Source organism: uncultured Methanospirillum sp., from assembly GCF_963668415.2.
Classification (GTDB): domain Archaea; phylum Halobacteriota; class Methanomicrobia; order Methanomicrobiales; family Methanospirillaceae; genus Methanospirillum.
In genome coordinates this window covers 1,440,255-1,901,627 of record NZ_CAXXDL010000001.1, presented here as the reverse complement: position 1 = coordinate 1,901,627, position 461,373 = coordinate 1,440,255, and the positions used below count along the sequence as shown (strand labels likewise).

The 461,373-nt window shown below is 50.1% G+C and carries 433 protein-coding genes, 7 tRNA genes, 5 rRNA genes and 3 pseudogenes (2 of these 448 running past the window's edge); 215 read left to right on the top strand and 233 right to left on the bottom strand.

Features of this window, described 5'->3' with window-relative positions; all coding sequences use genetic code 11:
* The 6 genes from ACHZA2_RS08830 to ACHZA2_RS08805 all read right to left on the bottom strand — a co-directional run.
* Positions 1-681, bottom strand: the 5' portion of a protein-coding gene (locus tag ACHZA2_RS08830) for a cysteine desulfurase (RefSeq protein WP_319579400.1). Its footprint begins 549 nt before the window's first position; the window shows 681 of its 1,230 coding nt (coding positions 1-681); it begins with the start codon at positions 679-681; its stop codon lies beyond the left edge, outside the window.
* 66 nt (positions 682-747) lie between these two features.
* Positions 748-4,608 carry a DNA-directed DNA polymerase II large subunit gene (locus ACHZA2_RS08825; RefSeq protein WP_319579399.1) on the bottom strand — a complete coding sequence of 1,287 codons (3,861 nt, stop codon included), beginning with the start codon at positions 4,606-4,608 and terminating at the stop codon, positions 748-750.
* A 70-nt stretch (positions 4,609-4,678) separates the two neighbouring features.
* Complete coding sequence (locus tag ACHZA2_RS08820; protein ID WP_319579398.1) at positions 4,679-5,539, bottom strand: DnaJ domain-containing protein; 861 nt, start codon at positions 5,537-5,539, stop codon at positions 4,679-4,681.
* 108 nt (positions 5,540-5,647) lie between these two features.
* Positions 5,648-6,811: an aconitase X catalytic domain-containing protein gene (locus ACHZA2_RS08815; protein WP_319579397.1), complete on the bottom strand. Its 1,164-nt coding sequence runs from the start codon at positions 6,809-6,811 to the stop codon at positions 5,648-5,650.
* Positions 6,811-8,052 carry a UbiD family decarboxylase gene (locus ACHZA2_RS08810; RefSeq protein ID WP_319579396.1) on the bottom strand — a complete coding sequence of 414 codons (1,242 nt, stop codon included), beginning with the start codon at positions 8,050-8,052 and terminating at the stop codon, positions 6,811-6,813. Before ACHZA2_RS08810 ends, ACHZA2_RS08815 begins: the two co-directional genes overlap by 1 nt.
* Complete coding sequence (locus tag ACHZA2_RS08805) at positions 8,049-8,600, bottom strand: UbiX family flavin prenyltransferase (protein ID WP_319539160.1); 552 nt, start codon at positions 8,598-8,600, stop codon at positions 8,049-8,051. Before ACHZA2_RS08805 ends, ACHZA2_RS08810 begins: the two co-directional genes overlap by 4 nt.
* A 480-nt stretch (positions 8,601-9,080) precedes the next feature.
* Here ACHZA2_RS08805 and ACHZA2_RS08800 point away from each other — a divergent pair, with 480 nt between their 5' ends.
* The 3 genes from ACHZA2_RS08800 (at position 9,081) to ACHZA2_RS08790 (ending at position 20,321) form a co-directional block, all read left to right on the top strand.
* Complete coding sequence (locus ACHZA2_RS08800) at positions 9,081-12,662, top strand: PKD domain-containing protein (RefSeq protein ID WP_394698532.1); 3,582 nt, start codon at positions 9,081-9,083, stop codon at positions 12,660-12,662.
* Between the two features lie 37 nt (positions 12,663-12,699).
* Complete coding sequence (locus tag ACHZA2_RS08795; protein WP_319579394.1) at positions 12,700-16,347, top strand: PKD domain-containing protein; 3,648 nt, start codon at positions 12,700-12,702, stop codon at positions 16,345-16,347.
* A 233-nt stretch (positions 16,348-16,580) separates the two neighbouring features.
* Positions 16,581-20,321, top strand: a complete 3,741-nt coding sequence (locus tag ACHZA2_RS08790; protein WP_319579393.1) for a PKD domain-containing protein — start codon at positions 16,581-16,583, stop codon at positions 20,319-20,321.
* Positions 20,322-20,353: 32 nt separating this feature from the next.
* Here the strand turns inward: ACHZA2_RS08790 and ACHZA2_RS08785 are convergent, their stop codons facing one another.
* Positions 20,354-21,535 (bottom strand): HD domain-containing protein, encoded by a 1,182-nt coding sequence (locus ACHZA2_RS08785; protein WP_394698531.1) that lies wholly within the window; start codon positions 21,533-21,535, stop codon positions 20,354-20,356.
* Positions 21,536-21,592: 57 nt separating this feature from the next.
* Here ACHZA2_RS08785 and cofD point away from each other — a divergent pair, with 57 nt between their 5' ends.
* Entirely contained in the window at positions 21,593-22,543 is a 951-nt protein-coding gene (cofD, locus tag ACHZA2_RS08780) for a 2-phospho-L-lactate transferase (protein WP_319580956.1), read from the top strand.
* Positions 22,544-22,581: 38 nt separating this feature from the next.
* Here the strand turns inward: cofD and ACHZA2_RS08775 are convergent, their stop codons facing one another.
* Positions 22,582-23,910 (bottom strand): amidohydrolase, encoded by a 1,329-nt coding sequence (locus ACHZA2_RS08775; RefSeq protein ID WP_319579391.1) that lies wholly within the window; start codon positions 23,908-23,910, stop codon positions 22,582-22,584.
* A gap of 133 nt (positions 23,911-24,043) precedes the next feature.
* Between ACHZA2_RS08775 and aspS the strand changes: the two genes are divergently transcribed.
* The 4 genes from aspS (at position 24,044) to ACHZA2_RS08755 (ending at position 27,215) form a co-directional block, all read left to right on the top strand.
* Complete coding sequence (aspS, locus tag ACHZA2_RS08770) at positions 24,044-25,336, top strand: aspartate--tRNA(Asn) ligase (protein ID WP_319579390.1); 1,293 nt, start codon at positions 24,044-24,046, stop codon at positions 25,334-25,336.
* A gap of 21 nt (positions 25,337-25,357) precedes the next feature.
* Positions 25,358-26,278 carry a methionine synthase gene (locus ACHZA2_RS08765; RefSeq protein WP_319579389.1) on the top strand — a complete coding sequence of 307 codons (921 nt, stop codon included), beginning with the start codon at positions 25,358-25,360 and terminating at the stop codon, positions 26,276-26,278.
* 92 nt (positions 26,279-26,370) lie between these two features.
* Entirely contained in the window at positions 26,371-26,916 is a 546-nt protein-coding gene (locus ACHZA2_RS08760; protein ID WP_319539169.1) for a MarR family transcriptional regulator, read from the top strand.
* Positions 26,917-26,918: 2 nt separating this feature from the next.
* Positions 26,919-27,215, top strand: a complete 297-nt coding sequence (locus ACHZA2_RS08755) for a hypothetical protein (protein ID WP_319539170.1) — start codon at positions 26,919-26,921, stop codon at positions 27,213-27,215.
* Here the strand turns inward: ACHZA2_RS08755 and ACHZA2_RS08750 are convergent, their stop codons facing one another.
* Positions 27,216-28,745 carry a class I adenylate-forming enzyme family protein gene (locus ACHZA2_RS08750; protein WP_319579388.1) on the bottom strand — a complete coding sequence of 510 codons (1,530 nt, stop codon included), beginning with the start codon at positions 28,743-28,745 and terminating at the stop codon, positions 27,216-27,218.
* Positions 28,746-28,881: 136 nt separating this feature from the next.
* Here ACHZA2_RS08750 and ACHZA2_RS08745 point away from each other — a divergent pair, with 136 nt between their 5' ends.
* Together ACHZA2_RS08745 and ACHZA2_RS08740 are read left to right on the top strand one after the other, a co-directional pair.
* Positions 28,882-30,312: a DUF2079 domain-containing protein gene (locus tag ACHZA2_RS08745; protein ID WP_319579387.1), complete on the top strand. Its 1,431-nt coding sequence runs from the start codon at positions 28,882-28,884 to the stop codon at positions 30,310-30,312.
* 57 nt (positions 30,313-30,369) lie between these two features.
* Positions 30,370-32,508 (top strand): DUF2298 domain-containing protein, encoded by a 2,139-nt coding sequence (locus ACHZA2_RS08740; RefSeq protein ID WP_319579386.1) that lies wholly within the window; start codon positions 30,370-30,372, stop codon positions 32,506-32,508.
* Between the two features lie 19 nt (positions 32,509-32,527).
* Here the strand turns inward: ACHZA2_RS08740 and ACHZA2_RS08735 are convergent, their stop codons facing one another.
* The gene (locus ACHZA2_RS08735; RefSeq protein ID WP_319579385.1) at positions 32,528-34,945 is read right to left on the bottom strand and encodes a CDC48 family AAA ATPase; all 2,418 of its coding nucleotides are present in this window, start codon (positions 34,943-34,945) and stop codon (positions 32,528-32,530) included.
* 47 nt (positions 34,946-34,992) lie between these two features.
* Between ACHZA2_RS08735 and larC the strand changes: the two genes are divergently transcribed.
* The 3 genes from larC to ACHZA2_RS08720 all read left to right on the top strand — a co-directional run bounded on the left by larC (position 34,993) and on the right by ACHZA2_RS08720 (position 38,371).
* On the top strand, positions 34,993-36,186 hold the full coding sequence (larC, locus tag ACHZA2_RS08730; RefSeq protein ID WP_319579384.1) for a nickel pincer cofactor biosynthesis protein LarC: 1,194 nt from the start codon (positions 34,993-34,995) through the stop codon (positions 36,184-36,186).
* Positions 36,147-36,887 carry a DNA repair and recombination protein RadB gene (radB, locus tag ACHZA2_RS08725; protein WP_319539176.1) on the top strand — a complete coding sequence of 247 codons (741 nt, stop codon included), beginning with the start codon at positions 36,147-36,149 and terminating at the stop codon, positions 36,885-36,887. The genes larC and radB overlap by 40 nt, the downstream gene beginning before the upstream one ends.
* A gap of 161 nt (positions 36,888-37,048) precedes the next feature.
* A complete protein-coding gene (locus ACHZA2_RS08720) occupies positions 37,049-38,371 on the top strand; it encodes a right-handed parallel beta-helix repeat-containing protein (protein ID WP_319579383.1) in 1,323 nt (440 codons plus the stop codon).
* 52 nt (positions 38,372-38,423) lie between these two features.
* Here ACHZA2_RS08720 and ACHZA2_RS08715 read toward each other — a convergent pair whose 3' ends face one another.
* Positions 38,424-39,164, bottom strand: coding sequence for a tetratricopeptide repeat protein (locus tag ACHZA2_RS08715; RefSeq protein WP_319539178.1), 741 nt, complete (start codon positions 39,162-39,164; stop codon positions 38,424-38,426).
* 116 nt (positions 39,165-39,280) lie between these two features.
* Between ACHZA2_RS08715 and ACHZA2_RS08710 the strand changes: the two genes are divergently transcribed.
* Positions 39,281-39,973 carry a hypothetical protein gene (locus tag ACHZA2_RS08710; protein ID WP_319579382.1) on the top strand — a complete coding sequence of 231 codons (693 nt, stop codon included), beginning with the start codon at positions 39,281-39,283 and terminating at the stop codon, positions 39,971-39,973.
* Here ACHZA2_RS08710 and dapF read toward each other — a convergent pair whose 3' ends face one another.
* Both dapF and ACHZA2_RS08700 read right to left on the bottom strand, forming a co-directional pair.
* A complete protein-coding gene (gene dapF, locus ACHZA2_RS08705) occupies positions 39,974-40,795 on the bottom strand; it encodes a diaminopimelate epimerase (RefSeq protein ID WP_319579381.1) in 822 nt (273 codons plus the stop codon).
* A gap of 108 nt (positions 40,796-40,903) precedes the next feature.
* Positions 40,904-42,853, bottom strand: coding sequence for a hypothetical protein (locus tag ACHZA2_RS08700; RefSeq protein WP_319579380.1), 1,950 nt, complete (start codon positions 42,851-42,853; stop codon positions 40,904-40,906).
* Between the two features lie 167 nt (positions 42,854-43,020).
* Here ACHZA2_RS08700 and ACHZA2_RS08695 point away from each other — a divergent pair, with 167 nt between their 5' ends.
* Genes ACHZA2_RS08695 through ACHZA2_RS08685 form a run of 3 tightly spaced genes read left to right on the top strand, consistent with a single transcriptional unit; the run spans position 43,021 to position 46,216 of the window.
* Entirely contained in the window at positions 43,021-44,472 is a 1,452-nt protein-coding gene (locus tag ACHZA2_RS08695) for a DUF2079 domain-containing protein (RefSeq protein ID WP_319579379.1), read from the top strand.
* A gap of 39 nt (positions 44,473-44,511) precedes the next feature.
* Entirely contained in the window at positions 44,512-45,219 is a 708-nt protein-coding gene (locus tag ACHZA2_RS08690; RefSeq protein WP_319579378.1) for a polyprenol monophosphomannose synthase, read from the top strand.
* Positions 45,212-46,216: a lysylphosphatidylglycerol synthase transmembrane domain-containing protein gene (locus ACHZA2_RS08685; protein ID WP_319579377.1), complete on the top strand. Its 1,005-nt coding sequence runs from the start codon at positions 45,212-45,214 to the stop codon at positions 46,214-46,216. Before ACHZA2_RS08690 ends, ACHZA2_RS08685 begins: the two co-directional genes overlap by 8 nt.
* Before the next feature lie 8 nt (positions 46,217-46,224).
* Here the strand turns inward: ACHZA2_RS08685 and ACHZA2_RS08680 are convergent, their stop codons facing one another.
* Positions 46,225-47,430, bottom strand: a complete 1,206-nt coding sequence (locus ACHZA2_RS08680; protein ID WP_319579376.1) for a RuBisCO large subunit C-terminal-like domain-containing protein — start codon at positions 47,428-47,430, stop codon at positions 46,225-46,227.
* A 2-nt stretch (positions 47,431-47,432) separates the two neighbouring features.
* A complete protein-coding gene (locus tag ACHZA2_RS08675; protein ID WP_319579375.1) occupies positions 47,433-48,389 on the bottom strand; it encodes a ribose 1,5-bisphosphate isomerase in 957 nt (318 codons plus the stop codon).
* A gap of 117 nt (positions 48,390-48,506) precedes the next feature.
* Between ACHZA2_RS08675 and ACHZA2_RS08670 the strand changes: the two genes are divergently transcribed.
* The 10 genes from ACHZA2_RS08670 to ACHZA2_RS08625 all read left to right on the top strand — a co-directional run bounded on the left by ACHZA2_RS08670 (position 48,507) and on the right by ACHZA2_RS08625 (position 57,354).
* Positions 48,507-49,313 carry an HAD family hydrolase gene (locus tag ACHZA2_RS08670; protein ID WP_319579374.1) on the top strand — a complete coding sequence of 269 codons (807 nt, stop codon included), beginning with the start codon at positions 48,507-48,509 and terminating at the stop codon, positions 49,311-49,313.
* Between the two features lie 110 nt (positions 49,314-49,423).
* Complete coding sequence (atwA, locus tag ACHZA2_RS08665) at positions 49,424-51,028, top strand: methyl coenzyme M reductase system, component A2 (RefSeq protein WP_319579373.1); 1,605 nt, start codon at positions 49,424-49,426, stop codon at positions 51,026-51,028.
* A gap of 13 nt (positions 51,029-51,041) precedes the next feature.
* Positions 51,042-52,568: a methanogenesis marker 3 protein gene (locus ACHZA2_RS08660; RefSeq protein ID WP_319579372.1), complete on the top strand. Its 1,527-nt coding sequence runs from the start codon at positions 51,042-51,044 to the stop codon at positions 52,566-52,568.
* Positions 52,565-53,035, top strand: coding sequence for a methanogenesis marker 6 protein (locus tag ACHZA2_RS08655; protein WP_319579371.1), 471 nt, complete (start codon positions 52,565-52,567; stop codon positions 53,033-53,035). Before ACHZA2_RS08660 ends, ACHZA2_RS08655 begins: the two co-directional genes overlap by 4 nt.
* A gap of 1 nt (position 53,036) precedes the next feature.
* A complete protein-coding gene (locus ACHZA2_RS08650; RefSeq protein ID WP_319539189.1) occupies positions 53,037-53,486 on the top strand; it encodes a methanogenesis marker 5 protein in 450 nt (149 codons plus the stop codon).
* Positions 53,479-54,720, top strand: a complete 1,242-nt coding sequence (locus ACHZA2_RS08645) for a methanogenesis marker 15 protein (RefSeq protein ID WP_319539190.1) — start codon at positions 53,479-53,481, stop codon at positions 54,718-54,720. Before ACHZA2_RS08650 ends, ACHZA2_RS08645 begins: the two co-directional genes overlap by 8 nt.
* A 5-nt stretch (positions 54,721-54,725) precedes the next feature.
* Positions 54,726-55,307: a methanogenesis marker 17 protein gene (locus tag ACHZA2_RS08640; RefSeq protein WP_319579370.1), complete on the top strand. Its 582-nt coding sequence runs from the start codon at positions 54,726-54,728 to the stop codon at positions 55,305-55,307.
* On the top strand, positions 55,304-56,242 hold the full coding sequence (locus ACHZA2_RS08635) for a methanogenesis marker 7 protein (protein ID WP_319579369.1): 939 nt from the start codon (positions 55,304-55,306) through the stop codon (positions 56,240-56,242). Before ACHZA2_RS08640 ends, ACHZA2_RS08635 begins: the two co-directional genes overlap by 4 nt.
* 55 nt (positions 56,243-56,297) lie before the next feature.
* Positions 56,298-56,690 (top strand): response regulator, encoded by a 393-nt coding sequence (locus ACHZA2_RS08630; protein WP_319579368.1) that lies wholly within the window; start codon positions 56,298-56,300, stop codon positions 56,688-56,690.
* A 490-nt stretch (positions 56,691-57,180) separates the two neighbouring features.
* The gene (locus ACHZA2_RS08625) at positions 57,181-57,354 is read left to right on the top strand and encodes a hypothetical protein (protein WP_319579367.1); all 174 of its coding nucleotides are present in this window, start codon (positions 57,181-57,183) and stop codon (positions 57,352-57,354) included.
* Positions 57,355-57,405: 51 nt separating this feature from the next.
* Here the strand turns inward: ACHZA2_RS08625 and ACHZA2_RS08620 are convergent, their stop codons facing one another.
* Together ACHZA2_RS08620 and ACHZA2_RS08615 are read right to left on the bottom strand one after the other, a co-directional pair.
* Positions 57,406-58,485 carry an EamA family transporter gene (locus tag ACHZA2_RS08620; RefSeq protein WP_319579366.1) on the bottom strand — a complete coding sequence of 360 codons (1,080 nt, stop codon included), beginning with the start codon at positions 58,483-58,485 and terminating at the stop codon, positions 57,406-57,408.
* A 61-nt stretch (positions 58,486-58,546) separates the two neighbouring features.
* Complete coding sequence (locus ACHZA2_RS08615) at positions 58,547-59,092, bottom strand: protease inhibitor I42 family protein (protein ID WP_319579365.1); 546 nt, start codon at positions 59,090-59,092, stop codon at positions 58,547-58,549.
* Positions 59,093-59,150: 58 nt separating this feature from the next.
* On the opposite strand from ACHZA2_RS08615, the gene ACHZA2_RS08610 reads away from it, so the two are divergent.
* From ACHZA2_RS08610 to ACHZA2_RS08600, 3 genes are read left to right on the top strand one after another with little or no spacing between them, the layout of a single operon-like run.
* The gene (locus ACHZA2_RS08610; protein ID WP_319579364.1) at positions 59,151-61,151 is read left to right on the top strand and encodes a CHAD domain-containing protein; all 2,001 of its coding nucleotides are present in this window, start codon (positions 59,151-59,153) and stop codon (positions 61,149-61,151) included.
* Entirely contained in the window at positions 61,148-61,777 is a 630-nt protein-coding gene (locus ACHZA2_RS08605; protein WP_319579363.1) for an HD domain-containing protein, read from the top strand. Before ACHZA2_RS08610 ends, ACHZA2_RS08605 begins: the two co-directional genes overlap by 4 nt.
* On the top strand, positions 61,753-63,327 hold the full coding sequence (locus ACHZA2_RS08600) for a Ppx/GppA phosphatase family protein (protein ID WP_319539198.1): 1,575 nt from the start codon (positions 61,753-61,755) through the stop codon (positions 63,325-63,327). Before ACHZA2_RS08605 ends, ACHZA2_RS08600 begins: the two co-directional genes overlap by 25 nt.
* A 20-nt stretch (positions 63,328-63,347) precedes the next feature.
* Here the strand turns inward: ACHZA2_RS08600 and ACHZA2_RS08595 are convergent, their stop codons facing one another.
* On the bottom strand, positions 63,348-63,914 hold the full coding sequence (locus ACHZA2_RS08595; RefSeq protein ID WP_319539199.1) for a flavodoxin family protein: 567 nt from the start codon (positions 63,912-63,914) through the stop codon (positions 63,348-63,350).
* Between the two features lie 57 nt (positions 63,915-63,971).
* Here ACHZA2_RS08595 and ACHZA2_RS08590 point away from each other — a divergent pair, with 57 nt between their 5' ends.
* Genes ACHZA2_RS08590 through ACHZA2_RS08580 form a run of 3 tightly spaced genes read left to right on the top strand, consistent with a single transcriptional unit; the run spans position 63,972 to position 66,975 of the window.
* Complete coding sequence (locus ACHZA2_RS08590) at positions 63,972-64,421, top strand: arsenate reductase ArsC (RefSeq protein ID WP_319579362.1); 450 nt, start codon at positions 63,972-63,974, stop codon at positions 64,419-64,421.
* Positions 64,397-66,133: a 2-oxoacid:acceptor oxidoreductase subunit alpha gene (locus tag ACHZA2_RS08585; RefSeq protein WP_319579361.1), complete on the top strand. Its 1,737-nt coding sequence runs from the start codon at positions 64,397-64,399 to the stop codon at positions 66,131-66,133. Before ACHZA2_RS08590 ends, ACHZA2_RS08585 begins: the two co-directional genes overlap by 25 nt.
* On the top strand, positions 66,130-66,975 hold the full coding sequence (locus ACHZA2_RS08580) for a thiamine pyrophosphate-dependent enzyme (protein ID WP_319579360.1): 846 nt from the start codon (positions 66,130-66,132) through the stop codon (positions 66,973-66,975). Before ACHZA2_RS08585 ends, ACHZA2_RS08580 begins: the two co-directional genes overlap by 4 nt.
* Here ACHZA2_RS08580 and ACHZA2_RS08575 read toward each other — a convergent pair.
* Complete coding sequence (locus tag ACHZA2_RS08575; RefSeq protein WP_319579359.1) at positions 66,968-67,915, bottom strand: tetratricopeptide repeat protein; 948 nt, start codon at positions 67,913-67,915, stop codon at positions 66,968-66,970. The genes ACHZA2_RS08580 and ACHZA2_RS08575 overlap by 8 nt on opposite strands.
* 199 nt (positions 67,916-68,114) lie before the next feature.
* Between ACHZA2_RS08575 and ACHZA2_RS08570 the strand changes: the two genes are divergently transcribed.
* On the top strand, positions 68,115-68,591 hold the full coding sequence (locus ACHZA2_RS08570; RefSeq protein WP_319540914.1) for a pyridoxamine 5'-phosphate oxidase family protein: 477 nt from the start codon (positions 68,115-68,117) through the stop codon (positions 68,589-68,591).
* Here ACHZA2_RS08570 and ACHZA2_RS08565 read toward each other — a convergent pair.
* Positions 68,578-70,665 carry a thioredoxin domain-containing protein gene (locus ACHZA2_RS08565; RefSeq protein ID WP_319579358.1) on the bottom strand — a complete coding sequence of 696 codons (2,088 nt, stop codon included), beginning with the start codon at positions 70,663-70,665 and terminating at the stop codon, positions 68,578-68,580. The two genes, ACHZA2_RS08570 and ACHZA2_RS08565, sit on opposite strands and share 14 nt — an antisense overlap.
* A 106-nt stretch (positions 70,666-70,771) precedes the next feature.
* Between ACHZA2_RS08565 and ACHZA2_RS08560 the strand changes: the two genes are divergently transcribed.
* Positions 70,772-72,043, top strand: a complete 1,272-nt coding sequence (locus ACHZA2_RS08560; protein ID WP_319539205.1) for a PAS domain S-box protein — start codon at positions 70,772-70,774, stop codon at positions 72,041-72,043.
* Between the two features lie 22 nt (positions 72,044-72,065).
* On the opposite strand, the gene ACHZA2_RS08555 is transcribed toward ACHZA2_RS08560, so the two are convergent.
* Complete coding sequence (locus ACHZA2_RS08555) at positions 72,066-72,398, bottom strand: helix-turn-helix domain-containing protein (RefSeq protein ID WP_319579357.1); 333 nt, start codon at positions 72,396-72,398, stop codon at positions 72,066-72,068.
* Between the two features lie 116 nt (positions 72,399-72,514).
* Here ACHZA2_RS08555 and ACHZA2_RS08550 point away from each other — a divergent pair, with 116 nt between their 5' ends.
* Both ACHZA2_RS08550 and ACHZA2_RS08545 read left to right on the top strand, forming a co-directional pair.
* A complete protein-coding gene (locus tag ACHZA2_RS08550) occupies positions 72,515-74,221 on the top strand; it encodes a PEGA domain-containing protein (protein WP_319579356.1) in 1,707 nt (568 codons plus the stop codon).
* Positions 74,222-74,260: 39 nt separating this feature from the next.
* Positions 74,261-74,644: a hypothetical protein gene (locus ACHZA2_RS08545; protein WP_319539208.1), complete on the top strand. Its 384-nt coding sequence runs from the start codon at positions 74,261-74,263 to the stop codon at positions 74,642-74,644.
* A 47-nt stretch (positions 74,645-74,691) separates the two neighbouring features.
* On the opposite strand, the gene ACHZA2_RS08540 is transcribed toward ACHZA2_RS08545, so the two are convergent.
* The gene (locus ACHZA2_RS08540) at positions 74,692-75,603 is read right to left on the bottom strand and encodes a class I SAM-dependent methyltransferase family protein (RefSeq protein WP_319579355.1); all 912 of its coding nucleotides are present in this window, start codon (positions 75,601-75,603) and stop codon (positions 74,692-74,694) included.
* 40 nt (positions 75,604-75,643) lie between these two features.
* On the opposite strand from ACHZA2_RS08540, the gene hmgA reads away from it, so the two are divergent.
* From hmgA to ACHZA2_RS08525, 3 genes are all read left to right on the top strand, one after another.
* Entirely contained in the window at positions 75,644-76,849 is a 1,206-nt protein-coding gene (gene hmgA / locus ACHZA2_RS08535; RefSeq protein WP_319579354.1) for a hydroxymethylglutaryl-CoA reductase (NADPH), read from the top strand.
* A 41-nt stretch (positions 76,850-76,890) separates the two neighbouring features.
* Positions 76,891-77,835 (top strand): hypothetical protein, encoded by a 945-nt coding sequence (locus ACHZA2_RS08530; protein ID WP_319579353.1) that lies wholly within the window; start codon positions 76,891-76,893, stop codon positions 77,833-77,835.
* A 139-nt stretch (positions 77,836-77,974) separates the two neighbouring features.
* The gene (locus ACHZA2_RS08525; RefSeq protein WP_319579352.1) at positions 77,975-80,038 is read left to right on the top strand and encodes a M13 family metallopeptidase; all 2,064 of its coding nucleotides are present in this window, start codon (positions 77,975-77,977) and stop codon (positions 80,036-80,038) included.
* 90 nt (positions 80,039-80,128) lie between these two features.
* On the opposite strand, the gene ACHZA2_RS08520 is transcribed toward ACHZA2_RS08525, so the two are convergent.
* The 3 genes from ACHZA2_RS08520 to ACHZA2_RS08510 all read right to left on the bottom strand — a co-directional run bounded on the left by ACHZA2_RS08520 (position 80,129) and on the right by ACHZA2_RS08510 (position 82,007).
* Positions 80,129-80,338 (bottom strand): helix-turn-helix transcriptional regulator, encoded by a 210-nt coding sequence (locus tag ACHZA2_RS08520; protein WP_319539213.1) that lies wholly within the window; start codon positions 80,336-80,338, stop codon positions 80,129-80,131.
* Positions 80,339-80,347: 9 nt separating this feature from the next.
* Positions 80,348-80,953, bottom strand: coding sequence for a hypothetical protein (locus ACHZA2_RS08515; protein ID WP_319579351.1), 606 nt, complete (start codon positions 80,951-80,953; stop codon positions 80,348-80,350).
* 121 nt (positions 80,954-81,074) lie between these two features.
* Positions 81,075-82,007 (bottom strand): magnesium transporter CorA family protein, encoded by a 933-nt coding sequence (locus ACHZA2_RS08510; RefSeq protein ID WP_319539215.1) that lies wholly within the window; start codon positions 82,005-82,007, stop codon positions 81,075-81,077.
* Positions 82,008-82,203: 196 nt separating this feature from the next.
* Between ACHZA2_RS08510 and ACHZA2_RS08505 the strand changes: the two genes are divergently transcribed.
* The 7 genes from ACHZA2_RS08505 to ACHZA2_RS08475 all read left to right on the top strand — a co-directional run bounded on the left by ACHZA2_RS08505 (position 82,204) and on the right by ACHZA2_RS08475 (position 91,162).
* Positions 82,204-83,934 carry a hypothetical protein gene (locus tag ACHZA2_RS08505; RefSeq protein WP_394698530.1) on the top strand — a complete coding sequence of 577 codons (1,731 nt, stop codon included), beginning with the start codon at positions 82,204-82,206 and terminating at the stop codon, positions 83,932-83,934.
* Positions 83,934-84,584, top strand: a complete 651-nt coding sequence (locus ACHZA2_RS08500; protein ID WP_319579349.1) for a type IV pilin — start codon at positions 83,934-83,936, stop codon at positions 84,582-84,584. Before ACHZA2_RS08505 ends, ACHZA2_RS08500 begins: the two co-directional genes overlap by 1 nt.
* Positions 84,585-84,903: 319 nt before the next feature.
* Positions 84,904-85,731 (top strand): type IV pilin N-terminal domain-containing protein, encoded by an 828-nt coding sequence (locus ACHZA2_RS08495; RefSeq protein WP_319539218.1) that lies wholly within the window; start codon positions 84,904-84,906, stop codon positions 85,729-85,731.
* The gene (locus ACHZA2_RS08490; RefSeq protein ID WP_319539219.1) at positions 85,731-86,165 is read left to right on the top strand and encodes a type IV pilin N-terminal domain-containing protein; all 435 of its coding nucleotides are present in this window, start codon (positions 85,731-85,733) and stop codon (positions 86,163-86,165) included. The genes ACHZA2_RS08495 and ACHZA2_RS08490 overlap by 1 nt, the downstream gene beginning before the upstream one ends.
* A gap of 17 nt (positions 86,166-86,182) precedes the next feature.
* Entirely contained in the window at positions 86,183-87,337 is a 1,155-nt protein-coding gene (locus ACHZA2_RS08485) for a DUF4114 domain-containing protein (RefSeq protein WP_319579348.1), read from the top strand.
* Positions 87,338-87,513: 176 nt separating this feature from the next.
* Positions 87,514-88,965, top strand: coding sequence for a response regulator (locus ACHZA2_RS08480; protein ID WP_319579347.1), 1,452 nt, complete (start codon positions 87,514-87,516; stop codon positions 88,963-88,965).
* Between the two features lie 115 nt (positions 88,966-89,080).
* Positions 89,081-91,162 carry a CHASE4 domain-containing protein gene (locus ACHZA2_RS08475; RefSeq protein WP_319579346.1) on the top strand — a complete coding sequence of 694 codons (2,082 nt, stop codon included), beginning with the start codon at positions 89,081-89,083 and terminating at the stop codon, positions 91,160-91,162.
* On the opposite strand, the gene ACHZA2_RS08470 is transcribed toward ACHZA2_RS08475, so the two are convergent.
* The 3 genes from ACHZA2_RS08470 to ACHZA2_RS08460 are packed head-to-tail and all read right to left on the bottom strand — an operon-like array spanning position 91,112 to position 94,933.
* Positions 91,112-92,116, bottom strand: a complete 1,005-nt coding sequence (locus ACHZA2_RS08470; protein ID WP_319539223.1) for a type II secretion system F family protein — start codon at positions 92,114-92,116, stop codon at positions 91,112-91,114. The genes ACHZA2_RS08475 and ACHZA2_RS08470 overlap by 51 nt on opposite strands.
* A gap of 2 nt (positions 92,117-92,118) precedes the next feature.
* A complete protein-coding gene (locus tag ACHZA2_RS08465) occupies positions 92,119-93,054 on the bottom strand; it encodes a type II secretion system F family protein (protein WP_319540915.1) in 936 nt (311 codons plus the stop codon).
* Positions 93,041-94,933 (bottom strand): type II/IV secretion system ATPase subunit, encoded by a 1,893-nt coding sequence (locus ACHZA2_RS08460; RefSeq protein WP_319579345.1) that lies wholly within the window; start codon positions 94,931-94,933, stop codon positions 93,041-93,043. The genes ACHZA2_RS08465 and ACHZA2_RS08460 overlap by 14 nt, the downstream gene beginning before the upstream one ends.
* A gap of 162 nt (positions 94,934-95,095) precedes the next feature.
* On the opposite strand from ACHZA2_RS08460, the gene ACHZA2_RS08455 reads away from it, so the two are divergent.
* Entirely contained in the window at positions 95,096-95,713 is a 618-nt protein-coding gene (locus ACHZA2_RS08455) for a hypothetical protein (RefSeq protein ID WP_319539225.1), read from the top strand.
* Positions 95,714-95,762: 49 nt separating this feature from the next.
* On the opposite strand, the gene ACHZA2_RS08450 is transcribed toward ACHZA2_RS08455, so the two are convergent.
* Genes ACHZA2_RS08450 through ACHZA2_RS08425 form a run of 6 tightly spaced genes read right to left on the bottom strand, consistent with a single transcriptional unit; the run spans position 95,763 to position 100,008 of the window.
* Positions 95,763-96,119, bottom strand: coding sequence for a hypothetical protein (locus tag ACHZA2_RS08450; RefSeq protein ID WP_319539226.1), 357 nt, complete (start codon positions 96,117-96,119; stop codon positions 95,763-95,765).
* Positions 96,120-96,125: 6 nt separating this feature from the next.
* Positions 96,126-96,677: an aldolase gene (locus tag ACHZA2_RS08445; protein ID WP_319579344.1), complete on the bottom strand. Its 552-nt coding sequence runs from the start codon at positions 96,675-96,677 to the stop codon at positions 96,126-96,128.
* Between the two features lie 14 nt (positions 96,678-96,691).
* The gene (npdG, locus tag ACHZA2_RS08440) at positions 96,692-97,342 is read right to left on the bottom strand and encodes an NADPH-dependent F420 reductase (RefSeq protein ID WP_319579343.1); all 651 of its coding nucleotides are present in this window, start codon (positions 97,340-97,342) and stop codon (positions 96,692-96,694) included.
* A 1-nt stretch (position 97,343) separates the two neighbouring features.
* Entirely contained in the window at positions 97,344-97,616 is a 273-nt protein-coding gene (locus ACHZA2_RS08435) for a thioredoxin domain-containing protein (RefSeq protein ID WP_319579342.1), read from the bottom strand.
* Positions 97,617-97,671: 55 nt separating this feature from the next.
* Positions 97,672-99,126 (bottom strand): preprotein translocase subunit SecD, encoded by a 1,455-nt coding sequence (locus ACHZA2_RS08430; protein ID WP_319579341.1) that lies wholly within the window; start codon positions 99,124-99,126, stop codon positions 97,672-97,674.
* Positions 99,127-100,008, bottom strand: a complete 882-nt coding sequence (locus ACHZA2_RS08425) for a protein translocase subunit SecF (RefSeq protein ID WP_319539231.1) — start codon at positions 100,006-100,008, stop codon at positions 99,127-99,129.
* Between the two features lie 123 nt (positions 100,009-100,131).
* On the opposite strand from ACHZA2_RS08425, the gene ACHZA2_RS08420 reads away from it, so the two are divergent.
* The 14 genes from ACHZA2_RS08420 to ACHZA2_RS08355 all read left to right on the top strand — a co-directional run bounded on the left by ACHZA2_RS08420 (position 100,132) and on the right by ACHZA2_RS08355 (position 111,097).
* Positions 100,132-100,530, top strand: a complete 399-nt coding sequence (locus tag ACHZA2_RS08420; RefSeq protein ID WP_319539232.1) for a DUF2551 domain-containing protein — start codon at positions 100,132-100,134, stop codon at positions 100,528-100,530.
* On the top strand, positions 100,523-100,816 hold the full coding sequence (locus ACHZA2_RS08415) for a hypothetical protein (protein ID WP_319539233.1): 294 nt from the start codon (positions 100,523-100,525) through the stop codon (positions 100,814-100,816). Before ACHZA2_RS08420 ends, ACHZA2_RS08415 begins: the two co-directional genes overlap by 8 nt.
* A 2-nt stretch (positions 100,817-100,818) precedes the next feature.
* On the top strand, positions 100,819-101,226 hold the full coding sequence (locus ACHZA2_RS08410; RefSeq protein WP_319579340.1) for an archease: 408 nt from the start codon (positions 100,819-100,821) through the stop codon (positions 101,224-101,226).
* A gap of 8 nt (positions 101,227-101,234) precedes the next feature.
* Positions 101,235-102,668, top strand: a complete 1,434-nt coding sequence (locus ACHZA2_RS08405) for an RtcB family protein (protein WP_319580955.1) — start codon at positions 101,235-101,237, stop codon at positions 102,666-102,668.
* A gap of 1 nt (position 102,669) precedes the next feature.
* Entirely contained in the window at positions 102,670-103,290 is a 621-nt protein-coding gene (locus ACHZA2_RS08400) for a hypothetical protein (RefSeq protein WP_319579339.1), read from the top strand.
* A gap of 30 nt (positions 103,291-103,320) precedes the next feature.
* Positions 103,321-103,743: a DUF2111 domain-containing protein gene (locus ACHZA2_RS08395; protein ID WP_319579338.1), complete on the top strand. Its 423-nt coding sequence runs from the start codon at positions 103,321-103,323 to the stop codon at positions 103,741-103,743.
* A gap of 4 nt (positions 103,744-103,747) precedes the next feature.
* The gene (locus ACHZA2_RS08390; protein WP_319579337.1) at positions 103,748-104,728 is read left to right on the top strand and encodes a biotin--[acetyl-CoA-carboxylase] ligase; all 981 of its coding nucleotides are present in this window, start codon (positions 103,748-103,750) and stop codon (positions 104,726-104,728) included.
* 2 nt (positions 104,729-104,730) lie between these two features.
* Complete coding sequence (locus ACHZA2_RS08385) at positions 104,731-105,279, top strand: biotin transporter BioY (RefSeq protein WP_319579336.1); 549 nt, start codon at positions 104,731-104,733, stop codon at positions 105,277-105,279.
* Positions 105,261-105,986, top strand: a complete 726-nt coding sequence (locus ACHZA2_RS08380) for an energy-coupling factor ABC transporter ATP-binding protein (RefSeq protein WP_319579335.1) — start codon at positions 105,261-105,263, stop codon at positions 105,984-105,986. Before ACHZA2_RS08385 ends, ACHZA2_RS08380 begins: the two co-directional genes overlap by 19 nt.
* Positions 105,970-106,668 (top strand): ATP-binding cassette domain-containing protein, encoded by a 699-nt coding sequence (locus ACHZA2_RS08375; protein ID WP_319579334.1) that lies wholly within the window; start codon positions 105,970-105,972, stop codon positions 106,666-106,668. The genes ACHZA2_RS08380 and ACHZA2_RS08375 overlap by 17 nt, the downstream gene beginning before the upstream one ends.
* Entirely contained in the window at positions 106,650-107,276 is a 627-nt protein-coding gene (locus ACHZA2_RS08370) for a hypothetical protein (protein WP_319579333.1), read from the top strand. The genes ACHZA2_RS08375 and ACHZA2_RS08370 overlap by 19 nt, the downstream gene beginning before the upstream one ends.
* Positions 107,277-107,345: 69 nt before the next feature.
* On the top strand, positions 107,346-109,082 hold the full coding sequence (locus tag ACHZA2_RS08365; RefSeq protein ID WP_319579332.1) for a pyruvate/oxaloacetate carboxyltransferase: 1,737 nt from the start codon (positions 107,346-107,348) through the stop codon (positions 109,080-109,082).
* A complete protein-coding gene (locus tag ACHZA2_RS08360; RefSeq protein ID WP_319579331.1) occupies positions 109,079-110,554 on the top strand; it encodes an acetyl-CoA carboxylase biotin carboxylase subunit in 1,476 nt (491 codons plus the stop codon). Before ACHZA2_RS08365 ends, ACHZA2_RS08360 begins: the two co-directional genes overlap by 4 nt.
* 69 nt (positions 110,555-110,623) lie before the next feature.
* Complete coding sequence (locus tag ACHZA2_RS08355; protein ID WP_319579330.1) at positions 110,624-111,097, top strand: pyridoxamine 5'-phosphate oxidase family protein; 474 nt, start codon at positions 110,624-110,626, stop codon at positions 111,095-111,097.
* 22 nt (positions 111,098-111,119) lie between these two features.
* On the opposite strand, the gene ACHZA2_RS08350 is transcribed toward ACHZA2_RS08355, so the two are convergent.
* Positions 111,120-111,998 (bottom strand): CBS domain-containing protein, encoded by an 879-nt coding sequence (locus ACHZA2_RS08350; protein ID WP_319539245.1) that lies wholly within the window; start codon positions 111,996-111,998, stop codon positions 111,120-111,122.
* Between the two features lie 131 nt (positions 111,999-112,129).
* On the opposite strand from ACHZA2_RS08350, the gene ACHZA2_RS08345 reads away from it, so the two are divergent.
* Positions 112,130-113,203, top strand: a complete 1,074-nt coding sequence (locus ACHZA2_RS08345) for a GTPase (protein ID WP_319580954.1) — start codon at positions 112,130-112,132, stop codon at positions 113,201-113,203.
* Here the strand turns inward: ACHZA2_RS08345 and ACHZA2_RS08340 are convergent.
* A complete protein-coding gene (locus ACHZA2_RS08340) occupies positions 113,096-114,082 on the bottom strand; it encodes a presenilin family intramembrane aspartyl protease PSH (protein ID WP_319579329.1) in 987 nt (328 codons plus the stop codon). The genes ACHZA2_RS08345 and ACHZA2_RS08340 overlap by 108 nt on opposite strands.
* Before the next feature lie 239 nt (positions 114,083-114,321).
* Here ACHZA2_RS08340 and fen point away from each other — a divergent pair, with 239 nt between their 5' ends.
* On the top strand, positions 114,322-115,323 hold the full coding sequence (gene fen / locus ACHZA2_RS08335; protein WP_319579328.1) for a flap endonuclease-1: 1,002 nt from the start codon (positions 114,322-114,324) through the stop codon (positions 115,321-115,323).
* A 72-nt stretch (positions 115,324-115,395) separates the two neighbouring features.
* Positions 115,396-117,990 carry a PKD domain-containing protein gene (locus ACHZA2_RS08330; protein WP_319579327.1) on the top strand — a complete coding sequence of 865 codons (2,595 nt, stop codon included), beginning with the start codon at positions 115,396-115,398 and terminating at the stop codon, positions 117,988-117,990.
* Positions 117,991-118,003: 13 nt separating this feature from the next.
* Here the strand turns inward: ACHZA2_RS08330 and ACHZA2_RS08325 are convergent, their stop codons facing one another.
* The 6 genes from ACHZA2_RS08325 to ACHZA2_RS08300 are packed head-to-tail and all read right to left on the bottom strand — an operon-like array spanning position 118,004 to position 123,809.
* The gene (locus ACHZA2_RS08325; protein ID WP_319579326.1) at positions 118,004-118,600 is read right to left on the bottom strand and encodes a CDP-alcohol phosphatidyltransferase family protein; all 597 of its coding nucleotides are present in this window, start codon (positions 118,598-118,600) and stop codon (positions 118,004-118,006) included.
* On the bottom strand, positions 118,597-119,109 hold the full coding sequence (locus ACHZA2_RS08320; protein WP_319539251.1) for an adenylate kinase family protein: 513 nt from the start codon (positions 119,107-119,109) through the stop codon (positions 118,597-118,599). The genes ACHZA2_RS08325 and ACHZA2_RS08320 overlap by 4 nt, the downstream gene beginning before the upstream one ends.
* On the bottom strand, positions 119,103-120,176 hold the full coding sequence (gene hisC, locus ACHZA2_RS08315; RefSeq protein ID WP_319579325.1) for a histidinol-phosphate transaminase: 1,074 nt from the start codon (positions 120,174-120,176) through the stop codon (positions 119,103-119,105). Before hisC (ACHZA2_RS08315) ends, ACHZA2_RS08320 begins: the two co-directional genes overlap by 7 nt.
* Positions 120,145-121,299: an acetylornithine transaminase gene (locus ACHZA2_RS08310; RefSeq protein WP_319579324.1), complete on the bottom strand. Its 1,155-nt coding sequence runs from the start codon at positions 121,297-121,299 to the stop codon at positions 120,145-120,147. Before ACHZA2_RS08310 ends, hisC (ACHZA2_RS08315) begins: the two co-directional genes overlap by 32 nt.
* A 9-nt stretch (positions 121,300-121,308) precedes the next feature.
* Entirely contained in the window at positions 121,309-122,226 is a 918-nt protein-coding gene (guaA, locus tag ACHZA2_RS08305; RefSeq protein ID WP_319579323.1) for a glutamine-hydrolyzing GMP synthase, read from the bottom strand.
* Complete coding sequence (locus ACHZA2_RS08300) at positions 122,226-123,809, bottom strand: CTP synthase (protein WP_319579322.1); 1,584 nt, start codon at positions 123,807-123,809, stop codon at positions 122,226-122,228. Before ACHZA2_RS08300 ends, guaA begins: the two co-directional genes overlap by 1 nt.
* Positions 123,810-123,994: 185 nt before the next feature.
* Between ACHZA2_RS08300 and ACHZA2_RS08295 the strand changes: the two genes are divergently transcribed.
* From ACHZA2_RS08295 to brxD, 4 genes are all read left to right on the top strand, one after another.
* Entirely contained in the window at positions 123,995-124,402 is a 408-nt protein-coding gene (locus tag ACHZA2_RS08295; protein WP_319579321.1) for a PaaI family thioesterase, read from the top strand.
* Positions 124,403-124,464: 62 nt separating this feature from the next.
* Positions 124,465-125,157, top strand: a complete 693-nt coding sequence (locus tag ACHZA2_RS08290; protein ID WP_319579320.1) for a glycosyltransferase family 2 protein — start codon at positions 124,465-124,467, stop codon at positions 125,155-125,157.
* Positions 125,150-126,937 carry a hypothetical protein gene (locus tag ACHZA2_RS08285; protein WP_319579319.1) on the top strand — a complete coding sequence of 596 codons (1,788 nt, stop codon included), beginning with the start codon at positions 125,150-125,152 and terminating at the stop codon, positions 126,935-126,937. The genes ACHZA2_RS08290 and ACHZA2_RS08285 overlap by 8 nt, the downstream gene beginning before the upstream one ends.
* On the top strand, positions 126,924-128,222 hold the full coding sequence (gene brxD / locus ACHZA2_RS08280) for a BREX system ATP-binding protein BrxD (RefSeq protein WP_319579318.1): 1,299 nt from the start codon (positions 126,924-126,926) through the stop codon (positions 128,220-128,222). Before ACHZA2_RS08285 ends, brxD begins: the two co-directional genes overlap by 14 nt.
* Before the next feature lie 11 nt (positions 128,223-128,233).
* On the opposite strand, the gene hisD is transcribed toward brxD, so the two are convergent.
* The gene (gene hisD / locus ACHZA2_RS08275; protein WP_319580953.1) at positions 128,234-129,484 is read right to left on the bottom strand and encodes a histidinol dehydrogenase; all 1,251 of its coding nucleotides are present in this window, start codon (positions 129,482-129,484) and stop codon (positions 128,234-128,236) included.
* 54 nt (positions 129,485-129,538) lie between these two features.
* On the bottom strand, positions 129,539-130,081 hold the full coding sequence (locus ACHZA2_RS08270) for a chemotaxis protein CheW (RefSeq protein ID WP_319579317.1): 543 nt from the start codon (positions 130,079-130,081) through the stop codon (positions 129,539-129,541).
* Between the two features lie 223 nt (positions 130,082-130,304).
* Here ACHZA2_RS08270 and ACHZA2_RS08265 point away from each other — a divergent pair, with 223 nt between their 5' ends.
* Positions 130,305-130,901, top strand: coding sequence for a chemotaxis protein CheW (locus ACHZA2_RS08265; RefSeq protein WP_319579316.1), 597 nt, complete (start codon positions 130,305-130,307; stop codon positions 130,899-130,901).
* Positions 130,902-130,904: 3 nt separating this feature from the next.
* Here the strand turns inward: ACHZA2_RS08265 and ACHZA2_RS08260 are convergent, their stop codons facing one another.
* The 3 genes from ACHZA2_RS08260 to ACHZA2_RS08250 all read right to left on the bottom strand — a co-directional run bounded on the left by ACHZA2_RS08260 (position 130,905) and on the right by ACHZA2_RS08250 (position 133,210).
* Entirely contained in the window at positions 130,905-131,825 is a 921-nt protein-coding gene (locus ACHZA2_RS08260) for a hypothetical protein (protein ID WP_319579315.1), read from the bottom strand.
* Between the two features lie 72 nt (positions 131,826-131,897).
* Entirely contained in the window at positions 131,898-132,473 is a 576-nt protein-coding gene (locus ACHZA2_RS08255; RefSeq protein WP_319579314.1) for a flavodoxin family protein, read from the bottom strand.
* A gap of 86 nt (positions 132,474-132,559) precedes the next feature.
* Positions 132,560-133,210 (bottom strand): peptidase M50, encoded by a 651-nt coding sequence (locus ACHZA2_RS08250; RefSeq protein ID WP_319579313.1) that lies wholly within the window; start codon positions 133,208-133,210, stop codon positions 132,560-132,562.
* Positions 133,211-133,312: 102 nt separating this feature from the next.
* Here ACHZA2_RS08250 and ACHZA2_RS08245 point away from each other — a divergent pair, with 102 nt between their 5' ends.
* The gene (locus ACHZA2_RS08245) at positions 133,313-133,588 is read left to right on the top strand and encodes a chorismate mutase (RefSeq protein WP_319579312.1); all 276 of its coding nucleotides are present in this window, start codon (positions 133,313-133,315) and stop codon (positions 133,586-133,588) included.
* A gap of 12 nt (positions 133,589-133,600) precedes the next feature.
* Here the strand turns inward: ACHZA2_RS08245 and ACHZA2_RS08240 are convergent, their stop codons facing one another.
* From ACHZA2_RS08240 to argC, 5 genes are read right to left on the bottom strand one after another with little or no spacing between them, the layout of a single operon-like run.
* Positions 133,601-134,794 (bottom strand): hypothetical protein, encoded by a 1,194-nt coding sequence (locus tag ACHZA2_RS08240; RefSeq protein ID WP_319579311.1) that lies wholly within the window; start codon positions 134,792-134,794, stop codon positions 133,601-133,603.
* Complete coding sequence (gene argB / locus ACHZA2_RS08235; protein WP_319539268.1) at positions 134,794-135,678, bottom strand: acetylglutamate kinase; 885 nt, start codon at positions 135,676-135,678, stop codon at positions 134,794-134,796. The genes ACHZA2_RS08240 and argB overlap by 1 nt, the downstream gene beginning before the upstream one ends.
* The gene (gene argJ / locus ACHZA2_RS08230) at positions 135,675-136,826 is read right to left on the bottom strand and encodes a bifunctional glutamate N-acetyltransferase/amino-acid acetyltransferase ArgJ (protein WP_319579310.1); all 1,152 of its coding nucleotides are present in this window, start codon (positions 136,824-136,826) and stop codon (positions 135,675-135,677) included. The genes argB and argJ overlap by 4 nt, the downstream gene beginning before the upstream one ends.
* 1 nt (position 136,827) lies before the next feature.
* Positions 136,828-137,316, bottom strand: coding sequence for a CBS domain-containing protein (locus ACHZA2_RS08225; protein ID WP_319579309.1), 489 nt, complete (start codon positions 137,314-137,316; stop codon positions 136,828-136,830).
* 7 nt (positions 137,317-137,323) lie between these two features.
* Entirely contained in the window at positions 137,324-138,310 is a 987-nt protein-coding gene (gene argC / locus ACHZA2_RS08220; RefSeq protein ID WP_319539271.1) for an N-acetyl-gamma-glutamyl-phosphate reductase, read from the bottom strand.
* Between the two features lie 225 nt (positions 138,311-138,535).
* Here argC and mutS point away from each other — a divergent pair, with 225 nt between their 5' ends.
* Genes mutS through ACHZA2_RS08205 form a run of 3 tightly spaced genes read left to right on the top strand, consistent with a single transcriptional unit; the run spans position 138,536 to position 143,908 of the window.
* Positions 138,536-141,208, top strand: coding sequence for a DNA mismatch repair protein MutS (mutS, locus tag ACHZA2_RS08215; protein WP_319579308.1), 2,673 nt, complete (start codon positions 138,536-138,538; stop codon positions 141,206-141,208).
* Entirely contained in the window at positions 141,205-142,992 is a 1,788-nt protein-coding gene (gene mutL / locus ACHZA2_RS08210) for a DNA mismatch repair endonuclease MutL (RefSeq protein WP_319579307.1), read from the top strand. Before mutS ends, mutL begins: the two co-directional genes overlap by 4 nt.
* A 52-nt stretch (positions 142,993-143,044) precedes the next feature.
* A complete protein-coding gene (locus tag ACHZA2_RS08205; protein WP_319579306.1) occupies positions 143,045-143,908 on the top strand; it encodes an A/G-specific adenine glycosylase in 864 nt (287 codons plus the stop codon).
* A gap of 185 nt (positions 143,909-144,093) precedes the next feature.
* Here ACHZA2_RS08205 and ACHZA2_RS08200 read toward each other — a convergent pair whose 3' ends face one another.
* The 10 genes from ACHZA2_RS08200 to ACHZA2_RS08155 form a co-directional block, all read right to left on the bottom strand.
* Positions 144,094-145,635, bottom strand: a complete 1,542-nt coding sequence (locus ACHZA2_RS08200; protein ID WP_319579305.1) for a hypothetical protein — start codon at positions 145,633-145,635, stop codon at positions 144,094-144,096.
* A 405-nt stretch (positions 145,636-146,040) separates the two neighbouring features.
* Positions 146,041-146,652 carry a cobalt-precorrin-7 (C(5))-methyltransferase gene (locus ACHZA2_RS08195; protein WP_319579304.1) on the bottom strand — a complete coding sequence of 204 codons (612 nt, stop codon included), beginning with the start codon at positions 146,650-146,652 and terminating at the stop codon, positions 146,041-146,043.
* Positions 146,649-147,656: a cobalt-precorrin-5B (C(1))-methyltransferase gene (locus tag ACHZA2_RS08190; protein ID WP_319579303.1), complete on the bottom strand. Its 1,008-nt coding sequence runs from the start codon at positions 147,654-147,656 to the stop codon at positions 146,649-146,651. The genes ACHZA2_RS08195 and ACHZA2_RS08190 overlap by 4 nt, the downstream gene beginning before the upstream one ends.
* A gap of 11 nt (positions 147,657-147,667) precedes the next feature.
* On the bottom strand, positions 147,668-148,327 hold the full coding sequence (locus tag ACHZA2_RS08185; RefSeq protein ID WP_319579302.1) for a precorrin-8X methylmutase: 660 nt from the start codon (positions 148,325-148,327) through the stop codon (positions 147,668-147,670).
* Positions 148,275-149,075 (bottom strand): precorrin-3B C(17)-methyltransferase, encoded by an 801-nt coding sequence (cobJ, locus tag ACHZA2_RS08180; protein ID WP_319579301.1) that lies wholly within the window; start codon positions 149,073-149,075, stop codon positions 148,275-148,277. The genes ACHZA2_RS08185 and cobJ overlap by 53 nt, the downstream gene beginning before the upstream one ends.
* Positions 149,044-149,919, bottom strand: a complete 876-nt coding sequence (cbiG, locus tag ACHZA2_RS08175) for a cobalt-precorrin 5A hydrolase (protein WP_319539280.1) — start codon at positions 149,917-149,919, stop codon at positions 149,044-149,046. The genes cobJ and cbiG overlap by 32 nt, the downstream gene beginning before the upstream one ends.
* Positions 149,916-150,632 (bottom strand): cobalt-precorrin-4/precorrin-4 C(11)-methyltransferase, encoded by a 717-nt coding sequence (locus tag ACHZA2_RS08170; RefSeq protein ID WP_319539281.1) that lies wholly within the window; start codon positions 150,630-150,632, stop codon positions 149,916-149,918. The genes cbiG and ACHZA2_RS08170 overlap by 4 nt, the downstream gene beginning before the upstream one ends.
* Positions 150,629-151,237 carry a cobalt-factor II C(20)-methyltransferase gene (locus ACHZA2_RS08165; RefSeq protein WP_319539282.1) on the bottom strand — a complete coding sequence of 203 codons (609 nt, stop codon included), beginning with the start codon at positions 151,235-151,237 and terminating at the stop codon, positions 150,629-150,631. Before ACHZA2_RS08165 ends, ACHZA2_RS08170 begins: the two co-directional genes overlap by 4 nt.
* The gene (gene cbiT, locus ACHZA2_RS08160; RefSeq protein WP_319539283.1) at positions 151,231-151,779 is read right to left on the bottom strand and encodes a precorrin-6Y C5,15-methyltransferase (decarboxylating) subunit CbiT; all 549 of its coding nucleotides are present in this window, start codon (positions 151,777-151,779) and stop codon (positions 151,231-151,233) included. Before cbiT ends, ACHZA2_RS08165 begins: the two co-directional genes overlap by 7 nt.
* 45 nt (positions 151,780-151,824) lie before the next feature.
* Positions 151,825-153,048 carry an ATP-binding cassette domain-containing protein gene (locus ACHZA2_RS08155; RefSeq protein ID WP_319579300.1) on the bottom strand — a complete coding sequence of 408 codons (1,224 nt, stop codon included), beginning with the start codon at positions 153,046-153,048 and terminating at the stop codon, positions 151,825-151,827.
* Between the two features lie 648 nt (positions 153,049-153,696).
* Between ACHZA2_RS08155 and ACHZA2_RS08150 the strand changes: the two genes are divergently transcribed.
* From ACHZA2_RS08150 to ACHZA2_RS08120, 7 genes are all read left to right on the top strand, one after another.
* Positions 153,697-155,163: ribosomal RNA gene (locus ACHZA2_RS08150) — 16S ribosomal RNA — on the top strand.
* A gap of 75 nt (positions 155,164-155,238) precedes the next feature.
* Positions 155,239-155,311, top strand: a tRNA-Ala gene (locus ACHZA2_RS08145).
* 118 nt (positions 155,312-155,429) lie between these two features.
* Positions 155,430-158,360: ribosomal RNA gene (locus ACHZA2_RS08140) — 23S ribosomal RNA — on the top strand.
* A 66-nt stretch (positions 158,361-158,426) separates the two neighbouring features.
* Positions 158,427-158,498, top strand: a tRNA-Cys gene (locus ACHZA2_RS08135).
* Between the two features lie 3 nt (positions 158,499-158,501).
* A 5S ribosomal RNA gene (gene rrf, locus ACHZA2_RS08130) occupies positions 158,502-158,623 on the top strand.
* A gap of 79 nt (positions 158,624-158,702) precedes the next feature.
* Positions 158,703-158,824 (top strand): 5S ribosomal RNA (rrf, locus tag ACHZA2_RS08125).
* The 16S, 23S and 5S rRNA genes sit together here with 2 tRNA genes alongside, the layout of an rRNA operon.
* Before the next feature lie 326 nt (positions 158,825-159,150).
* Complete coding sequence (locus ACHZA2_RS08120; RefSeq protein ID WP_319579299.1) at positions 159,151-160,290, top strand: amidohydrolase; 1,140 nt, start codon at positions 159,151-159,153, stop codon at positions 160,288-160,290.
* Positions 160,291-160,322: 32 nt separating this feature from the next.
* Here ACHZA2_RS08120 and ACHZA2_RS08115 read toward each other — a convergent pair whose 3' ends face one another.
* Both ACHZA2_RS08115 and ACHZA2_RS08110 read right to left on the bottom strand, forming a co-directional pair.
* Positions 160,323-162,221 carry a PP2C family protein-serine/threonine phosphatase gene (locus tag ACHZA2_RS08115; protein ID WP_319579298.1) on the bottom strand — a complete coding sequence of 633 codons (1,899 nt, stop codon included), beginning with the start codon at positions 162,219-162,221 and terminating at the stop codon, positions 160,323-160,325.
* A gap of 19 nt (positions 162,222-162,240) precedes the next feature.
* Positions 162,241-163,551: an STAS domain-containing protein gene (locus tag ACHZA2_RS08110; protein ID WP_319579297.1), complete on the bottom strand. Its 1,311-nt coding sequence runs from the start codon at positions 163,549-163,551 to the stop codon at positions 162,241-162,243.
* A gap of 155 nt (positions 163,552-163,706) precedes the next feature.
* On the opposite strand from ACHZA2_RS08110, the gene ACHZA2_RS08105 reads away from it, so the two are divergent.
* The 3 genes from ACHZA2_RS08105 (at position 163,707) to rrf (ACHZA2_RS08095) (ending at position 166,408) form a co-directional block, all read left to right on the top strand.
* Entirely contained in the window at positions 163,707-165,017 is a 1,311-nt protein-coding gene (locus ACHZA2_RS08105) for a hypothetical protein (protein ID WP_319579296.1), read from the top strand.
* Positions 165,017-166,135 (top strand): histidinol-phosphate transaminase, encoded by a 1,119-nt coding sequence (hisC, locus tag ACHZA2_RS08100; protein ID WP_319579295.1) that lies wholly within the window; start codon positions 165,017-165,019, stop codon positions 166,133-166,135. The genes ACHZA2_RS08105 and hisC (ACHZA2_RS08100) overlap by 1 nt, the downstream gene beginning before the upstream one ends.
* A gap of 149 nt (positions 166,136-166,284) precedes the next feature.
* Positions 166,285-166,408: ribosomal RNA gene (gene rrf / locus ACHZA2_RS08095) — 5S ribosomal RNA — on the top strand.
* Here rrf (ACHZA2_RS08095) and ACHZA2_RS08090 read toward each other — a convergent pair.
* Complete coding sequence (locus tag ACHZA2_RS08090) at positions 166,396-167,451, bottom strand: glycoside hydrolase family 26 protein (RefSeq protein WP_394698526.1); 1,056 nt, start codon at positions 167,449-167,451, stop codon at positions 166,396-166,398. The two genes, rrf (ACHZA2_RS08095) and ACHZA2_RS08090, sit on opposite strands and share 13 nt — an antisense overlap.
* A gap of 142 nt (positions 167,452-167,593) precedes the next feature.
* On the opposite strand from ACHZA2_RS08090, the gene ACHZA2_RS08085 reads away from it, so the two are divergent.
* The 3 genes from ACHZA2_RS08085 to ACHZA2_RS08075 are packed head-to-tail and all read left to right on the top strand — an operon-like array spanning position 167,594 to position 171,813.
* Entirely contained in the window at positions 167,594-168,817 is a 1,224-nt protein-coding gene (locus ACHZA2_RS08085) for an ATP-binding protein (RefSeq protein ID WP_319579293.1), read from the top strand.
* 5 nt (positions 168,818-168,822) lie between these two features.
* On the top strand, positions 168,823-169,257 hold the full coding sequence (locus ACHZA2_RS08080) for a response regulator (protein ID WP_319579292.1): 435 nt from the start codon (positions 168,823-168,825) through the stop codon (positions 169,255-169,257).
* 18 nt (positions 169,258-169,275) lie between these two features.
* The gene (locus tag ACHZA2_RS08075) at positions 169,276-171,813 is read left to right on the top strand and encodes a glycosyltransferase family 2 protein (protein WP_319579291.1); all 2,538 of its coding nucleotides are present in this window, start codon (positions 169,276-169,278) and stop codon (positions 171,811-171,813) included.
* A 30-nt stretch (positions 171,814-171,843) separates the two neighbouring features.
* On the opposite strand, the gene ACHZA2_RS08070 is transcribed toward ACHZA2_RS08075, so the two are convergent.
* From ACHZA2_RS08070 to ACHZA2_RS08060, 3 genes are all read right to left on the bottom strand, one after another.
* Entirely contained in the window at positions 171,844-173,361 is a 1,518-nt protein-coding gene (locus ACHZA2_RS08070; protein WP_319579290.1) for a tetratricopeptide repeat protein, read from the bottom strand.
* A 133-nt stretch (positions 173,362-173,494) separates the two neighbouring features.
* Positions 173,495-174,133 carry a hypothetical protein gene (locus ACHZA2_RS08065; RefSeq protein WP_394698525.1) on the bottom strand — a complete coding sequence of 213 codons (639 nt, stop codon included), beginning with the start codon at positions 174,131-174,133 and terminating at the stop codon, positions 173,495-173,497.
* Positions 174,134-174,233: 100 nt separating this feature from the next.
* Complete coding sequence (locus ACHZA2_RS08060; protein WP_319579288.1) at positions 174,234-176,096, bottom strand: ATP-binding protein; 1,863 nt, start codon at positions 176,094-176,096, stop codon at positions 174,234-174,236.
* Between the two features lie 218 nt (positions 176,097-176,314).
* Between ACHZA2_RS08060 and ACHZA2_RS08055 the strand changes: the two genes are divergently transcribed.
* The 4 genes from ACHZA2_RS08055 to ACHZA2_RS08040 all read left to right on the top strand — a co-directional run bounded on the left by ACHZA2_RS08055 (position 176,315) and on the right by ACHZA2_RS08040 (position 180,424).
* The gene (locus ACHZA2_RS08055) at positions 176,315-176,719 is read left to right on the top strand and encodes an HIT family protein (RefSeq protein ID WP_319579287.1); all 405 of its coding nucleotides are present in this window, start codon (positions 176,315-176,317) and stop codon (positions 176,717-176,719) included.
* Between the two features lie 109 nt (positions 176,720-176,828).
* Positions 176,829-179,045 (top strand): adenosylcobalamin-dependent ribonucleoside-diphosphate reductase, encoded by a 2,217-nt coding sequence (locus ACHZA2_RS08050; protein WP_319579286.1) that lies wholly within the window; start codon positions 176,829-176,831, stop codon positions 179,043-179,045.
* A 36-nt stretch (positions 179,046-179,081) separates the two neighbouring features.
* Positions 179,082-179,960 carry an epoxyqueuosine reductase gene (locus ACHZA2_RS08045; protein ID WP_319579285.1) on the top strand — a complete coding sequence of 293 codons (879 nt, stop codon included), beginning with the start codon at positions 179,082-179,084 and terminating at the stop codon, positions 179,958-179,960.
* Positions 179,957-180,424 carry a DUF2115 family protein gene (locus tag ACHZA2_RS08040; protein ID WP_319579284.1) on the top strand — a complete coding sequence of 156 codons (468 nt, stop codon included), beginning with the start codon at positions 179,957-179,959 and terminating at the stop codon, positions 180,422-180,424. The genes ACHZA2_RS08045 and ACHZA2_RS08040 overlap by 4 nt, the downstream gene beginning before the upstream one ends.
* On the opposite strand, the gene ACHZA2_RS08035 is transcribed toward ACHZA2_RS08040, so the two are convergent.
* Complete coding sequence (locus tag ACHZA2_RS08035) at positions 180,409-181,203, bottom strand: hypothetical protein (protein WP_319579283.1); 795 nt, start codon at positions 181,201-181,203, stop codon at positions 180,409-180,411. The two genes, ACHZA2_RS08040 and ACHZA2_RS08035, sit on opposite strands and share 16 nt — an antisense overlap.
* 62 nt (positions 181,204-181,265) lie before the next feature.
* Here ACHZA2_RS08035 and ACHZA2_RS08030 point away from each other — a divergent pair, with 62 nt between their 5' ends.
* The gene (locus tag ACHZA2_RS08030) at positions 181,266-181,712 is read left to right on the top strand and encodes a DUF3795 domain-containing protein (protein ID WP_319579282.1); all 447 of its coding nucleotides are present in this window, start codon (positions 181,266-181,268) and stop codon (positions 181,710-181,712) included.
* 96 nt (positions 181,713-181,808) lie between these two features.
* Here ACHZA2_RS08030 and ACHZA2_RS08025 read toward each other — a convergent pair whose 3' ends face one another.
* Positions 181,809-183,077 carry a threonine/serine exporter family protein gene (locus ACHZA2_RS08025; RefSeq protein WP_319579281.1) on the bottom strand — a complete coding sequence of 423 codons (1,269 nt, stop codon included), beginning with the start codon at positions 183,075-183,077 and terminating at the stop codon, positions 181,809-181,811.
* A 146-nt stretch (positions 183,078-183,223) separates the two neighbouring features.
* On the opposite strand from ACHZA2_RS08025, the gene ACHZA2_RS08020 reads away from it, so the two are divergent.
* Positions 183,224-184,489 (top strand): MFS transporter, encoded by a 1,266-nt coding sequence (locus tag ACHZA2_RS08020; RefSeq protein WP_319579280.1) that lies wholly within the window; start codon positions 183,224-183,226, stop codon positions 184,487-184,489.
* A gap of 4 nt (positions 184,490-184,493) precedes the next feature.
* Positions 184,494-185,351, top strand: coding sequence for a class I SAM-dependent methyltransferase (locus ACHZA2_RS08015; protein ID WP_319579279.1), 858 nt, complete (start codon positions 184,494-184,496; stop codon positions 185,349-185,351).
* 394 nt (positions 185,352-185,745) lie between these two features.
* On the opposite strand, the gene ACHZA2_RS08010 is transcribed toward ACHZA2_RS08015, so the two are convergent.
* Positions 185,746-185,985, bottom strand: coding sequence for an MTH865 family protein (locus ACHZA2_RS08010; protein ID WP_319539299.1), 240 nt, complete (start codon positions 185,983-185,985; stop codon positions 185,746-185,748).
* A gap of 141 nt (positions 185,986-186,126) precedes the next feature.
* Between ACHZA2_RS08010 and ACHZA2_RS08005 the strand changes: the two genes are divergently transcribed.
* Genes ACHZA2_RS08005 through ACHZA2_RS07995 form a run of 3 tightly spaced genes read left to right on the top strand, consistent with a single transcriptional unit; the run spans position 186,127 to position 188,857 of the window.
* Positions 186,127-187,548 (top strand): MFS transporter, encoded by a 1,422-nt coding sequence (locus ACHZA2_RS08005; RefSeq protein WP_319579278.1) that lies wholly within the window; start codon positions 186,127-186,129, stop codon positions 187,546-187,548.
* A gap of 4 nt (positions 187,549-187,552) precedes the next feature.
* The gene (locus ACHZA2_RS08000; protein ID WP_319579277.1) at positions 187,553-187,912 is read left to right on the top strand and encodes a hypothetical protein; all 360 of its coding nucleotides are present in this window, start codon (positions 187,553-187,555) and stop codon (positions 187,910-187,912) included.
* Positions 187,913-187,942: 30 nt separating this feature from the next.
* Positions 187,943-188,857 (top strand): polyphosphate kinase 2 family protein, encoded by a 915-nt coding sequence (locus tag ACHZA2_RS07995; RefSeq protein WP_319579276.1) that lies wholly within the window; start codon positions 187,943-187,945, stop codon positions 188,855-188,857.
* Positions 188,858-188,887: 30 nt separating this feature from the next.
* Here the strand turns inward: ACHZA2_RS07995 and ACHZA2_RS07990 are convergent, their stop codons facing one another.
* The 8 genes from ACHZA2_RS07990 to ACHZA2_RS07955 all read right to left on the bottom strand — a co-directional run bounded on the left by ACHZA2_RS07990 (position 188,888) and on the right by ACHZA2_RS07955 (position 196,013).
* Positions 188,888-189,799 carry an ion transporter gene (locus ACHZA2_RS07990; protein WP_319579275.1) on the bottom strand — a complete coding sequence of 304 codons (912 nt, stop codon included), beginning with the start codon at positions 189,797-189,799 and terminating at the stop codon, positions 188,888-188,890.
* 43 nt (positions 189,800-189,842) lie between these two features.
* Positions 189,843-190,328, bottom strand: coding sequence for a DUF6438 domain-containing protein (locus ACHZA2_RS07985; RefSeq protein ID WP_319579274.1), 486 nt, complete (start codon positions 190,326-190,328; stop codon positions 189,843-189,845).
* 59 nt (positions 190,329-190,387) lie between these two features.
* On the bottom strand, positions 190,388-191,089 hold the full coding sequence (locus tag ACHZA2_RS07980) for a tetratricopeptide repeat protein (protein ID WP_319579273.1): 702 nt from the start codon (positions 191,087-191,089) through the stop codon (positions 190,388-190,390).
* Between the two features lie 121 nt (positions 191,090-191,210).
* Positions 191,211-193,076: an AMP-binding protein gene (locus ACHZA2_RS07975; RefSeq protein ID WP_319579272.1), complete on the bottom strand. Its 1,866-nt coding sequence runs from the start codon at positions 193,074-193,076 to the stop codon at positions 191,211-191,213.
* Positions 193,077-193,232: 156 nt separating this feature from the next.
* Positions 193,233-193,478, bottom strand: a complete 246-nt coding sequence (locus tag ACHZA2_RS07970) for a 4Fe-4S binding protein (RefSeq protein WP_319539307.1) — start codon at positions 193,476-193,478, stop codon at positions 193,233-193,235.
* Positions 193,475-194,005, bottom strand: a complete 531-nt coding sequence (locus tag ACHZA2_RS07965) for a 2-oxoacid:acceptor oxidoreductase family protein (RefSeq protein ID WP_319539308.1) — start codon at positions 194,003-194,005, stop codon at positions 193,475-193,477. The genes ACHZA2_RS07970 and ACHZA2_RS07965 overlap by 4 nt, the downstream gene beginning before the upstream one ends.
* The gene (gene porA, locus ACHZA2_RS07960; protein ID WP_319579271.1) at positions 194,005-195,111 is read right to left on the bottom strand and encodes a pyruvate ferredoxin oxidoreductase; all 1,107 of its coding nucleotides are present in this window, start codon (positions 195,109-195,111) and stop codon (positions 194,005-194,007) included. Before porA ends, ACHZA2_RS07965 begins: the two co-directional genes overlap by 1 nt.
* The gene (locus ACHZA2_RS07955) at positions 195,105-196,013 is read right to left on the bottom strand and encodes a thiamine pyrophosphate-dependent enzyme (protein WP_319579270.1); all 909 of its coding nucleotides are present in this window, start codon (positions 196,011-196,013) and stop codon (positions 195,105-195,107) included. The genes porA and ACHZA2_RS07955 overlap by 7 nt, the downstream gene beginning before the upstream one ends.
* Before the next feature lie 87 nt (positions 196,014-196,100).
* Between ACHZA2_RS07955 and ACHZA2_RS07950 the strand changes: the two genes are divergently transcribed.
* Positions 196,101-196,643: a hypothetical protein gene (locus tag ACHZA2_RS07950; protein WP_319579269.1), complete on the top strand. Its 543-nt coding sequence runs from the start codon at positions 196,101-196,103 to the stop codon at positions 196,641-196,643.
* A gap of 25 nt (positions 196,644-196,668) precedes the next feature.
* On the opposite strand, the gene ACHZA2_RS07945 is transcribed toward ACHZA2_RS07950, so the two are convergent.
* Complete coding sequence (locus ACHZA2_RS07945; RefSeq protein ID WP_319579268.1) at positions 196,669-196,992, bottom strand: YkgJ family cysteine cluster protein; 324 nt, start codon at positions 196,990-196,992, stop codon at positions 196,669-196,671.
* Positions 196,989-198,827 carry a DNA helicase RecQ gene (recQ, locus tag ACHZA2_RS07940; protein ID WP_319579267.1) on the bottom strand — a complete coding sequence of 613 codons (1,839 nt, stop codon included), beginning with the start codon at positions 198,825-198,827 and terminating at the stop codon, positions 196,989-196,991. Before recQ ends, ACHZA2_RS07945 begins: the two co-directional genes overlap by 4 nt.
* A gap of 236 nt (positions 198,828-199,063) precedes the next feature.
* Between recQ and ACHZA2_RS07935 the strand changes: the two genes are divergently transcribed.
* On the top strand, positions 199,064-199,630 hold the full coding sequence (locus tag ACHZA2_RS07935) for a chemotaxis protein CheW (RefSeq protein ID WP_319579266.1): 567 nt from the start codon (positions 199,064-199,066) through the stop codon (positions 199,628-199,630).
* A 9-nt stretch (positions 199,631-199,639) separates the two neighbouring features.
* Here the strand turns inward: ACHZA2_RS07935 and truA are convergent, their stop codons facing one another.
* Complete coding sequence (truA, locus tag ACHZA2_RS07930) at positions 199,640-200,494, bottom strand: tRNA pseudouridine(38-40) synthase TruA (protein WP_319579265.1); 855 nt, start codon at positions 200,492-200,494, stop codon at positions 199,640-199,642.
* Entirely contained in the window at positions 200,461-201,126 is a 666-nt protein-coding gene (locus ACHZA2_RS07925) for a PHP domain-containing protein (RefSeq protein ID WP_319580952.1), read from the bottom strand. Before ACHZA2_RS07925 ends, truA begins: the two co-directional genes overlap by 34 nt.
* Before the next feature lie 44 nt (positions 201,127-201,170).
* On the opposite strand from ACHZA2_RS07925, the gene ACHZA2_RS07920 reads away from it, so the two are divergent.
* The 4 genes from ACHZA2_RS07920 to ACHZA2_RS07905 all read left to right on the top strand — a co-directional run bounded on the left by ACHZA2_RS07920 (position 201,171) and on the right by ACHZA2_RS07905 (position 204,002).
* On the top strand, positions 201,171-202,583 hold the full coding sequence (locus ACHZA2_RS07920) for a dihydropteroate synthase-like protein (protein WP_319580951.1): 1,413 nt from the start codon (positions 201,171-201,173) through the stop codon (positions 202,581-202,583).
* Between the two features lie 81 nt (positions 202,584-202,664).
* Positions 202,665-203,042 carry a Mov34/MPN/PAD-1 family protein gene (locus ACHZA2_RS07915; protein ID WP_319579264.1) on the top strand — a complete coding sequence of 126 codons (378 nt, stop codon included), beginning with the start codon at positions 202,665-202,667 and terminating at the stop codon, positions 203,040-203,042.
* Positions 203,035-203,481 (top strand): adenylyltransferase/cytidyltransferase family protein, encoded by a 447-nt coding sequence (locus tag ACHZA2_RS07910; protein ID WP_319579263.1) that lies wholly within the window; start codon positions 203,035-203,037, stop codon positions 203,479-203,481. Before ACHZA2_RS07915 ends, ACHZA2_RS07910 begins: the two co-directional genes overlap by 8 nt.
* Positions 203,475-204,002, top strand: a complete 528-nt coding sequence (locus ACHZA2_RS07905; RefSeq protein ID WP_319579262.1) for a metal-dependent hydrolase — start codon at positions 203,475-203,477, stop codon at positions 204,000-204,002. The genes ACHZA2_RS07910 and ACHZA2_RS07905 overlap by 7 nt, the downstream gene beginning before the upstream one ends.
* Here ACHZA2_RS07905 and ACHZA2_RS07900 read toward each other — a convergent pair.
* Positions 203,961-204,836, bottom strand: a complete 876-nt coding sequence (locus ACHZA2_RS07900) for a nucleoside 2-deoxyribosyltransferase (protein WP_319579261.1) — start codon at positions 204,834-204,836, stop codon at positions 203,961-203,963. The genes ACHZA2_RS07905 and ACHZA2_RS07900 overlap by 42 nt on opposite strands.
* A gap of 30 nt (positions 204,837-204,866) precedes the next feature.
* Here ACHZA2_RS07900 and ACHZA2_RS07895 point away from each other — a divergent pair, with 30 nt between their 5' ends.
* Together ACHZA2_RS07895 and ACHZA2_RS07890 are read left to right on the top strand one after the other, a co-directional pair.
* Entirely contained in the window at positions 204,867-205,361 is a 495-nt protein-coding gene (locus ACHZA2_RS07895; RefSeq protein ID WP_319579260.1) for a DUF367 family protein, read from the top strand.
* An 80-nt stretch (positions 205,362-205,441) separates the two neighbouring features.
* Complete coding sequence (locus ACHZA2_RS07890) at positions 205,442-206,755, top strand: tetratricopeptide repeat protein (RefSeq protein WP_319579259.1); 1,314 nt, start codon at positions 205,442-205,444, stop codon at positions 206,753-206,755.
* 16 nt (positions 206,756-206,771) lie between these two features.
* Here ACHZA2_RS07890 and ACHZA2_RS07885 read toward each other — a convergent pair whose 3' ends face one another.
* Together ACHZA2_RS07885 and ACHZA2_RS07880 are read right to left on the bottom strand one after the other, a co-directional pair.
* Entirely contained in the window at positions 206,772-207,353 is a 582-nt protein-coding gene (locus tag ACHZA2_RS07885; protein ID WP_319539322.1) for a DJ-1/PfpI family protein, read from the bottom strand.
* Between the two features lie 91 nt (positions 207,354-207,444).
* The gene (locus tag ACHZA2_RS07880) at positions 207,445-208,533 is read right to left on the bottom strand and encodes a hypothetical protein (protein ID WP_319579258.1); all 1,089 of its coding nucleotides are present in this window, start codon (positions 208,531-208,533) and stop codon (positions 207,445-207,447) included.
* A gap of 127 nt (positions 208,534-208,660) precedes the next feature.
* Between ACHZA2_RS07880 and ACHZA2_RS07875 the strand changes: the two genes are divergently transcribed.
* The gene (locus tag ACHZA2_RS07875) at positions 208,661-209,059 is read left to right on the top strand and encodes a pentapeptide repeat-containing protein (protein ID WP_319579257.1); all 399 of its coding nucleotides are present in this window, start codon (positions 208,661-208,663) and stop codon (positions 209,057-209,059) included.
* 2 nt (positions 209,060-209,061) lie between these two features.
* Here ACHZA2_RS07875 and cofH read toward each other — a convergent pair whose 3' ends face one another.
* Entirely contained in the window at positions 209,062-210,153 is a 1,092-nt protein-coding gene (gene cofH / locus ACHZA2_RS07870; RefSeq protein WP_319579256.1) for a 5-amino-6-(D-ribitylamino)uracil--L-tyrosine 4-hydroxyphenyl transferase CofH, read from the bottom strand.
* Positions 210,154-210,155: 2 nt separating this feature from the next.
* Positions 210,156-210,887, bottom strand: coding sequence for a S26 family signal peptidase (locus ACHZA2_RS07865; RefSeq protein WP_319579255.1), 732 nt, complete (start codon positions 210,885-210,887; stop codon positions 210,156-210,158).
* A 209-nt stretch (positions 210,888-211,096) separates the two neighbouring features.
* Here ACHZA2_RS07865 and ACHZA2_RS07860 point away from each other — a divergent pair, with 209 nt between their 5' ends.
* The gene (locus ACHZA2_RS07860) at positions 211,097-212,527 is read left to right on the top strand and encodes a DNA-directed DNA polymerase II small subunit (protein ID WP_319579254.1); all 1,431 of its coding nucleotides are present in this window, start codon (positions 211,097-211,099) and stop codon (positions 212,525-212,527) included.
* A 22-nt stretch (positions 212,528-212,549) separates the two neighbouring features.
* Here ACHZA2_RS07860 and ACHZA2_RS07855 read toward each other — a convergent pair whose 3' ends face one another.
* From ACHZA2_RS07855 to ACHZA2_RS07775, 17 genes are all read right to left on the bottom strand, one after another.
* Positions 212,550-213,827: a tetratricopeptide repeat protein gene (locus tag ACHZA2_RS07855; protein ID WP_319579253.1), complete on the bottom strand. Its 1,278-nt coding sequence runs from the start codon at positions 213,825-213,827 to the stop codon at positions 212,550-212,552.
* 126 nt (positions 213,828-213,953) lie between these two features.
* Positions 213,954-214,979 (bottom strand): hypothetical protein, encoded by a 1,026-nt coding sequence (locus ACHZA2_RS07850; RefSeq protein WP_319579252.1) that lies wholly within the window; start codon positions 214,977-214,979, stop codon positions 213,954-213,956.
* Positions 214,979-216,886: an ASKHA domain-containing protein gene (locus ACHZA2_RS07845; RefSeq protein ID WP_319579251.1), complete on the bottom strand. Its 1,908-nt coding sequence runs from the start codon at positions 216,884-216,886 to the stop codon at positions 214,979-214,981. Before ACHZA2_RS07845 ends, ACHZA2_RS07850 begins: the two co-directional genes overlap by 1 nt.
* 3 nt (positions 216,887-216,889) lie before the next feature.
* Positions 216,890-218,215, bottom strand: coding sequence for an acetyl-CoA decarbonylase/synthase complex subunit gamma (gene acsC / locus ACHZA2_RS07840; RefSeq protein ID WP_319579250.1), 1,326 nt, complete (start codon positions 218,213-218,215; stop codon positions 216,890-216,892).
* The gene (locus ACHZA2_RS07835; protein WP_319579249.1) at positions 218,215-219,144 is read right to left on the bottom strand and encodes an acetyl-CoA decarbonylase/synthase complex subunit delta; all 930 of its coding nucleotides are present in this window, start codon (positions 219,142-219,144) and stop codon (positions 218,215-218,217) included. The genes acsC and ACHZA2_RS07835 overlap by 1 nt, the downstream gene beginning before the upstream one ends.
* Positions 219,145-219,152: 8 nt before the next feature.
* On the bottom strand, positions 219,153-221,174 hold the full coding sequence (gene acsB, locus ACHZA2_RS07830; protein WP_319579248.1) for an acetyl-CoA decarbonylase/synthase complex subunit alpha/beta: 2,022 nt from the start codon (positions 221,172-221,174) through the stop codon (positions 219,153-219,155).
* 100 nt (positions 221,175-221,274) lie between these two features.
* Positions 221,275-221,826 carry a hydrogenase 3 maturation endopeptidase HyCI gene (locus ACHZA2_RS07825; RefSeq protein ID WP_319579247.1) on the bottom strand — a complete coding sequence of 184 codons (552 nt, stop codon included), beginning with the start codon at positions 221,824-221,826 and terminating at the stop codon, positions 221,275-221,277.
* A gap of 26 nt (positions 221,827-221,852) precedes the next feature.
* Complete coding sequence (locus tag ACHZA2_RS07820) at positions 221,853-223,322, bottom strand: proton-conducting transporter membrane subunit (protein ID WP_319579246.1); 1,470 nt, start codon at positions 223,320-223,322, stop codon at positions 221,853-221,855.
* A gap of 15 nt (positions 223,323-223,337) precedes the next feature.
* A complete protein-coding gene (locus tag ACHZA2_RS07815; protein WP_319539336.1) occupies positions 223,338-223,757 on the bottom strand; it encodes an NADH-quinone oxidoreductase subunit B family protein in 420 nt (139 codons plus the stop codon).
* On the bottom strand, positions 223,754-224,443 hold the full coding sequence (locus ACHZA2_RS07810) for a 4Fe-4S dicluster domain-containing protein (RefSeq protein WP_319579245.1): 690 nt from the start codon (positions 224,441-224,443) through the stop codon (positions 223,754-223,756). The genes ACHZA2_RS07815 and ACHZA2_RS07810 overlap by 4 nt, the downstream gene beginning before the upstream one ends.
* Positions 224,440-225,369: a complex I subunit 1 family protein gene (locus tag ACHZA2_RS07805; protein ID WP_319579244.1), complete on the bottom strand. Its 930-nt coding sequence runs from the start codon at positions 225,367-225,369 to the stop codon at positions 224,440-224,442. Before ACHZA2_RS07805 ends, ACHZA2_RS07810 begins: the two co-directional genes overlap by 4 nt.
* Entirely contained in the window at positions 225,366-226,943 is a 1,578-nt protein-coding gene (locus ACHZA2_RS07800; RefSeq protein ID WP_319579243.1) for an NADH-quinone oxidoreductase subunit C, read from the bottom strand. Before ACHZA2_RS07800 ends, ACHZA2_RS07805 begins: the two co-directional genes overlap by 4 nt.
* Complete coding sequence (locus ACHZA2_RS07795; protein WP_319539340.1) at positions 226,933-227,214, bottom strand: hypothetical protein; 282 nt, start codon at positions 227,212-227,214, stop codon at positions 226,933-226,935. The genes ACHZA2_RS07800 and ACHZA2_RS07795 overlap by 11 nt, the downstream gene beginning before the upstream one ends.
* The gene (locus ACHZA2_RS07790; RefSeq protein WP_319579242.1) at positions 227,211-228,128 is read right to left on the bottom strand and encodes a heterodisulfide reductase-related iron-sulfur binding cluster; all 918 of its coding nucleotides are present in this window, start codon (positions 228,126-228,128) and stop codon (positions 227,211-227,213) included. Before ACHZA2_RS07790 ends, ACHZA2_RS07795 begins: the two co-directional genes overlap by 4 nt.
* Positions 228,129-228,398 (bottom strand): hypothetical protein, encoded by a 270-nt coding sequence (locus tag ACHZA2_RS07785; protein ID WP_319539342.1) that lies wholly within the window; start codon positions 228,396-228,398, stop codon positions 228,129-228,131.
* Between the two features lie 18 nt (positions 228,399-228,416).
* Positions 228,417-228,839 carry a 4Fe-4S dicluster domain-containing protein gene (locus tag ACHZA2_RS07780; RefSeq protein WP_394698638.1) on the bottom strand — a complete coding sequence of 141 codons (423 nt, stop codon included), beginning with the start codon at positions 228,837-228,839 and terminating at the stop codon, positions 228,417-228,419.
* Positions 228,840-229,073: 234 nt separating this feature from the next.
* Positions 229,074-231,122, bottom strand: coding sequence for a sodium-translocating pyrophosphatase (locus ACHZA2_RS07775; RefSeq protein WP_319539344.1), 2,049 nt, complete (start codon positions 231,120-231,122; stop codon positions 229,074-229,076).
* 315 nt (positions 231,123-231,437) lie between these two features.
* Between ACHZA2_RS07775 and ACHZA2_RS07770 the strand changes: the two genes are divergently transcribed.
* From ACHZA2_RS07770 to ACHZA2_RS07760, 3 genes are read left to right on the top strand one after another with little or no spacing between them, the layout of a single operon-like run.
* A complete protein-coding gene (locus ACHZA2_RS07770; RefSeq protein WP_319579240.1) occupies positions 231,438-231,836 on the top strand; it encodes a spore germination protein GerW family protein in 399 nt (132 codons plus the stop codon).
* A gap of 6 nt (positions 231,837-231,842) precedes the next feature.
* Positions 231,843-232,523, top strand: coding sequence for a hypothetical protein (locus tag ACHZA2_RS07765; RefSeq protein ID WP_319579239.1), 681 nt, complete (start codon positions 231,843-231,845; stop codon positions 232,521-232,523).
* The gene (locus tag ACHZA2_RS07760) at positions 232,516-232,731 is read left to right on the top strand and encodes a hypothetical protein (protein WP_319579238.1); all 216 of its coding nucleotides are present in this window, start codon (positions 232,516-232,518) and stop codon (positions 232,729-232,731) included. The genes ACHZA2_RS07765 and ACHZA2_RS07760 overlap by 8 nt, the downstream gene beginning before the upstream one ends.
* 36 nt (positions 232,732-232,767) lie before the next feature.
* Here the strand turns inward: ACHZA2_RS07760 and ACHZA2_RS07755 are convergent, their stop codons facing one another.
* On the bottom strand, positions 232,768-233,667 hold the full coding sequence (locus tag ACHZA2_RS07755; protein ID WP_319579237.1) for a CARDB domain-containing protein: 900 nt from the start codon (positions 233,665-233,667) through the stop codon (positions 232,768-232,770).
* Between the two features lie 78 nt (positions 233,668-233,745).
* Here ACHZA2_RS07755 and gpmA point away from each other — a divergent pair, with 78 nt between their 5' ends.
* Positions 233,746-234,492, top strand: a complete 747-nt coding sequence (gene gpmA / locus ACHZA2_RS07750; RefSeq protein ID WP_319539349.1) for a 2,3-diphosphoglycerate-dependent phosphoglycerate mutase — start codon at positions 233,746-233,748, stop codon at positions 234,490-234,492.
* Positions 234,493-234,575: 83 nt separating this feature from the next.
* Here the strand turns inward: gpmA and pdxT are convergent, their stop codons facing one another.
* From pdxT to ACHZA2_RS07710, 8 genes are all read right to left on the bottom strand, one after another.
* Complete coding sequence (gene pdxT, locus ACHZA2_RS07745; protein WP_319579236.1) at positions 234,576-235,175, bottom strand: pyridoxal 5'-phosphate synthase glutaminase subunit PdxT; 600 nt, start codon at positions 235,173-235,175, stop codon at positions 234,576-234,578.
* On the bottom strand, positions 235,165-236,061 hold the full coding sequence (pdxS, locus tag ACHZA2_RS07740; protein WP_319539351.1) for a pyridoxal 5'-phosphate synthase lyase subunit PdxS: 897 nt from the start codon (positions 236,059-236,061) through the stop codon (positions 235,165-235,167). Before pdxS ends, pdxT begins: the two co-directional genes overlap by 11 nt.
* 3 nt (positions 236,062-236,064) lie before the next feature.
* Positions 236,065-236,976, bottom strand: a complete 912-nt coding sequence (cbiB, locus tag ACHZA2_RS07735) for an adenosylcobinamide-phosphate synthase CbiB (protein WP_319579235.1) — start codon at positions 236,974-236,976, stop codon at positions 236,065-236,067.
* A gap of 6 nt (positions 236,977-236,982) precedes the next feature.
* On the bottom strand, positions 236,983-237,159 hold the full coding sequence (locus ACHZA2_RS07730; protein WP_319539353.1) for a methytransferase partner Trm112: 177 nt from the start codon (positions 237,157-237,159) through the stop codon (positions 236,983-236,985).
* Positions 237,156-238,169, bottom strand: coding sequence for an adenylosuccinate synthetase (locus ACHZA2_RS07725; protein ID WP_319579234.1), 1,014 nt, complete (start codon positions 238,167-238,169; stop codon positions 237,156-237,158). Before ACHZA2_RS07725 ends, ACHZA2_RS07730 begins: the two co-directional genes overlap by 4 nt.
* A gap of 98 nt (positions 238,170-238,267) precedes the next feature.
* Positions 238,268-239,425 (bottom strand): aminotransferase class I/II-fold pyridoxal phosphate-dependent enzyme, encoded by a 1,158-nt coding sequence (locus ACHZA2_RS07720; RefSeq protein ID WP_319539355.1) that lies wholly within the window; start codon positions 239,423-239,425, stop codon positions 238,268-238,270.
* Between the two features lie 9 nt (positions 239,426-239,434).
* Positions 239,435-239,926, bottom strand: coding sequence for an Lrp/AsnC family transcriptional regulator (locus ACHZA2_RS07715; RefSeq protein ID WP_319579233.1), 492 nt, complete (start codon positions 239,924-239,926; stop codon positions 239,435-239,437).
* Between the two features lie 5 nt (positions 239,927-239,931).
* Entirely contained in the window at positions 239,932-241,206 is a 1,275-nt protein-coding gene (locus ACHZA2_RS07710) for an ORC1-type DNA replication protein (RefSeq protein WP_319539357.1), read from the bottom strand.
* A gap of 454 nt (positions 241,207-241,660) precedes the next feature.
* Here ACHZA2_RS07710 and ACHZA2_RS07705 point away from each other — a divergent pair, with 454 nt between their 5' ends.
* Positions 241,661-242,149: a MogA/MoaB family molybdenum cofactor biosynthesis protein gene (locus tag ACHZA2_RS07705; RefSeq protein WP_319579232.1), complete on the top strand. Its 489-nt coding sequence runs from the start codon at positions 241,661-241,663 to the stop codon at positions 242,147-242,149.
* Positions 242,150-242,204: 55 nt separating this feature from the next.
* Here ACHZA2_RS07705 and cgi121 read toward each other — a convergent pair whose 3' ends face one another.
* The 8 genes from cgi121 to ACHZA2_RS07665 form a co-directional block, all read right to left on the bottom strand.
* Entirely contained in the window at positions 242,205-242,741 is a 537-nt protein-coding gene (gene cgi121, locus ACHZA2_RS07700) for a KEOPS complex subunit Cgi121 (protein WP_319579231.1), read from the bottom strand.
* A gap of 11 nt (positions 242,742-242,752) precedes the next feature.
* Positions 242,753-245,194, bottom strand: a complete 2,442-nt coding sequence (locus ACHZA2_RS07695; RefSeq protein WP_319579230.1) for an ATP-dependent DNA helicase — start codon at positions 245,192-245,194, stop codon at positions 242,753-242,755.
* A 172-nt stretch (positions 245,195-245,366) separates the two neighbouring features.
* Entirely contained in the window at positions 245,367-245,906 is a 540-nt protein-coding gene (locus ACHZA2_RS07690; protein WP_319579229.1) for a KH domain-containing protein, read from the bottom strand.
* 1 nt (position 245,907) lies between these two features.
* Positions 245,908-246,660, bottom strand: a complete 753-nt coding sequence (locus tag ACHZA2_RS07685) for a serine protein kinase RIO (RefSeq protein WP_319579228.1) — start codon at positions 246,658-246,660, stop codon at positions 245,908-245,910.
* Between the two features lie 77 nt (positions 246,661-246,737).
* Positions 246,738-247,682: a tyrosine--tRNA ligase gene (locus ACHZA2_RS07680; RefSeq protein ID WP_319579227.1), complete on the bottom strand. Its 945-nt coding sequence runs from the start codon at positions 247,680-247,682 to the stop codon at positions 246,738-246,740.
* Between the two features lie 45 nt (positions 247,683-247,727).
* Positions 247,728-248,747, bottom strand: a complete 1,020-nt coding sequence (locus tag ACHZA2_RS07675; protein WP_319579226.1) for a type II glyceraldehyde-3-phosphate dehydrogenase — start codon at positions 248,745-248,747, stop codon at positions 247,728-247,730.
* A gap of 67 nt (positions 248,748-248,814) precedes the next feature.
* Positions 248,815-249,282 carry a GIY-YIG nuclease family protein gene (locus tag ACHZA2_RS07670; protein ID WP_319579225.1) on the bottom strand — a complete coding sequence of 156 codons (468 nt, stop codon included), beginning with the start codon at positions 249,280-249,282 and terminating at the stop codon, positions 248,815-248,817.
* Between the two features lie 3 nt (positions 249,283-249,285).
* Complete coding sequence (locus ACHZA2_RS07665; RefSeq protein ID WP_319579224.1) at positions 249,286-249,891, bottom strand: MBL fold metallo-hydrolase; 606 nt, start codon at positions 249,889-249,891, stop codon at positions 249,286-249,288.
* A 37-nt stretch (positions 249,892-249,928) separates the two neighbouring features.
* On the opposite strand from ACHZA2_RS07665, the gene thiC reads away from it, so the two are divergent.
* From thiC to ACHZA2_RS07650, 3 genes are all read left to right on the top strand, one after another.
* On the top strand, positions 249,929-251,179 hold the full coding sequence (thiC, locus tag ACHZA2_RS07660) for a phosphomethylpyrimidine synthase ThiC (protein ID WP_319579223.1): 1,251 nt from the start codon (positions 249,929-249,931) through the stop codon (positions 251,177-251,179).
* 238 nt (positions 251,180-251,417) lie between these two features.
* The gene (locus tag ACHZA2_RS07655) at positions 251,418-251,708 is read left to right on the top strand and encodes an RNA-binding protein (RefSeq protein ID WP_319539368.1); all 291 of its coding nucleotides are present in this window, start codon (positions 251,418-251,420) and stop codon (positions 251,706-251,708) included.
* A gap of 245 nt (positions 251,709-251,953) precedes the next feature.
* The gene (locus ACHZA2_RS07650) at positions 251,954-252,247 is read left to right on the top strand and encodes an RNA-binding protein (RefSeq protein ID WP_319539369.1); all 294 of its coding nucleotides are present in this window, start codon (positions 251,954-251,956) and stop codon (positions 252,245-252,247) included.
* A 21-nt stretch (positions 252,248-252,268) separates the two neighbouring features.
* Here ACHZA2_RS07650 and ACHZA2_RS07645 read toward each other — a convergent pair whose 3' ends face one another.
* The 4 genes from ACHZA2_RS07645 to purE form a co-directional block, all read right to left on the bottom strand.
* Positions 252,269-253,372: a response regulator gene (locus ACHZA2_RS07645; RefSeq protein ID WP_319579222.1), complete on the bottom strand. Its 1,104-nt coding sequence runs from the start codon at positions 253,370-253,372 to the stop codon at positions 252,269-252,271.
* Positions 253,369-255,129 carry an ATP-binding protein gene (locus tag ACHZA2_RS07640; protein WP_319579221.1) on the bottom strand — a complete coding sequence of 587 codons (1,761 nt, stop codon included), beginning with the start codon at positions 255,127-255,129 and terminating at the stop codon, positions 253,369-253,371. Before ACHZA2_RS07640 ends, ACHZA2_RS07645 begins: the two co-directional genes overlap by 4 nt.
* Positions 255,126-256,265 (bottom strand): FIST N-terminal domain-containing protein, encoded by a 1,140-nt coding sequence (locus tag ACHZA2_RS07635; RefSeq protein ID WP_319539372.1) that lies wholly within the window; start codon positions 256,263-256,265, stop codon positions 255,126-255,128. Before ACHZA2_RS07635 ends, ACHZA2_RS07640 begins: the two co-directional genes overlap by 4 nt.
* Positions 256,266-256,359: 94 nt before the next feature.
* Positions 256,360-256,752, bottom strand: a complete 393-nt coding sequence (gene purE / locus ACHZA2_RS07630; protein WP_319539373.1) for a 5-(carboxyamino)imidazole ribonucleotide mutase — start codon at positions 256,750-256,752, stop codon at positions 256,360-256,362.
* 51 nt (positions 256,753-256,803) lie between these two features.
* Between purE and ACHZA2_RS07625 the strand changes: the two genes are divergently transcribed.
* From ACHZA2_RS07625 to ACHZA2_RS07605, 5 genes are all read left to right on the top strand, one after another.
* Complete coding sequence (locus ACHZA2_RS07625) at positions 256,804-257,934, top strand: alanine--glyoxylate aminotransferase family protein (RefSeq protein ID WP_319579220.1); 1,131 nt, start codon at positions 256,804-256,806, stop codon at positions 257,932-257,934.
* The gene (gene ribC / locus ACHZA2_RS07620; RefSeq protein WP_319539375.1) at positions 257,931-258,389 is read left to right on the top strand and encodes a riboflavin synthase; all 459 of its coding nucleotides are present in this window, start codon (positions 257,931-257,933) and stop codon (positions 258,387-258,389) included. The genes ACHZA2_RS07625 and ribC overlap by 4 nt, the downstream gene beginning before the upstream one ends.
* A 15-nt stretch (positions 258,390-258,404) precedes the next feature.
* Positions 258,405-258,812 (top strand): 6,7-dimethyl-8-ribityllumazine synthase, encoded by a 408-nt coding sequence (ribH, locus tag ACHZA2_RS07615; RefSeq protein ID WP_109968730.1) that lies wholly within the window; start codon positions 258,405-258,407, stop codon positions 258,810-258,812.
* A complete protein-coding gene (locus ACHZA2_RS07610) occupies positions 258,809-259,942 on the top strand; it encodes a pyridoxal phosphate-dependent aminotransferase (RefSeq protein WP_319579219.1) in 1,134 nt (377 codons plus the stop codon). Before ribH ends, ACHZA2_RS07610 begins: the two co-directional genes overlap by 4 nt.
* Before the next feature lie 213 nt (positions 259,943-260,155).
* The gene (locus ACHZA2_RS07605) at positions 260,156-261,313 is read left to right on the top strand and encodes a PEGA domain-containing protein (RefSeq protein ID WP_319579218.1); all 1,158 of its coding nucleotides are present in this window, start codon (positions 260,156-260,158) and stop codon (positions 261,311-261,313) included.
* Positions 261,314-261,357: 44 nt separating this feature from the next.
* On the opposite strand, the gene ACHZA2_RS07600 is transcribed toward ACHZA2_RS07605, so the two are convergent.
* From ACHZA2_RS07600 to ACHZA2_RS07580, 5 genes are all read right to left on the bottom strand, one after another.
* A tRNA-Ala gene (locus ACHZA2_RS07600) sits at positions 261,358-261,429 on the bottom strand.
* A 17-nt stretch (positions 261,430-261,446) separates the two neighbouring features.
* Positions 261,447-262,460, bottom strand: a complete 1,014-nt coding sequence (locus ACHZA2_RS07595) for a transcription initiation factor IIB (protein WP_109968726.1) — start codon at positions 262,458-262,460, stop codon at positions 261,447-261,449.
* Positions 262,461-262,475: 15 nt separating this feature from the next.
* Positions 262,476-262,661, bottom strand: coding sequence for a Gar1/Naf1 family protein (locus ACHZA2_RS07590; protein WP_319539378.1), 186 nt, complete (start codon positions 262,659-262,661; stop codon positions 262,476-262,478).
* 153 nt (positions 262,662-262,814) lie between these two features.
* Positions 262,815-263,459: a histidinol phosphate phosphatase domain-containing protein gene (locus tag ACHZA2_RS07585; protein WP_319539379.1), complete on the bottom strand. Its 645-nt coding sequence runs from the start codon at positions 263,457-263,459 to the stop codon at positions 262,815-262,817.
* A complete protein-coding gene (locus tag ACHZA2_RS07580) occupies positions 263,460-263,753 on the bottom strand; it encodes a signal recognition particle subunit SRP19/SEC65 family protein (RefSeq protein WP_319539380.1) in 294 nt (97 codons plus the stop codon).
* Between the two features lie 56 nt (positions 263,754-263,809).
* Between ACHZA2_RS07580 and hypB the strand changes: the two genes are divergently transcribed.
* From hypB to ACHZA2_RS07565, 3 genes are all read left to right on the top strand, one after another.
* Positions 263,810-264,457 (top strand): hydrogenase nickel incorporation protein HypB, encoded by a 648-nt coding sequence (gene hypB / locus ACHZA2_RS07575; RefSeq protein WP_319579217.1) that lies wholly within the window; start codon positions 263,810-263,812, stop codon positions 264,455-264,457.
* 101 nt (positions 264,458-264,558) lie between these two features.
* Positions 264,559-264,936, top strand: coding sequence for a 30S ribosomal protein S8e (locus ACHZA2_RS07570; RefSeq protein WP_319539382.1), 378 nt, complete (start codon positions 264,559-264,561; stop codon positions 264,934-264,936).
* 115 nt (positions 264,937-265,051) lie between these two features.
* Positions 265,052-265,516, top strand: coding sequence for a DUF2240 family protein (locus ACHZA2_RS07565; protein WP_319579216.1), 465 nt, complete (start codon positions 265,052-265,054; stop codon positions 265,514-265,516).
* A gap of 4 nt (positions 265,517-265,520) precedes the next feature.
* On the opposite strand, the gene ACHZA2_RS07560 is transcribed toward ACHZA2_RS07565, so the two are convergent.
* Positions 265,521-265,928, bottom strand: a complete 408-nt coding sequence (locus tag ACHZA2_RS07560; protein WP_319539384.1) for a 30S ribosomal protein S6e — start codon at positions 265,926-265,928, stop codon at positions 265,521-265,523.
* Positions 265,929-266,064: 136 nt separating this feature from the next.
* Positions 266,065-267,879 (bottom strand): translation initiation factor IF-2, encoded by a 1,815-nt coding sequence (gene infB / locus ACHZA2_RS07555; protein ID WP_319579215.1) that lies wholly within the window; start codon positions 267,877-267,879, stop codon positions 266,065-266,067.
* A 238-nt stretch (positions 267,880-268,117) separates the two neighbouring features.
* Between infB and ACHZA2_RS07550 the strand changes: the two genes are divergently transcribed.
* Positions 268,118-268,189: transfer RNA gene (locus ACHZA2_RS07550), tRNA-His, on the top strand.
* A gap of 63 nt (positions 268,190-268,252) precedes the next feature.
* Here ACHZA2_RS07550 and ACHZA2_RS07545 read toward each other — a convergent pair.
* The 4 genes from ACHZA2_RS07545 to ACHZA2_RS07530 form a co-directional block, all read right to left on the bottom strand.
* A complete protein-coding gene (locus tag ACHZA2_RS07545; RefSeq protein ID WP_319579214.1) occupies positions 268,253-268,873 on the bottom strand; it encodes a TMEM175 family protein in 621 nt (206 codons plus the stop codon).
* Positions 268,874-268,956: 83 nt separating this feature from the next.
* On the bottom strand, positions 268,957-270,336 hold the full coding sequence (locus tag ACHZA2_RS07540) for an MBL fold metallo-hydrolase (RefSeq protein ID WP_319579213.1): 1,380 nt from the start codon (positions 270,334-270,336) through the stop codon (positions 268,957-268,959).
* Between the two features lie 27 nt (positions 270,337-270,363).
* Positions 270,364-272,691, bottom strand: a complete 2,328-nt coding sequence (locus tag ACHZA2_RS07535; RefSeq protein ID WP_319579212.1) for a hypothetical protein — start codon at positions 272,689-272,691, stop codon at positions 270,364-270,366.
* Between the two features lie 145 nt (positions 272,692-272,836).
* Positions 272,837-272,911 (bottom strand) — tRNA-Met (locus ACHZA2_RS07530).
* A gap of 92 nt (positions 272,912-273,003) precedes the next feature.
* On the opposite strand from ACHZA2_RS07530, the gene trxA reads away from it, so the two are divergent.
* A complete protein-coding gene (gene trxA, locus ACHZA2_RS07525; RefSeq protein ID WP_319579211.1) occupies positions 273,004-273,423 on the top strand; it encodes a thioredoxin in 420 nt (139 codons plus the stop codon).
* 13 nt (positions 273,424-273,436) lie between these two features.
* The gene (locus ACHZA2_RS07520) at positions 273,437-275,554 is read left to right on the top strand and encodes a DEAD/DEAH box helicase (RefSeq protein WP_319579210.1); all 2,118 of its coding nucleotides are present in this window, start codon (positions 273,437-273,439) and stop codon (positions 275,552-275,554) included.
* Here ACHZA2_RS07520 and ACHZA2_RS07515 read toward each other — a convergent pair.
* From ACHZA2_RS07515 to ACHZA2_RS07505, 3 genes are all read right to left on the bottom strand, one after another.
* A complete protein-coding gene (locus ACHZA2_RS07515; protein ID WP_394698521.1) occupies positions 275,544-276,974 on the bottom strand; it encodes a S8 family peptidase in 1,431 nt (476 codons plus the stop codon). The two genes, ACHZA2_RS07520 and ACHZA2_RS07515, sit on opposite strands and share 11 nt — an antisense overlap.
* Before the next feature lie 120 nt (positions 276,975-277,094).
* Positions 277,095-278,657: a sodium:solute symporter family protein gene (locus ACHZA2_RS07510; protein ID WP_319579208.1), complete on the bottom strand. Its 1,563-nt coding sequence runs from the start codon at positions 278,655-278,657 to the stop codon at positions 277,095-277,097.
* Entirely contained in the window at positions 278,658-278,777 is a 120-nt protein-coding gene (locus ACHZA2_RS07505) for a symporter small accessory protein (RefSeq protein ID WP_324291961.1), read from the bottom strand.
* Positions 278,778-279,093: 316 nt separating this feature from the next.
* Here ACHZA2_RS07505 and ACHZA2_RS07500 point away from each other — a divergent pair, with 316 nt between their 5' ends.
* The 5 genes from ACHZA2_RS07500 to ACHZA2_RS07480 all read left to right on the top strand — a co-directional run bounded on the left by ACHZA2_RS07500 (position 279,094) and on the right by ACHZA2_RS07480 (position 289,819).
* Complete coding sequence (locus ACHZA2_RS07500) at positions 279,094-280,407, top strand: PEGA domain-containing protein (RefSeq protein ID WP_319579207.1); 1,314 nt, start codon at positions 279,094-279,096, stop codon at positions 280,405-280,407.
* Between the two features lie 230 nt (positions 280,408-280,637).
* Positions 280,638-282,164, top strand: a complete 1,527-nt coding sequence (lysS, locus tag ACHZA2_RS07495) for a lysine--tRNA ligase (RefSeq protein WP_319579206.1) — start codon at positions 280,638-280,640, stop codon at positions 282,162-282,164.
* A gap of 315 nt (positions 282,165-282,479) precedes the next feature.
* A complete protein-coding gene (locus tag ACHZA2_RS07490; protein WP_319579205.1) occupies positions 282,480-287,117 on the top strand; it encodes a PKD domain-containing protein in 4,638 nt (1,545 codons plus the stop codon).
* Positions 287,118-287,133: 16 nt separating this feature from the next.
* A complete protein-coding gene (locus tag ACHZA2_RS07485) occupies positions 287,134-288,606 on the top strand; it encodes a PEGA domain-containing protein (protein WP_319579204.1) in 1,473 nt (490 codons plus the stop codon).
* A 58-nt stretch (positions 288,607-288,664) separates the two neighbouring features.
* Positions 288,665-289,819 (top strand): PKD domain-containing protein, encoded by a 1,155-nt coding sequence (locus tag ACHZA2_RS07480; protein WP_319579203.1) that lies wholly within the window; start codon positions 288,665-288,667, stop codon positions 289,817-289,819.
* A gap of 37 nt (positions 289,820-289,856) precedes the next feature.
* Here the strand turns inward: ACHZA2_RS07480 and hypF are convergent, their stop codons facing one another.
* A complete protein-coding gene (gene hypF / locus ACHZA2_RS07475) occupies positions 289,857-292,079 on the bottom strand; it encodes a carbamoyltransferase HypF (RefSeq protein WP_319579202.1) in 2,223 nt (740 codons plus the stop codon).
* Positions 292,080-292,136: 57 nt separating this feature from the next.
* Here hypF and ACHZA2_RS07470 point away from each other — a divergent pair, with 57 nt between their 5' ends.
* The 5 genes from ACHZA2_RS07470 (at position 292,137) to ACHZA2_RS07450 (ending at position 297,498) form a co-directional block, all read left to right on the top strand.
* Positions 292,137-292,643, top strand: a complete 507-nt coding sequence (locus ACHZA2_RS07470) for an ArsR family transcriptional regulator (protein WP_319539401.1) — start codon at positions 292,137-292,139, stop codon at positions 292,641-292,643.
* Positions 292,633-293,439, top strand: a complete 807-nt coding sequence (locus ACHZA2_RS07465; RefSeq protein ID WP_319539402.1) for a helix-turn-helix domain-containing protein — start codon at positions 292,633-292,635, stop codon at positions 293,437-293,439. Before ACHZA2_RS07470 ends, ACHZA2_RS07465 begins: the two co-directional genes overlap by 11 nt.
* Positions 293,436-295,541 (top strand): DEAD/DEAH box helicase, encoded by a 2,106-nt coding sequence (locus ACHZA2_RS07460; protein WP_319579201.1) that lies wholly within the window; start codon positions 293,436-293,438, stop codon positions 295,539-295,541. The genes ACHZA2_RS07465 and ACHZA2_RS07460 overlap by 4 nt, the downstream gene beginning before the upstream one ends.
* 380 nt (positions 295,542-295,921) lie before the next feature.
* The gene (locus ACHZA2_RS07455) at positions 295,922-297,136 is read left to right on the top strand and encodes an ammonium transporter (protein WP_319539404.1); all 1,215 of its coding nucleotides are present in this window, start codon (positions 295,922-295,924) and stop codon (positions 297,134-297,136) included.
* Between the two features lie 29 nt (positions 297,137-297,165).
* A complete protein-coding gene (locus ACHZA2_RS07450; protein ID WP_319579200.1) occupies positions 297,166-297,498 on the top strand; it encodes a P-II family nitrogen regulator in 333 nt (110 codons plus the stop codon).
* A 261-nt stretch (positions 297,499-297,759) separates the two neighbouring features.
* Here ACHZA2_RS07450 and serS read toward each other — a convergent pair whose 3' ends face one another.
* The 7 genes from serS to mmp10 form a co-directional block, all read right to left on the bottom strand.
* A complete protein-coding gene (serS, locus tag ACHZA2_RS07445) occupies positions 297,760-299,037 on the bottom strand; it encodes a serine--tRNA ligase (protein ID WP_319579199.1) in 1,278 nt (425 codons plus the stop codon).
* A 126-nt stretch (positions 299,038-299,163) separates the two neighbouring features.
* Positions 299,164-300,000 carry a hypothetical protein gene (locus ACHZA2_RS07440; RefSeq protein ID WP_319579198.1) on the bottom strand — a complete coding sequence of 279 codons (837 nt, stop codon included), beginning with the start codon at positions 299,998-300,000 and terminating at the stop codon, positions 299,164-299,166.
* A gap of 83 nt (positions 300,001-300,083) precedes the next feature.
* Positions 300,084-300,680, bottom strand: a complete 597-nt coding sequence (locus tag ACHZA2_RS07435; RefSeq protein ID WP_319539408.1) for a 30S ribosomal protein S3ae — start codon at positions 300,678-300,680, stop codon at positions 300,084-300,086.
* A 43-nt stretch (positions 300,681-300,723) separates the two neighbouring features.
* Positions 300,724-300,972 (bottom strand): KEOPS complex subunit Pcc1, encoded by a 249-nt coding sequence (locus ACHZA2_RS07430; protein ID WP_319579197.1) that lies wholly within the window; start codon positions 300,970-300,972, stop codon positions 300,724-300,726.
* Complete coding sequence (locus ACHZA2_RS07425) at positions 300,969-302,186, bottom strand: DHH family phosphoesterase (protein WP_319579196.1); 1,218 nt, start codon at positions 302,184-302,186, stop codon at positions 300,969-300,971. The genes ACHZA2_RS07430 and ACHZA2_RS07425 overlap by 4 nt, the downstream gene beginning before the upstream one ends.
* A 12-nt stretch (positions 302,187-302,198) precedes the next feature.
* Positions 302,199-302,657, bottom strand: a complete 459-nt coding sequence (locus tag ACHZA2_RS07420; protein ID WP_319539411.1) for a 30S ribosomal protein S15 — start codon at positions 302,655-302,657, stop codon at positions 302,199-302,201.
* Positions 302,658-302,839: 182 nt separating this feature from the next.
* Positions 302,840-304,069 carry a methyl coenzyme M reductase-arginine methyltransferase Mmp10 gene (mmp10, locus tag ACHZA2_RS07415; RefSeq protein WP_319579195.1) on the bottom strand — a complete coding sequence of 410 codons (1,230 nt, stop codon included), beginning with the start codon at positions 304,067-304,069 and terminating at the stop codon, positions 302,840-302,842.
* Between the two features lie 82 nt (positions 304,070-304,151).
* Between mmp10 and ACHZA2_RS07410 the strand changes: the two genes are divergently transcribed.
* A tRNA-Thr gene (locus ACHZA2_RS07410) sits at positions 304,152-304,224 on the top strand.
* A 126-nt stretch (positions 304,225-304,350) separates the two neighbouring features.
* On the opposite strand, the gene ACHZA2_RS07405 is transcribed toward ACHZA2_RS07410, so the two are convergent.
* The 5 genes from ACHZA2_RS07405 to ACHZA2_RS07385 all read right to left on the bottom strand — a co-directional run bounded on the left by ACHZA2_RS07405 (position 304,351) and on the right by ACHZA2_RS07385 (position 309,174).
* On the bottom strand, positions 304,351-304,560 hold the full coding sequence (locus ACHZA2_RS07405) for a hypothetical protein (protein WP_319539433.1): 210 nt from the start codon (positions 304,558-304,560) through the stop codon (positions 304,351-304,353).
* 13 nt (positions 304,561-304,573) lie between these two features.
* A complete protein-coding gene (locus ACHZA2_RS07400) occupies positions 304,574-307,201 on the bottom strand; it encodes a PAS domain S-box protein (RefSeq protein WP_319579194.1) in 2,628 nt (875 codons plus the stop codon).
* Positions 307,202-307,269: 68 nt separating this feature from the next.
* Complete coding sequence (locus tag ACHZA2_RS07395; RefSeq protein ID WP_319579193.1) at positions 307,270-307,923, bottom strand: DUF5591 domain-containing protein; 654 nt, start codon at positions 307,921-307,923, stop codon at positions 307,270-307,272.
* 91 nt (positions 307,924-308,014) lie between these two features.
* Positions 308,015-308,515, bottom strand: coding sequence for a protease inhibitor I42 family protein (locus ACHZA2_RS07390; protein WP_319539436.1), 501 nt, complete (start codon positions 308,513-308,515; stop codon positions 308,015-308,017).
* Between the two features lie 215 nt (positions 308,516-308,730).
* Positions 308,731-309,174 carry a hypothetical protein gene (locus tag ACHZA2_RS07385; protein ID WP_319539437.1) on the bottom strand — a complete coding sequence of 148 codons (444 nt, stop codon included), beginning with the start codon at positions 309,172-309,174 and terminating at the stop codon, positions 308,731-308,733.
* A 176-nt stretch (positions 309,175-309,350) separates the two neighbouring features.
* Between ACHZA2_RS07385 and ACHZA2_RS07380 the strand changes: the two genes are divergently transcribed.
* Both ACHZA2_RS07380 and ACHZA2_RS07375 read left to right on the top strand, forming a co-directional pair.
* On the top strand, positions 309,351-310,331 hold the full coding sequence (locus ACHZA2_RS07380) for a DNA adenine methylase (RefSeq protein ID WP_319579192.1): 981 nt from the start codon (positions 309,351-309,353) through the stop codon (positions 310,329-310,331).
* Positions 310,332-310,555: 224 nt separating this feature from the next.
* Positions 310,556-310,969 (top strand): HEPN domain-containing protein, encoded by a 414-nt coding sequence (locus tag ACHZA2_RS07375; RefSeq protein ID WP_319579191.1) that lies wholly within the window; start codon positions 310,556-310,558, stop codon positions 310,967-310,969.
* Positions 310,970-311,004: 35 nt separating this feature from the next.
* On the opposite strand, the gene thiE is transcribed toward ACHZA2_RS07375, so the two are convergent.
* The 4 genes from thiE to ACHZA2_RS07355 form a co-directional block, all read right to left on the bottom strand.
* Positions 311,005-311,631, bottom strand: a complete 627-nt coding sequence (thiE, locus tag ACHZA2_RS07370; protein WP_319579190.1) for a thiamine phosphate synthase — start codon at positions 311,629-311,631, stop codon at positions 311,005-311,007.
* Entirely contained in the window at positions 311,628-312,428 is an 801-nt protein-coding gene (thiM, locus tag ACHZA2_RS07365) for a hydroxyethylthiazole kinase (protein ID WP_319579189.1), read from the bottom strand. Before thiM ends, thiE begins: the two co-directional genes overlap by 4 nt.
* Positions 312,429-312,490: 62 nt before the next feature.
* Positions 312,491-313,309 (bottom strand): class I SAM-dependent methyltransferase family protein, encoded by an 819-nt coding sequence (locus ACHZA2_RS07360; RefSeq protein WP_319579188.1) that lies wholly within the window; start codon positions 313,307-313,309, stop codon positions 312,491-312,493.
* 8 nt (positions 313,310-313,317) lie between these two features.
* Entirely contained in the window at positions 313,318-314,007 is a 690-nt protein-coding gene (locus ACHZA2_RS07355) for a tetratricopeptide repeat protein (protein WP_319579187.1), read from the bottom strand.
* Between the two features lie 145 nt (positions 314,008-314,152).
* On the opposite strand from ACHZA2_RS07355, the gene ACHZA2_RS07350 reads away from it, so the two are divergent.
* Positions 314,153-314,281 (top strand): hypothetical protein, encoded by a 129-nt coding sequence (locus ACHZA2_RS07350; protein WP_319579186.1) that lies wholly within the window; start codon positions 314,153-314,155, stop codon positions 314,279-314,281.
* A gap of 302 nt (positions 314,282-314,583) precedes the next feature.
* Positions 314,584-314,931, top strand: coding sequence for a hypothetical protein (locus tag ACHZA2_RS07345; RefSeq protein ID WP_394698519.1), 348 nt, complete (start codon positions 314,584-314,586; stop codon positions 314,929-314,931).
* A 62-nt stretch (positions 314,932-314,993) separates the two neighbouring features.
* Here ACHZA2_RS07345 and ACHZA2_RS07340 read toward each other — a convergent pair whose 3' ends face one another.
* Together ACHZA2_RS07340 and ACHZA2_RS07335 are read right to left on the bottom strand one after the other, a co-directional pair.
* Positions 314,994-315,434, bottom strand: coding sequence for a tetratricopeptide repeat protein (locus tag ACHZA2_RS07340; protein ID WP_319539446.1), 441 nt, complete (start codon positions 315,432-315,434; stop codon positions 314,994-314,996).
* Positions 315,435-315,643: 209 nt separating this feature from the next.
* A complete protein-coding gene (locus tag ACHZA2_RS07335; RefSeq protein WP_394698518.1) occupies positions 315,644-316,756 on the bottom strand; it encodes a PEGA domain-containing protein in 1,113 nt (370 codons plus the stop codon).
* Positions 316,757-317,107: 351 nt separating this feature from the next.
* Here ACHZA2_RS07335 and ACHZA2_RS07330 point away from each other — a divergent pair, with 351 nt between their 5' ends.
* Complete coding sequence (locus ACHZA2_RS07330) at positions 317,108-319,279, top strand: glycosyltransferase family 39 protein (protein ID WP_319579184.1); 2,172 nt, start codon at positions 317,108-317,110, stop codon at positions 319,277-319,279.
* A 49-nt stretch (positions 319,280-319,328) separates the two neighbouring features.
* Here ACHZA2_RS07330 and ACHZA2_RS07325 read toward each other — a convergent pair whose 3' ends face one another.
* Positions 319,329-320,099 carry a helix-turn-helix domain-containing protein gene (locus tag ACHZA2_RS07325; protein WP_319579183.1) on the bottom strand — a complete coding sequence of 257 codons (771 nt, stop codon included), beginning with the start codon at positions 320,097-320,099 and terminating at the stop codon, positions 319,329-319,331.
* 63 nt (positions 320,100-320,162) lie between these two features.
* Between ACHZA2_RS07325 and ACHZA2_RS07320 the strand changes: the two genes are divergently transcribed.
* Positions 320,163-321,392, top strand: a complete 1,230-nt coding sequence (locus ACHZA2_RS07320) for an MFS transporter (protein WP_319579182.1) — start codon at positions 320,163-320,165, stop codon at positions 321,390-321,392.
* Positions 321,393-321,489: 97 nt separating this feature from the next.
* Here the strand turns inward: ACHZA2_RS07320 and ACHZA2_RS07315 are convergent, their stop codons facing one another.
* The 8 genes from ACHZA2_RS07315 to ACHZA2_RS07280 form a co-directional block, all read right to left on the bottom strand.
* The gene (locus ACHZA2_RS07315; protein ID WP_319579181.1) at positions 321,490-322,950 is read right to left on the bottom strand and encodes an MFS transporter; all 1,461 of its coding nucleotides are present in this window, start codon (positions 322,948-322,950) and stop codon (positions 321,490-321,492) included.
* Between the two features lie 84 nt (positions 322,951-323,034).
* Entirely contained in the window at positions 323,035-324,963 is a 1,929-nt protein-coding gene (locus ACHZA2_RS07310) for an alkyl sulfatase dimerization domain-containing protein (protein WP_319579180.1), read from the bottom strand.
* Between the two features lie 420 nt (positions 324,964-325,383).
* Positions 325,384-325,827 (bottom strand): MarR family transcriptional regulator, encoded by a 444-nt coding sequence (locus ACHZA2_RS07305; RefSeq protein ID WP_319579179.1) that lies wholly within the window; start codon positions 325,825-325,827, stop codon positions 325,384-325,386.
* A gap of 178 nt (positions 325,828-326,005) precedes the next feature.
* The gene (locus tag ACHZA2_RS07300) at positions 326,006-326,326 is read right to left on the bottom strand and encodes a hypothetical protein (RefSeq protein WP_319579178.1); all 321 of its coding nucleotides are present in this window, start codon (positions 326,324-326,326) and stop codon (positions 326,006-326,008) included.
* On the bottom strand, positions 326,323-326,586 hold the full coding sequence (locus ACHZA2_RS07295; RefSeq protein WP_319539455.1) for a DUF4405 domain-containing protein: 264 nt from the start codon (positions 326,584-326,586) through the stop codon (positions 326,323-326,325). Before ACHZA2_RS07295 ends, ACHZA2_RS07300 begins: the two co-directional genes overlap by 4 nt.
* Before the next feature lie 878 nt (positions 326,587-327,464).
* A complete protein-coding gene (locus ACHZA2_RS07290) occupies positions 327,465-327,716 on the bottom strand; it encodes a hypothetical protein (protein ID WP_319539456.1) in 252 nt (83 codons plus the stop codon).
* Between the two features lie 22 nt (positions 327,717-327,738).
* A complete protein-coding gene (locus ACHZA2_RS07285; protein WP_319579177.1) occupies positions 327,739-327,882 on the bottom strand; it encodes a hypothetical protein in 144 nt (47 codons plus the stop codon).
* Positions 327,883-328,550: 668 nt separating this feature from the next.
* Positions 328,551-328,943 (bottom strand): nuclear transport factor 2 family protein, encoded by a 393-nt coding sequence (locus tag ACHZA2_RS07280; protein ID WP_319579176.1) that lies wholly within the window; start codon positions 328,941-328,943, stop codon positions 328,551-328,553.
* 89 nt (positions 328,944-329,032) lie between these two features.
* On the opposite strand from ACHZA2_RS07280, the gene cdd reads away from it, so the two are divergent.
* Both cdd and ACHZA2_RS07270 read left to right on the top strand, forming a co-directional pair.
* A complete protein-coding gene (gene cdd, locus ACHZA2_RS07275) occupies positions 329,033-329,533 on the top strand; it encodes a cytidine deaminase (RefSeq protein WP_319539458.1) in 501 nt (166 codons plus the stop codon).
* 100 nt (positions 329,534-329,633) lie between these two features.
* Entirely contained in the window at positions 329,634-330,173 is a 540-nt protein-coding gene (locus ACHZA2_RS07270) for a cache domain-containing protein (RefSeq protein WP_319579175.1), read from the top strand.
* Between the two features lie 113 nt (positions 330,174-330,286).
* Here ACHZA2_RS07270 and ACHZA2_RS07265 read toward each other — a convergent pair whose 3' ends face one another.
* From ACHZA2_RS07265 to ACHZA2_RS07255, 3 genes are all read right to left on the bottom strand, one after another.
* Entirely contained in the window at positions 330,287-332,536 is a 2,250-nt protein-coding gene (locus ACHZA2_RS07265; RefSeq protein ID WP_319579174.1) for a hydrophobe/amphiphile efflux-3 (HAE3) family transporter, read from the bottom strand.
* 24 nt (positions 332,537-332,560) lie between these two features.
* The gene (locus ACHZA2_RS07260) at positions 332,561-333,877 is read right to left on the bottom strand and encodes an S-layer protein (RefSeq protein ID WP_319579173.1); all 1,317 of its coding nucleotides are present in this window, start codon (positions 333,875-333,877) and stop codon (positions 332,561-332,563) included.
* A gap of 98 nt (positions 333,878-333,975) precedes the next feature.
* Positions 333,976-334,479 (bottom strand): MarR family transcriptional regulator, encoded by a 504-nt coding sequence (locus ACHZA2_RS07255; RefSeq protein WP_319579172.1) that lies wholly within the window; start codon positions 334,477-334,479, stop codon positions 333,976-333,978.
* Between the two features lie 260 nt (positions 334,480-334,739).
* Between ACHZA2_RS07255 and ACHZA2_RS07250 the strand changes: the two genes are divergently transcribed.
* Both ACHZA2_RS07250 and ACHZA2_RS07245 read left to right on the top strand, forming a co-directional pair.
* Positions 334,740-335,468 carry an RNA-binding domain-containing protein gene (locus ACHZA2_RS07250; protein WP_319579171.1) on the top strand — a complete coding sequence of 243 codons (729 nt, stop codon included), beginning with the start codon at positions 334,740-334,742 and terminating at the stop codon, positions 335,466-335,468.
* Between the two features lie 84 nt (positions 335,469-335,552).
* A complete protein-coding gene (locus tag ACHZA2_RS07245) occupies positions 335,553-336,695 on the top strand; it encodes an ATP-binding protein (RefSeq protein ID WP_319579170.1) in 1,143 nt (380 codons plus the stop codon).
* Positions 336,696-336,807: 112 nt separating this feature from the next.
* Here ACHZA2_RS07245 and ACHZA2_RS07240 read toward each other — a convergent pair whose 3' ends face one another.
* Positions 336,808-337,311, bottom strand: coding sequence for a hypothetical protein (locus ACHZA2_RS07240; RefSeq protein ID WP_319579169.1), 504 nt, complete (start codon positions 337,309-337,311; stop codon positions 336,808-336,810).
* Positions 337,312-337,549: 238 nt separating this feature from the next.
* On the opposite strand from ACHZA2_RS07240, the gene ACHZA2_RS07235 reads away from it, so the two are divergent.
* The 3 genes from ACHZA2_RS07235 to ACHZA2_RS07225 are packed head-to-tail and all read left to right on the top strand — an operon-like array spanning position 337,550 to position 339,837.
* Positions 337,550-338,074: a hypothetical protein gene (locus tag ACHZA2_RS07235; protein WP_319579168.1), complete on the top strand. Its 525-nt coding sequence runs from the start codon at positions 337,550-337,552 to the stop codon at positions 338,072-338,074.
* 12 nt (positions 338,075-338,086) lie between these two features.
* Positions 338,087-338,785: a hypothetical protein gene (locus ACHZA2_RS07230; RefSeq protein ID WP_319579167.1), complete on the top strand. Its 699-nt coding sequence runs from the start codon at positions 338,087-338,089 to the stop codon at positions 338,783-338,785.
* A gap of 26 nt (positions 338,786-338,811) precedes the next feature.
* Positions 338,812-339,837, top strand: coding sequence for a hypothetical protein (locus ACHZA2_RS07225; RefSeq protein WP_319579166.1), 1,026 nt, complete (start codon positions 338,812-338,814; stop codon positions 339,835-339,837).
* Positions 339,838-340,027: 190 nt separating this feature from the next.
* Here ACHZA2_RS07225 and ACHZA2_RS07220 read toward each other — a convergent pair whose 3' ends face one another.
* The 7 genes from ACHZA2_RS07220 to ACHZA2_RS07190 form a co-directional block, all read right to left on the bottom strand.
* Positions 340,028-341,620, bottom strand: a complete 1,593-nt coding sequence (locus ACHZA2_RS07220; RefSeq protein WP_319580941.1) for an IS1634 family transposase — start codon at positions 341,618-341,620, stop codon at positions 340,028-340,030.
* A 334-nt stretch (positions 341,621-341,954) separates the two neighbouring features.
* On the bottom strand, positions 341,955-345,029 hold the full coding sequence (locus tag ACHZA2_RS07215) for a hypothetical protein (protein WP_319579165.1): 3,075 nt from the start codon (positions 345,027-345,029) through the stop codon (positions 341,955-341,957).
* Complete coding sequence (locus ACHZA2_RS07210) at positions 345,019-345,210, bottom strand: hypothetical protein (RefSeq protein WP_319579164.1); 192 nt, start codon at positions 345,208-345,210, stop codon at positions 345,019-345,021. The genes ACHZA2_RS07215 and ACHZA2_RS07210 overlap by 11 nt, the downstream gene beginning before the upstream one ends.
* The gene (locus tag ACHZA2_RS07205; RefSeq protein WP_319579163.1) at positions 345,207-345,470 is read right to left on the bottom strand and encodes a hypothetical protein; all 264 of its coding nucleotides are present in this window, start codon (positions 345,468-345,470) and stop codon (positions 345,207-345,209) included. Before ACHZA2_RS07205 ends, ACHZA2_RS07210 begins: the two co-directional genes overlap by 4 nt.
* Positions 345,467-345,799 (bottom strand): hypothetical protein, encoded by a 333-nt coding sequence (locus ACHZA2_RS07200; RefSeq protein ID WP_319579162.1) that lies wholly within the window; start codon positions 345,797-345,799, stop codon positions 345,467-345,469. The genes ACHZA2_RS07205 and ACHZA2_RS07200 overlap by 4 nt, the downstream gene beginning before the upstream one ends.
* Before the next feature lie 98 nt (positions 345,800-345,897).
* Positions 345,898-346,044 carry a hypothetical protein gene (locus ACHZA2_RS07195; protein WP_319579161.1) on the bottom strand — a complete coding sequence of 49 codons (147 nt, stop codon included), beginning with the start codon at positions 346,042-346,044 and terminating at the stop codon, positions 345,898-345,900.
* Between the two features lie 600 nt (positions 346,045-346,644).
* A complete protein-coding gene (locus ACHZA2_RS07190) occupies positions 346,645-347,289 on the bottom strand; it encodes a hypothetical protein (RefSeq protein ID WP_394698516.1) in 645 nt (214 codons plus the stop codon).
* Positions 347,290-347,765: 476 nt separating this feature from the next.
* On the opposite strand from ACHZA2_RS07190, the gene ACHZA2_RS07185 reads away from it, so the two are divergent.
* Positions 347,766-348,269, top strand: coding sequence for a hypothetical protein (locus tag ACHZA2_RS07185; protein ID WP_319579159.1), 504 nt, complete (start codon positions 347,766-347,768; stop codon positions 348,267-348,269).
* Positions 348,270-348,300: 31 nt separating this feature from the next.
* Positions 348,301-348,876 (top strand): hypothetical protein, encoded by a 576-nt coding sequence (locus ACHZA2_RS07180; RefSeq protein ID WP_319579158.1) that lies wholly within the window; start codon positions 348,301-348,303, stop codon positions 348,874-348,876.
* Here ACHZA2_RS07180 and ACHZA2_RS07175 read toward each other — a convergent pair.
* Positions 348,869-350,065, bottom strand: a complete 1,197-nt coding sequence (locus ACHZA2_RS07175) for an ISH3 family transposase (protein ID WP_319579157.1) — start codon at positions 350,063-350,065, stop codon at positions 348,869-348,871. The two genes, ACHZA2_RS07180 and ACHZA2_RS07175, sit on opposite strands and share 8 nt — an antisense overlap.
* Positions 350,066-350,152: 87 nt before the next feature.
* Here ACHZA2_RS07175 and ACHZA2_RS07170 point away from each other — a divergent pair, with 87 nt between their 5' ends.
* Positions 350,153-350,341, top strand: coding sequence for a hypothetical protein (locus tag ACHZA2_RS07170; protein WP_319579156.1), 189 nt, complete (start codon positions 350,153-350,155; stop codon positions 350,339-350,341).
* A gap of 423 nt (positions 350,342-350,764) precedes the next feature.
* Positions 350,765-351,103, top strand: a complete 339-nt coding sequence (eif1A, locus tag ACHZA2_RS07165; RefSeq protein WP_319540920.1) for a translation initiation factor eIF-1A — start codon at positions 350,765-350,767, stop codon at positions 351,101-351,103.
* A gap of 117 nt (positions 351,104-351,220) precedes the next feature.
* Here eif1A and ACHZA2_RS07160 read toward each other — a convergent pair whose 3' ends face one another.
* Together ACHZA2_RS07160 and ACHZA2_RS07155 are read right to left on the bottom strand one after the other, a co-directional pair.
* Positions 351,221-351,523: an RNA-binding protein gene (locus ACHZA2_RS07160; protein ID WP_319539477.1), complete on the bottom strand. Its 303-nt coding sequence runs from the start codon at positions 351,521-351,523 to the stop codon at positions 351,221-351,223.
* Positions 351,524-351,988: 465 nt separating this feature from the next.
* Positions 351,989-352,077, bottom strand: a tRNA-Met gene (locus ACHZA2_RS07155).
* Positions 352,078-352,178: 101 nt separating this feature from the next.
* On the opposite strand from ACHZA2_RS07155, the gene cutA reads away from it, so the two are divergent.
* Both cutA and ACHZA2_RS07145 read left to right on the top strand, forming a co-directional pair.
* Complete coding sequence (gene cutA / locus ACHZA2_RS07150) at positions 352,179-352,505, top strand: divalent-cation tolerance protein CutA (RefSeq protein WP_319539478.1); 327 nt, start codon at positions 352,179-352,181, stop codon at positions 352,503-352,505.
* A gap of 142 nt (positions 352,506-352,647) precedes the next feature.
* Positions 352,648-352,899: a PRC-barrel domain-containing protein gene (locus tag ACHZA2_RS07145; protein WP_319539479.1), complete on the top strand. Its 252-nt coding sequence runs from the start codon at positions 352,648-352,650 to the stop codon at positions 352,897-352,899.
* Here the strand turns inward: ACHZA2_RS07145 and ACHZA2_RS07140 are convergent.
* The 8 genes and pseudogenes from ACHZA2_RS07140 to ACHZA2_RS07105 all read right to left on the bottom strand — a co-directional run bounded on the left by ACHZA2_RS07140 (position 352,881) and on the right by ACHZA2_RS07105 (position 362,608).
* Positions 352,881-353,579, bottom strand: coding sequence for a phosphoglycolate phosphatase (locus tag ACHZA2_RS07140; protein WP_319539480.1), 699 nt, complete (start codon positions 353,577-353,579; stop codon positions 352,881-352,883). The genes ACHZA2_RS07145 and ACHZA2_RS07140 overlap by 19 nt on opposite strands.
* A 3-nt stretch (positions 353,580-353,582) precedes the next feature.
* Complete coding sequence (gene radA / locus ACHZA2_RS07135) at positions 353,583-354,557, bottom strand: DNA repair and recombination protein RadA (RefSeq protein WP_319540921.1); 975 nt, start codon at positions 354,555-354,557, stop codon at positions 353,583-353,585.
* An 87-nt stretch (positions 354,558-354,644) separates the two neighbouring features.
* Positions 354,645-354,809, bottom strand: a pseudogene (locus tag ACHZA2_RS07130) (helix-hairpin-helix domain-containing protein); the annotation flags it as partial.
* A gap of 403 nt (positions 354,810-355,212) precedes the next feature.
* Positions 355,213-356,505, bottom strand: coding sequence for an OB-fold nucleic acid binding domain-containing protein (locus ACHZA2_RS07125; RefSeq protein ID WP_319579155.1), 1,293 nt, complete (start codon positions 356,503-356,505; stop codon positions 355,213-355,215).
* Positions 356,506-356,569: 64 nt separating this feature from the next.
* The gene (gene lysA, locus ACHZA2_RS07120; RefSeq protein WP_319580950.1) at positions 356,570-357,859 is read right to left on the bottom strand and encodes a diaminopimelate decarboxylase; all 1,290 of its coding nucleotides are present in this window, start codon (positions 357,857-357,859) and stop codon (positions 356,570-356,572) included.
* Positions 357,859-359,007: an LL-diaminopimelate aminotransferase gene (locus tag ACHZA2_RS07115; protein ID WP_319579154.1), complete on the bottom strand. Its 1,149-nt coding sequence runs from the start codon at positions 359,005-359,007 to the stop codon at positions 357,859-357,861. The genes lysA and ACHZA2_RS07115 overlap by 1 nt, the downstream gene beginning before the upstream one ends.
* Positions 359,008-359,060: 53 nt before the next feature.
* Positions 359,061-360,164, bottom strand: a complete 1,104-nt coding sequence (locus ACHZA2_RS07110; protein WP_319579153.1) for a DMT family transporter — start codon at positions 360,162-360,164, stop codon at positions 359,061-359,063.
* A gap of 74 nt (positions 360,165-360,238) precedes the next feature.
* Positions 360,239-362,608: a Cache 3/Cache 2 fusion domain-containing protein gene (locus ACHZA2_RS07105; RefSeq protein WP_319580949.1), complete on the bottom strand. Its 2,370-nt coding sequence runs from the start codon at positions 362,606-362,608 to the stop codon at positions 360,239-360,241.
* Between ACHZA2_RS07105 and ACHZA2_RS07100 the strand changes: the two genes are divergently transcribed.
* Positions 362,589-362,786: a hypothetical protein gene (locus tag ACHZA2_RS07100; RefSeq protein ID WP_319579152.1), complete on the top strand. Its 198-nt coding sequence runs from the start codon at positions 362,589-362,591 to the stop codon at positions 362,784-362,786. The genes ACHZA2_RS07105 and ACHZA2_RS07100 overlap by 20 nt on opposite strands.
* Positions 362,787-362,842: 56 nt before the next feature.
* On the opposite strand, the gene ACHZA2_RS07095 is transcribed toward ACHZA2_RS07100, so the two are convergent.
* From ACHZA2_RS07095 to ACHZA2_RS07085, 3 genes are all read right to left on the bottom strand, one after another.
* Positions 362,843-363,379, bottom strand: a complete 537-nt coding sequence (locus ACHZA2_RS07095; protein ID WP_319579151.1) for a hypothetical protein — start codon at positions 363,377-363,379, stop codon at positions 362,843-362,845.
* A gap of 60 nt (positions 363,380-363,439) precedes the next feature.
* Positions 363,440-365,209 (bottom strand): PAS domain S-box protein, encoded by a 1,770-nt coding sequence (locus ACHZA2_RS07090; protein ID WP_319580948.1) that lies wholly within the window; start codon positions 365,207-365,209, stop codon positions 363,440-363,442.
* Between the two features lie 272 nt (positions 365,210-365,481).
* The gene (locus ACHZA2_RS07085; protein ID WP_319579150.1) at positions 365,482-365,655 is read right to left on the bottom strand and encodes a hypothetical protein; all 174 of its coding nucleotides are present in this window, start codon (positions 365,653-365,655) and stop codon (positions 365,482-365,484) included.
* A gap of 312 nt (positions 365,656-365,967) precedes the next feature.
* On the opposite strand from ACHZA2_RS07085, the gene ACHZA2_RS07080 reads away from it, so the two are divergent.
* Entirely contained in the window at positions 365,968-366,810 is an 843-nt protein-coding gene (locus ACHZA2_RS07080) for a phosphate ABC transporter substrate-binding protein (RefSeq protein ID WP_319579149.1), read from the top strand.
* A 137-nt stretch (positions 366,811-366,947) separates the two neighbouring features.
* Here ACHZA2_RS07080 and ACHZA2_RS07075 read toward each other — a convergent pair whose 3' ends face one another.
* A complete protein-coding gene (locus ACHZA2_RS07075; protein ID WP_319579148.1) occupies positions 366,948-367,082 on the bottom strand; it encodes a hypothetical protein in 135 nt (44 codons plus the stop codon).
* Between the two features lie 137 nt (positions 367,083-367,219).
* Here ACHZA2_RS07075 and ACHZA2_RS07070 point away from each other — a divergent pair, with 137 nt between their 5' ends.
* The 7 genes from ACHZA2_RS07070 (at position 367,220) to ACHZA2_RS07040 (ending at position 376,032) form a co-directional block, all read left to right on the top strand.
* Complete coding sequence (locus ACHZA2_RS07070; protein WP_319579146.1) at positions 367,220-368,032, top strand: HAMP domain-containing protein; 813 nt, start codon at positions 367,220-367,222, stop codon at positions 368,030-368,032.
* A gap of 18 nt (positions 368,033-368,050) precedes the next feature.
* On the top strand, positions 368,051-368,284 hold the full coding sequence (locus tag ACHZA2_RS07065) for a hypothetical protein (RefSeq protein WP_319579145.1): 234 nt from the start codon (positions 368,051-368,053) through the stop codon (positions 368,282-368,284).
* Positions 368,281-369,915, top strand: a complete 1,635-nt coding sequence (locus tag ACHZA2_RS07060) for a response regulator (protein ID WP_319579144.1) — start codon at positions 368,281-368,283, stop codon at positions 369,913-369,915. The genes ACHZA2_RS07065 and ACHZA2_RS07060 overlap by 4 nt, the downstream gene beginning before the upstream one ends.
* Positions 369,912-372,785, top strand: coding sequence for a methyl-accepting chemotaxis protein (locus ACHZA2_RS07055; RefSeq protein ID WP_319579143.1), 2,874 nt, complete (start codon positions 369,912-369,914; stop codon positions 372,783-372,785). Before ACHZA2_RS07060 ends, ACHZA2_RS07055 begins: the two co-directional genes overlap by 4 nt.
* Positions 372,786-372,910: 125 nt before the next feature.
* Positions 372,911-373,834 carry a phosphate ABC transporter substrate-binding protein gene (locus ACHZA2_RS07050; RefSeq protein ID WP_394698515.1) on the top strand — a complete coding sequence of 308 codons (924 nt, stop codon included), beginning with the start codon at positions 372,911-372,913 and terminating at the stop codon, positions 373,832-373,834.
* Between the two features lie 273 nt (positions 373,835-374,107).
* The gene (locus ACHZA2_RS07045) at positions 374,108-374,956 is read left to right on the top strand and encodes a hypothetical protein (RefSeq protein ID WP_319579140.1); all 849 of its coding nucleotides are present in this window, start codon (positions 374,108-374,110) and stop codon (positions 374,954-374,956) included.
* A gap of 227 nt (positions 374,957-375,183) precedes the next feature.
* The gene (locus tag ACHZA2_RS07040; RefSeq protein ID WP_319579139.1) at positions 375,184-376,032 is read left to right on the top strand and encodes a hypothetical protein; all 849 of its coding nucleotides are present in this window, start codon (positions 375,184-375,186) and stop codon (positions 376,030-376,032) included.
* 115 nt (positions 376,033-376,147) lie between these two features.
* Here ACHZA2_RS07040 and ACHZA2_RS07035 read toward each other — a convergent pair whose 3' ends face one another.
* Complete coding sequence (locus ACHZA2_RS07035; protein WP_319579138.1) at positions 376,148-377,077, bottom strand: hypothetical protein; 930 nt, start codon at positions 377,075-377,077, stop codon at positions 376,148-376,150.
* 216 nt (positions 377,078-377,293) lie between these two features.
* Between ACHZA2_RS07035 and ACHZA2_RS07030 the strand changes: the two genes are divergently transcribed.
* Positions 377,294-377,752, top strand: coding sequence for an HNH endonuclease (locus ACHZA2_RS07030; protein WP_319539496.1), 459 nt, complete (start codon positions 377,294-377,296; stop codon positions 377,750-377,752).
* 4 nt (positions 377,753-377,756) lie between these two features.
* Here ACHZA2_RS07030 and ACHZA2_RS07025 read toward each other — a convergent pair whose 3' ends face one another.
* Positions 377,757-378,584 (bottom strand): helix-turn-helix domain-containing protein, encoded by an 828-nt coding sequence (locus tag ACHZA2_RS07025; protein WP_319579137.1) that lies wholly within the window; start codon positions 378,582-378,584, stop codon positions 377,757-377,759.
* 425 nt (positions 378,585-379,009) lie between these two features.
* Between ACHZA2_RS07025 and ACHZA2_RS07020 the strand changes: the two genes are divergently transcribed.
* The 5 genes from ACHZA2_RS07020 (at position 379,010) to eno (ending at position 384,485) form a co-directional block, all read left to right on the top strand.
* A complete protein-coding gene (locus ACHZA2_RS07020; protein ID WP_319579136.1) occupies positions 379,010-380,671 on the top strand; it encodes a CotH kinase family protein in 1,662 nt (553 codons plus the stop codon).
* Complete coding sequence (locus ACHZA2_RS07015) at positions 380,671-381,471, top strand: polyphosphate polymerase domain-containing protein (protein ID WP_319579135.1); 801 nt, start codon at positions 380,671-380,673, stop codon at positions 381,469-381,471. Before ACHZA2_RS07020 ends, ACHZA2_RS07015 begins: the two co-directional genes overlap by 1 nt.
* Positions 381,465-382,133, top strand: a complete 669-nt coding sequence (locus ACHZA2_RS07010) for a DUF4956 domain-containing protein (RefSeq protein WP_319579134.1) — start codon at positions 381,465-381,467, stop codon at positions 382,131-382,133. Before ACHZA2_RS07015 ends, ACHZA2_RS07010 begins: the two co-directional genes overlap by 7 nt.
* 17 nt (positions 382,134-382,150) lie before the next feature.
* Entirely contained in the window at positions 382,151-383,095 is a 945-nt protein-coding gene (locus tag ACHZA2_RS07005; RefSeq protein WP_319579133.1) for a hypothetical protein, read from the top strand.
* A gap of 106 nt (positions 383,096-383,201) precedes the next feature.
* Positions 383,202-384,485 carry a phosphopyruvate hydratase gene (eno, locus tag ACHZA2_RS07000; protein WP_319579132.1) on the top strand — a complete coding sequence of 428 codons (1,284 nt, stop codon included), beginning with the start codon at positions 383,202-383,204 and terminating at the stop codon, positions 384,483-384,485.
* Positions 384,486-384,505: 20 nt separating this feature from the next.
* On the opposite strand, the gene phoU is transcribed toward eno, so the two are convergent.
* Genes phoU through pstA form a run of 3 tightly spaced genes read right to left on the bottom strand, consistent with a single transcriptional unit; the run spans position 384,506 to position 387,877 of the window.
* Positions 384,506-385,156 (bottom strand): phosphate signaling complex protein PhoU, encoded by a 651-nt coding sequence (gene phoU / locus ACHZA2_RS06995; protein ID WP_319579131.1) that lies wholly within the window; start codon positions 385,154-385,156, stop codon positions 384,506-384,508.
* A gap of 7 nt (positions 385,157-385,163) precedes the next feature.
* A complete protein-coding gene (pstB, locus tag ACHZA2_RS06990; protein ID WP_319579130.1) occupies positions 385,164-385,925 on the bottom strand; it encodes a phosphate ABC transporter ATP-binding protein PstB in 762 nt (253 codons plus the stop codon).
* 2 nt (positions 385,926-385,927) lie between these two features.
* Complete coding sequence (gene pstA, locus ACHZA2_RS06985) at positions 385,928-387,877, bottom strand: phosphate ABC transporter permease PstA (RefSeq protein WP_319579129.1); 1,950 nt, start codon at positions 387,875-387,877, stop codon at positions 385,928-385,930.
* A 206-nt stretch (positions 387,878-388,083) separates the two neighbouring features.
* Here pstA and ACHZA2_RS06980 point away from each other — a divergent pair, with 206 nt between their 5' ends.
* Positions 388,084-389,112 (top strand): phosphate uptake regulator PhoU, encoded by a 1,029-nt coding sequence (locus ACHZA2_RS06980; protein WP_319579128.1) that lies wholly within the window; start codon positions 388,084-388,086, stop codon positions 389,110-389,112.
* Positions 389,113-389,183: 71 nt separating this feature from the next.
* The gene (gene tsaA, locus ACHZA2_RS06975) at positions 389,184-389,651 is read left to right on the top strand and encodes a tRNA (N6-threonylcarbamoyladenosine(37)-N6)-methyltransferase TrmO (protein ID WP_319579127.1); all 468 of its coding nucleotides are present in this window, start codon (positions 389,184-389,186) and stop codon (positions 389,649-389,651) included.
* A gap of 52 nt (positions 389,652-389,703) precedes the next feature.
* Here the strand turns inward: tsaA and ACHZA2_RS06970 are convergent, their stop codons facing one another.
* The 6 genes from ACHZA2_RS06970 to ACHZA2_RS06945 all read right to left on the bottom strand — a co-directional run bounded on the left by ACHZA2_RS06970 (position 389,704) and on the right by ACHZA2_RS06945 (position 393,683).
* On the bottom strand, positions 389,704-390,309 hold the full coding sequence (locus tag ACHZA2_RS06970; protein ID WP_319579126.1) for an FmdE family protein: 606 nt from the start codon (positions 390,307-390,309) through the stop codon (positions 389,704-389,706).
* 49 nt (positions 390,310-390,358) lie between these two features.
* Positions 390,359-391,084, bottom strand: coding sequence for an ABC transporter permease (locus tag ACHZA2_RS06965; protein ID WP_319579125.1), 726 nt, complete (start codon positions 391,082-391,084; stop codon positions 390,359-390,361).
* Positions 391,084-392,046: an ABC transporter ATP-binding protein gene (locus ACHZA2_RS06960; RefSeq protein ID WP_394698514.1), complete on the bottom strand. Its 963-nt coding sequence runs from the start codon at positions 392,044-392,046 to the stop codon at positions 391,084-391,086. Before ACHZA2_RS06960 ends, ACHZA2_RS06965 begins: the two co-directional genes overlap by 1 nt.
* Positions 392,047-392,157: 111 nt before the next feature.
* Positions 392,158-392,934 carry a cobalt ECF transporter T component CbiQ gene (gene cbiQ, locus ACHZA2_RS06955; protein WP_319579123.1) on the bottom strand — a complete coding sequence of 259 codons (777 nt, stop codon included), beginning with the start codon at positions 392,932-392,934 and terminating at the stop codon, positions 392,158-392,160.
* 2 nt (positions 392,935-392,936) lie between these two features.
* Positions 392,937-393,293 (bottom strand): energy-coupling factor ABC transporter substrate-binding protein, encoded by a 357-nt coding sequence (locus ACHZA2_RS06950; protein WP_319579122.1) that lies wholly within the window; start codon positions 393,291-393,293, stop codon positions 392,937-392,939.
* A gap of 87 nt (positions 393,294-393,380) precedes the next feature.
* Complete coding sequence (locus tag ACHZA2_RS06945) at positions 393,381-393,683, bottom strand: helix-turn-helix domain-containing protein (protein ID WP_319579121.1); 303 nt, start codon at positions 393,681-393,683, stop codon at positions 393,381-393,383.
* A gap of 179 nt (positions 393,684-393,862) precedes the next feature.
* Here ACHZA2_RS06945 and ACHZA2_RS06940 point away from each other — a divergent pair, with 179 nt between their 5' ends.
* Both ACHZA2_RS06940 and ACHZA2_RS06935 read left to right on the top strand, forming a co-directional pair.
* Positions 393,863-394,603: a hypothetical protein gene (locus ACHZA2_RS06940; protein ID WP_319579120.1), complete on the top strand. Its 741-nt coding sequence runs from the start codon at positions 393,863-393,865 to the stop codon at positions 394,601-394,603.
* A 109-nt stretch (positions 394,604-394,712) separates the two neighbouring features.
* On the top strand, positions 394,713-395,567 hold the full coding sequence (locus ACHZA2_RS06935; protein WP_319579119.1) for an MBL fold metallo-hydrolase: 855 nt from the start codon (positions 394,713-394,715) through the stop codon (positions 395,565-395,567).
* Positions 395,568-395,617: 50 nt separating this feature from the next.
* On the opposite strand, the gene preA is transcribed toward ACHZA2_RS06935, so the two are convergent.
* Positions 395,618-396,916 (bottom strand): NAD-dependent dihydropyrimidine dehydrogenase subunit PreA, encoded by a 1,299-nt coding sequence (preA, locus tag ACHZA2_RS06930; RefSeq protein ID WP_319579118.1) that lies wholly within the window; start codon positions 396,914-396,916, stop codon positions 395,618-395,620.
* Positions 396,917-396,951: 35 nt separating this feature from the next.
* Between preA and ACHZA2_RS06925 the strand changes: the two genes are divergently transcribed.
* Positions 396,952-397,794, top strand: a complete 843-nt coding sequence (locus tag ACHZA2_RS06925; protein ID WP_319579117.1) for a GNAT family N-acetyltransferase — start codon at positions 396,952-396,954, stop codon at positions 397,792-397,794.
* 132 nt (positions 397,795-397,926) lie between these two features.
* Positions 397,927-399,651, top strand: coding sequence for an ATP-binding protein (locus ACHZA2_RS06920; RefSeq protein ID WP_319579116.1), 1,725 nt, complete (start codon positions 397,927-397,929; stop codon positions 399,649-399,651).
* Here ACHZA2_RS06920 and rbr read toward each other — a convergent pair.
* Positions 399,645-400,217: a rubrerythrin gene (gene rbr, locus ACHZA2_RS06915; protein ID WP_319579115.1), complete on the bottom strand. Its 573-nt coding sequence runs from the start codon at positions 400,215-400,217 to the stop codon at positions 399,645-399,647. The genes ACHZA2_RS06920 and rbr overlap by 7 nt on opposite strands.
* 142 nt (positions 400,218-400,359) lie before the next feature.
* On the opposite strand from rbr, the gene ACHZA2_RS06910 reads away from it, so the two are divergent.
* A complete protein-coding gene (locus tag ACHZA2_RS06910; RefSeq protein WP_319579114.1) occupies positions 400,360-403,167 on the top strand; it encodes a right-handed parallel beta-helix repeat-containing protein in 2,808 nt (935 codons plus the stop codon).
* Positions 403,168-403,208: 41 nt separating this feature from the next.
* On the opposite strand, the gene ACHZA2_RS06905 is transcribed toward ACHZA2_RS06910, so the two are convergent.
* Positions 403,209-403,619 (bottom strand): bacteriohemerythrin, encoded by a 411-nt coding sequence (locus ACHZA2_RS06905; protein WP_319579113.1) that lies wholly within the window; start codon positions 403,617-403,619, stop codon positions 403,209-403,211.
* Between the two features lie 547 nt (positions 403,620-404,166).
* Here ACHZA2_RS06905 and ACHZA2_RS06900 point away from each other — a divergent pair.
* Entirely contained in the window at positions 404,167-405,420 is a 1,254-nt protein-coding gene (locus ACHZA2_RS06900) for a tetratricopeptide repeat protein (protein ID WP_319579112.1), read from the top strand.
* 59 nt (positions 405,421-405,479) lie between these two features.
* Here the strand turns inward: ACHZA2_RS06900 and ACHZA2_RS06895 are convergent.
* Positions 405,480-406,447: pseudogene (locus ACHZA2_RS06895) on the bottom strand (ABC transporter permease).
* 255 nt (positions 406,448-406,702) lie between these two features.
* Positions 406,703-407,617: an ATP-binding cassette domain-containing protein gene (locus ACHZA2_RS06890; RefSeq protein WP_319579109.1), complete on the bottom strand. Its 915-nt coding sequence runs from the start codon at positions 407,615-407,617 to the stop codon at positions 406,703-406,705.
* 124 nt (positions 407,618-407,741) lie between these two features.
* Here ACHZA2_RS06890 and ACHZA2_RS06885 point away from each other — a divergent pair, with 124 nt between their 5' ends.
* A complete protein-coding gene (locus ACHZA2_RS06885; protein ID WP_319579108.1) occupies positions 407,742-408,761 on the top strand; it encodes a C1 family peptidase in 1,020 nt (339 codons plus the stop codon).
* Between the two features lie 20 nt (positions 408,762-408,781).
* Here ACHZA2_RS06885 and ACHZA2_RS06880 read toward each other — a convergent pair whose 3' ends face one another.
* On the bottom strand, positions 408,782-408,988 hold the full coding sequence (locus ACHZA2_RS06880; RefSeq protein ID WP_109968614.1) for a histone family protein: 207 nt from the start codon (positions 408,986-408,988) through the stop codon (positions 408,782-408,784).
* Positions 408,989-409,476: 488 nt separating this feature from the next.
* On the opposite strand from ACHZA2_RS06880, the gene ACHZA2_RS06875 reads away from it, so the two are divergent.
* The 7 genes from ACHZA2_RS06875 (at position 409,477) to ACHZA2_RS06845 (ending at position 415,767) form a co-directional block, all read left to right on the top strand.
* Complete coding sequence (locus ACHZA2_RS06875) at positions 409,477-409,908, top strand: hypothetical protein (RefSeq protein ID WP_319579107.1); 432 nt, start codon at positions 409,477-409,479, stop codon at positions 409,906-409,908.
* A 146-nt stretch (positions 409,909-410,054) separates the two neighbouring features.
* The gene (locus tag ACHZA2_RS06870) at positions 410,055-411,029 is read left to right on the top strand and encodes a BMP family ABC transporter substrate-binding protein (protein ID WP_319579106.1); all 975 of its coding nucleotides are present in this window, start codon (positions 410,055-410,057) and stop codon (positions 411,027-411,029) included.
* Positions 411,030-411,281: 252 nt separating this feature from the next.
* Positions 411,282-411,797 (top strand): MarR family winged helix-turn-helix transcriptional regulator, encoded by a 516-nt coding sequence (locus tag ACHZA2_RS06865; protein ID WP_319579105.1) that lies wholly within the window; start codon positions 411,282-411,284, stop codon positions 411,795-411,797.
* Positions 411,794-412,942, top strand: coding sequence for an MFS transporter (locus tag ACHZA2_RS06860; protein ID WP_319579104.1), 1,149 nt, complete (start codon positions 411,794-411,796; stop codon positions 412,940-412,942). Before ACHZA2_RS06865 ends, ACHZA2_RS06860 begins: the two co-directional genes overlap by 4 nt.
* A 285-nt stretch (positions 412,943-413,227) precedes the next feature.
* Entirely contained in the window at positions 413,228-413,788 is a 561-nt protein-coding gene (locus tag ACHZA2_RS06855; RefSeq protein ID WP_319579103.1) for a hypothetical protein, read from the top strand.
* A 70-nt stretch (positions 413,789-413,858) separates the two neighbouring features.
* The gene (locus tag ACHZA2_RS06850) at positions 413,859-414,536 is read left to right on the top strand and encodes a C39 family peptidase (protein ID WP_319579102.1); all 678 of its coding nucleotides are present in this window, start codon (positions 413,859-413,861) and stop codon (positions 414,534-414,536) included.
* Positions 414,537-415,161: 625 nt separating this feature from the next.
* Positions 415,162-415,767, top strand: coding sequence for a hypothetical protein (locus ACHZA2_RS06845; RefSeq protein ID WP_319579101.1), 606 nt, complete (start codon positions 415,162-415,164; stop codon positions 415,765-415,767).
* Between the two features lie 90 nt (positions 415,768-415,857).
* On the opposite strand, the gene ACHZA2_RS06840 is transcribed toward ACHZA2_RS06845, so the two are convergent.
* The gene (locus tag ACHZA2_RS06840) at positions 415,858-416,472 is read right to left on the bottom strand and encodes a hypothetical protein (RefSeq protein ID WP_319579100.1); all 615 of its coding nucleotides are present in this window, start codon (positions 416,470-416,472) and stop codon (positions 415,858-415,860) included.
* 155 nt (positions 416,473-416,627) lie between these two features.
* Here ACHZA2_RS06840 and ACHZA2_RS06835 point away from each other — a divergent pair, with 155 nt between their 5' ends.
* The 5 genes from ACHZA2_RS06835 (at position 416,628) to ACHZA2_RS06815 (ending at position 421,286) form a co-directional block, all read left to right on the top strand.
* Entirely contained in the window at positions 416,628-416,873 is a 246-nt protein-coding gene (locus ACHZA2_RS06835; RefSeq protein WP_319579099.1) for a hypothetical protein, read from the top strand.
* 57 nt (positions 416,874-416,930) lie between these two features.
* Positions 416,931-417,266, top strand: a complete 336-nt coding sequence (locus ACHZA2_RS06830) for a hypothetical protein (RefSeq protein WP_319579098.1) — start codon at positions 416,931-416,933, stop codon at positions 417,264-417,266.
* Positions 417,190-419,679 (top strand): DEAD/DEAH box helicase, encoded by a 2,490-nt coding sequence (locus tag ACHZA2_RS06825; protein ID WP_319579097.1) that lies wholly within the window; start codon positions 417,190-417,192, stop codon positions 419,677-419,679. The genes ACHZA2_RS06830 and ACHZA2_RS06825 overlap by 77 nt, the downstream gene beginning before the upstream one ends.
* Positions 419,676-420,560, top strand: a complete 885-nt coding sequence (locus ACHZA2_RS06820) for an SWIM zinc finger family protein (protein WP_319579096.1) — start codon at positions 419,676-419,678, stop codon at positions 420,558-420,560. Before ACHZA2_RS06825 ends, ACHZA2_RS06820 begins: the two co-directional genes overlap by 4 nt.
* Before the next feature lie 84 nt (positions 420,561-420,644).
* On the top strand, positions 420,645-421,286 hold the full coding sequence (locus ACHZA2_RS06815) for a methyltransferase domain-containing protein (protein ID WP_319579095.1): 642 nt from the start codon (positions 420,645-420,647) through the stop codon (positions 421,284-421,286).
* Here the strand turns inward: ACHZA2_RS06815 and ACHZA2_RS06810 are convergent.
* Positions 421,248-421,898 carry a hypothetical protein gene (locus tag ACHZA2_RS06810; protein WP_319579094.1) on the bottom strand — a complete coding sequence of 217 codons (651 nt, stop codon included), beginning with the start codon at positions 421,896-421,898 and terminating at the stop codon, positions 421,248-421,250. The genes ACHZA2_RS06815 and ACHZA2_RS06810 overlap by 39 nt on opposite strands.
* 122 nt (positions 421,899-422,020) lie before the next feature.
* Here ACHZA2_RS06810 and ACHZA2_RS06805 point away from each other — a divergent pair, with 122 nt between their 5' ends.
* The 3 genes from ACHZA2_RS06805 to ACHZA2_RS06795 are packed head-to-tail and all read left to right on the top strand — an operon-like array spanning position 422,021 to position 423,865.
* On the top strand, positions 422,021-422,467 hold the full coding sequence (locus ACHZA2_RS06805) for a hypothetical protein (RefSeq protein ID WP_319579093.1): 447 nt from the start codon (positions 422,021-422,023) through the stop codon (positions 422,465-422,467).
* Positions 422,467-423,258: an SdpI family protein gene (locus ACHZA2_RS06800; RefSeq protein WP_319579092.1), complete on the top strand. Its 792-nt coding sequence runs from the start codon at positions 422,467-422,469 to the stop codon at positions 423,256-423,258. Before ACHZA2_RS06805 ends, ACHZA2_RS06800 begins: the two co-directional genes overlap by 1 nt.
* The gene (locus ACHZA2_RS06795) at positions 423,251-423,865 is read left to right on the top strand and encodes a hypothetical protein (RefSeq protein WP_319579091.1); all 615 of its coding nucleotides are present in this window, start codon (positions 423,251-423,253) and stop codon (positions 423,863-423,865) included. The genes ACHZA2_RS06800 and ACHZA2_RS06795 overlap by 8 nt, the downstream gene beginning before the upstream one ends.
* A 21-nt stretch (positions 423,866-423,886) precedes the next feature.
* On the opposite strand, the gene ACHZA2_RS06790 is transcribed toward ACHZA2_RS06795, so the two are convergent.
* On the bottom strand, positions 423,887-424,261 hold the full coding sequence (locus tag ACHZA2_RS06790; RefSeq protein WP_319579090.1) for a carboxymuconolactone decarboxylase family protein: 375 nt from the start codon (positions 424,259-424,261) through the stop codon (positions 423,887-423,889).
* Positions 424,262-424,311: 50 nt separating this feature from the next.
* Entirely contained in the window at positions 424,312-424,761 is a 450-nt protein-coding gene (locus ACHZA2_RS06785) for a MarR family transcriptional regulator (RefSeq protein ID WP_319579089.1), read from the bottom strand.
* 133 nt (positions 424,762-424,894) lie between these two features.
* Between ACHZA2_RS06785 and ACHZA2_RS06780 the strand changes: the two genes are divergently transcribed.
* The 5 genes from ACHZA2_RS06780 to ACHZA2_RS06760 all read left to right on the top strand — a co-directional run bounded on the left by ACHZA2_RS06780 (position 424,895) and on the right by ACHZA2_RS06760 (position 427,967).
* Positions 424,895-425,368: a pyridoxamine 5'-phosphate oxidase family protein gene (locus ACHZA2_RS06780; protein ID WP_319579088.1), complete on the top strand. Its 474-nt coding sequence runs from the start codon at positions 424,895-424,897 to the stop codon at positions 425,366-425,368.
* A complete protein-coding gene (locus ACHZA2_RS06775) occupies positions 425,365-425,826 on the top strand; it encodes a MarR family transcriptional regulator (protein WP_319579087.1) in 462 nt (153 codons plus the stop codon). The genes ACHZA2_RS06780 and ACHZA2_RS06775 overlap by 4 nt, the downstream gene beginning before the upstream one ends.
* Before the next feature lie 125 nt (positions 425,827-425,951).
* Positions 425,952-426,677: a 4Fe-4S binding protein gene (locus ACHZA2_RS06770; RefSeq protein ID WP_319579086.1), complete on the top strand. Its 726-nt coding sequence runs from the start codon at positions 425,952-425,954 to the stop codon at positions 426,675-426,677.
* Between the two features lie 9 nt (positions 426,678-426,686).
* Positions 426,687-427,346: a TetR/AcrR family transcriptional regulator gene (locus ACHZA2_RS06765; protein WP_319579085.1), complete on the top strand. Its 660-nt coding sequence runs from the start codon at positions 426,687-426,689 to the stop codon at positions 427,344-427,346.
* Positions 427,347-427,355: 9 nt separating this feature from the next.
* Entirely contained in the window at positions 427,356-427,967 is a 612-nt protein-coding gene (locus ACHZA2_RS06760) for a hypothetical protein (protein WP_319579084.1), read from the top strand.
* 24 nt (positions 427,968-427,991) lie between these two features.
* On the opposite strand, the gene ACHZA2_RS06755 is transcribed toward ACHZA2_RS06760, so the two are convergent.
* Complete coding sequence (locus ACHZA2_RS06755) at positions 427,992-428,327, bottom strand: hypothetical protein (protein WP_319579083.1); 336 nt, start codon at positions 428,325-428,327, stop codon at positions 427,992-427,994.
* A gap of 135 nt (positions 428,328-428,462) precedes the next feature.
* On the opposite strand from ACHZA2_RS06755, the gene ACHZA2_RS06750 reads away from it, so the two are divergent.
* Both ACHZA2_RS06750 and ACHZA2_RS06745 read left to right on the top strand, forming a co-directional pair.
* Entirely contained in the window at positions 428,463-429,038 is a 576-nt protein-coding gene (locus ACHZA2_RS06750; protein ID WP_319579082.1) for a GNAT family protein, read from the top strand.
* Positions 429,039-429,139: 101 nt separating this feature from the next.
* Positions 429,140-429,481 carry a DUF3147 family protein gene (locus ACHZA2_RS06745; protein WP_319579081.1) on the top strand — a complete coding sequence of 114 codons (342 nt, stop codon included), beginning with the start codon at positions 429,140-429,142 and terminating at the stop codon, positions 429,479-429,481.
* Positions 429,482-429,496: 15 nt separating this feature from the next.
* Here ACHZA2_RS06745 and ACHZA2_RS06740 read toward each other — a convergent pair whose 3' ends face one another.
* Genes ACHZA2_RS06740 through ACHZA2_RS06725 form a run of 4 tightly spaced genes read right to left on the bottom strand, consistent with a single transcriptional unit; the run spans position 429,497 to position 432,513 of the window.
* A complete protein-coding gene (locus tag ACHZA2_RS06740) occupies positions 429,497-429,724 on the bottom strand; it encodes a hypothetical protein (RefSeq protein ID WP_319579080.1) in 228 nt (75 codons plus the stop codon).
* Positions 429,721-430,056, bottom strand: coding sequence for a hypothetical protein (locus ACHZA2_RS06735; protein ID WP_319579079.1), 336 nt, complete (start codon positions 430,054-430,056; stop codon positions 429,721-429,723). The genes ACHZA2_RS06740 and ACHZA2_RS06735 overlap by 4 nt, the downstream gene beginning before the upstream one ends.
* Complete coding sequence (locus ACHZA2_RS06730; RefSeq protein WP_319579078.1) at positions 430,046-430,396, bottom strand: hypothetical protein; 351 nt, start codon at positions 430,394-430,396, stop codon at positions 430,046-430,048. The genes ACHZA2_RS06735 and ACHZA2_RS06730 overlap by 11 nt, the downstream gene beginning before the upstream one ends.
* Positions 430,393-432,513, bottom strand: coding sequence for a response regulator (locus ACHZA2_RS06725; RefSeq protein WP_319579077.1), 2,121 nt, complete (start codon positions 432,511-432,513; stop codon positions 430,393-430,395). Before ACHZA2_RS06725 ends, ACHZA2_RS06730 begins: the two co-directional genes overlap by 4 nt.
* 209 nt (positions 432,514-432,722) lie before the next feature.
* On the opposite strand from ACHZA2_RS06725, the gene ACHZA2_RS06720 reads away from it, so the two are divergent.
* Positions 432,723-433,898, top strand: a complete 1,176-nt coding sequence (locus tag ACHZA2_RS06720; protein ID WP_319579076.1) for an MFS transporter — start codon at positions 432,723-432,725, stop codon at positions 433,896-433,898.
* 78 nt (positions 433,899-433,976) lie between these two features.
* On the opposite strand, the pseudogene ACHZA2_RS06715 reads toward ACHZA2_RS06720, so the two are convergent.
* Positions 433,977-434,315: pseudogene (locus ACHZA2_RS06715) on the bottom strand (YkgJ family cysteine cluster protein); the annotation flags it as partial.
* A gap of 142 nt (positions 434,316-434,457) precedes the next feature.
* On the opposite strand from ACHZA2_RS06715, the gene ACHZA2_RS06710 reads away from it, so the two are divergent.
* From ACHZA2_RS06710 to ACHZA2_RS06690, 5 genes are all read left to right on the top strand, one after another.
* Positions 434,458-435,366 carry a metalloregulator ArsR/SmtB family transcription factor gene (locus ACHZA2_RS06710; RefSeq protein ID WP_319579075.1) on the top strand — a complete coding sequence of 303 codons (909 nt, stop codon included), beginning with the start codon at positions 434,458-434,460 and terminating at the stop codon, positions 435,364-435,366.
* Positions 435,367-435,371: 5 nt separating this feature from the next.
* Positions 435,372-435,860: a hypothetical protein gene (locus ACHZA2_RS06705; protein WP_319579074.1), complete on the top strand. Its 489-nt coding sequence runs from the start codon at positions 435,372-435,374 to the stop codon at positions 435,858-435,860.
* On the top strand, positions 435,860-436,666 hold the full coding sequence (locus ACHZA2_RS06700; protein WP_319579073.1) for an EFR1 family ferrodoxin: 807 nt from the start codon (positions 435,860-435,862) through the stop codon (positions 436,664-436,666). Before ACHZA2_RS06705 ends, ACHZA2_RS06700 begins: the two co-directional genes overlap by 1 nt.
* Positions 436,659-437,807 (top strand): radical SAM protein, encoded by a 1,149-nt coding sequence (locus ACHZA2_RS06695; protein ID WP_319579072.1) that lies wholly within the window; start codon positions 436,659-436,661, stop codon positions 437,805-437,807. Before ACHZA2_RS06700 ends, ACHZA2_RS06695 begins: the two co-directional genes overlap by 8 nt.
* Positions 437,808-437,903: 96 nt before the next feature.
* Positions 437,904-438,617, top strand: a complete 714-nt coding sequence (locus ACHZA2_RS06690) for a DUF169 domain-containing protein (RefSeq protein WP_319539562.1) — start codon at positions 437,904-437,906, stop codon at positions 438,615-438,617.
* A gap of 90 nt (positions 438,618-438,707) precedes the next feature.
* On the opposite strand, the gene ACHZA2_RS06685 is transcribed toward ACHZA2_RS06690, so the two are convergent.
* Entirely contained in the window at positions 438,708-439,346 is a 639-nt protein-coding gene (locus ACHZA2_RS06685) for a tetratricopeptide repeat protein (protein WP_319579071.1), read from the bottom strand.
* Between the two features lie 80 nt (positions 439,347-439,426).
* Positions 439,427-440,281 (bottom strand): hypothetical protein, encoded by an 855-nt coding sequence (locus tag ACHZA2_RS06680; RefSeq protein WP_319579070.1) that lies wholly within the window; start codon positions 440,279-440,281, stop codon positions 439,427-439,429.
* A gap of 52 nt (positions 440,282-440,333) precedes the next feature.
* On the opposite strand from ACHZA2_RS06680, the gene ACHZA2_RS06675 reads away from it, so the two are divergent.
* The 3 genes from ACHZA2_RS06675 (at position 440,334) to ACHZA2_RS06665 (ending at position 442,258) form a co-directional block, all read left to right on the top strand.
* Entirely contained in the window at positions 440,334-440,762 is a 429-nt protein-coding gene (locus tag ACHZA2_RS06675) for a hypothetical protein (protein ID WP_319579069.1), read from the top strand.
* 80 nt (positions 440,763-440,842) lie between these two features.
* Positions 440,843-441,157 (top strand): DUF6506 family protein, encoded by a 315-nt coding sequence (locus tag ACHZA2_RS06670; RefSeq protein WP_319579068.1) that lies wholly within the window; start codon positions 440,843-440,845, stop codon positions 441,155-441,157.
* A gap of 57 nt (positions 441,158-441,214) precedes the next feature.
* Positions 441,215-442,258, top strand: coding sequence for a hypothetical protein (locus ACHZA2_RS06665; protein ID WP_319579067.1), 1,044 nt, complete (start codon positions 441,215-441,217; stop codon positions 442,256-442,258).
* 30 nt (positions 442,259-442,288) lie between these two features.
* Here ACHZA2_RS06665 and ACHZA2_RS06660 read toward each other — a convergent pair whose 3' ends face one another.
* Complete coding sequence (locus tag ACHZA2_RS06660) at positions 442,289-443,173, bottom strand: hypothetical protein (protein ID WP_319579066.1); 885 nt, start codon at positions 443,171-443,173, stop codon at positions 442,289-442,291.
* A gap of 70 nt (positions 443,174-443,243) precedes the next feature.
* On the opposite strand from ACHZA2_RS06660, the gene ACHZA2_RS06655 reads away from it, so the two are divergent.
* Both ACHZA2_RS06655 and ACHZA2_RS06650 read left to right on the top strand, forming a co-directional pair.
* On the top strand, positions 443,244-444,365 hold the full coding sequence (locus tag ACHZA2_RS06655; RefSeq protein WP_319579065.1) for a hypothetical protein: 1,122 nt from the start codon (positions 443,244-443,246) through the stop codon (positions 444,363-444,365).
* 91 nt (positions 444,366-444,456) lie between these two features.
* Positions 444,457-445,884 (top strand): PocR ligand-binding domain-containing protein, encoded by a 1,428-nt coding sequence (locus tag ACHZA2_RS06650; protein ID WP_319579064.1) that lies wholly within the window; start codon positions 444,457-444,459, stop codon positions 445,882-445,884.
* An 11-nt stretch (positions 445,885-445,895) separates the two neighbouring features.
* Here the strand turns inward: ACHZA2_RS06650 and ACHZA2_RS06645 are convergent, their stop codons facing one another.
* Positions 445,896-447,590: a transporter substrate-binding domain-containing protein gene (locus ACHZA2_RS06645; protein ID WP_319579063.1), complete on the bottom strand. Its 1,695-nt coding sequence runs from the start codon at positions 447,588-447,590 to the stop codon at positions 445,896-445,898.
* A gap of 216 nt (positions 447,591-447,806) precedes the next feature.
* Here ACHZA2_RS06645 and ACHZA2_RS06640 point away from each other — a divergent pair, with 216 nt between their 5' ends.
* Positions 447,807-448,166 carry a hypothetical protein gene (locus tag ACHZA2_RS06640; protein ID WP_319579062.1) on the top strand — a complete coding sequence of 120 codons (360 nt, stop codon included), beginning with the start codon at positions 447,807-447,809 and terminating at the stop codon, positions 448,164-448,166.
* Positions 448,167-448,256: 90 nt separating this feature from the next.
* Here the strand turns inward: ACHZA2_RS06640 and ACHZA2_RS06635 are convergent, their stop codons facing one another.
* From ACHZA2_RS06635 to ACHZA2_RS06600, 8 genes are all read right to left on the bottom strand, one after another.
* Positions 448,257-451,553: a PAS domain S-box protein gene (locus ACHZA2_RS06635; protein WP_394698512.1), complete on the bottom strand. Its 3,297-nt coding sequence runs from the start codon at positions 451,551-451,553 to the stop codon at positions 448,257-448,259.
* 168 nt (positions 451,554-451,721) lie between these two features.
* Positions 451,722-452,312, bottom strand: coding sequence for a flavodoxin family protein (locus ACHZA2_RS06630; RefSeq protein WP_319579060.1), 591 nt, complete (start codon positions 452,310-452,312; stop codon positions 451,722-451,724).
* Positions 452,313-452,365: 53 nt separating this feature from the next.
* The gene (locus ACHZA2_RS06625) at positions 452,366-454,495 is read right to left on the bottom strand and encodes a histidine kinase N-terminal 7TM domain-containing protein (RefSeq protein WP_319579059.1); all 2,130 of its coding nucleotides are present in this window, start codon (positions 454,493-454,495) and stop codon (positions 452,366-452,368) included.
* 142 nt (positions 454,496-454,637) lie between these two features.
* A complete protein-coding gene (locus ACHZA2_RS06620; RefSeq protein ID WP_319579058.1) occupies positions 454,638-455,867 on the bottom strand; it encodes a PAS domain-containing sensor histidine kinase in 1,230 nt (409 codons plus the stop codon).
* Between the two features lie 79 nt (positions 455,868-455,946).
* The gene (locus ACHZA2_RS06615) at positions 455,947-457,512 is read right to left on the bottom strand and encodes a PAS domain S-box protein (protein WP_319579057.1); all 1,566 of its coding nucleotides are present in this window, start codon (positions 457,510-457,512) and stop codon (positions 455,947-455,949) included.
* A 188-nt stretch (positions 457,513-457,700) separates the two neighbouring features.
* A complete protein-coding gene (locus ACHZA2_RS06610) occupies positions 457,701-459,638 on the bottom strand; it encodes a response regulator (RefSeq protein WP_319579056.1) in 1,938 nt (645 codons plus the stop codon).
* A gap of 61 nt (positions 459,639-459,699) precedes the next feature.
* On the bottom strand, positions 459,700-461,064 hold the full coding sequence (locus ACHZA2_RS06605; protein WP_319579055.1) for an MFS transporter: 1,365 nt from the start codon (positions 461,062-461,064) through the stop codon (positions 459,700-459,702).
* The gene (locus ACHZA2_RS06600; RefSeq protein WP_319579054.1) at positions 461,061-461,207 is read right to left on the bottom strand and encodes a hypothetical protein; all 147 of its coding nucleotides are present in this window, start codon (positions 461,205-461,207) and stop codon (positions 461,061-461,063) included. Before ACHZA2_RS06600 ends, ACHZA2_RS06605 begins: the two co-directional genes overlap by 4 nt.
* 74 nt (positions 461,208-461,281) lie before the next feature.
* Here ACHZA2_RS06600 and rd point away from each other — a divergent pair, with 74 nt between their 5' ends.
* Positions 461,282-461,373, top strand: partial view of a rubredoxin gene (gene rd / locus ACHZA2_RS06595; RefSeq protein ID WP_319579053.1) — the 5' portion only. The gene runs 70 nt beyond the window's last position; the window shows 92 of its 162 coding nt (coding positions 1-92); it begins with the start codon at positions 461,282-461,284; its stop codon lies off the right edge, out of view.

The following is a 461,373-nucleotide window of genomic DNA, read 5'->3' as shown; positions in this document are numbered from 1 at the left end:
CGGTTCCTCTGCATAAAGGGCACCAACACCCTGGGGACCGAGGAGCCCTTTATGTCCGGCAATCGCGAGATAGTCCATCTTGCTGATGTCAACCGGGATGTGACCGACCGACTGGGCCCCATCCACAACGATGAGAGCACCCTTATCATGGGCGATATCTGCAATCTCATCTACCGGCTGGATAGTCCCGGTTACGTTCGTCATCTGGGTGACTGCAACAACACGGGTCTTTCCGGTGATCATGTCGCTCACCGCATCGGGATCAACGTATCCATCCTGTTGGGGAACGATTGACACCTTCACACCCTGCCTCTTCAGTGCCATCCAGGGCAGAAAATTGGAGTGGTGTTCAAGGGCAGTACAGAGCACCTCATCACCCTTCTTCCAGGGAAGACCCTGTGATATGAGATTTATTGCACCGGTCGTGTTGCCGGTCCAGATGATCTGCTCGGGATAAGCACCGAGAAACCCTGCAAGATCCTCCCTGCTCTCCTCACACCTGGCAGTCGTCTCCCTGGCAAGCCGATGGGTTCCTCTTCCGTAATTCCCGGCATACTCATAAAAAAAGTCGCATATCGCCTCGACAGACCTGACCGGTGTCTGGGTGGTAGCAGCATTGTCAAGGTAGATGACCTCTTCGAGGACCGGGAACTCCTCTCTGAGAGCCGTGAGATCGTACATCTGATGTACGAGAATCAACCTGGTACTATAAAGGAGTCTTGGGTATTCAATGAAAAGAACCCAAGCCTACATGAAATCAGCAAGACCGAGCTGCTCGATCTTCTCTTCGCCGAAGGTTGACTCGATGTTCATGTTGATAACTTCGACACGCTGCCGGGTATACTCGGAGATATGAAACTCTTGGCAGATCTCCTGCGACATCTTGAGATACTTCTTCACCGAGCCTTCATGCACAGTAGGGATCACCGTTCCACCGCACCGGCACTTTCCTGACAAGGGCATCCTGCGGTAACTGGTGTTGCACTTGGTGCACCTGAACTTCTGCTTTGCAAACGCACCGAGGTTGCCCTGGAGGTCGCGAATGAAGTGGGTCTGCAGCACCCGTTCGGCCACGTCGTGCTCGTCAACCGCCTTAATCTTCTTTGCGAGCTCAAGTTCGCAGTTGAGCTTGTCAACCATCGACTGGAGCTGGGTGTACATGGTATCAAGGGGTCCGGCCGAGATGTCAGATGTGTCATGGGTGAAGAAGAATCCCTCGATCTGGTTCTCTTTTCCAAGCCGTTTCTCTACCCGGTCGATGAGACCTTCAACATCTTTGGGGTGTGCATACTCGAGTGCCTTGAGATAGAGCTCAAGGGGATACCCTGCACAGACATCCAGGTTGTGACTCTCCTTGTCGATCTCGGTCGGGTCAATCCTGCTGCTGAGCACCAGCGGGGCATCCATCGAACCCCCCCTTGTCTCGGGAAGAAATGCCCTGGAGAAGTTGATGAGCCCGTCAAGCAGAAGCATGACACAGTCCTCGTCCCCGTCGCACTGCCCGGTGAAGATTCCGTTTGCAACAACGGAATGATCCCGGTCCACGGTCAGGCAGTAGACCCGCTCATCAGGAGACTGAACATAATCGATTGTGGCAATGCGATCAGAGATAACCACACTACCTTCCCAGACCGGAACTCCATCACCGACCTTCACCTCGAGGGCACGGATCTTGCGTAGGTAATCGACATCCCAGACAAGCATCGCATGATCCGGGGTCACCATGAGTTTCTTTCCCCTGGCAGTCACAAACTGGATCAGGTTCTGCGGGGACCGGTGAACTGATATCGAGGTCACCTTGCGTATATGCGGAATTCCTCCGGTATCCACCGTTCTGGCATAGGCAGGTCGGGTCGGATCTGCGTAAAAAGTCCCGATGTTGTCCACTCCGGCCTGCGAGAGATCAAGCCGCTCAAGCACGAACTGGCGGATTGGGAGGGCATGAATCCCGGTCTCATCGCCGATCTCGATCTGGGTATCGCCAAAGAAGCAGTTTCTCCGCTTGGCTGCATGGAAGAAGGGATGCCCGTACCCGACATTAGCCTTTGAGAACCCTATCAGACGGACGAGCACACCTGCACTTGTGTGGGGAGCAAGCCCGATGATGAGATGCCCGATGAGATCAAGCCGTTTCTCGCAGTTGTAAAACGGTTCAAGCCCGTACACTTTCACGAGCAGCTGGTCGATGAACTTTGTACAGGCGAGCAGGTAGTCTCCACATACTTCAGGGACCAGAATATCCTGGGGAGGAAGCTCGAGGATCTGCTCCCGATCTGTCAGTTCCTTGCCGTAGATATCATGAGTGTACCCGAGATCAACAAGCCGTTCGACAGGAACACCGATCTCCCTGGGCCGGAAGTGTGTGAGCGGCATGTCGATGATGTCAAATCTGACCGTACCATCCTTGAAGACAAAGAGATTGTTCAGGGATCTGAGCACTCCTTTCTCAAGCAGTTCAACAGGTTTTAACCTCGAAACCAGCCCCTTGACACCCTTTACCAGGTCGCCGGTCTGTTCCCTGACCCCGAGATTCTCAAGTGCCTTCAGATACTGCTGCTTCACATTGATCGTGTATTCACGATTGCAGGCACCCGGCACCCCACACTGGGGACAGGTACCATCCCCTACTTCAATGCCGCATCTGGGACATGCAATCACCGGAACTGTGTGTGTCCCGCAACTACACCGGTTCAGATATGTCTCGGTCTTACATGCAGGACACCGACGGACTCCCATCTCGAGCTGGAGAATTCCCCCGTCAGTATTCGCCTTGTAGGTGTGCCGTCCTGCCTCCTGGAGAGATCGCCGTGATCCTCCGCCTTCACCAACCGGGAAGAGCACATGGGGAGCAGGCTTCATCTCACGCGGCTTGGCCTTACCTGGCCTCCCCATCCTTCCCCCGATCCGTGTGCCTGCCTTTGATCTGAGTTTGAGACCTGACAGGTGCATGATAAGATCAAGGCTGTCGGTCTTCTCCCCATCCCAGGCAGATATCATGGCGAGGTTCTCATCAAGCCCGAGGCATCTGCAGAAGAGGTGTGCAGGTGATATCAGAATCACCTCGTCACGAACCAGATGAGGGCAGAGAATGTTCTCCAGGATCTCCTTGATGACAGGATCCTGGGGAATCTTCAGGGTGTTTTCAGACAGGGAACCGTGCTGGCTGATGTATTCTGCCAGTTCGCGGATCTCGTCAGGCCTGACATCATCCCAGAGAAGGGTGAAGTCAGGATGCAGGAATGCCCCGGCTTCGCAGCAGGCGAGAGCCTCCTCCTCGCTCGTCGGGTGACCGACACCACCTTCAAGGTGCCACCATGCCTCACAGTAGGCACACGGAGCAAGCACATGGTTGTTCTCCATGAACTCGCCGTAACTGATCAGAATCTCGCCGACATCGATGATAGATGCAACCTGCGGCGAGAGTTCACGTGCCTGTTTAGCGTCATCTATCCTGAGCACGTCCCCGTTGATCAGCCTGACTGTAGGCCCCTGGATCGAGTCAACCGGGGAGATCCCTGCTGCCTTACCCGGCCGTTCGGTCTTCATCTGGGTCCCTACCGCAAGGAAATCACCGAGAATATGAAGCGTTGCCGGATGAAGACCACCTGCTGCAAGCCCGGTGTTCCGTGACCTCCCGTACACCAGCCTGAACCCGCCTTTGCGCATCGGATACGCAAAGACCGGTCTGCCACCGATGAGATCACGGAGATACTTATCCTTGGGGTGAATCCCTACCTCTTTCTCCTCGTGATCTGTACTGGAAGAAGTGGTTGAGTGCATCAGCTCCTCAAGCCAGTCCCACCCGTCCATCTTCATCTTCCTGACATTGCGCATCACCTTGGGAGCCTTGAGGATCAGCCCTTCTGCAATGACCAGTGCCATTCCACCACGGACGGTGTTCGTCTCAACCCGTTCCAGGTTTCGGTACCCGGAGACCTCCTCCCGTTCGGTCGGCTCCCCGTCGATGCAGACCGGGCAGTTCTGGATGATCAGCCTGATCTCTTCAGGAGACGGGAGATACTGCAGGCTCATAATCGAGTTGTATTGCCGGATCTCCTCGACATACCGCTCGATCTCTTCAGGTCGTGGAATATACCGGTTAAGCCCGAGCAGTCTTCTGACATAATCGCCCACAAGAACCGAGAGTGCCTGGGCTGTTCCTCCCGCACTCCGAATGGGCCCGGCATAATAGATAGAGAGATATTCGGTCCCGTCATCGTTCTTCCTGACCGCCACCTTGGCGATACCCTCGATCGGTGCTGATACCACACCCTCGGTAACCAGTGCCATCGAGGTCCTGATCGTATGATCCAGGATCTGATCGTTGTCGGTCTCCCCAAACTTACGTGAGACAAACACATCACCGATCTTGAGCGATGCCTCTTCACGTGACATCCGCGACTCAAGGTCACGGATACAGGCTGCAACCCCCTTTATCCCTACCTGGGCCTCAACCCGGTCTGCAAGATCGTTTGCTATCGGGATCTCTATCACAGTCTCGGGATCAAGCCCTGCCTTCCTGGCCTCACCCGCAACCTCCATCGCCCTGGCTAGACCTGTATTCAGACGATTGTAGTACTTCTGCATGTGGGGAGAGATGTCAGCCATTTCAGATCGCTCTGTATAGATCAGACCGGATTCTATATGGCCTGTTCACCCCAAAAAAACCTGACCTCTTTCAGGATACGGAGTTAGCCTGCCGCATCAGATCACTCATCTCTTCATCCCAGTGGCCTGACTTTTGAGCTGCATTCAGAACAGTGAGGGCTGAACTCTTGTCATTCATCTTCAGGTATGCATCAGCCGTCGCCTTTGTGACCGTGAGATCCTCAGGATTCTGAGCAGCGATCTTTGAGAACGATCTGATCGCATCCCGATAGTACCCTTCAGCGCCCGGCTGCCCAAGCCGGGAGAGGGAATCACCTTTCTTCAGTTCGGCTATTCCTTTTGCACGCCATGCTTCAGAGAACGCAGGAAGTTTTGCAGTTGCATCACGGTAACTGTCTATCGCTTTCTGATACTCTTCCTGCTGCATCCACTTGTTCCCTTCAGAGAGGGAGTTTCGTGCATCTGTACTATTTGTGCCGTTAATCCAGGGGATCAGAAAGAGCTGTGCAACGATGATGATCGCCATGAACAGGGTGAGATAGAAGAGAAGAACCTGTAGGATCCTGGGGATAGTGCTCTTCGGTTTCTGCACCGGTTCCTCATGGAACGGTCGCTTATGGGAGGTCTGGTGATGATGCGTATAGTACCAGGTCCTGGGATCGCGGTACCGCTGGCTTCCCCGGTGATAACTCCCGTACCGGGAGTCTTCTGCAATGACAAGGGTTGCATCATATTCCTCCCGTTTTTTGGGATCTTTGAGGACCTGGTATGCCTCGTTTACAACCTTGAAGAGTTCATCTGCATCAGGACTTTCACAGACATCTGGATGAAGGATCTTTGCAAGTTTTCTGTACGCCGTGGTTATCTCATGCAGAGAAGCATCTGGACGGAGATTCAGGATATCGTAATAGGTCTCCCCTGCCTGGTTCATCGCAATTTCCAGAGCTTAACATATCCATATCTGACGCGGGAATAATAAACTGCTCTGACCCGGACTCCGGCGTCAGAGCCTAATCCCCGTGTGCACATGATGCCGGGTCTACCGGCAGGCTGCAGCAAGACAGTCATCAAGGGTTCCGATGATCGAGGAGGCGCCACACATGTTCGGAACATATGCGAGTGCTTTTCCACTGGAGACCATGATGGTCTTGTACCGCTCAAGTGCAGGTGAGACCACCATACAGGTGTCAGCATACACCCATGCCCCGCTCTTCTCGATGATGCCGACCGCTTCTGCAGATCTGGTGATGACATCACGTGCTGCAAAGATGTAGAGCGGTCTTTTCACTCTGCAACCCTGCAGTTTCCCTGCGATTCTGGTGAGTTCCTCATCAGAGCAGTGCGGACAGCCGATCGCGATTGCATCAGGCTCTGCTGATCCATACACATCTGCAACCTCTGATGCGGTGATGGTGATCGTCTCAAGGGAGGCTGTATCGTACTTGAAGACCCGTGCCTCGGGAGTTATATCCCTGACATGGTAGAGGGCAGTGGCACCGGTGGCAGCCATTGCAGCCCCGAGATTCTTGAGTTGATCCCGTGACGGTCGTATTCCGGTGAAGATAGGCACACGATTTCCTGCAATCTTCCCGGCAAGATATCCGAGAGCACCATACCAGGATTCATCGACATTTCCGGGAGCACCTTCAACATTGATAGAGAGGACCGGGGCCCTGTTCTCAACAAGATGCAGGCCGTATGCAGGTGTTCTCCCAAGGATTGCTGCGGCAAGGGCAGAGGGCCCTCCCTCACGGTTCGTCCGTGCCCCAATGACCGAGTTTGCATACGCAACCGCTGAAGACTCTGACCAGGCAAGGTGATCACCGTACTCGGTGATGGTCAGGTAGTACGGTGTGCAGGTACACTCTAGCCGTATCCCAAGCCGATCATATGCAGCGATCACATCAAGCTGGTTTTTGGCAAACTCAGGATCGATCTCCATCTGCCTCCACCTGATCCGGTCCATACCGACAGGGTTGAGAATTGCAGGCACACTGGCCTTTGCATCAAGGCTTGTGAGCCATTCAAGACCCCACCTGCCGATCGTTTTATACGATGCACCAGAGACCTGAGCGCTTCGTATGGGAACCATCTTCTCTGCCTCGAAGACCTTCCCCATCGCAACCAGGATCTCCATCAGCTGTTGCCTGGTCGGGCCTTCCTCACCACCAAGTATCGCCTCTTCTTCAGCGGAAAGATACATTACTGCTCCCAGGTTGCCCTGATGAACTCATCTTCCCTGCCCATCTCCATGGTTGCATCGATCCCCATCTTGACATTCAGCCCGTCGCCAATCCGGGTGGGGTCAAGGGAAGACCCCCTGATCCCGGGTATTATAATAGTGTCAGTATCAGCCCTCACTCTTGTTGCCAGGGCATACTCGACATCCAGGGGATCTGATGGATTGATATCCTCATCAACGATGACCACATGCTTTAAGGATGTGTGAGCCGCAAAGGCAGCCAGTATCGCGTTCTTTCCATCTCCCTGTGTCCTCTTTCTGATCTGGACAACTGCATGAAGGTACCCGCAGCCACCTTTCGTGAGCACCACATCGGTCACTCCGGTCACACCGGCAACAGCCTTGTAGATCAGTGGCTCATATGGTGCACCCATCAGGATCTTGTGCTCATCTCCCCCTGGCAGAATTCCATGGTAGATCGGATCAGACTTCACGTGCATCCCGGTGATCCTGATCACCGGCTGGGTCCGCACCGGGTCGTAGGTTCCGGTGATATCCACAAACGGTCCCTCACTCGCGGTCTCCGCTCCGATGAACCCTTCAAGGATGATCTCTGCATCAGGAACACGAACTCCGTTTGAAAGTGTCTTTACTGTGATCTCTCCACCGAGCAGTTCTGCTGCAAAAGGCAGTTCCATCCCGACCGGAACTCTGCTGCAGCTTGCGAACATGACCAGAGGGTGCAGTCCTATCGCGATCGCAACAGGGAGTTCCTTTCCGTCTGCAAGGGCCTGTTTCAGCATGGTGTGAGTATGCCTGCCCTCGACGAGCCGGGCAACCAGCCTGTCCTTTCCTGACTGGAGCATCCGGTGCACTGAGGCATTCTCAACCCCGTTGTACCGCGAGAAGACCACTCCGGCACAGACATACCGGCCTGCATCAAGCGGGTAATGCTTCATGATCGGGATCGCGTCGAGATCTGGTGCAGAACATGAGATGGTTCCGTCTTCTATCACTCTGCCATCATACCGACAGGCTGCAAGGTGAGGAACCATCTTTTCAGGGCTGACTCCAAGGGCGAGGGAAAGGGCCTCCCTGCTTGCGGTGACATTCATCACAGCCTTCTTTCCGTCGAGATTATGGAAGAAGAGAAGTTTGTCGGTCCCAAACGATCGCTTCGGTGCTTCATACTCTGAGGAGACCGGTTCATGAATGTCAATGACCAGACCTTTGCTCCTCATCAGATCAATACAGGTTCTCATTCGTATCCACTCCATCTGCTGGTGATCTCGAGGTCCATCCCAAGATGGTCAACGATCCGGGAGATCACAGAATCAACAAGGTCCTCAATGGTTGCCGGTCTGTTGTAGAACGGCGGACTTGCCACCATGATAGTCGCTCCTGCATCATGGGCAGTGAGCATATTGGTGATATGAATCCGGGAGAGAGGGTTCTCCCTGAGCACGAGAATACAGGATCTGCGTTCCTTCAGGGTGACGTCTGCTGCACGGGTTACCAGGTTCGGGGTGATTCCGTTCGCAACCGAAGCAAGGGTCTTCATGCTGCACGGGACGATGACCATCCCGTCATGCCTGAACGACCCGCTTGCGATAGGTGCAGCAAGATCATCAAACCGGTGGATAGTGACCGGAAACCCGGAGAGAGAGACACCTTCATGGACAGCGATCTCTCCGGCAACCGGGCTGACCACAAGATGAACCTCGGCTACGGGAGAGAGGTGATGCAGGAGCCGGGCTGCATAAATCATGCCACTCGCTCCCGATACCCCGATTACAAATCTTCTGGTCATACATCAACCAAGCAGCAGCCACTATCAAAGCCTGCCTCTCGAATCACAGGCAGGTGGCTGCTCGTACTTATCGTTTAGTACCGATGCATGAAATACACACCTGATGAGAAGATGACCTGAGGAATAATATGGCTCGGCTTCGGGATGGCTTTAGAAAATTCGTGCTGATCATGCACCATCAGTCCTGTTACTGATGTCAGGCATTAGTCGCGCATATCCTGCGCACCAAGGGGGGTTGGAGAAATAAACGCCATATCCGATTTATCGCCGCAATAATATTCATAGAAGGAATAATAATCCAATTTAGTTCTTAAATCGCTATTGGGGCGCATTAATTGCAGCGATTAGGAGTGATAGTATTTTATAGAGCTTAGCGTAAAGATTAGCACATATATCTAGTGATCAGTCCATCTGGTCCAAACCAGGTGGACCATGCGGATGGGAGGAGTAATGATGAAGGTTTGGAGATATCTGCCTTATATGATGGTGATTCTTCTCTGTCTCTGCGGCATGGCAGTGACAGCAGAACTGACACTCACCACCGGAATACCGGCTGTACAATCAGAAACGGTAAGTCCGGCAGCACAGAGTGGTGCAAGCGGCATCTCAATTATGGCTGCGGCATCAGATCCTGATGCATACACCCTGAAGAATACCCTGACCCTGGGATCTGTCCAGTACACCCTCACGAGAGATCAGTGCGGTGGAGACAGAAAACAGGTCACAACCGGTAAGCTGAAACGAGTGCACCCGAGGGTCTATGACAACGGGGTCGTGTACGAGGAGTGGAACGCCGGAGCGGCTCTTGTCGGCAAGTACGACTTCAGCACCGGGACGTCAGGAACCATAAACCCTTCAGGCCAGGAACAGACGAACCCGGACGGTTCTGGTAGAATGCTGGTGTATGAACAGGATGCATCCCCTGGCACGTCGATAAAGAACATCTTCGTGTTTGACACCCAGAGTCAGACCTCAATTCAGGTCTCACCCAGCACAGCCAACCAGAACCAGCCTGCAGTATCAGGCAGGTACGTCGTATGGCAGGACTGGACGTCAGGGAACGCTGATATTGCCCTTGCTGATCTGAACAGCCGTAAGGTTGATCTGAGCAGTGGCAAGTATGACGTAAACGGCAACAAGGTTGTTGTCTGCAAGGATCTCGGAGATCAGAAGAATCCGGATATCTCAGGCAACTACATTGTATGGGAGGACTGGAGGAACGGGAATGCAGATATCTACATGTATGATATCAGTGCCGGGAAAGAGTACCAGCTGACGTCAGACAGTTCAGATCAGAAGAATCCGAAGATCAGCGGTAACATCGTTGTATGGGAAGACAGCCGCAACGGTGGTTCTGATGTTTACGGAATAGATCTGAGAAACCTGCATGAGATCCAACTTTCCGCGACAGGAGACGCATTTAATCCTGATGTTTCCGGTGTCCTCGTTGTCTGGGAGGATCACTCAGGAAGCAACTCTGACATCATGCTTCTCGACCTGATCAGCGGAAGGATATACAACCTCGGCAACGATCAGTTCGATCAGAAAGCCCCATCCATATACGGTGATTATGTCTCCTGGGAGGATTACAGCTCAGGAAACCCGAACATTTATGTGATGAAACTGAGTGGTTCAGGAATCAACACGGGGACCACCAGGACTCCCTCCGGGAATTACTACTTCTACGGTGCTGTTAACCGTGCAGGAAATCCGGTACCTGTTGGATCAACTATCACGGCCATGGTTGATGGCGAGACTGCAGCCAGATGCAGTTTCACTGTTGACAAGGACGGTGCATACGGATCACAGGACGGAAAATACTTTAATATCCCGATCTACTCCGACGATGCCGGAAAGAAACTCACATTCTACGTTGACGGTTCACCGGTAGACCAGTCCATGGTGATTGCAACTACCGGAGGAACCCAGATGCTGGACCTGAACGTTTCAGGCACCACCATCGGATCAGGGCTGATCCAGGGTACCCAGACCGGAAAGTACCAGTTCTACGGGGCAATCACCAATGCAGGCAGTGCTATGCCGGTTGGATCAACAATCACGGCCATGGTTGAGGGGTCAACCGATGTCCGTGGCAGTTTCACTGTTGACAAGGATGGAGCATACGGGGCACAGGGAAGCAAATACTTCGAGGTTCCTGTGTACTCCGGTGATGTTGGAAAGAAACTCACATTCTACGTTGACAGTGTTCCGATCGACCAGACCATTGTAATTGGAAAAGACGGGGGTATCCAGTCACTTGATCTGAGTTCGTCGTACGGTTCGAGAGTGAACAGTTACCAGTTCTCAGGAACTGCCCAGCTCAACTCACAGAACGCTCAAAGTGGAGCAGTTCTGTATGCATTAATTGATGGCAGAGTCAGGGGACAGGCCTCGGTATATTCAACAGGCCAGTACTCCGGGCTCAGTGTCCCGGTTTACTCACCCGATGTAGGGAAGTACATCACATTCGCAGCAACATACAACGGAATTACGTACTCTTCAGGCCAGCAGGTTCAGGTCAACTCGCGTAGTTCCGGAGGAGTGGGCCTGATGTCTGCCGGCTCTTCGGATGTCTCTGCAGAGTCGGTGGTTTCCCAGACCCTCAATCTTGCATTCACATCATCATCATCACCATCCCAGAACCAGTATATTTTAAGTGGTTCTGCCATGGTCGGTAGTCAGTATGCATCGAGCGGTACAATCATCACGGCTCTTGTGGGCAATGTAGGAAGGGCACAGACAACAGTCACCACAACCGGCCAGTACTCGGGCCTGACTGTTCCGATCTACTCATCAGATGCCGGTCAGTACATGACCTTCACCGCATCATACAACGGGGCCACGTACACAACCTCCCAGCAGTATCTGGTTGGCAGCAGTACCGGAACCGGTAGTGGTGGAGGAGTTGCCCTGATGTCAGTCGGATCAACCGGTGGCGTATCTGCTGAAGGAACAATAACTCAGCGCCTTGATCTCACCTTCAGTTCTTCCTCTTCACCTTCCCAGTCCAAGTACTACTTCTATGGCATGGCGACCGTAGGAGGAACACCGCTTGAGAATGGACGAATAATCTATGCAGTTGTAGACGGCCAGGCACGCGGACAGATCAGAGTGTCCTCAGCAGGACAGTATGGCTCTGCAAGCGGTCCGTACCTTGAGGTTCCAATCTACCAGGGTGATGTCGGCAAGACAATCCGTTTCCAGACCGATGCGGGTTCAGAAGCAGATCAGACACAGCTGATTGTGAGCGGTCTTACGCTGCAAAAGAACCTGATCTTCTCAACAAACCCGGCAGGTTATGCAGAGTTCACGGCAACCCCGGTTCAGGGAAGTGCGCCGCTCTCTGTGAAGTTCACTGACAGATCAACAGGGAGCCCGAAGACCCACTACTGGGACTTTGGAGACGGTACGACGTCAACTGATACCAACCCGGTTCATGTCTACCAGCGTGATGGAGTGTATTCTGTGGGTCTGGTTACCGGGTACTGGAACGGACAGTCAAAGACCACAGTCAAGCAGAACTTCATTGCAGTCGGAGCAGTAACTCCTCCAAGTGCACAGATTGGACTGAATCCGGGATGGAACTTCATATCCTCCCCGAAGATGCTTACTGATGGAATGAACACTGCAAGAGCCGTCTTCGGACGGATCGATGTTGGTGGACACAGCATCTTCAGTTACAATCCACGTGCAAAGACCTGGACAACGGTCACGGCTGATGTAACCATCAAGCCGCTTGATGCATTCTGGGTCTATTCAACCAAAAAGGATGCACTGAACCTGTACTTCGCTGCCGATGCACTGCAGATTCCGCAGACCAAGAAACTGGTTAAGGGCTGGAACACCTTTGGTGTGACAAACCTGAACACGATCTCTGCGTATAACACCCTCCTCTCGATAAGGGACAAGTGGGTGTACGTGATCGGATACGACTCTGCATCCCAGAGGTTCCAGAATACAATTATGAATGTCCCGGACAGTTCCCAGGGATCGCTCTATCCAGGATACGGGTACTGGATCTACATGAGCGATGAGGGTGAGCTGGCGGCAGCAGGTATCTGAGTACCTGCTTCACTTTTACCTTTAAGGGATGATAACCATGAAAGTTTTCACAGGTCTTATTGCATTTTTTGCTCTGCTGATGCTCTGTGGACCGGCTCTTGCAGCAGAGTTTGAGCCGGTTGCAGTCTTCAGCATTGAGGCGGCGGCCGCCCAGGTACCGGGAGCTGAAGAACAACTCACGTTTGACTCGATATTTGACTGGCAGCCAAGGCTGGACGAGCGGTATCTCACATGGGTCTGTTACACTGCTGGTGAGGGGAAGGTCTGGTATTATGATACCCAGGGAGGCAAGCGTGAGACGGTATCAAACATTGCCTGCGACCAGAACAACCCGGATATCTCGGACGGAAAGATCGTCTGGGACGATACCCGTAATGGCAACTCTGACATCTTCTCCTACGACATTTCTTCAGGAAAAGAAGATGCAGTATTTGTTTCAACAAGCAACAAATTCCGCCCCGCCATCTCGAACGGGCTTGTTGCATTTGAAGACTACAACGGCCATGACAACAGGGATATCGGATTCATAAAAGCCGGATCAACCGGAAAACCGGTGTACATCGATCAGAACCAGATGGACAAGGCAAACCCTGATGTAGACGGGGACTGGATCGTCTACCAGCAGCTCGATGATGGAAAGGAAGACTGGAATATCTACGCCTATAACATCAAGACAGAACAGCTTGTCCAGGTAACAAGGGATCCTGCAACCCAGCAGAAACCCCGGATTTCCGGGGATCTCGTTGTCTGGGAAGACAACAGGAACGGGAAGTGGGATATCTTCATGTACAACCTGAAGAAGGATTTCACAACCGCTATCACCTACGACGATGTAGATGACCGTGAGCCTTCAGTATCAGGCAGCAACGTGGTCTGGTCACGGACTGATCAGGACGGAACCAGCCATATCTACATGGTCAATCTTCAGATACCGGCCACCTACATTGTAAGCCCGGGTCCGGGGAACCAGATCAAGCCAGATATCTACATCGACAAAGTTGCCTGGCAGGATGACAGACTTGGAAACTGGGATGTTTTCCTGTACACCCTGAAACCCAACACCCCGTTCAGAGCATACGAGTTTTACGGGCCGGTAACTATCAACTACCTCCCGGCTCCTGTTGGAACAGAGATCCTGGCAAAAGTGAATGGGAAGACAAAGAGTTCCATCACGGTAGCAAATGAAGGATACTACGGCGGTCAGGGGAGTTACAGCGGTAAACTCTCGGTAAATATTGAGCAGATTGACATCGGCAAGGAGATCTCGTTCTGGGCAGACGGAGTTCAGGGAACACCGACCATTCCGATCACCGGAGGCGGCACAACACAGGAACTGCCTCTCAACTTCGCAAACGCAAAGCCTGAATCAGATCTCTGTTTCTATGGCTCTGTATCTGTAGACGGACAACCGGCAGAGAAAGGTACAACGATCGTCGCCAAGATAGACGATGTCATCAGGGGAGAGGTTACTACAACCCAGTACGGCCAGTATGGCGGATCTGGCGGTCAGGATCCTACACTGAAGATCCCGATCACCCAGAATGATCTCGGAAAACATGTGACCTTCTGGCAGGGTGACTACAAGGCTTCAGAGACATTCCAGATCACAAGCGGTGGCAGTTTCAAACAGGACCTGAGTTTCACCAAGGCAAACCCACTCTCACCATACGAGTTTTACGGGTATGTCCAGTTAGACGGGAAGTCAGCCCCTGCAGGAACGCCCCTTGAGGCAAGAATCGATGCAGTGCCGGTGACTTCCTATGTTACCCGTTACTCCGGTTCATACGGAGGACCAGGCGAGACACCAGAGGATGCCAGGCTCATCGTTCCGATTAAAGAGGCAGATGTCGGAAAGACGATCTCATTCTGGAGCGGAACCCAGCGGGCATCTGAAACACAGGTGATCGCACGATCAGGAGACCGGATTGTAAGGAAAGATCTCGACTTCTCCTCCTCACCGTCAGGAATTGTTGCAGACTTCTCTGCAAATCCGACCTCAGGCGGAGTACCACTGACGGTAAAGTTCACTGACCTCTCTGCCGGAAACCCGACAATGTGGGTCTGGGACTTCGGGGACGGACCAATCCCGATGAGTGCTGGAGATGAGAATGTATCGTGTGCAAGCGGGAACTGCAACACTATTGCAAGTCCGACCCACACATATCGCCAGCCAGGGACATACACAGTCACTCTCACTGCAAGCAACAGACAGAGTTCTGATACCAAGGTAAAGACCGGGTATATCACAGTCAGCAGTACTCCAGTCCCAACCTTCAAGGCAGACTTTGTGGCCAACCCGACCTCCGGAACTTCTCCACTGACTGTGCAGTTCACGGACCTGACAACCGGAAACCCGACCATGTGGAACTGGGACTTCGGAGACGGACCAATCCCGATGAGTGCAGGAGATGAAAATGTATCATGTGCCAGCGGAAACTGCAACAGCATCGCAAACCCGAAGCACACGTACACTCATGACGGAGTGTACACTGTTACTCTCAGGGCATCAAACCAGTACGGAAACTCTGACACACAGGTCAAACAGGGATACATCACTGTCAGTAGTACACCGGTCCCAACCTTCAAGGCAGACTTCACAGCAGCTCCAACCTCCGGAGCAGCACCGCTGACAGTCCAGTTCAAAGACCTGACAACCGGAAACCCAACCATGTGGAACTGGGACTTCGGGGACGGACCAATCCCGATGAGTGCAGGAGATGAAAATGTATCGTGTGCCAATGGGAACTGCAACAGCATCGCAAACCCGAAGCACACGTACACTCATGACGGAGTGTACACTGTTACTCTCAGGGCATCGAACCAGTACGGAAACTCTGACACACAGGTCAAACAGGGATACATCACCGTCAGTAGTACACCGGTCCCGGCGTTCAATGCTGACTTTACCGCTGCCCCGACTTCTGGAGCAGCACCGCTGACAGTCCAGTTCACCGACAAATCAGCCGGGAACCCAACCATGTGGGTATGGAACTTCGGGGATGGGCCGATCCCGATGGATGCAAATGTTTCATGTGCAAGCGGGAACTGCAACAGCATTGCAAACCCGAAGCATACCTACGTCAAGAACGGAGTCTACACGGTAACGCTGACCGCAAGCAACCAGCAGAACTCGGACACTGAGGCGAAGATAAACTACATCAACGTCCAGAATATTCCGACCTCTGACTCGATCCCAATCGCCGCAGGCTGGAACTTCATATCAGTGCCAAAGAAACTTGTTGCTGGAAAGGATACTGCAGCAATATTCGGGCATATCGAAGTTGACGGACACAGCATATTCCAGTATGATTCTGTTCGTGGACAGTGGCTGACCCTGAACCAGTCGAACCAGATCAAACCCCTCGAAGCAGTATGGCTCTACTCAAAGAAAGCGGACTCAGTACCGCTCTCATTTGATTCAGATCCGCTCCAGATTCCACAGACGCGTGAACTGAAGAGAGGATGGAATGCTATCGGGTTCACCGGATTTGAACCGCTGGAGGCAAAGTTCACCCTTCTTTCAGTCCAGGACAAGTGGGTAAACTGCCTCGGCTTTGACCGGGTTCTCCAGAAGTACAACGAGATGATCATCAAGGGACGCAATGACGACACCAGACTCAACCCATACAACGGGTACTGGCTGTTCATGTCAGAAGATGGCGTCCTTGCTGCCATCTCGGCATAATTTTTGATAATTGCCGAGCCTGTAGTTCTGACAACATTGGTATGACAAACTCTCATATGAGGCTGCAGAAAAAGACCTGCCCCGGTACATTTCCTGCAGTTATATTGTCTGAACTGTCTGAAAAGGGGTCAGGGATTATTATCGAATGGATACTATTAAGTCCCTGAGAGGTGAGGTAGGAGTTACGTGGGTGTCAGAGTGACATCCTTAAGATTGTCTGGTGGTGGGATAGAATGAGATTACTCCAAAATATTACACTCCTTCTGGTTGCGGTCACGCTTCTGCTGGCCTCACCGTGCATAGGGGGGGTGCTGGCTGAAAGCGGGAGTGCAGCGACTCCTGACTCGTGCGGACCGATGAATGGCGGTCCCTGTATTATTGCTGATTTTATTGGCAGTCCAACAACCGGGGACGCGCCACTGAGAGTTCAGTTCCTTGATGCTTCCAGTGGAAGGCCCTCAATGTGGGCATGGGACTTCGGAGACGGGGGGACCGCCTCTGCAGTTGCAGATCCGGTTCATACCTACACAAAGCCTGGAAAGTACACAGTTAAACTGGCAGCATCCAGTCTGACCAATGGAACCAGTACCAAGGTTCGTGAGGCGTACATTATAGTCCGTGATCCGACTCCGATCTCTGCTGACTTCATCGGACACCCGACCAACGGATTTGCACCTCTTGATGTTCAGTTCTCAGACTGTACGATCGGAAATCCTGACATCTGGAAATGGGACTTTGGGGATGGATTAACAAGCACGATCCAGAATCCAAACCACACCTATCAGAGGCCTGGAAAATACACAGTAACGCTCAATGCAAGCACTGCCCTTGGAGGAACCAGTACCAAGGTCAAAGAAGATTACATCATTGTTGATGGGAAATGCTCTATCACTGCAGACTTTTCCTTTGATCCACAGTCAGGGATTGCTCCATTGACCGTGCAGTTCACGGATGTATCAACCGGTGATCCAACGATGTGGGCATGGGACTTTGGGGACGGATCAACCGATATGGTTGCAAGCCCAAGCCACACCTACGAGAAGCCCGGAACATACACGGTACGGCTTGCAGCATCAAGCCAGAGTTGTGGTGAAGGATCAAAAGAGAAGACCATCACCGTCAACCCGTGTAACATCAAGGCAGACTTTGTTGGATCTCCAAACAGTGGTACTGCTCCGCTGACTGTCCAGTTCACTGACAAGTCAACCGGAAACCCAACCATGTGGCACTGGGACTTCGGAGACGGGCCGATCCCGATGAACGCCGATGTGTCATGTTCGGGTGGAGGATGCGGAAACATCGCAAACCCGACGCACACATACCTCGAACCCGGAACATACACGGTCACCCTGACTGCAAGCAGCCAGTACGGGTGCTCTGACACGATCACCAAACAGATGTATGTGGTTGTCGAGCCAGCTTGTGATATCAAGGCAGATTTCACAGCAAACCCGACCAACGGATCAGCACCGCTCACGGTCCAGTTCACAGACAAGTCCACCGGAAACCCGACTATGTGGAAGTGGGACTTCGGGGATGGACCAATCCCGATGGATGATGTCTCATGCTCAGGCGGGGGATGTGGGAACATTGCAAACCCGACTCACACATACCGCGAGCCGGGAACATACACCGTTACCTTAACCGCAAGCAACCAGCAGGGATGCACAGACACTATCACGAAACAGTCATTCGTCGTTGTTGTCCCGGCATGCAGCATCAAGGCGGACTTCATAGCAAACCCGACCAACGGATCAGCACCGCTAACGGTTCAGTTCACTGACAAGTCAACCGGAAACCCCACCATGTGGCACTGGGACTTCGGGGACGGACCAATCCCGATGGATGATGTATCATGTTCGGGTGGGGGATGTGGAAACATCGCGAACCCGACTCACACATACCGCGAGCCAGGAACATACACAGTTACCCTCACTGCAAGCAATCAGCAGGGATGCACAGACACTATCTCAAAGAGTCAGTTCATCGTTGTTGTCCCGGCATGCAGTATTAAGGCGGACTTCATAGCAGACCCTACAAACGGATCAGCACCGCTCACGGTCCAGTTTACTGACAAGTCAACCGGGAACCCAACTATGTGGCACTGGGACTTCGGGGACGGACCAATCCCAATGGATGATGTATCATGCTCAGGTGGGGGATGTGGAAACATCGCGAACCCGACTCACACATACCGCCAACCTGGCACATATACAGTGACCCTAACCGCAAGCAACCAGCAGGGATGCACAGACACTATCTCAAAGAGTCAGTTCGTTGTAGTTGTCCCGGCATGTAGTATCAAGGCAGACTTCATAGCAGACCCCACAAACGGATCAGCACCGCTAACGGTCCAGTTTACTGACAAGTCCACCGGGAACCCGACTATGTGGCACTGGGACTTCGGGGACGGACCAATCCCGATGGATGATGTATCATGCTCAGGGGGAGGATGCGGGAACATTGCAAATCCGACTCACACATACCGCGAACCTGGCACATACACAGTGACCCTGACCGCAAGCAACCAGCAGGGATGCACGGATACTATCTCTAAAAGCCAGTTCGTCGTCGTGGTCCCGGCATGCAGCATTAAAGCAGATTTCATTGCAAACCCGACCAACGGGGCGGCACCGCTCACGGTCCAGTTCACTGACAAGTCCACAGGGAACCCGACTATGTGGCACTGGGACTTCGGGGACGGACCAATCCCAATGGATGATGTATCATGCTCGGGTGGGGGATGTGGAAACATCGCGAACCCGACTCACACATACCGCGAACCTGGCACATACACAGTTACTCTCACTGCAAGCAATCAGCAGGGATGCACAGACACTATCTCAAAGAGTCAGTTCGTTGTAGTTGTCCCGGCATGCAGCATCAAGGCAGACTTTGCAGCAGACCCGACCAGCGGGGCGGCACCGCTCACGGTCCAGTTTACTGACAAGTCCACCGGGAGCCCGACCATGTGGCACTGGGACTTCGGGGACGGACCAATCCCAATGGATGATGTATCATGTTCAGGCGGAGGATGTGGAAACATCGCTAACCCGACTCACACATACCGTGAGCCAGGAACATACACCGTTACCCTAACCGCAAGCAACCAGCAGGGATGCACGGACACAATCTCAAAGAGCCAGTTTGTTGTCGTAGTTCCGGCATGCAAAATAGATGCCAACTTCAGTGCTGCCCCAACATCTGGTGAAGCACCACTAAAGGTTCAGTTTACTGATCTCTCGGCTGGAAACCCAACCATGTGGAAATGGAATTTCGGGGATAAACCCGGCCCAATCCCAATGGATGCCGATGTGTCATGTTCAGGCGGGGGATGCGATAACATCGCAAACCCGATCCACACGTACCTTGATCCTGGAACATACACAGTTACTCTCACTGCAAGCAACCAGCAGGGTTGCTCTGACACCGAGACCAAGACAGCATTCATCACGGTTGGAAAAAAACCAACCGATGTAGTACCTCTCTATCCTGGCTGGAACTTCGTCTCTGTCCCGAAGAAACTTGCACCAGGATCTGATACAGCAAGCATCTTCAGCCATGTGGATGTCAAGGGACACAGTGTGTTCCAGTACGACTCAATGAGTCATGCCTGGAACATAGTCAACCCGGGAACCATCATCAGGCCGCTCGATGCATTCTGGATCTACTCTGGCGGTATCGACAAGATCCCACTGGAATACGATCCCAACCCGGTTCAGACCCCGCCGACTAAACAGCTGAAGAAAGGCTGGAACGGAGTAGGGTTTACCGGAGTGACCCCGATTGAGGCCAAGTACACCTTCCTCTCGGTTCAGAACAGCTGGGTCAACTGCGTAGGATTTGACGGATCTTCCCAGCGGTATAACGCGATGATCATCAAGGGAAGCAATGACAATACCATGCTCGGACCTTACAACGGATACTGGTTGTACATGTCTGCAGATGGAATTCTTGCAGCAAACGCTGCATAAAACTCTTTTTTAAAAATTTAGTGATTGAATAATCAGAGAAGCCGATCCTGTCTTGTCGGCGGCCTGACATGCAGCAACTCCCGTGCAGCCTTTCTGACCTCACTAACCGCATGCTCAGGAGCATACACCCCTACCCGCCACTGTGTTTGGCGGGTCTCGTTCAGGGTTGTTACCAGAGGCGAGACATCTTCGAGGGGAAGAAGACTGTCCCGATCCTGTACCTGAACCTTCATGAACATATCACGGGGAAATGCAGGAATATCAACCAGAACTTCACGGGGCATCACTCCTGCTCGTTCAGCGATTCTGACTGCGAGGTCCCTCTCCCGTGCATGTGAGTCTTCAGATGGTCGCAGGGAAGAAGAGACCTCATCTTTACCGAGGTACAGGGACCGTTTGAAGAGACGCCTGTAGTAGAGATCTTCTGCCAGATGTCTGACATCAGAACGGTCAGAATTCAGCAGAGTCTGTATACAGGCTGCATCATCCATCCGGATCATCTGCTCGATGATCCCGGCGGGATCGGCCCTGCTCTGTTCGTACACGGCTGTTGAAAAGATCTTCTCTGCAATTCTGCTCACGTGATGGTAATACACCGCTGGCCTCATCAGGGTCCTGGCGATAAGGAGCGATTCTGCTGCCTGCACCCCACTCTCATGAAGGACTATCTCTCCTTCAAAGAGGCGGGTCGCCCTGATCAGGCGTCCTGCATCCACGGTCCCATAGGGAACTCCGGTGTAATGCGCATCACGGAGCAGGTAATCCATCCGGTCAACATCCAGATCACCATGGATGATGCTGGCCAACTGATGGGTCCCCTCTATCATCATGCAGACCTCCAGGGGATCGAGATCGATCCGTTCGAGTTCATCTGCAAGCCGGCTCTTTGTGATCAGATCCCTGACGTCAGTATGTGATCTACCAAGCGCTTCTGATGCGATACCTTCGATTGCATGGGAGAACGGACCATGCCCGATATCATGAAGAAGAGCGGCGGCTGTGACCAGCAGATGGTCCTCTCTCCGAAGACCTATCTGCCCTGACATCAGGGATGCAAGATGCATCGCCCCGAGTGAGTGCTCAAATCTGGTATGATGAGCACCCGGATAGACCAGAAACGAGAACCCGAGCTGGCGGATGTACCTGAGTCGCTGAACCTCCGGGGAGTCCACGAGGGGCAGCAGCTCAGGCTCAACCTGGATATACCCATGCACCGGGTCTTTGATGGCTTTAATATTGCACCGGCCTTTGGTCTCTCTGATGGTATTCGTATGGCAGTTTTATGTTACTTCCGGAACAGTCTATCATGGGAGGATATCATAACAGTAACATTTCTCTCGGGCGGTACCGGGACACCCAAACTCCTGCAGGGTGCAAGATTAACCCTGAATGACAACGATATTGCTGTCATCGTCAACACAGCAGAAGATCTCTGGTACCAGGGCGGGCACATCTCTCCTGATATCGACACGGTGATGTACCTCTTTGCCGGAATTCTCAACACCAAAACCTGGTGGGGAATTGACGGTGACACGTTCGTAACCCATGAACAGTTCAGATCCCTAGGAGTCGACACATACCTTGCTGTCGGAGACCGGGACAGGGCAGTTGAACTGTTCAGGGGAGAACTGCTCAAAGGAGGGATGACGCTCTCGCAGGCTACAATGGAGCTCTGCTCAAGACTGTCAGTTCAGGCATGGGTGCTCCCGATGACAGACCAGGAGTACACCACGATGATCGAGACCGAGGGCGGGATCATCCATTTCCAGGAGTACTGGGTCAGGCACAGGGGGAGTGTGGCTATCAGAAAGGTGCTCAGAATCCCTGACACCAGGCCCGATGCCTCCACCGGAGCACTAGAGGCGATGGAGAAGAGTGATCTGATCATCATCGGCCCGAGCAACCCGATAACAAGCATCTCGCCAATCCTCGAATGCAACGGGGTGGTGAATCTGCTAAAAAAGAAACCGGTGGTTGCAGTAAGCCCATTCATCGGCGACAAGCCGGTGAGCGGGCCTGCCCGTGATCTCATGGTTGCACTGGGTTTTGAGCCGACCTCTGCCGGAGTGTACGCTGCTTACGCAGATTTCATCGATCTCTTCATTCAGGACATCCGTGACCCGGTTGAGGTTCCTGGTGCCATCAGATGCGATACCCTGATGACCACTCCGGAGATCGCAAAAGGGATCATGGATATAATCCTGACTCATATGCCGGTTTGAAGACCGAAAAAAAAGATTGCAGATCTGCAATTATTGTATTATTTTTCTGCTGCCCGGCTCAAGAGACCTGATGCAGCCTGTGCTGCTCCTGCAAGGACATCTCTTTCTCCAGGGATCTCTTTCTCATGCATCAGCACACGCCCATTGCAGAGCACAGTGCTGACTATTCCGCCTGATGCTGCATACACCAGGTTAGAGACCGGGTTGTGGAGCGGGACCATTGAGGGGTGATCAAGCGAGACAAGAACTATGTCTGCCGCCTGTCCGGCTGCCAGCGAACCACCGGGGATGCCAAGAGCCCTGGCACCACATGTAGTCGCCATGGCCAGAGCCTCCTCTGCCGGAAGGAGGGTATCCTGCTTCCAGAAGAACTTCTGCCCGATAGCAGCGACCTTCATCTCCTCAAGCATATCCAGGTTGTTGTTCGATGAACATCCATCGGTTGCTAGGGCGACATTCACCCCGGCATCCCGGAGTGCAGGATACGGCATGGCACGTCCGGTTGCGAGTTTCATGTTGCTCACCGGGTTGTGTGCAACATGGGAACCACGTTCTGCCAAGAGCCGGCAGTCTGCATCCTCAAGCCAGCAGCCGTGTGCAGCGAGTGTCCGTTCTGACAGGCATCCACACCGGTCGAGAAGTGTAGCAGGAGTGACACCGTGTGCCTTTTTGCAGTCAAGTACCTCCTGCTCGGTCTCGCTCAGGTGGATATGGAGCATGATATCCTCATCCCTGCTGTACGATCCACACCATTCCAGATGCTCGGGCGGAACAGTGTACGGGGCATGAGGCCCGACAGCCGGAGTGATGCGCGGGTTGTTCATCCCTCTGATGTGGGCAACCAGTTTCTCGGTCGCCTTCACTTCGGCCTCAAACTTTTCAGGCAGCCCGAAGGTGATGAACCCATGGCAGAGGACAGCACGAATTCCACTCTCGTCAACCGCTTTTGCAGCCTCTTCCATGAAGAAGTACATATCGTTGAACGCAACCGTTCCGCTCCTGATCATCTCAAGACAGGCGAGTTTTGTTCCCCAGTACACGTCCTCGCCGGTGAGATGGGCTTCTAGTGGCCAGATCTTCTCTGAAAGCCATTGCTGCAGGTGCATATCATCAGCATATCCCCGCAGAAGGGTCATCGCAGCATGCGTGTGGGCGTTGACAAGCCCGGGAATGGCAAGTGTCTTTTCTGCCGAGATCTGGTGCTCTGCCTCTCCCTTACACTTTTTTCCGATTCCCTCACCGATATCGCGGATCGTGCCGGTCTCATCAATGAAGATGTCAGCGATCCGATCTCCGATCCTGGTTCCGGTGATGAGGATCGATCCCTCCCTTTTGAAGAGATCAGGGTCATGTACACACGCACTCATTATTCTCATTACTATCTCGCAGGCATGAACGCATAAGTGCTTTGCATCATGTCTCCCGTACCACGCTCACCTCAAGGGGGCAGGATCCGCACCAAAGGTTTTGCCCCTGTATGCACAAGTACTAGGGTTGCATATGCGAGTCCCTATCAATACTATCACCCCAGAGTCATCCACAGCAGATATTACAGGATGGGCACACGAGATCCGTGATCTCGGTGGCCTTGCGTTTCTCCTCCTCAGAGACAGGACCGGAATCATCCAGGTTACTGTGCCCAAGAAGAAAGCAGCACCCGAAGTTGTCGAGGCACTCAAGGATATATCCCGTGAATCGGTAGTCAGGGTAACCGGGACCGTCAAGCCGGAAGGGAAGGCTCCAGGAGGCCGAGAGGTCATCCCTGACCGGATAGAGGTTGTCAGTAAAGCAGCAACCCCGCTCCCGCTCGATGTTGCAGAGAAGGTCCCTGCCGAACTGGACACCAGGCTCGACAACCGGTTCCTTGACGCCAGGCGCCCCCGGGTGAGTGCAGTCTTCAAGATCCGCAGTGCAGTTCAACACGCAACCCGTAACTTCCTCTTTGACAACGATTTCATCGAGATCACAACCTCCAAGATCGTTGCTGCAGCAACAGAGGGAGGCACTGAGCTCTTCCCTATTGCATACTTTGAGAAGGAGGCATTTCTCAACCAGAGCCCGCAGCTCTACAAACAGATGATGATGGCTGCAGGGTTTGAGAAGGTCTACGAGATCGGACCGATCTTCAGGGCAGAGGAGCACAATACAACAAAGCACCTCAACGAGGCCACCTCTATAGATGTCGAGGTCTCATTCGCCACCCATGAGGACGTCATGCAGGTGCTTGAAGATCTTGTCAGGTCAGTCTACTCGTTCGTTGATACAAACTGCAGCACTGCGATCGCAGACCTTGAGATCGACTCGTTCGCTGTCCCTGAGAAGAACTTCCCCCGGCTTTCATACACTGATGCGATCGAAATCGCTAGCAAGGGTATGGAAGAGCCGATCAAATTCGGTGATGATATCGGCACCGCTGCCGAGAGGGCTATCGGCGAAGAGATGGGCAGGCATTACTTCATTGTGGACTGGCCCAGCTCTATCAGACCATACTACGCAATGCCGTACGAGAACGAACCCGAGATCTGCAAGGCGTTTGATATGATGCACCCGAGAATGGAACTCTCGAGCGGTGCACAGCGTGTTCACCAGCATGACCTGCTGGTCTCACAGATCGCAAAGAAAGGTCTGAACCCTGACAACTTTGAGTTCTACTTAAGTCCGTTCAAGTACGGTATGCCTCCGCATGCTGGATGGGGTCTTGGTGCTGACCGGCTGGTTGCAACGATGCTCGGACTCCAGAATGTCAGGGAAGCAGTTCTGTTCCCTCGCGACCGGCACCGTGTTGTCCCCTGAGTAGAATACAGGAATCATATCATGAAACCCTTCATCCCCGGCCAGATCCTCCCGACTACGGTAGTCGGGAGTTTTCCTGCCGAACCACGACGGACGCTCAGGAGTCTGCTGGATCCGTTCCATGAGGCGGTATGCCAGGCTGTAGATGCACAGATCTCGGCAGGGATCACCATTATCTCAGACGGGCAGGTGAGGGGGGATATGATAGGGACGTTTGCCTCACGACTCCCGGGAATCAGTGGAAAGGATGTCATCGGCAAGGTGATGCCATCCGGACAGACGATAACCACTAAAGATACCAGGTATGCCAGGACCCGGCATCAGTATGTCAAAGGGCTCGTGACCGGCCCTTCCACCCTCTCTCACGGACTCCATCTTAGCACAGCGAACTACCGGTCCCGTGATGAGTTGATACCAGATATCGCAGAGGCCCTTGCCACTGAAGCGCGCGCTCTTGGAGAGGTAGGGATCACAATGCTCCAGATCGACGAACCGATCTTCTCAACAGGGGTTGCAGATCTCGATCTGGGAAGGAAGGCAATTGAGCAGATCGTTCAGCAGGTTTCAGTGCCGGTCTGTCTACATGTGTGTGGGCCACTCTCCAGGATCATCGATGAGTATGTCAGAATGCCGGTTCAGGTACTCGACTTTGAAGGAAGTGTAGACCCTGAAAACCTCTCTTCCCTCTCATCCCAGGATCTGAAGGACAAGTACATAGGGTACGGGTGCGTGGATTCATCAACGGCAAAACTCGAGGATCTGGAGACCGTTATTTCGCGGATTCGGGCGGGAGTGGAAGAACTCGGGGCAGAGCGTCTCATTCTCGATCCTGACTGCGGCTTCAGGATGCTGCCACAGGATGTGGCATATGCCAAGTTGTCGCGGCTCTGCAAAGCGGCCGCAGTAGTCAGGGCTGAAACCGGTACCAATGATCATCAGTAAGAAGAAGAATTATCTCTGGTCAGTACCCTTGTTTGAAAAGACTGATGTTATCCCATGAGTAACGTCTGAGTACAGGAGATATCGGTGGAGTTATGCGTATCCCAGGTCTGAACGGTCAGCAGGTTCTTGCAGCTGCAGTATTAATATCAGCGGTCTTCTTTCTCGGTGTAAAACTCCTGAATCCTACTCCTCTCGTCATCTGGAGCACAGGGACGGACTTCGTCATCCAGACCGAACATATCGGGGATGTATATACCATCACTGATGTTGCCATCATCATCTGTGCATCCCTTGTGGTCTGCGCGAGTGCACTGATCCTGCTCTTTTACGATCAGATCCATATCGTCGCTTCTCCACTACCGGTCCAGACAAAATCATCAGAGCCCGAGGTCCCGTTGCCGTCCCCTCTTGAAGAGCGACGACGCAAGTGGGAGGCAGTGCTTCCAACACTCAAGGAGGATCAGCAGCTCATCTACCAGAGTATTCTGGATGCTGACGGGCTCATCCCCCAGAGTGATATCGTGGAGAAGACCGGGCTTTCCAAGTCAAACGTCAGCAGAACGCTTGACATTCTTGAGAGTATGGGGCTTATCGAGAGAAGGCGCAGAGGAATGGGGAATATCATTCTCCTGAAATAACCATGAGAGTCGAACCTGAACGAGTTGCGATCGTAATCGGCCTGGTCATCTGCGGGCTCCTGATGGCAGGCGTCGGGAACTATATCATGGATTCCCACCAGCCTGTCAGGCAGGAGAGTCAGCTTCTGGAGAATTTTCTGATCATGCAGTCAATGGCAGGAAAGAACACGACCCCTTCCAACCTCACCTATGTGATGGGCAGTACCGGGCTTGTGGTCAGTTTCAACGATCTCCTGACCGACAACGGAGCCCGGGTTCACCGGACCCCAAAGGCAACAACAAAAGTCAACACCAGTTGATCAGATCTGGCAGTATTGATCCCGGAGTTGTCTGCGAAGCAGTTTCCATCCTCCAACCCGGGGAAGGTTCTCCACAATAATTGTTTTTCGTGGGATCTTGTATCCTGCAAGATGTTTTCTGGCAAAGGCCACAAGGCTCTCGTGGGTGACGGTGCACCCAGCCTTTGGTACTACGGCTGCTGCAGGAATCTCACCCTTCTCTTCATCAGGGCAGCCGAAGATTGCGATATCAGCGATGTCTGGATGGAGAATCAGGGAGTTTTCAACCTCGGTAGGGTAGATCTTCCAGCCAGACATGATGATCATATCCTTTTTACGGTCAGTGATGACCAGCATCCCGTTCTTATCGATGTACCCGACATCCCCGGTGAGGAACCAACCATCCGGGAGGAACACTGCCGCAGTCTCTTCAGGCTTCTGCCAGTACCCGAGTGCAACAGCCGGGCCACGGATTGCAATCTCACCTGCTTGTGTATCAGGAAGTGTTATTGACGGGTCGTCTTCATGTACTACCCGAATTTCGGTATATCCTACCGGGGTCCCCACACTGTTGTACTCATCTGCCTCGGGATAATGTTCTGGTCTGATAACCGTACCTGATCCGATAACAATGGTTTCAGACAGGCCGTAGGCATTGATGATAGGAATGCCAAAGCGTTGATGGAAAGCCCGCCAGGTGGGAGAATGCATCGGACCTCCCCCACTGATGATTCGCCTGACTGATGCAAGGTTTGTATCAGTCTCCGGAGATGTCTCCATGATGCTGTGTATTACCGGGGGCATGGATGAAAGGACCGTGACCTTGAATTCCTTAACCAGGTCCAGATATTTTTCAAGTTGGAAGCGTTCCAGAATGACCCAGGTTCCCCCTTGTTTCAGAACAGAGATACCCCAGCTGATACCCACATGTCCCATGGGGTAAATTCCCAGGTAAACATCGTCGCTTCTCAGTTCTAGTGCATCACGCTCTGCCTCCAATGCCGCCATCCAGCCCCCCTGGGTGAGCATGGCCCCTTTCGGTCTTCCGGTAGTTCCGGATGTGTACTGGATCTGTGAGAGGTCGTCCGGGTGGCAGGGGTGGGGATAGCGGAGCGGAGAAGACAGGCGAAGGTGATCCAGTGAGTTCTCACCAGACCCTCCAGATATCAGGACCAGCGAGATGCCAAGGCTTTTGGCAACCCGATCTGTGATCGCTTTCCCATTGGTATCAGTTATGATAGCACAGGCCCCGGAGTCTTCAGTGACATATCTGAGTTCATCCTCCTGGTATACGATATTTGCAGGAACAACCACCGCCCCGATTCTCCAGAGTGCAAAGTATGAGATCAGGTAATCTGCTGAACTGTCCAGAAAAAGGATAACACGATCACCGGTCCTGATACCGATCTCTTTGAATCCACCAGCAGTACACAGGATGGCATTGTGCAGTTCTCTCCAGGTGTATGAGATATTTCTGGACGGATGAACGAGTGCTATTTTATCAGGATGTTCACGGACATGGATATCGAGAAAAGAGGCGATATTGAACATATAAAACCATACATATTTGTGCTTTGATGGTTAAAGACGTCATTGCTTTTTGGAGTTCCTGATACAGCAATATATTGAGGATATATATTCTGGAAAATATCACTAATATTCTAAAATATTTCAGGATTGTATTATTATGGAGTCCGCGCTGACCTCTTTCATCTCTGGCAAAAATGAGATCAGAAGATCATTTTTGATCATGGGAATCCTCATCACATTATATTGTTTTGCGATGGGGGTACTGGCGACCCTCATACATTCATGTTATATTTCAACTCATGACCTGGCAATTTTTGATCAGTCATTCTGGATGACAGTACACCAGGGGGAGTTCTTTACCAATACGGTAGATACGATTTATCATTGCTCATTCGGGGCTCATAACTCACCAATTTTGATTATCCTGCTTCCATTTTTCCTCGTGTTCCAGCATCCATTATTTTTTACTTATGCAGGTATCATTCTGGTTGGAACTGCGGCGATTCCGTTGTTCTGTATATCCAGAACATTCTTTGATGAAAACAGATCCTATCTTATCGTTATCGTGTACCTTCTTTCTCCTGCAATACACGGGATAAATTTATACAACTTTTCTACGATCTGCTTTGTCCCTCTTCTTTTTTTTCTGTGCTGGCATGGACTTGTCAGCAACAGGTGGAAACTGTACCTTCTTGCAGGTCTTTTACTCGTACTTGTCAGAGAAGATGTGGCCCTTCTTGCCGGAATGACAGGAGTTTATGGCCTTTTCTTTTCAAAAAACAGAACCGGCAATTTAAAAATCTGTCATCTGATTCTGATCGTTTTTGCGTTACTATTTGCAGTATTCTCAATGCTGGTGGTCATCCCTCACTTCTCCCCTGCATCATCACTCTCCTCGCAGTATACAAACAATCTTGTTGAGAACTTTCCACTCTATGGAAAACAGCGAGCGATTTTGTTTACTGAAACATTTGTCCCGCTGCTTTTCATTCCATTTGCAGCACCAGAGATCCTGCTGGTAGGGGCATTCCAGTTTCTGGAAGTGTTCCTCTCTCCGACGTACTCTTTCCTTGATTTACAGTACCATTATCCGGGAATGTTCCAACCAGTAGTCATTCTGGCAACTCTGTATGGATTATATCATATCAATCAGAGAATCCAGATTGCAGGCAGGGAAGGTTGGTCACCGTATATTGAATATGCTCTGCTAGTGGGATCAATAATCGGTTTTGTGGTTGTCAGCCCGTTTATTGCATACGCAACAGTCATTCCGGATTATCTTGATCAGAAACATTCAGAAAAATTTAATCTGCTTGACTCAATTATCGCCCATATTCCCGACGATGCCGCCATAATCACACAGGATAATGTGATACCCCATCTGGCACAGAGGAAGGAGGCATACCAGTATGGGTATCATCCTGATGCCGATTTTGTTATTATTGAGACCAGTACCGGATATGCAAACTATTTCGCTTCTGATATTCATAAATATCAGAACTGGACCCGTCTAATAAAGAAAAATGATATTATTGTTCTTTCCAATCCGGCTAAACCAGTTCTCCAGACCTATCTCCAGGGATTATAATGGATTACATATGTCAAGCGATTTTGTAGATATATACAGTGAGGAGTCATACTTATTATGAACCTAACATTGTCAGTTCAACTGTTTATGCTTGTGAAATGGCTCATCCTGATTCTGCTGCTGCAGATTTCAGTCTGGCCAGCCATCAGAAAAATATTTCATAAATATGCCATTCCTCTTTCCTTTCCGGTATCCCTGCTTCTTGCTACACTGATATCATGGTACCTTGCACTAATTCATCTCCCTGTCTCTCTTATGCTGGTCCCATTCATTCTGTTAATCGGGTACTCAGTCTGGAAAAACTTCGTGAGCCTGCAGGAGATCAGGGAAGGATGGATATGGTATGCCATATTTTTTGGAACGTTCATCCTTACACTTCTCGCAAAACTCTGGTACGATCCCTCGATTGACATTTCATATGAGAAGTTCATGGACTCGATGATCCTCTCATCGATGATGAATACCCCACAGATTCCTCCGGCAGATGGATGGTACGCAGGCGGGACACTTTCTTGGTATTATTACCTGGGTGCATGGATGTTCGCAATACCAGGGGTTATACTAGGAATTCCTGCATCGGTTGTGTATAATCTGGTAATACCAACAATATTTGCAATATCAGCAGTCATGATCTACTCCTGCTCAACTCTGCTGTTGAACCGGTACCGGTTTCTTCCCCTCTCCCTTCTCGTCATCTCATATCCTGCATTCCTGGTACTCATACCACTGGCTTTGATGGACAAGGCACCACTACGCCTTGTTCTGGATGGAACTGTCAGAATTCTGCCTGGAGCAATAACGGAAAATCCCCTTGCAGCTCTGTTCATCGGAAGCCCACGCCCCTATGCAATTGCCATGATGATCCAGTGTATGATCATCTTCCTGCTGATCTATGGTTACCAGAAATGGAAGACAATGGAAACAATGTCAAGGGCTGGTACCGGCCTGCTTCTTTCACTCTGTATTGGAACCCTTATTCCACTGCATAGTTGGGATGTTCTTATTTACCTCCCTCTTACAGTCCTCACTGGCATTTTTATCTCATACCGGGAATTACCACAAAAATCAGATTCCATCAGAACACGGTTAGGTTCATGGATTACACATCTTCGTTCCACATTAAGAGCCGCTTCACCCTGCTCTGATAACTCCCTCTCTCCAATTGTCTTCGTCAGCCTGCTAACGCCTCTCATCTCATTGTTAGTATATCTGCCATTCCTGTTCGAACTAAACAACCAACGAATGCAAGGGGTTTCCTTTCTCCCAATCCCGTCTGAACCTCTTGCATTCCTTCTGACTCATGGATGGTTCCTCCTTCTGCTGGTTATATATCTCAGGCATGATATTGTCAGACAACCAGTTCTCCTCGCAGTGCCCCTCCTCTTTGCAATAACCGGATTTATCGCAGCAGCATTGGTACTGATTCCGATGATTTACCTGACAAACAGGAGGTTTGGAAAAGTTGAAGAGATACTGGCATTTGCAGGTCTTTCTTGTATTATCGTCTGTGAATTTTTTGCAATTGTGCAGAACGGGTCACCGGATAGGGCAAATACAACATACAAATTTTACTTCGCCGCATGGATTCTGCTTGGAATATCCGTCTTCTCCATGTTTGGAAAGATGCTCGAATCTGTTCCTACCTTGATGGGTGAAAAAGGGTATAAAACAACTTCTGTATTTCTTATTGCAGGAATGCTCCTGTTTCCGGTAGTTCTTCTATCCAGTGGAACGATATGGCCTCCAACACTAGATGGGACAGCATTTGTAAGTAAATATATAGGACAGGAAGAAACGGACGCTCTTGACTATCTCATAGCACTTCCTTCAGGGGAAGTTCTGGTAGAAGGAGTTGTACCGATGGACCTTGATCAGGATGACTCGATAAAGTACTTCTCCCGGGTGTCAGCATATACAGGAATTCCAGCCGTAATGGGGAGTTATTTCAGGGAAAGAACATACCGGGGGACTGAGGTCACTCATGAACGGGGTGAAGATTCGGTTCTCATGTATATTCAACCTGAAAAAGCAGCAGAACTCATGGCAAAACACAATGCCACACTCCTCTATGTGGGCATTCCGGAGATCATAGTATACAAAATTCAGAATCCAGGAGTCTATGCTCAGTACGGGTTCGTTCCTGTATTCCATGAGAACTCAACTGTAATATGGCGTCCGCCATATTATTCAGGATAAAAAAAGGCTGGTAGAACTATTACTGGTATTCAGGGGGCTGAACCTCTTTGGGGAGGCCTCCCTTGAAGTGTTTCTCAATCTTCATGTACGCCTCCCGCAGATTATCATTCATCGTCGGGTGCAATTTTGCCAGAGCTTTTTCAAAGTGCTCTTTCCTGACCTGTCCTGACTGATCCCTCATCGCAAAGATGCCTGCCTCCCGGCAGAGCCCTTCGATGTCTGCACCGACAAACCCGGCAGTTCGCGCAGCCATATCCCTGAACAGTTCATTCGCAGGCTCATCAGTCACACGGATCCCGAGTTTAACCCAGAGTTCCTGGAGCAGCCTCCTGCGGACTGTTCTACTCAGGGTTCCCTCACCTGACCCATGCTGCTTGAGGAACTCTGCCATTTCCATTGATGAGTAGGTCGTATCCCTCTTGAGATCAGATGCAAGTTGCTCGATATCCTCTTCACTATATGTTCCGATCAGGTTGACCAGATCCTCTATTGCAGCCCCTTCAATAGGCATCATCCGGGTATGAATCTGCATCACCTCCAGCCGATCGTTGAGATCGGGCTCTCCAATATAGATCAACCGGTCAAACCTGCCGGTCCTGAGCAGGGCAGGATCAATAATGTCAGGTCTGTTTGTTGCTCCCATCACCACGACATCGCGGAGATCCACAAGGCCATCCATCTCGGTGAGGAACTGGTTGAGAACACTCTCCATGGTGTGACTGTCACCTGCCGTTCCCCTTGCGGGGGTTAAGGCATCAAGTTCATCAAAGAAGATGATAGAAGGAGCAACCTGGCGTGCTTTCTTGAATATCTCCCTCACTGCACGCTCTGATTCACCAACCCATTTTGAAAGGAGCTGGGGTCCGCGTACAGCGATAAAGTTTGCACCAGACTCATTTGCAACAGCCTTGGCCAGAAGGGTCTTACCAGTTCCAGGAGGTCCGTACAGAAGTACACCCCGTGGAGCATGGATTCCAAGATCCTCAAACTGTTCCCTCCGGGTGAGGGGATACTCAACCGCCTCCCTGATCTCCTCGATGGCCCCTGAAAGACCTCCGACATCCCTCCACCGAAGATGGGAGACCTCAAGCATGACCTCACGCATACCTGACGGGGTGATCTCACGAAGGGCCTGCTTGAAGTCCTTACCGTTGACCTCCATCTTCTCAAGGATCTCCTGGGGAATCTCCTCTTCATCGAGATCAATGTCAGGCAGATACCGTCTGAGGGCACGGATTGCTGCCTCACGTGCAAGAGCTGCAAGGTCAGCTCCGGTGTACCCATGTGTCCGTGCTGATAGTTCTGAAAGATTCACATCACCAGCCAGGGGCATACCCCTCGTGTGGATCATGAGGATATCATTACGGTCAATCTCAGTCGGAACGCCGATCTCTATCTCCCTGTCAAAACGGCCCGGTCGCCTCAGAGCAGGATCGATCGCATCAAGCCGGTTCGTAGCTCCGATCACGATCACCTCACCCCGCTCCTCAAGCCCGTCCATCATGGTCAGGAGCTGGGCAACGACCCGACGCTCAACCTCTCCGGTAACCTCCTCACGTTTCGGTGTGATGGAGTCTAGTTCATCGATAAAGATGATAGCAGGTGCATTCTCTTCTGCCTCATCAAAGACTTCCCTGAGTCGCTGTTCGCTCTCCCCGTAATATTTGGAGATCACTTCAGGACCTGCAATCGGGATGAAGTGTGCACCAGACTCGTTCGCAACAGCCTTTGCGATCAGAGTCTTGCCGGTACCTGGTGGGCCGAAGAGCAGGACACCCTTCGGAGGCTCGATTCCAAGTCTGCGGAAGAGTTCAGGATGCCGCATCGGGAGTTCTATCGTCTCCCTGAGCCGCTGAAGTTCCTCCCGAAGTCCCCCGATATCCTCGTACGTGACCTGACTTATCCCTTCAAACCCGCTTACCGGTTTGTCAGAGAGGATCACCTCTGTCTTCTGCGAGATGATGACCGCCTCTTTCGGCTCGATCTCGATGACCTTGTATGAGACCATCTGCGGCTGGATGAATGGCAGGCCGATTGGGACAGGGATCGAGTCACCAAGTGCAATCGGGAAGTCGATCAGGTTGTGATGGATCGTGATAGGGTCAGCAGGTGGAATATTTCTCGGAAGATCTTCGGGAGGGGCCAGGACCACGACTGTTGCAGGGATCACCTCTTCCACTTTGGAGACTTTCACCGTGTCGCCGATGGAGACGTTTGCATTGGTCCGGGTAAAATTATCGATTCGTATTTTATTCTGGTTCCAGTCGTTGAGCTGGGCCCTCCAGACCTTGGCAACGGTGGGGGACTTCCCGAAGATCTGGATGATATCACCGGGAGAGAGTCTGAGCTGGAGCATCGTCTCAGGATCCAGGCGGGCTTTCCCTCCACCCTGATCACCGGGATATGCACTGTCAACTTTAAGGTATGATTCCACCATTATTACCTAACAATCATATATCCGGGGATTTATAAGTATAGCAATTCATGAGAATTCTCGCGATCGACCCGTTTCACGGGGCTGCAGGTGATATGTTCCTCGGCGCTCTTCTGGACCTTGGAACTGACCGTGACGCGGTGATCCGGGTAATGGCTTCAGTGGTTGCTAGTCCCACTATTGAGATAGTTACACGGGCAGGCATCCAGGCTGTAAAAATACATACTCATGCAGGTCCTGCATCACGAACTCTGGAAGAGGTCATAGAAAGGGTCAGAACATCATCTGCTCCTGCGGTTGTTATTGCCAGGGCTGAAGCAGTGTTTCAGCGGATCGCTACTGCAGAACGATCAATACACGGAAAGATGGAGCACTTTCATGAGGTCGGGGCTGATGATGCGATCGCAGATGTTCTTGGATCATGCATGGCGATGCATGCGATATCACCTGAGGCTGTGACCGTGCTTCCGGTAGCAACGGGTTCAGGGACCGTGAAGATGGCACATGGCATATACCCGGTTCCTGCCCCGGCGACTGCTGCCATACTTTCTGCAGGAGGGTTGCAGGTTATCCTCGGTGGGGGTACCGGTGAACTCTGTACCCCGACTGGTGCTGCCCTTCTTGCCGAATTTTGTACCGGACAGGCAGATTCTCTCCCAGCAGGACGGCTGGATGCAACCGGATATGGTGCCGGTGATCGGGACGATCCACATACCCCAAATGTTCTGAGGATGCTGCTCCTCACCACATCTGAAACTGTTGCAGAGGATGAGGTTGACATTCTTGAGACCAATGTCGATGACGTCCCAGGTGAGGTGATCGGGTATCTCCTTGAGAGACTCATGGAAGAGGGAGCCAGGGATGCAAGCGCCACACCTCTGACGATGAAGAAAGGAAGGCCAGGTCACCTTATCAGGGTGATCTGCAGACCCGATGATGCAAAAAGGCTCTCAATTTTCATGGCACGTGAGACCGGTACGTTGGGAGTCAGGTGTATCCCTGCAGTCCACCGGTTCATCGCTGATCGGAGGATTGAAGATATTGACTGCACGATAAACGGAAATACTGGAAGATTTCCGGTAAAGTTTGGTACAATGGAGGGATCATGTTACACCCTGAAGGCAGAGTATGAGTATGTATGCAGATTTGCCAGGGAACACAACCTTCCGGTTGTACAGGTGAGACGCGAGGTTGAGGAGGCTGCATGGGAGAAGGAGTGCAAAAGGCAGGGCTTCCGGCAGTAAGCCGGTACTATGAATCAAGCGGGTGCATCCCGCTTGATGAACTGATCGGGGGTGGGTACCCGAAGAAGATGATCACCCAGATCTACGGAGAGCCTGGTGGAGGGAAGTCAACATTCTGCCTTATCGCAGCGGTTTCAGTCCTAAAGGCAGGCAAGTGCGTGGTTTACGTCGACACCGAGAGCTTTTCTGTCGACCGGTTCACCCAGATCGCAGGCAGCCAGGCTGAAGAACTCTCAGAACGGTTTTACCTGTACGAGGCAGCAGATTTCGATCAACAGGCCTCAATGATCCAGGATGCAGGACATATCCTCTCAACCCGTGACACGGGACTTATCGTCATCGACTCTGCAACCGGCCTGTACCGGACTGAACTCGAACACGGGCAGGACTCACTACAGCGCCTCTCTAGACAAATTGTAGTCCTCCTTGGGTACGCCAAACGGTATGACATTCCAATCCTGCTTACCAACCAGGTATACATGGATCCGGCCAGGAACGATTTCGCCCCACTTGGGGGAACCAGTCTCTTTCACCTCTCAAAAGTGATCCTTCGAATTGATCGCATGGAGGGGATTCGAAGGGTTAAGATAGTCAAACACCACGCCCTGCCTGAGGGGAGCAGTCTCAACTTCTCCATGGTCCATGAGGGGATTCAGGTTTCAGGGATTCCTGATCAGACAGATCCAACCCAGGATCCATAACTCATAAATGATCCGGAACCTACCTGATCAGCTGAACACATATCTGCAGGATCAGGAGGAGTTTTTTCACGAATTATATCCGTTTTTTGTTGATTGCATGGGTGGCCACTTTTACAGTGCTGGCGGTGGTATGCACGCCCCTCACAGGTGCGGACTCTCCGGTGGAGTTCCCCCCCGCTGTCGGGCCGTACTCTGGAGACTATGTATACATCACCGAACCTGGACGATACACCCTTGAGCAGAACGTTTCACACCAGTATCCGGTCGGGGTTATCATCGCTGCCCCGTCTGTTGTCCTTGATGGGCAGGGGTATTCTATACAACCCGCAGCAGCAGATCCTGCATCTGTAGGTATCTGGATTCGCCTGACCGATCTATCAGGAAACCCGGTGACGGGAGTCACCATCAAAAATGTGAGCATTGAGGATGAGGGATTCGGTATCTACTCCGAAGGGATTGATTCATCGATCTTTCCATGGGGGCAGGATCGCACAGCCGATCCAGATGGGATAAAAGCAGCGGAGACAACCCGAAACCTGATCCTCTCCGGGGTCTCGGTAAACTCCTGCCACGAGGGGGTAACCCTCTCAAACCAGTCAGATACCAGAATAACAACCACTACGATATCAGACTGCACGGGTTCAGGGGTTACCGTTACTGGCGGCAGGGTTGATATTCAAGATTCACGCCTCATGAACAATGTCGAATCAGGCATCGTACTCAGCAAGAGTTCAGGTTCTGATATTTCCTCATCGGTGATCGAAGGGAACGGACGAGCAGGAATCTCCCTGGATGAAGTGAATGGCATCCGGATTCTAAACAACCGGTTCCATAACACACAGAACATAGACCAGGATAATCAGAGTACAGATGTTGTCATCTCCCCACCCCTGGAAACAGGAGAGCAGCATACCGCCATACAGACCCAGGAACCGGATGGTTGGAACAGAAGTGATATTCTATCTCCTGTTCAGGAGAGCGGAACAAGCACAGGAAAGAACCAGGCCAACCCGATAACCGGAGTTCTTGATCTCACCCCGACATCTTCACCAACACCAGTACTGACTGCAACCCCTGTAGTAACCGTTTCTCCTGATAACACACCAACGCAGGATACAACTCCAAAGACCATCATGACCGGCATTCATGCGGTTGTCTCAGGAGATTCCATCCCGAAAGAGATGAAGGGAGGCAGTACATATCCTGTTGGACTTATCCTGTTCAATGATGGATCAGATGACTGGATCTCACAGTATCAGGTCGGAGTCATGGCGCTGGATGATACAGCAGGATACGGACCAGCATGGATCGGTGTTCCGGAAGGAGTTATGGTGAAATCAGGCCAGTCCCAGACCCTCTCCTTTGATCTCAGGGCTCCTTCAAAGCCAGGGACCTACACCCTCAAATACCAGGCAGCACGTCAGGGCACCGGGGTCCAGGTCCTCTTCGGACGGGCATATACTAAAACAGTAACTGTGACCTGAACCCATCTAGGTTCAGGATCTCTTTTACTTCTAAAACAGGTACTTGGCTGATTTACCAGCCGTCATCCATCTCACGGGTTGCAATCAGTTTGTCTGCCTCTTCGTCAAGTCCAAGCTTACGCAGGCATTCTACCTTTGCATCATACACTTCAGCATGATTGGGCTCGATCCTGATGACCCGGTCATAACACTTGATCGCTTCCTTACAGGTATCGACCTTTGCCAGAGAGTTCCCAAGTTCAAACCAGCTGTCAGCATCCTCGGAGTCCTGTTTGAGGATCTGCTTGAAACAGGATATTGCCTCTTTATGCTCACCCATCTTCTGGAGACTGATCCCTTTGTTGTAGAGGGCATTGATATCACCAGGGGCCAGTTCGATTATTTTGTTAAAACACTCGACTGCATCAGCATGCTTATCGAGTTCTGCAAGTGCTGAACCTTTGTTGCTTAACGCATGAACATTGAAGGGATCAAGCTCGATAACCATGTTGAAACAGGGAATTGCCTTGCTGTATCTCCCCATGAAGAAGTAGTTGACACCCATATAGAGCCAGTACCTGGGATCCTTGTCATTGATCCGGAGGGACTGTTCAAAGGAGTCGATCGCCTCCTGGTACCGGATCAGATTCATCATAGCAAGGCCCTTCTGGAAGTATGTATCCTCATCAACCGGATCAAGCGATATCGCCTTTTCATAACACCGGATGGCATCGTCAAACTTCTGCATGGCACCTAATTTGTTGCCTTCTTCCTTCCAGCGTCTTGCTTCCTTTGTGCTGATATCATCACCCATAGGCGGCCCCCGATTCCCTGAACCAGATACTGAGGATTATGTGCATTCTGCATTAAAGATATCTATCTGTTTTCTAAATATGAAACACTCAATACTAGTCCGGAGAAATAATCCGTATGTACGGGTTAGCGGGGAACCTACCTGATGTGTCAGGAGTTGATCAGAATGAGCGTGATCGCCAGAATTTTCTGCTGCTTCTGCTGATGATGCTGCCCCTTCAGGTCATCTACCCGGTTCTTGCAGGAGGTCAGGCAGGGCAGATCTCACTAACCTTCTTCTTCTCATTCATTCTTGTTGCCGGACTCTGGCTTATGAGGGGGTCCCGCAGGAGATTTCTGATGGCAGCGATCCTTGTACTGGTCTCCCTTGAACTTATCTGGGTCTCCCTCTGGCAGGCAGCAGCATCCCTTCTCCCACTTGGCGAGTTCTGCCTTCTGCTCTTTCTTATTATCCTCAGTGGTCAGTATCTGATCATCTTTATCAGAACTAGACTACCGGTACTTGATCTGCTGCTTGCTGGGGCTGCTCTCTTCCTGCTGATTGGGACGCTGCTGGGTATGGGCCTCTACCTGCTTGCAGGACTGTATCATGGATCAGTCACGGGGGCACAGGCTGATTCTGATCTCCCTGGAGCTCTTTCAGACGGTATTGCCATTCTGACGACCAATGGTTCAGGAAATATTACAGGAGGGTCCATGCCTCTTCTGAGGATCGTTTCATCCCTTGGGATGATAGGAGGGATACTGTTGATTGCGCTCCTGATCGCCAAGACGGGCATCAGTCTCAACAAAAAAGAAAGTGATACCTGATCAGAGGATGAGCATACCGGTGAAGATTACATCTGCCGGACCTTTCATGGTGGCCCCATCTGCCAGGGTGATCGTGAGCGGACCTCCCTGGGTCTCGACCTCCACTATAGCCCCGGTCTTTCCCAGCCGGTGAGCAATGGCAGCAGATGCTGTTGCTCCGGTTCCACAGGAGAGGGTTTCCCATTCCACACCCCGCTCAAAGGTGCGGATCCGGATAGAATTCTGATCTGTTACCTCAACAAAATTCACATTTGCCCCTTTCGGGAAGAACTGGCTGTTTCTGATCGCAGGAGCATGCCCGCATACATCAAGTGAATCAAGATCCTTTACAAAGACCACCGCATGCGGAACACCAGTGTTTACCGCATAGACCTCATATCCGTTGATGATCTCATGGAACTCCCCACTTCCTTTTGCCGGGATGGACTGGGCGTCATACTGTGGCTTTGTCATGGTGACTTCAGCAAGAAAATCCCCGTCCCCGTCATACCCACAGGTAACATCAATCAGCCCGGCAAGTGTCTGGACAGTGGCCTTTTCTTTTATATAACCCATATCAAAGGCATACCGTGCCAGGCACCGGATACCGTTTCCGCACATCTCGGCCTCGCTCTCATCAGGCTGGAAGAGCCGCATTGCTGCCTTTCCTTCCGGTGTCTTTCCGAGGAAGAGGACACCGTCACCGCCAATCCCCATCCTGCGATCACAATAGACCGCTGCAAACTCACCTTTCATCTCGTCGGGAACCTTGATACCGTCCCACTCGTCGATCAGAACAAAGTCATTGCCGTTCCCATGTAGTTTGACAAAAGGCAGATCCATATTCAGAGCTCCATATCTCCTATGTTCTCTCTCATTATTCAGATTCCGGTAGAGTCAGTTATCCAGTCAAAAATTGAAGAGTAAATATGAATGACGGGGTTTGAAGATTTACGATGGATTAATAGACTTTTGAAGTAATTTTTCTTCACGGACATGAGTAGCATAACCTGGATCTAGTAAACCAGGGGTCTGAACTAATGTATTGAGATACTGCTCTCTACTTATTTCAATTTGATTTGCACTAATATCTGCACTTTTTTCCATCATATATCCCCTCAAATCAAAAAATGAATATCTTCCATCATTACTCATCAATGGCTTAACGCGAGTTACCGTCTCGAATGCATTAACAGTTTTTAGCCCGCCATCTGCATATCCATACCCATCTATCAACAGTCCAGTAAAGTTCGTTAGATATAAAGCATTTAACATTTCACTTGCGGGAGAACTTGCGACCATGGCCTGCCAATTATCCCAAAACCTGCCTTTCATTGTTGGATAACTCCATTTGAGCGTTGTTGTGTGTAGGTACGGTTTGACACTTTCAAGATGAGAGATTGTACCGGGAGGATTTGATTCAGGAAAACCTCCAATATCAGGGAGAATGAATACCTGTGAGCTTTGAGGCATTGTAGATTCAATACTTTTAAAATAAAGGTCATCAGTTAAGAACTGATATTCTCTCTCTGAATCTGATGCCAAGGTGTACGAAGCTGGAACCTGATCTAATATTCCCAGAATAAGAATAACAACAAGGATGATTGGAAAAATTTTCTTAAAATACGTATTATTCATGCGAGAATGGGATATTTGCTGTAAAATGAGCAATACAGCAAGTATCGAGAAAAAAGCGATATAAATGCTAATTCGATTATATGAGCGGATATCTGGGAATATCTGTGCAATTATTGCTGAAAACCCCCCGATCATTCCAATCATTACTGCGGAATAAGTAAGGACCGAGAGAGAATCCATGAGATTTTTCTTTTCTTCTGTTTGTCTCCCAAAGAGCGGAAGCCCACGCAGAAATATCCAACCTAATAAAATAATAAGTCCTATACTCCCTATTATCCCTAAACTTGCCCCTATATTCTCGTTAACCAACGGGCGATATTGAAGATATTTTGACGATATATCAGCAAATAATTGCAACCTATGATCCGGAGCAGGAAGGAACATCTGAATTAACTTCAAACCCCAGATCTCTGAATCCTGCGGGAATCGGTGACTTAAGGGGAGAGATGGGCCATTTATTAAACCATATAGTATTGTAGGCAATTTATTGATCAGAATAAAACATAACAGAAGGAGGAATGAACAAATACCATTTAGAAAACGAGCCACTTTTTCAGGACCTGTGAATGCCCACACTGATGCCACGGCAAGAAACAACATGCCAAAAAAACCATAATACGAGTTCGTTGCAGTAAGAAAGAGGAAGAATATTGACAATACACCACTTTTAGTTATAACAAGAGTGATTTTATTATTCACGTCTTTTGTAACAAAAAGTGAGTCCCCTTTACAGATCCACAAAACCACAAGGACCATAAGGGGAACCATGTAATAGGAGGTCATATTATAATGACCCAGAAACAGCCTATCAAAATGGAAGAAAAGAAATGTGAATATCAGACTTCCGAAAACAGCAATTAAATAATCGATCCCAAGTTTACGGAAAACATACAGGCAGGCAAGAGCTGTCAGATAAAACCCTAATATGTAGTAAAGATTCATCACGGTTACATAATTTCCAAAAACCAGACTGATGATCTTCATCAGAAAAAAGTCGAGGTTACTTCCTATTGGATAGTCATATAATTCCAGAATTCCAGGGGTACCAACCATCGGGTTTTCAAACCACCACCCCGTCTCCATCATTGTTTTTGTTAGCAGATTATACTCTAGCCCATCCTCCTCATAGGTAAACGGTATGTCTAATCTCACACCATCATCAATTCCAAAAGTTAAAACCAGAAAGGCAGAACATAAAATGCATAATATAAGAGGCCAGCAGAATGCCGTTTTATTGAATATGGATATGAGTTTTTTAAACATGATGAAATACCAGTTACAAGGATTTACTTAATAATCGTATTTAATGAATCTAACTTTGAAGATACCATAACCACTAATAATGAATAGTCACATTCACCAATAGAATCCTTTATGATCTTTTACTGATGACGATTCTTAAACAGGTGGACTTTAATCATTATATGAATATGAAGATACTTACAAGACAGTTTGACAAGTACGATCTCTTCATCACAATCGGCGTTGCAATTTATATTATATTTTTTTCATACCTCTCTCTTTTTAATTTATCAATCCTTCAGATGGGTCAGGACCTAGCTATATTTAACCAGTCATTCTGGACGACTCTTCACGGGGGAGGTTTTTTGGAAAATACTTTTGAAGGAGTTTCACATTTTGGTTATCATTTCTCACCGATTCTATTCTTCTTATTCCCGTTTTACATGCTTATACCAGGTCCAGAAATTCTCCTGATCTTTCAAAGTATCTTTCTTGGGCTTGGGGCAATACCATTCTACTTATGTGGAAGAGAATTGCTGAATAAGAAAGCAGGATTCGTTGTGGGAATTATTTATCTTCTTTACCCCGCAGTTCATGGAATAAATCTCTTTGCATTTCATGAACTGGCATTTCTCCCATTTTTCCTGGGCATTGCTTTGTGGGGATTTATAACTGGAAGAAAAAATCTTTGTTTTATATTCTGTATTTTAAGTCTCCTGATAAAAGAAGATGTAACGCTGATAATTGGGATGATAGGAGTAATAGGAGTCTGGAAAGGACGAACACTTCGAATGCGAGAAAACTGGCAGCATATAATTCTTCTAATCCTTTCGATTGTGATATTCGTGGTATACCTGTTTATTATAAAACCCTCATTCGGACTTGCAGATTCCTCGGATAGTTCTCTGGAAATAATTCAATATACAAATCCATTAGAGAACTTAGCTTCAAACAACGATTTGCGATTCTCATTTCTGATTCAGTTATTTACACCGCTTCTCCTGACACCACTTGCCTCACCTGAAATCCTTCTCATCTGCATACCATCATTTATCGAGATATTCTTCGCAACACCAGGAAAGTTTATTTATTACAATATTTTCAGTCATTACCCTGCTCTTGTTATTCCTATCGTTTTTGTGAGTATGATTGTAACACTCAGAAAGATTAAGGAAAACTCCAGAGAAAAAATAAGAAAGGCTTTTTTTCCCTTTCTTATCCTGATTCTGCTATCATCAGTGATTACAACTGCGCTCTGGTCCCCTGTTATCAGTCAGATCATTGTATTAAATTATAACTATTCACCTCAATTTTGCGATGATGTAGATAAACTGGAGGTTATTGCAGATTGTATTCCTCCATCGGCGTCTGTATCAACCCAGTGGCAGCTTCTGACCCTGATGTCACAAAGGTATTCTATCTGGGAGGGTTACCATCCTAATGCAGATGTTATTCTCCTATATCCATATTATAACGGGGCAAATATCTTTTCAAATTATAAAAAAGAGATCGTAAGTAACTATGATCAAGTCGATATTGGAAAGAGTTTTTATTTATTTATCAGAAAGGGCCACTACGAGTTAAAGGATGATATTAAAGATAAACTGAATAATGCAGGAATTGCCATTAATTCATCATAATGGAAACATCAAGGAAATTTTTTTGATCTGACATAAACCATGAATAGTCTTTCGATAATTATCCCAACATATAATGAAGAAGAGAATATCGGAAGGATAATTCTTACATTACAAAAAATCCTTCAAAATAACTCAATACCTTATGAAATCCTGGTAATGGATGATAACTCAACAGATAACACTCAAATTATTGTTAAAGATATATCAAGTAGTTCTCCTAATATTCGTTTAATAGTCAGGTTTAAGGATCATGGACTGTCTCAGTCAGTTGTTGACGGATTTTCACGTGCTCAATATGATCTTCTCATTGTAATGGATGCAGATTTTTCACATCCACCACCTGCAGTTATTGAATTGTATAATGCTCTTGATGGAAATGACCTGGCGATTGGGAGTAGGTATATTAAGGGGGGTGCAATTGAAAACTGGCCGGTTGAGAGAAAAATCCTCTCCTTTGGAGCAACATTCCTCGCAAGACTTTTATTCCCAGATATTTGCGATCCAGTTAGTGGTTTTTTCGGATTTCATAGAAGAATATTAAACGTGGCCAGGCTGAAACCCAGGGGATATAAGATATTATTAGAGATACTTGGCAAAAACAACTGGAATAGTATAATTGAGTTACCAATAAAATTCATTGAGCGTGAAGGTGGTTCAAGCAAATTGAATTTCAAAGTAATATTTCAGTATATCATCCAGTTTACAGATATTGTAGTATTCAGGGCTTGCCATCGCATCCATGAGTAACTTGGTTAGTCCCTTTTCATGGGAAAAGGTCAAAGAACACCTGAATCACTTCTGGCAGTATTATCTGGGAATATTTCTTTTTATCTCTATTCTCCGTCTTGTAATGAGTGACCAGACCCGGGTGATGCCGGATTCAATAAATTTCTGGTTCATTATTCTTGCCGGGTTCAGTTATCTTCTTAATAATTTCCTTATGAGTTTCCGATTGCGGCGGATATTATTACATCTTGATGTTAAAACTTCTTTTACTCAGGTATTCTCTTCCCACATGGGCGGTATGCTCCTGTCAGATTTTACACCCGGAAGAAGCGGCTATCTGTCAGTTGCTGTATTTTTTAATAGGAGAGGTATCAGTTATGAAAAAGGACTGGCATCAATTACCGGGACATTTATCTATGAATTTCTTTTTAAATTAGGTCTGGCTCTTCTATCAGTTCTTTTCATGTATACGACTATCTTTGGGAATTCGATGCTTGTATGTTGTAGCGCAACTGCCGGGATTATTCTCTCACTTGTTGTCCTGTACCTTCTTGTTGTATATCCCCCTGGCTTTGTATCAGATCTTGGATCTAGATTCTCCATCATTAATCGTCTACTTGAGACAGGCAGAGAATGCCAGAACCTTCATGTAAAAGTGCCATTTGTAATTTTCATATCTGGTATCTGCTGGATTCTTCGGGGATTTGAGTGGTACTGTCTTGCCATGGCTATTGGAATCAGTTCTATCCAGTTTTCAGACGCCTTGTTCCTAAATCCGTTATTAACTCTCCTCTCTTTTGTCCCAATAAGCCCGTCAGGAATAGGGTTTCAAGAGAGCGGTATTGTTGGTGTTTTCTCAATTCTCGGGATAGGATTATCATTATCCCTCTGGTTTGCATTATTGGTCAGGTTTATTGAGACCGGAATTGATCTCATCGGATTATTTGAGGTCTTTCCGCAGATACCTAAAGTGATAAAAAAGAGTATCTCCTGCCATAAGGGAAAGGGAAGAGTGTAATTAAGGTATTAATTCTTAACTTTTCCCCACTTTTCCAGGGCACGTTTCAACTCATAGTGATCTTCAGCATATGTTGCAAGCGGAATTTCTTCCATCGCTGCATCTACTGCCTGTCGCATGGCAGTTGCTCCGGCACGGGTCCCGTCAGGGTGTCCGTGTATGCCCCCACCAGCCTGAAGAATAAGGTCGCTACCGAGAACCCTTATCTCGTCAACCACCCCGCCAGGATGAAGCCCACCACTGGCAACTGGAAAGACACTCTTGATACCATGCCAGGGATGGGTAAGGGTCCGGTTATCGCCGATGAGCTCCTGCATGTCATGCTCCATCTTTCCTGACACAGTTCCGGTGTGAAGTTGATCTCCGCCAAGCATCCGCACCAGCCTGCAGAACGGACGCATTGCAATCCCATGCTCCCGGTTCCTCGTTATTGCGGCATGCATGGTCCGGTGGATATGAAGTGGCAGATTAATAGATGGCTCCTCAGCGACCACCCTGATGGCATCAAACCCGCAGACGATCACATCGATCATCAGCATGTTTGCCCCCATCTCCTTTGCCTGCCTTGCTCGCTCAAGGATCTTATCCCCGGCAGTTGAGATATTCACAGCGTACAGTACATTCCTGCCGGTCTCTGATTTTACCTGATCAAGTTTCTCCATCACCCTCTGAAGGCGCTCTGCGATCGGGCAGAACTTCTGATCGGTAAGGGTCTCATCATCCTTGATGAGATCTACCCCGCCGATTGCTGCTTCATACGCAACATCAGCAGTGTCCTTCGGGTTCAGGCCAACCTTCGGTTTGATGATGGTCCCGACATGGGGACGATCTGTTGTCCCGACCAGTTTCCTGACACCCTCAATCCCGAATTTTGGTCCGTTGAACGGGATGATCTCCCTCGGAAACTCCACATCGAGCAGCCTGACAGCGGCGATCCGGGATAGTCCGAAGAGGTTTCCTGCAAAGACAGAGAGATACTGGGGAATATTCCCGATCTCGAATATTTCGTTAGGATACGTAATCGAGACCTGGTACCCGTCACCCGACGGCGTGATCTTTCCGACCTGCCCATCCAGGTAATGTACGTACTCTTCCCTGGTTGAGATATCGGTCCAGGTTCCGGTGGTCTGCTCCTCAGCAATAGCCCGGGCCGCCCACTCGGGGGTGATGCCCTCTTTCGGACGGAAATAATAGGTCGCAACTGCATCTGCCATAGTTATTCCTCCTCGCAATACGGGTAATCAGTACAGAGATTGTCCATATCCCATTGAAGATGTTCTTTTATGATTGTGTATGCCATACCCGGGGGAATTGCTCCCTGCTCGGTGATGATCAGGTCAACATACTCTGACGGGGTTACATCAAAGGTAGGGTTACGAACGGTCACCTGAGGGAGGGTCTTTCGAACTGCGTCAGGAAGAACCTCGTCAGCAGGCCGCTCCTCGATAAGTATCCGCTCACCAAGGATTGTCCGGGGGGCAAACTTGTAGGTCTCTGCAGCAACCAGGAAGTTCACCCGTGCTTCCTTGGCTGCCAGGGCGATCTGGGAGGTGCCAATCTTGTTGATGACTGCTCCATTCACCGTGATGGCATCAGCACCGGTGATACAGAGATCGACCTCCTTCATAAAGTAGCGGGCTGCTGAATCGACGATGAAGTTTGTTTTCACCCCGGCATCAGAGAGGGTCTTGATCGTGATATGCCCCTGGTTTCGCGGTCTCACTTCGGTTGCATACACCTCAATATCCATCCCCTGCTGATGAGCGGTGAGGATACACTGAAGTGCAGCTTCAGAGTTGCAGTGGGTCATAACCACATCCCCGTCCCTGATGTGCCGGGCACCGATCTCACCGATCTTTGCGACAGCCTGTTCTGAATGGATGATGAACGCCCTGGCACGTTCTTCAATCCCTGACTTTGCCTCATCAAGGGTCTCTGCCCGGGAAAGGGGCTTTGAGATCAGGTTGACCGCGTTGGGCAGAGAGACCGCGGTAGGCCGGACACCTGCCAGCATCTCTGATGCCGCCATCATACGCTCCCGGTATGATTTCAGATCCTGGTATGTGCCTGACTGGGAATAGTCAAGCAGTGCTTTGGCAGCGGCACGTGCTATCCTCCCGGCACCCCGGATCTCCATGCTCTTGATCCGGGCAGCAGTCTCCTCAAGGGTCATACTAGGATCTTATGTCCTATACCATAGAATCCCTGTGCTCGCTCATGCCAGAATATCAATGAATGAGTATGATCAGGATCGGTATTATTCTTCCAGACGGTGATCTCTCTACCACGTATGTCAATCGCGGTCGTCTTTGACAGTGCAGGGACGCTCCTTCATACCTATCGGATGGCCAAGGATGTGGATTCCGGAGAACTGTATCCGGATATCGAGACGACCATGCTCACCTTTGCTGATCCGAGCAGGGTTCTCTGTGTCATTCACGCCCACTCCCACGGGATCATGGCAGCACCAGCAGATCAACTCTTCTCCTTGTTTATGAAAGAACATAACCTGGGATTTGGGATCTCCTGTACCCGTCGGGTGGTTGAGGCTGAAGAGATCGGCAAAATCCTGATGAGTGATACTACTGCCAGAGTCGGGGATATGCAGGAATGCATGCGGATCATCTGGTCAAAGATCAGGGAAGAGGCCATTGTTGCCCTGAACAGCGGAGTGATCGTTCACACAGGAAAAGGCCGGATAGAGTTCACTGTTACGGCCGGGGGAACCCCGTTCCCGGGGGCAAAAGAGACGATCCGTGAACTTCACAGGCTCGGGGTGGCCACCTATATCGCTTCAGGAGACAGGGAGGCGAAGCTTGAGAGGATGGCAGATTACCTGGGAATACCACGCGACCAGGTCTTCGGAGTGGCAACACCGACAGTAAAAGAGCGGATTGTCAGGGACCTGAAAGAGGATTATGAGACGGTAATCATGGTTGGGGATTCGATAAACGATCTGTTGGCGATGCGGGCTGCAGATATCGCGGTTCTCACCGAGCAGCAGTGTTCGCAAAAACCTGATGAACTGATAGCGGCTGTCAACCACCGGATTCATGATGTCAGGGAAGTAATCGGGATCATCAATCCCCTGATCTGATCTTCTCTTCTATGTGTTGATGAGAAATATTCACGCACGTGAAGGGAAACCGCAGGAAATAAACGTATTACCCACCAGAACACACCAGTACACCAAATAGTGAGTGCACCATGAGACCCCTGATCACAGTTGAGAACCTCTCGATGGCATTTGACGGAAAGACGGTTATCGAGGATTTGTCGTTCACCCTTGCAGAAGGAGAGATTCTCGGGATCATCGGCCGGAGCGGGGCAGGGAAGACTGTCCTGATGCATCTGCTCCGTGGGGTGGATCAGCCGCCCACCAGCGGAAGGGTCCTGTACCATATTGCAGCCTGCAGCGGATGCGATTATGTAACCGAGGGAAGCCACACCGAAACAGCCTGCCCCAAGTGTGGTGCCAGTCTCAAAGCCCTCGATGTGGACTTCTGGAACCCGGAGAATGAAGCGATGAAACGGCGCATCATGCGCCGGAATGCTATCATGTTCCAGCGGACTTTTGCTCTGTACGGTAATGACCGGGTTATAGACAATGTCCTGAAGGCCCTCGATGATGTGAACTACCCGTCCAACAAGGCAGTCTCACGGGCAGCAGACCTGGTGGATCAGGTGAGGCTTTCCCACCGGATGATGCACATCGCCCGTGATCTCTCCGGAGGAGAAAAGCAGAGGGTTGTGCTTGCCAGACAACTGGCAAAAGAGCCGTTCTGTCTCTTTGCAGATGAGCCGACCGGGACGCTTGATCCAAAGACTGCATCAATTGTGCATCAGGTACTCAAGGAATCCGCAGAAGAGACCGGAATGGCAATGGTGGTCACCTCCCACTTCTCCCAGATCCTCGAGGACATCGTTCATCGTGCCATCCTCCTGGAAGACGGGGCCATCAAGGCAATAGGGACACCCGCTGAGGTCACCGAGGTATTCATGCAGGGATACCACGACGATGAGAAGTTCAGCGAGATCGAAGTGGGAGAAGAGATCATGCGGGCAAGGGATCTGACCAAGCGGTACGTCTCCCTCGACCGCGGGCTCATCAAGGCAGTGGATCTCGTGGACCTTTCGATTAACAGGAAAGAGATCTTTGGGATTATCGGTACGTCAGGCGCAGGAAAGACCACGTTGTCAAAGATGATCGCGGGGATCCTTGAGCCTACCAGCGGTGATCTACTTGCCAAGGTCGGCGATGAATGGGTCGACATGACAAAACCCGGTTTCGAGTTCAGAGGGCGGGCTAAGCAGTATATTGGCCTTCTCCATCAGGAGTACGACCTCTTCCCTCACCGGACTGTTCTTGATAACCTTACTGACGCAATCGGGCTCGAATTTCCCAAAGAACTCGCAATGCGCAAGGCCATCATCACCCTGAAGATGGCCGGGTTTACTACAGAGAAGAGCAGGGAGATCCTTGAGCGGCTTCCGGGAACCCTGTCTGAGGGTGAGCGACACAGGGTTGCCCTGGCACAGGTCCTGATCAGGGAACCACACGTTGTGGTTCTTGATGAACCGACCGGAACGATGGATCCGATCACCAAGGTTGATGTGAAGCACTCTATCATGCATTCGCGTGAGGAGAGTGAGGAAACCTTCATCATCGTCTCCCATGATATGGAGTTTATACGGGATACCTGCGACCGGTGTGCCCTGATGCGGTTCGGGAAGATTGTGACAGTCGGTCCGACCGAGAAGGTCCTTGCAGAAGTGACCGAGCAGGAACGGCAGACCATGGCAGCGGAGTAACTCAGGAGAATTCATGGCAACAGTCATGCTTGATGGAAACCGGACGGAGATCTCACCCGGCACAACTCTCGGCGACCTGTTGCCAGGGCATGATACCTCCCTGAGCGTGGCGATCATCAAACCAGGCATCTCCAGCCATTCCGAGACGAGACAATACCTGCTAAAGACGACAGCAGGGGAGATCGTGGTTGAGATAGCGGGAGAAGAGACATTATCCCTGCCATCTCTCCCTTCAGGTCTTGAAGTCAGGTGGCAGGATCGTCAGACAGTCAGTTTCGGTCCGTTCTCTGCCGGGTTCTCTCCGGCACGCAGACCGGCACGGTATGAGAGGGGAGATCTCATCCTCGGATGCGGAGGGTTTGATCCTTCCCGCTCGGTACTGGTCTTCTCACGCAAGACTCATTCGGCAGATCACGGTGCCGCAGCGGACGGCGGTCGGCTCGGCCAGGTAGTATCAGGTCGCGGTGTTGTGGACCGGCTTGGCCAGGGTGATAAGATCCTCTCCATCGAGCCGGTGATCTCCTTCTCTGAGTCGGTGAATGCCCTCTCGACGACTGATCTGGGCCTTGAGGTTACAGACGGGATGCAGATTATCACCCATATCAGAGTCGAGGCTCAGGGGTATGACAGCACAACCGGCAAGTACTCAAACCAGGCAGCCGGTAGTGTGGAACTTCTGCTCCTGGCACTCAGGAGCGGAAGGTTCACCAGCAGTCAGCGGATGAGCACTCACATCAGGTGCGACACCCTAGCGGGGACAACTGTCCCCTATGAAGCAGGGTCATCACGTCGTGAGGGAGCGGTGATGCTCAGAACTTCTGGAAAGAAACAGGGCTCGGTGTATATTTACACAGAAGACCTGCCCCGGAGCCTTGCCCATACCCGGACCGGCCAGGTGGTTCACGGCATTGAGATCGCCAAAATAGCAAAGGAAGGAGAATCATTCGAGATTCGGGTTACTCCTGATAAGTTTGATCTGGTTGGCATCAGGCTTGATCAGGCGATCTCGTTTGCAGCCGGAAGGGGAGTTACACTCACACCAGACCGGGAAGGCCCGGACAGGATCATCATCACCCAGGAGCCTGCAACAACCCTTGATGTCCTTGCAGGAGGAAAGGTCGCGGTGAAGACTGTTCCGGGCTCCCAGGTGATAGATATCGTTCTCGATGACCTCCATGCACCCGAGACCTGCCGGATATTCAGGGAGATCACCGGCCTGAAATTCCACGATGTCGGGAGATTACCTCTCTTCTTTGCGTTTGATGACGTCTATCTCTTTGAGACCAAGATTCCGAAGACCATCAACATCAAACCTGAAAACACCCCTGAAGATGAGGTGACTGCCGGAGCGTTTGCAATGACCAACGAGTCAAGAAAAGGAGCAGGGATGGTCGGTGTCAGAACGAGTGAGAACAGCGAGTTCGGCCCCACTTCTGAACCGTTTTCAGGGACAAACGTGATGGGAAGAGTCGTGGATCTTCAGAAACTTGGCAGCCTCAAGGAGGGTGACATGGTCTACTTCAGGGAGGTACACGAGTGAAACAGAAGATTCCCCCGCTCTACCAGGGTACGGTCACCAAGTATGTCTTTGTCGAGTCGTACAAGACCACACCTGACGACCTGGCATCACGTGCATATGAAGTCAGTGAGAAGGTGATGATCAAGGAGACCTGTTTCGGGCTTCAGATCACAGGGGAAGAGTCTGAAGTGGAGCGGGCAATCGCTCATATCCGGGAGGTTGACCCATCCCATATTTTTGTGAAAGACCGCGGTTTCCCTCCCGGGGACCCACGGAGATGCCGTGCAAATCTTGGCGGTGCCAGACCCGGTTACTTCGGGCATGAGTTCGAGATGGGGGTTGTAAAGTGGATCTCCAAAGGGATCGAAGTAGTCAGTTCAGCAAAACCTGATTCATCAATTCCAGCCCCATCACCATCAATTCCTGAAGAGACACCGTTTTTGGATCTGCAAAAACTCAAGCAAATTATCGATGCCGAGGTGCCATAACGTGGCAAAAGTGTTTATTTATCCTGCAACCAGCCTGATCCTCTCTGACCTCGTTGCCCGCTTCGGGCACAAACCACTCGGAACAGCCCTCTCAATACGGGAGCGAATCCAGACCGCCGGACTTGACTCACCGCCACTTCAGATGACACCCGACGATGCAAAAAAGGGTCTCAGGTGGGCAGCGGTCGAGGTTCCATCCGGGGTAAGAGGGCGAATGTCACTCTTCGGCCCATTGATCGACGAGGCTGAAGCAGCAGTGATCGTCAAACATGCGGACTTTGCATTCGGCTGTATGGGATGTGCCAGGACAGATGAACTGGTGGAGTTTCTGATCAAACAGAAGCAGGTCCCAATCCTCGAGGTTGATTACCCATCAGACGAGGAGACCGGTATCGCTTTTGTCAGAAATATCAAGGAGTTTTTGCAGAACCTGGAGGTGTCCCATGAGTGAAGATCTGGTAAGGATAGCCCAGCTCTCGTGCGGGCCTGAATACAGCGGGGTGCAGAAGGAGATCTATACCGCAGCAGAGGCTGTTGGTGCAGAGGTCTTCTTCCCTGATCTCTCACTGAAAGATATCAGGCGGAACTTCAGGGATTTCGGGCTTGATGTCCGCTCAGGCGATCTGAAACTTGCCATCGCCCGTGCAGTTGCGCTGGTTGAAGGATCGGTCGAGGCCGATGCGGTCTTTATTGCATCCTGCTTCAGGTGTGCAGAGGCGGCGATCGTCAGGAACGAACTCAGACGCTACATCCATGAGCACTCCTCACTCCCGGTGGTCAGTTACTCGTTCACCGAAAGGACGACCTCGGGAACTCTGCTCACCAGAATGGAAGCCCTGACAACGATTGCCAGGCGTCGTGCCCTTCTCGCACGGGAACGCCAGGTCGGCCTCACGATGGGGGTCGACTCAGGTTCCTCGACAACCAAGGCGGTGATCATGCAAGACAACGAGATCATCGGCACCGGTTGGCGCCCAACAACCGAGGTGCTGGGAAGTGCAGATGAGGTCATGACACTTGCATTCGAGGAGGCCGGTGTCAAGCGTGAAGATCTCGACGCCATCGGCACAACCGGGTATGGCAGGTTCCTTATCGGCGAGCGGATCGGTGCCGACCTCATCCAGGAGGAACTGACCGTGAACTCAAAGGGTGCGGTGTTCCTTGCAGACTGCCAGCATGGCCCCTCAACCGTGATCGATATCGGCGGCATGGACAACAAGGCGATATCGGTGAACAATGGCATACCCGGGACCTTCACGATGGGAGGAATCTGCGCCGGTGCAAGTGGGAGATTCCTGGAGATGACTGCCAAACGGCTCGGCGTTGATATCACCGAACTCGGCCCTCTTGCAATGGCAGGGATGGGAGGTGACGTGCCGATGAACAGTTACTGTATCGTCTTCGGGACACAGAGCCTGGTCAATGCCCTCGCAGAAGGCCACAGCAAGGAGAATGTAGCAGCCGCTGCATGCCATAGCGTTGCCGAGCAGGTCTTTGAGCAGCAGCTCCAGGAGATAGACATCAAAGAGCCGGTGATCATGGTCGGGGGTACTTCGCTGATCCAGGGACTGGTCAGGGCAATGGGTGAGCTTCTGCAGACCGAGATCGTTGTCCCGCACCACTCTCAGTACATCGGGTCGGTAGGGGCTGCACTCCTCTCGTCCGGATTTGTGGAGAAGAACTGATTGGGATGCAGACGCTGGAGTACTTTCAGGTTGAGTCGACCGAGCCGGCAGGTGGAGAACTATACCGCCGGATCGCCTCGACTGTGATCACAGACCATGACATCCTCCGGGTTCTGGACCGCCTGCGGATCTTCATCGATCCCGAGGTGCCGATCTTCATCGCGGTCGGAATCACCCGGACAGTCCCCCGCAATATCATTGTCAGTGATTTTTCCGGGATTACATACGACGGCGACAAGGTCATCCTCTCGATAGCTGATGAGACCTACCTTGCCCCGCTCCTTGAGTTACTCTGGAAACGGTTTGGAAAAGACCGTATCGTGCAACCTGATCGGTTCACCATCGAGATGCACCTTAGCACCGAGGAGCGGGAGGGGATCGAAGAGATGGTGGTTGCAGATCCTACCGAGGGACTCTTCAGGGATCTCATCTACACCATGCAGGTGATCTGCCCTGAAGGCTTCAAGGTGAAGAGACAGAGTTTCCAGAACGGAAAATTCTGGTTCGTTGCAAGTGAAAACACCCTTCAGGAGGATGTAACTCCCCTCGTTGAAGAGCAGTTTGCCATTATGGGAGGGGCAGCATGATTCTGGTTCCGATCACATACAAAGGCGGAGTCTACCGGCATGATGAGATCCTTAATCTTATCGAGGATATGGGCGGGTACATCATCCAGAAGCATATGATCGCCCAGGAGGTTGTACTCCAGGCCCTGGTTCCCCGAGACGATATCGAGACTCTCAGGGTGATATCACGCCCGCTCACCGGGGAGGTGATCTTCGCACCGCTGGTTGGAACCGAGATCGCGATCGTCTCGATGTCACTGGAGATCCACCATCTCCCCCATGCCTCGTGCGACGTTGCCGAATACCTCCGGACTGCCGGGGCAAAGACCAACATGATAGGCCTGGCCCGTGGCTTTGGGAAACGTATCGGCCTCCTCTCTGACGAAGAACGCGACATCATCAACGAGCATGATCTCGTAATCTACCTCTTTGGAAACTTTGAGACCTGTATCAAACAGAAGATGCCTACCTTCAGGCGGGGTATTCATATTCCAATCGTCGTTACCGGAGGCCCTTCAACAGAGGCATTAAAGAAGGTGATCGATCCCCCGGTCGCGGGATATGTCGGCGGGTTTGGCAGGTTCATGCACCGGACAAAAGAGGCCCCGGAGATCTCCAAACTTGATGATATCGTGTCAGAAGTCTCCCGGGTCCTTGACGGGAGACGCTCGGAGATTGCCAAGGATCCCCTCAGCATATCTCCGGCACGGCTAATGGATGTCATTCTGGAGCAGCTGCCTGATATCCATGATGTCACCTCGCCTGTTCCGGTTGTTGTCCAGATGGACGGAGTGAGGGTAAAACTTCCTTATGATCCCTTTGCAGTCCGGCTCAAAGAGGTGAAAGTGGAGAAAGGGGTACCAATAGGAATGATCACCGACATCAGGCCCTCACGAATGCGGGACTACATTCTGGTTAAAGTAAAGCCCTTCTCAGACACTGGGCTCATGGTCTGATCCTGATGTACACGATGAATACTACAGAAGACATCTCGCATAAGCGGGTGATGTCGTGAGAGTGATACGTGTTCTGTACGTGGATGACGACCAGTCCTTTCTCGAGATCGTAAAAGTGATCCTTGAGAAAGACGGAGAGTTCTCAGTCACTCTCTCTCAGGAGGGGGATGAAGCACTCGATCTTCTCAGCGCAGGTGATTATGATCTCGTCCTCTCTGACTGCCGGATGATCAGAATGGACGGGGTCTTATTCAGAGAAAGAGTGAGAGAGTTATACCCAGGAATGCCGTTTATCTTCTTCACCGGGAGACAGAAGGAAGAAGGGATCTCAAAGATACTTGATGACCTGACCTGGTATCTGCAAAAAGGTGGAGACCCTGCGGTGCAGTTTGCCAGGCTCACCGATCAGATCCGTTCCTGTGTCAGGGCAGAAGAGCCCACCTGCTAGATACCATTTAACAGTACTGACACCAGTTTTTTAGCTCCGTGATCCCTGTATTCCTTCAATTTGGCACGCCAGGGTTTTTCCTCATTGGGCAGGTTTTTTAGTTGTTGCAACCGGTTGCAACCATTTGAACAAGGTTATTTTTCAATCAATCTCACCATTCAGCAGTTCTGCATACAGATGTCTGCAACAGGTCTGAAACAGGAGAAACCAGTTGGATCACATTGGATCAGATACACTCGCGAGAATTATCCCCTAAAATGAACCTTGCGAGAGATATACCGTGAAAACCGATTTCAAATCACAAAATATGGGTATCCTATCCCGTTCTTATATGCTGTTTCACCCAACACAATGATGTCACAGGACCACCTGTGAACGGAGTCACCTGAATCAGTCACCATGTCCTCCTACATTGATGCTGCCTGATGACTCCAATACTGCACTGTTCCACAGTGCCATTCCAAATAATCCGGTTTTGGTGAGAAAAAATATGAGTTGTATAGCATTTTCCTGTGATTACGATTGCTCCCTGCTGACCGGAACCCCGCATCCCAGACAGAAGACAGTACCCGGCCACAGAGATCTTTCAGATCTGGTCGGGTCAAATGAGATGTTTCTCAGTCATCTCGAAGCAATTCACTATCTCGGCTTCCCGGGATGGTAACACCCATCCGACACTCCTACATTCTGACTTTTCTTCCAGCGGTTGTTACATTCATTCACTCTTCTTGTCATCAGATCTTGTCACATGATCATGGTAATGATGGAGATCAGGGGTATGCTGGTGATCGTGGATAACCTGCTCATGCTGGTGAAGATGTGCGTGTTCACTAGGAACTGAGTCCCGATGAGAGTGAGTATGATGGCCATCATCGTGCCAGTGCCGGTGATCATGGCTGACCTGAAAATGAGAGTGGGGATGGTGATGATGCTCTGTCGCGATCAGGTACACCCCGGCGGCCATAAACGGAAGGCAGAGAAAAACCTGAAAGCCCGGGACTTCTCCAGGAAATATCCATGAGATCCCTGCACCGATGAACGGCGCCAGAGCAAAGAGGGACCCAGTTCTGACGGCACCGAGTGTTCTGAGCGACCTGATAAACAGAACCAGCGAGAGACCGTATCCAAAAAAACCGGTTATTATAATTAACAAAAGGTACTCAGGGGCTGGCAGAGGTTCACCAAGGTATGTTCCCAGGATGAGGCCGAAAATACCGGCACACATCCCTTTGATGATCACGATAGAACTTGGATCTTTTCCTGAAAGACTTCTGGTAACATTATTGTCAACTCCCCAACAGAAGCATGCCCCGAGGATCAGCACTGCTCCGGCTGAAATCACAAAGTTGCCAAAAGGATCAACAGAGAGAATGAGTCCGCCGATCACAACAGCAGCCATTGCCCCGGTTGCCCGTCTGCCGAGGGGTTCAGAGAAGAAGACGGCTGCGATGATGCCAGTCATTACCAGTTCGGCATTCAAAAGCAGAGAGGCGGTCCCTGCCGGAACCATCGTGAGCCCGGTCATCAGGAGAATCGGGCCGATAATACTTCCTGCGATGATTATGACTGCAAGAAGCGGGAGTTCCTTTCTGGTCACCGGTGCTTCATAATGTGCCGGTGACGGCCTTATCATCCTCATCAGAAGAAGTCCGACACCCGCACCAAGATAGAGCAGGGCAGCTAAGGTTACCGGCCCGGTTTCTGCGAGCAGTATCTTTGAGATCGGGACGACGAACCCAAAAAGGACTGCAGCAGTGATCCCTTCAATGATGGCTGGCTGATCAGACCTCTGCATGGTCTGATATTGATCGTCCCCGGGGATAAATTCGCAGAAAAGTGGAGAGGCCAGTGCCTCGTCAGACTACCAGAATATTCATTGTATATCGTGACTCGTTGCCAGTGACCGGTTCCCACGACCGCATGTAGATTGCATCAAATGTCTGGTTTCCTTTTACAATGCCCCGGACAAGCCAGTAGTGCATCCCTCCAGATCCGGCAACACCTGGTTTGACAGGGTCGGGAACATAGGTGTCGTTCTCGATGCGGAGTCCGGGTGTGACCGTGGCATTCCACTGAAAGCCGGTAGTGGGATTCTCTTTCAGGTATATGTTGATAGTGTCATTGAGGGGCATCGTCTCCTGCGAACTTGTCTGCAGGATATCTTCACCACCGGTTTTCTCTCCATTTGCAGAATCAGGTGGCACAGTTTTCCCTGAGTCTTTCTCACTGATATCAGCTGCTCCGGACTTTTTCTCAGGTGACACCTTGCTGTTCTGGCCTGTGCAGCCTGCCAGAAGTACAGCCGCCAGCACCAGCATAACAAGAACCAGTCTCCGGTAATCCATGATTGCAACATAGGGCTCCCGGCGATATAAGTACTTCCAGAACGGCTCGATGTTCACGAAACGCACCCTCCTCCTCACAACATATAACCAGAAAAACCCCCACATGATGTACCATATGACCGGCCAACGGCCGATTGGATCTCCTCTCCAAAATCCTGATTACTGCCTATACGCAACCAGCACATTTCTGCCTCTTCTCAGTCAGCTGGAGGCAGAACTACAGGGGGTGGTGAAGGATGATGATATCGAGTACGTCCATCGCAGTCGTGTGGCGACACGGAGGATACGTGCCGCGTTTCCCTTGTTTCATGAGTGCCTCCCTGGTGATTCCAGGTTGAAATGGGAGAAGCAGATCCGCAGACTGACGCAATCTCTGGGTGAAGCACGTGATCTTGATGTACAGATCGAGTTCGTCCGCGGATTTCTTGGTGAACGCAATCCCGAAAAAAGATCCACAGTTCCTCTCTTCTCACCTGCCGAGCCTCTCCAGATATCCCCGGTGATCACGGCACCTGCACTGGTCTCACGGCAGGATCGTCCAGAGCCATCCCACACATTCAGAAGCAGGGTCTCTGCCTGGCTCGAAAAACATCAGATCATCAGTCAGAAAGAGAGCGATCCCGGAGAGGAAGGAGTAACTGACTCTGTCATGCCTTCAGCCCGGGAGATCGAGATGTATCAGCCATCCGATCCGATCATTCCAGGGCTTGAATGTCTCCTGCTCAGACTCATCCAGAAGAGGAGGGTGATGCAGCCTGATGTCGCAACGGTGGTATCTGACTTTACCAAAAGCAGGACCATCCATGACATGGCAGCCTGTCTCCATGATCTACAAATAAGGGCGATGCTTGAGGGGACAGGCTGCCACCCGATTCAGACTTATGAGCATGCCTTTATGCAGATCATGGCCCGGGTATCTGATCTCTTCTGGTTCGAACCATATCTTCAGGACTCATCACGGATAGAACAGCATCATGAGATGCGCATCGCTGCAAAGCGACTCAGATACACGCTTGAAGCATATGCAGGGCTCTACGAGGATCACCTGAAGACAGACATCAAGGTGATCAAGCACCTGCAGGAACTCCTCGGAGATATTCATGACTGCGATGTCTGGACCGGACTGCTACCACGGTTTCTTGAAGAAGAAGAGGAGCGTTCAGCTTCATACTTTGGAAACAACGGGTTCTTCGAGCTCATGAAGCCAGGTATCAATATGCTCCGCGAAGATCGGGGAAACAGCCGGACGGCCTTGTTCAGGGAACTTACCGGGTACTGGGACGAGGTGAAGGAGGAGGGATTCTGGGACCGGTTCTCAGAGAAGATCTCACTACCGCTTCAGCACTCATTTGATCGTAACACGGGCCCTGATAAAGGAGGGCCTCTCACCATCGCCCTGATCAGCGATGTGCATGCAAACCTTCCTGCACTCGAAGCAGTTCTTGCTGATGCACAGATGAGAGGAGCAACTGTAGTTCTTCATGCCGGAGACCTGACCGGTTACGGTCCGTTTCCTGATGAGGTCATCAATCTTGTCAGGGAAAAGCATATTATTAGTGTCATTGGTAATTACGATATCTCGGTCCTTTCAAGAAAGTGGAAGAAGGGAAAGCCGGCGTCACGCGAGAAACAGCTGGCGATGAGATGGGCATACCACCAGATCTCAGGTAAGAACCGTTCCTGGCTTGCCAGCCTTCCAAGGAAGATCCGCATGTGTGTGAGGGGTATCCCGCTGATCCTCACACATGGTAGTCCGGACTCACTGACAGAGTACCTCGATTACGGAACTCCTGACACCAGGCTGCATGAGATCGCAACAGCAGAAAAGGGGAAGGTGATCATAACCGGGCATTCTCACCGGGCAGCAGCCCGCGAAGTTGACGGAGTCTGGTTCATAAATGCAGGCAGCGTCGGCAGGCCTGAAGACGGGGATCCCAGGGCATGTTATGCCCTCCTCACCGTGGACCCATTCTCTGTCATTCATATCCGGGTCCCTTACGAGATCGATCGCACCGTTGAGGCGATACGACACCGGCATCTGCCCGATGCATTTGCACGGATAGTCAGGGAGGGGCGATCTCTGGATGTGGTTCAGGAGTCCGGGGATCGGCCATGAGCCGGGACTGTCCCGGAAATTTTTCTGAGAGGCCGGATGCCGGACCTGCTCTTGCACTCATGAAGCGGTATGATCCCGATCATCCTCATGCCCTCCAGGTTGAGCGGCTGGCAGGACTGCTGTTCGATCTCCTTGTCGGACTTCATGGAATGGGGGAGTCGGAACGGTGGTTTCTCGGGATGGCGGCTCTTCTGCATGATATCGGCTGGAGTGAACCGTCACGTCCGCATCACAAGGCATCCATGGACCTTATCCTCGCTGACATTACTCTCCCCCTGACCCCTGCAGACAGACAGATTGTGGCCCAGATAGCCCGGTATCATCGGAAGGCAGATCCAAATCCCTCTCATCCTGGCTTTGCCGGCTTGACCGATGATCAAAAAAGGCAGGTCCGCTGGTCTGCAGGCATTCTACGCCTTGCTGACGCACTCGATCGCTCTCATCGTTCAGTTGTACAGGAATTATCAGTCCGCACATCTGATAGGGTCATTCAAATCAGTTGCACGACCACAGATGATCATATCCCTGAACCGGAGATTCAGGTTCTTGGGAAGAAATCAGCCCTGCTCAGCGAGGTAACCGGGTGCCGGATAGAAATTTTATGGAGCCGAACGAACACACCGTAGTTGCATTCATCGATCTCGGTACCAACTCAGCGCGGCTTCTGGTTATCAGGCTGAACCCGAACAGGTCCTATTCGGTACTCACCCAGCAGAAGGAGGTTGTACGGCTGGGTGAGGGTGAGTTTGCCGATAACAGACTTACATCAGATGCCATAACCAGGACAGTCACCGTCCTCTCACGCTTTGCCGAGGTTGCCCGGAGTTTCGGGGCATCAGAGATCGTAGCAGTTGCCACCTCTGCAACCCGAGATGCACAAAACCGTGACACCCTGATCGCAAGGATCCGGGAAGAGGCAGATTTTGAGCTCAATGTGATATCTGGACCTGAAGAGGCCAGGCTAATATGGCTCGGGGTCTCGAGTGGTGTCAAGATCGGGAAGACAAAATCCCTGTTCATCGATATCGGCGGGGGAAGTACCGAGATCGTTGTCGGAGATCAGCATGAAGCATCTCTGCTCAGAAGCCTGAAGCTCGGAGCCATCAGGACCACCAATACCTTTGTTCCACCAGACCTGACGGGTCCCGTTCCCCCACCAGTAGTTCAGGCGATTCAGAAACATATCCGCAGCAGGGCGTCGCACACAATCAGGCATGTGATCGGTAAAAAGGTCCAGCAGGCATTCGGAAGCTCAGGAACCATCACAACACTTGAAGCGATTACAACGGGAATGAGTAACCCGACAGTTCCTCACCAGGCCGGCGTGATCACCAGGGGTGAGTTGTCAGCCGTTATCGCCCACCTCTGCTCACTCCCCCTGAAAGAACGCAGGAGTGTGCAGGGGCTCAACCCGGATCGTGCTGATATCATCATCGCAGGTGCACTCATTCTTGACTCGCTGCTCGAACAGGCAGGTATCACTACGATCCAGGTCTCTTCAAGGAGCTTGAGAGACGGGCTGCTTGTTGATTACCTCTCACGTATCCCCGGATTTCCGTACGCCGAACAGGAGCCGATCAGGATAGCCAGCATCAGACACCTTGGAAGGGTATGCCACATCAATGAACCACACGCAAACCATGTCCGGGATCTGGCACTCTCGTTGTTTGATTCGGCACGTGAGTCAGGGCTTCACATCCTTCCTGATGTAAGCCGGGAACTCCTCTCATATGCAGCAATTCTCCATGACACCGGCCAGTTTATCTCATTTCCCGGCCATCAGCAACATTCATTTTATGTGATAACCCATGCTCCCCTGCTTGGATTTAACGAGCACGAGATCCTGATCATCGCACTTATCACCCGGTATCACAGGAAAAAGATGCCACGCAGGAAGGATCCGTCATACGGTCCCCTGAATAATGATGACAAGATGATGGTCCAGATCCTCTCGATCTTCCTCAGAATGGCTGAAAACCTTGACCGGAGCCATGATGGGAGGGTTACCGGTGCACGGCTTCTGGCAACCGAACGTCGCAAGATCACCCTCGCAATTGAATGCAATTCTGACTGTTCTCTTGAACAGTGGGCGATCCTCGGTGATATCAGATCATTTGAACGAACAATGAAGAGAGGACTGAAGATTGAGGTGTCGCCATCTGAAGATGCCGAATGATACCAATCAGTCCCTGAAGTTCAGTTGGCATCGCCGGGTTTTACCTCACCGGCAACCGCCCTCACTGCCTCATCAGCAAGTTTCATTGCTGACTCATCCCTGATTATATCGCCTGCCTTGAATCCGTGACCGCTTACAGATCTGATGATCTTCATCTCCTGTGCCTGGGCCCAGATCTTGAGAGTTTCAATCGCACGATCATCGCCACTCTCTGCGCAGACCGCCACAGGAATCACCTTTTTGCCTTTCAGCTGCCGCTCATGCCAGAGTGAGTATGACCGATCGATCAGGTTCTTTATCTGCCCGTTCACATCATGGAAGTAGACCGGGGAGCCGATGATGATCAGATCGCTCTTCTTCATCCTGCGAACGATCCTGGAGAAATCATCTGACTTCAGGACACAGTGGCCTTCTTTCATACACTTGCGGCAGGATTTGCATGGACGGATTGTACTGCCTGCAAGGGAGATCTCCCTGATCTTCAGGTCTGCAATACCACTCTTCTCAAGATCGCTGACGATCGCGTTGATCAGTCTGCTGGTGTTTCCGTTCTTCAGAGGACTTCCCGAGATTGCAAGGACTCGCATGTCAATTAGTCCAATGTGATCCCATATAAAAAGTAAGATCCGGCTTCACTTCCGGAAATGCTCATCAGGTATCAGGGGACAGATCTCAGCATGGTTGCACCCAAAAAAACCGTTCTGTTTGTCTGTACTCATAATTCATTCCGCTCCCAGATCGCTGAAGGGTATCTTCGTGCAAAGTTCGGGGATCGGTATGAAGCATACAGTGCAGGAACAGAGCCAACCACCCTTGATCCCAGGGCAGTCCTGGTGATGACAGAGATCGGCATTGACATATCTGGTCAAACTTCAAAGCCGCTCCTTGATTTCTTTGACAAAGACATTGATATCGCGGTCACTGTCTGTGACACTGCATCAGGTGCCTGTCCGATGGTGCCTGGTGCCGGGGTTGTCTTTCACCAGTCGTTCCCTGATCATGGTGACTGTGATCCCAAAACTCCGGAGTGCCTGAATCACCTTAGGGATGTCAGGAACAATATCACCGGATGGATAGATCAGACGTTTGTCTGACGCTGTGTATCGTCACAAGTATAAAGAGATCAGGAACCGAGATCTCCCAGTTGGAGGCGGAACAATTGACAGAATACTCTGTCCTCATCGGGGGAAAAGCGGGAGACGGAATCGCACAGGCCGGTCAGTTGATAGCATCGATCTTCTCTGAACTGGGGTATTATGTCTATCAGTATATTGACTACCCGTCACTAATCAGAGGGGGACATAACTTCTGTATCATCAGGGCAGCAGAAAAACCGGTGTTCACCCACCGCACAGGTGTCGACTTGATCCTTGCCCTTGATCAGAAGACTGCTGATCTGCATACCCACAACCTGACAACCCAGGGAACTGTGATCTATGACAGTCCCAAGGTTAAGGCAGAAGGACAGGCACTTGCCATTGATGAGATCCTCACTCAGTACAAGGGGAGATCTATCATGGGGAACACAGCGATGGTGGCAGGATTCTGTGGATGTGCTGGTATTCCCTGGAACCTTGTTGAGTCTGTATTCAGAAAAAAACTGCTTAAGGAGACTGATCTCAATCTCCTGATCGCACGTGAAGCATACTCCCGAATCACCCGTTGTATCAATGTTCAACCGGTAAAAGGAGCCTCACCCCGTCCGCTTCTGTCAGGCAATGAATGGATAGGCCTTGGGCTTCTTGCCGGGGGTATCGATGCATATATCGCATACCCGATGACACCCTCATCCGGAGTCCTCCACTTTCTGGCCTCGGTGGCTGACGAGGCCGGGATTGATGTTGTCCATCCTGAAAGCGAGATCGCAGTCATCCTGATGGCGCTCGGATTTGCGTATGCAGGAAAGAAGGCTGCAGTAGGAACATCAGGGGGAGGATTTTGTCTGATGACTGAAGGTCTCTCGCTGTCAGGAATGGCAGAAGTTCCCATCGTCATTATCCTCTCTCAGAGAGGAGGGCCTTCTACCGGTCTTCCCACCTATACAGCACAGTCAGATCTCCTCTTCGCATGTCACGCAGGGCAGGGTGAGTTCTCAAGATTCATCGCTGCTCCTGCTACCCCCAATGAAGCCTTCAGGTGGGCAGCCGAGGCAGTACATCTTTCCTGGAAACTACAGATACCTGCATTCATCCTTTCAGATAAGACATTTTCAGAGGGGATCTACACTCCTGAAACCGAGCCGGAGGTCAGGGCGACCGTTCCGCTTCCAGCCCCTGCATACCCGTATAAGCGGTACGCAGACACCCCTGATGGCATATCCCCTATTCTTGTTCCGCCGTGTAGTGGAGAGGTGGTCAAGGTGAACAGTTACATGCATGACTATTCAGGGATCACTTCAGAGGATCCGGAGATGACCGTTGCCATGGTGCAAAAACGTCTCAGGAAAGCGGAAAAACTTGCAGCCATGACGGACCAGCCGGGAGCAGTCGTGTGTGGCGGAACGCCAAAGGCAAAGATCGCGATACTCTGTTGGGGGTCTCCCCGTGGGGTATGCAGTGAGGTTGCAGAAGAACTTGGCATCAGGCTGGTCTCGCCGGTTGTACTCTCCCCGTTCCCTGCTGGTGAGTTCAGAAAGGCGATGCAGGGTGTTGAGAAGGTAGTCCTTGTAGAGGATAGTTCAACCGGCCAACTTGACAAAATTCTGGCTCGCGAAGGATATCGGACTGACGAACTGATCCTGCGGTATGACGGGAGGCCGTTTGCTGTCGAAGAACTCCTGGAGCGGGTTCGGAGGGTTGCATCATGACGAGCGACGAGACACTTGTAACCCAGGCACAGAACACCTGGTGCCCTGGCTGTGGAAATTTCGCTATCCAGCATGCAATGAAGTTCGTGATCCAGGAGCTTGAGGCTGAAGGGATGGCACGTGATCAAATCGTTCTGGTATCCGGGATCGGCTGTCATGCAAAGATTGCAGACTACTTTCAGTTGAATAGTTTTTACTCGCTTCATGGGCGGACTATCCCGGTTGCCACCGGCATCAAGATGGCAAATCCTAATCTGAAGGTCATCTGCTTTGCTGGTGACGGGGATCTCTACGCAGAAGGTCTGGATCATCTGATACATGCTGCAAAGCGCAATATTGACATCACCGTTATCTGTCACAACAACCGGGTCTATGGCCTTACAACCGGCCAGTATACGCCGACCTCACCATACGGGTACAAGGGTAAGTCTACACCAAATGGTCTTCATGAGTACCCGCTCAATGTCATCGAACTGCTCCTTGGTGCAGGGGCCACCTTTGTCTCACGGGCGTACACACGGCGGCTGCCCCACCTGAAACGCATATTCAGGGATGCGATCATGCACCCGGGTTTTGCACACGTCGATGTTCTGCAGATATGTGCATCCTTCTTTAACATGACCACCTGGTACGATGAGCGGGTTTACGAGACGAGCGAGTCAAACGCTGGTCTTTTTGAGTTTGCCTGCCGGACTGCACAACAATGGAATTATAACGATGATTCAAAGATACCGATAGGAATTTTCTTCCAGACGAAAAAACCGGTGCTTCCCGAAATAAAGGTAAAAAAGGAGGTTGATCGCAGTCTTCTTATCAGAACAATTCTGGATCGGGTTACCTGATCTCCTGTTTCTTTCTTTTGCCCTTGATCACTCTCGCAGCACCGAGAGCGAGAATTGCCAGGATGCCCACCCCGATCATCAGGTAATTTATCAGAAATATCGGGGGAGGCAGTTTCATTTCCGACGGCACCAGGATGGCAGGCTGTCCAGAACTGTTCTCTTGAGCCTCCTGGGCAGCAGCCTGCTTGTCCTGCTGGAGTCGGGTTAGCGTATCACCATATTTCTGGGGGATATAACTCTCATCAAGGGATATCGCCTGCTCAAATGCCTTAAGCGCCTCTTTCATCATTCCCTGGTTGAAGTAGGCGCTTCCCATATTGTTCCAGACCTCTGCAGATCCCGGAAATATCGTCAGAGACTGGTTGAATGCTTCTGCTGCCTCTTCGTTCTTGAACATCTTGGCAAGGGTGAGACCCTTTTTATTCCAGGTGGCGTTGCCTCGCGGATCTATCTTCAGGGCCGCATCGTACATCGAGTCAGCCTCTGAGTACCGGTTCAGGGCAGCCAGAACATCTGCTTTACCATCAAGACTCAGAAAAACATTCGGGTTGAGCGAAACTGCACGATCATACGTATCGAGGGCATCGCGATATTTTCCAAGCATGAATAGTGCGCGTCCCTTTTTCCCGACAATTTCTGCATTGGTTTTGTCGATGCTGAGCGCACGATCGTATGAGTCTGCTGCCTCCGCATACCGATCCAGTGCCATGAGGGCGTCACCCCGGAGTTTCCACCCTTCGGCATAATAGGCATCGAGCTGGAGTGCCTGATCATATGCCGCCATTGCGCCCAGATAATCTTTGGTTTCTGCAAGTGCCTTCCCTTTGTTTGCCCAGATGGTTGCATCCTGTATGCTCTCTGCAGTTGCGGGTACAAGTACAAGAGTGATGATAATCTGCAGAAGAATGAGCAGTATGATCTGTGTTATGCGCCGGTTCATGGAGATTACCGTTATTCTGGCGGGTTATGGGGATCAGACGTGTAAAACTAGTACGACTCCAGCACTGAAGTACTTTACGTCAGGTAAAGGATTTCAGATATTAAGTATTTTTCAGATTACGGCGAAAAAATCGAGATATATTACCGTAGATACAGTTGGGATGGTTTATATTCCTCAGGGTGTATCATTGTTCTATACCATGGAGATCGTGAAGATTCCCAAGATGGAGAAGGAAGAGTATGATGCCCTGATCCACAATCGCTTCATGGCCCGGATAGCATTCCAGGGGGAAAAGTACCCCTATATTGCGCCGTTCATGTATGTTTATGATGGAAAGCATCTGTACTTTCTCTCCACAAAGTACGGGAGAAAATTTGAATACTTCCGCAAGTCCCCATACGTCTCTGTTGAAATAGAGCAGTACGAGCCTGATCTTTCAGGATTTATGTTCGTGACCCTGCAGGGATATCTTGAGGAGGAGACTGACTCCATTGAGAAGAAGATCATCAGAGGAAAGTTTGTGGATCTGATCAGAGAACAGCACCTTTCACTCAATATTCTCGCCGCTCTCGGACATTCGCCCGAAGATGCCCCCGAGTCCATCTGTCGTGAAGAGAGATCGGTGGTATGGAGGCTGAATGGTGTCCGGAGCCTTGTTGCGCTTAAGAATGTGTGATCCGGGTAAGAAGGTCTGACAAAGACTCCGGATCTGATACCGGTGGCCTGCAGGTCTCTCCGGCACAGATCCACACGGTTGGAGTTTCCTCGTGGGCGTAGATACCTGATTCAGGTATCAGGCTCTTTATGTCTGAAAGATGGGCCGGGATAAGGGGAACTACAACCAGTCCCGGGATATACCGCTGATGTAATGCCCTCCAGAGTGCTATTCTGCGTTCATCTCCGGCATCCCCGGTAATAACCGCACGAATCTCCTTCTTCCCTGTGCAGGCAGAGCCGAGAAGACTGAGGGTACCCTGTGGTACCCGGGTGATGGTGCCGTGCATTCCGTTCAGGAGCGTCTCTGCCAGATTTGTGAATTGACTTGAACCGGTTATCATGCCCAGATCCTTGAGAGCCTGGCAGGCGGCGCCGTTCACTGATGGTACAGCACCGTCATAATCATCGCGAATCCTGACCGGTACCAGGGGGTCATCAGAGCGGGTGCAATAGAACCCTCCCTTCTTCTCATCCCAGAAGAGATCTATGGCAGTCCTGATGATCGTGACGGCACTCTCCAGGTACGAAGGTTTTCCGGTCGCCTGAAACAGGCCAACCAGCCCAGACACAAAGAAGATGTAATCCTGTGCGGTCCCGGGTATGGTTTCCGTGCCTGCCTTCCACTGGTGCCAGAGTTTCCCTTCTTCAGTACGGATCGAGGTCAGTAGAAATGCTGCAGCATCCTCTGCAGCACTGATCATCCATTCGTCTCCGAGAACTCTTCCTGTATACGCAAGGGCCCAGATGGCAAGGCCATTCCAGTCGGTGAGAACCTTGTCATCCAAAAGGGGTCTGGGCCGCATCTCCCTATGAGTAAAGAGTTTCTTCCTGATCTCTTTGATACTAGGAGAATCCTGCGGTACAAGGAGGGAAATATTTCCTGCAGCGTTCTTCTCCCGGATCCACGAGATGATATTGCTTCCTGCAGAAAACCCGGCCTCTGGTGGCAGGTTGCCCTTTTCAGTAATCCCCCAGGCCTTCTCTGCAAGAGCAAGTTCATCAGAGGTCAGGATCTCCATGAGTTCAGAGAGTTTCCAGAGGTAAAACGCTCCTTCTCCTCCCTGGCTGTCGGCATCCTCTGCAGATGCAAACCCACCACCTTGACGCCTGAGCGTGTGGGTAATGTACTGTACAGACTCTTCTGCCGCGTTCCGCATCATCGGATCACCGGTGATCTGCCAGGCAACGGTGTATGCATACGTGTTCATCGCCTGATCGTAGAGCATCTTTTCAAAGTGGGGAGCATTCCAGGCACGATCAACAGAGTACCGGTGAAATCCGAATCCGATCTGATCGCGGATTCCACCAAGAGCCATGGATGAGAGTGTATCCGTTGCCATGCGGATCGCCTGGTCGTGGCCGAATACTACCCCGTAGTTCATGAGAAAGATCAACTGAGGAACTGAAGGAAACTTCATGCCTCTCCCATATCCTCCGAACTCAGGATCATACGTACTGGCAAGGCTTCGGAATGCGGAATGGATCTCCTCATCCGTGATCTCTTCCACCTGAAGCAGAGGGCTGCTCTCTCCGTACGCATGGGATATGATCCCGAGCAGATGAGCCCCGGCCTCATAGATCTCATCACGCCGCTCATTCCATACCCGGACAATGTGGGGGATCAGGTCAAGCATGCCGGGTGTCTTTCCACGGGATCTTTTCGGGATGAAGGTGGCTGAATAGAACGGTTTGAGATCAGGAGTGAGGAATATACTCAGTGGCCATCCCCCTGATCCTGTCATCGCCTGGCAGACTGCCATATAGATCCGATCTATTTCAGGGTGTTCTTCCCGGTCTACTTTGATGGAGACAAAAAATTTATTGAGAAGTTCAGCAACCTCCTGATCTATGAAACATTCTTTCTCCATCACGTGGCACCAATGGCATGCAGCGTATCCGATGGAGAGAAAGACAGGCAAATCCCGCTCCCGTGCGAGGGCATGTGCCTCCTCTCCCCAGGGGTACCAGTCTACGGGATTATAGGCATGCTGCAGAAGATACGGACTCTGTTCATGGATCAATCGGTTTGGCATTGCTTCACTCACCCACTCTTACACATGATTACTTACACCGGTGATGAGAGAAAATTTTGGATCACGCAATTAATTAAATACTGACACCAATAAACTCCTTCTACCAATGGATAATTATGAATATTATATTGCGAGCATCGAGGAGATCCTCAAAGAGAATCAGAAGGGGATGACGGTCTCTGAGCTCGCTCTTGATCTTCATATGTCCAGAAATACCGTCGGAAAATACCTTGAACTAATGTATCTCTCCGGAGTGGTGGATGTCCGGAGCGTTGGAAAGGCGAAATTATACTACCTCGCTCCACGTGTTCCGGTCACCCGCGTGCTCAGTTACCTATCTGATGCGGTGATCCAGACTGATGATCGATACCGGATCGTAAATATAAATTTATCTGCTCTTGATCTCCTTGGGTCTGATGAAGAGGATCTCATAGGCAGAAATCTTCTGGATCTTCTGGGTATCCAGGGGTTGAATTCAGAGATGAGGGCACGGATCACCAACCCGGACCGCGATGTTGCCTTTACTGATGAGATTCAGGTCCATACAGATACAAAAACCAGACATCTCTGGATGACCGTGGCCGATATGGTGATGTACGACGGGGTACTCGGGCATACTTTCATCCTTGAAGATATCACAGACTGGAAAGAGGCCGAACAAAAACGGCGTGTAAGTGATTTTCTCTTCTCAACCCTGGCTGAAGAGACATGGGAGCAGGTCTGCATCTTCTCCCCGGATTTTGCTATTCAGTATGCAAATCCCAGATATGCTGCATCTGATGGGAGGGGGGATGACCTGATGGGATCAAATCTTCTGGATCCTTATGACAAACAGGCTTCCCAGATAATCCGTGATTCAGTGGAGATCGTGACTGAGACATCTGCTCCTCACCGGCAGGTCTTCCCGGTCATGGTCGATCAACAGATCCCCAGGTGGCTTGATCAGCGGCTCTATCCGGTACCTGATCAGTCAGGGAAAATAGAACAGATCCTTGGCATAACGCGTGATGTCACCGGCCTCCAGGAAGGGGGATCGGCATCGACCCTTCTTTCAGTTCTCCTCACATCTATGGCCGAAGGAGTCCTGACCGTGACACTTCAGGGGACTATCCTTTCATGGAACCAGGGGGCAGAGACCATCACCGGGTATCCTGCAGAAGAACTGCTCGGGGGAAATGCCCATACGATCATCCCTCCTGAACTGAACGCTGAACTGAACGTCATAGCCGATGCCGTTCGCGGCAAGACTGTTCGTGACATCAGGTATACGATCAGGGCAAAAGGTGGAAGAAAGAAGAAAGTAATTCTGTCATCTGCCACGGTTCAGGATCACACCGGTGAAACCAGCATGGTTGTCCTGATATGGCGGGAACCATGAACCACCAGACCTTTTTCAGGTCTTAATCCTGTGACTCAGGATCATCACATGCCCCGCATGAAGGGGTACCCCTGATAAGTGTGCAGATGGCACAAATTCGTGATGCAGGGTTGGTAACGGTCCCATCACGCAGATCACGTGATAGGGATGCGATTGCCATTTTTACCTCATCAGTAAACTCAATCCGGTACCCCCGCTTGCCTGACAGATACTGAGAGACAGCTGACGGGGCCATCTCCAGGATGGTGGCAACCTCCTTTTGTGACAGGCCCGTTGCAACCATCTCCGCTGCTATTGCCGCCCTGATTGCCGGAAGTGATTCCCAGACAATATCCTCACAGGGGAGTTTTTCCATGTGAGTACTCATCGGTGTGTCATCTAATAAGAGTAATCACACCGTGAAGAAAGAATCATAACCGAAAGATTCATAGCAAATCCTATAAATTCAACATTACGAGGTTTGAAAAAGATATGAGTCGATATCTCTTTACAGCCATCCTATTTACCCTGTACATGTGTGCAGGCTGCATCTGTTTCGCCGAGACAAATGGTAACATGAATGTGTTCCCAACAGAGGAAAACACATTTAATCCGGGAGATGAGCCCCCATACACTCAGGTTCCAACTGATCAGCCTACCCTAGAGCCTACGATTACTGTTGAACCTATAAACATCGGAGGAGACAACGGTTTCTTATCAGTCGATTCTGATCCTCAAGGTGCTAATGTGTACCTTGATGACTCAAATCAGGGAGTAACCCCTGCCCTCATCAGACTTTACTCAACCGGGACACCATCACACAATCTCAGGGTATCAAAGAACGGATATCAGGACTGGACTGATCTAATATCGGAAAACCCCAAATCAGGGGAGACGATCTACCGGACTGTCAATCTTGTAAAGATTCAGCCAACCATCACAGTTGAACCAACCAGCATCGGAGGGGACTCGGGATTCTTCAAGATTGATTCAATTCCATCGGGTGCTGACGCATATGTTGACACTGATTATTATGGAGGTACACCTTTGCTGGTAAAGATCCCGACTACAGCCACTCCGTCTCACGACATACGCGTCACCATGAACGGATATCGTGATTATACAGAACATATCTCTACAAATCCAGGAAAAGAACAGATTTACCCAATACTGGCGACACTTGTACCCCTGACCCAGTATGGAGGTATTTATGTAAGTTCTGACCCAGCAGGAGCCCTGGCAACTCTTGACGGAGGAACCCAGTACCTGACTCCCTGCACATTTAATCAGGTAATATCAGGGATGCACACTGTCACGGTAAGTAAAGAGGGATATTATCAATATACAACCCAAGTCCAGGTGAACTTCAACGCCCAACCAAGAGTATTTGCCCCTCTTACAAAATATCAGAAAACTGGAACTTTGTTTGTTGATTCAGTCCCACAAGGTGCTGATATTAAGGTTGATAACATGTGGCAGGGTCAGACACCCCAGCAGGTGGGTAACCTTGAAAGCGGATATCATACAGTGAAACTGCAATTATCAGGATATCAGACAATCAGCCAGCAGGCCCTCATTACTGCAGGACAGCAGACAAGCATCAGACAATCCCTGGTAAAAACCCCGCCAGAGATCTCCACAGGATCGGTTGCAATTTCCAGCACTCCGCCAGGTGCTTCTGTCTCCCTAAATACTGATTACCAGGGAGTAACCCCGGTTTCAGGATCACTTGATCTAACAGATATCACACCAGGGGTGTACACAATTACACTCACTGCACCTCAACGCGAGACATATTCCTCAACCATCACGGTGATTGCCGGACAGGTGACTCCGGTACAGGTTGAACTGAAATCACCAAAAGTTCCTTCATCCCAGAACGGAACATTGAGCGTCAGTTCATCCCCTGCAGGAGCTCAGGTGCTCCTTGACAATCTCTATATTGGGATCACACCCCTGACTCTCTCCTCGGTGAAGCCTGCCCAATATGAATTGATCCTGAAGATGGAGCAGTACCAGAACAATGTCAACCAGGTCCGCATTGAGGGGGGTATGTCCACAACTGTATCAGTAAACATGACCCCTATACAAAAACCAACAACAACCCCGGTTCCTACCCAATCTCCGTTCCCAGCAGTTCTTGTGCCTATTAGTATGGGAACTGGAGCCCTGCTTTTCAGGCGCCTGCAGCAACTCTGACCATATCTTTCATTTTCCCAGAGCTCGTATTGGTTAAGTATGTTCAGACTCTCTCTCTTTCTCGTTCTGATCGGTATGGTCATCCTGCCGATCGTACTTGCAGAAGAGGAGGGGAACAGTACTGACGAGTATACAGTTCGCGAATATGCACTCATCTCATTCGACGACCCCATGACCCCGGAGGATCAGGTGAACAACACAACCACCATACCGGTCGTCGGTGAAAAGGCTGATAATCAGACCCGTCGTGGGGGTGAACTCTCTGCACGAAAGCTTTTCCAGTTAAAACAGGGTGCCCAGGGAGACTACCGGGTGTTGAGGAACCTCTCTGGTGACCCGAGCCTCGGGCTCTCCTCAACCGCTGCACAGAGTATTTCTATCCTCTGCAAACAATGTGTCCCCCAGAAATCTGGATATTATTAAAACAGCGTCCCAGACCAACTGCAGGCGGAATGGACCCTCTCATCATCTCAATCCACAACAATGTCGTACACGACATGTGATCTGCCAGGGGCATAGGATCTCACAAACCGTTTTTCCATTGATCTGCTCGGGATTCTTCTGAGTAGCGGGGTATCTTCATCCTCGTCTCCAACCAGGGCATAGAAGTGTATCGTTCCACCGGGCCTGCAGAGACGAGAGGCTGCAGGCAGGAATCTTTCAGCCATCAATGGCAGGTTCATGATCACCCGGTCAAACCGTCTGCCAAATACTTCAGGGAGATCAGCGGCATCGGCAAGAGTGGGAATGACATTTGAGACGCGATTACGGGAAATATTTCCGATGAGAAGGGAGACCGCATCAGGGTTGAGATCACATGCCCATACCATACCTGCTTTTTCGGCAAGCATGACTGCAAACGGGCCGACCCCTGCGAACATATCAAGCACCTCTTCGCCGTCGTGCATTATTGCTGTGATTCGCTGCCGTTCTGAAGCCAGCCGTGCCGAAAAGTACGCCTTTTCCAGATCGATCCTGAAGGTTCTTCCATACTCGGTATGAATGGTGGCTGTGGTCTCATCACCTGCCAGAACCCTGAATCTCTTGGTTCTGAACTCACCTTCAACTGCACTTTCTGCAAACAGAACGGTGTGAACAGAGGGACGATCGCCAAGAATTGCTGCAGCACCGGCAGGATCGTCTTCAGCAAGAATTGCAATTCCCCCGACCAGTTCGTGCCGTGGAAGAGGAGCACGCTGATACAGTTCTTCAAACTCGGCCATCATCGATCCTTCACGCTCGCTGATAACCGGGAAGAGAAGTTCATCACCATCAGGCCTAATTTTGAGGCTCTTATCCAGGGTACCCTCCTCAAGAAGAGCCCTTCTCACCGTTTCAGCCCCCTGACGGTTCACCCGCAGGCACCACTGCTGCTTCCCCATTCATCAGTTGTTATTGCACTTCGGGTACAAACAGGTATGCATGGATGATTACCTCCGCAGGATCCGGGACGGGTCTCTCAAACTCTATGCACTTGAGAAGGAACTCCCACCTGGTGAGGCGGTTGCTTTGCGACGACGTTTCGTTGAGGAAGAGACCGGCATTTCGCTCCCAAAGATCGGGGAGTATTCAATAGAACCCGATGTAGTGGTGAAGCGGAACTGCGAGAATATGATCGGGACCATTCAGGTTCCGGTCGGGGTCGCTGGGCCGGTTCACATATCAGGGGAGTTTGCAAACGGCCCATATTTCCTCCCGCTTGCAACGACGGAAGGTGCTCTTGTCGCTTCAGTGAACAGGGGATGCGGTCTCATCACGGCTGCAGGAGGTGCAGAGGTGAGAATTCTTTCAGATGGTATGACCCGTGCACCGGTCTTTGCAACTGACAGTGTTGCTCATGCACGGAGAGTTGTGGATTTCGTACAAACTCATGAGGATGAGATCAGAAAGGCTGCAGAAGCAACTACGCGGCATGGAAAGATGACTGATGTCCTGGTCACGACAGCCGGGACTTCAGTATTTGTCAGATTCTGCTTTACAACCGGGGATGCCATGGGTATGAACATGGTCACCATCGCAAGCGAAAAGGCGGCTGAAGTGATCAGCCAGCAGACCGGTGCACGACTGGTGGCTCTTTCAGGAAACTTCTGTACTGACAAGAAACCGGCAGCAGTGAATGTTGTTCTCGGAAGAGGAAAGACGGTTTCTGCCGGTGTAAAACTCACCGACGAACAGATAAAAACCATCCTCAAGACAAATGCCACTTCACTCCTTGAAGTGAATACACGCAAGAACCTGGTAGGTTCGGCCAGAGCAGGATCACTTGGATTCAATGCTCATGCTGCAAATATCATCGCAGCCATGTTCATCGCCTGCGGACAGGATCCTGCCCATGTCGTCGAAGGGTCACTCTGTATCACCACCATCGATCAGGCACCCGACGGAGTATATGTCTCGGTCACACTTCCGGCTCTTCCGGTTGGAACAGTTGGAGGAGGGACAGGAGTTGCAACCCAGGCAGAGTGTCTCAGGCTTCTCGGTGTTTCAGGAGGTGGGGATCCACCGGGTTCACACGCAAAGAAGCTGGCAGAGATCATCGCAGTGGGAGTGCTGGCAGGAGAACTCTCTCTCCTCGGAGCACAGGCAGCACAGCATCTTGCACGAGCTCATAAGGAACTGGGCAGGTAGCCTCAGCAACTTATTCAGGTTGTGCTCTCAACACTCTCCTGATGAAGAGCAGGCAGACCATGGGTCTTCAGATATTGAATATCGCATCAATCATCTCTCTTCTTTTTGTCATGCTGGCTTTCACACTGGCATATGCAGATGACATCCCGGGAGTTATCGGCCAGTACGACGACTGGGATTTTGAGAACACCCCGACTATGGGTATGGGTATCTTCCCGGTTATCACCCTTGAGCCAAAGGAAGAATCATCCCTCTCCATCGGACCGGCATCGGGGGTATCATCATCGAAGATCTGGGTTACTATCTCCCCGTTCATCTCAACATTGAGCGGGAAAGAGACAAATCTTATCGTCGGATACATGGGAAGCGCGCGGGCAGGTGCAACCCTCACTATTGCCGGAAAGGGATCAAGTGATTCAGATTACACTGATCTCGCAACTATCAGCCCGGACGAGAACGGCCTTTTTATCTGGGGTGTTCCGACAGCAGACAAGGATCTTACACTCTTCAGGGTTACTGCAAAAACAGGGACTGATCAGGCATACTCGAATGTGATCAGATTCAACTCATCAACGAGTAAAGATCCGGTCATAAATCCGGTTGTCACCCAGAGAATAACACCGGTGCAGACCGTGATCCCAATGGTTACCCGTTCATCCCCGGTCCCTGACCTGACCAGTCTGACGATCTCTGCCAGCACAACCACTCCTAAAGTCGGCGAAGAGGTTGTGATATCAGGCAGGCTTACCGATATGGATGGCAAGGGAATCAGTGGAGCAACAGTGACTATCGACGAGACCGGGTACCCGGGAGCATCCACAGGTGAACCGTTTGATACCACCCAGACTGGATCTGATGGAAGATTCAGGTTTACCCTCTCGGTAAAGTTTGCAAATATGGTGGGACTTGTTGCAAATTACGCAGGGGATGACAATCACCATGGATCAGAGAGCAACACTCTCACCTTCATGTCATATGCACAGTGAGGCTCATCCATTTTCCCACCATATGTTTTCTATCAACAGTGCAGACATCGGCACTGACTCTTTCAGATCACACTATTTCGGATGAAACAATCGGATCCTCCAATGTCTGATACCAGTCGTAATCAGAGAATGTGAATTCATGTGGAAATATATTAAATATCTATTTCAGGTAGAGATCCTTGTTCTTCTCTTCCTGATCGGACCGGTAGCGGCTCTGAACCCTGATGATATGGATCTCTCGGTAAAACCAGGCGATGACCTCTTCACCTACGCAAACGGAAACTGGATGGAACGAAACCCGGTTCCAGCAGATTTGAGTTGGTTTAGTTCAGTAACTGAGGTGCAACAGTCGGTTGACGACCGAGTCAAAACCATAATAGAGGATGCAGCGGAAAATCCAGGAAAAGACGGGTACGAGAAACCGCTCGTTGGTACGTTCTACACGACTGCACTTGACCAGGATCTCGCTGACCGTGTCGGAATGGAACCGCTCCGCCCTGAACTGAGCAAGATTGCATCGGCAGAAACCCGTGAGGATATCAGGAACCTGACAACGTACCTGATGAACTTCGGGATTGCACCCTTCTTCTCGTTTTACGCAGACGAGGATCCCGGCAACAGCAGCATGTTGATCGCCACGATAGAGCAGAGCGGGACATCCCTGCCGGACCGTGAGTACTACTTCAGGAATGATACAGAGAGTGAACGGGTCAGGGATGAGTTCAAAGGTCATATCTCACGGATGTTCGTGCTCAACAACGAATCTCCTGAACAGGCAGACATCGACGCAGCAACGGTGATGCGGATCGAGACCAGGCTTGCAAATGCATCAGCCCCTTCTCATGGATATGGAAAACCGGATCGCCGGTACTTCCCATGCCCTGTTCGTCGCCTGAACGAGGTGACGGACGGAATTGATTGGGATGGTCTTCTCACCGCAGTGAATCGGACTGACCTCTCGGTGATCGATATGTATCAGCCCCTGTATGTCCGTGAAGTTGGCAATGTTCTCAAGGATGAACCTGTTGAAGATCTCAAGAAGTTCCTGACCTTCAAGGTGCTTCAGTTCGCTGCCCCGTACAGCAGCCAGGCCTTCGAACAGGAGAACTTCAACTTTAACAGCAAGGTGCTCTCAGGGCAGGAACAGATGGAGCCGAGATGGAAGCGGGTGCTCGGTACCATGAACTCCGTGATGGGAGGCGTTATCGGTAAACTCTATGTGAAGGAGTACTTCACCCCTGAAGAAAAGGCCCACGTAAAGGAGATCGTGGAGAATCTCAAGACTACCCTAAGATCCAGGCTTGCAAATCTGACATGGATGGATCCTGAAACCCGGGAAAACGCCACCGAGAAACTTGACTCCATGGGGATCCAGATCGGGTACCCGGACCAGCCCGGGGATTACCGGAATCTTGAGGTAGGAAACAGTTCATACCTCGACAATGTCCTTAACATCACCTGTTACTACTACAGGGCAAGTCTGCAGATAGCAGATACCCCATCAAACCCTGATACATGGTACCTCTCACCGCACTCAGTGAACGCATACTACGACACCACCAGGAACAAGATCGTTCTTCCAGCAGGTGTCCTCCAGCCGCCTTTCTATGATCCATCGGTGGACGACGCAGAACATTACGGGGCAATCGGCTCCATCATTGGGCATGAACTGACGCATGGATTTGATTCACCACTGCGAAAGTTCGTGAAAGACGGGAATGAGACCATGCTCTGGAATGAGAATGACACTGTCCGGTATATGGAGGCAACTGCACCGCTGGTGGCACAGTTCGATCAGATGGAAACGCTCCCTGACCTGTACCTGAACGGGACCCGGACTCTTGCAGAGAACGCTGCTGATCTCGGAGGGATGGTCATAGCCTGGAACGCATGGCAGAATACCAGGACCGGGAATGAAACTGTCGGATCAGATATCAATTCATCCAATATTTCTGAGATGTATCACCCCTCTTCGGCGTTTACTGATGAACAGCGATTCTTCCTCGCCTATGCCCAGGCCTGGCGGGGCACCATTAGGGATGAAGAACTTCGTAATATGGTGCTGATAGAAGAGCATCCCTGGAACAAGTACAGGGTGAACGCAATTCCGTTTAATCTTGATGAGTTCTACGCGACATTCCCACAGATCAGTCAGGGAGATACATTATACCGGGACGAGACCGCACGGGCCAGGGTCTGGTAACCCTTCCCATTTTCTGAAAGAACCTGACGAACTTTTTTGGAATATTTTCCCGGATTGACCGGTTTAAACCCTGATATCCGATTGTAAGCGTTATGGATTGTCCTCCTCATCATCGAATAGAAAGAGTTCATCAATTGTGGTATCGAGTGCCTGTGAGATCTGACGGGCCAGCCGGAGCGATGGGTTGTACTTCCCTTTCTCAAGAAACACGATGGTCTCCCTCCTGACACCGACCCGGCCCGCGAGATCTGCCTGAGTATACCCGAAACGGGCACGAAACTCTTTCATCCGGGTATGCATTATCCCTCCCTAGTAGACATCGCCTTTCATGTTGAAGTACCACTGGAAGATCATGGCACTTACCGGCATCAGAATGATAAGCAACAGGCAGATTGTAGCACCATCAATCTGGATAACCTTCATTCCGGCAAGCCATCCGGTACAGACGATGGTCAGGTAGGTCAGATACCACGAGTAGGAGATTCCATAGGTTCCAATTCGCAGACTTCGTTCATCCTGTATTCCGATATCCTCCGCCCTCTCCTTCATTCTCACACCTAGGGTGATGATGATCAGTCCCGCCGCGATAAGCCCGGTCATCATCACGGGGGTGAGGGCAACGGCTCCGGTAAGAGCCTTCATCAGGGCAGCCAGGACACCGGAAACAATCAGAAGCAACCCGATACCTACCACACCATACTGAACAACTCTGCTTTTCCGGGTCTTGAGAGCGTAAATAACAAGCGTGATCGCAGAGATAACTCCGAGCCAGAGGAGAAGATCACCGGAGTGATCTCCACTGGAGAGTCTGGCCAGAGAATAGGTGATGATGACTGCTGCTACAAGGAGCCCGACCACGCCAAGAGTCTGACGATGCGAATGTCCAGACCGTAATGAGTTAAATATTTCTCGCATAATGTTAATTTGATCACACATAAGTTATATTTTTCTCACATATAACATAGGTCAATCTACTAGATATCACGAGAAAAATGAGGGAATATCGGCCTGTGAAACATCAGACATTTCAGGCAGATTAAAGCACTTTCCACTTGAGCAGAACAAATAAACCGACTGCAGAGAGACTGAGGGCAGTTCCCATGACAAAAAGGAACGCATGCGGAACTTCCTGAAAGGGGAGTGAAACATTCATACCGTAGATACTTGCGATCATTGTTGGGAGGGCAATAAGTATCGTCACGCTGGTGAGGAGTTTCATCACCACGTTGACATTGTTGTTGATGATCGAGGCAAATGTTCCGGTCATGCCGGTAAGGATGGAGGTATAGATATTTGCCATCTCAAGTGCCTGTTTATTCTCGATCACCATCTCTTCGTACAGATCATGCTCCTCGTCGGTCATATCAAGCACGCTCTGGTATGAGAACTTCTCAACCATCAGGGAGTTTGACCGGAGCGATGTGGTGAAGTAAACCAGACTCTTCTGAAGGTTAAACAGTCCGAGGAGCTGGTCGTTGGTGGTTGAACGGTGAAGATTGCGTTCAATGACCCCGGTCATCCGGTTGATCTCCTTGAGATACCGCAGGAACCGCAGTGCGGTACGGTAACAGAGCTGGAGAACAAACCGGGTCCGCTGTCTGGTATCGTGGTTTCTCACCCATCCGGACAGAAACTCTTCCATGACATCGACTTCAGTGAGAGTGACGGTTATGATGAGTTCCTGGGTGAGGATGATGCCTATTGGCAGGGTTATGTACGGGATTGCCGCTTCTTCCGGTTCCCGTCGTGCAGACCTGATAAGGATCAGGGTGTTACCCTCATCGACCTCGAACCGGGCCCGCTCATCAACATCAAGCGGGTCAGTAAGAAAGTCGATGGGCATGCCGAACTGGCCGACAAGGTAGGCAATCTCTTTCTCGGTCGGGTTGACAACCTTGACCCAGCATCCCGGCCTGAAGTCCTCTATCTCGGTGAGGCCATCGCTTGTGGTGATGTACTGGGTGATCATGAAAGTGCCTGTACTGAGATCTCCGGGATGGGGTTAATAGTCATCTCATACGTTCTTACCGGTCTTCTGGCGAGAAATGAGAATACAATTCCGAACACCGGATATCAGATCCAGTCCGCCAAATCCAGTTGTCTGAGGCGGGAGATCAGCTACGCAATAGGTTCATGAACCTTGAGAGTAAACAGTAACGCATTCGATGGTGGGATGTACGAAGGAGCGTGGGCTATCCGAGGTTATCGGGTTCCTGATGATAGTCTCACTGCTGACGATATTATTCTCAATGTACCTGCTCTATGTCGTTCCCATCCAGGGCCGGGATGCCGAGATATCCCATATGAAATATATTACCCAGGAGTTCATCGGGCTGAAAGCAGACATTGACGGGTTAATCATAAACAATAAAATTAACATGCCCATCGCGAGGTCATTCGAGCTCGGTACCCTTTCTTCTGTCGGAATGGGTTCCTTGAGCATCATGCCGGTAAACTCCTTTGTTGAAGCATCCGGTGTTTTGATGGTAAATGAGCAGAACGATTTTTTATCGGTGAATGTCAGTGGCGATATGGTAAACCTTTCTGATCTTCCTCCGATTAAACCAGCTCTTCCAGAATTACCACCAAAGGTTCTGGAGATCAAATGTAATGACCAGGGTGAGTGCCAGTCTACTCCAGGTCATTTCAATCTTTCAGAGAGGTTTTACAACATTACTGTAAAGAAGACATTTTTCCTCACCGACAACGGCAGAGTCACATACCCGGGAACTGCCCATTTTTATTTGAACAATACCACATCAAATCCACCATACAACGATTCAACAGTAATGTACCTGAAAGAAAGGAGTGATCTTGTACTTGAGATCTTCCAGAATTCAACACCTCATCCCGGTGGCTTCATCTCTGAAAAGACCTTAATTGAGAATATTACATTCGGAAAAAATTACACATATAATCTGTTCAAAGACAACGATATCATCCCTAACAACACATCCGATTATTACGAGATAAATACTGACGAATTTATCGAATCTGATGCATATTCCCCTCACACTGTTACAACCAAAGTTGAGAAATTCCCACCAAGAATCGGCTCATTTCAGTATGAATCAAATAACCGGTACTGGGTAAACCAGAATCTTTTGTATGAGATGGGGGGTCTCTTTCTTAATCAGCCTGCGGATGGTGGTTCATCAATCATGCTGATTCCATCAATAGCCTTAACCCCGGTTCAGAATGTGAGTCGTGATCCAAATCCGGAATACCCCTTACGAGTAAGCATCCATAATATCAGAATCACTGACACTGAAGACATCAGCGGGTCAGTAAGTGCCCAGATATTCTGTAAATTAGATAAGATAAACCAGAATATATTTAACAGTACTCAAACCGCTTCAGATTACGGATCTTCCCCAACGAGTGCATCACTATGGAAGATGAGAGAGGGTGAAACACAGAACGCCTATGCTATCTGGCTCCAGTTCATCCCTGATGATCCAAGGGTGACAAGTTCTTCAACAAGGACATCCCGGGTTCTCACTACTGAAGAAAAAGAACTGATGAGTGACACCGTGAAGATCTGGAAGCGGGGATTTGATCAGGTAAAGACGATCACTAACAAGACTCTTTCTGATAATTCCAGAAAAAACCCGGAGATTGGCGAGTACACAAACTGGTATTACTCTTTTTTTATGGAAACCAATTCCGGTAGTACTGACCCGATGTTTCCCCCGTATTCTGCAAATCTGGTCATTGGGAAGAATGCACCAAACATCAAGGATTCATGTCCATCAGAGACAACAACCACTGCTGAGGCATGTAAGAAAGAACTTTATGAATTTATGCTTGCAAAACCAGCTGACAAAAGCGACTGGTTTATTCTTGATTATATGGACTCTGAGGTGTCCCTGGTTATGCAGAGCGGAGCACTCTGATGCTACAGGACCAGGGTATTACAGAGATTATTGGCGCAATACTTCTTATCGGAATAATTGTTGGAGCTTTTGGAATTTTTGCAGCTTTTTACATCCCATCAGTCAAACCCACATCGATGCCTCATGCGAAATTGAGTATGGCATGCAATGAAACTCACAGTTCTGATACCAGTATTGAGTTTCCCTGCGTCAGAGCATCATTTGGCTGCCACCCGGGGAATAATAAAACCTGTGAGAAAGACTGTGAATGGAGAGATTATTCATCTGATTCTCAGTTATCTTCAGAACAACAGATGTCAGAGATTATGAGATGTAAGGAGAGTTGTATGGATCCCATATGCTCTGATCTGAAACGATGTGAAGATCTGTACATCTGTCACCTGGGAGGGGATGCCTTGAAAGTTGCTGACGTCGGAGTCCTGATAAATGGAAACCTGATTGAGACAAACTGGGAGATAAAAAAAATATCAGACGGTGATAAATTTGTCCCGATCGATCATTTGAGCTCGACTAAAAATTTAAGCACCGGGGATTCCTTACGCATCAGAAATTCATATAGTCCTGTTGATACGGTGCTGATAAGATATACACTGCCATCAGGAGGGGACATCACTCTCGCGCAGAATCAGTTCGGAACCGACATCACATAGAAAAGCCAGTATCACCCAATATTCGCTGAATTCAGGACGTAACACGGATATAAAATCATACATTTTATTTTATATCCCGAAGATTTCAGATGAAAATTTTATTTAAACGTACGTTAATGTATCCTTATTAATTAGGAACAAAATTCTCATCATTAGATCGTATTTAAAGAATATTATTATATACACTTCTTTTCTTACTCGAACACACATGAGAGGAGTAATATCTTCAATTAATACTTTTGTGCAAATTCCCTTTCTACACACTCAAAAGATATAAGATGTAATAAACGCATTCAGTCTTTGTCCAAAGGGGTATGAGATGAGGTATGAGTACGCTGTATCAGATATTATCGGGGCAGTCATTCTGATCGGCGTGGTTATGGGAGGAATGGGGTTGCTCGGAGTAATTCTGCTTTCAAATCCTCCACCAGATGAAACCCCCAAGGCATCAATCAGTTCGTATTGTGTACGATGTGATCTGAACGGAACTTACGAAGTTATCATGTACCATGGAGGCGGGCAGGCACTGGACAGAGACAAAATCCAGTTTTTTCGCCATAATCGTGATGGAAGTATAAACCCGATTACCCCATGGTGGGTGTATGACTCGACACCAGAGGATTGTATGTATGCAGATATCGGGGAGAGCAGTCATTCAACACGGGAGACATGGAGGTCATCTGACCAATGGAAAAGTGGAGACTCCTTGAGATTCAGGTTTGTCAGTTTGAGTGACCCGACTGGCATGGATATCAGATATTATCCCTACAAATCTTCGATGATAACGGCTGAATTCAAAGAAGATATCAGAAACAGTACCTGCGTAAAAGAGAACAAACCTGATGAATGTATGGATCCGACTGTGGAACTGGCACCGGTCCTGAAGAATGTAACACAATGCACATCCGGCTGTAACGGTTATGACTGTCGGGCCGTTTTCACATATAATTACAATGGTAGTTATATGTCGTACTCCTACAGTCCGAACAAACCATACAACTTTATTGAGGGGTCGGACAGCCATACCAATCTTACAAGTTTTACTACTTCAGGTGCGGGAAATGACATGATCTCTGTAAACTTCTCAAAAAGAGTCCGGTGGTGGCTTGGTAGATCAATTGATTCAGGAAATTGTGTGGTATCATAATGAAGGAAAAGGCAGTATCTGAGATTATCGGGACAATCATTCTGGTGTCGATAGTCCTTTTGGGAATAGGGATAGTCGCGGTTTTCATGACATCAACACCCCCACCTCAGGCAAAGTCAAAGTCGGTTTTGAGTTCATCATGTATTGACTGCGGGGAAGGGAAATTTGCAGTTGTCATCAGGCATGAAGGCGGGGATCCGATCAATCCGGCAGGCATGAAGTACTGGCTTGAGACACAGTATCCTGAAGGTAGCAAATATGAGAGACTCAAGGTCAATGCTTCCAAATTTTTCCCTGCAGAGGTCTACTCAGGATTAAGTCATAACGAACTCTGTTATTGGAGTTTTAATGAAACCGAATACGGATACAACAAGTCTGAAAAGATGATTAACGGGGATGTATCAGTTATCTCGTACATAATGAAAGATTCGTGATTTTCAGGTGATGAATTATGAACAAAAAACAAAACCAGATCAGATTAACTGGTATTTTTGTTCTTTTTCTGGTAATTATCGGAACTGTGGCAATTACATCAGCTGCTGACATTTACACAGGAAAAGGCAAACCTCAATCTGTGGATATCTATATCAACGATATCCCGTATGGAGCATCCCTCGGTGGGGAAGTCCAATCAGGTACCGGTACAAAGAGTGTTAACGATTTCAGGGCGATTGTCGATGATGAACAGCATCCGGACCCCTCGTATTATGTGGAGGCGTCTAATCCAAGTACAGAGGGCCCTACTCCGACACCAACTCCGATACCCGTTGCAACAACTGTGATTCCAATTGACAAAGGAGGAGTTGGATCTACCCTTTGTGTTACAGATAACACAAGTGAAATTATTGTTGATTTCGCGTTTTCTGATGCATGGTATAAGAGCGTGTACTCATTGTCCAGCCCAAATAATATCGCAATCGGAGACTCAAAATCTGCATACTCCGGGGGTACTACCCGCAAATCTCTAGGAAATTTTTCAATAGGCACAGAACTTAAATTTGCGGATGCAGTATATGACGGGAGCACGTACAAAGGAACCTATTACACAGGTTCAGCATCGAGAAACCCGGATGACTATGTCCATGCAGCGATTACGCTAAAAAATGAAACAGGAACGCACTTTAAATACCTGGTAAGTTTCGAAGATGCCTCTGGAGGAGGAGATAACGACTTCAACGATGTTGAATTTTACGTAAGTGGCGGTGTTTCAACTAAATGTTCCAGTACAGGTGGAGCTGGTTCACTTATCCCGGAGTCTGTGGATGTTTGTAAATGTAATAGTTCATACAATAAAGGTAATCAGAGGACTTGTATAGCATTATTTACCTACCGCAATGTTGCCGGGGTCCAGTATGAGATACCCATCAATGGCAAGAGCCTTCCATGGAATGAGTTCACCGGATCCGGAATGGTGGGGAAGAGCCGATGTCAGCCCGAATTGTTCTATGTTACTGAATCGAAGAACTCTCCATTCTGGACAACCAGATTCTGGAACAATATAAAATGGAAATTAGGGTATGACAAGAGTGTTCTGGTTAAATGTGATTCCGGTACCCGTGATTGCACGAGTGCTGAGATGCCAAATTGCACCAGTTGCACGGGATAAAAAACCCACAATTATCACCAATAATATCACTATTTTGAATTGAAGGGTTATCTCCAGATTAAACGGCATTATAGTTCTCAATAGGTCCAACTTGTGAAAATGCGGAGCATTTTCATGATTAATATACACAAACAATTATCAATCAAAAGACTAAACTAACAGTACCAGGCTCACCCATGGCAATTCAGGTCCTGTATGTAGACGATGAGATCCCTCACCTGATGTTAGCTCAAGAATATCTAGGCCACTCAGGGAAGGTCGAACTTACCTGTGTTAGTTCTGGGAGGGAAGCAATAGAAGCCCTCTCCAGGAACTCATATCAGGTCATCGTATCTGACTACCAGATGCAGGACATGGACGGGGTTGCCCTCCTGAAATATATCCGAAAAAATTTCGGTAACATTCCATTTCTTCTATTCACCGGGAAAGGAAAAGAAGAGGTCGTCATCGAGGCCCTTAACCACGGTGCTGACTATTATATCAGAAAAGGAAGCGATCCCTTCGAACAGTTCGCAATCCTTGAACAGCGAATCATCCAGGTTGCAGACAGGAAAGATGTACAGGAAGAACTGGCAGCGAGGGAGAAACTCTACCACTCTGTCCGCTCAGTCCAGAACGAGCTGATCGTTGATTTTTTGCCAGACCTTACCATAATCCGCTCAAACGAACCGTTCTCTATCCTCAACGGAGGGGCACCAACCGATATGATCGGCAGAAAATTTCTGTCAGATCTCTCCCCCGAAGACCAGGATGAACTCATTGGAGCAATTCACCTTCTCACCCCTGACTCAGCAGAGGTAGATCTTCAACAGACCCTTGCATCACCAGACGGAGGAAGCCTGACCTTCTCATGGCACATTGAAGGGGTCTTTTCATCAGAAGGACACCTTGTGAGTTGTAAAGCAACCGGCCGCGATATCAGCCAGGAGAGCGAGGCCCGGGCTGATGTAAAAGAGTACGAGGAGAGGTACCAGGAGAAGGCAACAGATCTCCCAAAGGACATGGGTGACTTTGACGAGAACGTTCCGCTCAATTTCATCATCGAGAACACCCGTCCTGCAGGTTCGTGGACGCTGCCTGATCTGATTAAGAATGCCCGCTCTTCAAAGATGCATGGCATCGCCTCTACAACAGGCCAGGACGGCCATCGTGCATTCCTGATATTTCTGAACGGCGAGCCGGACGGGGGGATCTATATCGACCGATCAGGAGTACTGTACGGTGATAAAAGCACTCTCTTCCTCAAGGACAGCCACCAGTTCACATTTTATCCGACTGCTCCTGAGATCGCCACCCGGTTCATCACTGGATGTCGCATCTATGATAAAAGCCACATCAGGGCTCCCAACGTTTATGCAATACCTGAGATTCCTTCAATCAGAAAAGGGATAGGCAATATAACCCTAGACCTTCACAGAGGCGGGAGACCGATACCCGGAATCCGCATCACCATCAAGAGCGGGGGAAAAATAGTCGGAAACGATATCACATCTGCCACCGGGCAGACCAGTTTTCAACTGCTCTATGGGGATTATACCGGTGTGGTCCTCACTGAAACCGGAGCCCTCCATAACTTTACTTTCAAGGTGAGTTCACCTGAATCATCCCATGTGGTAGAACTCGCCTGATCCTTACCAATCTAAATCCCAGGAAGATTGTCTCTGGATGGAGACGATACTGTTATCAGGATTTACAGATAGGTAATCGTACTGCTGTCGCCATCTATTTCAGGAGTTCTTTTCTATGAGACTCTATGCCCAAACCATTCTCATCATCGGGATAACCATACTCACAATCGCAGCAATCTTACTTGTTACGTTTGAACTTACCGTGATGGGAAGCCTTTCAGGGCTTGAACAGGAGTACGCATTAGAGGATCTTCACCGGGCAGAGAACTCAGTGTACGGAGAGGGAACCCGCCTTGCCGGGATATCCCAGGACTGGGGAGTCTGGGATGATACCTATAACTACATGATATCAGGGAACCCTGAATATATCTCCTCAAACTTTGCCATCTCAACACTGAGAGGTCTGAATCTCTACTCGATAGCTTTGTACAATCTCAACGGTACACTGGTTAGTGGGATATCGACCGCCCAGCATAACATCACGTCTGACCCGATGCCTGAAGACATGGTCATGCTCCTGCAGGAAAATCCTCTCCTTTCAGGATCACCTGATGGAATACATGGGATCATCATGGATGATCTGACTCCCCTCGTTGTATCCTCACATCCCATTCTGAACTCAGAGATGCAGGGGCCACCCCATGGGACAGTTGTCGTTGCCAGCCTTCTCGACAATGCCAGGATCTCAGAGTTATCACGCAACATTCTGCAAAATATTACAATTACCCCGGTTTCAGACAGATCTTCTGAATCCCTCGTACAGGATGTACCAGGGAACAATCAGATTGATAATTACCAGAGCATTATCACAGACATTTCAGGGCAGCCTGCTCTTTCCATCAAGATCACCGAGAGGCGGGATCTGAGTCGGAGCGGCATATATTCCAGGATTTTTTTGATCACTTCACTACTCATCCTGACAATTCTGTTCATGGGCCTTGCGTCTTGGCTCCTGAACCGGATTATCATCTCTCCACTTCAGGATCTGAACCGTGACCTCCTCACCATCGGAAATTCAGGCCTGCTTTCAGGAAGAATTCAGACCAGAAGGGATGACGAGATCGGGGATCTTGCCACCTCGATCAATACCATGATCGGTTCATTTGAACTGGCACAGAGGGAGAGGATCTCTTCTGAACACAGGCTTGCCCGCCTGGTTGAACTGGTAGAGGAGGGGATCTGTCTGATCGGGCCTGACAATCTGATCTGGTTCGCGAACCCTGCCCTTGCATCAATTTTTGAGACCACACCCCATGAACTCACCGGGAGATGCCCGGAAACCCTGTTCTCTCCACATGATCCAGAAGACCAGATTCAGGGTGATTGTGTCACGGGTATGAAGCCAGGACATCATGAACTCCATACCCGGACGAAAAGTGGCAGAGATATATGGATCAGAGTAACGCTGGCACCATACCCACTCGAAACCGGCAGAATGGGAGAACTCTGTGTAGTCACCGATATCTCCCAGTACCGGACAGCAGAGCACGAACTCCTCCTATCCAACAAGAAACTCTCTCTCCTTGGGAGTATGACCAGGCACGACATTGTAAACCAGCTCACCACAATCAGAGGGATGCTCGGGCTCATCAGGCGTAAAAACGCAGACACCTCCCTAACCCAACTGATCAGCAGTGCTGAAGATGCCGCCGAGAAGATAAACAAGCACATCGAGTTCTCAAAAGAGTACCAGAAGGCAGGTATTGAAAAGCCTCGGTGGCAGGATCTCAGGACAGTCTGGAATCTTGCCTATGCCATGTCCAGGCGTAAGGGACTTACGTTCACAGTCAACGGGGAGAATTATGAGATCTATGCAGACCAGCTCCTTCAGAAGGTCTTCTACAACCTCATTGAAAACAGCCTGAAACATGGAAAAAATGTCTTTTATATTACGATTTCCACGCAGAGGGAGGGGACAGACCTTCTCATCATCTATAGCGATGACGGGGGCGGTATCCCGGACACTATGAAAGACCGGATCTTTGAACGGGGTGTTGGAGCAGGAACCGGATGGGGGCTTTTTTTTGCGAAAGAGGTGCTCAGTCTCACAGGAATGGATATCAGAGAGTCGGGAACATTTGGCATTGGTGCTGAGTTTGTCATCACGGTCCCTGAAGAGGTTTTCAGGCCTGTGCCTGGGTATGTATCAGACAGCAACCCTGAAGACGATCCAGGCAATGAGGAGCATGATAACTGAATACTTAAGCCCTGCAGTCACTCGTCCTTCACCCATTACGCCGGCAACAAGCCCTGAAAAAAAACCCTGGAACATGGCACCGTGTGAGAAGATCCTGATATAGAGAGCGAGGTCAAAACCCCCGAGGCTGAACCCGGGTGCTGATGATGCACCGGTGGTTGTCCCGAGATCTGCCATGGTCTTCAGGAACGAAGAGACCAGAATCAGCATCACGAAGAGGAATACACCAAACGAGGCAAGCACGATGATCACATAGATGAACATGTCGTTGCGTCGGTCCGTGTTCTGTGTCACATACTCAAACGAGTCCTTTGCTGCTGCCCTGAGCACCTCAACGATATCACCACCGGCCTCACTTGCCCTGGCAATCAGATCAACACTTCTTCGGACCAGCGGGATCGGAATCTCTTCTCCCATCGCGCGGACAGCCTCGATGAACGGAAAATTCCAGGATATCCGCTGGTCCATCTGCCTGATATGGGGAGTAAGTGCCCCATACTCACTCATCGAGACGAGATGGACCGCACCCTGAAGGGTCATCCCACTCTCATGCATTCCCGCAAGATCGCGGAAGAAGTTCGGGAGGGCCACCTCGATACTCCTGATTCGCCGTGACTCCTGCAGGTCAAGGATCACCAGGGGGATGAGTATAACCAGCAGCGTGATCACGATCACATCGTCGATAAAGGAATTCTTAAGCAGCGATCCAATCCCGTCCTTCTGGATTGCCATTGAGAAACCGATGATAAAGACGATGATACCCAGTGGTACTGACGCAAAAAGGATGTTGACAGGCTTCTCAGTGAGGGTCCGGAGCGGATGCTTGATGATTCGGAGGCTCCCCTTTGAATACTGCCGGTGGAGTTCTATCTTGTCAAGGATCTTCTTTGCAGCCTCCTCATCCGGGTTGAGTGAGGTCGCCTCCTTCTTTTTAAACCGGTCAAACACTCCCATCTCTACCACTCCGGCGTCATCGCATCGATCATGACCACAAACATTACACTCCCGAACGGGATGATCAGGTAGATAATGATATAGAGAAAGAACGGGGTTCCTTCTCCTGAAAGAATCGACATCACAGACTGGATCAGAATCAGGAAGAGAGTTCCTGCTACAAGGGCGGTTACATAACTTTCAGAGACCAGGGCAAGAGTATCAAGGAACTGCTTCTGGGTCTGCCTGTTCTCGTATGTATACTGCTCTGCCTTTGTCTTGAAGTACTCAGAGATGTTGGAGCCCGAAGCCACACTTCCGATCGCTCCCTGCATGAACTCCCGCATCCTCTGGCTCGGGGTCGCCATCGAGACAGTTTTGAGTGCCTCGATGAGGTCTTTTCCAAACACATCGATCTCAAGGGAGACATACCTCGCCTCAACAGAAGACTCACCATAGATCGTGGAACTTCCCAGTTGCCTGAAGACCTCTGCTGGTGGAATCCCGGCAGTAGACATCGCTGCGAGGTAGTTGATTGCGTACGGCAGGCTTGACTCGATGTCCCTCCGCCGTGACCCGGCCACAACTGACGGATAGATGAGGTAGATCAGATATGTGAACCCGCCAAAGGTGATGAACGAGACGACTCCTGCAATTATTGTACCTGCTACCAGGGAATAGACCGAAAACTGGTTTATGCCGGAGGCTATGTCCTGCGGAATATTTCCTTTGAACGTAATTAGGGCAGGAACATTGAGCAGGTATACAATCAGTGCAACGAGGATAGAGCCGACAACCCCGACAATAGCAGAGGTTATGATTGCTGTTGCGAGATATGCCTCAAATGTTATCCCCATCCTGGCAGAACGGAGATTTGCGATCAGATCAAAATACTTGTCACGCCTGGCAAGCATCCTGCTCCCGAGCAGGTTGAAGCAGAACCGTTCATACGAGTTCATTGGCACCGGACCGGATCTGTTCCATCAGTCCCTCAGAGTCCCTGAAGTACGAGACCACGATGTTGCTCACCTCACGGTAATCACGGATCTCATGCAGACGCATCCATTCGAGAACCTCCTGACGCTGCATCAGATCCCGGCTGATCCGTTCTTCATCCCACCCATGCGCCTCCATAATCTCTTCCAGGATATATGATTTTCCTGAGTAAGTGATCTCATCTGTCGCCTGGCGCCAGCGGAAGACCTCGTTTGTGATCAGTTCGTTGGTTCTGGGGTCAATGTCCAGGATCTCAATGATCTGTTTATTACGCCTGATCCGCTGGCCACCGACCCGGGCCTGGACCTGCACACAGATCAGGTCCAGAGCAGAGAGCATGTTCCTGGGCACAGATATCGGGGGGTTCTCAAGACGGTGAACTGCACTCGCAACAGAATCAGCGTGCATCGTCGAGTAGGTGACATGCCCGGTGCTCATCGCCTGGAAGAGAGTGAGGGCTTCTTTGCCACGGACCTCACCGACAATCAGGTACTCGGGACGCTGACGGAGAGCAGCCTTGAGGAGTTCATACATGTCGATCTCCCCTTTCCCGGCGATATCAAACGACTCCCTGGTAACACTCGGAATCCAGTTCGCATGGGGGAGTTTGAGTTCACGGGTATCTTCAAGGGTGACGATCTTCGCAAGTGGAGGGATAAAAAGAGAGATCGCGTTGAGAGAAGTTGTCTTTCCGGATGCGGTCCCGCCTGCAAAGATGCATGACTTCCCGTTCTCGACCGCGAGCCAGAGAAAAGCTATCGAGAGCGGGGAGAAGGTACCCCACTCCACAAGGTCGGTCGGGGTGATGGGGACTTCCTTGAACTTACGGATGGTAAACGTAGAGCCGTGTGCAGTGACCTCCGTACCGAGTGTCATCTGGATACGCGAACCATCTGACATCGTGGCATCGAGCATCGGTTCAGCAACAGATATGTGCTTTCCCGCCCGTTGTGCAAGTTTTGTGACAAATGAATCGAGATCACCGGGATCAAGGTATTTCAGATTTGTCTCCATTGACTCGTACTTCGAGTGGTATACAAACAGAAAACGCTCGACCCCATCGCAGGAGATATCCTCTATCAGCGGGTCGTGCATGATCGCATCCACCATCCCGTTGCCAAGGAAGTCCTTGTGCAACTGATAGTGGATCTTTGCATACGTCCTTGGGTCAAGGTGAATTGCGTAGTCTGCAAAGACTTCGTTCATCATCTCTTCAAGAAGATCTGCTGCAATCTCACGGGAGATCTGCCGGGTGTTCACGTTTACCCGTTCAAAGATTCCTTTCTTCAGTTCATCAAGCAGTTTCTTCTCTGAATCTGTGTACAGGGGCTCGACAACCTCGTAGAGATACTCATGATTCGGGTAGTTGTAGGTTATCCTGATGTATGCAAATGGAGGATTGACCGGATAGACCTCTATCTCCTCTACACCCTGAGGTGGAACGAAGGTCAGATCAACCACAGCCCCGTGGATATCGGGGTTGTATACATCTCTCTGCTTCTGGGGCTTGATCGCTGTAAATTTACTGAGGAATCCGGTTTTTTTGGGTTTATCCTTATCAGTACCAGGTAAGCTAGACAGATCTTCCCCCTTCTCCCCGGCCTCTTCAGCTGCTTTTGGTTTTTTCAGACCAGGAAACTTCCTGATACCTGACTTCACTGGTTCAGGTGGAATCTGAGGTGCTGCATCTGCCTGCCCGGATACAGATCCGGTTTTTTTGAGGCGGGAGATGATCTGAGGCTTCTTGACAGAAATTTCGCCCTGACCAGAGGATGTATCCTGGCTCTGGCTCTCTCTGCCAGACGCCGCTTTCCCTTTGCCAATCTTGATCTTCAGCGCCATCTATCTGCCCAAACTGTGGGCCTGGCCTTTTCACACCGGCTATGAACCGGCTGTATTCACATATATACTGAAAAGAGCCCCCACCATGCTGCTGTAATATCTAATTACTAGGGGAAAATATAATGATACCGTACGCATCACCAGATTATTACCTGATGAGCCATGCCCGATGAAACAGATACCGCCCGGATCGTGATCCGGGCATATAAAGGGAGGAGTTCAACCGGGATTAACGGCCTTGATCTTGCCCTTGAAGGGGGATTCATTCCAGGTAGTTCAATACTGATTATCGGGTCTGCCACCTCGGGAGTTGATCGGTTTGCCAGGCAGTTCTGGACCATATCACAGGAAAAACGCTCTTTTTACATGATCGATGGATATCGGGAGGAGGGAATGATCGATGCAAAGGCCATGGCATCTGCAGATATTTTCCAGGGAGAGGAGAAGGGACTTGTCATTGACTCCCTCTCGACACTGATCATACGGGAAGGGATTGAGCCGGTCCTTTCTGGAATTGCTTCCTGCCGACAGGGAATATTGAACCTGCATGAACATGCCTTCTTCACACTATACCGCGGCCTGCACGATCTGTATGCCGAGATCCTCCTGATGCGGCTATGCGACGTGGTTATCGAACTGCATGAGGAGATGAGGGGGAGCGAGGTAATCAGGGTTCTTGAGGTGAAGAAGATAACAGGCATGCAGCCGCCAAGCCGGGTGCTGCCATTCATTGTAACCGAGAAGGGTATAGAGCTCTCAACAACATCCCGGGTGGTCTGATCACCAATTCCCGATTGTTACATAAAAAAGCAAAGTAACCTTGCCTGCATCAGAGCCAGTCAAACATCTTTTTCTGCCTTATTGGTCCGGTCTTTTCCTTCCCGGTATTCTTAGCATCCTTCGGCGCAAACCGAGTGTTGATGTCGGCAAAATCAATAACACTCTCTTCCTCAATTACGCGTTCTTCTGCAAGGATGATACCTGAACTGTCGGTGCTGGAGGCATTGGGTTCATCACAACCGGACTGGGCTAAACCAGGCTCATTCTCTGATCTCACAGCCTCTTCACTCATATCTTCATCAAGTGAGAACTCTCCTTCTTCGCGGGAGAGGAGAAAATCGATGAATGCCTCTGCTGCGTTCTGAGCTTCCGGGCTCATCCGTGCAAACTTCTCTTCAATGCTCATTGTTCATCACTGAAATGATCTCGTGAGCGAGAGGACCCGACAGGCATGTTCTCCAAGAGAGGTGAAGAGGTACCCCTCTTCAAGGGTTTTTCCTGCTGCGAACGTCCCATGCCCACGGGCAATGCAGAGCGGCGCAAGTGCAAGGCATTCTGCGATATCTTCAGCGAGTTCCTGAGTTCCCGGCTCACCATGGGCGATGGGAATAATTGGGCAGAACATCTTCCCCTCGCTGTCTAGAGGAACCACCTCATCAAGCATGAGGGAGGCTGTAACTGCATAGGGAGGATGGGCATGAACGATTGCCCGATGCCTCGTATTCTGGAACACAGCCCGGTGAACACGCCACTCACTGGATACAGTTGGGGGAACCTCACCGGACATGGGAGTATAAACCGGTTCACCGGGATCGTCAAGGTAAGATCCGGTTCTGGTGATGAAAAACCCGTCATCATCCGGTCTGACGCTCATGTTGCCAAAATTTGCACCAACAAGGTGTTCGGCAACAAGCCGCTTTCCAATCCTCGTGATCTCTGCCCCGACCTCTTCACCTGATGCCATGGTTCACCTGCAGGTCAGACGAATCTGACCCCGACGTCCTTCATACAGTTGCACTTGGCGATATTGTTCACTAAGGCTGTCAACCCTTCGATGACCGGTGATATCGAAAGAGGTCCTGCATCATATGACTTGAGCAGAGAGATCCGATCGATCATATCCATCACGATGAGTTTGGATTCTGAATCATCACCACACACCGCCACAGAATACTCAAGCTCCTCGTCAATGTCACGCCATCGGTTTCCTGCAATATTATTGAATGCTACGCAGAGGCGGGTAGATTCTGGAAGAATTTTCCGGAGATGAAGAGCGGCAGAACCCTCTTCTGGAGGAATGTACTCAAAGAAATCCTTCTTCTCCATAGGATTGATCGGACTTATCACGATCTTTCCTTCCAGTCCATGAAGTCCGGCCACCGTTGCGTCAAGATGCTTGTATGGGATTGCCAGGATGATGATGTCTGCTCCCTCCACAACCTCCTGGTTGGTGAGCCCCCTGACAGTGCAGCACAGCCCGTTCTCATCAGCATATTTCTGACATGACATACAGGTATCCTGTGCCTTCTCCTGTTCACGAGAGCCCACGAGAACCTCGTAGATCCGGGAGAGGCGCATGGCCATTCCCTCGCCGATCTTTCCAGTTCCCCCGACGATCCCTACCTTCACGTTACTCCACCAGTGGTTTCAGTACAGATGCCAGGGTCTCAGCATCGATAACTCCCTGAAACTTCTGTACAAGGACACCATCTTTCTCAATGATAATGGTTGGAACAACAGAGATCTGATACTTCTGAGCCTCTGACATGTGCTGATCGACATCAAGTTTCTTGATCTCAACCTTATCACCCATCATGCCCTTGAGTTCCTCGATGATCGGCCCCATTCTTTTACACGGTCCGCACCACTCAGCAAAAAAGTCGATTAGGATCGGTTTTCCCATAATGATAACCTAATCAGAAATTGCGTTAAAAAAACAGATAAAAGTATGGTATTGGTTATTTGGAGAGGATAGCCATGATTATGTGGCCGTAGGCCGGTCTGGTGACCAGTACTCCGACCAGAACACCAAGGATGGTGACGACGGCAAACCCACGTAGGGTTGAGAGATCCATCAGTGCAAGCGGGAGCATGGCGATAAACACCGTTGCTGCAGAGGCGATGATGATACCAAGTGCCCGTTTCAGCCTTTTCAGGTAGATGTTTTGTGAGGGAACTTTTCCCTCGTGAAGGATCTCATCGGTCAGAATGACCAGCTGATCGATACCGGTACCAAGCACTGCTATCAGCCCCGCGATGGTTGCAAGATCGAGCTGGAGGAAGAACGATGTGATAGCCAGCAGGATGATGACTTCTGAAGCGTTGATCAGAACCATTGGAAGCACGATGGCAGGCTCGTGGTACCTGACCAGGATGCTGATACCTACTGCGACCAGGGCAAAGATACCTGCAATCACACACCACATCTTGAACTGGTCACCAAGTTCTGGTGAGACCGATCCTGAACCTGCTATCTTGACCTCTACCGGTAGTGCACCGTTACGGAGGTGAATCTCCAGGTTTCTGGCATCATCTTTTCCTTTGTCTCCTGCACCGGTTGATGCGACCAGGTTCGGACTTGCCCTGCTCTGGAGTGTTCCGGCAAGATCAGATGAGAGCGGAGCGCTGTAGACCATCTTACCGTCCAGCATCATGGCAAGGTTGTGGTTTGCCGGATCCTTGACTGCACCATACTTGATTGCAGCCTGTCTGAACTCTTCTGCCCCTTCAGGGCTGAGTGCAAACGATACACCCCAGTTGTTGCTGTTTGGCGGGTTCTGTGACGGGTTGGCAACGCTCTCGATGGAGTCCCCAAAGACCACGTGCTCGGTCTCGTTGCCTGTTGTCACGACCCTGATCTCGAACTTACCCTGCTTGCCGACGATCTCCTGTGCCTGACTCATCGAGACACCGGCCATCTCAATTCTGATGTACCTGCTGACACCGTTCAGTCCGGTGATCACGTAGGTCTTGGCATCGCGGGTACCAAGGCTGTTGATCTTGTTCTCAAGAATCCGCTTGATATCATCAGCAGTTTCCTTTGAAACACCCTGGCTGTATGAGACCAGTTCGGTCTTGTTCTCGCTGAATATCTGGCGGAGTTCATCCTCAGATACCAGTTTACGTATCTCTATCTTATCCGTGCCCACAAGTGAGACATCAGAATTGAGCCGTTTGCCAAGATCTGTTACAAACTGATCAACCGGCTGACTGGTCTTAAAGGTAACCACTGCAGACTGGAACTCAAGTTGGATCCAGGATCCTCCTGAAAGGTCCAGACCGAACTGAAGGTTCGTCTTGATCCCATCTGTTCCGGGATGAGGGAAGATGATGATAATGGATGCTATTAACAGAACGAGGTAGATGGCAACCCGGTAATCCTTGAGTGTTGTCTTGAGCTTCTCGATGTCCATTTACACACCTCCACGGAGGGTTGAAGAGAGCTTGCTCTTTCCTTTTGAGGCATACCACTTCAGGATACCCACATTGGTCAGCCAGGTGTTCATCACATCAAAGATGAGACCGATCAGCAGAACCTGGGACATCACGTGGATGATCTCGATCCCGCCGATCCATGAGACAACCCACATCGCAAAGACTGCACAGAATGCGGTTGAGGTCATGATGATACCGGTGATGAATGCACCATGGACTTTCTCATCAAACTTGCCCTGCCGTTTCAGCACCCGTGAAGTCAGCAAAATATCACTGTCCACAGAGTAACCGATCAGCATCAGGAGGGCGGCGGTTGTTCCAAGAGAGAGTTGAATTCCGAGGAGGTTCATAACCGCAGCCGACATGGTCATGTCAGCAAATGCGGAGATAACAACTGCTGCTGACGGAACAAACGTCCGGAAGATCAAAAAGACGACTATTGACATCCCGATAAAGGAGATGATCAATGCAAAGGCTGCCTGATCCTGAAGGGTCTTTCCAAATGAGGAGCCGATCTGATCGATCTTAGCGCCATTGAATTTACTCTCGATCAGTTTGTTCAGGCTGAGGACTTTTTCGTCACTCATTGTATCGAACTTGAGATACTTGCCCTGATTGATCCCCTCTTCGATATTGACGAGAGGATAGTCTGCGAATGTAACTTTGAGTTGATCTGGTGTCTCTTCAGTGACTATAGTCACCCCGATTCCACCAGTGAATTCCATGCCGGGTTTAATCGGAAGCCCGGTGTGGATAAAGGTCATCCCCACAATAACCAGCGAGAGAGCGAGCACGATCATGGGAATCGTGCAGAGTTTCGCTGGAGATATGGAGCTGATATCGTATCTGAAAAAACCCATACATTACTGAGTTGGTTCCGTATGGAGATTAAACCATTAGCCTTCTGCGCGGAGAGGGACGGGAAAATCGCCATGATAACCGGAGAAGAAACCTTTTTGCCGATGTTCCAGATACCTCGGATCATGACAGATCAGGATAAGCGCCATGATATTGTTGAGGAGCGCCTTCGGTCCTGGCTTGCCGGGGATGAGGAGGGAATCAGGCATGCAATGCTCAGAATTTTCCTCAGTCACAACGATCTCTCGATTCAGGAGATATATGATAAACTCTCGCTCTCATTCAAGACAAGTTACCATTCAGTGTCAGGAATGATCGGTATCGTCTCATCAAGGATAGGTGTTCTCAAGGGTACCCGCAGTGAGCAACACCGGTGCCGCATCTACCGGCTTCGTGATAAACACACACCGATTGTGCGCAGGATTATCTCATCCCGAAGACAGCGAGCAGAGCAGACAACTTCTTCAGATACCCATCAGAAGCATTTTTTCCCTCACCGTCTGACCTGTCTGGAAGATGTCTGATCTCTATGCCGGAACCCCGACGGATGCCGGAGCACATTCAATCTTCATCGATGATGAAGTGATCGCTTATATCAACAAACGAAATACCAACTTCCGTATTTCTACATCCTGTGGTGGCCCGGTTCTGCTCCCTGTCTCTTACAAACCTGCAAAACCGACTGATATTACGCTCAAGGCAGGAGACCATCTGATCTATATCTCAATGTACCAGGCCAGATACATCGACCACATCCACATGGATATGATCCCCTATCACCTCGAATCAATGATCGAAGGTTCGACCTGATTATGCCTTATGAAGAGCGTGAGCATACCGCTGATATCCTGATGCACGTATGGGCATCGGATATCCCCACACTCTTTGAAGAGTGCGGGCACGCTCTGATGGGGGTTATGTACCGAGGGTCTGCCCGGCCTGACTGCCCTTACTCTTTCACGGTTACCGGTACCGATCATGAGCAACTTCTCCAGGCTTTTCTTTCAGAACTCCTCTGCCTGACCGAGACTGAAAATGTGGTCTTCTCAGAGATTACCGTGACACTGGATGACGGGTCTCTGACTGCCTGCCTGGCAGGAGAACCGTTTGACAGGAAGATTCATGGTGGAGGAACTGAAGTGAAAGGGATATCATTCAGTGGTCTTTCGATCAGCAGACAGAACGATGAATACGTACTGGATATATTATTCGATGTGTGAGTCCTCCAATGATTAATGGTGTGAAGCGGGTCGGTGATCTCGAGTGGGAGGTTCCGATAGGATTTGTGGAAGGAATGAGAGTACCTGGCAGGTTCTTCCTCTCTGACAGCCTGACAGGAACTCTTGAGGATGGAGCGGTGACGCAACTCGCCAATGTTGCGACGATGCCGGGAATCATAAGGCATTCACTTGCGATGCCCGACATCCACTGGGGATATGGTTTTCCCATCGGCGGAGTTGCTGCGTTCGACTACGAAACCGGCGTAATATCACCGGGTGGAGTCGGGTTTGATATCAACTGCGGAGTCAGGCTGCTGACCACACCGCTCACAGTCAAGGACATCACGAAGAAGAAGGAGATCCTGGATCAACTCTACGATGCGGTTCCGGTGGGAGTAGGGGCCCGTTCCTCGATCAGGCTCTCTCCAAAGCAACTGGATGGGATGATGACCCGGGGGTCTGCATGGGCGGTCGAGGAAGGGTTCGGAACAGAAGAGGATGTTTCCCACTGTGAGGAAGGGGGCAGTATGAAAGATGCAGATCCGTCCCATGTCTCACAAAAAGCCCGATCTCGGGGGGTTCCACAGAGCGGGACTCTGGGGGCAGGCAACCATTTCCTTGAGATCCAGGTGGCGTCTGAGATCTGCGATCCTGAAGCGGCAAAGGTCTTCGGCGTTGAAGAGGGTCAGGTTTGCATCATGGTTCACTGTGGATCACGGGGTCTTGGTCACCAGGTCTGCACAGACCACCTGCAGACACTTGAACGTGCGGTGGAAAAATATCAGATCAAACTCCCGGACAGGCAGCTCGCATGTGCTCCCCTGACATCTCCTGAAGGGAAAGCATACTTCGGAGGGATGGCTGCATCTGCAAACTATGCCTGGGCAAACAGACAGGTGATCACCCACCAGATCCGAAACGTCCTGGCAAAATGTTGCGGGATTGATTACGACGATATCAGGCTTGTCTATGATGTGGCTCACAATGTGGCAAAGGTAGAGGAGCACGAGGTCGACGGGAGACTGACAAAAGTTTGTGTGCACCGCAAAGGTGCGACACGGGCATTCGGGCCCGGGTGCCCTGATGTCCCCAATGACTATTCAAAGATAGGTCAGCCGGTCATCATCCCGGGAAGTATGGGCTCCTCCTCATACCTCCTGAAGGGTACTGCGGAGGCGATGACGCGTACATTCGGCTCAACCTGTCATGGAGCAGGACGTATTCTCTCCCGATCCCAGGCAAAGAAGACGATCAAAGGCAGCCAGGTCAGGGAGACCCTCGGTCGTGAAGGGATCATGGTGAAGGCGCCTCATGACGGTGCCATTGCAGAAGAGGCACCGGGTGCATACAAGTCAAGCAGCGAGGTCGTCTCGGTTGTGGACCGGCTCGGGATCTCACGGCTCGTTGTACGGTTCGAACCACTCGGGGTCATCAAGGGATAACATGACCGGACGGGTAGGGATCATCTGGGACAGTCCGATGATGTTCACCCGACTTATCGAGGACTGCGGTTTCATTCCAGAACTGGTGACACCTCACCTTCTTGCAGCACCTTTTTTCCGAAGATCCTTCTCGGCAGTCATCATCCCCGGAGGGTTTGCCCACCCCGCTTACTCTTCAGTCATTCCTGCATTACGGGCATGTGAAGGCAGGATCCGCCGGTTCATCCTTGGAGGTGGGACTGTCATCGTGTTTGGGGCCGGGATTGATCGACCGGATGCATATGACTGGCTCCCCGTGACTATTCAGTACAGGTTTGGATTCTCAGAAGGAGAGATTCAAGAAGAAGGATCCCACCCCATATCCTGCATCATCGAAGACTGTCCAGATACCGTCTCCATCGACGGGATATTTACGATGCCGGGATCAGAGCCAGCCACTAATTCCCGGGCGCCTGAACACGAATTTCAGGGGCCGGCAGTGAGGATGAGGATGCGGGGCGCCCCGGTTCTGGTTGAATACACGCTCGGGGCTGGCAGGATCATCCTGACCAGCCTTCATGAATATCCTTCCAGAAGGTTTTTGCGTGATTTTTGCAGGAGCGATGGCGAAACCTTATTGTAGCTGCATGCGAGGGAAATATGAGGGATATCGATGGACCACTATACCATATCGGCTGATGCAACAGCCGAAGATCTCATCCCCATCTGCATGACAATCCACGAGATCGTCGGCAGACTCCCGGTGACTGCACGGGCGCGAAACACTCCAGGCGTCAGGATCGAAGAGGGAGTGGTTGTTGATCGTGCATACCAGGGTCCGATTCTGGATGAGGTTCTCTCCTCAAACAAGGTCATGAAGGAGACTCCCCGGGCAGGCCCGTACAAAGGAGTGCCGGTTGTGGTTGCTCCCGTGCGGGATGCATCAGGAGGAGCCATTGCTGCCATTGGTCTCGTCGATATCACAGGCATTTTTGACCTTGCCACACTCATGGAACATCAGACCATGATCCTGAAGCAGGTATGTGGGAAAGACCCATGCCCGCTTCCATCAGAACAGATCAACGCCAAACGGTGAACGCATGTACGCAACTGCTTTTAAAGTTCTTGAAATCCTTGAAAAGAATGACAAACCGGTGCCTGGCAGCGAGATCAGCACCGAACTCTCCATATCAGGTGCAGCGGTATGGAAGCATATCAATGAGCTCAGGATGATCGGGTACGACATCGTCGCATCTGAAGAGGAGGGATACCTGCTTGACAAGAGTAACATGGATTTCAGACCCCATGTGGTGTACAAACATCTGAAGACGAAGGTTATCGGCAGGAGAATGCGGTACTTCGACAGTATCCCTTCTACGATCTGGTACGGCAAGGACCTTGCCGACCAGGGCGATCTTGAAGACCTCCATGGCCTTGTCATCATCGCTGAGGAACAGACCGGGGGATATGGAAGGATGGGCAGGGCCTGGGTCTCACCGAGTGGTGGAATCTGGATCACCATTGTGCTCACCCCGAAGATACCGATCGATCACCTCTTCATGCTCACATTAGCCGGTGCAGTATCGGTTGCACGGGTTCTGCGCAAGATGTTTGATATCGGGGCACTCATCAAGTGGCCGAACGACATCATTATCGGAGACAAGAAAGTTGCCGGAATCCTGCTTGAACTCGGTGCTGACGGTGAAAAAGTCAAATACTGCCTCGTCGGAATAGGCATAGATGCCAACATCAGCATTGAGAATCTGAATGAGCCAATCAGGCACCTGATAACTTCAATCAGCCACGAAGTGAACCATGAGATCGATCGTGCTGCTCTCCTGGCTGCAATTCTCAAGGAGTTTGAGGCACGGTATGACATGATCACCCAGGGGGAGTACGATGCTGTCATCAGGGAGTGGAAGAACTTCTCTTCAACCATCGGACGCAGAGTCAGGATAAACACGCTCAGAAACAGTTTTGAGGGAGAGGCCGTTGACATTGATCCAAGCGGGGCATTGGTAGTCCGCAAAGACAACGGCAAGATAGAGAAGGTCATTGCAGGTGACTGCGTACATATCTGATAATGTTTGGCGACCTGAATCGTGCAACCATCCTGACCAATAGTTCCCTTTTTGTCGCCCTGATTGCAGTATTCTCCTGGATATCAGTACCAATTCCCCTCCCGTTCTTCCCGGTCCCGGTCACTCTCCAGACCCTGGCAGTTCTTCTAGCAGCTGCGGTGATGAAGAGGCAGGCGATCATCCCGGTGCTGTTGTACCTGGTGCTCGGAGCACTCGGTCTGCCGGTCTTTCACAACGGGATGGCTGGACTTGGTGTCATCTTCGGACCTACCGGTGGTTACCTGATTGGGTTCATTCCTGCTGTGCTTGCCGCAGGGGTTGCGTATAAGCATACATCCCGTGAGATCCGTATCGCCGGACTAGTGCTTGCAACGGCCTTCATCTACTTCTTCGGGATCACCTGGCTTATTCTCTCAACCGGGATGTCAGCATCTGCAGCCCTCATGTCAGGGATGATCCCATTCCTGCCAGGGGATCTGATCAAAGGTGTAGCAGTCTATCTGATCGCTTCACGGCTTGAATCGACACCACAATGGCCAGTCCTCCGATGATCAGTATCAGGTCGATCAGGTCTGGATGCCTTGTAATTCCTGAGTTAACCATCGAACCAGGCCGGGTGGCGATCACCGGACCGAATGGATCAGGAAAGACAACACTCCTCGAGATGATCGCTGGCATTCTGATCCCATCCCAGGGAAACATCACGATAAACAGCCACGATACCCGTGAGACTACGGTCGGATGGGTAGGTGAGTTCCCTGATCTCAACATGACCTTCACCAGGGTGATCGATGAGATCGCTTCACCACTCAGATTCTCTCATCAGCCATGCAGGGAGATCGATGCATCAGTACGAGACCTCGCACGGATCATGGGACTCTCACTACTCCTGGACCGCCCGGTCCACAGTCTTTCTGGCGGAGAGAAAGTCCTGACCGCACTCGCTGCAGCACTCATCACAAAACCTGAGATCCTCATCCTAGACGAGACCGATTCTCATCTTGATGCCTCAACGATTGGCACCATGGACGCCATCATCAGGGATGCTAATCTGCCTTATGTTCTGTTTGCAACCCACCGGCCTGATCGGGTTGCATCTGCTGACCGCGTGATTGTGATGAGAAGAGGGGAGGTCCTTCGTGTCGGTACTCCTGATGAGGTGTTCCAGAAGTCATACCACGGGTCTGATCACCTCTCTCCCCTTCGATCACTCAGAGACCCTGTTCTCTGGAGGGCTGTGTATGCAACTGACTCTTGAGACGGTCACCATCCAGAGAGGCGGTTTCTCACTCCTGGCCTCCGGAACGTTTGACCAGGGAGTACACCTCCTCACCGGCAGGGTAGGATCAGGAAAGTCAACACTCGGAGAGATCCTAGGCAACGTTTTGGAGCCTGCATCAGGCAGAATAGTGAGGGATGAGATACGGTCTTCAGTGCTCTCCATGCAGTTTCCCGAGTATCATATCACCACCACAAATGTCATGGAGGAGATCCTCAGTTGGGGACGCAATCCTGATCAGGTTCTGGAGACAGCCGGTCTTTCAGGAAGGGGCCGTGATGATCTTCTCACCCTCTCACGTGGAGAACTCAAGCGGCTTCACCTCGCATGCCTGATTCTTGGGAGATACGATCTGATGGTTCTGGACGAGCCGTTTGCCGGACTTGACGAGGAGGCACGATTCTGGATCTCGTCCCATCTTTCTGAGCGCCGTGACGGGATCATCGTCATCATCAGCCACGACATCACGACCCTCCCCTGCATTGATCATCTCTGGGAGATGCAGAACGGAGTGCTTAATGACATAGGGAAGATACCTGATGCACTCGCCCGATGGGATACAGCACCTCCCTTGATTCGGTATCTTCTGAAGAATGACTCAAACCTCTCAGGGCTCTCATGCCAGGATATCGTGGAGGCAGTGTGCAGGATCCGCGGATAAGACTCGGGGGAGTTCTGCTCCTCTCCATAGTCTCATTTCTCTCCCTGACAGGTGCCGCTCTCACCATGTTCTGGTGGCTGATCAGTACTGATCGCAGAACCTCAATCAGGGATCTCCGGACCTGTGCCCTCGTCTTCATGCTCCCTGTGATCGCTGCGATGGCAACCCAGTGGTCAGGAGGAGACGGAGTCTCCTACATCATCCGGATTTCTGTTGTGTTGGTGATCGCTTCATGGGCTTACAGTGAGCGGTATCCAGGAGAACTCCTCGATGTATCGGTCTGGCTTTTTGGGAAGAGATTCGGATTCGATCTCGGGCTTGTCGGAGAGATGAGTATCTCAACGACCGAGATACTTCTAGATGAGTTAAGGAGGACACGGATCGCGCTCTCGCAGAAAGGGCAACGGCTCTCAGGGACCAATCTTCCTCCAGTAATCGCCAGTCTTCTTGTCAGGCAGTTGAGGCTCGCCCGTGAACGTGCCGGCGTCCTTGCGATACGTGGATATCGGGGAGGTGGAAGCCTGTGTCCGTCGTTTGTGACCTTGTCTTCAGATATCGCTGCCGGAGCGTTTTGCGTGCTGATTTTTACAGTCTCCCTGATGACATGAGACTTTTTTATGGTCTCCGGTTGAACCTTTTCTGTTTGAATCGCAAGTTGCCGATTCAGAGGTGGCAATATGAGTCCAGCCCGGAATACGAAGCTTCAGATCACCGATACCACACTCAGGGACGCCCATCAGTCTCTCATTGCAACACGGATGAGAACCGAGGATATGATCCCGCTCGCACGGGCAATAGACAAAGCCGGATTCTTTTCAGTTGAGGCATGGGGAGGTGCAACTTTTGACAGTTGCATCAGGTTCCTGAATGAGGATCCATGGCACCGCCTTACCACCCTGAAGGAGGAACTCAGACACACCCCTATCCAGATGCTCCTCCGTGGCCAGAACCTTGTCGGATACCGGCATTACTCAGATGATGTCGTAGACCGGTTCATCGATCTCTCATACAAAAACGGGGTGGACATCTTCAGGGTCTTTGATGCACTCAATGACATCAGGAACATGGAGCGGTCGATGACCCGGGTAAAAGAGGCAGGCGCCCACCTGCAAGCCACTATATCATATACCACAAGCCCGGTTCATTCGGTGAAGGGGTTCATTGAAATGGCCAGGGACCTCTACGCCCACGACTGTGACTCGATATGCATCAAGGATATGGCAGGCCTTGCCATGCCGGAAGATACCAGGGCACTCATCACCGGAATAAAGGATGAGATGGACGTGATGGTCGATCTGCACTCGCACTCAACTAGCGGGATCGCTTCCATGTCGTACCAGACAGCGATCGAGGCCGGTGTTGACATCCTTGATACTGCCATGTCCCCGTTCGCACTCGGAACCAGTCAGCCACCAACCGAGAGTATCGTTGCATCAGTAAAAGGCACTCCACGTGATACCGGGATCGATCTGCTCGCTCTTCGCGAGATTAGAAACGAATGTATGAAGATAAGGGGGAAATACGACGCTCTCTTCACCCCGGTTGCAGAACGGGTTGACAGCGACGTTCTGATCTACCAGCTCCCGGGTGGAATGATCACAAACCTTGTCTCTCAGCTGCAGGAGCAGGATGCACTTGACCGGCTTGAGGACGTGTTCCGCGAAGTTCCGGAGGTGCGACGTGACCTTGGGTATCCACCACTTGTGACACCCACCTCCCAGATTGTCGGAAGTCAGGCTGTCTTCAATGTCCTTGTCGGAGGAGAGCGGTACAAAAATGTGACCAAGGAGGTCCGGGACTATGTCAAGGGGCTCTACGGGCGTTCTCCTGGTGCAATCTCCGATGAGATCCGCACCCTGATCATCGGCGATGAGGAGGTCATCACGCAGAGGCCTGCCGATCTTCTTGAGCCGATGTATGCAAAGATGAAGAAAGAGGCAGAGGATGCAGGACTTATCAAAAAGGAAGAGGACGCCCTGACATACATCCTCTACCCAGCGATCGCTCCGTCATTCCTCAAAGGTGAACGCCAGGCCGAGAAGATCCCAACCCGTTCGGCAAAGAAGAGTTCAGGTTTTGAGATGCCTGACTCCATGCAGGTGGAGGTTGATGGAGAGACCTTCACGGTTAGGATCCTTGCCATCGGTGACCAGCAGACTTCGGAGAAGCCCAAGGTTTCAGGGCCGCCAAAGCAGGACATGCCAGGCGGGGTCAAGAGTAACATGCAGGGAATGATCCTCGAGATGAAGGTCGGCCGTGGGGACGAAGTCAAGGCTGGTCAGCCCCTGCTTATCCTTGAGGCCATGAAGATGGAGAACCCGATCACCAGTCCACGTGACGGTGTCGTTGCTGACATCTTCGTCGACACTGGCGACACGGTCCTGAGCGGCGACGTGCTCATGGTGATCGAATGAAGTATTTTGACAAGATACTCATTGCCAACCGGGGAGAGATCGCGATCAGGGTCATGCGCGCGTGCCGCGAACTCGGGATCGATACGGTCGCTGTTTATTCTGAAGCAGACAAAAACTCGCTCTTTGTTCACTACGCCGATGAGGCCTTTCCAGTAGGCCCGGCCCCGCCATCCAAATCATACCTGAACATGGAGCGGATCATCTCGGTGGCAAAGACCGCCGGGGCCGAGGCAATCCACCCAGGGTATGGATTCCTCGCTGAGAACGCTGCGTTTTCAGGACTTTGTGAAGAGGAAGGTATCACATTCATCGGTCCGAAGAAGAAGACCATCGCAGCGATGGGATCCAAGATCAGGTCCAAGCAGACGATGAAGGATGCCGGGGTCCCGGTCCTGCCCGGTACCGATGGCGGGATAGATGATCTTGAGATCGCAGCAAAGGTTGCAGATCAGATCGGATATCCGGTGATCGTGAAGGCCAGTGCTGGGGGTGGTGGAATCGGTATGCAGATCGTCCACGATCCATCAGAGATAGAGGAGGCGATCGCTGGTGCGATGCGTATCGCTGAATCTGCTTTTGGTGACCGGACGGTCTTCATCGAGAAGTACCTTCAGAAACCCAGACATGTCGAGGTCCAGGTCTTCTGTGATGAGCACGACAACGGCGTCCACATGTTCGAACGTGAGTGTTCGATCCAGCGCAGGCATCAGAAACTGATCGAGGAAGCACCCTGCCCGGTGATGACACCAGAGCTGCGTGAGCGAATGACTGATTCTGCCCTGAAGGTCGCAGAAGCTGTCGATTATGTGAACGCAGGTACAGTTGAGTTCCTGTTCGACAACGGGAACTACTACTTCATGGAGATGAACACCAGGCTCCAGGTCGAACACACCATCACTGAACTGGTGACCGGTATCGATCTTGTCAGACAGCAGATCGTGGTTGCTGCCGGCGATCCCCTCGAGTACGCCCAGGAGGATATCACCATCAGGGGTCATGCCATCGAATGCCGAATCAACGCCGAAGATCCCCTCAACAACTTTGCTGCAGATCCAGGAAAGATCATCAGGTACCGTTCGCCTGGCGGACCGGGAATCAGGCTTGACTCAGGTATTCACGCTGGATACACAATCCCGCCACACTATGACTCGATGATCGCCAAACTCTGTGCATGGGGAATGAACAGAGATCTGGCAATCGCCAGGATGCGTCGTGCAATCTACGAGTACGTGATCCTTGGTGTGAAGACAACCCTGCCGCTCCACCACGCCGTCATGCACAACCCCGAGTTCATAGCAGGGAACACTCATACGCACTTCCTCCAGGAGGAGCATATCTTAAAAACACTCAAGCGGTATATCCAGGAGGACGAGACCAGGATGACCCAGCTTGCAACGCCTCTCAGGAACGATCGGAAGATTGCAGCCATCAGTGCAGGGCTGATCGCTGTTATTGAGAAGAATAAAGAATAAATTTTGCCTGAAAAAGTCCTTTTCATCGGTCATGCATGGGGCCCCCAACGGGGCACCGTTGGGGTTTTTATGCGAAGAACAGACAAGGAAGTCCGCGATCAGGGATGGATTGATGCTGTTCTCACGAAAGCCCTCTTTTGCCATCTGGCTATAAACGGCGATGAGTATCCCTGTCTGGTACCGATGAATTTTGTATGGCATGAAGGGAGGCTCATCCTTCACTCTGCCCCCGACGGCGAGAAGATCAGATCACTTCGGAAAAATCCACGCGTGACATTTGCGGTTGAAACCGATCCCGAACTCGTTACCCATACCACTGCCTGTGGATATGGGATGCGGTACCGGAGCGTCATCGGACAGGGTACAGCCAGGTTTGTCGAAGAGTATGAGGAGAAGAACAACCTTCTCAAAGTACTCTCTAAAAAATACACATCATGCAAGGTTGATGATTTTCAACTAGACAAACTTGCTCATGTGATCCTGTTCATCATCACACCCACATCGCTTACCGGGAAGAATTCGGGGTACCCCCTCGAAAGATGATACACACCAGTTCATCGAAAAATTAGTGGGTTGGGATAACTCTGAAGATATCAGACTGGGTCAGGATCCCGATCGGCTGCCCATCCTCAACAACAACCAGACGACCGATCTGCTTCTCCTTGAACTTACGGATGACCTCGTATATCTGGACTGAAGCATCGGCCTGCACAACCTCCTCGGTCATGACCTCGCTTACCGGTGCCTCAAGGCTGATCTTCTCCTCAATTGCCAGGAGAATATCGGTCATCGTGATGATGCCCATGAGGAAATTCCCTTCCATGACCGGTGCCCCATGAATCCGGTATTTATTGAAGAGATGGATCGCATCCATCAGAGTTGACCTGGTTGAGAGCATCTTGATCGGTGCGGTCATGTAACTGCGGATCGGCTTCTTTGGAAGCGAGACCATCTCGAGGATAGAGACGATGAGTGCGGGTTCATTCTCATCCTTCCCAAACACTTCGCCTTTAATCATCAGTTTATTCATCGGAGTCGGGCCGATGGTAATCACGTCCCCGATATTGAAGAGTTTCACGCTCCCGATGATCCTGATCTGGGCATGGCAGATATCTGCATGCGAGAGGGTGGTGAAGATGATCTCTGCGACCTTGACACCGGGGATGACCTCACTGTCGCGAGAGATCTTTACCTCGTAGACCTCCCCATCCCGCTTCAGATTGAGTTCCTTGTACGCAACTGCAGTCGGGTGATACCCACCTTTGGGTCCGGGAATCCCGTCGACAAGGCCGATGGCCTTGAGCGCCTGCATCTGGTTTCTGACCGTTCCCGGGTTCCTAAGAATGATATCAGCGATCTCCTCCCCCTTGATCGGTATCGACTTCTTCTCATAGAGACTGATGAGGGTGATGAGGATATCGTTCTGGATAAGAGACAGATCCATAATGATCGATCATATAGTTTAGTCGAGATGGTTAAGAGGTTGACGTAGTTGTAAATGATTATCCCGTCAGCACCCCCACAGATCCCACAACAATAGAGCCTCGTATGGATACCAATAATCAACCGCAATCAATGAACTTCGAACGGATACCTACAGTTCCAACCGCAGACGAAGTCCTGGACAGGGCTCTTCGCCGTGCTGCGGCAAAGATGCGTGAGAAGAAGCAGAAGAAGCGTGCCTCAGAAGAGTTTGTGAGAGCAGCCTACCTCTCTGCTCACGACAAACTTGTCTCTGTCATCCAGGGGTTTCCTGAGATGGACAACCTTCCTCAGTTCTACCAGGATCTCTTCGAGGTGATCTGGGGTATAGAACGCCTTCGCAAGGCTCTCGGAGCTGTAGGATGGGCAGCCAGATGGTCAAAGGACCATAGGGGAGGTCTTGCCAAGGATGTCAGGTTCTCCAGCGATGAGGATGCAACTGCCTCCCGAAAGAAGGCCGTGGCCAGGCTAGCATCGGTGGTTCACCAGATCGATGATCAACTCCTCTTCCTCAATGAGGTCAGGAATGTCATGCGCAAACTTCCGGTGATCGAGGATGTCTTCACCATCGTGGTTGCAGGATTCCCAAATGTGGGAAAGTCCTCATTCATCAGGAGAGTCTCATCAGCAGAGCCTGAGATCGCGTCATACCCGTTCACCACCAAAGGGGTGATCATCGGTCACCGGTATGAACGCAGAGAAAAAATCCAGCTTATCGACACACCGGGACTTCTTGACCGGCCGGCAGAGGAGCGGAACGCAATCGAGAAGCAGGCGATTTCAGCCATCATCAACACCGCTGATGTCATCCTGTTCATCCTTGACCCAAGTACCTACTGTGGGTTCCCCCTCGATGAGCAGATGCGTCTGCTCGAAGAGATCAAGGAACTTGTTCATGTACCGGTAATAGCCGTGGTGAACAAGTCAGATGTGAAGACTCTTGAAGGGTACCAGGCGATGTCAACAGCGTCTGGTGAAGGGGTTGAGGAGGTTCTGGCAGCACTCCTTGCAGAAAAACCTGCACCCGGTGCCGCCCATCACCCGGGAAGACAGGGGTATTCAGATCCCGATCAGGAACCAACCGATAAGGAATCCTATGATCGCCCCTCCATTAAGTGGCGGGAGTCCGGCTTGAGGCCTCCCCGACGAGACGAAATAGAGAAGTAATGCCATCCCTGTAACCGAGCCGATCATTGTTGTGATCACGGGCAGGGAAAATCCGAACATTCCTTTTTCAGGCAGAAATACCGCTGCTGATACGACAAGGATAGAGGGCATGATCAGATCCCCAAGTCCCATCAGGTATGCAGCCCGTTCAGGTCTCTTCGCCTCTTCTCCCGGCATGGAGCCCGAAGTCTCAACAGATGCTTCTGGCTTTACCATCCCGCCGACACCGTCCCTGATGAACGAATATCCTTCCTTCCTGGGAACAACAACCATGATCGGCATCCGGTTCTCGATGACACCTTCGGCAAGAGTCAGCATGTGTTTTGTCCGGTACACCGATATTGCGTCATAGACTGCAAGAAGTATAAGCAGCAGAATTACCGGTACTGGTTCGAGTGAGATCCCAAATATCGAGGCGATCCCTGCAGAGAGGAGCACCCCGAGTACATCAACCACGTACCACTCAGGATATTTTGCAAGGAGAACAGTCGCCCCTACCGAGAGGAGCAGACCGCCACCAACAGAGACGACCGTACCAACACCGGCGAGTGAGAGAAGACCGGTGAAGACATAGATGAACGAGAGGAAGAGTGATGCCCAGATGAGCAACTGGAGAGCCCACTTCAGGTGATACTTCAGGAGAACAAGCAGCACCACGGTGAATCCGAGCAGCATCGCGATGAACCAGATCGGGTTTTCGAGTGATGATGGATCTTCAAAGACAGCATACCCGGACTGGATCATCGGGACTGACAGGATTACCGCACCGATCTCTACGAGCAGGAGCATCAGGGGCATTGCAGCGAGGGCGAGGAGCGGGTTCAACGCTCTTCCACCTGCATTATGAGAATTCGGAGACTGATTATCAGATGATTCCATGTGCCTAAGAGGGAAGAGGCTGACAGGTACATAATCATATCTCCCCATAAGCGGCCATTTCGTAGGTTTTCATTCGTGTAAATGGATCACAGAAGAACCACCAGTTACGCGCATATTCAGCCAGTGGACAAATCCCTATAACTCAGTGAGTATAGATACATCAGGTGAAGTGCCGGTTGCAAGGTCTGATACATATTGGAACACGAATTCGCGACCGGTGATCAATACGGAGAGAAGAGATGGGTGTAGCCTTACGGGATATCATCGCCCCCTATAAACATCCGGCAGAACCACAGGATCTGACCGGTGTTGCATCTGTTGATGCATACAACGCGCTCTATCAGTTTCTGTCCATCATCAGACAGCCGGACGGGACTCCGCTCATGGACAAAGAAGGAAGGGTGACATCCCATCTTTCAGGAATTTTTTACCGCACCAGCAACTTTCTCCAGCAGGGCATCCAGCCGGTTTGGATCTTTGACGGAAAACCTCCCGAACTGAAGAGCAGGACGATAGGTGAGCGTCGTGCTGTGAGAGAAGAGGCGCAGGAAAAATGGGAGCAGGCAAAGCGTGAAGGTGACACGGCCGGCGCATTCAGGTATGCTATGGCTTCATCCAGACTTGATGATGAGGTTTTACACTCTGCACGTAAACTGCTGGATCTGCTCGGAGTCCCGGTGCTTGATGCTCCTTCCGAGGGAGAGGCTGAAGCATCCAACATGGTCCGCACCGGTGCAGCCCGGTATGTTGCATCTCAGGATTATGACACCCTGCTCTTCGGAGCACCACTCCTGGTGAGAAATCTTACCGTATCAGGAAAGAGGAGACTCCATGGCAGGATGGTAAATGTCCAGCCTGAAACCGTAATTCTTGATGAAGTACTCACAGGTCTGGGATTAAGCAGGGAGGATCTCATCGACGTTGCAATCTTAGTGGGGACAGATTTCAACGAAGGAGCAGCAGGAGTCGGTGCCAAAACTGCCCTGAAAAGAGTAAAGGCAGGTGAGTTCGGGGAGGTCATCTCATCAAAACTCCCTAATCTTGATCCTGAACCAGTCAGAGATTTCTTCCTCAACCCGCCAGTTTCGGACGGGTATCCGATCGAATGGAAAATACCAGACCACCATAGGATCATAACGTTTCTCTGCGGAGATTACGGATTTTCTGAGGAGCGGATAAACCCGATCCTTGAGAAGATCAGCGGCAGAGGAAAACAGAGAACCCTTGATAGTTGGTTCTGATCTCCTACTATCCCAGAAAGAAAAGAGCCCGGTATCATTTTTCTTTTCTGACCCGATATCTAATCAGGAAATATGATCAGATCATCCGGTATCAATACGCACAGGAGTCTGCTCTGGATCTTTATCGCAGGGATGATATGTGGATCATCATTCATCTGGTCTGCCACTGCCGATCTTGTGAATACAGATAATGAAACGGTGACAGCAGAGTACGAGAACGGGACAGTGACTGCGGAATGGGCCGTTGATTTTACGGCATCTCCTCTCGAAGGATATCCCCCGGTCTGTGCCAAGTTCAATCTTGACGGACCGTTTGGTGATTATCTCTGGGACTTTGGGGACGGGAGTACCTCTAGTGCCCGAAATCCGGTTCACTGTTACCAGAAGGCTGGTTCATACTGGGTGAAACTGAAGTACTCTGTCGGTGAGATCACGGGTGAGGTCAACAAGGAGGATTACATAAAGGTCAAAAATCCCGCCGAACTTGTGGATTATACCGCTGATCCCGTGAACGGAACCGTCCCGCTGACCGTCCAGTTTGAGTTGACGGGAAACCCTACAAGTATTCTCTGGGATTTTGATGACGGAGAAGAGAGCAGCGACGCTAATCCAAAACACCTGTATCAGCACCCAGGATATTACTCACCAACCCTGACCTACTGTGCAGGCGGGGCCTGCGATAAGATATCAAAATACAACTACATCCAGGTCTCTCCTGGAGAAGAGGTCAATTTCACTGCCGAAAAACTGGAAGGAGTCGCCCCTCTCTCAACCAAGTTTCTCGTCACCGGCCCTGCAGAGACATTCTCCTGGGACTTCGGGGACGGGACCACCTCATACGAAAAAAATCCCGGCCATTACTACGATAAGCCAGGCAATTACACAGTCACCCTGACATACTCCATCGCAGAGGCCAGTTATACTCTGACAAGGACTGATTACATTCATGCCACATCCAAGTATGCACCTGACATTAACGGATCACCACGGCGTGGGATCGCTCCTCTCTGCGTTGATCTTGATATGATCAATCCACCGCAGTCATGGCTCTGGATGTTTGGAGATAACACAACCTCGCCTGATGCTCACGGTTCTCATTGCTACGGATTCAGCGGGAGCTACGATGTCGGACTCCATTACTGTTACAACGGATATTGCAGCGATGTCATCAAACCGGGGTTTGTCACTGTAGATTCACCCAGGATATTCTCTGATCGAGGCGATGATGAAGCGACGGTGAAATTCAGATCAGATGCAGGTGAAGGACTCAGGTATATATGGGATTTTGGTGATTCTGCCACATCAGAGAGTGCAGCACCAACCCATCGATACAGTGAACCTGGTGAGTATAATGTAAGCCTTTCAGTTCTTGGTACCTGCGGCTGTACGGCAAAAACCTCCGCAAGGGTTTCAGTCAATCCTAAAAACCCGATTGACTTCACTGCCACACCGCTCGAGGGGTGTGCCCCACACAGTGTCCAGTTCAGTACTGCACCACCCGCATCACTTGCAGAGAAGCAGAAGTGGGACTTTGGCGATGGTGAGACAAGCACGGAAAACAACCCGTTCCATAGTTACCAGTTTCCAGGAATATACTCGGTCACACTTGTGAAAGAATTTCCCGACCGCCAGGAGAACGTGACCAAGTCTGATTATATCCAGGTGTATGAGGTTCCGCATCCATCCTTCTCGATGAACCCTTCTTCAGGAGTTGCCCCGGCAACGATTACCTTTACTGACACCACCACAGGGTACGAGTCAAAGCGATCCTGGGACTTCGGCGATGATGTAACCGGGACCGAGGCACGGATGGAACATCAGTACACGCAGGAAGGAGTGTTCAACGTCTCCCTGACCGTCTGGGGAAAAGGTGACTGCCATAAGAGTGTGACTCATGATGTCAGGATTGCAAGTCAAAAAGAGGTAAAGTATGATCTTACCGGGCTTCCACGGCGAGGAACTGCCCCGTTGTCCACATCCTTTAAGATAACAGGTAGTCCATACCAGTGGTCTATAGATTTTGGTGACGGCAGCAAGCCGACTTCAGAACAGAACCCTTTCCATACCTATACGACACCCGGCGCGTACAGTCCAAAACTACAGGCCTGTGATGCAGGCGGGTGTGAAGACATTGCCAAACAAGACTACATAGTGGCAATCCCTCCCTCCTATCAGACCCTGACCCTTTCACCAGGATGGAACCTTGTCTCCACACCGTTCAGCCTGGAACCCGGAGAGGATACGATGGAAATCTTTGCCAGCGTAGACACGGCAAGCCATTCGCTCTACTCGTGGGACAGTACAACAGACCAGTGGAAGAGAGTGACAAAAGATACCCATCTTGACCCTCTCACTGCTGTCTGGATATATGCAGCAAAACCTGCCGGGGTCACTCTGCCGATGGCAACCGCCGGACCTGAAGGAAACCTTACCCGGCCTCTCTCAGCCGGTTGGAACCTGATGAGTATCCCAGGGACGAACCTGACTTCCCCGGATACAATACTCCGGGATCAGGACTGGTCATATATTCTAGGCTTTAATGCACAGTCCCAGCAGTACGATGCACCGGTTCAGAAAGAAAATGAGAGTGGACAGTTGATTGACCCGAAGCAGGGATACTGGCTCTATATGGGGAATCCGGGGACCCTTGTGACCCCGGCGATCTAACCTTTTTTCAGAATCAGGGCAGTTGCTTCCAGACATGGGCAAACCGTTGGGCTGCTGTCACATGCCCGAGTATGCCAAAGATCAGAAGCAGCCATGCAAAGAGGCTGAGCCCAAGAAGTTCTGTAGGGATGAACTGGCTGACTATGCATACCGCTATCAGGAGAGCGAGACGATCGGCCCGCCCGAGAAGACCGCCATAAAACCGTCCCACACCGACAGCCTGTGCTTGTGTTCCCATGTATGATGACATCAGCACCCCGGTAAGTCCAAGAACACCGATCCACCAGGCACAGAGCGGCCCTGAAAAAATCCCACAGAGGATGAAGATGTCAGCATACCGATCAACCGTGTGATCCAAAAAGTCTCCCCTGAGCCCCTGCTGACCGAGGGTTCGTGCCATCGCCCCGTCAAGCCCGTCAAAGAAGGCATTCAGGATCACACCACAGGTTCCAAAGAGAATATCCCCCCTGAAAAAGGCGTAGCCTCCTCCTGCTGCAGCAAGAAGGGAGAGAATGGTACAGAAGTTCGGGGTGAGACCGATCCTCACCGTTGCTGAAACAATCGGATCGATGATAGGTTTAACCTGGGTCCTGTATGAGTCAAGTGTCATAATAAGTCCGCACAGGTGGCAAGCCAGTCCACAATTCCGTGTCCAGGTGGTACATCTCCGGTCATGATCCCTTCTACCATTTCTGCAACCTCGGCAACTGTCTTATCGGTTGCATCTATCTCATATATCATCTCAGGGGTGTGCTCTTCCATTGCCTCGATGAGCACAACATCAAGCAGTTCTGCCTCCACATTCTCAGCGATCTTTTCCTCATGATATCCCCGGGCAGCAAGTCGCTCCTTCAGGATATCAGGACGGCACCTGAGAACAATGACATGGGATGCCTGAAGCAGGTGGGTGAGATGTCCTTCGACAATTCCTTCCTGCAGAGAGAACTCGTCCCGCCACCGGTCTGCGTCGATGACATGGGCCTGCCGCTCCTCATCCTCTTCGATGATGTACGGACCGATGGTATCGTTCGCCCTGACAACCGGATGACCCCGCCGCGACAGTTCATCTGCGACGGTAGACTTCCCGGTCCCCGGCGTTCCGGTCAGGGCGATCAGCATATCTGGTTGATTCCGGAGAGGAACTGTTCACACTCCCAGTCATCACCGACGCAGACCCTGATGTAGTGATCTGCAAGACCCGGGAATGACCGGCAGGACCTGACGATTACCCCTTTCTCAGCAAGTAATGCCGCACACTCATCACCAGTCATCGGTGCTGTGTTGATCATCACGAAGTTGGCTCCTCCCGGAAGAACCGGCAGTCTGCAGGTGTCACGGAATTTCTGAATCCAGGATCTCACATGCCTGATATAGCGCTCAACATACTCCAGGTCAGAGAGGGCACCGGTTGCTGCAGCAAGTGAGAGGGTGTTCACCGTGAAGGGAGTTGCCGCCTTTTCGTACACCGGCTTCAGCCATGACGGGACAAAGGCATACCCGATCCGGCATCCAGCCAGACCGAAGACCTTCGACATCGTCCGTCCGATGATAAGATTCTCATGCTTCTGCATCAGGTCACAGTAATCCATCTCTGAAAACTCCACATACGCGTTGTCAAGGAAGAGGATACCATCCAGTGCCTCTGCGATCCTCTCAATGTCTGCACGTGATGTGAGGGTTCCGGTCGGGTTGTTCGGACTGCAGAGGAACGCTATCTTTGCCTTTTTCGCGGCCTTGATGAAGGCATCAACATCAACGGTGAAGTCATCTCTCCGGGGAATACTGATGACTTCAGCTCCCTGTGCTTTTGCCGCAAGCCCGTAGAACGAGAAGGTCGGGACCGATACTGCAACAGCCTCGCCGGGGTTCACCAGTACCCGGATACAGGTCTCAATGACCCCATCCATTCCTACCCCGGCTACAAACTCATAATCTCCGTGGTAATCCCTGAGTGCCTGAACCAAGCTCCCTGATCCACCTGCATCAGGGTACCGGTGCACGGTAGCAAGGGCTTTCTGCACCGCCGCAACAGCAAGAGGGGAGGGGCCGAACGGGTTTTCGTTGCTGGCAAGCCGTGCAACCCTTGAAAATCCGTATATCGCTGCTATCTCTTCAGGAGAGCGTGCATACACGTACCCTTCCTGCTGATAGATATCACGTACGAGTGAATTTACTGACTGCGGCATTGATGATACCTGTTGCCTGGTCTATCTCGGCGTTTGTGATGGTCAGCGGTGGAACAAGCCTGAGGTTCCCGTGCGCAGCACAGTTGACAAGCAGACCGTGGGCGGCACACTCCTTCTGAACATCAGCACAGTGATCACCGATGGTGATTCCGATCATCAGTCCCCTGACCCGGGGGTTGAGATGGGCAAGGGCTGCCCTGAACCGCTCACCTTTCGCTGCAACTTCCGGGAGTAATTCTCCGATCACATCGATGGAGGCAAGGGCTGCAGCGCAGGCGATGGGACCACCGGCAAAGGTACTTCCATGCTCTGACTTTCCAAATTCGAGCCCTTCACGTGCAACGATGGCACCCATCGGAAATCCGCTCGCGATCGCCTTTGCCATGGTGATGACATCAGGTAGTATTCCATCCTCCTGGAAGGCAAACCATTGCCCGGTCCGGCCCATTCCACTCTGAACCTCATCCACGATGAGAAGCACACCGTTTGAATCACAGATCTCTCTGACCTGTTTCAGGTAACCGGCCGGCGGAGTGATAACACCCCCCTCACCCTGGATCGGTTCAAGAACCACGGCTGCGGTTTCTGATGTTATTGCGGCCTTCAGTGCATCTGCATCGCCGTAGGGTACAAACGTGGTGAACGGCTGAAGAGGCATGAACGGATCCCTTATCGCCGGTTTGTGGGTACAGGCAAGGGAACCCATGGTCCGTCCATGAAATCCTCCCTCACAGGCGACGACCTCTTTCTTCCCTGTTCTGATCCTGGCAAGTTTGAGAGCTCCCTCCATAGCCTCTGCTCCGGAGTTGGAAAAGAACGCTTTTGCCTTTCCCGGGAGTCCGGATATCTCAACTAGTTTCTTTGCAAGAGCACCCTGGTGAGGAACATAGTACAGATTTGAGCAGTGGATAAGGTCTGTTGCCTGCTCTGTGATTGCCTTGACTACTTTGGGGTGACAGTGGCCTGTACTACAGACTGCGATTCCTGCTACAAGGTCAAGGTACTGCTTTCCATCTGCGTCGGTGACTGTGCAGCCGGACCCTTTGGTGATCATAATCTCCCTGCTGAATGCAGGCATGATATATTGCGATTCGAGTTCCCGATAATCTGATTCGAACTTCATTATTTCATCTCATTCATATTCGATGGTTGCCGGCGGTTTGGGGGTGATGTCATATACAACCCTTGAAACTGCCGGAATGGTTGAGGTAATCCGCCCCTGGATCTCTGCCAGGTCTTCCCAGGAGATCTCTATTGGATCGGCGGTCATCCCGTCACGTGAGTTTACTGCTCTCACGGCAACGATCCAGCCATGCAAACGGTTGTCGCCTTTTACGCCGGTCCCGAGGCCGACAAGGGCTGCAAGGCACTGCCATGGACGGTACTTCTCGACCAGAACGTCTTCTACGATCGCGTTGGCCTCTCTGACAACCTCTATCGCCTCGCGGGTGACTGCTCCCACAACCCTGACCGAGAGTCCCGGTCCCGGGAAAGGCATCCTGTGAACGATCTCACTCGGGAGACCGAGTGCCTCTGCAACCTCCCTGACCTCGTCTTTGTAGAGTTCGCGAAGCGGCTCTATCACTTTGCTAAACTCCATCGAGAGTGGCATGCCACCCACGTTATGATGGCTCTTGATCCCACCTTCGCTCTCGATGCAGTCTGGGTAGATCGTTCCCTGGAGCAGGTATTTTGCACCAGTTGCCCGTGCCTCCCGTTCAAAGACCCTGATAAACTTCTCACCAATGATCTTGCGTTTCTTTTCAGGATCTGCCTCACCGGCTAGGGCCGTGATGAACTCCTCGCCTGCGTCGATTACACGGACTCCCAGATGCCCGAAGATCTCGCTGATCCGTCTGGTCTCTCCCTTACGCATCAGCCCGGTATCAACATAGATCGGGATCAGTTTCTCGCCGATGGCACGAGATGCCAGTTCTGCGCAGACTGAACTGTCAACACCGCCAGAGAGGGCGATGACCGCATGCCCATCTCCTGCCTCCTCCTGAATCTTCCTGATCGACTCTGTAATGAACTTCTCAACCTTGACCATTACTCTACCCCCTTCTTCATCTTCAGTGCTGCTTCAACGAACCCGAGGAACGGCGGTGACGGCCGTGTCGGGCGTGACCTGAATTCGGGATGGAACTGGGTCGCAAAGAAGAACGGATGTTCGGGGATCTCAACGATCTCCATCCGGTTCCCCCAGGTCCCTGAGAACACAAGGCCTGCATTCTCCATCTCCGCGATGTAGGAAGGTTCCACCTCGTACCTGTGACGATGACGCTCGGTGATCTCACTGGCACCATACAACTTCATCGCAAGGGTTCCCGGCTTTACTGATATCTGGTAATCTCCAAGGCGCATTGTCCCTCCGAGATCCTCCACCCCATCCTGCTCAGGAAGGATGGTTATCACTTCAGTGCCCTTGGCGCATTCACTGCTGCAGGCATCAGACCATCCAACTACGTGTCTTGCAAACTCGACAACCGAGAGTTGGAACCCGAGACAGAGCCCGAGCAATGGGATCTTCTCCTCGCGTGCTAGTTGTATCGCACTGATCTTCCCTTCAATACCTCTGACACCGAACCCCCCCGGAATCAGGATGCCGTCACATTCCCTGAGTTCTGCTCTCTCAACGCGTTCTGCATCAAGCCAGCGGATCGAGACCTCGGTCGAGAGTGCCCTGCCGGCGTGTTTGAGTGCCTCTTTTATCGAGAGGTAGACATCCTCTTTGCCATACTTGCTCACGATCCCAACAGTCACACGCTGGGTGTACTCCCTTGTGACGATACGATACCAGTCAGGATCAAGTGGTTCGTTTGCCAGTTTCAGGTGCTGACAGAGAACCTTGGAGAGTCCCTCCTTCTCAAGTTCCATCGGGACCTGGTAGATATCTGGTGCGGTGGTTGCACTGATGACCGCGTACTGGGGAATATCACAGAGAGAGGAGATCTTTTTCTTGGTATTGAGTGATATCGGGCGTTCGCTTCTCCCTACGATGATATCAGTAAAGAGCCCTAACTCACGGAGTGCCTTCACAGAATGCTGGGTCGGCTTGGTCTTGAGATCACCCATCGAGTCCGAGGGCATCAGAGTGACATGAACGAGCGCGCGGTCTTCCGGGGGCAGTTCGCTGCGCATCTGCCTGACAGATTCAAGGAATGGCATACTCTCAATGTCACCGACAGTCCCACCAACCTCAACGATGCATATGTCAGCTTCCTTCCCGTCAAAGACCTTTTCAGATGCAGCTAACCGGATGCACTCCTTGATCTGATCGGTGATATGGGGGATTATTTGGACAGTCTGACCAAGGTAGTCTCCCCTGCGTTCCTTGTCGATGACAAGCCGGTAGACCTTCCCGGTGGTAATATTGTGGGATGAGTTCAGTTCGATATCAAGGAACCGTTCATAATTGCCAAGGTCGAGATCCACCTCGCCCCCATCATGGAGAACATATACCTCACCATGCTGGGCCGGATTCATGGTTCCGGCGTCGATATTCAGGTATGGATCGATCTTGACCGCAGTGACATTATATCCCCGGTTTTTCAAAAGCCGTCCTATTGATGCAGCGGTGATCCCTTTGCCAAGACCACTCATCACGCCGCCGGTGATAAAGATATACTTCATGCCTCCCCTCAGAAAAACTCAGCAGAAGAGTTGGTTTCGATCCCTCTAATACCAAACGGCCCACGACTCATAGGGCTTTAAACCCTGGCTTCAGGGATATCTTCTCCTGAAAGAGTGGACCGGGCCCGGCCCGCGAGGCTGATCATCGCCATCTTCTTCCCTCTGGTGAAAGAAGCCATATGTAAATGTCATATCTTGATGATATCAAAAATTCAGGTCAGAAAGCAAACCCGTTCTTCTGTCTCATGGGGATACAGCCCAAAACATATGGGGAGGGCAGGGCCTGCCTTGAGATGACAGTCAGGCCGGATATGACCAACGGGGAGGGCTGGCTTCAGGGAGGGATGTACACCTCCCTCGTTGATGAGGCGATGGCTCTTGCAATTTATACCCTGCTTGATGACGGACAGATGATAGCAACCATATCCAGTACAACAACATTTCTCCGTGGAGTCAGGGCAGGAGAGATCGTTCTTGCAGAAGCATGGGTGGTCAGAAAAGGCAGGCAGATCATCTTTACCGAAGGAAGAGTCTGCAGTGCTGACGGAAAAAATGAACTTGCCAGGTGTTCTGCGTCATTTATTGTACGATAACGGACAGGATCCCCAGAATCTATAAAACCACATACGGAGAACCAGCTGGGAAGCCACTGTCAATGAGATACAGTATCATTATTCCGGCATACAATGAGGAGAAGCGGATCGGGAAGCTTCTGCAGAGCCTCTCCGACCCGCAGGCAGAGTTCATCTTTGTCTGTGACGGGACCGACCGGACCCCGGAAGTGATACAGGAGTTCTCATCAGGGCACCCGGATCTTGCGGTCCGGTGCCTGAAATATTCACACAGGCTCGGAAAAGGTGGCGGGGTCTATGAGGGGTTCAGGGCCGCTAATGCCCCACTGATCGGATTCATGGATGCGGATAATTCCACAGAATACTCCGAGATGATACGCCTTATAAACCAGATCGGTGATAATGCCGGCATCATCGGTTCCCGCCACATGCCCGAATCGACAATCGAGATTCACCAGCCTCTGTCAAGACGGTTCCAGAGCAGGGCGTTTAATCTCATCATCAGACTTCTCTTCGGCCTGCAGTTCTACGATACCCAGTGCGGAGCAAAGGTCTTTCGCAAGGATGCTGTTGACCGGGTTCTCCCGGATTTACGTGCAAAAGGATTTGAGTTTGATGTGGAACTCCTCTGGCACTTAAGACGGGCCGGGCTTCAGGTTCTGGAAGTGCCTGTTGTATGGAACGATACCGGCGATTCCAGACTTCAGACCTCTGATGCATTCTCCATGTTTTCCACTCTTCTACGTCTGCGACTGGGTATCGGGGCCCATGACTGATACTGAAGGAATCAGATATGAGGCATTCAGACTGTTCGAACAGCAGAAATATTCCGCCTGCCTCGACCTGATCCATTCCACCCCCCCAAGATCCATCGATACAAGGATCCAGATCCTCGAAGCGATCTGTCTGTACAGCAATGGTTCACTTGACGACGCCGAGGTATGTCTGCGTGATCTCAGGGCAAGGGTTCCTGATTCAGCAGAAGTCTGTTTATACCTGGGTAAAGTACTGGAGCAGAAGGGAGACGAGGGGGCCCGGACTGAGTATGCCAAAGCGGTCAAGTTAACACCAGATCATCCGGAAGGAATCAGAAGGTACGCCAGGTACCTTTCCGGAGCTGGAGATCATCGTGCTGCGGTCTGCCTGTTTCGAAGACTCGCCCTTCTCACCGGTGACCCAGAGGATCTGGCCGGGCTCCTGAAATGTCATTATGCTCTCGGTGAGTACGAGGAAGGGATCACGAGATACCAGCAGGCCGGATCACCGGCTGAATGTTTCAGGATATATCTAGACCTGCTCCTCGTATCAGGAAGATATCAGGATCTTACTGACGAGATCGAGGCATCTCACGGTTATCAGAAGGATAGCGATCTTACTCTCCTCTACTGTGAGGCGCTGATTCAGGTCAATCCGGATCAGGCAGATCGGGAGTTCCTCATCCAGCTCAAAAGGGGTCCATCTGCAGATCTGGCATCCCGGTACGTCAGGTTTCTCTCCTCCCGGGATCTCATCAGGGAAGCACTCGGGGTCTGGTCAACATGGCTTGCAAAGAGTGGCGAATCTGAGTACCAGTTGCAGGGAATACCCCTCCTTGAATCAGTATCCGGGCCGGAACAGGCCCTTGACCTTTATCAGAAGGTTCTCTTTGGAGATGAAAGCAGGAGTCTGCCAGATCCCACAAAATGGTTCTCATCCTATCGCAATCTTCTGATCAGAATAAAAGGGCCTGAAGCAGCTCTTGACCATGTCCTCACCCTTTCAGGATCTGACCTCCCTACTGGTATTCTGGTTAGGATTGCAGAATGGTGTGGAGAAGTGGGGAGGCATGAGGATGCAAAACGTATCTTTCTTCAGGCCTTCAGATCAGATCTCACCAACGCCGGGCTTGCATATTCATCATATCTCGCCAGGGCCGGTGAGAAGAGGGAGCAGAAAAAGATCCTCGGATACATTCTGAAAACAGTCAGGAAGGCAAGAGATCTCGAGGCAGTTGCCGACGGGATCCTGGCAATGGCGGACCCTGATCACGATCTGATCTCATCTCTGAATCAGAGATTTGATGAGAGAATTGCACTGCTCTCCCAGCATGGACGCGAGGTCTACGCCCGCTGCCTCACTCTTGCCGCCGAACAGGATCTCCAGAGCGGAAGTCCGGACAGAGCCCTTGAGCACTCACTGGCAGGACTGGCCATTGTCCCGGTTGATGCAACCACTATAGCCGAATCACTTTTTGCCCTCCTCGTAGCATCTAAAACTCAGGTTCTTCCAGATTATCTCCCATCACAGATCTGCCCGATAGCAAAAACACAAAATCCTGTGAGTACCGGGAATCAGATCTCTCTCTCATGGCTTGATCCCGGCGAAGAATCAGTAGTTGAATACCTTCGCAAACACCGGGTCTGTAATGAGATGGATCTCAGAAGAGTGGCGGGAACACGCAGGGTAGCAGGGCTGATGAACAGAATCATGCGAAAAGCAGAAGAACAGGGCGTCCACCTTGCAGAGAAGGAGGGGTACTCAGAGTTCGGAGAGGTGTACAGGTATGCAGGCCCCTGATATCTCTGATGCATCGGTGCTTGAGAGCATCGGGATCATCAACGCACTCAGGCGGGGGACGGTTCCTGCCCAGGGGCTTGGGCGGTTTGCGGTAGGACTCTCCACTGAGGAACAGGTGATCGCGGATCAGATGGATCTGGTCGCGATGGGTGGTGCAGATATCAAGTTCATCAGAGGCGAGTATGGAAGCGGGAAGACGTTCCTCATCGCACGTGCCCTTGAGATCGCACGAAAGAAAGGATTTGTAACTGCCCACGTTGCGATATCACCGGTCTCCCCGCTACATCGTCTCCGATCCCTGTATGCACAGATCGCAACCTCGCTCCATGCTGGTGGAGAGCAGCAGGCGTTCAGATCGATCATCGATGCCTGGCTGTTCGGGATCGAACAGCGTGTAAGTGCACGGGAAGGGGCAGCCATTCCTGTTGATCGTCTTGAAGAGCTCACACTTCGCGAGGTTGAGTTTGCTCTTGCAGATATCAGTCTGTTGAATGCACCGATCGCCGCCGTCATCAGAACCTACTATCTTGCAAATAACGCGGCAGACTTCAGAACTTCCCAGGCAGCCATCGGGTGGCTCTGCGGCGATCCCAATATTGGCAGGGATCTGAGACAGAAGGCAGGAATTCGCGGAGACATCGGGGACTCGTCAATATTTCCCCTTCTTGAGGCCCTGCCGGTGTTTGTGACCGGGGCCGGGTACAAAGGCTGCGTGGTTGCCATAGATGAACTCGAGATAACCCAGACCTTTCCCCGCAACCTTCGCGAGAGGGGATTTCAGAACCTGGTCAGGATCATCGACGCAATCGACGGGGGCCTGCTCCCCCGCTGGTATCTCATATGTGCCGGAACACCGATGCTATATGACGGGCCCCGGGGTATGAGACCCATCACTCCTCTGTACGATCGGATCGGCCAGACTCCGAAGGACGGGGAGTTTCCCAATCCCCGCCAGCCGCAGATCCTGCTTAAACCGTTTAGTCCCGATCGTCTGGAAGAGGTGGCCCAGCGGATAGCCAGTGTATACGAAGAAGCATACGGTGAGGTGGATAGGAGCCGGATCTCTCACCGGTTCATCAGGACGATGGTGAACCGCGTGAGCACCGCATTTGGTGGAAGGATCGATGTCATCCCGCGGGTCTTTCTCAAGGAGTTCGTCGATGTTCTTGACAAATGCGATCTTTATCCAGATTATGATCCGATGACCGTATACCAGACAGATTCACAGGATCTTCAGGAGATCCTCACAGATGAAGAAAAAGCGGTAATGCAGATCAGGTTCTGATACAGCTCTGATCAGGTCTCCCTTCTGATACGGGCTGATGCTGCATGGGCATGAAGTCCTTCGGCAGTTGCCAGCCTCTCAACTACATCACCGATGGTATCTATCCCTTCACGGGTGATGATCTGAACCGTTGCTGTCTTGGTGAAGTGGGAGACATTGAGCCCCGAGTACAGTTTTGCATTTCCTGCAGTGGGAAGTACGTGGTTTGTGCCGGATGCATAATCCCCGCAGGCGACCGGTGCATACTGGCCGACAAAAATGGATCCTGCATTCCTGACGCTCTGAAGAACCGGAAGCGGGTCCTGAACCTGGATCGAGAGATGTTCAGGCGCAATTTTGTCTGACGTCGTGATCGCATCAGCGATGTTCTTCACGACCAGATACCCCGACTGGGCAAGGGCCTGCCTGATGATCTCATGCCTGGGAGCTTCTGCCAGAAGCCGTTCGATCCAGTTCCCGACCTGCGCTGGAAGCTGCGGATCAGTTGTGATCAGCACGGATGCTGCTTGAGGATCATGCTCTGACTGGGCCAGGATATCAGCGGCGATAAAGTCGGGGCGTGCAGTATGATCAGCAATGATCGCGATCTCTGACGGGCCGGCAGGAAAGTCTATCTCAACTCTTCCCCTGAGCATCATCTTAGCTGCAGTAACATAGGCATTTCCGGGGCCTACGATCTTCTGAACTGGTTTTATCGTCAGGGTCCCAAGAGCCATCGCTGCAATAGCCTGTGCCCCCCCGACGGTATAGATATCAGTCACTCCCGCGATATCGGCAGCAACAAGGGTCAGCGGGTTTGCGGGGGGAGGTGTACAACAGATGATCTCTTTCACCCCTGCAACCTGGGCAGGGACTGCACACATCAGCACAGTGGATGGGTATGCCGCGCGACCTCCCGGAACATACATCCCGATCCTCTCAAGCGGGGTGGTCTTCACACCGAGTGTGATACCATCCTCACTTCCGGAGAGCCAGAGATCGTTCTGCCGCTGAATCTCGTGAAAAGCACATATCCGTGAGTATGCTTCGGTCAGTGCCTCGATGATCTCGGGATCAACCGATTCATATGCAGCATCGATCTCATCTTCCGATATCCGGAGATGATCCAGTTTTACCTTGTCAAACCGCTCACACAGATCAAAGAGGGCTACATCCCCCTTTCCTGTTACCTCATCGATGATATTCTGAACTGCACCGGAGACTCCGGTCAGTGTTGCCTGCTGACGGGAGAGCCAGGTATCAAGCGTGAGAGCGGTCCACACCATGCGATATACGTATGATCTGACCGGTAAAAAATGGGTAAGCCATCAGCAGCGTTACGAATGAGCAATCGTCCCGGTATCCCATCGCCAGACATAAAAACCGGGCGTGGGGCGTGCAACTTTTCCTTTAAGCAGTTCACGCATCATCTTCTCAAGGTTCAGGTACAGCAGGACCATCTGTTCGGTGCCATTGCCTGTCTCCTCCATCACCCGGATGATCCCTTTCACATAGTCCTCAATGCCATGACAGGCCGATATGTCCACCGGCATGACCTCCGTGGATCTCACCTTCCTGATCTGGCAGACTTCGTCGACTGATACGGCCATCGGTGTATCTATCACTTTCCCTGCCGGGATGATCATACTCCGCCTCTTTTTTGAATCTGCTGCCCTGTCCATGGCAAGAAGCGGTGCGACGTTGATGGCAGGGATCATCTCCTGATTCCATTCAACCATTCCCTCGATGTATGGGGGGGCATCGTACACCTCGGCTGCCGGGAGTGGTAGGATGAACTTATCGATGATGTCGCTATCGATCAGGTAATGGTCTCTTCCAAGTTGTATCTCCACAAGGGTAAGAAGTTCTTCCACCTGCATCCCCCTGTCTCCTGCCGGAGACGTATGATATCAGTGTGTGTCTCGCCCGTATTGATATCTTCCTGATTACTCCTTGAGAACACGCGACATCTACATCCATATTCTGTCACATGGTTCGGCAGTACAACAAGGAAAGATATACAAAGGTCTATCCTGATTTATCACTAATATCAGATCATTTCTGCTCCGGTGTCATCTGCCGTTGTACCGAAGCACAGCGAATATGGCAGGGAATATGGATACAACCGTTCAGTTACACAGACTGCTTCTCTTCTCCCTCGGAGAAGGAACCTATGCGGCAGAGGTCTCGTACATCAGGGAGATTGTGCAGGATCAACAGAAGATCCCCCTTCCCAATGCTCCTGAGTATATTCCGGGAATCTTCAACCTGCGCAGCGATGTAGTCAAAGTGATCGATATCAGACTGATCATCCCGCTTTCAGGAGGAGGGGAAAAGAAGAAGATCATTGTCTTTGTTCCTGAGAGCGGTTCCTCGACCAGGTTTGGGATGGTCGTAGATGAGGTGTACGGGATCATGGAGATTCCGACAGACCGTGTTTCCCTCCTTGACAGGACAAGTGCCAGCATTCAAAATAACTTCATGATCGGCTTTTTTACATTCTCACTTGACGGATTTCTCAGCCAGTCAAGCAGAAGATATACAGCAGGAGACGACGAGGTGGTCTGGATAGATTTCGAAGATATGATTCATACCATTACAAACGAAGAGAAGGCCCAGGATATTGTATTCCGTCTGACTGCCCTCTTCAACCCACAGTATCTCTTCTCAGAGAACTGGAGATCACTGCAAAAAAAATAGAAATTAGACTGCAATTCGCAGTTTCTGATCCTTTCCCTTGAGGAAACCGACTTTTTTAAGATCGTCAAGGATAGCATCGATATAGTCGCCACTCAGGTGCAATGCGATCCTCGCCCCATCCTCGCTGGTCTCAATGTCGCGGTTCGCAAATTCGGTGATAATATCCTCTCTGGAGACCTTTCCTTCCTCCTTGATCATGGCAAGGATCTCTGATACCAGGATATGCTTGATCTGGAGTCTTGGGAAGAACGAGGCCCCATCTTCTTCCTCGATCTCATACTCCTCGAGGAACTCACCGATGCTGTCGAGGTCTTCAAGAAACACAAACTCCGGTCCAACCGATACGTGATATTCGGCATCATCACCGGCGGTGATGGTGCTTATTACGCTGTATTTCTCCAGAATTTCTTCCCTGATCTCAGGGATCTCATCTGCAAACACCGTCAGGGTTGATTCGTCAGGATCTATCTTCTTTAGAAGAACGAGACCGTCCTCTCTGATGTCCAGAAGATCATTCAGATGAAGCAGCCGGGTGAGATACACTTCCTCAATGATCTTCTCAAGGGTATCTTCATTCTCATCCCCTTCCAGTGTGCGATCACCGGTGACAAGATCCATAACACCTGCTCCCACCCGATCCCCAATCTGATACTTCTCAAGTGCCCGGGCGATGGCATCCCGCTGTGGAGCCAGATATTCGCGTGCAGCTTCAAACAGCTCTGACTCTTCCTCTGTGGCATCCGTGTCTGACATCATGCTATCAAACATGGCGGTGAGATTTTTGTAGGTTCCACTGAGCATCAGTCGAACGTCCAGGGAAAATTTCTGCCGTGCCTGGGATGATATCCCAAGATCTTTGAGCACTTTTACAAATTCCCTGGCGGTATCATGTGATGAAAAATAGATCTCTTCTTCCAGAACCATGGAGGACTCCACACATCTTTTGTCTCCTCTGATGATATCATTGCCGCAGCGTGAGCCTTAAAAAGAGGGCTGTTATGAGTGTATCTTTTTCAGAAGCCATGCCATGTTATGGCCCAGCAGCTCCATAGTCGCGAGCCCTTCCTCATCGCCTTCCACATCCCCGGGGTTCCCCCCGAAACCCATATTCCAGTAACTTGACCCCGGGATGATCATCTGGGAGATTAGGAAGAAGTGGTTGATGGTATCAAATGCATGGATTGCCCCACCCCTGCGTACAGAGATTATGGCTGCACCCACCTTTCGCTGAAAGAGATCGCCGTTCGCCTTCCCGATCATACCGCAGCGGTCAATGAACGCTTTCATTTCAGCGGTAACATCAGCAAAGTATGTCGGAGAGGCGAGGAGAATGCCATCTGCCTCAATCATCTTTTGTACGAACTCATTCAGGCAGTCTGAGGTGATGACACAGGTCTCATCCTGGTTCTCGTAACACTTGTTACAGGCTGTACATCCCTGGAGAAGGCTGCCCCCAATCCTTACCAGTTCTGTCTTGATCCCTTCCTCCTCAAGAACAACAAAGATAGTTCTGATCATCCTCTCACAATTCCCGTCTTTTCTGGGACTCCCTGAGAATGCAACCACTTTCATATCAGATGGATGTGATGTGCAGGATAAAAAACCAGACCACTGATTTGGAGTAACGCATGAAGGGGTTGTCAGGGTAAAAGAGGGAGTTAGAAGAAGGGCCCTGTAAGGTTATAATTCAGGGCAGAAAACAGAATCCCAAACGCGAGAAGAACCATTGCAATATAGACCGGAGTGTTCCAGGGAAGGATCTTTGCACCATCCAGAGGGCCGAGGGGCAGAAGGTTGAACGCTGCAATCATTGCGTTGATCCTGATTCCCATGATCCCGACCAGTGCAACCTCGAATATACCGAGATTCAGCCCGGCAATCAGCAGGAGAAAGAACGGGATCAGAAGAAGCAGATTACTGAGTGGCCCGGCCAGTGATATCTTCCCGTTCTCTTCCTCTGATATGTGGGAACCATAGATCATGGTTGCGCCGGGTGCGGCGAAGACTACCTTTGCAAGTGCAGCTACTGCGACGGCCACAACAAGCATTGTGGTGTTCATCTGAAACTCTGCCCAGTATCCATACTTCATTGCAGTGAACTTGTGGGCCATCTCGTGTACAATGAACGCAACTCCCGCAGTCACCATCGAGATCAGGAACATTTCAAGGATCAGGGTCGGCACAAGTCTGCTCGTCCCGATCATAGCCACGGTGAACGCCGCAGAGAGCGCAAGCCACGCGATCAGAAGATCGCGTCGCTCCCTCTGCGGTATTTGTTCCCAGATATGCATGGCTATCAGGTTCAGCATCTGTCGATAAATAAAATCAGGGCCATCGGTTCATGTACGGGTGCTTGTGCAGGGAAGATCCGACGCTCTTATTTCTGCGAGGCAGATATCTGTACTCAGGATATGACACTGGAGGAACTCAGGGATGAGATAGAGGCCGTTGATCTCGAGATCATAAGGCTGATCAGAGCGCGGATGGAAATTGCCATTAAGATCGCAGAAGAGAAGGATACAACCGGTGCTCCAACCCGTGATCCCGAACGCGTAGAAGTGGTTCTCAGTCATGTTGCCAGGCAGGCTGAACAGTCCGGCATCGATCCCGGTCCAATCAGGGACATCTTCAAAACACTGATCCGGATGAGCGAGGATCTACAGGACAAAAAGCGGGGAGTTGAGTGACGGTCAGTTGATTCAGACCGCACCTGACAATACAAGAAACGCGAAGACAAGCAGAAGCATTCCGGTAAAAAGTTCAAGTTTCCCCGGGTTCTTTTCTTTTCCTTCTTCACTCTCTTCCGCCGGGATCCACCAATAGAAAAGAAGGATGATCACGAGAAGCGGTACGATGAATGCGAGGTTATACAGGAACAGGTACACGAGACCCTGAACGATGTTCACCTTAAACGAGATCATGTCCTGGATTGCCAGGTAAATTCCGCCGGTGCATGAAAGTTCGAGGACACCGGTGAGGAGGCCAAGAACAAAAGCACCAGGTATAACCATCGTTTCCAGTCTCCCGAAGAATGGTTTCTCTACAGCCCCGGAACCATTTGATTCAGATGCTCTGGAAGAGATTATTCCATTCCTGATCCAGAGGAGTCCCGCTCCTGCTGCGATTATTCCGGCAATGAGCGAATACCCCCTGAGAATTCCGGTGATCGCAGCAAGGCTGTAGATGCCGGTTCCCGAGATGAAGTATATGAAGTAGACCGCACTGGTGAACACAGTACCTGCAAGAAGTATTCGCTGTTTCTGTCTGATAGTCATCAGCAGGATGAGCAGGAATACAAGCACCGCGGATGCACAGGGGTTTATTCCATCAACCAGCCCGGCGATCAGGACCAGAGGGATGCTGATGACATTCCAGGTACCTCTCTTTGTCTGAACAGAAGTCGTATTCTGCCCGGATGGACCAGTTTTTTTATTCTGCTCGTACCAGGTGACCAGTTCGTCAAAGTTCTCCCTGATTGCAGACTCCCCTTCAAGTCCTGCATTTCCGATGAAGACCGACGGGACCGAGACATACTGACGGTGATATTCTGCTTTATACTGCTCAAACAGGCTCTTGCCTTCACTGCTATTGAAGAGATCATACGATGTGATCAGTATCCCCGGGTGAGCGGCACTATACTCATTGAGGTAGGTCATCGCAAGGTGACAGGCTCCGCAATGGGTGTTATAAAAAAAGGTTACAGAGTAGTCGCCAGGAGTGGTATTCGGATCAGAGAGGATAGTTTCTGCAGGATGATCACCAGTGACATCACTGCCATTCTTGAGAAAGACACCTGCTGAAACAGATCCGGTGCAGAGTGTCAGTACAATAAGCAGACCGGTCAGCATCGGGATGAGTGCCCGATAGTGCCGACAAGGCTGCTTTTCATCCATCAGAGGCCGACCTCCTTCATGGTGATCATCGTTCCCACACCCTCAGAAGTGAAGAGCTCGAGGATGAGGTTATGACTGATATTTCCATTGATGATATGGGAATACGGCACTCCATCCTGGATCGCGTGAAGTACAGCCTGGACCTTGGGGATCATACCTTCAGAGACAACACCGGTTGAAATCAGTTGCTCAGCATCAGACTTGGTGATCTGCCGGAACACCTTTGTACGTCCCTTGTCCATGATCCCGTCGACATCGGTCATGCTGATGAACTTGTAGGCCTTGAGTGCAATCGCGATCTCACCGGCGGCTGTATCTGCATTGATATTGAGATCGTTGCCTGCACGATCGATGGCGAGAGGGGCGATGACAGGGATGTAGCCGCTATCAAGCAGGGTATTCAGGATGTCAGGATTGATCATCTCGATCTCTCCCACGTGCCCGAGATCGACCTCTTCTTCTCTGTTGTTCACCCTCACACGCTGCCGTTCCATCTTGCGGGCGATGATCAGGTTCGCGTCGTTGCCAGAGATCCCGATCGCCTTTCCACCTGCCTTTGAGATTAAGGATACAATGTTGGTGTTGATCTTGCCGACAAGAACCATCTGGGCAACTTCAAGAGTCTCATCATCGGTGATCCGGAGGCCACCAACAAACTTCGGCTCTTTTCCGAGGGCCTTCATCTTCTCGGTGATCTCAGGACCTCCACCGTGAACAAGGACCACTTTGATCCCGACCAGTTGAAGCAGGACAACATCGCTGACAACGGTATCAAGGATCTCCCCCTCGACCATGGCGTGACCACCGAGCTTGATCACCATGGTCCTGCCATGGAACTTGCGGATATAGGGCAGGGCCTCCATGAGGACGTCTTCACGTTTCATGTTGTGTACTTCCCGTTAATCTCGACGTACTTCTCGGTCAGGTCACATCCCCATGCCACTGCCTTCCCATTTCCTGCTGCAAGATCGAGCTCGATCTGCACCTCTCGACCCCCGAGTGCTGCTTTTGCGGTGCTCAGATCTTCAGTGAGCACCCCTCTCTCGCAGACCGCTGACCTGCGATCTGAACCTGCAATCCAGCAGGAGACTTTCTCTGGATCGAACTCTGCACCTGAACGCCCTGCTGCTGCGACGATCCGCCCCCAGTTCGGATCCTCACCATAGATCGCGGTCTTGACAAGAGGAGATCCTACCACAGTCCTGGCGACAAGGTCTGCCTCATCCTCACTCCGGGCATTCCTCACGATAACCTCGATCAGTTTGGTTGCTCCTTCACCATCACAAGCTACCTGCCGCCCAAGACTGATGCAGCACTCTTCAAGTGCTGATGTAAACTCATTTAGCGGCACCTTCCCGGCAGCTCCGGTTGCAGTGCAGAACACGACATCATTGGTGCTGGTATCACCGTCCACGACTACCCGGTTGAAACTTCGCCTGACCGCGGTCTTCAGAGCGGTCTGAAGATCTGGTGCACTGATCTCTGCGTCGGTGTAGACATACCCGAGCATGGTCCCCATATTCGGGGCTATCATCCCTGAACCTTTGCAGATACCGCCGATGGTAAATCCCTCACGGGTTACCAGGGAGTGTTTCTCAACAAGGTCTGTGGTCATGATCGCTTTTGCAGCACTGATCTCTGCAGATGGGCTGTGTGCAAGATGAGGTGCGATCTGGTGGCACTGATTTCTGATGAGTGGAAGGTCGAGGTACCTACTGATAACACCGGTACTCGCAACTCCAACCTCAAGCGGATCGAGCGAGAGTTCTTCTGCAGCGATCGAGGCCATCTCTTCAGCATCGTTGATACCCCGCTGACCGGTCAGGGCATTGGCGCATCCACTATTTGAGATCGTCGCCGCAAGAAGCCCTCGCTTCATCCGCTCCTGCATCAGGATGACCGGAGCTGCCCGTGCAATATTTTTTGTGAAAACTGCTACTGCAGTGCCTTCAGCCCTGATAAGAGCTAGGCCGTACTTTCCTTCCTTTATGCCTGCTGCAGATACTCCTTCTACTGCACAGATGGACTGCATCTCACTCACGGGATTCCGCTCCTTTTCCACCAGAGATCGCCCAGACGATATCTTCCCTGGTGATGATCCCTTTCAGTCTGTCACCGCTCACTACCGCAAGCCGGTCGATCTTCTTTTTGAGCATGAGTGCCGCAGCGGCTTCAATATCCTCTTCAGGCGTGATTGTGATGACCGGGCTACTCATGATAGAGCCCACATTTTTGCTGCCGATATCGGTGAGGGCCTCTTTCGTCCGTTCCCAGTTGATGAACTCACGGATCGGAAGTTCGATCACCTCAAGCGGTGACGGCAGCCAGAGGTCGTCAGAGGGACCTTTGGTCATGAGAAGTTTGAGCAGATCAGTCTCGGTCACCATGCCAGCGAGGCGGTTGCCATTCATCACCGGTACACCACCGATATGTCTTTTCCGCATGAGTCCCCCGATCGAAGAGACGGTATCATCAACACTACAGGTCACCGGGTCCGGGGTCATTGCATCTTTTACTAACATCTGTATTCTACGGCAGAATCGCCGGGCTCCATAATCCTTCTGTCTCTTTGAACCCGCACATGAGGTTCATATTCTGTATTGCCTGACCGCTTGCTCCCTTGACCAGGTTGTCTATTGCAGATACAACAACGACCCGTTCCTCTGATGCTTCTACCATCAGATCGCAGAAGTTGGATCCCCGTACTGCATTCAGGGACGGGCGCTGGTATCTGACAAACGGTTCATTCTTGTAAAATTCCCGATAGAGCCGCTCTACTTCCTGCTGTTCCACCGGTTCGTTCAGGAGAATATGGGCTGTGGTCAGGATACCACGGTTCACCGGAAGAAGATGAGGGGTAAAATATGCCTTGGCTCCTGACTTCAGAAACCCGAGTTCCTGACGCATCTCTGCTAGATGCCGGTGACTCGTCAATTTGTACGCAGTCAGGTTGTCACCTACGTTAGGGTAGTGGGTGGTTTCAGAGGCATTGTCACCTGCACCAGATACACCTGACTTTGAGTCGTAGATGATTGTGTGGGCACGCCCGGCGAGCGGTGCTGCTGCGAGGGTTGCACCGGTCGGGAAGCATCCGGGGTTTGCGATAAAGGATGCATTTTTGCACTGCTCACGGTGCAGTTCGCAGAGCCCGTACGGAGCAGGGAAGTATGCAGTATGGGGCACCCCGTACACCTTCTCAAACACCTCTTTTGAGAGTCGGTAGTCAGCCGAGAGATCGATGACCTTGATCCCCTGCTCAATCATGGAGGGAGCATATGCCATCGCTGCTGTGTGTGGCACTGCCAGGAAGGCAACGTCCACATCAAGAGATGAGACCTCGGGGTTCGTAAAGGTAAGATCAGTAAACCCGGTGAGATGGGGATGCCGGGAGGTCACCGGCTTTCCGGCCAGTTGCCGGGAGGTCGCACAGACCACCTCAGCCCGGGGATGTGCATGCAGGAGCCGGAAGAGCTCCCCCCCTGTATAGCCGGAAGCGCCGATAATGGCAACTTTCATACTATTAATATCTGCTTTGCATCGGGTATTAACCTCCCTTCCCCTCTTCATGGTCATCATCAGGAGGTCAGGGTGGTAAAAACAGAGTCCTCAATGGCTCATGGGAGGTTGTTTATCGCATCGAAGCGAAAAAATGTACAGACATATTTTCAGTTTACACTTCTTTCCTTCAGTAATGAGAGACAGGTATCAGAACACCAGGCATGAGAGAATGCCACACCAGATATGACATCATCCCAGGAATCAGGTAACGGACAACGCGAGAAGCCAGGGAGGGTAACTCCGGCTATGCAGCAGTTTTACGAGGCTAAACGGCAGTACCCGGACTGTGTCATCTTTTTCCGTATGGGTGATTTCTATGAGACCTTCTGCGAGGATGCAGAGATCTGTGCCAGGGAGATGGAGATAACTCTCACCTCCCGGGGAAGGATGCCTGACGGGCAGGACATCCCGCTTGCCGGTATACCGTTCCACGCCCTTGACGGGTATCTCTCACGGATGATCAGCCGTGGATACAAGGTCGCCATCTGTGAGCAGATCGAGGATCCCAAGAAGGCAAAAGGGATCGTAAAGCGTGATGTGGTCAGGGTGGTCACACCGGGAACTGTGATCGATGCTGCTCTGCTCTCGGGAGAGGGTGCCAGGTACCTGATGGCAGCAGTCCCTGATAAGAAGCGAAAGCGGATCGGGACTGCGTTTCTTGATATCTCGACCGGAGACTTCCAGATATCAGAGGTTCCTGCAGACGGGTACGGTGAGGAACTGAGGGCAGAGGTTGTAAGGTTCAGACCTGCTGAGTGCATCACACCAAAAGCAGCTGAACAGGAGATCGAAGGATCATTAAGACGACTCATTCCCCTGATATCACCACAGGATCCCTCCCTGTTTGATCCAAAAGGGGGAGAGGATCTCCTCTGCCGGCAGTTTGGGATCAGTTCACTGGACTCACTTGGCTGCAGCGATATTCCTGCGGCCGTGACTGCGGCAGGAGCCGCACTCGCATACGCCCAGAAGACACAGTTCGATCCTCTCGCTCATATCAAGTCCCTCTCACGAAACCTGCAGTCAGAGTACCTTGTGCTCGATGCAGTAACTCTCAGAAATCTAGAGGTCGTCTCCAACATTCGGGACCGGACCGAGGAAGGGACGCTGGTCAATACTATAGACATGACCCAGACCCCCATGGGAAGGCGTCTGCTCAGGCGATGGATTACAGCACCGCTGAAATCTGTTGAGGCTATCAACCAGCGGCTTGATGCTGTGGAGTTCTTTACCCATGAGACCATTCTGCGTCAGGATCTGAGGCAGATTCTCCACAGGTATGCGGATCTAGAACGTATTGCGGGCAGAATCTCGTATGGCAATGCAAGTCCGCGTGATCTGGTGACTCTTAGTAATGCACTCATGGCTGCCTCATCGGTCAGGACACTCTTTCAAAGTTTCACAGAAATTCCTGAATCGATCAGAATCTCTGCCTCCGGGATCCCGGATCTTGAGTCTCTTGTGACACTGATCGGGCAGGCTATCGTTGACGATCCACCGCTTCTGATCAGAAAAGGAGGTGTCATCAGGGACGGGTACCATGAAGAACTCGACCGGCTCAGGTTGATCTCAAGGGACGGACGCCAGTGGGTTGCTGATCTGGAGCAGCAGGAGAAAGAGAGGACAGGGATCAAGTCCCTGAAGATCAAGTATAACGCAGTTTTCGGATTTTTCATCGAGATCACCAAGGCAAACCTCTCATCAGTCCCTCCTGATTATGAACGACGCCAGACCACAGCCAACGGTGAACGGTTTACTATTCCTGCACTCCGCGAAGTTGAGTCCCAGATTGCAACTGCTGATGAACGCCTGTTAAGCTTGGAGGAAGAACTCTACACAGCCCTTCTTGCCACCCTGCGAGAGCATGTCTCTGCTCTCCAGGAGACAGCCCATTCAATCGCAAGAGTAGATCTCTTTGCAGGTCTTGCAGAGGCTGCATTAAAGTTCGGGTATGTAAGACCCCACCTTATCGACGAGCCGACACTGCTGGTACGGGAAGGTCGGCATCCGGTTGTAGAAGCCTCTCTCACCAATGGTTTTGTGCCCAATGACGCAGAGATGAGCGCTTCCGGCGAGCAGATCCTGATCATCACCGGTGCCAACATGGCCGGAAAGTCCACGTATATGCGAAGTGTCGCCTTGATCATCGTGATGGCGCAGATGGGCAGCTTTGTTCCGGCAGGGTACGCAAAAGTCGGGCTAGTGGATCGGATATTCACCAGGGTCGGTGCGTTTGATGATCTCGCAAGTGGCCAGAGCACGTTCATGGTGGAGATGCTCGAACTCGCCACCATTTTGAATCATGCAACCGAACAGAGCCTTGTTATCCTTGATGAGATCGGGAGGGGTACCAGCACGCTTGACGGGTACTGCATCGCTCGGGCAGTGCTTGAGCACCTGCATGGAAAGAAGAACAAGGGGCCGAGAACCCTCTTTGCAACCCATTTCCATGAACTTGTCGGGGTTGAAACGGATTTAAAAAGGGTGAGAAACTGCCACTTTGCAGTCAGAGAAACAGACAAGGATGTGGTATTTCTCAGGAAACTCATACCTGGTGCAACGGATCGCAGTTATGGTATCCATGTAGCCGATCTTGCCGGTGTTCCGTCTCCGGTTATTAAGCGGGCCGAAGATCTGATGAAGAAGGTCATGAGGGGTGAGGAGTCACCGGGAGGCGGAGTGAAGCGTTATACCCAGATGATCCTGCTTGATGCCCCGGCTGCTCCTCTATCCGGACCATCAGAGCCTGATCCCATCAGGGAAGAGCTTGAATCTATTGATGTGAACTCGCTCACCCCGCTTCAGGCCCTCTCCCTGCTTGCCGATCTGAAGAGCAAGGCAAAGGATCAGGCGTGACTGTTATATCAGTTCCTCATATCAGGGTCCTGGACGGGGAGACGATCAACCAGATCGCAGCAGGGGAGGTGGTCGAACGACCGGCATCCATCGTCAAAGAACTCATCGAAAACTCAATTGATGCCGGTGCAGTCACAATCACGGTTGAGATCAGTTCGAACAGAAAAGAGATCACTAGGATACGAATCATTGACAATGGTCGCGGGATACCCACCGATGAGGTTACCCTCGCCTTTTCTCCTCATGCAACAAGCAAGATCCAGACCGCAGAAGATCTGAACACCTGTCATACACTCGGATTCAGAGGAGAGGCACTCGCCAGCATCGCAGCCATAGCGTACGTGACGATTGTGACCCGGTTCCGCGATGAAGACGCAGGAACCCGGCTCATAATCAGCGGCGGGGAGATCCTTGAACAAGGCGCAACCGGAGCCCCAGCCGGGACCACCCTGACAGTAGAGGAGATCTTCTTCACCACCCCGGCAAGGAGGAAATTCCTCAAAAGTCTTGCTACCGAACTTTCCCGGATCTCATCGGTGATCGAGGTTTTCAGCCTTCTGTACCCGGTGATCACCTTCAGGTACATCCTGAACGGACAGGAAAAATCCACAAGTCACGGAACCCGGACCCTCGGAGAGGTGCTGCGGGCTTTGAGGCCTGATGAAGCAGGGCAGATGATTCCAGTCAGCGGGGACGAGCATGGAATCGGCCTAGAGGGATTCATATCACACCCCGAACTGATCAGGCAGAATACCCAGCGGATTCTGGTCGCGGTCAACGGGAGAATGATCGTTTCGTCGCGGATATCAGGAGCGATACGTGCAGGATATGGAACACTCATTCCGTCCCACTCGTTCCCGGTTGCTATTCTTATGATAAACCTGGATCCTGCCCGTGTGGATGCCAACATCCACCCGACCAAACGGGAGATCAGGATCTCCGATGAGCCAGAGTTTCTCAGATTCATCACATCCAGGGTGAAAGAGGCGCTGCATGGCCATGATCTTTCTCACTCAGGGTTTTCTGATAAGAGAGAAGCCCCACTGATTGCCGATGTACAGGAGCATGGTATTCCTACTCCAGTATACCGGATGTTAGAAACTCCTGCACAAAGGGTCTGTGAGGCCACCCTTGCCGGGTACAGGACTACCGCACGACAACTGAGGCAGACACGCCTCCTGATGGAACCGGCAGGAACAGAAGACGAAAACCGCTTCCCCACTCTGACCTATATCGGCCAGGTTGCTGCAACTTACCTTCTTGCCTCAAACCATGCCGGTGATCTAATCCTCATCGATCAGCACGCTGCCCACGAGCGGGTCAGGTATGACCAGTTGAAGAGGGAACAGAGGGAAGGAACACTCTCACAGGAACTGCTCATCCCGATAGTTCTTCAGTTGACCACATCAGAAGCTCATCTCCTAGGTGAGATCAGATCAGATCTTGAGGAGGAAGGATTTCATCTTGAACCGTTTGGGAAGGATACCTGGTGTGTAAGGAGTGTCCCCGTCGTGCTCGGGCGATGCGAGGACCCTGATGCAATCAAAGAGATCATTTCAGGTGCCCTCAGCGGAGGGCAGGAGAACAGGATGCAGGAGTCTGTCTCCCGGCTGGTTGCCTGCCGGGGGGCAGTCAAGGCTGGGGTCATCCTCACACCGGAACAGGGAGAGGAGATCATAAGCCAGCTCTCCCGTACATCTGAACCATACACCTGTCCACACGGGAGGCCTACCATAGTCTCATTCACCAGGTCAAAGTTGGAAGAACTTTTCAGGAGAAGATAGAGATGTCAGGCATGAATGTGATTCTTCCAAGCGGATTGTGAAGGTTTGTCTGATGATTCAGCATCGCCTTGAAACCGGGGTAAGTCAGGTCTTCCTAGGCTCTAATCCCGATGATCTTGAAGCATTTAGAGGAATAATACACGAATTTTATGCCAGGATGAGGCGCCCAATGCCGTGGCGTGATGAGATTACCCCGTACCGGGTTGTGGTATCTGAACTCATGTTGCAGCAGACCCAGGTTCCAAGGGTGATGGAGAAATTTCCACTTTTCATCAGCAGGTTCCCGGATTTTTCATCGCTCGCAGATGCACCACTTGCAGATGTACTGGGAGCATGGCAGGGTCTCGGGTATAACAGAAGGGCAAAATATCTCCATGGCCTCGCGCGCTCAGTGGTAGATGACTGGAATGGAATTCTTCCAACAGAACCCGAAATCCTGATTACATTTCCCGGAATAGGCAGGGCAACTGCGGGATCCATCGCTGTATTTGCCTTCAACAAGCCGGTCATTTTTATTGAGACCAACATCAGAAGGGTGTTTATTCATCATTTTTTTGCTGATGGAGAGAAAATTGCCGATTCTGACATCCATCCTCTTGTGGAGACGACGATTGATCGAGCAAATCCCCGTGAGTGGTATTATGCCCTGATGGACTACGGCACATGGCTTGCCCGCAGGGTAGAGAATCCAAACAGGAAAAGTCGCCATTATTCCAGGCAATCCGCATTTGAAGGATCAGATAGACAGATCAGAAGTAAACTTTTAAGACGGCTGCTTGATGAGAAAAGAACCCTTCTTGAAGTTCTCATTCAAAGTTCTGGTGAAGATACACAGCGGGTGCGGCGAATACTCGCAGGAATGATCCAGGACGGTCTTCTCTATGAGAGTAATGGAATCGTAACAGTTGCAGAATAGAATCCAGATTTCGTTTATTTTTTATTTTTTTGAGCACATCGACACAAATTTTTAAAAAAAAAGTCCATTTGATGCAGTTTATATGGCCTAAACATGAACACCACCAGTTTTTACCCTGGATTATATGCCTAAAGGCTGTTCAAACGATCTACCCCATACAACCGGGTTTAAACACATTTATCCCATTATGCCAGGGGATCTGCCTGCCATTTTAAACTTTCAAGGATGTCATGCTGCCTTGGATGCAGCCCGGTAATAACCGTTCGATCATTGCCTAACCCTATAAGGCGTATCTTGGCGAGATCAATCATGATCTTCTGGACGCTTGACACACTCAGAAGACCTGCGGACTCAAACTGACGTTCAACCCACCGTTTAAGCATGAGACTGATGAAGGCAATGAGATAGAGACCCTGCCTTATCATATCGGCATCCACAGTGTGAGGATATATCTGGAGTCTGCTGACAACAGTACTAAAGAAGAGTTCATCTTCCTTCTGTTCAGACGTCCATTGCATACATTGATCCCATTGAAAATCTCCTCCCCCATAGAAGAGAACAGATATTCCTGCATCACGAAGCTGGCGGGAGACTGCTTTCTGTTTGATGTTGACATTGAGCCGGTTCTCCTCAACTTTCCACTGAACAAAGGGCTCATATCTCCCTGCTATGTCCTGGACAGCAGCAGCAGGATCGGTCCATTTATAAATAGGCGTATTATGAAGGCTGTCAAGGATGAGTTCCAGATCCTCGCTGTACTCATTTCTCTCCTCTTCATCCTGTCTGGGACTATAACAGACATACCCGTGCATCTGCACTGATTCCACCGGAACAGTAATGGGAACCACGAAAAGTGTCTCACCCCTGAATATCTTCAGGTTCTTCGGGTGCATAAGTTCACTGCGTCGCCGTTTTATCTCGTCTCTCACCAGTTCATTATCAGGATTGATCGGGATCACAAAGGGAGTTCCACTAAATATGAGACCGTAGATGTTCATTGCAGAGTTAAACTCCCTACCAGAGATCAGGGCCGTACTTCGGTAATGGAAGATGTGCATCCCTGCCACTGCATTCTTTACCAGCCTTGTTGCAGTCAGGTTCTTAGGATGGGGGAGATATGCCGCAGGAATACTTATATTCCGGTCATAGTAGAGCGAGATCTGATCAAAAAACTGTGTATTTACCTGTTGCTTCCTTCCTGATGTGGAGAAGCGGAGTTGGGGAATCATCAGGTCGTACACTCTGCTATCCCCGCTTTCCCGCCTGCTAATACAGGTGCGACAGATATCCATCGGAAGGCCTGATTCTCCCAGTTTTTTGAGTAGTTTTGAGACGGTCTGGGATGATATTTTCAACCCGGGATAGATTCGTGAGAGGGCTGTTCCCTCAAACCATGCACCGGGATTATATATTGCGTCAGGACAGATAAGAGCAGTAATCGCAAGAGTAAGACATATCCGAGTCTCATGTTCTGTGAGGTGTGCCCCCAGAATCTCGGAAAGTTCTAGTGACCGGATGGCGTTAAGGTACGGAATCAACTCCCCGTACACGTACACACGTTCAGGACTCTTTGCCTTCTCCCGTACACGGACGGGTTTTCCATCCACGTACTTTCCCAGGTATCTGCTTTTTTGCCTGGTTCTCCGAGTTTCTTTGTCGTAATAATAGGTTATTTCGTACAGGTAATCATGCCCGTTGATTTTCTTGACCCGGGTGGTAGTCTTCACATAGCATAATAGGCAGTCGTTTTATTTATTCTTGTCTCATTTCACAAGGAATAAAGTTAATATTTGACCAACATTCGGGTTGCCTAATCTTCGACCACCAATTATTGCCCGGTTTCGATAAATGCCCATCAATCGCCCCCAAATTTAATATAGGTCTAAAATAAACTAATTATTACCTCTCTGCAGCAGACAACGTAGTGATAACACATCCCCCCATCCGAATAACACCTGACGCATACATGTGAAATACCTCATTTCACACCCCCCATCAAATGCGGTTATCACTCCTGTTGTTGTAGGAGGGCATTGTTCGATGAAGACCCCATTGGTCCCTGTGAAACCTGAATCAACCGGTTGACTGCCCAAAGGTCACCACGGGGACCAATCCCTTTTGAAAAATTTGTGTTAAAGAGCCGGAGCCTTGGCAAAATCGGGGTATGCCGGAGGAAGCAGAAACAGGATATACATTCCTGATGTAGCCTTGGGCGGGACGTCCACAGTTCCTTCAATGATCTTCTCTTCAGGATATCCGATATCCTGACAGATCACCAAACGGTATTCAGGATGTGAATGTAGCTTTTTTACAAGACTGTCGATCTTAAAAGAAGGATCTGTAATCAGGCAGAGTGAGCGACCCCGTCTGACTTCATCACAAGCAGTACACATCGCATCATCGTGACCGCGTCCGTGTGCTGTAAGCACCAGGAGGTTTGTCAGGGAAGTATGGAGGCGTGCAGCACCAAGTTGTACTGAAGAGATCCCGGGAATAACCTCCCCAGGGAGATATCCGAGGCCCGATAACATGGGGTCTCCTGTCGACAGGAGAACAGCCTCGCCAGGAAGAGATCTGAGAGCCTTGTAATCCTCTATGACCCTCACATCACATCCAGCGGGGATCTTTTTCTCAACAAGTGATATGGCCCGCTCTGATCCCACGATGAGGGTTGCTGATCTGATCACCTCTTCAGCCTGGCAGGTGAGGAGATCCGGACCGCAGCCAACCCCGACGATCTTCATGGTGCCTCCCTGATTATTCGTCCTTCACGATCAAGGATTACTATCCTGGTTTCGGGGTGATCGGCACAGAAACCTGACATTGACTCCTGCGCACGCCGATCAAACTCATCCGTCCCGATCATCTCCTCAACTGTTCCATAACCAGAACCATCAAGAAATGCAGGGTTTATGAATTTCAGGATCAGTGCGGGCAGCCCGCACAGGATCGCTTCCCCCTGCACATGGGCAAGCGCCGGACCGATCCGGGACCCGACCAGGACCACTTCATGACCTGGAAAGAGAAGACGCGAGTGCCTGAGCCCGACCCTTCCGGTGGTTAACACAACACTACTGGCGCCAGATATCCGGTTTATGATAGTCTCTTCCAGGTGATCATCCCATGGCTCAACAAAGCCGGTCGAACCAAGGACCGAGATCCCACCAACTACTCCCACCCTGGCATTGAGCGTCAGGGAGGCAATACGAACTCCATCCTCTGCAGAAAGGGTTACCCTGACACCGGAAAGCCCGGCTACCTCAAGTGCTTCGGTTATGGCAGATCGGATTTCTGCAAATGCCGGAGGACTGATTGCAGGTGCTCCCTTCGGGTATCGCGGGTTTTCTCGATCCCATCTCCCAATACCATCCCCGGCAATAATCTCAACGACAGCTGTAGCCGGTACTGCATATGCATGAAACCTGATACCTGCAGTGACATCATCAGGATAGTCACCTGAATACTTTTCAGAGACTCCATGGCCATCCTCACCTTTTGCTTCCACCGGAACCCTGATGCCTGCAGGTGTCATAACCGTGATGGGGCCGGAAACAGGATCTTTCAGCGAGAGGACCGCGGCTTTCACTGCTGCTGCAGCGGTTGTTCCGGTGGTGAATCCACGCATCAGGATCGTTCCGTCAGCGGTAAGAACCGCAAGACCTGATTCCGCTTCCATTAGTGCTTTGGAATTGGTGCAGGCATTCACCCATGATACGGGGTATACAAACCCGCTCACCGGATCGATCACAAAATCACCGCTTATTGCCTGGAAACAAACATGGTGATGATCTCGTTCAGCGCTGCCACTGCAATTGGCGTTCCTCCACGCGTACCTTCGTTTGAGATGGATGGAATTGCGACCGCCCGAAGTACTTCCTTTGACTCTGCAGCATTTACAAAACCAACAGGTGTCCCGATAACAAGTGCCGGGCGACAACCACCGCGAATCATATCACATACAACAAGAAGTGCAGAGGGTGCATTCCCAATCATAATGATCGAACCATCAAGTTGATCACGTGCTGCCAGGAACCCGGCTGATGTCCGGGTTATGGTGCCAGAGTCTTCTGATCCGGACGGGATGTCCAGAACACAGGTTACCCGGCTTGAATGTCCCTTCTTCTGAATACCCGTCTCCACCATCCTGATATCGGTAAATATCGGGGCTCCTGCAGAAAGGGCAGCAAGGCCTGCAGGTATTGGATCATTGCAGAACCGCATCAGGTCAGCCATGGCAAAGTCACCAACTGCAATTGAACACCGCTGCCTGATCCTATCCTCAGGAGTCTTATCACCGATGGCTTTGCGAGCCATCTCCCTTGAACGGGATGATATTGAGTATCCCTCCTGCGTGTCTGCGCCGATATCAATATAGGTATTTCCGGTGGTATCCCCGGGGCGTAATGATTCCTCTGACATCCTCACCTCTCTTCCAGATTCTTGTCTCTTCTCCACCAATAAAAACAACGGCGTGCATATCTATCTGATCCTCGATCTCCCAGACTTTTCCGAGCGTGGTATACAGTACCAACTCATCCTCCCGGTACGCATTCCTGACTATGCCCACTGGTGTATCAGGCGAGAGATAGTTCAGTGCAAGAGCGACTGCTTCACCGAGTTGTTCAGTCCGGGTCCTGCTCTTAGGGTTATACAGAACCACAGGCATCTTCACTGAGAACAATGCCGAAAGTCTCGACCTTATCACATCCCGCGGGGTGAGAAGATCTGAGAGACTTACCACGGCAAAATCCCCGGACAACGGAGAACCCAGTCGTGCAGCACCAGCAGTTGCTGCGGTAACTCCGGGAACGATCTCTACCGGTATCGCAAGGCCGGTATGATCAAGAACCTCAAGCACGATGCTTGCCATTCCATACACACCCGGATCACCGCCGGAGACCATGGATACACTCGTGGTTCTGGCAAGGTTGATGCACTCTTCTGCACGATCAACCTCTTTTCCCATCCTGCTTCTGACGACATTCTTCCCGTCAAGCAGATGGCTGATCTGATCAAGGTAAAAGTCGTTCCCGATGACAACTGCTGAATCTGCAATCACCTTTTCAGCACGACGGGTCAGCATTTCAGGCGACCCGGGACCAATTCCAACAATATAGAGCCTGCCCGTTATTGGTTCATCGGGCGAAGGCAAGGGTGACATTTCCATAGACTTTCTTCTCCATTATGAGTTCTTTTTTGTATGATACCGCGAGGGCAGCTGGTTCGGCAACACCAGGAAGACCAAAACGCTCAGCTGCAGATTCAGACGGCACCGATTCTCTGCAGAGTGTCTCCTGATCAAGATAGATCAGATTACCTCCAATCTCCCTGATTGCATCGGTCAGACCCTGTTCATGAAGTTTCAGAGTGGTGGTGGCGTAGATACTGATATCAGAACGTGTCAGAGTTGCTGACATGAGGGCCTCATCAATTGCCTCAACGATCTCCCTGGATGTTGCCCCTTTCCTGCAGCCGATGCCGGCTGTATAGGGTGCATCAGAGACGAGAAATGAAACACCCCCACCAGCAATGACCATACCCGGCCCTTCAACAGAGTAGATGCCTGCAGTTCCAGTGAGTACCGCAGCATTTGATCTCCGGGTTGATCCAGGATTAACAACGCGAAGGCCCTTTTCCTCAGCAATGCCCTCCGCCGATGCCCTCCCGGTTGCTTCAGTGGCGGTTGTAATCACCGGGATCAGGCCCAGTTTTTTCTCGAGTTCATACGCGAGGTCATTTGCACCATGATGCCCCCCTGATATCGGAATTACATACCTCAAGTCCGGGCTTACCACAACGACTGCGGGATCACGCCACTTGTCAGTGAGAAGCGGGGCTATCTTTCGCACCACGATCCCGATCGCCATAAGGGCTACGATCCGATCTGCTGTGCTAATGGTATCAGTAAAAACCGAGTCGTGATATGCAACAAAGGAGCCGCCGAGCGCTGATGCAATCCGCTCTGCAGGTTCTGAAAAATAAGGAAGAGCGGTAACGATGGTTCCTGTCATGAATATAATTCAGATCTAACATGGCCGGGAAGTTCATCGCCAAAGACCTCTCCGATAAGCAGGAGCGCTGAACGGCATATTCCCGCATCCTTTGCCATTTGTGCAATCGTTCCCACCGTTCCCCTGATAATCTGCTGATCCGGCCAGGTAGCATGATAGATGACCACCGCCGGAGTCCCGGGTGGATGCGACACCTTTGCAACCACCTCATTCAGACGATCGGATCCAAGAAAGATCGCCATCGTTTCCCGGTGCAGTGAATATTCCCTGATGTGATCATGCTCAAGAGTCTTTCCAGCTGGCCTTGTGATGATGACCGACTCTGATACACCCCGCAGAGTAAGTTGGGTCTGGAGCGCTGCAGCAGCTCCGAATAGGGATGAAACCCCGGGAACTACCTCCGTAGATATTCCTTCTGCCTTGAGTAGATCCATCTGCTCGATTATTGCCCCGTAAAGTGCAGGGTCACCGGAATGGAGCCTCACTACAGTTTTCTCATCCCGGCAGGCCTTGACCATCAGCGGAGTCATCTCTTCGAGAGACATCCCGTTGCTATCATATTTTTCAGGTGCGGGTGATCTGTTGACAAGATCCGGGTTTACAAGAGAGCCTGCGTAAACCAGGAGATCAGCTGACCTAATCAGATTATTTCCTTTAACCGTGATCAGATCGGGATCTCCCGGCCCAGCACCGACAAACCATACCGGTTTCATGGTTCCTTCTCCGCAAACAGGAGTGAGAAGTAATTGCTCTCATCAGGAAGATCATCCCTCCAGATCTTCATACCTTCCATGTACATCCGTTCAACAAGAACAAACCTGCTGTATCCTTCCTTTTTCAACCGTTCTGCTGCCTCACGCGGACGTCTGACTTTCATCTGGATTTTCACCAGCTCCGGGCTGCCATCAGAGACAGAGAATCCGCCATTGATTGGTTTTTCAGTCACAGATGTGAGAGCTGTGATTGAACTGACGCCTGGAACCGTGCTGATCTGGATGTGAGGGTGCTTCTTCTTGAGAACAACACAAAGCCTGGAAAATGTTGAAAAAATATTTGGATCACCGATGATTCCGAACACTGCATTACCTGTTTCGGCAACAGGAGCAATAATCCCGGCATTCTCTTCGATCTGTCTTGATATTGCGGCCTCATCATGGCTCATCGGAAAGGAGAGTTCGACCGGGGTGCAGTATGGCTCAACAAGGCTCCGCGCAATTCCTCCGGGAACAAAGACGCGATCTGCTTCACTCAAATGTCGTACCGCAGAGAGCGTGAGCAGTTCTGGATCCCCGGGACCAAGCCCGACAGCAGTCAGCATCCGGTACCACCACAGATAATAAAGACCGGATCAAGCGGTTTGAGCATGATGCCTGATCCAATTGAGTAACTTCGGGATATTTGTGCCATGACGACCTCCCTGAACAAACCGTGCTTCTTCAGATAAGATACTGCAGTATTGACGGTTTCAAGCATCACTGCGTTGATTACCAGGGATCGAACTTTGAGTTGCGCGAGGGCATCTATCATTTCACCAAGCCCCTGTGATCCTCCTACAAAGACACTATCCAGATGGTCCACAGTTGAGAGAAATGTTCTGACATCCTCATGAAATACTGATACATTAGAGATTTCGTTTGCCTGTGCTTCCCGTTCGGTCCAGGTACATGCCTCGACACGTCGATCAACAGCAAGAACCCGTTTCACCAGCGGTGCCGCCTCAAGGGATACCCGACCGGTCCCACAGCCGAGATCTGCAAAGATATCATCAGGAGAAAGATTCAGTTTAAATAGGGAGATTGCAAGGATTTCATCCTTGGTGGGACCCCCTGCAGGTGGCCTGCCTGGTATATCAGTATTCATAGGCTTCGTATATGTTGACGGCACTCCACAAAAGAGGTGCGTTTCTTAGTGCGTTTGTTCAAATGTGGTAGACACCAGATTGTCTAGAACTTCAGAGAGGTTGTTATTCAAACCGGTGATCACCTGAATAGTCCTTTTATTTTCTGAGTTGAACTCCTGTACCCTTTCTACAACCCTCGGAACCATCCCGCCCGATGTCAGGATCAGGGATCTTCTTCCATTCATGGCATGAAGGATACATTTGTCGATGACCGCATAGGTATAATCAGGGATCACACCCCATTGGCGGGCACAGATCTTTGCCCTGCTTCCCATCGCTCCAATTGTCCGAATCTCCTTATCCTCAACAATTCTTTTGATCATCTCCTGATCAGCCAGTGCCACATCAACCACTGTGATCACACCACATCCATGACTATGGAGTTGCATTCCCCCATGGCGATCACATTCAATAATCCTGATCATATCAAGGATGGAACGCGGCATCTGAGAATCGTTTCTGACACCACGCCGGATCAGTTCAGTATATAACTCTACGATCACCGGCATTTTAAGCCGTGCCCGGCGGACCAGTTCCTTGTCCGCAAATGCCTGTTCAGGAGTTCCTCTTGCTATGATCTCCCCTTTTTCCATCAGGATGATCGTATCAGCCCATGAATATGCAAGTTCGACATCATGGGTTGATATGATGATAGTCTTTCCCTGATGGTGAAGTTCCTCGAGAAGATCCATGATATCTTCTGATCCTGCAGGATCGAGCATGCTGGTTGGTTCATCAAGGATGAGAACTTCAGGATCCATTGCAAGAATGCCTGCAATAGCTACTCTCTTCTTTTCTCCTCCTGATAATTGATGAGGAGGCCTCCTTTCAAATCCTTCAAGCCCGACCTGATGGAGAGCGGTGAGCACAACGGATTCAATTTTTTCCCGCGAATATTCAAGATTTGCAGGCCCGAATGCCACATCCTGCCATACTGTCGGCGCTATGATCTGCCGGTCGGCATCCTGAAAAACGAACCCGATCTTCTGTCGTAAATTTCGGAGTGAGGTGCGGGAGTATTTCAGGAGTTCTCCATGAAACCGGATTTCTCCGGCATCCGGACGAAGCATTCCATTAAGCATCAGGAGAAGTGTTGATTTCCCTGCCCCATTTGCCCCGACCAGAGCGATCTTTGCTTTTGACTCAATCGGGAAGGTGATATCCCGTAGTGCATTATTCTTTCCCAGGTACCTGAATGAAACACCAGAGATCTCCAAAATAGGATTCATCTGCACCACCATGATTTTTCAAATGGTCCGACATTCTTTCGGAACGCGGGGAATAACCCAAAGAAACCAGAGAGTTCAGAGAGAAACTCATGTTCCTGAAAAGATAAGAAAAGTATAATGATACATCCCCAGGAGTTCGTATTGAGGAAATAAGTTTTGAATTAAGTCCAAATAAATTGATCAGTCTCTCTGTTAATAATCCGTCCGGGGTTTTATAGAGATATCAGGCAGACAACCATAAGACTTCGCGCAGAAGTCATAATCCGCCAACAATGAGACCTCAATAAACATTTAGAGCGACTATACCCAGATAACCGGAGAAGTAGAATTCAAAAAAAGGATCAATAACCCAAAAGTCAGGATCTCTGGAGAGGAATATCCGAAGGAAATATATAGAATATGATGTAACTTTATTATCCCACGCTCACCACGAACGTGGTAGACGGCTCAAACGTTGTTGTTTGGGGGTGAATGCCTACAAAGGTATATAAGCCTTCGAACACAACATTAGAGGCCGTTTAGATGGGAGCCCGAACTGTGAACAGCGATGTTGCAACGGGTTCGACATAGGAATACTGATGGTGTGGACATCTGTCCGCACCCGCCAATAGTCCGAGCAAGTGTGCGTTGCGAAAAGTAACCAAACAAATTCTGGTTGATCCTGCCAGAGGCCACTGCTATCGGGGTTTGACTAAGCCATGCGAGTCGAGAGGTGCAAGACCTCGGCGAACTGCTCAGTAACACGTGGACAATCTGCCCTGAAGAAGAGAATAATCCCGGGAAACTGGGGGTAATGCTCTATAGTCCGGGAGAACTGGAATGTTCTCCGGATGAAAGATCCGTCGCTTCAGGATGAGTCTGCGGCCGATTAGGTAGTTGTTGGGGTAAAAGCCCAACAAGCCTGTCATCGGTACGGGTTGTGGGAGCAAGAGCCCGGAGATGGATTCTGAGACACGAATCCAGGCCCTACGGGGCGCAGCAGGCGCGAAAACTTTACAATGCGGGCAACCGTGATAAGGAAACCCCGAGTGCCACCACAGGGTGGCTGTCCACCAGTGTAAACAACTGGTGAAGAAAGGGCCGGGCAAGACCGGTGCCAGCCGCCGCGGTAATACCGGCGGCTCGAGTGGTGGCCGCTTTTACTGGGCTTAAAGGGTCCGTAGCTGGATCTGTGTGTCCCTTGAGAAATCCATCGGCTTAACTGATGGGCGTTCAGGGGAAACTGCAGTTCTAGGGACCGGGAGAGGTGAGAGGTACTGCCGGGGTAGGAGTGAAATCCTGTAATCCCGGTGGGACGACCTATGGCGAAGGCATCTCACCAGAACGGCTCCGACAGTGAGGGACGAAAGCTGGGGGAGCAAACCGGATTAGATACCCGGGTAGTCCCAGCTGTAAACGATGCGCATTAGGTGTGTCAGTGACCACGTGTCACTGAGGTGCCGAAGGGAAACCGTGAAATGCGCCGCCTGGGGAGTACGGTCGCAAGGCTGAAACTTAAAGGAATTGGCGGGGGAGCACCACAACGGGTGGAGCCTGCGGTTTAATCGGACTCAACGCCGGAAATCTCACCGGATAAGACAGCTGAATGATAGTCGGGATGAAGACTCTACTTGACTAGCTGAGAGGAGGTGCATGGCCGTCGTCAGTTCGTACTGTGAAGCATCCTGTTTAGTCAGGCAACGAGCGAGACCCACGCCAACAATTGCCAGCTTGACCTTCGGGTCGATGGGGACATCGTTGGGACCGCCTCTGCTAAAGGGGAGGAAGGAATGGGCAACGGTAGGTCAGCATGCCCCGAATTATCCGGGCTACACGCGGGCTACAATGGTTGGGACAATGGGTTCCGACACCGAAAGGTGAAGGCAATCTCCTAAACCCAGTCTAAGTTCGGATTGCGGGTTGTAACTCACCCGCATGAAGCTGGAATCCGTAGTAATCGCGTTTCACCATAGCGCGGTGAATATGTCCCTGCTCCTTGCACACACCGCCCGTCAAACCACCCGAGTGAGGTCTTGATGAGGCGACGCCAAATGGCGCTGTCGAATCTGGGTTTCGCAAGGGGGGTTAAGTCGTAACAAGGTAGCCGTAGGGGAATCTGCGGCTGGATCACCTCCTAACGATTTATAAGCGGTATTATTGCAACGGGTGCCGGACAGACCATAAAACCATCAGTATTCCAAATAAAATGGTGGGCTCGTAGCTCAGTTGGAAGAGCGCGGCGTTTGCAACGCCGAGGCCTGGGGTTCAAATCCCCACGGGTCCACTGCCAGTGCACCAGGTGATGCAAATCGCCGGGGAAGGGCTTGAGACCCCGTGAAATCGGGGCGATGATAGGCCGTGTATAGGAATTGCTGCGTTTAGGACGTTAAATGGGTTTGACGGAACTGGACGAGCTTTATACCTGTCAGTGGATGGCTCGGTTTGGGAGCCGACGAAGGGCGTGCCAAGCTGCGATAAGCCCCGGGTAGGCGCATGGAGCCTATGAACCGGGGATTCCCTAATGGGCCATCCTGATACGTTACGTATCAATCCTGTATAGGATGGGGAACGCCCCGAATTGAAACATCTTAGTAGGGGCAGGAGAAGAAACCAAACGGGATGTCGTTATTAGAGGCGATCGAAAGCGACAGAGTTCAAACTGAATCCTTCGGGAGATGTGGTGTTGATAGGCCCGCCGTATGGGACATATTTCCAGAACAGAAGTTGTCTGGAACGGCATACTACAGAGGGTGACAGTCCCGTATGTGTATGGAAATGTGCTCTGGCGGAGTCCTGAGTAACGTGGGTCGGAATTCCCGCGTGAATCCGGGGGTCACTAACCTCCAAAACTAAATACTCCCCAAAACCGATAGCGTAATAGTAGCGTGAGCGAAAGCTGAAAAGCAACCCTAGAAAGGTGTTGAAAAGTGCCTGAAACTGACAGGTGATAGCGTGTTATGGCGCGAAAGGATCTTTCAAGCGAAGGAATCCGCAGTGATGCGGTAGTACGGGTTTGAATGCCGGTGTCATAACGTACGTTTTGAAGAACGGGCCAAAGAGTTTATTCTGCTGGCGAAGGTTAATTCTTAAAAGGAAGGAACCGAAGGGAAACCAACAAGTCCGTAGCCGTAAGGTGTGGGACGGCGTATTAATAATGCGCGGAGTCAACAGGATAAGACCCGAAGCCTGGCGATCTATGCGTGGGCAGATTGAAGCGTGCCGAAAGGTGCGTGGAGGATCGCAAGCGGTTTTGATATGCAAATCATTCGCGTGACCTGCGTATAGGAGTGAAAGATTAATCGAGCCAGGCATCCGCTGGTTCCTCTCGAAACATGCCGTAGCATGACCTGACCGGAGATCGACAGTGAGGTAGAGCACTGATTGGGGAAGTGGGTGACGAAAGTCGTCCCTCTCCTGTCAAACTCCAAATTCCCTGTCATCTAAGATGGTCGGAAGTCCGCATTACGGGGTAAGCTTGTAATGCGTAAGGGAGACAACCCAGACCGTGGTTAATGTCCCTCAGTGCAGGCTCAGTGTAAACACTGAAAGTGGTCCTGGGTCAAAGACAACTGGAAGGTGAGCTTAGAAGCAGCTACCCTTTAAAAAGTGCGTAACAGCTTACCAGTCAAGATTCAGGGCGCTGAAAATGGACGGGGCTTAAGCCTGCCACAGATACCACGGACCATACGTAAGTATGATGGCGTAGAGAGGCGTTCTGCATGGGCGGAAGCAGGGTCGTAAGGTCCTGTGGACCGTGTAGAAATGAAAATTTTGGCAGTAGTAGAAGCTTAAGTATGGTGAGAATCCATACCGCCGCAGGGGCCAGGTTTCCTCGACAATGTTCGTCAGTCGAGGGTTAGTCGGTCCTAAGTTGCACCGTAACTCGAGTGTAGCGAAAGGGAAACAGGTTAATATTCCTGTACCTGCTCCAGACAATCCTGACGCTTCCGGATATGCTCAGCGGGACTGTCGTCCCGTCTAAGCGGTATATGCGACTCGGAGTACCGTAATGGTGAGAAGGTTGCTAACCCGTTATGGGGTAACAGAGCAAATTCCAGGAGCCCGTGAAAAGGGTGGATGCAGTCCGTACCAAGAACTGACACAGGTGCCCCTCGCTGAGAAGGCGAAGGCGTGTCGGAATTAATCGTGTTAAGGGAACTCGGCAAATTAGCCCTGTAACTTCGGGATAAGGGGTGCCTGCCCAGAGATTGGGCAGGTCGCAGTGACAAGGGCGCTCCGACTGTCTAATAACAACATAGCAGACTGCAACTCCGAAAGGACTAGTATAGTCTGTGATTCCTGCCCAGTGCGAGTATCTGAACACCGGGTTCAACCGGACGAAGGACTCGTAAACGGCGGGGGTAACTATGACCCTCTTAAGGTAGCGTAGTACCTTGTCGCTTAATTGGCGACTTGCATGAATGGAATAACGAGAGCGCTACTGTCCCTAACACGAATCCGTTGAACCTTTTGTACTAGTGCAGAGACTAGTGACTCCTTATGGGAAGTGAAGACCCCGTGGAGCTTTACTGCAGCCTGTCGTTGGATTACGGTATTACCTGCGCAGGGTAGATGGGAGGCGTCGATCCAACTCTTGTGGGAGTTGGTTAGCCAACGATGAGACACCATCCTGGTTTTATTGTAATTCTAACTGAATTGTTTCAGGACATCGATAGGTAGGCAGTTTGGGTGGGGCGCCACACCCTCGAAAAAATATCAAGGGTGCCCTAAGGTCAACTCAAGCGGGTCAGAAACCCGCTGGAGAGTGTCAAGAGCATAAGTTGGCCTGACGCGATTGCGCATAGCAAGCAATCGCGAGAGGAAACTCGGGTCTAACGAACCAATACGCCCTTTTGGTGAGGGCTATTGACTACAGAAAAGCTACCCCGGGGATAACAGAGTCGTCGCCGGCAAGAGCACATATCGACCCGGCGGCTTGCTACCTCGATGTCGGTTCTTTCCATCCTGGCTGTGCAGCAGCAGCCAAGGGTGAGGTTGTTCGCCTATTAAAGGGGATCGTGAGCTGGGTTTAGACCGTCGTGAGACAGGTCGGTTACTATCTATAAGGAGTGTCAGAAGTCTGAAGGGAAGAATGAAATAGTACGAGAGGAACTTTCATTCGGCGCCTCTGGTCGATCGGTTGTCTGACAAGGCACTGCCGAGCAGCTACGCGCCAAGAGATAAAAGCTGAAAGCATCTAAGCTTGAAACTTACCCCAAAAAGAGACTTCAACAAGACCCGGATAGAAGATCCGGTTGATAGGATCGGGATGTACGCACGAAGGCAACGACGTGTTCAGTCCGCGATTACTAACAGTCTTATTCTTCCAGTTCTTCAAACCCAGACGAAATTCTAAACGCAGCACATTCCAATACATAGTCTTGACTAACTCAAGCTAAGCCAAGGTGGCGGAGCGGCCACGCGGTTGACTGCAGATCAACTATACTCCGGTTCAAATCCGGACCTTGGCTCTCAATAGCGGCCAAAGCAGGTGTGTCACACCCGGTCTCTTTCCGAACCCGGAAGTTAAGACACCTCACGTAGAAGCCAGTACTGAGGTACGCGAGTCCTCGGGAGAACTTCTACGCTGCTATTGTTCTAAAAATCGTAAACTCTATTGTATAGTCTTTGTAACATTCGGTTACAGATGTTGGTTCAGTCCAACAGGGGCTTTCAATAGCGGCCAAAGCAGGTGTGATACACCCGGTCTCTTTCCGAACCCGGAAGTTAAGACATCTCACGTAAGAGCCAGTACTGAGGTACGCGAGTCCTCGGGAGAACCCTTACGCTGCTATTGTTCTATGAAGAGACTCTTTTGTTAATCTTATAAACATTTAAGTTACGTACTACTAGTTCTTTTCTTTCATATACCTCATCAATGAATGCTTTAACCTGATTATTCTTAAAAGCGAATAATTACCTTCATGTCAATAATCTATCATAATGAGTTCTCTCGATCCTGGTCTTTTTGATAAAAACTATCCAATCCTGATTACGAATGCATATTCATCGGATAAGAAAATTGACATTTTCATTGACGAAATTGGATTAATTAAAGATATTGGGGAAAACATCTCAAAAAAGTATGACAATGAAGCCGTATTCAGTATAGATGCCGAGGGAATGGCAATTTTACCGGGATTTGTAAACCTGCATACTCATGCAGCAATGACCTTATTCAGAGGTTATGCTGATGATATGGCATTTAATCAGTGGCTTTACGAAAAAATACTTCCCACTGAAGCCGTGATGACCCCTGATGATGTCTATAAGGGAACCCGGTTGGCTTGTCTTGAAATGATTAGATCCGGGACCACGACATTTCTTGATATGTACTTTTTTGAACTGGATGTCGCCAGAGCAGTCCGTGACATGAATATGAGGGCTGTATTATCATCAGTATATACTGATTTTGGAGATTCAGACCTTATAGATCAAAGGAAAAAAGATGCTGAAAAATATGTGCAGACAGTAAAATCCTGGAATAATGATCTGATAACGCCAGGAATCGGGCCCCATGCAGTATATTCTGTAACACCTCAAAGCATGGAATGGTGTCGGGAATTTTCACATCAATTTCATGTTCCAATCCATCTCCATATGAGTGAAACTGAGACCGAAGTCCTCGATTGCCAAAAAAACCATCAAACAACACCAACCGGTCTTCTTTACCGGCATGGATTACTTACTCCTGAAACCGTTGCTGCTCATTGTTGTTGGATAAACGAAGCAGATTGTTTGATTCTTGGGAATGAAGGGGTTCATGTTGCACATAATCCGGTCAGCAACATGAAACTCACCGTTGGAAAGACAATGCCTTATCAATGGCTCAAGGATGCAAAGGTGAATGTCGGATTGGGAACTGACGGGTGTGCTTCCAATAACAACCTCGACATGATGGAAACAATGCGAATCGCTGTAATGTTACAGAGGTTTTCGTGGAATGACCGCTCACTTCTTCCACCACAGGAGCTTCTCTCTCTTGCTACCCATGCCGGTTCCCGTGCTCTTGGACTATCTACTGGTGTTCTTCAGATTGGGAGGCCTGCAGATCTAATTCTTTTGAAATCATCCGGAATTTTTCCTGGCAAAAATGGATTTTCACCAGAACAGATACTGACACGGAGTTCCGGAACCCGGGTTGATACTACAATCTGTAATGGGCGGCTCCTTATGTTACATGAGTACGTTCCTGGAGAAGAAGAGATAATGAATGAAGCATCACATGCCGCAGAACAACTGGTCAGAAGAGTTAATCAATAATTTGAATCTTTCTTGCACACCCCATATCATCCTTATTTTTTTAAAATCATGATGGTAATGTCATCTGATTGCGGTTCTTCTTTTATAAATTCGTGGATTTCCTGAAGAATGACCTGTATTATGTCTGTTGCAGATTTCTGGTGATATTCAGAGATAACTCTGCATAAATTTTCCTCTGAAAACATAATTCCTTCAGAATTCATAGCTTCAGTTACCCCATCTGAATAGATTACCAGTACATCTCCTGTATGGAGATCAATATTTTTTTGTTCATAGGACGCGGTATCCATCAGACCGATGACCGGCCCATTTGAATCAAGCATCTCAATACTGCCATCAGAGCGATAGAGAATAGGTGGATTATGACCAGCGTTCACATACTGGAGTCGGGCATTGGAAATATCCAACATCGCATAAAACATGGTAATGAAACTTACCGTTCCCGAATCTTCGATGAAGATATTGTTTGAAGCCTGAAGAATTTCGATCGGTTTTATTGTCCACCTGGAGAGAACTCTGATGATTGTGCTTGACAAAGCCATTATTAGTGAAGCAGCAACTCCTTTCCCTGCTACATCTGCAAGAACCAGGGTGCAAGTTCCTTTTTCCCGTGAGAAGATATCAAAAAAGTCTCCACCTACATCTAGTGCTGGAATGTTAATAGCTGCTAAATCATACCCTTCGGGAATTGAAATTTTAGTGGGAAGAATCGCTTGCTGAATGTGTGATGCAACCTGTAACTCAGTTCTTCTTCGTTCAAGTTCTTCACTATATTGTTTTATTTTTTTTATCATCTGATTGATGCTGAGCTGCAGATCAGAAAACTCCTCAGTATTCATACCTCCAATAGTATGATCCAGGTCACCACCGGCAATCTGTCTGACATCATCCATTATTGTCTTGATTGATATGGAAATTCGTTTTGAAATGATAAATGCAAGTATAATGCCGGCAATGATAGCTAAAAAGCTTAAAACAACGAATTTGCTAATTAACCCCTGGAGAAGTGATTCTCTGCGTTCTTTACCATATTCAATCACGACCACAATACTATCATCTGAAACGGCATCAGGATCCTTCAGGTCGATGAATAGGTATTTTATCAAATTTCCAGAGTCACTGTTTATTTCAGAGAAATGACTCCGTTCCTCTATTGCTTTTTGTATTAGGGGTGAAGCGGTAGTATTTTGTTTTGCCATACTGCCTTTTGCATACCATTCGGCAGAACAGAATTGATAAACGGTATAAATCTGGATTTTATTAATATCTGTGTTTATCTTCCCGATTTTCTCAATCATTTCCTGGTACGATAATTGAGTTCTGCTATCTGCAAATTCATCTGATTTTATTCCTATTTCAAGAACAAACCGATGATCTGGAGTTGGTATATATCCAAATTTCGTAAGTTCTCCGCTTACAGTAGAGTCGTTTAAATCCTGGGCAGAATGAACGACCCGGTCTTTTACTGAGCGGATACCAAGTCGAACAGATGTCAATGATGTATAAAATTGAGGAAACTGTTTACTGGTATCTAGTCCCTGAACGTGAGGTTCATTGGTATAGGTGATGATCCCATCGGCGTTGAAAATATAGAGGCTGACAGTGCGGTTGATCTCCTTGCTGAATGTGGAACTGAGAACATCAAGATCCATATTCTCCGGGCTTGCATTACTTCTATTGTAAGCATCAAGATATTTTTGTAATAATTTTTCCGTATCTGGATTTAATGTATCATCGATCAGCTTGAGTCCGTCGTTCACCAGATCCACTGATTCAATAATATTTTTTTCCGAATATGCCTGCATAATTTCATTTTCATATAGAATGTCCTCCTTTGCAGAAAGATACGAAAATAGAATTACCCCGCCAACGACTATGGCAATAACGAGTATGATATTTATTATTAGATAATTACGAATTGAATTTTTCAAAATTATCAGGGTTTTTTGATTATTTAACAGAAATTGAAGATATAAATGATATTGCTACCGATACATTTCTGATTTTTGTGATTCCCAAAAGGTGATGCATCATAACCAGGGAACCATTTTTAAGTTCCTGTGATATCTGAAGATTCAGATCCCGTGAAGGATTCCATGGTACATCTCGTAATACAGCCCCATTAATATTCAGGAAAAGGTCATACTGATGCATCGGGGAGGGCATGATGGCAATAGTTTCAAGAATTTCCTGAGAAAAGTTCTCTTTTGCTCTTTTCAGATCTACACCATATCCAAACCCGATTAGTGTCTCTCCCTGATACCTGTTATCAAGATTATCCTCTGATGCTGCTTCTATTATCGATTCTCTCATAGGAATGCGATAAAGTGAGTGTTTCTCCCCTTCTTTCTCAGGCTGCTGATCTTGTTTCTTTTTTGCTGCTGTAATCAAGGAGGATTTGATGTCAGAACTACAGATTCCTTCAATAGTTGCTTTCACACTCATAACCCAGACACCGGAGAATTTGGGGCAATTAATTTTTGCAAACCTTGAAATTTCCTCAACAAGTGCATTAATTGAGTGATCCCCGGTATTTTCAGTCTGAAAGGTGAGGATGTATTGGAATGGGCCAAGGTGAGTAACCTGGAAAATACCAAATCGCTCAATTTCTCCCCCCTTCATAATATCCCCGGTAAAAAAATCAGCAGTCGCATTACCATCAGCAGGCGTCCAGAGCATATCTCCGTTCAGTATTACTATGTTTCCAAGGATATTTTTAACAGACTCCTTATTTTTCCCGACAGCTCCGATGCCAATCTCGAATTTATCAGGCGTGTATAATAACTTCTGGATATCAGCATCTGTTATCTTGCCTTCTTCGATATTGGTAAGGTTTCCCAGTACCTGTAATGAAGCAGTATCCTGACCAATCTCTTCGAAAGTAAATTTCAATTCAGATTTGTTATCTTTCTCCAAAGACAGATTATTCCGGGATGAAGAGATGGCACTTTCAAGGGTAGTATGTAGTTCCAGAGCCTGAAGGAATCCACCCATTTTCATTATGCCTAAGGGAAAGTCCTGAACTTGGCAAATAATTACTCTTCCATTTCTTTCTTTAATTTTCCGGTATATTTCCTGAAAAACACGTAACCCTGCAGAACTAATATAATCCATTTGCTTGAGGTCAAAAATAATATCGATATCGGAATCACAAAGGCTGGTTTGCAGACTCTCGGTTACTTTTTGAGATCCGAATCCATCCATCCTTCCATTTATTGTTAATATGAGATTTCCTTGTACACGACTAACAGTTATTTCCATAGGAATTCTGATTGAATTATCTACTCTATGAGGGAAAAATTTTTGTAATTGGACTCTAGATTAGTGATTCTAATTTTTTCCTCTTAAATAATGAGATTACATGTTACAGATATCCTTATCTGAATACCTGAAAAATGGGTTAGAGAGATACTGGAATGAAGAGATCAATTGAACTAAAAGTACCCCTCTCTCATGATATACTTCCGGTAATCACCCAATTAGCAGAGCAGGTAGTAATTGCATACGGCCTTTCTGAAAATGATATAAAACGTTCGGTTCTTGCATGTGAGGATGTTTACACCTATCTGGTATCACATTCTAATGGTATTTCTGATCTTACGCTGAATATCAGAGATTGCGGATATTACATCCAGATAACTTTTAAATTTTACCCGATTACTATCCCACAACAGGTCTTGAATATAACTGCCATTAGTGATCCCGGAGATCCCAGGTGCCTTGCTCATTTGGAAATATTTATTGCGGCACATGTTGTTGACCGTTTTATTCTTGATCAAGATACCCCTGATGAAACTGTTGTTCACCTAATCATAGAAAAACAGTATCCCCTCGCATCTGACAGTAATCTGGATGCACTACCGGTATCATTACACAACTTGAGTTGTACAACCGGTACCCATGAAGAGGTAAAACAGGCTGCTATTAGGATCCTGCAGACATATGGCTCTCGTGCACCCGCATTTTGTCGCTACCCGGGAAAAATCCTCGATATGATTAGAAGTGGGGAAATGCAGGCTGCTGTTTATAGTGACGGAAAGGGGAGTGTGGCGGGATGCATATTCTGGGTAGAGGGAGAACATCTTATAGAGGTCCATGGGCCATATGTATTTATTGCCGGTCATCAACCGGGTGAAGAACTCACCAGTTTTCTACTTGAATTGGTTGGAAGGTCAGGTCTAAAGAGCCTCATCATCAGGGATCCACTCCCTGGTGTACCAGAATCCTGGTTCGAAAAATTACCCCCGATTACCTGGAATTATCCCAAAAATGTTCAGGGAGACTATTTTGACTCCTGTATGCCACTATACCGTCAGCTCGAAGAGGATGTTGGATCCACTGTTGTCGTGCATCCTGATTTTACCGAGGTTGTAAGCGAGTGGTATGACCAGATGAATCTCCCGAGGATTATCACTTCTTCTTTCCCAGCGGGAGAGGCTTCTGATGAATTTACAGTTTTTTCAGTCAGGATTGATAATAATAGAAAGATTGCCTCACTCACCTTGCGAACAGTCGGTACCGATGCTCCTTTAATCCTTGCTGCCCATATTTCTCATCTTTCAAAGCAGGGAATTTCGGGTATAACATATGAGATGGATCTCAGCAACGAGATGGAAGTCTTCCTTGTTCCAGTACTTTTAAAATCTGGATTCTTTCCGTCCTATATCATTCCCTGGGGGGGAACAGGCGATATCCTCGTTTTCTATTATATAGGTGAAGACTTTTGATGAATGATTCAAAACCTTCGATCCTAAAACAAGTTCCTCCACATTTACAGAATATTTCCCCTTATATTCCCAGTAAACCGGATGATATACTAAGGAAACTATTCAATGCACCTTTCCTATACCGAATGAATAATAACGAGAATGTACTTGGACCCCCCCAGGCTGCAATTGATGCAATCGCCAGTTTTGATCCTGTTTTAATAGCACAATATCCCAGTGGAGATTCTTATTATTTGAGGCATCGATTGTCACAACTCTCCGGGCTGTCAATTGATTCATTCATTATAGGTAATGGTGCAAATGAAGGTGTCAATTCTATTATCCACGCATTTTGCAAGCCTGGGGATAATATTATCACTGCAGATAAAACCTTCTCTGTGTATGAATGGGTTGCAGAATTCTCTGAAATTAAGACCAAACTCATTCCCCTTAAGAATAATGGATTTGATAGTGATGCAATCCTAACCGGACGAGATAAAAAGACTAAAATTATCTATCTCTGTAATCCCAACAACCCGACCGGAACCTACTGGAGCGAAAAAAAACTCTGTAATTTTCTTGATATGGTGCGTGGTGAGCAGATAGTTGTTATTGATGAGGCATATGCAGAATATGTTATGGCTTTGGATTATCCGGATGGTGTCAAACTCATCTCCCGTTATCCGAATCTTGTTGTATTCAGGACATTTTCCAAGATGTATGGTCTCGCAAGTTTACGAATAGGCTATCTGGCATCGAGCCCCATGGTTGCTGACGTTATCAGGCGCACGTCACCAGTATATTCTGTAAATGCTCTGGCACAAGCCGCTGCACTCGGTGTTCTTAGCGATGATGGAACCCATGTCCGCAACACTCGTTCCATGATAACAGAGTCGCGGCATTATGTTGAATGTGAACTAGATAAGATGGGGCTGGAGTACACCTCAGGAGAAGGTAATTTTATCCTGATTAAAACACCGATTTCAGACACACTTTTGTACCGACGGTTGATGCATTATGGATATATGGTCAGACCTATGACACAATTCCGATTCCCTAACTATATCCGGGTTACTTTTCATCAGGTACAAGTTATGAAAGAGTTTTTGTCCGCCCTGCCAAAGTGTATCTGGAAATAATCACGAAATGCTCTGCTATCGTAAAAAGAACCGTCTTTTTTAGTCCTCGATAACTACTCATTTTTCTTCCAGTTCCCAAAAATAGATGAAATCCTTGCAACGTTAACAATCATCCCTCTCTTACACCCTTTATACCTGACCTGCCCAAGGTGGCAGAGCTGACAAACAGTTGTTCTACACCCGGCCTCTTTCCGAACCCGGAAGTTAAGACACCTCACGTAAGAGCCAGTACTGAGGAACGCGAGTCCTCGGGAGAACCCTTACGTTGCTATTGTTCTATGAAGAGACTCTTTTGCATTCTGCGTATATAAGCAAGTTAAATCTGTTTTATCCACAAATCGACTATCATTACCAATAAGGTTTTGTAATAACTCCTGCATCTTAGAATCCTCCTCTATCCGCATCGATGTATTATGTTCTGAAATAGAATCATTTGGCCATGCACTGTTCCACCAGATTATTCCAACAACACCCGGCCATCGCCCACTGCTCAGATCCATCAGAGCATCCTTTGTCCAGATGACTGCATCCATATTTTCATTGGTAATATCGGTCCCAGTCTCAGCAATAATAATCGGTTTACCAGTGTTCAATGCAGCAATTTCCTGGTATGACTGATCCATCATCACCGAAAACTGTTTTGCATTCTTCTCGTTAGGGGTGAGTGCTCCATATACCGAAACACCAAAAAGATCAACAAATTCATCTCCCGGATAATAGGCTGTAATAGTATTCCATGAATCGTCAGGATTACTATGCCAGTTCACATGGTATACTCTGATAAGATTCGTTGCCCCCTCTTTCTCAAGAATCTGAAATATATGACGATAGGTCTCCCTGAATTTTTCTGCACCATACGTATTTCCTGTCCAGTACCCATTCCATGGGAACCACTTTCCGTTCACTTCAGTGCCATATTCGACAATAACAGGGTACCCAAGATTTTGTACCTGAACCGCCCAGTTTCTGAGTTCTGCATCATATGCCCCATTTACAATACGGCTCAATGTGAAGAGTGGTTCTGGTTTATTCTGGTGGATATCCGATCTCAGCATTAACCGGACCCAGGGAATTGCTCCTGATTCGTAAACCTCGGCAAACTGCTTTGATGGAAAACTCTTATTAACACCCCACTCATGGGAAAACACCACAATAGCTGGTTTTTTCCCTACAGCACGTGCAAATGAAGCAATACTTGAGTTGGTAACATCCATTTCGGTGGCATGGTACTGAACAGGGGGGTGGACCCCAAGCCAGAATGTTCCCTGTTGCGGCGGGCAAAGAGATGTATTTCCTATTCCACCGGACACTGGCACAAAAATACCAAAAATGAGCATACCGATAAAAAGGAGGAGAAATTTTCTGCTTCTCACCAGAGATACCAAATAACTGCAACTCCAACAAGCAACACGTAATTTTTTAGGGACCAACGCCGAAATATCCATTATCACGAGTGTAATGCCCTCCAATCCATTTAACCATAATTCCCTCCCATCAACATTCCTCCCTTCAGACTTCGGGGACCAGTCGGTGGTAGGGCCTGCAGAGACACTAAAGGTTCTTCTTATTGATGCAGACCCAGAACTTGTTCACATATCAAAGAATAACCTTGAAAGAACAAGTCGTTTATCTGTGATAACAACCGGAACTGGTCACGAGGCTCTCACCCTTTCCAAGGAGAATGGATTTGACGCAGTTGTCTCTGATTACGACATGCCCGATATGAACGGGATTGATCTTCACCGGGCTCTTCAGCGTGAAGGTATAAAAATTCCATTCATTCTCTTCACTGTCCCAGATAGTGAGTCCTTGAAGTCTGATAGCGCTGCGAATCCGGATCACCCTCCTGATGAGATCTATATTGATCTTTCTCAGAAGATCAGACAAGCCGTGGAATTGTACCGGACACGTAATCGCCTCGAGCTCTACTCAAAGCATCTTGAGGAACTCGTTGAAGAAAGGACCCGGCAACTCAGAGAAGCCCAGAGGTTTGCGGTGATAGGTGAACTCTCTACCATGATCGGACACGACATGAGAAATCCGCTCCAGGTAATAACCAATATGAATTACCTCCTCACGCGCAAGATCACAAAGATGGATCCTGATGAAGCAGCAATTCTTCATAAACACGGAATCCCGGATCTCTTCTCCAGGATCGGAACTGAAACCCAGTACCTCAATAAAATTGTGTCTGACCTGCAGAACTACGCACGAGAAGTAAACCCAACCCTTGTTCTCACCGATCCCGGGCTGTTCTTAGATGAATTGTTAGGCTCGATAACGCTACCCGGAGATATCACTGTTCAGAAGGAGTACCAACCCGGGCTTAGGGTTTCAGTAGATACTACTCTCTTCAGAAGGGTGATGGAAAACCTGATCATCAACGCAATTCAGGCAATGGAACGCGGCGGTACATTAACTCTAAAAACATCTGAATCGAGTGACCTTATTAGCATAACAATCACAGATACTGGGGTTGGAATACCAGCATCGGCTAAAGATCGCATATTTGAACCCCTATTCACCACAAAATCGAAAGGAACCGGACTCGGTCTCCCGGTATGCAAACGGCTGGTTCAAGCACATGGAGGAACAATATCTGTAAAAGAAACTTCACCGGCAGGAACCACTTTTGAGGTTCTCCTTCCGGTTGATCATACGTCATTACCAAATCAGGGTTGAAATCAATGAAAAGGATTCTTGTTGTTGATGATGATCTCGGGATTCTGGACAGTACTAAACAGATTCTCGAGATTGACGGGTACGAAGTTGAGACCGCTTCCACTGGCGGGGAAGGTCTGAAAAATATCGAGTCTGCTTTTTTTAATCTTGCTCTCTTTGATATTAAACTCCCGGACATGGAAGGGACTGAACTCCTGGAAAAAGCACACAAACTGAGGCCTGCCATGAAGAAGATCATGGTCACCGGGTATGCCAGTCTGGAAAACTCAGTAATATCACTCAATGCAGGAGCTGATGCCTATATCCTCAAACCAGTCGATCCTGACATGCTCCTGGCAAAGGTGAAAGAAAAACTGGATGAACAGGAGCGTGAGGCATCTATTGACGGAGAAAAGATAGCCGAATTCCTTGAGGAGAAATTACTAAATATCCGGAGATGAGAGTAGTCCTACTATCCTATGAACCCGGTAACCAAAGAAGAGGTCATCTCCCTTCTCACCGAGTTGAACGTTTCTAATATCGGGGCACTCACCGATCCTGAAATAACAGCAGAATCAATAATCGGTTACCTGGCAAAATACCGCATTTTTGTTCCTGATATCTTCTTCTCCTCGCTTGCTGATCGTCTTGGTCTGGAATATATTGAGAAAGAAGCCATTGCCAAGACTCTTGACCTCGGTTGTATACTTCCATTTACGGTGGAAGAAGGTGCCCTGATACTGCTTCTTGAATCAAAGCCTGTATATGTCAGGGTCGCAACAGCGAATCCTTTGGACACCGATCTCTTCAAACGGCTCGAAGAAGTATTTCATAAAAAAATTGAGAGGGTGGTCGTATCAATCGAAACGGTCAGATCCATGAGCGAAGGGTGCTATGAGGCACCACATGCATACAGTGCATTGAATGAACTTGTGGACAGGCAACCAGATGAGTCTGCGTACCGGATCCTGATTCCCTGGCAGAAAGGAGTAATCGCCATCTTATTATTTTTGATGGCGTTGCTTATTGCCTACAACCCATACTTCGGAACTTTTCTGATATTTACTGTCATAAATATCACCTATTTCCTGATGAACCCGGTGAAGTTCTATATCTCACTTCAGGGTCTTTCTGGAACCAAACGTGTTATCTTCATCACAGATGATGATATCAAAGCAATTCGCGATGAGGATCTTCCGATATACACCCTTCTGGTCCCACTCTTTCATGAAAAAGAGATGCTTCCTCATATCCTCAGTAACATCGCAAAGATGGATTATCCACGGGAAAAACTGGATGTAAAGATCCTGATGGAAGAGGAGGACGAGGAGACCATCGGAAAGGCCAGAAAATTAGGACTGTTCGGCAACATTGAGGAGATCATCACCCCCATGACCGAGGATGAATACCGAAAATTCCTCAGTATCTTCCATCCGGTGATTATCCCGAATGCTGAACTGAAGACCAAACCACGTGCCTGCAATTACGGTCTGAAACGAGCACGTGGTGAGTTCGTGGTCATATATGATGCTGAGGATCTGCCTGACCGGGATCAGCTCAAGAAGACAGTTCTGGCATTCCGCCGGCTCGGTTCAGAGTATGCCTGTATTCAGTGTCTGCTCAACTTTTACAATCCACGCAAAAATGTGCTTACCCGCTGGTTCTCTATCGAGTACTCATATTACTACGACTACTACATCCAGGGTCTTGACAAGATCGGTGCACCGATTCCACTCGGTGGAACGAGTAATCACTTCAGGATGCGGACACTCAGGGAGCTCGGGGCATGGGATCCTTTCAACGTCACTGAGGATGCCGATCTCGGGATGCGAATTGCCAGGAAAAAGTACAAGACCGGTGTGCTGAACTCTCATACCTATGAAGAAGCAGTGACCAGCATCCGTTCGTGGATCAAACAACGATCACGCTGGGTAAAAGGGTTTGTCATAACCTGGTTTGTGACGATGCGTCACCCGATTAAGGTTTACAAAGACATCGGGCTGAAAAATTTTCTCGTTTTCCAGACTGGATTCGGAGGGAACTTTTACCTGCCTCTCATGAACCTGTTTTTATGGGGAGTATTTGTTGCAGGTTTTATCATACCCGAGTATTTCTCACACTGGTTTGATTTCTGGCCGTTTGCAGCAATCGCGGTCTTCAACCTGATTATCGGCAATCTCTTCTTCCTGGTCATGATGCTTCTTGCCACCTGGAAGGAGAAGCAGAAGGATCTTCTCATCTACTCGTTGTTCTCTCCGATTTACTGGATATTCATGAGTATCGGGGCATGGAAGGGACTGATCCAACTGGCCGCCGGAAAGGCATACAAATGGGAGAAGACCGCCCATGGGACCTCTCTCCTGACCGAGGAGAAGATAAGACAGGAGCCTGAAAATCTTGCTCGTCAGGTACGTTGGATAGAAGTGAAAGAGCCGGAAGTCAGGAACGGCAAGACCCACATGACAGTTCCCCAACTGGCTTTCTCTATTGGATTTACAATCTGTCTGGTCCTTTTTGCCCTGATCATTGTAGATATTGTTCCCTTTGCACCGGTATCAGATCACATAAAGATCACGACGGTTCCAGGTCTTTCGCAGGCTCTGAGTCCTTTGGAAAAGATGAAGGCAGGAGAAGAACCACGACTTCTGAATTATGAAGCGATTCCAAAACCAAACGAGGCCGCACCCCATGTCACACTGATTCCATCTGGTGAACCAGGGGTTATGCTACGGCAGAAACAGGAGATCAGAAGCAACCAGGAACCAGGTCTGACTCTGGTTTATGATCCCGAAACTAATTTGATCCAGATACGAGCAGAAGGGAGTGATCACAACACATCAGATACCACACGTGCATACGAAGTAATGATTACTTCATCTGAAGGAGTCTCACTATACAGGATTGACTCAACTCCTGCCACCCTAACAATTTCTGGCGGAAATACATCTGCAGAGATTCAGATCAACCGTACCTATGAGTCAGGGGCCAGAGTTCTGGCTCTCGAGGGCACGATTTGACCTTTTTTTCAATCGACAAAAAAAGAGGGATCACCTGCAACTGCTGCAGGTTACATTGCACCCTGCCGGTGACATGACCGGATGGCTGATATTATAGAGATATATTGCCTCATCAGGGTACCCTGCCTCTGCAGAGGCAGCTGCTTTCCACTGTCTGAAGTCTGAATTGGCCGGATCAAATTCAAGTGCCCTGCTGAAATACTCACGTGCCTTCTGGAACTCACCCAGGTTATAGTAACTCTGTCCTCCAAAGAACCAGGCCCACTGATTACAGGAGTACCTATTCAGTGACTGATCAAAATTTTCTGCCGCAAGCAGATACCTGGATTGATTTAGTGAGCAAACGCCTTTCACATAGTATGCCCACGAGATTGAGGGATCAAGTTGAACTGCCTTGGACAGATAGGGAGAAGCAAACTGGCATTGACCAAGTCTCTGAAGAATGTCTCCCCGATAGTAGTAAGCCCACGCATTGCCAGGATCAAGCAGGATAACCTTGTCAAATGAACAGAGTGCGTCCTGATCCCGCCCAAGTTCATAAAGTGCCATTCCCCGGTAGTACCATGCCTGCGCTGAAAGGGGATCTAGTAGAACTGCCTGATCAAGATACCGTGACGCATCACTGAACGCTCCGCTGTGATAGGATATCGTACCAAGATTCAGCCAGGAGGTTGCATTCGTAGAATTTTGTTTTATGTTATAACTCTGGGTTTTCTGGTTCCAGGTTTCAGGTGCCAGTTGCTCTTGAACTTTGAGATACTGATTCCGGTAGGTCTGGTTGGTGACTTCTCTCTCAAGTGCTTTGTTTACTGCGGTGAGAGCATTCTTCATATCGCCCAGGTTCATAAGACTTACACTCACCTCATAGTAACTCCCTGCCCGGCATGGATCAAGCCTGATACTCTCGTTTAACTGGAGATATGCCTCCTGGTATCTTCCCTCCTGATTTAGAGTATGACCATACGTGTATCTTGTCCATCCATTTGAGGGATCGAGTGTGACGGACCGATTAAAGGCTTTGAGTGCATCCCCTGATCTACCGATTCCCTGGTATGCCCTTCCGGTCTCGAACCATGCTCCTCCATTGACAGGATCTAGAACTGTGGCATTGGACAGATAGGAAAAAGCCTCGGTAAACTTCCCCATCTCAATCAGTGAACTCCCTGCAAAGTAGTATGCGTTAGCATTTGTCTCATTATGACGGATTGCTTCCAGGAAGAACGCAAGTGCCTGTGGATACTGACCTTGATCATAAAGAAGCCGCCCTTTGTTAAATGAGGACCATGTATTGTTCGAATCAAGGATTACATCATGTTCTGTGCCAAGGTAGGTAAGCGGTGGTGTCTCGTTAACCCTGGGAGAATGTGAGGACTGATTAAGTCCTGTTGGTTCAGTTTTCTGAATGGTATCATCCGACGCTGCCTCTGTAGTTCCAGGCTTTGAGACCTGGGCTCCGGATATCGTGCCCTGCTCTTGTAACTGGGTAGATACACATCCGGATAACAGAACCAAAAAAAATATCAGAAGGATCAGAATGGTTTTACGCATACTGGAAGTTACTCTTATATGAGATATATATTGTCAGTCAGGATCACAGATCCAAATCAATGATCGAGACATCATCCAAAATCGGAAAGCTCTGTTTAATAGATTGCGATTACTGCCATTATTGTTGAGTTAATCATCGGATTGAAAATATTCTGTTCACACACTCCTGCTTGTTTTCAAGATCCCAGATATTACCTCTCATAGTAGCGGGATACACATAATCTCCACTGGTATCCCATCCGTTTGGCTGGTACGTTTCTGAATAAAGAACCTGGCCTGAAGCATCCCAAACGAGTACGATGTATGAACCAGGGTTCTTAAGCCCTTTCTTTCCAGAGATCTGCAATTCTGCATTCCATCTTGTATTCCCAGGGCCGAAAGGAACAGAAGGATGGATCAATATGTGATCAGGGCAGTTCGGATATTGAATATATGATTGAGTTTTATCCGGGTTGAACCTGACAAGTTTCACAAACGGTGCATCATTGAGTGTTTCAGAGAGATACTGGAGAACAAACCTGAAATGTTTTGCACGGGTAATTTCTCCAAATCTACAGGCATAATCCCAGTATTGAATAGGAAATACCTCAATGCCCATTCGAGATGTTTCTTCAGGTTTTGTTCCTGAGATGACAACCAGATCACCAGAACGATCTGGCTCGATTGGATCAAGAGTGAGGGTATGGCCACCTCCTAAACCAGTAATGCAACCTAAAAGAATGAGGAGAAGAAAAATCTCACGAAATCCTTTCATCTTCCCGACAAATACCATCGGATTAGGAAAGAAGTTTCTTCTCTTAACGGTCTTTGATTGCTGGATTTAGTTTCTATCAGAAGCACAAACGTTCAAAAAACAGGTTCATGAGATTTATCTATTGATTTTTGCGTTTCCAGAACCCTTCTTTCACCAGGATCTCAAACCGCACACCCATCCCCGGAACACCAGTCTCTCTTACAGCAAGGTGAGTAACTGCCAGAATCTCCCGTGCAATAAATAAGCCAAACCCGGAGTTTTTCTCAAACCCTTCAATGAATATTCCGGATTTCTTTTCGCTGACGATTCCGACCCCGTCATCCTCATACACGAGAATCAGATCATTGCCTACGATTTCAGATGAGAATCTGACAGATGTTGCGCCCTTTCCATGACGCACGGTATTCTCGATTAAGGTGGAAAACACCTTTTCAAGGAGTGGATCTGCCAGAACAAGGAGATCATCGAGGTCAAGGTTGAACAAAAGACCGATTCCGGGAATGTCCCGTATTGCCAGTTCTGCAGTCTCCCTGATGGTATGCCAGACCGGAGGACGGGAGCCTATCTCATCATACACCCGTGTAAACTCTATCTGGCTCCGAATAGTATCAACAACCGATCGTGACTCCCTGATGAGATCTGCGGTATCCGGACCGGCTTTATCACCGACAAGAGCGAGCAGTTCTGAAAGCCGGGTGGTCTGGCTGATGATATCATCCCGGGTGATTGCAGTAAGCATCTTCAGTTTGAGATTTGCCTGCTCAAAACCATCCTTCACCTGCCGGAGTTCAGCGGTTCTGAGCCTGACAATCTCCTCCTGATCCCTGGTCAGTCTCTTGAGTTCATCTTCGCGGGAAAGGAGCAGTTCACACATCCGGTTTATCTCATCTGCAATCAGGGAGAACTCATCTGTACCTGAATCATCTATCTTCACGGAGTAATCTCCCCAGCCGATTCGGTGCAGACCATTGACGATGGTCTGAACGCGGCAGACGATCAGGCGATCAAAAAGGCTACCTGATATGAGAAATGCAATGATCGTCACCAGAATAAGAATCGCCAACGTGTGCCAGGCTGTTTCAAACAACACCCTCCCCGGCATGCTTGTGTCATAGACAACCATGCTTGTCAGATTTCCGGTATAATCTGCTTCTTTCTCTTTAGGTCTGAAATGTGTATAGACGGTTAGGTTATTCCCGGAGAAAATCCTGACCTCCCCTTTATCATAGACCTGACTATAGATCCCAGGGTCCATCTTTCTGCCTTCATGAATCAGGGAGTACTGACTCAGAGTATTGGATGAGAAGAGATCAACCTCAAGCACAAAGGGATTCTCCTCCTGAATCCTGGACAAAAAATCATCCATCAGGAACGAGGTAAAATTCTGCGACCGGGTTCTGACAAGTGCCTTTCTGAGTTGGACCGATGTTTCAATGATGTAGTCGCTTCCCGGCTGGCTGTAATAGGCATACTTGGTTACTTCCCCGTTCAGTGCATTGACCGCTGCCCTGTCCATCGAGGTGTTCCCTGAGTTCATGATATTTTTCAGGAATGATTCAAGCCCGACTGACTTCAGATCAAACCCCTGATCCTCAGGATACGTTGTGGAGAAGATCACACCTGACCCGTTGATCAGGTAGACGCCATCTACATTATTCCGGTCTGCTATCGGTTTGAGATCCTCGGCTGTGACAGAGGATACCGGCTTGTTGAGTGAACCAATATCCTTTGAGATAACAGGCAATCCCCTGCTCATTTCAGAGTCAATGGAAGGTTCAGCTCCTGCAAGAATGAGAAAAAACGCTTCAGCCCTGTCCTGGGTCTCCTGCTGGACACTTGTGACAATACTGTTTATCAGATCGAGATTATGCTTGTAAGAGTAGATACCTACGCCAATACCTACTGACGCGGTTGAGATGAGTATTAAGACGAAGAGAAGAACCGATAGCCTTCGTTTGAGAGTTGTATTGGTCTGATTCATGGATGGGTCATACCGTGAGTTCTGACTTTTTGGATACCTGAGGTGAGTAGTACAAGGATAATCAGGGCAAAAAAGATAGAACAAACGAATCTGAGTATGAAAGAGAATGTATTTTTTCCCAGAATCAAGAGCCAGGTAACATCTGCTGATTACATATACAGTTCACTGGTTGAGTCACTTCATGCATGTAATAAACCGATCACCATACACAGGGGAGCATGACGACTATCTTTGAGAGTGGGGATATAATGTCTGAATCCTGTATATTCTGTACAACGGGCCGAGAAGAGGTAGTTCTGGAGAATCGGTATGCTTATGCCAGGTATGACAAGAACCCGGTTTCACCGGGCCACCTTCTGATCATTCCCAAGCGTCATTTCAGATCTGTGTTCGAGGCAACCGAACCTGAACTTTCTGCACTCTGGGATCTGATCAGGGAGGCACGATCCTTTCTTGATGAAGAGTTAGCTCCTGATGGGTATAACATCGGGATCAATGACGGCGCTACTGCAGGCCAGACAATCATGCACCTGCACATTCACCTGATTCCAAGATACGCAGGGGACACGAATGACCCCAGAGGCGGGGTGAGAGGAGTAATACCCGGTAAACAGCAGTACTGAAAGGGAGGAAAGAAACACGGCGCCCTGATGGTGAGACAGTCTATCCCACACCCCCGGTAAAAAAGGTAGTGGCGACTCCTCAAATCCTCTCACACCCTATCTTTATGTTGTGACTTCCTCCCCTGTTGTCGATAATATTCTTTCAGCACGATATCTCCGCAAAGGAGAGCAGACCTTTGAAGACATCTGCCATAGGGTGGCACATGCCCTTGCCGATGACAAGGCCGAGCAGGATCGTTTCTTTGAAGCGATGATCTCGCTCCGGTTTCTCCCGAACTCACCAACTCTCATGAACGCCGGTACCGGGCTCGGACAACTCTCAGCCTGCTTCACCCTACCGGTCCCTGACTCGATCGATGGTATCTTTGAAGCCATGAAAGAGGGGGCGATTATTCACAAGACCGGCGGGGGAACCGGGTATAACTTCTCGCATATACGGCCTGAGGGTTCTCCGGTGCGATCCACCGACGGTGTTGCATCAGGTCCGGTCTCATTCATGCGGGTCTTTAATGCAGCAACCGATGTGATCAAACAGGGAGGACGCCGCCGTGGTGCCAACATGGGAATCCTCAATGTATGGCACCCTGATATTCTTGATTTCATCACTGCCAAGAAAGAAGAAGGAGATATCGCCAACTTCAACATCTCGGTGATGGTCAACAACCAGTTCATGAACCTGGTTGAACAGAAAGCCTTCGACTCAGTCTGGCTCACCCATCCGCATTCAGGAAAAACCATCACAGTCGGGGAGATCTGGAACGGGATCGTGGACGGGATCTGGAAGAACGGTGAACCCGGAATTCTCTTCTATGACGAGATCAACCAGCGAAATCCTACACCGCATCTGGGTGAAATTGATACAACCAACCCATGTGGAGAACAACCTCTTCTCCCATTCGAGAGTTGTGTGCTCGGGAGCATCAACCTTGATGCCTGTATCAGCGGTGGCATCCTGAATGAATCACTTCTGGAAGAGACGGTCAGGATGGCGGTACGGTTCCTTGACACAGTCATCGAACGTAATATCTACCCAATCCCCCAGATTGCTGAAGCAACCCTGAAAACCAGAAAGATTGGCCTTGGTGTCATGGGGGTCCACGATGCCCTGCTCAGGATAGGCATCGCGTACGATTCAACAGAAGGAAGAGACTGGTGCGAACGGATAATGGAAACGATCACCAGGACCGCTATTGACGAATCACGGACCCTTGCCTCAAAACTCGGACCATTCCCTGCATGGGAGGGGAGCATCTGGACAGAGTTTCCGGTCCGTAACGCTGCCATGACCACGGTCGCTCCTACCGGAACCATTTCTCTCCTTGCCGGGTGTTCGAGCGGAATCGAACCGATATTCTCATTTGCATACACCAGAAAGAACACAGTCGGCAAGACCTTTGTCATCGTCAACCCGGTCTTCAAAGAAGCCCTGGTGCAGAAACTTTCCCAGATGAACCTGGCGGGGGATGAACTGAACAAGCGGACTGACGAGGTTATTGATCATGTTCACAAGACCGGGACCATCCAGGATCTGTCCTGGCTTCCTGAAGAGTTCAGAGCACTCTACCGCACAGCCCTCGATATCTCATGGAAGGATCACATCCTGATGCAGGCTGCATTCCAGAAATATGTCCACGCTTCCATCAGCAAAACGGTGAACATGCCCTCCTCTGCCACCCGTGGAGACTGTGAGGAGGCCCTTCTGATGGCGTGGCGGTTAAGCCTCAAAGGTATCACCATCTACCGTACCGGGAGTAGGGAGACCGTGGTACTTGCTCTGAGCGGGGAGACTGATAAGAAAGAAACGGTACCCGAACTCAGGGCTGATGACGGTCGTAACCTACCGGAAAAGATCCCATCCCTCAATATGACACGCCCAAAGGAACTCGCTGGCAAGACCTACATCTGCCAGTCCGGATGCTGTCGCCTCTATGTAACGGTAAACCTTCTTGAGGGAAAGCCAATTGAGGTATTTATCAGGACCGTCGGGATTGGTGGATGTGATGCAAACAGCAGTGCTCTCGGACGTGCCATCAGCACCGGTCTTCAGAGTGGTGTGCCATACCAGAAGTTTGTGAGGCAGTTCGGCAAAGTGAACTGCGTCTCTGCTATCAAAAATCCATCTTCAGAAGGGGTGTCATGTGCCGATGTGGTAGGAAGGTGCATCGATCTCGCTGCAAAGAACCAGAGCATCACTACACTCGAAGACTGGTCAATAACCAAAACAGAAGAGAAGCGTCTCTGTCCGGAATGCCGCCAGCCCCTTGACTTTGGGGAAGGGTGCAACCAGGGAATCTGCAAACACTGCGGCTGGTCAGGATGTAGTTAACCGCCCAACCACGGCTGGATACAGAGGGAACCGAACATGAAACCTGAAGATTTACACACAAATCCAGCCAGTTTTCTGGAAGGAAGTATCCGAAAATTCTGTCGGGATTCACCAGCAAACAGTCTGAAAAATCAGGCAACTGAGAGGGCATATGAGGAGCCACTGGTCGGATTTTCTTCAGGGGGAGATCCACTGTATGAAGAGATTGCTACCGATATCGGTCCACCTTCTCTAACACCGGCAGAGATCTTCTGTCAGGCTGTTCCCGGAATTCATGTTGTTCCAGAAGATCTTACTATCATCAGTTGGATCCTGCCACAGACCAGAGCGACCTGCAGGGATAACCGGAGCGAGACAATGTACCCATCTGAACGATGGATTCGGGCCAAGCATTTCGGGAGAGACGTGAGTAAATACCTCGCCGACCATCTGGTCAGAACATTTCTGGATACAGGGATTTCTGCGATCAATCCGACAGCAGTTCCCTTTTTTTCAATCCAGGATACAAAAACCTATGGCCTGGCCTCCACCTGGTCAGATCGTCACGCTGCATATGTTTCAGGTCTCGGAACATTTGGTCTGTGTGACGGACTGATAACACCAGTAGGAAAGGCTGTGATCTGTGGATCAGTAATTGCACGGATCAGGATTCCCCCTACACCCCGCCCATATACGGATCATCATGCCTCATGCCTCTTCTACGCTAAAGAAACCTGTGGGATCTGCATGAAACGCTGTCCGGTCGGTGCAATAACCCCGCTCGGCCACGATAAGGAACTCTGCAGAAACCACTGTTTCGGAGTAGCCCAGACGTATGCACGCGAAACGTACGGGATCGATGAATATGCATGTGGTCTGTGTCAGACGGGGGTGCCATGTGAAGCCAGAAACCCGGTCAGAGTCACAGATCGATGACCGATAGATCCTTGTTATCCCGGATATGTCAGGAGATTGAAAGCCTGACTCCATACATCGCAACATGCAAGAAGGCGATGGATGCCAATTCAGGAGAACCTCCATCGGTAATCTCCCAACTTTCCCGATACAATTACGAAACTATGCTTGAGATCCTGAACCAGGAGAGTGATTCAGACGTCAGTGTTGAAAAAGGAAGAGAGAACGCCATGCGGGCAGCGTTGCACTCCTATCTCATGCAGTATGCTCCCGGCAAGAAGGATCTAGCCAGGTATATCACTGCGATATCATTATACCTGACGTTTTATGCAAAACGACCACTCCATCCCCCAGATATGGTGACAGATGATATCATAATAGAAAAACGGGATGATGAGTATTATTGTACCGGAAAAAACCGGTATTTATATGACGAACCTTCACTCTGTAGGTTTTGTGTTTGTAAACCTTACATCCCTGAGTAGATCTTTCTGATGAGATGCATCAGTCCCATCCCTTTTTCTGAGATCAGATACTGCCCTGATGATTCGTCTTTTGCCACCAGGCCTGCTTCAATCAGGCGGGTCACATGAAAAAGAAGGTGACCACCCTTGTATCCGGTCAATGTGCTGAGATCAGTATAACTCATAGTACCCGTGGAGAGGGCTTTGATCATACTGAATCGTGCCGGATGGGAGAGGGGGTCGATGATTGTCGCCAGTATCTCATCTTCAGGAAGATCCCTGATGAGCGAGATCTGATTCCGGTTCCGGAGTGTTGATCGTACAGAAGATAACTCCCCTATCGCCTGCATCAGATGATCGCGTTCTGCTGCATATATGTTGTAACAGGCAAGGCAGGGCTCCCTGCCAAGTTCAGGGTATTTCATTACGAGATCCTGATCCTGCTTTACCTGGCTCGATAAGAATTCATCTGCTTCATCGGGATCCATCCTCTCTCCTGATTCCCGGAGACGACTGATAAAAAAGTCAATGCATGCTCCTCTATCGTACAGCGAACATGGATTAGGACAGACTGAATCAAACTCACGCCTGATCGTGTTGATCACAAACTGCAGAATCATATTCTGATGGCTGGTTACGACCTGCCTACGCATTGTTTCTATCTGTTCTTCCACAAAAAGGCGCTGAAAAGACCGTAACTCAGAGAGGATCATCTCTCCCTGCTCCCGCTGGGCAGTACCAAGATCCCGGAGGTTTTTTTCGATCTCAATAATTCGCTCTTCTATCTCATCTTTCCGCATAAGGACCCCAGCTATAGTAAAATTACCTTTTGCTATATCTTGATCTTTTACATAAAAAGTGTATGGAAGAACAGAACCAGCATGGTTGCCAGGTGGAAAAATCAGAAGACATTCGAGCCTGTTGTGGATTTCATTGTTCACAGTGTCCGGCATATGTCGGAAATATCAGGAGTGAGGCAGACCAGAGCCGGGTATCTGAAGCCTGGAAGAAGATATACGGGCTTGAAATTCCTGCTGAAGCGATCAGGTGCGACGGCTGCCAGAAGCCTGACAACGAAAACCCGCACAGGATTGGGGGAGCCTGCGAGATGAAGACCTGTGTTCAAAAGAAAAAAATCTCCCACTGTGGGTACTGCGAGGAGTTTCCCTGCAGTCTTATTGAACGGCATCTTGGATCAGTTGAGTCTGTTGCTCCCGGTTGTGTGAGCACACTAACTCCTGATGAGTTCAAGGATTTTATTGAACCATACCTATGCAGGGAGTATCTGAAGACAGGCACAAACCAGTGAGTCTAGTGCAAAATGTAACACTTAGAAGTGATCTCAGTTTCACTTCGATCATTTCAAGGCGTAATGTTTTGTTTTACACATCAGATGTTTTCCTGATCAAATCCGCAACTTTTTCCTTGCTATGATGATGATCGGGAAGATGATCCCACCAACGAGTGCGAGTATCGCAACTCCTGCAAAGAGCATCTGTTGCAGTGCGTAGATCAGGATCTGATCAGGCTGGGTTGTCCCTCCATGAGCAAGAGTAAACAATCCCTGCAGTCCCTGGATCATTGCCAGGCCGGGAACCATGGGAATTCCTGCGATTACCGAGAGCAGGACTTCAGGAACACGGGCATACCTGCCTATGCCTGCAGCAATCACTGTTGCAATACTCATGCCGATAAAGAGAGAGAAGAACGGGTCAGCCCCAATGTAGATTCCGGTCTCCCTGATAAACCTGGCAACAGCACTGCAGACAAAGCATCCTGTCAGAACTGATGCAGGAGTATTGAAGAGAATCCCAAACCCGCATGCAGCAATACCGGCTGCAAGACTCATGGTGGGAATGAATGTAATAATATCAAACTGAGAGGGAATCTGGATCGCAGGGGCCATCATACCGAGAGGGATAAGCAGTGCACCTGATATGATGCAGATCTGGGTGAACACAGAGGTGAGCCTGGCAATTCCGCAACCGGTGTGATCCCTAATAATATCCAGTCCTCCGTTGATCAGCATGGCTCCCGGAATGAGAAAGAGGACACTTGATATCAAGGCAACCTGAGGCGTTTGTGTCTGCGAAAACGGGGCAAGTACTGCCGCACAAAGCCCACCTGACAGGGCAGTCACAAGTGTTGAAAGATAGAGATTGTTCAGCTCTTTTCCGAATCTGAATCTGATTGAGAGAGCACAGACTGCAGAGAGGAAGATCACCCAGAGTGCAGGGATATCAGCATGGTTGAGCCACCCGAAGGCCGCACAGGCAATCCCGGTACCTGCTAGTATCACCGGGACCGGATAGGCAGGAGGCATTGTTTTGACAGCAGTCAGGGAATCCCTTATCAATGTAATATTCTTGTGATATGACGGGATTTGATGGAGAATACCACTGATCTGATGCAATACGGATACATTTACCTTAATTGGATCACGCAGCACATAGAGCCGGGTTTCAGTGTGATCCCCATGATGAACACTCAGTTCTATGACCTCATGCCCGACTGATATGTGGATCTTCTCATCTCCGAGCTGGCCTGCAAGCCACCGGACAGAATCCCCTACCCGTTGTACAGTTGCTCCGGCCTCATAGAGGAGAACCGCCAGATCGAGATAGAGGTCTGCACTTCCGTACTCCTCTTCCACCTCATCTCCTGTGCAGTTCATGCGTACTTTCTGGTGACGTGTGAATATATGAGTTCTTTCCGGACCTCATGCTCTCAACGAAAATCATCCCAGAACAGACCAAAAACACTGAATGGTTTATTGTCCTGACAATTTCTTGAAAGGGGAGAAGGACAGATCTCTTGATCATGACTCAGAAGCCGGGTGTGAAAAAGGGGGTCAGCCAATTTACCCGGTCACCCCGGGTCCTGGTGCTTATCCTCGGAGTCGCCGGGTTCATATCTGCTGCTGATAACTGGTTCGTCTCCCCTGCACTTTCGGCTATCGCAGCAGATATCGGGATCTCTGCTCTCTCTGCCGGTTTGATCCTGACAGCATACCTCCTACCCTACGGATGTATGCAGCCGGTCTTCGGTTTGATCAGTGACCGGATCGGAAAAGTCAGGGTGCTTACCTGGATCCTTGCAGGATTTACAATCGGTTCAGGTGCATGTGCCCTGATGGGAACTCTGCAGGCTCTGGTATTCTGGAGGGCATTCACCGGTTTTTTTGCAGCAGGCATCATCGCCATTTCTCTTGCCTGCCTCGGTGATGCCATACCCCAGGAGGAGAGGCAGCATTACGTGGGAACATTCATGGGGATTGTTTTTCTCGGGCAGGGTCTCAGTGTCGGCATCGGCGGACTTCTCGCAGAGTTATTCTCATGGCGGGTGCCGTTCATACTCTTCTCCGGAATAGCCATAGGAACTCTCCTGTTCATACCAAAGATTCCTGAACCTGAACTATCGGTATCTCACCGACCAGTGCGGGAAGAACTACAGGATATATTCCACCATCCTTCGTCATGGATATTATTCCCACTCGCTGGTGCATCGGGTTTTCTCCTGATTGGCATGTACAGTTATCTTGGATCTTTCCTGCACCAGGTAGTCGGCCTCGGATACATGCAGATCGGAGCAGTTGTAATGTTCTTCGGATTTTCTGCTTTACTTGGAGGAACACAGGCAGGGAGAATTGGCAGAAAGATCAGATCGCGATGGATGATTGCAGGTGGAGGCGTCATTGCATCTGGATCGGTGCTCCTGTTCGCGGTGTTTCCCGGACGGGAGACCGGACTTGTGGCCTCGACAGGTCTTGGACTCGGATACATATGCATACAGTCAACAGTTGCAACTCTGGTCTTTGATATCACTCCCAAATCAAAAGGGCTTCCTTCTGCCCTTGTCGGACTTGGTCTCTTCGGGGGTGCTGGCATCGGAACTGCCTGCATGGGTATCCTTATCGGACTATTCGGATATAGTGGATCTACAATGATCTATGCAACAGGGGTTTTCGGAATTATCCTGCTTGCATTTGCAGTTCCAGACCTTAATTCGGGAGAAAATGTTGCATCACATGATCCGAGCAACAGGCGTGATTCTTCCAATAGCCCCAACCCGCGAAAAATGACGTGATGACATGAATATTTCAAACCTCCTTAGCCTGACATGTGCCCCTGAACTCTACGAGCCGGGAACACACCTGATGTGGGATGACCACTACATATCAGAACAACTGCTCCATATTCATCTGGATCAGAGTACCGACGCAGCAAGCAGGAGAATCACTACAGTTACAAAAACTGTACGGTGGATAGAATCTCATCTGGAGAAATCTTCCATGATTCTTGATCTTGGATGCGGGCCAGGATTGTATGACGAGTTCTTAACTGAGCTTGGCCATACGGTAACAGGAGTGGATTATTCTCATCGGTCGATTGAGTATGCGAAATCACAGGCTGCAGAGAAAGGACTTGAGATCACCTACCTGAATCAGGATTACCTGAATATGACCCTTGATAACCGGTTCGATCTGGTGATCATGATTTATTGTGACTTCTCTGTGTTGATTCCCGGGAACCGGGATCGGTTGCTCCACCACATTGTAAACCTGCTCAATCCGGGTGGTCTCTTTATTTTTGATATCCTGAATGAGCATTCTCCGGAGATTATGAATATTGGCAAAAAAGACTGGGATGTGTCAGAGCAGGGATTCTGGAGGCCATATCCGTATCTCGCCCTTTCACAGTCATTTCATTATCCCGACCAGCATGTGATTCTTGAGCAGCATGCCGTCTGTTCTGATCAGAGTTGCCCCGAAATATACAGATTCTGGAATCATTACTACCAGACAGAGGAGATGAAATCAATTCTGAAAACGGCTGGTTTTTCAGAGGTCCGGACTTCAGACCAGGTACTTCCTGATGATGCAGTAGGCCAGAACAAAATGGTAACTTTTTACACAGCTCAGAAGAGTGACACCAGGAACCTTTATTAGTCACTTAAATTTGAGAACCAAGAAAACTGCAACTAATTATCGCTCTGATTTGGAATTATTCGATAAATTATTGCCTGAAAATGATTGTCACCAGGGCATCGTCAGGCCCGGATCTTCATACAGGGCACCACTACTATCAACTAAAAAACAGGGCCTGATAGAGAGGGGATAGCAAAACGATATTTGAGGATGTTTTTATAAAAGAATCCATTTGAGAGGGTTTCAACAAGGAGGCATCGTAGATGAATAATGAGGATCAGATTCAAGCCTGTTTTTAAGAATAACGCCCAAATTATCTAGTTTAAAACATAAGTCTTCAGGGATCCAAGACTGATGATAGATCTGCCGTTAGGGATCTGGCATCTGGTTGAGAATGATACAGGTGAAAGCCACCCTATATTCCTGCGCGATCGAATATCAGACGAACAAGGTCTTCTGCCGAGTTTATTGGGAAGTCAGAGGGTTTAAGAAACTTTTCAAATAGTTCTCCAACATTACAGACAACCAGTCCGCCCACAGTCATATTACCTTCAGCACCTTTGGGAAGTCCGGAAAAAACTGACTCTTTTGAAGAAACCGGAAATGAAACACCGCCGAGTGCATTGATCCAGTGAGTGAACAGCTCATCTCTCATACCCATGAAGAGGGATCTACATAACAGGAAGAGAAATAACTTTCGAAATCAGAGGGAATTGCATCAATTCTCCATGTGTGGAGTAAGGGGATCATCCAGACCTTATCCTTTATCTGGTTTGCAGAAAGGATCACTACTACTATGGCAGGATCAGACCCTTCATCCCATATGACCGGGAAAGAACTCCTGATCGTACTGGTGATCTCGCTGGGATCATTCATGGCCGGTCTTGATGCTACAATTGTAAATATCGCTCTTCCAAGTATTGCAAAAGCGTTCAATGTATCAACAGTGCTTGCATCCTGGGTATTGAATGCATACCTGATCATTCTTGTCAGCCTTCTTCTGGCGGCTGCAAAGATCGGAGATATTAGGGGATACAAAAAGGTCTTTATCACAGGTTTTGTAATTTTTACAGTTGGATCCTGCCTTTGTGGTATTGCAACCAGTGTGGATCTTCTGATCCTGTTCAGGATGATTCAGGCAATGGGTGGTGCGATCATCGCTGCACTCGGATCGGTGATGGTAACCTCATACCTGGGTGAAAAAGTCAGAGGCCAGGCTCTCGGTCTCGTTGCCATGTTTACGATGCTTGGTGTTGCTCTTGGTCCGGTTATCGGAGGCTTTCTTACAAGTGCATTCTCGTGGCAGTATATCTTTTATGTCAACATACCGGTTGGAATCCTTGCCATACTTCTCGGGATCTATGTGATACCAACCCGTCCTGCAGTATCCCCGACATCTCGCCTTGATTCACCAGGGGTCGTCCTGATATTCATTGCTCTCGGGTCCCTGATCTTCGGGCTGAACCAGATCCAGACACAGAACATTGGAACAGGCATTGAGGCCCTTGTGCTTTCAGTCTTCTCATGGACCCTCCTGTACATTCGTGAGAAAAAGGAGCAACAGCCGCTTATCATTCTGTCAGTCTTCAAAAACCGTTCCTACACAGTTCAGAACATCAATATTCTCATCCTGCAGATGGGACTTGCAGGAGTCATGTTCCTCATGCCCTTCTATCTTGAGATCGTAAAGGATCTTCCTACAGGAACATCCGGAGCCCTGCTGCTTTCACTACCGGTCGGGAACATCATGACCGCACCTATCGCAGGAAAAATATCAGATGTCATCGGAACAAAAAAACCGATCATGGTCGGGTTCATCATCATGATACTCGCCCTCTTCTTTTTGTCAACAATATCTGTCTCCAGCCACACCGGCGAAGTCGCATTCTACCTGTTCGTTCTTGGAGCCGGCGCTGGTATCGCCTTTGCTCCACTTAATAGTGCAATAATGGGAGAATCTCCAGACTCAGAGCGGGGAATGACATCCGGTCTTCTCAAGATGATGACAAATCTCGGCTCTACTCTCGGAGTCACCATCACCCTGCTGGTTGCAACTGCTGCACTTGGACCAAAGATGGCAGAGGTTGCGGCTCATACGTTAAAACCGGCTGAACTCGCGGCAGCTTTCGATTCTGCCTTTCTGTTTGCAATGGGAATACAGATTATTGCACTGATTCTCATGATATTGGTAAGAAAACCCGAGAAGGCAGGGGCATAATTCCATGAGTTCACCTCCGGAAAAAAGACACCATACAGTCACCAGCGAAGATACATCCGAATCAATATGGAGCAATCATGCTGCCCCAATCATTCTTGGAATCATCGTGACTGTTTTTCTATTCTTTTTGATACTCTTGTTGATGGGCGTTTTACCATTTGATGCATTCAAAGGAGATGCAAAGGAGTCAAAAAAGATAGATGCTGCTGTGGCTTTGGAAGAAGAACGAGCGATGAACACAGCCAATGAAACAGGAACCCTTTATCCGGATGAAGCTCCTGCACAGCCTGATCCGATACTCAGTAAAATTGACGCTCCATTCCAGGCAGAGGAGCAGAAAGAAGAGGAAAAGATGGATAGGTGACCTGTAATGAGATCTCTGGAGAGTCGAAATATGAAATTAAAAAAACCTGAAATAAAACAGAACATCAAGCAGTTCATCGTAAAACCCGGAAGAAAAGTAAACCTGAAGAGTTTTGACACCGGCTGGGCACAGAACGAGGGCATGAAGCTGCTCGGTGAGGAGAGATCAAAGGATCTCCTCGTCGAGATGCTTGAAAATGATCGGACTGCTCTTGCATCAGTGCAGGATGTGCTCTGGTCTGCCCGGAGTCATGCTGTGCTGATCATCCTTCAGGGGATGGATACCGCAGGAAAGGATGGAACCATCAGGCATGTCATGTCAGGGGTAAACCCACAGGGATGCTCGGTACACGGCTTCAAAGTTCCTACCGACGAAGAGCACAACCACGATTTTCTCTGGCGATACTCAAAAGTACTTCCTCAACGGGGAGAGATCGGGATATTCAACCGCTCATATTATGAGGATGTGCTGGTGGTGAAAGTTCACCCGGATATTCTTTCCGATCTTGCACCTGACATCGGGACTGATGCAAAAAAGTTCTGGGATGGGAGGTACAAGGATATTGTCTCATTTGAGAAGCACCTGGTCAGGAACGGAACGCTCATCCTGAAATTTTTCCTTCATATCTCAAAGAAAGAGCAGAAGAAACGGCTCCTTGACAGGCTCGAACACAAGGAGAAGTACTGGAAATTCTCGGTCGCCGATCTTGCAGAACGGCAGTACTGGGACCAGTATACAAAAGCGTATGAAGATATGCTTCAGGCAACCTCGACAGAATTTGCTCCCTGGTTTGTGATACCCGGTGACTACAAATGGGTGGCACGGACCGCTGTTGCTGAGGCGATCGTCACTGCCATCAAGGGTCTGAACCTCTCGTACCCAAAAGTATCTGATGACGAGGTCAAACTCCTGATGGATGCAAAGAAAAAACTTGAGGCCGAATAACCGGGAAACTCATCCTGTGATCCACCAGAGTTACTCATTTTTCGGACGTAAACAAGTAACCATCGCCACGTACTCTTCATACTCCTGATCAGAGAGTTTTCCCTCATCATGCAGTGATGTAAAGTGGTTCATCAGGCCGGCCCTGGCAACCCTCTGCACTGGATCTGAGTCAGGATGCCTGTTCTTCTCTTCAATAAATCCGGTGGCAAGGATCGCAGATGGGAGAGCGAGCACAAGGACGCCCAAAAACGTAAAACCGGCAGCAATGATCTTTCCAAGGGTAGTAACCGGATAGATATCACCATACCCGACTGTTGTAATGGTCATCGCCGACCACCACATTGATGCTGGAATACTTGAGAATTTTTCCGGCTGGACAGGGAACTCGATCAGGTAGAGAAGTGTTGACGAGAAGAGAACCACGAAGATCAGGATAAAGACCATGATCGCAAAGATCTCCCTCTTTCTGAAGAGAACTCTCTTCAACTGGGCAAGAGACTGTGAATACCGGGAGTACCTTCCAAGTTTGAATATTGAAAGCAGGCGAACAGTCCGGAGTAACGTCAGGTTCCTGTGAAGTAAAATCGGGAAAAATATGGGAAGAATCGAGATGAGATCGATGAGCAGGTACAGGTGCATGGCGTACCTGAACCGGTCGCCGATGATTTCTCTGATATTCTGAGAGGATGTGCATGACCAGATCCTGAGAAGATATTCGATGGTGAAGATGAGGAGACAGGAGTTCATCAGAGGGCCGAAGAGAAATCTGAACTGCCTGTCAATGGATGGTACCGTTGCGAGAACGATCGCCACCGCATTCAGCAGAACCACCAGAGCAAGGAACCACTGAACCCGGAAAGCAGTTCTATCCCCGGGTGTCGGGTCATCAAGTATCACATGAACCCGGCTTTTAATCTGATCGTATCGCTCTCTCAGCATCATACCCGTTACTCCCATAGAATCTGCACGGCCTTTAAAAGATACCTTATATCTGCTCTCCTTCAGCCGTATCAGATCCTCCGGTCCACCTCGTGATCTGAACTGTCTCATCGATCAGGTCTTCAAGAACAGTCAGGTTTGCAGGTGCCCGGGTATCGCCATGATAATGTTCAACCCGCTTGATACCACTCCCGTTCTGAACGGTGATGGTCGCACTCGGCATATCGGTCATGTCCAGGTTCACATACTCGTCATTCATCTGGAAGAACCCGGTCTCATTACAAGCCTGAAGAATATCTGAAAAACCTGATCCGTTCAGGGTACCAGTCAGGTTCCCTGCCTCTTTTACAAACCTTTCACCATGATAAAAGACACTACCGTTCTCAAACAGGGTCACCGTGTACACCGGACAGGTCCCAAAGCACATACCTCGCTCAAGGGAGATATACTGCGGAGAAGAACCACTGACCACACCGGTAAGAACCAGGATGATACCAAGAACCAGAGCTGCAGATCGCATCCGTATTATCATGATGCAGAATCTGTCTGCAGGGTAAAAAAGTATTTTCAGAAGCGTATGCCTCTGATGGTTTATAGCGAACTCTTATTACCAAATACTGTACCGGTGCCGGATTTCAGGCTTGTTGCCTTCTTCTTAACTGCCTCAGCATCATCCTTCAGACCAAGTTTGTTCTTTGCTTCTGCAAGATGATTGTAGATAGACGTCAGGTCATCCATGTTGCTTGATCCTGATCTGGTATACTCATTAATTGCAGTTTCAAGTGAATCTGCAGCATCCTGATACCTGTTCAGTTCAAGAAGCACCCGTCCTTTTCCGGCATGCGCAACCCATGAACTCCCATCATCTGGTGCGTATTTTATAGCATTCTCGTATGATTCTATAGAGGTCAGGGAGCGGTTGAGCCCTTCAAGTGCAAGACCTCTTCCAACCCAGGCATCAAATGATTCAGACTTCTTCTGAATCGCATTCTCAAATGCACTCTTAGCCTCTGCATAAGAGCCGGACGTGAGAAGTTTGTTCCCACTGCTGATGTACGAACTATATGTCGGAACCCGGACCTGATCACTTGTCGTGTTCGGAGGGAGATAATAATCAGGCAGAATACTGGTATCCATCCTCTCAAGAATCCAGTTCGGAGCGCCCAGTGGTGCACCACCCGAATACCCGTCCTCGGCACTGACCGGAAGGGGAAGAAGAGAACAGACCACTACCAGCACAAAAGCCGGCAGGACCCAGCCATATACCTGCCGCGAAAGAGAGACCGATCTCATAGTACTCTCCTGAGACTCATACCAAAGATGCTTTCCTGTGATACTAACGTGAATCATGCCCGATAATGTCTTCAGACAATCGAATCATGAATACCGGTCTGAACGCGCAAAAAGGAGAGGATTACCGGTGCTTACCGTCCCTCTGCTCCTCTTCAAACCGCTTCATCTCAAGTTCACGGAGATCTTTCCGCTTGATCTTGCCTGAAATGGTCTTCGGGAGCTCGGTGACGAACTCGATCTTCCTCGGATATTTGTATGGAGCAGTCACTCCTTTGACATATTCCTGAATCTCACGTGCGAGTTTTTCTGAAGGTTTATACCCCTCTTTCAGGACGACAAATGCCTTGACCACATATCCACGGATTATATCAGGTGATCCGACCACTGCAGTCTCCCCGACTGCGGGATGTTCGATAAGGGCATTCTCAACCTCGAACGGACCGATACGATATCCTGATGCCTTGATGACATCATCATCACGGCCAACAAACCAGAAGTACCCGTCCTCATCCATCATCGCCCGGTCGCCAGAGTAGTAGAACCCGTTCCTGAAGGCGCTGGTATTGGCTTCATCGTTGTTATGGTACTCAAGGAACATACCCACCGGCTTTGGGTTGACACTGATCGCGATTGAACCCTCTTCACCGGGTTTGACCGGTTTGTCATCCTCGTCGTGAAGTTCGATCTTCCAGCCGGGAGACGGCTTGCCCATGGAACCATACTTTGGCTGCATGCATGGGAATGTCCCGACACAGAGGACCAGTTCGGTCTGGCCATATCCCTCATAGACCTCAAGGCCCGTCATGTCCTTCCATGCCTTGATCACTTCAGGGTTGATCATCTCGCCGGCACTGACACAGTGACGGAGCTCAGAGAAGTCATACTTGCGAAGGTCGGCCATGACAAGCATTCGGTAGATCGTGGGCGGTGCACAGAAGGTGGTGATCCCGTACTTCTCGATCAGCGGGAGCAGTTCGGTGGCATTGAACTTGTGGCGGTAGTCATACACAAATATGGCAGAACCCTCGATCCATTGTCCGAAGAGTTTCCCCCAGGCTGACTTTGCCCACCCGGTATCTGATACGGTAAAGTGCAGATCGTTGCTCCTGAGATCATGCCAGAACCTGGCAGTCACAATATGCCCAAGCGGGTAGTCATGAGTATGCACCACCATTTTAGGCTCACCGGTTGTGCCTGATGAGAAGAACATCACCATCGGGTCTGTTGATTTCGTCTTGCGAAGGCCTTTGAGGTTCACAATCCTGGAGGATACCGGTGCTGGATAATCAAGTTCGGTCAGGTAGGAGATCCAACCGGGCCGTTGTGTATCATTGATCATCTTCACCTCAAGCGACGGACAGTGGGGGGCTGCTGCCTCGACCTTGTCTGCATTCTCTTCAGAGGTGATGATCATCTTGACTTCAGCAGCGTTGACCCTGTACTCGATATCCTTCTGGGTAAGCATCGTCGGGGCAGGGATGTAGATCGCACCAACCTTGATCAGGGCGATCGTCATGAACCACCATTCGGGAACCCTGGGGAGCATGATCAGGACCTTGTCGCCTTTGCCGATCTTGTACTTGATCAGCATGTTGACGATCTGGTTTGATCTGCGGGAGATGTCACGGAAGGTATAGAAATGCTCGGCGCCCTGCTGGTTCGTCCAGACCATGGCAAGCTTGTTGCGATCCTTCTTTGCCCAGGCATCAATGACATCGAATCCGAAGTTGAAGAACTCGGGTACCTCTATCTTGAAGTTGCGATATGTCTCATCGTAATTCTGCATATTGTGCCTGACCGGTGCAGGCGAGTCATCGATGAGCGGGCCGGACTGGCCGCAGGGATAGATCCCGAATCCGGAGAGACGCTTGAGCTGGCGGGCACAGGCTTCAGTAATCCAGTCAGATCGTGACAACTGCCTGGCATTACACTCCTGATCGATCCTCTTGGTCAGATCGTCCTCCATCGTTATTGAGTACCGGACCATACTACCATGTGGTGCAGGTTCGCGGATAATAGTTTGGTGCAGTAAGAAAATTTTTACGCACCAACGTATAACTGCGCAAGAACGATCAGATATCTTAAAGTATCAGGGTTTGTGTCGAACGTACAATTGCAGAAAAAAAGACGGGATAAGGCCTGACTATTCGCCTTCCCTGATCATGGTGATCGCCTTCTTCGGGCACTCATTCGCGCAAATACCACACCCTTTGCAGAAGACGAGATCGATATCGTAATTACTATCGATGACACCGTCGGGGCAGTACATTGCACACATCCCACAGGCATTGCACCGATCCTTGTCAACAACCGGACGAAACACACGCCAGGTTCCGGTCTTTCCGCAGGCTCCCTCAACCGGACGGGAGATCGCGAGTCGTTCTCTCATACCACCATCTCCTCGTACGCCATCATGGCTGCTTTCAGATTCCGCTCATCTGCAAACATCTCTGATATCGCCGCCCGGGCTGACTCACGTGAGAAGAGCCCCATCTTGGCGAGTGCACCGATAACAGGAGTGTTGAGGATCGGACTTCCGGCAACCACGAGATCGGTCTTGAGAGCTATGCCGGTCAGGTCAACGCAGTACGTTTTGTACCCTGCTGCAGCTTTTGGGATCTCGGGTGCATTGATCAGCACTTTTCCGTCAGGTTTCAGGCCGTCAAAGACATTTACCAGGTCAATGATCGAGGCATCGAGCACCACGACGAGATCAGGCTGGTGTATCTGTGAGTAGATCTTGATCTGCTGATCGTCAATTCTGATGAACGAGACGATAGGAGCACCACGACGTTCTGCACCATAAAATGGGGCAGCCGTTGCATACTTACCATCGCGAAACGCTGCGAGAGCCATCAGCTTGGCAGCAGTTACACCACCCTGTCCACCCCGGGAATGAAGACGAATCTCGTACATCAGATCTTCACCCCGAACCATTCTTCACTGCCAATCTTCCGAGTCCTGACAAATGAAGCAATGTCATGGTAAGTGACCTCCTGCCCGCCGAGACCTGCGATGACGTTGTAGCAGTCCTTTCCGGTCTTTGCCTTTATTGAACCGGCGAGGATACCACCAAACCCGAACGAGTAGTTCCGATCGATGACCACGAGTTCGCGGTCCCGGAGATCGAGTTCAGGGAACGGACGTATCCATCTTACCCGCATCGACCCTGCCTTGATCCCTTCGCTCCGAAGGATGTCGATAGCAACCTCTGCCTCTTTTCCGAGGGTTCCCATCGAGAGGATCAGGACTTCGGCATCCTCGCATCGGTAATCATCGGTCCAGGAGTACTTCCTGCCAAACCGCTTCTCAAACTCGGCCTCGGTCTCCCTGATCACCTCAACCGAGTCACGCATTGAGCGTTCGATATCGGAACGGATCCTGACATAGTCAACCGACGAGGTCATGCATCCGTATCCGCCTGGGTTCTCGGTATCGATCTTATGATCCAGAACCAGTGGCGGAATGAAGTCTCCGGCCTTAACCTCCTCAAGCTGCTGGGTGATATGGGAGAGAGAAAATCCGTCAAGGTTCACCATCACCGGCAGGTACACCCGTCGGTCCTCTGCGATCCTGAATGCCATCAGGGTTGCATCGTATGCCTCCTGCACGGTTGCCACATACACCTGCAGCCAGCCGGTGTCACGTGCCTGCAGTGAATCGGTATGTTCTGCCCAGACGTTCCAGCCCGGACCGACTGCCCGGTTCACGTTTGCCATCACGATCGGGAGCCTGGCACCTGCCGCCCAGTTCACCATCTCGTGCATGTACAGAAGGCCGTGGGAACTGGTTGCCGTGAATGTCCTGACACCGGTGATGCTGGCACCGATGCAGGCGGCCATCGCCGAGTGCTCACTCTCGACCGGGATGTAACTGGCCTTCATGCTCCCTTTTGTGACAAAGTTTGCAATCTGCTCGACGATCTCGGTTTGAGGGGTTATAGGATAGGCAGCAACCACAGCAGTTCCGGCTTCCCTCACTGCTGCAGCAACCGCGTTGTTCCCGGTTGATATTGTCAGCATGTTCCTTCTGCCTCCAGTTTGAGCAGCCGCAGGTTTCGTTCCATGGACTGTCGGATCTCGGTGATCTGCTCTGGCTTCAGACCTGAGAACCGGCCCTGCATCTTCAGGTAATCCTCGAGTGGTGCCGGCTTCAGCATCGCTGCCTTGGTCTGGCCCGAGAGGGTGAGGGTATCATACTCACGTTCGTACATGGCCCAGATGCCACTCCTGACCGCAAGTTTTCCAACCTCTATCGTCTTTGCAGCATCGTACCGCCAGCCTGGCGGGCAGGGGGCGAGCACATGCATAAACTTCGGACCTTTGATCGAGAGTGCCTTCTCAACCTTCTTCACGAGATCCTGGGGATAGGCACTGCAGCTTGTTGCCATGTACGGGAGATTGTGGGCTGCAATGATCCGGTCGAGATCCTTCTTTGGATGTGGTTTGCCGCCGGGCGTCGTCGTTGTCCTTGCCCCGAGGGGGGTTGAACCTGAACGCTGCATCCCGGTGTTCCCGTACGCTTCATTGTCATAGCAGATGTACAGGAAGTTGGTTCCCCGTTCTAGTGCCCCGGAGAGTGCCTGGATCCCGATATCAACAGTTCCTCCATCACCGGCATAGGCGATCACGTTCGTCTTCTTCCCAAGTTCTTCAAACGCAGCTGCCATACCTGAAGCAACCGCTGCTGCCGAGGCGAAGGCAACATTGTAGACCGGGATGCCAAATGACGTATTCGGATACACACCCTGCAGCACCGAGGTGCAACAGGCCGGAACCACCAGTACGGTATCTGGACCTGCAGCCTTCAGGACATGCCTGAGGATCAGATCAGAACTGCATCCGGCACATGCCGAGGTGCATTTATGGATATATTCGGTGTCTGGAACCGTTGGCATGAGTGTCAGAATCCGTTTGTTTTTCATGATAAATAATGATAGTTTGATCAGGGTACTGCAGGAGGCCGGTATGCTGATACCGGGGGATATCCTAGTACCGGATAGGGGTACCTCATGACGAACAGACCTGACCCTGCCGGGCCGAATGCGGGAGGGCCAACCAAATGGAGAGACCTGGAGATGAAAGACAGTAACCGCAGAACGCTGATTGCGGTCCTGATCCTGATCATTGTGGTAGTCGGAGCGGTAGGAGCAGCACTGCTGACCCTGCAGATAACACCTGATCAGGTCGGAGCCGGAGATTCAGTATATCCCTATACAACCACCTACCAGGCCTCACTGCCTGACGGAGAACGTGTTCGGGTTGGCAGTCTTGATATCCTCGCCATGCAGACCGGTGATAAAATAGCACTCAGAATCGGTGACCACCGTGAGGAGATGAAACTGGGTGAGACCAGGCAGATAGGAAAACGGGTCTTCTCAATACGGGTATTCGGAGTTCCGGCGTTTGAGACCGGGTACCAACTCGATGCAACCTGGACCGGTGTTCAGAAGGATAAAGAGATCTTCAGGATCGTGCTTAAAACAAGCAGGCAGGTTCCGGAGTGGCTGATGAGCAGGATTATTCCAGGCTCAATCGAGGCAGTACCTGCCTGAAACAAACCCCTGAACCCCGGCGATTTCATCCCCCACAGTTTTCCGGGGAATCTTCTCTGCAGTTGGAGCAGACGAAGGATCTGCAATGACCGGGCCGGTCAGCATATATCAGACAGGCAAACGTCTCCCCATCGCCCTGCACCAAAAACGGGCACGCCTTCGGGTACCTGAACTGGAAGTTCCTATCAAACATCCGGGAAATATCCTGACTGGAAACCCTGGCCTGGAACTTTTCTTTGGTGAGGGTACATTCGCATGAAAACCTGCCGTCAGGAGACCGGCTCCCGACGAGAATGTACTGACGCATGTTCATGCAGCACTTTCCGCACCAGGTGCATGGACTGGTCATAGTCTGGCCTTGTGTGCCTTCATCACGATGGTCTGACGGTGATCCGCGTATGCACAGATGGCCTCAAGAAACTGCTTTCCATATCGCGAGACCTTGTGTTCGCCGACCCCGTACACGGTGAGCAGTTCAGCCCTGGTCCTGGGCAGCCGGGTCGCCATCTCCTTGAGTGTTTTGTTCGGAAAGATCTGAAACGGCGGGACATCCTCTTCGTCTGCGATGTTCTTTCTGATATCCCGTAGGATCTCAAAGAGGTTGGCACTGTAGACCGGGGTCTCTTCTGTGACTGCTCCCGGTGCGAGCACTGCCTGGAAATCAGGCTCTCCTATCATCACCGGTATCTTCCCTGCAAGTGCATCGCGGGTCCGGTCGTTTGACCTGACAACCGGATATTTTGTACCGAACGAGGTGAGATATCCGCAGTAGATCAACTCGCGGATCCAGAAGAGCCACTGCCGTTTCCGGTGGGCCTTCCCGATACCGAAGCAGGAGAGTTTGTCGTGTCCGTTGCTCATGACCTTCTCATCCACCGAGCCGGAGAGGATGTCCCCGAGATACGAGATACCGAATCCCCCCTCCAGTTCCTCAACGCAGGTGGCTATGGTCCCGAGTACCTGCCTCCCGTCCATGGTCTTCCTGCCAGAGGCACAGTTGTCACACCCCCCGCAGTTTGGCTCACTATATCCTTCACCAAAGTAGGTGAGGATAACAGCACGGCGACAGGCCCGGGTTTCACAGTACCCGATCATGTCATGGAGTTTTCTGATCGCAACCTGCTTCTCAACCCCTTCACCCATCTTCTCGACGAGATACGAGATCTTCCGGTAGTCTGCCCTGCTGTACAGGAGAAGACACTCGGCAGGATCGCCATCCCGCCCTGCCCTGCCCGTCTCCTGATAATAGTGCTCCAGGTTCTTGGGGAGATCATAATGAATGACAAACCTGACATCCGGCTTGTTGATCCCCATCCCGAACGCGATCGTCGCTACAATGATTCTGGTCTCGTCACGCAGGAACCGGTCCTGGACCGCATGACGTTCTGCAGGCGGGATATCTGCATGATAGGCAGAGGCAGAAAACCCGTTCTTGCGCAGTGTTGCCGTCAGGTCCTCAACCTGTCGCTTGGAAAAACAGTAGATGATCCCTGACCCACCGGCATGCTTCCTGAGGAAAGCAACCACCTGGACATCGGGAGACTCTTTCTTCTCAATCAGGTACGAGATATTTGCCCTGTTAAAACTCCCGATAAAGACAGCAGGATCTGAGAGTTTCAGTTCATTTATGATGTCTGTCCTGACCGACGGCGTCGCCGTTGCTGTGAGTGCAATGACCGGAACATCAGGAAATGTCTCCTTGATCACAGCAAGACGCCTGTATTCAGGCCTGAACTCGTGCCCCCACTGGGAGATGCAGTGTGCCTCATCCACGGCCACGAGGCTCGGATGCACCTCTGCAAGAAATTTCAGAAACGACGGCTGGATCAGTCGTTCAGGTGAGACATACAGGATCCTGAGAGTGCCCGCCCTGATCGCATCCTCAACCTCCCGCTTCTGCCTGGAGTCCTGGGTACTGTTCATGAAGGCCGCAGGGATGCCAAGTTCTCGGAGCCCATCGACCTGATCCTTCATCAGGGCAATCAGTGGCGAGACGACGACACAGAGACCTTCCCTGATGAGGGCAGGTATCTGGTAGCAGACCGACTTCCCTCCGCCTGTTGCGATGACAGCGAGCACATCACGCCCCTTGATCACTTCCCTGATGATATCACCCTGCTGTGGCCGGAATGTGGGGTACCCAAACCAGCGCTTTAGAACCATTTCGGGTGATGGGGCGGTCATATTTCATCATTATTCGTTTCCATGCCGGATAACTGCACGCCCGGTCATCGTTTGAGGCATGTACATATTCTTCAGGGATCAGAGTCAGCCCTGTTGAGCCATGCACACAAACCGGAGAAAGATATAAACGAAAGATTCATCATTCAACACCCTGATACGGTTAGCAGATAGGGATGGGAGAAGGGCAACAGTCCTGACACCATGCAGCCCGGTACATCAGATGGAGGGATAAAAATATGGGCACATTTCTGGTAGACAGTGATTCAGAAGAGGTTCAACAGCAGAGTATTGTCAGCACGCCGGTAAAGAAACGGGTTGCCTCGCGTGCTAACACCGCGGGGAGCATGCGGGTTGTGGAGTTTATCCTGGGAAATGAACTCTTCGCCATCGATCTCTTCGACACAAGGGAGGTCATCAACACCACCGAGATCACGCCGCTGCCTAACACGCCCTCATTCATCAAGGGTATCATCGATCTCAGAGGGGTGATCACAACCATCATCGATCTGAAAGAGATGATGAAGATCACGAAGGAAGCAGGGGATAAGAAGAAGTCACGGATCATCGTTCTTGACCAGGGCGTATCAGAGAAGATGATCGGAGTTCTCGTGGATGATGTGCTCGCCGTCACCACCTATGCAGACGAGGACATCGACAAGGATGCGCACGCCTCACAGAACAATGAGCGGGACATCCTGGGAATCATCAGAAAGAAGACCAAGACCGGTGACAAAGACAAAAGTGAACTGATCATCTGGCTTGACATCAAGACGATGATCACAAAGGTCGAGCGGGATCTCTAACCTCTTTTCTCACTCTTCAGCGGCCTGCAAACTCCCATCATCGACAGAAGGCGAGAGGAGCCGGTGAACCCTGGCCATGAGCTGGTGCTCTGCTGCTGCATCGGCATGGAGTCTGAATGTGCGTTTCAGCGGAGCAACTGGTCGCCATGGGAGTACATCGGTTATCTCCCAGAGGATAAGACCATCAGGAGGTGCAGGTTTCATCTTGTTGCTGCATCTGCCGGTGAGCATCACCTCAAGTTCTTTCAGTGAGAGCAGGCCTTCAGATACACGGGTGAGTGCTTCAGCCATGGACCGCACCATATGCCAGAGATAACTTGGGGCTGTCACCTCTATCCAGCAGCAGTTCCCTTCAGTATGTACTGTTATCTCTGTGACACTCCGGATAGGATCTTTTCCTGGCTCAACGCGTGCAAAGCATGAGTAGTCATGCTTTCCGAGGTATAACTCAGAAGCTTTTTTCATCAGAGCAAGGTCTGAAGGCATCTCATGAAAATAAAACCGGTAAGTCCTGCTGATCACATCGCGACGTGGAGAGTACGACTCAGGAACCTCGCAGAAGGCATCAACCCAGATGTCCGGGGGGAGCTGGCCAGGGAGTGCCCGGCGGGCCCGGTCAGGGTACGGTGTTGAGAAGGCGATAACCTGGCACCTGGCATGAACTCCCCGGTCGGTCCGTCCCGAAAAAGCGAGCCTTCCTTTTCTGGTATCAGAGAACAACCCTGCCCTGACACAGGCCTGCCTGATCTCTCCTTCTACAGTCCGGTGATGGGGCTGGAACTGGGAGCCGTAAAAAGAACTGCCAAGATAACCGATCCGAAAGGCGACCCTTACCTGGTTATTCTGCCCTTCAGTTTCCGCCATGAGTTCCGGAGTGATTGTTTCGTATAGGTTCTGACAGGAGTCTTCCTGCCAGCGGGTTTTGTATTACCTGTGCGGATCGCATTAAGGATACCGGCAACGCTGCGATCAGCATCGATGAGTGTCCTGCCGTACCCGACGTACCTGCAGTTATGGGCATCACTCCCCGCAACCATCGGCTTACCAAGTCTGCGGGCATAGCGGGCTGCCTTGCGGTTCGCTCCGCCAAGAATGTACCGGCTGTTGAAGACCTCTATCGCATCTGCTGCCGCAAGGGCCTCTTTCATCTTTAGGGCAACCCCGTGCCTGTACCGGTGAAACGGATGCGGAAGAATGGTAACCCCGCCCATCTTGTGAACCAGGGCTATTGTTTCCAGGACATCAAGGCCTTTGGGAATCTCACCACTGACTCCGAGTGCAAGCAGATGACCCTGCCTGGTTGACACTTCCACTCCGGGAATTACCAGGATATCACAGGCTAATGATGCAGCAATTTTGCAGGCTTCTATGGTATCGTGATCGGTCAGTGCAATGGCATCAAGGCCTGCTGCGCGTGCTGCTGCAAGCACCTCTTCTACCCGGCTCTCACCATCCCCTGAACAGGAAGTATGGACGTGAAGATCAGCAGATAACATCACTACTACTATAGGTTATCTCCTGCAGTAATTAAGGAAGGATGATGCGGATACTCCTCCCTACCGGCAGGATCACCGAAGAAGCCGTCAGGAAAGCGGCAGCAGGATATGATGCCACGGTAGTTGTAACCGGGGAACTCGCATCATTTCTCACGCCTAAAAAACTCAGAGACCTGCTTGCAGGCGGGTCCTACGATATGGTGATCACATCGGGCATGTGCACCGCTTCTTTTCAGAGAGAAGAGGAGGAGACCGGGGTTCCGATCTACCGCGGGCCACGACACGCAGCCGATCTCCCGATGATCCTCAAAATTCTCGGCACGGTTGAACTCTCCCGCGAGATTCCTGCAGATGATCTTCTGACTTCTATCAGGCAGAGAGAAGCCGCTGACCGGGTGAACCAGCTCGAAAAAGAGGCGCCTGGGGAGTTCTCAATCAGGGGAGTGAAGATAGGGGGCGGATCCCGGATGAAGGTCCTTGCGGAGATCATGGATGCTCACCGCCAGCCTGATATCAGGGAGCGGGTGATCAGGTTCTTTGACGACGGGGCTGACATCGTGGATCTCGGATTTGGGTTTGATGCAACTCCGGATGATGTCAGAAGGGTGTTTGCATTGATCGACGATCTTCCTGGTCCGCTTGCTGCAGATACCCAGAGCCCTGACCTCATCAGGGCTGCATTCCCAAGAGCGGATCTGATCCTCTCACTCCACGACGGAAACATCAGCGAGGCCGGGCCCGATGTGGCAACTTGCGGTGCAGCAGTGGTCATCGTACCCCAAAACCAGACGCTCGGTGAGACGATAGAATCAGCGAAGGGGATGGGGATCACACGGTTGATAGCTGATCCCCTTCTGCAACCGGCAGGATCAGGCCTTACCAGTTCTCTTGCCGGGTTTTCAGATCCCGGCTGCCCTCTCTTCTTCGGGGCCGGAAACGTCACCGAACTGATCGATGCTGACTCCATCGGTGTCAACGCCCTTCTTGCAGCAATGGCTCATGAACTCCATGCTTCAATCATCTTCTGCAGTGAGCACAGTGACAAGACGCAGGGTGCCATCAGAGAGATGAGGAGGGCAACCGAGATGATGCTCCTCACCGGTAAACGTCCGTACCCCAAGGATCTCGGGATCGATCTCTTCTGTATCAAGGAGAAGCGGCGGAGACGGGAGCCTCTCCTGGAGTACTCTGTTGTTACTGATGTAGAAGAGATGCCTGATGAGATCCAGTATGATCCGCGCGGGAACTTCAGGATCGGGATCGAGGACGGATGGATCATCGCGGTCAGAAATGGATCAGCAGTCAGAGGAAAGCGATGGCAGGATCTTCTCTACACCCTTCTGAACCAGGATGCAGTTTCGCTCCTTGATCATGCCGGCTATCTAGGGCGGGAACTGTATAAGGCAGAACTTGCGATCAGGTTCGGAAGGAGTTATGAGCAGGACGGCCCGTTCTGATCGACGACCTGGGATCAATTCAGGGAACAATCAATGAGTGATGAGGTCCAACATCTCTTCCTTCAGGTATACGGATAATTCATGAATATCAGAGGAATCTCAGCAGATACCCTTTCCCTGTTGCTTATAATGGGACAGGAGTCACACCCCCGGGAGTTTGCGGCACTCCTGTCCACCGAAGACGGGGTGATCCGGAACGTGGACATCATCCCCGGCACCATAGGTGGATCAGAGAGTGCTTCAGTTCTGTTCGAGATGATCCCCCTCAACGTTGGGTATATTGGAAGCGCACACAGCCACCCGAGCGGGGCCATCCGACCTTCGGAGGCAGATATTGCATTCTTCTCGCGGACCGGATCCTGTCACATCATCGTCGGGAACCCGTATGGTCAGGATGACTGGGGGTGCTTTCGTGCAGACGGGACAAGGATCGATCTTGAGGTGATTCCTGATGAGTGATGTTCACCGGGTTGTAGCAACAGGAACCTTTGACATTCTCCATCCCGGGCACCTCTGGTACCTCAGAGAGTCTGCACACCTCGGAACCGAACTCTGGGTCATCGTTGCCAGGGATGCGAACGTGAAGCATAAGCCACGCCCAATCATTCCCGAAGAGCAGCGGGTGATCATGGTCGGATCACTGAAGGGTGTTTTTAAGGCAGTCCTCGGTGATGAGCACGACATGTTCAGGCCGATAGAGGAGATACAGCCCGATATCATCACCCTCGGATTCAACCAGCATTTTGAGGAGAGCAGACTTCGTGGCGCTCTGAACGAGCGTGGGCTGAAGACTGACATCGTCAGAATCAGTGAGTATGCAGGAACCCCGTACACCAGTTCACGCAGGATTGCAGAAGAGATCAGGCAGCGTGCAATCTCTGATAACCGGCCATGTTAATAGCCTGCCATCTCTTCTTCGGCACTGGTGCAGGGTTGCTCCTTCAGGAGCGGTTCAGGTCAGGGTACATTCTCCCGGCCTGCATACTGGGATCAGTTCTTCCTGACCTCATAGACAAACCGCTTGGCTATATCGTATTCCCTTCAATCGGGGACGGACGGCTCATCGCTCACTCCCTGATAGGATTCGTTCTTATCCTTCTGATCACCGGTGCTCTCTGGAAGGATCGGCTCATTATTGCAGCACTTGGAATCGGGATCCTGACCCACCAGATCCTTGATGAGATGTGGAAGATACCGGTGAACTGGTTCTACCCCATTCTCGGACCGTTTCCTGTGTACCAGATGGAGGACTACTTTGGCTGGGGTCTCATACGTGAGCTGACCACTCCGTCAGAGTACCTGTTTGCGCTGGGTATCCTGCTCCTTCTGATGAATAGATCAACCGGCACGTTTTCCAGAGGGAGAGCAGGGATCGCATCAGGTGCCTCGGCCCTGCTGCTCCTTCTTACCGGAAGATGAAGCGGCAGGGATCGGGAAGGGAAGGGCATCACGCAGTTCTTCCAGGCTCCGGGTCACAACCGCTGACTGCTCAAGCATGAGATTCACATGTTCTGTGGCTCCGACCATCCTGAAGTCGGTCCTGAGGGCATACACAGGAACTCCTTTTGCATTAGCATATCCCATCTCCCATGCTGTCCCCGAGTCTGCATCAGCCCCGTCGATCACTGCAACAACAAAGTCTGATGTATCGAGAGTCGAGAGGTTCCGGGTAAAAATTTCCAGATGTGCATCTAGACCCCGGGACGCTGAAGAGTCCCCGATCTCCTGTGGAAGATAGACATCATAGGCATACGAGCGGAGATATTCTGCTATCCTGATGTTCCAGTTGCGTTCTGCTTCTGAGAAGAGCGGGCCGGCCAGGTATATCCGGCATGCAGCAACGGCATACACATCGTACACAGGGATATCAGGGAATCTTTCAAGAAAGGCACCCCGACCGGCCTTTCTACCGACCGGAGATCTCCATGTCCGGTTCACCCCGCAGGTTGGTGACGAATCGACCCCGACAATGGCATACGGGGATCCCTCTGCTGTGATCATGGACCTTATCTCCTGCTCGAGCTTGTCAAGCAGAATCCTGAACTCTGGTGTATCAAGTCGCTCCGAGTACGTGGCAGGCTGGCGGTCCGCTCCCAGGTACAGGGTCTCGGGACAGGGCAGGAACCGCACCTCAATTCCAAACGACCTGCACCGTGATAAGGCCTGATCAAATGCCCGGATATCGCGTTCATGGGTGATTCCTGATGCCCGGAGACCCTGATCCCTGATACACGGGCAGAAGAGGAGATACATTATTATCTCATATCACGGCAGTCATGATAGATGATACCGCTCCTTGCATACCGGGATAACACCTGTGATCCGAAGAAATGCACAATGAAAAAGCTGGAGCGGGCAGGAATGGTAAGGATTTTCTCACGTCTCACCCACGTCCCCCGCAGCAGCCTCATCCTTGATCCCACTGCCGAGCAGGCATTGTCTCCTGCTGACAGGGAACGGACCCGGAGCATCACAGCCCTTGACTGCTCCTGGGCAGTGCTTGATACCAGCATTGTGAGAAACTGGAGATTCAGACGGGCTCTTCCCTTTCTACTCGCTGCAAATCCGGTGAACTTTGGTAAACCCTTCAAACTCACCTCAATTGAGGCGATGGCTGCGGGTCTCTGTATCCTCGGCGAGGAGGAGCAGGCACGGGAGATCCTTGGAAAGGTCTCGTGGGGGATCAGGTTCATTGAGCTGAACCAGGAGCCACTCGATGCCTATGCACAGGCAACTGACAGTACCGATGTGATCAGAATACAGGGAGAATTTTTCTGAACATGCCACTGGTTTTTGCCGATATAGGTTTTTATTCCTGCAGAATAATGTAAAAGTGCAGGATCGCCACATTCATAATTATGGGAATCAGAGACTGGCTGGGAGGATCTGATGCCACCCCGGCAGATAGTTACTGTCAGAAAGGTGAGAACCAGCTTGCCAAGGAGAAGTTCGAGGCAGCCATCCAGACCTTTAACCGCGGTCTTGAACTGAACAGGGGGAGTGCCAGGTGCTGGAGCGGGATGGGCAAAGCGTTCTCAGGGCTTGAGCGGTACGACAGAGCTGAGGAGTGTTTCAGCCGGGCACTTGAGATAGATCCTGAACACGTGGAGGCGATCACCAGCAAGGCAAGAGCACTCCGGGCCCATGCAAAAAAGGCACAGGACGCCCTGAAGTGTCTAGAAGCGATCGAACTCTGTAACCGGGCACTCCTGTTGCATCCTGACTACCCTCCAGCCTATCATGAGAAGGGGATGGCACTCTGGACACTCGGAAAGCGGGACGAAGCGGTTGAATTTTTTGAAAAGGCAAAAAAGTTTGATCCAGCTTATGCATATCCCTGGGACCTGAAAGGCCGGTACCTCTACGATCTCAGAAAATACCATGAGTCCATAGAGGCATATGAGCAGGCAATAAAAGTCAGGCCTTATGATCCTGACATCCTCTATGGCATGGGCCGCTCACTTATGAAGATAGGGGCCTACCAACATGCAATATCCTATTTTCAGCGATGCCTGAAAGAACGCCCTGACTTTGCCCCTGCCTGGCTCCTCACCGGAAACTCATACAAGATCCTTCATAAATATGCCGAGGCGATCGAGGCATACGAGACCGCGATGGAGCAGGATCCGGGGAGCACGAAGTACCGCAAGAACATTGCAGATGTCTACTTCGTGATGGGAAATCAGGCATTGTACAAGGAAGGAAGATACCAGGAGGCGATCCAGTACCTGGACCAGACCCTCAAGATCATCCCAAGGCACATCAATGCCTGGTTCTCAAAAGGGGTGGCATACCGGAAACTTGGTGCGTACCGGAACGCCACTGCCTGTTTCCTGCGTGTGGTAGAGATAGATCCCAACAACTCACATGCCTACTATGAGATGGGTCAACTCCTTGAAAAGGGAGATAACCTTGAGGAGGCGGTCAGGTGCTACCTTGAGGCAATCAGGAGTGATCCTTCACACACCGATGCGATGTACAAGCTCGGCAACCTCCTCATCGATGTCGGCGAGTACAAAAGTGCAATCCAGTACTTTGATCAGATCATCAAGAAGAAGCCTGACTCATCAGTAGCCTGGTATGCAAAGGGAAAGGCACTTGCCAAGAACGGACAGGACCGTGATGCAGAACGGTGCTTTGAGCGTGCAGGAAAACTTGCGGCTACCCCGTGAGACGAAGCCGGTCTTATCAGATATCAAACCCGAGCTTGTTCGGGGCTGGGACCACTTGAGGCCCGTTGAACTCAGGGTTTCCAAGAATATACTCGATGATAAGTTCAGCAAAACGTTTGCCGTCATCAGGGTTCCTAGCTGTGACTATTCTGTCGAGAAACACCACAGGTTTGTCCTCGAACTTCACATCAGCCTTCATCATCTCCCTAATCGGGGGGCCGTTGATCACAGTTGCAGGTCGTTTTTTCAAAATTCCTGCCCTGGCAAGCACCACCGGCGAGGTGCTGATAGCCCCGATCACTTTGCGGTGAAGCCGGAAGATCTTCACCAGTTCGAGCAGATCCTTGCTGTTCCAGAAATGAGCCTGCCCTCCATGCCCTCCAAGTATCGCCATGGCATCATACTCGGCCTCCTTGTGCAGGATCACATCCTCGAAACTGAGTGGGGTATACACCCTTCCCCCCAGTGTTCCCTTCGCGTACCCTGCCTGGTTTGATGCAAACTCGTACTCTGCCTTGTTATGATCAAACACCGCGATGACCAGGGATAACTCCTTGTCATGGTATCCGGTAGGGGGAACAGCGATCAGGATCTTCATAAAAAGGTAGTAGAGAGTTGGATTCCGGATGGTATAGCCATGCTGGTTTCAGGACATGGCGTGGTCGAATTAAAAAGAAGGATATTGTCTATTACCAGTAGGTTCCGCCCCAGTAGTCATGAAGCGTTCCTTCAGAATCGAGCTGAGGACCGAGGGGTACTTCATCAAATCTGGGGAATTCAGGGATCGTCGTATTGCCTTTTACATCTGAAACCTTGTCCCTGAACATATTGAGGGCAATCTGGGCCTGATCGTAGTAATTTTTTGATTTATCGTAGGGAACCCTTCCATCTGTTGCAGACGCAATATTTGTTCTCTCGGTCAGGTAGTTGTTGTAATACTCCCGGGCCTGTGAGATTAAGTAGAGAAACGCATCGATGTAATTTGCTGTATCATAGAATTCAGCAGGAACGTTCCTGGAAGAGAGCGATATATACGTAGACTTTGCCTTGGCTACATCATCACCCATCATGAAGTAATACCCTTTTGACTGATCATTGCGATCTGTCTGGTTCACAGGGATACTATCGATATTGTCTTCAATCCACCTGGAGATCGTGGTGTTGATCTCGTCGTTCTGGTATGGTTTTGATGGGTCGGGTATTCTGTGCTCCATGAGGATCGGGAATTTCAGGCCCTCAAGCACTGTCCCTACTCCGATATCATCCTCAGGGAAAGGCTCACTAGATGCCGGAAGAGTATAGAGGGTTACCTTTGGGTATGAGGCTGCGATGAGTTCCCACCATGCGGATGAAGTCTGGTAATAGATCTGGGCAAGATCGTAGAATTCAATCCCGGTTGTTACAGATGCAACAGATTTTTTTGTTGCGTGATAATTTTCGTACGCCTCTCCTGCCTTCACCGAGTAATACAGGAATGCAAGGGTGGCTTTTGCCTCATCAAACCTTTCAGGGCTGATATTCATCCCTTTCATGAGAGAATACGCACTATTCACCTTCATCTGCTGACTTCCGAGCGGCACAGTGCCGTTTGATAGTGATTTTATCATCGATACAGCAGTTGAGAAGAACCGATCATCCTGTGATGCCGCACCCTCTGCAGCCTTCTGAAGAGTATCCGGCATCGGCTCAAGGATCAGATCAGCGGCCGATACGACTGCCGGAAGGCCGGCAAGCAGCATACCGAGCACCAGGGTAATCGATATTAAAAGCCGTGTCATCACTCAGAGGATCAGGACAGCCTGCGGATATACCTTTGGTCTGCTGGACAGAACGGCTCCATACTCTGCACACGGTGGCTGAAACAGGCAATTATCCGGATACAAGACACAACTGCTATACCCGCCGATGCCTAATTATCTTAACGGGTTGGTGCAGATGGCTGACGAAGAACAGGTTAAGGCTATCAAGGCAGGGGTTGAGGAGTGGAACAAATGGAAAGAACTCAATCCACGTAAGAGGCCTGATCTCAGGGGGGCACAGCTGAACGGTCTGAACCTTGAGGGTATCAACCTGAACGGAGCACGGCTTGATGAGGCGGATTTTGAGTTCTCGATTCTGCGCAAAGCAAACTTTGTGGGGGCAAGCCTGGTCAAGGCAAATCTGAGCAACACAGACCTGAGCGAAGCAGTTCTTATCAATGCAAATCTCACCGGTGCACGTCTCACCAATATCAAGACAACCCGCGCTGACTTCCGGGGAGCAAACCTGACCGGAGCTGATGTCAGGCAGGTAAAAAGAGGCTAAGTTTATTTTAGGATCTTGTAGAGCGTCGAACGCTCTTTGAGTTCACGCCCGATATCTGCACAGATATACGCCATCTCTTCAGGTTCAAAGATATCAGAGAGATCTGCACCGGCATCACCGGTAACATCATCGATGTACATGGTGCCTGAGAGATCGTCTGCTCCGGCAAGCAGACCGAGTTGACTCATTTTTATACCGATCTTCGGCCATGAGACCTGGATATGATCGATATTATCAAGGTATAGCCGGCAGACTGCGGTCGTCACCAGGTCGTCCCTTCCTGTCGGGCCGAACCTGACTGTCCCTTTCTGGTAGAGCGGGGTCCTGCTATGGATATAGGAGAGGAGAACCATCTCGGAGAACCCTCCTGTGTCATCCTGAATGCAACGGATCAGGTCGAGGTGTGCAGCCCTCTCCTGCGGAGTCTCGGTTGACCCATACATGATCGTCGCAGAGCTGGTGAGTCCGAGCCGGTGAGCCTCTCTGATAATCTCCTCCCACCGTGCTGTTCTCACTTTTGCCGGACAGATGACATCCCTGACCTCATCCACGAGAACTTCTGCTGCAGTTCCCTGCATACTTCCAAGGCCGCCCTCTTTGAGGGCACTGATGACCTCGGGAGGTTCCAGGTTTTCTTTCCGTGCTATCCAGTCAACCTCATCAGGAGAGTAGGCATGGATGTGAACGTCTGGGAAGATCTCGTGTGCCCACTCCAGAAACGAGAGGTAGTTCTGAAGCCTGAAGTCAGGGTGAACACCGGAGAGGAAACAGATCTCAGTAACTCCCCGTGCTTTTGCCTCACGGACCTGTGCCTGTATCTCATCCCTGCCGAAGAGGTACGCATCAGGATCACCTTTTTTTCTGCCAAACCCGCAGAATCCGCAGAGGTTTTTGCAGATGTTGGTGATATGGACGTTCTGGTTGCGCACAAACGTGACAGTGTTGCCTACCTTCTTCTCCCTCATCTCATCTGCTGCAGCAAAGAGCTGATAGAGATCCCGTCCGGTAACTGACAGAAGATACGCACCTTCTTCTGGTGTGAGCCGGTGACCGGCAAGCGTGTCTGAAAGGAGTGTCTGTAGTTTCATGTTCATCGTTACTTCTTCTTTGTCTGGGTCACAGCCGGGTCACTGGAGGACTTGCGCCGGGTATAGAGTTCCTGAAGGATCATGAGGATTATCACGATGACAATGACAGGTCCGATGTTCAAAGGAAGGTACCCGACGTACGGCACAGAGTACACAGCCTTCCCTATGATCCATTCCTTCTTAACCGGCTGGATGGCAGAGCCCGTTCCCCGGTAGTTGTCCCCGAATCCGGTTTGATCGATGACCGGGTTGTTGTCGCCCTTGGTGATGTACCCGTCATGGGGGGCCACATACTGCTTCGTCTCGATCTGGCCGGTTGCCTTGTTCATCTCCCGGTATGTGATATTTGTCTGCCCGGCGGGAGCCCAGTAGAGGGCCCGGTGGATGATCGGGTGAAGGTCAGTGTTCCCGTTCGGACGGTAGATGATAACATCACCAGGCATGCCGTACTTCTGGTACCCCGAGGCCTCGCCTTCAGCCATACTCTGAAGGGGACTGAGCCGGTCAGCGGCAACCACGAGAACAAGATCGCCGACGTTCATATGGGGGACCATGCTCTCTGACTCGATGGTGACAATAGCAGGCCAGGTCCCACAACCCAGAAAGAGGATGGCAACGATGATACCAACAGTAACCAGAACAGAGGCGATTTCACGGACTGCAGAGGGAATCTGCTCTTCACTCTTCCAGAAATCAGATATTACGGCTTTTATTGGCTTTTTTTCGGACTTTGCTGCCATGGTGTAAGTATGTAGGTTCCCTCTGAGAAATATTAATACTGAACTGCCATACTGCCATGCCGGGAGACCTTCAGGGAGAGATAAATCGTCCGGACAGCAGTGTCTCAAATATGTTGATCCCTTTTCAGAGCCCATGTATAGTACCGTGAGTCTGCCGTCTACACTCGGTTCTGTCCAGGTGACCGATCCGCTGCCACATTCCAGGAGGGATGAGTATTAACTCATCCGCCATCGTGGAGCGGTTCCTGGACAACCGGCTCCAGGTTCATCCCGATGTGGTCAGGTATATCAGGGAGCAGAACGACGACAGTCTCATCGACCTTATCATCTCTGCACTTCCGAATGACTGCCTGGTTGTCTCCGGCCGTCACCTGCCAGGGACCACACCGGCCCGGGACGGGATACGATTTTTAGGAGATCCTTCCCTTGAGGTGATTGCAGGAAGAAAGGGTTCCTGCAAACCGGCAGGAAGGGTGGAGGATTATGTCACATACTTTCATGACCGGTACACCAGGCTCTCAGGGATGGTCAGGGGGAGATGCAGTCCGATCCCTATCGAAGCATTGAAACGAAACTCGCGGTACAAATCAGAAGAGTTCGCCATCACCGGGATGGTGGTTGAGGCCCGGAGTACGGGAAAAGGGCATCGTCTGATCGAGATAGAGGATCCGACCGGATTTATCAATATCCTCTTCAACAAGGATCGCGATGACTTTGAAGAGGCAGAGAAGATCGTGCCTGATGAGGTGATCGGGGTCAGGGGCACCCTTTCACCTGAAGGGACCCTCATGTTTGCGGATCAACTCTTCAGGCCTGATATCCCGTTCACCTACTCCCCGTATATGAGTGACAAGCCCGGGTACGCAGCCCTGATATCTGACATTCACGTAGGGTCAGACACATTTCTTGAAGAGGCATGGGGGCGGTTCTCTGACTGGTTGAAAGAGAGTGATATCTCATACCTGCTAGTGGCCGGAGACCTGGTGGACGGGATCGGTATCTACCCTGGGCAGGATAAGGAATTGACCATCCCAAACATCTACGGGCAGTATGAAGCGCTCGGAAAGATGTTCTCCCAACTCCCGTCCCGGCTGCAGATCGTGCTAGCTCCCGGTAACCACGACGTTGTGCGGGGAGCCGAACCCCAGCCGGTGATTCCTGAGAAGTTCATCGGCTCATTCCCTTCAAACTGCATATGGGTCGAGAATCCGGCACTTGTCAACCTTCAGGGTGTCAGGGTTCTGATGTATCACGGGAGGTCATTCGATGATCTCATCGGGGTGATACCGGGTGCCAGCTATGAAAAGGCACATGATGTGATCCCTGAGATGCTCAAGCGACGGCACCTTGCCCCGTGTTATGGAAAGAGAACACCGATAGCTGCCGACACGGTCGACCGGCTCGTCATTGATCCGATCCCCGAGGTTGTCCACTGCGGCCATGTTCATATCACCGGCATCACCCGATATAGGGGAGTGCTGGCAATCAATGCCGGGACATGGCAGAGTCAGACCGCATTTCAGAAGCAGATGAATATTCAGCCGACACCTGCACAGGCAGTCATCCTGAACCTTCAGACCCTCAAGCCGGAGGTTTATGACTTCAGTGAAGGGATGCCTGAACCGATGAGAGCCGGTTGACAGGGCGCAAAAAATCTTTTCCCTATTCATGTCCGGTGCTGTTAACCGCCTCTTCCTTGAGATACCAGTCAACAAGCACTTTGTCAGCCTTCTTCTCCCACGCGATGAGTTCAGAGTCTCCAGGGTAGAACCTGAATGCCTCGGCGATTGCGGAGGCGGCCTCCGGATACCGCTCCAGGGCAAGAAGGACCTCGCTGTACCCTCTCCATGCCCGGCCAGACGTATCATCGATCCTGAGCGAGCGTTGATAGAGGTCTTCAGCCTTATTGTCCTGCCCCTGCATATGGTAGGCTTCTGCAAGATGTGAGAGGACCTCGGGATCTCTGGATAGGTACTCTGCTGCCTGCTCCAGGTATCCGGTAGCCTCCTCAACCTTCCCTTCGGAGAGCAGAATGCACCCGAGTGTATCCATGGCCCCAGGATTCCCAGGATGCTGTCTGAGTACCTCTTCAGCGAGTGTACGGCCTTCACTTCCTCGTCCGCTCAGATACAGGGCATACGCCTTAGCATTGAGTAGTTGTGGATCATCAGGAGTTGAGGCCAGCGGATGCTCAAGGGCGTCTATCGCTTCATCGTACCTGCCAAGCCGGGTGTTCAGGTATGCGACCGTCACCCAGATACCGGGATCACTCTGGTTCAGGGAGGCTGCATTACTGACAAAATCAAGAGCCTCCTCGTACTTTCCCAGAGAGGTTGCTGCATCTCCAAGATAGGCAGAAGCATCTGGATCGCTCGGAAGAGCCAGGTATGCCTCTTGCAGATATGGGAGTGATGCAGTTACATTACCCTCTCTGATCAGGATTGTGCCCATAAGCAGGGAGAGACGGGGATCAAGGGGCCCTTCGGCTTCCTCTTTTCTGATAAGCGAGGCCGCATCCTCACCCTTGTCGAGAGCGATCAGGGCTTCTGATCTGATTCGCACCTCCTCGGTCCTGTTCAGGTCAGATGAGTTGTCAAGGATCTCCAGGGCCTCTTTTGGATTGCCAGTATTCACCGCTGCCTCAGCCCTGATCGCTGATACCTCGCCGGTTCCTGTAGAGGTGAGATTATACCGGTTCACCCCGTTCACAACCTCGTCCCATCGTGAGAGTGCCGCTAGTGCCCTGAGCCTCCCGATCATCGCACCCTGATCATCAGGACTGGCAGAAAGGGCCTCATCATACCACCGGATCGCACGCTGATACTCTCCGTTGTAATAGGCATCATCAGCCTGGGAGAGAGGATCTGTTGCAGCCTGAACCAGGGAGGGAGTGATCAGAATGAACAGGAGAACTACCGGGAAGAGGAGACGACTTATCATAACCTGAGGAGATATCAGGGTGCGGATATGAAAGGATTTCCGGCATCAGGGACATGACGATAAGGAGGTCCTCCTGACTTGTGGTTATATGATATGAGAAAAAGGTGTTGAATGCAACCGGATCTGTTACAAGCTACGGGCACGTCTTGAGATCTCGGCCACGGTCTCCATGATCCTGATAGCACCCGGAACATCTGCAAGACGAAGCCCGCAGCTCGGAGTGATAATAGCCTGTGCATCAAATCGTTCATGTCCGACTACGGGTTTCAGATCATTTCTGATCGAGAGATACCGTTGCCAGAGAGTCTCGATTGTCTCAAGGTTAAACTTGTCAAGTTCTGCAGGAACAATCCCCCACGCAATAATTCCTCCGGCCTCAAGATATGTTTTGATCTGATCCCTGTAGAGAAGGAACTCTTTGGCAGTACCGTATGCATCGAGCGAGATCACTGCAGGATTCAGGGACATGAGAAGCCCCCAGTCTGTGTTCGAACAGCAGTGAACTCCGATGCCGCCTTCAATAAGAGATCCGATATCCTCAAACGCAGATGCAACCATCTCGGGGGTGAGTTGCATCACCGACGATCCAAGGGCAGCGAGGTACGGTTCATCTATGACCACCAGTGTCTGTGGGGCACCGGTCTTCTGCATCAGCATCTCGTACCACCGTGCCCGAAGTGCCAGCATCTTGGTAAGCATATCAAAATACTGGGCATCATACGCAAGCGGACGGCGATCCTGATCGGTGATCGTCAGCCCGAATGTAACCGGACCCGTGACCTGACACTTGACACACCAGACTTGTGAGAGATCTCTCTTTGCCATCTCAAAGTATCCGGCCGCATACTCGGGTGACGCAGCATACCGATCGATATTCTGCTCCATGAAGTCGAGGTACACCTGCTCCATCTCAATCGAGAATTCAAGAGCCCGATCCACATAGAGTTTGTTTCCCTCAACGACCCTGCCTGGCAGAAATTCTGAGTCATGCCAGATGATCGACTCAAAGGGGGAGATGTTCGGGAGTGTGGGTGCATAGGGCATTTCAGGGCAGAGCCTGAGCACATCATCAACAGCCTGGCCAGGATCTTCCTGAGGAAGGGAGCCGACCCCTGATGCGATGCTATGCGGGGACTTCAGAAATCCTGCCATTACTTCTCCTCCACACGGAGCCGGCAGAGCTCAAGACTCTTCTCAACCATGGGAAAGAGCGTGAGATCGGTGTGGGGCAAAAAAGTCCCCTTCGTATACTCATCCATGAAGGTGGGTTCAGCATTGAGCTCGATATACCCCATCCGGTACGCAATATCATCAACAAACTTCCGCATCTTTCTGTTGATCAGGGCGATGTTGGCCCCTTCTGCAGCACCGTTTCCGAGGTTGATGATCCGATCAACCGGCACTTCAGGGATCAGGCCAACCGTGATGGCATTATCCTTGTTGATATAGTTCCCAAACCCGCCTGCAAAGTAGAGGTTCTTGATATCCTCACGGGTAATTCCTGCCTGGTTCATCAGGACGATACATGCAGCAAGTGTTGAGGCCTTGCTCATGATCAGGTTCTTGATATCATTCTCGGTCACAACGATATCCTTCCCGATGCCGGTCTCATCCTTCCAGGCAAGCACAAACTCAGGGAAGTATTCACCCTGGCGAATGCGGGGGTGGCTTATGGTTGTATTGATCCTCCCGGTTCTGTCGATGACACAGGACCGCAGAAGTTCGGCCAACACGTCAATAAGTCCTGAACCGCAGATACCCACCGGTTTCTTCCCGTTGATCGTCTCGCACCTGAGATCAAGAGTTGCAGGATCAATCGAGACCTTCTCAATTGCACCCGGGTTAGCCCGCATCCCGAAGAGAACCTCTCCACCTTCAAGAGCCGGACCTGCTGCTCCTGCGCAGGCAAACATCCACTCGTTGTTGCCAAGCACCACCTCAAAATTGGTACCGATATCTATCAGCAGGGAGATGTCAGCACTCTCTGCCATCCCTGATGCAACGATATCTGCAACGATGTCACCCCCGATGAAGTCGCTGACTGCAGGGAAGATGAAGACACTGCCATCAGGCTTTATGGAGAGGCCGATCCGTCCGGCTGAAGCCGTAAGCGAACGTCTGACGACTGGGACATACGGTTCCTCGATCATGTACGAGGGATCGATCGCAAGGAGCATGTGGGTCATGATGGTGTTTCCTGCGATCACAACCTCACAGATGTCATCCCTGTCAACTCCGGCATTGTTTGCTGCCATGGTGATCGCAGTGTTTATAGAGTCAACCGCCAGCTCCTGGAGTCGCACCAGCCCTTTCCTCTTGCTGTAGTTGACCCGTGAGAGGATGTCCTCGCCACAGGAGATCTGCTTGTTATAGGTCGAGCCGACACCGATCACCTGACCGGTGTTGAGATCACGAAGAAAGGCTACCACAGTCGTGGTCCCGAGATCGACCGCAGCCCCATACAGACTGCCTGAAGTGTCTCCCTTCTCGATCTCTATCATCCGAAATCCGGCAGGCAATCTGGCGATCGTTGCAGTGACCTTCCACCCGCTGTCCCTGAGCATGGAGGGGATCACCCTGAGAATCTCAAGCGGGACATAGACCTGTTTGCTGCTTGGGCCATCTGAATTGGATATTGCATCCAGGAGCCTGTAGAGGTCAGAGGTGGGTGTTGCAAGGGTTGGCGGCTGGACCTGGACATAGTACTTCCTGATCGACGGATTGAGCACAGTCTCCTGACCGATCACATTCATGAGAATCTGCTGGCTCTGTATCAGCGTCCGTTCAGGGACCATGATCTGGCAGTCATCCTCAGGGAATGCCTCGCACGAGAGGAGGGCACCGGCATCCCTCTCTTCCTGGCTGAAGAACTCCCTGAACCGCTCGGTGTCAAACCTGATCCTGCCTGACTTGTGGAACATCACGCACTTTCCACACTTCCCAACACCGCCGCAGACTGCGTTGATCGCAAGACCTGCTTTCTGGGCAGCAGTCATGAGAGAGTCAGATGTTGAGACTTCGACTTTCCTGAACCCGGGGAGAAAGGTGACGATAGGCATCGGTTACTTCAGCTCCTCCTCGATGAAGGATGCAATCTCTGCTGCATCACGGGGACCGACGATGACCTTCCACCCGGTGTACTCCTCTATTCTCCCTGAGAGCGGGGATGCGTACCCCGGAATGATGATGGTCTTGTTGTTCACCTCGCTTGCAAGGGCGAACTTCTCGATCGCATCCTTGACAACCGACTCGCTCAGTTTTCCTGCTGCAACAGCGGTCAGCACCGACATCCCCTCGGTGTCCACGATCAAAAGCCAGCAGGAACGACGGGTTGACTCAAGGTACCCCTGCAGGGTGAAGTAGGTGAGCGAAAAGTTGACGGTGAGGAACACCGGGTCATCACGTCCGGGTGTTCCCACCCGGTAGAGTCCGGGCGTCATCTGGATTGGCTTCTGGGGATCAGTGTAGATGTTCTGCCGCATAACAAGAGCAGCCTGCATCTCGGTCCGGGAGAGCGGGTTTACCACGATCACGGAGGCAAACTTCACGATACCTGTGACAAGGCCTGAAAACCCGGTACTCCGTGCATCGAGGAACACCGGATAGCCAAGACCCGGGACAGATCTGGCAAGGGCTGCCTGGCGCACAAGGGTTGAAGACCTGACAAACTCCCCCTCGTCGCCTGTGAGATCCAGCATCAGCTGGGTAACACCAAGCCCGGTGCATCGGGCTGCATTTTCAGCCAGGTTTTCAAGGCTGGTTCCTGAGACCACGAGCGGAGCCCCGTACTTCTTTGCAAGTGAGCAGAATGCCTCACAGTTCTGATCGCCTGCTCCCCTGATGAGTGGCAGGTAATTGCCACAGACAGCAAGCCCTGCCTCCATGACAGCAGGATCAGAGGCCATCAGAACCAGGGGGAGATCAGGATTTGCCGAAACCACTGCAGATATAGCGGCAGCAAACCGCTCCGGGGATCCGGAGTCTGCAGAGATAGATAGCCCGTTCAACACCAGATCAATCCCAATCCTGGTCACTTTACAGCCTCTTACCTGGGATACAACATCCCTGATCCGGTCGTCTGATTCCGAATCAGATACTGCATACAGGATCCCGGGCTGGTGATAGAACGTCTTCTCGTGCCGGTAGAAGACGAACTCCTCACCTACCGTGAACGAGAGGGTTCCCATGCCAATGGTCACCTTCTGTATCGGCGGCCGGGTTGAAGCACCAAGGATATTCTTTGCCTCTTCGTCTAGGTACGGACAGAGATCAGGCTCGGCCTTTCCCTGTGCCAGTTTCATTGCAAACGTGAGACAGGTCGGATCACCACACTCCTTGCAGTTCTTCTTGGGGAGCAGTTTGTAGATATCAAGGGCCTTGAGTGCCATCAGGTCACCTCCGCATTCCAAAGAGAATCTATCGCTTTCCTGAGTCTGGCCAGAGAGGCAGGATGCCTGACGACTAGGATTGTTGCTCCTGCAAGGGCAGCAGCAACCGAGGTAGCCACCTCCCATGATACCGCGGTCTCGTGGTTGTGAACCGCTCCCCTGATCTCCTTGATGGTCAGGGTATCAGACGGAGCACAGATCATCGGCATTGCAAGATCTGCGTCACCTTTCAATGCTGCAAACCTGATCCGCTCCATGGTCGAGTATGTGTACTCGAACCCGTACCCGAGTGCCCCGGTGTAGGGATCGATGATGATCCGGTCATCAGGAACACCAGCCTCCCGGAGCAGGATGTTGAGTTGCTTTGCAAGGTTTACATCGATCGGTGACTGGGCGATGACCGAGTGGCCATATGCAATGGCTGCAGCTGCAACACTGCGATACCGGGCAGCTTCTGCGGTTCCAAGCACAAGTCTCTCCTTCTCTCCTGCTTCACCACACCGCTGGAAGACTTTTGAGTCGATCTCGGCATCTGCACTCCCTTCAATGATCAGGGGCAGACTTGTTGCAGCAAGAACAGATCTTACAGTCTTTCCCACTGCATCGTATGCCTCAAAATTCCGTCGCCGTGTCGAGGTAAGATTGAGCCTGATAAGATCCGCCTGCAGGGTTTTATCCACGTATTCAGCCCAGGCAGGAGGATTGTCGACCAGGTTTGTGCATGCACTTCTCACAACGTCAGGCCAGATGGCAGGATCGTCACAGATCTCAAAGGCAATAAGGGGTTTTCGTCCTTTGCCTATACACGGGAGATCAGACTCGCCACCGATCCGGTAGGAGATACGACGTGTTCCACCTTCTTCTGCGGTCGCACCGATTACAACCTCGCGGATCGATGCAGTCCACCCGGGTGAGTATGATATCGTCATAATTCCTCCTACAGCAGCGGGGCCATCGATAACGCTGGATGTTCCACCGAGGTCAGGAATGCGACCAGCCCGTCTATATCGGTCGCAACCGTCTCATCAGCGATCTTCTCGTAGAGACCAGAGAGTCCTGCCGAACTTATCTTCTCCCTGAGCCTCGTCTCAAGCTCTTCCTTGACAACCGAAGGCATCCATACGATCCTTGAAAGACCGCCTTCTGCCTGGATGAACCGGTCAGAAAGGATGTACCCTTTTGAGATCCCGATAAAGCCGGGCGTCTGTGCCCCACCACCGATGGTCCCGGCAAGGGTTGAGAAGGTCATACCTGACGGAGTCTCTCCTTTATACTCCCTGCTCACGATCATGATCCCGTTCGTCTCCGGAAGGATCATAGCAACAGCCTCAAAACATCCACAGCAGGTCATCGGGGCGTCCATGATACTATACAGCACACAGCGTTCCACCTCACCATGGGATGCCTGCCTGACAAACCGGTTCACACCTTCGAACTCACCTGCCTCATCATTGATCAGGGTCCCTTTATCGATTGGCTGGTTAGCCCCTGAAGGAGACATTTCGTATGCTGTCTTTCCATCAAGCCAGGTGAGTGCCCCACAGAGAGCGGGCCGCTCCGGAGTCAGCACACAGACATGATTCGGGGCAAAGGTCTGGCAGAGGGTGCAGGAGTAGTACTGGGTGACGTCCTCATCCTTCATCCCGGAAATCCGTTCATCGCGTTCTGTATACAGATGTTCTGCCTCTTTCTGTGTAGCAAGTACCTGGTCGCGGTCCGTGATCATGGTGACCTGCACAGCATCAAGAAGGGTAGGAAAGTCCATCCTGAATTTTGCAGCCAGAAGTTTGCCAAGATCTGCAATCTTCAGCCCTTGTGCAACAGCATCCTCAGAGACCCTGACCCAGATCTGATCCCGTTGTGCAGAGTGCCACGAACCTTCACCGTAGTTGATGAAGTTGTGGATCCTTCGCTCAAGCACAGGCTCGAACTCTTTCTTCATCGCCTTGCCGGCGACCTCAACGATGATACCGAGCGGTGCAGCAGACTTCTTCGGGACTGCATCGATCTCCGGTCCGATAACCGTGACCTTCCCATCCGTGACATCATGCAAATCCCTGACCCTGAGGAGTTCAAAGGCCGGAGAACGGGTACCCCCAAACTCGGCATACATCTCCTCCTTTCGAATCGCCTTTCCCTCAAAAGCCGGAGAGCAGGCCATCGGGATCGGAATAGAGGTGACCTGGACCCGGATGCCACGGAGTTCCATCCCGGTCCTGACGATCTCGGTAGGACCTGCCTGAGTCCAGTCCTGCCCTTCATACCCTCCCATGTGAATGATCGGGATCCCGAGCACCCGCAGACCGTCAATGAAAGCAATCTCTTCCTCGGTCATATCAGGGAAGGCGATGACAAACGCCTTGGCCCGCTCTGATGCATACGCAACAAGACGGTGGGCATCACCAGCCGCAACGCCTCCGAACATCATCGCAACTCTCGCAAGGATATCTGCAAAATGTACAGCGGCAAGCGAATCTTTCCCAAGCGGCACAAGCCGGAGGTCGAGCCCGACCTTCACCCCGGCTGCTGTCAGGGATTCGATAACCCCGCCTGAGAGGAACGTGAGCATGAGTTTCTCCTGCAGTTCCCTGCAGATTGCAGCGGCATAGTCTGCTGTGGATGGGTTCCCGACGATCAGGGCAAGCCCGAGTATGCTCCCGTCAACCAGGGTGTACCCGAGTTTTCTGATCACCGCATCCTCGATAAACCCGGTGTATGGGGGGCCGTCACTGGCCCCCCGGCAGGCAAGCAGGATTTCTGCACCAACCAGGGGACTCTGGTGAGCAGCTGCAAACACCTGTTCTGCAGCCTGTTTTGAATCAATCCCAGAGCCTGATATTGCATAGGAGATCGGGAGATAGTATGCGGTATCCTGATACCCATGAAACGAAGAAACAGCAGCAACCTGCTCTGCAATCTTCTTCATTCCTGATGAAACAGATGAATCGATCTGAACCATATCTTCTCACACCATAGATTGTTGCAAGGATAATTAGTAGATTAGTATTGCCCTCTTTCGATCAACCGAATTCGTTTTACATGAACCTTTTTTTCATCTGTCAGGGCTGGGGCTCCCAACGGGCCACCGTTGGGGTTGTATGAGACTGTTTACTATTCATCGTCCTCATATCGGGCAGAAGAGAAAAGATGACCCTGCAGCATTCCCGGGCAGCATTGCGTACAACAGGTGACAGAGTGGCTGAATACGAAATATCTTCGGGCTGAATCCCAAGAAGAAAGATATCAGCACCGGTCTCGTCCCTGAGATACTCCATGAGGATCTCAAGTGAGATCTTGTGAACACTGATCCTTACCTGTGATATATCTCCGACCTCTACTATCCTGACAGATCCAGGTTCTGCCCCAAAATCTGCTGAATCAACAATGACAATGAGAGAAGGATTCAGTCGCTTGATCACCCCGGTGTACTCCTCCGGGGTAACACCGGTATCGATGACATGGGGAAGATGACTGCTCAGAAGATCAATAAGAACAGGACCGAGACCGTCATCACCCCGCATCCGGTTACCGACCCCTACAAATACGATCCGGTCAGAATCGGTTTCACCAAACCGGGAGGCAAGCAAGGGCCTGATATCTGATGGAATCATAAAAACGGAGAGGACCCTGCTGCCCTTCACCCTCTCATCTGGAAGAGGACCTCAGCGATGTACTGCAGGGTTCCTGATACCAGATCCGGGAAGAGGCCGATGATAACGCATAACGCTACCATGATCAGGACAGGGACAAGCATGCAGAGCGGGGGATCATGTAGTTCCCTGAACGATTCGCGGGGAGTTCCAATGAACATCAGGTAAAAGGCTCTCATCAGCGTGATGAAGATCACGATGCTGGTGAACCAGCCGAATATGCTGATGATAGTGAATTCTAATCCGAAGAGCGAAAATATCACAGGGAACCCTGCCTCTACGGATCCCTCGTAAATGATCTCCTTACTGATAAACCCGTTCAGAAACGGCACCCCCGACATGGCTAGTGAGGCGACAAGGAAGGATAACGCTGTAAGCGGCATGACCTTTCCAAGCCCGCCCATCTTTTTGATCTGCAGGGTATGCACCTGATACAGAAGAATTCCCGATATGAGGAAGAGGCTCCCTTTAAAGAGCATGTGGTTCAGGATGTGAAACAGGGAGCCGTATATGGCAACCGGAGTTGCCAGCCCGAATCCAACAACGATGTACCCGATCTGACTGATACTGCTCCATGCAAGCAGGCGCTTGATATGGCAGGAGAAGAACGCCATAACACCGCCGAGAACCATGTTCAGAGTTCCGAAGAAGGTGACAATGAGCATGAGCATCTCTACGTTTGAGAGGAGGAAGAACGGGTACATCACCTTGACCATAGCAACAACGCTGACTTTGATGAGAATGCCAGACATAGTTGCACTGATCGCTGCAGGAGCATCAGCATGGGCTGGTGGAAGCCAGATGCTTCCGAGGGGAAGTAGTCCCGCTTTTGTTCCGAACCCGAAGAGAAACAGGAGTGCAAGGAGAGTGATATCCCCTGATGATAACAGGGAGATATTCATGAACCTGAGGTCGAGTGTTCCGGTACTGCTGTACAGGATGAATGCCCCGTAGATGACCAGGATAACCTCGAAGATGCTGATCGCGAGGTAGATGTAGGTGGCTCTGATCGCCCGCTTCGTCCTTCCGAACAGGATGAGAACTGCGCTGGTAACAGTCGCAGCTTCAAGAAGAATCAGCATCACAAGCACATTGTAGGTGCATGCCATGCCACACATCATCCCTGCGAGGACAAAGTAGAGGATAAAAAATGTCGAGTCAAAGTGGTTGTTCTTGCGATAGATGAACGAGTAAACAAGCACCATCGTTCCGAGAAAGGTCACAAGGGAGGAGACGAATATCCCGGGAGCATCAAGCACAAGCGGGCCGACTGCTGCAGGATGAATCATCCCACTCTGAAGTGCGATGAGGTACACAAGGTTCATCACAAAGAGAAGAGCCATGAAACATACGATAAAACTCCGCTGGACTCGTTCAGAGAATCCAAGCAGCAGGTAGAGGAGAATACCGCCGACAACGGGGAGCAGGACCGGGACCAGAGCATAATAGTCTAGCATCTTTTTTCCCTCATGTCAGAACATTCTCATCGCTTTCATGATTCCATCCGCGATAGCCTCAGGCTTTGGAGGGCATCCCGGGATTCTCACATCCACAGGGATGATCTTCTCAACCGGGCCCGCGATCGAGTAGTTCTCGTTGTCAACAAACACCCCGCCAGAACATCCGCAGGCCCCCATGGCAACCACCTTCTTCGGACTCGGAGTCTGGGCATAGATCCGTTCGAGAAACGGTTTTGTATGAAGGGGAACTGGGCCGGTAACCAGCAGGATATCGGCAAACCTTGGAGATGCAACCAGTTTTATCCCAAGTCGCTCAAGGTCATACCTTGGACCGAAACTGGCCAGTATCTCAAGGTCACACCCATTGCACCCCCCTGCATGTGCATGATACACCCAGGGTGATTTCTTGAGAAAGGTGCCTGAAAGACTCATATAAACTTCCTCGGGTGGGTGTTCCACTTCACGCTGTACTTCTGCCTACATGAGATGCATGCGGTCAGATACAACTCAAGATCCTTCCTGACGACGTCAGCGGTTTCAGGTTTGAGGTGGGAGAGCATCCGGTCTGCCATCACCTGCAGAAACTTCTCAGTGACCGGCATCTCCTCGCCACAGAACCTGCATTTCTGGAGGGAAAGGTTCGTGTCAACCGTGACGCTCTTTGTCTTCAGTTCATGCGAAAGGCTGATTGCTTGTGCATACCGAACAGATGCAGAGAGATCAAGATCATGATCATGCAGGCACTGTCTGCTCATATCTGAACCGGCGGCAGACTTTATCGTCCCTGCAGCACCGCTCATATCCTTTTCGTGATGGACGGTTCCAAAATAGAGGTCCAGGGCCCCTTCAGGGCAGACATCAGCACATCGTGCACAAAAGATGCATCTGAGACTGTCGATGGATACCGTTCTCATGCCATCATGATCAGTGATGCTTGTCGCACCGCTCGAACACCGCTCATTACAGGCGCCACATCCGGTGCATCTGAGTTCATCACGCCGGGGCAGTCCTCTGGACAGATATGCAATAAATCCGAATGATTCGCGGACGGTGACCGGTTTGTGAAACAAGTTTGAGACAAGGCTGCCAAAGGCCCTGATCTTCCCGGTTAACCTCATAGAACATACCTCCACATTGCTGCCCAGACAACTGCAAAGACTGATATGACGAGTGGCACCTTGAGCAGCCACCAGGTCGCCTGATCGATCCTGAACCTCCCAAACAGTGAGTGGACAAGACCGATCAGAACAGTGGTGAATCCGACACCTGCGAAGAAGACCAGCCAGGCTATGATCCCGGATGATGGTACCCACAGGAAGAGATCTGCAAACAGGGCGACCAGGACAAAGATCATCATCAGTTTCGTGACCTCGAGGGTACCAAGCAGTTTTCCGCTATACTCGGTGGTCAGCCCGCTCACAATCTCTGACTCTGCATCAGAGATGTCGAAGGGTTTTATGTGAAGTTTCACAAGGATCGAGAGGAAGACGACGATTGCCGCAAACGGATTTGTGACCAGATTAAACCCCATCATCTCACTGACTGAGAGGGTGTTGTACGAGATCGCTAATGCAAAGGTGCCAAGGATGAATGGGATCTCGTTGGTGAGCATCAGTTCGATCTCCCTGACCCCCCCGATCACAGCAAAGAGGGATCCGCTTGCGACTCCTCCGACGATGACACAGAGAATTTCGCCCATGAGGAGGTAAAAAAGAACCACCAGGCCGAACGAGTAGTCAAACGAGATGCCGGCTATCGGTACAAAGAAGGTTGCAAGCACTGCACATACAAGCGCCATGACCGGCCCCATGATGAAGAACGGGCTAGCCTTCTCAGGAATAAAGGTACTTTTTGAGAAGAGTTTGAGGATATCGTAGAGAGGCTGGAGGATTTTTGTCCTGTTGATATCACGCCAGGCCGGAGGAACCCTTATCACCGGACCCCTGCGTGACTGGATCCGTGCATTGAGTTTTCGCAGCAGGAATGAGAGGAAAATGCCAGTACAAAGGGCTATTACCGGGTTAATCCAGAAGATACCGGTCATGATCCCCTGCCACCAGAAACAGGATTCTGGTTTACTGTTGTGACCCGGTCAGTGCATGAGAAACAGGGATCGACGCTGCCAATAATCACGGGCACATCTCCTATCGCACTTCCCCTGATCAGATTGAGCATTATTCTGACATTCGGGAATGTGGGAACCCTCAGACGGACAAAGTCCGGAGTGTTTGTACCGTTTGATGCAACATGATACAGGAGTTCACCCCTCGGCGGTTCTGTTCTCGAAAATCCCTCACCACACGGGAGCTCATTTACCTGGGTAATCAACTCTGACGGGGCAGATCTGATAACATCGCAGCACTGCTCACAGATGTGCAGGGACATGAGAACCTCCCGCATCCGAACCTGCATCCGTGCAAAACAGTCACCCCCGCTCTCTGTAACCATATCCCAGTCAACATCCTCATACGCTGCATAGGGCAGGTTTTTCCGGATATCCACCCTAAGCCCGCTTCCCCTGGCTATCGGACCGACTGCACCGATTTTTTTTGCCACTTCCTGCGTTAGAATACCGGTTTTGTGAAGCCTGCCGGTGAACACGTCGTTTGCCAGGCACTGCTCAAAGTACTCAGGCACCTCTTTCTTCAGGTTATTCAACTTTGAGAGGATGACATCGGTGTGGACAGGGGTCACATCGTTCCTGATGCCTCCGAAGGTGATGATACCATGGCTGATCCGCTGACCTGACATGATCTCGAGGCTGTCAAGGATGTCTTCACGGATCCTGATCGCATGCATCAGCATGGTTCGAAATCCGGTCAGATCTCCCATCAGCCCGATAGCAAGAATGTGGCTCTTCATCCGTTCCATCTCCCCGAGGAGTGTCCGCGTATAGAGCGCCTTCTTTGGAACAGTGATGTCTCCGATCTCCTCGACCGCCTGGGCAAAGTTCAGAGAGTGATGAACGTTGCAGAACCCGCAGATCCGCTCTGCAAGAAAGAGATCTTTGTAGTAATCACGCCTCTCCATGAGTTTGATGACGCTCCGGTGATTAAACCCGAGTTTCAGATCTACTTCCCTGACGACCTCGTCCTCAACCGACATCTTCAGGTAATTGCTCTCTATCAGAGCAGGATGATACGGTCCGTACGGGACCACTGAAAGGTGCTTGCTGAAGATGTTATCATGAGGGGGATGGGCCGGTGGGCTGGTGTTGATCCGCTCACTCTGATTATCACCCTGTGGATGCGAACTGGAGTACATATCCTCCCAGTTCAGGGGAAGCCATAGATGCCTGGGATCCGGATGGTTCTTCACCTGAACACCCAGAAACTCGATCATCTCCCGCTCAGCCCAGTCTGCCTGGGTTGTTATCGGAGTCACAGACTCGATGATCGGTTTTTTGCGATTTATAAAGGTCCTGAGTGCCAGGTTCCGGCCTGGTACCTCCTCATCGAAGGTGAAGTAGTAGTCTATCCTGATTCCGGGAACACCCATGTCGACCCCGGAGGCATACATCATCCTGGCCCCCTGGTTGAGGAGTTGTGTAACTTCAGTGCCGACTTCATCAACACTGATCTCGGTGACCTCAAGTGAGGGCTTTCGCTCACTCATCATGTACACTCCCGAATGGCGACTCAAGTGTGTAAATCTCGTCCTGATTCAGATAGATCTCGCTTGCCCCGCAGTTGAAGTTCTCATCCACGTTCCTGTATTCCGGGATCAGGGTGGGGATGATCACCGAGAAGAAGACATAGAACGATACCAGCGAGGCGAGCTCTGCAAACAGGAAGAGCAGCATCGGTGATCCATTCTGTTCAGGCAGAAATATCGCACCGATAACACTGATCACAAGAATGAACATCGAGACGACAAAGTATGGTTTCATCTTCTGTCACTCTCCCACTTTTCGATGATCGAGTCAACCGGTGCTGTCCGCAGGTACCGCATACCAAATTCATCAGGGCTGATCCCGAGGGAAAGAGCTAGGAGTTCTGCGAGATGGATGATCGGGAGATCAAACTCATACCCGATCTCTTTCTTGAGGATCTGGACTGCCCGTTCAAACTGATCGTAGCAGCCCGAACAGACGATCACCAGGGCATCGACATTGAGTGCTTTCAGAGCGTCAAACTTCTTTTTTGCACGCTCATAGGTTGCAAACTGCCGGTCTGCCAGGTTTGCCTGCAATCCGCAGCACATCTGCTCCTCCTCATATGGAACAACTTCATCGACAAGTGCCCCGGTCAATTCAGTAAAATACCTGACAAGCCGCCCATCCTCAAATATCCTCATGTGACAACCCGGGTGAAGAGCGACACGTATCGGGACCTTCCTGGTCTCCTGCCTGATGCGATCAACCCCTACCTCTTCATACAGGACCTCAAGAAGGTGCCTGACCCTGATTGAGGCGTTGTAGTGGTTATGGGCCTCTGCCAGGTACCCGTTCACCTCTTTCAGTTTTTCAGGGTTCTCTTTGAGGAGTTTGTTCGCCTCGTACAGGGTGACATAGCAGCCGTTGCACGAGGCCATGACATCACGCCCGTCACCTTCTGCCTGGAGCAGATTGTATGATGCCAGGGTGAGCCAGACCCGTTCGTCCACCGATATCCAGACACCTGCCCTCGGGCAGCAGGTCGCCTTCCTGAGATACTCAAGGTCGACTCCGAACCGGGGGAGTGTCTGCATGATCGAAGACTCGGCCCACGGCATCTTAACCGGCATCACACACCCTAAGAAGAACGAGTACCGGGGTTTTGTCGCTGATGCAGTCCCTTCTGGTACGTTCGGAAGATCTGCCATTTAATATTGGTACTCCATGGTATCGAGATCGAGTCCGATCTTCTTGTCCACCTTCATGGCCCTTATCAGGGTCTGGATGTCCTGAACAGCCTCCGGGTACCCATGAGCAGTAGGGGGGACAGGGGAAAGTCCTGATCTCTGCCTGACCTCCATGACCTCATCGTTGATAGGGTAGAGAAGCCCGATAGAGAAGTGCCTTATCAGCTGTGTCTTCACGGTTGTGGGAATCGGGACCTTGACCGGGCGTCGCCAGGGAAATATATCAGTCATCTCTTTCTCCTCCTGATATCACCGGTTACCTTCACGGGACACCAGTTGTATCGCCTTGGCTGAACAGACCTTGATACAACTCGGATCACCGCCGCAGAGATCGCATTTTGTCATCGCTTTCAGACCCCGCTGCATCTGGGGAACTGATATCGGACATGCCCAGGTGCATGATTTACACCCGATACACCGCATCTTATCGACAGTTACAATTCCTGTCTGCAGATCCTTGGAGATCGCACTGACCGGACAGGCAGCAAGGCACATAGGATCAGAGCAGTGGTGACAGTGAATCCTCACAAACTCGTTATCCGGACCGCGAATCACCCTGCAGAGTGAGAGGTCATAATTGTACGTATTAAAATTCCTGAATGAGCAGGCAGTCATACACTGCCTGCATCCGGTACATCGGTCAGGATTGTGGAGAATTATCTTTGTATTCATTGGAGCGGGATCGAGATCCGGTGTTTTTAAGTGAACACTCTCCATAGCAATCAGAATTACTGAGCAAAGTTCTGAATCAATATACCTGTCTGATGATCAGAAGTGATTGATCATCTGACTACAAGTATATAACTTCTTTCAGTATTGGGCCAGAGAAGAGAAAACTGTTTTCATCCGCGATTTTCCCGAAGGATCCTGATTCACATGGTGAACGAGGGAATGGAAATAAAAAAGTTAGATGTAGAGTGCTGCAAGAACCAGGGAGGTGGTTGCAAGCAGTTTTACCAGCACGTGAAGGGAAGGACCGGCAGTATCCTTGAACGGATCACCAACGGTGTCTCCGACGATTGCTGCCTTGTGGGCCTCGGTTCCTTTTCCACCGTATGCGCCACTCTCAATGTACTTCTTCACGTTGTCCCATGCTCCTCCACCATTGTTGAGAACCAGAGCCATAAGCAGACCGGTGATGGTTCCGACCATCAGGAATGCGGCCATGGCCTCGTACTTGAGAAGGATACCGATACAGATCGGGAAGAGAACTGCCAGTAATCCCGGCAGGATCATGTTCTTGAGGGCACCGCGGGTAGTGATATCCACACACCGGGCATAGTCCGGCTTGTCAATTCCCTCCAGAATCTTCTTTTCCTTAAACTGCCTGCGGACTTCTTCAATTACGTACTGTGCAGTCAGCGAAACACCGCGTATTGCAAATGAGGCAAAGAGGAAGACCAGCATAGCACCAAGGAGCCCACCGACAAATACATCCACCTTTGCCATGTTGACTACAGAGAAGGCGTGACCGGTAAGGGTTGAGACTTCGGTCATGTAGGCGCTGAAGAGCAGGAATGCAGAGAGGGCTGCACTGCCGACTGCGTAACCCTTAGTCAGAGCCTTGGTGGTGTTTCCTGCAGAGTCAAGCTTTGCGACATTGCGCTGAGCATTTTCTGAGGATTCACTCATCTCAACAATACCGCCGGCATTGTCAACAATGGGGCCGAATGTATCCATGGCCAGCACGTACGCACATGGTGCAAGCATTCCCATGGTAGCAATGGCAGTTCCGTAAAGACCACCAGACTGGACACCTGACATCTCACCTAATCTGAATGAGATGAGCAGGGCCAGACCGATAGATATTGAGGCTAATGCGGTTGTTTCAAAGGCAACATTCATGCCAGAGATGATATTCATCGCTGGTCCACCGGTTGAAGCCTTTGCGATCTCCTGAACAGGTCTGAAGCGGTGATCTGTGTAATAGAGGGTGATATTCAGGAAGACGATGGACAGAGCAAGCCCTACCAATCCTGCGTAGAAGAACCAGATATTGTTCAGCAGATACATCACAGCGAAATAGAAGAATATCGCTGAAACGATAGCAGTAATATAATACCCCTTGTTCAGAGCATGCATCGGGTCTTCATGCTGGGCATCTTTCTCAGTGACTGAGAAGATACCGATGACCGTTGCAATAAGACCGAGCGCTCCGATGATGAGCGGGAAGAGAATGCCTGCTATTCCAAATACCGGGAACAGGGCAACACCAAGGATCATTGCACCGATGTTCTCAGCAGAGGTTGACTCAAAGAGGTCAGCACCACGGCCTGCACAATCTCCAACGTTGTCACCGACAAGGTCAGCAATTACTGCCGGGTTTCGTGGGTCATCCTCAGGAATTCCTGCTTCAAACTTACCGACGAGGTCTGCACCAACATCAGCTGCTTTGGTGTAGATTCCACCACCAAGCTGGGCGAAGAGTGCAATGAATGATGCACCAAACCCGAACCCAACGATGAGGAACGGGGTTTCCTGTGGGTTTGCACCAAAGAGGGTGAAAATTACAGAGATACCAATCAGTGAGAGAGCAATGATTGTAAGCCCTGAAACTGCCCCACCACGAAGTGCCACAACGAGTGACCGGGCCGGGTTCTTCTCTGCTGCTGCTGCAGATACCAGGTTTGTTCTCACAGAGGTGAACATCCCGATAATTCCGGAAAGTGCACTCAGAAACGCACCCAGAATAAATGATGCAGCAGTGTGCAATGCCTGATCTGGTTTCCCTACAAGCGTGAAAACCACAAAAATTATGACTGCCACAATAATTGCGATAATTGCAATAGTCGTATACTGTCGCTTCACGAAGGCATGTGCACCTTCGCTGATAGCAGCAGCGACCTCCTGCATCTTGACGCTGCCTTTATCAGCAGACTTGATCTGGCGGACAAAGAAGGCTGCCACACCAAGAGCAAGAACTGCGATCACAAAAATAAAAGGGATGATTAGCATAGTTCATACTCAAGTCATTATAGTTCGTTATAAATTCTGCTCATACAGAATTGCCTGGTTACGTCCAGTAAAGGCTTTTTTTCAGTAAACTAGGCTTGACCGTTCGATTTATTTTCCCGGGGCACGCAAAACGATCTCCCTGATTATATCCTTTCTCGTGCGCTGAGAGGTCCGGGCCCCATAAATAAAAACGTATCTCAGCTCTTTTCAGTCGCAACTCCGTACTGATTTCAGACCGCCCGGTTTTATGAACGATCTCCAGCGAATCATTAGGAATCTATTAATAATATCAGGATACATCCCCTTCAGATAGATATGACAGCAGAAGAGATGCTCAAAGAGGCATCAGGGCAGCTCAGGGAGATCATCACGGCCCGAAACGTCATGGGTGAGGCTGTTGATCTCGGTAACCGGATGATCATCCCGGTTACCAAGTTTGGAATAGCATTCGGGGCTGGAGGAGGCTTCGGAAGCAAGGAAAACGGAAACGGTGTGGGAGCAGGAGGAGGTATCGAACCGGTGGCTGTTATCATCACTGACAAGACCATCAGCGGTGTTGAGGGGATCCAGATCGTCTCCCTCAAGAACAACAACCCGATCGCCCAGGTGATCACATCACTCAGCGAAACTCTGGTTCCCCAGGTGATCGATCTCATCAAAAAGAAAGAGAAACCTGAAGCACCAGCACAACAGGAACCAGAGACCTCATCGTAACCTGCCATGCCTGATCTGATCGCAAGTCTCCTTGTGACAACCTCTCTTCTCTTTTTTTTGGGTGGTGCATCAGTTCTGATCTACCGTACTCCCATCATCATCACATTCAGCGGAGTGTGGAAGGAGAATGTCAGATCAGGATCCGCCTGCATCAGGTGGGGACCATGTGCCATCTGCGTAAGCCCGGGTACTGGCGGGCTGGAGGCAGTAATCAGGATCAGGGGGTCCGATCTCTACCGATTACCGCTGCAGAGTACCCAGGGAAGCGAAAAGGATCAGGCTGAACCAGCTCCGGTCTCCTCGGAGGAAACTGAACCAAAGAAGGATCTCCAAAGACTACTCTCATTCATACCCCTGATACAAAAGATCATACCACTCTTTTTTACCTATGTCAGAGTTGAGAGAGTAACCGGAACAGTCAGGTTCGGGGCCGGAGATCCGGTGACAACCGCTCTTGTGTACGGGTATTACCATGCACTCACACCACTCTGTAGAATCTTCAGTACTGCTGTCCTAATCCCAATCTTTGATCAGCTGATGTTTGAGGCTGATCTCACCGGGGGTTTCAGGATAGTATGCCCGGCCGGTCTGATCATCAGATCAATACGGAAAATATTCCCTGATATCCTTCCGATGCTTACTATTCGGATGCCCACTTTCGTAAAAATGGGTGGAACCTGTGGATGAGCATCTCGTCCTCTTCACAACACCAGGAGCAAGCGGCGATAGAAGAATCTATCCGGTTGTCAGGCTGTCAGGCCTGACTGTTCAGGAGAGCGGGTGGTTCTCGTCCGAACCTGTTGCCCTACTCATCGAAGAGAACGGCGAATGGTACTTTTCCGCACTGGAAGAGGGATTTTCGGAGGATTTTCTGCTCCGGGCAGAGCCGATATAAAAAAGGGAATCCCGGAACAAGGCCAGTGTGCCGGGGTTAATCCCTGGAAAGGGCAGTCTGATTGCTTGTATTATTCGGGACAACAATCACCGAGGAGGTGGTGTTGACCATCATGCTGCTCGGGAACGGGCTCATTGCAATTGTAGGCCCTGTGATACTGATCACGCCCTCGCGATACCAGTCATTGTTTGACGGACTGCTGTCGTAGACCACACCGGCAGGGTCCACATCCATAAGAATACCGTACTCTCCCGGAGGGGTCGTGGTCGGAACGGTCACCGATCGGGTGGTAGTTGCCTGCCCTCCGGACGGGATTGACTCGATCTCCCAGGTTCCCAGGAGCAGGGGCTCTGAAAACTTCATGCTCCGGTTGGTTAAGTAGAAGTCAACCGAAAACCTGCCTGCATCAGCACCCCCGTTATTACCTACCGCTGCAATCAGTCTGATCGTCTCTCCGGGAGCTGCCTGGCGGGGAGTGATTACCCCGAGACCAACCAGATCGGCAGGTTTTCCTGACGACCTGGTTGCATCAGAAATTCTGATGGTCTTGCCTGACGATGTCTTCTTGTCAGTGCCCATGACCTCTCGGACGAAGGTATACACTCCGTCCGCGAGGTTCATCGGGAGCAGATAGGTGTTCGCACTCGAGTATTCACCATTTGCAGATATCGGGGTAAGATCCGCTGTTCCGATCTGCACAGGAGTTGCATTCTGTTCTGACTCGTTCACAAGGTAATACGTGACCTTCTCAGACCCTGATGAACTGTCACCCTTGTTCTTCAGTACCTCGATGATCGTGACCGAACCACCGGGGTACCCGGTATCAGTCACGATCAACCCTTCAGTCGAGACGTTCACGGCTCCTGTCACAAGTCCGGTAGTAACCAAGAGCAGGCCCAGTACTACCACCGCAGCACATCCGACACCAGTACCCATACGTCAAGATTGGTGACCGGCGAATATAACCTTTCCAGAGTTTTAACCGGTTTGTAAACCAACATCCCTCTGAGTCTCATGTATACACTGGTCCTCATACGGCATGGTGAGAGTTTATGGAACCGGGAAAACCGGTTTACCGGCTGGAAAGATATCGACCTCTCCCCACAGGGATTGGAAGAAGCCCACTCAGCAGGCCGGATGCTGAAAGAGCAGGGATATACCTTTGATATCGCCTGGACATCGGTTTTGAAACGGGCAATACGGACGCTCTGGACAATTCAGGATGAGATGGATCTCATGTGGATCCCTGTTGTGAGATCCTGGCGCCTGAACGAACGTCACTACGGTGCACTCACCGGGCTTGACAAGGCAGAGACCGCGGCACAGTACGGAGAAGAGCAGGTTCATATCTGGCGCCGGAGTTATGACATCAGACCGCCGGCGTTTGCTCCAGGGGACGAGGCAAACCCGGGATATGATCGGCGGTACGGTGAGCTGACCCGTGACCAGGTACCCCTGACCGAATGTCTGAAAGACACGGTTGCAAGGTTTCTCCCGCTCTGGGAGGCAGAGATTGCACCCACAATAACGTCAGGCAGGAGGGTTCTCATTGCAGCACACGGCAACAGCCTGCGGGCACTTATCAAGCATCTTGACCAGGTTTCTGATGACGAAATCACCGGCATGAATGTCCCGACCGGGATACCCCTCGTATACGAGCTTGATGCAGATCTGAAACCACTGAAGCACTACTACCTCGGCGACGAGGAGACAGTGAAGGCAGCCATGGATGCTGTGAAAAATCAGGGAAAAGCGAAGTAATCTCTTCTTTTTTTGAATGTCATCCTCCAGGTAAGCGAAATCCTGGAGATCCCGGTTTTTATGTTCCAGTGGAAATGAAGGGGTCACGCGCCAGAATAAGAGGGGATAATCCCATCCAGAAAAAGATGATGAAGCCGGAGATCTCCCCCAATTTCCGGATGAAATGCCAGGACCATATGTTTCCCTGATTTCAGCCCGACGGTTCCCTGGGGGAGGGTGGCAATAGGCTTCACATCCGGGCCTGCCCTCTCAACAACAGGAGCCCTGATAAAAACCGCATGAAATGGTGATGATATTCCTGCCACAGAGATATCTGCCTCGAACGATTCACGTTGTCTGCCAAAGGCATTACGATTGACCACCGTATCAACGATCCCAAGAGGGACGAACCTGGACTCGTCTCTCACTTCGCGGGCCGTGATCACCATTCCGGCACAGGTTGCGAATATACCGCCTGAAAAGTTTTTGATCTTCTCACGCATGCTATTCTGATCGATGAGCCGCATAAAGGTGGTGGACTCGCCACCAGGTATGGCAAGTGCGATCAGGTCTTCCATATCAGCCGGCAGTCTGACCTCAACCACAGGGATGTTGAGCCCACGTTCGGAGACCACCAGCTCAAATGCCTGAATGTGCTCGCTTACATCGCCCTGGAGGGCAAGAACACCGATCTTACCATCCACGGGAAGCAAGCCTCTCTTCAGGAGGAAGAGTGTGCACCTCTATCCCCCGCATTGCCTCTCCAAGACCCCGGGATACTTCTGCGATGATCTCAGGCTCATTGAAGTGGTTGACCGCCTCAACGATCGCCTTCGCCATCTTTGCCGGGTTTTGGGACTTGAAGATACCTGATCCCACGAAGACGCCGTCACTACCGATCTGCATCATCAGGGCAGCATCTGCAGGCGTTGCAATACCGCCGGCCGAGAAGTTGACAACCGGAAGACGCTGGCGCTTGGCAGTCTCTATCAGAAGATCTGCCGGTGCTTCGAGTTCGCGTGCCCTTCTGATCAGTTCGGTCTCTTCCAGACCTTTCAGTCTGCGAATTTCACCAAGGATCGTGCGGTTGTGCCTGACCGCCTCGACAACATTACCGGTTCCTGCCTCTCCCTTGGTCCTGATCATGGCTGCTCCTTCGTTGATTCGGCGGAGTGCCTCACCAAGATCGCGTGCACCGCAGACAAAGGGGACTGTAAACTGTTTCTTATCGATATGGAACTCTTCATCAGCAGGGGTGAGGACCTCGGACTCGTCGATCATATCGACACCAAGTGCCTGCAGGACCTGTGCCTCGACGAAGTGACCAATTCTGGCTTTAGCCATCACCGGGATAGAGACCGTCTCGATGATCTCCTTAATCATACTTGGATCTGACATCCGGGCCACACCGCCTGCTGATCTGATATCTGCCGGAACCCGTTCGAGGGCCATGACCGCGACCGCCCCCGCATCTTCGGCGATTCCGGCCTGTTCAGCGTTCACCACATCCATAATTACACCGCCCTTCTGCATGGATGCGAATCCGCGCTTGATCAGTTCAGTGCCGTACCGAAGCTCTTCGAGTTTCATTCCTTATATATTGGGCAGAAGATTCCATAAAACTGATGCAGTTGCGGCAACTATTGCGAAGAGCAGGGTTACTCCCCTGACAGACCTGATGATTTCTGAACCAGCGGACCTGAGCGGTTGTTCTGGATCGCCAATCCGATACTTTCCCGGTTTTTCAAACATCACTCCTGTTCCACCTGCAATCAGCGACATCGGAATTCCACCGTTGAAACCGGGACGAAGTCTGCGATCACGCCTGAAGATCTTAATCGCAGGACCTGATCTCCCTCTGCAGAAGAAGTACACGATGAGCAGCAGCCCGGTTATTCGTGCCGGGATGAATGAGAGGATGTCATCCATGCGGGCCGGGAACCATCCGATACGGACTCGTTCATCGGTGTATCCGAGCATCGCATCCATGGTGTTTGCTGCCCGGTAGCAGGCTGCTCCTGGTAGCCCGAAGATCACAAAATAAAAGAGTGGGGCGATGATGCTGTCATTCAGGTTCTCTGCAACCGACTCGTACGCAGCAGAGAGGATCTGCTCATCGGTAAGGGTACTGGTATCACGGGAGACAAGCATCTGCACCTTCTCTCTCCCCACATCTGGGCTCGTTGCAGCTGCCACCGCTGCAGCATGCTCCTCGAGCGATCTGAGGGCAAAGCAACTCTTGAGCAGAAACGGCCCTGCAACAAGCATCATATACCACGGTGCGAACTCGGAGAAGAGGAGGAAAGGAGCGGTAAAGATGACGACTGTAAAAAACCAGAAGATTACTCCTACTAAACGCTGCAGGGCAGGATGCCACCGTGACGGCTGACCCCACCAAGCGATGAAGCTCCCGATCATCGCAACCGGATGAAACCGGGAGTGGGGATCCCCGAAGGCCTGATCCACGACCAGGGAGAGGATCAGGACCAGCGGGGAGAAAATCATACAATATCAGATATTCTGGGGGAGGAGGTTTGGAATACCCTCCTCTATCGGGTATGTTACCGAGCATGCGTGGCAGATGAGAGAGCCGGTGAGGATCTCCACCTCGTTCTCTTCTTTCACAACCAGTTCCAGGTCTCCTTTGCAGACCGGACAGCAGAGGATGTCATAGAGTTCGCGCTTCATGCGAGCTCATCCCTGAGGTCTATGATCTGGCTCATCTCGGGGCCGGTTGAGATAAGAGTTACCGGAGAGCGGGTATCTTCTTCAACCTGTTTCAGGAAATCCTTCACCGGTTTTGAGAGCTGGGAGTACTCGGTAGCGCCAAAGCAGGAACTATCGATGTGATCGACACCGGTGATGGCTACCTGGGTACAGCCGTTGATCATGGATGCATACCGGGCCATCTTCCCGTCCCAGTTACCAATACGTCGTTCACGTCCGGTGACGGTTCCAAACTCCTGGATCCCGAGATCATGGGCCTGGTTACTTGACATCTCGGTACTGAACGGACCTTCTCCAACGCGGGTCGGAAAAGCCTTGAAGACCACGATCACATCATCAATCCGGGTCGGGCCGACTCCGTTGTCTGCAGCCATCTGGGATGCCGAGGTATCCTTTGAGGTCACGAACGGGTAGGATCCATAGTAGAGTGAGATTCCAAATCCCTGCGTTCCTTCAAGTACAACATTCTCACCCGCATCAAGGGCAGTGTTGATCTCAGTAGGAACATCGGTGAGATACGGTTTCAGTTCTGGGAGGTCCCGTGCGAGCTTTGCAACCCGCATGGCCCTGTCCCGGTTTGCCGGGCCGCAACCGGTGCCGGTTGATCCGACTTTCTTGGAGAGGTGAGCATTGCTCTTATCCTCCTCAATATGGTTGGTATCAATAATGGCACACCGCTCGTCAATGAAGATCCGATCTTTTACATCAAGAACCTCAACCTCATGGGCAAACACCCGGGGATCCACAAGGACGCCGGTTCCGATCATGAGCCTGGCATCAGGGAAGACAAATCCTGACGGACACATCCGCACGCCGAACTTCTTCTCACCCACCATAACGGTATGTCCGGCATTAGGGCCGACGCCACCCCGCGAAATAATAGTAGGTTTATCTTTGTGAGCGACGTGGGAGACGATCTTCCCCTTCCCTTCGTCACCAAAGTTGCCGCCCACGATGATGGTACAACTCATCCAACAGGATAGGTAAGAGACGATACGACATATACCCTCCCTTCTGTTGATCAGGTATCCTTCTGAACAGGAAATCGAATTGAGATTTGGAAAAAAGATCAGAGTTTCTGGATAAATTCACCCATCCGGGTGATAGCCTCAGAGAGATCGTTGCGGGAGACAGCGTAGGCACACCGTACATGGCCTTCGCCTGCAGTGCCAAACACGCTGCCAGGCACCACGGCAACTCCGGCCTCAGTGATCAGCCGTTCTGCAAACTCCTGATCAGACAGGCCGGTCTGTTCCACTGACGGGAAGGCGTAAAATGCCCCCTCCGGAAGATGACACGGAAGCCCAATCCGGTTGAGGCCGTCCACGAAGAGGTTGCGACGCATGTGGTACTCCCTGACCATCTGCTCCATCGGCTCCTGCCCGTGCCGTAAGGCTTCGATCGCTCCGTACTGTGCCATCGTGGGGGCAGATAGCATGATGTACTGGTGAATCTTCAGGGCTGCTGCCGTGATCTCTTTCGGAGCACACAAGTACCCAAGGCGCCAGCCGGTCATCGCAAATGCCTTCGAGAAGCCTGATAGGGTGACAGTCCGTTCCCAGAGCCCATCAACAGACGCTACAGCACAGTGCTTTCCCTCATACGTGAGCTCAGCGTACACCTCATCTGAGAGGATAAGGAGGTCGTGGTCAATCGCAACATCGGCGATACCTTTGATATCCTCTCTCCTCATCACCGCACCGGAAGGGTTGTTCGGGAAGTTCAGGATGAGTACCTTTGACTTGGGGGTGATATTCTCCATGAGCAGATCAGGGGTGAGCCTGAAGTGATCCTTTTCAAGGCAGGGCATGAGAACAGGCCTGCCCCCGGCGAGGGTTATGCAGGGGCCATAGGAGACGTAGATCGGATCAACAACGAGGGCTTCGTCGCCAGGATCGATAACCGCCCTGATCGCGATATCAAGAGCTTCCGAGACCCCGGTTGTGACGATCATCTCAGAGAGCGGGTTGTATGAGATCTGGTACCGGTTGTTCAGAAAAGAGGCAAGCTCCCTGCGAAGAGATTCGAGACCGGTGTTCGAGGTGTATGAGGTGTGACCCTGTTCAATCGAGGTGATCGCTGCCTCGCAGATATGCCACGGAGTGGTGTAATCAGGTTCACCAACGCCGAGCGAGATCACATCCTCCATCTGGCCGGCGAGATCAAAGAACCGCCTGATACCTGACGGAGGAATGGCTTTTGCCCGCTCAGATACAAAATCCCTCATCAACAGCTCCTAAAAGGAGAAGGGAAGCCGTTTCCCCTCTTCCCGTTCCATGTACAGAACACCGTTCTCTTTGTAAGTCTTCATGATGAGGTGGGTTGCCGTCTCCCTGATCCGGTCCATCGGTGCTATCTGTTCTGATACAAAACGGGCGATCTCCTGCATGGTCTTTCCGGCAACCAGAAGTTCCAGATCATGCGAACCGGTCCTGAGCCGAAGATTTCTTACATTTGAGAATCGGGCGATCCTCTCGGCGATCTGATCATATCCGCGTTCACGTTCAGGGGCAACCTTCAGCTCGATGATAGCAAACACAAGGCCTTCCTCGACTGCCTCCCAGTTGATAACCGCTGAGTAGCGGCGGATGATACCTGCCTCTTCGAGTGCTTTTTTGCGTGAAATGATCTCATCATCGCTGCATTCAAGCATGACCGCAAGATCATGCACCGGAGTTGTACAATTCTCTTCCAGAAGTGAAAGGAGTGTCCTGTCTTTGTCATCCATAAGTGTCACCGTAGCATGGTTACGAGGAGTTCTGCATCAATCTGTGCAAGACGACCGTCCTGCTCTTCCATGATGACCTCCCAAATTTTGTCCGTATTGGTGTCGAACCACATCTCCTTGGTTCTTCCATGTCTTCCCCGGTTTACCAGTCGGGTACTGATAACACCGAGCATATTGAGTTCTGACATAAGATCTGATATCCTGCGGATGGTCAGGACATCAATATCAAGTAACGGGGTTATTTCACGATATATTCTGGTGATCTCGCCTGAGATGAATATCTTCTGGCCGGCACGATGAAGCAGAAGCATGCAGTACAGGACGATCTTACTCTGGGTTGGCAGGGTACGGATGCACTCGACCATGCTGTCAGTTTCGATCTTGGCCTGAGCTTTCTTCACATGTTCGACACTGACTTTCTGCCCTCCTTCCCTGTCAGCAAGTTCTCCAGATATTCTTAAGAGATCGAGAGCCCGTCGGGCATCACCATGCTCCTGTGCAGCAAGGGCTGAACAGAGGGGGATCACCTCTTCGTCAAGTGCATTTTCGATGAAACCGATCGCAGCACGCTGTTGGAGGATGTCACAGAGCTGGGTTGCATTGTATGGAGGAAAGACCAGCTCTTCTTCCGACAGGGAAGAGAGGACTCTGGGGTCAAGGAAGGTTTTGAATCCAAGGTCATTTGATATCCCGATGATTGAGACCTTAGACCTGTCAAGGTCAGTGTTGATCCTGGTAAGGTTGTAGAGCGTGTCATCACCGCTCTTTTTTACAAGTTTGTCGATCTCATCAAGGATGATGATGAAGACACCTGCAACTGACTCAAGTTGATTCTTCAACTCGGCATAGACCTGATCAGTTGGCCACCCTGTCATCGGGATATGAGTCCTTAACCGATCGCTTGGAAAATCATCCTCTCCAAGGATGAGTTTGGCTATCTGAGCGAGAACTCGGTACTGGGTATCGATGACCTCACAGTTTAGATGTACAACGCGACAGACTGTTCCTCTTCTTGCACTGACCTGTTCCAGTTCTGTTCCAACATACCTGACAGAGGCAGTCTTTCCAGTCCCGGTCTTTCCATAGATGAGGATATTGGATGGAGTCTCCATCTGAAGAGAAGGGGCAAGTATTGCGGCTATCTGGTCTATCTGAGGTTTACGATGAGGAAGAATGTGAGGCCGGTATGAATGCCTGAGAACTTCCCGGTCCTTAAAAATACGGTTCTCAGCCAGGTACTTATCAAAAAGCCCCGATGAACCGGTTGTCTCTTCCGTCATTAGTTATCTTTCCTATCTTGGTTGGATGGATGTTCCATTAATACTATAGGAAGTATGAGCAAAGTCAGATTATGAGTTAATAGGACTGAATAAAGGATAATGGATGATTATAATGCATCTTACTTCCCTCATGTGGGTAGAATACCCCCACCCCTTCATTTCCACTGGAATTATTTTTGTAGACAGTTGGCAAATTCTGCGTTCTCTATAACTATACTTTAAAAAATCTCATTTTTTATTAAATTTTTAAAATTTGTGATCTTTTCTTGTACTAAAGCAAACTTATTTATGTTCCAATTTTGATATGGTACGTACTGAAAATCTATTGAAGTATAATTCTATCACCTCTGCTGAAAATTTCCACTCCAGTGGAAATGAAGGGGTGGGGGCTGTTTACCAGAAACGATGAACTTTCAACCAATACCTATCTCTTTTCTTTCTTCCTATGGTACATATGGATCCTTCACATGTGCAGGAAATTCCAATCTCTGCAGGAGTATTAGTAATATCAACATCGAGAACCGAAAAAGAAGATAAGAGTGGAGTTATTATCAGACATCTCCTGGATGAGAAGGGGATATCTGTTACATACACTGCTGTTATACCTGATCAGATCCAGGCAATCAGATCCGGAGTGATTAAGGCTCTCGAATCATGTAATTGTGTTCTCTTAACAGGAGGTACAGGAATCACAAAGGATGACTGTACCATCGAAGCTGTTGAACCACTGCTAGAAAAACACCTTGATGGATTTGGTGAATTATTCAGGATGAAGAGTTATGAAGAGGTTGGAACCCGAATGATCCTCTCCCGGGCTATTGCAGGAACTATTGGTACAAACCTAATCTTCTGCATCCCAGGATCACCAAATGCTGCTACTCTTGCAACCCGTGAAATAATCATTCCTGAGGTTAAGCACCTGCTGACCCATGTAAACAAGTGAACAGGTTTTCTATTCATTTTTTAGATTTTCTTTTTGAAGAGATTACGTTAACCGATCACCGATTAATATTCAGAAGAACTACCCGCTCAAGAACTAAATCACATATCCTTTTAATTCCAGTCACGTTAATTTCGGCATCAGTGATCCCAAACAGTTTTTGTAGACGTTGGATTTTTTTCTCCGGTAAAGCCTCCCAATCTTCCTCATCTACAAACTCCATAAAATCGCGTAGACCCTTTTCTCCTCTTTCAACAGGAGGAAGTATACATAGGTAACACTCATTTTCACCTGCTTGGATCCCGAATGTTCCAATCAATCCAGTCTGTCTTGTCCCAGCTGCATAGAGCAGGGCTTCAACCTCAATGCTCCGGGATATCGGTGAATATGAGTTGAAAGATCGAAAGGCAAACCTGATTGCAGCCTCAACATGTCTCTTTCCGACAACAGAATTCCGGTTAAAGCAGATGAAAGTGCACTGATTTTCTTTCCCCAGGTTACGAAGTTTCTTCAAAAATTCCTGATTATCTCCAACATGAAATCTTACCTGGTGGAGTTCAACCTGTATATTTTCATCTCCTGATGCTTTGAACACCTGTCTTTCCCTCACAAAAAATCACTGAATGATTGTTGTCCACTTTTTTTTGCTTTTCCACGATCTTCGGTTCCATCCTGAAGATCAGAAAAACTTGTGTCCTGTGTTTCATCTCTCTTTGCCGAAGACCGCCCTAACAGGAATTGAAGAACTGTCTCTGCCCGTCTGGAACCGATGATTGTAGCAAGAGCCTCATGATCAGTTGTCAGAATGTCATTCACGGAGTTTATTCCATGTTCTTTCATCTTTGCTGCTAATTTGACTCCAATATTTGGGAGATCTGTCAGTTCTTCAGGCTCATACCGGTCTTTTGAGACTATTTGTTCATCATACCCGTTGTACTCTCTCTGCTCTGGTACAGGAACTCCAACATCGGTAAGGATCTGTTTTGCAAGATGCTGTCCGAGCATACGGGTAAGCACTGGCTGACCTGCCTGCCTTAGTCTGTCTTTCGTTGTGTACCCGGCGTTGTAGAGTCTCCGGGCACGTACCCGTCCAATGTTGCGAAGCTGAACAAGAGGAAGCAGTTCCTCCTTCACCCCGTACTGAACCCTGGTCCCGATCTGCTTGATCTCTTTTCTTAGTGCCGGGATCTCCATCCCGACCAGCCGGTCTGCTGCATGGAGCAGCCATTTGGCAGAATCGACCACGTTGTAGATGTCACCGGCCCCGATGCCATGCCGCTCCTCTATCTTCTCTTCTGAAACTTCATCTGCCCAGTCTGTCAGCACAAGTGCTGTTTTCAGGGCACCAAGCCAGATCTCCTCTTCTTCTGACTCGTAAGGAAGCGGAACCATGAGGTCTTCCCCGTTTTTGTACAGGAATGACTTCAGCAATGCAGTATCTGCTGACTTCAGATACAGCCTTGGCATGTCAGGACTTGTGCAGATCAGATGGAGAATCCCGATGTCTGTCACCTGCTCAGCCTTCTGGAGTGAGTCAAGGATACTCCTTGCACCATGGGGATCGAGGTACAACACTGAAACAAGACTTCCAAGTTTTGTTGCAGAGAGCTGCCCCTCTTCGTCTGTGATCATCCCTGCAGTAACCAGGAATCGTGTTGCCTCAGTGACGATCCGCCCCATGGAACGCGAATGCGGATGCTGACTGGCATAGAACGTCCGCTCCATAAAATCGGTCAGAGCCTGAGTATCCCTTGCAAACCCGGTTGCAATCAGGGAGAGGGTATGGGCACAGAGTGCATCTTCATCAGCACACTGGGAGTCGATCTCCTCGGCTCCGGCATCGATGAAGAACTCTATCAACTTCTCAACCGTTGGCTTGTCCTTTGCGATCATCACCGCTTCGCCATAGGGATCAAGGTGTGGGCGACCGGCACGTCCCGCCATCTGGTGGTACTCCATCACCGGGATTGGGACCATGCCAAGACCTGACGTGAACCGCATATAATCCCTGATCACAACCCTGCGGGCAGGCAGGTTCAGACCGGCTGCGAGGGTCGGGGTTGCAGATATGACCTCCAGGTACCCTTTTCTGAATCCCTCCTCGATGATGAGCCTTTCTTCACGTTTGAGCCCGGCATGGTGGAAGGCAGCTCCCCGTTCCACACACTCTGCTAGGAGGTTAGGCTGGTCGGCATCTCTGACCTGCCTGATCCGGTCCGCGAGCGCTTTGGTGTCAGGAGTTCCCGCCTTTATCCCAGATGCAGCACGTTTTGCAAATGCTTCCGCGTTCCTCCGGGAAGAGACAAAGACAAGACATTGTCCCCCCTCCTCAATCGTATCAAGACAGAGGTTCAGATCATCGTGCTTGGTCACTGCCCTGACTGAACGTTGCTCTGTTTTTCCACCGAACTGGATTGTTCCATTGTAATACACGCCCTGTCTTAGGTCAACTGGCCTCCAGGAACTTGATATCAGGGTTGCATCAAGCCAGGATGCCAGCGCCTTCGGGTTTCCAATGGTTGCTGATAGGCCGATAACCTGCATATGCGGATTTGCATACCGCATCTTGGTGATCACCATCTCCAGGGTTGCTCCCCGGTGCTCAGAGCCTATCAGGTGAATCTCGTCAAGGACCATGAGTGTAACCTCAGCAAGCCACCTGGTCCGGTTGCGCAGAAGAGAGTCCACCTTCTCACTCGTTGCCACGATGATATCATTCGAACCGAGCTGATTATCGGTGCGGTCAAAATCGCCGGTTGCAACCCCTACCTTTGATCCGTGAGCCCTGAACTCCTCAAACTTTTCTGAAGCAAGTGCCCTGAGCGGCACGATGTAGAGGCATTTTCCACCCTTTGCGATCTGAGACGCCATAGCCATCTCAGCGAGCAGGGTCTTCCCGCTTGCAGTCGGGATCGAGATCAGGAGGTTTTTACCATCAAGCAGTCCGGAGTCGACACAGGCTGCCTGGGGAGGATATAGTACCTTAATTCCTTTTCTGGAGCAGCTCTCGATCAGAGTCAGAGGCAGGGGAAGAGCCGCTATCTCCATGGTTCAGATAGTCTCCCGCAGGGTGTGCTGTTGGATGAAATAGAAACCCCAACGGTGGCCTGTTGGGGGCCCCAGGTAGGACCGGCGAAAAGGACTTTTTCATACAAAAAAGGGTGCATCATATGATTTCTGCAGGTCCGGAGATCTTCGGGGAGGATTCCGGGCATCAGGATCAATAGTAGTAATTCAGCATGTCCTGTTTCAGTTCACGCTTCTTCCGGTCGAGGAACGCGTACACGCTCTCATGAGAGACACCGTTGATCAGCATCTCGATAGCTTCCCGTGCAACCTTGACCTGCTCGATCATCCCGATGATGGCCACGGTCTTTCCGTACACTGATATCTCGGTACTGGTCAAGTCCTCGATCTGTGATCTGGATTTTCCATCCCGCCCGATGATCCTGCCCCTGATACGCTCAAGTTTAGCAGGAGTATCGGCGATATCAGAGAGCTCTATCAGTTCAAGGTAGAGATCCTCATCCTCGAAGAGGGTAAAGGCACGCTCGGGTGAGAAACCTCTTGCTATTGCCTTAACAACCTCAACAGCCCTGAGAAATCCGTCAGCCTCCTCTCCTTCAATAGAGACAAGCCCCTCCTCGCTGTCAACAAGAATGGTTGTTTTGGTCTTCTCCTCGATCTCCCGCTTGGTCATCCCTTTCTTTCCGATAAGGACGCCGATCCGTTCTTTGGTAATTCGTGTCTCCTGCTGCATATTATGCCTCACTCAGTTCAGTTCCTGCATTCTCGGGCAGATGTGGTATACCGGTGATCTGCCGCATTAAATCAATCAGTACTATCGTATCGCAGAGGGGGGAGAAAAACCGGTTGAGCTGCTCCAGATCCCTTCTCAGAAATATGATGGAATGGGGATGATCGGGTGTGACTGCCTGCCCCATGTCGATCAGCCACGCCTTTCCACCACCATAGAGAATATTATACTCAGAGAGATCCCCGTGCACCAGTTTTGCTGTCTGCCAGAGAACCCTGAGTGATTCGATCAGGCTGGCATACACCCCAGCCGGGTCCACAATTTTTGCAACCCTAAGTTGTGGGTACGGAATCTCGTCCTCTCCGAGAAACTCCATGACCAGAATGTTCCGATCAAAGACAAGGGGTTTCGGGACCGAGAGCCCGGCTTCAAGAGCCCGCTTCAGATTAGAGAACTCTTTTCGTGTCCAGGCAAAAACGATGTCCCTTCTCGTCTTGCCGATATTCAGGAATCGCCGGTCTCCGGCGATGTAGGTCTGCATCTTCTGGAAGTTGGCTGTCCGGGTCATGTAGATCTTTATAGCCACCCGCTCTTCCTTCCGGTCGGCAAGGAAGACGTTCGCTTCCTTTCCGGTTGAGATAGAACCTCCTATTGCCGAGATCCAGCCTTTGTTCACCATCTTGTACAGGGCCAGAAGGGTTATCTCGTCAAAGACATCCTCCCTGACCTTGAGCTGATCAAGATCCTTGATCCTCATTCGGGTTGCATCAACACGTCTGTCATACTTATGGAGATCATGGCGGTCGCGTTCGATGCTTATCCCCTCCTGAATGGTTACCCTTCCAGATATTTTCGTACCGGTGCCAGAATTTGAATCAGTGCCTCTGTGGTTGCACCCTTCAGATCTGCCGGATGAATCTCACCAGCAGCATACGCCTGCTCGGTCTCTTCGTACGAGGTGAATGTCCGGTCTCCTCCGAACTTTTCGGGCCTCACGATGGTGAGGGAACCAGTCCTTGGGAATACATGATGTCTGATCACCTGAAGAACCGGGTTCTCTTCGATCTCTGGCGGACAGAACGCCTTCTTCATCTTCTTCCTGATGTCATCCTCGGTATCTGCGACAGAGATGTAATTTCCCTGAGATGAGGACATCTTCTTTCCGTCGAGCCCGTTCAGGATAGGAACATGGAGACAGACCGGTGACGGGTAACCTTTGCCTGGAAGATACTCTCGTGCCAGCATATGGATCTTCCTCTGATCTATCCCACCGACAGCCGCATCAACACCAAGGATGGCGATGTCTGCCATCTGCATGATCGGGTATACCATCTGGGAGACGGTCGGGTTGTCCATCTGCCTGCCGACCTCGTCCATACTCCGGGTTGCCCGGTTCAGGGTTATCTGCTGGGCGAGCTCGTGGACAAGGAGTTGATATTCACGACTCAGCTGGATGTCTGATCCAAGCACGTAGGTGACATTGGTGAGCCCGAGTCCCTCAAAACATTTTCTGTTGTAAGCCGCGAGTCTGGCAACATCTTCCATAGTGCCCTTCCGGTTGAGGAAGGCATGAAGATCTGCGAGAAGGACGATCACCTCAAAGCCGGCATCCCTGAGATCGATCAGCTTGTTGATCGTAACGAGATGGCCGAGGTGGATCTCACCGCTCGGTTCGTAACCGGCATAGACCTTTCTGCCTGGCTTTGCAAGCAGGCCACGTAGTTCTTCCTCCGTGACGACCTCGACCGTGTTTCGCACCGCGAGAGAGTAGGGATCCATTCACACAAATTAGCACTGAAAAGAGTTAATGATTGGGTGGCCCGGTCAGATAGCGACAAATCCAAGGGATTCATTCGTCATCTTTATCGAAATCTCGGGATCCTTGACATCCCCGGCCATGGCCCTGATTGCATCCACGTTCTCGATGACAACGTCAGCTTCCTGGTGAATCGCCTGGAAGAAGTAGAGGTCTTTACCAATGGCTGCAACCGACGCCTCAAAGACACCGTTCTCCCAGAGGTCTGAACGTGGCCTTCCGAGATCCATGACGTACTCCTTAAGCTCTGCAGTACTCTTGATCCCGGTTGTACTCTGAACAAGCCCGATCCGTGAATGTGCCTTCATAATGGCGAGCACTTCGTCCCTGGTGGTCTCCTTTTTGAGTTCCATCTGGATTGCATGCATATGCATCTGGGTAGTCGGCACGATCATTGCCATGGTCACGATGTCGATGTGAGGCAGCACGGTGTTGACATCAGGTCCGTGGTGACTTGGGATGGTTGGTGGATCGAGCACCACTGCATCAATAGGTCCTTTCTTGACAACATGGGGATCAGCCCCCCTGCGGACCATAACAGCCTTGACTTTTGCAACCCCGATCTTGTCGTCCAGAGCCTTGATAATCCGACACAGTCCGGTTGTGTTGCAGGATACAACCCTGACAAACTGCCTCCCGATAGCATCCCTGTAGTTTGCATGAGCATTGAAAGAGAAGCCGGCGAGGTCATGATCCTCTCCGCCCTGCCAGATTGCCTTTTTGTTATATTTTTCGTAGAGGGCCTTGTTTGACTCCCCGACTCCTCCTGGAGTCCCATCAACAATTACATCGGCCTTCTGCACCATCTCTTCTATTGATCCGGCTACCGGAATGCCTGCCTTCTCGAAGGCTGCTTTTTTGCTGAGGTCAGCGATGTAAACAGGATATCCCTTTTTAACTGCTACAAGGGCTTCTGCTGTCGGTCTTGTCTTGGAGACACCGATGATCTCCATGTCCTTCTGCGCTGCTGCTGCATCAGCAACTCGCTTGCCGATGGTTCCATACCCGTTGATTGCAACCTTGATCATTACAGTTCTCCTCACGGGGCAATCCGGTGCAGATCCTCCCGTGTGAGGTATTCTGATCGCACAAATATTATACATTCCCAAAGTCTTTCCTGCCATCCGGGAATGTCTCTTGCAGGCACCTGACTTCTGGGTGAAGCCCCACTGACTCAAAAGCGGCCAATATTACATTGCCTGGGTCATCTGGAGAGAAGAAAAGATGCCCGTTACAACCGCAGTCCGAGGATCCGAAGCCCGGGATAGAGGGGAGGGCAAGGGCCTGCGCAAGCGGGCATTCGAGCCTCTCACCGGTCGAGGCGCAGTACACCCGCATCAGTCTGAACCCCGGACACATTAGCAGGTAGTCGATATGCCACCTTGGTCTTCTCCCCTCGCCAGCGGCTACTCGCATATGCCTGGATACCCGGGCCTGGCCACCGGGCCCGAGAGCTGATCCCACGTACCCGTAATACCCGGACGTGAATGTGATGGTCCCGAGTGATCCGACTCTGACCATTCCTTCTCCGTGGAGGAGTAGGATATAGATCCCGGGCTCCATCGATCAGGCGTATCCTGATCTCATGAGTGCCTGGGCTGCCTTGATATGGCGCTCGCCATGATCGAGAGCAGGAAGGCCGTGGCCCGGGTACAAACCGTTCACTTCAAGTCCGGCGACCTTGTCCAGCGATCCTCCCAGTGCATCACGGCTTCCTCCGGGGAAGTCGTACCTCCCGAATGCTCCGTCAGAGAATACCGTGTCCCCGGAGATGAGGTCCCTGTTCTCCTTGTTGTAGAGGCAGATGCTCCCTGGTGTATGGCCAGGTGTATGGATGACTTCAAGTCCCTCAAGTATACTTCCGTCCTCCAGGATGATATCCGGAATAATCCCGGGAGAATGCGAGCCGAAGTTCATCGCAAGGCTCAGGTTATCTTCCCTGAGTCCTCCTGCATCGGCCTTATGGATACAGACTTTTGCTCCGGTCATTTTTACCAGGGGACCAAGGTATGCGATATGATCAAAGTGGCAATGAGTGAGCACGATATATCTGATTGATTCCCGGTGGGCCTCTACTGCCATCGGGGTAACCCCGGCATCCACGAGAACGGTTCCCTGTGCGAGATAGGCATTGGCATACATCCCTCTGCCCGGGATGAACTTGATGGTCATGTGACTTATGATATTCCCTCAAGGCAAAAAGTATGATATGGTGACTCCCCGGGAGTACAGGGTTGATCCTGATCTGCTGAAACAGGCCGCGAAAACCGAACAGATGGAACCTGATCGGCTGGAGCGGCAGATCCGCTCCGGAAGGGTGGTGATACCGGCAAACCCGGGACGGAGGCATCCTGTCTGCGCAATCGGTGAGGGATGCAGAGTCAAGGTCAATGTCAACGTAGGAACCTCACAGGATCTCTGCGATGTTGCCATGGAACAGGAGAAGGCAGCTGCTGCGATCTCTGCCGGTGCCGACTGCCTGATGGATCTCTCCACCGGTGGTGACCTTCCGAAAATACGCAGCATGATCCTCTCTTTCCCGGTTCCGATTGGGACGGTCCCGATCTACGAGGCTGTCAGGCGGGCGGGGAACGTGGCAGACCTTGATGCTGACCTGCTCTTTAAGGTCATCCATGAGCATTGTGAGCAGGGTGTGGATTTTCTCACCCTCCATTGCGGGGTGAATCGGGAGGTTGTGCAGAGCCTCCGTCAGGATCCCAGGACTATGGGCGTCGTCTCCAGGGGAGGTTCGTTTCATACCGCGATGATGATCTCCCGGGATGAGGAGAATCCTCTGTGGGAAGAGTATGAGTACCTCCTTGAGATCCTTGCTGAGTATGATGTGGTTGTCAGCCTCGGAGACGGGATGCGGCCCGGTTGCCATGAGGATGCAACACGAGAGGCCAAGACGGTCGAATACCTGAACCTTGGAAGGCTTGCAAGACAGGCCCACGAGAGAGGGGTTCAGCGTATGATCGAAGGGCCTGGTCATATGCCGATCGATCAGATCGGATATAATGTCAGGATGATCAAGGAACTCACCGCTATGGCTCCCCTTTATCTGCTTGGCCCGCTGGTGACCGACATCGCAGCCGGGTATGACCACATCACCGGGGCCATCGGTGGGGCTATTGCATGCCAGAACGGAGCGAACTTCCTCTGCATGGTCTCGCCGAGTGAACATCTTGCACTTCCCAGGACAACCGATATCATAGAAGGAACAAGGGCCTCGGTTCTTGCAGCCCATGTGGGTGATCTTGCCCAGGGGAATTCTCCAGCCTATGACAGGGAGGTGCAGATGGGGTATGCACGTCGTGACCTTGACTGGGAACGGCAATTTTCCCTCTCTCTCTTTCCTGAACGTGCCAGGGAGATCCATGATCGGGATGGAAACCGCGAGACCTGTTCAATGTGCGGGGATCTGTGTGCCGTGAAGATGGTCAGGGACATATTTGGGTGAAACCGACGCCACAACGGGAAGATTTCCAGGCTCCAGCAGGGTGAGAAAGGTTTTTTAACAGATGATTCCAATTATTTTCTGCAGACGTACGGTAGTCCGGTGATATAGTCGTTTTAAGTACTATCCACCACACGGTGGGTCGTTTCTGAAAAAGCTATGTTTGTCAGTCCGTGGGCATCATTTTGATCCCTGATCTGTGGCCGCTATCTGCGTATGTAAATTAGTTACGTGATTTGCTATGGAAGGAAAGAGACTCTACGTCGGAAACCTGACGTACTCCGTTAATGAAGCCCAGCTCAGGGAATTATTCTCCAAGTATGGTGATGTGGTAAGCGCCAAGGTAATCGAGCAGAAAGGATTCGGGTTCGTTGAGATGGGAACCTCTGAGGAAGCCCAGGCAGCAATGGATGGACTGAATCAGACCGTTTACGAAGGCCGCACCCTCCGTATTGACGAAGCACGCCCGATGCAGCCACGCCGCGAGTTTGACCGCGGTGGCTACAGTGGCGGCGCCGGACGCCGGTACTAAAATAAAAAACCTTAAAAAGATCTTTTTTTATTGAAATTTGCATAATTCTTCACATGGGTATAAGTACCTGTAGAGATAATGCTTTAATACAGACGCAGGAATATCCTGACAATAGTTTTCGTGAGCATTCTTCGTCATTGACGAACAATCGTTTTCAGGCTGTTTTCGGTACTCCACTGATTTATTCTGAATTTTATCAGGATGGCCAGCTCGCGGATGTAACATAAGGAATCTGTGATTTAGCAATGGAAGGAAAGAGACTCTACGTTGGGAACCTGACTTACTCAGTGAATGAAGGTCAGCTTCGTGACTTATTTACCCAGTACGGCGAAGTAGCAAGTGTAAAAGTTATCGAACAGAAAGGATTCGCCTTTGTTGAGATGGGAACCTCCGAGGAAGCCCAGGCAGCAATGGACGGACTGAACCAGACTGTTTACGAAGGCCGTACACTCCGGATTGACGAAGCACGCCCAATGCAGCCACGCAACGACTATGGCAGCGGTGGCGGCTTTGGCGGCGGAAACCGTCGCCGGTACTAATTAACTCAATATCTTCTTTTTTTAACCATTAATCTCGATTGAGACTACGACGACCGAGGTTATCTCTCCGGTTGCGGTATTGATAACCGGGCTGAAGGTTCTAACAAATGAACGTTCATCAATATTGTACTGCTCCCGCAAAGACTTCTTCCCGTCAAACACCTGTTGAATTGCCCGTGAAAATCGGTCTGATGCATCTGGTGAGTGGTAGTCATGATAGCGCCTGCCTTGGTAGTCTTCGTCAGTAATTCCAAGACGGGTTTTGTGATGTGAGTTCATGTAGAGGTATCTGCATTCCCTGTTAACCGAGTAGATCGAGTCCTGAGTAGACTCAACAAGGATCTGGTACTGGGCTTCGAGATTTGAAAGAGCCTGTTCAAGATGTTTGGTCCTGGTAATCTCGGTCGAGACGACGGTGACTGCAATTGTGAGTTCAACGATCGCGTTCTTCACCGGACTCATGGTTCTCACGAACCACCTGCCATCGTGCTGGTACTCATCCTGCAGGGGTCTGCTGGTACTGATGACCTCACGGACCAGTGTGATGAACCGTTCTGACTCTTCGGATGAGTGAAGATCGGTGTAACTGAGTCCACTGTCCCGTGAATTGGCAATCCCAAGCCTGTTCTTATGATGTGAGTTCATGAAGAGGTACCGGCCTTTGCGATCCACCATGTAGATGGAGTCCTCCGTGCATTCAACCAGGGTCCGGTAATTGGTCTCAGACTGAAGAAGGGCCTCCTCTATTCGTTTGCGGAGAACAGCCTGTTGGATCATATTTTTGAGTTCTGCAAACTGCACCTTGGGATCTGTCCCCTTCTGAAGGTAGAAGTCAGCTCCTGAGTTCAGTGCTTCGATGACAATCTCTTCCCTGCTTCTCCCGGTGAAGATGATGAACGGCTTCTCAATCCCGTCATGCTTAATTATCTTTAAAAACTCGATCCCATCCATCGATGGCATCTCGTAATCTGAGACGATTGCATCATACTTTTTCTGGCTGAGCATTGTCAGTGCCTCCTGTGCTGACAATGCTGTATCGACAGTGATGTCTCCTCCCTTCTCAAGGAATAACCGTGTAATGTCGAGGAGTTCTTCCTGGTCATCAACTAGCAGAATCTTTATCATAATTTCCCTCTCTCTTGCATGTGGTAGTTCCCATTGTGATCAGCAATGCCAAGTTGCCTGTAATTGCCGCGTGGAATATTCATCTCAAATCGAACTCCTTCTCCTGGTATCCCTTTCTCTCTGATTGTTATCCTGGTGATGGCGAATATCTCTCTGATAAGAAAGAGCCCGAGCCCTGTGTGCTTGCCGTACCCTCTCAGAAAGATCTTCTCCTTCTCGTCAGTTGCGACCCCTTCCCCGTCATCTGAGTAGATCAGGATAAGGTCGTCTCCTTTTCGTTCGGATGAGAGGGAGATGGCAGTTATATTGTGCCCGTGTCTGAGTGAATTATCAATGAAGTTGGCAAAAACCCTTGCAAGAAGTGGATCAGCGTAGATCCACATTCCATCTACTGACGAGCTTACTCTGATCCCTTCCCTCTCAAGATCTGATGAAACCCCGGCAAAGACCGTGCCGATCTCCTGCCAGACAGGTGTCTTCATGCCGACCAGTTCATAGTCGCTTGTGAACGATATGATCTCACCGATAGACCTGATGAGAGCGACCTCTTTTTTCATCAGCACGAGTAGTTCGCTGTTTTCGGTCATATCCTCTGAGATCTCCATATACCCGGTCAGGGCTGTGATCAGGTTGAGAATGTCGTGGCGGGTAAGTGTCGAGAGAAGACTCAGTTTTTTATTTACTGTCTTCAATGCCTCTTCCTGACGGTTCCTGATGATGAGCCGCCACATCCCTGCCATGAGAACCGTGAGTTGGAGCTGATCGGACTCATCGTATGGGGATGGTTTGTCTGCAACACCGGCGATGGCGACAACCCGTTCCTGCTCGATGACGGGAATGAGTAAAACACGCTGGATTTCCTGATCCACTACCAAAATCCTTCTGATAAGGCTGCCAGATTCAGAATGGGTCGTGAGAACAACCGGCTTTTTACTTCTGATCATACTGGCAAGGACGGGAAGATCCCCAATCGGGAGTGCCATCTGCCTGATGGCGGGCATTTTCCTGTTCATCCCCTCCTCTGCTGACCACAGGGCTTCTATGGTTACCTGATCATCTTCCTCATTCACAAAACAGATGAATCCGAGACTGCCTGAAGTCAGGATTGTTCCTTTCTGGATGGTATACGAGGTCACTTCACTCTCAGAAACATCAGTCATCTGGTAGAGAGTGAGCAGGGTTTCCAGCCGGTCTTTATGGGCAGTAAGTTCGATTCGCTGCTTTTTCAGTTCTGTGATTTCATGGATGGAGACGATCGACTCATCTCCGTCAGGGAGTACTCCTACACTAATAGAAAAAAATCTGGGATCCCCATCTTTGTCGGGAAGGGTGATCTCACAGCGGGAGGGTTTCTCTGGCCTCCGGTCCTGGAAACACACAAGAGCAGTCTCGCGTTCAGGTTCAATTAGCAGATCAAAGAACCTGACTTCTGCCTCAGCTACAGGGTCCTGAATACCAAAGAGAGTTGTGAAGTGAGAGTTTGCCCTGATGATTATGCCCTCATCTGTGAGGATAACCATCGGCACTCCTGAGTGCTCAAAGATCGTTCGGTACCGTTCGATCAACTCATCCGATGCCTTCTGGAGAAGGGAATATATGACTTCCTTCTCCTGTACTGCCTGTTCATACTTGAGAGTGAGATGTTGTTCCTCTGTCTTTGCACGTCTGCACAGCCGAAGCAGTTCCTTCCCTGTCTCATCAGGGAGATCAGGTGAGATTTCACCTATGATCTGCTCAATTCTTTCGAGGCTCTTCATCTTCGCCGTCTCTGTCTTATTGTGACCAGTGAGAATGTCTCGTTATGGAACTCGCACTCCTCGTGTTCGTTCATACCGATCTCGCCGTAGCTGAAAAAACCGATGAGCGGTGCAGTTCCTGCCTGGTATGCAGCATTGATCTCGTCTGCTACATGTGTACCGGTTGCGTTGTGTCGTGCCATACAGGAGAAAAGGAGGAGCAGATGAGCACTTTGTATCTCCTTGTAAAACCGGGTAATATCGTTTATACTAATACGGATTGTCTCCCTTCCGGGAGATGAAGCAAGTCTGACAACGGATCCCTGGGGAACGCTCCCCCCGAAGATGAGTGCATGGGAAGATCGGTCTACACCAACTGGAGTTCTGATATATTCAGAGCCTTCCTTTCTTTTTATTATAAGCGGAAACGATGCTGTGAGACGTGGAACATCCTCTTCCCTGATACCCAGGTACTGCAGATAGAGATCTATTGCCGGCTGGTTGTTGATGGAGTATACCGCATTTCCTTCTGAGCTGGTCACAATCTTCTCCATCCCGACTCCCCGCCAGCCACTTGTTACCAGGCCGTGTATCTCGAACGCTGTGCCTTCCAGGATAAGGGCTGCCACCCCGTCTGAAGAACAGATGCCGCTCGTAAAAACAAAGGTCTCCTCGTACCTGCCGTCATCGCCTGCCCGACCCCCGTATATCTTTGCAGGCCCGGCCAAAGACTCACTTATCCCTCTGAGGATCTCCTCCCCGTCCATTGCCAGACCGCTGATGAAGATAAAAAAAACCGGATTTTTGAACTGATTCTCGCCATACTTCCCGATGGATCTTCCGAGATCGAATGAAGAGAGATCATTTCGGTCAAAAATCTGTACCCTGAAGACAGCAGGATCAGGGTTGAGAAGACACCCGACAGCTGAGAGTTCTGACATCGGTGACTCTCCCCTTCCAGGGAGGATCTCACCTGCGGTTGAGCATCCGATTACTGGAAAAGGGAGTGTTGAGAGCTTGGATGCAAGGTCTTCAATGCCTAGAGTGACTGAAGAGAAGAGGATACCTAATGTGGGATTTTGGAGAGCTGACTCTGATATCGCTGAGAGGATCTCGCCAGGAGATTCGCCATACAGGGTGACGGTCCGCAGGCACATAGATCTGATATGACCTCTCCCTTTCCGGATATGAAGATTCCTGCATCAGATACTCTCTGCACAAGCAACTGTCTCCGGCAATATTGCAAATAACTCATCTGCACAGATTCAGGATTCTTACTGCGAGATGAGCTGCATTTTGCCCATTGTCAACCCCGACACAGGCAACCGGTACACCCTTTGGCATCTGCACGATCGAGAGCAGAGCATCTAATCCTCCCATCAGTTTTCCTGATACCGGAACACCGATAACCGGCTTTTCTGTCTTTGAGGCTACGACTCCGGGAAGTGCTGCAGAGAGTCCGGCAATGCAGATGAACACGTTTGCATCTGATCCTGTAACATACTCATCAAGCCTGTCAGGGTTCCGGTGGGCTGATATGACCTGGTAGTCATACGATATACCCTTCTCTTTCAGAACTGTCCAGACTTTCTCTGCTACCTCTTCATCAGAGGCAGAACCGCAGATGATGCTCACATCAACCATAATCTTCCAAGATATAATCAGGCAGTAGTGGTATAAGTATACCTGAATTGTATGGAAGATGAGACTCTCCTGATGCTGCCAGGTCCGGTACCACTCCCTGAACGGGTGCGGTTCGCGATGGCAAGGCAGGCTATCAACCACCGCGGTGCCGATTTTGGCGGTGCCTATTCTGATATCGTCCGTGTGCTCAAGACATGCTTTGGGACAGATAACGATCTCGTGGTCATATCAGGATCAGGAACTGCAGGGATGGAGGCCGCAGTCTCCAACTTCGGAAAGGGCAGAAAGATGGCTCATCTCATCAACGGAAAGTTTGGTGAGCGGCTCTGGAAGATTGGTGAGCGGTATGGCGAGACGGTCCCTATCGAGTCCGAGTGGGGAACTCCTCTGAACCTTGAAGCCTTAAAGGAAGCACTCGAGAACGGTTGTGAGGTCGTGACCATGGTTCACAACGAAACCTCTGCCGGTATCCTCAATCCGGGTGCAGAAGTCGGAAAGATCTGCCGCAAGCACGATGCTCTCTTCATCATGGACGGAGTCACCTCCATCGGCGGAGATAGTGTGAAGGCTGATGAGTGGGGAGTCGATGTGGCGATCGTCGGCTCACAGAAATGCCTTGCCGCTCCTGCAGGCCTTGCAGCAGTCTCGGTCTCGTCACGTGCCTGGGAGAAGGTTGTGAAGAACCCGCCATACTATCTTGACCTACCGGCATACCGGAAGAATGCTGCCAAGTCTCCGATGGAGACCCCGTATACCCCTGCAGTTCCGGTCTTCCTTGCCCTGCGTGAGGCATGCCTGCTCATCGAGGAGGAAGGGATTGAGAAGCGGATCGCAAGGCACCACCGGATGGCTAAGGCTGTCCGTGCAGCGGTCTCAGCCTGGGGAATGGAGATGTTCCCGAAGATCGACGCTGTCCACCAGTACTCAAACACGGTCACTGCCGCAAAGATTCCGAAGGGATCAAACGACAAGGATTTCAGAGGCCATGTCAAGAAACTCGGCATCCAGATCGCTGGCGGTCAGGATCATCTCAAGGATGTGATCTTCAGGATCGGGCACATGGGCTGTGTCTCTGCTCCTGAACTCCTTGCAACCCTTGCAGCCACTGAGTATGCAATCCAGAAGTCCGGACACAAGCCGGCATCTTCAGGTGTCATGGCTGCGGCTGAGGTTTTGGGATGAGAGTCGGTATCGCGGACACCACATTTGCAAGGGTAAATATGGGTAAGTTCGCGATCGATGAACTAAAAAAACACGGCAGTGTCGTCATCGAACGATATACGGTGCCGGGAGTGAAGGATCTCCCGGTAGCCTGCAAAAAACTCTTCGAAGAGTACAGGTGTGATATCTGCATGGCACTCGGGATGCCGGGTGGGAAGGAGAAGGACCGGATGTGTGCCCATGAGGCCTCAACCGGGCTGATCCAGTGCCAGTTGATGACGAGCCGCCACATCATTGAGGTCTTTGTCCATGAGGATGAGGCTGCTGATGATTCTGAGCTTGCGTGGCTTGCCGAGCAGCGTGCCCGTGAACACGCAGTGAATGTGATAAAACTCATGCGTCCGGGAACCCTCGAGCGGGAGGCAGGTTCAGGCCAGCGGCAGGGTTTCTCTGATGCAGGTTCTGCACGTCAGTAATCTGGGGATATAATAATGGCAATAAAACTGGGATTTGTGGTTGCGGAGTTCAACCGTGACATCACCTATATGATGGAGATCGAGGCAGAGGAGCATGCAAAATTCCTCGGTGCTGAGGTTGTCGAGCGGTTCTATGTACCAGGGGCATACGACATGCCTCTGGCGATCAAGAAGATGCTCAAACAGAAGAATGTCGATGCCGTGGTCACAATTGGATGTGTGATCGAGGGCTCAACAGAGCATGATGAGATCGTGGTTCAGCATGCAGCCAGGAAGATCATCGATCTCTCACTCGAGTTCGAAAAGCCGGTGACCCTCGGAATCTCTGGTCCGGGCATGACCAGGCTTGAAGCTAATGATCGGGTCGATTATGGTAAGCGGGCTGTTGAATCAGCTATCAAACTCGTTCAGCGATTGGCATGAGATCACTCTCTTCAAAACTTGCAGCCATTGCCCCGTCAGCGACGATCGAGATCACTGACAAGGCCCGAAGGATGCAGGCATCAGGGATTGATGTCATCAGCCTCTCTATCGGGGAGCCTGACTTTCCGACACCCGCCCACATCACCGCTGCATGTGTCGATGCACTCAACCGGGGAGAGACCCACTATGCACCGGGTAAGGGCATTCCATCTCTTTTATCCGCAATTTCTGAGAAGATAGAGGCTGAAAACGGATTCTCATGTACGAGTGACCAGGTGATCGTCACCTGCGGAGCAAAGGATGCTATCTATGAGGCATGTGAGGCTGTTCTTAACCCGGGTGACGAGGCCGTCATCCTTGATCCATCATGGGTGAGTTACGAGCCCTGTATCCAGATCGCGGGTGGGACCCCGGTTCATCATCCCCTTCATAAGAAGACCTTCCAGGTTGAGGACTCCCTGCTTGAGAGGATTAATGACAAGACCCGGATGATCATCGTCAACAGTCCGTCAAACCCGTCAGGGTCTGTGCTGAACCGGGAGTCTCTCAGGCTGGTCTCTGATATCTGCCAGGATCATGATCTGATAGCTTTGTCTGATGAGATCTATGAGAAACTGGTGTACGGACAGATTCACTTCTCAATGGCGATGTTTCCCGGAATGGCAGAGCGGACGATCACAATCAACGGATTTTCCAAGGCATATGCAATGACTGGCTGGAGGCTTGGGTATGCTGTCGCCCCGAAAGAGATCCTCGGGTACATGAACAAGGTGCAGCAGCATACGATCAGCCATCCCACAACCTTTGCGATGTACGGCGGTGTTGCAGCCCTGAAAGGACCCCAGCAGTGTATCAGCGAGATGCGAAGCGAGTTCGAGCGTCGTCGTGAATTTGTTTTGAACCGGTTGATGGACATGGGACTTGGGTATGCACCGGCAGATGGTGCCTTTTATGCCTACCTCAAAGTCGACGGCGACGATGCAGTCATTGCAAGCCGGTGGCTTGAAGAGGCCCATGTTGCCGTGACACCGGGAATTGCATTCAATACACCAGGATGGATCAGGCTCAGCTACGCAGCCTCGATGGAGACGCTTTATGAGGCGATGAACCGCATCGAAAAGGTTGTCTGATCCCCGTAGTCTCTGAACCGATCACCCTTTTTTCCAAAAGATGCAGCATTTGAGATCACTCTGCAAAATGTAGAGTATTGTACTTCCCCCGCCATCTCCTTTTATTGTGGAAGCGGAGTTACCCTGCGTGCTATCCTGTTTCCCTGTATAATACGGCTTTCTCTGCTCAGGATTACACGAAAATACTTATTCAATGCATGCTGATCCCATGATATGAAATATCCCCGTCTGATGGTCCTCCTGTTCATTACCCTTCTTCTGCTCCTGCTCCCTGCCGGGGCTCTGGGTTCTGTCAGGGTGGATGCTGATCTGCCGGGGGTGGCAATTTTTCTGGATGGAGACTATATCGGCAGTACTCCCCAGAATCTCTCGGATGTACAGCCTGGGGAACACCAGATTGCTGCAACCGTGACCGGTCATCAGGCCCAGAGCAGGAACCTGACCTTCCCGGTGAATGGATCTGATCAGATCCTTTTCACCTTCGGCTCATCATCGCAGAAGTATGTGCCGGGAATGATCAGGATTCGTGACTGTGTGGGAACTCCTGAAATGACTGGCCTGCTCGGCTCTTCGATAACAGTTGCCACACTCCCTGATGGGAACCTTATGGCATATTACTCAGGAATGGGTGAAGGTGTCCGGTGTGCAGGTTCTTCTGACGGATCAGAGTGGCATGAATTCCCAGACGGATGTCTGCTCCCTGCGGATGAGGGCAGTATCTCATCCCCGTTCTCAAGCCCGTGGGTGTTTACCACCTCTGACGGCGGATACCGGATGATCTACGGGATCAATGATGAAAATGGTCCGTCTCTGTATAGTGCCCGCTCAAAAGACGGGGTCAGGTTCACTTCTGAAGGGAAAGTGACCCTGTCTCAGGTTCCCGATCAGGATATGAAAGGACAGTTTTCGATACCCTCAGGGCTCCGTATGACTGATGGAAAGCTCAGAATGTATTACGCTGTCTCAGATGGGGCTATCAGGAGTGCAGTCTCTGATGATGACGGAAAGACCTGGGCCAGCGATGAGGGAAATCGCATTGAATCAGCAACAGATCCCACGGTAGCACTTCTTGAAAACACAACTTATGGGCTCTTCTATGTTGATCTCTCTGCCGGGGCCAAGGGGCAGCGGTTGATGCTTGCAACCTCGTCCGATGGGCTTGATTTCTCACATATGGTGAAAGAGCCGATCCTTGAGAGTGAGCAGAAGGGGGTATGGATTCTGGATCCTGAAGTTCACAAGAGCAGTTCTGGAGGCTGGAACCTCTACTACAGCCTGATGGGAGTTCCTGGAGAAGCAGGAATCAGGGTCCCGGTTATTATGCGATCTGTTATCGATCCGGGCTGCCTGTTGTCAGGCATATCCGGATAATCACAGATTTACCTTCACGACAGTACCCAATAAAAACAATTTTATGGACCCGGCGGGATTTGAACCCGCGGCCTCTACGTTGCGAACGTAGCGATCTACCCCTGATCTACGAGCCCACGAAAAAAAAGAGATTTCAGAGGATGATCTCGATATCTAACTTTTCTGCCAGTTCCTTATACCGGTTTCTGATCGTGACTTCTGTCACGCCTGCCACCTCGGCTACCTCACGCTGGGTCCGGCGTTCACCGCCGAGAATGGATGATATATATATTGCTGCGGCCGCAACGCCGGTCGGTCCGCGACCGGAGGTAAGTTCACGCTCTCCGGCCTGCCTGAGAATCTCAACTGCCCTGCTCTGAACTTCTCCTTTCAGCTGGAGACCTGAACAGAATCTGGGGACATAGTCGATTGGTGAGGTCGGGAGAAGTTTAAGCCCGAGTTCACGTGAGATGAACCGGTATGTCCTTCCGATCTCTTTACGTGAAACACGTGACACCTCTGCGATCTCATCAAGTGTCCGTGGAACACTGCACTGTCTGCAGGCTGCGTACAGGGCAGCCGCAGCGACTCCTTCAATACTCCTGCCCCTGATCAGGTTCTTGTCCACGGCATCACGGTATACCACTGCAGCGGTCTCACGCACGTTTCGTGGAAGACCGAGTGCAGAGGCCATCCGGTCAAGTTCAGAGAGTGCAAATGCAAGGTTACGCTCAGTCGCGTTGCTGACCCTGATCCTCCGCTGCCACTTCCTGAGCCGGTAGAGTTGTGCCCGGTTTTTTGACGAGATCGCACGGCCGTAACTGTCACGGTTACGCCAGTCGATCATAGTTGAGAGACCCTTGTCGTGGATCGTGAAGGTCATCGGAGCACCGACACGGGAACGTTTCATCCGCTGGTCGTGATCGAATGCACGCCATTCAGGACCACGGTCAATGAACTCAGCATCAAGAACGAGACCGCACTGCTGGCACACCAGTTCAGCACGTTCGTAATCGTGGACCAACTGCCTGCTCCCACACTCAGGACACTGGGTCTCGGTCTGGTTCTCAACCCTCTTCTGCTTCTCGGCAACCTTTCCGACAAGCCGGTTCTTCAGTGCTTCCCGTTCTTTCTGAAGGGTCCGGAGTTTTTCTATCTCTTCTGACATCTCTCTCTCCTGAATTTATTTTATGAACACTTTCTCACCGATCAGCTTCTCCCGGTCCTGGACTGTACAGAGAACAGCTGCATACGGGGACGATATATTTCCGAATATGTCTACGAGTTTTCCCACTGGTTTCCACCGTTTGTCCAGCACATGGCTGTACAGACGTGGGAGTTTAGCAGCATCACACTCAACGATGAGCATATGGCTCCCAGAACTACATTTTACCCGACCTATCGCGCGAACCACATGCACCACCTGAAAAAATTAATCCCCCCCACCGGAGATCGATTAAGCAACCTATATATGTGTGATTATTCGGTATTTATACTTTAAGTGAATGTTTAAGAAATAGTGCTAGCAACGGTAAAACCGGTTTGTTTTTAAGTTCAGGATCTCTGAGGCACGCCCTGAAGGGACCCCTGCACCCCTGATCACCAGTTCCTTCATGCGTTCACTCATCAGGTCGCCGGGAGCATGGGCATCAGAATCCACAACCAGGTTGCAGCCAGTCTCTCCGGCTACCATGGCCACATGCCCGTTCGTCCGGTTATGTCCTCCCCGTGCGGTGATCTCAAGAAAGATATCCCGTTCTGCTGCTTCTGCTGCGTCTTCCTTTGTAATGAGTCCGGGGTGAGCGAGGATGTCAACATGCTCACAGGTACAGGCCTGCATATTGGTTCCTGGTGCAACCGGCTCAACAACCGTCTCACCATGCACGACAACGATATCTGCCCCCTCCTCTTTGGCCTGCTTTGCCAGCCGGCGAATCTCGGACGGGGGAACATGAGTTATCTCAACGCCGGTCAGGAGCCTGACTCCATACTCTTCTGCAGAACCCCTGATCTTTTCGATAGATGAGATGATGGTGCTGATATTGCTCGCGTCGGCGTGATCCGTGATGCCAACAGTGTCGTATCCAAGTACTGCCATCCTCCTGATCAGTTCGCAGGGGAGGAGTTCACCGTCAGAGAGGATCGTGTGGGTGTGCAGATCGTACATCTATCTTCTGGGTGGTGTTTTCGGGGATATTTTTTTGAGTTCTGTTGCGACTTTGCAGAGCAGTTCTGTCTTCGGGCCCTCGCAGTCGGCAATGACTCTTCCTTCATGCCTCCACCACCAGGCAGGATGGGACTTCTTCTCCCTTCGGTACTTCACCCCACAGGATGCGAGTGCCCGTTCTATATCAGGGATTGCAGGTGCAAAAACTGCCTGCTCCCTGGGAACCCTGCGCCCCTCATTGCGCATGAGTTTGGCGTCAAAATAGCAGGGATAAAGTATCAGTCCCTTCTCCATTCTTTACGATCTTTGAACTGAACCTATAAACAACCAGCGGGAAAGACCTAAGCAATATGCATCATATCGACGTCTCGATCGAGAAGGACATCTTCTCATCAAACCGGCGGATTGCAGATGAGAATGCTGCTCATCTGAAAAAGCATAAGGTCAGGGCGTTTGATCTGCTTGGAGGAATAGGGTCAGGAAAGACTGCTCTTATCGAGCAACTGGTCCCCCGCCTTGCAAAGAAAAACCTGAAAGCGTCTGCCATCGCCGGGGACGTGTACGGAGATGACGATTTCCGCAGGATAACCTCTCTCGGTATCCCTGCTGAGAACGTAAACACCGGGAAAGAGTGCCACCTTGATGCCCATATGGTAGAGCATGCCCTGCACCATCTTCCTCTTGATACCGTTGATGTCCTCTTTGTGGAGAATGTCGGCAACATGGTCTGCCCTACAGACTTTGAGCTCGGTGCTGAGAAGCGGATTGTGGTGGTCTCATCAACCGAGGGTGACGACGTTGTGAACAAACATCCGATGATGTTCAGAGGCTGCACTATCGGGGTTCTGAATAAAGTTGATCTTGCTGTTGCAGTCGGGGCTGATCTTGATCGGATGGAGCGTGATATGCATCGGTATAATCCGCCGATGAAGGTTTTCAGAACCAACATGAAGACTGGCGACGGGGTGGATGCACTACTTGCTGAGATCCTGTCATAAAAGGGACTATATACCTGCGCAGGTGATAGATATAGGACTCTGTGGCGTAAGAAAGACTCCCACAACCAAAACAGCGTCACCAATATCAGAGGGAAGATAACATGCAATGGCAAGGAAGATCGGTTCGTAAATCAACTGGTGGAAGATATCATCCGGCGTGCGGTAAGAGACGCAGGGAGATCGGGTCAGCACCTACAGAGACCCACGTTGGTGCAGAGAAGCGCAAGGTAAGCCGGACGTATGGAGGAAACCAGAAGATCCGTGCACTGCGTGCAGAGTTTGCTGCAGTCAGCAACCCGAAGACCGGTGAGACCAAGAAGGTAAAGATCGACAACGTCGAGAAGAACACCGCTAACCCGAACTACGTCAGGCGTAACCTCCTGACCAAGGGTGCAATCATCAGTACCAGTGCAGGAAAGGCACGTATTGTCAGCCGTCCGGGGCAGCACGGCGTAATCAACGCTGTCCTGATAGAATAATTTTTTGTCCTTTTTTTAGAGCCCTTCGGGTTAGTCCTGTTTGGTAGTGTGAAGATCGGTTATAAGTGACTACAGGAGAACCTGTGGAGTACTTCCTGAAATAGCAGGTATCCTGATGACGCTCAAAACAACGCTTGCTGCACCATTCTACCACAGCCATACAGAAAAACTTGGCAGAAGTGAACTGATCTACTACTACTCCTTTGACCGAAGATGGATGGATCGTGATCAGGTAGATCTGCTGCTCAAACGTGGGATTGATCAGGGGCTGATCAGAACGGATGGGGAATTTTTTTTTCTGCTCTTCGATCCTGCCGAGGTACAGATCCCCATTGGATACAAACCATCTTCAGCAATCTTCGAGGTATCAGACCCTGTCTCCCAACTGATGGACAGGATTGTGTCCCGTAGTGGGATGAGTCAGGAGGAGGTGGCGAGCCGCATGAACGAAATGATACGGGATAGGTTCGACGGAAACCTGAGACCTGCTGCTGCTCTGGTAATCCTTGCGAAGGAGTTTGAGACACCGTATGCTGACCTGATTCCTTCGTTCAGATCAGATCTCCTGAAAAAAGAGTAGTGTATTAGTTCTGACCCTCGGCAGGTGCCTCTGCCGGGGCGAAGTAGGATGCAAGAGACTTGGATCCCTCTTTTGATACAACCGCATTTATCTGAACAAAGTCTGCGGTGATCTCTGATCCACGGACCATCTTCCTGCGGCGTTCTCCCTCGAGTTTTGGATGAAATCCGACACCACCACTGACCAGGACACGGCGTCTTCCTGCAATCGGGAGGCTCTTTCTGGCAGGGGTTCCATTCCGGTCTGATGCACCGGTGACCTTGATCTTGTATCCTTCAAATCCGAGTGCAGTTCCATCGATCTCGTCACCGATACGCTTTCCCATGAGGGACCCGGCAGCACCACCGGTAGCATCAATGTTGTATGCTTTTCCTGTTGCCGGGTCAGAGAGTACTACTTTAAAATCAACCATATTATCAGTATTTTTTGTTTAGTCAACAGCTGTCAGAGCCCCTGAAAAGGGACTGTATCTTTGGCACGTGTAATTATCCCATCACTCAGCTGAGCCGAGTAGTCTCCGTATATATCAGTAGACTATCTTTATAAGTCTACTTTCCCCAGAATGGGTTCTCTTTCCTGAAGAGTCTGGTGAATTCGTCGAGCACCTCACGTGCATCGCCTGTAAGATGCGAGAGCATCTCGGCTTCAAGCACTTTTACATGACGTTCTGGGATGTTGACGAGGAGTTCATCGTTGACGTCAAACTGTCTCCCCACGGTTGCCCCGTCGATGGAGATCGCAACCTCGTCACCAGCCTTTGCCTCCTGAATGTTCTCCTTTCGCAGCTGGATTGTCTTGAGCTGGCCGACCTTCTTTCCATCCTTGCGGATCAGGTTGACCCCGTTTCTGAGTTTGCCAGAGAGGATCCTGACTCCTACAACTGCAGGATTGTTCTGTCTGAAGACACAGTCAGGGAGCACCACCATCTTGGCAGGGAAGATGATCTGCTCGAACCGCTTCTGATCAAGGTTGCGTTTCAATTCATCACGCCATTCCAGGTATGATTCAAGAACATGATAGATCACGTTCCCTTTGAACAACTCAACCATCTCAGCGTAGATAGGCTCGTTCAGGAGGTCCTGTGCATCAGGAAGGATCTGGGTGTTGAATGCGATGATGGAACGGTAATAGGGGGTCTTGATCGTCTCTGCTTCGATAACGTCATGCCTGGTGACCGGTCCGACTTCTGCCCTCATCACCGGGATCTCGGCTGAAGTCAGCTCTTTACAGAGCGCTTCAAGTGCCCCGATGGTGTCTGCTTTGATGATGAGACCTTCTGGGGAGAGAGTCACATTGATCTCGGTCATCTCACGCTCGATGCTCTCCCTGACCTCTCTCTCGTTGCCGGCTATGACCTTGACCGGTGATCCTGCAATAACCTGATCAAGCCCTGGTGCACTCACCTTCACTCCGGCTGCAGCCACAACCGACTTGGCACGAGAGAACCGGTCCTCGATCAGGATCTCCTTGAGTGGCCGTGGCTGGAGGAGTGATCTGACCTTGGTGGTAATCACGCCGGTGCTGGATGCAACTGCGATCTCATCACCGACCGAGATGGTCCCATCAAAGAGGATAACATCGATCGTTGCTCCGAGTCCTTTCTCCTCTTTAACCTCGAGAACGGTTCCTGATCCCGGCCCGTCCACAGCCAGCGCGAGTGCTCCTTCCATGTACCGTTGTGCAAGTCCGATCAACACCATCAGCAGATCTGCGATCCCTTCTCCCGTATGCGCGCTTAGTGGGACGATTGCCAGCGTCCGTGCGAAATCATCTACCCGATCAAACCGCTCTGATGAAAATCCATGCTCTGCCAGGGAGCCCACGATCTCGTAGGTCTTCTTCTCCACAAGATCGATGACCCGCTGGTTCTGCTTCCCGAAGCTTGAGAGAAATGTCTCCTCCGGGAACGAACGCCATCCTGATATACGGTCGATCTTGGTGGCAGCCATCACGAACGGCGTCTTACATCCCCTGAGAATCTGAAGTGCTTCGATCGTCTGAGGTTTGAATCCGTCTGTGATATCAACAACAACAATCGCCAGATCTGCGAGCGCTCCTCCGCGTGCACGGAGTGTTGTGAATGAGTGATGACCTGGTGTGTCAATGAAGAGAAGGCCCGGGATGTTGACCTTCAGGTTTTTGTTCACCCCGCCCATGGCCATGATCGTCTCAATCGGAACAACGGTAGCCCCGATGTGCTGGGTGATCGCTCCCGCCTCACCTGAAACTACCGATGATCCCCGGATCCGGTCAAGGAGTGAAGTCTTCCCATGGTCCACGTGCCCAAGCACACAGACGATTGGGGTACGAATCTTAGGATTATCATTGCTACTCTGACTCTTTTTATCAGACTTCTTTGCCATCGCTGCACCCCCGTTCGAGGGCCCCCATTCTCTGGTGTCAGAACACTATCAGAGGGAATATTATTCAGATATGGTAATCGGGGGCTGACTGACTATACATGAGAGGTGCTCTCTAATAATAATTCACAAGGGAGAGAAGGCGAAGGAGAGGATCCACTTTTTGTGTATCAGGCAGGTTCATCCTGTGTGGGATGGATAGATTCAAGTAAAAAAACTGATAACATATATGGTGCATTCTGCCTGGGTGGGGTAATGGTCATCCTAAGGGATTGTGGTTCCCTCGATCTGGGTTCGATTCCCGGTCCAGGCCTACGAGTCAATAAATAACCCACTTTTTTTGATTCACGAATTTCTGCTTGTCTTTTATATTGTTTCATTCCTCTTCAAGCCGGTATTGGGCGATGTATCCGATAGGAAATAGTAATACCCAACAATACAGGGTGTATACAGGTTTGATGTATGAAAGAAAGATTGAGAATGTGAATATCACCGGACTGATGTAATTCTCGATGATGGTGTTTCTGATATAATCATGTGGAACGCTTGAATCAATGAGCCGGTAATTGGTGGATGCATAATGCCACATGATACTGGCCAGATACCCGGGGGCTGCGTATCCGATTGCTGCGATGATCACCGCGATCTGTATACTGCTATGTTCATTGATCACCTTGGTGATGAATGGCATCAGCACGATGAAGAGGAGAAAGAACATGTTCAATCTGACAAGAATATCATCGTACCTCTTGATAAACCTGAAAATCCGGTGATGCTTAATCCAGTACGCCCATGTTATCAGAAAAGTCAGAATGAAATAGAGAAATTTGGGGATTTCGCCAAGCAGTTCCTCTGATAACTGGAGTGAACTGATTCCGTTGAGATCCGGCACAATCAGGTCTGCTGCCAGAAGTGTCAGTGAGAATGCAAACACCGCATCGCTGATGTTGATGATCCGGTCAAGGCCCTTCTCTTCGTAATATTCTGATCGTTTCATCTCTGACCCTTTGTAACGTGCTGACTGTGATTCATATGTATGTTCACGTCTCCTCCAATAACTCCTGTGTAATGATTCTGCCCTTACTGCAAAGGTTTGTCAAACCCAGCTGCGATCCAGCCCGTGTATCCTCCGGCAATATTCATGATATTGTGGTGTCCCGCCCGTTTCAGAATACTGCAGGCTGTCCCGGCCCTGACCCCTGATCCACAGATGACAGCCACAAGGCCTGATGAACTGACTTCACTTTGTCTTGTGCGGAGATCAGGCCATGGGATATTGATGGACCCCGGAATATGGTAACCCGCATACTCGGCAGTTGGTCTGACATCAAGGATCATAAGTTCAGATTCTCCTGCTATGAGGCGGGCAAGTTCATGCACTGATATTATCCTGATCTGTTCGGTCTTAAGTCCTGATAATGCCCAGTTCTGAATACCGCCTGAAAGGTAACCTGCAATGGAATCGATACCAACACGGTGCATCATCAGTACCGCATCAGTGATCTGATCAGGGTTGTATCCGACAAGTACCTGGTTCATATCCGGGCTGGTAATCCATCCTGCATAAGTAGAAAAGTTAACTTCAGCATCGATATTCAGACTCCCAGGGATGTGAACTCCCCCGAATGCGTCATACATCCGGATATCCACAACTTCAGTATCTCCTGACTCCAGCATATTTCTGACATCACCAAGGCTGAGCGCCTTCAGAACAGGCAGTTCCGAAAGCAGAACCGGGCCTCTTCGGTTGACCTCCGAACATCTGTTGAAATGATCAGGGGCAGGCGGCATGTTTGTTGTCAGGGTTGTGGTAAACGTCTCCCTGTCTTGAATGGCTAGAACCGGGTTTGCAATCCTTTCGTACCCGATGGTGCTTGACTTTTTCGTAGAAAGGGATCTTCCACAGAATGATCCTGCACTGTGAGCAGGGTACACCTCACAGTGATCGGGAAGGGTCATGAGTTCTTCATGCAGACTCGTGTACAGGGCCGAAGCAAGTTCATTTGCCCTGCCTGGAAAGAGATCCGGTCTGCCTGCATCACCGACAAACAGGGTATCTCCGCAGAAGACTAGAGCAGGGCTTTCAGAGCGGCTTTGATGAACGAGGACATAGGAGACATGTTCTGGCGTATGGCCGGGTGTCTCCCTCACCTCTATCCTCATGTCCCCTATCGTGATGACTGATCCCTGTCTGACCGGAATATGAGGAAAGACGGCCTTTGCACGTTCCGGCATATAGATTGGAGCACCGGTCTTATGAGCAAACTCCAGATGTCCGGATATGAAATCAGCGTGGAGATGTGTCTCCAGGACCCCTGCAATCTTCAACCCCTCTTCTCTGGCTGCCTCCAGGTACCGGTCAATATCACGGGAAGGATCAACAATCAGGCATGAACCTGCTCCTCCTACGAGGAATGAACTATGGGCAATACCGGGGATGAAGAATTCTCTGATGATCATATTGCAGTATATCTGAAATTGCTCTCATCATATTTGAAAACGGGGGCCTTTTGCATCCAGACTGGTGTCTGATTGTATACGTTGCCTGATCTCTCTGCAGTCATCAGGGAATATGCCATACAGGGTGCTGATCTGTTGATCCAACTCCTTCTCTGACTCTGTGATCTGCCGCTCTATCCTGCTTATGTCATGCCATGCATGACAGACTATTCTCCGTTTTTTAAGCATGGCAAGGCGGGATCCAGCCGCCCTGATTCGTTCAGAAACACAGGTCTCTTCAGGAGAGTAGTGGTCAATTGCCCGGATGGGAAGAGTCCTGATCAGGTCCATCAGGTGAGGTGAAGCCTGACCACGAGTGGAGGATGCGATGTACCATCTGACAAGTGACGAATGAAGAAGCGTGGAAAGGAACTGATCATCCCCTGGTATGATGACTTCAGCGCCGTGTTCAGGTGCCATTCCTGTACATACAGAGAGTTCAGAACCCGTCCATGTGATTGATGTCCAGCAGTCAGCCCGGTCTCTGATCTGGTCACCTGCAGTTCCCGGGTAGAGTTCGTCAAAGAGGTACTCGCTCAAAGTCATCGTTCCCTGGGAGAGATGATTCATCATGCCCTTCTCCCAGGGATCCTGCAGGCCCCATCCGTCATCTTTGTGCCGACTAGCGGGAAATATCTGGTACTTTCTGATCCTGAACCGTGAATGTTTCTCTCCGGTGGCAAACCTGATTACGGTGTGGGTCTGCTCCGGAACTGAATGAAGGACCAATGCAGAAAGGTTGTCAGGATCTTCCTGGCCGGTTTTATCTTCCGGAACTATCATGGTGACTGGAGAATTGTGAGTTATCCATTGTCTGAATCCCCTGTATGAAGATTCAGAGAGCCATTTTCTCCTCATGAATATGACTGCCTTTCCTCCTGGAGCAAGAAACTCACCCGCCAGTTCAGCAAACAGGACGCCCTGATCTGCTCCTGGTGCATACGAGGTGAACCGCCTGGTGAGGTAACAGGCAACCTCTGGAGGGCCACCCGGACTTTTTCCATCAGGACAGGAGATGATGAGAGAGAACGGTTTCATTCCTTCTGTACGGTTTCCCATGAGAGGATGCAGGCGACGGAGGATTGGATATCCCTCCTTTACGGACACAAACTCTTCCAGTGCCCTCTCGTCGTACAGTGGAGAGCCTGCTCTGATCTGTCTGTTCAAAGAAAGGATCGGGTACCAGAGGGGGGTTCTGGTAAGGGATGAATGAGTGCTCTCCCCACTCAGAATCCAGGATGTGATCACGAACCTGACCACTGCAATGTGGATCGGCGATCCATCGTTTGCGTGTACCATCTCTCCGGCAGCGATGAGGCGGGCGGTGATAGTATCTCTTTCGTCCCTGATCAGATTGAGCCTGATGCACCTGAGTATCAGACCGACAAGTTCACCACACCCGGCTGATGGATCCCAGAATGCTCCATCCGGATGATCATCTTTCGCCAGGAGATCTGTAATAAGTTTCACTACATCAGACTTCAGGAGCCATCCCTTCCATTCCTGCTCCTCATGACCCTGAAAATGCCTCTTCTTATGTTGCTTCTTAGGGAGGACAGCGAGATACCTGGCGAAAGCAGTCGCCCAGTCTTCGGGTCTGACCCATGAGAGCCTGATGTTTTTGAGTTCCTTCACCGGTGAACCGGCAAGCCTCCTCACCTCTTTTATGGTTGCTTCATCCTGAGGTCCTATCCTGGTGTCATAAAAATCCAGAACAGGAACGGTTGACACGAACGAGCAGAGGGCACCCATGAGGGTTGTAGTCTCTGATGGTTCATCTGTTTCAATGGTGTGAAAGATTTTTGTCAGAATAACGCGGTTCATCAGAGTCTGGATCGTCAGGTCCCTGCTTGATTCTGATGTTTCCCCCTCTCTGCTGTAGAGCCAGCCGCTCAGTTCTTTTCTGAGCTCCCCGAGGTACCGGGCGATAATCTCCACCGGGTCCTGTATACTACTTTGATCAGTCAGGAGAGATCCGTCCGGTGCCTTTGATAGCGGGCAGAGGGTTTCCAGCCAGATGAGATCTGCTTTGGACTCCTCGGAAAAAAGTACCCGGTACCCGTCAGGAGAGATCAAGACCGCGGCCGATGCACCAACGCTTCCGGCATGTGCAATGATGTCCTGAACGATCTCTTCACCAGGAAGGGAAGGAATTGTAAAGAGTACAACATGATGCAGATTACCAATCAGAAATATGTAGCATTTCACCCCGGCATTGGCAGCAGGTCCGTTCTCCAGGGGTTGTGAATATGACAGGATTTTTTCTGATACCCTTTTCTCAATCCGGACCTTCCAGTCCGCTACATCAGGGTTCATCTGTTCATCACGTGTGACCAGCCTTCCCCCGGATAAGAGAATTGCATCTGGATGTATCAGGATTCAAAGGAAGAACGGTATTCACAAGAACAGAAGTCAGAAGATTAATTCGTGAAGATCGATATGAACACATCAGAAAACAGAATAGCGAGGGATGGATTTGAACCATCGGTCTTCGGGTTATGAGCCCGACGGGATATCCTGACTACCCCACCTCGCTTTATGAGGGACTACAATGTTGTCTCCTGATCTATTTAAGCATTCCGCATATTCTGCTGGAAAGATTATTGCCGGATCTGACAACTAGTTCGTATGGATGATGAACTCAGGGAGATTAGGGAGCGAAAGATGGAGGAACTCAGAAAACGGTTTGATCCTCCGGTGTCAGCAGGAGATGGTTTACATGATGGAATTCTTATTTTGAATGAGACGAATTTTACCGAGGCCGTGAGCCGGTACCCACGGTTGATCGTGGATTTCTGGGCACCCTGGTGTGGCCCTTGCCGGATGCTCGCGCCGGTGATAGAAGACCTATCAACTGAGTATACCGGGAAGGTTCAGTTTGCAAAGTGCAACACTGATGAGAACCAGCAGATCGCGTACCAGTTCGGGATCAGTGCGATACCGGCACTCTTCTTCTTCATGAATGGGCAGGTAATTAACCAGATTGCAGGGGTTCTTCCGCGGCCGCAGCTCGAACAACAGATAAACGCCACGTTCAACATAGCATAACGTGGTCCGGGTAATGTCTGACCACTCGGTTTTTTTCAAACTGCATCCATCACTGAAACAGGTTATCAGCCATAATCTGCAGTGGAAAAACCTTCGAAGAATCCAGGAGCTTGCATACCAACCGATCATTTCTGGTGACGATATCCTTCTTACTGCCAGAACAGCAGGCGGAAAGAGCGAGGCTGCCTTTATCCCGATTCTGGATCATATCCTGAAGCAGCATCCTGACCTTCCAGTATGCCTGTACATCTCCCCGCTCAAGGCACTCATCACCGACATGGCTGTCCGGCTCGATCACATGTTGACTCCGCTGCATCTCTCTGCTCTCCCGGTTCATGGAGATACTCTTGGCTCCATGATCCCGGATTTTGATCCCCCTGCTGTCATACTCACCACTCCTGAAAGCCTGACCATCCTTCTGATGGGTTCATCAGGTGATCTCCTTGCTGATCGGATCAGAATCTGTATCATCGACGAGGTCCACTCCCTTGCTGCCTCTGAACGTGGGAATCAACTCATGGCAGCCCTTGCCAGGATGGAGCAGAGATCCAGCCATCCGGTTCAGCGGATAGGCCTCTCAGCAACTATCGGAAACCCTGGTGATATCCTTGCATGGATGAGCAGAGGAAACTCAGATTCGCGGATAATCAGGGCAGAGCATGTAACTCTTCCTCGTGAGTTTACCTTTCTGTGCGGCTTGGATGGTTCTGAAAACACCCGGATTCTGCCTCTGATACAGGGGAGACGCTCGCTTCTCTTCGCAGGAAGCAGGGGTGAGGCCGAGTCTCTTTCCAGTCTGTTTGAAGGAACCGGCGTTCTAGTTTTTGTGCACCATTCATCACTCTCACCTGCATCCCGGAGAGAAGCAGAGCAGGCATTCCTAAAAGGAAGATCCGGGACAATCATCTGCACAGGTACACTGGAACTGGGCATTGATATCGGCGCACTCGATCTGGTGGTTCACTCAGGGCCCGTGCTCAGTGTCTCCTCATTTCTTCAGAGGCTGGGAAGGGTTGGAAGGAGAGGTGATCGTGCACAGATGGCGTTTCTACTACGGGATCCAGGGGAGACTGTGTTGGTTGCAGCTGCCATATCAGCAGCCGTTTCAGGTCTGGTGGAACCGGTCAGGATTGTCAGATACCCATACCGGGTTCTGGTCCAGCAGATCATCCTCTCTCTCCTCTCGCGGATGAGAATTACAAAGGAGGAGTTGATAAGAAGTGTATCAACGTGTGACTGGTGTCATAACATATCTGAAGATCGGATCTGGTTCATTGTCTCATCGATGATTCGTGATGGTTACGTTCTGACTGATCAGGAGTTCCTGATGCCTGGTCCATCTCTTGAGTCATGGGTTGATCAACAGCGTGGTTCCCTGTACTCGGTCATTGGTGATGGAAGAACCTGTACGGTGAGATCATCTGAAGGAGATCTGATCGGCACAGTTTCTGCAAGGAGTGCTAAACGCTGCAGAATAGAATCTTTCAGGCTTGGTGGCCGTTCATGGATGAGTACCGGTGTTCATTCAGAACACGATTCGATTCACGCGACTCCGGTTTCATATCGGGCTGATCCCCCAATCTTTGCGGGTACATTTCAGGGGACGAGTTATCTCCTCATGCAGCAGGTAGCCCGAATAGTCAAAGACGGGCTCTCGGATCTTCCATTCCCTGATCTGGTATGGGAAGAGACTCGTGCTTTTGTCTCCTCACTTCCGCTGGATGTGGGACCTGATGTGATCGTGGTACGGAGGGAGAATGACTGGGTGCGGGTGTACACGTTCCTTGGCGGTGAGTGGAACCGGGTCCTCTCTGAGTACCTGAAAGAGGCGTGCAGGTATGAACGGATCAGAGTCAAAGGAGCCTGGTCTGATGGTATATCTGTGCGATTAATATCTCCCGATGTTACTCCTGAATGGGTTCTGAACAGGATTGTCGATCTTAAGGACTCTGATCCTGCAGATACTGAAGAATGGATCTGGCATTTCCTGGAGACAGAAAAGCCATACAATCAATTTCTTCCTGCAGAATGTCTGTATGAGATGCTCGTCTTTGATCAGATCAGGATTGATGAGTTGATCAGAGAACTGTGCCTTCGCCGGATAATCCTGGCTCCGGATATCACGGTTTAAGTATCGCTTCGCTTGTATCGAAGGTCGGTTTGTTCTTATCAAAGAGCAGTCGGTATGCCCGTTCTGCATTAAGCAGACCGTACCCATAGACCTCGTCCCAACCGGGCGCCCCGAGATCATCTGCACTCTGGTAGACCGTCTGCTTCAATTGATCACGCGGAACGTCGGGAAAAGCACTCCAGAGCTGCGCTATGACTCCTGCAACATGCGGTGCAGCAGCACTCGTTCCTGGGAACGGATTAGGAAAATTCCCTGCCCCACTGACGTTTACATTGGTTGGGGCACAGATGTCAGGCTTCCACCGTTTGGTAGAAACCGGGTACCGGATTGTGACCGGCCCGTGGGATGAGTCAGGTGAGATGGTAAAGGGAGCTGCCGGTTCGACTGATCCTACTGTGACCACCTCTTCCACCGCTGCATGACCAAATATCGAGTCGGTGGGGTCTTTCATGAAGGCATTATCAACCCCTTTTGCGTCGACTCCCCTTATGAAGAGTTCAAGAGTGTTTGGGGTTCCCGTCTGGCCATTTCTTACAATCTGCAGGGAGACCTTCTCTGCGTTTGGTCCCGGGGGATCGTATACAAGATGCTCAAAGGGATCGGTGGTTCCATTCTGAGTGAAGTTGCTGGTTGCAAGCACCGTTCCTGACCTTGGATCGGTGAGGACCAGGTCGTAGTCTGTGAATGAATGACCCCAGGGATCATCCCACTGGAGTGTGGCGATCACCCGTTCTTCAGGCAGGAGGGTGATGTTTACTGCACACGCTCCTCCTCCAAAATCCTGGAGAGTCTGATTTTTTCCGTATGGCTGTCCGGGCTTCCATGGTCCCTGATAATGGAGCGGTGCAAAGTTTCCTGAAACGGTAACATAGATCAGGCGTGGATTTGCTTTCAGGACTGATCTGATATGGTCGGCAACGTCCCCGTCCTGAAGAAAGGGCTGGCGGAAGAAGTAGAGATCGTCACATATGACGTTGCATCCTGCGTTAGCAAGGCCTGTCACCGCTGTTTTGAATGTGTCAGAACTGCTGCCGTATGCATAAAAATAGAGCTCGGCATCAGGTGCAATGTCGTGGATGATCTCGAGCATTGCAGTTCCTTCATCACCAGTTCCTTCTGCAAGAACATGAACCGTTGAGAGTTCTCCGTTCTTCTGGGATATATTGATGGACTGTGCACCGTTTGCAATTACACCAACCCTGATCCCTTTTCCTGCCACACCGAAGACCTCACGTATCCCGTTGCTTCTGACCAGGATATCGCCCTGAGTCTTGTGCTCATCCACATTTGTGGAGATGGTTGTGTCTTCTGGTTGTTGATTCAGAGTTGGAATCGTTTGGGATCCGGCAGTAAGGCTACTGCAGATAATTAAACAGAGCACGAACAGAGCGAAAACTAGTATTGTGCTCTTCGTTGCCATAGCGATCCCCCATTTGTGTTCAGACAGATCAGAAACCCACACCAGCAGGTATTGTAAGACTGAATATGGCTCGTTCATTTATATATTTCGCGGCTGGACGAAAAAAGAGTACGAATCTGTTCAGGAGAAACTCAGATTCTTTGGCCTCCGTTCACTTAACTGGCAGAGTACCATGACGATAAAGGAGAGAGGGAGTGCAAACACAAGGGGATCGATGACAGACCACGGGAGCCCGAGGATTGTCTGTACTCCTGTCAGGGCCTGAGAAATACCCAGGGTCTTTGCCTCTGACGTGTGGACAAATGCGGTCCAGAAGAACCAGGTCAGAGCCCCGATAATCATACTCCACACTGCACCTGTCCGTGATGGTCGGTGTGAATACACCCCCACTGCGAAAGCAGGAAGAAATGCTGAGGCACACAGGCCCATGAACATCGCAGTAGCCCGTGCAATAATCCCTTCAGGCATGGAAAGGGCTAGAATTACACTCAGGATCATCATAACCAGGCACCCGACCTGGTTTGCCCTTACTGAAAGTGCGCATGTCTTTCCCCGTCCCCAGATGTCACAGACAAGGGCTGTTCCCATGGTGTGATACAAGGCTGAGAGTGTGGACATGGCAGCAGAGAGGAGTGTGAGCATAAAGATGATGACAAAGATCTCGGGCATTGCCTGGTTGATGTACACCGGTATGATCGAGTCGATGTTTCCTCCTGCTGCAGTCACGGCAATCTTTCCGGTGTGCTGCAGGAAGTAGACATTGGTGAGGGCACCGACGGTGAATGCTACTCCGGTCATCATCAGGATGAACGGCCCTCCTACAAGAACAGCCCGGTTGAGTGCCTGGTTATCTTTTGCGGTCATGAATCTGACCACCAGTTGTGGCTGGGCAAGGACACCGATCCCGACACCCAGTACCAGGGTTGTGATGAGAGTGAACCAGATGGGGGAACCAAGTTCAGGCATTGATGCCCATCCTGTCATCCCCTGCGCTGTGAGTGATGCAGGCACGAGGTCTGACATCGCAGCAAGGGCTGAGTTCGCAACATTGACACCGCCAAGGTACACATAGGTGAGCACCAGGAGCAGGGTCATCCCGACAAACATAATCGCTCCCTGAAATGCATCGGTGTACATGACCGCAATAAGTCCGCCATACATCACATACACGGCAACAACTGCTGCAAAAACTATCAGCGAGGTGGTGTAGGAGATGTTCAGAGTTGATTCAAGAAATCTGGCTCCACCTATCAGAACTGCTGCGGTGTAGAGCGGCATGCCGATGAGGATGATAAGGCCTGAAAGAAACTGTAATCCCGGGCTTTGAAAGATCTTTCCCATGAGATCAGGAAATGTGACTGCACCGGTCTCCACCCCTTTCTCCCGTGTCTTCTTTCCGAATACAACAAATGCGAGAAGGATACCGATCCCTATGTTGAATACGGTCAACCAGATAAGGCCCATTCCAAGGTTTGCAGCAACACCCCCGAACCCCACGATCGCAGAAGTGGAGATGAACGTGGCACCGTACGAGAGAGCAATGATAACCGGGTGGGTATCCCTGCCTGCAAGCAGGTAATCTTCAGCATGGTTCGTCCTTCGGTACCCTAGATACCCGAGACCAAGGGTGATTCCTACGTAAACCAGGACGATTACCAGGGTAATAACCGGATCTGTTGTCATTTATGATCCTCCGGTGTTCCAGTTCACCAGTCCGTACACGATGCAGGCTAGAGCGAATCCTATCGATAGGACATAGCCGGCAATGATCGCCGGATCAGAGATTCCACATATAGTTATCATGATTATCGAAGACCTGCGGTAACCTGTCTGCGTTGTCAATACCCGGGGACCGGAAATATCCGGCCCCCTATCTAAACACGAAGAAAAATGAGGGTGATAAGAATCCGTCTTCAGGGATTGTGCAGATTCGCATCAGTTTACCGCTACCATATCTGCTCTTCTGGTATATGAATTATGAATATTCTGGTGCATCCGCATCTACTATATGCACCATACATGTTCTAAATGAATTACAAACTGAATCAACCGGTCACCTCACATAATGAGAGAACCGCATCGGATACTTTTTCAGGTACGACCTGAGAACCATACCGATATGATGTGGGAGATCCTGCCCTTGGAGAGGTTTGCATGCCTTCTGGTACTCATATTCATATTCTCAATCCTTGCTCCTGTATCAGCCGGGCAGACACAGATGGGATACTTTGAGGTGAAATCAAACCCGCAGGGGGCCGATGTGATTGTCAATGGTGCTTTTGCCGGGGAGACTCCGGTGATCGTTCCGGTCACTGCTATGAGCCCGAATGCAACAGTGATCAGGGTTATGATGCAGGGTTTCCAGATCTGGGAACAGACCTACAATCAGAGTGTTCAGCCAGGTGGGATTGTTCCGGTTATGGCAGTCCTGGCCCCTGTTGCAACCACGGGATCCCTGAAGGTGAGTTCGTCTCCCTCTGGTGCCATGGTAACCGTTGACAACGGAAACGGGCAGATGGCCCCCTGGACCTATACCAATCTGCCGACCGGAACACATCTGGTCTCGCTGGTCATGATGGGGTATGAACCGTTTGTACGAACTGTTGAGATCCATCCTGGGGAGACAACCGAACTGTCAGCAAGTATGACCATTCGAACCGGCTCCGGAACGCTTGAGATCAGTTCAGATCCCGGAGGTGCCATGGCGTACGTGGACGGCGTGTATGCCGGGACTACAAACCTCGTCGTAGGAAATATTCCGCCAGGGCGCCATGAGGTCAGGATCAGCCGGGCAGGAAATGATGATTATGTTGAATGGGTTTCAGTGCAGAATCAGGTGACCACCCCGGTGCATATCTCTCTCAAGCCGGCTACTGGTGCATCCGGTGGTTTTGTGGTTGTCACAACCGAACCCCCTGGAGCATCTGTATTCCTTGATGATGAGTACAAGGGGCTTACTGAAACAGGCAGACCTCTTGAGATCTCCAATCTCACACCTGGAAGTCACAGGATATACGTCACCAGCAAGAATTACGAGGATTTTGAAGTAATGGTCATGGTCACGGCCGGAGCCATTACGCCAGTGACTGTGCAGATGGATCCAAGCCCGATGCCTCAGGCATGCGGACTTGTGATGGTAAGTTCAGATCCTGCAGGTGCTGATATCACTGTTGATGGTCATCTCAAGGGAACTACGCCTGCCACTGTTGAGACCGTGTGCTCAGGTAAACATACCTATTCGATAAAACTTGACGGATATCAGGAGTACAACTCGTCGTTTGAGGTTATACCCGGACAGGTGCTTCAGATCAACACTGTTCTGGCCTCTGGCACCATGACTGGAACACCACGACAGGGGGCACCCTGGCCATCCCCTTTGCTGATTATCGGGATTCTTGCAGGTGTTGGGTATTTCTACCATCGGAAGACCTAATCTCCCTCCATTTCAGATAAGGCCACGTCACCCGGATTCAGCCCGGGACTGTGGGATCCTTCTTCTACGAAGGTTATTTCAGGTCGGCACCTTAAAATTTAAGCGAATATTGCGTTATTCCTGAAGATAATCAGGCCATAACCACCGGGGCTTGCACGAATCAGCCCTTCCCCCGTCCCGGTTCATCTGCCTGGAGCTAAGGCAAGCCGGGGGGAGGAGATATAACAACCATGTCATTTGATAATCCAGCGTTGCAGTTCGATGAACAGCGTCTCGCAAAAAGAAACCTCCTCCAGGAACAGGGAGTCCCTCTCTACCCTCCCACTTTCAAGAGAACACACACCATTGCCGGAATCCGGGAAGTATTTGATTCAGTAACCCATGATCCATCCCCTGAACAGGTCAGCACTGCAGGAAGAATCTTTATCGTTCGTGATCACGGGAAGACCTTTTTCTGTGATCTTGGAGACGAATCCGGAAGGATCCAACTCTACATAAAGAAGGATTCACTCCCTGAAGGGAAGTTCGTGGTCTTCAAATCCGGAATTGAGCGTGGGGATATCATCGGGGTTGTAGGCCGGGCATTCAGAACCAAAGTCGGCGAGATAACTCTCTGGGTAGATGACTTTGAACTTCTAACCAAAGCGCTCTGTTCACTTCCGGAAAAGTTCCATGGTCTTACAAATCTTGAGAAACGATACCGGCAGCGGTACCTGGATCTGATTGTCAATGAGGATAGCAGGGAGACGTTCAGGATACGAAGCAGAATTCTCTCTCATCTCAGAAATAGTCTGACCACCAGTGGGTTCCTCGAGTTTGAGACACCAACACTCCAGCCGATCTATGGCGGTGCAAACGCCAGACCGTTTACTACCTACCACAACTACCTCGAGCAGAAACTGTACATGCGGATTGCCCCGGAGCTCTATCTGAAGCGGCTGGTTGTCGGTGGGTTTGAGAAGGTCTTTGAACTCGCAAAGAACTTCAGGAACGAGGATATCGATACCAGTCACAACCCCGAGTTCTCCATGGTGGAGATCTATCAGGCATATGCTGATTACAGGGACATGATGAGGCTGACAGAAGAGATCATCTCTGGAATTATCAAAGAGGTGACAGGAGGATATGAGGTCAGCTATGAAGGGAACACCCTGAATTTCGCTCCTCCCTGGAACTCAATGCCGATGGACGAGGCTGTAAAAAATATCGGGGGCATTGACATCTTTGCATACACCCTTGATGATCTCAAAGAGAAAGGGAGAACACTTGGAATTGAAGGAATTGACGGTGCCAGCAGCCACCGCGAAGCTCTGCCTCTCTTCTTTGAAACCCTCGTTGAAGAGAAACTGATTCAACCGACGTTCATTCTCGATTTTCCTATTGAGAACTCACCACTAGCAAAGGTACACCGGGAGAAGGAAGGATTTGTTGAACGGTTCGAACTCTTTATTGCAGGGATGGAACTTGCAAACGGGTTCTCCGAACTGAACGATCCCCTGGATCAACTCGAGCGGTTTGAGGCCCAGGAAGAGAAGCGGCGGCTTGGTGACGAAGAAGCCCAGATGCATGACTACGACTTTGTGAACGCTCTTGGATATGGCATGCCACCGACCGGTGGTGTCGGGATTGGAATTGATCGGCTTGTTATGCTAAGCACCAGCAACACCTCGATCAAGGAGGTCATCCTCTTCCCCTCGATGAGAAGGGAAGTAGCCTCAGAAGAGGAAGAAGGTGTTTCTGGTAAGGATGCCCAATAGGCGCAATCCTCTAATTTATACGTATTTTTGAATATAGGCTATTAATATAATTCTTTTTCAGGCTCTGATGTCCATATGGGTTCTGTTTCCCTCCTGTTTTTTGATAATAACGGCTCTGGCTCACTATTTTTAGAAACACTTATAATCCATGAAAAGACATCCTTGTCATATTGTACATGATGTGAGATCGGTGTTGTTCAGCGAAGAAAAGCCCGGTAGTTCGGGCACTCCAGTGAAATGTAATAATTAAGGCTATTATTATATTTCAGAAAAAATGTGGGGGCTCTGCGTGCAACAGAAAACTGGTATGGGGGTATGGATGAGATGATACGGATACAACAGAGTGCATTACTAGCTGCGCTCCTGGTGTTACTGGTCTGCTGGATGCCGGTAACCGGGAGTGTGGCGGCTGGGGGAAATGTTTCCATGGAGGAACTCTCCTCACAGCCCGTTCAGTTTATAAAAAATGTCGGGCAGTCACCTGATATCATACAATATCAGGCAAAGTCACAGGACTTTTCTTTTGATTTCACAAAAGACGGCATGCTCGTCTCCGGTGCTGGTGGTATAGATACGGGTGCCAATGAGAGTGAGATGCAGCCAATGGTTGTCACTCTGGAAGGAGCCCGTAAGGAGATCAATATTGAGGCCGCGAATCAGCTCCCAGGGTATGCAAACTTTCTGATGGGGCAGAATGAGTCGGATTACAAGCAGCATGTCCCCTGGTATGGTGAGATCAGGTATGCAGATATTCTACCCGGCATCAACCTGTCGTACACTGGAAAGGGCGGAGTCCTGAAGCGTGAATATCAGGTGAGTCCTGGTGCGGATCCTGCCTTGATTAAACTCGTGTACTCTGGTGCAGAGACTATCACACTCACTGCTGACGGATCCCTCCTTGTCAAAACTAAGTTTGGAAACCTGACCGAGGCTGCACCGGTGAGTTATCAGGTTATCAACGGGAACAGGTCAAAAGTCAGTTCAAACTACACCATTCTCGATAACAACCGGGTGGGATTCAAACTGGGGACCTATGATACCGCATACCCCCTGATCATTGATCCATATCTTCAGTACTCAACCTATCTCGGTGGGGCTCTGGAAGATTACGGAATGGACATCGCAATAGACAGTTCTGGTGATGCATATGTAACAGGGTACACCTCATCCTGTAACTTCCCTGTTGTCAATCCTATCAACATCAACTCCCCTATCAGTTACAACGGATCATTCTGTCATAACAGTCGTGATGTCTTTGTCACCAAACTTACCACGAATTCAGATGGTAATGCATCGATTGCCTTTTCGACGTTCCTTGGAGGAAGTTCATCAGACTTCGGCCGGGGCATTGCAGTGGACAGTTCCAATAATATATACGTTACCGGTGACACTTATTCCTCTGACTTCCCTGTTCTTCTTCCGATTCAGAATGGAGGACGTCTGCATGGATCAAATGATGCATATGTGACTAAACTGCGGGCAGACGGGACGAATTTCTGGTATTCATCCTTCCTTGGAGGCAATTTTGCCGATCAGGCAAATGATATTGTCGTCGACAGTCTGGGTGCAGCATATATCACCGGTTCGACCGTTGGGAACAGTCCACTGAAAAAGACTGAAGAGATCTTCCCAGTCACATCCGGAGCCTATCAGGAGGCACCGAATACCAATGCGGTCATGGGTGATGCTTTTGCCTCCAAACTCAACCCAACCGGAAACAGCCTTGAGTATTCAACTTATATCAGCGGTAGCAATACTGAATCAGGCAATGGAATTGCTGTGGATGGCCAGGGCCTGGTCTATGTTATAGGAACAACATCATCGAGCAACCTGATCCCTTCAACCGCAACCGGTTACCAGAAGACTTTGAAGGGAACCCAGGATGCTTTCCTTATGAAATTCAACTTTGCAGCCTCATCCCCGCTGGTATATGGTACTTTCCTCGGTGGTGCCACCGGGTATGACTACGGAGAGGCGGTTGCAGTAGATTCAGACTTCAGCGCGTATGTGACCGGAGCCACGGCATCTACCGATTTCCCAGTCACAACGTATGCAAAACAGAAGAAAAAAGGTTGGGTGTATGACTATTTTGAGAAGGATGCGTATGCCACAAAGTTTTCGACTGACGGGGCAAGCCTTCTCTATTCAACCTATCTCGGTGGCAGTTCTGATGATTGGGGATATGGTATCGCAGTGGATAGCAGCCGCCGAGCATACGTTACCGGGTATACCAAGTCAGAAAGTTTCCCAAAGTATGACTCAATTAAAACAACCACATACAGTGGCGATCAGGACGGGTTCCTTACCTGTGTGAATGCTGCCGGAAGTGACTGGGTTTATTCGACTGTCTTTGGTGGAAGTAGTAGCGAATTATCCCACGCAGTCGCAGTATCAACAGATGGGAACACGGCATATATCACCGGATGGACAGATTCACCATCGATCCAGGATCTTGTCAGCGGGAGTAGTTGTACTAATGACTGTTTCCCTGTTCTGAACTGGATCAATCAGACCACGTATCCTGATGATTCAAGTAGATACAATGGAAGCAGGATTGATCGGGGTATTCTTGATACATATAATTCCAACACCTTTGATGCATTTGTAATGAAGTTTGGCAAGAGCAGCCTTCTGGCTTCCTTTACTCCGAACCTCACCTGCGGGCCTGCACCTCTATCGGTTAGATTCACTGATACCTCCGCAGCCTCGGCAAATGTCGTGCAGAGAATATGGAACTTTGGAGACGGATACACAAATACTACAGGATCAACAGCGGTGGATGTCTACCACCAGTACAATACCACAGGAACGTACCAGGCAACCCTGACCTTGTATTCCTATACGGGCTCATCAATGTCAAGCCCGTCCTCGATCACTGTCTGCAATCCGTATATCTCTGCTAACTTCACCCTTCCGGCGTTCAACAACTCACAGACCCCGATAGATGTACCCTGGAAGACCGGAGTCTCGTTCACTCCAAATGTCACCAATTATACACCAGCATCATACCAGTGGAACTTTGGTGACGGGACAGTGAACTCAACAGACAAGAATCCGACCCATCAGTTTGCATCGGTTGGTACCTATACCGTGACGATGACCCCATTGACTGGGACATGCTGTAATTATACTTCAGCGCAGCGGGCAGTGCGGGTTATGGCGCCGCCATACGCCAGTTTTGTTAATGATACAGCAACTCCCCGGCTTGAATTATGTCCCACACAGTCAGTATCGTTTATTGATACCTCTACGGGCTCATCCCTCAACAGCAGTGCTACTGCATGGGAATGGGACTTTGGTGATAACAGTGCCAAGGTAACAACCCAGAATGTTAGCCATGCCTACAACATCGGAGGAAATTTTACAGTTACTTTGAAAGCCTCCAATATTGCAGGAAGCAGTACGGCTACAAAGACGAATTATGTAAGTGTTTATGGGGATGCAGTCGCAGGATTTGAGGCAGCGCCTGTCACCGGAGTTGCACCACTTACGGTCAGTTTCACAGATAAATCTACCGGAGTCCCATCATATTGGAACTGGGTATTTGAGGATGGTAACGCCAGTGCTGTGAGTACATTGAAAAATCCAAATTATACGTATTGGAGTCCTGGTGTATATTCGGTTAATCTAACGGTTGGGAATAAATGTGGTGGTAGCAGTTTTGCCAGGCTTCAGGATTACATCACAGTAAATGGTAACATCAGCCCGACGCTACTCTTCAACGGAACAGCCCCTGCATTATATACGAAGTATAACGGCACGGTTCCACTCACTGCTTTCCTCCAGGGGGGCACCTCAACCTCTAACCTGATCGATCAGGCCTGGTGGGACTTTGGTGACGGGAACCAGACTACTCAGACCCGTGATTCGGCATGGCCCACAGACAACACCTGGGTAAACCAGACTCACCTCTACAGTGTAATCGGTGACTTCACACCGGTGCTGAAAGTTGCAAATAATACATGGGCCGGTAACTCTTCGACCGGTATGATGTACAACAAATCAATTGGCGTTTATGGGCCAATGTCTGTTAGTTTCACTGCAACACCGGCGACTGGAGTTGTTACACAACCGATACAGTTCAATGACACAAGCACAGGCAGCCCGACTGAATGGCACTGGCTGTTTGGGGACGGAAGCGAGACAAATGTTTCCGGAACTCCGACACACTCATTCACAACCCCTGGTTCATATCCGGTACTGCTTGAGATCTGGAACAAGTATGGCAAATATGGTGGATGGACAAACCGGACAGTTCAGATCAGTGCAGCAAGCACTTCTGGTGAGGTTGTGTTCAATCCTTCAGTTGTGAACATGACAACTGGTTCAAACAACTGGAGAAAGGTGCAGGTCAGCCTGAGCCGGGCAGATTATGGCCTCTCCAGTTTCAAGATCAAACTGGATCTGAACAGCACAAATGCAACAAACTTCGGGCTTGTTGTTGATCGACCCTGGTGGATTGATGCAGACAAATGGTCGGTAACAGCAACTCCTGAAGGAAAGGCACAATACCTGACCCTCGCAGGGCTTGATACAACCGGCAGAATCGGATATGGCTCGCAAAATGTTTCTCTAGGCAACATCACGCTCTATGGATCTGCATCCGGTTTTGCAGTGATGAACCTGAACACGTCAGTCTCTACCGCTCAGTTCGGTTCATCTTTCATGGGATTGTCTTCACCTGGTGCACCGATCCGGGTGAGTTATGTCGGTGCTCTGACAGGCTATACAAACCCACCCAATGATCTCAAGCCTGACTCGACACATGACGGCTTGATTGATGACTTTGACGGGAATGGAGTGGTCAATTCGAATGATATAACGGTTTTCTTCCAACAGTGGTCAAAAGATTACCTGAACTCATATCCTGTTGCTCCGTTTGATTACAACTACAATGGAGTGGTTGATGGTAATGATATACAGAAATTCTTCGATGCCTACTCACATTGGTGATTATTAGGTGAATATTATGATTCAGAAAACAAATGGAATTGCACTATTCCTCATTGGATGCATCCTCCTTGTCGGAGCAGCATCAGCAACAACTATTGAACTGTCAGGAGTAAGTATCAGCGGGGCGGGGCAAAGTGCCAGCATCCCGATAACTCTTGATGCTGTCTCTTCAGGGCTTGCAGGATACAAACTCAATGCAGCTCTCTCAACATCAGGTGTTGCAAAGATCACTGCTATCACTATGCCTGACTGGGCCTCCATGAAAAACGTGGATGGAACTCTCCCTGGAGAGTCTGTTAATCTGACTGCTGTGGATCTCTCAGATACCATCAAGTCAGGTTCAACAAATGTTCCGGTTGCAACCCTTACAGTAGAAGGAGTAGCAGCTGGTTCAACCAATCTCGTGCTGACAGTATCAGAACTAACTGATGACAGTGGAAATGCGATTCAGTTCACCATGGCACAGGCAGGGATTGTTGTTGGAGGATCTGAATCAACAGCAACTCCTAGTCCTACACCAACAATAACTTCCACAGCCACAGTTACAGCAACCCCAACTCCGACAGAAACCTCAACCAGTTCACCAACGGCTACTCCCACAGTGACTGTAACCCCAACAATCACAGCCACAGTTACAGCAACCCCGACTCCAACTCAGACGATTGCACAACTGGCAACACCAACACCAGTTCCGCTAGTTATTGCCAATTTCACAGCAGATGTTACCAGCGGGCCATCACCGATGACTGTCAAATTCACAGATCTATCAGAGGGGTACCCGACAACATTCTTCTGGAACTTTGGTGATAACTCATCAGATGCAACGTCGGTTGTAGAGAATCCACAGCATACCTATCGCATTCCAGGAATCTACTCGGTCTCATTCAATGCTTCAAACAGCATGTACAGCAATGAGACATCACGGGCAAACTACATTGTAGCCGCCAATATGAGGACGCCCCAGCGGGGAGACAAAACATATATGACCATCTATTCTGTTCCTGATGGGGCAGAATGTTACCTGAATAATGTGTACCAGGGAATCACCCCGGTAAATGTTACCAACCTTACGCCCCGGACCTACCAACTCAGGCTCCACAAAGAGGGATACTATGACATAGTAGATCCGGTAATTGCAAACAATGGTGTCCTGCCTACCTTTGTGTCCGGGTACGAGATGGTGCCCCATTACGCAGAGATCGGAAAACTGGTTGCAGATCCAGTGCAAACCGGTGCTGCCTACATCGTGACCTACCCTGAACTGGTAACCGCATATATCGATGACAAGAAGGTGGGAAAGACCGATGTGATGGTTCTTAACCTTGCTGTGGGAACCCACAACCTGACGCTGGTCAAGGACGGGTTTGCAAACTGGACTGACACCCTTGATGTCAGAAATGGGCTTGCAGTAATCCAGAGTTACTTCTATGAGCAGCCTTACTTCCCGCCAACCAACAAGACGATCGATTATGTGGACATGAGTGCCTGAGAGGGGAATCCCTCTTCAGGTTTCAGGAATCTGATGCAAAGAATCAAAGGTTATGACCATGAGCAATAACAGTGACAAAACATGGCAGAGGATCAGTCTTGCTCTGGTCTCTCTTCTGCTTCTCTTAACTCTCGTCTCTGCATCTTCTGCCGTAACGCTCTCGGCCCAGAATGTAACACTTGCAGGTACAGGAAGTACCGGTTCATCTGCCCTGGTCCTGGATTCAGTGCCAAGTGGGCTTGCGGGTTTTAAAATTGACACCTCGATGATTCCTGCCGGAGTCGCAAGACCGGTATCTGTTACATTCCCTTCTGTGTTCACCATGAAGAACAGCACAACCCTTCCTGCTGATCAGGTACGGGTTGTAGGAGTTGATCTCTCGGGTGGGATAGAGGCTGGTGCAACAAATGTAACGCTCTGTACGTTTACCATGCAGGGAGTTGCCGCCGGTACCACAAGTATGGCGTTATCCATCGGAGAACTCACAGATGATAACGGTTCCCCGATCAGCGCATCACTAGTCAATTCAACGATAATCGTCGGTTCAGCAACGCCTACCCCGACTCAATCACCTACCGCTACACCGACTGTGACATCAACTCCTACGGCCACCCCAACAGTAACACCGACTATCACCTGTACACCAACTCCTACGCCGGGGATTGTTGATTTCACAGCATCCCCGCGTTCAGGATCTGCACCACTCACTGTCGGTTTCACTCCCCTGGTTAACGGCTCTGCCACCGGGTATATCTGGTCGTTTGGGGATGGAACATCATCTGATCTCCAGAGCCCGTCTCATGTGTATGCAGCTGGAACCTATCAGGTATCATTAACTGTTACCTTTACCGGAGGTGCTACCGCATCATCTACAAAATCCGGATACATCACCGTAAGTGGGAGTGAACCAACTCCGACTCCAACCGGAACTGCAACCCCTACACCAACCCCGACTCCGGTTCCCCTTGTAGCAAACTTCTCTGCCTCTCCGATGACAGGTGTTCCACCATTGTCAGTTCAGTTCGTTGATCGCTCGGAAGGAACTCCAAAAAAGTGGCGATGGAACTTTGGTGATGGTGTGTATTCCACCGTGATGAACCCTCTGCATGTATATGGGGGCATCGGGCGGTATACCGTGACACTTGAGGTCGAGAACAGCGATGATACTGCTATTGTCAGAAAAACTTCTTTTATTGCGACAAAAACAAAATAGATCTCCTACCTTTTTTGTGCTGAAACAGCGACCGGTCTTACCTTATGCTCATCCCGGCCCAGACACACTGTCCATATGAGATGCATCCGTCACCAAGCGGGTAGTCTGTGTTGATCACGAGTTCCATCCCCCGTGAATGAACCTCATCCGCAATCGTTCTCCTGATTGCTTCGTTATATGAAACACCTCCTGAAAGTGCAACTTTAGTAAAACCACCCTCATCAGCGGCGTCAGTAGCGAGGAGTACAATTCCACGTGCAAGGTTGAACTGGAAGGAGGAAGCGATCGTCCGTATTACTCCGAAATCTCCTTTTGACCTTAGGTATTCATCCCTGGCAATCCGGAGAAGGAAGGCAGTATCAAGTACTCTGCAATTTCCATCCTTGCTAAAAGAGAGTGGCCAAAGCTCAGGCTTTATTCCCCATGCTGCAGATTCGAGTCTCATTGCCGGCTCTCCATCATAGGTTTTCTGTCTGCAGATCCCCAGAAGAGCTGCAGCGGCATCAAGAACTCTGCCTGTACTTGTCGTCTGAACCGTGTTAAACCTCCTGGTCACCTGCTGACTAAGTACCCTGATATCGGAATCACTCCACCCTCTTGATAGTAGAATCCTCTCAGTATCCTCATCTGGGAGAATCCCGAAGAACATCCGCTCGGGGAACTTTGTAGCAAGATCTCCTCCTGGCATCAAAACCGGCATCAGATGGGCAGCCCGATGGAGGTCGGGAACCTCACCGGTAAAGATCTCTCCGCCCCATATCTTCCCGTCAGTTCCGTACCCTACTCCGTCGATGGCAATCCCGACACAGGGTTCCTGGCAGGCAGCTGCGATATGGGCCATGTGGTGTTGCACAGGAATTACTGTGGCTCCTGTTTCTTCTGCCATCTCTTTCGCCAGACGGGTTGAGAGAAACTGGGGATGGAGATCATGGGCTATTACTTTGATATCTGGCTTTAAGAGGCCGGAAAGTCTTTCAATCGTCTCCTTGAGGTATGCAAAGGTGGCAGGATTTCTTACATTCCCAACGTGTGGCGAGGTTATTGTGAATCCGTCCCGATAGATGGTGACATTTGCATTGAGCTCTGGTCCGACTCCCAGGATCGCTTCGTTACCAAGGTTGTGTGCTATCCTCCTCGGGGCCAGTCCCCGGGATAGCCTGATGATATGCTCTTTTCTGATCACCGAGTCATCACAGCGGTTTACGATCTCACGGTTATGGGTGAAGATATAACTGACTGTCCCTGATAACCTGGCAACTGCCTGCTCCAGATCTGTTATCATCGGATATCCGGGGACATTTGCACTCGTCATGATCAGGAACGGGGCCTTAAGGTCTGCAAAGAGCAGATGATGAAGCCCGGTATAGGGGAGCATACAGCCGATGGTGTGTAGGTTGCTCACATGGGGAATGGCTGCCGGGTCCTTTTTGTCAAGGACCATGATCGGCGCAGCCGGGCTCTTCAGGATCTTCTCTTCCTCCTCTGAGAGATCAGCGAGATCACGGATTTCCTTCAACGGAGCCATGATGGCAAGCGGCTGTTCAGGTCTGCCAAGTATTTGTTTGAGTTTATTGGCAGCATCTCCGGTGCAGGCGATGTGAAACCCACCGATGCCCCTGATGGCTATGATCTCTCCCTGGTCAAGGAGTACGGCTGTCTTGTGTATGGGATCGGATACCGGTAGAATTTCTCCCTTACTGGTGAGGAGGGTCAATCGTGGCCCGCAGGAGTCACAGGCTATAGTCTGGGCATGGTGCCGGCGACAGAGTGGATCTGTGTATTCAGTCAGGCAGTCATTGCATGCAGGGAATTCATCCATTGCTGTTCGTTCGCGGTCGTAGGGGAGCGACCTGATGATCGAGTACCGTGGTCCGCAGTTCACGCATGAGGTTGCAAAATAATCTTCATATCTTCCAGACTTTTCAAATATGTCAGCGATACAGTCGTCACAGGTTGCAATATCAGGAGGGATCAGTCCGCTGAGAGATCCCTCTGCACTGGTGATGATAGAGAATGTGTCTGGTTGTGGATCAGTGAGGGGAAGAGTCTCGACTGAGTCTATTATTGAATGGGGTGTTCCGGCTGCAACAAGTTCAAGAAATTTCTCGAACTTATCTCCATAGGCGTTAATACGGACTTCTGACCCGGCGTTCTGGACCGTACCAACTATTCCGAGTTCATGTGCTTTTGCATAGACAAAAGGGCGGAACCCCACACCCTGCACGACACCCCTGATAATTATTCGGCCCTGTCTTTCCATTACTCACACAACAAACCTTTATTTTTTTATAAGACGTTATAATTATAGGGTTTTGAATTGACGGGTCATATCAGAATAGTCAATGATCCCGTAGAACTGGTCCCGCTTTTTGTCATCTTCAACAATACTGTCTATAAGAAGATTCTTGACATGCTTAACAAGAACTGGATGACCAGGAGCGAGATCAGCGATGTGGTGGGGGAAGATGGAGTCAGGGAGTGTCTGCTTATCCTCAAGAAAGGCAGTCTCCTTGAAGAGAAATGGCGCATGCCAGAACCAGGAAAAAAACCGGAGAAAGAGTATCGGGTTACCTATAGTAAATTCAGGGCCAACTTTCAGTGTAATTTCTCCGATCTTGCAGACCTGCTCTCGATTGCATTCTCTGATGAATCTGAAGTAGGAGTCAAAGGTGACAGTCTTGAAGGTGAGTTATCGAAGGGTAATTCCTCGATCAACGATATTGCCCGAAGATTTAATGTAACTCCGACATACATTAAAGGGGTGGCAAAACGGGTTCCACACCTCGATGTGAAGGGTCAGGGACTGGTAATACTTGAAGAATGAGGACGAGCCGGGATATACAATCCTGCGAAATAAACGGGATGTCTCCCGGTTTCAGATTCTTGTTGAAATAGCCGAGCACCAACCTGCAGTACGGCAGCAGGAGATCGCAGGTATGCTTGGGGTTACGCCTCAGGCGATATCTGAATACATCCGCGATCTTGTGGATGAGGGTATGATCAAAGCCCCTGGCAGGGGGAGGTATGAGGTCACCCGTGAAGGAATTGAGTGGATCCTTCAGAATGCCGAGATGCTCGAGACCTATGCCAGGCATGTCAGGCATGATATCATCCATCAGGTCTCGGTCTGGACCGCCATTGCAGCAGAAGATCTGAGGAAAGGTGACCGGGTCGGTGTATACATGAAGGGGGGTATTCTGTATGCCTCACGGACTCTTACTACCGCAAACGGAGAGATCGCGATTGATACTCCGAAGGGTGAGGAGACCGGAGTTGCCAAACTTGATGGGATCATCAATCACAAGGAGTCAACAGTTCAGGTCTGCAAGGTTCCAAGGGTTGAGAGGGGTGGTTCGCGAAATGTAAAACTCGATCACCTTGCCGAAGTCATTGGCGCAGTGTCTGTTGTTGCCTGTGTGGGACTTGAGGCCTGGGTCTCGCTGAAAAAGATCGGACGTGTTCCCGATCTCTATTTTGGTTCCCGGGAAGGTGCCATAGAAGCAGCCCTTCATGGAATTCCCTGTGGTATCGTGATTGTTGATGAGTTCTTCACCGAGTTTCTGAAGCAGCTTGAGCAGGCAGAGCTCAGTTATGAGATTCATGATCTGGTTGCGACATGAAGGCAATTGTCCAGCCAACGAAGAAGTACTACAAGATCCTTTTCTATGAGACCCATCACGTAAATGCGACTGCAATCATCGAACTTGTGGATACTCCTAAAGGTATCAGGCCTTCGCATTACCGGATGAGGCGGGGGACGAGTTCGGGATATAGAAATCTGCCGACACGTGATCTGGTTATTCATCTGAGGCGGGCAAAGGTCCGCCTGACTGCTCCAGACGGGCCGTTCGAGGCATTCCTGCGTGATCTCCTGATCCCGTTCACCTATGTTGAACTCTGTCGCTTCTGTCTGATGGAAGACCGTATCGCCGAACTTGACATGGATCAGGCGATCAAGTACGGGGAGGATGAGTTGATCTGCCTGCCATGTGCCCGCAAAGAACTCAGAAGAGAACTTGGCCATATGGGGAGGCTTGGCAGGAACGCTCTCTCTCATCTTGACGAGCTGCTTGACAAGTACCGGAGTGTTGATCGGGTGCTTGCAACTATCGAGCCGGGGGAGCATACCTTTGAACATACCCTCTATGACAGGCTGATTGCCCATCCTGTCGTTGAGACGAGCCGCCTTGATGAGCTCCCATTGCCTCGTCAGTTTGTGGATCTTGCCAATGTTGAGTTCCTGATGCCGGTCCAACAGATCGCGGTTGAGTCCGGTCTTTTGTACGGAAAGGATCTGCTTGTAGTGGCAGCTACCGCAAGCGGAAAAACGTTCATCGGTGAGATGGCCGGGTTCAAGAATTTTCTTGAGAAGAGAGGCCGCATGATCTTCCTTGTCCCGCTGGTGGCTCTTGCATTCCAGAAGTACGACCGGTTTGCAAAAAAGTACGGGAAGATTGCTGACATCTCGATCATCACCGGAACAAGCCGTATCCAGATAAGTGATAACCGGCGTCCCGGTAACCGCGACCGAAGATCATCCATCATTATCGCAACCTATGAGGGGGTTGATCACCTGCTCAGGTGTGGAACAAAACTGCATGACATCGGGACTGTGGTCATCGATGAGGTCCAGATGCTTGAGGACAAGGAACGTGGGCACCGCCTGGATGGGTTGATAGCACGAATGAAGTTCAACTCTCCCAAGGCCCAGTTCCTTTATCTGAGTGCTACAATCGGGCATCCAAAGTTGCTTGCAAAGAAGTTGTCATGCGAGCTGGTTCGGTATGATGAACGCCCGGTAACCCTTGAGCGGTATCTGGTGTTTCTTGAACGGCAACAGAAGATACCGACAGAGAATAAGCTTGTCCAGGATGAATACAACAAGGTCTCTTCGAAGGGATTTCATAATCAGACTATCATTTTCACCAACTCACGGGCCCGGTGTCATGTTATCTCCGACAAACTTGGTGAAGGAGTAGCCCCGTACCATGCCGGTCTGACTCAGGAAGAACGACGGCATGTTGAGACCCAGTTTGAAAAAGGGGAGATCAGGGCTGTTGTCACAACAGCCGCTCTTGCAGCCGGAGTAGATTTCCCTGCTTCACAGGTCATATTTGATTCTCTGGCGATGGGGATTGAATGGCTGACAGTTCAGGAGTTTCAGCAGATGTCAGGCCGGGCAGGAAGACCCGACTTCCATGACCTCGGAAAAGTGGTGATCCTTGCAGAACCGGGAGGATCGTACTCCCGAAGTTCACGGATGACTGAAGAAGAGGTTGCTATGGGTCTTCTGAAAGGTGAGATGGGCGAGGTTGCACCTGTCTACACACTAGAGCAAAGTTCTGAGATCTACGTGGCAAATGCGGTGGTAGCAGACGGAGACCGGAATATCATGCAGAAGATCGAAGGGAGCCTGGTCGGTGAACCCGAACCGGTTGAAGATCTTCTGCTTCAGAGAAACCTGATCTTTCGTGAGGGGGGTACCATCCGTCTCACCCCTCTTTCCCGCCTGATGGCTGAGCACTTTATCGGTGTGGATCGACTTACAAGAATCATAGATCTGGTCAAAGAGACGAAAGATCCCCTTGAAATCCTTGCTGAGCTTGATTGTGCAACAGATGAAGAGGCAGCCCTCTCGCAGAGACAGAAAAACAGACACACAGAGCTTCATGGCAGCCTTATGGAAAAAAGGAAGAAAAGGCCAGGAAAAAGACACCGATAAACTTCCATATCTTTCTGTCTGATCTCGCGGTACTCCTCTTTTTCTTTCAGAATGGTTTGATATCCCTATTTTCACAGTTCTCATTCCCCAATCCTGTCAGAAGGGTATTGATCACCCGCCGATCCCCTGCGTTTTCAGTTCATCGTCCTTCCATTCTTCTTGAATAGTCTTCTGATGAAAGTCAACGATCATCATCAAAGGATAAATTTAAATAAGGTGGAAGACAACTTCTTACTAACCCGGGCGGAGTGGATCCGTTCAGGTATGTTTGGACTCCAAATCGTGGATTTTGGTGGTGCGACAGAACACTAACAAAATCTTTATGTATGTTACGATAGGAGAGTCAGCATTATCGGTGATCAAACAGGTGAATTGAAAACATGGACATTGATACTGGAGCAACAGCATGGGTATTAGCCTCCACTGCCCTGGTCATGATCATGACCCCGGGTGTCGGGCTCTTCTATGGTGGTTTGGTACGAAAGAAAAATCTCATCAATATGATCGCTCTTTCACTCGTAGCATTCGCTGTAGTAAGCCTTCAGTGGGTCTTATTCGGATATTCACTCGCATTCGGCCCTGACATTGGAGGATTTATCGGTTCGCTGGCAAACCTCGGTCTGGCCGGAGTGGGTCAGGAAACTGCGGTGATCGCCGGAACAGAACTCCCGATTCCTGCACTTCTCTACATGGTCTTCCAGCTGGTCTTTGCCACGGTTACGATGGCAATCATCACGTCAGGAATGGCTGAACGGGTAAAGTGGTCAGGATTTCTGGTCTTTGCAGTCTTGTGGACAACCATCGTATATGATCCCCTCGCCCACTGGGTATGGGGTGGCGGCTGGACGGCACAACTTGGAGCACTGGACTTTGCAGGAGGCACGGTTGTGCATATCAGTTCAGGATTTGGTGCTCTTGCAGTGGCACTGGTCCTCGGCAGGCGTATGGGCTTTGGCGAACACTCCATGGAGCCGAATAACATTCCGGTAACCCTTCTCGGAGCAGCACTACTCTGGTTCGGGTGGTTCGGATTCAACTCAGGGAGTGCGATCGCAGCAAATGGCCTTGCAGCAAATGCCTTCGTCGTGACCAACACGGCTGCAGCAGCCGGTGCAATTGCATGGATGCTTGCAAGTTGGATTCATGGCAAGCCTGCTTCACTCGGACTTGTTTCGGGAGCAATCGCAGGTCTTGTTGCAATCACCCCTGCAGCAGGGTTTGTGGATACGATGAGCTCCATTATCATCGGAGCAGTCGCTGGTGTGCTCTGCTATGGCATGATGCTCTTCAGAATCAGGAAAGGTCTTGATGAGAGCCTTGATGCATGGGCTGTTCATGGAATGGGTGGTCTGTGGGGTGCTCTCGCAACAGGTATCTTCGCAGTAGCAGTAGTGGGAGGCAAGGACGGGCTTCTCGCAGGAAATGTACAGCAGTTCATCTCCCAGTGCATCGGAGCATTCGCTGCAATCGCTTACGCATTCATCGTGACCTTCGTGCTCGCACTGGTGGTTGAAAAGACAATTGGCCTACGTGTAAGCGAGGAAGAAGAGTACGTCGGACTTGACATCTCCCAGCATGGAGAGAGGATTCATTAAACAGGCGCAACGATTAGAAAGGGACAACTATGCAGCTCATCAAAGCAATTATAAAACCGGAACGTCTCGATGCAGTAAAAGCTGCCCTCGAAGAGGCTAATTTCTTCGGCATGACCATTACTGAGGTTCAGGGCCGGGGAGAACAGAAAGGAATCAGCCTTCAGTACCGGGGCGGTACAATCGAAGTAGATCTCATCCCAAAGGTTGAGATAGAACTTGTTGTGAGCGACAAGGATGCCGATGCAGTCATTGAGGCTGTTAAGAAGGGTGCATACACCGGCAAGATAGGAGATGGAAGAATCTTTGTCATGCCAGTCACCAAGTCGATCAAGATCAGAACCAATGAGGTGATTGCCGAGTGAGGATCACCTCACTCGTTTTTTGGTTTTAAATGTTTGAAATTGAACATTTTTCACGTGAACATCCTCCTGCAGAGACACGTCCGTGAAAAAAAGATCCATTCGGGAGCTGTTTCTCCCGTCCTCCCTTCAATAATATATCAGGCGATCCTTCAAACCCCTCCTTTTCTGATCTGAAAGCCGTTGTCTCTCTTATTCATATGAACTGGATGAATTCAGAGGAGTGGCTTGAACATTAAAAATTGGGCACAAGAAGTGGGAAGATCAGAGATACTCTTTCCCGTTCATGTATGGGATGAGCACCTTCGGTATCTCAACTGATCCGTCCTTCTGCTGATAGTTCTCAAGAATAGACCTCATCGCCCTGGATGTTGCGATGGCTGTGGAGTTCAGGGTGTGCACGTACTGTTTTGACTCAAAGTCCTTGCTATCCCTGACTTTGATGTTCAGGCGGGTTGCCTGGTATGCCGTGCAGTTTGAACAGGAGACAACCTCCCTGTATGCATTCTCTCTTGGCATCCAAGCCTCAATATCGTACTTCTTCGCAGCAACAGTTCCTATGTCGCCAGTACAGATGTTGACCAGCCGGTACGGAAGTTCGAGTTTCTGGAAGACCGCCTCAGCATTTTCCCTGAGTTCCTCGTGGATCGTCCAGGAATCTTCAGGTTTGCAGTATACGAACTGTTCAATCTTATGGAACTGGTGTACCCTGAAGAGACCTTTGGTGTCAAGACCGTGGGATCCGATCTCCCGCCTGAAACACGGAGATATCCCGGCAAGACGAACGGGAAGATCCTTCTCTTCAAAGATCTCATCCTGAAACATCGCAGCAATCGGGTGCTCGCTGGTTGCGATCAGGTACGCATCATCCCCGTCTATCTTGTACATCACCTTCTCAAAGTCGTCAAGGTCAGTTACCTCCTCGTATGACTTCCGGTTGATCATGTACGGCGGTGATATGGGCGTATATCCTCTCTCCATCAGTAGATCGAGGGTAAACCTCTGGAGAGCCATATCAAGGAGAACGAGATTTCCTTTAAGGAAATAGAATCCCGCTCCTGATGTCTTGGTCGCCCGTTCAAAGTCAGCCCATCCGTTGTCTGCAGCAAGCTGGCCGTGGTTTTTCAGTTCAAATTCAAATGACCTGGGAGTCCCGACCTTCTTGATCTCAACATTCTCTGTGTCATCTTTTCCCTGGGGAACACTGTCATGAAGAATATTGGGAAGACGCATGAGGTAATAATGAACCTTGGTAGAAAGTTCATCCATCTCCGTCTCATTGTCCTTGATCTTCTGCGGCAGGCTTGCAGCCTCTGCCATAAGTGCAGATGTGTCCTCTCCTGCCTTTCTTGCACGGTTGATATCGTGTGAGATAGAGTTACGTCTCTGTCTCAGTTTATTATTGAGTCCTATCAGTTCCCTGTTCCGTGCGTCTTTTGCGAGGAGTTCGTCGATCCATGCTATCTTTACTGTATCATTCCGTTTGACAAGATCGGCTTTTACAATCTCCGGGCTTGCCCGCACAAATCTGATATCAAGCATCGGTTACACCCGTGGTATCTCTCATATCGTATCTCCGTTCTCCTTATCTCTTAGTTCTCAAGTAACATCACATTGACGTATCGGTCCCAGGAGTCCTGATGTGAAACTATCAGGCTCACTCCTTTTTTATCCGATTGAACAGACCCATCGGTCGTAGATGGGATCCCGATCGTTCTCCCAGACTTCAGGCTCATATCCTCCATCTTTCATCCAGTTTTTAATGATTCCTGCCTCCGGTTCTGTTCCAACTGTGATCAACACACGTTCAGAAACAGCGCAGATGGCTGATATGATCTCTGACCAGATGTCATGGTTGAACAACTGGAGTTCACCGAACATAAATCCAAATGCACAATCAACCGGCTCGGTCAGATATGCTTCAAGAAGCCGCCCGTCGATCCACATCGTTCTTTCAGGAAGGAGGCGTCCCTCGGCAAAACCCCGTGCCAGAAGGGCGTCATCATTATCATATGAGAGCGGATTGAGACCCATATCCCGCATCAGGTATGTCCCGATCCCGGTCCCACAACAACAGTCAAGGCAGCGGAGACCTGCTTCCTTTCCTACAAAAGAGTTGATGAGGTCACGGGTTATGTGGAGCCGTTCAGGATTGAGATCATCTGGTGTAATAGCGCCGGTGCTGATGAGATTCTCTGAGTAGTATTTTCTGACTGTATCCTCGAACTCTTCCCTGGAGACCTGAAAAATGTCTCCTTCCAGATCTTCAAGCCTGGTTATGAGCGTATCTGTAGGAGTCCGTAGATGGAAACAGGATGCCTGAATTGTTCCATCTCGTGTTTCAAGCCCAACACTCAGAATCTCCTCGTTCTCATCGATCAGGATTCTGCTCCGCTCAGCAGGTACCTGCAGAAGCAGATCATCTATCTCCTTGTAACAGAGATCAGAGAAGAGTGGTTCAAGAATCTTAACCTTATCGGCTTCAAAAAATTCAGCAAAACTCATACCGGATCCCATCTGTCTGCTCAGATATCCGGGTTCCCGCTGAAAAGAGTTATCGTATGCAGAAGTAAAAATGAGATCCAGAATTACTTCTGGATCTTTGGAAGCTCAACCTTGGTCTTGATGATCTCGATCCGGCGGATTGGGTAGAGTTCCTTGACCTTGCGGAAGGTCTCTTTGGAGATCTCGCCGTTGATGATCGCGTTGACAAAGACACCGAGTTCATTCTCGGTTCCGTACTTGACAACATCTTCTGAGAGAACCTTGCGGATGAGGTGCTGCTGGCTCTGGTCAGCACGGGTGAGGGTGAAACAGGTCACGGTTGCCCTGACCTTGGAGCCGTCCTTGCTGACAAAGTTCACGATACTCTCAATCCTGGAGGTCCGGCGTTTTACCAGTGATCTGATGTAATCTCTGGCGATTTCGTGCCCGATGAACGAGGTGTATGCTGAGTCTCCGGCAACCTCGGTGATTGAGAACTTCATCTTGACGTTCTGCTTGGCGTAGTCGTTCACCAGCTCAGAGAGCGGTGCGGTCATGACACGACCGATTAGTTTGGCCGGATCGTCTGCAACGGTGTCACCGAGGTAAACTTTTCCGACATTTTCTGGGCTGTAGACCTTGAACCAGGACTTCGCCTTCCATCCTTCAACTCTTCTTCCTGACTGTTTCTTTCCTGCCATATCTTTGCTCCATATGTTATGATAGCATCTCTGATCGCTCCGATCAATGTTCTGATCCTTTGTCAGAACCCTGTTTGGATAACTCTTCCGCTACGGTTAAATTTGAGAGGTAATCGTCCATTGACGCAATGATTGAACGGATCCTGGTTCCGGTGATTGTCGTTTCCACGACACCTGTTCCCTCATGGATGGTTGCCCGTGTCTCCATCTCGCTTAAGTTATCTGCTGCAACCGATGCAGCGATACACTCAGGGAAATCATGGATTGTTCTTATGATCCCGGTGATCTTCATACGTATACCTCGTGGATCCCGGAGATAAACCTGGAGAGATGTTCACTGGCAATGGTTGCGCCTGCCCGTGATGTATGACCCCCTCCATGACCTCCGCAATCGGCAGCGAGGGTATGCACAAGCGTGCCGAGATCTGTTCCCTGACGTGTAGGTACTCTGATTGAGAGATGGCTTGTACCATCGTCCTGGTTTGCCACCACAATCACAGTCTGATCTCCATCCATGAAGTTTATGGTGTCTGCAACATCGCTGGCCAGTCTTTTATCACTAATCTCGTATACTGGCTCATGTTCATTTTTCCCGTCCAGAATTTTCTTCAGCTCGTCAATGAGTCTTAACCGGTGAGTCCGGGCAATATCCCATGCAACTGGAAGCTCTGACGAGGTTCGGAGACAGACTGCTGCTGCAATACTCCCCTGTTCCTCTTTCCCGCATGCATCAATGAGCATGCTCAGGCTGTGGGCATCAGGCAGAACCTCACGTTCCAACTGATACACATCGCCATAGAGGTTCAACAGTGTCTCCGGCCGACTTCGCTCTGCTGCATCAAGAACGATCAGCGAAAGAAGGATGTCGGTCGAGAGTTCTGATCCCTCGGTACACTGGCTTATGAGTGTGGTTGTTTCAACCTCACTTCCAGAAATACCAGGGAGGTACGGATTGGTTGCGAGAGTCAGTTGTTCGGTGAGATCTCTCCCTGCTAGGCGGATACCTCTTCTCTTGGAGATGATCCCGTTTCCCATCCCTTCCAGGTAGATCTCCTGGTTTTTACCTGCAAGGCGTTGTCCATCACCGATGATCCCTGTGAGGACCAGCCCTGCTAGGTCGCGGTTGTCTCCGATTGCATTTGCAACCAGGTATGCGGCTCCTGCTCCTGAAAGTTCAGTATCCCCGTCGATCCCACAGAGACGGGGATTCACGTGATATGGTCCTTCAAAGAGGGGGATGTGATGATCGATGACCATCGTCTCCTCAGGAAGATCGTATATTCCCGACCCGAGATCGCAGAGGAGGGTGTTCCCTCCTTTCGGGATATCCTGGCTCTGTATCCTTGGAACTACTCTGAGACGGAATGGAACATGGGCCCGGTAGAGTGCAATGCTCATGATCGCCCCTGCTGCGATCCCATCAGCGTCATGGTGGCAACGTATCTCCACCTGATCCTGTCGGGTAATATGGGATGCAAGATCCTTCGCAGCAGTGTCAATGGACATATTGTAACCGTATTAGCGGGAGAGGAGGATTTCTGCGGTATCCGGCTTGTATAACCAGCCTGCCGGCAGGCGTTTGCTCTTGACGTAGTACTTGACCAGGCGCCTTACTTTTGCCTCGGTAAGGTTGAGCTGGCGCTTGTTGTGCAGGTCTTTTTTGTTCTCGGACAGGTGTTTTCTCAACCCGAGTGCCTTCTCAATCAGGTTGCGAAGGTCTTCTGGGATTGATGATTCAAGGCCGTTTTCACGGAGAATCTCGTCTACACGCTTTCCTGTTGCGAGTTTGACACTGGGTACACCATACTTGTCACGAAGGACAAGGCCAATCCGGGCACTTGAAAGGCCCTCTTTCTTCATATCAACGACCTGTTGGATGATCGTGTCCTTGTCGGTGTTTGACCATTCGGGCGCAGAGGTGCGGTACGGCCGTACTGAACGGGAGATACCTCTTCTGCGAGCATGCATTCTTGCCATATCTAAAAGCCTCCGTTACATGAACAGAGTATAATCCTGCGGGAAAAGAGTGACAGCTATTTCTGCTGACTCCCTGCAATCCCAAAGCCTGAAGGCCGTGGTCTGTACACCACGTCGGATTTACATCTGCCAGCACCTTTTTTAAAAGTGCGGAATATTATTGTTCGTCAGGGGGGATAAGGTTACGCTTCCCCATACTGGTTTATGAGAGTGATGAGTGCAGAGAACCCTGCCATCTCAAGAGAGAGGATATCATCTCTGGTCATGCCCATCGAGGTCTCCCCATCTGCAGTGAGCATTTCCGGGCCCCTGATAACAGTTCTGGTCTTCCCATCTGCTGAAAGAACCTCCTCTGCCTCTGTAAGATGGACAAATGCCCGTCCTGGAATAATGATTGTGTCAGGCATCCGGGAGAGATCCAGGGCTTTGAGGTCATCGATGGTGATGAGATCAGCGATCTCTTTTTGTACTGGAAGGACATCTGCTCCTCCTCCCCTCTTTGAGAGGATCTCCTGTATGAATGGCGCTGCAACTGTTCCGGTGATGACTACAGCATTGCCATGAAGTTCTGGCAGTTTATCGATGAGATCGGGTTCCTGCAGGATTGCAAAAGGAGAACCAAGATCAGGATCGCAGAGCGGGGTGCCTGAAACTCTCATGGTTGTGATCCCCTTTGTCTGTCTGACAAGATCTCCGAACTCCTCAACTGTTTGTATTCTCTGGCCTTCGATGATCGGGGCATTGCCAAGGATTAAGCCCTGGTGTAATTCGTTTGCGAACCGCATCAGGATGACTCCTTTTACTCCGGCATCCTCAAGCCACCGGATCGTATTTTTCAGGATTATCCCATCGTTGATCCCTGGCAGGATAACAAGGGCGGCATAGACATCAATGGCTCCTGCGAGATGTTTCAGGATCTCCAGAGAGACTTCCGGAGTGGGGTCATGCATATACCGACGTCTGAGTTCAGGGTCTGTGGCAAAGACTGTGAATGAGATCTCAGAGAGGCCGGATTCGATGAGGAAGTCGGCAATATGAGGATCGTCAAACCCTTTCCCGCTGGTATATCCGATATGGATTGGTGTTTCGAGGCTTGCGAGGAGTTCGATGAGATCGGTAAATTCCGGATAGCAACTCGGATCCCCTCCACCGCTGATGGTGATCCGGGTCAGGTCTCCGGAGAGAAGTTGCAGGTTTGCAAGGGTGTCTCCTGCCACCTCCTTCAGGTCCTTGAATCCGGTGTAACGCTCCTGAACACTCCTGGTGCAGTACTCACATCCCTTGGTGAAGGGGAGACAGTACCGGCAGCCGAACGATGGGACTTCCCGGGCATGCTTGAAGTAACAGTAGGAGCAGAACCCCCTGCAGTCAAGACCGGGCCTTCCTCCAATGTCCACCGTCAGCTGAACCATGCAGATAAGGTCTGTTTCAGGGTGGAAAAAGGTGCGGATGAACGGCAGGTTTAATAATTCTCTAAGGGAAATATGTGTTCGCGCCTCAGTGGCTTAGTTGGCAGAGCGGTTGACTTGTAATCAACAGGTCCCGAGTTCAAATCTCGGCTGAGGCTTACTAACATTTTTCAAATCTCTTCGCACTTTCGATCGTATGAGTGATCTCAGTCACTTCTTCTCCACACTTTTCTGAATAACCAAACTGTATCCGATGCAAGGATCCACAACTAAAATTTCAGACATCACTCCTTTCCCGGAGGTCTCCTCCGGGTGAGCAGGGGAAGCACATCATCGTAATAACATACCGGTATCCTGACCTTTCCCTCGTTAGTCATCATAACTCCCCAGGAGTCCTGCAGTGATCGTACCCGGTCAGCATCAATCTGGTACTCTGTTGCATCGATCTCCCGGAACACAGTACATCCTCCTCCCTCACACTGATCGTATTCCATGATTTCAATCCGTTTAATCCCTGTTTTCTCTGTACCTTCCAAACGGCACGACGATCTCAAACCGTGCCCCTGTTCCAATCTTCCCGGTCTCTCTGAGCCCAATCCCGGTGATTGCAAGGACCTCTCTGCTCAAGAAAAGACCATACCCTGTATTTTTTCCGTATCCCCGCTCAAAGATCAACTCCTTCTCATTGTCTGGGATTCCGATACCGTCATCCTCGACGAGGATAGTAATCCCTGCCTGTGAGGGTTCTGCCGATATCTGAACCCTACTGATCTTCCCTCCATGGCGGACCGCATTCTCAAGCAGATTAAAACAGACCTTTGGAAAGAGTGGATCTGCATAGATAAGCAGTCCTGAAATCCTGACATCAACCCTCACTTGATCGATATTGAGATTGGTTGTCGCCTGTATGAAAACTGCCATAACATCCTGCCATGTCGGGGCCTCAACCCCGAGCTCCTGGTAGGTCTTAGTAAAAGCAACAAACTCCTCGATCGAACTCAGTGACTGCGAGAGCATAGTGAAGTATTTCTTCTGTTCATTGGTTAATCGAATATCCCTGAGTAGAAAGAGGTTGGATCTTCCGATCATCACCTTGTTCAGGATATCATGTCTGGTGATATTGGAAAGGAGATTCAGTTTACTGTTTGCAATTTTTATTGCATCCTCAGCATTTTTAAGATCAGTAATGTCATGGATGCTCTCTATTGCCCCAATAATAGTTCCCTGGTTGTCATAGAGGGCAGTTGCACTGATTGATGCATACTGGCGGGAGGGTTCAGTCTCCCTGAACCACCGCTCACTGAACAGGGTATTTCCATTCCTGATGATGTGTGAATACCCTTCCGGGGTCAGTTCGGGATGAATCACAATGTCTATCAGAACCGGCCTCTGAACTCCGTAAAATGGTATAGCATAGAGATAGTCACCCTTTCCAATGATCTCTGCAGAAGATATGCCGCTCATCTCCTCCATGGCCTTGTTCCAGATGATCACACGCCCGTTAGCATCGATGGCAAAAGTCGGGTCAGGGAGCATCGCGAGAATATTCTCTATATGCCGGTATGCCTCCTTCAAAGCCTCTTGTTGTGCTGACAGCCGGTATGCCATCTGCTGTTGTGTCTCATCACGAATCCTCACCTGACTGAGATACTTCCCCCCGCCTTTCACCTTGTTGATCCTGATGTTCAGGAACTGCTCATATCCGGACTCTGTCTCAAGCACCTCCGTCCGTTCGATAAACTTCTGATTTGACTGGTGGGAAATATCCTTGAAAATCATCTCACTGATGGTAATTCCCAATGGTCCTGGAAGAAATGTGACCTCCGCTCCTGCAAGAGGTGTATCTGTTCCCAAAAAAATTCCAGATGCCGGGTTGGCATCTAGGATGTGAATCCCGTCTAATACAAGAATTGCATCATTGGAATAGAAAAAAAGTCCGCGATATCGTGATTCTGATACGCTGAGAGCACTTATCTTGCTGCGGATTTCACCCACCATCTGGTTAATGGCATCTGATATACGGTTCAACTCGTGATGTGGGGATGGTCTGACCTGATGAGTGAGATCACCGGCAGTGATGATATCAATATCCTCAAGCATATACCGCAGAGGCCTGGTAAGATACCGGGAGATCGTAAATGCTGCAATCAGCGCCAGGATGAAGGTAATGACCAGAAACCCGATGTACCACAGGGTTATAATCATCAGTTCATGATCGAGCCGTTCTGTTGAATAGACCGTCCGTGCTGCGACATTCATCCATTTGGTAGAAGGGGCATCGGTCTGAAGAACCGGCATGAATGTGTACACGATATCACGGTTATTCTCTTCATCATGTACCACAGATCCCTCCCCACTTTTGATTGTCCTGCTAATCTCGTCCAGAGTCTGGTTATCCGTGTTCGCGAGTTGGATCTCGGAGCGGTTGGTTATGAGTGAACTGAAACTGTTGTACAGATCAAATGATACAATATCGGGGTTGAGTGTCCAGAGGACATTTGTGAGATCTGAATAGTAAGCCTGGTTCTCTTTGGGCACATAGTGGACGAAGACCCTTCCGACCTCAAGGAGATACCTGTGATCAGCGGTTCCCTGGTATGCAAAGAGCCGCACCGGGACGTTGTTTTCATGCCCTTTTACCGATCTGTCGAGGATGAACTGATCAGAACTCTGTATCTTGTTGAACTTGAGGAGGAGCTCCGGGGCGAACGTGGAGAAGTTCAGACCGAGATCATTCGCATCGGTTGTATAGGTGATGTTCCCTTTATCGATCAGGTATACATGGTACTCATCCCCAAGCTGATTCTCGATCTTCTTCTTTACCCCCTGATAATCGATCTTCTCAGGATCTCCTCCGGTAGCATTGTATTCATCCTGGTAGATCTTCATTGCCTTCTGAAGGGGGGCCTCAAAGGTGAGATCATAGAGGTACATCCCCCGGTCGATCCAGAGTATCGACTGCTGAAGGATCTGATCTATGGTTTTTTCTGATGAGCGAAAGTTCTGCTCTGTCTCTTCCCTGGTTGAGAAATACCAGTTTGTCAGGAATACGATCATCACAACGAGAAAGATAACAAGAAGGAATATACCAAGCCTGGCAGAGAATGATGAAAAAGACCGGGGATCTTTCTTCATGAATTACACGTGAGTATCCACTTCTATCCAATTGAAGATATGGATCTCTTGTGAATACAGGGGAACAGTCACTGTTTCAGGTTATGACTCTCCGCCTGCTCTATCTGTGACCTTATCCGAACCAGACCACTGTGGAACTCTTCCAGGTACTCGTCCATCGAGAGGCTCCCCTCCTGGAACGGACAGTCCTCCTCGATGATGACATTGATCAGGTCCCGGGAGGGAAGAAGCAGATCGATAGGTACTCCCGCCTTCTCTGATCCTCTGATGAGTGCCTCTCTGAAGAGCCCGATGCAGTATCCAACCCTGAACCTGTACGTATCACGTGTCTTTTCCAGGTACCCGGCAACCCGTTCGGTCTCGATGCGAAGGAAATCATCCTTGATATTCTGATCTTTTACCTTTCCCAGCATGTAGTGGTAGTGAGCATAGGGGTACATAAGCTCAAGTTCTGCCGGAAGGATCCCGCATGTTCCGAAGATAACGATATGGTACTGCGACGGGTCCAGAACATCTGAAATAATCGATCTGATTAGCCGGTGGCTTGGGCTGGTACTGTATGGCTTTCTCATCGCACAGGGCATGAAGATGGCTATGTCCCGCGGGCTGACCTCGTACTCATCGATGATGTACCGGTAGGACTGCTCAAACTCTGAGAGGTAAAACGGTGGATCCTTCAGTATTGTATCGCGATCCACCCCGGAATTTTCTGCATCAGGCATGATAGTCAGATCTACTCCTGCATACTGGGGTGTTTATGGCAATATCCCTTTCATCAGGAGTATAAAAAAAGTGGTTGAAAGGCGTGAACGGTTATTCAACCGTCACATTGAGTGAGTATGCGTCTTCCTTACCGGTAGTTGGCTCCCACTCACGCTTGTATACTGCGTCAAATGTCTGGTTTCCTGCTTCTACTGCCTTGAGGATCCAGGTGTGAACCCCGCCTACACCGACCATGCCCTCGGGTGCATTGTCAGTTGTATGGGTACTGTTCACGATCTCAAGCCCTGTTGAGTTTGTCGCGTTCCACTCAAAGCCGGTGGTCGGATTCTCTTTCAGGGAGACAAGGACAGTCTGATTGACCTTCATGGTTAGGTTTGTCGTGTTGACATCAGCGGTGAAATTCACAGCAGGCACAACATCAGCAGATGTGGTCTCTGTTTCATTTGCAGCAACGGTGATGTTCTGTACAACGGTCTCGACCGGTGCAGTTGAGTTCTCACTTGCATTACCAGCGGGCTGCTCTGCAAAGCATCCTGGCACGAGAAGAACTGCTGCAACGAGAAGGATAACTGACGTGATTAACTTCTCCATATCTGTATGTTTCAAAATTCAGGTTTTAAGGCTTCTCTATGAAGATCCATTGTCAAATGGGCGTTACATTATGTAATCTCCCGTGAATATGAGTTAATATCATATAATAACCAAAAGTTATGACTGGCCGGGAGTGGTACGAAAAAAAAATGAGTAATACAATCTCCCCCGCGGCTGGAGAGTCAGGGAGAGATGAATAAAATCCCCTGCACAGCCTAGAAAGTCTTCTCTTTATCTATCCCGACCATGTCGCAGGCATCATCGATCTTTGTCTGGGTTGTAATAAAGAAGCCGTTCACCGACTCGGTTGTTACGATATCAGTCGGGCTTGTAAGTTTTCCTGCAGCCTGAAGCGTGTCAACAGCAGTGACTGTGGCGTTCATACCCATGACAAATATTCCCCTTGCCTTTCCAGATTTGTCCGAGAGGGTCATGGCCTCGGCAGATGCCTTTGCTGATGCGGCGGCTGACTTGTACTGGTTGAGTTTCTCTACGGTCAGGCCCTGGTTGGGTTTTACGATCAGTTCCTTCTGATCCTTGAAATCGTCTGCAACCTTCTGCACCAGAGTCTTAAAATCGTCATCCTGGTTTTTCCCTGTGCATCCTGAAAAGAGTATGACTGTGATGAGTAATACTGCGAGAATTCCACTGCGGAGCATATCTGTGGTATCTGCTTTAAAGCTCTTATGAGTTGTGAAATGTTACACACACATCATGCTGTGATAGATTGCTTTTTTTCTTTCTTCTGTTCATACCCTGAACTGATATCGGAGATATGAACTGTGACAGACGCATACAGTACTGACACTGGTATACCCATCAGGAATCCGTTACCATGCCTTTGAATCCAGACAGCAGTACCCTGATCCGATCCCTTCGCAGAATACGTAGTACTTCAGGGAATGAATATGCAAAACCGTTCTACAAATGGGCAGGGGGAAAGACCCAACTTCTTCATGAGTTCGACCTCAGGTTTCCTCAGACGCTCAGAACCGGTGCCCTTGACCGGTACGTAGAACCCTTCATCGGCGGGGGAGCGGTCTTCTTCTTTGTGATGCAACTGTTCCCGTTCAGAGAATCAGTGATCTGTGATGCCAACGAGGAACTGGTCCTTACCTACCAGGTCATTAGGCAGGATGTTGATGCACTCATCAACCTTCTTAAGGATTTCCAGTCCCGGTATGATGCTCTTGATGAAGAAGGACGCAAAGACCTGTACCTGAACGTAAGGTCTGATCTGAATGGTGACCGGAAGGGGTTTGATTTCTCACAGTATGGCACCGCCTGGGTAGAGAGGGCAGCACAACTCCTCTTCCTCAACAAAACCTGCTTCAACGGACTCTTCAGGGTAAACTCAAGCGGAGAGTTTAACGTCCCGTTCGGGAAGTACCGCAACCCCGGGATTGTGCATGAGTGTAACCTTCGTCTGGTCTCAGCACTGCTACAAAATACCACCATCCTTCACGGCGACTTCTCACGGTGCCTTGAGTACATCGACGATCAAACGTTCGTCTATCTTGACCCACCGTACAGACCACTGAGCGCTTCATCCTCATTTACAGCCTACTCACGGGATGGATTTTCAGATCAGGATCAGGTACGTCTCAAGGAGTTTTTTGACTCGGTGGACAGGCTCGCGGCGTCGGTGATGCTGAGCAACTCTGACCCCAGGAATGAGGATCCCACCGACTACTTCTTTGATGATCTCTATCAGCAATACCGGATCGAGCGGGTATTGGCGAAACGGATCATTAACAGCAATGCAGAGAAACGTGGGGCCATCAGTGAGATCATTGTAATGAACTATTCTGAGTGAGTCCGGGAATGACCGGGCTTCAATCATACGGATGACTGGCGGACCCGGTTGGTGAGGGGATAGTGATGAAGAAGAAGATTTCTGCCCTGAAGAGATCATCGGGGCGATTCGGTGCAGTACCCGGGAGAGATGCATAGGATTTTCCTCTTTACGCCTGATACAACACAGCCCTTTTTTTGGATCAGCGAGAACGATACTATGAGAACTTAATAACGGGAACCTGAATGAAAGCAGAACAGTGGTTTAATCGTGCTGATCATGAACTTGCAGTTGCACAGGAACTTCTGAACGCAGGTTCACTCCTCTGGGCTGTTAGTTATGCCCACCGTGCTCTTGAATACACTCTTGAAGGACTGATTGTATGGAGGACAGGAGAGAGGCCTGAACGTGGCACCCCTCTCTGTGACCTGCATCATGCAGTGCGATCGTACATCCCTGAAACATTGAATCAGCCGATCACCGATCTCGCTGATATCTCCCGGATTGCATGGCAGTCTAATCTTTCAGCAGAAGATATTACGTTCCTCACCGAGAACCATGCCCAGACTCTGATTGATGAATCAAAATCTGTTCTTTCCTGGGTAGGAAATGAATGGGAGAAAGAGCAGTCAATGCATTCTGGCGAAGGTACCTCCTGAACAGAAAGGCACCTTTTGAAGACTCTATCTTTTTTTCAGGGTCTGAACTTCCTTATCCTTGATTTAAACGCCTTTGCAGCAAGGATGATATCATCCTGACTTACAATCGCTGATATAACCGCAACACCCACGGCACCTGCGTTGAATACATCGCCTGCGTTATCTATGTGAATCCCGCCGATCCCGATGACCGGAATGGAGACAGCGTCAGATATCTCCCTGACCAGCATGAGCCCAAGTCCTAATCCTGCATCATCTTTTGAGCCGGTGGAGAAGACCGGACTGACTGCAACATAATCAGCCCCACCTTTCTCAGCGATCATCGCCTCCTGTAGCGATGATACCGATACACCGATGATGAACGGGTGCGGAGTAAGCGGGCGGATCGCTGAGAGCGGAATATCATGCTGCCCGATATGTACCCCGTCAGCCCTGCAGGCGAGTGCGATGTCAAGCCGGTCGTTGATGATGAAGAGGGCACCTGCCCTGGCAGTTATCGTCCTGATAGTACATGCTGTTTCGAAGAACTCCTTTCCCTGGAGGTTTTTGTCTCTGAGCTGGATGACATCAGCCCCTCCTTCCACTGCCTGTTTGGCAATAGCAGCATGGCTCAACCCCCGGGAGAGTTTCTCGTCAGTTACCACGTACAGGTCGTATCTCATGCTCTTTTGATCCGTGCCCCTTCTGCAAGGTCATCAGGAGTGAGGGTTGCAAGTGCATCAAAGAGTGCAACCTTGAATGAGCCAGGACCCCTTGCCAGGGCTGCTGCCCGCTCACCAGCGAGTCCGAATGCGGCAAGCGCTGCAGCAGAACTGGTTACCAGATCCTTCTCTGATGCAGCAAATACTCCGGTCACCGAAGCAGCCATACATCCTGTCCCGGAGATAGCCCCCATCAATGGATGGCCGTTCTCTACCAGGAAAACCTGGTTTCCGTCACTGACGATATCAGTCTCTCCGCTCATGACCACGGTCATACCTGACCGGCCTGCATACTCCTCTGTGATTGAGACCGGGTCCCCGGAAATTCCTGCCGAGTCAACCCCCCTGACCTTTGCATCCACCCCGGCGAGCACCCCGATCTCGCCTGCATTTCCTTTCAGGACCGAGATTGGTAGTTCGGTCATCAGTCTCCTTGCAGCGTTGGTACGAAGGGTTGTTGCCCCGGCACCGACCGGGTCAAGAATGATCGGAATATCCTTCTTTGCTGCTGCCTTTCCTACGAGGAGCATTGACTCAATCTGTGCATGATCAAGCGTTCCAATGTTGAGGACCAGGGCTCCCGCATACTGCACCATCTCCTCGACCTCCTCTGGCGCGTGTGCCATCACCGGTGCACCTCCTGCACAGAGAGTGATGTTTGCACAGTCATTCACGGTGACGTAGTTTGTGATATGATGAATGAGAGGGGTCTCGGTCCGGGCTGCAGCGAATATTTTTGAGTACTGGGTCTCTGCCATCTTTATTCCTCGTCGTCTGATCGGATTGACCCGTACTGTTCATCTGCGACCGGTAAAAATATTCAGTTCTCGGATCCGGGCTCTTCTTCAGACCTTAAATCAAACACCCATCTGCTGACCGAGGGAGCAACATTGCCGCACCGGTGAATACGGTCAACAAGAAACCCACAGTCCCTGAAGTTCCGGGCACGATCCTGAGCGCCGTTGTGGGTATCAAACGTATAATAATGGATAATTCCGCCTGCCTTAACCATCTGTGCAAGCGGTGTGAAGGCTTCTTCTAAACCGTAGGGGGTGGGGAGGATCGCCCGGTCTGCCCTGATCCTGAGCATTCTTCCCGCCATCGAGGCATCGCCGCAGATCACGGTGATTCGGTCTTCTACCCTGTTCAGTCTGGAATTCTCTTTAAGAAGGCGACAGGCTTCAGGATTTATCTCGACTGCGATGACCTGTGCCCCTCGAGATGCTGCCGGAATTGCAAACGGCCCAACTCCAGCGAAAGGAACCAGCACGATCTCACCGGGCCGGACCATGGCAGATATCCGCCTTCGTTCCCCGGCAAGTCTGCTTGTGAAGAAGGCGTGGGAGAGATCCACCCGGTACCTGAATCCAAACTCCCTGTATATTGTTCTGGTCTTTGTACCAATAATCGGCTCAAACTCTGCCACCCTGCAGGCTCCGGTCCGTTTCGAGACCCGTTTCAGTACGGTGGTGATACTATGCCGCTGTACAATCAGTGAACCGGCGATAGCCTGCTGATACGGGGACAGTTCATCAGGGATAGAAATGATCGCGATATCCCCGATTACCTCAAACCGTTCAGGAACTAGGGGGTGGAGAGGTTCAGGAATGATCTCCTGTAATGCCGGTGAAAACAACACGGTCTATCTTATGACGAACCCTGAAGGATGGATGCTGCTTTTTCAGAGGCTATCTGAGCCTCTTCGCCCCTGCCTAGTTTCACCAGGGCATCAGCCTTTGTCTTCCATGCTGCAGCATCGTCAGCGTTGAGCGCAAGAGCCGTCTCACATGCTGTTATTGCCTCATCGTATCTGTCCAGATTGTATAATGCTGAACCCCTGTTCTTCCATCCCGGCTCGTACTTCGGGTCAAGAGTGGTGGCTTTCACGTAATCGGTGAGGGCTTCATCCTCCCTGCCAAGGTTATGACAGGCAAGGCCCCGGTTGGTCCAGGTTCTTGCAATATCGGGTTTAAGCTCCAGTGACCGGTCATATGCAACAAGCGCCTCTTCATACCTTCCGAGATGATCGAGCACGAGACCGGTGTTTGACCAGGCAAGGGCGTCTTCGGGATTCAATTCAGTGGTCTTATGTAATGCTTCAAGGGCTTCTTCGTACTTTCCCTGACTAGCCAGGGCCAGGCCGATGTTTCCCCAGGCCATGGCATTTGACGGATCAAGGACTGTAGCGTTCTGGTAGGCAGCGATGGCTTCGTCATAATTACCCTGCCCAAAGTAGGCGACCCCCAGATTGTTCCACTCCTCTACTGTTTTTTCTGCGACAGATGTGCCCGCCATGACTCCCAGGCAGAGCAGGATGATGATGAGTGTATGGTTCATAAATACTGTTACCATTGGATCGTGTATCCAGATTTCTGTTATGCGATCATGATCGTCTCCACCCCGCGTTTTCACTCATATGTCAGGTTCGCCGAGAGGGGAACTATCAATCTGTTGATGCTCAAATGGCAGCAGTTTCAGGGAGTTGCAACCGGTCGCAACAGTAAAAACCATCCTTCGGGATGAAACTGCGGCCTGTAATGACAATCAGATCCTCAAGGATTATGAACGGTCTGAACCTGATGCAACAATAGAATCTGACAGTTGTGAATAAACCTGGTAACTATTCATTCTCTTTTTGATAACCACTCGTGTTTAGTGATTAAAATCTATTTCCAACTGATCTAATCCGGTTTTATCTGTCTTCCTTATAGCCTGTTTCACGCAACACTGGTATGTCACAGGGAGCCCTGCCAGGCTGTCAGGTTCAATGAACCGCAGCGGGTGCAGTGCCTGACCAGACAGACATCTGATGAGGTGCGTTCAACATGTCCTCCTACAATCCGATGTGTCATCTGTTGATGTCTGTCTGGCAGATTCTGCCGGGCTCTCTCGCGAACTTCATATGAACTGCAGATGCTCGAACTTCATGCCGGTCCCCTACAACCGGTTTCCTCCTACAACGCATCTTATCGTTCACAAGTCACATTCAATGACAGAGAGAGGTATTTCATGTTATTCCATGCACGATTCAATAACTCCTATAATGAACGACAGGTCTGCCTGATCGGGTACCTGAAAGATCGGCTTCGCTCTGGCAGATGTTTCTTCAAGTCCAAGTACATTGCCCGGGATCTCGGACTCTCTTCAAAAGAGGTGGGAACTAACATGGCCATCCTTGCAGAGACCTGTCCCGACTTTACTATCGAGAAGTACAGTTACTCCAACAGCACGACCTGGCTGGTTACTCCTTTACAGGTCTGAACCACTCTGTTTTTCAGGTTCTCTCCCGGTTCAGCATACCCTGATTGATATCAGTTCTATCCTTAACTGGCACGCAGATTTTGGATGATGTTTTTCTTCAGTTTTGCGTAGGAATTTTTCGGGTCTAGTTCGAGAACCTTCTCATATGCCTGGAGTGCCTCGTTGTTCTTTCCAAGCCAGTTGAGTGCATCACCTTTCTGAGTCCATGCTTCGATGTCATCAGGTTTTAACGCGATTGCTTTTTCAAGTGTCTTTGTTGCCTCGGCATACTTTCCAAGCCTTGCAAGGGCCTTTCCCTTCTCCAGCCATACAGCCTCATCATCCTGACCAAATGTAAGGGACATATCGAATGCTGATACTGCTTCCGCGTAGCTGGCCATTGATGCCAGGTCTTTCCCCTTGTCAAACCAGATTGCAGCCTGCTGCGGGTCTTTATCTGCTGTAACGGTCATGACGCAGACCAACGCACAGGCGAGAAGGATCAGAAGAGAGAGGTGATTCATTATGAGGCGTCCGCTCCACGGCAGGATAATGATTATTGCAGTACTGCCTGAAATCCGTGAATCCTGCTCATAACCAATTTCCTGAGTTTTTTTCAGAACAGGGGCGCAGAAAGCCCTGTGGATCAGCATGAAAAGAGAGAGCGATGAGCACGGTTTGTGAACCGGCTCATTGATCCTACATACGATGACGCATCACATATTCTGCAGATCTATCTTTGCTTCTGTCCGACAAATATGAGTCCTGCTGCTGCAAGACTGCCGAGTGCTATCCATGGGGACGGGGCTGATTTTGTCGGTACCGGTACAGGAGGTTGTGTCGGGTTAGGTGTTGGTGTCCGGGTCGGTGTGGCACTTGCAGTCAGGGTGACCGAGAGTGCTGATGCCTGATCAGGAACAATATAAACATCTCCGCTGTATGACGAGAATCCCTCATTTTTGATGAGTATGGTGTGAGAACCAGTGCTGATCTTCTGGAGTGTGACCGGGGTGATTCCCTTGTATTCATTATCAAGGAACACATCTGCTCCTGACGGGGTGGACTGTACCGAGAGCGCTCCGTACTCTGACGGGACATATGTCGATGTCAGATCTGCCGAGATTGTGGCGACCTCATTTCTGGAAAGGGTTATCTGGGTTGTGTAGTCGGTGTACCCTGAAAGGGTCAGGTGAATGGTATAGGTTCCCGGGGAAAGATCTGATATGTCAAGGTATCCTGATGAAGGGGTTACCCCTTTGGATAGTCCATCGAGATACACACCGGCACCAGCCGGGTTGCTGGTCACCTGTATCGCAGCACGATCCTCCTTAATGCCAGGGTATGACGGGGGGAACTGGATGTTGTGATACTGACCACCAGTTCCTGGGGATACCTGCTGTATCTGCGACTGTTTTGGCTCCGGATCTTTTTGTGTTGGCTGGCTGGTCTGAATTACTTCCTTATGGAATGTATCAGGAGTTGGTGCTGCAGGAGTGTTTTTCTGCGGTTCCTGAATAGTTGGCTGGGGTGTAGCGGTTGAGATCGGCCTTGTTGCCTGTTGTCCTGTGCCTGTATTCTGCCCGGTCTGGGCATTTTGGGTGCCAGGATTTGTGTGACTCATTGAATTCTGGGTATTCTGTCCCCCACCCTGTTGCCCGTTCTGATAATTGTCTGGGCTTCCACTATCGTTCATCTCTCCCTGAGGCGAATCGTTGGTCATGCCTGGAGCGATCTGCTGTCCTGGTAAATTCCGGGCGTTCATCTCCTCCGCTGTTGCACAGCATATGAGTGACGCACCAAGGATGAGAACTGTTGTAATGTATGGTGATACCTTCGTGATGATCATCCCTTTCGGGTTGTTTCGGTCAGATTTTGGGATTGTCTCGTAAGATCTCCCCGAATGTTCGAAGGTATTCCTGAACAAGAGGATAAAGAAGATGGTATCAGGTGGTATGATATTCTGGGGTTAAGGTTGCGTTCTTCTAAAACAAGGGTCTGTGCCTTTCCGTTTGCTATTTTTTATTCTGCTCCCGGTCTCCTGTTTTCTGAAATATACCAATCCCGGTATGGTGGTAGACAAATACTGAACCGCCGGGTGGTTTCTTCAAACAACACGGTGTTGTGAATCCTTAATATCTATACACTGAACAGGGTCTCATCGATCGAAACCTATCTGTCTTCTAACAGTGGTGACCTAGTGAACATCCAATCCAATATTCGAGCATATCGTCATGAGTTGATTCTGCTGGGGATTCTGATCCTGGCATCAGTCTTTCTTCTATTCAATCTTGCAAAGGAGGGTTATTCAAACTCATACTATACAGCAGCAGTAAAGAGCATGCTCACAAATCCCGCGATCATAATCTACAACTCCTATGATCCCACCGGATTTGTCACGGTGGACAAACCACCTGTCAGTCTCTGGGTTCAGACATTGAGTGCGACATTACTCGGATTTTCAGGTTCTTCGGTTATTCTTCCCCAGGCCCTCGCCGGAATCTGTTCTGTTCTCCTGCTCTATCTGCTTGTCAGGAGATCGTGGGGAAAGGCAGCAGGGCTTGTTGCTGCGTTCGCCCTCACGATCACACCAATCTTTGTTGCAGTCGCCCGAACCAACAACATGGACGGACTGCTCATCTTCGTCCTCCTCTGCGCAGTGTATCTTGCCCTTCATGCCTGGAAGACCGGGTCTCCATTCTACCTGATGGGAGCTGCAGTTCTGATAGGGGTCGGGTTTAATATCAAGATGATACAGGCGTTCGCGGTTGTTCCTGCATGTTTCGGAATATACCTGCTGAATGTTCGAATCACGTGGAAGAAGAAGATCCTGCACCTGATAGCAGCATCAGGAGTTCTCCTCCTGGTTTCTGCATCCTGGGCTGTTATGATGGATCTGACGCCTGTAGATCAACGGCCGTATATTGGCAGCAGTACCGGAAACTCGGAGTTTAATCTGATATTCGGGTACAACGGTCTGAACAGACTGCTTGGAGGGCTGATGCCGTTTCATGGCGGTGAACTGAGCAGGAATCAGTCAGAACGCGGTGGATATCCCGGAGTCATCCCCGGTGGATCCGGCGGGTCATTCCTCCCGGGAATGGAGAACGGATTTAATTCCCCCGGACCTGACTGGAATACAACATCCGGTGATCAGGGATCGTTGCCTGACAGAACCCGGGGATCTGTGCAGGATCCATATAGGGCATCAGCAGGATCTCCAGGCTTTATTGGTAATGGAACCCAGGGTATGCCTCCACTTGGAATGGAGAACGGAGGACGCCCGGGCGGCAGTCCCGGTGGCATGCCTGGAATGAATGACGGTGGTGAGCCCGGGCTCTTCAGAATGGGAGATGCCGGAATGTCAGGGCAGATCAGCTGGCTGCTCCCATTCGCCCTGATCGGACTTCTTGCCTGGATCACAAGGCCCACCCTGGCGGTTCTGACAAACCTGAACGAAAAGGAAGTCCTTACAATTGCACTGGCCCTCTGGCTTTTCCCTGAACTGATCTATTTCAGTTTTACAAGCGGTTTTTACCACACCTACTATGTAGTGATGGTTGCCATCCCCCTTGCAGGTCTTGTCGGAATCGGGGTGGTTTCGATGTATGAGGCGTACCTTACACCGGGAATCAAAGGATGGCTGCTTGTTGCTGCCATATCTATGACCGGGGTGTGCCAGTGGGTATTCCTGGGGTACACTCCTGAATTTCTGGCACCACTCTCATGGATTGTCCTCGTGGGTTCACTCCTGGGTGCTTCAGCACTTGTCATCCTCCGTTTCCGTTCCTCTCCGGCCCCATCAGGAATTCAGACTATAGTAATTCTGCTAACCATCGGCCTGCTCTGTGTTGCACCGTTTGTCTGGTCATGCACACCTGTTATCTATAAGGAACAAGGTGGAATGCCGTCAGCAGGCCCGGGCCTTGCATCCGGGCCGGGCCAGTCACCTGGCATGATGCCGGGAGAGATTCAGGGGAACAGTTCTGCTCTCTATTCCTTTCTCTCATCCCATCAGTCTGGTGAAAAGTACATCGTAGGTGTTGAGAGTTCACGGTCTGCCGGGGATCTCATCCTTTCATATGGCGCTCCTGTTATGGCAATGGGCGGGTATTCTGGCAGAGATCAGATCCTTACAAACGAGTCATTGAAAGCCCTGATACATGAAGGCCAGATCAGGTACTTCCTGCTCGGGCAGACGGGTCATGGTATGCCTGGAGGAGAGAGCAGCGGCGTTACCACATGGATACAGGACAGTTGCCCGGTAATACCTGATGACGAATGGAGTGGAGCAGAAAGTACGGGAAGAACTGCGTCAAATACTGCCTCTCCGATGCGAAGCACGTTATACGACTGCAAAGATGCAGCATAAATGAGACCACAATCCCTTTTTCCTGGCGTTATTGTCCGGAGAGAACCGTTCAGATCTTTTTCCGTGACCTCTCCACCTGCTCAATCTCCTGGAGAATCTTCCGTGAAAGATATCCAGCGTACATATCCGGGCAGATGAATACCCCTGTTATTGTTCCATTCTCTTCCATAACTGAGAGTGATTCACGGCGGTCAGCCATCAGGAGCAGTTTCAGTGAGATTCCCATAGCATCTCCTGCTTCAGCATGAAAGAACGATGACTCGATGTCATTCCCGCCGACATAGCATTTTACCTGAGTAACTCCTCCAAGCTCCTCTCTTCCGACTACGAGGTACAGCGGTATCCTCTTTGCAGCACGTGAGATATCATTGGCATATCTGGTGAGAAACTCCATATCATTGCAGAGAAGGATGATCTCTGTCTTTGCACGACGGAGCATCATTCTGATCTGCGTATCCCGGGTCCATTCTGTTCGCAACTCATATCCCTGCATGAGCTGTTCCGGTGTCTCTGTTTCAAGCACTTTTAGCCGCTGATACAACCCTTCAAGGGAATCAATGGACTCCTTTTTCAGTCTCTCAAAGGTCTGTGAGGCATCTATCGGCGAGTACCGCACCGGCAATTTTCCTGAAGAGACGACAAACCCTTTCTCAGCCAGGGAGGTCAGTGTTTCATAGATCCTGCCTCGTGGTATTCTGGTCTGTTCGTGAATCTCACGTGCACTTGCCACTCTCAAGGCTGACAGGATACCATACACCTTTGCCTCGTACTCGCTCATCCCGATCTTCTTCAGTTCGAGAAGTAATGAATCATCGATCATAATGAGAGCTACTCAATTCAGGAGCACTTTCTTCATATTTTGCCATTTGTAATCAGATAGGGCATGACAGCCACATCGTTCAAACCATCGGGATGGACCTTACTTTTTCTCTTGCTTTCAGCCATGATGATTCTTATGGGGGGAGCAGCAGTCGCGCCGGCTCTTCCGCTCATCAGTCAGGCATTTCCCGGTGCATCAGAGACATTAATATCGTTAATTATCACCCTCCCTGCACTTGCAATTGCTCTCACCGGGTTTTTTATCGGTGCTCTATCAGACAAATTCGGAAAAGTTCCGGTTCTTGTCGCCTCCATTGCGGTCTTCACCACCGCAGGCAGTTCCGGATTTTATCTTAACTCAATATACGCGATATTAGTCGGAAGATTCATCCTTGGAATGGGGATTGCAGGTATCACCTGCACCACATCCTCTCTGATCGCCTGCTACTATGAAGGGATTACCCGGGCACGGGTTCTCGGGTATCAGGCTGCAGCAATGGGATTCGGGGTGTTAATTCTTGAAACCAGCGGGGGGATTCTCGCCGGAATATCCTGGCGGGCAGCATTCCTCATCTATCTGATTGGTCTTGTTATTCTCGTTGGTATTATCACATCAATGAGAGAGCCGGCAAAGCCGAGATTTGAGGAGAAGGAGAGATCTTCTGATGAGACCTTCCCTGCTTCACCACTCCTTGCGGCATACATAACCCTGTTTCTAGGAAACATGCTCTTCTTCCTGCTGCCCACCAAGTTCCCGTTCTTACTTGCAAATCTTGATGCAGCACGGGTGATCGGAGAGAACACCGCTCTTGCAAGTGGAATATTTCTCGGGATATCAGGCTGCGCCTCTTCACTCATAGGAGTGATGTACGGGAGAATTGCCTGGAGATTTCGCCGGAACACAATCCTGACCTTCACCTTCGTCTTCTTTGGAGCAGGGCTCTGTATTCTCGGGTTCGCATCATCTCTTATCACAGTAGGAATCGGGGTTGTCTTTATCGGTATTGGTGAAGGCATCCTGATGCCGACGATACTCACGTGGATCGCTTCCATAACGCCGAAACAGTATCTTGGAAGGGCTAGCGGAGGGTTCTCCGTTGCTCTGAACCTTGGTCAGTTTGCATCCACACTTGCCATCGTGCCGGTATTTGTCATAGCAGGGACCTACAGGAATGCATTCTTGGCATGTGGATGTGTGGCATTCTTCTTTGCTCTGCCGTACCTTTTCGCAATACTGAAGGAGAAATACGGATTTTCCGGGGTTAATCCGGTGAACTCAAAAGTAGAGATATAAGATCAGCCTGACAACCCACCGTTCTGACAGGAATCAGAGGATTAAATCCTGATGGATCAGGATTATCCCTGCTCCAGTTCTGTTCCTGTCTCCTTCCTTACTTCTCGTTCTGATAATCCGGATGTATCTCAAGGTTTGCACATGCTGCAACGACCAGCATACACAGGCTGAGCAAAAATGCGAACCAGAATGCTAAGCCGAACCCGGACTCAAGGGCAGTTTTTGAGAGATTGTTCATCATCTCACCAACGCTGGCTGCTGATGCAACAGAACTGATGCCCTGGACAAAGAGTATGTTGAATATGGTTACTCCGAGCATCATGGGAATGAACCGTTCGAGACTCGTAAAACTGGATATCATGCCCTGGTATCTCTTTGAGACCGAGTTCATGATCATGCTGGAAGAGGATGTGAGTATCAGGCCTGCCCCGGTTCCTACAAGTGCCAGGCAGAGCACCGTAAACCAGGGGTTTGAGTCTGGCCGGATCTGTGTGATAAGGAAATAACCCAGGATTTCAAGCGCCCCGGCAGTACCGTTGATCCATCTCCATGGCACCTTTCCTGCTCCTACTCCTGCAAGAATTCCTCCAAGCATGAGCGCTATCGAGAGGGTCGAGAAGACCAGCCCAACAAGCGATGGTGAAAACTCCTGCAGATACTGGAGATAGAACGGAAGAAGAAAACAGACTCCTCCGAAGTTGAAGAAGAGCAGGACAATAAGGGAGTTCGTGAAAAGGAAATTCTTCTCCCTGAAGAGCCGAAGCTCAAGCAGTGGTTCGGGGAATGAGAGTTCGTGCTTCACAAAGAACCCGGTTGCGAGAACGGTCAGAGCCGCTGCTCCGAGAATTACCGGACTTGTCCATCCAAAGGTCTGACCCTCTGAGAGGAAGAAGAGCATGGATGAGAGGACGGTAAAGGTCAGCACTGCACCGGTGCGGTCAAACCCGGGGATCCATCTCCGTCTCTCTTTCTCTGGGATCACTTTTGCACCCAGAATGATCGCCCCGATCCCGATCGGGATGTTGATGAAGAAGATCCAGCTCCATGAGAGGTGCTGGGTGAGTATTCCTCCGGCTGTAGGACCTATCGCTCCTCCTAACGCCTGAATCGTAAAGACTGTTCCCATCGCCTTTCCCTTGAACTCCATCGGGATGTAGGCAGTGACCATGGCAGGCCCGATTGCGGTGATCATCGATGCCCCGACTGCCTGGAATATCCGGGATATGATAAATACCGGAAACGAGTTCAGAAATCCGGGAAGAAAACCCGCTGCTAACGACCCGATGGTGAAGATCATGAACCCTGACAGGAAGACGGTCTTAAACCCGATGACGTCTGAAACCTTGCCAAATATGAGGACACAGCCTGCCATCACCAGGATGTAACTGGTTATGACCCAGCTTGCTACACCCGGGCTGACATCAAAAACCTGTGATATGGTCGGGAGTGCGACGGTAACAATGGTCCCGTCGATTGCTGACATAAAATTTGCGAGCGAGATTGAGAATATGAGAAGAATGAGTCCCCTGTATACAGGATCAGCCCGGGATATTGTCATCAGTGCAATATTAAACTGAGCAGAGAATAATGTTTCTTTTCATTAACAGAACTAATCCGGGGTTCGGAGAGAATCTCAAAAAAGTTAAGGGGTGACGATGTTGAACCCGGGGTTGAATACATCGAGCATTCCGACAAACCTGTCAAATACTTCTGAGTCACCGGTTGTTGTCACATCTTCAGGAGTTGTCGACGGGTCGAGTGCAAGTCCTTCGAGTGTCTTTCTTGGCATAGTCACCGTGACAACTGCATCTGGTGAGGAACTGTCAACCCAGTACACAAGTGCGTTGTTCTTGATCTGGATCAAGGCCGTGTCACCGGTGTCAGAAAGAACAAGGTTCATCTTGTAGTCTTCGCCGTCTGCCTTCTGTCCATTTACCCTGACTGAGATGTAATCCAGAAGTTCACTCATTGACATGGCAGCCATGATATCATCTGATATTCCACTGCGCATGGTGACCGGTTCAGTGCTTCTCAGTTCTTGTGCACCCATTAGGTAAGCATTTCGTGCTGTTCCTGACTCAACCTGATATCCGAGCTGCTCCAGGGCATCAGCCTCCATCTCGCGTGCCTCCATGTTTGTCGGATCTGCAAAGACGAGATAGTGTGCAATTGAGGCAACCAGTTCATAATTACCTGCATCATAGTCCTTTTGCAACTGAGCAAGTGCTGCATCAGCACCTCCCATGTACCTGGTGATCTCTGTTGCAAACTCAGTCGGTGGAAGTCGTTTGAGATTTATCGGGTCTGCATCATAGAATCCAAGGTATTTCTGGTAGGTCGCCTTGACTCCCATGTAGAACTGACCGTAGAATCCATGAGTGTACCAGTACTGGTCAAGTGACTCTGGTAGTTCAATCATGCTCGCGATCTCATCCATGGTGTATCCTTTGTTGATGAGATTGAGGGTCTGGTCATTGATGAACTTGTAGAGATCACGCTGGTTTTCCAGCTGCTCAATCACTTTATCAGTTCCGAACACCGGCCAGTGGTGGGCACGGAAGAGAACCTTTGCCTTGTCTCCGTAGAGATCACGTGCCTCTTTGAGATTGTTGGACCAGGAGAGCGGGTCCCTGACCTGTGCTCCGCGAAGGGTCAGAAGGTTGTGGTAGGTTGCCGCACAGTTCTCAGCCATGAACAAGGCACTCCTCTGCGGGAACCAGACGTTCATCTCGACAGGTGCCTCTGTGTTCTCTGCCAGCTGGAACTCCATCTGGACACCATCAACAGTCAGTTTCTGTCCGGTCTTTGTGATGTCAACGGTGGGGGCGATCAGGGATGCAGTTCCTGTCGATGGGCTTTTACCAAGGCCGATATCGATATTTCCTTTTGCATCCCTGGGCAACTGAATCCCATACTGGTAGGTTGCCCGTCTGAACATGGCATTTCCTGCATACACATTCTCGCTCAGGGCGTGCTCCATGAAATGTTCAGGTGCGATGATCTGCACATCACCGGAATCGACAGCCTCCTGGGTTGTGACTCCTTTCACTCCCTGGTAATGATCCACATGGGGATGCGAATAAATAACTGCTTTCACCGGATATTTTCCGATGGTCTTGTTGACAAGGTCCATGGCTGCCTTTGCTGTCTCAACAGAGACAGCAGGGTCGATAACTATCCAGCCGGTGTCTCCTTTGATGAAACTGATGTCTGATACATCGTATCCCCTGACCTGGTAAATGCCGTCTGTGACATTGAACAGCCCGTTGATATTGTTGAGCTGTGCCTGTCTGAACAGAAGCGGATTGATGGTGTCAGGGCAGCTTTCGTTGTTTAGAAAACTGTAGGAATCCATACTCCATGCAGTGATGCCGGGGTATGCCGATGGTATCACAAGGGGTGAATCAGTCGCAATAAATCCCTTGTTTGCGAAGATAAAATCCTCATCGTTGTTGTTCCAGGCAGCAGTATCATTTGCCTTCTCGTGTATTGCAATAGTGTATTCTGTCGCCTCTTTCCTGTCATCTGCATATCCTGCACTACAGATAAGGGCGAAACAGAGCAGTCCCAAGAAAATCCAGATCGTTCTCATGAGTAAACAATGTGAAATGAATTTTCTCTGAATATATGTAGATCGATTTGTGTTTTGGGTCTTTAGAAAAATAAGGGAAATACTTCCTCTAACGAGGGTGGCAATTTAAACTTTTTGTGTTCTTATTCAGATCCGGGGCATCTGTTCAGACATCGAGTTTAAAATATAATAAAATCCGGCCATGACAGATTAAGGTATTCTATATTTCTCAAATGATACCAACCTTGAACCGTTGTATGAACCATCTGGCAGACATATGTCTGACAAACTTTTTTCTTTATAAGGTTCCTCAAAAGTCAGTTGATAAAAGTGGCAGGTAGTATGTATCGGCTAACAAAAAATCTGGTTAAAAACCATTATTTTCAAAGAATAAGGTAAAAAAAACATTACTGGTGAGAGTCATGAATGTGTGTAATCGCAGACGTTATCATACATTGTGCAAAACGTTGATCTAACTGCTTCATGCTGATCCTGATCCAGGTTTGCAAGGATGATATTATCCCAGCGTTGTGCAATCGCCATAATATTTCGTTTTATTCCTTTCCCTTTCTTTGTCAGGAAGACTTTGTATGCACGCCTGTCATCCTCGTCCCTCTCCCTGATGACATAGCCCTCATCTATCAGTCTTGTAATTGCCCTGGTAATAGTAGCCTTGTCCACCTTGATGATCTGGGAGATCTTCTCCTGGTTTATACCATCTTTCTTGTAGAGGGGCATTAATATGAAGAACTGCCCTGAACCGATGTTGTATGGCTCCAGTTCCTTGTCCAGATATGTCTGGTGATACCGGTAGAGAAATGAGATATACTTCCCGACAAATTCAAATTTAACTTGTTTTACCATATATCAGGAACACACCATGCCGGCTATTCTGCCTCTTCTGCAAAAATAACCCTTATTGTAATATCAGTATGTTGGTTTCAATCATGCATTATTGTTGTTTATTGGCAATGCCAGAACCGGCATCCAAAGGTTGCATTGAACGTATAACTGTCTGGGGTGAAAAAAGAATATGAAATGATCAGGCAGTCTCATTTCCTTCTTCGCCGAGATCACAGAATTTGTCCTCATCAAGATCACCGTAGAGCGGACATCCCGGACAACTGCAGTGGAATCCTTTCGGGCAGGTCCCTGCGAGACTATCAGCCTTTGCCTGGGTGTCTTCATCAATCAGGGTAGTTCCTGCATCGTCTGAAATAACCTTCTTCTGTTCACTTGTCGTAGCAAGTAACGGGTCCTGGCACCCGTCGGTGCCGGATGCGGATCCTGCACTGACAAAACTGCCTATGAAACTTACAAGACAGAATATCTGGAGTATGATTAATATGGATCTATTCTTCATGATGAGCTCCTTTGTGTCAATCCCCGGACCATTCTCTTCATCATTCCTTTGAACTGGAACACATGGAGAGCAACAAGGATGGTCATTACAAGCCCTGACCAGTCGTGGAGTTCAGTTATGAGTGTCAGCGGTACCTGACGGTAGGTGAGCCCCAGACCGGTGATAAGCCCGGGCCATTTGATGAATCCGGTGATAACACAGATGATGGTTGAAATGAGGAGGAGAAGGGTCGTTATCTGTGTGACCGTTTTTCTCTTCATAGGTTTCTCTTTGGTAATTTTTGGGTAGATTCACTGAACGGTAGATCTCTCGTTCATTCAGTCTTTCAAACATGAACAACCCCCGATATATAACACGGTGAATGATTCACCGGGTCATCAGATCGGCAGGGTTGTATGTGCACGGATACTGTTTCATACAGTCGTATAATTAGTTGCTTATGCAACCATAATCTACATATTTGCTTCCATTTTTCCTGAAGAATCAGGTTTTAACAAAATGTTTGTGAATTCATGTTTTGTCAGAACCATGGAAATCTCTGATTCCATTACGTATCTTCAGAAACAACGATTCATTCGTTGCATGAGTAACACAAGAAAAAGGCTTCATATCCTTATGATGAACCCTGATCAAATTAGTTGCAAATACAACTTTCAAGTTCAATATCCCTGTCTCCGTGTTGCAGATCAAAAAGACCTGGATGTAACGGATCAGAGATCTGGATGAGTGTCCGGGTTCAGGATTGTGTAGGAGGATTGAATTGATAATCTGATTATGCCATATTACTTACAGAATGTGAAATGGGGAGTGTTGTATTGGAATTTTCTTATGAAGCACTCCATTTCACGGGTTTATTATGAGTCGCTTATGGGTCTTTCAGATCTGTTCCTTTTGCTTGTGGTTCGCCTCCATGCTTTTTCGTTCGAGCACAGTTGCTTTCAGAAGCTGGTTCACCTGAACGTTGTTCAGATGACCACACTACATATGTAAAGGACTTTTTACATATACTTTCTTCTCATGAACTGAGTACTCCCATTATTCACATCAAACAGGTATCCTCTGAAAATTTGAGACCTGCTCAGGAGAGTGCTGATAGAATTGAAATGACTGGAAATGTAGGAGGAAGAGAAAAGGTTTTTTATGCCTGGGATGGTGTGATCAGCCAGGTGGTACTGTTTGAGTAACTGTACTTCTGAATTGTGAACCTCGGGCAGTTATCAGCCAGAATTCCCATGTTTGTTCCTACCTCTTTGGATGAGAGGCCTGTATCTCTGGCAATATACTTTGATTTGAAGAAATTTTTCCCTTCTTTTACCCGGTCTTCCAGGTAACTTATCAGGGTCATCTGTCTTTCGTTATAGGTGCTGGTGAGAGTATTTGCTCTAAACATAATTACCTCATGTACTCAGTGATTAAATGTAGGAGGAAGACCAGCCGTCTGACGGCTGGCTGAAGTTCGGTTGGATCATTGCAGCATACAGAGAGAGTCGGCAACCTTCCCTGAAGGGTCTGGTTCCCGGCTTTGATGATGAGTCACTTCGATTGTAGGAGGACATGTTGAACGCAGCTCATCTATTGTGCACAGAGCCTGTATGGGTGTCCGGAGTTTTTCCGGCGAACCTTGTGCAGGTCTCTGTGTGACATACTCCTGTTGCATGAAACAGGTTATAAATACTACAGCAAAAATCTGTTAAAATCAGTTAGAAATACATTTTATCTGCATTGTGCTGGTATTCTTGGTATGTTCTTTCATCTGGTGGCATAATGACTGAACCGGCAGCATCCGGGGGTGTTGCACCTGGTTTTCGATGGTGTCCGGGTCATAAAAAAATTGGAAAATTATGATGGTATTGGCCGGTTTCTCTCCGGTTTAAACTGTTGCAACCTGTTGCAACACTCAGAAACAATGAGATACCCGTGATCTTTCAGGGTGATCACTGGCAATCTGATCGGTAATCGCGGATGAGGAAGAGCGGTGAATGACTGATCGGATCGAGAAGATGGGAAGTCTGGCGAAAATATGAAGATATCCTGTATCCGGGTGGATAAGATTTGTATGAGTATGATTTCAGGGAGATATTGACATGTGAAACTGGAAGACAAGATCCTCCGAAAATCTGTTGGTTCAAGAAGATCTTATTTCCATACACTGATGTAGGGCCGGAAACTATTGTTATGTCCTGATTTTTCCCTTCGGGAGATAAATTTCCTGAATGATTGGAATTTAATCACCTCCCTGCTCCCCCGGAATTGGGAGACCCTGTTGTCGTAGAAACGTCAATTTATCCCAGTAACCCCGTTGGAACACTATTTTTGAGTCAATGACATGAAAGAACCCACATCCACGGAGACCTTGTGGATCCCTCCACTCCATAATGGCCCATTCTCCATCCTCAAACATATTTTCCACAATACAGGTCATTGATGCATTCGCAAAACTCTCTACAAACATCTTCCTGATTGCATCGTGCCCCTGGACTGGCTCTTCTGCGACCTGGTGGTTGATTGCCTCCTCATGGTACAGACTGACCAGTTTCTCGACATCAATCCTGTTAAACGCCTCAACAAACTGTTGAAGGACTTCTTTCGGCCTCATCGGTGCATACTCTTTATCCATCCTCCTATTTGAGAATCAAACATTTGATTCTCCCATGCATTATGAGATGGGGAGTATCTATTTTCATCATCTGCGTACAGACACTTGGTATGCACATTGTATCATTGCTCTTTCTGGTCCTTGTTATCCCTGGTCTGATGATCACTCCTCTCTCTGCTGATGATCAGAATATTCATAAAACCGGGATAACACCAGGATCAGTGACTGATGAAGACCTTATCAGGTATTCAATAGAGACTCAAAATAACACATACTGTCCGTATTCACACTTTAAAGTAGGTGCCGCCCTTCTTACCGCTAATGGGACTGTATTCACGGGGGCAAATGTGGAGAACGCTGTGTACGGTTCATCTGTAACCGCAGCTGAGGTGGCGGTGTACAAAGCAGTTTCAGAAGGAGAGCAGAAGTTTTCAGCGATAGCAGTCACGAGTTCAGGAGGAGATTTTGCGTACCCGTGCGGATCTGACCGACAGATAATTTCAGAATTCGGGCTGGACACACGGGTCGTTGTCTCAAATGGATCAGAGATGAAAGTAACCACTATCCGTGATCTGCTCCCAGGTTCCTTCGGACCATCAGACCTGGCCTGACCCGTTACAATATGCTCCATCTGTGGGATGAACAGACCAATTGGGTTACTGGGGGAGTGTATGATTCGTTTTTATTGGATCATCCGACACATTTTATGGTATGAGAAATACCCCGGTCCCGTTCCTTGCTGTACTTATTCTCTGCCTGGTTCTGGGTACTGCCGGCCATGTACATAGCCAGTCCCAGATCCCCGCTTCAACACCTGATGCTACGAATCCCCCAGTTCAGGAGGAGTACACCTCAAATGAGACTCTTGTCACTTTTGTTGAGAATGCGGTTACCTATGCTAAAACACATGGCCGGGAGGCAGCACTGGCTGAATTTTCCAACCCCAATGGTTCGTTTGTCAAGGGTGAACTCTATATCTACGCCTACGATTTTAACTGCACCACGCTTGCCCACCCGTTCAACCCGGAAAAGATTGGCAAGAACAGGCTAGGAGAATCTGACGCATATGGAAACCCATATACCCAGCAGTTTCTCGATGCAGCACGAAACGGGTCCGGGTCTGTCCGTTTTTATTACCTCAATCCTGCTCACAACCGGACGATTGAATCAAAACTGGGATATGTACAGAGGGTAGATGAGGACTGGTGGCTCGGATCTGGCATATACACAGGGCCCGCTGACCGGGTCTGATGGTGTAGGCGGTATCTGCAACCAATACCGGTGCATCTTTCGGACTTCTCACATAATAGGGTTGTAACCACTATCGGGCACGAGGATCTCTCTCCGAACCGATCAAAAAAAGATTATTTTTGGTGAGCAAGGGGAATATGCAGCACTTCCTCTTCGAACTCTTCTACGTCGCGTTTGATCATGTCAACAAATGAGAGGATTGCAGGCATGATGACAACCGCTCCAATCAAAGAGAAGAGCACTGCGATAATGGTAGTTAACCCGAAATCAGAGATGATCGGGAAGGTTGAGAGGATCAGTGCTGAGAACCCGAAGAAGGTTGCAAATCCTGATACCATGATTGCAGAACCTATCTTACTAACACTATTCTTCAGTGCCTCAATAACGTCAGGGGTCTTTTCCTTCTCTTCGATGAATCGTTCCATCACAAGAATGGTATACTCTGCAGCAACTCCTATCGTCATAGAACCCAGGCATGCAGTCATGACATTATAGTCAATACTGAGGAAGTTCATAGCGACTGCATTCCATCCAACAACGGCAGCGATTGGCACGATCGGGGTAATTGCATTTACGTTCCGGTATACAACTGCCAGGAACAGGACTACCAGGATGAATCCGGTGTAGGTGATAAGTTCCTTACTCTCGACAATATCATTGACCAGGTTGGTAAACATCGCGAAGTTACCGGTAACCTGAGATACTATTCCCGGGGGTGGTGGATAAAGTTTTAAATCCCCTTCGATATCCTCTTTCAGATCGCTCTGGGTCGTTGTTGTTAACTTCACGGTATTAAACTGGATAACTGCCTCGTTATTCCCGTTCACATACGAGTCCCTGACATCCTTCGGAATCGTATTCAGAACTGCATCCAGTTCACTTTGAGTCTGTGGCATCACCCCGTTGTTATAGGTGATCACATAATCTGCGATACTGGTTCCCTGGGTGATCTTCGATCGTGTCCTGACCTCCAGATCGGTAAACTCCTTCATCCAGTTCACCGAATCAAGCGTGAGAACATCAGATCCATGGACTACAATCGGTGCAGTATCTGTAGAACCCATCGTTCTGGTCACTTTATCCAGGGTAGTCTTCGAGGGCATATCCGGAGGCACAAATGAATTTTGATCTGTGTTCACCGGAATACGGGTGTCTACCTGGATTCCTACAAATGCAACCAGAAGAACGATCAGTAGAACCGGGACCGGTCGTTTTGCTACCCATACTGCGGTTTTAGAGAGCACTGAATCGACGATAGCCGCCTGCTTTGAATTTCCGTGCCCTTTTGCCTTGTAATTAATAAGCACTGCAATCAGGGGAATTCCGATGAGCGAGGTGATGTAACAGGTCACCACACCGATGATACTGACGAGGCCGAATCCCTGCATCATCGGAACCGGAGAGATGTACATGGCTAAAAATCCCATGGATGTTGCAAGCATGGCATACATCACGGCAGGACCGGTCTTGGTTATCGTGATATACACAGCTTCAGCGAGGGGATGATCCCTGGCCTCTTCTTCAAGCCGGGACTGAAATTGGATGGCGTAGTCAATACCCAGTCCTATCATGACCGGAAACGCTGCGATGACAGCCATACTGATCTTATAGCCAATAAGACCGATGAATCCGAATGTAAAGATAAGTCCGGCTGTTACAATAACAACCGGGAGGAACCGGTGATTGACATACCCGAAGAGCAGCCCCATCACGATGACCATGAGGACGAGTGCTGCCATAATGAGAGTTCCCATCGACTCTCCCATCGCAGTGCCCATCTCCTCATCGAAAGCAGCAGAACCGGTCAGTTTGACCGATACACCCGGTGGAGCGTTTGTGCTTGCGATAAACTTCCTGAGGTTTGAGAGAGCACTTGATTTCTGGCTTTCAGATAATCCTGCCTCAAGGCCGATTGCCCCCATATTCAGCATTCCTGATGGAACGTACCCGTTCTTTACGTTCTCAGGAACCTTTGCCAGCACCTCATCCATCTCTCCGGATGAGGACGGGACAACCCCGTTATTCAGGGATTTCACGACATCGACGATGGTTGATACAGAGGTCACATACTGAAGGTTTCTCAGTGGATCTTCCAGAGTATCAATATACTGCATGAGTTCCGGACTTGTTGAATCATCAGATTCTACAAGCAGGATTACGGTTTCTTTTGAAAAGGTATCTGTATAATGTTCAATCAGGACTCCTTCCGGAGAATTTACATCCATGTAGGTTGCGGTTCCGGTCTCCATTGAGACCATGGTCATCCCAAACAGGGAGATAACCATCAGTACAAGGATTATCTTGGAAAGGATTCCCGGCTTATGAACGATGAGATCAGAGACTGTGGAAAAAATTGAATGCATGATCGAATTTTTACCTCGTCATCCTCACCGGTTCTGTTGTTTGCGCCGGTACTCGTAGAGGTAATATGCTCCTCCGAGAATGATGATCATAATTAAGCCGATTACAACCGGATTAGACATGAGTGCAGATAATCCCGCATTGGGAACGACCTGAATCGGGACTTTGATTGTATCTGATACATGGCTGTCGTCCAGGGCATCACGGTATTTTATCTCTGAATCAAGGCCATACATCTTGGTATCAGCAGTTGCACTGAGAGTTAATCCGAATCTGGCAACTTTGCTCTCCCCTGGGTTCATGTCTCCAAGGTATGCAAGGTCATCAGCACTGGTGAACGGATCTACTGCACTGATTCTGACTTCTGCTCCGTACACCGGGACCGATCCGTCATTGCGGTATGTAACTTCGATGTAACTCTTTTTATCGGGATTCAGTTCAGGGCTCTGACTGGTGATGTTAAATTCGACATCAGACCCTACTGAAACACCAACTTTCTGGGATGGGGTGACTACGGTCTCGCCGTCTCCATTGTCATACATCACAGATACCTCGACCGGGTAGTCCTGGGGCTCTGCATCTTTTGAGACACTGACCTTGTACTTGGCATTGACAGTGGCATTGGGTGCAAATGTTCCCAGAAATACGCTGTTAGAGGCCGGGATAATCGGGGAGTTCCCGCTTCTGCTCAGGTTTGCAACAGCATTTGTCCCGGTATCAGTTCCAACATTTTTCAGGGTGAGTGTGAGATATCCTGAACCGCCTGAATTGATGTTCTCGGCCTTTACATCAGAGACCTGCATGGTGATAGCAGACTGCACGATGAATGGCAGATTAAACGTTACTTTCTTCTGAACATACCGGTAGGTGATACTATCTGTTCCCTGCTGTTCGGCATTCTGTAGGTAGGTATAATTCAGTTCAACCGGAACTGAGTATTTCCCGGCCTTTGCGTTATCCGGGACTAATATCTCAAAATTTACTGGAACACTCTCTGATCCCTTTACGTCACCGATCATCTGGGGGTCTGATTTGATCAGAGCCGGACTATCGCCTGGGAGAAGGGAGACAGTCACCATCTTTGCAGTGCTGGGATTGTCATCAGTGTCTACAATATCTGTCTGGACAAACTTGATCTCATTCAATCCTGAGTTTTGAACCTGGATCTGAAGAGGTACGGTTGTCCCGGGTACAAACTCGTTGTTTCCAACAATTGTGACAGAAAGATCCGGAGACCCGGACATGTACTTCGTTCCCGCAAGGGCCGGGGATGTCATTATCGATACTGTCAGGAGGGCTATGCCCACAATCAGGAATGCGTTTTTAAGTTGTGTGAGTTTCATGGTAATGGTTTCACCTTGTTTCCACCCAGTGTGTGTGAAGGGTGGATACTGCTATGAGGAATCATTGGTAATGCCAGTCAGGAATGATCCGGGTTTTCTCATTTTTCTTTTAGATTCTGTTCTGTGTAGAATACCCAGGTTCCCTGATTTTTGATACTGGGGTTTTTAGTGAATGTTGTGTGTATTTCCGCACTGGCCTTGGAAATTCTTTCGAGATCAGAGGAAGAAAATCCGGAAAGAAATGCTTTCATGCGAATTCTTAGCTCATTGAGCATATTGCACAGGTACTTCTTCCCTTCCTCGGTCATGGAGATGTTTATGACTCTTCTGTCTTTCACATCCGGGTGTCGCTCAACTGATCCTTCTGATACCAGGCTGTCCACGAGACGGGTCATGTAAGGCTTTGAGATAAACATCTGGTTACATAACTCCGTCATCGATTGTGATCCTGTAATTTCCAGAATGCCAAGAAGTCGAATTTTTGCCTCCTGTATTCCTGTTATGTCAGGAGCTGTGAGCATCATAATTGTGTGAACGTCTATTATGAGGCTCATAACATCATTTGCAGCGATATCCTGAAGTTCTTCTCCCTGGGTGATCATCTACGCATATCTATTGGTTGTGTTAGTAAATAATTGTGTTTGTGAATAATTGCAAAATGGTATAATTAACCGGTGATAGTATTGAGGGAGCCCGTGTTGAATGAGGGTATCCTGCAAAGATAAGGATCTTCTGCATCTTCATCAGTCATTAATTGGATGAATTTCGATATTATTTATAAGCAAGAAAAATGAAATTCTTCAATTTCTAATTAGTTCTATTATATCAAATTGTGAGAAGGAATCTTACACGAAGGTGATTGATGAAAACCTGTGCTGAGCTCTTCGAAGAGCTTAATGAGCTTGATGAGCATCACCAGATTGAAGCGAAGAAAGTGAGTGAAGTTGGAGATTCACTCATGGAAACCATCTGTGCATATTCGAATGAGTCTGGTCTTGGTGGGGGATACATTCTCATTGGAGTTATCGAGTGTGAGCAACCTTCTGAACATAGATATTGTGTCGTCGGGATTGATAATCCTGAAAAAATTCAAAATGATATCACTACTCAATGTTCTACTCGTTTTAACAAACCCATCAGGCCTAATTGTTTTACAGAGAAACTCGAAGGAAAAACAGTAATCGGAATCTATGTTCCCGAGGTTGAATCCGGGGATAAACCTATCTATTTTAAGAAGGTAGGTCTTCCGAAAGGAGCATTTCGCAGAATAGGATCCAGCGATGTGAAATGCACCGAGGATGATCTACTCGGTTTTTATCAGGAGAGAAATGCCAAGCCTTATGATCAGACTATTGTTCCTCATGCAACATTGAGCGATTTCGATCCTCAAACCATCGCTGAATACCGTCGGTTGAGGAAAGAAAAGGATCCTGAAGCAGAGGAGTTAACGTATGATAATACCGGATTGCTCGAATCATTAAACTGCATTTTGTCTGTTGACGGTACCAATCATCCGACTATAGCAGGTATTCTTCTTTTTGGGAAACGGGCAGCGATTCGAAGATTTCTCCCAATGGTTCGCCTCGATTAGATTCGTGTTTCGGGAAGAGGGTGGGTGGAAGACCCGGATTCTCCCTTTGAAACAATAGAGATGCAGGATCCCATTTTTCGGCTGATGTCTCGTGGAAGAGGGGCTATTCTGGATGATCTCCCCACAAAGAATCTTTTTTCTGATGGTTCAGTTGAAAGAAAGGATGAACCCCGGATTCCCAGGCGGGTTATTCGAGAAGCACTTACGAATGCTCTCATGCACCGGAGTTATCAGGTCCATAGCCCGGTACAGGTCATCAGGTATTCTAATCGTCTTGAGATTCGCAATCCCGGTTTTTCTTTAAAGCCGGTTGAGGAACTCGGAAGACCTGGCTCCCGGTCCCGAAATCCAACTATTGCTTCAGTCCTTCATGAGACAAAAGAGGCAGAGACGAAGGGGAGTGGGATTGGGGTTATGCGACAATATATGAAGAATGCCCATCTTTCTCCTCCCTCTTTTGAGTCTAATCGTGATGAAAATCAATTTGTCGCGACGTTTTTATTTCATCATTTTCTGGATCGCGAGGATATCGAATGGCTCTCTCACTTTAAGGATGCAAATCTTTCAGAGGATGAAGCCAGGATTCTGATCCATGCCCGTGAGATGAATTGGGTGAATAATGCCATCTGTCGGGATTATACCGGGCTTGATACTCTGGGAGTGAGTGGGATTCTTAAGAAACTTCGGAATATTGGCCTTCTTAAGCAGCATTCTCATGCATCCGCGACATATTATACCCCAACGAAACGGTTGTTACATCCGGATGTTGAATCTCCGGGAGATGGTCCAAAGGAGGTATTACCTGGTGGCCAGCCGACACTTGATTTCTTTGATGAGGAAAGAAGCGGGTCCTTACCTACCAAGCTAGCTGAGGAAGTGGCTGCTCCCTCTTTGTTACCTACCAAGTTGAGTCCCTTACCTACCAAGCTTGCCGAGGAAGTGCCTTCTTCCTCTCCGTTACCTACCAAGCTTGAACAAGCAATTCAGCGCTTAGGAAAAAGAAGTGCACCTGCAGAAGTTCAGGTACTTATTGCTCAACTTTGTGAGATCCGACCGTATACCCGCTTAGAACTTTCTCTTATTCTTGACCGGAGCCCGAAACATATCTATCAGACCTATCTGAAATCCATGCTTCGTGACGGGATACTTGAGTTATTGATCCCGGGGAGTCCGAGCAGCCCGAAGCAGGCATACCGGGTGAGATTGAGGAAGGAGGAGGAGGAATGACGGGGAGAGAATCAGCCGACATCAGGCCGGCCCGGGCAAGACAGATGATTCCTGACAGATAAGGATCTTCTGTATCTTCATCAGCCTCGAAAGATGAAAAAATGAGAGATGATCAGGCGAGAAGTGCTACGGTGTCAGCACAGGCTTCGATACTGGTCCGGATGCTATCAGCCTCATAACTGGAAAGCGTGATTCCGTCCCGCCTGAACGTGACCGAGTAGTTTTCGCCGTTTGATGCATGACACTTCAGGATACAACTGGAGGAATCTTCTGAACTGTCATACCCAGGAGTCCCGTTTGTCGCAGTGTTAATTGCGGTAGCTGCAACGATGGTGCTCACATCAGTGCTGAAGGCTACAGAAGTCGGCGCCCTGACTGTAATCTGCCCTACAATCTTTGCCTCGGTATTCTCATAGACAACCTTGTCTGAATAGGATTCAGATCCCCGGACTACTCCGGCAACGGTTCCCGCGGATGATGTGTACGAGATACAACCCCACGGGTTATTAGCAATGATATCCTGGATAAGGGCCAGGAAGTTCGCCACGGTGCCAATCGGAGTGGTGAGTTTTCGCTCAGCCGGCTTGGTGATACTTTTCGGTGTAAAGTCTGCCATGTCCGATTTCCCCGCCGCATTCGTCGCGGCTGATAATCAGGTCTCTGTTTATAAAATAATGGTTTTAATGGGGTTATAATCGAAGCAATGTTTTTAAAACATTTTGAAGATTTAAAGGTATTGAATTACTATTCTATTAATTAGATAATTTATTGATGGATATGTCCTCTTTAAATAGTTAATAAAATAATTGAATACGAAATCTCAAATATTTGATCGATGGATATTATCTAAGTTTATGATAACAAAAGAAGGAGGTGAGTTACGACCGAAATTTTATCAAATTATTAGTGTACCCCAGGAATATTCAGATATTTTTTGCCATAATTTAGACAATAAACAGATTCCCCTTCAAAAAATTGAATGTACTAATGATTCATGCTTATTTTTTGTGAATGCAAGAGAGAATTTGATGCAAGGGTTAAAGGGAATAAATGATTACCAATTCGTTAGCATTGACACTCCGAATTTATTAAAAATAGTTGAACTTTTAGCTACTGAAGAATATTCAATTGATTCTATAGAACTATTATCTAATGAAAACCCAAAAAATTTGGATCCCTTCAAAGATTTTTTTCATACAAATAATGTCAATAAATTAATAGAAACTATTCAAACTAACAATATTCAACTAGACAAGATCAAATTTACTAAGAATGGATTAAAACTCACATTATATAATACAGGGTTATTTATTTCAAATTTATCTATTTTAGATCTTACCCAGAAGATGAAGAAAATTTTCAGTTCAATACAGTTTTAGTTCAATATTATAATGGAATTATTGCAAATTATTAAGGCGGCTTATGATTTTTGCAGTAAAAAATCATTCACTGATTTGGGTTTATTTATAATAATTATTCTCATATTTCGGGCTTTGAATATATTTTGCTTTATATCCGATCAAATTAAACCGATACTATATTTTATTGCAGGAACCTGTCTTATTATTGGACAATTAAAAGATTCAGTTAAGATTGAGCTAGCGTCGTTGAATAATACTCTTGTTTCTAGAGATAGTACTTATGACATTCAAGATCAGAAAGTATATCGGGGATTTTCTAAAATTAAAATATATTTTCCTGCAAAATCTATTGGAATTGATGTAATTATTCATCAGAAGATACCCCTCATAAATTCATTAGTTAAATGGCTGATTCAACGATTCAATCTTGAAATAATTTTTTCTATAAAACACCCCTCTAAAGCGATTAAACTTAACATTCAAGAATACTCTTCTACTCTGTATGAATCTGATGGAATTATTAAAATTCTAAATTTAAACCATATATTGAATGAAGATACGACTACAATTCATACTTATATTGCTCCCAAAAAAATTGAAGATTCTTATACGTTAAATTATACTCTACACATTGCAAATAACCACCCTTCTAGAATAGGGGCAATCGTAAAATTTGTCATCGGTTTTCTTATAATAAACTCTAAAAAGGAGTTGAATATAAATACATAAAACAAATATCTATATTAAGTGGAATAATGGCTCAAATATCTGGAAATAATAGATATACTTCATATCAAATAAAAATAAATGAAAAAAACCTTTCTTCTGAACAAATAAAAAATGAGATCCTTGTCCCAATAAAGGCTAACCGACTTCAGGATTGCAACGTTACTAATGGTAGTGGCTTTCTGCCTTATTCTTTTGGAAAAGAAGATGTTAAATATACAGATAAAATTGAAGATAGCATATACGATAACATCCTTGTTATTTCCCATTTTTCTATTCATCCAAAACAAAGAAAAAAAATAGATGATAATCTTCAATCTCAATTAATCAATGAAGAAGGAGAGAACTCGTATAATACGGCATATATGAGAAAGATCTTACTTCAAGATTTCTATGATCAATTTACGCAAGATCTTATCTTTATTGAAAGAGATGAGTCCTTAATATTAACATTTCCTTCGAATAATCCCGAATTTGTATTGGATAAAAATCTAAAATTTTATTTTAATAAATCAGTAATAATCGAGCACTATATTAAAAATAATAGAATAAACTCAGAAATATTTAATTGGTTAATATGGGATATTAAAAAAGAAAAAGATGGTAGAATTGGGGATATTGTGATTAATTCAATAGATGAATTCTCTTCATCTCCATTACTTACAACAGGGAATCTTAAACTTAAACTTGATGAAATTGATCAGAGCATATACCCCAAACTTGCAAGTAACCTAGGTTCTTCTCACAATAATATTACAATGGAAATTTCTTATCAAGAAAAGAAATATAAATTTAATCTTCAAACCGGAGGCTCATTTACTCCAATATGGGGAGGATGTTCGGGATATAGTACCGGAAACAACAAAACTTCTCGACTGCTGTATTTAAGGGATATTTGTACTAAGATAATTCCTGGAATTTCTGACCATTTTTTGACCGTAGAAAAAGATTGGATCAAGAATAAAGATGTAATATTATCCCAATTAATAGAAGAGGTAATTTTAGCTATTTGTACAAAAGAACAAATTTTACAGATTTTAAATAAAATGGAGTAAATATATTGAACTAAATTTTTTAATGTTTTAACTTGGTACCATTAAAATCATTTTCTAACAATAAAACTCAGTGATCCAATTACAATTTATTATTTGCCTATCCAAATTCCCGCTTTTTTCCTCGGCCATTTCTCCAGCATATTCCTCACCTGCTCTGCTACCACCACATACACCCTCACCTCCCGGATCCTTAAGCACATAAATTAAGTGCCTCTAAAATCTCCCTGTTTTTCTTACTGACTTCAGATTTCATGATTTCCCCCTGAGATAGTTCGAATAATTTGATCTTTTCGAGTTCTAATAGTAGTTTTTCGACCGAATATTGTTTCGCAAGCCCGGTCACTTTCAAGATCATTTGAAGCCTCATTCGAATAATTAGGGCTATGAACACCATGAACAAATATCCTTTCACTGAATCCTCTCTCCGTGCATTGAGTGGCAGTGTTTCCAAATCATTTTTCATCCGCAGGAAGCATTTTTCGACTGCATCTCGCTGACGATACATGGTGAGGCAGGAAAGCCAATCCATCTCCCCGCTGTAAAAAAGTATGAATCGTCCCATTCGGTTAAGACGTTGTGTCACCGCTTTTTGTTTTATTGAGACCTCAAACTGACCATCAACAAACTTCCAATTCAGATATCTGACGTATTTTTTTGCCACTCCCTGAACAACCGTTTCCGGTTTTCTCCAGTTCTGTGGCCGACACCCTTTGAGTTTTTCAAGTGCGTCAAATAACTGTTGGTAAAATGAATCCCGTTCATCCTGTTCTCTTTTAGGGTCATAAAAACAATATCCATTGACTTTAAGGATTCTGGGTCTATCATCTAGATCAAATTGATGCTCAAGAGTTACAGGCATTGCAAATATTGGTCCTTTCTCGTGTTTCTGAAGATATTCAGCCTGTTTAACTCGCGTTTGAGCTTTACTCATCAACTCCTTAACGGAAGTGAGTTGGATCGTAGCTGGGATGATAAATGGAATTTTTTCGTCAATCAGTTCTGCAAGGGTGGTTTGCGAAAAAAATCCCCTATCCATAACCAAGCGAAATTGCTGCGAACCGGCATCTTTTAGCCGAATGATAGTATTTTTTAGTGTTGAAATATCTGCAATGCTTCCAGGATATACATCATAACGAACAGGTATTCCCTTGTCCTTGTCTACAACGAGGGAGAGATTTATCTGGGGAAGACCGTCATTATCCCGATTATATCCATATTCGAGGCACTCTAATAGTTTTGAAGAACTCGACAGACTGGTGATGTCGTAGAGAAGAGTTGCGTTTGGTTCGATTTGAGCGGCAAACCGTTCCATAAACTCTTCAGGAATGTTACTTTGACCAATATTTGATAGGAGCTCGCTGATTCGCTGTCCACTCAGCGGTAACTTATTGTTATTGATCCAGAGAGAGGACCCTTCGTACCAAGACTGAATATTAGACATTGCAGTAGGGCGTAGGATACGGTTGTACACAAGAGATAAGAGCGTATCTGTCTCAATTTCAGTCAGAAATTCTTCAAGAGTAGCCTGAATTGAGAGTTCCTGGGTGATGTTTTGAAGAGGGAGCAGATTCCCATGAAAATACGCAGCTTTTGGAGCAGAAGATACGGACAACCGAGCAGGAATCATTTCATCACTACGGACCTTCACTGGCTGCCCGTCGATATTTTTCCCCAGGTACTTTGACTTGTGGCGGATCTGTTTTTTCTCTTTGTCATAATACGGGGTGTCTTCGTACCAGTACTCCTTCCCATTAATCTTCTTGATACGTATGGTGGACTTCATTTCTGCCACTATGATATAAGCGCATAATAAATTTATATTTAATTGTTAAGGAAAAGTGAAAGAATCGCTTTATAGAGGAATATCTTGTATCAGGAATAGGAGGATAGAGTTTTTCACAACCTTATGCGCTTATGTGTCGGGAGGTGAGGATACACCTGACCATCTACCGGAATCGTCACCTTCACTCCCCGGGCCGACTCCGAAAGGTCAGCCTCCCCGGATGGCAACACCTGTTGAGGCTCTATGCCGGACACTCAGCAAGATCCTCCCTGGTTATAGTCCCAATATTCCCCTGACCGTCAACAATCACCCGGACAAGACCCTCTCACACCACTCATTTACCGGTTTTCTCATCGGCAGCCTCCCTTATCCCGGGGAGATTCTGGTAGCAGATCTCACAGATCACAGTCTTCGTTTCCGGATCCAGCCAGGTCGCCTTCTGCCTCCCGCAGACCACACACTTCCCAAGATCCTTGCTGATCCGGGTCATCAGTCCCGGATTCAGAACACCGGGAAGAACCCGGACCTGTGATGACTCGGCCTTGAGCACCCTCTCATAGCACCTCCCGCAGATCTTCCGGTTCATCCGTGGAGGCTCTTTCAGACGTGCAGAGGTCATTCGCTCCTGATAGTTCACCCATTTTGACCCACAACAGTCACAGGGACCGGTGCCAAATCCCCCGGTTATACCGGTAAAATCCTCTGACCTGATCCCGCTCAAAGGAAGAGATCCAGATCCTTCGGAATTCTCAGAACCTGGCGAATGAACAGAGGCAGCAACGGGAAGATTACGGATCTCGTGGCTGCACAAATCATCCTCTGATTCGAAAACAGGTAAATCTGCACCATCAGATCGGGTGCTCTGATCACCTGAAGCGGAACTGGCAGGTTCACGTATATGAGCACACACAGAGGATCGCTCTCCGATCCCCTGCTTCATATCTGCATAATCTCCGCTATGAGTACTAATAATCTTAGAATTACTAAGATTATCTTCTTCTACGTCGCTTACATCGCCGGATACACTGGTGGAATCCTTCGCATTCCTTCCGTTATCATCCGCTCCTCCACCAGAAGGATCCTCTCTCCTGTCCTGATCATCTGAATGGTATCCGTCAATCCAGCAGCCATCATCAGAGATCCAGCACTCATACACATAGGGATCCCAGGCATACGCCTTTGACCTCCGGTGTGCAGCATTGAGTCCGCCCTCGTCAGTGACCAGCGTCCGGTCACAGACCGAGATGGCAGGACACTTCTCAAGAAGCCCTGAATACTGGTGCCCGCGACTGACTGAACCATGCAGCATCTTATGAATCACCGAGTATGACCACCCGGTAACATGCTGCATCTCCGAGACCGTGATCTCGCCAAGACCCCTGGACATGATCGCCTCAACCAGTTCAGACTCTCTTCTGGTCAGTTTTGACTGCTGACCTCCATCGGTCCCGTTCAGGGCTTTATAGAGCCGGCAGGCACTCCTGAAGTCCTCAACCGTTGCGTTGATGATGACCATGCTTCCTGACTCGCTCCTCTCCCGCTGGTTCTGCATCAGTACCGCATGAGCCTTCACCAGATCAAGCAGCATATCAGGATTACGCCGGTTCATCGATGTAGAGAACCTGATCCGCTTTGCAAACGGAACCACGACCCAGACCGGGGCAATCGTTCGCCACATCTCCTTGCAGACCTCAAGTTCAGGCCTGACTCCCTGTTCATTCACCGGAACTGCAGCAGCCTCATCAAGCGTCTGGGCAAGAACCTTCGCATCCTGATCCTCTGAATCATCGATCCAGCAGGTCAGCATCCGGTTCCAGATCTGGTCATCGCCGGTTCCCTCAACCTTTGCAACCCACCAGACACACCGTTCAGGAATGACACATGTCTTCCCTCCCCGGTCCTTGTCCACAGTGCGGTACTTGAACGGCTTTTTGAACGAGGTGGTAACCCCTTTCAGAACCTCCTGCATTGCATCAGAGAGCGTGACGTCATCAAGGACAATAACGGTCCCGGGCTTCATATCCTTGATGTAAAAGAGAGCCTTATCGCTCATCCTGCCCTCAAGGCGGAGTTCCTCGGGAACCTGCAGCATCATCGTGTCAAAGGCATGTGACTTCCCTTTTCCAGACTCCCCGGTAACCGAGACATGCAGTCCTTTTGCGTTGATCACCTGCCGGGAAGCAAGAGACATCGCCAGGCACTCGGCAACAACCGGATCACCGATATGATCCAGGCTGAAGGTGTCAAGCATATACCTGAGCGGGCTGCCATCGCTCAGAATCCTTGTAGCCTCTATCTGTATCTCCGATGGTACACCAGATGCCAGTCGGGGGCTCGCTTCGCTCGCCCCCTCCCCCTCATCCTCTTCACGTGGCTTGAGTCGGTTTCTTCTGATCCGCTCTTCTATTGTCCCCTCGAACTTCTCTCTCAGTTCAGCCCATCGCTGTGAGCCTCCTCCGCACGAGGAATGATGACAACCGGCGAAGATAGCCCCGTTTTGAAACTGGATGGCGTATGCTCCGTCAGTATGTGCTGATGAGAACGGGCAGTCGCCAAGAACGAAGAGTCTTCCTCCTGCAAACGACTTTTCTGTATATGAGATCCCATTCCCGGTCAGCCATGTACCGAGATCTATCTGTTCGCCACGTCTTCTGTCCCTGAAGCCAGGTTCAGGCTGTTCTTTCGGGATCATACTGCATATGGCAGATACCTGCTCCCCGGTGACAATGCCCAACTCCCCATCCGGAGCAGAGATGATCCTGGCAGGCCGGTGGGGACGATCAGCAATATTATCCCCTTTCCTTGAAGTTGTCCCGTAGAGCTTCCATATCCTCCCTGCATTGAACACAGCCCGGTCAACCTGGCATACACTATCAGAAAAGAGGAGATGGAGCGTTTCGAGCACCCCTCTCACCTGATCCCTGGCGTTATCATCGTTCTGAAGATCGATCCTGAACAGAAGATGAGCCCCGTTGCCGGAGTCTGCGATAACCGGTTGTGGCCATCCGATACCGGTAAGATATCCTGCGATATCTCCTGCCTTTTCTATTGCAGCCTCATGCTCGTTGTCTGATGAAGAGACACCTGATGGTCTGACCGGATCGATATCTATCGGTAGCCATCTCCGGCTGATGATATCTGCATCTCCTGTGGTCGAATCACTCCGCGAAAGTTTCCTCTCCAGCCGGTTTGCTCTCCGTGCCAACAGATCCGGATTCACCGGGTTTAACGTGACATATATTCCTGCATACTCTCCCCGGTTCTCCAGGATCTGGACCGCAGAGGCAAGTTTTTCAATGTTATTGAAGTAGCCGGATGCTGTGCCCCACTTTCCAAGAGCCCTGACCTCTGTCACCTGCCCGGGGATGAAAAGCGTGCTGTATGCGGTTTTGATCTCCTCAAACGTCATGAGACCCCCGGCAGGATGTCATCTCCCGGATCCACCCGAGTTTAAAAAACCAGGTGCATCTCTTCCTCCTGAAAAACAGGGGATCAGGAAGAAAAATCCCGTATACACGTTCCAGAATGGTCTGTATACATCTGTTCACCGTCTGGTCTGTCCTGCTGGTGAAAGGACCGGTATTGTTCATACCCGCTCCACCGTCCAGACTAAACAGCCCTTTATGGCTGTGTTCCTGGCCGGATACCGCCCTTTCATGTAAGCTGTGATGAATGTCTTCAGACACCGTGGTGATATCCTGGCAAGATATGGATACCGGTCAGGATTTCTGGAGATCTCACTCTCAATCAGTGTTCGTGAGAGGTACCGGTTCATAGGCGATGAAAGCCTGTTTACCGCGTCCTCAATTTCATCTCCGGCTTCAGGTACCTTTGAGAAGACCGGACTCATGCTGTCCTCCCCTTCACCGGAAGTGCTCCTCCTGGAAGGATCAGGTACCTGAACCAGGAGTTGGATCGATAGAGCCAGAACTGCACAGTTCCCGGGACCGACTTCTCCTGTACACAGCCTGAAAGGTCCTGTACTACATCAGAGTATCCGGTGATCGATTCAGATCTTGTTCTTCGTACCACGACGAAGAGGATTTCAACTCCTTTCCATGCGATAAGGTCAAACAGGCGGGATCTTCCCGCAACCCTGGCGGTGTGGTACCCTTCAGATCTCAACTCTGAAATTGCTTGAAAGGTGATGGATCTCGCTGCGTGGCTACTGTCTGACATGTGCGTCACCCATGGGATTGTGCTCGAGGTTTTCTGCCTGAATTGCCTGACAGGGCCGCACACAATCCCAAAGATAGGGGGATTGCGTATTCTTCTGATCAGCAGGACCCATGCTCACACCCTCCGGGTGACAGGAAGATAGATGTTCTATCAATACAATACTGGAAGTATTCCCCTGCCATCATTCCGCTTCCGCCAAGATGAAGAATGGGTGTGCGGGGATTATCTGTTTTAGCGATATTCATGATTCTCCTCTGCTACAGATTGGTTTTTTCACTGATACTGTCAGATCGGGCATGTATGCTACGATTCTGGTGTATCAGGCTAAAAGTGGTCACGAACGATCATCCCACTCTTAGAAATTTACATGAGAGACAATCCGGGATTAGTATTTCGCTTTCGTCGCCTATTCTGTTTATATATAATTCAACAGATTGATTTAACAAGATTCAGGGTTTATCAGTGACTTGTTACGGATACTTTGAAAGGTCTGCGAATGGCTGCGTGTGTGAGATTGTGAAATCCCGGGAGCTGGTTTTCGAAAAGAGCCTGATTATGGGGAACTATACAGCCATGGTCTGCCAGATCGATTGCATTCTTACATTCCAGATATCCAATCTTTTCTAACTGTAATTCGGTGGTATCATCCACAGGGAGTTTCTTTGAGGTTGTCCAGTGAAAGGGGACTTTATATTATGCCCTTTATGAATCAAGTTGTAATTGTCGTGCCTGCCTGAGAGGCTGGTTGAGTCGTTTCGAGATAAAAGATCAGGAAACCCCCGATGATATTGGTAAGTTCAGTCTACCTGAAAAACGGTGGTGAATGAATGGTACACTATTCCGGTTCAATCCCACCAATGCCGGTAGAAGACACAAGGTCCCCCTTCATCAGTAGCATCATACCAGGTAGTATTATTCCACCAGTAGAACCTCCCACCTGAGTATCGTTTCTGGTAGTCCTTGAGATCTCCAACTACCAATGACTTATCTTTTAGATCTGTGGTTTGACCGAACATTCCCGGTTCGTCTAGAAGTATTAACTGGTAAAAGTATGAGTCCCAGATTTCATAATACCCAGGATCTTCTTGTCTGGAACCAAGTCTGGTGTCTGCAATGCTATAAGTATGAGGTTTATTCGGGAGTGGTTTGATCGATTGAGTCAGGAAATCTTCACCATAAGGAGGGGAAACTTTGGCTTCAAGGGTTCCTGACCGGTTGAAGATCGTCATACCGCGAGCAGATGTGGAATGACCCCAGTAGGGATCGACCCAATCATCAGTAACACCACAAACAGAATACATATGCCCGGATTCGTTAGCCTCAAACGTAATCAGTTTTTGAACAGAGCTCTGGGTCACATCTTTTGTTTCCGAGATATTCCCTCCGGTAGTCATTGTGGTATCAGTATTTCTTCGGCTGCTATGATAATCGACAACATCGCCCCATGGATCGCGATCCACCGCTTTGTAATTTGTCCGATCTGCTATCATACCAGTAGTGTCGATCTGGCAGTTAGTGGAGAATCTTCCAGGGTCGTCGTAAATATATGCTGAAACAGGTGGCAAAAACCATGTACAAAGAACTAAGGCGTAAAAAAAATGAACCCACCTCTGATACATCTGGGATCAACATCAATCGTTAGCTCGATAACAGTTGTGAAACTGTATCAAATGACAAAAACCAGTACACGTATGCCAATACCTCAAGAACTGGTAATTCTATTACGGTGATACAATTATGCCAGACACACAAATCGAAGTAATATCCGCACAGAGTGACGACAACCGGGTGGAATCATCATTCAAATCCGGTAACTTAATTAGACGAGGAGATAAAATAATAATCTATTTTCCTTAAATTCTCATTTCTGATTCAGATCTCACTCATTTTTGCCACTCGTTAAAACCCTATTCATTCCCACGTCGGTTTTTATTAAGCCGCGACAGAAAAGCGGCGGGGTCGAACAATGGCAGATTTTACAACCAAATCAGTAACCAAGTCGGCGGTACGGAAACTCACCACACCGATCGATACCGTTACGAAATTCCTGGCTCTCGTCCAGGATATTGTCGATAACAACCCGTGGGGATGTGTATCATACACCTCAAATGGTGCAACCGTTGCAGCGGTAGTCCGGGGGTCTGAATCCTATTCTGGAACAATTGTCTACGAAAATACACTGGCAAAGACTGTTGGTCAGATCTCGGTCAAGGCTCCAACCTCAGCAGCCTTCAGCACCGATGTGAGTACCATCATCGCTGCTACCGCGATCAACACCGCGATGGGTGGGACTCCCTCACATGACAGTTCAGAAGACTCCTTCAGATGCACTCTGAAATGTCATGCTGCAAACGGCGAGAATTTCACTGTCACCTTCAACCGTGACAGTGTGACTGTCTCCAGTTACGAGGCTGACAACATCCTGACCGACATCGAGGCATGGGCTGACACCGTGGCACTTCTGGCCTGATGATCTCCCATTTTTTCATCATTCGAGGCTGATGAAGATGAAGAAGATTCTTTTAACCACCGGAATCGTTTGTCTTGCCCTTGCTGGCTGGATCTCGGCAGATCTGATCTCGTCTTCGATCTCGGTTGACGGATCCAGTTGGATCAAGTCTTCCGTTACCGGAGACCGGTCATATGCCGGACTCATGTTCACAACTGACACATCAACGGTAACCCGATCAGTTGACTTTTCAAAGGCTCTTGACACACAGACACGGATATCGTCAACCGGTCCGCTCGGTGTATCAGAGTACTCAAAACAGACAAATGCACCAAAAGATGAGTTCTGGAGGTGCCTGTTTGCCCGTTCAGATACGAATCCTGAACAGAGGAATGAGATTGAAACCCGGGGTATTCTGTCATCCGGGAATTATACCGGAGTCAGGGGTCTTACAGAGAATCTGACCACTGCAGGGACAGATATCAATGGTAATGGGCTGATGTCTCTGAGTAAACGGTCTGAATCCATGAACCGGTCGCAGGAAGAGCGATCAGTAGCAGCGGGAAGGATGAATGTATCAGAGTATGTCAGTAGTTCGCTAACTCATTTACAGATATTAATTATTTAACGTAACTATATCGAGATCTCTCAATTGGAACCCTGTATGAGGGAATTCGAGTCCTAACCTTTCTCAACTTTTTTGTATAATTCCAAAGGAGATCAAGGAACCATTCAAACCTGAATGCACGCAAAATAATTACACGAGGACCTGTCTGGATAGGTGAAAAATAATCCCATGCTATCGCAAGCCAAATATTCTTTAAGAGCATTGAAACTATGGCGTAAAAATACCTAAGTTTTACACTTTTAGACGATGTTTTAGGCTTTGACCGGTTTCTCATCCTATAAGATGATTCAATTGCGAATCGAGTACGATATATGTTGAAAATCTTTTTGAACTTCCAATCTATTCCAAATACAACATATCCATAGTTAATCGCTTTGTTCTTCCCTCTTTTCCCTTTCGAGTATGTGGTAACAACAGCTAATCTGAAAGTAACTGGACACTTTCGGTCCTTCATTGTATAGGTGTCAAACCTTGATCCTCTTCCGTCTAATAACTCTATCATCCGTTTTCCATGTCTTTTTACTGGGATAATGTGAGGCACATCGCAGATCTGTAATAGTTTGATAACTTTTTTACTATAAAAACCACGATCTAAACATAAAACCTCCATCTTCAGGTTTAATGACTTTATTACGTCCAAAAAGTATGCTACATAGTAAGCTGAAGAGAACTCCGGATGCATCGGGAGGATGGATAAAGTAAGCTGACGGTTTTTGTTAATGACATACAGAGTTGCGTATCCGTAAAAATCGTTTGTAGACTTCTTTTTCTGGCTTCGGACAATATAATCACAGTTTTCCTGGGTTTGATTACCATAGTAGGGATCCAACGTAAAATCTATTGCGAATTTATACGCTGTTCCAGGATTAAGGATGGATATTGCATCAGAGGTTAGTATTTCTACATTATTTTCCTGAAGAAAGTCAAAGTCAAGTTTCTGAAGGTGGTGCCGCATTGAGGTTTCACAAGGAACATTAACAAGACTATTCGTTGTTGAATGAATTGATCCCTGATTAGAAGCCATTCCGACGACTGTTTCAATAACTTTTCTCTGGTTCAGTTTTCCTCGAATCGGGATTTGAAGAGTATTGTCAAGCGCAGAAACGACCCTTCTAAAGCACGTCTTCTCGCTAATTGAAGGGCAATTTGTCGCAGGATTGGATTTAAACTGATATGCCGCAGGGGGCAACTCATATCTATATTAAGGTGCCGAATTGCACTCGGCGTCGAAAAATTGAGTTGGTGAACTACTGTATGTAGAATACGGAGGTGAATCATGAACCTCATGAACATCATAACCGTGCTATCTCTGGTGATCGCTCTCTCAACCGGGATAGCCACGATCCTGATGTATCTGCGGTATGTGTCAGTAGTTCGTGGCGCTTTCATGGCTATAAAGGCAGACAAGACGGGAGAGATTGAGATCGTTGATCTCCTCAATGACCTGGTGAAACTGCCCGGATAACAACCTGTCCGGATATTTGTTTAAATTGTAATGCCGTGAGAACGGCGGAGAACAGATGAACGGGCGGGTCAAATCCTCCCGTTTGTGCCTGGGATTATGTGCCTTGACATGACCCCTGATAATCACCACAATGGCCGTCATCTCTCCTCTCAAACACCCACATCCTCCTTTTTTGATTTTACTGACGGCCAGGCTGGTTATCTCTGATTACTGACATAATTTGAAATATTTACAATTTCTCCATTATTTTTTTCACCGATACATACATACGCTTTGAGGCCGTTTATTTAGACAACTAACTACGTTTTTTCAAAAGAGAAATTTCGTCATAGTTACTAGTGCGAACTGAATGCTCAAACCTTGTAAATTTCTTTCTGCCAGGCTTTTCGTAGTTCCTTTGCACTTTTTACAGGAGTTGATTAGATAACAGAGACAGATGGCGATTCAAATACCAGTCCGGCACCCGGGGTTCCAGGACAACCTGAAGCGGATACTATACGAGTCAAACTTCCTAATAGCAGGAAGGGTGAACAGTTTGCGATTGCAGAACTGATGCTTGGGTCTTTTCATATACGTGTCCGTAGTTCTGACGGAGTAAGCCGCCTTGGAAGAATCAAGGGGAAGATGAAACGCCGTGTCTGGATTCGCGAAGGGGATATAATTATCATTGTTCCATGGTCATTCCAGGACGAGAAATGTGACATTATTTATCGATACACCCCTCCCCAGCGGGACTGGTTACGAAGAAATAAGTACGTATAACCTTACTTTTTTTATTGGTTCTGGAATAAACCAGATAATTCAATGAAAAAACAGAACCATCGATATATTTTTTAAAAGAATATCGGTGAGAAAAAGGATTTTTGAGTTACTTTAGAATTAGTAACGTCTTTTGTTAAAGCCGCCGGAAGAACTTCCGCCTCTGTTATCGCCAAAGTTTGTCCTTGGCTGCATCGGGCGTGCCTCGTCAATTTTTAACGTTCTTCCGCCAAAATCGGCGTTATTCAGCGCATCGAGAGCTGCCTGAGCTTCGTCTGATGATCCCATCTCGACAAATGCAAATCCTTTGTTCTCGATGATTTTCGCACTTACGACCTGACCGTAGGTTGAAAACAGATCTGTGAGTTCATTCTCTTTTGTTGAATAGGAGAGATTGCCTACGTATAACTTATTTCCGTTCATTAAATTCCTGTCCTGGGTTTTGCAAAAGGTTCGACGCAGATAAAAAATTGATTTTACTGCTACAGAGAATTACATAAAAATAGAAGTGAATTTAATCAACAAAAATGATATTTTCAAAACTATTGTAAGAATTTACTGATCCGTCTGCAGAACCACAATGATGTGTCATATGAAATAGTTTCTCATCGGTGGGATTTTCTGAGGATTACTATACCCCTTTCAGAATACACAACTTGTGAAATGAAAATTTTCATTCTGGTTTTATATGAATTTTAGTGACAGAATGGGATCAGATTGGGGGTGTTGATGAACATTGCGGAAACTGCTGGGTATGGGCTGATATAACCAAGTAGTACCTTTGCAACCATCGATAATTCTAATAATTTTAAAATCTATTTGATTTACAAAAAAAGAATCTCAATCCAAGCCGGAATTGTGTTTAAAGATCCCAGCCCGAAATTAGTATGCTGTTGACGGGATCCGAACCCGCGACCTCCAGATATCTCAGATTTCTCTTATGAGTCTGGCGCCCTAACCAACTAGGCCACAACAGCACAGATGCTTATATTAGAACAACCTCTCCGAACTTAAACCTATTTGTCACCTCCCTTGACCGTGAATGATCTTCATATATCCACAAGACCGAGAACTATCAATGGCTGACCAGAACCCCTCTGATATCTCGGTTATCTACTGCACTGCCCCTTCTGATGATTCGACCAGGATCGCCCGGGAACTCCTGGAGCGCCGACTGGTGGCCTGTGTAAACATCACGCCGGTTCGTTCCCTCTACCGGTGGGAAGGACATCTCTGTGATGAACACGAAGACCTACTCATCATTAAAACTGCGAACCATTGCATTGATGACCTTATTTCTACCATCAGGGCCATCCACCCGTATGAGGTACCTGAGATCATCGCACTGCCGGTCTCAAAGGGGTTTTCAGGATATATTGACTGGGTCATGAATGAGACTGTCTAAACAGAGATGAATGCATAAGTTTTGCGCTCAACGGACGCTCCTGGTGCTCATAATCATCAGTGAGCCTGTTCCATAGGATAAACGGGTAGAAGGTCCTTTCAAAAAAGTATCTTTAATATCATTCACGACTGAAAAATCTGTAATGAAAGCGGTACTTGCACGGAGTCTCTCCCACAAGCAGATCATGACCAACGACGGGAAAGCCATCGGCGAGCTGCGCAACCTTATGGTTGATTTTGATACCGGACAGATAACTGACCTCATCATCGAACCGGACGAGACATATGACACAACCGGATACCAGATGGATGGCGACCGGATGATGGTTCCGTTCGAATCCGTTCGGGATATTAAGGATTTTATCGTGATTGACCGCTATCTCTCAAAAATGTGAGGGAAGAACCGGGTCATAACCTCAACAAATCCTTCTCCATACGGAATCGAAGAGATATACGCGGCAGCCTGTTTTACTTCCTGTCCCGCATTTGCAACGCAGCATCCCATACCTGCAGCCTGTATCATGTCGGTATCATTCTCAGAGTCACCGATGGCAAGAAACTCTGACTGTGGTATGCCGAGATCTCCAGCGATATGTCTGAAGGTGGACCCTTTACTAAAGCCCTTCTCCTGGATATGAATAGCAAAATTGGTGTCAAGAACTGAAACATTCCAGTTGGCGAGAAGACCTCTGACCTCATCTACCGGAACATTGCGGGCAAATGCAACATCTGCAAACCGTTCCCTCGGTGAGTACATGTCAAGGGTGATCCCCTGCTCCTGAAAGTGCCTGGTCAGGAGATCAAGGGCATCAAGGGCTATCTGGCGGTTAGGAAGGATCTTTAGTTCTCCGGTAAATCCTACTCTGTATACTCCGCCATTCTCGCCTATGAATGTCCCGCTGGTTCCGATAAGCTTGGAAAGACCCTTGAGGATGCAGGAGGTGTTTCCACTCGCGAGAACCACCTGAATCCCGTTATCCTGAAGTATTCTGATTGTTTCTATTGCACACGTACTGAGCCTGCGTCTCTCGTCAGTAAGTGTTCCGTCTATATCTGTGATGACTGCTCGCAGCACAACTTAACAGGCCCTGAGGCCACCCTCTTCCACGAGGAATGTAGCTTCACCATCTGGCAGGTTTGGACTGTCCACCAGTCTGAAGATACGCTTTCCTCCCTTGCTCTTTCTCAGATAGACCCTGAATGTTGCCGTGTGTCCGACGATGTTTCCTCCGATCGGTTTTGTCGGGTCACCGAAGAAGACGGCCGGGTTTGACATTACCTGGTTGGTGACGAGCCCGATTGCGTTGTACTCGTCGCAAAGTTTAAAGATATCATGCATATGCCTGTTCAGTTTCTGCTGACGTTCAGCCAGGGTTCCCCTGCCTGCATACTCTGACCTGAAGAGACCGGTGAGTGAGTCCACGATGATCAGTTTTACCGGCTTTCCCTGATTCTTGAGTTCTTCTGCAAGTTCATGAGTATTCTCAATAAGGAGCATCTGGTGATCAGAGGTCTGGGCCCGGGCCACATGGATGTTCTTGAGAAACTCCTGTGGGTCGGCACCTTCGATCTCAAGTCCATTTACCATCTGTTCGATACGTTCAGGTCTGAAGGTATTCTCGGTGTCCACGTAGATGACCGAGCCATTGAGCCCACCAAGTTCCTCCGGGAGTTGGACGTTCACTGCAAGCTGATGGACGATCTGGGATTTACCTGAACCGAACTCACCGTAGAGTTCTGAAATTGCCTGTGTCTCAAATCCGCCTCCCAGAAGTTCATCAACTTCCGGAACCAGGGTCCTGAGTTTCTTAATAAGAAGTCGTGCTTCAAAGACCTCGGTCCCGGTCTTGAAACCTCCTATGTCTGCCTGTTCCCGGCACCACTTGATCATCTTCTTGGCGGTTGATTCTCCGATCTCAGCCGCTTCAGAGAGTGTTGACGGGGTAGCGGTTGCAATCCCTTCGATCGTCAGGAATCCTCCATCACGAAGTTTCTCTGCAATCGCAGGTCCCACACCTGGTATATCCTCGATCTCCAGTCTTTTGGCATTCATAGACACATTATCTGAACCAGCATCAGATGGCCCTTCATCAGTCTCACCCTCGCCACCCTCGGTGGTCTGGGAAACACACCACTTGATCATCTTGCGGGCCGTCGCTTCACCGATCTCGGCCAGCTCGTAAAGTTCAGATGCAGACGACTGTGCAATCTTTTCGACAGTCTCGTATCCTGCTTCACGGAGTTTTTCTGCAGTGGTTGGTCCGACGCCTGGTATATCCTCAAGTTGGTATGCTTCTGCTGCCATAATGTTCTATCCCTACACTACCCATCACTCAGACCCCCATTTAAACTTCAGTGAAACAGGGCGAAAGTGAAATGAGATAAATTTCTGATGCCTGATATCCTGTTAAATATTCTTTGATCGCAAAAAAAAGACCTTTAATCAGATTTTAATACTTTCGCGATATGATCGGCACATGCAAAAACCTGGCAGAAAACCGTTGATACAGCCTCCGTTAGCCTGTCGGTGATGACGTGGTCTGGTGTGGATCAGAAGACAACTGAAATCTGCTGCATCGGATGGAAGGGTGATCGGGGTGTAATGGAAAAAAGGGATTTAATCAGTTATTATCTCAAAAAATTCCGTTTGTAATTGGAACAACTTTTTATAGTCGTGCAAATCACTGGGTGAAAGTATTTTTTCTGACTCATCCGAGGCTCTGAAGTAACTGCCCGAGGCCAGCCTGAACAACCTCCAGAGAAATGTTGCTTTTCTCATTACCGTCAATAAACAGCCTTTTCCCACTCACAATTCCGTGAAAGGTGATCTCGATCCCGTGCTGGTATGGTCCCTCGATCAGGAATGCCTGCACGCCGTCGTCGATGACCTTGCCCGTGGGTGTCTCGATGACCGTCCCATCTATGCTGATCCGCTCCCCGTTCTCGTCAGGGACGATGAGCAGGCAGCTTCCCCGTCCCACTGAGAGTTCGGTCTCCCCGGTTCTGCCTACCCGTGCAGGAACATGGTAGGCAATCACCTTTTCACCGGCGAGAAGCGACCGTGAGGCCTCGTCGTCCCAGAGCACGAGGGGAAGAGTGGCAGTTCCATCAGATATCCTGACATTCCGTACCCATGAAGAGGTCCCGTCCCGCCTCGTGAACGGGCGGGGAGGCTGGACCTGCACAAGGTCCCCTGAAACTGTCACGGTCTGGTCGGGTTTCACATCACCGAGGGGTGTGTGCGGGATATCCGGCCGCTCTTCTGCAGGGGCCATCAGGGTGTTCTCATCGATCACGATCTCCCTGCCACCAAAATCCCCTTCCTTTTCAAGAATGCCTGATGCACTCACAGCCATTCCCGGTGTACAGCCGGTGAGCATCGCTGCATCCCAGCAGAGGAGCCGTGCAGTTCCTGTAGTATCACCGACGATCCCGCTGATCATCTCACCGCTTGTTCCGTCCTTTCTCGTGAATGATTTAGCTGGCTGCAGGCTGATGATCAGGAGATTGGTGTCCTTTCGTTCAGGCTGCTTATGCTCCTTCGGAGTCATCTCACAGTCTATCTCGACATGCGTCTTACGCAGGTTGAGGGGTTGAATCTCCTTCAGGCTCTTTCCGTGCCTGCCGATCACCTCGACAACCTCTCCTGCCTCGAACGACTCGCTGATTGCTGATGCCTGTTCGTCCCAGAAGACAAGATCGGTCTGCCCTGTCTCGTCAGCGACAGTTACCCGTGCGACAAGCCCCTTATTCCCTTCAGGCCGGTCAAACTCCTTTACGTCCGAGCAGGCAAGGATCTTTGCATAAAAGCAGAAGAGCGAGGATCTGCCACGTAATCCCTTGATCTTCACATGGGAACGGCCCAGATCCCTGACAACTAGCAGGGCAGCAGCCACTTCATCGGCAAGGTTTCCGCAGTCCTCGATCTTCTTCTCGATCCTCTTGTCAAACTCTTCCCTGCTGATCAGATCATCAACGAGTGCGTAGTGGTACCTTACCACGGGCTTCCTCCTCTGGACTCAATGCCCGGGTGAGACTGAAAAAAAGGTGCTGTTCTCACCATTCTTACAGCCACGGGGGAGTTACCACGGCTGCCAGCAGGTCTTCGAGTGTCTCAGCCCTTCGCATCAGGGCTGACTCCTTTCCTTTCACCAGTACTTCAGCGCAGCGACCCCTACCATTGTACTGTGATGCCATTGAGTAGCCATACGCCCCGGCATCAAGGAGGGCGATGAGATCGCCTGCCTGGACAGCAGGAAGTTCCCGGTCATGGGCAAGGATATCACCGGTCTCACAGATCGGGCCGGTGATGGTGTATGTCTCTTCCGGCTTTTCTCCCGCCTGGTTTGCAACTACAACCTCGTGGTACGAGTCATACATTGCAGGTCTGATCAGCGTGTTAAACCCTGCATCCACGTTCACAAAGGTCTTGTGAGCATTTTTCACTGAGTTGACCTTCGTGAGCAGGATCGTTGAATCACAGACCATTGATCTGCCTGGCTCTATCCAGATCTCGGGAGAGATACCAAGTCTCGTGAATGTCGCAGTGATCTCGGGCATGACCGCATCTGCGTAGGCGGCAAACGCCGGTGCCGGATCGCCGGTGTGCTCGTAGCAGACACCAAGACCGCCACCGAGGTCGACGAACTTAAATTTCACTCCCATCTTGTGGAGCTCTGCCACAACCTCCATCAGCACCTGTGCCTCTTTGGCAAACGGCTCGACAGAGAGGATCTGCGACCCGATGTGACAGTGTATCCCGACCGGGATTACATGGTTACATGCGAGTGCCTGGGCATATGCCTCGGTGATTGCGACTGCAGGGATACCGAACTTGGAGGTTGCAAGTCCGGTAGCGATCTTCGGGTGGGTCGGGACATCGATGGCAGGGTTCACCCTGAACGAGATCTCGACGACCTTTCCTGCCTCACCTGCGATCCGGTCGAGCTGCATCAGTTCATCGATGGAGTCGAGTGATACTCTGACCCCTTTCTCAACTGCAAGCCGGTGATCAGCCTCGGTCTTTGAACTTCCGTTAAAGAGGAGGTACTCAGGTTTCATCCCTGCCTGCAGGGCGATGCTAAGTTCACCTGATGAGAAGACATCTGCTCCTGCCCCCTCCTGTGCAAGGATCTTCAGGATGGCAGGATTTCCGTTTGCCTTTGCAGCATAGAGGATTCTGATGGCAGGATAGCGGGCTGTGAGAGCCTTCTTGTATCCGTGAAAGTTTGCCCTGATCCGGTCCTCGTCTGTGACGTACAGGGGGGTGCCATATTTGAATGCGAGTTCTACTGCATCGCACCCGTTGATCCAGAGGTGCCGGTCTTTGATAGAGATGTGCTCCGGAAGGGTCATTACCATGATACCGACTCCATCCTGTCTATAGCTTCGCGAATCCGGTCAACAGATCTGGTGATTGCGAACCTGACATATCCCTCGCCGGATTTACCAAATCCGATACCCGGGGTGACGACAATTCCTGTCTCGTTCAGCATCTTTGCAGCGGTTGCCATACTGCCTTCGACCTTCAGCCAGACATAGAAGGTCGCCTTTGGTGCCTGGATATCGAACCCGAGTTTCTGCAGGCCTGATACCAGGACATCACGGCGTTCCTGGTAGATGGAACACGCCTCTGCAACGCAGTCCTGCGGGCCTGAAAGTGCCGCAATGGCAGCATGCTGCACCGGGTTGAAGGTTCCCGAGTCGATGTTGGTCTTGACGACTCCAAGACCCCTGATGATCTCCTTGTTTCCGACTGCCATCCCGATACGCCAGCCGGTCATATTGTAGGTCTTGGAGAGCGAGTGCATCTCGATACCAACCTCTGATGCCCCGTCAGTCTCCAGGAACGAGGGAGCCTTGTATCCATCAAAGGAGACTTCAGAGTACGCGTTGTCACTCACCACCACGATCTCGTTCTCACGTGCGAACTGCACGACCTCTTCAAAGAATTTGGGGGGAGCGATGGCTGAGGTGGGGTTGTTCGGGTAGTTGATCCACATGAGTTTTGACTTCTTCGCAATATCTTTTGGAATTGCATCGAGGTCAGGGAGGAATTTATTCTCACGAAGGAGTGGCATCTCATGGACTTTTCCCTCTGAGAAGAGCGCTCCGGTTGAGTACACCGGGTATCCGGGGCTTGGGACGAGGACGTAGTCGCCCGGGTTGACGAGTGCTTCAGGGATGTGGGCAACCCCGTCCTTTGATCCCATCAGAGAGATGATCTCTGATGACGGGTCGAGGTCTACGGAGAACCGGCGCTTATACCATCCGGCGACTGCCTCGCGGAATGCCTGCATCCCGAGATATGATGGGTAATGATGATTGTCTGGATCCTGTGCAGCATCGATGAGTGCCTGCACAATATGGGGCGGGGTGGGAAGGTCGGGATCTCCAACCCCGAGGTCGATGACATCCACCCCTTCGCCGCGTTTCTTTGCCTTCATCTCGTCGATGCGGGCGAAGAGGTACGGGGGGAGGTTATCGATCCGTTTTGCAAACATGTGAATCCATTGGACCGGATTCTTCTTAATTCTGCGCTGCAGGAAGTATGATTCTACCTTTGTTCTTTGGATACAACCTGCCGTTTGTGCCGGTGTTGATGATGAATGTCAGGGGTATGCTCGTGCTCATGCACAATCTCCTCGTGCGAATGGAGATGAGTATGATACCCGTCAGGCCCGGTTTGTGGTGTCCCTTTCGGGTGGAGATGCTTATGGTGGTCATCATCGTGCCGGTGCCGGTGATCATGTACCTCTGGCATATGCCGGTGGGGATGGCTGTGATGTTCGGTTAGCAGGATCACGATCCCGGTGAGCATCAGACAGACAGCCGGGATGAAGATCAGCCCGGGAAGATCCCTGAAGAGGATCAGACCTACGATGATTCCGAACACCGGGTTGATCCCGAAGTATGAACCGGTCCGTGCCGGTCCGAGGTCACGCAGTGCTTTCAGGAAGCAGAAGGTCATCAGGCCGCCGAACCCGGTCATCCCGATGAGGGCTGCTGCCGCCACAGGCATGGCACCCGGGAGTGGTTCTCCGATGATCCTGGCTACAATGAAGGTAATCACTCCTGCAAAGAGGCCTTTATACATCACGATTGCAAGGGGATCCCGGCCCGCAACCTGTCGGGAGCAGCTGGTGTCAACTCCCCAGCAGAGGCAGGTGAAGAGGATTCCTGCTGCTCCTATCGAGAGTCCGAGCGGCAGTTCAGGCCTCCATGCAAGCGTTATGCAGGCAAGGGTGATGCACCCGAGTGCCGTCCAGACCCGCTTTCCTGCCCGCTCTCCTGAAACTATCCTGGCTACGAGTGCGGTTGCAACAGCCTCAAAGCTGAGCAGAACCGATGCCTCCCAGGCTGTTACCGATCGGAGCGAGAGTGTGAGGCTGGTTGTTGCGAGCACGGCACCAAAGAAGGAGGCACCGATTACCCAGGGAACAGCAGCCCTTGTGAGCGGCGGCTCAGTGGTGGTGACTCCCCGGAGATGGCGAAAAAGCCGGTATACTGCCGTTCCGCCTCCACTTCCAAGATAGATCATACTTGCAAGGGTGATCGGGGCTATGCCTGCCAGTGCCATCTTAGCCATCGGGGCAGAAGAGCCGAAGAGCAACGCAGCGGCAAGGATGAAGAGGACCGGCCTTGCAGGAGAAGAGATCACGGTCAGTACGTGTTGGAGGTGAAGCCCGATAAACAAGTGGGAAAAAAGTGGGAAGAGAGGGATGACTGATTGGTTCAGATTTTAAACCTGCTCATCTCATTCTCGATGAACTGGGTCGATTCAAGGGCGTTTTTAACGACACTTCTGATCTCGTCCATCGAGGTGTTGACATGATCGATCATGGTCACAATCTGGTCAACTGCTGCAGACGACTCTTCGCTTGCTGCTGCAAGCCCGACAGACTCCTTTGCAGTCTGCTGAACCATATCCCCGAACTCATGCACGGTGGCGGTGACCTCTTCAACAGAGGCAGCCTGCTCCTCGCTGGCTGCAGCAACCTCATTCATGTTACGGTCTATCTCTGCTATTGAGCCAACGATTTCGCTGAAAATAGCAAGTGATTCTCCGACCGCCTCATCTCCGGTCTTGACCTCAGTCAGAGAGACCTTCACAGCCGCGGTGATCGCGACCGTCTTCTGCTGCAGGGCAGTAATGATGGATGCGATGTTCTCTGCAGACTTCTGCGACCCGGTTGCAAGGTCTTTGACCTCACCTGCAACAACTGCAAATCCGAGTCCTGCCTCTCCTGCTCGTGCTGCTTCTATCGCAGCGTTCAGGGCAAGTAGGTTTGTCTGTTCTGCTATAGAACTGATGATGTCAACAATCCTTCCGATCTCGTTCATCTGGCTGCTGATATCAGTGACCATCCGCTCGATATCGGCAGACGAGTGCATGATCCCCTGCATCCCGGTCTCAGCTCTTCCTGCAACCTGCTTACCACGGCCAGAGAGCTCGGAGGCACTGCCGGTAAGGGCCGTTACCTCGTTCATTTTACCTGCAACTGCAGAGACTGTTGTGGCGAGATCCTGCATTGCATTCATGATCTGCTGGGTGCTGTTGCCGCTGTGTTCTGCCAGGGTGTTAACCGCACCTGCGATCTGGGCCACCTGCCCGGTTCCCGCAGATACATCCTCGATGCTGCGGTGTGCCTGCACAATCCCATCGGTGATAGAGTCGACGTTGGATCCTACATCACCCATGGCTCCTGCCAGTTCCTCGACCTCCTGTTTGACCTTGGAGATCGCTTCAGAGATGTCTGCTCCGATCTTGTTGAGTGCATCCCTGAAGGTAACAAACTCGCCTTTCAGTTGTAATGATGGATCTACCCGTGCGGTAAAGTCACCCTTTGCGTACTCACCAGATAGCCGCATCGCCTCCTTGATGGGTGTTGCCATTGCGTCAACGGTCTTGTTGACCCCGCCGATGATGAGAGCATAATCACCCTGGAACTTGGTCGGATCTCCCCGTACGTTCAGGTTCCCATCTGCTGCGGCAATACTGATCGTCTGGACCTCATCCCTGAACCGCTCAAACGTCCTGATAACCTCAAGGAAGGATCTGTTCAGGATTCCAATCTCGTCCCTGCTTGCTGACTCGCTGATGCTGACCGAGAGGTTTCCCTTAGTAATCTGCTCTGAAAGGTTAACGAGTTCGTTCATCCGCCTTGATATCGAGTTTCCGAACCAGTATGAGATCGCAACCCCGGCAATGGATCCGAGTATGATAACGAGCACGATGGTGCTCCTGATCGCATCAATCGGGCTCAAAAAGTCTGAAAGTGAACCATTTGCAACGATGATCCAGTCAAATGGTTCATAATATGCGAAGGCGGCCACCTTGTCAACGCCGTTATATGAATACTGGATGAATCCGTTCTTTTTGGTGATGATATCCTTGATGAACGGAAGATCTGAATCGTTCTTCCCTTCGTTGGTTGGGTGGGCGATGGTGTATCCGGTGGAGTTGAGGATGTACATATATCCCTTCTCACCGATCTTCTTTCCCTTTATCTGATCTTTGAGCACACCAACGGTTGCGTTTTCGTCAACGCCGACGAAGAGGAGCCCGATGATCTCACCGCTGCTGTTTTTGATAGGTTCGTATGCGGTGATGTACTTCTTGCCTACCACGTTGGCGGTGCCATAGTAGGTTTCTCCCTTGTTTATGACAGCATCGTACACGGCCTGTGAGACTGTTGTCCCTATGGCCCTCTTTCCGTCTTCACCGATGACATTGGTAGAGATCCTGACCGCTTTGTCACCCTGTTTCTGGAATACCGTTGCTGCTCCACCGACCAGTTGCTGTACCCCGTCGACGATCTCAAAGTTGTCGTTTACAACGTACTGTGACGATCCTGATGTAAGCACCAGTTTTCCATCACGGATCTCAGGTTTCCCTTTGGTGTAAAACGAACTTCGCAGAATATTGAGGTCGTCGTTCACCTTGTTCTGGGTAAGGTTGTTGACCGTGGCACTGGCATCCTGCATATCTACAACCTGGTTCTCCAGGTTCTGTCTGATATCGCTGTATACTGCGTTGTAGGCACTGGTGTATGCGATGGCCCCGAGGATAAGGACCGGTACTATGACAAGTAAAAGGCAGATGATCCTGATCTTCTGGCCTATTGTTGCATTATTTAAAAATTTTAACTTCCTCTCTTTCGTATTATCCTTCAGAATAATTCCTCCTCTTCTCCCTGTTATCCAGGCAGGGTTAGATAATAGATACTCTCACAGGGGTTACCATAAGCCTGTCGGTTTTGCTTGGCAAATTAATAAATAACATCCTGTCGGTAGAAAGAAAATTTGAATCTAAAAAAGGGGTATTCCTAATACACATCAGGAGGTACTTGACTGAAGGATCGATCCTGCAATTGACCCTACACTGGAGATGATATCTCCTCCTATGTCCCCTAATTTAACCGGAACTGCTACTTCTTTGCTGAATGGCACAGCCGGGCCGATACCAAGGATATCAGGGGTAATGTTTCCGTTGATCATCAGTTTGATCTCTCCGGTCCTGATCACCTCAAATGCCGATTTGATTATGGACGGATTTGAGACAAGTACTGGTATGACCAGTTCCTGCTTGCCTGGCTTGATCATCATCCCGCTCTTTTCACCAGAAGCTAGTTGTATTGGTCCTTCTCTTCCCTGGTATGCCACTGTATATGTGAGTGATTTGATCGGAATGCTGACCGGATAAGAACTGTCAATCTCAACAGTAAATGCAAGCCCGATAGCTGAAAGATTGACTGAACTGATCTGTGCACCGATGACTGTGACAGTGGGCGCCTTTGGGGTGAATAGCGAACCGATGCCAATACCAACCAGAAGGATAATGACAACAAGAATGATCCAATACTGGGTCTTCATGGATCAGCGTCAGGTGGCGTGAAATTAATACGTTGTGTTATTGGGTCCCGACTTCTCAAATCAACTGATCCCATAATGTTTCTGCAGGTACGAGAAGATCTTCTCTGATTCTGCCCACCGTTTGTCAAGCTGGCTCACCATCGTATCTATCCTTGATATCTGTGTGAGGATCTCCTCGTGGCAGTTATTGGGTTTAAATTCCAGGACGGCTTCAACAATAGCGAGCGGGTTTCGGATTCCATCGTTTAGGATCATGAGTTCTGCCATGTTCCGCTGGATCTGCCTGATCAGTTGTTTCCGTTCATCCTCGAGTGTCATCCTTTCGGTGATGTCCTGGACAGTGCCGACGATCAGGTTCTCGTCCCCACCTTTGCTGACAGACCTCCCCCGGATCTGCAGATATTTTATCCTCCCGCTATCCAGAACTCCGCGGTATACCGATTCCCTGAATTCTGAATCCTGGATTCGGTGAAAAAACCTGCATCTGAACTCATCACGGTCATCAGGGTGAATATAGGCGATGAACGAGTCGATTGTCCCTGATATGGCATCAGGTGTGGTCTCAAGAATCCTATACACCTCATCAGAACAGGTGATGATCCCGTTTTTTCTGTTCATCTCCCAGTTCCCGATCTGTGCTATCTGTTGTGCCTCGCTTAACCGTGTCTCGATCTCCTGGTGAGCGAGTTCCACCTGCTTCCTTGCACTGATGTCTCTGATACTCCCTACCACTCCGATCGGTCTGCCATCCTCTCCCCTGATTGGAGAGATGACTGTCTCAGTCCATATCACATGTCCATCCCGATGGTACATCGCCAGTTCCAGGTACTGGACCATGTCTGTTCTGTGATCCCCTGTCGTGAGATCATCCAACCCTTTTCTCCTGCTTTCAAGCAGGGTGTGGATTGAATCTGGTGTGTACACTTCGTGCAGATGCTGGAGCGAGGCCTCTTCAGGGGTGTATCCGCGGAGACGCCAGACCGAGGGACTGATGTAATTGACCCGCATGTTCATGTCAGCGGTCCAGATGACATCTGACACGTTCTCGGCAAGCAGCCGGTATATCCTCTCCTTCTCTTCCAGACTCTTTTTCAGCAGGACCTCTTCGGTGATATCAACAACAGAACCCTCGATGTAATGCCCTGCAGGGTGCGATACCATACGGGCATTCAGGGATATCCACCGCTTCTCCCCATCCCTCCTTACAACCTCAAGATGGATGTTCTGCACCGAATTGTGCTGGCTCAAAGCCTGAAGAATACGCAGCCTGTCATCCAGGTTGGCGTAAATACAACTGATATCGTGAACCTGGCTGAGGAATTCTGCTGGTGTATCATATCCGTACATCCGTGCAAACGAGTTGTTGGCGCTGAGAATCTCCCCTTTTACTGACGTCTGGAATATCCCTTCTATTGCATTCTCGTAGATGTCACGGAATTTGTGTTCGCTGGCTCTGATGAGATCTTCCATCTTGCGTCGTTCGGTGGTATCCCTGATGATTCCAAGGATCTCCGGGTGTTGGCCTGTCCTTTTTACAAGTCTGCTATTGACATCACAGATGACCTCCCTACCATCACGTGCCTGAATAGATAGTTCATATCTTGACGATTCTGACGGATGGGTTATTTTGTTCGAGATCTCTTCTCTGACCTTTTCTAGTGAGGCAGGGTTGAGGTAATGAGTGATATTTTTTCCAATCAGATCTGCAGGGGTATACCCGAGTATTCGGGTGACCGACGGGCTCACCTCGGTCAGGTCACCCTGAATGGTCATTCTGAAAACAATATCGTTGACCTGGTTGAGCAGTTCCTGGTAATCTTCTCCCTGGATTGAGATGACAGACTGGGTGAGAGCGGGTCGGATGATTCACAATCAGGTATGTGGAATGCCGATCCTTGGTCACTCCTGGTCTCTGTCTGTTGTATGATCCCCATCCCTCCCCATATTTCGGTGAGGTGTAAGTATGAGTTGGGGGTTATGATTGTTTGCCATGCAGATATGTGGTATATATCTGTATTCTCAATTAAATCGGGCCGAATATAATAAATTTCGATAAATATTTGTCCGTTTCCTTTCTCTGATCAGCACTGCCTTTTGACACATTATCTCTCTGCAGACTCTGTGATCTGGGTTTTTACAATTACCAGTCTTTTCAGGAATTTCTTCTCCCGATATACACTCTCATCCACTGATCCAGGTTCATTGTCTGCACCTTTACTCACAATCTGGACCCGGGAGAACTCCAGTGGAAACAAAGGGGTCTTAAACCTCTCCATACGCATTCTTCTCTTCTGATGTTCAGACTTCTAATCTTCCATCATATTCTCTGTTGAAATAATTGGGGACATTTGTGATATTGCGCGGATCTGTGCGAATCAGCCTCATCAAGCTGAAAGAAGGGTGGACGGTTCACCATTGGGCGATCAGGATCTCTGGTATTACTTGTTGATCCTGAAATGATCACTCTGTGCTTTTTCCATCTATAGAGAAGAATAGTTGGTATAGAACTCTCTCACTCCTCTATGGTTCACCGGTTTTCATGAGAAAATCTCTATGATCATTCCCACGTGATTATGGAGGTGATGCGTATGTCGCAGCATGTACCTGGTTCACGCCTCTCCGCACTTGCCCTGGTTGCAGGACTCCTTGTGGTCCTTGCAGTCCTTCCGGCAGCGGCGAGTGCAGAAGGAAAAACAGTCACGATCTCCGGTTCAACCACCGTTCTCCCCATCGCCTCGGCTGTTGCCGAAGCATATATGGCCAAACACTCTGACGTAGATGTCAAGGTCAGCGGAGGCGGATCCGGTGCCGGTATCTCTGCAATCGGGAAGGGTGCCGTTGATATCGGTATGTCCTCCCGTGAAATGAACACCGACGAGAAGGCATCTTACTCAAAACTTGTGTCAACACCTGTTGCAAAGGATGGTATTGCAATCATTGTCAACCCGGCAAACAAGGTTGAATCACTCACTCTCTCCCAGATCAAGGATATCTACACCGGCAAAGACAAGAGCTGGAAGGATGTCGGCGGAGAACAGGCTGAGTTCGAGATTGTAGGCCGTGACAGTGCATCAGGAACCCGAGAATTCTTCTTCAACGAGGTTCTCAAGAAGGCTGACTTCACCTCATTCATGCTTGAGAAGAACTCAAACGGTGCAGTGCAGCAGTTCGTCTCCCAGACCCCGAATGCTATCGGGTACGTGGGTATGGGCTTTGAGGATGGAGTAAAAGTTGTCAGCCTCGATATTGACGGCAAGAAACTCAAACCAACCACAGCAACCGTCAAGAGCAAGGAATACCCACTTTCCCGTGATTTATACTTCATAACCGATGGAGAACCGTCCGGTTCAGCCAAGGACTTCATTGACTTCCTCCTGAGCGCTGACGGTCAGAAGATTGTTGAAGAACAGGGATTTGTATCGCTCAAGTAACAACAGTACGAGAAGTCATATCTCACCTACAATTTAGAAGATCTGATCTATCGGGGAAGAGGATAGGTACCACCTAATTTCCCTCTTTGTCTGCAGGATCCTGGGACACTCATTCCGGGTCCTCCTCTTTTCCCGGTTTATCTCACCTGTTCTGAACCTGAGACCTGTTTGGTATGCCTTTTCTTGTCGCTATTCTCTTCTGAATAACTCCGGATGCAATGGTCCATGATTGACACGATCTCCCTATAGATCTCCGGAGTGCTCAGTGTCATCTGATGTCCGGGGTCAATCCGGAGATTATATTCAGAATTATTATTGATCCAGCCCTCTCATCATCCGTCATGACATACCTGAAGCATCCTCTCACCGATGGTGCATCTCGGAAGACCGGATGCACAGGGGGTATCCAATGACATCCATGATCCATTCAATCATGACCAAACTCACAGCAGGGTTTGTCATCCTCGTACTCGTAATATCAGGGCTTACGTTCCTCTTCACGTATGGTGCCTCATCTGGAAAGATCCAGGAGTCAACCCAGCAGGAACTCCTCGCTCTCGCCTCGATAACAGCCGCAGATCTGAATGGAAACGAGATCTCCAAGCTTCAGCCTGGGATGGAGTCTGAAGTGCTCTACCTGATGAATGCTGAACAACTCGCTGCGATGGCAAAATCAGACGATGAGATCGTCAAGATATATACCATGCGAAAGGGCAGTTCCGGGATAGAGTATGTCGTTGATTCGGGGTACAACACCGGTAAACGGAATTTTAAGATTGGAAGTGCTGAGTATTCCCCTACAACTGCTATGACTGATGCCTTCTCAACAAGGCAGGTTGAGCCCGAGTTTGTGAAACGCCCGTGGGGAACTGTACTTGCGGCATATGCCCCGATAAAGAACGCAGGCGGTGAGGTCATCGGCATCGTGGGTGTCGATATGGATGCAGGAGTTGTCCAGAATCGTATGAGTTTTGTCGGCCAGACGATCTATCTCATCCTGATCCTCGGTATTGTGTGTGCCGGACTTATCATCGCGGTCTTCTCGCGGACCATGATCAGGGACATCCATATCCTGATCGATTCTGCAAACCGGATCAGCAGGGGAGAGACCGATGTCACCATTGCGATCTCCCGTAACGATGAGATCGGTGAACTCGCCTCCTCGTTTAAGCGGATGGTCACCAGCCTGAAGATCCTCATGCATCAGGATTATCAGGAGTGATCTCCCTGGTGGACCACCATGACCATGACTTCAGATACCGTCCTTACGATCGCTACCGAGTATCTCGGCCCTGCAGCGATCACCCTCCTTGAACGGCAGACCAAATTTCACATGAGCGGGCTCTCGTTCAAAGATATTGAACCATCACACTGTGCAGATCTCTCAAAGTGGGTGGGAATTGCATCTGCCATGTTCATCGAACAGGACCAGGCACAGGAGCTTGCCGAGAAGATCAGAAGGGTAGGGCCATGAGACCTGATCAAAAGCAGCCTGGTAGTATCCATATTCTCCACCTTGATGATGAGCCGATCATCCTTGAGATAACCCGAATGTACCTTGAGAAGACCGGAAGGGTATCGGTTGATACAACCACCAATCCACAGGAAGCCATTCGCCTTCTCTCTTCATCGCGGTACGATGCGGTCATATCAGACTACGAGATGCCGGTCATGGACGGGATCGAGTTTCTCAAAGAGATCAGGGAGTGCGGGCATGACCTCCCGTTCATCCTCTTTACCGGGAGGGGGCGTGAAGAGGTTGTCATCAGGGCTTTTAACAATGGTGCCACGTTCTACCTGCAGAAAGGGGGAGATCCAGGCTCTCAGTTTGCAGAACTGGCAAAAAAAGTCCTTCATGCAGCCGGGCAGTACAGGACAAAGCAGAAGATCCACCATCTGTACCAGATATTTCAGGCACTTCGTGAGGTGTCAGGAACTCTGCACGGGAATGATGAGTTCGATCGGAAACTGCAGAATGTCTGCAGGATCATCTCTTCAGGAAGAGGGTATCAGAATGTCAGGGTTGTCCTCTTTGATCGGAATGGAAGTGTCAGATCAGTCTATCACGCAGGGCTTGAAGACCGAATAGAAGATCTTCTCACCTATCTGAGGGCAGGAAACCGGACCTCCTGCACCCGTCGTGCCCTTGGTCTGGGACGCGAACCGGTGATCTGCGAGCCTAGTCAGACCTGCATATCCTGCCCTCTCTATCCTGATCATCAGGGCCAGTATGCCCTGACCATGCGGCTTGAGCATGCCGGTGAGGTGTATGGGATCCTTTCAGTCACCCTTTCGGCAGATTATGCACATGATTCTGATGAACACGCCATGTTCGCCGAGTTATGCGGTGAGCTTGCGTATGCTATTCACCACTACGCGCTTGAAGAGGAGCAAACTGCGATGGAGGCCCTGATGGGCACAAGCCGGAAATTGCACATTATTAATAGCATCACCAGGCATGACATCAGGAACCAGCTCACTGTCCAGATGAACTCATATGAACTCCTGCTCGAGTGTGCAGAATCAAACCACGAGATACGACCATATGTTACCGCTATTGGTTCGAGTATAAACAGCATCCACGAACACCTGCTCTTCTCTGATGTATACCAGAAGATCGGGATTCAGCGGCCACGGTGGCTCTCTGTTGGTGCCATCATTGAAGGGATCACCTGTTCACACGAGTTTGGTGACATCACGATCCTGCACTCGACCGGGATGGTTGAGGTTTACACCGATGTAATGTTCGGCAAGATCGTCAGCAATCTGATAGAGAATGCGATCATGCATGGAAAACGGGTCACCACTGTCAGGATCAGTTTCATGGAACTGATGGATGGCGGGGTTCTTGTTGTCGAGGATGACGGGATCGGAGTTCCCGATGATCTGAAAGAGAAAATCTTTGAACGTGGGTTTGGGAGCAACACCGGTCTTGGTCTCTATTATACCCGGGAGATCCTGGGGATTACCGGAATGGGAATTTCAGAAACCGGTAATAACCTGGAAGGTGCCAGGTTTGAGATCCATATTCCAAAGAAGGGGTACCGCTTAAAAACAGGATCTGAAGCCACCGGACGGGTATCACTGCCGGTGAGTGAAGGATGAAGGTCATGAACACGGGTTCACCGGGGTCAGGCGATCTTGAAGCGCTGGTCCGCCTTCTCCACTCCTCTTCAGAGAATAATACTGACTGGAATGAAGGAGTCCGTACCTTTCCCTCCCCGGTTCTTATTTGTGACGCTGCATTGACCATCCTTGGCGCAAACGATACGTTCTATCACTCTTCGGGTTACATACCGAGATCACTGAGCGGTCATCCTCTCCGTGATATTGAGATGTCCCTCCTTTCTGGTGAATCGGTATGGGATGCGGCCCTGATGAGAAAACCTGCAAGCGGGGTAGTTGAGTTCAGGTTTCCGACCGGGTCTGATATCTATCCGACTACTGCCCTGCCTGTGATGGATGGTAACGGGTCACTCATCTACCTGCTGCTGGTTCTGGCTGATACCGGATCAGATGGCACTATCCCTTCATATGATCAGATACGAAGTTCCTGGTCAGAACCTGCAGAGATTCTTCTCGAGACTGATGGAACGATCCTCTCTCTCTCATCCCAGGCTGGAGAATTCTGTGGGATAGATGTTGAGACATCCCGTGGAACAAACCTTTTTGACACCCCTCTCTTTCGGGTGTCAGGCAGTCACGGTGTTCTGATTCTGAACGATATCTTCGCAGGTAAGGAAGGTAATGAACCTGCTGTCCTCCAGGTGTCCGGAACACAACCCCTGTTTGTGCAGGCCGAACGAAGATTGATCCCGCTTCTCAAGCGTCAGGTTGTTCATCTCCTGCTAACCCCTGTTCCTGTTGGATTATCCTCAGCTCCTGAAGGCTTCGGTGAGCTCTGCTCTTTGATAGATTCCAATACCAGCGGTAGTAATCCCGATCCCCAGGTCTGCCTGCAGACGATCAGGTTGATCTGTGATGAGATCTCCAGCGATTACCTTAAGGATAACATTACCCGGAAGGCTGGCGATCTTGCGTCCCTGGTCAGGGGGTTGAGGCACGAAAGGTCCATTCTGCAAAATGCCATCCTCTCGTCTGATCCTGTAGTCGTGCCTGATGACCTCATCCTGAGCACTAGAACGAGGATGATCCTTCTGATGCTCGACTCACTTCGTCAGGATCTCAACGTGCAGCCAGATCCAGATTCTGATACAGCGGTTCATCGGTCACCTCTGGCAGCCGGGGAGTACAGGGGGATTTTATCTGAGTTTGCAACAGCCTTCAACGAGGTTCTTATTCAATCCGACAATACGGATAGTGCGGATGTTGACCAGTCGGTGGTATCATTTCCCGGGGAGATTTCCAGAGTATGTGAACGGTTTACTTCAGGAGTTCTCTCAACCCGCCTGGATCCTGCCATGTTCGCAGATGATGAACAGGGCAGTACGTCCGCCTCTGATTTTAATCAGATGCTGGACTCGGTGCAGGCCCAGTACCAGGTGCTTGCAACAACTCTTGAGCAGATGAAGACCGGGTGGATTCCGGTCTCGGTGGGTGATATTCCTCCAGGTCCGTTTGAAATGGTTATCAGGGATCTCGATGATGCCCTGAGTTCACTCCAGATGATGATTGCAACAGTCGAATCACTGACAATGTCGGTGATGCAGGGTGATCTCTCTGCACGTGGCGATTTATCAGGGCTTTCAGGGTACTATCAGGCACTGGTCACCGGAATGAACCGGATGCTCGGGCTGATCCATGCCCCGCTTGAAGAGGTCAGAAGGGTGAGCGGTGAGTATGCCCTCTGCAGGTTTGACTCCCGAATGGATGAAAAGATACCATATCCTGGAGATTTCGAGAACCTGAAGGTCTCACTCGACGCCATCGGTATCTACTGCCAGGGGGTGGTCAGCGAGATTGACCGGGTGAGCAGCGGGTATGCAGCCGGGGATTTTACCGTCCGGATGGGAAGAAAACTTGAGGTTGCCGGGGATTTTGTTACTATCAGGTCATCACTTGACAATATCGGGATCAGGATCTCTGAAAGTATTCTTGATCTCAGGAGTACATCCACCACAATGAACGGCGAGGCTGATCAGATGAGAGAGAGTATCGCGTCGGTTGCAGGCCAGGCCGAGACTCTTGCTGCGTATGCCTTCTCGGTTTCAGACCGGGCCGGCCAGGTCAGAACCGAGGTCCAGGAGATGATCAAAGGAACCGATGCAGCAATGCGGTCTTTGCATCTGATGACCACCAGGTCTGAATCGGTAGCTGATATCTCATGTAAGGCAGATGATCTCTCATCCCGGGGGATTGAACTGGCAGGCAGGAGCGGGGAGGGAATGGATGCCATATCCGGCGCAACAGATCTCATAGCCTCCAGGGCTGTCAGGATCCAGGAAGAACTTATCAGGATCACCAAGATCATCGGGCTCGTCACCGATATTACCAACCAGACCAATCTGCTTGCGGTCAATGCAGCAATAGAAGCTGCCCATGCCGGGAATGCAGGCAAAGGGTTTGCTGTCGTAGCTTCTGAAGTAAAGTGTCTGGCTCTTGACTCCAAAAGTGCCCTCGTTGGAATATCAGAGACCCTCCGTTCGTTGAATCAGGCCTTCAATGAGGTTAAGGATGGGGTTGAGGGGGCACGGGAGGAGGTAAAATCCCGCAGTGTTGCGGTGAAAGAGATGGTCAGCCTGTTTCAGAGTATGTCTGCCGAGATACGGACCATTGCCACCATGAGCAGGGACGTGGTTCAGATTGCCGATGAACAGGAGCAGATGATCAAAGGTCTTGACGTCCGTGCACGGGTGATCGGTGAACTGATGCAGGAGACAACAAAGGATGCTGATGCCTCGGCACATGCATGCAATGAATCCTGCCGGTCTGTTGAGGAGATTTCCCTGCATATTGAGACGGTTGCCGGTCTTGCCTGCCGTATCCATTCAGATATTGGCAGATTTTCAGTCTGATTGAATCACAATAGTTCTCTATAGGTATCATTCTGATACTGCTCCATCCTTTCTCTCTATGGAGTATAGCGGGAAAGCCCATGTGTACTCAGGTCAGAGTGGTATGAACCCACGAGTGTTGGTGTATGATGAATTCAAAAACCGCTATGTTAGGATGTATCCTGATCTGTCTTCTCCTGTGCTCTGTCCTGATGGCAGGATGCACGGGTAACTCTTCAGGCCAGACTGATAATAAAGTCACCCCAACGACCACTGTCGCAGGAGCACAGGCATCTGATGCTGCAAAAGCCACCTCCGGTGGGTCTTCCCTCACGGTTGCCGGTTCAACAACGGTGCTTCCGATTGCAGCAAAAGCAGCAGAAACCTACATGGCCGCTCATCCTGGAATAGATGTACAGGTTACCGGTGGTGGGACCGGGGCCGGTGTGAAGGCTGCCGGAGAAGGAACTGCGATGATCGGTATGGCATCACGTGACCTGACCGCTGAAGAGAAGAAGAAGTATTCTGATATTCAGGCTCACCAGATCGCGATTGATGGAATTGCAATCATAACGAATTCTGCTAATCCGATTCCCTCCCTGACTATTGAGCAGATCAAGAAGATCTATGATGGAAACATCACCAACTGGAAGGATGTCGGCGGAAGTGACGCTGCAATCGTTGTTGTCGGTCGTGACAGTGCATCCGGAACACGAGAATTCTTCTCATCAGATGTCATGAAGAAGGCAGACTTTGTCAAGACACAGCTCGAAAAGAACTCGAATGGAGCAGTTCAGCAGACCGTTGCCCAGACCAAGGATGCAATCGGATATGTCGGGCTTGGATATGTTGACTCAACTATTCATGCAGTTCCGCTCTCTGTGAATGGTACCCTGATATCTCCGTCTATTGAGACGGTTAAGGAAGGAAAGTACCCCCTGGCACGACCACTTCATCTCCTGACCAAGGGACAGCCGACCGGTGATGCTGTTACCTTCATGGCATTTATTGACAGTCCTGAAGGACAGAAACTGATCACAGAAGAGGGATTCGTTTCCCTAACCAAGTGATCTGATCTGTTATACTCCTTTTTTCAGGTATGTACCATTCTTTTTTGCGCAAAGCCGGGTAATCGGTTGAATCTTCATCCTGTTCTCCTCAATCAGAGATTTCCGGAAGGTGGTGAGGGTGGACATGTGGATATGATGTCACTATTGATCTATGGTGGCACTATATGTATACTGGATCTATTTTATTTATTTATTACAAAACTATATAATTCCTCTATCCTAACGTGTATATGTTGATGCTGAGAGTATCAGCAAGATTGTAGGAGAAATTGTATGAAGTTCGTATTCGCAGCACTTATCGCAGTGGTTGCCCTTGTGGCGATCTCCGGTCTTGCAGCAGCAGACCGTCTGCCCAATGCAACCCCTGAAAACCAGGTATTTTCAATTGACACTGTCATCGATGCTACTGGTGCAGTGGACGACAAGACCACCATGTCCTGGGTTATTGCAGGTCCGGGTTCAATTCCAACCGGAATCCTGAAGTCTGGTCAGGTAATCTCTGACGTCACCTTCAAGGATGCAATCCTCACCAACGGTGGAAAACTCGCTGAAAACAAGAACTTTGATTTCAGCTCCAAGAACATGGGTAGCGGCCTGTACAACATTGAGCAGCAGAAGGTCCTGACCTACGCCAGCACCGAAGGTGCACACCTTGTCGGCGAAGAAGAGTACACCCTTTCAGTTGCAGGCAACTATGCAAATGCTGTAGACAACATTCGCTGTGTCTTCTCAACCAACCACGGCAGTGTGCTTCCGGCATTCTGTAACATCGTCTCTGCCAAGAGCAGCCTTGTCAACGTGAACAGTGCTCAGGTCTCAACAAAGGGTCAGATCCGTGCAGTCGCTGAGACTGCTGATGTCCCGGCAGGCCTTAACTACCAGATCGCAGTCACTCCTGATGCAAACTCTGGCAGTGGCTTTGCAGAGGGAACCGTCAAGACTGTCTTCGCAGGCAGCATCATGGAAGCCCGTGACGGTGGAAACACCAACTATGCACTGAGCTCAGGCGCAACCTGGAACAAGACCTCTGCAACCAACACCTGGAAAGATACTACCTCAGTAACCGGTGGAATCAAGACCCTGCAGAAGGCCTTCACCTATCAGTCCGGATTTAAGGTATAATCCAAAATCATCAGCATTGTAAACCAGGGGTCGACCCTGGCTTCAGATGCAACTCATTTTTTTGTTTCTCTCTTCGTGCCTGATACAGAATGCAGGTCGAGGATTCTCAATATTACTTAAAATATTCGGATGACTCTAGTTAGTTATTAGAAGAAACGCTTTATTGTGAGTACGCGTATGAGTACAAGTTGATGCTGAGAGTATCGGCAAATATTGTAGGAGTAAGAATGAGATTCTCTATCGCAGCACTTATAACAATGGTTGCCCTTGTGGCGATCTCCGGTCTTGCAGCAGCAGACCGTCTGCCCAATGCAACCCCTGAAAATCAGGTCTTCTCTATTGACACCGTCATCGATGTTACTGGTGCAGTGGACGACAAGACCACCATGTCCTGGGTTATTGCAGGTCCGGGTTCAATTCCAACCGGTATTTTGAAGGCTGGCCAGGTAGTTGCTGATGTAACCTTCAGAGACTCCATCCTCACCAACGGTGGAAAGCTCGCTGAGAACAAGAACTTCGATTTCAGCTCAAAGAACCAGGGAAGTGGCCTGTACAACATTGAGCAGCAGAAGGTCCTGACCTACGCCAGCACCGAAGGTGCACACCTCGTAGGCGAGGAAGAGTACACCCTCTCAGTTGCAGGTAACTACGCAACCGGCGATGACAACATCCGCTGTGTCTTTTCACAGGCAGACAGCGACATCCTGCCAGCATTCTGTAACATTGTCTCTGCCAAGAGCAGTCTGGTCAACGTAAACAGCGCTCAGATCTCGACCAAGGGTCAGATTCGTGGAGTTGCAGAGACCGCTGACACTCCGGCAGCCCTGAACTACCAGATCGCAGTCACTCCTGATGCAAACTCCGGCAGCGGCTTTGCAGAGGGTACCGTCAAGACTGTCTTCGCAGGCAGCATCATGGAAGCCCGTGATGGTGGCGACGATAACTATGCACTGAGCTCAGGCGCAACCTGGAACAAGACCTCCGCAACCAACACCTGGAAAGACACTACTGAAGTCACCGGCGGCATCAAGACCTTACAGAAGGCCTTTGCATACACGTCCGGATTCAGAGTATAATCTCTGATTCAGAACTTTCCAAGTCCTTTTTTTAGGTATTCTTGTTGCACAAGGCCCTTTACGGGAAAAAATGAATGTGCAACCGCTTTAATGAGAAGAATTAGACTATTGGTTTTTATCGAATCAGCAATCCCTGGACAAACTTCATTCCGCTCAGGATCTGCTTCTCTGAACCATCACTTTCACCGGTGCACTGAATTCTGACTTCGATATAGGGGGTGAGTGGCCCTGCTGCGATCTTTGGTCCTAAGATCTCCTGTACCTGGAAGAGGCCGGCTGAGTTGGACATATGGATCGTGATCACAACCGGAAGATCGCTCCCCTGTTCTATCAGAACCATATCTATGGAGAGTGCAGAGATCGTGTGAATTGATACTCTTCCCTGATCATACGCAGTTCTCGCCCTTCCGGTTGTCATGTCTGTTGCATCACCGATGCAGACCGCCCCTGCCTCGATGGTGAGAGGTCTGGGATCACCGTGATGGGTGTAGATGGATCCCAGGATGAATGTTCTCACCCTTGCCATCCGGTCCTGATCGTCGTAGATCTGTGGAAGAATTCGATCAAGAATCGGGCTAACAAGCAGGAGACTGTGTGAGATATGATCTGTCCTGTGGATCTCATTTCCAATATCGTGGCACAAAGCTGCTGTCAGCACGATCAGGTAGGCATCGTCAATATCTCCCATCCCTGAACTGAGGATATCAGGAAGGATATCTGCTGCAATGAGGTATTCCAGTATCTGAAGTGCGGATGCTGTAGCAACAATTGCATGAACTCTTCCGTGATCATTCATCCCGAGTTTCTCGACAGTTATGTAGTTTGCACACTCCCAATGGACTGCAAGGTCAGGATCTCGTGAAAGGAGGCTCCATGCTTTTTTTGCCTTTGGTTGTTTTTTCACAAGTTCTGTTATGATAGAAAGCGATCGCTGCCTGATCTCTTCTTCTGAGACCTCTGGTGTGATATTGGTATGTGGATCGAACGTGTTTAAACCCTTTAGTTCAGGGAGACTGGGGGCGAGAGTGTTTATAGCATCGTCCATGGTGGTACTCAAGCTGAAACCTACAAGGTCGTTTCGTACCTAGATTATGGATGAATCAGGATCTCTATAGTTTCAAAGTCCCTTAATTATTCTTTAACGTTTGCCATTGCTCACTAATATCGCTAAAAAATCAATGGGGCTATCCAATCTCCCTGCATCCTGTTGAAATATTGTGCATGGGAAAATTCTATATATTTTTGAGGGTGATGATCAGATATGGTGGATTCAGACACCGTTTCTGGTCCCGCTGGTCATCCCTGCCTCTGGTGTGGGGAGTTGACCGGATCACGAAAGACGTACTGTTCTGATCTATGTGAACACCGGTTTCTCACCTGGCTGGAGACCGAGCCTGCTGCAGTCCGGGGGAGCAGACCTCCTTTCTGGAATCTTATCAGGCGTCAGGCCCTTGAGCGGGATAGGCATCAGTGCCAGATCTGTGGCAGCACTGCTGAACTCTCGGTTCATCACATCGTCCCCCTTTCTGCAGGTGGTGATTCAACACTCCATAATCTCACCGTGCTTTGCCATACATGTCATCAAAAGGAGCACGGTCGGCATGCTCCTGCTGTCAGAAAAAAGAAATTTCGTATCAGGATTCGGCATCAGCCGATGTATGTGCCTGCTACATTCTTCAGTGACTGGATCAGTCAGTCGGGAGGAGAGGTGTATCCCTGATACATTATTGGGTATGAGAGGGTCCGGGGCAACTCCCAAGATGCCTGGAAAACCCCGATATCCTGTCCCTGGTCATCATAATAACAACCTTGTTTCCTGAATGGAGTCCTGATAACTTTTTAGCTCTGATTGGAGGTATGGAAAAAGCCTCTCTGTCATCAACAACGAGGTCGAGCACGTTTCTTATCTCTATATACTGATCAATATCCGGATTCGAGTCAGGAGGGCGGGGCATGCATTCAGGACCGGGAGTTGCGATAACCCTGATGGTTGCATCAATACTCCTGAACTTCTCTTTGATCTCCTGCTCAAGTATTGGATTGTCTGATATGATAGTCAGGGATATGGCCGGACGTCTGATCTTTGCCTCATAAAAGATGGGAACATATCTCTCACCCATAACACACACAATCTGATGATCGGCCCCGGTGATGAGATCCCGGATTTTGTGCTCAACGGTGGCGTTACCGTACACTGACCAGACTGCCTCGTCCTGGTCTTCTGTGATATTTTCTCTTCGGAGCAGTTCCAGTTCTGCTCCTGCTACTGCTGCAGCATGGGTGTGTGCTTCAAGAAGGGCACGCAGAGCGGTTTCAGGGTGGACCGGTGCGAATTGAGCAGGTTTTGAATATCTTTTTATTACGAGGCCCAGGTCCTGTAGTTTCTGAAGGCTCTCATAGATACTCGGCTTTGAGATCTGGAGGAAATCGATCAGATCACGTGCTCCGGCCTGATCGTAGAGGACAAGTGCTGCGTAAACTTTGGCCTCGTAGGTCGTGAGGCCCAGCGTATTAAGAGCTGAGATCAGGGCCGGATGGATCTTATCTGTCATGTTCTAACCGATATCAGTTACTATTCTCCTGATTGGTTGTAAAATTTTTTACTATTGTCTTCTGAAATCACAGGTTGAATCAGATATCTCTATAGATCCCCGGTGTCCTCAAATCAGTTGATATTTTATTCTGGTTCAAGATGCAATTTTTCAACCTGGTTATAGCATACCTTTGTTGTGGTCTCTCCGAACTGACCAATCGAATATTCAACTTCATTGTTGTGAAATTCTTTACTACCTGGCATTGCAACCATTGGTTGTATCAGTTTCATCATAGTCTCAATAGGTCGGAAAGTTTTGTACTACCAACATCTGCTCATCATCATGGGGTAGAAACCGGCTTGGGATATGATGCTGCGATGATAACGAATCTGTCCGTGAAATGAATCGGACAACCAAGAAAAATCAACATCGGAATGAATGAAATGATCTATACTCGAATTCTGACTGTTCTTGTAATCCTGCTCAGTGCAGGGCTGGTGCAGGCAGCGGTAATCTCCAATACCACATCTCCAGGCGGGGTATCAACCCTTGCCGCAATCGATCCAATCCAGAATAACCAGGATCCGGATACTGATGATTCAAAAGGTCCTGATTACGACCTGGTATTTCCTAATGATTCAGTCCAGCGGATTGATCTGGTTATCAGATCCGATGACTGGCAGAAGATGCTGGATAACATGACTGAACTGTATGGCGAATTCGGAAATGATACCCGGATGCCCATGCCGACTGGTACCTTCACCCCGGGTGAGAGACCTGAAGGGGTGGGTATGCCAGGGATGACTGACACGAATCCTGTGTATGTTCCTGCCCGGGTGACGCTGAATGACACAACACTTGATAATGTCGGTGTCAGATTCAAGGGATTCAGTTCGCTATCAGGATCATGGCGTGAGGGAACATACAAGATCTCCCTGAAACTTGACTGTGACCAGTTCAAGGACCAGTACCCGGACGTGAAAGGACAGACTCTCTATGGGTTTGATGAACTCAACCTTCAGAGCGGGTATGGTGACAACTCCCTGATGAGGGACAAGATCGTCACAGAGATCTTCCGTGATGCCGGTGTGCCTGCACCAAGGGCCTCCTTCTATCAGGTATATATCGACAAAGGCAATGGTCCGGAATACTTCGGTCTCTATACGATGATCGAGGACGTAGGAGATACAATGCTCTCATCCCAGTTTAACGATGATTCGGGAAATCTGTACAAAGCTGAGGGTGAGCATGATGTAACCTTCAGGAATGGTACATTCAACTCCAGTTTCTTTGATAAGGAGACGAACAAGAAAGAGAATGACTTCAGTGATCTTGAGCAGTTTTACACGGCATTAAACTCTGAAAAGAGAACTACAGATCCATCTGCATGGAGATCAGATCTCGAATCCATCTTTGATGTTGATGAGTTCATGACCTGGCTGGCAACCAACACCGTCATCCAGAACTGGGACACATACGGCTCGATGGCTCATAACTTCTATCTCTATACCAATCCTTCGACCGGGCAGATAACCTGGATTCCCTGGGATAATAACTTTGCACTGCAGAATGGCAGTGAAGGAATGGGAGGAATGGGAGGAGATCACCCGGGTATGGGTAACTTCTCTCCCGGAAACATCTCCACCGGTGCAATGGGCAATCCCTTCGGACCTATGTCTGGCGAGTTTGGGAACTCAACTCCCGGAACCTTCCCGATGGAGATGCCCGGAGGTATGGGTGGTGGAATGAACATGACTCACATGGGACCTGGTGGCGGAACACAGGATATCAGTCTTGCCAATGTCACGAGTGACTGGCCTCTGATCAGGTATCTGATGGATGATCCGGTGTATCACGAGAAGTATGTGAACGCGGTTGCAGTGGTCATCTCTGATGTGTTCAATCCGGAACGGATGGATCCCATCTATACCAGAAATCATGAGATCATCACGCCGTATGTGGTCGGAGATGAGGGAGAGCAGGAAGGATATACTCACCTGAAGAGTTCAGAAGACTTCACTGTATCACTCGACTCACTGATCGCCCATACCGAATCACAGTATGAGGCTGCCCAGAAGTTCCTGAAGGAACAGGGGACTGTATAATGGAAAGCACGGTTCAGGCAGCCGGAAGGGATGAAGCCCTTGACACTGTCCTTGACAGGTTCCAGCCGATCGGGCTCACAGAGATGGAGCATGCCAGCCTGCAGGATCGCAAAGAGTCCAAGTATCTGCTCACTGCAGAGCAGGCCAGGGATCTCATCTCCCATCTCCCTGATACATACCGGGTCTTTGAGGTAAACGGGGTACGTGTCCAGACCTACTCGACAACGTACTACGATTCACCCCGATTGAGTCTCTATCTGACCCACCATAACGGAAGTAAGCCACGATACAAAGTGAGGACAAGGTCATATGTCGGTTCTGATCTGAACTTCCTTGAGGTCAAAGAGAAGAAGAATACCGGTAGGACTGTCAAGCACAGGCTTCAGACCGAGGGTCTCATCACCAGCCTTGGGGCAGATCTTCGTGATTTTTTCGGCTCATGCCTCCCGTATGACTACTCTCAGTTCAAGCCGGTTCTGATCAACGAGTACAAGCGCGTAACCCTGGTATCAACCACCGGCCCCGAACGAATCACTCTGGATGTGGATCTCTCGTACCATTCAGGATCTGCAGATCTTGTTCTTCCCGAGATCGTGATCGCTGAACTGAAGCGGAGCAGTGAACACTCCGACTCACCAGCCTTTGACTACCTGACCCGTATGCGGGTAAAACCAAAAGGGTTCTCAAAGTACTGTATCGGGATCTCACTGCTGTATGGCAACCTGATCAAGCACAACAACTTCAACATGACTCTGCGTCTGCTTCAGAAGATGATGCATGGAGGGCCGATCAGATGGTAATCTCTGATTATGCCCTATTTGTGGCCGGGATGGTGATAAACCTCATCTTCTCACTGATCGTTGTCAGAGGGATCTATTATCGTCACCGCCGGGCTCAGGACTATGTCTTCACATTCATGGCCTTCTCTGTGGTTGTGTACCTGATAATGGGGCTCTTCACCTCTGTTGAACTCTCCATCGGGGCCGGATTCGGGCTGTTCGCACTCTTCTCCGTACTGCGGTACAGGACCGATACTGTCCCGATCAGAGAGATGACCTACCTCTTCGTCATCATCGCCCTGCCGATCCTGAACTCGATCCTCTTTGGCAGTGGCCAGTATGTCAACCTGGTTCTCTCAAACCTGATGGTCATCCTGGTTCTCTGGGTTCTTGAGAAGAAGTGGGGGTTCAGGTATGAACAGCGTAAACTGGTCAGGTACGAGCGGATAGAACTGGTTCGTGCGGATCGTTATGATGAACTGATCGCAGATCTCAGGAACAGAACCGGTCTGCCTGTCACCAAGGTCGAGGTCGTTGAGATGGATTACCTGCGTGACTCGGTAGATCTCATGATCTCGTATGATGAGGATGCCCCGATTGTACCACAGGAATCTCCCGGAGTCCTGACAATACCGACTGGTTCTGATCAACAACCGGTCTCCGCAGGTATCACCGGCCAATAACCTTTTTTGAGGATTAGATGGCGTTATCAGACAACTCCCCGAGTGGAACGGCTGAACGGGTGGTTCATGCCTTCTCTGTTCAGTCCAGACATCTCAAACCTTCCCTCTGCTGTCTCTTTCTTCTGGTTCTCATTTCTGGATTATTCGGTGCAGCAGACGCAGACCGGCTTCCTTCAACAGTTTCTGAAGTTCAGAAGTTTAGCATCGACACCCAGATTGATGTAACCGGACTTCTCGATGACTCAACCAGGATGGACTGGGTTACGGTGAAGAATGGATCAACAACGGATACGACTATTGGCAAGGGTGAGATCATCTCGTCAGTTGTGTACCATGAATCTCTCCTTTCGAACGGAGGGCTGATTAATGGGGTAAAGAACACCGGGTTTGACTCATCAAACAAACAGGACTCATCATTCAACCTTGAATCTGAAAAGGTCATGACGTATGCCGGATCGGACGGTTCGCATCTTGTCGGAGATGACTATCTGCTCCTTGATGTGAACGGGAATTATACCAGCAACTCAACCGAGTCTGTGAGGTGTGTGTTCAGTGAAGATGAGTATCTGATCCCGAATCCGGCATTTTCCAATTATGTCGAGGCACAGGGTTCGTTGATAAACTTCAACAGCGGGAAGTTTTCAACTAAGGAACAGATTCGTGCAGTTGGATCAAAGATCAGTACCTCGGCCGGCCTCTCATACCAGTTAGCGGTCAGTCCTGATACCTCATCAGGAGAGAGTTACGCAGAAGGGACTGTAAAAACTGGATTTGCGGGAAGCATCAACGAGGCACGCGATAAAAAAACAACCACATCATCCAGGAACAAGAGTAAAAACCCCTATGCGAACGACTGGAACAAGACTGCAGCAACCAACACCTGGAAGGATGAGACTGAGGTGACCGGAAGTATCTCCATGATGCAGAAGTCATTTGGCTATAAATCCGGGCTGAAGATCTAGTCATACACCGACAGGCTTCATGGTCTGGTCCCACTTTTTGGGCGATTACAGAAGACAGGGTATTTCTTGTCTCACTCCCACTGAGTGAAGATACTGAGGGAACGCCATGGATACAAGTATCAAGACAATAAAAGCCCGGGAGATCATCGACTCCCGTGGTAATCCCACGGTTGAGGTTGATGTAACACTTTCGAGCGGGGTTATGGCCCGAGCAGCCTGTCCGTCCGGTGCTTCCACCGGTATCCACGAGGCTGTGGAACGCAGGGACGGGGGAGCCAGGTTCTCAGGAAAAGGTGTTCTCGGAGCGGTGACCTCTGTTAACAGCGAGATTGTCAAGGCTCTTACTGGCATGAATGCAGCAGATCAGAAGGCGATCGATGAGAAGATGATCGCCCTTGACGGCACCGAGAACAAGGGAAAACTCGGGGCAAATGCTATTCTTACCGTCTCGATGGCTGTCGCACGGGCTCATGCAGCAGCAGATGGAATCCCGCTCTTCCGCTCCCTTGCGTCCGGTCCATACTCGCTTCCGGTTCCGTGCATGAACATCATGAACGGAGGAGCCCATGCAAACTGGCAGGGTTCTGACTTCCAGGAGTACATGATCGCACCGGTCGGAGCTCCTGATTTTCCCCATGCGATGCAGTGGGGATGTGAGGTCTACCAGTCACTTAAGTCTGTCCTCAAGAAGAAGGGGCTTTCCACCGGCGTCGGTGACGAGGGCGGATTTGCACCACAGGTTCCCTCAAACAGCGAACCTGTCTCACTCATCATCACTGCCATTGAGGAGGCAGGGTATGCTCCTGGCAAGGATATTTGTGTAGTCCTCGATCCTGCTTCGAGTGAATTCTTCAAGGATGGGGTTTACACCCTGAAAACCGAGAAGCGGTCCCTCTCTTCCGGAGAGATGGCAGACTATTACCGCGATCTTACGACGACGTTCCCCATCATCTCGATAGAGGACGGACTTGCCGAGGATGACTGGGCAGGATGGGCTGAGCTGACAAAGGCGATCGGATCGAAGGTTCAACTGGTTGGTGACGATCTCTTTGTCACGAACACGGCACGTATCAGCAGGGGTATCAAAGAGAAGTCTGCCAACGCTGTTCTGATAAAACTCAACCAGATCGGCACAGTGACCGAGACGATCGATGCGGTAAGAATGGCACAGAAAGAGGGATGGGGAGCGATGATCTCACACCGGAGTGGGGAGACCTGTGACTCGTTCATTGCCGATCTCTCTGTTGCACTTGCTACCGGTCAGATCAAGACCGGAGCTCCCTGTAGGGGTGAACGTGTCGAGAAGTATAACCAACTGCTCCGTATCGGTGAGGAACTCGGATCCTCTGCAGCATATGCAGGAAGATCCGCGTTCAGAACCTCGGCTTGAAACTTTCCACTTTTTTCAGTTCAGTTTATCTCAACCCGGTCACCGGTGATCATGTACACGATCATCTCGGCGATGTTGCACGCCTGATCGCCACACCGCTCAAGGTACCGATCGATGATCACATATCGTGTCAGGACCGGCACGGCATCCTTCTCTTCCTGCATCCTTCCAATAAACCCGGTCAGTACATCGCAGTAGAGTGTGTCAACCTCTTCATCACGGTCACGCATCGTGATGATCTTTGTGATGGAGCGTTCTTCATAGGCACTCAAAGCATCATCGATCATCGTGATGACCAGTCTGCCCATTGATATCAGTGCTTCACAGTCCTTCAGGTTGCAGCATTTTGTCAGGATCGCAGTCGTTTCTGCGATGTCGTACCCCATTCTGCCGATCCGCTCGAAGTTGTAAATGATCCGTATCGAAGCGACACATTCACGCATGTCCTTGGCTACCGGCTGGTAAAGGGCAAGGTACTGGAATAGTGAATCCTCCAGCGGGACGAACGAAGATTTCAGTTCGTTCTTGAGCCGGGAGATCTCCATTGCCTGCTCTGTATTTCCTGACTCAAATGCATCAATACCATCCTTCAGCATTTTGAGTGCAAATTTTCCGAACGATACCACCGACTGGTGGAGGTGCTCAAGTTCTGCCTGGCTTTTTTCTGTCATGATCTCCTCACCCGAATCTTCCGGTAATGTAATTCTCAGTCAGTTCTTTCTTTGGATTCTCAAAGATCTGCCGTGTTTCCCCGAACTCGATCAGATCCCCGAGGTACATGAATGCAGTGAAATCAGAGACACGTGCAGCCTGCGACATGCTATGGGTGACGATCACCACACAGTACTCGGTCTTGAGTTCCTCGATAAGGTCCTCGATCTTTGCAGTTGCAATAGGATCAAGGGCACTGCACGGCTCGTCCATCAGGATCACTTCAGGATTTACCGCAAGAGTCCGTGCGATGCAGAGACGCTGTTGCTGTCCTCCCGAGAGCCCGAGTGCAGAGTCATGAAGTCTTGTTTTGACCTCTTCCCACAGTGCCGCCTTCTTCAGGCTTGACTCCACGATCCGGTCGATCTCTGCCCTGTTTTTGATGCCATGAATCCTGGGGCCATATGCGATATTCTCATAGATAGACTTGGGGAATGGATTCGGCTTCTGAAAGACCATGCCGATCTGCATCCTGATGTCAACGGCATCAGCACCTGTTCCGTAGATCTCCTTGTCATGGAAGGTGATCGAGCCCTCTATCCTGCAGATCGATACAAGATCGTTCATCCGGTTAAAACACCTGATGAGGGTTGATTTTCCACACCCTGATGGCCCGATGAGTGATGTTACTTTCCGGTGGGCTATTGGCATGGAGATATTTCTCAGGGCCTGGGTCTCTCCGTACCAGAGATTGAGGTTCTTGACATTGATGATACTGTCTTCGTTCATTGTTACCACCGGACTTTCCGGTCAAAATGATTTCTGATCACGATTGCTACTCCGTATATTGCAATTACCAGGACAAGGAGAACCACGGCTGTTGCGTACTGGTTATTCCGTGCCCCGGGAACCGTGGTTGCCAGGACAAAGAGGTGATATGGAAGGGCCATAACCGGGTCAAGAATCGACTCCGGAAGCCGCCTCTGCATGAAGACAACCGCAGTGAACATGATCGGGGCGGTCTCTCCTGCTGCTCTGCCGATGGCAAGGATCGCCCCGGTGATGATGCCAGGCATTGCTGGCGGGAGGACCACTCTGCGGACAGTCTGCCACTTGGTTGCGCCGAGGGCATACGAACCCTCACGAAGGCTGTCCGGCACACTGCGGAGTGCCTCCTCGGTCGTTCTGATCACGGTCGGGAGCACCATCAGAGCGAGGGTAATGACACCGGCGATGAGCGAGATCCCGAACCCGAGGAAGATGACAAGGAAGGTGAATCCGAAGAGCCCGAACACGATGGATGGTGTTCCGTTGAGCAGATCAGTTGCGGTCCTGATGATCTTCGTAAGGGTATTCTCTCTGGTGTATTCGACCAGATAGATCGCAGCACCGATTCCGAGAGGAAATGCGAGTGCGATCGATCCGAGGATCAGGTAAAATGTCCCGATGATTGCAGGGAAGATTCCTCCACCACGCCCGAGGTTAGAGGGTGGCTGGGTGATGAAATCAAGGCTCACATAAGGAAGACCGTGTGAGAAGATGTCATAGAGGATGAAGACGAGGATCGCAACAACGAGAGCCATCACAAAAGAGATCCCCGAAAACCAGATCTGCTGTACCTGTTGTTTTTTGCAGAACCGGTCAACGAGAGCGTGGATGGCTAATACTGCCAGGAGGGCGACCGCCCCTGTCCAGAGTCCTACCGCAACAAGGAGCGCCATACAGCCTATGAGAAGAACCCACGGGATGTAAGGGGTGACGGACGAGAAGTAAACAGATACGCCCTGGAATCGTGACTTCTGACATTTACTTCCTCCTGTCTGTGAACGGTGTATCCACTTCATAACCTCGAGAGAGAGAAGGTTGATGATCAGCGATATTATAAGCAGAAGAACGGCGACACCGAAGAGGGCGTGGTAGTGAAGCGATCCCACCGCAACCTCTCCCATCTCTATCCCTAGTGTTCCGGTCAGGGTTCTGACGGGGGAGAAGATATCCCAGATTGGATCAGGGATGATTCCGGCGTTTCCGGTGACCATGATCACTGCCATCGTCTCTCCGACAGCCCTGCCGATACCGAGAATGATTGCAGCGGTGATCCCAGGGAGTGCAGCAGGAAGCAGAACCCTGGCTATGGTCTGCCAGTGGGTTGCTCCAAGTGCAAGAGACCCCTCTTTCAGAAATCTGGGAATGGAGCTTAGTGCATCCTCTGAAACGCTGATGATCGTGGGGAGAGCCATGATGCCGAGGAGGATAGACCCTGCAAGAACAGACTCACCACTTGACACGTGTGCCCAGTCCTGAATCATCTTCACAAGGATGACCAGCCCGAAGAAACCATACAGCACCGATGGGATACCTGCAAGGAGTTCGATGGCCGGTTTGAGCATGTGTCTGAGCCTGGGCGAAGCAAGTTCAGATATGAAAATTGCAGAAGCAAGCCCGAGCGGGACTGCAAAAACCATAGCACCGAAGGTAACCAGGAGTGTACCGACGATGAGCGGTACTGTTCCGAACTTTGGTATAACACTGGTCGGGTCCCACCTTTCCCCGGTGAGGAATGGTATCAGGCCGATCTCCATGAATGCGGGGATTGCATCGTAGAGTAAAAATCCCAGAATACAGAATATGGCTATGATGGATGAGATCGCACAGAGAAACCAGAGAACTTTTACACCCTGCTCCATCGGACGATGGGTGAGACGTTCCCGGAGAGATCGTTCAGAGCCAGTTATGGTCATGATAATCGTTTCATATCGAGTATCCCGGAACCTTACATTATGCCATCTGACATACCGGTCTCAGGAGGCTGTCTGATCCTTATCTCCCCGGTTTTGTTATCATGATTCTTCCCGGAGATTCTAGTGGGGTATGGTAACTATAGAGATCTCTGTACTTACCGGGGAAAGATGCTATATTCCGGGGAGTAGCACTGACCCGAGCAGAGATGGATATCAGAAGGGTTCAGATGACCGGGGGTTCATCCTATGTACTCACGTTGCCCAAAGACTGGGTCACCTCCCTCAATATCAGGAAGAATGATCCTGTCGGTGTGATGATCCAGGCTGACGGTGATCTGATGATCACAGGAAACCTTACCGGCGATCTGCCCCCCCGCACACGAGTTGTGAACATTGAGCAGGGAATGGACTCGCAGATGCTCTTTAGGATTCTGGTCGGTATCTATATTGCAGGATACAATATCATCGAGATCAGGTCAAAAGACCGTATTCAGGGCACACTTCGGCGGACCATCAGGGCCTTCTCAGATCAGGTCATCGGGCTTGAGCCGGTCGAAGAGGAGGAGACAGTCATTATTCTCAGGGATCTCTTCAACCCCCTTGATATGCCGCTGGAGACCTCGTTCAGAAGGATGTATGCGGTCACCACGGGCATGCTCACCGACTCCGCCGAAGGGCTGAAGTCAGGCGACCTGGCAAGGATACAGGACGTTGAGTTCAGGGATCGTGACGTTGACCGCCTGTTCTGGCTGATCTCACGGCAGACAAGTATGATCCTGCAGAGCCCACGCAATGCAGAGAGGATGAAGACAACCATCTCTGAAGTGCTCCACTACCTCCAGACCGGGCGGATCGTGGAACGGGTTGCTGATCATGCGGTTCTGATCTCCAGGAGCGTCGGCATGATAGGGTCTGGAGCAATTGCAGAAGAGGTCCGCTTTATGATCAGCAGGGCGATGTCAGAGGCTGATAAGCTGTTTGAGCAGAGTGTTTCTGCATTCTTCTCCCACGATATGAAAAAAGCGAACCGGGTTCTCGGATCTGCATCACCACTAGAACAGTCCCTGCACCAGATCAACCAGGATATCCTGGCACTTCCTACCGATTCGGTGATGATAGCACGAAAGATCACAGACAGCATCCGCCGGATCGGCGAGTACTCGGGTGATATCGCAGAACGGGTGATTGACTTTGGCGTCGTTCCTGATGCTGATTCAGACTCTTCTTCTGCATGACCTGCCGTTTTCACTGATCCTCAATGCTGGCAGGATCACATATTAATTGGTGAACTGTACATTCCTCTCTTATGATTGAACTCACCCCTATCGGTATCATCAGTTCACCTTTCAAGACAAGACAGCAGGCACCCCGCCAGGGCAGGGAGTGTGAGGGGTGTTCCACAATAACCATCTATCCGGAATATCGTGCAGGTCTTGGAGAGATGATCGGGATATCCCACATCTGGGTTCTGTACTGGATGGATCGTGCAGAGCGGAATGTGCTCTTTTCACGCAGGCCTGAATGGATCGAGGATCGTCCGGTCTTCACGATCAGGTCTCCGGCACGGCCAAATCCCATAGCCCTCTCAATCGGCAGAATGGTTTCGTTTGAGGACGGAGTCATCACGGTATCGGGCATTGAGGCCCTGGACGGCTCGCCGGTGATCGACATAAAGCCGTACATTCCGGGTCTTGACTGTATCCCGGGAGCAGAGTATTCGGCTCTGACCCATCATGATGAGACCAGCATTAGAACCGGGGAGAGTCAGTCGTAATAAGAGGCTTCCCGGGAGGTTCTCAAAAAGATGACCTGGATCGGTTTTTCTGTCAGGCTGTCTTTTTCAGGTAACAGGGGATGCAGATCTTCTTCCCATCATACTCCCTTGTTTTGGCATCTGCAACCATCTCTCCACAGCAGCCACATGGGATGGAGGAGAATATCTTTGCTTCTCCCGGGAGTTCTACTGAAACCTTTTCTACTGTTGTGACCTCTTCCGGTCTGAATTCGAGGATCTTTTTCACAACGGTATGAGTGAGGGTGTGATAGGCTCTCTGCTCCTCCTCGGTTGCGGTACAGCCGAAGATCTTTGGTCTCAGTTCTCCGAGTGCTGCCCGCTCCGGGATATCGGGCTGTATCCCCTGCACCCGCACTGCCTCGCCGTTGGCTCTGTTGATGAACGTGAAGACGTGCTTTCCATAGTCTTTTATGATGAGATTGCCCTTTCCTGCCGTACATCCGGTGACGACCTGGATTGCATCAACCCCGCATGCATCGGTCTCTGCTATTGCAACCAGTTCCTCATCGTCAGGCCGCGAGACCCCTAGAGCATTCATTGCCGCCAATGATATCTGGTACCCTATTGCCAGTCCCGGGCATACGTGGCCGTGAAATCTCACGACCTCCTCGAATGAGGGGATCGGTGATGAAGGCATGCACATACCATCTCATCGGTGCCGATTCCTCATCTCTCTTTCGGGAGATCTAGACAGTTATCCGCCTGAAGAGAAAGACGGAGATTGTAAGCACAACACAAAGGGCAGCAGAAAGGCCACCTATCTGCAGCAACGGGAAGGCTCCTGCCTCTGCACCCCTGATCCCGTCGATCGCAAAACTGAGCGGGTTGAGATGTGCAGGGATACTGAGCCAGGAGGGCATCTTGTCATAGGGCATCAGGGCACTTGAGGTGAAGAAGAGGGGCATGCTGATCATCGAGTTGACTGCTGCATAACTGTCGTGATCCCCGAGGTAGAGTGCAATCGTGCTGGCGAGGCAGGAGAAGAGCATTCCGAGGAGGAAGAGGAGCAGGTACGTCTGTGCAAGCCCGGCCAGGGAGAGCGGTTTTGCACCGAGGATTATCGCAAGGATCAGGATGATCGTCGCCTGTACAAGACCCCTGAAGGTGACAAAGAAGATCTTTCCCAGAAGCAGGGTCTCTCTCGGAGCAGGAAGAGCAAGGAACTTGTTGAAGTACCCGAGGATCTTGTCAAAGAGGATGAGGGCTCCACCTTGTAGCGAGGTCATGTACACGGTCATGACCAGGATTCCTGGGGTGATGAACTCGAGATAATTGTCTGTAAACCTGATCGGCAGGGCAAGACCGACAAAGATGAGCCAGGCAGCAGGCATCACCAGGGATGAGACAACTGATGCCCTGCTCCGGGTCCAGCGGATCAGGTCACGCCAGAAGTAGTATGCGATCTGCTTCATCACCGTCTCCTGAGCATGGTTCTGAACTTTCGTTCGTCAAACCCTTCAGGTTCTTTCCGCGTTGTAATCCGCTGAAGAAATACATCATCGAGTGTTGCAGAGCGGAGTGAGACACCCCCGATGGTGTTTCCTGCTTTCTCAAGCAGATCCTTGAGTTGGGGGAGAGCAACCAAACCATCTTCGGTTGCAAACATCCAGACCTCGCCGTCCCTGCCAAGGGGGGTGAAAAAATCTCCTGAAATCGGGTGATACGATCCTGAAATTCTGACCGAGATGACATCAGGTGCTGACTGATGCCTGAGTGCAGCAGGTGTGTCTACGGCAACCAGCCGTCCCTGATCGATGATCCCAACCCTGTCACAGGCATGGTCGGCCTCATCCATGTAATGGGTTGTGACAAAGACCGTCATACCATCCCTGCGCAGCCGGGTGATATGCTCCCAGATGTTCCTTCGTGCAGAGACATCAAGGCCGATGGTCGGCTCGTCCAGAAAGAGAACATCAGGCTCGTGTACAAGGGCCTGGGCGAGTTCAAGCCTCCGCCTCATCCCTCCTGAGTAGGTTCTGACCAGATCGTCAGCCCTATCGGTCAGATTGAGGATTCCCAGCACCTCATCGACCCGATCATGAGGCCTTGGAACGCCATACATCTTTGCAAAGAACCAGACATTCTCCCTGCCTGTGAGTTTAATATCGACTGCCATCTCCTGGGGAACATACGATATATGCTTCCTGACCTGCATGGGCTCTGTAATACAGGAGTGACCGTGAATAGATGCGGTTCCTGATGTCGGCCGCAGGAGGGTTGTAAGCATCAGAACCGTTGTTGTTTTTCCTGACCCGTTCGGGCCGAGCAGGCCAAATATTTCGGTACCGATGGAGAGATTCAGGTCATCGACAGCACAGAGATCACCAAAACTCCGTGAGAGCCCTTCGATCTCTATTACCGGTCTCATGCTCATATATGTGCAGTCTCCGCATATCTGATCCGGTGATCAGCCATTACTTGCCGGGTCTCTCCTGGTTTATGAGAACTGCCAAGTTTTTCTGGGATCTGGAATACCTGTCCTGATTCAGAAGTGAGTGATCATCAGGAGGCCTGCCAGGATCCCGAGGTATCCGAGTACAGGTGAGAGTGAGATGAACCTGATCGGCTCTGCCTCTTCCAGTGTGGGAAATACTCCGCTGTAACACCGGCAGTCCATGGCATGAATCAGATCCTCGCCTGCGTTCCAACTTGAGATGAAAAGGGTTCCGCAGAGCATGGAGAAGGAGCGGACAGACTCTACTGGTCTTCGGTACCCGAGACGCATCACCTGGGAAAGCCAGATCTCTGCTGCCAGATCATAAATGATGAAGATGTACCGGTAGATGATCATCATCAGGTCGATCAGTTCCACCGGGACCCGTGCTTTTTTCATACAGCTGAAGAGGTCGGTCATCGGGGTTGTCAGAATCAGGAAGAAGAGAGATATCGAGCATCCGAACACCCGGGAGAGGATCAGGAACACCTGGTGTATACCGCCCTCTGAGATGGTAAGCAGGATACCCGGCACAGGGCTGAAACTCCAGATCGTCTCACCTCCGCCGGTCAGAAACAGGAGGATTGCCACACTGATGCCAGTGAATACGGCAGGACCTGCCAGGAGTTTTCCATAGAACGACGGGGATATTTGTGCAGGAAAAATGAGAACAAGGCTGAGAACAACCCCTGAGAAGATGGGCACCAGCGGTGTCTGTGATATCAGGCAGAGTATGAGCGAGCCAAGGGCAAGGAGGAGTTTAGTCGCAGGGTTGATGTGCCTGAATGCACTCTCCTGCGCCACACTATCGAGTAAGCTCTCAAGCATAGTCAGGGGTCCTGCCTGGTTCTTCTCTGCCCGATCCAGTACCCGATGATCAGGCCAAGGATGATCCCGCCACCAGCGGCCTGGAGTGCAAAGAGTGTCGCTTCAATCTCTCCGCTGGGAGGTGTATACTGGGGGATCAAAGGGGAGAACGATTCAACAGGCCTTCCGGTAAGTTCTGCGATCTTCTCTGACCCGAGATCGTCTGATCCCCTGAACATATGGTCTCCACCTGAACTCACGGCCAGGAAGAGCATGATGAATCCAAGTACAGCCAGCAGAGTTATGATCTCAAGTTTGTGGTCTCTGATCAGTCTTCCCCTTTGGGTGGTCAGTTCAGTTTCCTGTACATTCTCCTTCATCCTGAAATCCCGGATCTTGTATCTACAAATCGGCAAAAAATTCTGATCTAATTCTATTTATATTGATCAAACTTCTGTCTTTCTGCACTAACGGGTCTTTCCTTCCCAGTTCTGCAGGTATGTTCTCCCCCGAGGAGTGATCTGATAGATCCGTCTGTCAAGGGAACTCGTCTTTTCCTGATCGCTGGTGCAGCAGGCACAGGAACACCGTGCAGGCTGCTCACTCCCACTTTCAGGAATGACCTCAGTGATGTATCGCTGGTTAATCATCCCCATCATAACGCCGATGAGCGTTGAGGGTGCAAGACCGGTCTTGCGTGATATGTGCCGAGCTGTCACCGCATCTCCTGTTTTAGCCATCGCTTCAAGAACCTGCCTGACCACATCCATATACACTCATCAGCATGAAGAGTGATGAGCGTTCACCTGAACCTGGATTTCTGATCTTCTGCACCTGGCACCATACCCACAATGAGAAGAACTGGTTACCCTGATATTTCAGCAGAACCGGTTCAGATTTCCTGAAAATTTTACGTAACCGGAAAGGAGATATTTCTACCTTTCAGTACATGTATGAAGAGCCTATGAAGCAGGAACGAATCTTCGGAATACTTCTCATCCTTCTTGTCACCGGGGCAGCCATGTTTGCGGGCTGTACGTCCCAGGGGCATGAAAAATCAGTCTCTGCTCCTCCTGCAACAATCCAGGCAGAGAAGACAGTTGTTCCGGAGCTCACACCATCTCTTCATTCTGAAAATATATCCAATTCTGTCGGGAATCTCTCCGGTTCTCTGGGTATCGAAGGAGAACCCATTCCAACTGCTGGAAATATAACCTATAATGAGGGTGGCGTCATATTCTCCTATCCTGATCGGTTCAGGCAGATAAGCAACTCATCACTGGAGAAGATGCGGGCCGTAGCAGGACAGGGAGGTATCAACCTCCTGACAATCCTGACCGCAGCTGACAGTAAAGACTCGATCCAGGTCACCTGGCAGAATACAGATGCGACCATCGAAGGGTTATACAACGAGAAGATGGCCATCTCCCACGAAATTGCTGTTAATGGATCCGTGAATATCAAGACCATGACCTTTGTCAGGTTTGATGTCGAGGGGGTAAAATTTGAGGATGGTACCGGTGTTGTCAAGGTCACGGCCGAAAACTCTGATAAGGGAACCTCTGTCACATACCTGTTCTGCAGGCCCGGTATGGTCTATAACATCAACTTTGTCTATGACAGGTATGAGCGGGCAGAGGAGCAGACATCGGTACGTGATGCAATACTCTCCACAGTCCGTGTGAAGTAACAGTTCAACAACTAACTGATGACTGTTCCCCTCCTTTTTCCTCTCATGAGTGCCCGGGCTTTTGATCTTCAGTATCCAGATTTTTATCCCTGTCCGTCACACGTACCGTATGAGAGTTGAGCAGATCGCAGAGCGGGGGCGTCTTCTGACCTTTGATGATGGTATCTCTCTGTACCTGATCACTGGCACCCATGTTCATCTGCTCTGTGACACTCATCTCGGTCCGGTCTCCATGAACGAGGTCTTTGAGATCCTGACTGTTAATCATGCAAGCCACAGACTGCTCATTTTCAACTCGCACTCAGACTGGGATCACATCTGGGGAAACTCCGTATTCAAGGACCACCTCATCATCGGTCATGAGTCCTGTCGTCAGCGGATGCTGCAGCGGGGTACATTTGATCTGGCGCAAAATGCCGCACAAAAGCGTGGGAATGTTGTACTCACACCTCCGAACCTGACCTTTTCAGATCGGCTCACTCTTGAGGATGAGGGGATCGTGTTCAGTTATACCCCCGGACATACCGCTGATTCGTCGGTATGTTATGATACGGTCGACAAGGTTCTCTACCTCGGCGACCTTGTTGAGGATCCGATCCCCTATCTCGATGCCTATGATCTTGATCAATACATCGATACACTCACATCGCTCCTTGAGGATCAGGCAAGGATCCTGGTCTCTGCCCATTCAGGTCTGGTAACAAGGGATCTGATCAGGAAGAATATCGCATACATCAGGGCGATAAGAGATGGTGTTCCAGTGGATCCTGTCAGGTTCGGATCATACGGACCGGTTCACCGGTGGAACCTGAATATGCGAATCGTGCATCAGGTTGCACGGCAGCTGGATTCAGAGAGGAGCATGTCACTTCTACTGCTTCTGGAACTGGCTGGTGATCTTCATGAGCAGGATCCGGAACAGTTCAGATCCTATCTTGTGGAAATTGTAAACCGGTCGATCTAATTGCAATTTTTCCGGAGATAACCCGGCTCGCAATTTTGAAAACCTCTTTCTTATGTGGAGTGGATCCTGGAAGTGATGGTCCCTGTGCTGCATACCAGCAGGCAGAGTCCGCATCCGTCGCATCGTGACTCGTCAACAGTCAGGCCATCAGGTTTCATTATGAGTGCATCATACCCTCCATCCCGGCAGGCAGTGACACACCTCCCGCACCGTGAGCAGACTCCGGGTTCAGGAGGAACGGGCTGCATTCTGATGGTTCTGCTGATCGCCTGATGGGGCTCTATCCTGCTGAGAGCTGCCCCCCTGATGTCATCCGGTGAATTGTATCCTTTCTGGGTCAGGTACTCTGCCATCCCTCTGTTCATGGCCCTGATTATACCATATCCGTTCCACATCACTGCAGTGCAGACCTGCACTGCTGAAGCACCGAGGAGAATGTATTCAGCTGCATCCTGCCATCTGCCGATCCCTCCGATCCCCATGATCGGCAGGGAAACAGTACGGGCTATCTCTGATACCATCTTCAGCCCGATCGGTCTGATCGCAGGTCCTGAGTATCCACCTGCTGTGGAAGATCCATTGATTGATGGTACCGGTGTCAAGGTCTCAAGGTCTATGCCAAGGATGCACTGAACTGAGTTGATTGCAGATATCCCGTCCGCTCCTCCCTCTACAGCAGCCCTTGCTGAAGTGCAGATATCTGTAATGTTTGGTGTGAGCTTGACATACACCGGAATCCCGACAACCTCTGAAACGGTTCTGGTCAGGTTCCTTACCATGTCCGCGTTCTGTCCTATCGCTGCTCCGACCCCTGCCTCCGGCATCCCGTGTGGGCAGGAGACGTTCAGTTCGATGGCGTCACATCCTGCATTTTCTACCCGCACAGCAAGATCCTGCCACGTTGCAGGATCAGTATCCCCCATGATGCTAGCTATGAGCAGATTCTCTGGAAAGTCCTGCTTGAGACTTCTGATCTCGCTCTCCCAGTAGGAGACCGTTCGCTTGCTGAGCAGTTCCACATTCTCAAACCCGAGAAGATCTCCTTTTGGCCCCTTCCAAGCAGCAAAGCGTGGCGAGAGATCCCTGATCTCCATTCCGTCAGGATGAATGGTCTTGATGACTGCCCCTCCCCATCCTGTCTGAAAAGCTCTTCTGATCATTTCACCTGAAGCTGAAGGTGGACCTGATGCCAAGATAAACGGGTTTGGCAGGGTGAGTGATCCGAGTCTTGTCTGCAGAATCCCGGGCATGGTCATGAACTGATCTCGTTCTCGTCCCCGGTTATTATTTCCGTTTTGTATCAGGCTGGCACCCCTGGTTTTTCCGCTGACCAGATCAATCCTGAACACTTATCATCCCTGGCGTCGCTCTTCTGGTACGAATTATGACCGATAATATGCTGATACGTACGATGAGACCTGATGAGATACACATCCCCATTACCTGGGCCAGAGAGCAGGGGTGGAATCCCGGAATTCATGATGCTATTGCTCATTATGCCGTGGATCCGGACGGGTGGTTCTGTGCTGAAAAGGATGGTGAGATTATCGGTGTTGTGGTCGGAACGAATTATGACTCTTCCTTCTCGTTCGGAGGGTTCTACATCGTTAAAGAACCATACCAGGATCACGGAGTCGGCTGGAAACTCTGCGAGCGTATGTATGAGCATGTCGGTGACCGCAACTTCGGTATCGATGGTGTGTATGAGATGCAGGACAAGTATGCCTCCCGGAACGGGCTGAAGTTTGCGTACCGGAACATCAGGTGGCAGGGCACAGCATCCGGGAAGGAGTCATCCCGTCTTGTGTCTGCTGAAGATGTCCCGTTTGATCTCCTCTTTGCCTATGACACTGCTCACTTTCCTGCCGAACGCCGGTCGTTTCTCGAGCACTGGATACGCCAGCCTGAAGGTTCAGCCCTTGTCCTGATGGACGGGGGGCGGGTCACCGGGTACGGGGTTATCAGAAGGTGTTTTGACGGATACAAGATCGGTCCGATATTTGCAGATTCTCCGGCGATTGCAGAAGAATTATTTGATGGTCTTACTGCCCCGGTTCCTGGTGAAACCATATTCTTTGACACCCCGGAGCCGAACAGAGAAGCAGTCAGGATGGCAGAGAGCAGGAAGATGGTTGAGGTCTTCGGGACAGCCAGGATGTACTCGAAGCATCTGCCATCCCTTCCCCTAAACGAGATATTCGGGGTGACAACCTTTGAGTTAGGGTAAGTGTTTCTGTCTGCTCTGCCTGCACTGCATCTGGTGGATTCGTGTTAATTGAACCTGCCTCTGCATTCATGAAGGAAGAATATTATCCTGACCTGATCAAGAGTAGGCTGTTTGATTAGCACCGGAGGATATGTGGATCTCATCCCAGTCTTATCTGTTACCACCCGCCACTGGTTTGAGAATATCAGTATCCTGATAATGCTCATTCTGCTCTATAATTTTATTCCCTCCCGGATTTACCGTAATAAAACTGTAACTTTTTCTCTCCTGGTCGGTGTGTTATTCAGCGTTGCGGCAGCGATGGGGATCCTTGTTCCCTGGACCGGTACGACCCATCCGGTGATCGGATTGAATGGTGTTCTCATTCCCCTTGCCGGATACGTGGGTGGGCCGATCTCTGCAGGCATCATCACCGGTTTCCTCATCATCTACAGGATTCTGTTTGAAGGTGGCATGAGTTACACCCCGGACCTGGTCATCGCCATCATCGCCGCCATCTTCGGGTGCCTCTTCTATGAGTCACGCAGAAGGAAGATCATAAGCCTCCCCCCGGTTCTGGAGATATTCATATTGGCCCTGCTTTTTGCAGGGATTACCGTCTCTGTACTCACCCTGTTTCCCCAGGCTGGGGATCACCCTGATGGCCCTCTTTATCTGGGTGATACCGGGATTGTCATCTTCTTCGGGCTCTTTCTTCTTGGATTCACAATCGTCCAGATCGATAGAAAGAGGGCAAATGAAGAGAGCCTGATCAGGTATCAGGAGCACCTGGAGAGCATGGTTCAGGATCGGACAGCCGAACTGACCGAGATCAATGCATTCACCCAGGCAACCATAGACTCTACTGCTGATGGCATTGTGGTCATCGATCTTGCCGGAAAGGTCAAGGGATACAACCGTACTGCGAGAGAGATGCTTGATATCAGGTCCCCAGCCGAGACGAAAGAGGTTGATCTCGATATCATCCGTCTTATCCACTATCACCTGGTTGAACCTGATTCTTTCGAAGATTCTCTCTTTCAGACACCCCCTGGAGACGACAGTGTAATCACAACCGAACTCACATCCCGTTCTGGAAATATCTATGATCTCTCCATCACCCCATACCAGGTACATGGGGAGGTGAAGGGTAGGGTTCTTAATTTTCATGATATCACTGAAAAGAAGCACGGCGAAGAGATGCTCATCAGTATGAATCAGAAACTGCATCTTCTCTCCGGGATCTCGAGGCATGACATTCTGAACCAGATATCTGCTCTGAAACTGTATGTGTACCTTCTCCAGCATGATCCTGCAGAATCAGAGGTGCCTGAGTACTTTAACCGGATGAACCGGACCCTGAAGTTGATGCAGCAGCATACCGAATCATCAGGAGAGTATGAAGATCTCGGCATTCACCAGCCGTCATGGCAGAATCCTGGTGCAGTTTTCCTAAAAGCAGCAACTTCGTTTACAATGCAGGGGATCAGGTTTTCTGCATCTGATATCAGGTACGAGATCCTCTCTGATCCCCTTCTGGAGCGGGTCTTCTACAACCTCATAGATAATTCAATCCGGCATGGTGGTAAGGTTACAACCATCACCCTCTCAACAGAGTGCAATGATGGTGTTCTTATCCTTATCTACAAGGACGACGGGGTGGGAATTGATCCCGGGGAGAAAGAGGTCATATTTACAAAAGGTTTCGGAAGGCATACCGGTTTTGGCATGTTCCTGATCCAGGAGATCCTCTCGATCACACAGATAGCGATATGTGAAAACGGGGTCCCTGGATTAGGGGTGAGGTTTGAGATGAATGTTCCTTCCCATTCCTTCAGACAGGTTCAGGACACGGAAAAAGAGAAGTCTGGTCAGTAGTTCTCGCACCATAGTTCGAAGTAACTGATTGGGTGAGAGCAGACCGGACAGGTCTGTGGTGCATTTTTATCGCTGTGCACATATCCGCAGTTCCGGCATTTCCACCTGACTTCTTCCTCCCTGCTGAAGACCGTGCACTTCTCTACACGTGAGAGAAGTCTTCGGTACCGCCTCTCGTGATCTGCTTCAACTTTTGCTATCTCCCTGAACATATGAGCGACCTGTGCGAACCCCTCCTTCTCCGCAGTCTCGGCAGCTTCGGGATATAAGGTGCCCCATTCATGCTGTTCTCCGTCTGCTGCTGCCTTCAGGTTCTCTGCAGTGGTCCCGATCTTCCCTGACGGATATGATGCTGTGATCTCAGCCTCGCCACCAGGCAGTGCCTTGAAGAAGAGTTTGGCATGCTCTTTCTCATTCTCAGCAGTCTCCATGAAGAGTGAAGATATCTGTTCGTACCCCTCCTTCTTGGCTACGCTTGCAAAGAAGGTGTACCGGGTCCGGGCCTGTGATTCCCCGGCAAACGAGGCGAGAAGATTCTTTTCTGTCTGGCTCCCTTTCAATTCCATATCTATCTCCTGTATGGTAACCATGATATGGGTATATAATCATCCCCGTATTGTGGGACCTCGCTGAATCCTAACCAGATGTCCTGATTATTATCCTCACAATTATATATTTAAAATTCAATGTTGTGGTAGGGATGTATCAATGGGGAATATTTTCACTCTCGGAGCATGGGCTGTATTCTACCTCACTCTCGTGCTATCGGCTGGAACACTGGTCGCAGCAGATGGTGGGAGTCAGGATCTGAACTGGAAGGCACTCTTTCCTGAGTCATCAATTCCGGCCTCCCTGGATACGACGTTTGGATCTCAAAATATCTCGACGATCTCGGTCTGTTCATCAGGATGCAATTACTCTCATATTCAGGATGCTATCAATGCATCCAGGGATTTTGATCTCATCAGGGTTGAGGGTGGAACCTACCCTGAATCCCTGACTGTCACGAAAGCAGTCTCAATTCGTGGGGTTAACGGAACGGTTCTCGTCGGTGACCCAAAGCAGGACCATGCCATTGTGAGTACCAGCGATCTGGTCTATATTACCAATATCTCGGTTACCTCTTCAAAAAGATCAGCAGTTCAGGTGGATGGAAACTTCACGTCACTGATGAACCTGAACATCACTGCTTATGACCCTGACGATCCTCTCTCCCCGGTGATAACCGGGAACTCGAATCAGGGAATAGCCGTATTAAACTGCTCTTTATCGTCTTCGGGTGCAACAGGGATCGCGCTTACTAATACAAGCCTTGCTGTAGTCAGGGGATGCAGAATTGCACTCACAACTGATACAGATCACCTGCATACCGGCATTGATCTGATCCAGAAAAATATCGGCAATGAGCAGGAGTACCTCGTTATTGAGAACAATCACATCGAAGGCGGAGGTATCTCAGTAGGTCCTGAGAACAGGATCGACGAGCATCTAGTTTATCCACAGATGGATCAGGTGGAGATACTGAACAACACGGTTCTGAACTCGAATTTCTGGGGTATTCATGTTGGAGGTACAGAAAACCCTGACGGGCAGTACCTCAAAAATTTCACCGTAAGTGGCAACCAGATCACCGGGACACATGGCAGTTATGATGCCCTGGCAGTGAAGAGCATCTCAAGAGGAGTTGTCACCACCAATCTCATTAATAACTTCACCATTAACGGGAACGGAATTCAGCTGAACGCCCTTGATGGTTTCATAATCGATAATAACACAGTCCGGAACGGTGTTATGAACGAGGAGGGTGGATGGGCAGGAATATCTGTCATCCAGGTGACCAACTCCACGATCAGGAACAATCTTCTGGACAGCGTTGAACCATCAGGGTACAATTATGCTCCCGGCCCGAACATGGAGCCGAACCTTGTGTTTGACTCATCAAACACTGCAGACGGACACCCGGTCATATATCACGAAAGGGAAGATGCCGCCCATATCAACACCTCATCTCCTGCGATGGTGGTGCTGCTCTCCTGCAGGAACATGAACATCACAAATACCAGTATATCAGGATCTGGCCTTGGGATAGGTGTGTATCAGGGCAAGAATATATCTGTCACCTCGAACCGAATCACCGACTCGAACACCGGTATGATGGTCATTGGTTCTGATTCTACAGTGATAAACGGGAACTCAATCACCGGTGGCTGGATGGGGATGGGGGTTGGTGGCAACAGCAGAACCACAATAACAAGTAATGTGGTCTCCGGATTCAAAGACACGGGTGTTGTTGTTCATGGTGCCAGCCCTGACAGGGTATTAATCTCAAACAACACCGTGACCGGGGTGAACTCCGGTAAAGACCAGGGATTTGCCATAATAGAGGCTGATGGAGCAACTGTCACGATATCCAACAACACAGTCTCTGATACAACCCGTGGTATGCTGCTCAATGAAGCGGTAGGATTTCAGATCCGCAGCAACCTGATCACAGGGTCTGGTATCGGATTCAACCTCAACGGTGCACAAAATAACGTATTTTCTGGGAACGTGATCAACAACTCTGACCAGTACTCTGAAGGATTTTACCTCGTGAACTCACAGAGGTATGGCGGTGGCGTCTCAAAGAACAACCTGTTTGCAAACAACTATATCAGGAGTGCAAAGCCGGTTAATCTCACCTTGATAGACGAGGGGTTCAGTGGTACAGCCCTTCTCCGGCCCCAGTGGGGGACCATTCTTCCGAGATCAGTCCGGAATGAGTCAGGCAAGCATTATCCGAATATATGGAACACCACGAAGATCGCAGGAGCAAATATTGTAGGCGGTCCGTTCATCGGCGGAAACTATTATGCAACCCTGAATGGAACCGGCTGGTCTGAAACCCATGCTGACCGGGGAGATGGATTTGTGGCTGAGCCGTATCTCTTTGATGCAACCAATACCGATTACCTACCTCTTCACATGCCAGGTTCACCGACCCCTACGCCCACAGCAACACCAACCGTGACACCTACCCAGACACCGGTTCCACAACCGATCAAAGCCAACTTCACGGCAACCCCACGGACCGGAGCTCCGCCACTGAAGGTACAGTTCACTGATCTCTCGTCCGGCTCTCGGACAGAATGGAACTGGACTTTTGGAGACGGCGCTGTCTCCCATGAACAAAACCCGGTACATGTGTACAATGGGATCGGACGATACACGGTGACCCTTGAGGTGAGTAACAGCCAGGGGCAGGATAGTATGAGGGCTCCTTCGTATGTTGTTACAACATCAGGAAGAGTGACCGGCCCGAACGGGATGATATGGATCAGTTCCGCACCGTCAGGAGCTGAGGTGTATGTGGATCAGGTCAAGGTGGGGGTGACCCCGCTTCAATCACTTGGATTACCTGCAGGAATCCATCAGGTCAGGGTTTCTGCAGCAGGATACCATGACTGGCTCGGGTACGTACAGATAAATTCAGGAACATTCACCTATATTCCAAAGGTAATCCTTCAGAGATCCTGATCTTTTTTTGATCCTTCTGATCCAATTTCGTGTACTTTCAGTCAGGTGATCAGACCTGCTGCCTTCAGGGCAGGAACGTACTGATGATCGATCATCGAGAAGTGCTCGGTGACCCAGGTGGTAAGGAAGATAGTAAGTTCTGCGGTAAGGGATGGATCGTTGGCCTCGAGTTTCTGCTGAAACCTGGCAACCTTCTCCCTGAACTCCTGGTGCAGGCTTTTATGATCCTCAAGCCCTGGGAATTCTGCCTTTTCCATATACTCCTCCTCTGTCCTGAAATGGGTGTCAGCATATGTGCCCATCTCCCTGAGAATAAACGGCATCTCCCGTGTTGCTTTCTGCTGCATCAGTGCCTCAAGCATCCGGTTTGCGATCGAGACGATCTGTTTATGCTGCTCGTCGATGGCGGGAACGCCGATATTATAGAGATCATCCCAGACGATAAAAGGCATCTCAATTGATGATTTGTACAACTACTTCAATACATCAGTAGGGCATACCAGATGCCAGGGGCATGAGATATTCAGGTATATCCGCGAGTCCCATATCTGAAATACTCCTTAGTTTCTTTCTCTGAACACCTCTGCTTTAAACGCCGGAATCTCCTCAGAAGAGAAGAAAGCGTATGTAATTCTCCTCCTGATAAGTACATATACAATCGGCAGTGTCCGTTTGTATGTGACGGTTCAATGAAATGCGGACCTCCATACCCTGATATCCACAACGAGAACCTTCTGGAGCTGATAATAGAATTCAGAAGAGAAATACCTGTACATCCATCCAGCAGAGTAAAACCCCAACATGCAGATATCCACAGGATATCACCCATTTTCATACAATAATACACCCTCTTTTTGTCTGTGTTCCACGGCATTTTCAGACTGCTCACCCTGTTTCTGATCAACCATTCGCAATTCATTTGTCTTTTTGGGATCGTTATGTACTGAATATCCCCTGTCCGGTACTCTGTACCGTCTTCGGATCACACTGAGGCTGCACATGAATAAGGAGAAAATAATAAGACGACGGATGCAGGATGCAGAGAAACAGAACCGAATGGGGCATCCTGAACGTGCTGCCAAACTTTACGAGTCAGTCCTGAAGATCGACCCATCCAATGAGCAAGCCAACATTGAATTCTTCAGGTGTTCATCAGACGGATGGTTAAGAGAGAATGCGGTTACCGAATCAGACCGGCTGGTTGAGCTCTTTCCCCAGAATGCGGAGGCCTGGATGTTTCGTGGTCTCAGTTACTCAAGGGTTCAGAAGAACGATGAGGCAGTGGAGTCATACCGCAGATCTCTTACAATTGATCCTGAAAATTACCGGGCAATGCACAATCTCGGTTCTCTTCTGATAGCTTCAGGAGAGAAGGAAGACGGGCTGTCCCTGCTTGAACATGCGGTGATAATCAGACCTGACTATGAGATTGGGCACCTGACTCTTGCACAGACTTATTATCTGGCGAGCAGATTCACCGATGCGATCAGGGAGGCAGAAATGTCTCTCGGAATTATAGCCGAACATCCTGACCTGCAGATTGTGTATGGTGATTCGCTGTACCAGGCAGGTATGTACTCCAAGGCACGGGAGATCTTCTCCCGCATCGTTGAGACAACTCTGCTATCGTCGCAGATGTATGCGATGCTCTGCCCGCTTGTCAGGGAATGTGACGGGTATCAGCATCAGGGGAGTGTGACCGGTGCTGATCCGGATTATCTTGCTTCGATCTACTACCGGGCGTTCCTTTCCCTCGATAATGACGGGGAGAAAAAGCCGATCTCAGAGGTTGATCTGTTAAAGATTCTGGAGATTAATCCATCGCACAGTTATGCCCTTTCAGGACTTGCATCACTATACAAACTTGAAAAGAAGGTTTCTGATGCAGCTGCCTGGATTGATAAGGCGATTCAATGCGATCCTTCAAACACGGCATTCATCAGACAGAAAGCGTTTATCCTCATCGATGATGATCCTCAGACATCCCTTGGCCTGTTTGAAGAACTGATATCCCGTGACTCCGGCGATGTCAGGTCAGGGCTTGGAAAAGCCTGGGCACTGAAATCTGTAGGGAAGGATGACGAGAGCAAGGCACTGCTCAAAGTCCTTTCAGAGCAGGATCCTGCTTTTATCTTTGGGTTGATGGGAACCCCGCTTACGGGAGGTAACCCTGAAAAGCCTGATGTAACCGGTGTCAGATCACTGAAGGAGCATACGGATCCTGACGGCAGACGAAGGTTCATACGCAGTTGAACCTCTTTCTTTTTTTCTTGTAACAAGGAGATGAGAGCCCACAAAAATGTTGGAACTGGTTACTCCAGGGTTCTTCTGAAACTCGTGATCCCGATAATGATCGCTGCTACAGAGAAGATCCCAAGGGCTACGAGATCAAACCCCATCACCTCGAGCCCCTGACCCCGGAGGATAAGACTGCGAAGGGCATGGACCGCGTATGCTTCAGGGTTGATGACCGTGATCCACCTGAGCCAGTCAGGCATCCCGATCTCCGGGTAGAATGCTCCGCTGGTCATGAAGAGAAGCAGGTTCAGAAATGCCACCACCGAACTGTAGGCTGACTGGTTTGAGAACCTCGAAGCAAATGAGATGACCAGACTGTTGATGCAGAGGCAGATGATGAAGATGACCACAAGGACCATCATGATCTCGGCAGAACTTCTGATTGGGACGCCGGCAACGAAGATGTCAATGAGGAGAACAAAGACTCCCGCAATGAAGGCTTTGACAGTACCACTTGCGATCATACCAAGCACAATGCTTGATCGTCTGACCGGTGTAACCAGGTACCCCTCGATGATTCCCATCTCACGGTCACGTATGAGGGCGTTCCCCCACCCATCATCGTGGTCATGAAGATGGCCATGACGATCACACCGACCCCGAAGAACTGGATGTACTCGATCTTTCCATAGAGGTTCTCGATCAGGATCTGGTTGTGAACACCGGTCCGCATCAGTGCTCCGGTGATGCCTGACTGTACAAGAGCCGGTATCATGTGTTCAGAGCTGTCTAAGTACAATCTGACCGGATTTGCGGGTGCCACTGCAGAAGGAAGCACGAGGACAGCCATGATCTGTCCGGTCGCAAGGGCTTCTTTTGCGGTCTGTTCATCAATGTATCTGGTGATCTGAAAGAGTGCAGGTTTGTTCCGCTCATGTGTTTCAGCGAGGGCATCAACCGTTTCTGCAAAGATGGGTGTTTCGTTTTTGAAGAGTTCATCCTGGGTGACCCCGATGGGGATGTGAACGATGGTTCCCCCCATGGCATTTCCAAATATTACGAGGTACACCAGGGGAAAGATGAGGGTCATGAAGATGAAGAAGGGGGACCTCAGGAACTTTCTGATGTCCCGTTCAAATATGGCACACGCACCCCTGATCATGACCCGGGCCTCCCTGATGGATGGGTCCCCTCCCCTGATTCAGGTGAATCAAGGTTCCTGCCGGTCAGTTCGATGAATACATCTTCCAGGGACGGCGATCGGATTGTAACGGAGGTGATCGGAAGGGATGCCTCTTCAATGATCCCGATGATTGCGGGAAGGAGGGAACTCCCCCCCCTTTGCTGATATCTGGATCTCTGTACCCTTTGCCCCGACTGAAAGGATGCCGTGAAGAGCACGAAGATCTGTAAGTACCTCCGGGCCAGCTGTAACTGCTCCGGTCGATATTCCGATAAGGTCCCCTACAGGCATTGACTGTCTGAGGTTCTCCGGTGTGTCAAGGGCGATGAGCCGCCCCCCTTCCACGAACGCAATTCTGTTACAGAGTTTTTCGGCTTCGTCCATGTAGTGGGTAGTGAGAATGACCGTTGTATTTTCCTCATTCAGCATGGTGATCTGCTGCCATACCTGCCTTCGTGAGTCCGGATCAAGCCCGATGGTCGGCTCGTCAAGAAAGAGAATGAGCGGGTGATGAATGAATGCCCTGACGATCTCAAGTTTTCTCCTCATACCTCCCGAGAAGGTTTCAACAGGGGAATGAGCACGGTCTTCCAGATGGGCCATCGCCAGGAGTTCATGGATACGGTCCCTGAGCGGAGCCTCGCTGATCCCCTGAAGCTTGCCATAGAACGAGAGGTTCTCGTACGCAGTCAGTTCCAGATCCAGTGTCCCGTTCTGGGGACAGACTCCGATGATCCTCCTGACTGCTTCAGGATCTTTTGTCACATTATACGGGCCGATGTATGCAGTTCCTGAAGAAGGCTGGATGAGGGTGGTAAGAATTCTAATAAGGGTGCTCTTGCCTGCCCCGTTCGGACCGAGCAGCCCGAATATCTCACCCTTCATAATGGTGCAGGATATGTCATCCACAGCCCGGACGGCCCTTTTTCCTCCGAAGACTTTGGTCAGATGATCAGCACTGATGATCACGGTATTATCCAGATCGTCCTTTTGATCTGAACCTGGTGTTCTGACAGTCCCGGTCATCATGTTCCTCCTGAAAGGTGTGGATTCTCTTACTCCTCTATCTGGATCTGGATGATATAAAATCATCAGACCTTCGCAAACCGCGGGTCCCCGAACGTGTTAATTTTTGACTGTCCAATTTTAGGGTATGGTTCCTGTCAGGGCACACATCTTTGCCTCAGTGGTCTTTATCACACTCCTCATCATCTCCTTCTGCCTGGTCTCCGGAGATACGGGTTTGTCTGAAACCTGGCAGGGGGCTGATGAAAATGGCAGCCCTGATATCGGTTACAACTCCGGGGGTTCCCTTGCCCTGACCCCGGCAGAAGCAGTGATTACTTCTCATCTTCTCCTGTCAGAAGCAGATACTGACAGACAGAAACATGCGCCAGGACTCCTGCACCGGGTGGTCAACCAGTCAGCCCATTCATCCTCCTCACCGCCAGCCACATCTCCTGACCTTCCCAGGTCCTTTGACTGGCGAAATCACAAAGGGGACTGGACAACCCAGGTGAAGGATCAAGGAGAGGAGTGTGGGAGCTGCTGGGCATATGCCGCAGTTGGCATTCTGGAGTCCCATCTGAAGATTCGATCAAAGAACCCGAACCTCTCTCCTGATCTCTCTGAACAGTACCTGCTCTCCTGTGACTGGGACGATGACGGGTGTGATGGTGGCGACTTTGAGACCGCCATGGCCTACCTCGTTGACACTCCCGGTCCGGACGGCAGGATCGGGACTGTGAACGAGTCAGTGTACCCTGTTGATAACACCGATGACTCCTGCGCTGACCTCGGAAATGCAACCCGGTATAAAGCAGGGCACTGGGCATATGTCAACGCCTCTGCAGAGGGGGATGCTGAGATCGCCATACCACCTGTAGACGAGTTAAAAGCTGCCATATACCTGAAAGGGCCAATTGCAGCAGGTATTGATGATGACGATGTGTTCGATGAGTATGAAGGCGGAATATTCTCAAGCACTGCTCCACCGCCTGAAGAGACAACCAATCATGCCGCGATCCTAGTCGGATGGGGCAATGATAACGGGACCGAGTACTTCATCGGAAAGAACAGTTTCGGAACTGAGTGGGGTGAAGACGGCTGGTTCAGGATAGCAGTGAACTCGTCACGAATTGGTGAGGGTGCAGTGTACCTTGATGAAGAATAGATGGACGTCTGTGAAAAGATTTAGAGGGACTGGGAAGCCATCTCTACATCTTCTTCCTTGATGGTCTTGCGACCAGCATGCTGGGCGAGCTTGTTTGCCTCACGGGCAAGCTGTGCGATGTAGTCTTCTGCCATCTTAACAAGTGCCTCTGCTGCGTCGCTGCCGACACGTTCTGCACCGTTATTCTTTGCGATTCTGGTTACTGCTGCAATTGGTAAGTCTGCCATATTTTTCCTACCTCTAAAGATAATATCCTGAATAAGATATAAAAGCTATGCTTTTAATCAGAAAATATAGTGTTTTTGCAGGTATGTCACAAGGCTGCTGATTGACCCAGATACCTCCCTGAAAACCAGTGGTGTCCGGTCTGATGATATCCACCTGTTCATCAGGGCTGCTGCGTTTCCTCCTGAATTCCTGCGATAGATGCATCCATATCTTCATTTTAGCGTTAAACTGCTGATATACTGGTCCCGCCCTCCTTCATCAGTGGCAGAACCAGGAATCCTCAAAGTGTATGTAATCCGGCCATCCAGGTTTCAACATGCCCAGATGGCAACATCAGGTTCAACGAGAAGCGCGGCAGAGGCTGATCCCGTTCTTATATGCGTGGAGTCAGAGATCAGAGCAGGGATATATGGAACCCTCCTCAGTTTTTCAGTCTCCTCTCCGGGTATCAAGAAACGATTTTACCACTCCTGCCTAACTCTCCATCATGAAGAATACTATCCTCATCTGTGGTCTGCTTTTGTTGTCTCTCTGTGTGTTAAGTGTGTATGCTGAACCAGCCATCTCTGATGAGAACCTGACAGAGATGTCCTATGAGGATATGGTCACCCTGCCGAATGGAACAACGATCAACGTGGTTGTTTTCATGCCGATAACCGTTATCATGGACTCCTCTGATGATCACCACCCGCTCCATGTCATAGACAGAATGAATCTCAGTGATGTAGATCCCATGCTGATGGGGAATGGCACATCTCCTGTAGATATGTTCGGGGATGGGTTTTACAAGCCGCATGCAGGGAAAAATATGATCCCTGGTCTGAATGGAACAGGCATAAAACCCACTCTCAATGGTATCACCTCAAAAGTTTCAGAAAACCAGAGTGCTGCAAAGCCCAACCTAACCATCACCTGGTAACCTGATCACCCCTTCTTTTTCTGGCCTTCGGCTCTTACCTGTTGCATAAAGAAATCCTTATCGGCGGGGAGTTCTGAAGTTTTCAGAGCAAGACTATCGGCAAGACCTGGATGGGTCTGCTATCATACCTGCCTGGAAGAGAAAAAATGAAATTACTATCTATCGTTATCCTGCTCTGCCTTCTCATCGTACTATTCTGCTCTCTTGTATCCGGAGATACCGTCTCAAAGCCACTGGTTGATGTTATCTATTCAGGTGGGAAGGGGGATCACTCGTTCATTGACAGTTCGTACCGCGGTCTTACCCAGGCAGAAGAGACCTTCTCATTCACAACTCAGGAGTATTCTATCATGAATGCCTCTGCTGATCCAGCTCCTGAACTTATCGGACCAGCAGGTGAAACACCTTCCATGGTTCTGCTGGTGGGAAGTCCGTTAAGTACAATGGCCCAGACGATCGCTGATTCAAACCCTACCCTGCCGGTCATCGCGCTTGACACTGATCCACTTGTTGGAGACAATACAAGAACCATCATGTTTCCGATGTACGGCTCCAGTTATCTTGCCGGCATCATCGCTGCCGATGAGACCGATACAGGAAAGGTGGCAGTGCTGGCAGGAAGGGACAACGCTCTGATGTCAGAGTTCATCAAAGGGTTTTCCGCAGGGGTCAACCAGTCAGGAAGAGAGCTGTCGGTAACAACTGCCTATGTTGCCGATGACAATTCAGGATACTGGAGCCCAGATAAAGCAGCGGCGATCGCCAGAAATCTCTCTGCGAATGGGACAGATGTCATCTTCACCGTTGCAGGAGGATCAGGGACCGGAGTGATCGAGTATGCCAGGAACACATCGGGGCTGAAGATCATCGGGGTTGATTCGGATCAATCAGTACTCGGGCCAGACGTAGTTGTTGCCTCGGTGCTTAAGAATCTTGATCAGGTGGTCTACCGGGAGATATCCTCCGTGATGGAGGGGAACTTTACACCAGGGACGGAGTTATCAGGACTTGCAGAAAACGGGTCCGGGATAGTCATCAACCCGAACTTTGGCAACCTCTCATCGCTGATTGCGGACCGGTACGGTGAGGCAACAGAGGCAGAGAACCGGTCCAGATCATGAGGTTGGTTCCCGGCCACACTTCATCTTACTGGGTATAAAGCCGTTTTACGAGGTCCAAAATATGAGTTCGAAAGTTGTGATGGTACATACATAATCCGGAAAGTTACCTGATACATTTTCGGTATCAGAAATTTGAGAACTCTTTTTTCCTAGTTCACCCACCTTTTGATTGAATTGATCAGTTCACGAACGTGAGTTGATCTCAATGCATCAGCAACTAAATTATTATGTTACTAAATCAATTACTTGCTAATGATGTTTACTCCTGATCAGTCCGCCCGTGATCTCTACCGGATCTGGATGCGGATCATGAACAAACTCAATGAGTCTGAAAGTATTCCCCGGAGGTTCGGCGTTGATATTCCGTTATACCCGTCAGAGATTCATACTCTCCAGGTCATCGGGGATCATCCTGAAACCAATGTCAGGACCGTCGCAGAGCATCTGGGTATCACTCCCGGTGCAGCCTCCCAGACGATAACAAAACTTTCTAAACGTGATCTGGTCACCAAAGTCAGAGGACTGAAGAATGAGAAAGAGGTACACCTTGTGCTGACCTCTTCTGGAAGAACAGCGTATGATGCTCATGAGACCATCCACGAACTGGTGTTTCAGAAGATCGCCGGGCGTATTGGTCCACTCTCTTCAGACCAGGTCAGTTTTCTTGAACATGTACTCCACGCGATGGAGTCTGTCTATGATGAACGGATAGATGAAGTAAGAAGTGAGATGAACGAGTTGAAACCCCGCAGGGAGGAAAAGCAATGAGTCAGCTCAGACAGATTGGTCAGCTCACCCTTGCACACCTGGTCAATGATATCTATGCCCCGGTCCTGATGGCCCTTCAACCGGTTCTGATCACAATGTACGGGTACAGTTACTTTCAGGCGGCCCTTCTGCCGGTAACCCACAGCCTTGTCTCATCTCTGCTTCAGCCTGTCTTCGGACACCTTGCAGATACCCGGGGGCTGCGGGTGAGTGTCGGGCTCTCAATTTTGCTATCCGGAATCGGGGTCTCACTACTCGGGCTCGTCCCTGATCAGTACACGGTCATGCTCATGTGTGTCATCATATCTGCGGTAGGGCATGCAAGTTTCCATCCCGGTGCACTCTGTAAGGTATCCGCCCTGGCAACCGGGCAGTCACGTGGCCGGCTTACCTCGTTCTTTGTTGTCGGAGGGAACATGGGTATGGCACTTGGCCCGATCATTGCTGGTATTGTACTGACTTCCGGAGGGATCCCCATGGTCTCAGCATTGATCGTTCCTGCAATACTGGCTGCGGCGATCCTCTATGTACGGCCTGTTCCAGATGTCTGCCCGGTTGTAAAAGAGAAGATAAGATCAGGTGGTGAGGACTGGAACCCTGTTAAACTGCTCTTTGCAGGCTCAACACTCAGAGCCTGGGTCACGTTCGGAGCGATGACCTACTTCCCGACCTTTCTCGTGCTTCAGGGCTATCCTCTGATAGAAGCAACCACCCTGGTCAGTATCATGCTGGTTGCCGGTGTTGTCGGTCAGATCAGCGGCGGAATCCTATCAGACCGGATAGGAAGAAAGAAAGTTGTCGTGATCACAACGATAGCATCAATCCCTGCATTTGCCGGAATCCTGATGACCCATGGAATAATTCTGATCATCTGTATGTTAGCCTTCGGGTACCTGCTCTGGTCCTCGTTTGCAGTAACCATAGCAATGGCACATGAACAGATTCCCTCGCAGATAGGGCTGATCTCCGGATTATTCCTGGGAATTGCCATGGGTGCCGGTGGAATCGGTGTCTCAATATCAGGAGCGATAGCCGATCAGATCGGGCTGATGGCCACCCTTGCGTTCTTCCCGATACTCCTGGTTGCAGCCAGTATCCTCTTCATGATGGTCAAAACACCTGACCGTAACAGGACTTCTGAATAAGGTGGTTATGAGAGCCTTCCTCTTCAACCTCTTTTTGGATATATCTTCCATGGAATAGACTCATCAGTTCTGGATGTCTGTCTCTTCTGGATCTGACATCTTCAGAGAGTGAACAGATTAACCTGAATATTCATGAGAAGATTCAGGGTTCTACAGGACAGCTGGAAGATCTGTTTTAATGTGGGTAGCAACCATTATGGGTCTGGTCCTTCGGATTTGCACATCCCGATCACTTTCGCCCTGTTTCCCTGAACTTTTTATACTGTCAGTCACAGGATATGATCAATGCGGGATCGGAATAACCCTCTGAAACATCTCCCCCCTGATGCGTTTACAATTGTCCTGGCATCCCGGGAAATTTTCAGGAGAGATCTTGCTGATCTGCCTGTCCGGTATCCCAAAGTAAAGATAACCTACCTGACAGGACTCATCGGTGTGCCCTATCTTCTTCTGAAGGAGCAGTACCAGGAGTGTCTTGATTTTTACATAGCAGAGACGTTCGAGAGACTCATCACGATAGTCAGGTCTGATAGATCTGCCCTGCTCGTTATCGGGCACAGCCCGGTCCAGTTCGGTGCTGATCATACAGGCAGGGCAGCCCTGTTTGGAGAGGTCTGCCGAGAGCGGGCGAAAAAATGTGGACCTGTTGTTCTGCTTGCAACCCATTCGGATCCGATCCTTTCAACCCTCAAAGAGATCGCTGATTACTTCATCGAGTTTGGTGGGATCAGACTCTGTGGTCTCCGGCTTGTAATAAGGGAGCAGACCACTCTTGAGAGCCTCCCAGTCACCCCCGGGATCAAAGGAGACGAGAGATTATACGGTCAGATGAAACTTGAATGGTAACATGAAACCGGAATTGTGGCAACTTCGACCTGGCGGTCAATGTTATACCTGTTGAGATCAAAAGAGCCATATGTATCTCAGATACCTGATCCTCGGGTTGTGTGTCTGTCTTATAACCCCTGTCCTGTATGCTGATCGCGATCCCTATGCCCCTGATCCGGGAACTATTATCCTTACCTCGGTTCCGGATGTCAGGCAGAGTACAGATTACAGCAGTGGGGCCTCTGCCCTTCAGACAGTTCTTGCGTACTGGGGAGTAGACAACAGGGAGGGGTCACTCATGAAAGAACTGAACTCTAACCCGGAGAGTGGTACTACACCCGGGAACATTCTGGATGTTGCCTCCTCACGCGGTCTGAACGCCTTCATCTCTGAAAATATGTCAGTAGATGACCTGAGGTCCTATGCTCAGAATGAAATCCCTGTTATGGTAACTGCACAGGCATGGAATGGCGATTATGATTCAGATGGAACATGGGTGACAAAGGTCCCGGATAACTGGGAGGATACCTGGGAAGACGGGCACTATATGGTGGTCATCGGGGTAGACACCAGCAATGTGTACCTTGAAGATCCATCTCTCCTCGGAACCCGTGGGGTGATCCCGATCAAGGAGTTCATCTCACGGTGGCACGACCATGAAGGTGGATCAGGACCGTCTGACTCAAAAAAAGTTCACTCTCACATGGGTATCATCATAAAAGGGGATGAGCCTGCACGATATCCGGTCTATACCCGGGTGACCTGATTAATCAATTTTTTCCTGGACAGAGTTCTCGGTGAAACCTCCATACGCCGGTTACAATGAAGGAACCGGTTGATCCGTGCACAGAGAACGGAATAATCCCTGCCCAATCACGATTTTGTGCGATGAGACTTCTCATTGAATCCTGGTCATCAGTTCCTCCGTTCTGTTCCAATCAGTGATATTTCCCTCACCATGAATTGCCGATCAGGGATACAAAACCAGAGCAGAGCCTGCAGGTTTTCCATTTGAGAGTACTGCGTTCAATGAAGTAATTGGTGCACAGAGGTTCATGGTATGTAACGACAGGGGTATCTGATCAGATCCCAGGTGCTGTACAACCGTTATTGTGAGAACACAGTAAACTATGCCCAGGGAGGCAAGATTATGAGAATGATCATTTTTTCGATTTAAACTGATGATGTTCAGGGCATCTGCTGTCTATAGTCTCCTATCAAATTATGCGCCATTTCTTCCAGATGACGAGTTATATTCCTGAAGGTACGCAGACTGTATATCTGAAACCCATGCATAAGAGGTGGTACCCTGAAACTTTGTAACCTCCGTCATCCATACGGTATTGTGTAGTGTTCTTACAATCTCTCGTACGAATGCTTCGTGTGATATTATGACGCAAAAAGGATTCTTACCTGGTTTTTATCTTTTAATATGCACCCTGCTACTCTTTGTTCTGGCAGGTATGGTATCCGTGGTTGCAGACGGTCCCTTTGACGGAACGTTTACCTCAAACTCTGGTGAGACGTATGATGACAGCCAGTATGTCTCAAGGAGCAATGTCATGGAGTCTACCGTTGATCCGTCATTCTGGGATGAACGTGAGTCTTTGTCCATCAGCAAACCGGAGAAGCGGCTGGTTCTTCCCCCATCAGATCCGAATAATCCAACTCTCCAGCCCGGCTCTGTTGCAAAGCAACCATCCGGAAGCCTGACCGAGGAAGAACATGCACTTATCAGCAAAGCACAGGAAGTGGCCTTAATGCTTGTGAATATTCCATATTACCAGGCTGGAGAACATGTCTTCAAACTTGACGACAAGCAGCATGTTCAACTGAGTTCTGTTAAGTACGCAGCATCAAAGGAATATTATGGCAGGACTGATGTCTCCTCATCGTGGGTGACAGACTTCTATAATGCAGCCTACAGCAATGATTACACAAATGTGACCTCATTACTTGATGAGTTGCCTGCTGAAATCCGCACTCCCAAAGTATAATCGCAGATTTTTGCACCCCTCTTTTTTTATCTGTCTCTCTGAATGGAATCACCCCGGATTCTGGTGAAAAAAGTTGAAAGGGATAATTCATTACCACAAATCTCCGCTAAAGTCAGAGAATGGACTTCTCGGCCAGTAATATGGTACCTCTTCTGTCGGTGTTGGTATAACCGTTGAGGAGAGGGTGTATGGGACAACTCCCGGATACATTGCTTTTATCTGGTTCCATACCGTCTGCGATGCGGCCTGGTATTTTCTGGCTTCACTGATCATGGTATCATCCCTGTACACCGGTGAGTATGGTTTATCTGCCAGGTTCAGGGCATCAGATAACTCATCTCCTGATTTAGATGCGTAATAGAGGTAGGCGTTGATCTGTTTCGCAGTCGGATAGAACCCGGGACTGATATTCATCCTGGCGAGTTTCTGTTGTACGGATTGGAGTTCCCGCAGGGACGTACCATTAGGAATCGTTGTGTTTGAAAGGCCGTAGATTGTTTCATTTGCGAGTTCAAGGAACTCTGAATCCTGGTATGGTCCGTTAGCAGGTGATGATTTCAGCGGGAACATGACCGTTGGAAGAGCTGAAGCATAACCTGTGCATACACAGACAAGAATGAGAAGAGTTAAGAATGTTCGTCCTGATACCGCTTTAAGACGGTTTTGGATTTCTGGTGAGAGTCCCTTGTTCCTTTTCTGTGTCATGGGCCTTCCCTCATGTGACTCATCAGTGTGCATGGATAAAGTGTTTTTCTTGTATCTGATCCAGAGAAGGATCATCTGGTTGAACCTCCCATTTCCGATGAGATCGATATCCTCATGCCCCGTAATGTCAAAGCGTACTGAACACCGGGCAAATCATGAACTATCTCCATGCCTGCTACCACCCAGATACCTGTCATAAACTCTTCATATTTGGAGAAAATCCTGAATATACATCCCCGAAGAGGAGAGGCAGAAGGTCACACAATGCTGTAACGCAGCATCCCTCCTGTCTCCCGATTGAATTTCTTTCAAAGCTCCTGCTTGAATATGATTCTGATATCACATCAAATGCGGAAACTCTCACTCTGAACCTGCCTGTCCTGAACAATTGTCCGGTTTAACCCTCTGATCCCCTCGCTGATGAGTCTGTATCATTCTCTCCTGTTCTTGTTCATGCCGTGTCAGTCGGGATACCCGACCTGCTCCGGCTGTTTCCTGCTCTATCACTTTCTTCTCCTGAAATCCGTATCTCTGACAGTCTGATCTTTTTCAGGTATGCGTTTGAGTTTGCCATGGAACTCGTTTCACGTGAGCGGTTTATTCCGGCATTGGATGAGGAACAAGGTGGAATCGGGAACTGGGCCGCACTCATTAAAGGTGAAGATCATTCACGATTAGAGCAACTTGCAGTGTGCATGCCACTTGTATGTGGCTCTTTTGCAGAATCTCGCACTGACTTCCCTGACTCTTCTTACCAGGTTCATCCATGCGGTTGTGAACTCCCTGGTTGTTGAATCAAGTGTACTTATTGTGTCACCACTCAGAGGAAGGGCTGCAAACCTTGAGAATCCTGCAATTGCCTGGTACAGAGCCCTGAAAGGCGATGAGGATGCCCGCTCCTCTCTGTCACTTAAAAATGCAGACTTTCTTGAATCTGCCAGATTATGGCTGAATCCAAAGACGAATGACACGAAGCCGTTCTCAACCTGCATCAGACTTACCGAACCATCTGATGAGATCCCTCTATTCAGCATCGAATTTCACCTGCAGGCACGTGATGACCCCTCCCTTCTTGTCTCCGCAGCAGAAGTCTGGAAGAAAAAGACTGGATCTTTCACATCTCTCAATCACCGGTTTGAACGGCCGCAGGAGAATCTTCTCGCAGACCTTTTTGCAGTTGGGAAGGTCTTTTCTCCTGTCAACACTGCTCTGAAATCAAGGGCACCGGTGGGCACCACCCTGACACCGAAAGAGGCGTCATCATTTCTTACAGAATATGCTTCCCTGATTCAGCAGATGGGTATCTCTGTTCTGCTTCCAAGCTGGTGGAAAGATACAACGAAAAAACCACGGCTCCGACTTCTGGTGAATGCCCGAAAACGACAGGGGAAGCAGTCGAGTGGTAAGGGTTTTTTCTCATTTTCTGCTCTGCTCTCATACAAGTGGGAGATTGCTATCGGTGATCAGGTCATCTCTGCTGATGAGTTCGAGACGCTGGTGAAACTGAAAAAGTCTCTTATTCACATAGGTGGGAGATGGGCCGCTTTCAACTCTGATGAACTGCAGCGTGCTGTGCGGGCATTTCAAAAACAGTACCCTGATGGTGTCATTCCGGTGATGGACGCCCTCAAGCTGGGTCTTACCGGTGAGAATGAGACCGGTGACCCGGTTGAGATCTCCTGTGCAGACAAGTCCTCCCGCGATTACCTGGGTCTTCTCCTTGGTTCAGAACCATCGATTCCTTCAAAAACCATCGTTCCTGCAGGTTTCAGGGGAATCCTCCGTCCGTACCAGGTGACAGGGCTCTCCTGGCTGTCATCTGTAACCGGGAGGGGACTTGGTACCTGCCTTGCTGATGATATGGGGCTTGGCAAGACTGTTCAGGTGATAACCTATTTCCTTGCACTGAAAGAGCAGCAGAAAGCACCATGCATGTTACTCGTTGCCCCGATGTCCCTTCTCGAAAAATGGCAGCGTGAACTCTCGCGTTTTTCGCCTGGATTGTCAGTCCATATCCATCACGGAGCAGGAAGACTTCTGGAAGAGGCATTTGTACAGGCGGTGCAGACTCATGACATTGTACTGACAACCTACCAGATGGTTCAGCGTGATGAAGCCCTCTTCTCTTCACAGTCCTGGGATGTCATGGTCCTCGATGAGGCACAGAACATCAAGAACAATGAGGCAAAACAGACCCGTGCAGTAAAAAATATCCCGGCCCCGGCAAGGATCGCTCTTACCGGGACACCGGTTGAGAACCGGCTGATGGAACTCTGGTCAATCATGGACTTCATAAACCCGGGATACCTCGGGCAGCCGGGGGTGTTTTCCCGCAGGTACGCCACGCCGATAGAGAAGTATCATGATCAGGATGCTGCAGAAAAACTGCCGGCTCTGGTGAAACCGTTTGTCCTCCGGCGGGTTAAAACTGATAAGTCCATTATTTCAGATCTTCCTGAAAAGAATATCCAGAAACGGTACTGTACGCTCACTCCTGAACAGGCGACCCTGTACCAGGCAACGGTAGATGGTATGCTCAAGGATGTGGAACATACAGAAGGGATTGCCCGTCGTGGCATCATCCTCACAGCCTTTCTCCGACTCAAACAGATCTGTAATCATCCAAATGCCTATCTTGACGATGGAAAACTCACTCCAGGCCGTTCTGGGAAGATCTCCATGCTTTTCACCCTACTCGAAGAGGTGATTGCATCTGGTGATGCAGCGATCCTGTTTACTCAGTTTTCTACGTTTGGTGAGAGGTTGCTCGGGTTAATGCGGAGCCATTTCCAAGAGGAGGTACTCTTTCTTCATGGCGGAACCCCGAGGAAACAACGAGATGAACTGGTTCGTCGTTTTTCATCACCACAGGGTCCCAGGCTCTTAATTCTCTCCCTCAAGGCAGGCGGTGTTGGATTGAATCTTGCACGGGCCAACCATGTCTTTCATATTGATCGGTGGTGGAATCCTGCAGTAGAGGACCAGGCAACTGATCGGGCATACCGGATTGGTCAGCAGCGAAATGTGGCTGTTCATCTTCTGATCAGCGCAGGAACTCTGGAAGAACGGATAGATCTGATGATAGAGGAGAAACGCAGGCTTGCAGAGCGTGTGATAGGAACCGGTGAAGACTGGATTACATCGCTTTCAACAGAGCAACTCCGTGATCTTCTGCGCCTTTCTGGTGAATGTATCGGGGGTGAATGATGGGATTTTATTATTACGAGAAGACCAGTCCCCGTCCGGTAAAGGACGGGATAAAGGCAAAGAGCCGGAAGGGCTCGATCGGTCAGAAGTGGTGGTCACAGAAGTTTCTCGACGCCCTGCATGAGATGGGGATGGATAACCGGCTTGCCAGAGGGAGAGCCTATGCCAGAAAGGGACAGGTGATCAACCTCACAATTAAAGAGGGGTCTGTCCAGGCAAAAGTCCAGGGTTCGTCTCCAAAGCCGTATTCTGTGAGCATCGGTATGCAAAACTGGGATTCCGGGCAATGGGATCGGGTGTTTGAAGAGATCTCGTCCCAAGCCATCTATTCAGCCCAGCTCCTTGCCGGCGAGATGCCCTCTGACATCAACGATCTGATCCTGAAGGCAGGTCTGACTCTCTTCCCTGGAACAGATAAGGATCTCAAGACATCCTGTTCCTGTCCTGGCTATGCAAATCCATGCAAGCACATCGCTGCAGTGTATTATATTCTGGCAGAGCGGTTTGATGAAGATCCTTTCCTTCTCTTTGCCATGAGGGGGAGAACAAAGGATCAGATCCTGGAGGAACTCAATGCACGAAGGGGGGCTGATGATAATGTCTCCTCAGATGCATCTCCTGATATTGTTGTCCGGAAAGATCCAGAAGAACTGACTGTGACAGGTTTTTACTCGTTCAGGTCCCCGATTGAAGGATTTAAGGTATACCCTGGTGCTGAACCTCCGGTGAAAGGGCTAACCTCAAAGCGACTGTCCGGCTCTCCGTTCGAGGCAGGAAAGAAAAACCTTGCAGATCTTCTGCTCCCGTTTTATGTTACTGCTCCTGCTTTTATCCGGCGGATTATCCACGGGGATGAACCAGTGTCAAAGGAGAATTCCTGATCCTGGCTTTTTCTTTTCCCCGAATCTTCTCTACAAAATTTGGTAAACCATTTTTACCTGAAGAGTTCCTGATACTAAGTTATCATGCCCCTGATCGAAATCCTTATCCTCATCATTGTTCTTCTCCTCCTCTCCTGTATTGCCTGGAGACTTGCTTCGCGGCGAACAACACTTCCCTGTCCGGTGTGGATGCAATGGCTCCTCGATCCATCGCTTGGGAGAAGAGTGAGTGCACGGACCCGACGAACGATCACCTATCTGGATCTTAAGCCCGGTATGCAGGTGCTTGACGCCGGTTGTGGTCCTGGCAGGCTCTCGATACCGCTGGCAGAAGCAGTGGGCCCACGAGGTTCTGTCACTGCAATGGATCTCCAGGAGGGGATGCTCGCAATAGTGCGTGAACGGGCAGCAAAGAGTAATCTCTCCAACCTCTTCTACATTCAGGGAGGGATAGGAGAAACAAGCCTGGCTGAAAATACGTTTGACCGGGCAGTACTGATTACCGTCATTGGGGAGATCCCTGACCGGGTGTCTGCCCTTTTGGATCTCTATTCAGCAATGAAGCCCGGAGGAATACTCCTTGTTGAGGAGACCATCAGGGATCCTCATTTCCAGACCCGGAGCACAGTCACACAACTAGCAGAGTCTGCCGGATTCAATGTAAAAGAGTTTTATGGAAACAGATTCTCATTTACAATGCTTCTTGAAAAGCCAATCCCCTTCTGATCCTCCCTTAAACCTGTTCTTTTCTTTTCTGACCTCATCAAGCCAGTCATTCAGGCCCTCAACAAATTTAATCCTCTCTTTGTATGTAGCAGATCCTGATGATGAACCCGTTACAGCGTTTGGTTCAAGCCTTATTACTGCCGGAGTGGTCTCGGAGATCCCGTCCCATGGATCATTGACCGGGAATCCAACGTTTCTGAGTGGAGGATCCCAGGTTGCATCGATCAGTTGCCAGGTCCCGTTCAGGAGTGCCGTGCAGCAGAGATGCGTGGAGGATGGGAGGAGTGGAAGCAGTCTTGTCATACTTTCTGGATATCCGACCTTCTGATCCTGCCATCTGAACGGGATCAGAGTGAATCGTATCTCTGTTCCGAGACGCTGGAACATCCATGCAAGGAGCTGGTGTTTCGGTCCGCACCATCCCCGGTTGGCAGTGATCATCATCCTGATGATATCGTCAGTACCAAGCCATTCTGGTACAATTGCATATGGTATATCCCTGATATGTGAGAATATGCTGATTCGCTGCTCAACCGGTGAGAGTCCACGTGTCCATCCGGTAAAGAGATCCTCCCTCAATTGATAACTTCTCTCGCTGTTCCGGCCGGACATCTTCACCTCGGATAGAGACCTTGTGATATTCCATATCGTCAGAGGAATGATAAGCCCACTGGTACCCTGATATCCTGGCCGCTGACATAAGATATTTAATGTCAACATGCGTATGTTGACCCATGCTTCTGCCGACGAACGACAAACAGTTCGGGTTCTGGGCAATGCGAAGAAGCGGAACTCCCAACATCACGATAGCGAATCTGGTTGGCGTCTCCAGGCAGGCAGTGTCCAGGGCTCTTTTGACCATGGACAAAAAGATCGAGACTGCACTTGGCGAGATGGCACATGCAAACCAGATCACTGTTGAAACACTCAATGTTGAGCGTGGCATTCTCATCGGCAGGTCTATCCCGTTCAATGCAAAGGCAATCGTCTTTGTCTCTGCAAAGCACGGGATGCAGGTCTGGTATGAACATGAAGGAGACTGTGGTTCATGTGAGAGGTTCACAGACTGTATTGAGTTGATCTGGGATTATGCAGAAGAACTTGGATTCAGTATTGAAAAGACTGACGATCCGACAAAAATGGCTGATGAACTGTTTAAGAAAGTTCAGGAACTGATCTGATGCGAATAATTCAACTATTATCTTCATGGGCAGGATGGTGTCCGATGAAAGCAGCTGCATCAGGCAGGATGCAGGAAGGGATCATGAGTCCGGATGGCACCTCATCAGGTCAGGCAGGGCCAACTGAAGCCAGGGCGAATCTCTTCTCATCTCTGAAATGGCTTGTTGCAGAGCTCTCATATATTGTGGCGTTTTTATTCCTTCCATTTCTCCCTGAACAGATCCCTGTTCATTGGAATCTGCTTGGAGAGCCTGATGGGTTTGCAGGCCGGTCTATCGGAGCTTTTGGTCTTCCGATCATCATCACCCTGACGACATTATTCTTCACTCTCCTGCCCAGGGTTGGGAAGATGCAGTCTGCAATCAGGAGATCGTGGGATATTTACCAGATCGTGACCTTTTCGGTTGTGACTCTGATCTTTGTAATGGAGGTTACAACTCTTCTGATATCAGAAGGGATGGATATTCCTGTCTCAATCATCTTTCCGATGTTCCTGGGACTTCTTCTTATTGTAATTGGCAGTTTTATGCCATATACTGGGAGAAATCCCATCCTCGGGATTCGTCTTCCCTGGACTCTCAGGGATGATGAGATCTGGAGAAGAACGCATGAGATGGGAGGACCTGCTTTTGTTGGGGCCGGTGCTGTTATTGTACTTGTCAGCCCGATGGCAGGAGATCTGGCTCTGATTATGATGCTTCTCATTCTGGCTATTGTAACCCTGTATACCACTATCTATTCGTACCGGATATCACAGGAAAAAATGTCTGAATTGGGTAATTATGACTGATAATTCTCAAAGAACAGTGACGGAGACCGATCCGGTAGTTACCGGATGGTGTCCAAACCATGGTATTGCTGTGAAAAAGAAAGAAGGGCCATTTTGTATGGGATTGATCTCACAGATCAGGGGTTCTGGTCCCCGTGACGGGATACCTGATATTGAAACCTATTCACACCGCCAGATTGGAATAGTCCAGATCTGGGCCAGCGTTGGTGTACTGGCAGTCCTGCTAATAACATCGGTGCTTGTCCCGGAGATCTGGTTTTTATTTCTCGTGGCGATTCTTGCCCTTGGACTTGGATTACTCTTCTTCTCAACGCTTACGGTGCAGGTCACTGAATCAGCGGTCTGTATCAGGTTTGGTCCAGTTCCGGTAATACGAAAAAGAATTCCCCTGGAAAAGATCCACGAATGGTCTAGGGTAACAACTCCCTGGTATTATGGCTGGGGACTCAGGTACATCAAAAATGGCACGTTATACAATATCTCCGGGTTTGATGGTGTTGAGATCAGGTTTCAGGAAGGAAAGCGGATCAGGATCGGCACTGATGACCCTGCCGGGCTGACTGAAGCGATCAGGAAGGCTACAGACCTTCCACCATCTTCATCCTGATACCTGGTTTTCTGGTGTTGATCAGAGTCCCTCCTCTTTGAACACCTCTTCAGCGGCATACAGGGCATTCAATGTAGCAGGGAACCCTGCATACGCACTCATCGTGTTGATGATTGCAAGTATCTCCTCCTTTGTCAGGCCAACATTGAGCCCTGCGTGGATGTGAACCTTCAACTGGGGAATTGCATACCCCAGGGCCGTGCAGGCGCCAATTACAGCAACCTCCCTGGTTTTGTTGTCAATGTCGGTGATCGAGCAGATCTCCCCAAACGATCCGAGCAGGTAGTCTGCCATGAACGGGGATATCTTCTGGAGCCGTTCGTATACAACTTCCCCTGCTCTTCCATCGATCTCTCTGAGTTTCTCTAATCCTGTTTCGATCTGTTTCTGTTCCATGCAGAGATGTTGCATCTCGTCTGATAAAATAGTTTGTTCGATCTAACTAATCACTTGCCGATCTGATCACTTTTAGGAAAACTGGATATCATGATCATGAATGCTTCGGCCAGAATCTCTCTCTGCTCATGAGACGCCTGGCGTTCTACCTGTTGTATGAACCGCTTATATGCACGCTCTTTGTGAATGAAGATCTGATGACCCTGCTTTGTGAGAGAGAGGTGGTACTTCCGCTGATCCTCGGTTGACTGAGTGCGGGAGACGAACCCGTCTTTGATCAACCTGGTAACCGCCGCATTAACCGACGGTTTTGTCACCTGGAGGGCCTGCGCAAGCTGAGTAAGTGTTGTCTGCTCCTGGCGCCGTATCTCCCTGAGATAAAAGAACTGGTGAATGGTGATATCTGGAAGGCCTGTTGCCTTCATCTCTTCTTCATCGGCTAGGCGGAGTACCTCATGGTATTGTTCGATAAACTGGAGAAACAACTCTCCGAGATCCATTGGGTATATACTGGAAGACGGTATGCAATAAATTCACGGCAGAACCACTCAGGATCGATGAGAAAAGATAATAATCGAAGTATAGAAAATTGCTCAAAATAGTATTATGTAGAAAAGTTTTACATAATACAATATGGATCGAACTAGTGGAGAGAAGCGTGCTCTCGACCTGATGGCTGTAACTCCGACAGCTGTTCTGACCACCATGGATGCGAATGGATGGCCAAGTACCAGGGCCATGTTGAACCTGCGAAACGTCGAGACCTATCCTGATCTGATCCCGGTCTTTGACTCTCACCGGGAGGACCTTTCCGTCTACTTTACCACCAACACATCTTCAGAGAAGATAAGCCAGATTGCACAGAATGGGAAGGCTTCTGTCTATTACTGCAACCCTTCCGAGTGGCGTGGCCTGATGCTTGGTGGAACGATATCGGTTGTTTCTGATCCTGGACTGAAAGAGAGGATATGGCAGGAGAACTGGACAATGTATTATCCGGGAGGTGTGCATGATGCCGATTATGCGATACTCTGCCTTGTTCCACGGATCGCTAAGTACTACGAGTACCTTGATTCGGTCTCGTGGAATCCTGCAGAAAAACCATGAAACCCCTCTCCGAAGGGGGAATCCTGATCTCCCAGGTTCATCAGCTTGCCGGACGAGTGTTTGCCCGCAAACTCCGCGATCATGGGCTTGAGGCGATCAACCCTGCACAGGGAAGGATCCTGTTTGCACTCTGGAAAGGTGACGGTATCCCGATCAGGGAACTTGCCAGCAGGACCAAACTTCAGAAATCAACTCTGACCAGTATGCTTGACCGGCTGGAACAGGACGGGCTTATTACCAGGAACCCCTCTGAAAAAGATCGGCGGGTCATTCTTATCTCCCTGGCACGGGATCATGAGATCATCAGGGATCTCTTCTTGCAGGTGTCGCATGAGATGATCGAAGAGTTCTACGCTGGTTTTTCACCAGGTGAGATCGATGATTTCGAGGAGAAACTCAGACGAATCATCAGAAATCTTCAGAATAGGGATGGCAGTGAAGATCCTGATCTGGGCTGAAGAAATTCTTCACAGATTCACGGTTGACCAAAAGATTTGTATTGACTTACGGTCAAAAATATACTGTTGATTAGAATGACGGGTCTGAATTCTGAATACATATCTCATGATGGAAGGTGCAAGAGATGAACAGGCAACAGATACGAAGGATGCTCCTTCTGTTGCTATTTGCCAGCATACCGGCTACTCTCTTCTATGTATCGCCGATCATCCTCCTGATGGGTGCTTCAGAAGGGGTCGCCACCGGGAGCATGATCCTCTTCTCCGTGACCTTTTTCGCATCACTGGTCCTTGGCCGGTTCTGGTGCGGCTGGTTCTGCCCGATGGGCGGATTCCAGGAACTTTGTGAGGGAATCCAGGATCAGCCGGTCAGCGGTGGACGACTCAACCTCCTCAAGTATGTGGTCTGGGTACTCTGGTTTGTCATGGTCATCGTGACGGTCCTCTCTGCCGGGGGTATCCGTGCGGTGAATATTTTCTACAGTACAAACTCCGGAGTCTCGCTCACCGAGCCGATCTCGTATCTGGTCTACTTCATCATCATTGGTGGAATATTCCTGTTTGCAGTTGTGGCAGGGAAGAGAGGGTTCTGCCATTATTTCTGTCCGATATGCGTCCATTTCATCATCGGCAGAAAGATCCGCAACCTCTTCAGATGGCCTGCACTTCACCTGTCCGGAGAAACGAATCTCTGTACTGGCTGTAACAAGTGTTCAAAAGCCTGTCCCATGGGGCTTGATGTTAAGGAGATGGTTCAGAACAGGCAGATGGAGGATGCTGAATGCATCCTCTGTGCATCATGCACAGATATCTGTCCGAAGGGTGCCATTACGTACGGATTCAAAAACTAAAATCTGACCATGACGATTGCCGAGCGGAAGGAACGAGAGCGGGAAGAGAGGAGGATGCAGATCATATCTGCTGCCGAGCACCTCTTCTTTGAGAACGGGTATGATCAGGTCTCAATGGAACAGATCGCCAGAGAGGCAGAACTCTCCAAAGGGACAATATTTTTTTATTTTAAGAACAAGGAGTCGCTTTATTTCACAATCGTCCTGCAGGGGATACGGCTACTTCACCAGATGATCATTGATGCAGTGGATGAGTGCGAGGGCCCGGCTATCACCCGACTGGGTGTGCTGGGACTTGCAGGCATCAGATTTGCCCGTGAGTATCCGGGGTACCGCTCGATGATATACCTCTTGAAATCAGGTAGGTTCTCTCTTGATCACGAGAATTCCAACAATGATGAGGTTGTTGAGATCATCTCCCACTCTGAAACATTGATAAATCTGACAGAAGAGATTGTGAGGAGCGGGATGGAGGATGGATCGATCAGGAATGATATTGATCCAGTTGAACTTGCAATCATCGTCAGAATGATGATCGGTTGCGTGATGGAAAAAAGTCCTGAACTTGTGTGGTCACTAAAAAGGCGTGCTATCGATGAGGACCTTTTGATATCACACTATCTCAGCCTTGTTGAATCTCTCATCTGTGGGCCTGACAGGAATACCTGATGGTGGAAAATGAGTAAAACACCGGAGAACGTGTGGATGACCCGGGTTATCAGCCTTATTAGGCAGTTCTCATCCTGGAGGTCATATGCGATCATCACAATCCTCTTCTTATTCTCCTTTATTGCCGCCACAGGCAGGCCGTATGGAACTCAGGAACTTTCAGATATCACCGGTGGTCTTGCTGTTCCTGATCTCTCCATCGGATATACTCCCCAGTCTGTATACTCCCTGCTTGATGCATTTGGTCAGGCAGGAAGGGATCTCTACCTTTCAAGGATCCTCCCGCTTGATATCGTGTTTTCCCTCTGTTATCTGTTCTTCTTTGCCATTACACTCAGTCTCCTGATCCGGTACCTGTTTCCTGGCAGAGATGACCTTCAGGGCCTCCTCATCATCCCGGTGATTGGTGGTATTGCTGATATCGTTGAGAATTTCTGCTTTATTGGCGTTCTTCTGGCATATCCTGACCAGCACCCTGTTATCATAACATGTGCATCGGTCTGTACAAAACTCAAGTTTGTCAGCAACATCTCTGCGATGCTCCTGATCATTGTAGCCCTGATAACTGCAGCCCTGTCAGCACGTAAGCGACTGATTGTTAGGAAAAATGGGAATCTATAGGTTCTGCGCTCTTATCATATGAGATCAGGTGTATTGGTCACCAAACCGGTCCCTGATCGGGTTTACCCTGATCATGATGTCAATTCCTTTCCGTTTGATAACATCATCCCCAAGGTTTACGTCCATATTCATGGACCCTATTTTGATCTCTTCTTCGACCCGTGATATGATCTCAGGGCTGCGCATCGGTTCGTACAGAACTCCCTGGTCACCAGGGAACGTTCGCCGGTGATCCACTACTCCGGAGAGGATACTGTCCGGTATCCCGTCAGGAAAAACCTCACAAACGAGGAGATCCCCGGGGGAGTTCTGGTAATAGTGTACACAGGTCTGGCATGAAGAGAGGGGTATTTTGGTCATCGTACTGGTGGTATACTCTTTTGTACCTGAAAGAAGTACCGTTTCTGGATGATTCTGAAAAGTTTCAGTTCCAAAATTACGATGGAAAGATAGTAGGAAATATTTACCCGACCGATATTATCAGACTGAAGCTCCATGGCACAGAATTCCCTAACTCATGAATCCGACATCATACTGAAAACCCCTACATCTGTGCTCAGGCCATGGTCTGCAGAAGATCGCATCTCCCTTGCTATGCATGCAGACAATCCCAATATAGCCGCATCCATGCGTGACGGGTTCCCAAGTCCCTATACTCTCGCAGATGCAGATCGGTTTCTTACCATGGCAACCGGTGATCACCCTCAGATCCTTCTTGCTGTTACGGTGGATGATCAGGCGATAGGTGGTATCGGAGTTCACCTGCTTGAAGACATTTACCACCGGACTGCCGAGATCGGGTACTGGCTCTCTGAACAATACTGGGGACAGAGGATCATAACAGATGCAGTCAGAGCCCTAATTCCTGTTGCGTTCATGAATTCAGAAATCATCAGGATACAGGCAGGCATCTTCTCGAATAACCCTGGCTCCATGCGTGTGCTTGAAAAGAACGGGTTCATCCTTGAAGCTGTTCACAAAAAAGCCATAACCAAGCATGGGGAAGTGCTTGATGAACACCTGTATGTTCTCTTCCGTGACGATCATGCAGTAGAGTCATTGGATTCGTGATCCCTGCATCAGAGGCACGATGATCCATGGAACGCGGAATCTGATGGGTGTACACTCAATGACTTACGTTTAATACCAGCCAGCATTCACTCTCTTCTGACATGGATTACCTGTACACCCTCCTGAAGTTCCTTGTTGCCGGTTTAATCATCGTGGGGGTCACCCTCATCGTTCAGCATGTCGATCCCCGTTATGGCGGTATACTTGCTGCTGCCCCGATAACAACCACGATTGCTTTTTTCTTCACCTATACCGAATCAGGTACCAGTGTTGCCCATCAACTCGTGCTGGGATCGTTTTACTTTGCCATCCCGTCTCTTGTTTTTCTGGCAGCCCTCTACCTTCTTGCAGATCGGTTCTCTTTCCTCTCAAGTATTTGTGGGGCGTACCTGGTATGGATCGGGGGAGTTCTCGTGATGAACAGAGTAATGACCGGAACATAACCTGTGTTCTCATCTCTATTGGATCTGCCTGATCTCGCCAGCGAGTTTTTCTGCGATCCTGGCACCAGCAAAGAGTTCGAGAGGGATATGAATCATATCGGCGAATGCATCCAGATCATCAATGGAGAGGAGGTCTGGTGATCTACCCATCTTCTTACATTGCATATTTACTGTCGAGATGGCGAGACCTGATCCGATGACCGGGGCCAGGATTTCCGCGATCTCTCCAGTGATACGGTTCATGTATCCTTCCTCCTAAAAAGGATCAGGATCTGATGTCCTGCAAGGATCAGGCAGGAGACCGCAACAATGTATGCCAGGCTTTGAAACCACTTCATCGAAAGATCAGGAGTAAATCCAAATGACAGACCATCCCCGAAGTACCGTATCAGTGCTCCGACTGCCATAAACACAGCAAAGCAGAAGAGGAGATTGATAACCCTGAGTACCCGTCCTCCGAACTGTCTTCTGGCATCGAGGTAGACCGTTGCAGTTGCGAGAAAGACAATGAAAATAATGATCTTCAAAACCGGGTTGAGGATACTCTGATCATATACCAGGAGATCACTCATCATTGCCGGTCTCCTCACTGGTTCCCAGAATTCTGTAAACATCAGCCAGTTTTTTCCGAACAAGGAGTGCGATAGCGAGTGAAAAAATCGCCAGGAGAAGATTCAGAAGGCTCTCTCCCCATTTGTAATGCGAATAAAAATCACCCTCATATCTGAAGGCTGCCCCTATCGCCCCGGCTATCGCTCCGAAGAAGAGCAGAGTTGAGATCTGGGATAAAATCCCTCCATACCTGATCCGGCATCGTGCAAAAAAACATGCTGCAACAAGGAACAATACGAGGATGAGCACCTTTACCAGCGGATTTAACGGGCCTGACTGGTATGACAGGAGATCACCGATCATTTATCTGATCCTCTTTTTCGTCTCCAGACATGTGGTGGGGCTGTGATGAAAAAACTTGAACCTTTCCTGAACACCCCTGTCTCACTGATCGATATCCCGGTGATCGCAAGGATCTCCCTGACCAGAAAGAGGCCAAGCCCGGTATTCTCGCCGACTCCTTTCTCAAAGATCCTCTCCTTCTGATCATCTGCGATGCCGGGTCCGTCGTCTGATATTGTAATGACCCCAGACCCTCCTTTTTCAGAAAATGAGATGGATACTCTCGTCACCTGCCCTCCATGCCTTTTCACGTTGTCAAAGAGGTTATAAAAAACATGCATAAACATCGGATCAGCAAAAAATTCTGCGTTACCTGTTTCAATCTCAAGGTTAACGGTTTCCGGGAGGGTGTTTGATGCTGCAACTCGTGCGATGGTCTCGATATTCTGCCAGACCGGGTGGCTGTCTCCAAGCTCCTGGTAATCACGTGCAAACGCGATCTGTTGATGGATCATCTCGCAGCACTGTCTCATATAGGCTAGGTACTCGGCTGCAGGTTTGTCGTTATTCACCCTGAGTTCGATGAGATCACAGAATGCTTCGAGTGCCTGCAGCTGATTCTGTATATCATGCCTCGTGATGCTTGAGAGGATGTTCAGTTTTTCCTTTGACTTATGGAGAGCTTCTTCAATGGTGACCCGATCAGTGATATCCCTGGTGTTGATGATATACCCTGAGCAACTCCCATCCTTCTCATAGAGGAGTCTTCCTGTTGATTCTATCCACCGGTACTGCCCGTTTTTATGAAGCCGTTGATACCTGGCATATGGGATCTCTCCTTTGAGCATCAGGGAAACTGTGGTCATAATCTGCTCAAGATTTTCAGGCCTGACAAACTCATACATGTACCTGCCGACAAGTTCCTCAGATGCATAACCAAGGTTTCTCTCGTATGACCGGGTCACATACCGGTACCTGTTCTCTAGGTCACAGATTGCCGCCATATCAGCCATGTTGCTTACGATCTGCATGAACAGTCCGGAATCAGATTGATATTCACACTCCGGCCTTCCGTCTCCGTCATCAGGGTAGTGCGAGTCCGGGATTTCCCCACTTGTTCTATGGTTCGATGAGTCTAGACCGGTATCTGTCCTCTGCTGCTCTCCTCTCATATACAGTGCAACCAGAGAAGCAACTGTCATGAAGAGAGGTTCTGGTGGATCAGTGCTGTTAATGGCAAGAAGAGAAGCCCCATAGAGTTCTTCCCCTGCAGCATACGCAACTGTCAGGTAATGATCGAATCCTCCAGCCTTCCTGATGGCAGAACTTGCAAACCGGGATATCTCCCCTTCGCTGATTGTGGTGAGATCCTCATCTCGTTCAATTGCGCTTCCTATCAGCTTCTGATATCGTTCGACTGAGATGGGAATATTGAGGTCTTCTGGATCTTTTCCCAATATCTGTGCTATCTGATCCCTCACTCCGTGTCTGAAAGAGAGAGAGGCTGCGCAGAGGCTCTGATTGTCTGGCCGGTATCTGAAAAAAATATCTCCTGCTGCCCCGACCTGCCTGAACAGGTCAGAGAGATCTGCATAAAACTCATATTCCGTTGGAATCTCAGCAAGTCTCACACTGAACTCCCCAATGGCAGTCATCCATCTGCTATTCTGTATGGATTTGCTCTCATCTGAATTTTCAGGCTGAATATGGGGGATCAAAACCTGGGGGAGGATTCTTCCCATCGTCCGCTCCCGTGCTGCTTTTTCAAGTAAGTGGGCGATCTCGATCCATTGTGACTTGAGATCATGGTTTTTTACGATCACATGATCAGCACCGGCTGTCTTGGCATCCCTGATAACCTGCTCTTCATCCCGCCCGGTGAAAAGGATAAAAGGAATATTTCCATGCCTGGATCTCACCTGCCTGAGAAGATCCATCCCGTTCATATCAGGCATGTAGTAGTCAGAAACGATAGCATCGAAGACATTATCCTGGGATTCCAGCAGTTCAAGGGCACTGTCTCCGGAGTCAACAGCACGAACAAGAAACGGCCCTGCCTCTTCAAGGTATCTCTTACTGATGAAACGGAGACTGAACTCATCATCAACAACGAGAACAGATAACCGGGCCCTTACCATCTTCTCCTTTATACTGATCTGTGGAAGTAAAATAATTCCGGTTATTCCTCCCAAATCCTGTTATGGGCTCGCATGATCAGATCCTGTCCTTATTTCCCTGTTTATGGTGAGTGAATATATACTCTGACGAATGATGCACTCAAAGAAGATCTGAACGGGTGCATCCTGTATCTGCATCCCAGCCTGATTCGAATAGAACATATCAGATCATGACTGCGAGTCTGCCATCTCCCGGAACAAGAAGGCGGATCTTTCTCTCCCTCTACTCTGCAGTCTTTGCAACCATGGTGGGAGTTGGGATCGTCATCCCCCTGCTTCCCCGCTACGCTGCAACCCTCGGGGCAACCGGTATCTGGATCGGTGCGATATTCTCAGCATTTGCGTTATCAAGGGCACTCTTCCTCCCTGTTTTTGGCAGGTTATCTGACGACCACGGGCGTCGCCGCCTTATCATTTCAGGGCTGTGTTTGTATTCTCTTATCTCATTCCTGTACACAATGGCCGGATCAGTCTATGAGATCACAGCTCTGCGGTTCATACATGGCATAGCCTCTGCGATGGTTCTCCCGGTAGCCATCGCATATATCAGCGAAATTGCCCCGACAGGAGAAGAAGGGAGTTTTATCGGTTCATTTGCCAGTTCGATCTCACTCGGTATGAGTCTTGGCCCGTTTATCGGAGGAGTCATATCAGATTACCTCACGATGGATGCAGTATTTCATACCATGACTCTCCTCTCCCTTACAGCCCTCCTGACTGTATTCTTCTATCTGCCTGATATCCCCTCCTGTCCTGTAAAAAAATCCCCGATCAGGTCTATCATAGCCTATAAGCCACTGCGGGGGCCGATTCTGTATCAGTTGATGTATGCCCTGGCGAACGGCACATTCATGGTATTCCTTCCAATTGCCGCGATCACGATAGGGGGTCTATCTGCTTCAGAGACCGGCCTTATCATCCTGGTATCAGTCCTCTCCACCCCGGTCTTCCAGCATTTTTTCAGCAGGATTGCTGATCAGTTTGACAGGTACTATCTCATTGCGGGTGGCACTGCCATGATCGGCACCTCTCTCCTTCTGCTTCCGGAATTTGCCGGACTCTTCCCCTATCTCTCTGCTGCTCTTCTGATGGGTATCGGCAGAGCTATCTCACTTCCGGCGATGTATGCGGTTGTAGCGGTTGCGGGCAGGGAGGTCGGGCACGGGAGTGCATCAGCACTGGTGAATACCACACTTTCAGTAGGTCTTATCGTCTCTCCCCTCTTTTCGGGGATGGTGATGGATCTCTCCGGAACCAGAATGATCTTCTATGTCGCCGGGATTGCAAGCATCTGCTGCACCTTCCTCTTTTTCAGGATGGACAGGTCCGAGGGACCTGTGTGCTGAATTCTCTCTCCTGATCTGTTCAACGACCGGGCAGTCAAAGAAGACCCCTTTTTGACCCCACTCCCATGGTCTGAACCTGATGCAGATCGTGGGCCGTGTCTTGTAGATCGAGCAGTACCACTCATGATCTGAAAGTGGTCGGAGAAACGGGCAGTCCTTGTAATAGTCACCGGTATGAGGATTGATCATATCAGTCCAGAGAACCCGGGACAGGGATTGATCAGTGTTGAACGAGGCGCAATTGACATACGTTCCGTCAGTGCAGTATGCCTCAAAAAATGTCAGGATATCTGTCTGATCTCCAGTCACCCACCGTTCAAGATCTTCTTTTGTTGCATTAATAGAAGGGCCGTACCTGCAGCATCTGCCGCATCTCAGGCAGACAGGTGCCAGGCCGGGGGTCTGATCCGGATCCATGCGTTCAGCATAGACTGAGTGCTCATATTATAGGAGGGGAGGGTATCAGCGGTAGTGGGGTACCGGTCTCAGTCTCCTCTCAGGCCCCGCAGCACCATACAGAAATTTGTTATAACACTATAAGTAATTAGTTATACACTTCATGGCAGCAGGAGTACCTGAATACGACTCTCCCGGTGAATGCCAACAGGTCCGGGATCTGGCAGAGACGTTTAAAGTCCTGAGCGATGCAAACCGACTTCGCATTCTCTTTCATCTCGCAACAGACACAACCGGAACACTCGGGGTATCAGACCTCGCTGCACGCGTTGGTATCTCCCAGCCGGCAGTCTCCCAGCATCTGAAACTGCTCAAGTCTGACGGACTTGTAGAGGCCGAACGTGTGGGGTTTCACGTCAACTTTACCCTTAACCGTTCACGGATGGTTGAGATTGCTGAACAGTTCGAGCAGGTGCGATCTACTGTACTCTCCCGGTGCAATCAGCAGATGGTCAGGGAGAAGATCCCTGAAGGTCCGCTCAACATCGCGATCGTGTTCTACTCATACTCCGGGATCACCAGGGGACTAATGGAGAAGATACACGAGGTCTGTGGCGGCGACCTGATTGAGGTTCATACCCTGAAGAAGTACAGGTCATTTACCGCGTTCACCACCGGCTGTATCCGTTCCCGCAACGAGGAGACGGACCCAATCACACCAGAGAAGATTGATGTGTCTGGGTATGATCTTCTCGTGATCTCAACCCCGGTCTGGGCCTGGAAACCTGCCCCTGCTGCCAACTCACTGGTTGCAGGCCTTTCAGGCTGTGCCGGAAAGAATGCGATAGTATGCACCACCTACAGCAGCAACCCGGGCCATTGCCTTCCCCTCCTCAGGAAGAGTCTGGAGAAGAAGGGGGTTCTTGTTGCAGGTGAGGCAGCACTCTCCCGTCGTGAAACCGAAGATCCGCATCATGCAATGGAACTGATCACAATGATCATCGGGGCATACCAGACAGCCTCTGACCAAGAGGAACCTGCCGGAAAGAACTCATACCAGAAGAGAGACTGACCATTATGAAGATCACTGTCATCTACCATTCTCACTCAGGAAAGACCAGGACAATTGTTGAGAAGATTCACCGTCAACTTGACGCAGATCTGATCGAGGTTGTTCCAAATCAGCAGTACTCAACCCTTTCTGCCGTAACAAAAGGATGTTACCGGGCACTGACTGGTACAGCCGACATCATCACTCCTGATCAGATCTCACTTGATGAAACAGATCTGGTCGTACTTGCATGCCCGGTCTGGGCAGGAAAACCGAGCCCTGTTATGAACGGGGCTTTGAAAGCCCTCTCGGGAGGAGGTGGTACACGTGCTTTTCTCCTCGTCACCTGCAACGATGCAAAGAGCGGAGACCAGGCCATCGCCCTGCTCAAATCACGTGCATCAGATGCGGGTCTGGTTCCTGTCGGTGAAGGCATCCTAGACAAACAGGCTGTGATCAGCGATCAGGCGATAGTGCCCCTTATCGAGAGAATCCGCAGCGCTGGAGCAGTATAATGAAGACAACCCTCTATTATTTTACCGGAACCGGAAATACACTGGCTGTTGTCAGAAAGGTTGCTTCCCTTCTTGGAGATACAGATCTGGTTCCTATTGCATCTCTGATGAATGAAGAGGCGATTGCTGCACCGGATGGTAGGATCGGAATCTGCTGCCCTGTGTATGATATGGGTATCCCGGTCATGGCCAGAAGTTTCCTAACAAGGCTTTCGATTCCCACTGATTCGTATGTCTTCGGACTTCTGACCCTTGGGGGGACCGGTGCTTCAGCCCTGAAGATGATCGATCATGGTGTACAGTCCCGGAACGGGCGTGGTATCAATGCCGGATTTATGGTAAAGATGCCTGGCAACTTCCCTCCTCTCAGTGTTCCCCCCACTGGAGCGAAACAACAGTCAATCCTTGCAAAGGCTGAAGTTGATTGTACCAGAATTGCCGATGATATCAGGAATAACCGTGAAAAGCGTCCCGGCATTGCGCCTCTCTCATCCCTGCTCCAGTTGCTCCTCTATAATCCATTTGCAAAAAATGTCCACCGGTCCGGTGAGAGATTCACTGTCTCTGCTGCATGTACATCGTGTGGAACCTGTGCAGCGGTCTGTCCTTCTTTGAATATCAGAATTGATGGTGGAAAGCCGGTTTATGCAGACCGGTGTGAACTCTGCTGTGCATGTCTCAACTACTGCCCGGTTCAGGCGATCAACCTGAACATGATGTTCGGCACCGAAGGAAGAGGGCGGTATCATCACCCTGCAGTCACTCCTGCTGACCTGCGTACGCAGAAGGAACTCCTGCATGAGTAGTCAGCAGATCATGCACTCCACCCGGACGACCTGTCTGTCTCCTGCGCATGGTTCTGAACGATCATCGGGATTCTACAGCGGCCTCCTTGCAGAGAGCATTACAACCAGTGTGAGACAGGTTATCAGGATTGTGGGTGCAGATCCCATCCTGCTTTTTACCGCAACCCGTCTGCTCGCGGCACAGAAGAAGGCAGCACAGAGGCGTGAGATCCTGGCTGCTGAAGATGTGCAGGTTCCGGCAGTAGTGATGCTCAGCCTGACTCACCAGTGCAATCTTGCCTGCCAGGGGTGTTATATGCGATCTCTTCACCGTCCTATAGCACCTGAAATGAACTCTGATCAACTCAGAAGCCTGGTTTCCCAGTCTGTTGATCTCGGGGTCTCGTTTCTTGTCATTGCCGGAGGTGAGCCCCTGGTCAGAAAGGATGATATTCTGATGCTGGCCCGTACCTTTCCTTCGATGACCTTTGCCGTCTTTACGAATGGTCTCCTCATTGACGAACCTCTTGCTGGTGAACTCGGGAAGTTGAAGAATATCGTTCTGATACTCAGCATCGAGGGAGACGAAGAAGCGACCGACTCACGGCGATCAGAAGGGGTGTACGATGCTGCTATCAGGTCTTTCTCGTTGCTTCGTCAGAATAATCTCTTCTTCGGCTGCTCAGTAACCGTGACCCGGGAGAATTTCTCTGAAGTCACCACTGACCGTTTTGTCAGCGAGATGATATCACACGGATGCAGGCTGATCTCGTATGTGGAGTACGTTCCAATCGAGGAGGGAACTTCTAATATGACCCTTTCTGACGAGCAGCATCACCTCCTCAATCACCTCATTGCCGGGTTTTCAGATCATTATCCTGCTCTCTTCCTCGGGTTTCCCGGAGACGAAGAGAGTTATGGAGGGTGCTTATCAGCAGGAAGAGGTTTTGTTCATATCAGCCCTTCCGGAGATCTTGAGCCCTGTCCCGCTGCCCCGATATCTGATATGAATATCACAACAAAGCCACTCCGTGAAGCACTCTCATCTGATCTTCTGGCAGAAATCCGTGCCAATCATCAGATGCTTTCTGAATCCGGAGGAGGGTGTGCACTGTGGGCAAACAGAGACTGGGTCTCCTCCCTGCTTTCATCTGATCAATGAGCCTGGAATAATCCAGCCTCTCCTCTCTATTCACAATTGAGAAGAGCATCCTGAAGCTCTTTATGGTTGATGGTCCTATTGTTTCCGAGGAAGATCATGCAGGATGCCATACGGACAAAGATAGATTATGCCGGGATTTCCCAACTCATGAAGGAGCACCTTCATCTTGAGGGATCCCCCGTTGCCATAAAGTTCATCACCAGCAAAGAGCATCTCCCTGAAGGGGTACCTGCCCTGGAAGAGAAGGTAACCCACTGCCAGATGGTGAACATGGCACGAAAAGATGGAAAGATCTTCTACTCCGTCAGTGAGAACCATACATGCATGGGTGGTTCGTGGGCACTGGGTCTCCGTGAGATCACCCATACCCTGAAGAACGGGGAGTTTTATTATAAACTTGGGAAGTATGACAGCTGGGCTGCATGCAAGCGGACCATTCTCAATATTCCCCATGTAGAGTCAGGTGCAACCTATGCCATTGCGTATGCCCCGCTTGAAAAAGTCCCGTATGATCCAACACTTGTCCTTCTGGTCACCAAACCCAAGGCAATGCTGAAACTGGCGCAGAGCAACCTGTATCGGCTGGGCGGGAGAATTACCTGCAACTTTGCCGGTATTCAGTCGGTCTGTGCAGATGCGTCCGCCCAGGTGTACCTGACCGGCAGGATCAACTTCTCGCTCGGGTGTGACGGTTCGCGAAAATACTCTGGGATTGAAGAAGGTGAGATGGTTATGGGTATCCCTGCAGAGATGCTCCCTGAGATTGCGGCTGCCCTTCCGGTGGTCTGCGGAGCACCAGGCTCGTCATAATTATCTATCCGTTATCACACTTTTTTTAGTAAATAGTTCAAAAAAGAGACCCGATCCAGTCACGGGTTCACCGCGATAGATACCGGGTGCCTATCTTCCCTGTTGACCCGGAATCCCCGGGCTCATTCCCATACTACCCGGACCCTGTGGCCCGAACGGCTGGTTTCCTGCAACCTGTCCCTGCATGTTGTTGGGAGGATGCTGGTTGAACGGTGGAACTCCTGAATAATCTGTCGAGAGTGAGGTCGCCCGCTGATATGCATCACGTGCATCCTCGTACCTCCCCTGCTTTTCATAGACATTGCCGAGATTATTCCATGCTTCTGTATACCTGGGATTAATGGCAACAGCCCGTCTGAATGCAAGAACTGCATCGTTATATCTGCCTACCTGTTCGTAGGCGGTGCCGAGGTTGTTCCACGCCTCTGCATAGTCAGGGTTGATAGCGACTGCATTCATGAATGCTGATATTGCAGCGTCGTAATCACCACTGCTGTAATACGATTCGCCGAGGCTGTTCCAGTCTGATGCTGTGTATTCTGCAGTACATGTGCCTATTGAAGCAAGCAGCAGAATGAGCAGAAGAGAAAATAATGCAGAAATCTGAACCGATCTGCATGATTCCAGGAGACGTGAGTTCTTCTGAAGATCCATGCTTCGACTCTGCCTGATATATGAAAAACAAGATCCAACTCCCTGGTCTGCCTCTTCAACCTGGTGGTTGCCCATTTGGGTCAGTTCGTTCCTCCTCTCCTCCTATCAGGTAAGACCCGGAAACTGACCAAGAGGAGATTCAACCCTTCTTATCCTTACTCCTTATATCCTACGGTACCGGAGTTCTGGTATCTGACGACACACACCTTCTCGTCCCGGCGGTGCTCTCTGTCATAGAGTAAATATACAAAAAATCGTGAAAATATGCAGATAAACCCGGTAACCCTGATAGGCAGTATCCTGGTTCTTGCAGTACTATTGGAAGCCATTTCTGTATGGGTTGATGCCGAAACACCATCATCAACAGAAAGTCTGACTACAACTCCTACCCAGACACCAGTCCCGGTTCCTGCCCCGGCAGTCCCTTCTCCCACACCTGAAATCACTGCTCCCTCTCCGATAAACAGTGCAACCCCGGTGGCTACAGCGAACCCGGTTTCTGTCGTTTCGACACCTTCTCCGGTACAGAGCCAGGTGAACACTCCGGTCTCGTCTTCTCCATCGCCGGAGATTACTGTCCCGGACCTGGCAGGTGGTACATATTCAGATACAACCGCGAACCCGGCTTTAGATACTCTCAGCCCCGACGTTCTCACTCCTTCACCTGGGGAGTCTGTGAGATCATCAGGAGTAACAGGATCAGAGGACCTGACACCTGCCCCGGTCAGCAGTTCAACCAGGCAGGTACCAACAACCCCGTTATCCAATGAGACAGCGATCACTCTCACATCGTCTCCTGTCCTGACACAAGCAGCCTCGCTCACCAGCAGTATTGCAGCCGGAGATGTGGCAACCGCTGTGACGACCATACCAACAACACTGCCAACCGGTGAAGCAACCACTACTACTACTACGACAACAGCAACGGTTACTCCCACTCCGAATGAGACTGCCAATGTCACCCCTACGGTAACCCCAACGTCCACGATAATTCCTACTGTCACAGCCACCGCCACTGCAACTCCTCCGTATTACTACTCCCCACCGTTCAGTTCACTACCAATGAGTTTGAGTATCGAAGGTGCAGAGTTTCCATCAGATGCGGTTCCGGGAAAGACCAGTGACATCACCCTTACCCTGTCAAATCTGGCTCCGGCATCTTCTCAAACTGAAACCGCGGTGACACTGGAGCCTGCAAACCTCCAGGCCAGAATGAGCGGGCCGAAAACGCTTACCCTGGAGAAAACTGATTCAGCCTGGCTCTCTGATGAGTCTCTGCACCTGCTGGCTGAAAGGTATGAAGGGACATATCTGGCAACTTTCCCGCTCACAATCCCGGCATCAGCGGGAAGTTTTCTCTATGCCTACTACCCGAAGCAGACCCTCACGAACAGGTACACCGGTGAACAGGAGACAGTCGCTGCAGGATCGGTGATTCAGTTCACATTGATAGTCACTCCTGATTCAAGAGCGACTGTTTCTAGTGCTTAGCCCTCTCCCCTCACGAGGGTTCTCTCATTTTTTGTTTATCAGCGTGGGTTATATCTCCGGGCCGGTACAATCTGAATCTCATGGTACTGAAAGCAGCGTTCATCTTCACAGCACCAGGTGCGGATCCAATAAAACATCGTTCGGTTGTAACCACCCCTGAAGTGGTCCTTACAACTGTCGGTGTTGCAGATTACCGGATGGCAGAGGAGGTTGCAAAGAGCCTCGTTGATGAAGGAATCGGAGCGATAGAACTCTGCGGCGGGTTTGGTATCGAAGGGACTGCTGTAGTAAAGAAGGCGGTTGCAGGAAGGGCAGTGGTCGGTGTCGTACGGTTTGATCACCACCCCGGTCTTGAGTTCAGGAGTGGTGATGATTTGTTCTCCCACACCGGGTAGATCTGCTCACCTGGCTAGCAGTGATTCTTCCCTGTTGTCTCCCTGTAGGATAATGATATGATCAGCACCGGACCATGCGATTCGGCTGTACAGGAGATACTTGCCGGCCTCCCCTCAGATCCTGATCTCCTCATCCAGTATCTGCTCGCTGCCTTCCGGAGGTATGAGAATCATCCCTGCATCCTTCATGTTGCCAGGGAGATCAGCAGTGTACTTCTCACCCGAATCTCACCTGAAGATTTCACCCGCTTCTGTATGGATTCAGGAAACCCTGAACCTCTTCTCACTCCCCTCCTCTCTGATCTCACCGGCCTTGTTGCAGACCGGTCCTTTGATCAGGCTGCTCTTTTTCTTCCCTACCTTCTCCCGTTCGGTGAACGGTCATGGCCTGATTTCAGTACCGAAGAGTACAGATCGTTTCGTGATCTGATCGAGTACACCTACTACATGACCGAATGCAGCCCGGAGCGGGATCTCATCATGCTTCCGTTCCTTGGGACTGACATCCTCTACATGTATGGAAAATACCTCTCCGGAATCAGGGATGACGAGGCAGCAGTTCGTGTACTGCAGAAGGCCAGGCATCAGAGTCCTGTCCATGCTGGGATCCTTGGAGAACTCGTCTCACTCCTGCTCAAAAGCCGCTGGACCACTGAGGCTGGCCCGCTTCTGACGCGTTCGTTCAGAACTGCCTGGCTGAAAGAAGATCTCGCCCTTGCATTCAGAAATCAGGGTTTTCTCTTTTCACTGCAGGAAGATGACGTGGCTGCCATCACCTGCTACCTGATGGCAGAGACCTGGGAGGAGTCAACTGATGGGAGAGAAGAACTGAGACTCCTCTCCGGGCGGGTAGGAGATATTGATCACGAATATTACAACCGGGAAGGATTGAAGATCCTGACTTACAGAGGAGTTTCAACCGGTCCTGACCCGGTGATCATCTCACTGTTGACCGGAATTGCAGAGAATTATCTTGATGAAAACAACCTGCTAAAAGCGAGGGAGTACCTCATCAGGGCCGGCCAGCTCCTGATGAGCGATGAGATTGAAGACAGGATCATGATGATCGAACGGCGACTGGAAGACGGTGGAGTCTTCTGATCCTCCTGTCTGGAGCCTGATCCCTCCCCGTCACTCAGGTTGCATCATTCTCCTGAGCCTGATCCCGGTGATGGTGACAACTCCTCCGGCAGTTACTGTCAGCACGCCAAGAATATCCATGAAGATCATCAGAACCGCTTCAGGTGCGATAAGGCTTGCTCCTCCAAGCAGTAGTGAGACTGCTCCTATGAGCATTCTGCTGACAAATCCCTCGGGCACCGCTCTTCTTCCTCTCAGAACCCTGCGAAGCAGCATGACTGATGATGCAAACATCCACCCTGAGAGGAGCACAAGGATAACTCCTCCCCAGAGTCTCGGTGGTATCCATCCCAGTATAACGGCAACCCCAATGATCCAGACTCCACCGATGAGATCGTTGCGGCTGGATACCCTGAACGGATGTATCGAGACGCTGCTCATCAGGGTAAGAACCCCGAAGAGCAGTACTACGCCAGGTATCAACAGGGTGGTTAATCCAAAAAATGTCAGGTCAGGAATGATTATGAAGATAACACCGAGGAATATCAGGAGAGGACCCAGGATCAGATGGTGACGGAGAACTGCGTTCTGCTCATCGATCTGGCCGCCGGTACCCGGCCGGGGCTGCTGCCTGGTGAAGGAGATGAGCGTGATGAATGTCTCTGATATCATCAGGAGCAGGGGTGCGTCATCGATCAGGTGAAGGAGGGGATGCCTCTTTGGATCATACCTGTCAAGATGCACTTTGAACTCGGTCCTGGTCTCGTGCAGGTGGTACTGCCCGCTGCGATAACTGGCCATGGTTCCCGGTGTCGGAACATTGATCTGTGATCTGACCCATTCTTCTCCAAACGGCTCTGTCACCTGATCCCTGGGGATCGAGACCTCCCAGATTCCTTTATGAAGCGGGTGCAGAAAATCTTCGATTGATGGCATACATCCTGTACGATAGCCATCAACGGGAGCCTGTATTAATATGCCGCAGGGTTTTTTTGTGCAGGAATATATGGAAGATCAGCCAACAGATGAACAGATGGAGGAGACCTTTGGCGATGAGGCTGCAGATCTGAAAGATGCCATTGCAGATGAGAAATATCGTCTCCAATCACTTCTTGAAGGCATCAATGCTGATCGTATACAGGCGGCAGGATATGGCGCCCTCGCTGTTGCGGTGATCCTCAATATGTTCTGTCTGCTTGACAGGCCTGACAGTTACATGGTCCTCTGGATCCTCTCAAGCCTCTACTTCTATCTCATCTATCCGCTGATTCCACTCGCGTTCATCCTGATACCCGGCCTTTTCAGAAAGACAACAGAAAAGCGTGAAGGCCGTGATCCTCTCCTACCATGGCTGAAAAACCTACACCTTGTCAGGAACCACCGGATAGTAATACAACTTGCCATCCGGTTCTTTCTCCTCGGTATCATGCCTCTCACATCAGGCATGGTCCTGATATACAGCCTCTCGCTTGTGTATGCGATCCTGCTTGGTGCTTACGGTGATATTCCCCTCCTTACCTCCCTGCTCATCATCGTTCAGTGCCTTGGGATCCTGATCTTTTACCTCGATCTCTCCTGTCTCAAACGCCAGTTCTCTTTCTTCACCCGGTCACTTGCGTTCATAACGTCTGATCACTGGGTGCGATATCTGTTGATGGCAATCTTCGGAGTTCTGGTGGTGATCATCGCCTCGTGTGCAACGATCATCCTGCTCATTGCAATCCTGATGCCAGGCTTTACCCTCGGTGCGTATGTTGATGCAGCCAGCCTTATCCAGGAGAGAGCAGACATCAGGATTCTCCTGCTCTTTATGTGTCAGTTCATCGTGATGCAGTACTTCCAGAGTGTTCTCAGCCGGAGGATTGCACGAACCCTCTGTTCTGATCAACTGGTCAGGATAGAGGAGGCTGAAGCAGTCCTGGCCGGATCAGTTTCCGGGTCGGTCTCTCCGGTCAGCAGAGACAAATTGGTAGAGATGGTACTCCCCCTGGTGATAGAGTCCAGGATTCACGGCATCACCCGGATGCATATGGGGGGCCTCTTCCCTACCTACACCATAGGACTTGATATCGATGAGATCTTCAGGATCAGGTCACTCGAAGAACTCTCCGGCATGTTCAGGAAATGAGCGATCAGGTTCCGAAGAGTTATGTGCCCGAAGGTGAGAGTATTGTTGTCTCCATACTCTCTCTGAATACGGTCCTGTAAGTGATATCATCATGATAACCGTTCTCACTGTTGATGACGAGCCGACCCTTCTTGAGGTTGGCAGGCTCTTTCTTGAGCGGATGAGTGATATCACGGTTGAGACCGCCTCCAGCGGAAAAGAAGCCCTTTCCCTCCTTGAGAGCCATCCGTACGATGCCATCATCTCTGACTATGATATGCCTGAGATGAATGGGATTGAACTCCTTCATGAAGTACGGTCACGCTTCAGTGATCTACCGTTCATTCTCTTCACAGGAAAGGGTCGTGAATCCGTTGCGATTGATGCCCTGAATGCAGGAGCTGACTTTTATCTGCAGAAAGGTGGTGATCCGAGATCGCAGTATGTTGAGCTGGCATCCAATGTCAGACAGGCAGTCCGGAGAAAACTCGCAGAGGACGCGATAAAACACAAGATCGTCTCACTCACAAGTCCTGAGTCAGATACCGGGTCACTCACATTTTATGATGTCTTCAGCCTCGATGATATCCAGGAGATCCAGGATGCATTCTCGTCAGCAACCGGGGTTGCATCCATCATCACCGAACTGGATGGTACACCGATCACAAAGCCGAGTAACTTCTGCCACCTCTGTAACAATATCATCAGGAAGACAGAGAAAGGGCAGAAGAACTGTTACATCTCTGATGCAGTGCTTGGGAGGTATCATCCCGAAGGGCCGGTGATCTCCCCGTGCCTCTCAGGCGGACTCTGGGATGCAGGGACAAGCATCAGCATCGGAACGAGACACGTGGCTAACTGGCTCATCGGTCAGGTCCTTGACGAGCAGGCTGACTATGACCGGATGCTTCTCTATGCAGACGAGATAGGAGCAGACAGAAACGAGTTTTCCGAGGCACTTGCTGAAGTTCCGAAGATGAGCAAAAAGCAGTTTCAGAAGGTCTCGGAAACTCTCTTTGTCATCGCAAGCCAGTTATCACTCCAGGGTCTGCAGAATGTGCAACAGGCACGTGAGATCTCAAGGAGGGAGCGGGTCGAATCTGACCTTCGGGCTGCCTATGAACAGATCGCAGGTGCGGAAGAGGAACTGAGAGAGCAGCTCGATGAGATACGTCAGGCAAATCTGTATGCACATCAACAGGAGCAGCAGTACAGAACCCTCTTCATGCATATGAGTGAGGGGCATGCCATCAGGGAGTTGATCACCGATGGGGGAGTAGTGACCGACTACCGGTTTATCGATGTCAATCCTGCATTTGAACAGTTGGTAGGGAAACACCGCGATCAGATCGTGGGGGTGACCGGGTCTGAAGTCTTTCACATGGCACCCCCTCCGTTTCTCGATATCTTCACAAAAGTATCCGAAACGGGCACACCGGTGGTAAGTGTGATAGAACACCCGGGCCTTCACCGTGAACTCAGGATCTCGGTATTCAAGCCGTACAAAGGCGTAGTTGGCACAATTTTTTCGGAACTCTAGGTGTCATCCCCTTAGTTGTCCTGTTGATTCCCATCACTATTCTCTGGCTCTTTTACCGTGACGCCATAATGCTTCTTCAGGTAACTAAAGATCTTCTCAGACTCATTCCACCGCTGATCAAGCTGATTGATCATCGCATCAATTCTTCTGACCTGCTCTTCTATCAACGGTATCCCTTCATTGCCGTACATCTCGGTGGCCCCGAGGATTACGGTGAGTGGATTTCTAATCCCGTCATTCAGAAGCGAGAGTTCAGCAAGGTTGCGTTGAATCTGTGTGATTGCGTTCTCACGTTCGGCTTCATACCGGTTTCTCTCGGTGATATTCTGCATCTCTGCACAGAACCACTCGTTGCCTTCAAAGGTGAAGTACCAGAGCATGATCTCAACCGGCATCCCGGCTCCGGATTTGATCCTGATATCAGTCTCAATTTTGATTCTCCCCTCCTTCCTGACACGGGCAAAGAGTTCGTTGACTTTGGTGTCAGTCAGGTGCGAGTGCAGTGCTGACAGGTGCAGATCCCTGATCTCTTCCCGTGAGTAACCTGTCTCCTGGCAGAAGGTCTCGTTGAAGTCACGGATGGTCATCCGGCTATCTATCCAGAGGAACATGGCATGGCTGTGATCAACAGTGAACCGGGTGATAAGCAGCGTGTCGGCGGTCTTCTTGTGCTCGGTGAGTTCTCTCTCAAGGTCGCAGGTCTTCTCACTGACGACATGGGTGAGGGCACGGTTCCAGAGGATCACACCACCGGTTACCAGAAGGAGGGCAGCAACTATCCCGATGGATAGCAGGATAAGTGCTGGATCTATCAGATTTTTCGTAAGAGTAGGGGATATCCACCGTCTGAAGATCTCGTCACGCTTCTCCGGTGGTATCGCCCTGATCCCCTTGTTTATAATACTGACCAGTTCTGGGGCATCTTTTCTTACTCCGAAGGCGTATGAGAACTCATCAGGGCTCTCCGGCATGTACGAACCTGCCACATGAAGGTTGCTGATCCCTTCAGAATCAACGTAGTAGGTCGATGCGGCAAGATCTCCGAAGTATGCATCTGCAGATCCGAGTGATACCGCCATCAGCCCGGATCGAACATCAGACACCGGAACAATGGTGATGTCAGGGTACTTCTCTCTGAGGAGCAGGGTTGTCGTGTATTCTCCGACTGAAGCAACCCTCTTTCCTGCAAACTCCTCAAGGGTCATGTCAGTCCGGGTGTCTGATCTGGTGATGATCGGAAGAAGTGAGCGATAATACGGTTCAGAATAGATCAGGTAATCGTTCCTGAGGCTAGAGACATACACCGCTCCAAGGACATCCACGCTCCCGTTTTTGATCTTTGCGATACAGGACTCCCAGTCCTTTTCATGTGAAACACTGATTTTAAGCCCGGTATTTTTTGCAACTTCTCGGAGAAGATCTGCAGATATCCCCTGGTAGTCCTCGGACTTTGTGATCTGTTCGAACGGTGGATAGTTCTGATCAGGGCATACCCGGATCTCGGGATGGTCTGCAATCCATACTTGCTCCTCTGGTGTGAGATTTACCGGGCTGTATCCGGTGATAGCATCCATGGGCCCTGAAGACGGGATGGCCTGCATCACAATTGCAGCGGTAATGAACCCAAAAATGACCATGCCGAGTAGGAGGATCGGGCCGGGATACGAATATCTCCCTGTTTTACCGACAGGATCTGAATGGTTCATCTTCGCTCAATTATGTTATCATCACTCTGATCAGGGAAAAACACTGTGTTTCCGCCTCCTGATCTGGTGAGAATTGTTCTCTCATCATAGATGAATGGCGGGATACTAAACACTTGCCTCATGTTCTTCCATCACATCCGGGAGGTACACCCCGGGCACAGTCAGATATTTACTGATCAAATTCCCTCTATCACATACTACTCACGGAGGAGTATCATGCAGATAGCAATAGATGGATTCTGGACGACAAAAGCAGGCGATTACGACCCACAGAAGAGCCTCAGCACCCCGGTCTCTGACAACCGTTTCTTCTACCGGATCAATCACGATGCCACCTCACGTCAGAAGGTGATCGTGGAGATCATGGTTGATACAACACTCGTTGGAGAGGTGCATGAGTGGCTCAGTTCAGACGGAAAGGAGACCCTCTTCTTCGATGTTCCGTCTCAGCTCCGCAAACCAGGCAGCCACACGCTCTTCTTCAGGATCTTTTCCCCTGTATCAGAAGCAGCAGATGCCAAAAAAGGCACACAGATCTACGAGTCAGAGCACTTTGTGCTTGATTATACCGGCTGAACCGGTTTCAGCCGAATCATTTTGGATGAAAAGTCATTCTCATCGGTTCTGCCTGGGGCCCCCAACGGGCCACCGTTGGGGTTTCTCAGATCAGGAGAACCGGAACTTTCCTACCGGCACGATGATCTCAAACCTGGCACCGTTCCCTGGTGTCCCGTTCTCCCTGATGGACAGTCCGGTGATCGCAAGGATCTCCCGTGCAAGGAAGAGGCCTATCCCGGTGTGCTTGCCATATCCATGCTCAAAGATCATGTTCTTCTCCCATTCTGAAACTCCTGCCCCGTCATCCTCAAACACGATGAGAAGTGAGTCCTCCTCTTTCCGTGTGGAAACCGATAATGAGGTAATTTTATCCCCATGGCGGGAGGCATTCTCGATAAGAGTGGTGAAGACCTTTCTGATGATCGGATCTGCATACACCTCAAGGCCGGGATCTATCGTCTCGGTCAGGTTCATACCTCCGAGCCCGACCTCATAACATGCAGATCGCACAAGGGGCTTTATCTGCTGCCACCCACTGGAGACGGTCCCGAAATTCTCATACTCGCGGGTAAAACCGATGATCTCCTCAATTCTGTCGCATGCATCCTGGGCCTGTCTGATGCGGGTGTGGATGACTTCAGGGTCTGTTGTCTGCAGGATGAGATCGTGAAACGCCTGCAGGGCACTGAGCTGGTTGAGGATATCGTGCCTGGTTAGCCCGGTGAGAAGCCTGAGTTTCTGGTTCGCCTCTCTCACCGCCTCTTCAGCCTGTTTGCGATGTGTGATATCTATCAGCTGCTCAACGATGAAGGCAACCTTTCCCTTATCATCAAGGACCGGCTTTGATCTGCAGTCCATCCAGATCCCAAGTTCAGGAATGAACCGCTCGGTCTGTTCCATCTTCTTTGAGATCAGGGCTTTATTTGTCGCACAGTCCTCACAGGGAGTGTCGCGTCCGAGAAGTTCATAGCATCGCTTTCCTATAACCTCCTTCGGTGTTTTATGAAGGAGTTCATATCCTGCCTGGTTGTACTTGATGATCCGGTGATCAGTCTTCTGGATCCCGATGACATCCTGGAGTGAGTCGAGCACTGCATTCAGAAATGCCTCTGATGCCTTCAATGCAGCCTCTGTCTTTCTGATACTGGTGACGTCACGTGCAAGGGCAAATATTCCTGTAACCCTGCCTTCTGGATCGTGATACACAGAGGCGTTGTACAGGACTGGGGTAATGGTCCCGTCCCGATGCCGAACCTCAAGGGGATAATCCCTGATCATCCCCTTCTCAAAGGCGACCCTGCTCCCCTTCCTGGCTTTTTTGGGATCAGTGAAGTAGTCTGAGAAGTCTGTTCCTATCAGTTCATCCCTGCTACAACCTGTCAGACTCTCTGTTGCGGCATTCACGTCGGTCATCTTGCCCTCTTCATTGATGGTGACAAACGAGTCGATGCTGGCCTCAAGGAGTCCCCGGTGGTACTGGTTCATTCCCCGGAGTTGTTCACGGACAAGGTGGATGCCGGTGATATCCAGGTGAGTTCCTGCCGCCCTCAGTGGAGATCCATCTGTATCCCTGGTGATGACCTTCCCTTTATCCAGAACCCATACCCACTCACCGGTCTTTCCTTTGAGCCGGTACCGGTACTCAAATTGCGGTGTCTTCCCGTCAACAGCTTCCCATAATGCTTGCATCACTCCCGGAAGATCATCTGGATGAACAAGTGACTTCCATGAGTCGTAATGTGGCACAATCTCATCAGGTTCATACCCGATCATGGTTGTCCACCGGTCATTGACTGCTATCCTGCCTGATGGGATGTCCCAGTCCCAGGTTCCGAGATCTCCCCCATGGATTGCCAGGTTGAGCCGTTCCTCGCGATCGATGAGCGATAACTCTGCCTCCCGGTCTTTGGTGATATCCCTGAATACGCAATGGGTCTGTCTGAAGGACCCATCCGGATTCGTTCCGATGTTGCCGTCAAACGAGACGAGTATCGATCCGTCGTTCTTTTTTCTCATCCTGAACTCGATCCCATGGACCTCTCCGGCATCCTTGAACAATGGAAACCTCTCTCTGAAGAGCCCCTGCTGTTCAGGAATCAGGAAGTCACCGAACCAGTGCCCGACAACCTCGTGGTATGAGTACCCGAGTATGTTGAGCCAGGCATCATTGACATCAAGGAATCTCCCGTCTTTGTCAAGTGACTGGTACGGGATTGGGGACTGGCGGAAGAGGACACGAAACCGTTCTTCAGCCTCTATCAGAGCCGACTCAACCCGTTTTCTACTGGTGATATCCTGGATGATCGCAACAAAGATGCGGCGATCCTGCATCTTCATAATCTGGAGATGCACCTCGACCGGGTATGTTGTCCCGTCTTTTCGCATGTGGACGGTGGAAAATCTGGTCTTCTCAGATCTTCCATCAATGAGCGGTTTTATCAGGTGCTCAAACTTCTCCCTGGTAAATTCGGGTTTGATATCAAGGGGGGTGATCCTGGAGAGTTCCTCCATGCTGTATCCCAGGTTCTCCCTGGCTCCCCTGTTGACCTCGATGAAACGGTATGACTCTGCATCGAAGAGGTAGATCTCGTTCAGCGAGTCATCAAGGATTTTGCCGAGGTAGGATGCCGTCTCTACTGCCAGTTTCCCCGTGGTGATGTCCCGACCCACCGACTGAATCTCGATGCATCTGCCCTTTTCATCAAAGATTCCCCGGTCAACCCACTGCTGCCAGGTTATCTTTCCGTCAGGAAGAGTAACCCGGTGCTCGATGGTTCCGACCGGGCTGTCAGGTGTCAGTGATGCGAGAAGCTCATCGACCCTCTGCCTGTCTGCATCAAAGATCGGGGGGATGAACCTCTTTCCGGTGACCTCATCCCGTGTTACCCCATAGTAGCGACAAAATGCCTCGTTTACAAAGATGATGGTTCTGTCTGGCTTCGTACGGCAGATGAACTCAGTCTGATCCTCAACAACATTCCGGTACCGTTCCTCACTCTCACGAAGTTTTCTCTCTGCCTCTCTTCGATGGACAGCCTGGATTATCTTGTGGCTGAGTTCGACAAACTGTGATCTGGGCTCTCCCCCTTTCTGCACGTAAAAGTCGGCCCCGTTATCGAACGCCTCAATAACGACCTCTTCCCTCCCTCTCCCGGTGAAGAGGATGAACGGGATGGAAAGGCCACGGCCTCTGATCTCTTTCAACAGGTCGATCCCGTTCATGCCGGGCATCATGTAATCTGACACCACTGCATCGAATGATCCATCCTCTAATGCAGCGAGTGCCTCCCTTGCAGAGGGCAGGCCGGTCACCCTGAACGTTCCGTCTCGCTCAAGGTAGTGCCTGCCAATATCGAGCAGCAAAGGCTCATCGTCGATATAGAGGAGATGGATGGGATCTGTCATGAATAATGGTTTGATATCAGATGACCGCAGGTGCATCAGGCGACAGATGTAAACGGATATACTGATCTCATAATCACCGTGCCTTCCTATTTATCCTGTCGGTCAGGGGAAGGTCACGGGAGAGGGATCTCATTAGATGAATAGAAAATATGGTTGTAGAAAAAGGGTTCAGTCCTGCACCCGTGTGATGAACCAGGCCATGTTCTCACCAAGGCGTTCCATGGTCTTTATCCCCTCAGCATCCTTCTCCACATCTCCTGGCTCAAATCCGATTCCCAGGTTCCAGTATGTGGAACCGGCTGTGAACATGTCACAGATCCCAAAGAGATGGTTGATGGAGTCGAGGGCAGCAACCGCTCCTGCCCGTCTGACCGCTGCAATACCAGCACCAACTTTACGGGAGAAGAGTCCGCCGTTGGCGATTGCAACGAATCCTGCCCTGTCGATGAGCGCTTTTGCTTCAGGGGTGATGTCCGAGAAGTACGTTGGTGACCCGATGATGATCCCGTCTGCCTCCACCATTCTGTCGATACAGTCGTTCACCAGATCCTTTGCCAGGGCACAATGTCTGTCCTGGTTCTCAAAGCACTTCATACAGGCGATACATCCGTGGATCTGTTTACCACCGATGTGTACGAGTTCTGTTCTGATACCCTGCTCTTCTATCTTATTCAGGGCATATCTGATCAGCGTTGCAGTGTTTCCGTCTTTTCGCGGGCTTGCATTAAAAGCTACAACATATTTCTTGCTCAGTGTCATCGTACCAGAAGATTCAACCTGCAGATGAGGTGAATGTTTTGGTTGGATTCAGGTCATGAACTCTGGATACTGGTGAACCTGTATCTTCCGGGAGGAACCCGGATCACAAACCGTGCTCCTTCTCCCGTTACCCCCTCTTCCATGATGGTCATCCCGGTGATCTCAAGAACTTCCCTTATAAAAAAAAGACCCAGGCCGGTGTTACTTCCGTATCCCCGGGTGAATATGAGAAGTTTCTCCTCCTCAGGGATACCTCTTCCGTCGTCCTCGTAGGTGATCCTGAGTTCATCACCCACCGCTTCTGCTGATACCCGTATCGTTGAGATACCCCCGCCGTGGCGGATTGAATTCTCAACGAGATTAAAAAAGACCTTTGAAAGCATCGGATCTGCAGAGATCTCAACAGGCCTGTCCGGTGTGATAAGGGTGATTCCTGAAAGGAGCCTGGTGATGGTCCTGCTCTGCAGGGTCCGGGTGATATCCTGCCATACCGGGGCTGTCTGTCCGAGATCCTCGTACTCACGGGTAAACTCGATGAGGGTCCGGATCGACTTTCCAGCATCGGCAATCATTCGTACCTTCTTCTCCATATCCGGCTCTCTTGTCTCAAGCAGGATCACGTCTGAAACTGCAGAGATTACCTGGATCATGTTCAGGATGTCGTGCCTGGTGATGGATGAGAGGAGGTTGAGTTTCTTGTTCGTCTCGGTGAGTGAGAAGGTAACAAGTTCGAGTTCCCTGTTCTTTCTGGTGAGTGTCTCTTCGAGATTCTTTCGCAGGGTAAAATCGGCAAATGAGATATAAAAAGCCTCCTTCCCCATATACTGTATCTTCCTGACCGAGGCGTACACCCAGAACTCACGCCCGTCTCCAGCATGCATCTTCATCTCGATATCGTCAAGTTCGTCCTGTGTATGCAGGGTTGTGATAAGTAACTCTCTCGTCTTCTGGTCTGCGTAGAACTCCTCTGTGTTTCTCCCGATGAGATCATCATACGAGAGGTTGAACTGCCTGATGGTCCGCTGGTTTACAAGCAGGATCCTGTTGTCTGCAACACTGGTGATCACGATGGGAAACGGTGCACCATCCACGATGCTTCTCCACCGCTCCTCACTCCTTCGAATCTTCTGTTCAAGTCGCTTCTGAGTCGTGATGTCGGTCAGGAGAATCAGCCTGCCTTCGGGAACTCCTTCGGGTGAGTACAGCAGATCCATCCTGGCATCAAAGATTCTGCTCTCTTCTGTATCCTGTTTCGTGATCTCCTTTCTTCCATCTGAAGAGAAGCAGAATGTGATGAATTCAGGCCATGATCCGGCAACATCAGTAATCTTCTGCCCAACCCCGATGCGGGCTGAACCACCAAGCAGTCTTTCTGCCGCCGGGTTCATGTCAGCGATCCGTGAATCGGTGCTGAGCACGATCATCGGCATACCCATCTCTTCGATGACTCTGCTCCGTGCAATCGGGACAATGTCTAAGAATCCAAATCTGAAAAGGGCTATGATATAGATAATGCCGGGAATCCAGAAGAATATCGGAGCAGGGTTAATCCCATGAATCGGGGTTCCGCCAACCTGAAAGATGATGTCGAGAATTGTCGGAAATATCAGGGCTCCGAATAATAGAACCCGTTGTTTGAGGTATATTTTGTTTGACTCCTCTCTTGTCAGAAGAAGAATCAGAAGTCCTGTGATGACAAGGAGATATGTGTATCCGATATGGACAAAATACAGCGGGCCGTTGACAAATGAGAGTGTTGGGAGCGGACCAGAGAGATCAACGCCGTAATTGTACCGGAAGAGGGTATGGTATTTGCTCGTGAGGGCTGCAAGCATTATACCGGTTGGGATGATGAGCAGTGCTTTCCATCGCCACCCTTTGATCCAGTCGCTTTTATGAAGAAAGGTTAGAATCAGCCATAGATCGAGAACCCCCATAAATGGATTGACAATAAACCTTGTCTCCTGTAACAGGATCTTTGTCTGAAGATTGACAGTTGAGAGTTCGACTGCATAGTTCAGTGCCCAGTATGCTGCAGCGAACATAAGGATCTGATACGGCAGGACTGCAGGATTATGAGAAAATCTCCTCGAGTATAACCCGAGGCAGATCATGGCAGATGCCGAGCAGATCAGCATCAGAAGAAAGAGAAAAGGAACTATCACCTCGTATGTTATCTGCATGTAAATCTCTTCTCCCCGTGGTGTGCCCGTTCTTATGAAACCCAACCTGTCTGCGACAGGAAACCGGTTCCGTTACAGTACCTGCATGCAGGAAGTATATGAACATGTTCGAACCGGCGAAGGGGCGTTCCTTAAGCCTGCACTATACAGGTTCATCAGGGAGCCAGAGTGTTATCGTTGTTCCTTTTCCGGTCCCCTTGCTTGATGCCCTGATGGTCCCCTGATGCAGGGTGACGATCTGCCGTACAATCGGGAGACCAAGCCCTTTTGCCTCGGGATCCTTACGTGCCGCATCACCGGTCATGAACTCGTTCCATATTTTATCTATCTTGTCTTCAGGGATCCCTACACCGGTGTCTGAAATCGTGATCGTGACCCCGTTCTTTTCATGCCTTGCTCTGATCAGAACTTCCCCTTTGTACACGTTGAACTTCACAGCGTTGTTGATGAGGTTGCTGAAGAGCTGTCTGGCATGAGTCCGTGAGAGCCTGATCCTGATCGTTTCAGGGATATCGACCCCGATGTTGACTTCTTTCTGGTATGTCAGGAACCCGTTTCCTTCAAGTGCCTCATCTATGAGTTCGAGGAGCATGTAGTCTGCGTAATCAGTGATTGAGTACTGTCTGTTCAGCTGGGAGTAGTAGATCACATTCTCTACCATCTTCTGCAGGTACTGGATACTTGTGTTGAAGATCTCAAGCAGTGCTTTCGCATCAGGGTCCTGGATCCCGATGGCGAGAAGCGGAAGCATGGCAACAACCGGTGTCAGGGGTGTTCGCAGGTCATGTGCCAGTTGATAGATGAATTCGTCCTTCTGTTTGAGGAGTTGCTCTATCTCATCGTTCTTGTCTTCAACATCATCGGTATGTTCACGAACCTGTGATTCAAGATCGGTGATCCGGAGGGTGAGCCCGGTGTTTGTCTCATGGAGATCCTGATTCTTCTTCCCGAGACTTTCAATACTCTCCCTGAGCAGATCGATCTCCTGTCTCATTCTTGTGCAGTCCCGGCTGATCAGAAGCGTCCCGCCGATACCGGGATTGTCGCACAGGTTTCTCCCGATCGTTTCTACGTACCGGTAGCCCTCATCCTTGTGCCGGTGCCGGTACATAACCCGCACATCTGCTCCTGGAGAAGCATCCATGAGATCGAGTGCCTTTTTTACATCAGAAAGGTCATCAGGATGAATTCGCATGGCATCGAATGGTTCACCCATCAGTTCGTCGGGGGTATACCCGGTCATCTGTGCCACAGAGCCACTGATGTACACCCGCTCCCTATCCCGGTTGAGCAGCGTTATTACATCTGGCGAATTATCCACGAGAAGCCTGAGTTGCTCCTCGTGACCCACATGTTCCTCCTCGTTGTCCATGGGTTGTGCACTGCGATGATATCTAGTAGTAATACAATAGTGGTCGTTTGGGGATGATAGGGATGTCGTATCCTGTACTTCAGGTACTGCCGTTCGTCTGATTGATCTGGTATCCACCTTCAGGAACCAGGATCTCAAATCGTGCACCGTTGCCTTCTGTTCCGATCTCCCTGATTGTGATCCCGGTTATTGCGAGGATCTCCCGCACAAGAAAAAGTCCGAAGCCTGTGTTTTTTCCATAGCCACGCTGAAATATCAGTTCCTTCTCTGATGCCGGGATCCCGACTCCGTTATCATCCCAGGTTATGATCAGGTGCCCAGGTTCTTTGTGAACGGTAACCTCAATCCTGCTTACCGTTCCTCCATGCCTGATGGTGTTATCAAGGAGGTTTTCAAAGACTTTGCCCGCAATGGGGTCGGCATAAATCCGGATCCCGTGTAGATCCGACTCGGTAATAGTAAGGCCTGAAATGGTGATATGAGGGATGAGTGAACTGATCTCAAGCCACTGGGGCTCCTGGGACCCAAGGTCCTGGTACACCCTGGTAAACGCGATCTGAGTCTCGATTGTACCGGCAACCGACTCAAGCATGTCGAGATATCTTGTTGTTATCCCATCCGGGAGTTCATCCCTGACCAGGGTCAGGTACCCGTTCAGTGCCGTGATCTGGTTGAGGATATCGTGCCTGGTTATGGACGAGAGAAGGTTGAGTTGCTTGTTTGCTCTCTTGAGTGCTGCAGCGGATCGCTTCTGCGACTCTTCACGGACGATAAGATCCTGATTTCTCTGTGCAAGTTCGGTCTGAACTGTAGTGAGTTTCTTCAGAGTATCAGAGAGTTCACTGTTCATCTCTGCAAGCTCGAAGTTCTTTGCCTTCAGCTCGGCTTCTGCCTTCTTTCGTTCAGAAATATCCCTGAAGATTCCTTCAACACCATCGAATGCTCCGTTCTCATCGGTGCAGATCCTTGAGCTGACTGCGACATAGATCGTTTCTCCGGATCTGGTGAGCAGGGTCACTTCATAATCCCTTACCTCTTTCTTCTCCTTGAGAAGGGCCATGAAGATGTCTCGTTCTGCAGGTTCTTTCCAGAACTCACCGTTTCTCTTTCCAATCAATTCATCCAGTGAGTCATATCCGAGCATCTGAAGCACAGAAGGACTTGCATAGATGAGAGTCCCTTCTGAATCGGTCCGGTAATACACATCGATGATATTCTCGATGATGGTCCTGTACCTGTTCTCGCTCTCGCGAAGGGCCTGTTCTGCAGTCCGCCTTGTCAGTGCCTGTTCAATGACATGGATAAGTTCTGCAGTCTGGACACCCTGCTCTGTTCCCTTCTGCAGGTAAAAGGTTACACCGCTGTTTATTGCCTCAATAAGAACGTCTTCGCGGGGTATGACAGTATACAGGATGAACGGGATCTCTCCGAACTCTTCCCTGACCATCCTGAGCAGTTCTATCCCGTTGATATCAGGCATGGCATAGTCTGAGATGATCGCATCGTAGGTGTGGGATCTGAGCATCTCCATTGCCAGCTCTGCAGATACGGCTGTATCAACGGTACATACCCCGGTGTCTTCAAGTGAAAGTTTTACTGCCTCTAATAATCCCTTTTCATCATCTACATGCAGAACCGATATCACACTGCCCCCCGTGTACACGGTACGGTGTCTGAAAACCACTCCCCCTGATTCAGTTTACAGACGAGATTTCTGAACGATGCATTACCCCAGGTTTAGTATTTGTAAGCAGCGTTTGGGCTGGATAATTATTTAATGGTTCGGAATACACAATGGCAGGTTCTGTGCCATCTTGCAGGCAGATGTAGCCGTCATGGGATCTGGTACTTGTCAGACGGGACCACAATCTCAAACCTGGCCCCGTTCCCGGGTGTACCGCTCTCCCGTATTGAGAGATTTGTCACACTCAGTATCTCCCGACTTAAGAAAAGACCGAGCCCGGTCCCGTGCCCCACATTCCGCTCAAATATCTTCTCCTTTTCTTTGGAAAGAATCCCAACTCCGTCATCCTCGATGAAGAGGGTCACCCCCTCATCGGTGAGCTCGTACCCGGTCCTGATGGTGGTTATCGTTCTGCCGTACCTCACCGCATTGTCAAAAAGGTTGTAGAGTACCTTCTCAAAGAGGGGGTCTGCAAGGATTCTGATCTGTCCGAACTCGTTCTTGATCCTGATATCTCCGAGTTCGATCAGGTCCCCGATCCGACTCACAACCTCAACCGGTGCAATCCACTTGGCGGTATTGATCCCGAGGTTCTGGTAGTAACTGGTGAATGCGACAAGGTCAGATATTATTGAGGCCATCTCCTCTATCTTCCTGAGCATCTCCCTGTTCTGTGCCGGGTCTTCGTCCTCCTCGATCAGCGAGCAGTAGAGCCTGAGTGCGGTGATCTTGTTCAATATGTCATGGCGTGTGATCGACGAGAGGAGGTTGAGCTTGGTGTTTGCACGTTCAAGTGCGTCATGCTGTGCGATCCGGTCTGAGTTGTCCCTGATGATCGCGACGATACCTGTTATCTCCCCGTTTCTATCACGCACAGGAGCAGAATGTATCTCTGCAGGAAATGAGGTCCCGTCAGATCGGAGCAGCCGATACATGGCAGGTGGAGCCTGTTCTCCCCTCATATGCCTGGCGATGCAATCGAATGCCTGGTATCTGCACTCAGGAGCAATCCAGGCAAGGATCTCCTTTCCAATAACGTCAAGATCTGATGGAAGTGCAAACATGCTACGTGATCGTGGTGAGGCGAAGATGACCGATCCCGTGATGTCGGTGATGATGATAACATCAGGTGATGCCTCTACCAAGGAGTGATAGAGTTCCCTGGGAGGAAGAAGATCTCTCTCCCTCTCTCCTGCCGGCTCACTCAGAATCACCGATATGTTACCCGGTGATGTCCTGAACGCAAAGAGATCAAAGAGTTTTGCATCGGGATCATCCGAAAACCTTACCGGACTTTCCGAGTGCCATGACTCACCGGACTGGTTAATCGTTGCGAAAATTTCTGAAATTCCGGCTGATTTAAGGCCGGGGAACACCTCTCCGGCTGGCCTTCCCCGCAGCCTTTCTGTTCTCACACCGGTCATCCGCTCTGCTGCCTGATTTGCAGCCTCAAAGATGAATACCCCTCCCTCAAGCCTGTAGCAGTGAATACCCCAGGGAGCGTTGGCGATGATGCTGGTGCACCTGAGTTCCCGTTCATCTACAGATTTCATTCCTTCCTGATTCCGGGTCAGGTCACGGGCTGCTTCCTTTCCCTGTTCTCCGGCACCCGTGACTCCCTGATACCGGGCCCCATCGGGAGAGAAAGAACCTGAATTCTGCTGATCTTCTCTCACCTGATAGGAGTGCCTGCTTCTGCGGTTAATGGCAGTCTTCACCGTATCAGCCAGCTCGATGAACCTGATGCCGGTCTCTCCGCCCTTCTGCAGGTAGAAGTCAGCCCCGTTATTGATTGCCCTGATGACAACCTCTTCCCGTCCCCGTGCTGTAAAGAGGATGAAAGGAATCTTACTGATCAGAGGATCCGAGCGGACCGTGACGAGAAGTTCGACACCGTCCATCCCCGGCATCTGATAATCAGCAATGATGGCATCAAACCGCTCCTCTCGTAACATGCGTAAAGCTTCAGAACCTGACCGTGAGGTCTCAACAGCCAGGCCGCCTGAACGCTCAAGAAATGTCTTGCAGAGATCAAGGAATCCGGGCTCATCATCTACGTACAGAACCCGCGAGAGGGGCTGCGCCATCTGATAATCTAAAAATGGTGTGTTCGGTAATTAATGTACCTGCTATCCCGGGTCACTCTGCTCAGTTTTCACTTCTGACATGGCCCCTGATGAGGGAGAAGAATATCCCTGTGCCACAGAGGACCGTGAAGAATGCGAACCCGATCTGAAGACAGGAGATGAATGCAGGATAATATTCGGGAGTGATCTGAACCGGGCCGATGTAGATGGCAAAGAGCATGGTTGCAAATCCCATCGAGAGCATCTGGCCGAGAAGTCTCATGGTTGACGTTGTCCCGGAAGCCATCCCGTAGTCGTGCTTCTGTACTGAACTCATGATCGCGTTCGTGTTCGGGGAGGTGAAGAAGCCAAAACCGGTCCCGAGAATCAGCAGGCTGATGATGATATACCATGTCGGTGTTGCTTCGGTCAGGAAGACGAGCAGCAGGAGCCCGAGAGTGGTGATTGCCATTCCTGCTGATGCTACTCTTCCTGGTTCAATCTGGTCTGAAAGCCTCCCTGACAGGGTGGAGACAAGGGCCATCACAATCGGCTGAGCGATCAGGATGAGCCCGGCATGTTCTGGTGAAAATCCTTTCGTATACTGGAGATCGAGGCTGAGCAGAAAGGTCACTGCGTAGGTTGCACTGTAGTTGATGAGGGCTGCGATGTTTGAGAAGAGAAATACCCGGTTTCCTAAGAGAAGGCGGACATTGAGCACAGGATAAGATATCCTGCTCTCGTACCAGGCGAATGCTGCAGCAAGTACTACTCCGGCCCCTATCATTGTTGCAGCTCCTGCATGGGGGAGAGTGGAGAAGCCGTACATCACAGCGACAAGCGAGAGACTATAGATAGCCGACCCGATGAGATCAAACTTCTCACCTTTGCTCTCCGCCCACTCACCTTTCAGTTTCAGGCGGATGAGCAGCACAGCGAGCAGACCGATGGGGACATTGACAAGGAAGATACTTCTCCATCCCAGGTATGAGGTCAGGATACCACCAAGGAACGGCCCGGCAGAGAGCCCGAAGTAGACGAACGATATATAGAGGCCGATTGCACGTCCCCGCTCTCCCGGTGGGAAGACACCGGTCACTATCGCCATACCGGTTCCGTAGATCATAGCTGCACCAAGCCCCTGGATGACCCTGATCAGGATGAATGCCCCGGTTGTCGGGACCATGGTCATGAGGAGAGAGGAGAATGCGAATATTATGATACCACTCTCAAATATCCTCTTCCTCCCATAGATGTCTGCAAGCCTCCCGAACGGAACGAGGAAGAGGGCTGATGCCAGGAGGTACGCGGTTGCAATCCAGGAGAGCGAGATAGCATCCATGCTGAACTCCGCACCGATGGTCGGAAGAGCGATGTTGACCGCTGACCCGTCGAACGGGGTCAGAAATCCGGCAAGGATGGCGATGAAGAGAACGATCCGTTTCATGGTCCGGTCAGGATCACTGCCGGCTCTGGGAGATGAACTATTCGTTCTGCTCCCCTCCGGTCTTTTCTGTTCCCTTTAGTGATATATGATATTGCATGCTTCAGGAGAGATACGCCGCGATCGGTTTTGAGAGTTTGTGACATCCCCGTTCAGGGCCCACCTTTATCTCTCATCCCGGCGAGATCTGCATAATCCGGATTCCTTCCGGGAGGTACCAATGGAGAAGTATGAGTGCATTCCATGTGGATACGTGTATGATCCTGAACTCGGTGATGAGACCGTTGCAGTTCCTGCAGGCACCCCTTTTGA

What these genes read in the sequence shown, in the direction of transcription:
- ACHZA2_RS07160 (WP_319539477.1), bottom strand. Translation starts at nt 351,523, where the DNA reads ATGAACGGAAATAAGTTATACGTAGGCAATCTCTCCTATTCAACAAAA.
- fen (WP_319579328.1), top strand. Translation starts at nt 114,322, where the DNA reads ATGGGTGTAGCCTTACGGGATATCATCGCCCCCTATAAACATCCGGCA.
- ACHZA2_RS07295 (WP_319539455.1), bottom strand. Translation starts at nt 326,586, where the DNA reads ATGAAGAGAAAAACGGTCACACAGATAACGACCCTTCTCCTCCTCATT.
- ACHZA2_RS07605 (WP_319579218.1), top strand. Translation starts at nt 260,156, where the DNA reads ATGAAATATCCCCGTCTGATGGTCCTCCTGTTCATTACCCTTCTTCTG.
- ACHZA2_RS07780 (WP_394698638.1), bottom strand. Translation starts at nt 228,839, where the DNA reads ATGAATACAAAGATAATTCTCCACAATCCTGACCGATGTACCGGATGC.
- ACHZA2_RS08290 (WP_319579320.1), top strand. Translation starts at nt 124,465, where the DNA reads ATGAGATACAGTATCATTATTCCGGCATACAATGAGGAGAAGCGGATC.
- ACHZA2_RS08030 (WP_319579282.1), top strand. Translation starts at nt 181,266, where the DNA reads ATGGAAGAACAGAACCAGCATGGTTGCCAGGTGGAAAAATCAGAAGAC.
- ACHZA2_RS08415 (WP_319539233.1), top strand. Translation starts at nt 100,523, where the DNA reads ATGTCTGATCTCTATGCCGGAACCCCGACGGATGCCGGAGCACATTCA.
- ACHZA2_RS08205 (WP_319579306.1), top strand. Translation starts at nt 143,045, where the DNA reads ATGATTCAGCATCGCCTTGAAACCGGGGTAAGTCAGGTCTTCCTAGGC.
- ACHZA2_RS08075 (WP_319579291.1), top strand. Translation starts at nt 169,276, where the DNA reads ATGAACCCGGTAACCAAAGAAGAGGTCATCTCCCTTCTCACCGAGTTG.
- pdxS (WP_319539351.1), bottom strand. Translation starts at nt 236,061, where the DNA reads ATGAAACTCGAAGAGCTTCGGTACGGCACTGAACTGATCAAGCGCGGA.
- ACHZA2_RS07570 (WP_319539382.1), top strand. Translation starts at nt 264,559, where the DNA reads ATGCAATGGCAAGGAAGATCGGTTCGTAAATCAACTGGTGGAAGATAT.
- ACHZA2_RS06660 (WP_319579066.1), bottom strand. Translation starts at nt 443,173, where the DNA reads ATGCCATCAATCGAAGATTTTCTGCACCCGCTTCATAAAGGAATCTGG.
- ACHZA2_RS07610 (WP_319579219.1), top strand. Translation starts at nt 258,809, where the DNA reads ATGAGATCACTCTCTTCAAAACTTGCAGCCATTGCCCCGTCAGCGACG.
- ACHZA2_RS08270 (WP_319579317.1), bottom strand. Translation starts at nt 130,081, where the DNA reads ATGCAGGTGGAAGAACTTCTTACCCTTGTGGAGATACAACTTGGAAGA.
- ACHZA2_RS07565 (WP_319579216.1), top strand. Translation starts at nt 265,052, where the DNA reads ATGACGCTCAAAACAACGCTTGCTGCACCATTCTACCACAGCCATACA.
- pstB (WP_319579130.1), bottom strand. Translation starts at nt 385,925, where the DNA reads ATGAACGAAGACAGTATCATCAATGTCAAGAACCTCAATCTCTGGTAC.
- ACHZA2_RS07580 (WP_319539380.1), bottom strand. Translation starts at nt 263,753, where the DNA reads ATGGAGAAGGGACTGATACTTTATCCCTGCTATTTTGACGCCAAACTC.
- ACHZA2_RS08740 (WP_319579386.1), top strand. Translation starts at nt 30,370, where the DNA reads ATGAACCTAACATTGTCAGTTCAACTGTTTATGCTTGTGAAATGGCTC.
- ACHZA2_RS06635 (WP_394698512.1), bottom strand. Translation starts at nt 451,553, where the DNA reads ATGACAGATCCCATCCATCTCCTCTATATCGACGATGAGCCTTTGCTG.
- ACHZA2_RS07650 (WP_319539369.1), top strand. Translation starts at nt 251,954, where the DNA reads ATGGAAGGAAAGAGACTCTACGTTGGGAACCTGACTTACTCAGTGAAT.
- ACHZA2_RS06900 (WP_319579112.1), top strand. Translation starts at nt 404,167, where the DNA reads ATGAATAAGGAGAAAATAATAAGACGACGGATGCAGGATGCAGAGAAA.
- cofD (WP_319580956.1), top strand. Translation starts at nt 21,593, where the DNA reads ATGGCAGTTTTATGTTACTTCCGGAACAGTCTATCATGGGAGGATATC.
- ACHZA2_RS07990 (WP_319579275.1), bottom strand. Translation starts at nt 189,799, where the DNA reads ATGATGCTGAGAGAGCGATACGATCAGATTAAAAGCCGGGTTCATGTG.
- ACHZA2_RS08690 (WP_319579378.1), top strand. Translation starts at nt 44,512, where the DNA reads ATGAATAGTCTTTCGATAATTATCCCAACATATAATGAAGAAGAGAAT.
- ACHZA2_RS06845 (WP_319579101.1), top strand. Translation starts at nt 415,162, where the DNA reads ATGACGCAAAAAGGATTCTTACCTGGTTTTTATCTTTTAATATGCACC.
- ACHZA2_RS08330 (WP_319579327.1), top strand. Translation starts at nt 115,396, where the DNA reads ATGATCAGATCATCCGGTATCAATACGCACAGGAGTCTGCTCTGGATC.
- ACHZA2_RS07305 (WP_319579179.1), bottom strand. Translation starts at nt 325,827, where the DNA reads ATGGTAAAACAAGTTAAATTTGAATTTGTCGGGAAGTATATCTCATTT.
- ACHZA2_RS07765 (WP_319579239.1), top strand. Translation starts at nt 231,843, where the DNA reads ATGCCTGATCTGATCGCAAGTCTCCTTGTGACAACCTCTCTTCTCTTT.
- ACHZA2_RS07590 (WP_319539378.1), bottom strand. Translation starts at nt 262,661, where the DNA reads ATGCTCATCGTTGAGTGTGATGCTGCTAAACTCCCACGTCTGTACAGC.
- thiC (WP_319579223.1), top strand. Translation starts at nt 249,929, where the DNA reads ATGGTGACTCCCCGGGAGTACAGGGTTGATCCTGATCTGCTGAAACAG.
- ACHZA2_RS08185 (WP_319579302.1), bottom strand. Translation starts at nt 148,327, where the DNA reads ATGTCAGAGGAATCATTACGCCCCGGGGATACCACCGGAAATACCTAT.
- ACHZA2_RS07025 (WP_319579137.1), bottom strand. Translation starts at nt 378,584, where the DNA reads ATGACAGATAAGATCCATCCGGCCCTGATCTCAGCTCTTAATACGCTG.
- ACHZA2_RS08065 (WP_394698525.1), bottom strand. Translation starts at nt 174,133, where the DNA reads ATGGTATTTGTCGGGAAGATGAAAGGATTTCGTGAGATTTTTCTTCTC.
- ACHZA2_RS08020 (WP_319579280.1), top strand. Translation starts at nt 183,224, where the DNA reads ATGACTCAGAAGCCGGGTGTGAAAAAGGGGGTCAGCCAATTTACCCGG.
- ACHZA2_RS07300 (WP_319579178.1), bottom strand. Translation starts at nt 326,326, where the DNA reads ATGAAGAATAGATCCATATTAATCATACTCCAGATATTCTGTCTTGTA.
- ACHZA2_RS08325 (WP_319579326.1), bottom strand. Translation starts at nt 118,600, where the DNA reads ATGACACTTGACTCATACAGGACCCAGGTTAAACCTATCATCGATCCG.
- ACHZA2_RS06840 (WP_319579100.1), bottom strand. Translation starts at nt 416,472, where the DNA reads ATGACACAGAAAAGGAACAAGGGACTCTCACCAGAAATCCAAAACCGT.
- ACHZA2_RS06805 (WP_319579093.1), top strand. Translation starts at nt 422,021, where the DNA reads ATGCTTCTGCCGACGAACGACAAACAGTTCGGGTTCTGGGCAATGCGA.
- ACHZA2_RS07220 (WP_319580941.1), bottom strand. Translation starts at nt 341,620, where the DNA reads ATGAAGTCCACCATACGTATCAAGAAGATTAATGGGAAGGAGTACTGG.
- ACHZA2_RS08435 (WP_319579342.1), bottom strand. Translation starts at nt 97,616, where the DNA reads ATGGGAAAACCGATCCTAATCGACTTTTTTGCTGAGTGGTGCGGACCG.
- ACHZA2_RS07145 (WP_319539479.1), top strand. Translation starts at nt 352,648, where the DNA reads ATGAAAGCGGTACTTGCACGGAGTCTCTCCCACAAGCAGATCATGACC.
- ACHZA2_RS06735 (WP_319579079.1), bottom strand. Translation starts at nt 430,056, where the DNA reads ATGATGAGTGATCTCCTGGTATATGATCAGAGTATCCTCAACCCGGTT.
- dapF (WP_319579381.1), bottom strand. Translation starts at nt 40,795, where the DNA reads ATGGATCTGCCTTTTGTCAAACTACATGGGAACGGCAATGACTTTGTT.
- ACHZA2_RS06645 (WP_319579063.1), bottom strand. Translation starts at nt 447,590, where the DNA reads ATGAACCATTCAGATCCTGTCGGTAAAACAGGGAGATATTCGTATCCC.
- ACHZA2_RS07055 (WP_319579143.1), top strand. Translation starts at nt 369,912, where the DNA reads ATGAAGGTCATGAACACGGGTTCACCGGGGTCAGGCGATCTTGAAGCG.
- ACHZA2_RS07955 (WP_319579270.1), bottom strand. Translation starts at nt 196,013, where the DNA reads ATGAAAAACAAACGGATTCTGACACTCATGCCAACGGTTCCAGACACC.
- ACHZA2_RS07315 (WP_319579181.1), bottom strand. Translation starts at nt 322,950, where the DNA reads ATGACAATATCCCGGGCTGATCCTGTATACAGGGGACTCATTCTTCTC.
- ribH (WP_109968730.1), top strand. Translation starts at nt 258,405, where the DNA reads ATGGCAATAAAACTGGGATTTGTGGTTGCGGAGTTCAACCGTGACATC.
- ACHZA2_RS07380 (WP_319579192.1), top strand. Translation starts at nt 309,351, where the DNA reads ATGCCTTTGAATCCAGACAGCAGTACCCTGATCCGATCCCTTCGCAGA.
- ACHZA2_RS07865 (WP_319579255.1), bottom strand. Translation starts at nt 210,887, where the DNA reads ATGGCAGCAAAGTCCGAAAAAAAGCCAATAAAAGCCGTAATATCTGAT.
- ACHZA2_RS06855 (WP_319579103.1), top strand. Translation starts at nt 413,228, where the DNA reads ATGCGGGATCGGAATAACCCTCTGAAACATCTCCCCCCTGATGCGTTT.
- cutA (WP_319539478.1), top strand. Translation starts at nt 352,179, where the DNA reads ATGGCTGACCAGAACCCCTCTGATATCTCGGTTATCTACTGCACTGCC.
- ACHZA2_RS08355 (WP_319579330.1), top strand. Translation starts at nt 110,624, where the DNA reads ATGCGAAGAACAGACAAGGAAGTCCGCGATCAGGGATGGATTGATGCT.
- ACHZA2_RS07050 (WP_394698515.1), top strand. Translation starts at nt 372,911, where the DNA reads ATGATGAATTCAAAAACCGCTATGTTAGGATGTATCCTGATCTGTCTT.
- ACHZA2_RS08675 (WP_319579375.1), bottom strand. Translation starts at nt 48,389, where the DNA reads ATGACCCTTGAGGAGACTGCTGCCCGGATCAAGAGCATGGAGATCCGG.
- aspS (WP_319579390.1), top strand. Translation starts at nt 24,044, where the DNA reads ATGCGAGTCCCTATCAATACTATCACCCCAGAGTCATCCACAGCAGAT.
- ACHZA2_RS08640 (WP_319579370.1), top strand. Translation starts at nt 54,726, where the DNA reads ATGCAGACGCTGGAGTACTTTCAGGTTGAGTCGACCGAGCCGGCAGGT.
- ACHZA2_RS06725 (WP_319579077.1), bottom strand. Translation starts at nt 432,513, where the DNA reads ATGGTAAGGGCCCGGTTATCTGTTCTCGTTGTTGATGATGAGTTCAGT.
- ACHZA2_RS07180 (WP_319579158.1), top strand. Translation starts at nt 348,301, where the DNA reads ATGAAGATGAAGAAGATTCTTTTAACCACCGGAATCGTTTGTCTTGCC.
- ACHZA2_RS07820 (WP_319579246.1), bottom strand. Translation starts at nt 223,322, where the DNA reads ATGCTAGACTATTATGCTCTGGTCCCGGTCCTGCTCCCCGTTGTCGGC.
- ACHZA2_RS08595 (WP_319539199.1), bottom strand. Translation starts at nt 63,914, where the DNA reads ATGCGAGTCCTTGCAATCTCGGGAAGTCCTCTGAAGAACGGAAACACC.
- ACHZA2_RS06685 (WP_319579071.1), bottom strand. Translation starts at nt 439,346, where the DNA reads ATGGGCAACCACCAGGTTGAAGAGGCAGACCAGGGAGTTGGATCTTGT.
- ACHZA2_RS08425 (WP_319539231.1), bottom strand. Translation starts at nt 100,008, where the DNA reads ATGGGTTTTTTCAGATACGATATCAGCTCCATATCTCCAGCGAAACTC.
- ACHZA2_RS08015 (WP_319579279.1), top strand. Translation starts at nt 184,494, where the DNA reads ATGAATATTTCAAACCTCCTTAGCCTGACATGTGCCCCTGAACTCTAC.
- ACHZA2_RS08805 (WP_319539160.1), bottom strand. Translation starts at nt 8,600, where the DNA reads ATGACCAGAAGATTTGTAATCGGGGTATCGGGAGCGAGTGGCATGATT.
- ACHZA2_RS07920 (WP_319580951.1), top strand. Translation starts at nt 201,171, where the DNA reads ATGCGGATACTCCTCCCTACCGGCAGGATCACCGAAGAAGCCGTCAGG.
- argB (WP_319539268.1), bottom strand. Translation starts at nt 135,678, where the DNA reads ATGAAACGTGAAGACGTCCTCATGGAGGCCCTGCCCTATATCCGCAAG.
- ACHZA2_RS07405 (WP_319539433.1), bottom strand. Translation starts at nt 304,560, where the DNA reads ATGGAATACGATCAGTGTGAGGGAGGAGGATGTACTGTGTTCCGGGAG.
- ACHZA2_RS08225 (WP_319579309.1), bottom strand. Translation starts at nt 137,316, where the DNA reads ATGTTAGTAAAAGATGCAATGACCCCGGACCCGGTGACCTGTAGTGTT.
- ACHZA2_RS08505 (WP_394698530.1), top strand. Translation starts at nt 82,204, where the DNA reads ATGGTGGGATGTACGAAGGAGCGTGGGCTATCCGAGGTTATCGGGTTC.
- ACHZA2_RS07720 (WP_319539355.1), bottom strand. Translation starts at nt 239,425, where the DNA reads ATGAGGGATTTTGTATCTGAGCGGGCAAAAGCCATTCCTCCGTCAGGT.
- ACHZA2_RS07170 (WP_319579156.1), top strand. Translation starts at nt 350,153, where the DNA reads ATGAACCTCATGAACATCATAACCGTGCTATCTCTGGTGATCGCTCTC.
- ACHZA2_RS07520 (WP_319579210.1), top strand. Translation starts at nt 273,437, where the DNA reads ATGTCTGACCACTCGGTTTTTTTCAAACTGCATCCATCACTGAAACAG.
- ACHZA2_RS07060 (WP_319579144.1), top strand. Translation starts at nt 368,281, where the DNA reads ATGAGACCTGATCAAAAGCAGCCTGGTAGTATCCATATTCTCCACCTT.
- ACHZA2_RS07260 (WP_319579173.1), bottom strand. Translation starts at nt 333,877, where the DNA reads ATGAAACTCACACAACTTAAAAACGCATTCCTGATTGTGGGCATAGCC.
- ACHZA2_RS08580 (WP_319579360.1), top strand. Translation starts at nt 66,130, where the DNA reads ATGACGAGCGACGAGACACTTGTAACCCAGGCACAGAACACCTGGTGC.
- ACHZA2_RS08605 (WP_319579363.1), top strand. Translation starts at nt 61,148, where the DNA reads ATGAGCCGGGACTGTCCCGGAAATTTTTCTGAGAGGCCGGATGCCGGA.
- ACHZA2_RS06760 (WP_319579084.1), top strand. Translation starts at nt 427,356, where the DNA reads ATGAGTAAAACACCGGAGAACGTGTGGATGACCCGGGTTATCAGCCTT.
- ACHZA2_RS06905 (WP_319579113.1), bottom strand. Translation starts at nt 403,619, where the DNA reads ATGCCTTTTATCGTCTGGGATGATCTCTATAATATCGGCGTTCCCGCC.
- ACHZA2_RS07215 (WP_319579165.1), bottom strand. Translation starts at nt 345,029, where the DNA reads ATGACGTTTGAGGAGATCAAAACCGCATACAGCACGCTTTTCATCCCC.
- ACHZA2_RS07800 (WP_319579243.1), bottom strand. Translation starts at nt 226,943, where the DNA reads ATGATGAGTGAGCGAAAGCCCTCACTTGAGGTCACCGAGATCAGTGTT.
- ACHZA2_RS08610 (WP_319579364.1), top strand. Translation starts at nt 59,151, where the DNA reads ATGACCGGCCAACGGCCGATTGGATCTCCTCTCCAAAATCCTGATTAC.
- ACHZA2_RS07280 (WP_319579176.1), bottom strand. Translation starts at nt 328,943, where the DNA reads ATGGATAAAGAGTATGCACCGATGAGGCCGAAAGAAGTCCTTCAACAG.
- ACHZA2_RS06620 (WP_319579058.1), bottom strand. Translation starts at nt 455,867, where the DNA reads ATGGACAACGAGGAGGAACATGTGGGTCACGAGGAGCAACTCAGGCTT.
- ACHZA2_RS06785 (WP_319579089.1), bottom strand. Translation starts at nt 424,761, where the DNA reads ATGGATCTCGGAGAGTTGTTTCTCCAGTTTATCGAACAATACCATGAG.
- ACHZA2_RS06670 (WP_319579068.1), top strand. Translation starts at nt 440,843, where the DNA reads ATGGTACTGAAAGCAGCGTTCATCTTCACAGCACCAGGTGCGGATCCA.
- ACHZA2_RS08390 (WP_319579337.1), top strand. Translation starts at nt 103,748, where the DNA reads ATGTACGCAACTGCTTTTAAAGTTCTTGAAATCCTTGAAAAGAATGAC.
- ACHZA2_RS06940 (WP_319579120.1), top strand. Translation starts at nt 393,863, where the DNA reads ATGTATGAAGAGCCTATGAAGCAGGAACGAATCTTCGGAATACTTCTC.
- ACHZA2_RS07385 (WP_319539437.1), bottom strand. Translation starts at nt 309,174, where the DNA reads ATGCTCCGCAGTGGAATTCTCGCAGTATTACTCATCACAGTCATACTC.
- ACHZA2_RS07190 (WP_394698516.1), bottom strand. Translation starts at nt 347,289, where the DNA reads ATGATAGCAGATCGGACAAATTACAAAGCGGTGGATCGCGATCCATGG.
- ACHZA2_RS07335 (WP_394698518.1), bottom strand. Translation starts at nt 316,756, where the DNA reads ATGATCATCACGAAGGTATCACCATACATTACAACAGTTCTCATCCTT.
- ACHZA2_RS06965 (WP_319579125.1), bottom strand. Translation starts at nt 391,084, where the DNA reads ATGAAGCAGATCGCATACTACTTCTGGCGTGACCTGATCCGCTGGACC.
- ACHZA2_RS07270 (WP_319579175.1), top strand. Translation starts at nt 329,634, where the DNA reads ATGAGAAATACCCCGGTCCCGTTCCTTGCTGTACTTATTCTCTGCCTG.
- ACHZA2_RS07770 (WP_319579240.1), top strand. Translation starts at nt 231,438, where the DNA reads ATGACAGCAGAAGAGATGCTCAAAGAGGCATCAGGGCAGCTCAGGGAG.
- ACHZA2_RS06730 (WP_319579078.1), bottom strand. Translation starts at nt 430,396, where the DNA reads ATGATCGGTGATCTCCTGTCATACCAGTCAGGCCCGTTAAATCCGCTG.
- ACHZA2_RS06710 (WP_319579075.1), top strand. Translation starts at nt 434,458, where the DNA reads ATGGCAGCAGGAGTACCTGAATACGACTCTCCCGGTGAATGCCAACAG.
- acsB (WP_319579248.1), bottom strand. Translation starts at nt 221,174, where the DNA reads ATGGTTCAGATCGATTCATCTGTTTCATCAGGAATGAAGAAGATTGCA.
- ACHZA2_RS08385 (WP_319579336.1), top strand. Translation starts at nt 104,731, where the DNA reads ATGTTTGGCGACCTGAATCGTGCAACCATCCTGACCAATAGTTCCCTT.
- ACHZA2_RS06875 (WP_319579107.1), top strand. Translation starts at nt 409,477, where the DNA reads ATGAAGAATACTATCCTCATCTGTGGTCTGCTTTTGTTGTCTCTCTGT.
- ACHZA2_RS07850 (WP_319579252.1), bottom strand. Translation starts at nt 214,979, where the DNA reads ATGGCAGGATTTCTGAAGTCCCCGCATAGCATCGCATCAGGGGTCGGC.
- ACHZA2_RS08360 (WP_319579331.1), top strand. Translation starts at nt 109,079, where the DNA reads ATGAAGTATTTTGACAAGATACTCATTGCCAACCGGGGAGAGATCGCG.
- cdd (WP_319539458.1), top strand. Translation starts at nt 329,033, where the DNA reads ATGCACATTGTATCATTGCTCTTTCTGGTCCTTGTTATCCCTGGTCTG.
- ACHZA2_RS06705 (WP_319579074.1), top strand. Translation starts at nt 435,372, where the DNA reads ATGAAGATCACTGTCATCTACCATTCTCACTCAGGAAAGACCAGGACA.
- ACHZA2_RS08455 (WP_319539225.1), top strand. Translation starts at nt 95,096, where the DNA reads ATGCCCGATGAAACAGATACCGCCCGGATCGTGATCCGGGCATATAAA.
- ACHZA2_RS08590 (WP_319579362.1), top strand. Translation starts at nt 63,972, where the DNA reads ATGCTCATCAGGTATCAGGGGACAGATCTCAGCATGGTTGCACCCAAA.
- ACHZA2_RS08510 (WP_319539215.1), bottom strand. Translation starts at nt 82,007, where the DNA reads ATGATCACCCAGTACATCACCACAAGCGATGGCCTCACCGAGATAGAG.
- lysA (WP_319580950.1), bottom strand. Translation starts at nt 357,859, where the DNA reads ATGACCCTTCCGGAGCACATCTCTATCAAAGACCGGCACCTCTGGATC.
- ACHZA2_RS07230 (WP_319579167.1), top strand. Translation starts at nt 338,087, where the DNA reads ATGGAATTATTGCAAATTATTAAGGCGGCTTATGATTTTTGCAGTAAA.
- argC (WP_319539271.1), bottom strand. Translation starts at nt 138,310, where the DNA reads ATGAAAGTTGCCATTATCGGCGCTTCCGGCTATACAGGGGGGGAGCTC.
- ACHZA2_RS07705 (WP_319579232.1), top strand. Translation starts at nt 241,661, where the DNA reads ATGGATCCTTCACATGTGCAGGAAATTCCAATCTCTGCAGGAGTATTA.
- ACHZA2_RS07450 (WP_319579200.1), top strand. Translation starts at nt 297,166, where the DNA reads ATGCAGCTCATCAAAGCAATTATAAAACCGGAACGTCTCGATGCAGTA.
- radB (WP_319539176.1), top strand. Translation starts at nt 36,147, where the DNA reads ATGGGAGAAGGAGTGCAAAAGGCAGGGCTTCCGGCAGTAAGCCGGTAC.
- ACHZA2_RS08250 (WP_319579313.1), bottom strand. Translation starts at nt 133,210, where the DNA reads ATGCTGAACCTGATAGCCATGCATATCTGGGAACAAATACCGCAGAGG.
- ACHZA2_RS08695 (WP_319579379.1), top strand. Translation starts at nt 43,021, where the DNA reads ATGAAGATACTTACAAGACAGTTTGACAAGTACGATCTCTTCATCACA.
- ACHZA2_RS08760 (WP_319539169.1), top strand. Translation starts at nt 26,371, where the DNA reads ATGCGTATCCCAGGTCTGAACGGTCAGCAGGTTCTTGCAGCTGCAGTA.
- ACHZA2_RS07815 (WP_319539336.1), bottom strand. Translation starts at nt 223,757, where the DNA reads ATGAGTCTTTCAGGCACCTTTCTCAAGAAATCACCCTGGGTGTATCAT.
- ACHZA2_RS07085 (WP_319579150.1), bottom strand. Translation starts at nt 365,655, where the DNA reads ATGGAGAGGTTTAAGACCCCTTTGTTTCCACTGGAGTTCTCCCGGGTC.
- ACHZA2_RS08080 (WP_319579292.1), top strand. Translation starts at nt 168,823, where the DNA reads ATGAAAAGGATTCTTGTTGTTGATGATGATCTCGGGATTCTGGACAGT.
- ACHZA2_RS07950 (WP_319579269.1), top strand. Translation starts at nt 196,101, where the DNA reads ATGACGAACAGACCTGACCCTGCCGGGCCGAATGCGGGAGGGCCAACC.
- ACHZA2_RS06745 (WP_319579081.1), top strand. Translation starts at nt 429,140, where the DNA reads ATGGATTACCTGTACACCCTCCTGAAGTTCCTTGTTGCCGGTTTAATC.
- ACHZA2_RS08295 (WP_319579321.1), top strand. Translation starts at nt 123,995, where the DNA reads ATGTCATATCTTGATGATATCAAAAATTCAGGTCAGAAAGCAAACCCG.
- ACHZA2_RS08570 (WP_319540914.1), top strand. Translation starts at nt 68,115, where the DNA reads ATGGAGATCGTGAAGATTCCCAAGATGGAGAAGGAAGAGTATGATGCC.
- ACHZA2_RS06610 (WP_319579056.1), bottom strand. Translation starts at nt 459,638, where the DNA reads ATGGCGCAGCCCCTCTCGCGGGTTCTGTACGTAGATGATGAGCCCGGA.
- ACHZA2_RS07245 (WP_319579170.1), top strand. Translation starts at nt 335,553, where the DNA reads ATGTCTCGTGGAAGAGGGGCTATTCTGGATGATCTCCCCACAAAGAAT.
- gpmA (WP_319539349.1), top strand. Translation starts at nt 233,746, where the DNA reads ATGTATACACTGGTCCTCATACGGCATGGTGAGAGTTTATGGAACCGG.
- mutS (WP_319579308.1), top strand. Translation starts at nt 138,536, where the DNA reads ATGACATCATCCCAGGAATCAGGTAACGGACAACGCGAGAAGCCAGGG.
- ACHZA2_RS07910 (WP_319579263.1), top strand. Translation starts at nt 203,035, where the DNA reads ATGAGTGATGTTCACCGGGTTGTAGCAACAGGAACCTTTGACATTCTC.
- recQ (WP_319579267.1), bottom strand. Translation starts at nt 198,827, where the DNA reads ATGACCGCCCCATCACCCGAAATGGTTCTAAAGCGCTGGTTTGGGTAC.
- ACHZA2_RS07325 (WP_319579183.1), bottom strand. Translation starts at nt 320,099, where the DNA reads ATGATCGATGATTCATTACTTCTCGAACTGAAGAAGATCGGGATGAGC.
- ACHZA2_RS07545 (WP_319579214.1), bottom strand. Translation starts at nt 268,873, where the DNA reads ATGAAACGATCAGAATATTACGAAGAGAAGGGCCTTGACCGGATCATC.
- ACHZA2_RS08085 (WP_319579293.1), top strand. Translation starts at nt 167,594, where the DNA reads ATGCCCTCCAATCCATTTAACCATAATTCCCTCCCATCAACATTCCTC.
- ACHZA2_RS07455 (WP_319539404.1), top strand. Translation starts at nt 295,922, where the DNA reads ATGGACATTGATACTGGAGCAACAGCATGGGTATTAGCCTCCACTGCC.
- ACHZA2_RS08530 (WP_319579353.1), top strand. Translation starts at nt 76,891, where the DNA reads ATGAAGAGCAGGCAGACCATGGGTCTTCAGATATTGAATATCGCATCA.
- ACHZA2_RS08405 (WP_319580955.1), top strand. Translation starts at nt 101,235, where the DNA reads ATGATTAATGGTGTGAAGCGGGTCGGTGATCTCGAGTGGGAGGTTCCG.
- ACHZA2_RS08490 (WP_319539219.1), top strand. Translation starts at nt 85,731, where the DNA reads ATGAAGGAAAAGGCAGTATCTGAGATTATCGGGACAATCATTCTGGTG.
- ACHZA2_RS07255 (WP_319579172.1), bottom strand. Translation starts at nt 334,479, where the DNA reads ATGATCACCCAGGGAGAAGAACTTCAGGATATCGCTGCAAATGATGTT.
- ACHZA2_RS08555 (WP_319579357.1), bottom strand. Translation starts at nt 72,398, where the DNA reads ATGGAAAAACTCCCCTGTGAGGATATTGTCTGGGAATCACTTCCGGCA.
- hisC (WP_319579295.1), top strand. Translation starts at nt 165,017, where the DNA reads ATGAATGATTCAAAACCTTCGATCCTAAAACAAGTTCCTCCACATTTA.
- ACHZA2_RS08465 (WP_319540915.1), bottom strand. Translation starts at nt 93,054, where the DNA reads ATGAACTCGTATGAACGGTTCTGCTTCAACCTGCTCGGGAGCAGGATG.
- ACHZA2_RS07440 (WP_319579198.1), bottom strand. Translation starts at nt 300,000, where the DNA reads ATGAGTTTTGCTGAATTTTTTGAAGCCGATAAGGTTAAGATTCTTGAA.
- ACHZA2_RS08450 (WP_319539226.1), bottom strand. Translation starts at nt 96,119, where the DNA reads ATGAGCATTGAAGAGAAGTTTGCACGGATGAGCCCGGAAGCTCAGAAC.
- tsaA (WP_319579127.1), top strand. Translation starts at nt 389,184, where the DNA reads ATGATTGAACTCACCCCTATCGGTATCATCAGTTCACCTTTCAAGACA.
- ACHZA2_RS08025 (WP_319579281.1), bottom strand. Translation starts at nt 183,077, where the DNA reads ATGAACTGCACAGGAGATGAGGTGGAAGAGGAGTACGGAAGTGCAGAC.
- ACHZA2_RS08660 (WP_319579372.1), top strand. Translation starts at nt 51,042, where the DNA reads ATGGCAACAGTCATGCTTGATGGAAACCGGACGGAGATCTCACCCGGC.
- ACHZA2_RS07995 (WP_319579276.1), top strand. Translation starts at nt 187,943, where the DNA reads ATGAAATTAAAAAAACCTGAAATAAAACAGAACATCAAGCAGTTCATC.
- ACHZA2_RS08750 (WP_319579388.1), bottom strand. Translation starts at nt 28,745, where the DNA reads ATGTTCAATATCGCCTCTTTTCTCGATATCCATGTCCGTGAACATCCT.
- ribC (WP_319539375.1), top strand. Translation starts at nt 257,931, where the DNA reads ATGAGAGTCGGTATCGCGGACACCACATTTGCAAGGGTAAATATGGGT.
- ACHZA2_RS08005 (WP_319579278.1), top strand. Translation starts at nt 186,127, where the DNA reads ATGGCAGGATCAGACCCTTCATCCCATATGACCGGGAAAGAACTCCTG.
- ACHZA2_RS08010 (WP_319539299.1), bottom strand. Translation starts at nt 185,985, where the DNA reads ATGAGAGATGAGCTGTTCACTCACTGGATCAATGCACTCGGCGGTGTT.
- ACHZA2_RS08715 (WP_319539178.1), bottom strand. Translation starts at nt 39,164, where the DNA reads ATGGGTGATGATATCAGCACAAAGGAAGCAAGACGCTGGAAGGAAGAA.
- ACHZA2_RS08105 (WP_319579296.1), top strand. Translation starts at nt 163,707, where the DNA reads ATGAAGAGATCAATTGAACTAAAAGTACCCCTCTCTCATGATATACTT.
- ACHZA2_RS06910 (WP_319579114.1), top strand. Translation starts at nt 400,360, where the DNA reads ATGGGGAATATTTTCACTCTCGGAGCATGGGCTGTATTCTACCTCACT.
- lysS (WP_319579206.1), top strand. Translation starts at nt 280,638, where the DNA reads ATGTCATTTGATAATCCAGCGTTGCAGTTCGATGAACAGCGTCTCGCA.
- ACHZA2_RS07690 (WP_319579229.1), bottom strand. Translation starts at nt 245,906, where the DNA reads ATGCAGCAGGAGACACGAATTACCAAAGAACGGATCGGCGTCCTTATC.
- ACHZA2_RS07070 (WP_319579146.1), top strand. Translation starts at nt 367,220, where the DNA reads ATGACATCCATGATCCATTCAATCATGACCAAACTCACAGCAGGGTTT.
- ACHZA2_RS08710 (WP_319579382.1), top strand. Translation starts at nt 39,281, where the DNA reads ATGTACGGGTTAGCGGGGAACCTACCTGATGTGTCAGGAGTTGATCAG.
- ACHZA2_RS08300 (WP_319579322.1), bottom strand. Translation starts at nt 123,809, where the DNA reads ATGAAGTATATCTTTATCACCGGCGGCGTGATGAGTGGTCTTGGCAAA.
- ACHZA2_RS06630 (WP_319579060.1), bottom strand. Translation starts at nt 452,312, where the DNA reads ATGACACTGAGCAAGAAATATGTTGTAGCTTTTAATGCAAGCCCGCGA.
- ACHZA2_RS07680 (WP_319579227.1), bottom strand. Translation starts at nt 247,682, where the DNA reads ATGGATCCCTACTCTCTCGCGGTGCGAAACACGGTCGAGGTCGTCACG.
- ACHZA2_RS07185 (WP_319579159.1), top strand. Translation starts at nt 347,766, where the DNA reads ATGGCAGATTTTACAACCAAATCAGTAACCAAGTCGGCGGTACGGAAA.
- porA (WP_319579271.1), bottom strand. Translation starts at nt 195,111, where the DNA reads ATGCTGACAATATCAACCGGGAACAACGCGGTTGCTGCAGCAGTGAGG.
- ACHZA2_RS08055 (WP_319579287.1), top strand. Translation starts at nt 176,315, where the DNA reads ATGACGACTATCTTTGAGAGTGGGGATATAATGTCTGAATCCTGTATA.
- ACHZA2_RS06750 (WP_319579082.1), top strand. Translation starts at nt 428,463, where the DNA reads ATGGCACAGAATTCCCTAACTCATGAATCCGACATCATACTGAAAACC.
- ACHZA2_RS06765 (WP_319579085.1), top strand. Translation starts at nt 426,687, where the DNA reads ATGACGATTGCCGAGCGGAAGGAACGAGAGCGGGAAGAGAGGAGGATG.
- ACHZA2_RS07795 (WP_319539340.1), bottom strand. Translation starts at nt 227,214, where the DNA reads ATGAAACCATACTTTGTCGTCTCGATGTTCATTCTTGTGATCAGTGTT.
- ACHZA2_RS06850 (WP_319579102.1), top strand. Translation starts at nt 413,859, where the DNA reads ATGTATCTCAGATACCTGATCCTCGGGTTGTGTGTCTGTCTTATAACC.
- ACHZA2_RS08170 (WP_319539281.1), bottom strand. Translation starts at nt 150,632, where the DNA reads ATGAAACCGGTATGGTTTGTCGGTGCTGGGCCGGGAGATCCCGATCTG.
- ACHZA2_RS07900 (WP_319579261.1), bottom strand. Translation starts at nt 204,836, where the DNA reads ATGTATCTCCTCTTCTGCCCGTGTATCAGGGATCAGGGTCTCCGGGCA.
- ACHZA2_RS07635 (WP_319539372.1), bottom strand. Translation starts at nt 256,265, where the DNA reads ATGTGCCTGCGGACCGTCACCCTGTATGGCGAATCTCCTGGCGAGATC.
- ACHZA2_RS08680 (WP_319579376.1), bottom strand. Translation starts at nt 47,430, where the DNA reads ATGGCAGATGCAGTTGCGACCTATTATTTCCGTCCGAAAGAGGGCATC.
- ACHZA2_RS08765 (WP_319579389.1), top strand. Translation starts at nt 25,358, where the DNA reads ATGAAACCCTTCATCCCCGGCCAGATCCTCCCGACTACGGTAGTCGGG.
- ACHZA2_RS08245 (WP_319579312.1), top strand. Translation starts at nt 133,313, where the DNA reads ATGACACTGGAGGAACTCAGGGATGAGATAGAGGCCGTTGATCTCGAG.
- ACHZA2_RS06720 (WP_319579076.1), top strand. Translation starts at nt 432,723, where the DNA reads ATGACTGCGAGTCTGCCATCTCCCGGAACAAGAAGGCGGATCTTTCTC.
- ACHZA2_RS07075 (WP_319579148.1), bottom strand. Translation starts at nt 367,082, where the DNA reads ATGACACTGAGCACTCCGGAGATCTATAGGGAGATCGTGTCAATCATG.
- ACHZA2_RS08500 (WP_319579349.1), top strand. Translation starts at nt 83,934, where the DNA reads ATGCTACAGGACCAGGGTATTACAGAGATTATTGGCGCAATACTTCTT.
- ACHZA2_RS07895 (WP_319579260.1), top strand. Translation starts at nt 204,867, where the DNA reads ATGATACCGCTCCTTGCATACCGGGATAACACCTGTGATCCGAAGAAA.
- ACHZA2_RS07345 (WP_394698519.1), top strand. Translation starts at nt 314,584, where the DNA reads ATGCTCGAACTTCATGCCGGTCCCCTACAACCGGTTTCCTCCTACAAC.
- larC (WP_319579384.1), top strand. Translation starts at nt 34,993, where the DNA reads ATGAGAATTCTCGCGATCGACCCGTTTCACGGGGCTGCAGGTGATATG.
- ACHZA2_RS08045 (WP_319579285.1), top strand. Translation starts at nt 179,082, where the DNA reads ATGAAACCTGAAGATTTACACACAAATCCAGCCAGTTTTCTGGAAGGA.
- ACHZA2_RS08400 (WP_319579339.1), top strand. Translation starts at nt 102,670, where the DNA reads ATGACCGGACGGGTAGGGATCATCTGGGACAGTCCGATGATGTTCACC.
- ACHZA2_RS06650 (WP_319579064.1), top strand. Translation starts at nt 444,457, where the DNA reads ATGATAACCGTTCTCACTGTTGATGACGAGCCGACCCTTCTTGAGGTT.
- ACHZA2_RS08815 (WP_319579397.1), bottom strand. Translation starts at nt 6,811, where the DNA reads ATGTATCTTTCCGCTGAAGAAGAGGCGATACTTGGTGGTGAGGAAGGC.
- ACHZA2_RS07855 (WP_319579253.1), bottom strand. Translation starts at nt 213,827, where the DNA reads ATGATAAGTCGTCTCCTCTTCCCGGTAGTTCTCCTGTTCATTCTGATC.
- ACHZA2_RS07730 (WP_319539353.1), bottom strand. Translation starts at nt 237,159, where the DNA reads ATGAAGCGCGAACTCTATGACATCCTCTGCTGTCCGGTCTGCAAAGGA.
- ACHZA2_RS07515 (WP_394698521.1), bottom strand. Translation starts at nt 276,974, where the DNA reads ATGGCAACGAAGAGCACAATACTAGTTTTCGCTCTGTTCGTGCTCTGT.
- ACHZA2_RS08685 (WP_319579377.1), top strand. Translation starts at nt 45,212, where the DNA reads ATGAGTAACTTGGTTAGTCCCTTTTCATGGGAAAAGGTCAAAGAACAC.
- phoU (WP_319579131.1), bottom strand. Translation starts at nt 385,156, where the DNA reads ATGACAGAAAAAAGCCAGGCAGAACTTGAGCACCTCCACCAGTCGGTG.
- ACHZA2_RS08035 (WP_319579283.1), bottom strand. Translation starts at nt 181,203, where the DNA reads ATGCGGAAAGATGAGATAGAAGAGCGAATTATTGAGATCGAAAAAAAC.
- hypB (WP_319579217.1), top strand. Translation starts at nt 263,810, where the DNA reads ATGCATCATATCGACGTCTCGATCGAGAAGGACATCTTCTCATCAAAC.
- ACHZA2_RS08345 (WP_319580954.1), top strand. Translation starts at nt 112,130, where the DNA reads ATGAACTTCGAACGGATACCTACAGTTCCAACCGCAGACGAAGTCCTG.
- eno (WP_319579132.1), top strand. Translation starts at nt 383,202, where the DNA reads ATGGATACAAGTATCAAGACAATAAAAGCCCGGGAGATCATCGACTCC.
- ACHZA2_RS06835 (WP_319579099.1), top strand. Translation starts at nt 416,628, where the DNA reads ATGAACTATCTCCATGCCTGCTACCACCCAGATACCTGTCATAAACTC.
- ACHZA2_RS07835 (WP_319579249.1), bottom strand. Translation starts at nt 219,144, where the DNA reads ATGACGATATCATACTCACCCGGGTGGACTGCATCGATCCGCGAGGTT.
- ACHZA2_RS06755 (WP_319579083.1), bottom strand. Translation starts at nt 428,327, where the DNA reads ATGACCAAAATACCCCTCTCTTCATGCCAGACCTGTGTACACTATTAC.
- ACHZA2_RS07435 (WP_319539408.1), bottom strand. Translation starts at nt 300,680, where the DNA reads ATGGCAGGAAAGAAACAGTCAGGAAGAAGAGTTGAAGGATGGAAGGCG.
- ACHZA2_RS07030 (WP_319539496.1), top strand. Translation starts at nt 377,294, where the DNA reads ATGGTGGATTCAGACACCGTTTCTGGTCCCGCTGGTCATCCCTGCCTC.
- ACHZA2_RS07725 (WP_319579234.1), bottom strand. Translation starts at nt 238,169, where the DNA reads ATGAGTTGTACCATCATCGTGGGCGGCAACTTTGGTGACGAAGGGAAG.
- ACHZA2_RS07095 (WP_319579151.1), bottom strand. Translation starts at nt 363,379, where the DNA reads ATGAAGACCCAGTATTGGATCATTCTTGTTGTCATTATCCTTCTGGTT.
- ACHZA2_RS07395 (WP_319579193.1), bottom strand. Translation starts at nt 307,923, where the DNA reads ATGCCTGATGCAGAAAATTCCGGGGTGGATCGCGATACAATACTGAAG.
- ACHZA2_RS06795 (WP_319579091.1), top strand. Translation starts at nt 423,251, where the DNA reads ATGACTGATAATTCTCAAAGAACAGTGACGGAGACCGATCCGGTAGTT.
- ACHZA2_RS08445 (WP_319579344.1), bottom strand. Translation starts at nt 96,677, where the DNA reads ATGGCATCAGGTGAAGAGGTCGGGGCAGAGATCACGAGGATTGGAAAG.
- ACHZA2_RS07655 (WP_319539368.1), top strand. Translation starts at nt 251,418, where the DNA reads ATGGAAGGAAAGAGACTCTACGTCGGAAACCTGACGTACTCCGTTAAT.
- ACHZA2_RS07490 (WP_319579205.1), top strand. Translation starts at nt 282,480, where the DNA reads ATGGATGAGATGATACGGATACAACAGAGTGCATTACTAGCTGCGCTC.
- ACHZA2_RS07675 (WP_319579226.1), bottom strand. Translation starts at nt 248,747, where the DNA reads ATGATCAAGGTTGCAATCAACGGGTATGGAACCATCGGCAAGCGAGTT.
- ACHZA2_RS07880 (WP_319579258.1), bottom strand. Translation starts at nt 208,533, where the DNA reads ATGACACGGCTTTTAATATCGATTACCCTGGTGCTCGGTATGCTGCTT.
- ACHZA2_RS06740 (WP_319579080.1), bottom strand. Translation starts at nt 429,724, where the DNA reads ATGAACCGTATCACTGGAGAGATCGCGGAAATCCTGGCCCCGGTCATC.
- ACHZA2_RS07785 (WP_319539342.1), bottom strand. Translation starts at nt 228,398, where the DNA reads ATGACTGATATATTTCCCTGGCGACGCCCGGTCAAGGTCCCGATTCCC.
- ACHZA2_RS08000 (WP_319579277.1), top strand. Translation starts at nt 187,553, where the DNA reads ATGAGTTCACCTCCGGAAAAAAGACACCATACAGTCACCAGCGAAGAT.
- cobJ (WP_319579301.1), bottom strand. Translation starts at nt 149,075, where the DNA reads ATGGAAATGTCACCCTTGCCTTCGCCCGATGAACCAATAACGGGCAGG.
- ACHZA2_RS06675 (WP_319579069.1), top strand. Translation starts at nt 440,334, where the DNA reads ATGAGTTTGAGTATCGAAGGTGCAGAGTTTCCATCAGATGCGGTTCCG.
- ACHZA2_RS08195 (WP_319579304.1), bottom strand. Translation starts at nt 146,652, where the DNA reads ATGAAGATCGTCGGGGTTGGCTGCGGTCCGGATCTCCTCACCTGCCAG.
- ACHZA2_RS08775 (WP_319579391.1), bottom strand. Translation starts at nt 23,910, where the DNA reads ATGAGTGCGTGTGTACATGACCCTGATCTCTTCAAAAGGGAGGGATCG.
- ACHZA2_RS07510 (WP_319579208.1), bottom strand. Translation starts at nt 278,657, where the DNA reads ATGACAACAGATCCGGTTATTACCCTGGTAATCGTCCTGGTTTACGTA.
- ACHZA2_RS07790 (WP_319579242.1), bottom strand. Translation starts at nt 228,128, where the DNA reads ATGGCAGATCTTCCGAACGTACCAGAAGGGACTGCATCAGCGACAAAA.
- ACHZA2_RS07540 (WP_319579213.1), bottom strand. Translation starts at nt 270,336, where the DNA reads ATGATCATCAGAGAATTCTTCATCCCCGGTATTGCCCATAGTTCATTC.
- ACHZA2_RS08470 (WP_319539223.1), bottom strand. Translation starts at nt 92,116, where the DNA reads ATGGGAGTGTTTGACCGGTTTAAAAAGAAGGAGGCGACCTCACTCAAC.
- ACHZA2_RS07825 (WP_319579247.1), bottom strand. Translation starts at nt 221,826, where the DNA reads ATGATTCCATCAGATATCAGGCCCTTGCTTGCCTCCCGGTTTGGTGAA.
- ACHZA2_RS06880 (WP_109968614.1), bottom strand. Translation starts at nt 408,988, where the DNA reads ATGGCAGACTTACCAATTGCAGCAGTAACCAGAATCGCAAAGAATAAC.
- ACHZA2_RS08755 (WP_319539170.1), top strand. Translation starts at nt 26,919, where the DNA reads ATGAGAGTCGAACCTGAACGAGTTGCGATCGTAATCGGCCTGGTCATC.
- ACHZA2_RS08265 (WP_319579316.1), top strand. Translation starts at nt 130,305, where the DNA reads ATGGCAGGGAATATGGATACAACCGTTCAGTTACACAGACTGCTTCTC.
- ACHZA2_RS07250 (WP_319579171.1), top strand. Translation starts at nt 334,740, where the DNA reads ATGAAAACCTGTGCTGAGCTCTTCGAAGAGCTTAATGAGCTTGATGAG.
- ACHZA2_RS08430 (WP_319579341.1), bottom strand. Translation starts at nt 99,126, where the DNA reads ATGGACATCGAGAAGCTCAAGACAACACTCAAGGATTACCGGGTTGCC.
- ACHZA2_RS06815 (WP_319579095.1), top strand. Translation starts at nt 420,645, where the DNA reads ATGCCCCTGATCGAAATCCTTATCCTCATCATTGTTCTTCTCCTCCTC.
- ACHZA2_RS06775 (WP_319579087.1), top strand. Translation starts at nt 425,365, where the DNA reads ATGAAACCCCTCTCCGAAGGGGGAATCCTGATCTCCCAGGTTCATCAG.
- ACHZA2_RS06605 (WP_319579055.1), bottom strand. Translation starts at nt 461,064, where the DNA reads ATGAAACGGATCGTTCTCTTCATCGCCATCCTTGCCGGATTTCTGACC.
- ACHZA2_RS06970 (WP_319579126.1), bottom strand. Translation starts at nt 390,309, where the DNA reads ATGCCTTCATCACCGATCCCCTCATTCGAGGAGGTCGTGAGATTTCAC.
- atwA (WP_319579373.1), top strand. Translation starts at nt 49,424, where the DNA reads ATGAGACCCCTGATCACAGTTGAGAACCTCTCGATGGCATTTGACGGA.
- ACHZA2_RS07115 (WP_319579154.1), bottom strand. Translation starts at nt 359,007, where the DNA reads ATGTTTGCAAAACGGATCGATAACCTCCCCCCGTACCTCTTCGCCCGC.
- serS (WP_319579199.1), bottom strand. Translation starts at nt 299,037, where the DNA reads ATGCTTGATATCAGATTTGTGCGGGCAAGCCCGGAGATTGTAAAAGCC.
- ACHZA2_RS06810 (WP_319579094.1), bottom strand. Translation starts at nt 421,898, where the DNA reads ATGTCCGGCCGGAACAGCGAGAGAAGTTATCAATTGAGGGAGGATCTC.
- radA (WP_319540921.1), bottom strand. Translation starts at nt 354,557, where the DNA reads ATGAATGCCAAAAGACTGGAGATCGAGGATATACCAGGTGTGGGACCT.
- ACHZA2_RS08110 (WP_319579297.1), bottom strand. Translation starts at nt 163,551, where the DNA reads ATGGAAATAACTGTTAGTCGTGTACAAGGAAATCTCATATTAACAATA.
- ACHZA2_RS08120 (WP_319579299.1), top strand. Translation starts at nt 159,151, where the DNA reads ATGGCAATTTTACCGGGATTTGTAAACCTGCATACTCATGCAGCAATG.
- ACHZA2_RS07005 (WP_319579133.1), top strand. Translation starts at nt 382,151, where the DNA reads ATGGCGTTATCAGACAACTCCCCGAGTGGAACGGCTGAACGGGTGGTT.
- ACHZA2_RS06870 (WP_319579106.1), top strand. Translation starts at nt 410,055, where the DNA reads ATGAAATTACTATCTATCGTTATCCTGCTCTGCCTTCTCATCGTACTA.
- ACHZA2_RS08790 (WP_319579393.1), top strand. Translation starts at nt 16,581, where the DNA reads ATGAGATTACTCCAAAATATTACACTCCTTCTGGTTGCGGTCACGCTT.
- ACHZA2_RS08795 (WP_319579394.1), top strand. Translation starts at nt 12,700, where the DNA reads ATGAAAGTTTTCACAGGTCTTATTGCATTTTTTGCTCTGCTGATGCTC.
- ACHZA2_RS08820 (WP_319579398.1), bottom strand. Translation starts at nt 5,539, where the DNA reads ATGAACCAGGCAGGGGAGACCTATTACGATATCCTGAATCTCCGTCCA.
- ACHZA2_RS08070 (WP_319579290.1), bottom strand. Translation starts at nt 173,361, where the DNA reads ATGCGTAAAACCATTCTGATCCTTCTGATATTTTTTTTGGTTCTGTTA.
- ACHZA2_RS08600 (WP_319539198.1), top strand. Translation starts at nt 61,753, where the DNA reads ATGGAGCCGAACGAACACACCGTAGTTGCATTCATCGATCTCGGTACC.
- ACHZA2_RS06925 (WP_319579117.1), top strand. Translation starts at nt 396,952, where the DNA reads ATGACCGATAATATGCTGATACGTACGATGAGACCTGATGAGATACAC.
- ACHZA2_RS08395 (WP_319579338.1), top strand. Translation starts at nt 103,321, where the DNA reads ATGGACCACTATACCATATCGGCTGATGCAACAGCCGAAGATCTCATC.
- ACHZA2_RS08350 (WP_319539245.1), bottom strand. Translation starts at nt 111,998, where the DNA reads ATGGATCTGTCTCTTATCCAGAACGATATCCTCATCACCCTCATCAGT.
- ACHZA2_RS08460 (WP_319579345.1), bottom strand. Translation starts at nt 94,933, where the DNA reads ATGGCGCTGAAGATCAAGATTGGCAAAGGGAAAGCGGCGTCTGGCAGA.
- ACHZA2_RS08380 (WP_319579335.1), top strand. Translation starts at nt 105,261, where the DNA reads ATGGCCAGTCCTCCGATGATCAGTATCAGGTCGATCAGGTCTGGATGC.
- ACHZA2_RS07915 (WP_319579264.1), top strand. Translation starts at nt 202,665, where the DNA reads ATGAATATCAGAGGAATCTCAGCAGATACCCTTTCCCTGTTGCTTATA.
- ACHZA2_RS06860 (WP_319579104.1), top strand. Translation starts at nt 411,794, where the DNA reads ATGAGTCAGCTCAGACAGATTGGTCAGCTCACCCTTGCACACCTGGTC.
- ACHZA2_RS07535 (WP_319579212.1), bottom strand. Translation starts at nt 272,691, where the DNA reads ATGAACCCTGATGTAGCGGACTGGAAGGTCCGGATTGAGAAAAGGGTA.
- ACHZA2_RS07195 (WP_319579161.1), bottom strand. Translation starts at nt 346,044, where the DNA reads ATGAATATCGCTAAAACAGATAATCCCCGCACACCCATTCTTCATCTT.
- ACHZA2_RS07665 (WP_319579224.1), bottom strand. Translation starts at nt 249,891, where the DNA reads ATGACCATCAAGTTCATCCCGGGCAGAGGGATGTATGCCAATGCCTAT.
- ACHZA2_RS07355 (WP_319579187.1), bottom strand. Translation starts at nt 314,007, where the DNA reads ATGAACCATACACTCATCATCATCCTGCTCTGCCTGGGAGTCATGGCG.
- trxA (WP_319579211.1), top strand. Translation starts at nt 273,004, where the DNA reads ATGGATGATGAACTCAGGGAGATTAGGGAGCGAAAGATGGAGGAACTC.
- ACHZA2_RS08040 (WP_319579284.1), top strand. Translation starts at nt 179,957, where the DNA reads ATGACCGATAGATCCTTGTTATCCCGGATATGTCAGGAGATTGAAAGC.
- ACHZA2_RS07430 (WP_319579197.1), bottom strand. Translation starts at nt 300,972, where the DNA reads ATGAAGATCACCGGGATCATAAGAACAATCCATGATTTCCCTGAGTGT.
- ACHZA2_RS08485 (WP_319579348.1), top strand. Translation starts at nt 86,183, where the DNA reads ATGAACAAAAAACAAAACCAGATCAGATTAACTGGTATTTTTGTTCTT.
- ACHZA2_RS08620 (WP_319579366.1), bottom strand. Translation starts at nt 58,485, where the DNA reads ATGCAGAGGTCTGATCAGCCAGCCATCATTGAAGGGATCACTGCTGCA.
- argJ (WP_319579310.1), bottom strand. Translation starts at nt 136,826, where the DNA reads ATGCAGTCCATCTGTGCAGTAGAAGGAGTATCTGCAGCAGGCATAAAG.
- ACHZA2_RS06600 (WP_319579054.1), bottom strand. Translation starts at nt 461,207, where the DNA reads ATGTCACAAACTCTCAAAACCGATCGCGGCGTATCTCTCCTGAAGCAT.
- ACHZA2_RS07235 (WP_319579168.1), top strand. Translation starts at nt 337,550, where the DNA reads ATGATAACAAAAGAAGGAGGTGAGTTACGACCGAAATTTTATCAAATT.
- ACHZA2_RS07640 (WP_319579221.1), bottom strand. Translation starts at nt 255,129, where the DNA reads ATGAAGAGCCTCGAAAGAATTGAGCAGATCATAGGTGAAATCTCACCT.
- ACHZA2_RS08560 (WP_319539205.1), top strand. Translation starts at nt 70,772, where the DNA reads ATGGATAATTATGAATATTATATTGCGAGCATCGAGGAGATCCTCAAA.
- cbiB (WP_319579235.1), bottom strand. Translation starts at nt 236,976, where the DNA reads ATGATTTTCTCCCCGCTGGTCCTGATCCTCTCCCTGGTCGTGGATCAG.
- ACHZA2_RS06695 (WP_319579072.1), top strand. Translation starts at nt 436,659, where the DNA reads ATGAGTAGTCAGCAGATCATGCACTCCACCCGGACGACCTGTCTGTCT.
- ACHZA2_RS07595 (WP_109968726.1), bottom strand. Translation starts at nt 262,460, where the DNA reads ATGTCAGAAGAGATAGAAAAACTCCGGACCCTTCAGAAAGAACGGGAA.
- ACHZA2_RS08625 (WP_319579367.1), top strand. Translation starts at nt 57,181, where the DNA reads ATGAGTTGTATAGCATTTTCCTGTGATTACGATTGCTCCCTGCTGACC.
- ACHZA2_RS08375 (WP_319579334.1), top strand. Translation starts at nt 105,970, where the DNA reads ATGCAACTGACTCTTGAGACGGTCACCATCCAGAGAGGCGGTTTCTCA.
- brxD (WP_319579318.1), top strand. Translation starts at nt 126,924, where the DNA reads ATGCAGGCCCCTGATATCTCTGATGCATCGGTGCTTGAGAGCATCGGG.
- ACHZA2_RS08515 (WP_319579351.1), bottom strand. Translation starts at nt 80,953, where the DNA reads ATGCGAGAAATATTTAACTCATTACGGTCTGGACATTCGCATCGTCAG.
- ACHZA2_RS07755 (WP_319579237.1), bottom strand. Translation starts at nt 233,667, where the DNA reads ATGGGTACTGGTGTCGGATGTGCTGCGGTGGTAGTACTGGGCCTGCTC.
- ACHZA2_RS08520 (WP_319539213.1), bottom strand. Translation starts at nt 80,338, where the DNA reads ATGCATACCCGGATGAAAGAGTTTCGTGCCCGTTTCGGGTATACTCAG.
- ACHZA2_RS07065 (WP_319579145.1), top strand. Translation starts at nt 368,051, where the DNA reads ATGACCATGACTTCAGATACCGTCCTTACGATCGCTACCGAGTATCTC.
- ACHZA2_RS07390 (WP_319539436.1), bottom strand. Translation starts at nt 308,515, where the DNA reads ATGGAGAAGTTAATCACGTCAGTTATCCTTCTCGTTGCAGCAGTTCTT.
- ACHZA2_RS08155 (WP_319579300.1), bottom strand. Translation starts at nt 153,048, where the DNA reads ATGAATCCTATTTTGGAGATCTCTGGTGTTTCATTCAGGTACCTGGGA.
- ACHZA2_RS07685 (WP_319579228.1), bottom strand. Translation starts at nt 246,660, where the DNA reads ATGAGGATCAAGGATCTTGATCAGCTCAAGGTCAGGGAGGATGTCTTT.
- ACHZA2_RS06800 (WP_319579092.1), top strand. Translation starts at nt 422,467, where the DNA reads ATGCGAATAATTCAACTATTATCTTCATGGGCAGGATGGTGTCCGATG.
- ACHZA2_RS08810 (WP_319579396.1), bottom strand. Translation starts at nt 8,052, where the DNA reads ATGAGAACCTGTATTGATCTGATGAGGAGCAAAGGTCTGGTCATTGAC.
- ACHZA2_RS07715 (WP_319579233.1), bottom strand. Translation starts at nt 239,926, where the DNA reads ATGGATGACAAAGACAGGACACTCCTTTCACTTCTGGAAGAGAATTGT.
- thiM (WP_319579189.1), bottom strand. Translation starts at nt 312,428, where the DNA reads ATGGCAGAGACCCAGTACTCAAAAATATTCGCTGCAGCCCGGACCGAG.
- ACHZA2_RS08525 (WP_319579352.1), top strand. Translation starts at nt 77,975, where the DNA reads ATGTGGAAATATATTAAATATCTATTTCAGGTAGAGATCCTTGTTCTT.
- ACHZA2_RS06690 (WP_319539562.1), top strand. Translation starts at nt 437,904, where the DNA reads ATGCAGGATGCCATACGGACAAAGATAGATTATGCCGGGATTTCCCAA.
- ACHZA2_RS07980 (WP_319579273.1), bottom strand. Translation starts at nt 191,089, where the DNA reads ATGAGATCGGTCTCTCTTTCGCGGCAGGTATATGGCTGGGTCCTGCCG.
- ACHZA2_RS08320 (WP_319539251.1), bottom strand. Translation starts at nt 119,109, where the DNA reads ATGCTGATCGCCCTGACCGGAACGCCGGGGACCGGGAAGTCTACCGTC.
- ACHZA2_RS07010 (WP_319579134.1), top strand. Translation starts at nt 381,465, where the DNA reads ATGGTAATCTCTGATTATGCCCTATTTGTGGCCGGGATGGTGATAAAC.
- ACHZA2_RS07320 (WP_319579182.1), top strand. Translation starts at nt 320,163, where the DNA reads ATGACAGCCACATCGTTCAAACCATCGGGATGGACCTTACTTTTTCTC.
- ACHZA2_RS07500 (WP_319579207.1), top strand. Translation starts at nt 279,094, where the DNA reads ATGATGTGGGAGATCCTGCCCTTGGAGAGGTTTGCATGCCTTCTGGTA.
- ACHZA2_RS07020 (WP_319579136.1), top strand. Translation starts at nt 379,010, where the DNA reads ATGATCTATACTCGAATTCTGACTGTTCTTGTAATCCTGCTCAGTGCA.
- ACHZA2_RS08540 (WP_319579355.1), bottom strand. Translation starts at nt 75,603, where the DNA reads ATGGGGAAGCAGCAGTGGTGCCTGCGGGTGAACCGTCAGGGGGCTGAA.
- ACHZA2_RS06655 (WP_319579065.1), top strand. Translation starts at nt 443,244, where the DNA reads ATGGAAGATCAGCCAACAGATGAACAGATGGAGGAGACCTTTGGCGAT.
- ACHZA2_RS08735 (WP_319579385.1), bottom strand. Translation starts at nt 34,945, where the DNA reads ATGGTGGAATCATACCTTAAAGTTGACAGTGCATATCCCGGTGATCAG.
- ACHZA2_RS06780 (WP_319579088.1), top strand. Translation starts at nt 424,895, where the DNA reads ATGGATCGAACTAGTGGAGAGAAGCGTGCTCTCGACCTGATGGCTGTA.
- ACHZA2_RS08475 (WP_319579346.1), top strand. Translation starts at nt 89,081, where the DNA reads ATGAGACTCTATGCCCAAACCATTCTCATCATCGGGATAACCATACTC.
- ACHZA2_RS07290 (WP_319539456.1), bottom strand. Translation starts at nt 327,716, where the DNA reads ATGTTTAGAGCAAATACTCTCACCAGCACCTATAACGAAAGACAGATG.
- ACHZA2_RS08340 (WP_319579329.1), bottom strand. Translation starts at nt 114,082, where the DNA reads ATGGAATCATCTGATAATCAGTCTCCGAATTCTCATAATGCAGGTGGA.
- ACHZA2_RS07240 (WP_319579169.1), bottom strand. Translation starts at nt 337,311, where the DNA reads ATGGCAGACTTTACACCGAAAAGTATCACCAAGCCGGCTGAGCGAAAA.
- ACHZA2_RS07505 (WP_324291961.1), bottom strand. Translation starts at nt 278,777, where the DNA reads ATGATAACTATATGTGGAATCTCTGATCCGGCGATCATTGCCGGCTAT.
- truA (WP_319579265.1), bottom strand. Translation starts at nt 200,494, where the DNA reads ATGGCGGAAACTGAAGGGCAGAATAACCAGGTAAGGGTCGCCTTTCGG.
- ACHZA2_RS07965 (WP_319539308.1), bottom strand. Translation starts at nt 194,005, where the DNA reads ATGTACGAGATTCGTCTTCATTCCCGGGGTGGACAGGGTGGTGTAACT.
- ACHZA2_RS06625 (WP_319579059.1), bottom strand. Translation starts at nt 454,495, where the DNA reads ATGCAGATAACATACGAGGTGATAGTTCCTTTTCTCTTTCTTCTGATG.
- rbr (WP_319579115.1), bottom strand. Translation starts at nt 400,217, where the DNA reads ATGGAATTGAAAGGGAGCCAGACAGAAAAGAATCTTCTCGCCTCGTTT.
- ACHZA2_RS08745 (WP_319579387.1), top strand. Translation starts at nt 28,882, where the DNA reads ATGGAGTCCGCGCTGACCTCTTTCATCTCTGGCAAAAATGAGATCAGA.
- ACHZA2_RS08240 (WP_319579311.1), bottom strand. Translation starts at nt 134,794, where the DNA reads ATGGATGAAAAGCAGCCTTGTCGGCACTATCGGGCACTCATCCCGATG.
- ACHZA2_RS07015 (WP_319579135.1), top strand. Translation starts at nt 380,671, where the DNA reads ATGGAAAGCACGGTTCAGGCAGCCGGAAGGGATGAAGCCCTTGACACT.
- ACHZA2_RS08825 (WP_319579399.1), bottom strand. Translation starts at nt 4,608, where the DNA reads ATGGCTGACATCTCTCCCCACATGCAGAAGTACTACAATCGTCTGAAT.
- ACHZA2_RS06980 (WP_319579128.1), top strand. Translation starts at nt 388,084, where the DNA reads ATGGATATCAGAAGGGTTCAGATGACCGGGGGTTCATCCTATGTACTC.
- ACHZA2_RS08635 (WP_319579369.1), top strand. Translation starts at nt 55,304, where the DNA reads ATGATTCTGGTTCCGATCACATACAAAGGCGGAGTCTACCGGCATGAT.
- ACHZA2_RS07945 (WP_319579268.1), bottom strand. Translation starts at nt 196,992, where the DNA reads ATGACCAGTCCATGCACCTGGTGCGGAAAGTGCTGCATGAACATGCGT.
- ACHZA2_RS07845 (WP_319579251.1), bottom strand. Translation starts at nt 216,886, where the DNA reads ATGCCTATCGTCACCTTTCTCCCCGGGTTCAGGAAAGTCGAAGTCTCA.
- ACHZA2_RS07585 (WP_319539379.1), bottom strand. Translation starts at nt 263,459, where the DNA reads ATGTACGATCTGCACACCCACACGATCCTCTCTGACGGTGAACTCCTC.
- hmgA (WP_319579354.1), top strand. Translation starts at nt 75,644, where the DNA reads ATGGATGATTACCTCCGCAGGATCCGGGACGGGTCTCTCAAACTCTAT.
- ACHZA2_RS06885 (WP_319579108.1), top strand. Translation starts at nt 407,742, where the DNA reads ATGGTTCCTGTCAGGGCACACATCTTTGCCTCAGTGGTCTTTATCACA.
- ACHZA2_RS07670 (WP_319579225.1), bottom strand. Translation starts at nt 249,282, where the DNA reads ATGGAGCCCGGGATCTATATCCTACTCCTCCACGGAGAAGGAATGGTC.
- purE (WP_319539373.1), bottom strand. Translation starts at nt 256,752, where the DNA reads ATGGTTGATGTGAGCATCATCTGCGGTTCTGCCTCTGATGAAGAGGTA.
- ACHZA2_RS08670 (WP_319579374.1), top strand. Translation starts at nt 48,507, where the DNA reads ATGTCAATCGCGGTCGTCTTTGACAGTGCAGGGACGCTCCTTCATACC.
- hypF (WP_319579202.1), bottom strand. Translation starts at nt 292,079, where the DNA reads ATGGAAAGACAGGGCCGAATAATTATCAGGGGTGTCGTGCAGGGTGTG.
- ACHZA2_RS07425 (WP_319579196.1), bottom strand. Translation starts at nt 302,186, where the DNA reads ATGTCCATTGACACTGCTGCGAAGGATCTTGCATCCCATATTACCCGA.
- ACHZA2_RS07905 (WP_319579262.1), top strand. Translation starts at nt 203,475, where the DNA reads ATGTTAATAGCCTGCCATCTCTTCTTCGGCACTGGTGCAGGGTTGCTC.
- ACHZA2_RS07265 (WP_319579174.1), bottom strand. Translation starts at nt 332,536, where the DNA reads ATGCATTCAATTTTTTCCACAGTCTCTGATCTCATCGTTCATAAGCCG.
- ACHZA2_RS07205 (WP_319579163.1), bottom strand. Translation starts at nt 345,470, where the DNA reads ATGAGTCCGGTCTTCTCAAAGGTACCTGAAGCCGGAGATGAAATTGAG.
- ACHZA2_RS06700 (WP_319579073.1), top strand. Translation starts at nt 435,860, where the DNA reads ATGAAGACAACCCTCTATTATTTTACCGGAACCGGAAATACACTGGCT.
- ACHZA2_RS07645 (WP_319579222.1), bottom strand. Translation starts at nt 253,372, where the DNA reads ATGATAAAGATTCTGCTAGTTGATGACCAGGAAGAACTCCTCGACATT.
- ACHZA2_RS08585 (WP_319579361.1), top strand. Translation starts at nt 64,397, where the DNA reads ATGGATAGATCAGACGTTTGTCTGACGCTGTGTATCGTCACAAGTATA.
- cbiQ (WP_319579123.1), bottom strand. Translation starts at nt 392,934, where the DNA reads ATGCTTGAGAGCTTACTCGATAGTGTGGCGCAGGAGAGTGCATTCAGG.
- ACHZA2_RS07975 (WP_319579272.1), bottom strand. Translation starts at nt 193,076, where the DNA reads ATGGTCCGGTACTCAATAACGATGGAGGACGATCTGACCAAGAGGATC.
- ACHZA2_RS07285 (WP_319579177.1), bottom strand. Translation starts at nt 327,882, where the DNA reads ATGTCCTCCTACAATCGAAGTGACTCATCATCAAAGCCGGGAACCAGA.
- ACHZA2_RS08800 (WP_394698532.1), top strand. Translation starts at nt 9,081, where the DNA reads ATGATGGTGATTCTTCTCTGTCTCTGCGGCATGGCAGTGACAGCAGAA.
- ACHZA2_RS07885 (WP_319539322.1), bottom strand. Translation starts at nt 207,353, where the DNA reads ATGAAGATCCTGATCGCTGTTCCCCCTACCGGATACCATGACAAGGAG.
- mmp10 (WP_319579195.1), bottom strand. Translation starts at nt 304,069, where the DNA reads ATGGTTCAGCTGACGGTGGACATTGGAGGAAGGCCCGGTCTTGACTGC.
- ACHZA2_RS07340 (WP_319539446.1), bottom strand. Translation starts at nt 315,434, where the DNA reads ATGAATCACCTCTCTCTTCTGATCCTTCTCGCCTGTGCGTTGGTCTGC.
- ACHZA2_RS08565 (WP_319579358.1), bottom strand. Translation starts at nt 70,665, where the DNA reads ATGCCAAACCGATTGATCCATGAACAGAGTCCGTATCTTCTGCAGCAT.
- ACHZA2_RS08575 (WP_319579359.1), bottom strand. Translation starts at nt 67,915, where the DNA reads ATGAACCGGCGCATAACACAGATCATACTGCTCATTCTTCTGCAGATT.
- cbiG (WP_319539280.1), bottom strand. Translation starts at nt 149,919, where the DNA reads ATGACAGGAACCATCGTTACCGCTCTTCCTTATTTTTCAGAACCTGCA.
- ACHZA2_RS07080 (WP_319579149.1), top strand. Translation starts at nt 365,968, where the DNA reads ATGTCGCAGCATGTACCTGGTTCACGCCTCTCCGCACTTGCCCTGGTT.
- ACHZA2_RS07925 (WP_319580952.1), bottom strand. Translation starts at nt 201,126, where the DNA reads ATGTTATCTGCTGATCTTCACGTCCATACTTCCTGTTCAGGGGATGGT.
- ACHZA2_RS08645 (WP_319539190.1), top strand. Translation starts at nt 53,479, where the DNA reads ATGAGTGAAGATCTGGTAAGGATAGCCCAGCTCTCGTGCGGGCCTGAA.
- ACHZA2_RS08060 (WP_319579288.1), bottom strand. Translation starts at nt 176,096, where the DNA reads ATGAATCAGACCAATACAACTCTCAAACGAAGGCTATCGGTTCTTCTC.
- ACHZA2_RS08545 (WP_319539208.1), top strand. Translation starts at nt 74,261, where the DNA reads ATGTTCAGACTCTCTCTCTTTCTCGTTCTGATCGGTATGGTCATCCTG.
- guaA (WP_319579323.1), bottom strand. Translation starts at nt 122,226, where the DNA reads ATGGTCAAGGTTGAGAAGTTCATTACAGAGTCGATCAGGAAGATTCAG.
- ACHZA2_RS07035 (WP_319579138.1), bottom strand. Translation starts at nt 377,077, where the DNA reads ATGGACGATGCTATAAACACTCTCGCCCCCAGTCTCCCTGAACTAAAG.
- ACHZA2_RS06935 (WP_319579119.1), top strand. Translation starts at nt 394,713, where the DNA reads ATGAGAGTTGAGCAGATCGCAGAGCGGGGGCGTCTTCTGACCTTTGAT.
- ACHZA2_RS07890 (WP_319579259.1), top strand. Translation starts at nt 205,442, where the DNA reads ATGGGAATCAGAGACTGGCTGGGAGGATCTGATGCCACCCCGGCAGAT.
- ACHZA2_RS07970 (WP_319539307.1), bottom strand. Translation starts at nt 193,478, where the DNA reads ATGAGAGAACGACTCGCGATCTCCCGTCCGGTTGAGGGAGCCTGCGGA.
- thiE (WP_319579190.1), bottom strand. Translation starts at nt 311,631, where the DNA reads ATGAGATACGACCTGTACGTGGTAACTGACGAGAAACTCTCCCGGGGG.
- pstA (WP_319579129.1), bottom strand. Translation starts at nt 387,877, where the DNA reads ATGACCATAACTGGCTCTGAACGATCTCTCCGGGAACGTCTCACCCAT.
- ACHZA2_RS06865 (WP_319579105.1), top strand. Translation starts at nt 411,282, where the DNA reads ATGATGTTTACTCCTGATCAGTCCGCCCGTGATCTCTACCGGATCTGG.
- ACHZA2_RS07625 (WP_319579220.1), top strand. Translation starts at nt 256,804, where the DNA reads ATGGAAGATGAGACTCTCCTGATGCTGCCAGGTCCGGTACCACTCCCT.
- ACHZA2_RS07225 (WP_319579166.1), top strand. Translation starts at nt 338,812, where the DNA reads ATGGCTCAAATATCTGGAAATAATAGATATACTTCATATCAAATAAAA.
- ACHZA2_RS08260 (WP_319579315.1), bottom strand. Translation starts at nt 131,825, where the DNA reads ATGGTTCTGGAAGAAGAGATCTATTTTTCATCACATGATACCGCCAGG.
- ACHZA2_RS07460 (WP_319579201.1), top strand. Translation starts at nt 293,436, where the DNA reads ATGAAGGCAATTGTCCAGCCAACGAAGAAGTACTACAAGATCCTTTTC.
- ACHZA2_RS07695 (WP_319579230.1), bottom strand. Translation starts at nt 245,194, where the DNA reads ATGGAGATAGCGGCTCTTCCCCTGCCTCTGACTCTGATCGAGAGCTGC.
- ACHZA2_RS08410 (WP_319579340.1), top strand. Translation starts at nt 100,819, where the DNA reads ATGCCTTATGAAGAGCGTGAGCATACCGCTGATATCCTGATGCACGTA.
- ACHZA2_RS07045 (WP_319579140.1), top strand. Translation starts at nt 374,108, where the DNA reads ATGAAGTTCGTATTCGCAGCACTTATCGCAGTGGTTGCCCTTGTGGCG.
- ACHZA2_RS07710 (WP_319539357.1), bottom strand. Translation starts at nt 241,206, where the DNA reads ATGACGGAAGAGACAACCGGTTCATCGGGGCTTTTTGATAAGTACCTG.
- ACHZA2_RS08365 (WP_319579332.1), top strand. Translation starts at nt 107,346, where the DNA reads ATGAGTCCAGCCCGGAATACGAAGCTTCAGATCACCGATACCACACTC.
- ACHZA2_RS06770 (WP_319579086.1), top strand. Translation starts at nt 425,952, where the DNA reads ATGAACAGGCAACAGATACGAAGGATGCTCCTTCTGTTGCTATTTGCC.
- ACHZA2_RS08480 (WP_319579347.1), top strand. Translation starts at nt 87,514, where the DNA reads ATGGCAATTCAGGTCCTGTATGTAGACGATGAGATCCCTCACCTGATG.
- ACHZA2_RS07860 (WP_319579254.1), top strand. Translation starts at nt 211,097, where the DNA reads ATGAGTATTAACTCATCCGCCATCGTGGAGCGGTTCCTGGACAACCGG.
- ACHZA2_RS07480 (WP_319579203.1), top strand. Translation starts at nt 288,665, where the DNA reads ATGAGCAATAACAGTGACAAAACATGGCAGAGGATCAGTCTTGCTCTG.
- ACHZA2_RS08285 (WP_319579319.1), top strand. Translation starts at nt 125,150, where the DNA reads ATGACTGATACTGAAGGAATCAGATATGAGGCATTCAGACTGTTCGAA.
- ACHZA2_RS07040 (WP_319579139.1), top strand. Translation starts at nt 375,184, where the DNA reads ATGAGATTCTCTATCGCAGCACTTATAACAATGGTTGCCCTTGTGGCG.
- ACHZA2_RS06665 (WP_319579067.1), top strand. Translation starts at nt 441,215, where the DNA reads ATGATCAGCACCGGACCATGCGATTCGGCTGTACAGGAGATACTTGCC.
- ACHZA2_RS07560 (WP_319539384.1), bottom strand. Translation starts at nt 265,928, where the DNA reads ATGGTTGATTTTAAAGTAGTACTCTCTGACCCGGCAACAGGAAAAGCA.
- ACHZA2_RS07935 (WP_319579266.1), top strand. Translation starts at nt 199,064, where the DNA reads ATGGGCACATTTCTGGTAGACAGTGATTCAGAAGAGGTTCAACAGCAG.
- ACHZA2_RS06790 (WP_319579090.1), bottom strand. Translation starts at nt 424,261, where the DNA reads ATGGAACAGAAACAGATCGAAACAGGATTAGAGAAACTCAGAGAGATC.
- ACHZA2_RS06890 (WP_319579109.1), bottom strand. Translation starts at nt 407,617, where the DNA reads ATGATGACCGGGACTGTCAGAACACCAGGTTCAGATCAAAAGGACGAT.
- ACHZA2_RS07775 (WP_319539344.1), bottom strand. Translation starts at nt 231,122, where the DNA reads ATGCTAATCATCCCTTTTATTTTTGTGATCGCAGTTCTTGCTCTTGGT.
- ACHZA2_RS08420 (WP_319539232.1), top strand. Translation starts at nt 100,132, where the DNA reads ATGACAGATCAGGATAAGCGCCATGATATTGTTGAGGAGCGCCTTCGG.
- cbiT (WP_319539283.1), bottom strand. Translation starts at nt 151,779, where the DNA reads ATGAATACTGATATACCAGGCAGGCCACCTGCAGGGGGTCCCACCAAG.
- ACHZA2_RS07985 (WP_319579274.1), bottom strand. Translation starts at nt 190,328, where the DNA reads ATGATAATACGGATGCGATCTGCAGCTCTGGTTCTTGGTATCATCCTG.
- ACHZA2_RS08700 (WP_319579380.1), bottom strand. Translation starts at nt 42,853, where the DNA reads ATGTTTAAAAAACTCATATCCATATTCAATAAAACGGCATTCTGCTGG.
- ACHZA2_RS07400 (WP_319579194.1), bottom strand. Translation starts at nt 307,201, where the DNA reads ATGAAGAAAGATCCCCGGTCTTTTTCATCATTCTCTGCCAGGCTTGGT.
- ACHZA2_RS07420 (WP_319539411.1), bottom strand. Translation starts at nt 302,657, where the DNA reads ATGGCAAGAATGCATGCTCGCAGAAGAGGTATCTCCCGTTCAGTACGG.
- ACHZA2_RS08495 (WP_319539218.1), top strand. Translation starts at nt 84,904, where the DNA reads ATGAGGTATGAGTACGCTGTATCAGATATTATCGGGGCAGTCATTCTG.
- ACHZA2_RS06950 (WP_319579122.1), bottom strand. Translation starts at nt 393,293, where the DNA reads ATGAAGGAGAATGTACAGGAAACTGAACTGACCACCCAAAGGGGAAGA.
- ACHZA2_RS08255 (WP_319579314.1), bottom strand. Translation starts at nt 132,473, where the DNA reads ATGAAAGTGGTTGCATTCTCAGGGAGTCCCAGAAAAGACGGGAATTGT.
- ACHZA2_RS06820 (WP_319579096.1), top strand. Translation starts at nt 419,676, where the DNA reads ATGATGGGATTTTATTATTACGAGAAGACCAGTCCCCGTCCGGTAAAG.
- ACHZA2_RS07210 (WP_319579164.1), bottom strand. Translation starts at nt 345,210, where the DNA reads ATGAACAATACCGGTCCTTTCACCAGCAGGACAGACCAGACGGTGAAC.
- hisC (WP_319579325.1), bottom strand. Translation starts at nt 120,176, where the DNA reads ATGCCGCAGTCAGTAAATTCACTCGTACGTGATATCTATCAGCAGGAA.
- ACHZA2_RS08165 (WP_319539282.1), bottom strand. Translation starts at nt 151,237, where the DNA reads ATGCTGACTGCTGTCGGGCTTGGTCCCGGGGATCCAGAACTGCTCACG.
- acsC (WP_319579250.1), bottom strand. Translation starts at nt 218,215, where the DNA reads ATGGCACTCAAGGCCCTTGATATCTACAAACTGCTCCCCAAGAAGAAC.
- ACHZA2_RS07375 (WP_319579191.1), top strand. Translation starts at nt 310,556, where the DNA reads ATGAAAGCAGAACAGTGGTTTAATCGTGCTGATCATGAACTTGCAGTT.
- ACHZA2_RS07875 (WP_319579257.1), top strand. Translation starts at nt 208,661, where the DNA reads ATGCCTAATTATCTTAACGGGTTGGTGCAGATGGCTGACGAAGAACAG.
- cofH (WP_319579256.1), bottom strand. Translation starts at nt 210,153, where the DNA reads ATGAACATGAAACTACAGACACTCCTTTCAGACACGCTTGCCGGTCAC.
- ACHZA2_RS06960 (WP_394698514.1), bottom strand. Translation starts at nt 392,046, where the DNA reads ATGAGCATGAGACCGGTAATAGAGATCGAAGGGCTCTCACGGAGTTTT.
- ACHZA2_RS08310 (WP_319579324.1), bottom strand. Translation starts at nt 121,299, where the DNA reads ATGAAGTTCGAATCAGATTATCGGGAACTCGAATCGCAATATATCATG.
- ACHZA2_RS06640 (WP_319579062.1), top strand. Translation starts at nt 447,807, where the DNA reads ATGCAGATAGCAATAGATGGATTCTGGACGACAAAAGCAGGCGATTAC.
- ACHZA2_RS07810 (WP_319579245.1), bottom strand. Translation starts at nt 224,443, where the DNA reads ATGAGGTTAACCGGGAAGATCAGGGCCTTTGGCAGCCTTGTCTCAAAC.
- ACHZA2_RS08550 (WP_319579356.1), top strand. Translation starts at nt 72,515, where the DNA reads ATGAGTCGATATCTCTTTACAGCCATCCTATTTACCCTGTACATGTGT.
- ACHZA2_RS07200 (WP_319579162.1), bottom strand. Translation starts at nt 345,799, where the DNA reads ATGTCAGACAGTAGCCACGCAGCGAGATCCATCACCTTTCAAGCAATT.
- ACHZA2_RS07100 (WP_319579152.1), top strand. Translation starts at nt 362,589, where the DNA reads ATGACAAGTAAAAGGCAGATGATCCTGATCTTCTGGCCTATTGTTGCA.
- infB (WP_319579215.1), bottom strand. Translation starts at nt 267,879, where the DNA reads ATGGCAAAGAAGTCTGATAAAAAGAGTCAGAGTAGCAATGATAATCCT.
- ACHZA2_RS07485 (WP_319579204.1), top strand. Translation starts at nt 287,134, where the DNA reads ATGATTCAGAAAACAAATGGAATTGCACTATTCCTCATTGGATGCATC.
- ACHZA2_RS07805 (WP_319579244.1), bottom strand. Translation starts at nt 225,369, where the DNA reads ATGACCGGTATCTTCTGGATTAACCCGGTAATAGCCCTTTGTACTGGC.
- ACHZA2_RS06945 (WP_319579121.1), bottom strand. Translation starts at nt 393,683, where the DNA reads ATGGATGTGGTCAGGCAGGTTCTTGAAGCGATGGCTAAAACAGGAGAT.